Origin of the sequence: Burkholderia sp. F1 (assembly GCF_050813845.1) — a bacterium.
Taxonomy (GTDB): Bacteria; Pseudomonadota; Gammaproteobacteria; order Burkholderiales; family Burkholderiaceae; genus Burkholderia; species Burkholderia ubonensis.
Genome location: NZ_CP172422.1, coordinates 1 through 453382 on the forward strand (window position 1 = coordinate 1; position 453382 = coordinate 453382).

Consider the following 453382-nt stretch of genomic DNA (forward strand, 5'->3'; position numbering starts at 1 on the left):
ATGGCCACGAAGCGCGCCAAAAAAACCGATGTGGATGTGGTGAGTGCCAGTTCAGCCGAATTGCGAAAGGCCGTCGAGGCGATCGCCATTCAGCCGAAAAGCGGCAAGATCACCCTCCTGACTCGCAAGCTGTTCAATGTCCTGCTGGCCGTGGCCCAGCAGGCCGACGACTCGGGCGATACTTATCGCGCGCTGTTGTCGGATATCGTTGCCAACTCCGCATTCGATTCGAACGATACCGCGCTCGTGAAGGAACACCTGCGCCGCATGGTGTCGGTGCAGGTCGAATGGAGCACCGGCACGTCGAGCCAGAAGCCCGGCCGAAAGTGGGGGATCTCGACGCTGATCGCGGATGCGGAAATTCTCGAAGACCCGGCCACGCGCCGCGTGTGGGTCGAATTCTCGTTCGCACCGAAGATCAAGAAGAAGCTGCTCGACCCGGTCCAGTACGCGCGCCTGAGCCTCCAGTTCCAGAGCCAGCTGCGCAGCAGCGCAGGCCTCGCGCTGTATGAGATCTGCGTGCGCTACCTGACGAACCCGAGCCACCTGACGATGCGCGAGCCTTGGGAATGGTGGCGACCGATCCTGTCGGGTACGCCGGACACCGAAGCCGGCGACGAAGCGAAGCGCGAATACAAGTACTTCAAGCGCGACTACCTGCGTCCAGCGATCGCGGAGGTCAACGCGGTCACGAACATCTTCGTCGAGCTGATCGAGCATCGTGAAGGGCGGCGGGTCGCGGAGATCCAGTTCCGCGTCACCGAACGCAAGCAACCGATGCTGGCGCTCGACGAGCATCCGAACGTGTTCGACAGCACGCTGGTCGACCGGATGGTGAAGCTAGGCATTCCGTTGAAGGAAGCGCAGACGCTGTACGCGGATAGCGAAGAAAACCGCATTCGTGCGGCGCTGCAGATGACTGAGCAGCGGTTGCGCAGCACGTCGCTGCCGCCGGTGCGCAGTGCTGCTGCGCTGTTCAAGGATGCGCTGAAGAAGGGCTATGCGCCGCCGGTGGAGGCCGTCGAGGCGTTGCCGGCCGGCACGACGCCGGGCAAGGCTGCCGCGGCGCAGCCGGACGATCTGAAGGCGCGGCTGCTGAGCGAATATGCCGCGTATCGGCGCAAGGAAGCGAAGGCGCTGTACGACGAGCAGGGTGAAGCGGAGCGCGAGGTGGCGCGCGAGTCATTCGAATCGGAAGCACTGCCGACGATGGGCTCGCATCTGCGCGACGATTGGCGCAAGCGCGGCCTCGACTCCAAGCTGACCGAGACGGCTTTCTTCGACTGGCTGGCCCGGAAGACCTGGGGCGAGCCGACCGACGGCGATCTGCTTTCCTTTACGCTGAATCAATCCCGGGCGGCCTGAGCCGCCGTCCTGCCTGCGGCGGCCCCGGCATCGCCGGGCGCCCGCCGCGTCCGGTCAGTCCGACAACAGCATCCGCTCGAGCTGCTCGAGGATCGCGTCACGCTTTTCCTTCGGCAGCCCGCGCAGCCGCAACTCGATGCGGTCTTCCCCATACGACTTCAGATCGCCGACCGACTTGCCGCCGAGCTTGATCTCGAGCCGTTGCGCATAGCGCTGACGGCTGGCGGGTTTCGGCGTTTCCTGAGCGGCCGCTCGGCCTTTCACGATGTCGGACACCTGGCGCGTGCTCAGGTCGTCCGACACGATCTTGTTGATCAGCCGTAGCGTCGCATCCGTGCCGCGCGCGTTGTGATAGCGCCCGACCTGATACGCCATGTTCGAACCGAAGCGATCGGGGCGCGCGACCATTTCCTGCATGATCGCTTCCGGCAGCTTGCCGATCGACAGCGCGACGGCGACCGTCGACTCGTCGAGCCCGAGATGTTCGGCCAGTTCCTTTTGACTCTGGAAGTGCTTGTCGTCGAGGAATCGGCGCCACACGACCGCGTTGTCGAACACGGTCTGCGAATCGCGCTGGACGTTCAGGTCGTAGCCGAGCTTGTAGCTCTGGATGCCGATCGGCAGATCGATCACGATCGCCTTGACCGAATCCTTGTTCGCTTCCTTCAGCGCACGCACGCGACGGCCGCCGTCGCTGACGAAATACATGCCCGGATTGTCGTAGTCGGGAATCACGTGAATCGCCTGCTGCTGCCCCTGCTTCGCGAGGTTGACCGCGAGTTCGGCAATCGACGATTTCAGATAGAAGTGCCGCGGGTTGAACGGGCTGTGCTTGATCGCCTTCAGCGAGAGTTCGATCACCTGTCCGGGCGCATAGCGGTTCTCGAGACGCCACGCACGGTATTGGGACGATTCGTCCGTCGACGCATCGAGGGTGATGTCCGGCGCCGGCGGCGTGACGCTGTCTTTCTTGGCTGATTTCGGTGCTGCAGGTGCGGACGTTTCCGATTTGACGAGACCGTCGATCGCATTCAGCCGATCGAGGGCCGTGCGCTTTTCACTCGTCGTCATATCCGGTCGCGCCTGGAATCCTTTGGCGAATTGGGAGGGTTTCATGCGAGTCCTTTATGCGCATAAAGTCAGGGCAGCATCGCGACGATCTCGTCGGCGCATGCGCGAATTTCCGCGGCGGCGAGCTTCGCGCCGCGATCGTTCATCTGCAGGACGGTCTGACCGAGCGCCATCGCCTGCTTGTACGCTTCCCGCGTCGGGATTTGCGTCTTGAGTAACGGGAAGCCGAGCTCCTCGAGCGCCCGCTTGAGTTCGCGGGTCAGCATGCGCTTCTCTTCGGTCTTGTTCAGCAGGAATACGGCGCGCAGATCTTCGTTCATGACCTGCGCCTGCTGGATCAGCTTGACCAGGCCGACACTCGACCAGTAATCGGCCGGCGACGACGAAGTCGGGATGACGGCGATCGATGCTGCGAGCAGGACGACGCCGGAGACCTTCTCGGTGATCGACGGCGGGCAATCCACGACGATGACGTCGTAGTCGTTGATGAACTTCTTGATCTCGCGGTGGATCTGGCCGCCAGCTTCGGCAAGATTCACGACAGGGAAAGGGATGCCGGTTTCGCTGTCGCCCGACGCGCTGGACCAGTGGACCAGTGTGTTTTGACCATCGGCGTCAACGACGAGGACGCGCTTCCCTTTTTCGTGAAATGCGGCGCCGAGGTGCATGGCGATCGTGCTTTTGCCGACTCCGCCTTTTTGTTGAGTGACTGCAATGATTTCCGCGGCCAATTTTCACTCCTGTTTTTGGTCGTTGGAATTCTACAGGACGATATTTATATTTCAATGAAACTGTTGTTCGTCAACTACGCGCTGGCCGTTCGGACGAGCGATTTATGCGCATAAACCCATGACCCGACGGAGGCCGGGGGCGGAGCGAGTGCCGGGCAGATGTCCGCATGGTTTTGTCGCGCCGCGGTATGCAAGTGCGGGGCGAAGGGCGGTCAGGCCATTGCTGGACTCAAGCGGTCGATGCGTGCCACGCGTCGACGGGTAACGGAGTCACCGTGCGGCACAAAGCGCGTGGAGTTTATGCGCATAAATCGAGGGCGCCCTTCCGGTCATGCATGGGGGGGGCGCGACGGTCGCCGGTGGAGCGGCCTCGCGAGCGGACGACAGACTGATGAGCGGCTCTCACGTGTGGCATGACCGGCGCGCGTCGGGTGTTGTGTGGTTTATGCGCATAAACTGCCCACTGATCAGCGTTCTCCCACTCGTGGCGTGACAGGCAGTCGAGCCACGGGACTGCGGCTCGCGGCCATCGGACGATGCCAGACGCACACTCCCCCGCCAGACAAGGTCACGTGAGACGCAATCCTTCTGCTGCGACAGACGGGATGACGCATCGTCGGGTTTGTGCGCATAAAGAGGCTGGTCACTATTGAACGTGTCGACGTTGTGCGACCTCATGTTGGAATCGCGAACAGGCGACCAGCAAACGTCCGATACCTCGATGCGGAGTGCGGCAGCCCTACTCACCGCTTCGAGCGCGCCGCGCGGACTGGCTACAATACGAGACCCTATCACCCATGTCCGAATGATGATCACGATCTACCACAACCCCCGATGCTCGAAATCGCGCGAGACGCTGGCGCTTGTCGAGGCGCTGAATCCGAGCGGCGCGCCCGTGAATGTCATCGAGTATCTGAAGACGCCTCCGACGGTCGAGGAGTTGGAAACGCTGCATCGTCAGCTCGCGCGTCCGGTTCGCGACATGCTGCGCGACAACGAGGAGCCATACAAGACGCTCGATCTCGGTCGCGCGGATTTGACCGATGCGCAAGCCTATGAGGCGATCGCCGCCCATCCGATCCTGCTTCAGCGTCCGATCGTCGTGTACAAGGGCAAGGCCGCCATCGGGCGCCCGCCCGAATCGGTGCGCGAATTGTTCGAATAATTTTAATTCTGCGTATTTTTCTTGTTGTGCCGATCCGGCGCGAATGCTCCGGATGATCGATGCGTGCACGACGTGCGGCCGGATCGGCCGCGTCGGCACCTCGATCTATCGGAGCGATACGCAAGGATCGCAATCGCGAGCGCCGCCGGCGAATCGCTCGGTGCGTCTCGCGGCGGGTATTGCGCCCACGCTTCAACGGTAGAAATGGCCCGCCGCCTCACCGGCAGCGTCGCTCGACGACGAACGCCGATGCGCAGGTCGCGTTTCTCGACCGCCAGCGCCAGCCCGAAGCCAGCGAAGCCGTCACGCCTCCTCGTCCCCCTGCCCCGCCGCAGCCTTCGCCGCCGCGCGCAGCAGCGCGATCTGCTCGCGGTATTGCCGGCAGCCGCTGCAGGTCGGCAAATGCACGCGCACCTGCACGCGCTCGTGGACCGTCAAGTGCCGGTCGAGCGCATCCGACAACAGGCGCGTCACATCCTTACATTTCCCCGGTAGCATCTTCGGTCGTCAGCCCCTTTTCGCTCAGGCAGGTGCGCAAGCGCGTGCGCGCGCGGTACAGCAGCACGCTGCAATGATTGATCGTCAACGTCAACTCGGTGCAGATGTCGCCGATCTCGACATCGAGAAACTCGCGCATCATGAACACGCGTCCGATCTGCTCCGGAAGATGGTTCAGGCAGATCTCGAACAGCATCCAGAACTGCTGTTGCTGCAGCAGCGTCTCCGGTCGCGGCCACGGCCGCGGCTTCGCATGCGCGGCCCAGTGCCCGTTGTCCTTGAAGAGTTCGCGGTCGAGCACGGCTTCGCCGTCGAGTTCGGCATCGAGCGCGGACAGGTTCACCGTCCGCTGCCGCGCGCGCAGCACGTCGATCAGCTTGTTGCGCAGGATGCCGAACACCCAGGTCTTGTGCGCGGACAGGCCGGCGAAATCCCCCGCGTGCGTCCACGCGGCGGTCAGCGCTTCCTGCACCGCGTCCTCGGCCGCATCGGCGTCGCGCAACTGCAGGCGCGCGAAGCGCAGCAGGTCGTGCCGCAGTTGCGCAAGATAGGCGGGGTCGTCGTACGCGGACGGCATCGTCGGGAATCTCTCGGGAGGAAACCGCGCGCGCCACAGGTCGCCGCGCCGCGCAGTGCGAGCAGCTTACTGGGCGTCGCGCCGGCCCGCAATGCGCGTCATTGTTCATGAATTCGGCTGGCGGGCTGCGCTATGCTTGCCGACAGGCTGGTGTCGCGCAAACGTTGGTGCGCGACCGGTCATGTGTAACAGACGGGCATGTCGACAAAGTTATCCACAGTTTCTGTGGAAAACCTTGTGGAAAGTCGGCCGGATGGCCCCGTGGGGCGGCTCACGGGCTGGCCTGCCTATAAACAGACCTTTGCCGCCTATCCTGAAGCAATCGATTCTATTCCAAACCCACTGGAAGGAGACAGTCATGGCACATCGCATTGCGGTCATCGTCGGCAGCCTGCGACGCGGATCCTGGAACCGCGCGCTCGCACGCGCAGTGGTCTCGCTCGCGCCGGCCGATCTTGCATTCGAATTCGTCGAGATCGACGAGTTGCCGCTGTACAGCCAGGACTACGACGCGGACTTCCCGGAAGTCGCCAAGCGCTTCAAGCAGGCGATCGAAGCGGTCGACGGCCTGCTGTTCGTCACGCCGGAATACAACCGGTCGATTCCCGGCGTGCTGAAGAACGCGCTCGACTGGGGCTCGCGCCCGTGGGGCGCGAACTCGTGGGCGGGCAAGCCGGGTGCGGTGCTCGGCACGTCGCCGGGCGCGACCGGCACGGCCCTGTCGCAGCAGCATCTGCGCAACGTGCTCGCGTATCTCGACGTCGCGACGCTCGGGCAGCCGGAGATGTTCATCAAGCACGACCCGACGCGCATCGACGACGAGGGCAGGATCGTCAGCGACGATACGCGCAAGTTCCTGCAGGGCTTCGTCGATCGCTACGCCGCGTGGGTGCGCCTGAACAAGGGGGCCTGAGGCAAGTGAAGCGCCGGCCGCGGGCCGGCGCGCCCCGTCAGGTGCCGGCCTCGTGCCGCGCATCGCGTGCGTCGCGGATGCCGTGCAGGATCTCGTCGAGCAGCGCGATGTCGAACGGCTTCGACAGCACGCGCACGTTCACGCCGCGCGTGCGGTCGAGCTCCTCCGCATACCCCGTCACGAGGATCACGGCCAGCTTCTCCGGCCGCCGCCCGATCGCTTCGGCGAGATCGATGCCATTCAGGCGGCCGGGCATGTGGATGTCTGAAATCACGAGATCGAAGCCATCGTTCGCCGGCGCCGCTTCGACGAGACGCAGCGCGTCGTCGGCGGTCGCCGCGTAGGTCACGCGGTGCCCCAGCAGCGTGAGCAGCGCCTCCGTTCCGGCGGCGACTTCGCTGTTGTCCTCGACGAGCAGCACGTGCAGGCCCGCCGGCGGGCTCGCGTCCTGCACCGGCACGACGACGGGGAGCGGCGGCCGGGCGGCGGTCACGTCCAGCGGGTTCGCGCGCGGCAGATAGAGCCGCACCGACGTGCCCGCGCCCACCGCGCTGTCGATCGTCGCGAGTCCGCCCGAACGTTCGCAGAACGCGAACACCTGCGGCAGCCCGAGCCCCGTGCCCATCCCGTGCGGCTTCGTCGTGAACAGCGGCTCGAACGCGCGCGCGAGCACGTCGGGCGCCATGCCCGAGCCCGTATCGTCGAGCGAGATCTGCACGAAATCGCCGGTCAGCGGAAAGCCGTCCTCACGGCGCAGCGTCACGTTGCGCGCGCCGACGGTGAAGCGGCCGCCGATCGGCATCGCGTCGCGCGCGTTGACGGCGAGGTTGATGACCGCGAGCTCGAGCTCCGCCACGTCCACGCGGATCGGCCATACGCCGGGCTCGATCGCGACGGTCAGCGACGACTTCGAGCCGAGCGACGTCTTCAGCAGTTCGCGGCAGGTGCCGACCCACTGCCCCACGTCGATCGTCTCGTTGTGCAGCGGCTGCTTGCGCGCGACGCCGAGCAGCTGGCGCGTCAGCGACTGCCCGTTCTTCAGCGCCCGCTCGATCGCGCCGAGTTCCGTGTCGAGCTGCTGGACGCCGCGGTGCCGCGCGATCTGCACGTTGGTCGAGATGATCATCAACAGGTTGTTGAAGTCGTGCGCGACGCTGCCGACGAGGTTGCCGAGCGCCTGCATCTTGCGCGACTGCCGGTACGCGGATTCGATCGACCGCCGCATCGACGCTTCCGCCTGCCAGCGGTCCCACGCGGCCTCTTCCGCCTTGAGCCGCTTGAGCGACAGCCAGATCACGCACCACAGCGCGAACGACGGCGCGAACATCGACACGAACAGCACCGTGAGATGCTCGTACCACTCGCGCCAGATCGCCGACGTGCGATACGCGCACGACACGTATACCGGATAGCTGCCGACCTGCCGGTACGCGACGATCTCGCTGCCGGCATCGTGGCGCACGCGCACGACGCCGCCGCGCGGGTCGCCGTGCTCGTCGCTGAACGACAGCGCGCGATAGGCTTCGGCCGCGGCGGGCGGCGGCGGATACGACGCGAGCACCGCGCCGTCGGCGCGCGCGAGCGCCATCGTCATCGGCGTCTTCGCGCCGCCGATCAGCTCGCGGTAGAACGCATTGAAATACGACGACTTCAGCGCGATCGACACCATCCCGGCGAACGAGCCGTCGCTGTGCCGCCGCGCGACGCCGGTGTTGAACACGGGCGTGTCCGCGAGCCGCCTCGGCCCCGGCATCACGCGCGAGATGTGCTCGATGACCTTGCCGTCGCGGATGCCGAGGAAGTCGTCGCGATTCGCGATCGACGTGTGCGGCGCCGGAAAGTAGAGGCTGTTCGCGAGCAGCCTGCCGCTCGCGCCGAAGATCGACACGGCCGCGACCTGCGGGTAGCCGCCGCCGATCTCGTTGAGCGCGTCGTGGATGTCGGATTCGTCCTTGCGCACCGCCGCGTCGTCCATGTCCTGCACGAGATCGGCGATGCGCGCGTCGAGCGTCTCGCTCAGGTCGAACACCTTGAGCGCGTGCTCCTCGGCGACGCGCACGGTGCGCATCGTCACGTCGCTCGCGGCGGCTTCGCGCGACTTCAGGTCGTTGTACGCCATCACCGCGACGTAGGTGCACGGCAGCACGATCGCGGCGATCAGCAGCACGATCAGCGTCACGCGGCGGACCGCGAAATCGTGTTCGGGCGCGCCGGACGGATAGGCCCCGTCGTCCTGCCAGTCGTCGGCGGAGGCGTGGTGGCGGGAATCGGCGGGCCGGTCGGACGTCATGGATGGGAGCGGGTGAAGCGGAGGCAGAGGTGCCTGCCATCATAAACGAGTTGCGCCGAGGGCCAGGGCTCGCGCCAGGCGGCGCGGGCTGGCCTGACGTTTCCGACAGGGGGAATTTGTCAGATTGAAAACGCGACGAATCCGGAAGCGCAAACGTACACAAAGAAAAATTTTGCGTCCTTGGCGAAAAAATGGTCGCAGCTGTTTTCGGAATGCGGCGCGATTGGATCGATTCTGTCTGAATCGGCAAAAATGGCGAGTTGCACCGCCCCGGTTTTACCCAGAGAATCGCGCCTTGCTTTCCATGACAGATAGATACGCGCCTGCCGATGCCAGCGCGCAGCCCGTCGTGGGCGATATTTGCCGCGACGTCCGGCGCAGGGGTGCCCGGCGGCTGCACGCGTCCGTTCACACGGCGCCTAAAGAAACGCGGCGCACGGTCGTTAACGCGAGAGAGACCATTCCGTATTCCGCTCCGCCCGCCATGTCATTGCCGATTGTGATTGCCGACGATTCGCTACTCGCTCGCAAGTTGCTGACAAAGGCATTACCGGGAGATTGGGACGTGGACATCGCGTATGCGGCGAACGGCCGAGAGGCACTTGCGCTCTATCGTGACGGCAAAGCTTCCGTGATGTTTCTCGACCTGACGATGCCGGACATGAACGGCTATCAGGTCCTCGAAACACTGCGCCACGAAGATCTGAATACGTTCGTGATCGTGGTATCGGCCGACATCCAGCCGCAGGCGCGCGAGCGCGTGCGCGAGCTGGGTGCGATCGCGTTCGTCGCGAAGCCGGTGACGTCGGAGGCGTTGCTGCCCATTCTCAAGGAGTATGGGTTGTATGCCTGACTCGGTGTTCACGGCGGAGCAACGCGACGCGTTGCAGGAAATCGCCAATCTTGCGATGGGCCGCGCTGCCGCACGGCTCGCGTCGCTGCTCGGCCGGTTCATCGAGCTGTCGGTGCCGCGCGTGCGCGTCGTGCAGGCGTCCGATGCGGGCAAGGCGCTGCGCGAGATGACGGGCATTCACGACAACGTGACCGCCGTGCGCCAGGGGTTCCGCTCCGACATCAAGGGCGAGGCGCTCGTGTTGTGCCGCACCGCGAACGTCAACCGGCTCGCGGCGCTCGTCGACCACACGTTCGGCGACGCCGCGGCGGGCCAGCGCACGTGCGACGACGACGAAGTCGATGAAGTCGACGACGAGACGTCCGCCGCGCTCGGCGAGACATCATCCCAGGACGAGCTCGTGTTCGACGTCGCGAACGTGCTGATGGGCGCGTGCGTGTCGTCGATCCTCGACGAGCTCGGCCGCACGCCGGTGTTCTTTCCACCCGGGCTGCTGGGCGCGAACGTGTCGTTCGACGACGTGTTCCAGCCCACCGTGCTCGCCTGGAGCGTCGCGCTGCTGCTCGAAGTGAACCTCGGCCTCGAGGACGACGCCTTCCGCGCCCATTTCGTGATGCTGATGGCCGAGGATTCGATCCGCCTGATGGGTGACGCGCTCGACGCGTTGCTTTCCGCGCTATGACCGCCCCGCTCGCCCCGACCGCTTCGCTGAGCGACCTCGTGATCGAACGGGTCGGCTTCGGCCTGTTCGTGCTCGACCGCGCGATGAACGTGCTGATGTGGAACCGCTTCATGCAGGACCACAGCGGCGTGCCCGCCGACGACGTGATCGGTCGCAACCTGTTCGACTGCTTTCCGGACCTGCCGCGCGCGTGGCTCGCGCGCAAGCTCGAGAGCGTGTTCCAGCTCGGCAGCTTCGCGTTCAGCTCGTGGGAGCAGCGGCCGTACCTGTTCCGCTTCGAGCATGACCGGCCGATCACGGGCGGCGTCGACTTCATGCAGCAGGACTGCACGTTCATGCCGCTCACGCGCGGGCGCGAAGTCGAGGCCGTGTGCGTGACGATATCGGACGTCACGCACGTGAGCGTGATGCAGCGCGAACGCGAGGAAGCGGTGGCGAAGCTGCGCGAGCACGCGAACTGCGACGGGCTTACCGGCATCGCGAACCGGCGCTTCTTCGAGGCGAGGCTGCGCGACGAGTTCGCGCGCTGGCAGCGCTATGGCGGCAACCTGTCGGTGCTGCTGTTCGATCTCGATCATTTCAAGACGATCAACGACCGGTTCGGCCACGCGGTCGGCGACGCCGTGCTGCGCGAGATGGCGCTGCGCGTCGCCGGGATCGTGCGCGCGCAGGATACGTTCTGCCGCTTCGGCGGCGAGGAATTCGCGCTGCTGCTGCCGTGCACCGATCTCGCCGAAGCGATGCTGGTGGCGGAGAAGGTGCGATGCGCGATCAGCGCCACGCCGGTCGATGCCGAGGGCGTGCGCGTGCCGGTGACGGCGAGCGTCGGCGGCGCGAGCGCGCATGCGGGCGCGCAGACCTGCGAGGTGCTCGTCAACGAGGCCGACGCCGCGCTGTATCGCGCGAAGCGGCTCGGCCGCGACCGTTCCGTCGCCTACGCGTAGGCCTCGTTCACGTTCAGCTTCAGCTCTTCGCGATGTCCGCCAGCACGCCGGCCAGCACCGCCGGCTGCGATACGAACGGCGAATGGCTGCTGTCGAGCTGATGCACGTGCGTCGGGTTGTCCGGCGTGAACGCATCGGCTTCGTCGATGAAGCGCTGCTGCAGCGCGGGCAGGATCACGCGATCCTGCAGGCACTTGATGTAGTGGCGGTCGAGCGCGCCCCAGCGCGCGGCGGTCGTCGGGATCGCCGTCGCGAACGGCGCGGCCGGCACGTCGCAGCTCATCAGGTTCGCGACCGCCTCGTATTCCGCCTGCGGGACGTCGTCGCACAGCGCGCGCTTGGCCGTCGCGCGATACGCGGCGTCGTCGCTGCGCGGATCGATGCGCAGCGCGCCGGTCGTGCGCGGGCTCGCGAGCATCAGCTGGCCGAGCAGCTCGCCCTGGTTCTCCGGCGCGCGCACGTAGTCGAGGCCGGGCACGCCCGACGCAGGCATGAACGCCGCGAGGTAGACGATCTTCGCGATCTTCTCGGGCATCCGTTCGGCGGCCGCCGTGATCGCGATGCCGCCCATGCTGTGCCCGACGAGGACGACCTTGCCGTGGCCGAGCGCATACGCGTCGTCGACCGCCTGCATCACCTGCGACGCGTAGTCGTCGAGCGTCGTGTTCGCGACCGGCGACGGCTCGGCGCCGAACGCTTCGCGATCGAGCGGACGCTGGAGGTACGATGCGGGAAAGCGGGCGTTGATCCCGTGCGCGGGCAGGTCGCGCGCGATCGACAGATGGCCGCGTGCGGCCAGCGCGGCCATCACGTGCGCGTAGCACCACGCGCCGTGCCATGCGCCGTGCACGAACACGAAAACCGGGTGGGCGGACTGCGGGGATGCGGGTGGCACGGCTGTCACGTTCGTCTCCATGAGTTCGGAATGCGTTGTTCGGATAAAGCATCATCTTAGACGAACGGACGCGGGCCCAAGCGGCGGCGGCCGGTCGCACCGGATCGGCCGCCGGCCATGCGTCCCCGAATGTGTCGCGGAGACGACATTTCGGTCATATCTGATTTAAATTCGCGGCAGATCGCGCTAATTTGATGCTTTATCCTGATCGCGCCCCATGAACGTCGACTATCTCTTTTACCGGAAGCCGGACAAGCCCGGCCCCTATTCCCTCGACGACCTGGGCGACGTCGCGCCGCCGATCGGCCCGAGCGACGCGGTGCGCGCGGGAATCGCGCGCGTCTTCGAGCAGATCGACTGGCGCGAATCGGCCGACGTGCCGGGCGCGTGGTTCGGCACGGGCGGCCCGGTGTTCCAGTTCACCACCGACCCGGACGGCCGCGTGACGAGCTTCATGGGCTCACGGCTCGAGCGCCGCGCGATGCTTCAGCTGACGCGCGAAATGGGGCTCATTGCGCTCGATCTGCAGCGCGACATCGTCTACGGCTAGCCTGACGTGCCTGTAGAGGCCCTCGACCAGACATCCCCGGCCCGCAGGGGCCGTCCGGCCGAGGGCGGCAAGCCGCGCATGGCGGGCCGCGGGGCCCGGCGCCGCGCATCCGGGCGCCGCCGCGCCGCGCGGCGGCCGCACCGCCATCGATGTTCAAAGATTGCTATACTTTCGCCCAATTCCGGCTTCCGGCCGGCAATTCATGCTTGTCTGCGTCGATCGTTCGCACATCTCGCACGCATTTGACGCCCTTACCATCCCAGCCGGGCATGGCTTCTTCAATCGCCCCGCGTGGGCGTCTCCGTGGAGCTCGTCTTGGCCGCTTCCAATCTCGTCGTGGACGAACAAGAAATCGACGCCGCTGCCGTCACATCGGGCAGTTCTTTTTATCTTGCGATGCGCATCCTGCCGGCGACGCAGCGCGATGCGATGTTCCAGGTGTATGCGTTCTGCCGCGCGGTCGACGACATCGCCGACAGCGACCTGCCGCGCGCCGAGCGCGCCGCCGGCCTCGAGCGCTGGCGCGCGGACATCGACGCGTGCTTCGCGGGGCGGCCGCCGCGGCATCTCGCGGCGCTCACGCGCGAGATCCACGCGTTCAACCTGCAGCGCGACGATTTCCACGCAATGATCGACGGCATGGCGATGGACGCCGCCGAAGACATCTGCGCGCCCGACGAGCCGACGCTCGACCTGTATTGCGATCGCGTCGCGAGCGCGGCCGGCCGCCTGTCGGTGAGGATATTCGGGATGCCCGAAGCGGAAGGCATCGCGCTGTCGCACCATCTCGGTCGTGCGCTGCAGCTGACCAACATCCTGCGCGACATCGACGACGATGCGGCGATCAACCGCTGCTACCTGCCGCGCGAGCTGCTCGCGCGCGAAGGGATCGCGATCACCGATCCGGCGACGATCGCGCGCGCGCCGGCCTTGCCGCGCGTCTGCGCGACGCTCGTCGAGCGCGCGATCGAGCATTTCCGGCAGGCGGACGCGGTGATGGACAAGTGTGCGCGGGCGCAAGTGAAGGCGCCGCGCATCATGTCGGGCGCGTACCGCTGCATCCTCGATGCGGCGGTCGCGCGCGGCTTCGAAGCACCTCGCCTGCCGATCCGCAAGCCGAAGGCGCGCATGCTGATGATCGCCGCGCGCTACGCGCTGTTCTGAGGCGATGCCCAGAACCGTCCACGTGATCGGGGCAGGACTCGCGGGGCTGTCGGCCGCCGTCGAGCTGCAACGCCGTGGGCGCCGCGTCGTGCTGCACGATGCGCAAGCGCAGGCGGGCGGGCGTTGTCGTTCGTGGTTCGACGCCACGCTGAACGCGACGCTCGACAGCGGACTGCATCTGGTGTTCGCGGGACAGCCCGCGACGCAACGCTACCTGCGGACGATCGGCGCGGCCGATCAGCTGGACGGGCCGGCGCTGCCGGAATTCCCGGTCGTCGACGTCGGCGCGCAGCAGCGCTGGACGCTGCGTTTCGGCAGCAGCCGCTGGCCGTCGTGGCTGTTCGACGCCGCGTCGCGGGCGCCGGGCACGACGCCGCTGGATTACCTGTCGCTCGCGCCGCTCGCATTTGCGCGCACGGGCCGCTCGCTCGCGCAGACGATGCGTTGCGACGGCGTGCTGTGGGATCGCTGGCTGCGGCCGTATTTCCTCGCCGCGCTGAACGTCGAGCCGCGCCATGCGACGGCGGAACTCGCGCGGGCGGTCGTGTTCGGCACGCTCGCGGCCGGCGGGCCGGCGTGCCGCCCGCTCGTCGCGCGCCACGGGCTCGGCAGCGCGTTCGTCGATCCCGCGCTGCGGATGCTGCAGCACGGCGGTGCGTCGATCCGGCTGCGCTCGCGGCTCGACGCGCTCGAATTCGGCGCGAACGGCCATGCGCTCGACGCGCTGATGATCGACGGCGCCCGGGTCGATCTCGCACCGGGCGACGCGGTCGTGCTGGCGGTGCCGCCCGACGTCGCGCAGCCGCTCGTGCCCGACCTGACCGCGCCGGATACGTATAGCGCGGTCGTCACCGCGTACTTCGCGGCCGAACCGCCGCCGGGCTGCGCGGTGCACACGACCGTCGTCAACGGCGCCGCCGTCGACGCGGTGCGGGCCGCCGAAGGCCAGCTCGCGGCGACGATCCGCGACGCGGGCCGCTGGCTCGACACGCCGCGCGACACGCTCGCGCGGACCATCTGGCAGGACGTCGCGCGCGTGACGGGCGCGTCCGCGGATGCCATGCCCGCGTGGCAGCTCGTCATCGAGCCGCGCGCGGGGTTTGCGGCGGTGCCGTCGCAGGAAATGAAACGTCCGGCTGCGCGTACGCGCTGGACCAATCTCGTGCTGGCGGGCGACTGGATTGCCACCGGCCTGCCCGCCACGATCGAGGGCGCGATCCGCTCCGGCCAGAAGGCCGCGGACGTGCTGCAGTCACAATAAGAGAGGGACCGATGAACGATCTCACCGATATGCCAACCCTGGCCGCCGACACCGCGGCAGCCGACCTCGACGCCGCCGTCGCACGCGCGACCGACGCGCTGCTCGATGCACAGCAAGCCGACGGGCACTGGGTCTATGAACTCGAAGCGGATTCGACGATTCCGGCCGAGTACATCCTGCTCGTCCACTATCTCGGCGAGACGCCGAACCTCGAGCTCGAACAGAAGATCGGCCGCTATCTGCGCCGCATCCAGCAGCCGGACGGCGGCTGGCCGCTGTTCACCGACGGTGCGCCGAACATCAGTGCGAGCGTGAAGGCGTACTTCGCGCTGAAGGTGATCGGCGACGACGAGAACACCGAGCACATGCAGCGTGCGCGCAAGGCGATCCACGCGATGGGCGGCGCCGAGATGTCGAACGTGTTCACGCGCATCCAGCTCGCGCTGTACGGCGCGATTCCGTGGCGCGCGGTGCCGATGATGCCGGTCGAGATCATGCTGCTGCCGCAGTGGTTCCCGTTCCACCTGTCGAAGGTGTCGTACTGGGCGCGCACGGTGATCGTGCCGCTGCTCGTGCTGAACGCGAAGCGGCCGATCGCGAAGAACCCGCGCGGCGTGCGCATCGACGAGCTGTTCATCGATCCGCCCGTCAACGCGGGGCTGCTGCCGCGCCAGGGCCACCAGAGCGCCGGCTGGTTCGCGTTCTTCCGCGTCGTCGATCACGCGCTGCGCGCGGTCGACGGCCTGTTCCCGAGCTACACGCGCGAACGCGCGATCCGGCAGGCGGTTGCGTTCGTCGACGAGCGCCTGAACGGCGAGGACGGTCTCGGCGCGATCTATCCGGCGATGGCCAACTCGGTGATGATGTACGACGCGCTCGGCTATCCGGAAGACCATCCGAACCGCGCGATCGCGCGCCGGTCGGTCGAGAAGCTGCTCGTCGTGCACGACGACGAAGCGTACTGCCAGCCGTGCCTGTCGCCGGTGTGGGATACGTCGCTCGCGGCGCACGCGCTGCTCGAGACGGGCGACCCGCGCGCGGAAGACGCCGTGGTGCGCGGCCTCGAATGGCTGCGTCCGCTGCAGATCCTCGACGTGCGCGGCGACTGGATCTCGCGCCGTCCGAACGTGCGGCCGGGCGGCTGGGCGTTCCAGTACGCGAACCCGCATTATCCGGACGTCGACGATACGGCCGTGGTCGTGATGGCGATGGACCGCGTCGAGAAGCTCCGGCATTCGGACGCGTATCGCGAGTCGATCGCGCGCGCGCGCGAGTGGGTCGTCGGCATGCAGAGCAGCGACGGCGGCTGGGGCGCGTTCGAGCCGGAAAACACGCAGTACTACCTGAACAACATTCCGTTCTCCGATCACGGCGCCCTGCTCGATCCGCCGACTGCGGACGTGTCGGGCCGCTGCCTGTCGATGCTGTCGCAGCTCGGCGAGACGGCCGCGAACAGCGAAGTGGCGCGCCGCTCGCTCGACTACATGCTGAAGGAGCAGGAGTCGGACGGCAGCTGGTATGGCCGCTGGGGGATGAACTACGTGTACGGCACATGGACCGCGCTGTGCTCGCTGAACGCGGCCGGCCTCGGCCCGGACGATCCGCGCGTGAAGCGCGGCGCGCAGTGGCTGCTGTCGGTCCAGAACAAGGACGGCGGCTGGGGCGAGGACGGCGACAGCTACAAGCTCAACTATCGCGGCTACGAGCAGGCGCCGAGCACGTCGTCGCAGACGGCCTGGGCGCTGCTCGGCCTGATGGCGGCCGGCGAGGTGAACCATCCGGCGGTCGCGCGCGGGATCGACTACCTGATCGCCGAGCAGAAGGAACATGGGCTGTGGGACGAGACGCGCTTCACGGCGACGGGCTTCCCGCGCGTGTTCTACCTGCGCTACCACGGCTATCGCAAGTTCTTCCCGCTGTGGGCGCTCGCGCGCTACCGCAACCTGAAGCGCGCCAACGCGACGCGCGTGACGGTCGGGATGTAACGCGTGACGGCGTCGAGGCACACCGGCACGCTGCCCGTCATCGCGGTGACGGGGATGGCGTTCGAGGCGCGCATCGCGGGCGGCGACGGCGTCGAGGCGGTGTTCGCCGCGCGCGCCGATCGGCTCGAGCGCGCGCTGGCCGAAGCGACCGCGCGCGGCTGCGCGGGCATCGTCAGCTTCGGCACCGCGGGCGGGCTTGCGCCCGACCTCGCGCCGGGCGCGCTCGTGATCGCCGACGCGATCGACGGGCCGTTCGGCCGCGTGCAGACGGACGTCGGCTGGAGCGCGCGGCTCGTCGGCGCGCTGCATGACACGCCGGTCTGGCCGCGTGTGAAACGCGGCGTGATGGCGGCCGTCGGCGCGCCGGTCGTGAGCGAAGAAGACAAGGCGTCGCTGTATCGCGCGAAAGGCGCGCTGGCCGTCGACATGGAATCGCATATCGCCGCGGCCTTCGCGGCGGCGCGCGGCGTGCCGTTCGCGGTGTGCCGCGCGATCGTCGATCCGGCATGGCGCACGTTGCCGAGCGCCGCGACGGCCGGGCTGCGCGACGACGGCAGCACCGCGATCCTGCCGATCCTGCGCGAACTCATCAAGCAACCTTCCCAGCTCGGCCCGCTGCTGCAGGTCGCGGGCGATGCGCGCGCGGCGCGCACGACGCTGATCCAGGCGCGGCATGCGTTCGGGCGCGCGGGGGCGCTGCGGATCGGGTGAGCGGGCGGTTGCGGTTTCTTTCCTTTCTCTCTTTCTTTTCCTCGATTGAATGGCGTGCGCCGCAGCCGCGAGACGATGGAAGCATGCACGCCCCGACAACGGCACGATCAGGCGGCGGGCTGCCCGGCCCGACGCATCGCCCAAGTGCCTCCAACCAGTGCGGTGACGACCAGCACCAGCGCAAACGACGTCCCGGCGGATGCCAATCCCACGTGGTCGATCAGATAACCGGTCGCCACCGGCAGCAGGCCTGCCGGAATATAGCCGCCGATGTTGAGCACGGCATTGGCCTGTGCCCGATGGGTATCGGGCACGTGCAGACCGATCAGGGTCAATCCGCCCAATTGCCCGAGCCCCTGCCCGGCGCCGGCAAGCAATGCAGACGCGATCAATGCCGGAACCAGCGAAGCGCGAATCGCCAGCACAAGGCACATCATCGACAAGATCGTGGCCAACGCACTTGCCGCGAAGATGCGCGCGACCGGCCATTTCCGCACGGCGAACTGCACGCCGACCGCGGTGAAGAACATCGCGCAGGCCGTGCCGCCGGCCAGCAAAGGGCTGCGGATTTCGAGCAGCCGGGCCAGTAGAGACGGCCCCAATGCCAACACGAACGAAGTCGCCGTGATGCCCGGACCGAACGTGGCGATGCCGCACAGGATGTGGCGACGGTTGGAAGCCGGCACGTGTGGCAAACGCAAGCGAAGCGGGCCATTTGCCTTGCGGCGTGCCGGCAAGCGCGACGCAACCCCCAGCGCACTGAACAGGACCAACGCCTCCACAGCAAAGATCGGCGGCACCGGGCGCGCCAGCCACTGGGCCGCTCCGCCCGCCCACAGCGGTCCGAGGCCGGCGCCCAGCACCATGGCGATCGAGGCCAGCAAGGCGGCCGTGGGCTTGCGCTCTGGGCCGCCTGCGTCGACGACCGCGGCCATGCCAGCCGAGACGATCACCCCCACGGAGATGCCCGCCAGCAGTCGGCCCATGGCGAGCATGGCGATCGAGTTGGCGTTGGCAAACAGGCCGCAGGCAATGAGCGCCGCAAGCAGGCCGGGAAGCAGCACCGGCCTGCGCCCATAGTGATCCGACAACTGTCCGGCGACCAGCAGGGTGCCCAGCAGGCCGACAATGTAGAGCGCGAAGATCACGGTCAGCATGCCTGAGGAAAAGCCCAATCGCTCCTGCCAATGGACGTAAAGCGGCGTAGGCGAGTTCGACAGCATGAAAACTGCGGTGATCATCCAGGCCACCGGCCATATGCGTGCCGGGGATCGAGTGGCGACGCGGGATGAGCGTGCGCAAGCGGAAGCGGAAGAAAACGGCATGACGACCCTCATGTACGAGTTTTTTCGAACTATACATTAGTTCGAGAAAACTCGTACAGGTGCTATAGTGTGATGCACCATGAGGAAAGAAACCACGAATCCCCGAGCCCGGACGTCGCCTGTCACGCCGGCCGAGCTCCCGCCGCCGCTGGAAGAGCCGGCCGTCGAAGAGCTACGGCTCGAAAACATTCTGGCTGCGCTGGCTGATCCGCTGCGACTGTTCATCGTTCACAAGCTGATGATGGAGTCCGATGCCTACGACCATCCTTGCGGCTGGTTTGGTCTCGACCGGCCCAAGTCTTCCCTGACCCACCATTTCAAGGCCCTGCGGGAAGCCGGAGTGATCCGTCAGCGGCAATATGGACTCGAACGGCGGAGCCGGCTGCGCCGCGAAGATCTCGAAGCGCGCTTTCCGGGGGTGTTGTCGTTGGTGGAAAACTGGCAGCCGCCCGCCGATGCCTGTACGCATCAGGGCACGAATTGAAGGCGTGCTGCGAGGACATCGGCCTAGCCATGGAGAAGGAGACCGAATTGCCCGCACGCGTGAGAATCCTCGCTTGCGGCGCACGCAGTTCGGTCCGCCGGCGCATTGGTGTTTCATGCGGACTGACGACCCGCGTTGCGGGCGTTATCACACCAGGGACAATACGATGGAGTATCGATTTTACGTGGCTTCGGATGTAATCCGTGATGGTTTGGGGGTCGAGCTGACGGACGCAGATGGGAATGTGCTTGCCGAGGTGTTTAGATGTGACGCTGACAACTCTCTAACGGTTTCATTGTTTTCTGAGGGGTTGCCGTTTCCACAGGTAGAAAAGCTAGTGCTACTGGCGCGAGAAGAACTCGCTTCGTTCGAAGACGGAGCGCCGTTACCAGGTCGCATTGCACGTAACGGCTGATCGATAGCCCAACCGTTCGCTGCGGGGCGTCAAGCGCCCCCGGCGTGCTGCAAATTCAAATTCGCCAAGACACAAAAAAGCGCTGCATCAAGCAGCGCTCCTGATCGTCTTGCGGCCAATGCCGCGTTACTGCGCCGTGGGACCACTCGCAGGCGCCGCCGGCGTCGCAGCCGGCCCACTCGCAGGCATCGCACCGCCCGCCCCCGGATCGTCATATTGCGGCAGCCCAGGCGCGGCCGGCGCCCCGCCCGACTCGCCCGGATCCTCGTAGTTCGGCAGCCCGGGCGCCGCCGGCGTGTTGACGGGCTTGCCGCCCGGCGCCGCTTCTCCACCCGATTCATCCGGCTCGTTATATTGCGGCAGCGCGCTCGGCGCGGACTCGCCCTTGTAGGTCAGCGACTTGCGCTGCTGCAGGTACGCGTCGCGGACGAACGAATACGGATCGAGCGCCGCCTGCTTCAGCAGGTCGGTCGCGCCGAGCAGGTCCGAACGCGCGCTCACGAACTGCATCACGTACATCGGGTTGCGCGCGGCCGGCTCGATGTAGTTGAGCAGGTTGAAGCGCACGTCGACCGCGCGGCCGACGCCGTCGCGGAACGTGCTCGGCCCGAACACCGGCAGCACCAGATACGGGCCGGACGGCACGCCCCAGCGCGCGAGCGTCAGGCCGAAATCCTGGTGATGCTTCGGCAGCCCCGCGGGCGTCGCGATGTCGATCAGGCCGCCGACGCCGAACAGCGAGTTCATCGCGACGCGCATCAGGTCCTGCGTCGCATCGGTGATCCGCAGCTGCAGCAGGTTGTTCGCGATGTTGCCGAGGTCGCCGAGGTTCGAGAAGAAGTTGCTGATCGCCGTGCGCACCGGCGTCGGCGTGATCTTCTGATAGCCCTTCGCGATCGGCACCGCGATGTGCGTGTCGACGGTGTCGTTGAACGTGTACACCGCGCGGTTCATCGGCTCGAGCGGATCGGACGGATTGCGGTTGGGGCCGGTCGCGCAGCCGCTCAGCAGCACGCCAGCGGCGACGGTGGCCGCAATGGTTCTTTTATTCATTGATTCCCTGCGATTGGTTCTGCGCGCGCTTCACGCGCGGTTTGCCCATGAGTACCGGCTGGAACACCACGGCGCCGATCAGCGTGCACGTCAGCGCGAGTGCGAGCAGCTTGCCCATGCTGGATGTGCCGGGGTGATGCGACAGCCACAGACTGCCGAATGCGGTGGCCGTTGTCGCGGCGCTGAACAGCACCGCATGCGTGAGGCTCGAATGCAGCAGGCCGGTCTGCCCGGCGCGCCACGCCATCACGAAATACACCTTGAATGCGACGCCGACGCCGAGCATCAGCGGCAGCGCGATGATGTTGGCGAAGTTGAGCGACATGCCGAACACGACGCACAGCTCGAGCGTCACCACGCCCGACACGAGCAGCGGCACGAGCGTGCGCAGCACGTCGCCGAAACGGCGCAGCGTGATCCACAGCAGGATCGTGATCGACACGATCGACCACAGCGCCGCATGCAGGAACGCATTGATGATCGTGTCGGCCGAATGCAGGATCGAGATCGGCCCGCCGATCGCGCCGGGCTCGGCGGCCTTCACGGCCGTCGCGAAGCGGCGCAGCATCGTGTCGTCGCCCGGGTCGACGCCCTTCGGCACCTTCGGCGAGATCTGCACGAGCGCATGGCCGTCCGGCGCGACCCAGTCGCGCACGAGCTGCGGCGGCAGCGAGTCGCGCGTGATCTCCTGCGGCTGGAGCAGCGTCGCGAGCTGGCTGAGCGCGGTGCGCAGCGTATCGGAGAATGCGCGCTCGGCGCGGTCGCGCGTCGCGGCGTCGGCGGCCGCGAGCTTCGCGAGCGACGCCGACAGGTGCTGCGCGGCCGCCGCGCCCGGGCCCGGATGATCCTCGGCCGCGTAGCTCAGCAGGTCCGACACGCGCTTGAGCGCGGCGACGCGCTGCGCGTCGGTTGCCGGCGGCGCGGCGGGCTGGGTCAGCGCGGGCAGCAGCTCGCTCGCGGCGGCGGCGATCGACGCGCGCTTGGCCGGCTGGTCGGCCGGGATGAAGGTCGACAGCGTCGTCGTGCGGCCGACTTCGGGCAGCGCGTCGAGGCGCTTCGCGGCCGCGTCGGCTTCGGCGAGCGACGGCGCGAGCAGCGTGACGTCGTTGACCGACGCCTCCGGCGAATCCTTCAGCGCGAGCAGTGTCGCCATCGATTCGCTGTGCGGATCCTTCAGGTGCAGCGGGTTGAAATCGAAGTGCAGGAACTTGAGCAGCGGCAGCGCGCCGATCACGACCACGAGCGTGCCGATCAGGATCGGCTTGCGGTGCACGTCGAGGAACTCGTCGACCGGCGCGAGCATCGGAAAGCCCGGCGACTTCGATTCGCCCGGCGGCGCGAACAGGCGCAGCAGCGCGGGCAGCAGCGTGACGGTGGTGGCCAGCGCGACGAACATGCCGACGCCCGCGATCAGGCCGAGCTCGGACACGCCGCGATACGCGGTCGGGATGAACGAGAAGAAGCTGGCCGCGACCGCCGTGGTCGCGAGCGCGAGCGGCATGCCCATCGAGTGCGCGGCGCCGATCAGCGCGTGGTCGATGCGCGGGTCGCGGAAGCGCTCCTCGCGGTACTTCACGCCGTACTGGATCGAGAAATCGACGCCGAGACCGACGAACAGCACCATGAACGCGACCGAGATCATGTTCAGCGAGCCGACCATCATCAGGCCGAGCGCGGCGGTGACGGCGAGGCCGACGAACAGCGTGACGATCACCGAGCCGATCATCCGCTTCGAGCGCAGCGCGAGCCACAGGATGACGAGCACGGCGAGCAGCGTGAGGGCGCCGTTGAGCGCCGCGCCGTCCTGCACCGACGCGAATTCGTCGTCGGCGAGCGGCTGCTCGCCGGTCAGCCGCACGACCGCGCCGAAGCGCTTCTCGAGGTCGAGCGCGAGCGCGGTGTCGCGGATCGTCCGGCTCGCTTCCTCGCCGGCCTTCAGCGCGCCGTAGTTGACCACCGGCTGCACGGTGACGAACGCGCGCGCGGGCTGCTTCACGGCGTCGTTGTCGACGAGCGCGCGCCACGAGAACGCGGCGGGTTTGCCGGCCAGCACGTCGTCGACCGTCGCGGCGCTGCGCGACAGCAGCTTGGCCATCGCCGGCAGCTTCACCTGGCCGGTCAGGAGCGGCTGGCCGAGCGTCGTCGACAGCGTGGTCGCGAGCCCGGTCAGGCTCGGGTTCTTCGCGAGCTCGTTGACGAGCGGACGCGCGCGCGCGAGTTGCGACGTGGTGTCCGCGACTTCCTGCGGCGGCAGGAACAGCAGCCCGTTGTGCTCGAAGAACGGACCGCCGCCGGGCTCGGCGACCTGGCCGATGCGGCCGGCTTCGGCCTGCTTCTGGAGCGCGGCCGTCAGCGCATGCGCGGCGGCGGTCGCGAATTCGGGCGCAGGGGCTTCGACGACCGCGAGGATCGTGCCGTCGCGTTGCGGGAACGCGCGGTCGATGCCCTTGCCGAGCGCCGCCCATTGAGGATCGGCGTCGACGAGCTTGCTGATGTCCGTACTGATCTTGAAGTGGCGCGCGACGTAGACGCCGCTCATGGCGGCGATGATCAGCGACAGCACGACGACCCAGACCGGGCGTCGGACCGACCACGCGACGAGTCGAATGATGAGAGATGTCACCATGAGGCGGTGGGGTGGGACTCGAAAAGGCAAAGTGTCCAAGTATACCGGCGCAGCGCGTCGGCGGTCGTGACGTTGGGCGCCATGGGGCCGGAAGAATCTTTTCACGTCGGAGGGGGAATCGGCGCCGCGCGGTGCCCCTGCCATAAGTAAGCGTATGTTTACTTGCCGCTGGAACCGTGCCCGGCCGCCGCTTTCGGCCGCGCCTGTGACGATCCGGCGTGAAAGGTAACAGTCGGTCACGGCGCGGCAAGCGTGCGTCAGGCCCGGTATACTTGCGTCGACCGGACGGCGCGCCGCGCCGTCCGTCTTTCCTTAGCGAGTGCGATATCCGTATGAAACGTCATCTGTTTGCTTTTCTCGCCGCGGCCACCGTGTCGATTTCCGCTTTCGCGCAGAGTGCGCCGGTCGACGTGGTTCGCAATGCGGTCGAGGGCACCGTCAACGCGATGAAGGCCGACCCGGTCGCGCGCGGCGGCGACATGGCGAAGGTCACGCAGGTGGTCGAGGCGCGCTTCCTGCCGGCGACGAATTTCGAGCGCACGACCCGCATCGCGGTCGGCGACGCGTGGAAGCAGGCGACGCCGCAACAGCAGCAGGAGCTTTACAAGCAGTTCAAGCTGCTGATGACGCGCACCTACGCCGCGTCGCTCGCGCAGCTCGGCAACCAGGACGCGAAGTTCTCGTTCAAGGCGGGCGGCGCGTCGGGCGCCGACGCGCTCGTGCAGTCGACGGTGACGACGCCGGGCGACAGCCAGTCGGTCGGCTACCGGCTCGGCAAGATCGGCAACGACTGGAAGATCTACGACATCGACATGTCGGGCGCGTGGCTGATCCAGGTCTACCAGGGGCAGTTCAAGAGCCAGCTCGCGCAGGGCGGCATCGACGGCCTGATCGCGTTCCTGCAGAAGCACAACGCACGCACGAACTGACCGCCGCGGCGGTTCGCGATGCACGAAGGGCGCCGAGGCGCCCTTTTTCTTGCCCGCCGGGAAACTGCGCGCAAGCGCGGCTGGCGCTCAGCCGTCGACGCCGAGCATCCGCACCACGCCGCGTTCGATCCGCTCGGGCAGGCGCTGAGCGTGATCTGGCTCGGGCTGCTGGCCTACGGGCTGATCGGGATCGGCGAAACGGGCGCGTCCGGGAGCAAGGTGCTCGCGCCGCTCGGCGCGGCCGCGCTGGCGTTTGCCGCGTTCGTCCGGGTCGAGACGCGGGTCGCGCGGCCGCTGCTGCCGGCCTGGCTGTTTCATGACCGCCAGCTCGTGCGGGCGAACCTGGCTTCGTTCGTGCTCGGGTTTTCGGGATACAGCAGCCTGTTCTTCCTGTCGCTGTTTCTGCAGCAGGCGCAAGGCCAGCCCCCTGCCACGGCCGGCTGGCAACTGATGCCGCAGTTCGTGCTGACGGGCGCGACCTCGATGCTGTTCGGGCGCATCGCGGCCCGGGTTCCGCTGCGCGCGCTGATGGCCGCCGGTTACGGCCTGATCGGCGTTGCGCTGTCGGCGATGGCGTGGTTCGGCGCCGGGACGCCCTATGCGGCGGTCGGCATGGCGCTTGCGCTGCTGGGCGTCGGCATGGGGCTCGCGGTGCCCGCGACCGGGATGCGGGTGATGGAGCTCGCGCCGGCCGAGCGCGCCGGCATGGCGTCGGCGACGATGAATGCGCTGCGGCAGACCGGCATGAGCATGGGCATCGCCGTGCTCGGCAGTGCGATGAGCATCAGCGCCGTGCGGCGCATGACGGCCGCGCTGCAGGCGGCCGGCCGCGCCGACGCCGTCGGGGCGGCACACCGGGCGATCGTCGGGCATGTGCTGCCGGCGGACTTCCCGGGCATGCTCGACCTCTACCGGAATGCGATGTCGCACGGGTTCGCGGTCGCGGCGGGATGCTCCGGAATCCTCAGCATGTCGAACGCGCTGATGCTGCTGGCGCAGCGATCGGGCAACGCGCAGGCGGAACGCGTTGCCGCCCCTGCCGCCCCTGCCGCCGTTGCCCGGGTCACCGCCGCCGATGCTCGACCGCGAACTTGATCAGCTCGGCCTGTCCTTCGATGTCGAGCTTGCGTTTCAGGTTGAGCCGGTGCGTCTCGACGGTGCGCACCGACAGCCCGGTCTGCTGCGCGATCTGCTTGCTCGACAGCCCTTCGGCGAGCGCATCGAGGATGTCGCGTTCGCGCGGCGTCAGGCGATCGAGCGGCGACGCCGCCGCGCTGGCGTGGATCATCCGCGCGGCGAGCCCTTCGCTGAAGAACGTGTGGCCCGCGAGCACCGCGCCGATCGCGCGGACGATCTCGCTCGCCGGCGAATCCTTCAGCAGGTAGCCGCTCGCGCCGGCGCGCACGGCCTGCGTCACGTATTCGACGTTGTCGTGCATCGACAGCATCAGCACGCGGATGCCGGGAAAGCGCTCGTGGAACACGCCGGCGAGCGCGATGCCGTTCATGCCGTTCATGCCGACGTCCATCAGCGCGAGATCGGGGTCGAGCGATTCGGCCAGCGCCAGCGCCTCGTCGGCGTTGCCGGCCTCGCCGACGACCGACAGGTCGGCCGCCTCGAGCCGCATCCGCAGGCCGTCGCGCACGAGCGGATGGTCGTCGACGAGCAGAAGGCGGGCGACCGGCTGGGCGACCGGCTGGGCGACGGGTTCGGCGGGGAGCCTGGCGGGGGTGTCCGGGGCGCTCATGGGCGATGGGTCTCCTTGAATCGAGGGGCGGGATGCGCGCTCAGGCCGGTGAAGTCAGCGGCACGCGCGCGGCCACCACGGTATGGCCGACCTGCGACGTGATCGTCAGCGCGCCGCCGAGCGCGTCGAGGCGTTCGCGCATGTTGCGCAGGCCGATGCCGCCGCGCGCGTCGGCCTGCGAGCGCTCGGCGTCGAACCCGCAGCCGTTGTCGGCGATGCTCAGCGTGACCGTGTGCACCGCGACGTCGAGCGTCACCGCGGCGCGCGACGCCTGCGCGTGATGCACGATGTTGCTGAGCGCTTCCTGCGCGATCCGGAACAGCGCGGTGTTGACCGCGGCGGGCAGCGGCCGCGCGCCGCCGTGCGCGACCTGCGTGTAGCCGATGTCGACGCCGCTTTCCGCGCCAAGCTCGCGCACCAGCTGGTCGAGCGCGGCCGCGAGCCCGAGATCGTCGAGCATCGCCGGCCGCAGCGCGTGCGAGATGCGCCGCACTTCGCGCAGCGTGTCGCCGAGCCGGACGACGCCGGACGCGAGCGCCTGCTCGGCCTCGGGCACGCGCGCCGCGCCGCGCTCGAAGCGCGCGAGCGCCGATTCGAGCATCAGCTTCGCCGACACCATCATCTGGCTGATGCCGTCGTGCAGCTCGCGCGACAGCCGCGCGCGCTCCTGTTCCTGCGATTCGACGACGCGCTGCGCAAGCTGCTTGAGCTTCGCATCCGCGCTGCGCGATTCGCTGACGTTCAGCACCAGCGCGCAGACGGCGATCGCCGCCGCGCCGGCCAGCGCGATCACGGTCAGCCAGCTCATCGTGCGCTCGATGTTCGCGGACGCGCGCGCATCGATCCGCTGCAGCGCGTTGTCGACGTCGTCGAGGTAGATGCCCGTGCCGACCATCCAGCCCCAGCGTTCGAGCGCGATGACGTAGCCGAGCTTCGGGGCGGCCCGCCCGGTCGACGGGCGCTGCCAGATGTAGCGGACGTAGCCGCCGCCGTGCGACGCGGCGTTGATCAGCTGCTGGATCGTCAGGCTGCCCTGCGGGTCGCGCATCGTCCAGAAATTGTGGCCGACCCGCTCGGGCTCGCGCGGATGCATCAGCGAATTGCCGTGCAGGTCGTACACGAAGAAATAGCCGTCGGGGCCGAAATCCATTTTCTGCAGCATCGCGAGCGCCTGCGTGCGCAGCAGCGCGTCGTCGCGCGCGTTGCTGCCGCTCGCTTCGTAGAGCGGCATGATCGCGCTCGTCGCCAGGTCGACGTAATGCTTGAGCTCGACTTCCTTGCTCGACAGGTACGCGGACTGGATCGTCGCATGCTGGGTGCGCGCGAGCGACGTCGCCTGGTGGCGCACCCCGAAGCCGATGCCGGCGATCGCGACGAGAAACGGCACGATGGCCAGAAGGAAGATCTTTGCCTTGAGTCTCATGATGGTGTGGGCCGGCCATGCGGGCGCTTTGCCAGCGCATCGACCCGGTATTGTCGGCGATTTCGCGCGGACGTGGCGATCGGGGCAGCCGGCGCCGCGCGCCGCCGCGTCACGCCCGCTGGCGCTGGAAGCGCACCGCGGCCTGCACGAACACCTGGTTGCGGCCGCGCGCCTTCGCGCGATACAGCGCGTCGTCGGCGCGCTTCAGCGCCGCGTGGACGCTGCCGTCCCATTCGGGGAAGCAGGTCGTCACGCCGACGCTGGCGGTCAGCCGGCCGAACTCGCTGGCGTCGTGCCGGATGCCGAGCTCGTGGATGCTCGCGCGGATCGTCTCGGCGACCGCCGCCGCGCCGCCCGCGTCGACGTCCGGCAGAAGCACGACGAATTCCTCGCCGCCGTAGCGCGCCGCATAGTCGGCCGGGCGGCGCAGGCAGCCGGCGAGGCAGCGTCCGACCGCGGCGAGCGCGTCGTCGCCGGCCTGATGGCCTTGCGTGTCGTTGTAGCTCTTGAAGTAGTCGACGTCGATGAACAGCAGCGACAGCGCATGCTGCGAGCGCGCGGCGCGGCGCCATTCGCGCTCGAGCGTGAGGTCGAGCATGCGGCGGTTGTCGAGGCCGGTGAGGCCGTCGGTGCGCGCGAGCGCCCGCAGCTCGGCTTCCGCGCGATGGCGCCTGCGCAGCTGCACGTCGAGCACCAGCGACAGGCCGACGAAGCCGAGCGCAAGCAGCACCATCGCGGACCCGATCGGAATCGCGCGGTTGTACCACGCGGCGTAGATGTCCGATTCGGCCTCGGCGACCATGATGATCAGCGGCAGGTTGTCGAGGTGCCGGAACACGTACAGGCGCCGCACGCCGTCGATCGACGCGGTGTCGGCGAAGCTGCCGTCGTGGGCGGTCATGAAATGCTTGAACGTGCTGGCCTGGCTGATGTCGCGGCCGATGATCTTCGGATCGAACGGCTTGCGCATCAGCATCCGGCCGTTGGTCGCGATCAGCGACATCGAGCCGCGCTTGCCGAGCGTAAGGCGCGCGAACAGGTCCTGGAAATATTCGAGCCGGATCGACATCACGGCGATGCCGCCGAACGAGCCGTCGGGCTGCGAGATGCGGCGGCTGAGCGCGATGCTCGGCGAGCCATTGCGCAGCCGCGACCGATACGGATCGCTGATGTACAGGCCGACGTCCGGCCGGTCGCGATGCACGGTGAAGTAAGGCTCGTTGCCGAAATTGGCGGTGCGCGGCACGTCGCTCGCGCCGTCGACGACGATGTTGCCCTGCGCGTCCATCGCATAGATGCCGCCGAGATAGCGGGCCGCCGTCGCGCGGTCGAACAGCACCTGGCGGCGCAGCGCCATCGGCAGGCGCGCGACGTCGGGCTGGCCCTGCCCGTCGACGACCGCCTGCAGCGACAGCGAATAGATCTCGATGTTGCGCTCGATGTCCCACGCGGCCATCAGCGCGAGGTTCTGCATCGTGGTGCGCGCGCGCTCGCGGGCATCGATCCGGCCTTCGTAGAGCAGGATGCCGCACAGCAGCAGCAGGAGCAGTGCGATCAGCAGCCCCGAGTAGAAAATCAGGTGCGGAAGCAACAACCGGCGCAGGCGTGCGGCGACGCGGCTCGTCAGGCCGGGTTCGCTGGGCGCTGCGTAGTCGGTATCTGCCATGGTCCGAAGATCGGTAGGCATCGCCGGTGCGCGCGACGGGCGGGCCGGGCCGATGCAGTTGTTCGTATGTTGTTGCTGGCGGCGATCCGGTACGGCTCTGTTCATGCCGGATGGCGGGCGGGCCCCAGGCGGGCACCGAAACCATCCGGATGTCTGTCTCCTGTTGATGGAGAAACGACCAAGCTGATCATCGGCGGCAGGCGGCTGACCCTCGCGCATTTGCCGTCGGCGTCCGATGCAACGCACATTGCATGGCGCGCATCGGACGCAGTATAACTGCGCGCTTTTGCGGGCGCGATAAATGTTGAGAATCGGTGTGACGATTTGAATTACATCGGGTTTCAACGGACGCGCATAGCGGTTCGAGCCTTGTCCGGCAACGGTTTTCAGGCACGAGGCGAGATCCGCCCCGGTGCGCCGGATGGTCAAATCGAACGGCCGTTCGTGACCGGCCATGAAAACGGGCGGCCGTGATGGCCGCCCGTATCGGCGCGCAAGCACGCGGGGGCGACCCGCGTGCGGCGATCAGCCGGCGCGCTGCTGCTGCTTGAACGCGAGCCGGAACTGGTGCAGCAGCGGCTCGGTGTAGCCGCTCGGTTGCGCGGTGCCCTGCAGCGCGAGCGCGCACGCGGCCTTGAACGCATACGACGCATCGAAATCGGGCGCCATCGGCCGGTAGTTCGGGTCGCCGGCGTTCTGCTGGTCGACGACGCGCGCCATCCGCCTGAACACGCCGAGCACGAAGTCCTCGGTGATCACGCCGTGGCGCAGCCAGTTCGCGATGTGCTGGCTCGAGATGCGCAGCGTCGCGCGGTCTTCCATCAGGCCGACGTTGTTGATGTCGGGCACCTTCGAGCAGCCGACGCCCTGTTCGACCCAGCGCACGACGTAGCCGAGGATGCCCTGCGCGTTGTTCTCGACCTCGCGCAGGATCTCGGCTTCGCCCCATTCGGCGCGCTCGACGACCGGGATCGTCAGCAGCCCTTCCAGCAACGCGTCGCGCTCGCTCGCGTACGGGATCTTCTCGAGTTCCTGCTGGACGGCCTGCACGTCGACCAGGTGATAGTGCAGCGCATGCAGCGTCGCGGCGGTCGGCGACGGCACCCACGCGGTGTTCGCGCCCGCGCGCGGATGGCCGATCTTCTGCTCGAGCATCGCGTGCATCAGGTCCGGCATCGCCCACATGCCCTTGCCGATCTGCGCGCGGCCGCGCAGCCCGGCGGCCAGGCCGGCGAGCACGTTGTTGCGTTCGTACGCGATGATCCACGCCGACGACTTCATGTCGCCCTTGCGGATCATCGGGCCCGCTTCCATCGACGAGTGCATCTCGTCGCCGGTGCGGTCGAGGAAGCCCGTGTTGATGAACGCGACGCGCGCGGCGGTGGCCGCGATGCACGCGGCGAGGTTCACGCTGGTGCGGCGCTCCTCGTCCATGATGCCCATCTTCAGCGTGTTGCGCGGCAGGCCGTACAGGTCTTCGATGCGCGCGAACAGCGTGTCGGAGAACGCGACTTCCACGGGGCCGTGCATCTTCGGCTTCACGATGTAGATCGAGCCCGTGCGCGAGTTGCGCTTCGACTTCAGGTCGTGCAGCGCGCACAGCGTCGTGACGACGCCGTCGAGGATGCCTTCCGGAATCTCGTTGCCGTCGCGGTCGAGCACCGCGCCGTTGGTCATCAGGTGGCCGACGTTGCGGATGAACAGCAGCGAGCGGCCATGCAGCGTCAGCGTGCCGCCGGCGGGCGTCGCGTAATCGCGGTCGGCGTTCAGGCGGCGCGTGAAGGTCTTGCCGCCCTTCGACATTTCCTCGACGAGCGTGCCCTGCATCAGGCCGAGCCAGTTGCGGTAGAGCTGCACCTTGTCGTCCGCATCGACCGCGGCGACCGAATCCTCGCAGTCGATGATCGTGCTGACCGCCGCCTCGAGCACGACGTCCTTCACGTTCGCGACGTCGGCGCGGCCGATCGGCGTCGACGCGTCGATCTGGATCTCGATGTGCAGGCCGTTGTGCGTCAGCAGGATCGCCGACGGCGCATCGGCCGCGCCCTGGTAGCCGGCGAACCGGTCGGGTTGCGCGAGATGCGTGACGCCGTCGCGGGTGTCGACGGCGAGCTGGCCGTCCTGCACGCGGTAGCGCAGCGCGTCGCGGTGCGAGCCGCGCGCGAGCGGCGCCGCGTTGTCGAGCACGCCGCGCGCATAGTCGATCACGTGCTGGCCGCGCGTCGGGTTGTAGGCCGCCGTGCGTTCCGCGCCGTTGTCCTCGGGCAGCGCATCGGTGCCGTACAGCGCGTCATACAGGCTGCCCCAGCGCGCGTTCGCGGCGTTCAGCGCATAGCGCGGATTCGACAGCGGCACGACGAGCTGCGGGCCGGCCTGGCTCGCGATTTCGCTGTCGACGTTCGCGGTGGCGGCCGCGACGTTCGCGGGCGCGGGCACCAGGTAGCCGATGCCCTCGAGGAACGCGCGATACGCGGCATGGTCGCGCACCGGGCCGGGGTGCGCGCGGTGCCACGTGTCGAGTTCCTGCTGCAGGCGGTCGCGTTCCGCGAGCAGTTCGCGGTTGCGCGGCGCGAGGTCGTGCACCAGCGCGGAGAAGCCGCGCCAGAATGTCGCCTTGTCGATGCCGGTGCCCGGCAGCGCTTCGTTTTCGATGAACTGGCTCAGCGCATCCGCGACTTGCAGTCCGTCATGGTCGATCATCGTGAGTCCTCCCGGGGAAAGATGGGGCGCGCGCGGCTTAGGGCCTGTTCACGCTAATAACGGGCTGGCGAACGTGCCTTGCCGGCCGTAGTGCAAGGAGGAAGGAGCGCCGTTTGGCCGAGCCAAACAAGCGACGCCCGACGCCGCAATACGGCCGGCAAGGCACGTTCCCGTGATTAAAAAAATTCATTTGTGGGGCTGGCCGCCAGAAGGGCCGATCGCCGCGTCATGCTCCTTGCGAATACGCCCGGTATTCGCTGCGTCCCATTCCTCGCGATCGGCCCTTCTGGCGGCCAGCGCAAGCCCGTTATTAGCGTGAACAGGCCCTAGGCCGCGACGCTTTGTAGGCCGGCGCGGGCGATCTGCGCGTCCTGTTCGGACTTTACGCCAGACACGCCGATCGCGCCCGCGATCTGGCCGCCGACCGTCACGGGCACGCCGCCTTCGAGCAAGCCCGCAATCGGCACGCTCAGGAAGGCGGTGCGGCCGCCGTTGATCATATCCTCATACGCTTTCGTCTCGCGCCGGCCGAGCGCGGCGGCGCGCGCCTTTTCCTGCGCGACGTACGCGCTCGCCGGCGACGCGCCGTCGAGCCGCATGAGCGCGAGCGGGTGGCCGCCGTCGTCGACGACGGCGATCGTCACGGCCCAGCCGTGGTGTTCGGCTTCCGCGCGGGCGGCGGCCAGCATGCGTTCCGCGTCGGCGCGGTCGAGTACGGGTCTGGTTTGCATGGCGGATGCTCCGGAATCAGTTGACGTGGAGGTGTCGAACAGTTCGATCCAGTGCGCACGGGCGGGCGGCCCGCGCCCATGCCGATCAGTCTGGCAGCCGATGCGGGCGGTGACAATCGGGTCTGGCCGCGCGGGCCGGTCGCGCGTTCCTTGACGCGCGTCACGGAACGCCGGTCGCGCACCGTCGTCCGGCATGTCAATATGTCACGATGTGAGCCATTTTCGCGTGACCTGTCGCGAGACAATCGGATGCGTCACCGTTTCTGCATGGAGGACGTCGCATGTCACATCAGACCCGTGGCGAAGCCGGCCCGGCGCCGGCCGACGCGCTGCTCGCGGTGCTGGACGAACTGCTGGAAGCGGAGCGCGCGGGCGCGCGCGTCGCGGCCGAGACGGCGGCCGAGATCCACGATCCCGATCTCCATCGGCTGGTCGCCGGCATCCGCCTGGACGAGGCGCACTGGTGCGGCGTGCTCGTCGACGCGATCAAGTCGCTGAACGCGACGCCGACCCGCAAGACCGGCGCGTTCTACGAAAAGGCGATGGCGATCGACGACCTGGCCGAGCGGATGGCGTTCCTGAACCGCGGCCAGCGCTGGGTCGCGCGCAAGCTGCAGGCGCTGCTGCCGACGCTGGAGGATCCCGAGATCCATCACGCGTTGACGTTGATGCTCGTGTCGCACGAAAGGAACATCGGGCATGTCGACGCGCGGCTGCGCGCGGGGCATTCCGGGGCGGAGCGTAGTGGGCGGGACGACCATGCGACCGGCTAGACTTTCCGGACGCCGTTTCGATCCAGGGTTTGACGCAGGGACGCCGCTTGCGATTCCGTGAGCAGGCGCTTCGGTATGAACCGGAGCATCGCCACTGACTGGTAGTACAGGATCGTGTCGCGATCCTCGCTCCACTGGAGCAGGTCCGCATAGCGGATTTCATCGCGGGAGGTCGGGGTTTCGACGACGAAACCGTCGCTGCGGGCGGTGACCGTGTGCGGCTGGTGGAGACTTTTTTGCTGGGAGTAGACCTTGCGAACGGCCCGGGGCAGCAACAGGCTGCCGACCAAGGGCGAGCTGATCGTGACCAGGGCCGCAATGCCAAGCGCCCACCAGGCATCATGCAGCCTCGGCAGGGTGCCGCCGACCATCCAGAAGATGCCGGGCAACAGGATGGCGTACGTGACCGAAACGATCGCGAATGTCTTGAGCAGATATTTCCCGGTGTACTTGCGCCGCAGATTCAGGCGGGAAGCGAGGAGAAGGTCCTCCACGGCGGGCTGAAAGGTGATGACGATGTCGCTCATGCGCAGGCTCGGAAAGGTTCTTGGTTGTTGTTTTTGGCCGGGAATCTGAAAAACGCGCCGCCGAAGGTATCGGTCGTTCGGCCCGCATGACAGATGTCGCCAACGGTGGTGAAGCGGCATCTTATATCGATGTCGCGCACCAGCGCGCAATGAGCCTGCCGAACGCGCCGACGTTTTACCAATATCTGACACGTTGCGGCATTTTGTTGCTCGCGGTGCCGTTCGACCCGTATCGTTGCGATCGGCAGCGTGCGATGCTGCGGCCGCGCACGAACGCGGACAGACATTCAGGAGACGGCATGCAACAGGAGGATCAGGCGGCGTCCGCAACGCTTCTCGTGGACAGCCGCAACACGCTCGGCGAGGGCGCGACCTGGTGCGATGCGACGCAGGCGCTGTACTGGGTCGACATCGAAGGCGCGCGGCTGTGGCGATGCCGCGCTGACGGCACGGGCGCGACGCACTGGCCGATGCCCGAGCGGCTCGCGTGCTTCGCGCTGACGGACGAGCCGGATGTGCTGCTGGTCGGGCTCGCGACGCATCTGGCGTTCTTCGACGTCCGTACGCAGATTTTCACGCGGATCGTCGATGTCGAGCCCGACCTGCCGACGCGGCTCAACGACGGCCGCTGCGATCCGCACGGCGCGTTCGTGTTCGGGATGAAGGACGAAGGCGGCGGCGCGGCGCCGCGTGCGATCGGCGGGTTCTATCGGCTCACTCCGGACTTGACGCTGGAGCGGCTCGCGCTGCCGCCGGTCGCGATCGCAAACAGCATTGCGTTTTCACCCGACGGGGCGCGGATGTATTGTTGCGATTCGCCGACGCGCGAGATCCTCGTCTGCGACTACGGCATCGATGGCGGTGTGTCCGGCGTGAAGACCTTCACGCGGCTGACCGATGCCAACGGCGAACCGGACGGCTCCACGGTCGACCGCGCCGGCGGCCTGTGGAATGCGCAATGGGGCGCGGGTCGGATCGTCCGCTACGGGCCGGATGGCGTCGAGACCGATCGCATCGCGGTGCCGACCGCGCAGCCGAGCTGCGTGGCGCTCGACGACGCAGGACGCCTGTACGTGACGAGCGCGCGCGTCGGGCTGGACGACGCGGCGCTCGCGAACGACGCGCACGCCGGCGGCGTGTTCGTCGCACAGACTCGGTACGCGGGCTTGCCGGCCGCGCGCTTTTCGTTCACGCGCGCGGTGCGCGGCTGATCGTGTGCCGCCGGCGTCACGCCTGAACGAGATGCCTCGGCGATCCGGCGACAAACCGCTCGATGTTCCCGATCAGCTGATCCGCGAGCGCCTGCTGCGCGTCGTCCGACGCCCACGCGACATGCGGCGTCAGGATCACGTTCGGGCGGCCGGCGATGCGCATCATCGGATCGTCGGCGGCCGGCGGCTCCGCCGACGCGACATCGAAGCCGGCGCCGCTGATCAGCCCTTCGTCGAGCGCCTCGACCAGATCGTGCTCGTTGACGAGCCCGCCGCGCGCGGTGTTGATGATCAGCGGCTTGCGCTTCATCGCGCGGAATTCCGGCGCGGCGATCAGGTTGCGCGTGTCGCGCGTGAGCGGGCAGTGCAGCGTGATGATGTCGCTGGTTTCGAGCACGGTTTCCCACGGCGTGTAGAGCATGCCGGCCGTGCCGCCGCCCTTGTGCGCGGCGAACAGCGGCCGCATCCCGAACGCTTTCGCGAGCTCGGCGACGCGCTGCCCGAGCACGCCTTCGCCGACGATGCCGAGCGTCGCGCCCGACAGGTCGCGGATCGGATGGTCGAAGAAGCAGAACTGCCCCGATTGCTGCCAGACGCCGCGCAGCACGTCGTCGCGATAGGCAACGAGGCTGCGCCGCAGCGCGAGGATCAGCGCGAACGTGTGCTCCGGCACGGTGTCGACCGCGTAGCCGCGGATGTTCGCGACCGCGATGCCGCGCTGCGCGCACGCGGCCTTGTCGACGCAGTCGGTGCCGGTCGCCGCGACGGCGATCAGCTTCAGGTCCGGCAGTTCGGCGAGCATGTCGGCGGTGATCGCGACCTTGTTGGTGATCGCGATGGTCGCGCCGGCGAGGCGTTCGACCACCTGTTCTGCGCGCGTGCCCGGGTATTCGACGAGGCGATGCGCGAACGCCGGCGCGGGCAGGGTGATTTGCGGCGCGAGCGTCGCGCGGTCGAGAAAGACGATCGTATGCATGGCAGTGACTGGATGAATGGCGTGACGGTTCACAGATGCCGCTTCGCAGCGGCGACGATGTGCTCGGGCGTGATGCCGAAATGCGCGTACAGCGTGTCGGCCGGCCCCGATGCGCCGAAGCCGGTCATGCCGACGAATTCGCCCGTGTCGCCGAGGTAGCGGTCCCAGCCGAAGCGCACGGCGGCTTCCACCGCGACGCGCACCGTGCCCGTGCCGAGCACGCTTTGCCGGTACGCGGCGTCCTGTTCGTCGAACAGCTCGCAGCACGGCATCGACACGACGGCGGTGGCGAAGCCATCCTGTTGCAGCCGCTCGCGCGCGGCCAGCGCGAGCGCGACTTCGGAGCCGGTCGCGATCAGCGTGACGCGCCGCGCGCCCGTCTCCGCTTCGGCGAGCACGTACGCGCCGCGCTCGCACGCATTGCCGGGGCCGGCCGAACGGCGCACGAGCGGCAGCGTCTGGCGCGCGAACACGAGCGTGCTCGGCCCGCTGCGATACCGGTACGCGAGCGCCCAGCATTCGGCGGCCTCGACCGCATCGGCGGGGCGGAACACGCGCATGTTCGGCATTGCGCGCAGCGACGCGAGGATCTCGACCGGCTGGTGCGTGGGGCCGTTGCGGCCGACGCCGATCGAATCGTGGCTGAACACGAACTTGACCGGCAGCCCCATCAGCGCGGCCATCCGCATCGCCGGCCGTTCGTAGTCGGAGAACGCGAGATAGGTGACGCTGAGCGGAATCACGCCGCCGTGCGCGGCCATCCCGTTCGCCATCGCGCCCATCAGGTGCTCGCGGATCCCGCAATGCACGTACGCGCCCGCGCGATCCGCTGCGGTGAACGCGTGCAGGCTGCGCTTGTGGCTCGTCGGCGCTTCGAGGTCGGCACAGCCGACCATGCGCTCCGGCAGCACCGGCGCGAGCAGGTCGTTGATCTCCGCGGAAATCATGATGCCGGCCTGCGCTTCGCCGGAATCGATCGCGTTGCGCCGGTAGCGCTCGAGCACATCCTGCCAGCCGTCGGGCAGCTCGCCCGCGATCACGCGCTCGAATTCGGCGCGCTCGGCGGCCGGCAGCGCGGCGACGCGCGCGCGCCACGCGAGATACTCGCCTTCGCAGCGCCGCCCGGCCGCGCGCCACGCGGACAGCACGTCGTCCGGAATCTCGAACGGCGCATGCGGCCAGCCGCGGTCGCGGCGCGCGGCATCGGCGTCGGCGTCGTAGAGCCGTCCGCTATGCCCGCCGCGCTGGCCCTGCAGGCGCGCGATCCCGCGCGCAATGTCGGTGCGGCACGCGATCATCGACGGCCGCGGGTCGCGGCGAGCGAGCGTGAGCGCGGCCGACACCGCGTCGAGGTCGTGACCGTCGACGTCGACGACATGCCAGCCGGCGACGCGGAACCGCTCGGCGACGTCTTCCGAGATCGACAGCGCGGTGCTGCCGTCGTCGGTGATGCGGTTGTCGTCCCAGCACAGGATCAGCTTGCCGAGCCGCAGATGGCCGGCCAGCGAAATCATTTCCTGCCCGACGCCTTCCTGCAGGCAGCCGTCGCCGACGAACGCGTAAGTGTAGTGATCGACGACGCCGTCGCCGAAGCGCGCGTTCAGGTACGCCTCGGCAACCGCCATCCCGAACGCGTTCGCGATCCCCTGGCCGAGCGGCCCGGTGGTGATCTCGATGCCGGCCGCCGGATCGTATTCCGGATGCCCCGCGCAGTGCGAGCCGAACTCGCGGAACGACCTGATCGCGTCGAGATCGATACGTTGGTAGCCGGTCAGGTGCAGCAGCGCATACAGCAGCATCGAGCCATGGCCGTTCGACAGCACGAAGCGGTCGCGGTCGGGCCATGTCGGGTCGGCGGGATTGAATTTCAGGTGGCGCGTGAACAGCGCGGTCGCGATTTCGGCCATGCCGAGCGGCACGCCCTGGTGGCCTTCGCCGGCGCGCACGATCGCGTCGATCGCGAGAAAGCGGATCGCATCGGCGAGCGGCGGGGTGGCGGGAACGGACATGATGCAGGACTCCTCGGCGCCGTCCTGTCACGGGCGGCGCGCACGATAGGCGTTTGGGGGAAAAGGGCGGCGGGCGTCCTCGCGCGAACCGCGAGGACGCGGGATCAATGCAGCAGGCCGATCGAGATCCACGGCACCGCGGCGACCACGATCAGGCCGACGATCAGCGCGGCGATGTAGCCGACGATCGGCTTCATCCCTTCGTCGGGATTGATGCGGCTGACCGCGCACGCCGAGTAGTAGCCGACGCCGAACGGCGGCGCGAACAGGCCGACGCCCATCGACAGGATCACGACCATCGCGTAGTGGACGTCGTGGATGCCCATCTGCCGCGCGATCGGGAACATCAGCGGGCCGAACAGCACGATCGCCGGGATGCCTTCGAGCACGCTGCCGAGCACGATGAACGCGACGATCGACGCGGCCATGAACATCGCGGCGCCGCCCGGCAGGCCGGCCATCGCGCTCGCGAGCTGGCCCGAGAAGCCGGACTGGGTGAGCGCCCACGCCATGCCGGTGGCCGCGCCGATGATCAGCAGGATCGCGCCGGACAGCGCGGCGGTGTCGATCAGCATCGGCTTGAGCCGCCGCCATTCGAAGCGGCGGTAGATCAGCAGGCCGGCGACGACCGAGTACGCGATGCCGATCGTCGATACCTCGGTCGCGGTCGCGACGCCTTCGACGACGGCCGCGCGGATCACGAACGGCAGCGCGAGCGCGGGAATCGCGACGAGCAGCTTGCGCAGCACCTCGGCGCGGCTCGCGCGCTTCACGTTCGACAGGTCGTCGCCGCGGTAGCGCCACCAGACGACCGCGCACAGCGTGATCGCGAGCACGATGCCCGGCAGCATGCCACCCGTGAACAGCGCGGAGATCGACACGCCGGTGACCGAGCCGAGCGTGATCAGCACGAGGCTCGGCGGAATCGTCTCGGTCTGCGCGCCGGTTGCCGCGAGCAGCGCGACGAGGTCGCCGGGCTTCGCGCCACGCGCCTTCATCTCGGGGAACAGCACCGGCGCGACCGCCGCCATGTCGGCCGCCTTCGAGCCGGAGATGCCCGACACGAGATACATCGCGCCGACCAGCACGTAGGACAGGCCGCCGCGCACGTGGCCGAGCAGGCTCGCGAGGAACGCGATCATCGCCGCGGCCATGCCGGTCATCTCGATCAGCTGGCCGAGGAACACGAACAGCGGCACCGACAGCAGGATCAGGTGCGACATCCCTTCGTCCATGCGGCCGACCACCACGACGAGCGGCGTGCTGGTCGTGAGCGCGAGATAGCCGAACGTCGCGAGCCCGAACGAGAACGCGATCGGCACGCCGGACAGCACCGCGACCGCGACCAGGCCGACGAAGAAGATCAGCAGGTTCACGTTGCCGAGGTTCTGCAGCAGCGGCGCGGCGACGACGAAGCCGCCGGCGATCGCCGCGACCGCCGCGATCGCGCCGAGCGTCAGGTGCCAGTTCGCGCTGCGGATCAGCCGCAGGCACGCGACGAGCGCCATCAGCGTCGTGCCGACCGGCAGCGCGGCCGCGCGCCAGCTGTTCGGGATCTCGAGCGCGGGCGACGTGATGAACGCCTCGTCCTGCGCGAAATCGACGGCCGGCCCGATCACCAGCACGAGGAACGCGAGCGGCGCGGCGATCGCGACGACGTCGAGGAACGCGCGCACGCCCGGCGACGCCTTGCCGACGAGCGCGGTCATTCGCATGTGCTCGCCGCGCCGCAGCGCGACGACCGCGCCGAGCATCGCGAGCCACAGGAACAGCATCGACGCGAGCTCGTCGGACCAGACGAGCGGCGCGTGCAGCAGGTAGCGGCTCGTGACGCCGGCGAGCAGCACGACGATCTCGGCAACGACCAGGATCGCGGCGGGGATCTCGACCAGGTGGCCGAGCAGCGTGTCGAGGGCGCCGGCAATGCGGCGCGGCGCCGTGTGCGGGAGCAGGATCGTCGTCATTGCATTACACCAGCTTGCCTACGTTCTTTTCGAGCAGCGCCCACGCTTCGGCGCCGTACCTGGCCTTCCAGTCGCTGTAGAAGCTCGTCTTGCGCAGCGCGTTGCGGAACGCGTCGCGGTCGACGTCGACGACCGTGATGCCCTTGGCCGTCAGGTCGGCGCGCAGCGACGTGTTCAGGCGCGCGATGTCCGCGCGCTGCAGCAGCGCCGCGCGCTCGAACTCGCGGGTGACGATCGCGCGCATGTCGGCGGGCAGGCGCTCCCACGCGCGGCGGTTGCCGAGAATCCAGTACGCGTCCCACACGTGCGACGTCAGGCTGATCGACTTCTGCACCTCGTACAGCTTCGCGGTCGCGATGATCGGCAGCGGGTTCTCCTGGCCTTCGACGACGCCCGTCTGCAGCGCGGAATACAGCTCGTTGAAGTTGATCGGCGCGGGGCCCGCGTCGAGCGCCTTGAACATCGACGTCAGCATCGGCGCCTGCGGCACGCGGATCTTGAAGCCCTTCAGGTCTTCCGGCTTGCGGATCACGCGCGTCGACGAGCTGATCTGGCGGAAGCCGTTGTCCCACGGGCGCGACACGGAGACGATGCCCGACTTCTCGATCTGCGCGCGCACGTATGCGCCGAGATCGCCGTCCATCGCGCGCCACACCGCGTCGTAGTTCTGGAACGCGAAGCCCGTGTTGACGATGCCGGCGGCGGGCGTCAGCGTCGCGAGGATCGACGACGCCTGGTTGAAGAACTCGACACCGCCGCTTCTCACCTGCGACAGCAGGTCGGTGTCGGAGCCGAGCTGGTTCTGCGGAAACAGCTTGATGTCGAGCCGCCCGCCGGTCGCTTCGCGGATGCGGTTCAGCGCTTCCTGCGCGCGCACGTTCACCGGATGCGTCGGGTCCTGGCCGGTCGCGAGCTTGTAGTTGAATTCGGCCGCGAACGCGCGACGCGTCGACACGCCCCAGAGCGGCACCGCCGCGGCCGCTGCTGCGGCCGATGCGCCGGCCTTCAGGAACGTGCGCCGGTCGATGCCTTTGGCTGCTTTCGAATCGATCGTCATGATGTCTTCCTCCAATGTGGTAGTCGTTATCGTGTCGTCCGAGGCAACGCGCTCTGCGGCGTGTTTGCCGGGCGGCGCGCCATGAGGGCGCGCTTGCTGCGGCCCCCGCGCTGCCGGCGCGGGGCCGCGGCTCGGCTCGTCAGCCGTGGATCAGCATTCCGCCGTTGACGTCGATCACCGCGCCCGTCAGGTACGACGAAATGTCGGACGACAGGAACAGGAACGCGCCCGCGACATCGTCCGGCACGCCGAGACGGCCGAGCGGAATGCCCGCGAGGATGTCGCCGCGCTTGTCGTCGGGGATCTTGCCGGCGTTGATGTCGGTCTGGATCAGGCCCGGCGTCACGCAGTTCACGCGGATGCCGGCCGGGCCGAGCTCGCGCGCCATCGCCTTCGCGAGGCCGAGCACGCCGGCCTTCGCGGCCGAGTAGTGCGGCCCGCCGAGGATGCCGCCGCCGCGCTGCGCGGACACCGACGACATGCACGCGATCGCGCCCGAGCGCTGCTTCTTCATCTGCGGCACGATCGCCTGCGACAGGTACAGCACGCCGCGCAGGTTCACGTCGAGGATCCGGTCCCAGCTTTGCGGGTCGATGTCGAGCAATTGCGCCGGCTGCGTGATGCCCGCGTTGTTGATCAGCACGTCGATCTGGCCGAAATCGGCGACGATCTGTTCGGCCGCCTGCGCGCACGCTTCGCGATCCGTCACGTCGCACGCATAGCCGCGATGTTCCGGCCCGATCGACGATGCCGCGTCGCGCGCGGCCGCTGCGTCGAGGTCGAGGATCGCGACGCGCGCGCCGTGCCTCGCGAACATGCGCGCGGTGGCCATGCCGATCCCGCGCGGGGATGCGGCGCCGGAAATGACGGCGACCTTGCCGTCGAGAAGTCGCGATTCGGACATGATGGGTTCTCCTGATAAGGGTAGATCGTATTGATTGCGTGTGCGGGCGGCCGGCGCTCAGCCGAGCCAGCCCTTGATCGTGTCGGACATCACCTGGGTAGAAATGCCGTAGCGGTCGTGCAGCGTCGGCAGCGCGCCGGCGTCGAGGAACGCGTCGGGCAGCGCGATCTGCCGGAACTGCGGCGTGACGCCGGCCGTGAGCAGCGCGGTGGCGACCGCCTCGCCGAGCCCGCCGATCACCGAGTGGTTCTGCGCGACGACGACGAGGCGTCCGGTGCGCTTCGCTTCGCGCAGGATCGTCGCGGTGTCGAGCGGCTTGATCGTCGGCACGTGCAGCACGCCGACGTCGATGCGGTCGGCGGCGAGCGCCTTCGCCGTTTCGAGCGCGCGCATCGTCAGGATGCCGGACGAGATGATCAGCACGTCCGCGCCGTCGCGCAGCAGCTTCGCCTTGCCGAGCTCGAAGCGGTAGCCGTATTCGTCGAGCACGACCGGCACGTTGCCGCGCAACAGGCGCGCGTACACGGGGCCGCGATGCGCGGCGATCGCGGGCACCATCTGCTCGATGTCGAGCGCGTCGCATGGATCGATCACGGTCATGTTCGGCATCGCGCGCATCAGCGCGAGATCCTCGGTGGCCTGGTGGCTCGGCCCGTAGCCGGTCGTGAGGCCCGGCAGCGCGGCGACGATCTTCACGTCGAGGTTGTCCTCGGCGATCGCCTGGTGCATGAAGTCGTACGCGCGCCGCGTCGCGAACACCGCGTAGGTCGTGACGAACGGCTGCGCGCCTTCGTGCGCGATGCCTGCCGCCGCGCCCATCAGCAGCTGCTCGGCCATGCCCATCTGGTAATAGCGCTCGGGGAACGCCTTCGCGAAGATGTGCAGGTCCGTGTATTTGCCGAGGTCGGCCGTCATGCCGACGACGTCGGGGCGCGTGCGTGCGAGCTCGACGAGCGCGTGGCCGAACGGCGCGGCGCGGGTCGCCTGCCCTTCGGCGGCGATCGACGCGATCATCGCGGAGGTCTTCAGGCGGGGTTTGGATGCGCTCGTGGTGTTCATGCGTGTCTCCCTGCATCCAGCGCGTCGAGGGCGAGCTGCCATTCGTGCGCGTCGACGCGGATGAAATGGTTTTTCTCGCGGGCTTCGAGGAACGGGACGCCGCAGCCCATCTTCGTGTCGCAGACGATGATCCGCGGCTGCGCGCCCGGATGGCTGCGCGCGGCGTCGAACGCGGCGGCGACCGCGCCGATGTCGTTGCCGTCGACGCGCTGCGTGAACCAGCCGAACGCCTCCAGCTTGTCGACGAGCGGCTCGAACGCCATCACCTGCGTCGACGGGCCGTCCGCCTGCTGGTTATTTACGTCGACGATCGCGATCAGGTTGTCGAGCTTCCAGTGGCTCGCGGAGAGCATCGCCTCCCACACCGCGCCTTCGTCGAGCTCGCCGTCGGAGAACAGCGTGTAGACGAACGCGTCCGAGCCCCTGCGCTTCAGGCCGAGGCAACGGCCGACCGCGATGGTCAGGCCCTGGCCGAGCGAGCCGCCGGACATTTCCATGCCGGGCGTGTAGCTCGCCATCCCCGACATCGGCAGGCGGCTGTCGTCGCTGCCGTAGGTCTCGAGCTCCTCCGGCGGCAGCACGCCGGCTTCGAACAGCGCCGCGTACAGCGCGATCGCGTAATGGCCGTTCGACAGCAGGAAGCGGTCGCGCCCTTCCCATTCGGGATCGTCGGGCCGGTAGCGCATTGCGTGGAAGTAGGCGACGGCGAGCACGTCGGCGATATCGAGGGCCTGGCCGATGTAGCCCTGCCCCTGCACCTCGCCCATCCGCAACGCGTTGCGGCGGATGCGGTAGGCGCGTTCTGCGAGATGGGCGGCTTGCCCGGCTTCGCGCGTATTCAAGCGAGTCTCCTTGCTGCGGCGCACCGTCGAACGACGCGGCCGTCATGGGTTCGGTCCGGCCGGCCGCTGCGCCGGTTGCATCGGGCGCGGCGGCCGTCGTCCGCCGCGCGTCGGGATAAACCCTCGTTTCGGATGCGCGGCAGGTACGAAACAGCGTATCGGCTTGAAATGGCGCGCTCAAACGAATTAAATAGGCCGACAGTTGAATTGAATTCATCCGGGTCTTGCGATGCACAATCGGGTCACGCTCAAGTCCATACAGGCGTTCGAGGCGGCCGCGCGGCTGGCTTCGTTCGCGCTTGCAGCAGAAGAACTGTTCGTGACGCCGTCCGCGATCAGCCATCAGATCAAGCTGCTCGAGGAGCAACTGGACGTGCGGCTGTTCCACCGCGTGCATCGCGCGGTGATCCTCACCGACGCGGGACGCCAGTACGCGGAGGAAATCGCGGCGGCATTCGCGCGCATCGACACGGCGACGCGCAACATCGGTCGCACGACGAAAAGCGACATCCTGACCGTGCATTCGACCCCGAGCTTCGCGACGCAATGGCTGATGTCGCGGCTCGCGCGCTTCAGTGCGCTGAACCCGGACATCGACGTGCGGCTGAACGCGTCGGCCGACTACTGCGACTTGACGACCGAAGCGGTCGATATCGACATCCGCTACGGCGCGCGCAAGCTGCAGCCGGCGGGCACGATGGTGCTCGAGCTGCCGGCCGAGACGATCGTGCCGCTGTGCTCGCCCGCGCTGATGGAAGGCGAGCACCCGATCCGCACGACGGCCGATCTGCTGCATCACACGCTGATCCACAGCGAAGGCTGTCTGGTCGGCTGGCGCGACTGGATGCGCCAGCATCGCAAGGTGAGGCTCGACATCACGCGCGGCCCGCGCTTCGACCGGTCGTTCATGGCGATCAGCGCGGCGGCGGACGGGATGGGCGTCTGCCTCGAAAGCCTGCTGCTCGTGCAGCGCGAGCTGGAGACAGGGCGGCTCGTCGCGCCGCTCGGATTGGACGGGCTGCGGATCAACGGCTACACGCTGAACCTGCTGAAATCGCGCGCCGATCTGCCGAAGCTGAAGAGCTTCCAGGACTGGCTGTTTGCCGAGCTCGACGCGTGATGCGGCTGGCGCCGCGCGCATCGCGTGCTGGTAAGATGACCCGCAATTTCATCCGGCCCGCGTTATGAGCACTGCACCGACCAAGTCCGCGAATTCGAGGAATTCGAAGCACACCGTCCGCGCGACAGCCGACAAGCCGAAGGCGCGCGCGCCGCAGCGCCTCACCTACGTGATCGGCAGCCTCGACCGGCTGCTGCGCCGTCACATGACCGATGCGCTCGCGCCGCTCGGCATCACGCTCGCGCAATACACGGCGCTGTCGGTGCTCGAGGCGCGCGGCGCGTCGTCGAACGCGCAGCTCGCCGAACGTTCGTTCATCACGCCGCAATCGGCGAACGAGGTGATGAGCGTGATGGCGGCTCGCGGCTTCGTCACGCGCGAAGCCGATCCGTCGCACGGCCGCGTGATCCTGCTGACGCTGACCGCCGAAGGCGCGGCGATGCTGCGCGAATGCGAGGCCGTGCTGCGTCCGCTCGAAAACCGGATGCTCGGCGAGTTCGCCGCCGACGACGCCGCGCACGTGCAGCGCGCGCTCGAAGTGTTCGTCCGCAACCTGCGCGGCTGACATTCCCGACCCCACGAAACCGCCGGTGGTTCGCTGAACCGGATATCCCCGACAGGACACCCGATCCGGGTTTACACCGGCGTTTTTGTCGCTTGCAATATCAGGTAGCCTGATATTAAATGAAGCCGTTCGCAGCAGAGGCGCTGCGCACCGAATCGGCACTGGAACGAACGACAGGAACAGATATGAGCAAGTACGAGAACCGCTGGCAGACCGTCGAGGTAAAAGTGGAGGCGGGCATCGCGTGGGTGATGCTGAACCGTCCGGACAAGCGCAACGCGATGAGCCCGACGCTCAACCAGGAGATGCTGCAGGTGCTCGACGCGATCGAGTTCGACGACGACGCGAAGGTGCTCGTGCTGACCGGCGCGGGCGCCGCGTGGACGGCCGGCATGGATCTGAAGGAATACTTCCGCGAAATCGACGGCGGCCCGGACGCGCTGCAGGAGAAGGTGCGGCGCGACGCGTCGGAGTGGCAATGGCGGCGGCTGCGGATGTACGGCAAGCCGACGATCGCGATGGTGAACGGCTGGTGCTTCGGCGGCGGCTTCTCGCCGCTCGTCGCGTGCGATCTCGCGATCGCGGCCGACGAAGCGGTGTTCGGGCTGTCGGAGATCAACTGGGGCATCCCGCCGGGCAACCTCGTCAGCAAGGCGATGGCGGATACCGTCGGGCATCGCCGCGCGCTGCACTACATCATGACGGGCGACACGTTCACCGGCGTCGAGGCGGCGGAGATGGGCCTCGTGAACCGCAGCGTGCCGCTCGCCGAGCTGCGCGACGCGACGATCGCGCTCGCCGCGCGCCTGATCGACAAGAACCCGGTCGTGCTGCGCGCGGCGAAGCACGGCTTCAAGCGTTCGCGGGAACTGACGTGGGAGCAGTGCGAGGATTACCTGTACGCGAAGCTCGACCAGGCGCAGCTGCGCGATCCGGAGCGGGGCCGCGAGCAGGGGCTCAAGCAGTTCCTCGACGACAAGGCGATCAAGCCCGGGCTGCAGGCGTACAAGCGCTGATCGATACTGCCGTGGAGGCATGGGACTGGAGACAACAATGACCGACAGACAGATGCTGATCGGCGGCGAATGGTGCGCGGCGCGCGACGGGCGCACCTTCGACCGTTTCAACCCGGCGACCGGCGCGCTTGCGTCGCGTGCGCCTGCAGCGGGCCCCGCCGACGTCGACGCGGCCGTCGAAGCCGCGCACCGCGCGTTTCCCGCATGGGCCGCGCTCGCGCCGACCGAGCGCCGCCGCCGGCTGCTGAAGGCGGCGGACCTGATGGACGCGCGCCTCGACGCCTTCGTCGCGACCGGCGTCGCGGAAACCGGCGCGACGCCGGGCTGGTACGGCTTCAACGTGACGCTCGCGGCGAACATGCTGCGCGAGGCGGCCGCGATGACGACGCAGATCGACGGCGACCTCATCCCGTCCGACGTGCCCGGCAATCTCGCGCTCGCGATGCGCGTGCCGTGCGGCGTCGTGCTCGGCATCGCGCCGTGGAATGCGCCGGTGATCCTCGGCACCCGCGCGCTCGCGATGCCGCTCGCCTGCGGCAACACGGTCGTGCTGAAGGCGTCCGAGGCGTGCCCCGGCGTGCACGCGCTGATCGGCGCGGTGCTCCACGACGCGGGGCTCGGCGCGGGCGTCGTCAACGTGGTTACGCACGCGGCGGCCGACGCGCCGGAACTCGTCGAACGGCTGATCGCGCATCCGCACGTGAAGCGCATCAACTTCACCGGCTCGACGCACGTCGGGCGCATCATCGCGCGCCACGCGGCCGCCCACCTGAAGCCGGTGCTGCTCGAACTCGGCGGCAAGGCGCCGGTGCTCGTGCTCGACGACGCGGATCTCGACGCCGCCGTCGACGCGATCGCGTTCGGCGCGTTCTTCAACCAGGGGCAGATCTGCATGTCGACCGAGCGCGTGATCGCCGCGCAGCCGGTCGCGGACGCGCTCGTCGAACGGCTCGCCGCGAAGGCGCGCACGCTCGTCGCCGGCGATCCGCACGCGGGCCATGCGCTCGGCGCGATGGTCGATGCGGCCGCCGCCGCGCGCGCGGCGGCGCTCGTCGAGGATGCCCGCTCGCACGGCGCGCGCCTGCCGCTCGGCTGCCGGATCGACGGCGCGCTGATGCAGCCCGCGATCGTCGACGGCGTGACGCCGCACATGCGCCTGTATCGCGAGGAATCGTTCGCGCCGGTCGTCGCGATCCTGCGCGCGGACAGCGACGACGACGCGGTCGCGCTCGCGAACGACAGCGAGTTCGGGCTGTCGGCGAGCGTGTTCAGCCGCGACGTCGCGCGGGCGCTGGCGGTCGCGCGGCGGATCGAATCGGGCATCTGCCACATCAACGGCCCGACCGTGCACGACGAAGCGCAGATGCCGTTCGGCGGCGTGAAGGCGAGCGGCCATGGCCGCTTCGGCAGCCGCGCGTCGATCGCCGAATTCACCGAGCTGCGCTGGATCACCGTGCAGACCGCGCCGCGTCATTACCCGATCTGAGGCCAGCGATGAACCTATCGACGACCTCGCTCCCCACCGATCGCGCGACGAGCGGCGCGCGCTACCGCGCGGCGGCCGTCGCGCAGGGCGCGGCCGACATCCGTCGTGACGACGACGGCACCTGGCGGCTGCGCGCGCTCGAACCGCTCGGCGCGTATCCGGCGCGCCTGACCGATTGCCTCGCGAGCGGCGCGCAAGCGCATCCGGACCGCGTGCTCGCCGCGCGCCGCGGCGAAGACGGCCGCTGGATCGAGATCACGTACGCGCAGATGCTCGAGCGCGCCCGTGCGCTCGGGCAGGGCCTCGTCGATCTCGGGCTGTTGGCCGAGCGGCCGCTCGCGGTGCTGTCCGGCAACGATCTCGAACACCTGCAGCTGATGTTCGCGGCGATGCTGGCCGGCGTGCCGTATGCGCCGATCTCGCCCGCGTATTCGCTCGTGTCGACCGACTACGGCAAGCTGCGCCACACGCTCGGCGTGCTGCGGCCGGGCGCGGTGTTCGTCGCCGGCGGCGATGCGTTCGCGCACGCGCTCGATGCGGCGCTGCCGGGCGACGCGACGCTGATCGTCGCGCAGGGCGGCCAGGCCGGGCGCGACGCCGTGCCGTTCGCGCGCCTGCTCGACACCGTGCCGCGCACGATCGACTTGATCCACGAGACGGTCGGCCCCGATCACATCGCGAAGATCCTGTTCACGTCCGGCTCGACGAAGCAGCCGAAGGCCGTGCCGACCACGCACCGGATGCTGTGCAGCAACCAGCAGATGCTGCGCCAGACGATGCCGGAGCTGACGCGCGAGCCGCCGGTGCTGGTCGACTGGCTGCCGTGGAACCACACGTTCGGCGGCAGCCACAACCTCGGCATCGCGCTGTACAACGGCGGCACGCTGTATCTCGACGACGGCCGCCCGGTGCCGGGCCGTTTCGACGAGACCGTGCGCAACCTGCGCGAGATCGCGCCGACGATCTACTTCAACGTGCCGAAGGGCTGGGAGGAGCTGACCGCCGCGCTCGAACGCGACGCCGCGTTGCGCGACTCGTTCTTCTCGCGCGTGAAGCTGTTCTTCTTCGGCGGCGCGGGGCTGTCGCAAGCCGTGTGGGATCGCCTCGACCGCGTGACCGAGGCGCATTGCGGCGAACGCATCCGGATCATGGCGGGCCTCGGGATGACGGAGACGTCGCCGTCGTGCCTGTTCACGACCGGCCCGCTGATGCGCTCGGGCTACATCGGCCTGCCCGCGCCCGGCTGCGACGTGAAGCTCGCGCCGAGCGGAGGCAAGCTCGAGCTGCGCTTCAAGGGGCCGAACGTGATGCGCGGCTACTGGCACGCGGACGTCGATCCGCGCGACGTGTTCGACGACGAAGGCTATTACCGCAGCGGCGACGCGGCGACGTTCGCGGATCCGGCGCGGCCCGAGCTCGGCCTGCAGTTCGACGGCCGGCTGACCGAGGATTTCAAGCTGAGCACGGGCACTTTCGTCAGCGTCGGGCCGCTGCGCGCGCAGGCGGTGTCGACCGGCGCGCCTTACGTGCAGGACGTGGTCGTGACGGGGCTCAATCGCGACGACATCGGCCTGCTGGTGTTTCCGCGCGTCGACGCGTGCCGTGCGCTGGCCGGGCTCGGCGACGATGCGGCGGCGGCCGCCGTGCTGCGCGCGCCCGCCGTGCGCGCGGCGTTCGCCGCGTGGCTCGAACGGCTCAATCGTGGCGCGACCGGCAGCTCGACGTTCGTCGCGCGCATCCGGGTGATGGATACGCCGCCGTCGCTCGATCTCGGCGAAGTCACCGACAAGGGCTCGCTGAACCAGGCGGCCGTGCAGCAGCATCGCGCGGCGGCGATCGAGGCGCTTTACGATCCGGCGGCCGGCGATCCGGCGGCCGGCGATCCGGCGGCCGGCGACCCGGATGTGATTCACGCTTGAGCATCGGCCGGTCGGGTGAGTTGCCGACCGGTTTTTTTCGGCCATTGAATCAGGCAGCCTGATAAAAGCTGCCGCTCGATCAGGAGGCGGCGCGTTCGTCAGCCTCTGGCCGGCGGCGGATGCGCAGGTGGGATTTGCATAGGACTGGAGACAAAATGAACACCTATGTTGCAGAGAAGCCGGCGATCGCGACGACCCTCGCGCTGTGCTTCGCGATCGCGTTGCTCGAAGGGCTCGACCTGCAGTCGGTCGGCGTCGCCGCGCCGCGCATGGCGCACGAATTCGGGCTCACGGTGTCGCAGATGGGCATCGCGTTCAGCGCGGGCACGTTCGGCCTGCTGCCCGGCGCGATGCTCGGCGGCCGGCTCGCGGACCGGTTCGGCCGCAAGCGCGTGCTGATCGCGTCGGTCGCGCTGTTCGGGCTGCTGTCGATCGCCACCGCGCAGGCGTCGAGCTTTGCGATGCTCGTGGTCGTGCGCGTGCTGACCGGCATCGGGCTCGGCGGCGCGATGCCGAACCTGATCGCGCTGTCGTCCGAAGCGGTCGAGCCGCGCGTGCGCAGCAGCGCGGTTGCCGCGATGTACTGCGGCATTCCGTTCGGCGGCGTGATCGCATCGCTGATCGGCGTGCTGCTTGCGGGGGACGCCGAGTGGCGCCACATCTTCTACGTCGGCGGCGTGGGGCCGCTGCTGCTCGTGCCGCTCCTGATCGGCCTGCTGCCCGAGTCGCGCGCGTATCTCGACGTCGCCGGCGCCGAGCGCGCGAGCGTCGCGCACACGCTGTTCGGCGGCGGGCGCACGTCGTCCACGCTCGCCCTGTGGGTCAGTTACTTCTGCACGCTGATCGTCCTGTACTTCCTGCTGAACTGGCTGCCGTCGCTGATGGCGGCGCGCGGGCTGGACCGCGCACACGTCGGCCTCGTGCAGATCGCGTTCAACGTCGGCGGCGGGCTCGGCGCGCTCGGCATCGGCGCGGCGATGGACCGGATGCGCGCGGCGCGCGTCGTCGGCGGCATGTATGCGGGCATCGTGCTGTCGCTCGCCGCGCTCGCGGCCGCGCCGGGGTTCGCGGCGCTCGCGGCGGCCGCGTTCGCGGCCGGCATGTTCGTGATCGGCGGCCAGTCGGTGCTGTATGCGCTCGCCGCGATCTACTACCCGACCGCGATGCGCGGCACCGGCGTCGGCACCGCGGTCGCGGTCGGCCGGCTCGGCTCCGTCGTCGGGCCGCTCGCCGCCGCGCAACTGCTCGCGATGGGCCGCAGCGCGCCGGTCGTGATCGGCGCGAGCATCCCCGTCACGCTCGTCGCCGCCGTGGCCGCGTTGCTGCTGATCCGGCGGCCGCAGGCGGGCGACTGAATTTCGTTTCATCCACGAGCGCCATCAGAGCGCGACATCAACACAGGTTCGGAGACACCATCATGAAGAACACCCAGGCCCTGCTGGCGGCCGGCGCGTGCGCGCTGGCCGCGGCGAGCGCGCACGCGCAGTCGAGCGTGACACTGTACGGGATCATCGACACCGGCGTCGAATACGTGTCGCACGCGAACGCGGCCGGCGATCGCGTCGTGCGCATGCCTGCCGTGACGGGCGAGCTGCCGTCGCGCTGGGGCCTGCGCGGCACCGAGGATCTCGGCGGCGGCTACCAGGCGGTGTTCGTGGTCGAGAGCGGCTTCAACGTGCGCGGCGGCGATCTCGGCCAGGGCGGCCGGCTGTTCGGCCGGCAGGCGTTCGTCGGGCTGAAGAGCGGCTTCGGCACGCTCGCGTTCGGTCGCCAGTACATGATGACCTACCTCGCGCTGCAGGGCGCGGACATCGTCGGCCCGGACATCTACGGCCTCGGTTCGCTCGACGCCTACGTGCCGAACGGACGTGCGGACAACGCGGTCACGTACACGGCGAACTACCGGGGCTTCACGTTCGGCGCCGGCTATTCGTTCGGTCGCGACGGCGCGGGCACCGGCAATTCGCCGGGCCAGGGCACGTGCGCGGGCCAGGTGCCGGGCCGCGCGGTCGAATGCCGCGACTGGTCGGTGATGCTCAAGTACGACAGCGTGCTGTTCGGCGTCGCCGCGTCGTACGAGGAGCAGCGCGGCGGCGCGAATGCGGCGGCGAGCTTCTTCGACGGCGTGGCGCCCGCCGCCTTCACGACCAGCGCGGACAAGGATGCGCGCACGCACGTCAGCGGCTACGTGAACGTCGGCCATGCGCGCATCGGCGCGGGCTGGCTCGGGCGGCGCGTGACGACCGAAGCGCCCGCCGCGCCGGGCGCACGTTCGGACCTGTTCTTCGTCGGCGCGTCGTATGCGTTCACGCCGTTGTTCACCGTCGACGGCCAGGGTTACCGGATCGTCAACACCGCGCACGACACCCGCGCGACGATGACGACGCTGCGCGCGACCTACGCGCTGTCGAAGCGCACGTCGGTCTACGCGCAGACCTCGTATCTGTGGAACAGCGCGCACGCGCGCTACGCGGTCAGCGGCGGCGGCCCCGGCACGACGCCCGGCGCCGGGATGAACCAGCTCGGCGCGATGGTCGGCGTCAAGCATCTGTTCTGAGCCACGTACCTGACGAAACGGAGACACCGTGAATAAATCCGTACTCCTTTGTGTTGCGCCGCTGTCCGCCGCGATCCTCGCCGGCTGCGGCGGCGACGATGCGATCTCGCCGGCTTCCCCGCATTTGAGCGCCGCGACGCCGGCCGCGATGACGCAGACCTGCGACGCGCTCGCCGCGCGGCTCGTGTATGCGAACACGTCGTTCACGTCGGTGACGACCGCCGCCGCGGGTGCGCTGACGGTGGCCGGCAAGCCGATCGCCGAGCACTGCGTGATCGCCGGGAAGATGAACGAGCGCGTGAGCCCCGTGGACGGCAAGACCTATGCGATCGGCTTCGAGATGCGCCTGCCGAAGGCGTGGAACGGCCGCTTCTTCTACCAGGCGAACGGCGGCCTCGACGGCAACGTCGTGAAGGCGACCGGCGAGATCGGCGGCGGCGGGCCGCTCACGAACGCGCTGAACCTGGGCTTCGCGGTGATCAGCTCGGATTCCGGGCACAGCGCCGCGCAGAACCCGCTGTTCGGGCTCGACCCGCAGGCGCGCCGCGACTACGGGTACGCGGCCGTCGATGCGCTGACGCCGATGGCGAAGCAGGTGATCCGCGTCGCCTACGGGAAGGGGCCGGACCGCAGCTATTTCGGCGGCTGCTCGAACGGCGGGCGTCACGCGATGGTGACGGCGGCGCGCAACGCGGCGGACTACGACGGCATCATCGCCGGCGATCCGGGCTTCCATCTTCCGAAGGCGGCGATCGGCGAGATGTATGGCGCGCAGCAGTTCGCGAAGATCGCGTCGGCGACCGGCGCGAACGGGCTGCCGGACCTTCGCAGCGGCTTCACCGACGCGGAGCGGCAGTTCGTCGGCGCGAAGATCGTCGAGAAATGCGACGCGCTCGACGGCGTCGCGGACGGCATGGTGCAGGACGTCGCCGCGTGCCAGGCGCATTTCAGCGTCGACGCCGACATCCCGACCTGCGCGAACGGCGTGCGCACCGGCGCGTGCCTGACGGGCGCGCAGAAGACGGCGCTCGCCAGCGTGTTCGCAGGGGCGCGCAACAGCGCGGGCGCGGCGCTGTACGCGAGCTTTCCGTACGATCCGGGCATCGCGGGCAGCGGCTGGGCCGCGTGGAAGCAGTCGAATTCGGTCACGCTCGACCCGGCCGCGATGGCGTTCACGTTCATGACGCCGCCGAAGCCCGCGGCGACGCTCGCGAACTTGGCCGGTTTCGCGCTCGGCTTCGACATGGATAACGACGCGCCGGCGATCTTCGCGACGAGCGGCGTGTATGCGGAATCCGCGTGGTCGTTCATGACGCCGCCCGACGAGGCGAACCTGTCGGCGCTGAAGGCGCGCGGCGCAAAGCTGCTCGTCTATCACGGTACCGGTGATCCGGTGTTTTCGTTCAACGACACGCGCGGCTGGTATGCGCGGCTCGCACAGGCGAACGGCGGGGATGCGTCGGATTTCGCGCGGCTCTATCCGGTGCCGGGGATGAATCACTGTTCCGGCGGGCCGGCGGCGGATCAGTTCGATATGTTGACGCCGCTGGTGGCGTGGGTCGAGCAGGGGCAGGCGCCGGAGGCCGTCGTGGCGACTGCGCGCGATGCGGCGAATGCGGTGCCGAACGCGGAAGTGCCGGCGGCGTGGGGAGCGGGGCGGACGCGGCCGCTGTGTCCTTTTCCGAAGGTGGCGCGATATGACGGGGCGGGCGATGTGAATTCGGCGGGGAGTTTCAGTTGCGGCTGAGGTTGCCGCGCATGGCCGGCGCGACATGTCGCGTCGGCCGCGTTGCTTCGCCTCGGCGGCTTACTCGTCAGTCTCGACCGCCACCCCAACCCCACCTTCACCCGCCCCATGCTCACCAGCGTCTTGAACCGCTTCACGTTGTTATTCGAAAAGAACAGCTGCCGCGTGAGCGCGTTGTACTGATCCATGTCGCGCACGGTGAGGATCAACACGAAATCCCACTCACCCGTCACGTAATAGCACTGCTGCACCTGCGGACACAGCTCGAAAGTCCGCTTCATCGCATCGATCTGGTCGATCTGCTCGCTCTCCATCTCGACGTTGACGACGATCGTCAGCGCATATCCGACCTTCTCCGGCGCGACGACCGCCGTATAGCGCTCGATCACGCCGTCTTCCGCGAGGCGGCGCAGCCGCCGGTTCACCGCGGCCGTCGACAGGTTCACGCGCGCGCCCAGTTCGTTCTGGGGCGTCTGCGCGTCCCGCTGGACTTCCATCAGCAGCTTGCGATCGAACGCATCAAGAGGGGTGGTCATGATTTCGCGTGAAGCCTCGCCAAAATGAGAAATTGTTGCGCAAAGCCAGCTCAATTGGGGATTTTATTGACCAGCCTGCGCAATATTATTTTGCTCATCGAGGGCGGGCGCAACCGGCGCTTTCCCGATGCGACTCAACCGACGGACCTCTGCCGAGGCCGCCCCTCCGGAGCAAGCCTGCCATGCTGATCGCCAATCCCCGAGCGTCACGCGCCCCTTATCCCGACGCGCTGCGGCGCGTGATGAACATCGCGACCGCCGACGAAAGCGGCGCGTGGCTGTCGAACTGGCCTCTCCTCGGGGCCACGCCGACGCCGTTGTGGGACCTGCCCGCCGCCGCCGCGCAACTCGGCGTCGCGCGGCTCGCGGTCAAGGACGAGTCGTTCCGCTCGCCGCTCGGCAGCTTCAAGGCGCTGGGCGCGCCGGTTGCGCTGATGCGCCTGGTGAAGCGCCGGTGGCGCACGCACGACCTCGACCCGAAGGACCTGATCGCAGGCCGCCACGCGTCGCTGCTCGCCGGCCTGACCGTGATCAGCGCGACGGACGGCAATCACGGCAACGCGCTGGCCGCGGCGGCGCGCACGATCGGCTGCCGCTGCGTGATCGTCCTGCATGCGAACGTCGGCGTCGAACGCGAGCGCGCGATCGCCGCGCACGGCGCGCAGATCGTGCGGATCGACGGCAACTACGACGAATCGGTCGTGCGAGCCGCCGAGCTCGCGCATGCAAACGGCTGGCATGTGGTGTCGGATACGTCATACGATGGTTACGAGGCGATTCCGCGCGACGTGATGCAGGGCTACGGCGTGATCGCGGCCGAACTCGTCGGCCAGGCGGCGGACACGGCCGGTGCGCCCGCGTTCACGCACGTGTTCCTGCAAGGCGGCGTGGGCGGACTGGCCGCCGGGGTCGCGAGCTATCTGTGGGAGCGTCATGGCGCGCGGCGGCCGCACTTCATCGTCGTCGAACCGCGGCAGGCCGACTGCCTGTACCAAAGCGCGCTCGCGGGCCGCGCGACGAAGGCGACCGGCGCCGTGGATTCGGTGATGGCCGGCCTTGCGTGTGGCGAAGCGTCACCGCTCGCGTGGGATTTCCTCGAGCCGTGCATCGATCACTTCATGCTGATCGACGACGACGATGCGGTGCGCACGATGCGCCGCTTCGCGACGGGCACCGGCCGCGACGCGCCGCTCGTGATCGGCGAATCGGGCGCGGCCGGTCTCGCGGGGCTCGCCGCGCTGATGAGCGACCGCGAACATGCGCGCGCGGCGGGGCTCGACGACACGTCGCGCGTGCTCGCGATCAGTACCGAAGGGGCGACGGCGCCGTCGGTCTATCGGCAATGCGTCGGCGAATCGGCCGAGGCCGTGCTGGCGCGCCAGCGCGACTGGCTGGATCGCACGGCGACCGCCGTCGCCGTGTAACCGGCATCGGCATCGACATCGACGAGGAGTTCGGCATGGAAAGCACGCTGCAAGGGCAACTGAAGGCCTGGCGACAACACCTGCATCGCTATCCGGAGACCGGCTTCGACGAGGTGAAGACGTCCGACTTCGTCGCGACGATCCTGACGACGCTCGGGCTCGACGTGCATCGCGGAATCGGCGGGACGGGGCTCGTCGCGAACCTGACGGTCGGCAACGGCAAGCGCGCAATCGGCCTGCGCGCCGACATGGATGCGCTGAACATCGCGGAAAGCGTGCCCGGCCGCGCGCATGCGTCGCTGACGGCCGGCAAGATGCACGCGTGCGGCCACGACGGACACATGTCGATGATCCTCGGCGCGGCGCGGCTGCTCGCCGAGCGCAAGGGCTTCGACGGCACCGTGCGCTTCGTCTTCCAGCCGGCCGAGGAGCACGGCCGGGGCGCGAAGGCGATGATGGCCGACGGGCTGTTCGAGCGGTTTCCGGTCGACGCGATCTTCGGCGCGCACAACATGCCGGGCATGCGCGCCGGCACGTTCGCGACGCGCGCGGGCGGCATCATGGCGAGCGAGGACAATTTCGTCATCCGGATCAACGGACGCGGCACGCATGCGGCGCGGCCGCACATGGGCGTCGATCCGATCGTCATCGCGTCGCAGGTCGTGCTCGCGCTGCAGACGATCGTGTCGCGCAATCTCGACCCGGGCCTGCAGGCGGTGATCTCGTGCACGGAATTCATCACCGACGGGTTGCGGAACGTGATCCCGTCGACCGTCACGATCAAGGGCGACACGCGCAGCTACGCGCGCGACGTGCAGGCGCTGCTGGAAACGCGGATGCGGGAGATCAGCGAAGGCATCTGCCGCACGCATGGCGCGGACTGCACGTTCGAATACACGCACGAGTTCGCGCCGACGGTGAATTCGCCGGAGTACGTCGAGATGGCGGTGAGGGCCGCCACGAACGTCGCCGGGGCGGAGGGCGTGGAGCCGAATATCCAGCCGATGATGATCTCGGAAGACTTCGGCGCGTTCTTGCAGGCGGTGCCCGGCAACTTCATCTTCATCGGCAACGGGGACGCGGCGGACCGCGGCGGCGTGCCGCTGCACAACGCGACCTACGACTTCAACGACGACATCCTGTCGATCGGCGCGCGGTACTTCGCGGAGATTGCGCGGCTTGCGTTGCCGGTCGCGCCGTATGCGGTGAACGGGGATCGCTGATCACAGGTTTTCGAAACGAATGATCAGCGATCCGAACCGCGCGGCGACGAAGCGACGCTGCCTACCGGGTTAGGGTCGCCGCCTCGGAATCCGAGTACACCCTGCGCCCGCTGACCCATGTCTCCAGCACGGTGATGTCGCGCAGTTGATAGGGATCCCCCGGTTTGGCTTGCAGGGGATCCTTTTCCAGGATCACGAGGTCAGCCTGCTTTCCTTCTTTCAAGGAGCCGATCTGATCGTCCAGGTGGCATTGCCAGGCCGCGTCGATGGTAACCGCGCGCAGCGCTTCGGGCGCGCTCAGGCATTCGGCCTCATTCAACACCGAAAGCTCCGGGTCGGCTTCCATCGCCCGGCAGACTGCCTGGTCCATATAGCGCAATGGGCCCAGTGGAGAGACGAAGTGATCGCTGTGCAGGCTGAAGCGAAGGCCCTCGCGCAGCGCCGACTTGCATCGATCGAGCTTCTGCGCGCGTTCTTCGCCAAGAATGGTCCTTTGGAAGGCGCGTCCCCAGTAGCCGACATGGCCGATCAGAAAACTGGGCGAGATGGACAGCCGCTTCATGGCGCGAAGATCGTCGTCGCCAAGCAGCGACGCGTGCTCGATCCGATGGCGCAGCTCGATCGGTGCTGCGGAGGGTTTGGGCGGAACCGAAGCGGCCTCAGGAACCTTGCTCAGCGCCAGTTGGTAGGCAGCCAATACATTGGCGACGGCTTCGTCACCGTTGGCATGGGTCATGATCGGCCATTCGGCCTCGACGACCTGCTGCATGACTTGAGCCAGTGTTTCGACGGGGTTGAAGTTGAACAGGCCATTGGGCCCCACGCCGGGAACACTGTGTTCGCCGCAGCACTTGTATGGCTTGCTTTGCAGGCCGGTCAATCCTTGGTTGGAGCCGTCGGCAATCAGTTTCATCGCCCGGATGGTAAACAATTCCTCAGGCTTGCTATTCAATTGAGGCTTGAATTGTTTGATCCACAGCGGCCAGAGGTCGTTATTGCCGAACAGGGCCGCGCCCATGCGAACCGTCATCCACGGCGTTCTCGCCAGTGCCTGCATCAGGACGACTTCATAAAATCCTCTTCCCGCCCCCAGGCCGGCATCGAACAGGGTGGTAATGCCGCGCTTGTTCGCGTCCCGCAACACGCGCCGTATCTGGAAAAGCAGATCAACGGGCTTCGGAGGCGGCATGGCTCCCATCATCCGGGTGAGTTGCGTTTCGGTCAGCACGCCGCCGGGGTAAAGCTCCTGGAGGCCGGCGGCTTGCAAAGCGCTGCTGTTCGCATAGCCGATGTGCCCGGAGGCATTGACCAGGAACAGGGGAATGTCTTTGCTGATCCCGTCCAGCCAGGCACGGTCGATATCCACCCAATCGATCATCAGCGACGGGTCGACGCCAAATCCGCAAACCCACTTTTCGGTGCCTGCCTGCGCGTCGCCGACGGCTTGCTCAAGCTGCTCGCGGATAAAAGGCGCACTGTAACCGGGCCGCAGCCTTTGGTCCTCGAAAGGTGTCAGGTCCAGCCAGGGCTTGGTGCGGAACAGCGCGCTGGGCAGCAGATGCATGTGCGGATCGATCAAGCCGGGAAGCAAGGTCTGACTGTCTTTGAGCGCCTGCTCGCGAGCGTCGGGGAATTTCTCCCGCATGCGTTGGCGCACCTCATCCAGCGTACCCGCGGCGATGACCTTGTGGTCGGCGATCCCCAGCGCGTCGACGCGCTTGTTGGTGTCTTCCGGGTCCGGATAGATGTGTCCACCGTAAAAGATGACGGCCTCGGGCGCGCGGTGCGCTTCCAGCTGGCTCAATTCCTTGAGCAGATCCTGCCATTCACTTTCGCCCTGGCTGAAGGGGGTTGCCAACATATGGGTGCTGCAGCATGCACATCCGAGCTGGTGTCGATCGAACATGAAAAGCTCCTTTTGGCTTTTATTGCATTAGATGTACTTATTGTTCGCCGCGGATAATTTCAGAAATCAAAACACTGGGATGGATAGGGTGCTGAATGGCGTCATGCAGAATCGGTGAGGCCCGCTTCAAGAACTCCGCTGGCGCATTCAACGCGATGGTGCCGAGACCGGTGAGGCGTTAATGGTCAATCGTATGTATAAGCGCCGCTTGCGTATGGAGCAAGATCAAAATCCGTGCGCCTGACTGAGGTCGGGAGGAATTCGCGGTGGCCGACGGGTCAAGCGGCGTCGACGCGCCGTCTGCAAGGCCCTGTCGCGGGCGCCCCGCGCGCATTGGACACGGCCGGCCCATGACGGGCGCACGCGCAGGTTCGCGTTGGGCGTCACGTATCGCGCATGCGGGCCATGCCTTCACTCCAGGCGGTCGTGAAGAAGATCACGCTGACCGCGCATGTCGGCGACAGCATTTTCGCGTCGTGGCCGGACGGCTCGGCGTCATACGGCGTGGTGGAGCTGACGGCGGACGACAACACGCAGAAGACTTTCAGCAAGACGCTGCGGATCCGCGTGTGGACAAAATCGCCCGACTTCACCGTCACGCCGGCGCGACCGCTGAGGCTGTCGAACGGCCATGACGAGATGACCAACGCGAAGGTGACGCTGACGGGCGCCGACCGGACTTCGGTCGTTGCACCGGATACGGTGCGAAAGGTCACGCAGGTCAGGCCGGGCGACGGTGGCGGCATCGACGAAATCCACAACCTGAAGATCAGCGCCAACGCGCCGGCCCGGAACGGCGCTGCCCGCGCCAACGGGAGCTATAGCGGCGATCTCGTATTGCTGTTCGAGCCGACCGCCGCATCGGGCGACGACAGGCAGATCGAGCGGTAAGCGCCGCGCCCGCCAGGCAAGCGCTCGCCTCCTGCATCACGCCATCACACCAGCTCGCCGAGACACGCATCGAATTGCGCGACCAGCAGGTCGACATCCTGCGCGGTCGTCTCGGGACACACGAGCATCATGTTGTGGAACGGCGTGATCAGCACGCCGCGATTCAGCAGGTACAGGTGCACGATGTGCTCGAGCTCGCTGTCGAGCTGCTGGCCGGCAAGCGTGCCGTTGCGCGGCGGCGTCGGCGCGAACTGGAACTCGGTGCGCGCGCCGATGCGCGTCACGCACCACGGCAGCCCGTGTTTCGCGATCGCCTGTTCGAGCCCTGACGCGAGCCGCGCGGCCAGTTCGAACATGTGCGCGTAGGCTGCCTCCGTCGCCACTTCGTCCAGCGTCGCGCGCATCGCATGCATCGCGAGCATGTTCGCGGTGAGCGTCGTGCCGATGCCCGAATGTCCGGGCGGCGCGTTCAGCTTCGCCTGCTTCGCGCGTTCCGCGAATTCCGCACTGAAACCGTAGACCGCGCACGGCACGCCGCCGGCAATCGGCTTGCCGACCACCAGCACGTCGGGATCGAGCCCGTGCGCCATCGCATAGCCGCCGGGGCCGCTGCTGATCGTGTGCGTCTCGTCGATCACGAGCAGCGTGCCGTAGCGGCGCGTCAGCGCGCGGGCTTCATCCCAGAAGCCGGGATCGGGCAGCACCATCCCGATGTTCGTCATCGCGGGCTCGGCGAGCACGCACGCGACGTCGCCGGCCTTCAGCGCCGCTTCGAGCGACGCGAGATCGTTGAACTCGACGACGCGCGTGTTCGCGAGCAGGTCGTACGCCTGGCCGAGCAGGCTGTCGCGCTGCACGGGACGGCCGTCGACGAGATCGACGAACACGTCGTCGACCGTGCCGTGGTAGCAGCCGTTGAACACGACGATCGTGTCGCGGCCGGTGGCCGCGCGCGCCCAGCGCAGGACGAAGCGGTTCGCGTCGCTCGCGCTCAGCGCGAACTGCCAGACCGGCAGCCCGAAGCGGCGCGCAAGTTCGCGCGACACCCACGCCGCATCCTCGCTCGGCAGCATCGTCGTGTAGCCGCGCGTGGCCTGCTCGGCGAGCGCGCGATGGGTTCCGGCGCATGGCCGAACATCGCGCCCGTGTCGCCGAGACAGAAATCGACATAGCGATGGCCGTCGACGTCGGTGAACGTCGCGCCGCGCGCTTCCTTCACGTACAGCGAGAACGGGGTCGACCAGTCCTGCATCCAGTGCAGCGGGACGCCGAACAGCAGGTGCTCGGCGGCTTCCGCGGACAGTGCGCGGGATTTCGGCATCGCTTCGGCGAACGCGCGGCGCTCGCGGTCGAACAGCGCGTGGGCGCGGGTGAGGTCGACTCCGTGACGGGAACGCAAGTTGGGCTCCTCTGGCGAGATTGATCGGATGACGCCTGAGCGAGCTTGTCATATTCCGCGTGCGGGGTCGATCAGGGCTCGACCACGTATCTGTGTGATTTGAAGTTTTTGCGCATAAACATACGACAACGGATGTCTTGAGATTGGTTCTTGATGTGAGTGTGCGCTCACATGTTTCCGGATATCCGCCAGAAAATAGCGAGTGAGCCAGGTTTTTGCGAGACTGCAACCCTGTCCAGGCTATCCGATGTCGTACGACGATCCGGGCCTTTGCGGTACGCAACATGCCGAACGCGTCGGCGGTCCAGCCGATCTCCGGCGTGACGACGGCGACGTCGCCGGGGCCGGTGGATGCGTTCGACGTGAGCGGGATGACGCTGGTGAACGTCGTGATCGCCGGGCAGGCGATCGACGCGACGATCACGGACCGGCGGTAGCGCGCCGCACGTTCCGGCCGCCGAGCGCTACGCCAGCGTCTTCACCATATGCTCCTCGTCGTAGTACTGGCCGCTCACGAGGAGCGAGCGCGGCTCGGTACCGAACCGCACGAATCCCTTCGACAGGTAGAGCCGCCTGGCCGCTTCGTTGATCGCGTTGACGCACAGCAACAGCTGCGTGCATTGCCACGCGCGTTCCGCATGCGCGACGGCCGCGTCGAGCAGCGATTCGGCGATGCCGCGCCGACGGTAGGCCGGATCGACGAACACGCCCCAGACCGTCGCCTTGTGGCGAACCTGCGCACGCGCATCGCGCCGCACGCCGGTGATGCCGACGAGCGCGTCGCCGTCGAACGCGCCGAATACCGCGAGCTCCGGCGTCAGGCGAATGCGCGACACCACTTCGTCGAGGGAGAGCGCGGCCTGTTCGTCGCGGGTCGGCAGGAACGAGGTCGGGGACGTCTCGATCGCAAGGAGGCGCAGGGACTGGAACAGCGGCGCGTCGGCGGTGTCGAGCAGGCGGATCGTGATCATGTGTCGTTGGTCTGGTGGATCGTTGGAATCTGCGGCGCGCCGCGCCGCAGGGCACGTCCATGCTAATCGGAATCGGCAACGCCTGCTTTGCCGATCGAAGCCGCCGCGACGACGTGGTGATGCGCGCGACCGCCGTGTTGTGCTGGCCGGTCGGCGTGCGGTTGAACGACACGATTCACGGAGCGCGGGCTCGGCTGGCTGGCCGATCTTGCTGCGGTCATTCGCCGTGGTCGTGTGGCGAGGCGGGAAATCGGGCCGCCTGGAATCGCGTGTTGCGTGTGTCCGGGCCGTAGTGAGCCTGAGGATGGGAAGGCGCGGTGCGTCACGCCGGACTGGCGGCGTGCACGAAGCAAAGTGAGCGGCGCGGCGCGTGACGTCGCGCTGGCGAAATCAGTACCGCGACAGCTGGCTGCCGTCGATCCGCACGCGGTCGCCCGGGTGCAGGTCGCCCGGCGTCGGCACGTCGAACGCGCGCGTCGAGCCGTCGCTGACCTGCACGTCGATCCGGTAGCTGCTCGGCGCCTGCTGCGCACCCATCTGCTGGCCGATCTGGTTGCCGGCGACCGCGCCGCCGAGCGCGCCGATCACGGTCGCCGCATCGCGGCCGTGGCCGCGGCCGAACTGGTTGCCGATCACGCCGCCGAGCAGTGCGCCGACCACGGTGCCGGCGACGCCCGCCGGCGCCACGGCGCTGCTGACCGGGCGGATGTTCGTGATCGTGCCGTATTGGCTGCCGTACTGGTTTCCATACTGCTGGTTCCCGTATTGCGAATCGTACGGAGACGGCGCCTGGTTCGGATAGGCGGGCTGTTGCTGCACGTAGCCGGGCTGCGAGTACGCGGGTTGCGCATAGCCGGGCGTCGCGTATTGCTGCTGCGGATAGCCCTGCGCGCCGTACGGGCCATAGCCCGGCGCGACGCAGGCAGTCAGCGGGAGCGCCGCCACGGCGACGAGCGAGGCGAACAGAACGGTCTTCGTGGAGGGCATGCGCTTCATGATGTTTCCTGCATCGGCAACGTGTTCGCCGAGGGGATCAAGGGACGGGGGGCGAACTCGGCGTGAGTATAAGGAATGGCCGCAGGCGCGTCCGGAGCGGACGGGTAACAACGTGTAAAGTCTGTTGCCGCGTAAATCCCGGGGTCTGTATGTCCGGCTCGCCTGACCGCCTCGCATCGCAAAATCGAATGCGCGGCATCGCGACATTTAATTGGCGCCGCGCACGGGCGTCCGATATCGTGACCGGATTCCCCACTCACGGTCGCGCGGCGCCCGCTGCGGTTCCACCCCTGTCCGCTTCGGCGCGGCTGCGCGATCGCCTCACCGCCACCGGCCCATGACTGACCGCATCTTCATCAACGCCGTCGCCCCGGACGGCCAGCCCGTGAACCTCGTCGTCCGCGACGGCCGTTTCGTCGCGATCGGCCCTGATTGCGCGCCGCCGCCCGGCGCAGACACCGTCGATCTCGGCGGACGGCTCGTGCTGCCCGGTTTCGTCGACGGCCACATCCATCTCGACAAGAGCTTCGTCGGCACGCGCTGGGTGCCGCACGAATCCGCCGCGACGCTGCGCGAGCGCCTCGCCGCGGAAAAGTGGCTGCTCGCGGCCGCGCCGCCGATCATCGAGCGCGCGAATGCGCTGATCGCGCAGGCGGCGGCGTTCGGCACCGTCGCGATGCGCAGCCACGTCGACGTCGATGCAACCACCGGGCTCGCGAACCTGCACGCGGTGATGGCCGCGCGCGAGCAATGGCGGGGCATCGTCGACATCGAGCTGGTCGCGTTCCCGCAGGCGGGCGTCGTGTCGTGCCCCGGCACCGCCGACATCCTCGACGCGGCCGTGCGCGAGGGCGCGGACGTGGTCGGCGGCATCGACCCGACGACGCTCGACGGCGACGCGGACGGGCAGCTCGACATCCTGTTCGGCATTGCGGAGAAGCGCGGCGCGAAGCTCGACATCCACCTGCACGAGCCGGCGCAGACCGGCATCGCGCAACTGCTGCGGATCGCGGCCCGCACGCGCGCGGCGGGACTCGGCGGACGCGTCGCGGTGAGCCACGCGTATGCGCTCGGCCAGGCGCCGGCCGACGACGTCGCGCGCACGGCCGCGGCGCTGGCCGACGCGGGCGTCGCGATCCTGACGAACGCGCCGGGCGACTGCGCGTTTCCGCCGGTGCGGCTACTGCGCGAGGCGGGCGTGAACGTATTCGCGGGCAACGACAACATCCGCGACGCCTGGTGGCCGTACGGCAACGGCGACATGCTGCAGCGTGCGATGCTGGTCGGCTATCGCTCGGGCTTCTACACCGACGACGAGCTCGGCATCGCGCTCGACATGGCGACGCATGCGGGCGCGCGCGTGATCGGCGCGCCGGCCTACGGGCTCGCGGTCGGCTGCGACGCGACCTTCGTCGCGGTCCGTGCGCCGAATGCGGCGGCGGCCGTCGCGGGCGTGCCGGCGGAGCGCTGGGTCGTGCGGCGCGGCGAAAGCGACGCGGGTGCGCCGCTCACGCCGGCGCTGCAGTTCGCGCGATGAGACGGTCGCGCATCGCTTTGAATCGTTCAGACGAATGGGTATGTTGATGACCAGCCTGCTGATCCGCAATCTCCGCACGCGCGCCGGCGACGCGCTCGACCTCCTGATCGACGGCGACCGCATCGCGCGGCTCGGGCCATCGCTCGACGCGCCGGACGGCTGCGTGGTCGAGGACGGCGCGGGCGCGCTCGCATTGCCCGGCCTCGTCGAAGGCCACACCCACCTCGACAAGACGCACTGGGGCATGCCGTGGTACCGCAACGCAGTCGGCCCGCGCCTCGTCGACCGCATCGAGAACGAGCGGCGCTGGCGCGCGACGAGCGGCCACGACGCCGGCGCGCAGTCGCTGGCGCTCGCGCGCGCGTTTCTCGCCGCCGGCACGACGCGGCTGCGCACGCACGTCGACATCGATACCGACGCCGGGCTGCGCCATCTGCACGGCGTGCTCGCGACGCGCGACACGCTGCGCGGGCAGATGGACATCCAGATCGTCGCGTTTCCGCAATCGGGCGTGCTGAAGCGCCCCGGCACCGACGCGTTGCTCGCCGACGCGCTGCGCGCGGGCGCCGACCTGCTCGGCGGGCTCGACCCGTGCGCGATCGAAGGCGACCCGGCCGAGGCCGTCGACGTGCTGTTCGGGATCGCCGAGCGCTTCGGGCGCGGGCTCGACATGCATCTGCACGAGCCGTCGACGATGGGCGCGTTCTCGCTCGACCTGATCCTGCAGCGCACCGCCGCGCTCGGGATGCAGGGGAAGGTGACGATCAGCCACGGGTTCTGCCTCGGCGAGATCGACGAACGCGCGCGCGACGCGCTGCTCGCGCGGATGGCCGCGCTCGGCGTCGCGCTGGTCACGACCGCGCCGGCGTCGGTCGCGGTGCCGCCGCTGGCCGCGTGTCGCGCGGCCGGCGTGACCGTCATCGGCGGCAACGACGGGATACGCGATACGTGGTCGCCGTACGGATCGCCCGACATGCTCGAGCGCGCGATGCTGATCGCCATGCGCAACGATTACCGGCGCGACGACGCGCTCGAGACCGCGCTCGATTGCGTGACCGACGGCGGCGCGCGCGGCTGCGGCTTCGCGGATTACGGGCTGCAGGCCGGCGGCCGCGCGGACCTCGTGCTCGTCGATGCGCTGACGCCCGCCGAGGCGGTCGTCGCGCGGCCCGTGCGCCGGCTGGTGGTGTCGTCGGGGAAGATCGTCGCGCGCGACGGCATGCTGGTCTAAAGATACAAGCACCGCCGGCGGGCCGCGGCCTCAGCGCCGCTCGCGCTCCAGCATCGCGGCGAGCGTCTTCGTCAGCTCCCTGACCATCGGGTCGGCGGTGGGCCGGTGCAGGATCGCGATGTCCATGTTCTCGATCGGCGCGAAGCCCTGCTTCGCGCTCAGCACGACGTGCTCCGCCGTGACCGCGCGCGCGGGCAGCACGCTGATGCCGAGCCCGTCGGCGACGGCGGCCTGGATGCCGCTCAGGCTCGACGTCGTGAAGCTGATCCGCCAGCGGCGCCCGCGTTCCTCGATCGCCTTGATCATGTCGTCCCGGTACAGCCCGCGCGGCGGAAACGCGACGATCGGCACCGGGTCGAGATCGATCGACGGATGCTTCGCGCTGTCGATCCACTTCAGTTTCTCCGGCCAGCGCACGACCGCTTCGCGGCTGTCGCGCCGCTGCTTGATCAGCACGAGATCGAGGTCGCCGCGGTCGTATGCGGCGCTGACGTCGCGGCTCAGCCCGCAGGTGACTTCGAGCTTGACCTGCGGATGCCGGCGCTTGAATGCCGCGAGCGCGTGCGTCGTGTTGCCCGCCGCGAAATCGTCGGGAACGCCGAGCCGGATCGTCACCGCGACGGTCGCGCCCGACAGCGCCTCGAGCATCTCGTCGTTGAGCGCGAGCATCCGGCGCGCATAGCTGAGCACGGTCACGCCGGCGTCGGTCGGGCGCACGTCGCGCGCGCCGCGATCGAGCAGCCGGTGCCCGGCGATGTCCTCCAGACGCCGCACTTTCTGGCTGACGGTCGACTGGGTCGAGTGCAGCCGCGCGGACGCGGTCGTGAAGCTGCCGCAATCGGCGACCATCACGAGCGCGCGCAGCAGGTCCAGGTCGAACAGCGGTCTATTCATTTCTGCACTTCGGTGGGTTCGAACATTTCATTTCCCAATACATGCCGCGATTTTTAGCATGCGCTGACGCGGCGGACAATCGCTGTTTCACCGGGGCGAGTGCTGTCTAGGCTGTGAAGCAAAAATCCGGCTGGGCGACGATTCGGGCCGCTGCCGACACGACTTGTGCAGACATCCGGCCGCAATGAATATCGGGCGAAATGCGCGCTGTGGCGTGTACGCGTCGCGAGAGGTAGTCACCGAATATTTGCCGGATTTTCCGGAAAATTCCATGCAAGTGGATGGCCTTTCGTTATTCCAGCACCGCTCACCCACACGAATTCCCCCAGCCGGATTAACCCTTCCCCTGACCACTTGCGCTCAAAAATTGAGCGGTCTAGACTGCATCACGGCTTCATCGGAAAACAAGCTGTTCGCGTGCCGCGCGGGCCATCCGGCGCGGCGCTCCCCACCGGACGCCAGGGCGGCCGCCCGCCGCGTCGAGACCCCGAAGGACATGCCATGAACCGGACTGCAAAGCTTCTCGTCACCGCGCTGGCGTTCGCGCCGCTCGTCTCGTCCGCCCAGGACGCGACGACGATCCGCTGGGGCATCGATCCCACGTACCCGCCGTTCGAGGCGAAGCAGCCGGACGGCTCGCTCGCGGGCTTCGACATCGACCTGCGCAATGCGATCTGCGAACAACTGCGCGCGAAATGCGTGTGGGTCGAGCAGGGCTTTGACGGGATGATTCCGGCGCTGCGCGCGCGGAAGTTCGACGTGATCATGTCCGCGATGACGGCAACCGACGAGCGGCTCAAGCAGATCGACTTCTCGAACAAGCTGTACGCGTCGCCGGCCGCACTCGTCGCGCCCGCCGGCGCGACGCTGCTGCCGAACGCGGCGTCGCTCGCGGGCAAGCGTATCGGCATCGACCAGGGCACGACGCAGGAGGCCTACGCGAAGGCCGAATGGGCGCCGAAGGGCGTGACGATCGTGTCGTACCAGAACCAGGACCAGGTGTACCAGGATCTCGTCAACGGCCGCCTCGACGCGACCTTCCAGGACAAGACGCAGGCCGGCTATTCGTTCCTCAAGACGCCGCGCGGCAAGGGCTTCGCGTTCGCGGGCCCCGACGTGACGGACGCGCGCATCACCGGCTATGGCGTCGCGATGGGGCTGCGCAAGGGCGACGCCGACATGAAGAACCGCCTGAACACGGCGATCGCCGCGATTCGCGCGAACGGCACGTACCAGAAGATCGCCGCGAAGTATTTCGATTTCGACATCTACGGCGCGAAGCCGTGATGACGTGAACCCATGATTCAACCCACCGACAGGCAAGCCATGACCATGAGTATCCGAGACCGCGTCGCGAAGGCCGTCACGCCCGAACTGATCGACGCGTTCCACGCGGAAGGCGCGGTATGCATCAAGGGCATCTTCTCGCCGGACGAGATCGCGGCGCTGAAGTCCGGCATCGACGACAACCTCGCGCACCCGAGCCCGCGTGCGAAGGTCGCGAGCCGGCCCGACGATCCCGGCTGGTTCTTCGAGGATTTCTGCAACTGGCAGCACAACGCCGCGTACCGCGAGTTCATCGTGCGCTCGCCCGCGCCGTCCGTCGCGGCGGCGCTGATGGGCGTCGACACCGTGCGGCTGCATCACGACCACCTGCTCGTCAAGGAGCCCGGCACGCGGCAGCGCACGCCGTGGCACCAGGATCAGCCGTACTACAACATCGAAGGCGACGACAACGTCAGCATGTGGATTCCGGTCGATCCGGTGCCGCTCGAATCGACGCTCGAATTCATCGCCGGCTCGCACCGCGGCCCGTGGCTGATGCCGCGCACGTTCATGGACCGGGAAGCGAAGTGGTTTCCGGAAGGCAGCCTCGCCGACCTGCCGGACATCGAAGCGGACCGCGCCGCGTTTCCGATCCGCCACTGGGCGCTCGAGCCCGGCGACATGGTGTGCTTCCGGATGCTGACGCTGCATGCGTCGGGCGGCGCGCGGAACCGCCGGCGCGCGTTCTCGATCCGCTTCGTCGGCGACGACGTCCGCCATGCGCCGCGGCGCTGGAAGACGTCGCCGGATTTCCCGGGTCTCGCGGACGAGCTGGCGGACGGCGCGCCGCTCGCGCATCCACTGTTTCCGGTCGTGTGGTCGAAGGAGGCCGGGCAGGCGGCGGCGATCTGAGCGTGCCGCTCAGGTCTGCTTGTGCCCCGCGCCCGGCTTGAAGCGCGAGCCGAGCCGGTAGCGATTGCCCGGATGCAGGAAGTGCACGAAGGTGACGGGCAGGCCGTTGGTCCAGGTGCGGCGCGTGAGCGTCAGGCACGGCTCGCCGGCGCGCATGTCGAGCAGCTGCGCCTGCTCGTGCGTCGGCAGCGACGCATCGACGACGTGCTCGATCTCCAGTTCGTCATGCGACACGTTGTTGTACAGATACTCGGACGGCGGTTCGCTCTGGAAATCCTGGTCGATGAAGCCCGGCGCGGCCGCGGGATTCACGTAGCGATCCTCGAGCTGGATCGGCCGCCCGTTCTCCTCGTGCACGCAGACGACATGAAACACCGGCGTGTTGACCGGCAGGCCGAACGCGGCCGCGACGTCGAACGATGCCGGTTCGCTTGCGCGGCCGAGCACGCGGCAGCGGTATTCGTGGCCGCGCGCGCGGATCTCGTCGCGGATGTGCGCGATCATCAGCAGGTTCGATTGCGGCTTGTTCTCGGCGACGAAGGTGCCGACGCCCGCCACGCGCTTCAGCGCGCCTTCCTCGGTCAGCTCGCGCAGCGCGCGGTTCACCGTCATGCGCGCGACGCCGAATTGCGCGGCGAGATCGAGCTCGGACGGGATGCGGTCCCCGGGACGCCAGTCGCCGGATTCGATGTTCCGGCGCACGAGCGTCTTGATCTGCTGGAACGGCGCGGTGGTCTTCTTGACCATCGGGAATCCTTGGGCGGGGAGAAGCGACGATTCTAGTCTTCGTGACTCACGATGACCAGAATCTCCGCCTGCGTTGCGCCGAGGCTTCGCGTGCGGTGCGGAATCAGCGCATTGAAGTAGACCGAGTCGCCCACCTTGAGCTGCACCGTCTCGTTCGGGAACTCGATCTCGACGCGCCCCTTGTGCACGAACAGGAATTCCTCGCCGTCATGCTCGCGGAACGTCGACGCGACGAAATCGTGCGGCGGACGGACGATGAACGGCAGCATCTTCTTCGGCGCGACGCCGGCCGCGATGCTCTCGAACGGCTGGGCATGCCCGGCGGACCTGCTGCCCGGCGCGGCGCGCTCGTCCGCGCGCGTCACGGTGATCAGCTCGCGATTGTGGCGCTCCGAAAACAATTGCTCGACATCGACGTTCAACGCCTTCGACAGCTTCAGCGCAACGGCGATCGACGGCACGCTCAAGCCACGCTCGACCTTCGACAGATAGCTCTTGGTGAGGCCGGTCTCGTCGGCCAGCACATCGAGCGTCCAGCCCTTTTGCTTTCTCAACAGCTTCAGGCGAATCGTCATGGGGCACGGGTTTCTTTCGAAAAACCGATTGTAACGCATGACACAATGTGTCATATAATCGACTGCGTGTCTCCAGGCGCATATGCGAAACGCGCAAACGGATGCGCATGACGGGGCACGTCCTTTCGATTGAGGAGGCTATATATGGCAGAAACACTGCAGTTGCCGAAGGCGGCGCTCGTTGCGCTTGCCGAGCGGCGTCTCGAGAGCGAGGTGGGCGAGAGCGGCTGGACCGTGCGGCAGAAACTTGCGCTCACGTGCCGGATCCTGTTCGACGCGGGGCATGATTCCGGCCTGGCCGGGCAGATCACGTGCCGCGCGGATGAGGCCGGCACCTACCATACGCAGCGGCTGGGGCTCGGTTTCGACGAGATATCGGCCGCGAACCTGCTGCGGGTCAACGAGGATCTCGACGTCGTCGAAGGCGAAGGCATTCCGAACCCGGCCAACCGGTTCCATACGTGGATCTATCGGACACGCCCCGACGTGAACTGCATCATCCACACGCATCCGACGCATGTCGCGGCGCTGTCGATGCTCGAGCAGCCGCTCGTCGTATCGCATATGGATACGTGCCCGCTCTACGACGATTGCGCGTTCCTGAAAGACTGGCCCGGCGTGCCCGTCGGCAACGAGGAAGGCGAAATCATTTCGAAGGCGCTCGGCGACAAGCGGTCGATTCTGCTGTCGCACCACGGCCAGCTCGTGGTCGGCACGACGATCGAGGAGGCCTGCATGCTCGCGCTGCTGATCGAACGGGCCGCGAAGCTGCAATTGCTCGCGATGTCGGCCGGCACGATCCGGCCGGTTCCGCCGGCGCTGGCGCGGGAAGCACACGACTGGATCTCGAAGCCGAAGCGCGATGCCGTGACGTTCGACTATTACGCCCGTCGCGCGCTTCGCACGCATCCCGATTGCGTTGCCTGAACCATCGATGCAATCGTTCCGCATTGACTTTTAATTATGGAGTGCAAATCGTGTCGATCCTGCTGCAAGGCATCATTGCCTACCCGGTTACCCCTTTTTCCGCCGACGGCGACGTCGACCTGAAAGCGCTTGAAGCGCTGATCGAGCGTCTGATCGCCGATGGCGTTCACGGCATCGCGCCGCTCGGCAGCACGGGCGAGAGTGCGTACCTGTCCGACGCCGAATGGGAGGCGGTCGCCGACGCGTCGATTCGTGCGGTCCGCAAACGCGTGCCGACGGTCGTCGGCATTTCCGACCTGACCACCGCGGGCGCGGTGCGCCGCGCCCGCTTTGCCGAGCAGGCCGGCGCCGACGCGGTGATGGTGCTGCCGGTGTCGTACTGGAAGCTGGGCAACGACGAGATCGTCGGCCACTATCGCGCGATTGGCGACGCGATCGGCATTCCGGTCATGCTGTACAACAATCCCGCGACGAGCGGCGTCGACATGTCGCCCGAGCTGATCGCCACGATCTGCCGCACCGTCGACAACGTCACGATGGTCAAGGAGAGCACGGGCGACATCACGCGGATGCACCGCCTCGCGCAATTGAGCGACGGCGCGATTCCGTTCTACAACGGCAGCAATCCGATGGCGCTCGCCGCACTGGCCGCGGGCGCGGCCGGGTGGTGCACGGCCGCGCCGAACCTGAACGCGCGCTTGCCGCTTGCGCTGTATGAGGCCGTTCGGGCGGGCGACCTGACGAGGGCGCGAGCGGTCTTCCACGCGCAGTTGCCGCTGCTGCAATTCATCGTCAGCGGCGGCCTGCCGGTCACCGTCAAGGCCGGATTGCGCCTGCGCGGCTTCGACGCCGGCGAACCGAGAAAGCCGCTGCTGCCGCTCGGTGAGGACAGGACGCGCGAACTCGCGCGCCTGCTCGCCGCGCTGCCGGCGTGAGCCGCGACGCGCATCCGGCGATCGAGGCGGGCATCGGGGCCGTGCTCGTCGGGGCGTGCCGGCCGCTGGCCGGCACGCCCCACGCGAGCGCGATCGCCAAGCGGCCGGTCCCGACGCGCCTGTGGCTGGGCGCGCTTGGCTTTGCGGGCGACGAGCAGGCGGATCGCCGGCATCATGGCGGCGCCGACAAGGCGATCCATCACTACGCGTTCGACCATTATGCGTGGTGGTCCGCGCAGATCGGCGCACGCGGCGTGCTCGCGCAACCGGGGGCATTCGGCGAGAACCTGTCGACGTCGGGTATGACCGAGCGCGATGTCTGCATCGGCGACGTCTTCACGTTGGGCGGCGCCGTGCTTCAGCTATCGCAGTCCCGACAACCCTGCTGGAAGCTCAACGTGCGTTTCGAGCATCCGCGGATGGCCGCGCTCGTGCAGCAAAGCGGACGGACCGGATGGTATTACCGCGTGCTGGAGGAAGGGTGGGTGGAGCCGGGCGCGGTGCTGGCGCTGCACGCGCGCCCCCATCCGGAATGGCCGCTGTCGACGGTGCTCGACGTGTTGTACCGGCGCACGCTCGACATGGCGGCGCTCGACGCGCTGTGCGGCATCGGGACGCTGCCGCCCGCCTGGCGCAAGATGCTCGAACGGCGCCGGACGGAACGGACGGTCGAAGACTGGACGAAGCGGCTGGAAGGGTGACGGGCGGCGGCACGCGGCTTATCCGGCCGCCAGCTTCCGCACGTCCGCCGTCGGCGTGGTGCCGAACGCATCGCTCAGCGCGTAGTCGATCAGCTGCCGCGCGGTCGCGTCCGGCGTTGCGAGCGCCCCGCTCGCCTTCAGCTGGTCGAACTTCTCGCGCTGCGGGAAACGATCGGTGCTGGTCGCGCGGATCGTCGCCTGCATGCCGGTATCGACGACGCCCGGCGCGACGCTGCAGATGCGCAGCCCGCGCATCGCATCCAGCGTGACCGCGCGCGCGTGATGGTCGAGCGCGGCCTTGGTCGCGCAGTAGATGCTCCAGCCCGCGTACGCGTTGTGCGCCGCGCCGCTCGACACGTGGAGGATGCGGCGCTCGACGGTGTCGGCGCCGGCCTGCGCGAGCGCGCTCGACAGCATCAGCGGCGTCGCGACGTTCAGGCTGACCGCGCGCGCGACCGCCGCCGGGTCCTGCGCGTCGAGCGGGCCGATCGGCTCGACGGTGCCGGCGTTGTTGAACAGCAGCACGGTGGACGCGCCGTCGACGAAGCGGCTCATTGCGTCGCCGGCGAGCCATGCTTCGACGCGTGCCGGGTCCGACAGGTCGAGTTCGACTTCGGCGAAGCGCTCGCCGGCTTGCGCGCCGAGCGACGGATGGCGGCTGCGCGACAGGCCGAGCACGGCGATGCCGCGCGCCAGCAGTTGCGCGGCGAGCGCGGCGCCGAGGCCGCGCGTGTGGCCGGTGACGATGGCGCGAACGGACGGGAATGGAGTGGACGGCTGGGTCATGTCGATGAGAAGCGAACGGGGGTTGAACGAGGGCGCGCGCGGCTGGCGAGGGGGATGGAGCCTGCCGGGAGGGCATGCCATGCTGCGCTGGCGCGATGGCCGATCGATCACGGTGGCGGGGCGCCGGAAGCGGCCGCCCCGATGCGTCGTGACCCGCCTGACGAAGCCGTATGGTAGCGCCGGCATCCGCGTCGCGCAAACGCGGATGCCGTTGCGCGATTCACACGGTCGCGACGAGGAACACTTCGCCGTCGACCGGCCGGAACCCGTCGGTCCGTCCGGTGAAATAGCGTTGCGCGAGATCGGCCGGCAACACGCAACGGGCTTCACTGAAGCCGGCTTCGCTGGCGAGCGCGAGGATCCCGGCCGGACTGAAGAGGCTCACGAACGGCGTGCCGGCATCGCGCGCGCGGTCCAGCACCGCCTCATATATCGCGCGGTCTTCCTGCTCGACGAGCTCGGGCGGCAGCAGGAACGTCATCGCGAGCGTCGTGCCGCGCGCGAGCGACGCGATCTGCCGCAGCGTCGCCTTGATCGCGTCGAGGCTCAGGTACATCGTCACGCCGGTGGACGCGACGACCGCCGGCTGGTCGGCCGCGAATCCTGCCGCCGCCAGTTTCTCGAACCACGAATCGCTGGCCTCGAAATCGACCGGCACGAGATGCAGCCATTCCGGCACGCCGAAACCGAGCGAGATCAGGCGCTGCCGCTTCCATGCCTGCGGGCCGGGCTGGTCCACTTCGAACACCTGCAGGCGCGACGCGAGGCCCGGCCGGCGCTGCGCGAAGGTGTCCAGCCCCGCGCCGAGCAGCACGTACTGCGCGATGCCGCGGTCGGCGTACTCGGCCACCAGATCCTCGATGAAGCGCGCGCGTCCGACGACCGACGCCCGAAAGCCGCGCGTGCCCTGCGGGTGCATGTCGGGACGGTCGCGCCAGTCTTCGTCCGGCGCGATCAGTTGCAGGCCGATATCGTCTTCGAGCACATACGGCGGCGCATCGACCTCCGTGTGCATGGCCCGCCACAGTGCGACGCGCAATGCGGTGCTTTCCGGTGCGACGGACTGCTTGTCTTGCATGACGTTCTCCTGTCTGGTGGCGAAAGTTTGAGCCGCGCACAGAGTGTAGTCATCGTGCGTGGCGGTTCCAAGCTGGCCGTTACGCCGGAGTGAGGGTGACAGGCGGCGATCGCAATCGATGCAAAAATCGCAACGATTGAGATGAATGTGACGAATGCCGCGACACGCAACCGCACGCCCCGGTGGCGCGCACCGGCTATCATATGGCTCGCCCGCCCGGCGCGCCGCCGGGCCGCGATCCGCTTCCCTTTCACACGCAGCACGCCGCGACGCCACCCATGAACACCACTCCGGATACTCCTTCGCCCCGCCCCCTTCGCGAACTGACGCAGCTCGAAGCGCGCATTCTTGGCGTGCTGGTCGAGAAACAGCACACGGTGCCGGATACGTACCCGCTGTCGCTCAACGCGCTGACGGCGGGCTGCAACCAGAAGACCGCGCGCTCGCCGGTGATGAACGTCACCGAGGCCGAGGTGACGACCGCGATCGACGGGCTGAAGCACCTGAGCATCGTGATGGAGGGCAGCAGCAGCCGCGTGCCGCGTTTCGAGCACAACATGAATCGCGTGCTCGGCGTCCCGAGCCAGGCGATCGCGCTGCTGACGATCCTGCTGCTGCGCGGCCCGCAGACCGCCGCGGAGCTGCGCCTGAACACCGCGCGCCTGCACGGCTTCGCGGACATCTCGTCGGTCGAGGCGTTCCTGGAAGAGCTGGCGACGCGCGAGCCGCCGCTCGTCGTGAAGCTGCCGCGTGCGGCCGGCGCGCGGGAGAACCGCTGGACGCACCTGATGTGCGGCGAGGTGAGCGTGAGCGACTTCGCGGGGCAGGATGCAGGCGGGGCCGATTCCGTTCCGCCGTCCGAGTTCGAGGCGCTGAAGGCCGAGCAAAAGCGTCTCGCGGACGAAGTCGCACGGCTGCAGGCGCTCGTCGAGCGGATGGCCTCCGAACTGGGGATCGACGTCGACGCGCAGGGCGACGCTTCCTGACACCGTGCCCGGGAGCGCGCGGGCAACGCTTTACGGCAACTTGACGCCCGGCCGGAGATAGCGCGTCCCGCCCGGTTTCAGGATCGGCGTCAGCGCCGCAAACGGCACATCGAGCTGCGGCCCGAGATCGTGCCGTCCGCCGCCGGCCGGCTGTCGAGTTCCATCACGACCGCGCCGGCGCCTTGCAGCGTGCCCTGGTAGACGATGCGCGGCGCGGCATCCGCGAAGCCTGCGTGCAGCGCGAGCAACAGCGGCGCAATCCGAACCGGGAGTCTCATGGCGATCCTTTCGACGACAGGAGACACGGGCGACAACGACACCCGCATTACCAGCGGCATCCCGCCTTCCCGGACGCGTCGACGTGCGACGCCCACGAGAACTCGGTTTGCTTGCCGGTGCGCGCGCTCGTGTAGGTCATCGAATGGACTACCCCGCCCTGGCTCGCCATTACGTATTCGCCGTTGATCTTGCCGTCGATCATTTCCAGCCAGATCGTCGTGTACTGAGGGGGGCGGCCTTCCACGAGCGTTTCGTGGTCCTCGTGCTTGAGCAGCAGCGGAATGACCGTTTTCGATTTCGCGTAGCGGACCATGCCGCCCGACCATTGGGTCGCGTCGTCGTAATACGTGCGCAATTCGAAGCGCACGGGTTTGTCGCCGTCCGTCCTGAAGCACAGCACTTCCGTGCTGACTTCGGCGAAAGCGGGCAACGCGATGCAGAGCAGCAGTGCGGCGAGCGCTTTTTTCATGGTGGCGCGTGAAGGATGATTCAACCGAGGGCAATCCGCGTCGCGCCCGCATCGACGAGCCGGAACAGCAGATCCTCGACGGCCGTCCCGGGCGCCGAACCGAGATCCGCGTTGACGCGCCATCCCTGTTCGGTGCGAGCCGGTTCGGACAGGTAGTGAACGATGCCGTGCAGGCCGTCCTCGGCCGGCGCGTTCTCGTCGTCGGCGTCGAACCACGCGAAAAACCACGACTTGAATGCGTCGATCGCGGCGCGTTCGTCGAGGCCGTCGGCTTCGATCGTGGCCCAGTCCCACACGAACGGGGGGATCGACACGGCAGCTGTGTCGAGATCGAACGTGAACGGCTCGAAATCCAGTTGCGTGACCGAGTCGACCATCGCGGGCCGACCGGCCGATTCGCCTTCGGTCGGAATGGTGTCGGCCCGGCACGGCAGCGCCAGCGGCCCTTCGGTGGCCAGCGTGCCGTCGGCCTGCCGGTAGGCCGGTTCGACGTAAGCCGCCGATTGCGCGGCCGCTTTCGCGAGCAGGTCGGCATAGGGCTGGCGGATGGCGCGGAGCAGTTCGGATACGGTCATCGTGGCATGTCGGATGGGGCAGGGAATCAACGATCGCAGGAAGGCGACAGGCAGTTCGGCACCCGTGCGCCCTGCGTCGAACGACGGCGCGCGTCGGCACCGGACAGCCGTGATCGTACGGCACTTCGGCCGCGCGTGGACAGTCGGCCGAACGGTCAGGTCGCTCGCATGGCCTTGCGATACTCGATCGCCACGAAATGCGTGGCGCGAGACACGTGGGACCGTTTGAAAAAGGCGTTGGGTGGCGATTGAGTTTTTGCCGACCTGTCAGTTGGAGTCAACGTGACGGGATTTAGACGTTTACCTTCAAACAATGGAAAAAGCCTTCGGTCGCGCTCCTGTTGTGCTTCAATTAATCACGTTTGTACTCCTATTAAAATTGCATATTCAGAACGATCTCACATAAGGACTACCTCCGATGTCCTCCAAACGTTTCATGACCGGCGTGGCCGCCATGTCCACCCTGCTGGCCATCGCCGCGCCGTCGGCCAGCGCCGGTGCGCCGACCGTGTCCGATTCGTTCTACACCTATACCGGCGCCACGCCATTGGCATCGATTCCACCGGGCACGGTGCTCAAGACGCGGAACGTCACCTATCACGTGGCCGGCATTCCGACCGCGCTGACCGCCCAGCAATTGCTGTATCGCACCAACAACGCGCGCAACCAGCCTGTCGTCAACGTGACTTCGGTCATCCGGAGCGCGGTCAGCAACGGCCGGGCCATCTCGTACCAGTCGGCCTACGATTCGTTGAACCCGTACGACGAGCCCTCGCAAGTGATCGCCGGGGACCGGGATGTCACGAAGATCATCAACGTGGGGACCCTGCTCTACAGCGCGGAATCCATTCCGCTGTCGACGCTGCTGCTGCTGGGATACAACATCATCGTGCCCGATACGGAAGGCCAGACGGCGGACTTCGCCGCCGGCCCCGAATATGGCATGACGACCCTCGATTCGATCCGCGCGGCGCTCAATACGCCGTCGACCGGGCTGGTTCCGTCCAGCAAGGTCGCGATGATCGGCTATTCCGGCGGCGCGATCGCCACGAACTGGGCGGCGCAACTGGCGCCGAGCTATGCGCCCGAGATCAACAAGCAGCTCGTCGGCGCGGCGGAAGGGGGCGTACTCGTCGACCCCGCCCACAATCTGCGCTATGTCGACGGCGGCATCGTCTGGGGTGGCGTCGCCGCGGCTGCGCTCGCCGGGCTGTCGCGAGGCTATGACTTCGACCTGACGCCCTATCTCAGCGACACCGGCGTCGCCGCATTCAACGATATTCAGAGCCAGTCGCTCGCGTATATTCTGCCGAAGTACACGGGACTGCATTGGGGAACGCTGTTCAAGCCGCAATACGCGAACGACATCAACAGCATTCCGGCGTATGTGACGTATGCGAACAAGGTGAATGCCGGGCTTGCCGCGTCGCCGACGATCCCGATGTATATCGGCCAGGGAACGGCAGGCGTGCTGGACGGCACGTTCAGCAGCCAGGTGGGCGACGGCGTGATGCTGGCCTACGATGTGCGTGCCCTTGCACAGAAGTTCTGCTCGAGCGGCGTGCCGGTCGTGTACACCGAGTATCCGCTTGAACACGCCGGGGCCATCGTGCCATGGGTGGCCGGGATGTTGCCGTGGCTCTACGACCGCTTCGCGGGGAGAGCCGCACCGAGCAATTGCGCGCTGACGGCACTCCTGCCGAGCAACTCGCTGGCGCCGGAGACGCTGCACTAGGCGCGACGCGCGATGCGGTGAATGGCCGCCAGCGCATGGTTCATCGCGCGCTGTCTTGTTTTCGCTTGTTTTCGACAGGGACGGGCGATCCTCCGCGGATCGCCTTGTTCGTCCCGCGTCCGGCGCATGGCGCCCCGCTCACCGCCCGCCGCCGCCCGCGTCTCTGCGCCGCACCCCTCCGCCGCCCCGCCCGCGATCGCCGCTGTCATGGCCGAGTGCCATAATCGAGTCTGCTGACCATTCCAGAAGACGTCCCCCGGAGAATTTCCATGCAGAACCTCGACAATCCTTCACACGATCGCGAGGTCGGCGTCGCCGACGCGACGCAGGACACCACGCGCATCGACGACGTCCGGATCGGCGCCGTCCGCCCGCTGATTTCCCCGGCGCTGCTGCAGGACGAGCTGCCGGTGCCGGCCGCCACGCAGACGCTCGTCGAGGACACCCGCAAGGCGATCGGCGACATCCTGCACGGCCGCGACGACCGGCTGCTGCTCGTCGTCGGCCCGTGCTCGATCCACGACCACGACCAGGCGCTCGACTACGCGCGCCGCCTGAAGATCGCCGCCGACGCGCTGAAGGACGACCTGCTGATCACGATGCGCGTCTATTTCGAGAAGCCGCGCACGACGGTCGGCTGGAAGGGCTACATCAACGATCCGCGGCTCGACGGCAGCTTCCGCATCAACGAGGGGCTGCGCGCCGCGCGGCAGCTGCTGCTCGACGTCAACGCGCTCGGGCTGCCGGCCGCGACCGAATTCCTCGACCTGCTGAGCCCGCAGTACATCGCCGACCTGATCGCGTGGGGCGCGATCGGCGCGCGCACGACCGAGAGCCAGAGCCACCGGCAGCTCGCGTCGGGCCTGAGCTGCCCGATCGGGTTCAAGAACGGCACGGACGGCGGCGTGCAGGTCGCGTCGGATGCGATCGTCGCCGCGCGCGCGAGCCACGCGTTCATGGGGATGACGAAGATGGGGATGGCCGCGATCTTCGAGACGCGCGGCAACGACGACGCGCACGTGATCCTGCGCGGCGGCAAGAACGGCCCGAATTACGAGGCCGCGCACGTCGAGGCGAGCTGCGCGGTGCTGCGCGCGGCGGGGTTGCGCGAGCAGGTGATGGTCGATTGTTCGCACGCGAATTCGAACAAGTCGCACGAGCGGCAGATCGACGTCGCGCAGGATCTCGCGCGGCAGCTGGCGCAGGGGGAGCACCGGATCGTCGGCGTGATGGTCGAGAGCAATCTCGAGGCGGGGCGGCAGGACCTGAAGCCGGGCGTGCCGCTGAAGTACGGCGTGTCGATCACCGATGCCTGCCTGAGCTGGACGCAGACCGAGCCGGTGCTCGACGTGCTCGCCGAGGCGGTGCGGCATCGAAGGGTGTATTCGCGCAACGCGTGAGGCGAGGGCGGGCGAGCGTTGAGCATCGACGCTGATCTGCGCGCGTCGCCGCAGCGTTGCTGCGTCATGGTGTCCGATGCAGCGCCACGAGAGTGGCGCTAACATGGCGACAGTGTTGCGCCACGCGATGCGGCCGATCGGGCCTGCGTCGCGCACACGCAGCGGCGGCGCGGCCGGCCGCCGTTTCCACCGACGAAGCGCGCGGCGCCCGCCGAATCATCGCAGTGCTCGCGCCGCTTCGCTCCCGGCACCAACAACAAACCAACCGGAGTCCATCAGCATGGCTTTCCACAAGACTATCGTCGCAGTCGCGATCCTGGCATCGAGCATCGGCGCACACGCGCAGATCGCGGGCACGCAGCCGCTCAGCGTCACCGTCGAGCAATCGCAGGCGCTGCTCGAAGGCTGGAGCGTGAAGAAGAGCGTGCTCGGCAAGCATGTGTACAACGACCAGAACCAGAAGGTCGGCACGATTCGCGACCTGATCGTCGCGCCGGACGGCTCGATCTCCGCGGCGATCGTGTCGGCAGGCGGTTTCCTCGGCGTCGCCGCGCACGACGTCGCGGTGCCGATCGCATCGCTCGACGTGCGTGAAGGCAACATCTACCTGCCGGGCGCGACGAAGGAAGCGCTGAAGGCGACGCCGGCATTCCAGTATGCGAAGGTGCCGTCGCCGCCGAAGCCGAAGCAGGTCGACGAGAAGCATTGAACCCGATTCGCGGGTGACGCGGACGGCCCGGTGCGCAATGCACCGGGCCGTCCGCCGCTTTCGCTCACGCGTGGTCGCGACGTTTCATCTTCAGCACGCGCGAAACCTGGCCGGTCGTGAATCCGCTGTTGCGCACGAACTGCTGGTAGTCGAGCGGCATGGTCAACGACTCGCTGACGACGAACAGGCCGACGAAGCGAAACGCGTCGGTTTCCATCTTGATGAACACCGGAATCGCACCGCCCTGGTTGGCGAGCGTCCTGCCGGCGGCTCGCGCGGACGCGCTGCCGTCGCAGATGATGACGTCCGGCGCATGCGGATTGAGGTCCGTGCGCAGGCAGGCGGCGACGACCTTGCCGTTCTTCGTGGGCAGAAAGGCTTGCTTGCTGCCGCCGCAGGCCGTGTGGATGAATTCGCGGGTGTAATGCTTGTTGAGTTCAAACATGTCAAAGCTCCAGGGTCGTCAAATGCGAGGCATGCATACCGGCATGCCCGCGGATCGAATCGTCGGCGTCGTTCGACGCGCGCTCGAAGTCAGGCCGCAGTCAGGCCGGATTAGCAGGCGAAACCGCACGCTCCCGCGTGATCCACTCGGTCAGCATCCGCAGCATGTCCTTGCCTTTTCGCGTGATGGAGAATTTGGGATCGCCGTTGTCCCGATCGATGAGTTCCGCAAGTCCCGCGTCGCGGAGCATGGTCATGTCGAGCGTTCCCCGCTCGATCTCGATCGGCGCCTGTTCGAGCAGCATCAATGCCGCCATTTCATGTGCGCTCAGCCGCGGCATGCCGGCCGGCGCCGAAATTCCGTGAAGCTCGTTCATCAGTAATCCTTTCTTTAACCGCGCACGACACGCGTGCGGATCATGCCGTTCGCGATGCGCGAACGGAGCGATGCCTCGGAGGGCGGACGAAAGGCAAGGGGCTGCGTCGCGATGCGGGCGCTGCGTTCGCGGTGGCCATGCGCACGTGAAGCGTCTGGCATGGACCGCCTGAATCGCCGCGGCCCGGTCAACCGTGCACGCGCAAGAACGCTCGGGAGAGTAACGACGGATGCGCACCGCTCGCCTTTCGGCAAGACGATGGCTCAGGAAAGAGCAGGCGTCCTGCCTGTCAGGTGGGGAAGCGACTTGGGGGGCGAGGACTTCGGATGGTCATGTCACCAGCTCTCGATGGGATTACGCAAACATTCTAGTGAGTCGCCATCCGGTGGCAAGTAAAAAGGTTGTAAAGGGCGGCTCCCGAATCAGCTCACCTTACCCGCCGCGGCGCGCGACACCGATACGAAAAAAGCTCATCGCGCATTTCGAAGAACGCGGAAAATGTCGCGGCGCCGTTTGATTCATTCGAAGTTTCATTGAACAACAACAGCCGACTGCTCGTCGCAGGATCGGCAAATAAAGGTTGAACATCGAGCATGAAGACATTCGCCATTGGAAAGGGCCGATGGGGGCTCAGATACCACGACCTCCCGGGGAGGGGGATGCCGACACTGTTCATACACGGCCTGGGTTGCGCGTCCTCGTGTGACTATCCGGGCGTGGCTGCCGCCCCTGCGTTGTCAGGGCGTCGGATGTTGCTGGTCGATTTGCTCGGGTCCGGGTTCAGCGATCGCCCGACGGATTTCTCCTATACCGTCGAAGACCATGCGAAAACGATTGCGGCGCTTGCCGACCACCTGTCCTTTCCGGAGTTGAATCTGTTCGGGCACAGCATGGGCGGTGCGGTCGCCATCGTCGCGGCGGGTTTGCTCGGCCCTCGTGTGCGGCATCTCGTGCTCGGCGAACCCAATCTGGAGCCTGGCGGCGGCTTCTTCAGCAGCAAGATCGCTGCCCGGACGGAGCCCGACTATGTGCAGACGGGGCATGCAGAACTGATATCCGCTTCGTCGGGAGACGGTAGCGATGTGTGGGCAGCTTCGCTGCAGGCCAGTGCCCCCTATGCGGTGCATCGGGTTGCGGCGTCGCTCGTTGAAGGCAGCGATCCCAGTTGGCGGGACCAGCTCGGTTCGATGGCCATGCCGAGAACCGTCGTATTCGGCGAGCGCTCGCTCCCCGATCCGGATACCGGGCGTCTTGCGGCGGAAGGCGTGAATGTCGCGATCGTGGAGAATGCCGGCCATTCGATGGCCTGGGAGAATCCTGCGGGACTCGCTCAGGCTATCGGCGATTCGCTAGGGTAGGCCGCAGACGGGCCACGCGCCGCTTCCCTCAAGTTTCGTGTGACGAATGCCGTAATACGACTGTATGGAACCTCACGTTCAGCTGTCGCGGTTCGTTCACTAAACACACGGAAGCACGTCATGAAGATCGATTCCTCCCTGGTCGCGGGGCCGGCACAAGCCGCGGCAAACCTGACGGCCGGCGCAGCGGGCAATCAGCAAGCGACCGCCGCCACCGCGGCCGGCTCCACCGCATCGCCGAGCGCAGGCGCGAAGGCGAACGCCGCGCAGCCTGCGTCGGCCGACGGTTCCGCGCCGCTGGGCGGCGCGAACAGCACGGCCGAAGACCCGGCGGTCAAGCAACTGAAGGAGCTGATCGAGAAGCTGCAGCGGCAGCTCGCGGAGCTGGAAGCCCAGATTGCGAAGGCGGCCGAGCGGGCGAAGAAGGACCCCGCGGCCCAGATCGAACAGCAGGCGCTGGTCGCGCAGGCGGGCGAAGTGTCCGCCGCGCTGCAATCCGCGGTCGCCAAGATGGTGGAACAGCTGCGCAAGTCGTCGAGCAACCCCGCGGGTGGTCTGGTCTCGACGCAGGCCTGACGCGAAGCCGTTTCGGTTCACGCCTTTCGTTGCCCCGCCGGCGCGGCGTCGCTCATAGCGGATGCGCGGCGCCAGCCTGCGCCAGCAGCTGCACGGCGGCCGGGTCGGGCATGCCGTTGGCGTCGATCGCCCCTGCCGTCGCCAGCGCGACGAGGTCGCTGTCGACGCCGGGCTGACTGACCACGAACGGCGTCGTCAGGAACGCTTGCGTCGTCAGCTTGACGGCGTAGCGCTGCTGGAGATTCGCGACGACCGCCACCTGCGCGGCCTGCACGTCGGACTGGTTTTCCAGCACCTGCTGGACATGCGCGCTGTTCGGCAGGTTGGCGATCAGGCCGGCCGTGGTCGTGCCGAGCTGCGATGCGAGGTAGACGAGCATCAGGTCGGTCTCGGGCGTCGTATTGAAGGTGCCGCCGGCGAACGCGAGCGAATGCAGGGTCGTGCCGCCGGACGTCACGGTGAGCACGCACGGGAGCGTCGCGTTGAACGTCAGGCTGTAGTTCCCGCCGCCGTCCGACAGGGCGGAGCCCGAACCCTGCGCGCAGAGGGCTGCGACCGTCGCGCTGGCCAGCGCCGGGCCGGTGGCGGCCGTGCCGGAGACGGTGATGGTCTGCGTGCCGTTTCCGTTGAAACATCCATCGTTGAAGCCGAAGCACGCTTCGCCGCCGCACGCGGACAGCGCCGCGAGCGAAGCCACGCAAAGTGCGCCCAGCGCGGGGTGGATGACGCGCGCATCGTGAAGGTTCATGGCGGCTGCTTCCGACGATTGGAAGGGGAAGCGCCCGGCCGGGTGCACAGCGACGGCCGGCGCTGCGTTCAATTCTAGGTTCTATTCCGCGGGACTGCTTGCCGCCGCGAGCGGTTGATGTCCTGGTCGGCAACTGCCGAACGCACTCGACTACTGATTCCCGCCCAAGTGACCGCCCAAGCTCAGGCGACCTTCCTCGACCCACCCTTCGAAATCCTCCCCCGTCTTGCCGTTCACGTACATGATCTGATACCAGCCCTTGTACGGCTTGTAGACGGTCACGCTGTCGCCGGGAATGATGAAGGTCCGTTTGGTCATGCACTGAGCGTCGGGAGCCGAATGGAAGTAGGCGCGCCCTGATCCGATGACCGTCGCGGAAACCGGCGGCCTGAAATTGTCGTCGGGGCCCCCGGTCGCTTCGTTGAGTCGACGGCAATCCACCGGGCCTTTTGCATGGGCGTACATTGGAGCGATGCTCGCGCAAAGCGCGAAGAGGGTTCCCCACACGCTTTTCGGAATCTTTGTCATCGTGGTTCGTTATTAATGATGTGGTCACGACGATGCGCCGGCTTCCTGCCCGGCTCCGTGGTCGTCGTTCAATCAGTCGCCGATGGTCCTTGGCTCATGTCGGTATCTGCTGCGCTGATCCGCCGGCAGCACGCTGGCGAGCATAGCACTGCAGCACGCGCCGATGCGGCGGAAATTCAATCGCGCTTCACGAAGCGTCAGGCCGTGGCTGGCGCCCGACGGAAAATCGAGATCCTCGAAACAATAGCCATCGTCTTCGCAAAAACAGACCGCGCAGATTTCCCATTCACCCTGTTCATCAAGCGTGAGGAAATCGCAGCAAGGGCATTGCATTTCACGATTCGTTTCGATTTGGCGGCGCATGGCGCTATTCCCGTGATTCGGCTATCGTTTCCCGAGGCCTATCCGGGTGCGCGATTTCAGACGTGCATTTTCAGGCCGATTGTATTTCCGGTGGCCAAGGAACCAGCCGTCATTCCCGTCGATCTACGTAATTCTACGTAGCCATGCATACGTAATTATCCGCTTGTAAGCGGTCCCCCGAACGCGAATACTACGAGCCCATCATGCTGGCCTTTGCGAGCTCGGCATGACGTGCAATACCGACACACGAGCGCGCGGCGGCCCAAGCGCCGCGCGATATCAAAAACCACAGGAGACACCATGAATCGGGCTTCCAGCACCCTGATCTGGATTGCGGTCGCGCTATTGGGCGCGTTCGCGTTCGGCACCATCGCGCTCGCGCACGGCGAGCGGGTCAGCGCACTCTGGATCGTGATCGCCGCAGTCTGCGTGTATCTGATCGCGTATCGCTTCTACAGCCGCTTCATCGCCAGCAAGGTCATGCAGCTCGACGGGCTGCGGATGACGCCGGCCGTCCGGCACAACGACGGCCTCGACTACGTGCCGACCAACAAGTACGTGCTGTTCGGCCATCACTTCGCCGCGATCGCCGGCGCCGGGCCGCTCGTCGGGCCGGTGCTCGCCGCGCAGATGGGCTACACGCCCGGCATGCTGTGGATCCTGGCGGGCGTCGTGTTCGCGGGCGCGGTGCAGGACTTCATCGTGCTGTTCATCTCGACGCGCCGCGACGGCCGCTCGCTCGGCGATCTCGTCAAGATGGAGCTCGGCACCGTGCCGGGCGTGATCGCGCTGTTCGGCGCGTTCCTGATCATGGTGATCATCCTCGCGGTGCTCGCGCTGATCGTCGTGAAGGCGCTGACCAACTCGCCGTGGGGCACGTTCACCGTCGCCGCGACGATTCCGATCGCGCTGTTCATGGGCGTCTACACGCGTTACATCCGTCCGGGCCGCATCGGCGAAGTGTCGATCATCGGCTTCGTCGGCCTGATGGCGGCGATCGCGTTCGGGCAGAACGTCAGCGCGTCGCCGACGCTCGCCGCATGGTTCACGTTCAGCGGCACGCAGCTCACGTGGATCCTGATCGGCTACGGCTTCGTCGCGTCGGTGCTGCCGGTGTGGCTGCTGCTCGCGCCGCGCGACTACCTGTCGACGTTCCTGAAGATCGGCACGATCGTCGGTCTCGCGATCGGCATCCTGATCGTCGCGCCGGAACTGAAGATGCCCGCGCTGACGAAGTTCGTCGATGGCACGGGCCCTGTGTGGTCGGGCAACCTGTTCCCGTTCCTGTTCATCACGATCGCGTGCGGCGCGGTGTCGGGCTTCCACGCGCTGATCTCGTCGGGCACGACGCCGAAGCTGCTCGACAACGAAACCAACGCGCGCTTCATCGGCTACGGCGCGATGCTGATGGAATCGTTCGTCGCGATCATGGCGCTCGTCGCCGCGTGCGTGATCGAGCCGGGCATCTACTTCGCGATGAACGCGCCGGCCGCCGTGCTCGGCACGACGCCGGAAGCGGTCGCGAACACCGTCACGCAATGGGGCTTCATGCTGACGCCGGACATGCTCACGCAAACCGCGAAGGCTGTCGGCGAGACGACGATCATCGCGCGCGCGGGCGGCGCGCCGACGCTGGCGGTCGGCATGGCGCACATCCTGCACCAGGTGATCGGCGGCGAGGCGATGATGGCGTTCTGGTATCACTTCGCGATCCTGTTCGAAGCGCTGTTCATCCTGACGGCCGTCGACGCGGGCACGCGCGCGGGCCGCTTCATGCTGCAGGACCTGCTCGGCACGTTCCACCCGGCGCTCAAGCGCACCGAATCGCTGCCGGCGAACCTGATCGCGACCGCACTGTGCGTCGCGGCATGGGGCTACTTCCTGTATCAGGGCGTGGTCGATCCGCTCGGTGGCATCAACACGCTGTGGCCGCTGTTCGGCATCTCGAACCAGATGCTCGCGGCGATCGCGCTGGTGCTCGGCACCGTCGTGCTGTTCAAGATGAAGCGCGAGCGCTTCGCGTGGGTCACGCTCGTGCCGACCGTATGGCTGCTGATCTGCACGCTGACGGCCGGCTGGCAGAAGGTATTCGACGCGAACCCGAAGGTGAGCTTCCTCGCGCACGCCGCGAAGCTGCAGGCGGCGGTGGACGAAGGCAAGGTGCTGGCGCCGGCGAAGTCGATCGCGCAGATGAAGCGGATCATCGTCAACGACTACATCGACGCCGCGCTCGCCGGGCTGTTCATTCTCGTCGTGGTGAGCATCGCGGTGTATGGCGTGCTCGCGATCCGGCGCGCGCGCAGCGAAGCGAAGCCGACCGTGCGCGAGACGCCGTACGAGGCGATGCCGGCCGCGCAGGCGCTCGGCAGCGGACGCTAAGGGGAGGCCGCGATGTTCTCTGATCTCGGCAGTGATCTGCGCAGCGCGGGCCGCTACCTGGGGCAGGCGTTGCGGCTGATGGTCGGCCTGCCCGACTACGACACCTACGTCGCGCACATGCAGGCGACCCACCCGGACCGCGAGCCGATGACGTACGAGGAGTTCTTCCGCGAGCGTCAGAATGCGCGGTATGGGTCGGGGGCGGGGAAGTGCTGTTGAGCGGGCGGCGGCATGGACGGCCACAACGATGTGTTGCGGTGTGTACTGCGATGCATCGCTGAACGGGGCGGTGCCAAAACACTCCAGGCGATATGCCGCATTGGGTTCTTTGGATACCGCTGCACCGACCTCACTGGGGCAACCGGGCGATGGGGCCGTCGACTGACGGGCTGACAAAAATCTCAGAGACCCCGGTTATCGAGTTGGTCGGTGTAGCGGGCACGTCCAATTTCCAAGGAGAAGCGCAGTTTGGCCATTTCCCAATCCCGATAGCTAGTGGCCACTATTCTTCTCGCATCGCTTAAGTCGGACTGGCTTTTTAGCAATTCCAGCATCGAACCCACGCCATTTTTGTAGCGCGCCTGCGCGGCACGATAGGCCAGTTGTGCGTTCGAGCTGATTCTGTCTACGACCTCGATCTTCTTTGCCTTCTGTATCAGAGATTGCCTGCTGGTCCAGATTGTTGACTCGACTTCTCGCTCCACCTCCTGCAGTTCCATTTGCTTCTGATAGAGCTGTGCCTGTGCTGCAGCGAGTCCGGATCGTCGGACGAAGCCATCGAACAAGGGTATCCTGAGTTGCAGTCCAAGTGACCAGCCTCGTACGGTTTGCGCGACTGTCGACTGACTAGGCGGTGTGGCGTCGTGATAGGCGGATGCCACGAAAGCCAGGGTCGGCATGCTTTGCGCACGTGCCGCTGCTAGGTGGGATCGTGCCGCGAGAACCTCTTCCCGTATTCGCAGAACTCGTGGACTCTGGTGCACGTAATCGATATCCCATACGGGGCGCGCCAAAGCCTCACGGACGCTCGAAAGTGCAGCGGGCCTGTCGACAATGTCAGGGATGAAATCGCGACGTTGCCCGATAACGGTTGATATGTCGGCCAATGCAACTGCCAGATCGTTTTCCGCGTCTGGACGTTTCAGCGTCGCCTGATCACTGGCATTCTGCGCCAGCAGTTTGTCGCTGATCGAACCGGCGCCCTGAGACATCAACACATTCGCAATTTCAGCATTCTCAGATGCGTTTCGCTCAGACTCGACGGCTTCCCGCAGCAGCACCCGGGCGGCCTCGGCATTGAAATAGGTGTCGGCGGCAGCGATCAGAGTTTCGCGGATCACCTGCTCACGATCTAATGCAGCCGCTTCGATGAGGTGCACTGTCCGTGCAAGATTTGCCCTTCTGAGCCCGAAATCGTGCAACAGCCAATTGAGGGAAATGTTCAATCCGCTACTTCTTCCGTCTAGCGAGTAATTGTTGCGTGGGAAGTCGTTGAAATGGACACTTTTTCCAAATCTGTTGATGTTTCCGCCAAATGTAATGGTGGGCAGGTATGCGCCGACCGACTTTAATTTGCTGCCGTGGTGCTCCTGTACGATGCCATCGGCACGTTTCAATTTATTGCTCGAAAGAACGGCAAGGCAGAGAACATTGAGCAGATTGAGTTGTGTCTGAGGTGGTTGGGAAAGGCAGGCATGATCGCGAGGTGCTTGAGCGATGACAAACTCGGACGACTCGCTGGAGTCGATACCCGCTTGGTTGTTACCGTGCGCAGGATACGAGAATGCGGCTGCCAAAGTCGCGGACAAGCAGGACAGTACGCGCCTCGTCGCTTCGGGTCTTGAGTTGTTGGTGAGAAACATACGGAGCGAGGGTATCTTACAAAGGTGTTGACGCGGCCTTCTGGTTGCCGAGTTCGTGTGGTTCTCCCGCCCATGCCACGCGGCCGCTCGCTAGCAGGATGACTTTGTCCGCAGCCGCGATTGTTTCCGGGCGATGGGCAATCATCAGGCGGGTTATCTTCATTGCTTTGATTGCCGTCAGAATTTCAGTTTCTTTTTCCGTGTTGAGATGGCAGGTTGCCTCGTCGAGAAAAAGAATGGACGGCTTCTTGTAAAGCGCACGAGCGAGCAGGATGCGTTGTCTTTGTCCGCCGGACAGGGCATTGCCCATATCTCCTACCAGTGTGTTGTATCCCATAGGCATCAACGAAATTTCGCTATGCACGCCCGCTGTCGCAGCAGCAGAAATGATTTTCTCGCGATCAGGTGTTTGTTCAAAAAAACAGATATTGTCAGAAATGGAGCCCGCAAACAGCGAGTCGTCCTGCATGACAGTACCGATTGCATGACGGAGTGCATCGGTGCCGATCGAACTGATATCGGTGCCGTCGATGCAAACTTCGCCGCGAGTCGGCTTGAGGATGCCCAATAGAATGTTGAGGAGAGTGCTTTTGCCACACCCGGTTGATCCGATGAGGGCGACGCATTCCCCGGGTGCGATTTGAAAATCGACACCGACAAGGATGGTCGGTTCACCGTGTGCATATCGGAATTGAACTCCACGCGCTTCAATTGCACCTCTGAAGGTGCGTGGAGTGAACTCCTCTTGATCGGCGGCTTCCTCGATCGGATGCAGCACGATGTCTGCCAGACGCTCACCCTGCAGACGTAACAGTTTCAGTGAAAAAAAATTGTCGATCAGATTTCCGATTCTCGAGTTGAATTGGCTCTTATATGCTATAAATGCCATCAGCATGCCGACTGAAAGATGACCGTCGATGACCATATCGGTTCCGAAGAATAGGATCGCGATATTCTCCATGCCGAATAATATGCCGTTGGCCTGCTTGTATATGAGCTGCATTTTCTGCGAGCGCAGGCTGGCATTGACCTGATCGACTAGAAGGAAGGTCCAGGCCGCGCGCCGCTCCGCCTCGCGTTGAAACAACCGGATCGGCTTTATGCCGCGGATGGTTTCGAGAAAATGAGTTTGAGTTTTTGCGGATTTGACGATGATTTCGTGAGAAGCTGTCTTGAATGGTGCATACGTCGCCAACCTACCCGATCCGTAGAGAAGCATTGCAAATATGGCAATGGAAGCCAGTGGCGGACTGTAGACCATCATCATCGACAATGTGATGAGTGTCATGACACCATCCAGCACAGCCGCGAGGAAGGCGGTCGTAAGGGTTTGATGGATCGAATCGATCGATCCAAACCGGGATACAACATCGCCGACATGACGCTTCTCGAAGAATTGAATCGGCAGTCTCACTAGATGCTCGAAGACTCTCGTTTTCCATTGCAAGCTCAAAGTCGTACTCAAATGCATGATGCACCAGGACTGAACGGCGCTGACGCACTGTTGAACGATGAGAAGAATTGAGAATGCGATAGCCAGCGTCATGAGCAGCCCGCGGTCAGAACTGGTGAACACGTTGTCGACGACCCACTGAGTCATCAATGGGGTGAGAACAGAGAACACCTCGAGCACCAAGGCCAGCGTACAAATCTGAAAGAGCGATGATCTCAAGCCGCTGATTTTGCCTATCAGTTTCCGCAACTCGAGTTGAGGTATAGGAGCATTGGTCGTGAAATCGATCGAAGGCCAGAGCTCGAGTAGCACGCCGGTGAAATTCTTCGACGCTTCGTCAAGCTTGATTTCCCGAACACCTCGTGCGGGATCGTGGATAGTGATCGACCGCGTGCTGACCGATCGGAGTACAACAAAGTGATTGAACTCCCAATGCATGACGCACGGGACGCGTATTTTTGTGAGATCGTTCAAGTCTACGCGGAGCGCTCGGCTACTCATGCCAAGACGTCCGGCAATTTTGATGAGATGAGATAAGGTAGCTCCTTTGAGGAAACACTGATTTATCCGGCACGGCGGTCATCGCTGACGCAGCCGGGGACGTTGTAGAAGATAGTTCACGGAACGAACCCAAGACGATGAAACGGCAAGTGAGCTTTGCGGAAGCGGAAAGCATGGGCAAGAAGCGCGTGACCCGGCGTCAGCGTTTTCTGGACGAGATGGAGAAGCTCGTGCCATGGTCGCGGTTGCTGGCGGCAATCGAGCCGTACTACCCGAAGGGAGCTCGCGGCCGCCCGCCGATTGGTCTGGAGCGGATGCTGCGAATCTACTTCCTGCAGCAGTGGTACAGCCTGTCGGACGAAGGGCTGGAGGATGCGCTGTACGACAGCATCGCGATGCGAGCGTTTGCCGGGATTGATCTGGCCGTCGAGAACGTGCCGGATGCGACCACGCTGCTGAAGTTCCGGCGCCTGCTTTTCGAACATGACCTGACGCGCAAGCTGTTCGACGAGATTGGCATCTCGCTGTGCGAACGCGGGCTGATGATGAAGGAAGGCACGCTGGTCGATGCGACGATCATCGAAGCGCCGCCGTCGACCAAGAACGCCGAGAAGCGTCGCGATCCGGACATGCATCAAACGAAGAAGGGCAACGAGTGGCATTTCGGCATGAAGGCGCACATCGGCGTCGATGCCGATTCGGGGCTGGTTCACAGTGTGGTCAGCACGTCGGCCAACGTGTCGGACGTTTCGCAAGCGCACGCGCTGTTGCACGGTCACGAGCGAGAAGCGTTCGGCGACGCGGGCTATATCGGCGTGGATAAGCGCGACGAAATGAAGGGCAAGTCGGTGAAATGGCGGGTGGCGGCCAAGCGCGGAAGGATCAAGGCGATGCAGGACGGGGCGCTGAAGGATCTGATGATCGCATTCGAGCGAACCAAGGCGCAGATTCGTGCGCGAGTCGAGCACCCGTTTCATGTCGTCAAGAATCTGTTCCGCCATCGCAAAGTCCGCTACAAGGGACTGGCGAAGAACACCGCGCAACTGTTCAGCCTGTTCGCCTTGGCGAATCTGGTGATCGCGCGAAACCTGTTGCGATCCGTTCATGGGAGCAGTCCGTTATGTGCGTGAAGAATGCGAGAAACGAGGCGCACCCTCGGGCCAAACTCACCGGAATTGCCGACGCTTCACTTCGGCATCCGGAAATTCCGTACCAGCGCCGCCGACAACCTCGCAGGATGGCCTATTAATCAGCGATTCCTTGAGCGAAATCGGAAATTTTCGCCGGAGAAGGCGCATGTCGGTGTGGAAACCATGAAACTCAGCGATCATTGCGATACACGCGAGGCCACATTCTGCCGCCTCTGCTTGGAGGACGACCGGGAGTTTCCTGCGAAATCCAGTAAATATTCTTTCAGACGTATGCATCACGAATGTTTTCCGATGTTTTAATTTTTTATAGCCATTTTCCACGAAGCCCGACGATTGGATCTAGCATCCATTCATATATCTTTCTGTTATCCTGAAGTATTTCGGCCTCAAGCACTGTGCCACTGCGCAGGGACACAGTTTTTCCATACGCCTTCACAAGCTGGCTATCAGGAACGATCGAGACTCGGTAGTAGAAATCCTGGGTTTTCGTTGGGTCGAGACCAGGTATGCCGCCGTTTATTGCAATGATTTCGTTGGGTGTCATCGGATTCATTGACACGAATTTGACTTTCCCTCCATATGTTCCAAATTTCTGATATGGGTATGCTGAATATCTCAGCAAGACGGTGTCGCCAGGTTTGACAAATCCGATTGCTTTGCCAGGAGCGTAAACATCTGCATATAATGGCTGATCGTCGGGGAGCAGATTCAGTAATGGGCGGCCAGGGTCGATGTTTTGGCCGACCTCTCCGATGATGAATGTGACTATCCCGGAGGATGGCGCGTGGACGATAAACAATCTCCTGGATTCGTTGTCGATCAGTGCTTGCCTTGATTCAATTTTCTGTCGCTTCAATTCGCTGATCTGCGTGCTTTGCCTCAAGGGGAGGCTGTGCAAGTCACTTCGGGAAGATTGGAGTTCCCGTTCAGCAGAGGTTCTTGTGCGTTGAAGTTCTCTCAATCTTAGCTGCTGATCGAGCAGATCGCTTTGTTTCTGTTGGAATTGGTCTTTCGAAATATACCGATTGGCTAGCAAGTCGCCATATCTCTTGGTGGCGTCCTCCGCAAGTTTGATGCGTTGCTTTTGTTCTGAAATTTGTATGCTCAGTGTCGATATTTGGATATTTGTATTATCAATTTTATGGTTGAGTGATCGAATATCTTCCCGGTGCATGGAGGCTAATTTCTCAATTTCGTCGGTAAGAAGGGCTTCTTTATTGAGGATCTGCTCTGAGATTCTCTCCAGCGTGCTGTCGAATTTATGGCTGCGTCGATCACCGGTGACAACATATAAAACGTCACCTTTGTTTACATGTTGACCCTCCTCGATCTTTTTTTCGATGACCACTCCAGATTGTGATGGGTATATCTTGATGGTGCCAGTGGATGGGGTTAATTGCCCAGAGACGGCCGTTCGTTTTGTGTATTCTCCAAAGGAGATGAATAAGCCGAGACATATGAAAGAGAACAGTGCTATTCCGGAAAGCCACCAAACTGGGGCGGGGTATGACAGTACGATATGCCCGATGAATGAATCCCGGCGGGCGTCGATTGCTTCCGTTCTGAATAGATCGGATTCGTCTGATTTGACTCGACTCATGAATGAAATATTGACGTCTTTGTCGGGTTGGGAAATGATGCTGAGTTACCAATGATGAATTTGTGTGCCGACTAACTGTGGATGTGATTCTTGTGGCGCTCACGTAGGTCGAAAAATTCATCTGTGGAATAAAGCGCAAGCATCACACAACAGCTACTTAGCATAGTGTTTCCCTTGAGGGCGAAAAATATTACAAGGGCGATTTCCAATATCATGGCGACGAGCAGAACTCCATATGAGTTGAGGCCCAGTATATTATTTCCAAGGACCCAGTTCCAACCTACGTAACGGCCGATTATGGACCAAAGCGGAAAAACGATAACGTAATACAGGAGCGCGGAGAGATATGCTGTTGTCAGTGCCGGAATATTGAGTCGGACGATTCCGGCGGCGATCAATGCTAGTCCTATATACCAAATGATTCTCGTCCTAATCTTCATGATCGTCTCAACAGAAGGGCTTAACCATCACCATCGTCGCCATTGCTCTGCTCGTTGATGTCAGTCATGACGGATTTGCATCCTCGAGAAACGAGGAAATTTGTCAGCGCTCCGATTTTTGGGCTTCTCGACAATGTACCGGCCATGATGCCGAATCCGTTGCCCAGAAGAAAACACGTGATGAACATCCCGCTATTCCATGTATATTGCCCGAATCCAGGCATGTAGAAGACGATTGTGGTGGATGAATCTCTTTCCTGCCGAGTTGTAAAGGTGGCGCCTTGCGGCATTTCATATGTAATGGTCTCCGCGCCGGAGACGGCTTCGATTTATAGATCAGTTAATGGGCGCATTTCTATTGATGTCGTGATTAATTGATGTTTGATTTTTGGCAGTGGCGTTCGGGTGTGAGATCGATTTTGTCGAATTTGTTGAGAAGTCCCTCCATTTCTTGTGAAAAGCAGTTTTGATTTTCTCGAGATAGGATCTCGGTGGACAGAATGTCGGCAAATTGAGTCAATAGATTCTGGTTGTCAAATTCAAGTCGCGCAGTTGTTCTTGCAATCAATGTGTCGGGAAGCCGGGCGCGCAGGAGCCAGTCAAGGTAGTCGATGAATTTTGCAGTATGCACTCCGGCTGCAATATGAAACGTCTCCTGATTGTTGATTGGAATGGCTTCGTGCCACCAGCCTCGCGGAATATAGAGAATGTCACCGGGATGTAGGATCGATTCGAAGATTGGATCGGAGGGGCAGTCTTCTTTGAAGTTCTTACTCTTTTGATGATTTAACGGAAGGGAGAAGGTTGGTGCATAAACGCGCCACAGTTTCTTTCCTAGGATCTGGCTTGCGAACACATCGTGAGTGTCCCAATGTTTCCCAAATGTTCCGTTGCCGCAGTATGCCAGGTAGCCGTTGGCTACGATTCTGAAACCAAAGCGGTTGGAGAGATGCTTGCAGAAGCTTGCAATTGATTGGTCCCTTAGATCCAGCCGATTGAGTACGAGTGTGGCGCCAGCCGATAACAGAGACGCAAGCCGATCTGTGAGCAAGCGGTATTTTATCAAGTCAATATCTTGATATTTTTGTGCGTAATGGATGAATGGGACTGGGCCATTCAAGAAGATACGCAGATCCGATGGATCGTCTGGTCGCGAGGCGTGGACGAGGTTGCTTAGCGTAGACCAGGTGATGATTTCGCAATTGAAGGCGTTTCTTTCGAGATAGAACTGTCTTTCGAAATAGAGACGGTGAAAGTCATTGGATGATATTTTGATATTTATTTCGATGGCCATGATGTTTGAGGTCGAGTGACTTGGTCGTGTGGTTGGTGATTGTCATTTTGCGATCCTAATTATGACGGTTGCTTGGTGTCAATGTGTTATTTTTAGGAATGTTAAAGTATGTTAATGGCGGGTTGTCGAATATGGCGCGACAGATAGCGCCAGTTGTGGCGCGCAGATCAGAGATGATTCACGGCAGACGACGGTCGGGCTTGACAGTTTCACTTGGCGGCAGATTCCGACTCGTGTCGACAAGCATAGTCACCTGATCTGCACGCTGACGGCAGGTGGCAGGATGTGGTCGGTTCGAAACCGTAGGTGAGCTTGTGCGCACGCCGCGAAACTGCAGGCGGCGGTGGACGAAGGCAAGGTGCTGGCGTTGGCGAAGTCGATCGCGCAGGTGAAGCGGATCATCGTCAACGACTACATCGACGCCGCGCTCGCCGGGCTGTTCATTCTTGGACACCTACGTCGCGCACATGCAGGCGACCCACCCGGACCGCGAGCCGATGACGTACGAGGAGTTCTTCCGCGAGCGTCAGAATGCGCGGTATGGGTCGGGGGCGGGGAAGTGCTGTTGAGCGGCCGAAGCAGCCGCTGATGCGAAAACGCCATGACACGAGTCATGGCGTTTTTTTTGTTGCTCACGCGCCGCGCGTACTCACTTCGACGCATCACCCTGCGCGGCCATCCCGAGGAACGGCAGCGGCGTATGCGGCGACAGGTAGGTCGGCAGCTTGCCGTCCCAGCGGTTGATCGCCTGCAGGCGCAGGTATTCGTCGCCGCCGTTGGTCTTGATCGCCTGAGCCTGGATCGCGATCGACTTCGCTTCCCCCTCGGCCTGCGCAATCTTCTGGTCGGCCTCGAACTTGACCCGCTGCAGTTCGCGCTCGGCCTGTTCGGCCTTCTGGCTCGCGGTGACCTTCGCCTCGATCGCCTGGTCGAATGCCTCGCTGAACGCGAACGCGGTGATGTTGATGTCCTGGATCAGGAAACCGTAGGGCCGCAGTTTCGTGACGAGCGCACTCAGGATGTCCTGCGAGACGAGCTGCCGCTCGGTCACGAGCTGCTCGGCCGTGTAGCGCGACACGACCGCCTTGAAGACTTCGAACATCGCCGGCTGGATGTAGTCGGACTCGTAGGTCAGCGACGGCGCCATCGCGTACAGCGCGCGCACGCGCGACGGGTCGACGCGGTAGTTCATCGTCAGGTCGGTGTGGACCGACTGCAGGTCCTTCGACGCGGCCTGCGCTTTCTCGACCTTGGCGACCGCGACGCCGACGAACACCTCGTGCACGTTCGACACGGGGTTGAGCACGTGCAGCCCTTCGGTGAGCGTGTCCTTCTCGATGTGGCCGAAGGTCGTGACGACGCCGATCGTCGATTGCCGGACCTGCGTCAGCGAAATGAACAGCACGCTTGCCGCCACGACGACCAGGAACACGCCGCCGCCGATCGCGGGCCGGATCTTTCTCGGATTGGAGCGCGCGGCGACCGCGGCAGTGACCGCGACGGCGGCGACCGCCGCCAGCAGGACGATGAAGATGATCTTGCCCATACGGTTTTCCTTGTTCTTGTTGCTGGTCTGGTTCGCTACCCGTGCACCGGCGGTGGAGCGGCCGGTGGTGGCCGGCTTTCATGCCGGATCACGTTCGCCAGTGTAGCGGACCGGCTGCGGCGTGGCCGGGGCGCCGCCATGCGTCGCGCCGGCCGTTGCCGCCGTGCGCGACGTCGCCCACCAGACCGCGGCGGCGAGCACGGATAGGCCGATCGCGACGGCGAGCGTCACGTGCATCGCAAACCGGAACGGCTGCACCGTCGCAATGAACGCGCCGAAGATCGCCACGCCGAGGGCGGAACCGCTTTGTCTCGCGGCGTTCAGGACGGCCGCCGCGATGCCCGCGCGGCCTTGCTCGACAGTGCCGAGCGCGGGCGAGGTCGCGGCCGGCGAGATGAAGCCCGACGCGAACCCGATCGCCAGCATCGGACCGATCGCGAACCAGTGCGGCGACGTCGCCGTCGACGGCATCATGCCGAGCGCCCCCGCCGCGTACAGGCCGAACGCGGCGCACATCGGCCAGCGTTCGCCGAAGCGCCTGACGAGCCGGCTCGACAGCAGGCCCCCGGCCGCGACCATCGCCGTCATCGGCAGGAACGCGAGCCCGGCATCGAGCGGCGACTCGCCGCGAACCTGCTGGTAGAACAGGCTGAACGTGAACAGCAGGCCGTAGAACACGAACGCGGACGCCATCGAGACGAAGGTCGATCCGGCGAAGAGCGGGCTGCGAAAGAACACCATCGGCAGCATCGGATTGCGCCCGCGCGCCTCGATCGCGATCAACCCGATCCATGCGGCGCAGCACACGACGATGCCGGCGACGATCGGCGTCGCGCGCCAGCCGAGCGACGGCCCCTCGATCAGCACGCCGATCAGCGTGCCGAGCGCGACGATCGCCGCTGCCTGCCCCATCCAGTCGAAGTGCCGGGTCCGCCCTGCATCGGCGTGCACAGCCGAGCGCGCGAGCCAGACGCCGGCCAGCCCGATCGGCAGGTTCGCGAAGAAGATGCTGCGCCAGCCGAACAGCTGGATCAGCAGCCCGCCGATCAGCGGGCCCGCGGCCATCGCGACGCCGCCGCATCCCATCCAGACGCTGACCGCCGACGCGCGCTTGCCCGGATCGGGATACGCACGGTTGATCAGCGCGAGCGAGCACGGCACCAGCATCGCGCTGCCGACGCCTTGCAGCACGCGCGCCAGCGCGAGGAACGTCAGGTTCGGCGCGAAGCCGCACAGCGCCGACGCGGCGACGAACACCGCGAGTCCCGCGACGTAGACGTTGCGCGCGCCGAGCCGGTCGCACAGGGTGCCGCCCGTCAGCAGCAGGCACGCGAATGTCAGCGTGTAGGCGTTCACGATCCACTGCAGCCCGGCGACCTGGCTGCCGAGCGTCCGGGCGATTTCGCGCAACGCGACGTTGACGATCGACGCGTCGAGCAGGACGAGCGTATAGCTGACGCTGGTCGCCGCCAGGACCCGGCGGGCGTCCGTCGCGGTGGGTTCGTTGGCGAGGCGTCGGGCGGCGTCGGCATGCAGGTTGGCTTTCATCGGGTTCCCGCGCGGGGAGAAGTAAAAGGCCAATGTATCGACGCGATGGGCGACGACGTTTCACCGCGGACCGAAACGTGGATGTCGCCGCGTCGCCGCGTCGCCGCGACGATCCGGCGGGTGGTTCGCGCATCGCTTCGTCGCTTGTGTGTCGAGCTTGATCTGCCCGCCCCCGGCATCGTTTCACGGCCGGTATCATATGACCTGTTTGCCCCGATGAACCTGCGCAGGAGGACGAAGTCGTGCATGTCGGTGAGCGTTTCAACAGCATTTCCCATCTCGTCGGCGCGGTGCTATCGATGGCGGGGCTGGCAACACTGGTGACGATGGGCGCGCTCCAGGGCGACGCGTACAAGGTGGTGAGCTTCAGCGTCTACGGCGCGATGCTCTGCGTGCTCTACGCGATCTCGACGCTTTACCACAGCGTGCGCAAGCCGCGCCTGAAAGCCATTCTGCAGAAATGCGACCATTCGGCGATCTACCTGCTGATCGCCGGCAGCTATACGCCATTCACCCTCGTCACGTTGCGCGGGCCATGGGGCTGGTCGCTATTCGGCGTGAGCTGGGGGCTGGCCGCGTTCGGCATCGTGCAGGAGCTTACTCTCGGGCGGCGCACCCGCGTCGTGTCGATGGTGCTGTATGTGCTGATGGGCTGGCTTGCGCTCGTTGCCATCCGCCCGTTGATTCATGCGCTGCCGCCGGTCGGCACCGCGTGGCTCGTGGCCGGCGGCGTGATCTACAGCGCCGGCATCTACTTTTTCATCAACGACGAGCGCATCCGCCACGGGCATGGCATCTGGCACCTGTTCGTTCTGGCCGGCAGCCTGTGTCAGTTCGTCAGCGTTGCGCTGTACGTCGCGTGATGGATGCAGCGGCCGCGTCGTGTCGGCGGTCAGCCGCCGGACAGCGCGTCGCGCGTCAATCGGCCAGCCCCGCCAGATTCAATTCATACGACTTCCCGATCCACACCGCCGCATCGCGGTGATCGCGCAGCGAGTCGTCCGTGTTCGGATGCAGGAAGATGTCGAGCGCGCCGTGATTCAGCACGAGCCACGGCACGATGTCGGCGAAGTGGGCGGCGGCGAACGCGATCTGGTACGACCAGGCCGGATGCGGCCCGACCAGGCGCTCGTGGAAGCGGCCGAGGTCGATGATCGCGCCGAAGCGCTGTTCGACGACCTGCCGGAAGGCCCAGGCCGCATCGCGGCTGGCGGCGTCGAAGTAGACGTGCGCGTGCCAGCTGTCGATGGCGGCGACGTCGATGAAAGTGGCGTGAGCGTGCATGCTGGTAGACGAGGGTGGGCGCCGTCGCGTCGGCGACGGCCGGAGCGCCATTATCGCGCCGCGCGGCGCCGCCTGCAGTGATGCACGTCATGCACGGCCGCGCATCGCGCGGCCGCGCGCATCACGCCGGGCGCACCTGCGACGCCGCGCCGTCCGTGTCCGTCAGCCGCGCGGCGAGCGCGGCGGCCTCGTCGAGCGACGCCACCGCCGCGTGCGGAATCCCGAACGCCCTCACGGCCGTCTCGCCTTGCTCGGCGACCCGCGCGCGCCGCTCGGGGTCCGGCTCGACGCTGATCAGCGCCTTGCACGCCGCGCCGAGCGCGGCCTTGTTCTGCTTGAGCCATACCGCGCGATGCTTGCGGTCCTCGTGCGTCTCGTCGGTGTCGAGCGACACGTACACGACGACGAACGGCGCGCCCTCGCGCATCAGCGCATCGATCTCCTTCTCCCATTGCGGCGCGTAGCCCGGCGTCGCGGCCTGTGCGCGGAACACGCAGAACGGAAACCGGCTGATGTCGTGCACGACGAATTCCTGCGGATCGAGATTCAAGGTTTTTCTCCGGTAAAGCATGACGATAGGAACGCTGGCGCGATGCGCGTCAGCGTGCGAGGCCCGGTGGCGGGCCGTCGGCCTGCGCGACCGGCGCGTCGCTGCGCCAGCCGGCGCCGAGCGCCTTGTACAGCGCGATCACGCCCTGCACCTGCGCGAGCCGGCTGAGCGCAAGCGCGTCGCGGGCGCGGTAGGTCGCGCGCTGCGCGGTGAGCACCGACAGGTATTCGCTCAGCCCGTTGCGGTAGAGCCGCGTCGCGCGCGACTGCGCTTCCTGGCTGCTGCCGACCGCCGCGACGAGCGCCGCCTGCCGGTCGCGCTCCGCGTAGATCTCGGCGAGCGCATCCTCGACCTCGCGGAACGCGACGCGGATGCGCTGCTCGTACGCGAGCCGCGCCGCTTCGGCGGAGGCCCGCGCGGCGCTGACGCCGGCTTTCGCGCGGCCGCCGTCGTAGAGCGTCTGCGTGCCTTCGAGCGCGATCGACCATGCGACGCTCGCGCCCGTGAACAGGTCCTGCACGAGGCTCGCGGTCGTGCCGACGCTGAGCGGGATCGCGAACTGCGGGAACTGCGCGGCGCGCGCGACGCCGATCTGCGCGTTCGCGGCCGCGAAGCGCCGCTCGGCGGCGCGGATGTCCGGCCGCTCGCGGATCACGTCCGACGGCAGCGTGACGGGCAGCTGCGGCGCGACGGGCAGCGTCGCGCCGGGCGCGTTCAGCGCGTCGCGCAGCGCGCCGGGAAAGCCGCCGGTCAGCACGCCGATCGCGTGCGTGAGCCGCGCGAGGTTCGCCTGCAGCGGCGGCGGCGCGGCCTGCGCGAGCTGGAGCTCGGCGCGCGCCTGCGCGACCTCGAACGACGTGCCGAGACCGTGCCGCTCCGAGCGTTCGGTCAGCCGGCGCGTCGCGTCGAGGCTCGCGACGTTGTCGGTCGCGATCTGCAGCCGCGCCTGCGTCGCGCGCAGTTCCGCGTAGTCCGACGCGAGCTCGGCGAGCAGGCTCACCAGCACCGCGTGGCGATCGTCGTCGATCGCGTCGACCTGCGCGTCGGCGGATTCGATCGCGCGCCGCGTGCCGCCGAAAATATCCAGTTCCCATGACGCATCGAAACCGAGCCGATAGGTGCGCGACTGGCCGATGCCCGGCGGCCAGTCGAGCGCGCGCGACGAGCGCAGCGCGTTCGCGGCGCCGCCCGCGGAGACGGTCGGGCCGAGCCGGCTCGCGACCTGGTCGCGCTCGGCGCGCGCCTGCCGCAGCCGTTGGCGCGCGATCGCGAGATCCTGGTTGCCGACGATCGCCTGCGCGATCAGCCGGTCGAGCAGCGGATCGCGGAATGCGCGCCACCAGTCCTGCAACTGCGCGGGGTCGGCCTGCACGACGCTGTCGCCGCGCTCGATCCAGCCGGGCGGATGAGACGGCTGCGGCGGCCGGTAGTCGGGGCCGACCATCGTGCAGGCGGCGAGCGCGGCCGCGCAGGCGGCGACGCCGAGCGCGGCGCCGAATCGGGTCGATCGGAATGGTGTGTGTCGCATCGAAGCCGCCTACATCCACGCGTGCAGCCACGTCGCGAGCCGGCCGCGCGGCGTGCTGCCGCGGCCGGGTTCGCCGATGTCGACGCTACAGGTCATGCCGGCCGCGAGCAGCACGCCCGCCGGCACGTGATCGAGCTCGATGCGCACCGGAATCCGCTGCGCCAGCCGCACCCAGCTGAAGTTCGGGTTGACGCTCGGCAGGCCGGTTTCGTCGAGCGCGCCGTTCTCGTCGGCGATGCCGCGGCCGATGCTCGTCACGTGGCCGCTCAGCAGCGGATCGAAGCCCATCAGCTTGATCCGCGCGGGTGCGCCGGCGGCGATGTGGCGCAGCTTCGTCTCCTCGAAATAGCCGGTGATCCAGAAGCTGTGCGCGTCGAGCACCGAGATGTCCGGCTTGCCCGCGACCGCGTAGTCGCCGTGGCGCAGCCGCAATTGCGTGACGTAGCCGTCGACCGGCGAGCGCAGCGTCGCGCGCTCGAGATCGAGCTTCGCGACGTCGAGCGCGGCCAGCGCCTTGCGGTACTCGGCCTGCGCGATCGACACCGCGCGGCCCGAGCGCTGGATGTCCTCCTTCGGCACGAGCTCGTCGAGGCCGGCGCGGCGGCGTGCCTCGTCCTGTTTCTGGCGCATCGTCTCGGCGCTCGCGGCGACCAGCGCGTCGGCCTGTTCGACCGCGAGCGCGAAACGCCGCGGGTCGATCCGGTACAGCACGTCGCCTTTCGACACGCGCTGGTTGTCGACGATGGCGACGTCGATCACGGTCCCCGACACTTCCGGGGCGATCCGCACGACATGCGCGCTGACGCGTCCGTCACGGGTCCAGGGGGCGAGCACGTATGCGCGCCAGAGCGCGGCGACGAGCGCGATCGCGACGCCGACCACGGCGAGCGTCGACAGGGAGCGGGTCAGGGGCTTGAGCGACATGACATGGATCGGTGAACTAAAGATAGAGAACCAGCGCGGCGACGAGCACGAGCGAGACCGCGAACTCGAACAGCGCCGGATGCCAGACCCGGCGCAGCAGGCCGATGCGGGCGAGCGCGGCGCGCACGGCCATGTAAAGCGGCACGGTCACGCACGCGTAGACGAAGAACGGCGGCAGGTAGATGCCCGCCACGGCGAATTCACTGAGCATCGCGAGCGGTCTCCGCAACGGGGGTGAAATAGGCGGTGTGCGTGTGCAGCAGCACGTACACGTCGGCGAACGCGGCCATCAGGCGCTTCAGCTCGGCGCCGCGGCAGGGATGCGCGGCCGCGAGCCGGGCGAGCGCATGCGCGGCCCGCTGCGCGTGCCGGGCCGCGCGCACGGGTTGCGCGGCCCGGCGGGCGAGCCGCGCGAGCGCGGTGCGCGCGCACTGCCGCGCGGATTCGGGCAGATCGTCGTGCGCGACGACGCGGCGGATGCGCAGCAGTTCCTTGCCGACGTGCAGCGCGGCGAGCCCTTCGACGGTCGCCTGCGTCATTGCGGCCGGCTGGCTCGCGAGCAGCGCGCCGAGCTGCGCGATGCGGTGCTGCTGGCGCTGCTGCCAGCCGGGCGCGGCGGGCTGCCGGCCGGCGAGCAGCGCGAGCGCGTCGTCGCGGATCGTGCGGCGCAGCCGCGCGGTGTCGGCGGCGAGGTTGCGCGGCAGGATCAGCTGGAATGTGAGCAGCGTGATGAACGTCGCGAGCACCCAGGCGACCGACTGGTTGAGGAACAGGCCGAGGTCCGGGCGGAACGGATTGGTCGCCGCGTTCAGCGTGTTGAACGCGACCAGATACGCGAGGCCCGCGAGCGCCGTCTTCGGCACGCTGGTCGCGTAGATGCCGGGCAGCCAGAACAGCGCGAGCGTGACGACGAGCAGCGGAAAGCCTTCGATGCGCGGCAGGATGCCGAATGCACAGACGAACGCGGCGGGCACCGCGGCAATCGTGCCCTTGATGAAGGCCGTCGCGCCGGCGGCCGGGTTGCCGGCCGTCGCGAGCAGCGCGCAGTAGGGCGCGACGACGAGCAGCATCATGTCGCCCTGGTTCCACGCGGTCGCGATCCAGATCACGCCGGCAATCACGATCGCGCACATCGAGCGCACGCCGTTCTCGAGCGCCGAGCGCACGTCGCGATGGAAGCGCACCGGCGCGCTCCGGCGCTGCGGCCGCGACCGCTGCAGCTCGGCGAGGCCCTCCAGCGCGGCGCGATAGTCGTCGATCTGCTCGCACAGCCGCTCGCCCGCGATCAAGAGCGCCGCCTCGTCGCGCGGGTCGGCGAGCGCGATCGCGTCGAGCGCCGTCCTGAAGCGCGTGCGGGCATCGCCGAGCAGCGCGAGCGCACGCACGGTGCCGGCCAGGCCGTCGGCGAGCGCGTCGGCGGCGGCCTGCCACGCGGTTTCGAGGCGCGGCTGCAGGCGGGCGATCGCGCGCGCGCCCGGGCTGTCGGCGGGCAGCGGCGGCGTGCCGCCCGCGAGCGCGGCGAACAGCGATGCCATCCCGTGTCGCACCGCCGTCGCGCGCTGTGCGAGATCCTCGGATTCCGCCTTGCCGAGCGCGAGCAGGTCGTCGATGCCGTAGACGCCGGCCAGCAGCGCGAGCCGCTGGTCGTCGCCGGGCGCGGCGGCGATCCCGCCGCGCTGCGCGGCGATCGCGCGGGCGGCGGACGCGGCGAGCCGCGCGACCAGCGCTTCGAGTTTCATGCGGACGTCGCGGGTGGCGAACAGCATCGATACGAGGCTCAGGCACAGCACGCCGATCGCGACCGTCGAGCCGCGGCCGATCACGTGCTCGAAGGTCAGCTCGGGGCGCTGCATCGCGCCGTAGGTCGCGAGGCCGATCGTATAGCCGGCGACCACCGTGCCTGACGCGCGAAAGTGCCGCAGCAGCGTCATTCCGGCGACGCACAGGCCGAGCCAGAAGCCGAAGCCGAGAATGAACAGCAGCGGCTTCTGCGCGAAAGAACCCATCAGCACGAACGCGACGAGCATCCCGGCGATCGTGCCGACCACGCGCCACACGCCCTTGCCGATCACCGCGCCCTGCACGGGGTTGATCACGAGCAGCACGGTCGACGCGGCCGAGTACGGCGTTTCGAGCTCCAGCAGGTACGCGACGCCGAGCGCGAGCGCGGCGGCGGCGATCGAGCGCGCGACATAGGCGCCGCGCGGCGTGAAGATGTCGAGGCGCGCGAGCAGGGCCGCCGTCGCTCGACTCGGCCGTCCGGGCGGGGCCGGCGCGGCGGCCGGCGGATCTGCTGCGTTACGCACGCCTGATGCTCCACGATGAATGACGCAAGCAGTCTACGGGCGCGGCTCGTGCTCCGAACAGTGATGACTTTGCACTCGACGCGTGCGTCCGATGCACGCGTCGAGCGCGTGTCGAGTGCGTGTCGAGTGCGCGTCATGCGTGCGTCGGCTGCAATGCCGAAGGGCCGGCGCACAGCCCGCGCACGACGCGGCGCAGCCACTGGTGCGCGGGGTCGCTCTGGAAGCGCGGATGCCACGCCTGCGTGATCAGCACGGTCTCGAGCGGAATCGGCAGTTCGAACATGCGCACGCCGAGGCCCGCCTGCACTGCGCCGCGCGCGAGATGCTCGGGCAGCGGCAGCAGCAGGTCCGACTCCTGCAGCGCAAACACGGCCGCGTACGGCGTCGGCAGGACCAGCAGCACCTGCCGTTCGAGGCTGCGCTCGGCCAGCGCGGCGTCGATCGGCCCGGACGACTTGCCGCGCCGCGACACGCCGATATGCGGCCAGTGCGCGAAGCGTTCGGGCGTGATGTCGTCGTCGAAGATCGGATGACCGCTGCGCGCGAGCCCGACGAACTTCGTCGTGAACAGCGGCTGCACGCGGATCTCCGGCCCGAGGCGGCGCGACGCGCTGATGAACAGGTCGATGCGGCCGCTGCGCAGCGCGTCGTCGTCGACGTCGTCCTCCTCGGGCATGAAGCGCACCATCGCGCGCGGCATCCCGCGCGCCATCTCCTCGAGCAGCCGGCTGCTGTGCATGCCGACGAAGACGTCGTTCGCGCGCACGCTGAACTGCCTGTCGAGCGTGCGCAGATCGACTTCGGTGCTCGGCGCGAGCAGCCGCGATGCGCGCTCGACCGTCTCGCGCACGAGGCCGCGCAGCTCGAGCGCGCGCGGCGTCGGCACCATCTTGCGGCCGGCCTGGACGAAGATCGGATCGCCGACCGTTTCGCGAATGCGCGCGAGCGTGCGGCTCATCGCAGGCGGGCTGAGGTTCATGCGGCGCGCGGCGCCGGCGACGCTGCCCTCCTCGAGCAGCGCGTCGAGCGAAATCAGCAGGTTCAGGTCGGGTGCCATCGGTTCTCCTTGTCCAGGGTCTGCCCACGTTGGCGTCGCGCATGCGTGAACAGTCCCTGGCATGCATGTCGCGCAATGGTCGTGTGCGAGTCGCTCGCCCGGCGTCAGTGCGGCGCACGCATCGATTGCGCGCAGCGTCCGGCGACAGCGGGCGGACGACGATCGCGCCGAGGAAGGCCGTCATTCACATATCGGCGGATGATCCAATCATAGGATGAATTGGATTGGGCAAATCTTACACGACACAAGACTTGCCGCAAGCGTTGTGTCAGTTCCACTCGCAAGCGGTGATTCCGAGGACAGGATGAAGTCGAACGGACTGGTGTGGAACGACGACGAACACGCCGCGAGCCCGCATTGCGCGGGACGGCGCGGGGCAGGGCGTCAGCGGTCGAGCGGGTCGCGCGTCTCGAGCCAGGTCATCTGCGGCTTCAGGATCGCGAGGGTTGCGCGCACCGCCTTGCTTTCGTCGCGCTGCTCGATCGCGTCGAGCACCGCCTGGTGCGCCTTCATGTCGGGCTCGGGGATGTCCGCCCCGTCGAACTCGACGAGAATGTTCTCGATGTTCGCGAGGATCGAGCCGGAGAAGTAACGGTACAGCGCTTCGAGCGCATGATTGTGCGATGCCGTCGCGACGGCGATATGGAACGCACGGTCGCGCTCGACGAACTTCTTCACGTCACGGCACGCCGCGCGCTCGCCGCGCGCCTTCAGCAGCCGGCGCAGGGTCGCCAGATCGTCGTCGGTGCGCCGGCGTGCCGCATAGCGCGCGCACTCCGTTTCCAGCATGCATTGCAGTTCGAGATGGTCGCCGCGCGCCGCGCGGTCGACGTTGCGCATCGTTTCCGCGGGATCGGAATTGCGGCGCACGTAGGTGCCGTCGCCCTGACGGACTTCGAGCACGCCGGAATAGGCAAGCGTGCGCACCGCTTCGCGGACTGTGTTGCGGCCGACCGCCAGTTGCTTGGCGAGATCGAGTTCGGTCGGGATGCGCTGGCCGACGCCCCAGATGCCGGAAGTGATATTGGACTTGAGGATCTCGATCGCGGAATCGACGAGCGAGTGTCGGGGGGCCGGAGGCAGGCTGGACATGAGTGTCGCTTGAAACTTGGGATTGACACTATCCTATCATCCGATTATTCGCTTAGGCATTCAGAATAACGCTATCCGGCCATGACAAATTGCCGACCCGGCATGAATGGACGGGATGCATCGAAAGTGGCGCGAGTGCATTTGATGCATTCGACGATTGCGCGTGACGGCATTTATATTCCGGTCGCGTCAGTGAATGATTCCCATTCGCGAAATGATTCAGGCCGCCGTTGTGCGTGCGGTCTTCCTCGGGCTCGCTGCCCTTCTGTTTCGCACTGCTCATCACTGGTTTCCGGATAGTTCGACATGGTTCAACGAGTTGTCGGCCGCCGCGGGCGGCCTGGATTCACGTTGCCGCGCGCGGCGCTCAGGCGGATGCCGGGCTGGGTGGCGGCATTCGCGTGCGCTGCGTCCGCGCCGGTCGCGTTCGCGCAGGAGGCGGCCGACGCCGCCGACCCGCAGTTGCTCAAGCCGATCGCCGTCGACGGGCGGCGCGAAACCGGCGTCGGCCCGGTGCGCGGCGTGGCGGCCGACGTGTCGCGCGCCGGCACGAAGACCGACACGCCGATCGTCGAGGTGCCGCAGGGGCTGTCCGTTGTCACGCGCGAGCAGATGGACCGGCAGGACGTGCACAGCGTCGGCGACAGCCTGCGCTATACGCCCGGCGCGTATGCGGACTCGCGGGTCGGCGGCGTGCTCGAGAGCGTGTTCCTGCGCGGCTTCGGCGGCTTCGCGGCGGCGGCGATCAATCCGCAGATGCTCGACGGCCTGCCGCTGCCGAAAGGCGTGACCTGGGCGGCGAGCGTGGTCGATCCGTGGACGCTCGAACGCGTCGACGTGCTGCGCGGCCCGGCGTCGGTGCTGTACGGGCAGGCGAGCCCGGGCGGCATCGTCGACATGGTCAGCAAGCGGCCGGCCCGCGAGCCGCAGCGGCTCGTCGCCGTGCAGACCGGCAACCGTGATCGCGCGCAGGTCGCGTTCGATTTCAGCGGGCCGCTGACGCAGGACGGCCGGCTGGCGTACCGGATCGACGGCCTCGCGCGGCGCGCCGACGAGCAGATCGATCATTCGAAGCAGCAGCGGATCGTCGTCGCGCCGTCGCTGACGTGGCAGCCGGACGCCGACACGCGCTTCACGCTGCTGAGCGCCTATCAGCGCGATCCGCACAACAACTTCGCCGGCTGGCTGCCCGCGCTCGGCACGCTGCGGCCGAGCCCCGCCGGGCAGATTCCGACGCACTTCTTTCCCGGGCTGCCGGATTTCGATACGTACGATCGCAAGCAGGCGATGATCGGCTACGCGTTCGAGCATCGCTTCAATGCGGCGTGGAAGGTGCGGCAGAACCTGCGCTATACGCATCTCGACGTCGACTTCCAGGGCGCGGCCGTCAACTTCGTCGCGCCGTTCGCGGCGCCGGGCGTAGTGAACCGTTCGCTGTCGTGGTCGCGCGAGCACGTGAATCACGTCGCGCTCGACAACCAGGCCGAGGTGCGCTTCCTGACCGGGCCGGTCGAGCACACCGTGATCGCCGGGCTGTCCTACGAGCATGCGGTCGCGACGATGAGCGCGTCCGGGTTCGGCGCGGCGCCGCCGCTCGACACGCGCCATCCGGACTACGGGCAGCCGTTCGCGGTCCCGCCGCTCGCGCGGCAGACGCGGCAGACGCCGGACCGGATCGGCGTCTACCTGCAGGACCAGGTCCGCTGGGATCGCTGGGTCTTCACGCTCGGCGGCCGCGAGGAATGGGCGCGCACCGTGACCGACGACCGGCTGCACGGGAACTCGGCGCGGCAGAGCGAGCGCGCGTTCACCGGCCGCGCGGGCGCGGTCTACCTGTTCGACAGCGGCTTCGCGCCGTATCTGAGCTATTCGACGTCGTTCGAGCCGACGCTCGGCACGCGCTTCGACGGCCAGCCGTTCACGCCGACCAAGGCGGACCAGGTCGAGATCGGCGTCCGCTATCAGTCGCCGGACCAGCAGCGGATGGCGTCGATCGCCGCGTTCGACATCCATCAGCGCAACGTGGCGACCGTCGATCCCGAACATCCGTTTTTCAACGTGCAGGCGGGGGAGGTGCGTTCGCGCGGCGTCGAGCTCGAAGGGCGCGCGCGTCTCGGCAACCGCGTCGACGTGATCGCCGCGTACACCTGGCTCGACACGACCGTGCGCGCCGATTCGAATCCGGCTGTCGTCGGCAAGCGTGTCGCGGCGGTGCCGCGCCATCTCGCGTCGCTGTGGCTGAACTACGACGTTGCGCGCCCGGGCTGGCGCGGGCTGGGCGTCGGCGGCGGCGTGCGCTACATCGGACGCAGCGCGGGCGACAACGTCAACGCGTTCGACACGCCGGCCGTCATGCTCGTCGACCTCGCGCTGTCGTACGATCTTGGCGTCGAGCGGGCCGCGTTGAAGGGATGGCGCGTGGCCGCGCACGTGAACAACCTGTTCGACCGCACCTACGTGTCGTCGTGCTTTGCCGAAGGCGGCTGCTTCTACGGCCCGCGGCTGAGCGTGACGGGCGACATCAGCTATCGGTGGTGACGGCGGCCGCCATCAGCGACCGGAAGCCGACCCATCCCCAGTAGACCCGGTGGTGGACGATCAATCCCCTGTCGATATCCATCACCTCGACGAGGTCGACCTGATCGCCGTCGGGCGTTTCACGCGGATATTCCCACGTCAGCCGCCGGCCGTTCGAGAGGAACAGGCCGGTGCCGAGTGCGGGCAGCGTGACAACGATCAGCGGCGTCTCGAGCACCGCATGGTCCGCATACAGCGACATCAGGCCGTCGAGGTCGCGCGCGACGACGGTTTCGTGCCAGCGGTCGTAGATGCGGAGGATGTCTGCGTCTGAATGGGTTGTCATCGAGCGGCTCCTTGCGGAAGGTGACGATGACAATCAATCTGGCGACGCCGGAGCTGCGCACGTTTGAACGCGAACCGAAACGTGGATGCCGCGACGTAGCGGCGCGGGAAGCATGCAATCGCATGCGTCGTTCCGAACCGGGGCGAAACGGTCAACAAGCCATTTCCGAAAACGAAAAGCGCGTTCGCGCAGCCGGTCGCGTGATTCGCATGGCGTGCCCAGGTAATTGATTGATTTAGGGAATTCGATCGGTCGCGACCGACGAGCGACGGCAGTCTTCGAGATTTTCCCGAAGCAGCAAATTTGAATTGCGATTCCGGCTATTCAAGCGGGACGGCGTGCGGTCTACGATGGGTTCGACGCATCGGCGCATGAGACCGATGCAGATCGTTGCTGAAACAACCACCATGAGGCCGATATGAAATCGCTCGTTCCCGCTCTTGCCTTGTCCGCCCTCGTCGCGCTGCCGACCGCCAGCTTTGCGCAGTCGACCGGCGCGAACGGGGCCGCGACCGCCGCGCCGCAAAGCTGGTCGGCGGCGCGCGCCGAAACCGATGCGCAGCTCACGCTGCTGACGCGCGTCGGCTATCGCGCAACCACGGAGGGCAACCAGAACTATCCGCTCGCGATGCAGCGCGCGATTGCCCGTGTCCTGAATCCGGTGCCGGACCGGTCGCGTGAAGAGAAGGCCGCGATGGAAGCGCGCGCCGCGAACGACGCGCAGAGCGGACACCCGGTCAAGGCGTTCTTCGTGAAGACCGCGTATTACCTGAAGGGCGAGAACACGTTCTGATTCATGAAGCCAGCGAAAAAGACCAAGGGCGCCAAGGGCCGCCGGCCGCTGACCCGCGAGTGGCTGCTGCCGTTGCCGCCGGCGCACGTGCGCGACATCTCGCTGAAATGCCACATGGCGCTCGTTGCGCTGCGCGGCGATCACGGCCATGAGGAATTGCTGCTGCGCCTGCGCACGAGCGTCTATCTGGTGTTCGCGTCGCTCGCCGACATTCGCTCGCACGCCGCGAGCCTGGAGCTGTGTCTCGAAGCGGAGCGCGTTCTGGATGCCTGCGCGGAACGCGCGGCGAACGGCGACGCGTGGGCGCTGCGCGACGACGAGTGCGCGGCGCTGGAGCAACTGCTGACTGCGCACGATGCGTGCGTCGAGACGCTGTCGCGCAGCCGGCTCGCCGATCTGTGGCGTCACGTCTGCGCGTTCGCGCAATCCGGGATTCAGGCGCCGCTGGCGCTGGCCGTCGCGAAGATGCGCGAGCGCGAAACAAGCACAATGCACGGCATGGCCGCAGTGGCCGCCTGATCGACAACTGCCCCCGAAAGGACAAAAGGGTGTGACGGAATCGCTCCGTCACACCCTTTTTGTGCTGCCGATGCGCGCGGCGATCGTCGCCGCGCGCATCGCGCTGCAGCGCCGCCTCAGGCCGCCGCAGCCGGCTTCGCCGGCTTCTGCAGCTTGCCCTTGCCGGCGCGCTGGATTTCCTCGAGCTTGATCTCGACGTGGCGCGAGAACACGTACTCGGCCGGACGCTGATTGTCGATCGGAATGTCCGGTGCGAACGCGCCTTCGGTCTTGATGCCCTTCCGGTTCACGGCGAACGCCTTCAGCGGATGCGCGATCGTATCCATCACGGCGGTCGCTTCGAAGCCGCAGTGGACCATGCAGTCCGCGCACTTCTCGTAGTTGCCGACGCCGTAGTTGTCCCAGTTCGTGTCTTCCATCAGCTCCTTGAAGGTCTTCACGTAACCTTCGCCGACCAGGTAGCACGGCTTCTGCCAGCCGAACACGGTGCGCGCCGGGTTGCCCCACGGCGTGCACTTGTAGGTCTGGTTGCCGGCCAGGAAGTCGAGGAACAGCGACGACTGGCTGAACGACCAGCGCTTGCCGCCTTCGCCGCGCTTCAGGATTTCGCGGAACAGGTTCTTCGTCTTGTCGCGGTTCAGGAAGTGCTGCTGGTCCGGCGCGCGCTCGTACGCATAGCCCGGCGACACGGTGATGCCGTCGACGCCGATCGGCTTGAGCGTATCGAAGAACTTCGCGACGCGCTCGGGGATCGCATCGTTGAACAGCGTGCAGTTGATGTTCACGCGGAAGCCGCGGCGCTTCGCTTCCTTGATTGCCGCGACCGCCTTGTCGTACACGCCTTCCTGCGACACGGAATGGTCGTGCATGTCCTTGTCGCCGTCGAGGTGGACCGACCAGACGAAGTACGGGTTCGGCTCGTAGTCGTCCATCTTCTTTTCCATCAGGAGCGCGTTCGTGCACAGGTACACGAACTTCTTGCGCTTCATGATGCCCTTGACGATCTCCGGCATCTCCTTGTGGAGCAGCGGCTCGCCGCCGGCGATCGACACGATGGGCGCGCCGCACTCGTCGACGGCCTGCAGGCATTCCTCGACCGACAGGCGCTGGTTCAGGATCGGGTCCGGATAGTCGATCTTGCCGCAGCCGTTACAGGCGAGGTTGCAGCGGAACAGCGGCTCGAGCATCAGCGCGAGCGGATAGCGTTTGTTGCCGGACAGGTGTTGGCGCATGATGTATGCGCCGACGCGGACTTGCTGGAGCAGTGGAATAGACAAGAGTTGTCCTCCTTAAACTTCGCGGGCGACAGCTTGCGTGAGCTTCGCCGGCAGCTTGAACTCGACTTTTTCTTCACGGCCCGCCATCGTCGTGACCTCGACGGGCCCCAGCGCGCGCAGCGCGCCGATTACATCCTCGACCATCTCTTCGGGCGCCGACGCGCCGGCGGTGAGCCCCACCGTCTGCACGTCGGCGAACCATTCGGCCTTCACTTCCGAGCCGTCGGCGACGAGATAGCTCGGCACGCCGCTTTCGGTGCCGATCTCGCGCAGCCGGTTCGAGTTCGAGCTGTTCGTCGCGCCGACCACGAGCAGCACGTCGACCTGCGCGCTCAGCTCGCGCACCGCCGCCTGGCGGTTCTGCGTCGCGTAGCAGATGTCGCGCGTGTCCGGCCCGACGATGTCGGTGAACCGGCGCTGCAGCGCCTCGATGATGCCGCGCGTGTCGTCGACCGACAGCGTCGTCTGCGTGACGTACGCGACCGGCGTGTCGACCGGCAGCGTCAGCGTGTCGACCTCGGCCTCGCTCTGGACGAGCGTGACCTCGCCCGGGATCTGGCCGACCGTGCCCTCGACTTCCGGATGGCCCGCGTGGCCGATCAGGATCAGCCGGCGGCCCGCCCCGACGTACTGGCGGCCCTGCACGTGCACTTTCGTGACGAGCGGGCAGGTTGCGTCGAGCACGTCGAGCCCGCGCGCTTGCGCGTCGCGCTCGACCGTCTGGGCGACACCGTGCGCGCTGAAGATCGCGACAGCGCCGTGGGGCACCTCGTCGAGTTCTTCAACGAAGCGCGCCCCTTTATTACGCAGATTTTCAACGACGTGCCGGTTATGGACGATTTCATGACGCACATAAACCGGCGCGCCGTGCTGTTGCAGCGCGCGATCGACGATCTCGATCGCACGGACAACCCCCGCACAAAAGCCGCGGGGCTGGGCAAGGATGACTCGCATAATTGAGCGAACTCCGACGACAGACGCGGGGTTCGAGGGAGCCGGCATGCCAGCTCGATCGCCCCGACTTGATGTTATGAATGCAGGAACGACCCGGCAGGCCAGGGCCCGGCACCCCGAATTAATCGCGCATTTTAACTCTATCGGCAGGTCCTTGCTCTGGTGCCGTTTCGAACGTGTTGCAATCGCGTTGCAAGCATGGGACGGGCGTGTCGGCGCCCGCCGGCGCGGAACCCAGTAAACTAGGCGGTTTCGCAGGCTTCCTTTCGGTTGCCTGACGTCGAGCACATTTCAAGGCTTCCCCTCGATGACCGTCGATTCCTACGAATATTGCCCTGCGGCGCCGCGCGCGCGGCAGGCCGCACGCGCCGCCTTCGGCGTTTTCAATCCGACCCTGATTGCAGCGTCCGGCTCCGTCGCGGGCGGCGCCCGCCGGGAGGCGCGCCGATGATGCTGGCGATCGTGTTCCTGCTGTCCTGCCTGTCGCTGCTGATCTGGATCGTCCTGCTGGTCGCGCGCGGCGGCTTCTGGCGCGCGCAGCCGGCGCGGCCGCTGCCGCCCGACGCGCGCGGCGCGGCGGCAGCGGCCGGCTGGCCGGCCGTCGTCGCGGTCGTGCCGGCGCGCAACGAAGCCGACGTGATCGCCCGCGCGGCGACCTCGCTGCTCGAGCAGGACTATCCCGGCGCGTTTCACCTGATCATCGTCGATGACCACAGCGACGACGGCACCGCCGACGCGGCCCGCGCGGCGGCGCTCGCGATCAACCGCGCCGACCGCCTGACCGTGCTCGCCGCGAAGCCGCTGCCGGCCGGCTGGTCGGGCAAGGTGTGGGCGCAGTCGCAGGGGATCGCGGCGGTCAGCGCGCTCGGCCTGCCGGCCGACTACCTGCTGCTGACCGACGCCGACATCGGCCATCCGCCGGACGCCGTCGCCCAGCTCGTCACGCGCGCACAGGCCGAGCGTCGCGACCTGGTGTCGCTGATGGTGCGGCTGCGCTGCGATTCGTTCTGGGAAAAGGCGCTGATCCCGGCGTTCGTGTTCTTCTTCGCGAAGCTCTACCCGTTCTCGTGGATCAACGATCCGCGCAACAAGACGGCCGGCGCCGCGGGCGGATGCATGCTGGTGAAGCGCACCGCGCTCGAGGAGGCGGGCGGCATCGAGTCGATCCGCAACGCGCTGATCGACGACTGCAGCCTCGCCGCGCAGATCAAGCATCGCGGCGGCGGCCGCCATCCGATCCGGCTCGATCTCGCCGATCGCAGCGTGTCGCTGCGCCCGTACGACAGCTGGCGCGACATCTGGAACATGATCGCGCGCACCGCGTTCACGCAGCTCCACTATTCGCCGTGGCTGCTGGCCGGTACGCTGCTCGGCATGACGATCATCTATCTCGTGCCGCCCGTCGCGGCGCTGGCCTACGGCGCGCGCGCCTGGCCGGCCTGGCTCGCGTGGGCGTCGATGTGCACCGCCTATGCGCCGATGCTGCGCTACTACCGGCGCTCGCCGTGGTGGGCGCCCGTGCTGCCGCTCGTCGCGGCGTTCTACGTCGGCGCGACGTTCGCGTCCGCGTGGCGCTACTGGCGCGGCAAGGGCGGGCAGTGGAAGGCGCGGGTGCAGGCGCCGGTGGAGCGCTGAGCGCCCAGGTGTGAAAAAGGGCGGCGCAAGGCCGCCCTTCGATGGCTATCCCACCACGGATGGCCACCCCACGGATGGCCGCCCCATGCTTACCGCTGGGTGAGCATCATGTACATCTGAATCACCACGTCCGGCGAGAACGTGAACGGCACCCAGCCGAAGCCGGTGTGGCGCGCGACCAGCAGGCGGTCGCCGTTCGCTTGCTTCTGCACCGCCATCATCGGATTCTTCGTCGACACGAACCGCCAGCCGGCCGGGATGCCCGACGGCGGTTCCGGCTGCATCGACGCGCGCGCGTGCGCGAGTTCCTCGATCAACTGGCTCAGTTGCTCCGGCTGCAGCGTGATCGATTCGCCGTTGACGGTCAGCGTGATCTCGTTCTGCGACGGGCGGGCGACATGCAGCGTCGCTTTGTCCGCCGCGGCGGCGGGCGCTTCGGAAGTCGCCAGCGCTGACGCGGATTCCGGTGCCGCGGCGGTTTCGGCTTCGGTTGCCGCAGGCGCGGGCGCGTCGGTGGCCGGTGCGGCTGCTGCTTCCGGCGCGTCCGCGATTTCCACGGCTTCCACGGCTTCCACAGTTTCAGACGACGCGGCCCCGTTGACGACGGCTTCGACGAGCGCTTCGGCGTCGGCGATGGCCTTTTCATGACGCTGCGCGGCGGCTTCGGCTTCCGCGAGCGCCAACGTGTGGCGCTGCGTGATGGCTTCGGCTTGCGCGGTCGCCTCGGCATGGCGCTGCGCGGCGGCTTCGGCCTGCGCGATCGCTTCGGTGTGGCGCTGCGTAACGGCTTCGGCCTGCGCGGTCGCCTCGGCATGGCGCTGCGCGGCGGCTTCGGCCTCGGCGATGGCTTCGGCATGGCGCTGCGCGACGGCTTCGGCCTGCGCGGCGGCATCGGCCTGGCGTTGCGCGGCGGCCTGCGCGTCGGCGATCGCAACCGCGTGACGTTGCGCGGCGGCCTCGGCTTCCGCGGCGGCGGCGGCATGGCGCTGCGCAGCGGCTTCCGCTTCGGTCGCGGCGGCGTCGTGACGCTGCGCGGCGGCCTCGGCCTCGGCGATCGCGGCCGCATGGCGCTGCGATGCGGCTTCGGCGTCCGCGTGGCGTTGCGCGAGCGCTTCGGTCAGCGCGGTCGCTTCCGCGTGGCGTTGCACGGCGGCATCGGCCTGCGCGGCGGCGTCGGCGTGGCGCTGCGCGGCCGCTTGCGCTTCGGCGCTCGCTGCGGTGTGGCGCTGCAGTGCGGCTTCGGCCTCGGCGGCCGCTTGGGCATGGCGCTGCGCGGCAGCTTGCGCGTCGGCCTCGGCCGCGGCATGACGTTGGGCGGCCGCGTCGGCTTCCGCCGCGGCCGCGCGCGCGAACGCTTCTGCGCTGCGTGCCGCCTGCTGGGCGGCGTGTTGATCGTGGAGGAGCTGATCGACGCCGGCATTGAGCGCATCGATCTGATCGTTCAGGTTCATGCGTGCTTTCTCTACGTAAGACCCGCGATTTTACCTGCTGCGCCGATGCCGGTCCGCGTGCGACGTGTAACAAAGTGCGCAAAGCGGCGCGATGCGCGCCGCTTTGTGTTATTTCAGGTAGCCCGCCGAGCGGAACCAGTCGAGCGCGTCGCGCAGCCCGTCGCGGTACGGCCGGGCGCGATAGCCGAGCTCACGCTCGGCCTTCGCGGACGTGAAATACATCTTGTTCTTCGACATCCGCAGCCCGTCGACGGTGACGAACGGCTCCTTCTTCGTGAACTTCGCGACCGCCTCCGCGCCCACCGCGAGCGGGTACAGCGGCCAGCGCGGCAGTGCGAGCGTCGGCGCCTTGCGGCCGGTCATCTGCGCGATGTCGGCGAGCATCTGCTGCAGCGGCAGGTTCTCGCCGCCGAGGATGTAGCGCTCGCCGATGCGGCCGTGCTCCAGCGCGAGGAAGTGGCCGTTCGCGACGTCGTCGACGTGCACGAGGTTCAGCCCCGTGTCGACGAACGCGGGAATCTTGCCGAGCGCGGCCTCGACGATGATGCGGCCGGTCGGCGTCGGCTTCACGTCGCGCGGGCCGATCGGCGTCGACGGATTGACGATTACCGCGGGCAGCCCTTCGTCGGCGATCATCCGCTCGACCGCGCGCTCGGCGAGCACCTTGCTGCGCTTGTACACGCCGATCGCCTGCTCGGGCGTGAGCGGCCGGTTCTCGTCGGCCGGGTCGCCCGCGCTCGTCACCTTCAGCGTCGCGACGCTGCTCGTGTAGACGATCCGCTCGACGCCCTCGGCGCGCGCCGCGCGCATCGTCGCGACCGCGCCTTCGAGGTTCGCGCGCTCGATCTCGAGCGGGTCGGGCGCCCACAGGCGGTAGTCGGCGGCGACGTGCAGCAGGTAGCGCACACCGCGCAGCGCGGTGCGCATCGACGCTTCGTCGCGCATGTCGCCGGTGACGATCTCGGCGTCGAGATCCGCGACGTTCGTGCGCGGGCTGGTCGGGCGCACGAGCACGCGCACCGCGTAGCCCTTCTGCTGCGCGATGCGCGCAACGGCCGAGCCGACGAAACCGGACGCGCCGGTGACCAGAACGAGATCGCGGGATGTATCAGTCATGCAAGTCGAGTCCTCATGGCCGCGCGCGGGCGGCGCGGCGGTTGTGCATCGTGCGAGATTGTACGTGTTCGGCGCGGGGGGAGACGGGCACTGACATGGTGCGGCCGGCGCGACTACAATGCCGGGCTTGGATGCAACAGCAAGGTGATGAGGATGAGCCGCGACGACCATGACGAACGGATTGAAACCTACTACGTGCGGGTGCGCGGCATCGTGCAGGGCGTAGGCTTCCGTCATGCGACGGTGCGCGAGGCGCACGCGCTGAAGCTGCGCGGCTGGGTCGCGAACCTCGAAGACGGCAGCGTCGAGGCGATGCTCCAGGGCCCCGGCGCGCAGATCGACCGGATGCTCGCGTGGCTGCGGCACGGGCCGCCGGCGGCGCGCGTGACCGAGGTGACGTTCGAGGAGCGGCAGACCGACAAGCGCTTCGAACGGTTCCAGCAGCAGTGAGCGGGCGATGACGGGGTATCCGGAGGCCGGGCGCGGGCTCGTGCTGTCGGTGACGGCGTCGATGCTGTTCGCGCTGTTGTCGGCATATGCAAAGCTGCTCGCGCCGCTCACGGGGCTCGACATCTTCGCGTGGCGGGTTTTGTGGACCGCGCCGGGCGCGCTCGCGCTGATCGCGCTGCGCGGCCGCTGGCCGGCCCTGGTCGCGCTGGTCGGTCGGGCCGCGCGCGACTGGCGCCTGCTGATCGCGCTGCCCGCGAGCGCCGCGCTGCTCGGCGTGCAGCTGTGGCTGTTCCTGTGGGCGCCGCTGCACGGGCGGATGCTCGAAGTGTCGCTCGGCTACTTCCTGCTGCCGCTGACGATGGTGCTCGTCGGCCGCTTCTACTATCACGAGCGGCTCGATCCGCTGCAATGGGCGGCGATCGCGTGCGCGGCGCTCGGCGTTGCGCACGAGGTGTGGGTGACGCGCGCGTTCGCGTGGCCGACGCTCGTCGTCGCGCTCGGCTATCCGCCGTATTTCGTGCTGCGCCGGCGGATCAATGCCGATTCGCTGGCCGCGTTCGCCGTCGAGGTGGCGCTGCTGTGCCCGGTCGCCGCCGTGTTGGCCGTGACGAGCGCGACGCCGCTCGCCGGCCATCCCGCGCTGTGGGCGCTGCTGCTGCCCGGGCTCGGCGCGCTCAGCACGCTCGCGCTGGCGAGCTACCTGAAGGCGAGCCGGATGCTGCCGATGGCGCTGTTCGGCATCCTCGGCTACGTCGAGCCGGTGCTGCTCGTCGTGGTGTCGCTGCTATTGCTCGGCGAGACGCTCACGGTCGCGAAGCTCGCGACCTACGGGCCGATCTGGGTCGCGGTCGCGCTGACCGCGTGGCACAGCGCGATGCTGATGCGGCGCTTGCCCGCTCGCTGAACGTGGCGTGACTGCCGCAGCGTCGACGCGCGAGGCGATCGCACGCTGTCTGCAGGCTGACCGCCGACTGACCACCCGCTGACGTTGCACTGACCGCGCCGCCCGCTTCTCCCGCGCGGCGCGTCGCAGATTGCGCACCTGTAATCGAACAGAAGATTCGGTTGCACTTTGTTACTTAGGGTCTCCCCTGAGCGGCCACTAGACTGACCTGACCGTCATTCCTTCGTATGCCGCCTTCCGATGAACGGTCCTCTCCCTGCCCGGCCAGCCGGGTTGGCGCGACACGAGCATACGCGTATCGCCGCTGACCGCGCGCGCCGCGCCGCCGATCCGCGAGCGCGAACATGTCCGTGAGCGCGCCGTCCTCCACCCATGCGCCGCACGGCGGCCGCCTGATCGAAGTCGATTTCTTCCGGGGCGTCGTGCTGCTGATGATCGTCGTCGACCACATCAACGCGAGCGTGCTGTCGCGCGTGACGTTGCACGCATTCGCGCTGTGCGACGCCGCCGAGGTGTTCGTGTTTCTCGGCGGCTTCGCGACTGCGAGCGCGTATGTCGCGATCGCGGAACGGCACGGCGCGCGCGCCGCGCAGCGGCGGTTCGTGGGCCGCGCGATGCAGCTCTATCGCGCGTTCCTCGCGACGTCGACGCTGATGCTCGTCGTGTCCGCGGTGCTCGACCATTACGGCATTGACGCGCCGAACCTCGCGCTCGATGACGTCAGCGTGATGCTCGCGACGCCGTTGACGGGGCTCGCCGAGCTGCTCACGTTCCAGCGCCAGCCGTATCTCGCGGCGGTGCTGCCGATGTACGTGCTGTTCGCGCTGGCGGCGCCGGCGCTCGTGCCGTGGGCGCGCCGGCGTCCGTGGCTGCTCGCCGCCGCGAGCGTGTCGTCGTGGCTTGCCGCGGGCTGGCTCGGCCCCGAGCTGCTGGATAGCGACACGTTCCACTGGAGCTTCAACCCGTTCGCATGGCAACTGGTGTTCGCGGCCGGCGTGCTTGCGCGCTGCCAGCCCGTCTACCGGCGCGTCGCGCTCGGGCGGTGGGCCGCCGCGGCGACCGGTGTCGCGTGCGCAGTCGTGCTGGCCTGCGCGAGCGTCAAGCTGTTCTCGGGCCTGCCGCTGCCGGAGGGGATGATGAAGCGTGACCTGGCGTTCGCGCGCGTGGTGAACTTCGCGGCGATCGCGTGGCTGATGGCGGATTGCGTGCGCTACGGCTGGGTCGCGCGGATCGCGCAGGCGGTGCGCCCGGTCGTCGCGGTCGGCCAGCGCGGGCTGATGTGCTTCGTCGCGGGGGCCGCGATCTCGCTGACGCTCGATTCGCTGCTGCATCCGGCGCCGCATGCGATCGGCGTCGGACTGGCCTCGGATGCGTGTGCGCTGGGCCTGATGATGGCGCTCGCAAGTTCGGGGACGTGGCTGGCGCGGCGGCGCGGGGCGGCCGCGTGAACGGCGTGCGCGATGCGCGGGCGCTAGTGAGGTGAGCCGATACGGGAGCGGGGCACGGGCGGTGCGTCGTCGGTGTCCGCTTCGCCGCGATCGCCGGCGTCGTCGTCGTTCCGTTCGGCGAGCACCGCGTCGGCTTCGGCGGCCGCCTTCGCGGCGCGCAGCGCGGTGCAGCGTTGCGCGCGCCGGATATCCGACAGCATCCTCAAGAGCCGCGTCGTCTTGCTTTTCATGATGTTCTCCTGCCTGTCGCGCGTCTCGTCGGAAGCGCTCCCTGCAACCAGTGTAGGACGGGCGCGGGGAATCGGCAGGAGAATGTGGCGCGCACGCAGCGCGCCAAGGGATTTCACTGAGCCGCGACGGCTGCCGTTGCCGACGTTGCCTCTTCGCGGCGCTCTTCGACGCAGCGCTGATGCTGGCGCGACAGGCGGTTCATCATCGGCAGCAGCAGCAGCGCGAGCAGCATGCCGATCGCGGCGAGCCAGCCGAGCTTCTCGAACAGCGACAGGTAGAGCGGCAGCGATTCGGTCGCCGGCAGGTCGTGCGACGGCATCTGCGCGAAGTTCGCGACCACGCTGCCCAGATACTGCGACACGCCGGTCGCGACGAAGTACGCGCCCATCATGAAGCCGCTCATGCGCGCCGGCACGTAGCGGGCGATCATCGCGAGGCCGAGGCCGCTCACCAGCAGTTCGCCGAGCGAGTAGAGGCCGTAGCCCCACACCATGAACCACGACGACACGCGGCCGTCGACCGCGTAGCGGCCGCTGATCGTGAACACGAGGTAGCCCAGCGCGACCACGGCGAAGCCGAGCGCGTATTTCGCGGCGACCGGGAAATCGCGGCCGTGCTTCGAGAACTGGTTGTAGATGAACACGAGCACCGGGCTCAGCACCATGATCCAGATCGGGTTGAGCGCCTGGAACTGCGCGGCGCTCCACGTGAACAGCGTCGTGCCGAACAGGATGAAGCGCGGATCGACGTTGCGCAGTGCGAACAGCGTGAGCGACGTCGACATCTGCACGTAGAAGATGAAGAACAGGATCACCTGGCCGATCAGCACGAGCGCCGCGATCAGGCCGGCGCGCTCCGAGCGCTCCGACTTCGCGATCATGTACACGAAGATCGCGAGGATCGCGAACGCCGCGGCCCACACGCTCGCGACCGCGAGCTGCTTGTGCTGCAGCACGTACAGCGTGACGAGCGCGAGCGCGACGCCGCCGGCCGCGACCGTGCCGAGGCGCTTCCAGCGGATCGGCTCGTCGTCGGGCTGCGAGCCGATGTGCGCGAGCGTGCGATGCATCAGCACGAAGTTGAGGATCGCGAGCAGCATGCCGCCGCAGCAGACCGCGAACGCGGTGTGCCAGCCCCAGTGGTCCTTGATCCACGGCGTCACGAGTATCGACGCGGTCGAGCCGATGTTGACGGCCATGTAGTAGATCGTGAATGCGCTGTCGATGCGTGCATCGTCGCCTTCGTAGATCCGGCGCACGAGGTTCGCGGCGTTCGACTTGAACAGGCCGTTGCCGACCACGATCACGCCGAGCGACATGTACATGTAGGCGAGCTGGTCGTTCGGCACCGCGAGCATCAGGTAGCCGGTACACAGCACCGCGGCGCCGATGATCATCGCGCGGCGCGCGCCGAGCACCTTGTCGCCGATCCAGCCGCCGATCGACGGCGACGCGTAGACGAGCGCGGTGAACGCGCCCCAGGTCAGGTTCGCATGGCTGTCGGTGAAGCCGAGCTTGTCGACCATGAAGAGGACGAGAAGCGCCGCCATGCCGTAGTAGCCGAAGCGCTCCCACATCTCGATGAGGAAGACCGTCGTAAACGATCGGGTTTGGGAAACAGGTGAAGGTGAATGCATGTCAATCTCGGTTCAAGCGGGCGGCGCGGATCGCGCGCTGCCAAGGGTCGATCTGGTGCCTGCGCGTATCGGCCGGGTAGGCAGCGCGAAGGCGGCGGCAAAATCGGGCGGGCCGGCCCACGTCGGGGTCAGTCGCTTCCCGTGACAGGCGGCGCGAGGCCTCGGCCGGCGCGCGACTGGTAACGTTGACAGGTGTGCTGCGTCAGGTCCGCACCACACCGGGAAATCCCTGACGTGTCAGGAGTTTTAAGGAAAATTCGTCTCGTCATGTCTTTGTAAGCTTGCGTCAAGTGCCTCGGCAATATCCCGGAGAGCCGCTTGCAGCTTGCCTGTGAAGGCGTCGAGTCTGGCAAGATAGCGCGTTTTGCGGCGTGAGCCGAACGGTGTTTAGCGCACCGCGCGCAGCGCTTGAGACGCACGTAAACCCGAAGACTAAGCTATATCGTTCTAACTTAGTTATTTTCCATCAAACATTTTTTGACGACCCCTTTTCGGCCTGTTATGGTTCCCCCCACTGAAAACACGCGACCAGCCGAAGCTGGCGCCGCGCTGGGCAGCAAGATTCGCGCGTTGCGCCAGCGACTGAAACGCACGCTCGATGAAACGGCAACTGCCGCGGGTATTTCGAAACCGTTTCTGTCGCAGGTCGAACGCGGGCTCGCGTCGCCGTCGCTGACGTCGCTGGCCGGCATTGCGCAGGCACTCGGCGTGACGGTGCAGTACTTCGTCGAAACGCCGAGCGAGGAGCGTTCGGTGTGCCGCGGCGAGCAGCTGCGCTTCTTCGGGTTTGCCGATTCGGCCAACCTGTTCGCGCGGCTCACGAACGTGACGGAAGGGCGTCAGCTCGAGGCGATTCTCGTGCGGCTGCCGCCGGGACAGACGCGGTCGGAAGTAACGACGCATGCAGGAGAGGAATTCCTGTATGTGATCGAAGGGGAAGTGTCGTTGACGCTGGAAGGCAGGACGTTCGTGCTGCAGGCCGGCGACAGCGCGCACTATCAGTCGACGGTCCCGCACAGCTGGGCCAACACCGCGAAGATCGAGTCGGTGGTGGTCTGGGTCGGAACGCCGAGGCTGTTCTAACGCACAGGTATTCCTTCGTTCCAGCGACGGACTACCTGTCGAAAGGAACGTAAGGAATACTAAGATGCCATACGAGATTCACGGGCCTCCTCAATCGCTGAACACGGCAGCGTCCTACGTGTAACGCGCGGCGTCCCGCCGCGTCACACGCACCGAAAACCCACCAAGTACTGACACGATGAAATCCTTGCATGCCATGTCGGCCGTGCTGGCCGCGCTCGCCCTGACGACGCAGTCCGCATCCGCCGTTACCGTTCCGTCGAACGTCGCGCTCGCCGCGCAACAGGACCTGACGCGTCAGGTGCCCGCCGAAGTCGAATCCCTCGACCCCGCGCACATCGAGTCGTGGACCGGCAACACGATCGGCCTCGACCTGTTCGAAGGGCTCGCCCGCATCGATGCGGGCGGCCAGGTCGTGCCGGGCGTCGCGTTGTCGTGGGAGCGCAAGACGCCGGAAACGTGGGTCTTCAAGCTGCGCCGCGATGCGAAGTGGAGCAACGGCCAGCCGGTGACCGCGGCCGATTTCGTCTATGCGTGGCAGCGTCTCGTCGATCCGAAGACGGGCTCGAAGTACACGATCCTCGTCGAGTTCGTGAAGAACTCGAAGGACATCATCGCCGGCAAGGCAGCGCCGTCGACGCTCGGCGTGCGCGCGGTCGACCCGTACACGCTCGAGGTCACGACTGACGCGCCGGTCGCGTTCTTCCCGGAACTGACCGCGATGGTGCCGCTCGCGCCGGTGAACAAGGACACGGTGACGAAGCTCGGCGACGCATGGACGCGCCCGGGCAACATCGTCAGCAACGGCGCGTACCAGCTCGTCGACTGGCAGCCGAACAACCGCATCGTGATCACGAAGGCCGCGAAGTACTGGAATGCGCCCAAGGTCGTGATCAACAAGGTCACGTACCTGCCGATCGAAAGCGACGAGACCGCGATGCGCATGTACCAGGCCGGCCAGATCGACTACAGCTATTCGATTCCGTCGGGCATCTTCCAGCAGGTCAGCAAGCAGTTCGGCGGCGAACTGCGCCCGGGCCTGCAGCTCGCGACGTACTACTACTACCTGAACAACAGCGACGCGGCGCTGAAGGACAAGCGCGTGCGCCAGGCGCTGTCGATGGTGATCGATCGCGACGTGCTGACGTCGAAGCTCACGCAGGCAGGCGAAAAGCCGATGTACGGGCTGATGCCGAACGGCACGAAGGGCGTGCAGTCGTTCACGCCGGAATGGGCGTCGTGGCCGATGGCCAAGCGCGTCGAAGCCGCGAAGAACCTGCTGAAGCAGGCCGGCTACTCGGACGCGAAGCCGCTGTCGTTCACGCTGACGTACAACACCAACGACCTGCACAAGAAGGTCGCGCTGTTCACCGCGTCGGAATGGCGCACGAAGCTCGGCGTCAACACGAAGCTCGAGAACGTCGAGTTCAAGGTGCTGATGAAGGAGCGGCATGACGGCAAGGTGCAGATCGCGCGCGACGGCTGGTTCGCCGACTACAACGACGCGATGACGTTCTTCGACCTGATCCGCTGCGGCAGCTCGCAGAACACCGTCGGCTACTGCAACAAGCAGGCCGACACGCTCGTCGACGAAGGCAACCAGAAGCTCGACGACAAGGCGCGCGCCGCGCTGCTCACGCAGGCGCACGACGCGGCGATGAACGACACGCCGATGGTGCCGCTGTTCCAGTACTCGGCCGACCGTCTCGTGAAGCCGTACGTCGGCGGCTACTCGCTGAAGAACGTGATCGACATGCGTGCTTCGCAGGACATGTACCTGATCAAGCACTGAGCGGAGCGATCATGCTGGCCTACGCTTTGAGACGCACGTTGTGGGCGGTGCCGACGATCCTCGCGGTCATCACCGTCTGCTACCTGCTGCTGCATTTCACGCCCGGCGGCCCGTTCGATACGGAGAAGCAGCTGTCCGCCGCGACGCTCGCGAACCTGAACGCCAAGTACCACCTCGACGAGCCGATGTGGAAGCAGTACCTGCTGTACCTGGACGCGCTGCTGCACGGCGATCTCGGCCCGTCGTTCCGCTACGTCGACTGGTCGGTCAACGATCTCGTGAAGAAGGCGCTGCCGGTGAGTCTCGGCGTGGGCGGCATCTCGATCCCGATCTCGATCGTGTGCGGCGTGCTGCTCGGCACCGTCGCCGCGGTGCGCCGCGACAGCGTCATCGACCGCTTCGTGATGCTGATCGGCAACTTCGGCAACGTCGTGCCGCCGTTCGTGCTCGGCCCGGTGCTCGTGTGGATCTTCGCGATCCTGCTGAAGACGTCGGCCGGCAACGGCTGGCTGCCCGCGGGCGGCTGGGGCGACGGCGGCTGGCAGTACCGGCTGCTGCCGATCGTGCTGCTGACGTTCATCAACGTGTCGCTGCTCGCGCGCGTGATGCGCGGCTCGATGATCGAGACGCTGTCGAGCAACTACATCCGCACCGCGCGCGCGAAAGGGCTGCCCGGCTCGACGATCGTGCTGCGCCATGCGCTCAAGCCCGCGCTGATGCCGGTCGTGTCGCTGTTCGGCACGGTCTGCATCACGTCGATCACGGCGGCCGTCGTCACCGAGTCGGTGTTCGCGCTGCCGGGGCTCGGGCAGCTCGTCGTGAACGGCGCGATCAACCGGGACTACACGCTGGTGCTCGGCCTCGTCGTGCTGACGACCGTCTGCGCGGTGCTGTTCAACCTGCTGGTCGACCTCGCGTACGCGTGGCTCGATCCGCGCATCCGTTATTGAGCGAGGCATAGCGATGACCCCGACTACTCCCGTCGTCGGCCTGCCCGCGCAGACCGACACGCCGCCGCGCTCGCGCTCGCCGCTCGCGCTGGCGCTCTCCCGCTTCCTGCACAACCGCGCGGCGGTGCTGAGCCTCGTGCTGCTCGTGCTGGTCACGCTCGCGTGCTTCGTTGGCCCGTGGCTGCTGGCGGCCGATCCGGCCGCGAGCGACTGGGGCTCGATCAGCCTGCCGCCGACCTGGGCGAACCAGCACTGGTTAGGCACCGACGAGCTCGGCCGCGACCTGCTCGTGCGCACGCTGATCGGCGGGCGCGTGTCGATCGAGGTCGGCCTGCTCGGCACGCTCGTGTCGGGCCTGTTCGGCGTCGCGTGGGGCGCGACCGCGGGCTTCGCGGGCGGCCGCGTCGATTCCGTGATGATGCGCATCGTCGACATGATGTACGCGATCCCGTACCTGCTGATCGCGATCCTGATGATGACGCTGTTCGGCCGCTCGTTCATCCTCGTCGTGCTGACGATCAGCGCGTTCTCGTGGATCGACATGGCGCGCGTCGTGCGCGGCCAGACGCTGTCGCTGCGCAACCGCGAATTCGTCGACGCGGCGCGCGCGATCGGCGTGTCGCCGACGTCGATCGTGCGGCGCCACGTCGTGCCGAACCTGCTCGGCGTGGTCGTCGTGTACGCGACGGTCTCGGTGCCGAACATCGTGCTGACCGAATCGGTGCTGTCGTTCCTCGGTCTCGGCGTGCAGGAGCCGATGACGAGCTGGGGCGTGCTGATCCAGGACGGCGCGCAGAAACTCGAATCGATGCCGTGGCTGCTGCTGGCCCCGGCCGTCATGCTGTGCGTGACGCTCTACTGCGTGAACTTCGTCGGCGATGGCCTGCGTGACGCGCTCGACCCGAAGGATCGCTGAAATGGCAGCACTACTCGAAGTCGACAACCTCGGCGTGCGCTTCACGCGCAAGGACGCGGCGCCGATCGACGCCGTGAGCGGCGTCTCGTTCGCCCTCGACGCAGGCAAGACGCTCGGCATCGTCGGCGAATCGGGCTCGGGCAAGAGCCAGACCGTGATGGCGCTGCTCGGCCTGCTCGCCGGCAACGGCGCGACGAGCGGCGCGGCCCGCTATCGCGGGCAGGACCTGCTGGCGATGGACGCGCGCGCGCTGAACGCGATCCGCGGCGACCGGATCGCGATGATCTTCCAGGACCCGATGACGTCGCTCAATCCGTTCCTGACGATCGAGCGGCAGATGACCGAAACGCTGCAGCTGCATCGCAAGCTGTCGCGCAGGGAAGCGACGAAGCGCGCGATCGAGGCGCTCGAATCGGTGCGCATTCCCGATGCGGCGCGGCGCATCCGCATGTATCCGCACGAGTTCTCGGGCGGGATGCGGCAGCGCGTGATGATCGCGATGGCGCTGCTGTCCGAGCCGGAAATCCTGATCGCCGACGAGCCGACCACTGCGCTCGACGTGACCGTGCAGGCGCAGATCATCGACCTGCTGCGCGAGCTGAACCGCGAGCGCGGCACCGCGATCGTGCTGATCACGCACGACATGGGCGTGGTTGCCGGCCTCGCGGACGACGTGATGGTGATGTACGCGGGCCGCACCGTCGAATACGCGCCGGCCGAGTCGATCTTCGCCGCGCCGTCGCATCCGTACACGATCGGCCTGCTCAACGCGCTGCCGCGCCTGACCGATGCCGACGACGCGCCGCTCCTCGCGATTCCGGGCAACCCGCCGATGCCGGGCACGGCGAGCGCCGGCTGCGCGTTCGCGAAGCGCTGCCAGTATGCGGAGAGCCAGTGCGGCACCGCGCGCCCGGCGCTCGAAACCTACGGCGCCGCGGACGCGGTGCGCGCGTGCCACCGGCCGGTGGCCGATCTGACGGGAGGACTGCGATGAGCGTCGATGAACGCCGCAATGCCGGCGCGACGGACGACACGCTGTTGTCCGTCGAGGATCTGAAAGTGCATTTCCGCGTGCCGCTCGGCGGCTATCCGTGGTCGCCGAAGGGGACGCTGCGCGCGGTCGACGGCGTGTCGTTCGACGTGAAGCGCGGCGAGACCGTCGGGCTCGTCGGCGAGTCCGGCTGCGGCAAGTCGACGCTCGCGCGCGCGCTGATCGGCCTCGTGCCGATGACGGCCGGCACGGTGCGCTGGCGCGGCGACGCGGTCGCGCCCGACCATCTGCGCGGCACCGCGATGCGGCGCGAAGTGCAGATGATCTTCCAGGATCCGCTCGCGTCGCTCGATCCGCGCATGACGATCGAGCAGATCGTCGCCGAGCCGCTCGTCACGCACCAGCCGGGCATCGGCCGCACCGAGGTGCGGCGCCGCGTGGTGTCGATGCTCGAGCGGGTCGGCCTCAACGTGCATCACCTGCTGCGTTATCCCCATGAATTCTCCGGCGGGCAGTGCCAGCGCGTCGGAATCGCACGTGCGCTGATCGGCGAGCCGAAGCTCGTGATCTGCGACGAACCTGTGTCGGCGCTCGACGTGTCGATCCAGGCGCAAATCGTCAACCTGCTGCGCGATCTGCAGCGCGAACTGTCGTTGTCCTATCTGTTCGTCGCGCACGATCTCGCGGTGGTGAAGGCGATCAGCCAGCGCGTGCTGGTGATGTATCTCGGCCGCGTGATGGAGTTCGGCGCGCGGCACGACGTGTACGGTGCGCCGCAGCACCCGTACACGCGGGCGCTGCTCGACGCGGCGCCCACACCGGAGCCGGCGCGGGAACGCGCGCGGCGGCCGATGCTGCTGGCGGGCGAGATGCCGTCGCCGCTCAATCCGCCGTCCGGCTGCGCGTTCCGCACGCGCTGCCCGGACGCGATCGACGCGTGCGCACGGGACATCCCGCGGCCGGAAGTACGGCACGGTTCTGCGGCGAAGGTCGCCTGCATCCGCGCGGGTGCGGGCTGAAGCACAAACAAGCAGGCAGGTCGACAGGGGCAGGTGCGGCGCGAACGACCTTCGCGCCGCGGGTACAGGCGCGTCCTTGACCGGGTGCGCCGGGGTGAGACCGGGAGCGTATCGCGACCGGCGCAGACGACATCAACACAAGAAGAGAACCACGATGACAAAACACAGGAAGATCGGAACGACATCGAAAATACTGCTCGCGTGGGGGCTGCCGGCGCTGGCCGGCGTCTCTCTGACGGGCGCGGCCTACGCGGACGACGCAGCGCCGCTGACGGTGGCGCAGGCAACTCCCGGCGCCACCGTCGCGCAGGCGTCCACGCCGAACGCGATCATCAACGCCGAGGCCACGCAGGCCGTCACGCCGCCGGACGAGCCGTCGGCACAGTCGAAGTCGAACGGCTTCATCGCCGACAGCCACCTGAACTTCCTGTTCCGCAACTACTCGGACGTGCTCGACAGCAAGGGCGGGCCGCACCGCCATGCGTGGGTTCAGGGTGCGATGGCGAACTACGAGTCGGGCTTCACGCAGGGCCTGATCGGCTTCGGCGTCGACGCGTCGGTGTACGCGGCGCTGAAGCTCGACGGCGGCATGGGCGCCGGCAACATGGTGCACATCGCGAAGGGCGGCGGCGGCTCGAACCAGCTCGCGTGGGCGTACCCGGGCATCTACGACGTGAAGGCGCGGATCTCGAACACGGTGGTCAAGTACGGTCTGCAGGCCGTCGACAACCCGTTCATGGAGCAGCACGACAACCGTGCGCTGCCGCCGACGTTCCTCGGCGCGACGATCGTCAGCAACGAATTCAAGAACGTGATGCTCGAGGCGGGCAGCTTCACGAAGACCGACGCGCGCGGCCACACGACGCTGACCAACCTGACGAGCCAGTACGGCGGCACGCGCATCAACCGGCTGACCTACGCCGGCGGCACGTGGGATTACTCGCCGGACGGCGAGGTCGCGCTGTACGCGAACCAGGCGGACGACGTGTGGCGCCAGTACTACGCGTCGATCAAGCACAGCATCGGCAGCCCGAAGACGATCAAGTGGACGGGCTTCGCGAACATCTACTCGACGCACGACACGGGCGACAAACGCCAGGGGGAGATCAACAGCAACGCGTACAGCCTGTCGCTGGCCGCGCAGCACGGTCCGCACGAACTGCTGCTCGGCTACCAGGAGGTGCTCGGCGACCAGTTCTTCGACTACCTGAACGAGACGAACGGCATCTTCCTGACGAACTCGATGGACGTCGACTACAACGCGCCGCACGAGAAGTCGCTGCAGCTGCGCTACACGTTCTACGGCAAGGACGCGGGCCTGCCGGGCTTCAAGGCGATGGTGTGGGGCGTGACGGGCTGGGGCGCGGACGGCGGCAAGATGGCGTCGCAGGATCCGACGAAGTCGAGCATCTACTGGGTCAACGGTGCGCCGGTGCAGGGCCGTCACCACGAGTTCGGCTTCATCCCGTCGTACACGTTCCAGAGCGGCAAGCTGAAGGACACGAAGGTCACCTTCATCGCGATGTGGCACGTCGGCTCGACGCACTACTCGGACGCGACCAACCGCGAGTACCGTCTCGTCGTGAACGTGCCGGTGAAGGCGTTCTGATCGCCAGCACACGGGTTCGTGCATGGTCCGCGCATGCGGCCGCAGCGGCGGCCGCGCGCGTTCGAGCCGGCGTCAGGCCGGCTTGTGAAAGCCGGCGACGGGATCGTTCGCCGCCGGCGCATCTTCCGCAAGCGACGCGAGCTGGCGGCCGGTGTCGCGCCACGCGTCGAGGCCGCCGCGCAGCGCGAGCGCGTCGGTGAAGCCGGCGTCGGCGAGGCGCTTCGCCATCAGCGCGGCGGACACCTCGTTCGGGCACGAGCAGTAGACGACGAATTTCTGCGTGAGCGGATAGCGCGCGACGATGTCGCCGATATGACGCTCGTCGGCGAACTGCGCGCCCGGAATCGCGAACGGGTCGAGCTTGCGGTGCTCGTCGGAGCGCACGTCGAGGATCACCGGCGCGGCGGCGTCTTGCAGCAGCGCGTCGAGCTCGTCGACGCCGATGCGCGCATTCGCGAGCTGGCGGATCAGCGCGCGGCGGCGCATCCAGCGCACGGCCGCGTAGGCGGCCAGCAGCGCGACGATGACCAGCAGCACCGCGCGGCCGAGCCGGCTCGCGCCGGCGAACAGCCAGTCGATCTGCCGGTAGAACACGAGCCCGGCCACGAGGCCGACGATCGTCCACAGCGCCGCGCCGAGCGCGTCGTAGCCGGCGAACGTGCGATAGCGCGTGCGCAGCGCGCCCGCCATCGGCACGGACACGAGCGACAGCCCCGGAATGAAGCGGGCGACGGCCAGCACGCGCACGCCGTAGCGGCCGAAGAAGCGCTCGGTTTTCCTCACGCAACTGTCGCGCGACAGCGACAGCCGGCAGATCGTCTTCAGCGTGACGCCACCGTAGCGTCGCCCGGCGACGTACCACACGGTATCGCCGATCAGCGCGCCCAGCACCGACAGCGCCAGCACCGTCACGAGCTGCGAACCGATCATCTCCGGGTGCAGCGCGGACATCGCGCCGAACAGCACGAGCGTCGGCATGGCCGGCACCGGCAGCCCGACCGCGGCGGCCAGCACGTTGGCGAATACGAGGAGCGGCCCATACTGGGCGACGAGGTCACGGAGCATCACGGCTGTCCGAAAAGGCAAAGGCGGGCAAATGCGCGGAAAGCGCATAGATGGGCCGATTATCGGCCATTTTCAAGACAGTGGCGGGAAACGTTGAAGCCGGTGAAACGGTGCGGAGGTGAGCCCGCGCATCGTGCGCGGCTCACCGGTTGGCCGGATCAGGAGGGGCTGCGCGCGAGCGACGCCGCGCCATGGTGGTTCTCGCCCGGCAGCTCGGCGCCGTGCGAACGGATCGCCGCGACCAGCTCGGCGGGCGTGATTTCGTACCGGACCTCGCGGTGAATGCCGGGCTTGCGCTCGTCGATCTCGATCAGCAGCACGCTCTTGCCGTCGCTGGTCGCTTCGAGTCGCAATGAACGCAGTTCGCGGCCGTCGGCCGGGTCGTGTTCGGTGAGCAGGGTCATTGCCCCGGATGAGCCGGATGTGCGCATCGAACGTATCCTCGTGTCGTGTGTGCCGTAAAGGCGAAGATGTCGTTTTTGCAAACAGCTTGACGGAGTTTAACGCGAACCGGCGGCGAATACGGAGCATTTTCGTGCAGTGCGAAATCAGGGCGGCACCAGCCATCCGTCTGATGATCTGCGCGGGCCGGGCGGGTGCGGCGCTGCGGCGGCGCTCTGCCGCGCGGTGTCGGAAGCGGTCGGCGAAGCCCATCGCCGGATCGCTGACCGAGTGGCGGCCGGTTGCGACGGCCGGCCAGCCTTCAGTGCGCCGCGGCGGCCCAGCGGGGCCAGGTCGCCGGCGAAGCCGCGGTGATAACCGTTCGGGCCGAGCCCCGCCGGTCGTACTTGCTGTCGTCGGCGGCCGTCCAGTCGCCGCGCAGCGCGTTGCCCGGCTCGACGCCATAGTCGCGCGGCCGGTGTCGGCCAGCTTCAGCGCGACCCGTGCCGGTGCCGGAATTCGCGCGAGCGCGTGCATGCAGTTCGCACCGCAGCGCGTCCACCTGGGCGGGCTGCCGACATGACGGCGGCGTGAAGATGAAATGACAATGCGTGCCGTGCGTGAGGTTGCGTGAGCAACGAATCACGAGCGACAGGAAATGCGCGATCCGTCGCGCGATATAGCGTGATTTCGGCGGTTCGCGACCGTATCCGGCGCGGCGAATTCGGATAAGCTCGACGCTTTCCCCTGGCATGCCGACGACGTCCGACGCCGCCGCGACGCTCGCGTGCCCCGTTTGCCCGATAGCCTCATGACCGACATCACGATCCGACACAGCGAGACGAAGGACATCGACGCGATCCGCCAGATCGCCGCGCACCCCGCGGTCTATGCGAATACGCTGCAAGCGCCGTTTCCGTCCCTGGAGAAATGGCAGGAGCGCATCGAAGGGATACGTCAGAAGGGCTTCAGCCTCGTCGCCGAAATCGACGGCGAGGTGGTCGGTCATCTCGGGCTTCAGCCCGAAGCGAATCCGCGCCGCCGCCACGTCGCGGGGTTCGGGCTGATGGTCAAGGCGTCGCATCACGGGCGCGGCATCGGCGGGCGGATGCTCGCCGCGATGATCGATCTCGCGGAGAACTGGCTGAACGTCACGCGGATCGAACTGACGGTGTTCGCCGACAACCGGAGCGCGATCGCGCTGTACGAGCGGCACGGTTTCCGGATCGAGGGCGAATCGCCGGACTTCGCGTTGCGCGACGGCGTGTATGCCGCCGTGTGTCACATGGCGCGGCTCAAGCGTGACGCCGGCTCGGCGGCCGGCGGCGGTCGCGAATGACCCGGTGCGGCCGGCGCGCCGGCCATCGTCCGCGCGGCACGCTGCGCGTCGCCTGAACCGGTTCCGGGCACAACGTCGCGCGGACACGCGCGGTGCCCGGCGGCGCACCGGTATCAACCGAATCGACGCCGGACCCGACAAGCGGCCTCATCGATCCGAATGACGTCGATCTGACGTCGTCCCCGCCTTTTCCCTCCCTCCTCCGCTCAGAAGCTCCGTCCCGTGCAGGGACGGGCGGCGTTCGCGCGCAGCGGCATCCGAATTCGAAATGAGATTTTTTAAAGCACCAAATGAGACAAAACGATGGGGTCGAAATTGCTTATTTCTCTATGTTTTCGTTTAATGAAAGATTTTCATTTAAATAATGGATTTTAATTGGCAATTTGACGATGTCTGACAAATATTCGTGCCGGTTTTTACATTTTTTGAAGATTAAGGTGTGAGGTAATAAATAGAATCCATTTCCGGTTGGTGCGGAGTCGAATTAAAGCGTCTCCGATTTATCGATGAAAATAATGGATTCCAAAGATGAATAAATGCTACAAAACGATCTGGAACGAATCATCGGGCGCCTGGGTGGCGGTGCAGGAAGGGGCTGCAGCGCACGGCAAGGCAGGCGGCCGCAAGCGCGTACGGGGCCTTCGCGTGATTGCGGGTATTGCATTTTCGATCTCCGGATTGACGCTCTCTGCGTATTCGGAAGCACAAACGGCGGTTTCAGGAACTTCCGCTAATAGTGGCGGATCCGGTTCCGCGGCCAGCGTCGATTCAACCTGTTCGCAGAATTTCGTCGATCGCCAGAATCCTGGAAACCCGTCCAGTACAACCGGTTCGCAATATATTCTGAAAAACGGCTGCAGTACGGCCATCGGGAATAACGCGAATGCGCAAAATGCATCGGTGGCAATCGGCGATCGCGCCAGCGCGTCGGATTCCGGCATTTCCATCGGCGTCGGCGCGAGCACGACGAAGAATTCGGCGATCGCGATCGGCACGGTCGCGCTGGCAACCGGCAACACCAGCTTCGCGCTCGGCCGCCAGTCGGCGGCGACCGCCGATTACGCGACGGCGATCGGCAACGTTGCCTACGCGAGCGGTGAAAGCGGGATCGCGATGGGGCATTCGGCGTTCGCCCAGGGCTATCGGTCGATCGCGATCGGCTCGTCCGATTCGCGGGCGGCGGGCAACGACGGCGTGTCGAACGGCGCGAGCTACAACCCGGCGACGCAGACCCGCGCGAGCGGCATCGCTGCCGTCGCGCTCGGCGCGGGAGCGGTGGCAGCGCCTGACGGCAGCATCGCGCTGGGCGCGAACAGCGTGGGCGCCGCCAACGCGACCGGCCCGGCCCGGTTCAGCGGCGATGCGATCGCGCCCGGCGGCGCGCTGTCGATCGGCAGCACGGGGGCGGAGCGGCAGGTCCGCAATGTCGCGGGCGGCACGGCGGGCACGGACGCGGTCAACGTCAACCAGCTGACCGCGGTCGCGGACAGCGCGGTGCAATACGACGACGCAACCAAGGGCAACGTGACGCTCGGCGGCGCACCGAGCACGGACGGCGGCGTGACGGGCGGCACGAAGCTGACGAACGTGACGCGCGGCGCCGTGTCGGCGGCGAGCACCGACGCGGTGAACGGCAGCCAGCTTTATCAAACGAACCAGCAGCTGTCGAACGTGAGCACGCAGGTCGCGGGCAACACGACGAACATCGCGGCGCTCCAGCAGGACGCGCTGCAGTGGAATGCGACGCTCGGCGCGTATGACGCGAGCCACGGCAGCGGCGCGCCGCAGCAGATCGCCAACGTCGCGCAAGGCGTGAAGGGCACCGATGCGGTCAACGTCGATCAGCTGAATGCCGCGGTGAAAACCGGTGTCGGCCAGCTCGATTCGCTCGCCGTGAAGTATGACGATGCGAGCAAGCAGCAGGTTTCGCTCGGCGCAGGCAACGGCGGCGCGCCGGTGCGCGTGACGAACGTCGCGGAAGGCGACGTCTCCGTCGGCAGCACCGACGCGGTGAACGGCTCGCAACTGCGCCGTGCGACCGACAGCGCGGCGGCGGCGCTCGGCGGCGGCGCAACGGCGAACGCGAACGGCTCGATCAATGCGCCGAAGTATGACGTCGGCGGCGCGACCTTCAACAACGTCGGCGACGCGCTCGGCAATCTCGACGCTCGCGTGGCGGGCAACGCGACGACGATCCAGAATCACGAAACCCGCCTCGGCAACGCGGAAACGAACCTCGCCAACAACACGACGGCGATTTCGGGCTTGCAGAAAGATGCGTTGCAATTCGATCCGGGCGTTGGCGCGTACAACGCGGCGCGCGGCGGCGTGGCGACGCAGATCACCAACGTGGCGGACGGCAGCATCGCGGCAGGCAGCAAGGACGCTGTGAATGGCGGCCAGTTGTACGGCGTGAAATCCGACCTCGAGCAGCAGATCACGAACGTGTCGAACCAGGCCGGCGAGGCCGTGAAGAACGTCGTGAAATACGACGTGGGCGCGAACGGCAACCGCCTGAATTCCGTTTCGCTCGTCGGCGGCGACGCCGCGTCGCCTGTCGTGCTGAAGAACGTCGCGGCCGGCGTGGACGATGCCGATGCGGTGAACGTGAAGCAACTGAAGAGCGTGCAGTCGAGCGTCAACCAGCTGGGCGCGATGGCCGTCACGTACGACGACGGCTCGAAGAGCGTCATCACGCTCGGCGGCGGCGCCGGCGGCACGAAGATCACGAACGTGCAGGCCGGTGCGCTCAGCGCAACCAGCACGGATGCCGTGAACGGTTCGCAACTCCACGCGACGAATCAGCAAGTCGCGAAGAACACGACCGACATCACGAACCTGCAGGAGAACGTGACCAACGTCACGAACGGCAAGGCGGGCCTCGTGCAGCAGCAGGACCCGAACGGCCAGGTCACGGTCGGCGCGGGCACCGGCGGCACGTCGGTGAACTTCGCGAACAGCGCCAACGCGGATCGCGTGCTGACGGGCGTGGCGGCGGGCGTCAACAACAACGACGCGGTGAACGTCGGCCAGCTCAACAGCGTGCTCAGGGACGTCAGGACCAGCCAGGAGATCAAGGCCGCAGTCACCGATGCGAATACGAGCTGGATCGCGCATGCGGATGCGGGCGCGTTCGGGTCGACGGCAACCGCGAGCGGCAAGAACGCCGTCGCGGTCGGCCAGGGCTCGGTCGCGGATCGCGACAATTCGTTCTCGGTCGGCGCGAAGGGCAACGAGCGCCAGGTCACCAACGTCGCGGCCGGTACGGCGCCGACCGATGCGGTGAACGTGCAGCAGCTGAACGACAACGTCGCCGCCGCGTCGGCGGCATCGCGCGGCTACACGGATCAACGCGTCGGCCAGGTCTACAACGACCTGAACACCGTCAAGAAGGACATGTTCGGCGGCGTTGCGTCGGCGATGGCGGTTGCCGGTCTTCCGCAACCGACTGCGCCGGGGCGTTCGATGGTGTCGGCCGCCACGGCGAATTACCGCGGCCAGCAAGGTTTCGCGGCGGGTTACGCGTACCTGACGCAAAACGACAAGTGGGTCGTCAAGGCGTCCATGACGGGCAACAGCCGCTCGGACTTCGGTGCGGTCATCGGCGCGGGCTACCAGTTCTGACGGAGGCCGCCTCGTGACGACGCATTTCCGTCGAGTGCGTGGCCCGCCGATGTTGCGTGCCCGTTCGGGCGAGCAATGTTTCTGCGCGCTGCAGCAAAGGGCCTAACGCCGGATTGGCTGCACAATCCCGCCGCGGGTCGTCTCTCGTGCATCCCGGCAGCCGCTGCGCTCCGTCGCTCGGCGCATCCGTCGGGATCGAACGGGACGCGATCGCGGCGCTCGCGATCAGCGTGTATGGGCGCCCGACGGGAGCGGGTGCCTGGTGTGTCGCCGGGTGTGTCGATTGCCCGGCTCTGCCGGCGACGGCAGCGGATCGTTCGGGCCGCTGCCGTTCGCTTCACCGGCCGCACGCATCGCGTGCATTCCCCGGACGATCGTGCCGCGATGACTGAGAGCGGCGCATGCAGGCCGGCCTTTGGGCAACGGCTTGCGGCGCCGGATTCGCGGCGCTGGACCGTGGATCTCTGCGTCGGCGACCGTGCCGCGTCGCCACCCACGATTCACGACAAGAAAGATCGCAATAGAAAACAGAAATGCGAGGGGATCATGGCTTCCGGGGAAGTCTTTCTATCGACCGAACGCGTCGAGCCGGCGTTGCGCGACGAATACTGGCGCCAGGTCACGCGGCCCATCGTCGACACGACGCCGATCGCCGGGCACGGGGACGCACGGCTGGCCGGGACGCTGGCGTCGCGGATGCTCGGCGAGCTGCTGATGTGGCGGACGTCGTTCAATGCGCAGCAATACCGGCGCGACCGCCGGACCATCCAGCAGAGCGGCTTCGACCAGTACGTCGTGCAGCTCGTGCGCTCGGGCTCGCTCGTCGGCGATTTCAACGGCGTCGAAGTGCGCGCGTGCCCGGGCGACATCTACATCATCGATCTCGGCCAGCCGCTGTGCAGCCGCGTGGACGCGGGCGAGAGCGTCGCCGTGTTCGTGCCGCGCGAAGGACTCGAGAAGGCGTCGGGCGGGCGCGACCTGCACGGCGTGGTGCTGCATGCGAACCGGGCGATCACGCGCCTGTTGGCCGATTATCTGGTGGGCATGTACGAGCTGGGCGAGCAGGCGTCGCCGGCGCAGGCGATCGCGGTGCAGGACGCGATGGTGGCGCTGCTCGCGGCCGCGCTCGCCGAGGCGGCGGCGCCCGCCGGCAGACGGCCGGTCACGCATGGCGCCGCGCTGCGCCGGCGGATCGTCCAGCACATCTCGCAACACGTCACCGATCGCGACCTGAGTCCCGACACGCTGATGACGCACTTCCGCATTTCGCGCGCGCACCTGTACCGGGTGTTCGAGGCGGACGGCGGCGTCGCGCGCTTCATTCGCGACCGGCGTCTCGATCTCGCGTATCGGGCGCTCGTCGATCCGCGCTCGAACGGGCAGACGATCAAGGAAGTCGCGTTCCGCTACGGCTTTTCGAGCAGCGACATGCTGGTGCGGGCGATGCGCCAGCGCTTCGGCGCAACCGCGCGCGAGATCCGCACCGAGCACGGGGAGCACTTCGAGGCCGCCCATGACCTGTCGAGCCTGCACGTGCACTTCGCGCGCCATGCGGTGCCCGTGATTCCGTTGCAGGGAAGCCGGGACTAGGCACGTTCCCGTAACAAGAAAAACCCTGCTTGGGGCTGGCCGCCGGAAGGGCCCGTTATTAGCGTGAACAGACCCTGGGCGGCAAGCGCGGGTGCGTTCGCGATGCGGCGGGAAACGCGAGAGGTGCGGGAAAGAGGCAAAAAAGAAGCCACGCGAAGGTGGCTCAAGAATGGCACGAATATTCCCGGACGCGGGGAGCGCCCGGGTGCGGAATTGTCACACTCTTTCAGCATCGGTTGAATCACGGCGCGCTTCGATTTGTCTCGTGTTTACCCTGATGACGTCTCATATCGACGCGATGCCGATTCAGGCCGCTGCCCGCGCGGCGGCGCCCGCGGCCGCGCGGTAGTTCGCGAAATGATCCTGCAGCGTGAGCAGTCCGTCGCGCTGCGCCACTGATTCCATCCGCTCGCGTTTCGCGTCGCTGGGCGTGACGCCGAAGTGCGCGCGGAACGCCCGCAGGAACTGCGCGTTGCTGGCGAATCCGCAGTCGGCGGCGATCTCCGCGATCGACCGCTCGCGGCCGCGCGGATGCCGCAGCGCCATGTAGGCCGCATCGAGGCGCTGGTTGCGGATCACGCGGCTCACGCCGCCGTCTTCGGCAAAGGTCCGGTACAGATGGGCGCGCGAGATCCGGAACCGGCGGATCAGCAGGGCGGGATCCAGCTCCGGCCGCGTCAGGTTCGCGTCGATGAATTCGACGATGCGTTCGCGCAGCGCGTCGGCGAGCGCCGACGCCGCTTCGCGTCCCGTGGCGTCTTCTCCGGCGAGGCCCGCGGCCAGCAGCGAGGTCATCGCGTCCTGCGCGGCGAACGATTCGCTCGCCGACAGGCGCGCCGATACCGCCTTCAGCCCTTGCAGGTAATCGACGAGCAGCTTCGTCATCGGCCGTTCGGCCTTCAGCACCGCGCCATGCAGGTCGCGCCGCCCCAGCGCATGCTCCAGCTCCTTGCGCGGCACGGCCGTCGTCAGCGTCGCGCCGGCCTCGACGCGGCTGTCGAAGGTTCGCGCGAGATCCATCACGCAGATGTCGCCGGGCTCGGCCGCGACGTTGCGCCGGCCGAACACGCCTTTCAGCGATCCCGCGGTGATCACCTGGAGCACGTAGTGATCGAGTCCGCCCTGCACGATCACGCGCCGGTCGCGCCGGTATTGCTGCGCGTTGAAGCTCGTCTCGCCGATCAGCAGCCCGCCGACCAGCCGGCTCCGGATCGTGCCTTCCAGCGCGGCGTTCGCGGTGTCGTCGAGCGGCGTGGTTTCGAACACGGGCAGCGTGACTTCGCGCCAGAAATCGTTGCGCAAACCCGGTTCGACCGCATCGGTGCAAATGATGATCTCTGGCTGCGTCATGACAGTCACGGCCCCGGATTCGATGATTGATTGGTACGCACGCGAATTTTCGACGGCGCAACTATACACGGTTCAATGCAGGCGAATATTTCAAGTTTCAATTCGCGCGAATGCCAGAGTGAAATGCGGTAATCCAGCCGGAATCGCGTTGAATCGCGCGGAAACGTGCGGGAACGCTCTGCAGCTGGATCGCGCCGGGCAGGAATGCGGCGGTGCGGGAAAGGCGATCCGCATTTTCCACTTCATATCCATTCGAGAATTCATTCGTTTTCTTCTGGATGCGCGATCCGTATCGTTCTACGATTTGTCGGCTTGGCGGATGCCGGATGCCTGCCAAATATTGGGAACGCCGGTGTAAATGTGCAGGCGTTCGAGCATGCCGCGCGCGCGCGGCCGTCACGATCAACGGAGACCGCATCGATGCAAACCTCTCTTCGGAAACTGGCCGCCGCGTGGCTGCTCGCGATGGCAAGCGCGGCATACGCGGCCGACACGCCGCGCGAGCCGGTGCACGTGCCGCCCGGCATCGCGTGGCAGCAGGGCGACGTCGACGCCGCGTTCGCGCTGGCGAAGCGGACCGGCAAGCCGCTGCTGCTCTACTGGGGCGCGGTATGGTGCCCGTCGTGCAATCAGGTGAAGTCGACGGTCTTCAGCCAGCAGGCGTTCCGGGCGCGCTCGTCGTTCTTCGTGCCGGTCTATCTCGACGGCGACACCGAGAGCGCGCAGAAGGTCGGCGAACGCTTCAAGGTGCACGGCTATCCGACGATGATCCTGTTCCGCCCGGACGGCACCGAGGTCACGCGGCTGCCGGGCGAGGCCGATCTCGATCGCTACATGCGGGCGCTGTCGCTCGGCATGAACGCCGCGCACCCGGTGCGGCAGACGCTCGCGAACGCGCTGAAGGGCGGCGCCCCGGTGACGCGCGACGAATGGCGCATGCTGGCCGACTATTCGTGGGAGACCGACGGCGCGCTGCCGGTGCCGGGCGAGCGCGTCGCGGAAACGCTGCAGACGCTTGCGCAACGCGCGCGCGCCGCCGGCGCGACGGGCGATGCGCAGCGGCTCGAGCTGAAGTCCGTGGTGACCGCGGCGTCGGGCGATCCGGCGCAGGCCGGCGCGCTCGACAGGGCGGCGGGCGCCGACGTGCTGCGCGCGGTGCTGCGCGATGCCGCGCTGTCGCGCGCCAATGCCGACGTACTGGTTGCAGCGCCTGCGGGCGTCGTCGCGTATCTCGGCGGCGACGACGCCCGGCGCGCGCAGTTGCGCGCCGCATACGACGCGGCGCTCGAGCGGCTGTCGGTCGAGCGCACGCTGTCGTCGATCGATCGCCTGATGGCGCTGCACGGGCGCGTGCTGCTCGCGCGCGGCGACGCGCGCAAGGGCGCGCCGCTCGATGCGCCGGCGCTCGTCGCGACGGTGCGCCGGCAAACGGCCGCGGCGATCCGGGGCGCGGCGAACGTCTACGAGCGTCAGGCGCTGATCAGCGAGGCCGCCGACACGCTCACCGACGCCGGGCTGCTCGACGAATCCGATACGCTGCTGAAGGCCGAATTGCCGCGCTCGGCGACGCCCTATTACTTCATGTCCGGGCTTGCCGCCAATGCGAAGGCGCGCGGCGACAAGGCCGCGGCGCTCGACTGGTACCGCAACGCCTACGACAGCGCGACGGGGACCGCGACGCGGCTGCGCTGGGGCGCCACCTATTTCGCGAACGCGGTCGAGCTTGCGCCGGACGACACGGCGCGGATCGAAGGCATCGCAAGCAGCGTGCTCGCGCAGGCCGGGCAGACCCGGGACGCGTTCTATGGCGCGAACCTGCGTGCGCTGACGAAGGTGGTCGCGCAGCTGACGCGCTGGCGTAACGGCGGCGCGCACGATACGTCGGTCCGGTCGGTGGTGAAGCAGTTCGACGGCGTATGCGGGAAGCTGCCGGCGGGCGACCCGCAGGCGGCCACGTGCGAACGGTTGATTCAGCCGGTGAAGGCGTAGGGTTCGTCGGCGTTTGCGTTTGCGTTTGCGTTTGCGTTTGCATCTGCGTCGGCGTGCGATGCGGGCGAGTCGCATCCACGGGTAACATTGGTGTCTTTCCGCGCGCCGGACCGACATGAGCGGTTCGGCGCGGCGGCGATTCCAATCACGACCATGACGCCATGCCACATCTGACGCTTGAATACTCCGGCAACCTCGACGGGTTCGATGCCAACGCGACGCTTGTCGCGCTCAACGAAGCGCTCGCGGGTTCCGGGCATTTCAATGAACTCGACATCAAGAGCCGCGCGACCCGCTTCGACGATTTCGTCATCGGCACGGCGAGCGCGCCGCGCGCGTTCGCACACGCGAAACTCGCGATCCTGAGCGGCCGGTCCGCCGACGCGAAGCGCGACCTGTCCGAGCGGGTTTTGTCGGTATTGACGCAACGCTGCCGCGCGCCGTCCGGAACGCATGTGCAGTTGAGCGCGGAAATACTCGACCTCGAGCGCGAGAGTTACGCGAAGGCGATCGTCGAGCCGCGTTGACCGGGCTGTGGGACGCGCGGCAGGAGGGCGCAGCAGGGTGTTCGCGGGCTGAGCCGCTGCCCTGATCGATGATCGCGTGCCGGTGGGGCCGGCACGGATCGGCCTTCAGCCGATGAACCGGCTGAAGGCGGCATCGCGCTTACACGAGCCCCGTCGTGTAATACACCGCGATCACGAAGAACACCGCGAGCGTCTTGATGATCGTCACCGCGAAGATGTCGCGATACGACTCGCGGTGCGTGAGGCCCGTCACCGCGAGCAGCGTGATCACCGCGCCGTTGTGCGGCAGCGTGTCCATGCCGCCGCTGGCCATCGCGACGATCCGGTGCAGCACGTCCATCGGGATGTTCGCTGCCTGCGCGCCCTTGATGAACAGGTCCGACATCGCGGCGAGCGCGATGCTCATGCCGCCCGACGCCGAGCCCGTGATGCCGGCAAGCGAGCTGACCGACACGGCCGCGTTGACGAGCGGGTTCGGAATGCTCTTCAGCGCATCGCCGACGACGAGGAAGCCCGGCAGCGCGGCGATCACGCCGCCGAAGCCGTATTCGGATGCGGTGTTCATCGCGGCGAGCAGCGCGCCGCCCACCGCTGCCTTCGACCCGGCCGCGAAACGTTCGCTGACGCGCTTGAACGCGGTGACGACGACGAGCAGGATGCCGAGCAGCAGCGCGGCCTCGACCGACCAGATCGCGACAACCGTCTTGATCGACGTCGTCACCGGCGTATGCACGCCCGGCAGCACGTCGGGCGCGACCGTGTACGACGCGGCGCCGTACCACGTCGGGATCAGCTTGGTGAGCGCGAAGTTCGACACGCCGACGAGGATCAGCGGCAGGATCGCGAGGAACGGGCTCGGCAGCGATTCGGTCGCGACACGCTCCGGCTCGTTGACGAGCGACGTGCCGTAGCCTTCGCCCTTCGCCATCGCGGCGCGGCGGCGCCATTCGAGGTACGAGAGGCCGACGACGATGATGAACAGCGAGCCGATCGTGCCGAGCGCCGGAGCGGCCCACGCGGTCGTCTTGAAGAACGTGGTCGGGATGATGTTCTGGATCTGCGGCGTGCCGGGCAGCGAATCCATCGTGAACGAGAACGCGCCGAGCGCGATCGCGCCGGGCATCAGCCGTTTCGGAATGTTGCTCTGGCGGTACAGCTCGGCCGCGAACGGGTAGACCGCGAACACGACGACGAACAGCGACACGCCGCCATAGGTGAGCAGCGCGCACACCGCGACGATCACCGCATTCGCGCGCGAGCGCCCGATGTAGCGGATCGCCGCGTGGACGATCGACTCGGAGAAGCCGGACAGCTCGATCACCTTGCCGAACACCGCGCCGAGCATGAACACCGGGAAATACAGTTTGACGAAGCCGACCATCTTCTCCATGAAGATGCCGGAGAAGACCGGCGCGACGGCGGCGGGCTCGGTCATCAGGACCGCGCCGAGCGCGGCGATCGGCGCGAACAGGATCACGCTATAGCCGCGGTACGCGGCGAACATCAGGAACGCCAGCGCGGCGAGGACGATCACGAAGGACAAGAGAGTCTCCTAATGGCTTTGGTTTTGTTCGGTCGTGCGGCGCGCCGCGGACCGGCTCAGGTTCGTGCAGGTTTCGTGCCACCGGCCGCGCTGCGCCGCCGGACGCGGGTCCGCCGGTGGCCGGCGGGCCCACGCCGGCCAATCTTCAGGCGATTCTACCTAAATCGTCTCCGGATGGAGACGGATTGCCCGTCCGGACGCCCCGGACATGCTTGCTGAACGTCAACGGGCAAGGCGTTGCGGGCTGTCTCCAGAATGAGATAATCCGTCTCGTTCCGGAGACAGCCCGGACAATACCCAAAAGCAATACACGGAGACGACGACACGATGATGAACGACTGGCCCCGCTTGCCCGTCGATTACGGCGACGTGCTGCGGCGCGCCGCCGAATCGCTGTTCAGGACGTTCGAGGATTCGAGCGCCGGCACGCTGATCGTCGACCGTGACGCGCGCATCGTGTGGATGAACGAGCGCTATGCGGCGCGTTTCGGTTTCGCCGATCCGCGGCAGGCGGTCGGCCTCGATTGCGAGGCGGTGATCCCGCACAGCCTGATGCGCGAGGTCGTGTCGACCGGGCAGCCGATCCTGCTCGACATCATGGAGACGGGCCGCGAGCCGCTCGTCGTGACCCGCCTGCCGTTGAAGAACGAGGCCGGCGAGACGGTCGGCGCGATCGGCTTCGCGCTGTTCGACCAGTTGAAGACGCTCACGCCGATCTTTTCCCGTTACGTGCAGCTGCAGCAGCAACTGCTCGCGACGCAGCGCTCGCTTGCACAGGCGCGTCGCGCGAAATACACGTTTGCGAGCTTCGTCGGCACGAGCCCGGCGAGCCTCGAGACGAAGCGCCAGGCGCGCCGCGCCGCGCAGGTCGATTCGCCGGTGCTGCTGCTCGGCGAAACCGGCACCGGCAAGGAGCTGCTTGCGCACGCGATCCATGCGGCGTCGTCGCGCGCGCTCCAGCCGCTCGTGACGGTCAACGTCGCCGCGATCCCCGACGCGCTGCTCGAGACCGAATTCTTCGGCGCGGCGCCCGGCGCCTATACGGGCGCCGACCGCAAGGGGCGGGTCGGCAAGTTCGAGCTGGCCGACCGCGGCACGCTGTTCCTCGACGAGATCGGCGACATGCCGCTGCCGCTGCAGGGCAAGCTGCTGCGCGTGCTGCAGGACAAGGAATTCGAGCCCGTCGGCTCGAACCGCATCGTGCGCGCCGACGTGCGGATCATCGCGGCGACGTCGGCCGACCTGCCCGCGCTCGTGGCGGCCGGGCGCTTTCGCGCCGATCTCTATTACCGGCTCAACGTGCTGACGATTCACGCGCCGCCGCTGCGCGAGCGCGCGTCCGACATCGCGGCGCTCGTCTACGCGACGCTCGAGGAGCTCGCTGCCCAGCACGGACGCGCCGCGCACTGCGAGCTCACCGACGATGCGCTGCGGATGCTGTGCGCGTATCCGTGGCCCGGCAACGTGCGCGAGCTGCGCAATACGCTCGAGCGCGCACTGATGCTGTCCGACCGCGCGGTGATCGATGCGCGCGCGCTCGCGCCGTTTCTCGGGCCGTCGCGCGTGCAGCCCGACGGCATGCCGCCCACGCCGGCGGCGGCCGAACCCGAAGCGGGCACGGCGCCTGCCGCACCCGCCGTGTCGTACGCGGACGCGTTGGCGGCATGGGAGCGCCAGTTCCTCGCCGACGCGCTCGCCGCCTGCAACGGCAAGGTGGTGGACGCCGCCGCGCGCGTCGGCATCGGGCGCGCGACGTTTTACAAGAAGCTGGCGGCGCTGGACATCGACGGGTAGCGTCGCGCGTTTCCGGCGCGGCTCGAACGAGGAGGCGACGATGAAGCGAACCTGCATCGCGTGGCGGGTGGCTGTGACCATGGCGGCGTCCGCGCTCGCGGCCTCCGCACTCGCGCAACCGGATGCCGCGGGCGAACAGACGATGCGACGCAATTGGTACGACGACCCTTTCGTCGCGCTCTCGCGCGACGTCGCCGAATGCCCGCTGCCGCTCGGGCCGTGGATGACCCGCGCGGAGATGGAGGACGACGCGCATTACCGCGCCGAGCGCGGCACGACCTGCTGGCTCGCGCATCGCTGCACGAAGCCGAACTCGTATCTGTACGACGCGCCGATCGCGGCTGCGGCGAAGGCGCACTTTGCCGGCTCGACGCGGCTGAGCGGCACGAGCCTGTGGATCACCGTGCAGCGGCGCTTCGTTTACGTGGAAGGGTGTGCGGACGCGTCGTTCGATCGCGCCGCGCTGCTACGCGAATTGGCGGCGCTGCCCGACGTCGAGCAGGTTTTCGTTCGCATCACAGACGATCCGCGCCGGTCGGTGCCGTACAAGACCCGCGCGCAACCCGACCGGGCGCCGAATTAACGATCGGGCAGAGGCGCATGGCATACTCGCGACATTTAAAAAAAGGTTGACGGAAAGAACAATGAAACACATGCTTGCGTCGGTCTGTCGAAGGCCCGAAGCATTACTGCGGCGGGCCGGGGCGATTGCCTTGCTGGCGGTGCTCGGGGGATGCGGCGGCAGTGCCCCGCTGTTTACTTCGGATGGCCGTCCGACCACGTTGGTGCAATGCACGAGCGGCGATTCATGGGGCAATTGCATGGACAACGCGCGCGCCACCTGCAACGGTGAATTCGACGTGCTTCAGCAATCGGTCGACAGCGGCGTGCGGAGTCTTCTCTTCGCATGCAAGAGAAAAAGCGGTTATTGATCCCGTTTTCGCAGCCGGAGAAATCTCCCGATCGCGCAGACCCCTTTTCTATTTGCTTCGAGTCACCTATTTTTCATAAATAACACTCAGGGAATCCCATCCATATGGCGACCTACCGGCAACTGACAGCGCAACTCGAGAAACTTCAGCAGAAGATCGATAAGGAACGCGAAAAGGCGGTCACCGACGCGATCGCTGCGATCCGGGCGAAAATCGAGGAATTCGACATTACGCCGGAGGAGCTCGGCTTCCGTTCCACGGGCGCCCCTGTCAAGGCCAAGCGTCCGCTGCCGCCGAAATATCGCCATCCGAAGACCGGCGAAACGTGGAGCGGCCGCGGCCGTGCGCCGGCATGGCTGGGCAAGAACCGCGCGCGTTTCCTGATCAAGGACTGATTCCCGAAAAGTCTCACCTTTCCCGCGCTGACTGACGGTGCGCATGGCCGGATGGCCATCGCACCGTTTTGTTTTTGTGCGCGCGCCGATCATTTGAATCTCCGAAGCGTGGCGCGCTGCTGCGCGATTGCCGCGTGCCGTTTCGGCAAATCGCCGCGATTTATCCGCGCTCCGCGCCGATTTCCGGTAAACAGCCGCGCAATCGCATGTCGCGTGGGCGTATCCGCAGGCGAATTGCGCGGTGCATGCGCCGAGGATGTTTCCATCACCTTTCGCCGTTTCGCGCATTCACGTGCGCAATTCCCGAACGTTCTCACCTTGGCTCCTGTAAATCCTCACCATTGCCGGACCGGCGCGGACGAACGTGTTCGCGTTTCGCGTGACGCTGCATGCCGGACGCCCGTGCATGGTGCACGGCTTGACCGAGGTCGAGTAGCCGGCCGTTCGGCATATAGGCAGCCGAGAGCGGTTCGCCTATGCTTTGAATTCGCGTCGGCCGGACGGCGGCTCGTCGAGCCGCGACCGGGTCCGGCCGTCTTTCGTTACCGTATGGAGCCGATGTGACCGTTCGCCATCTCGATGCGCTGTTCCAGCCCAAATCCGTTGCGGTCGTCGGTGCGTCGCCGCGCGCAGGCAGTATCGGCGCGATGGTGTGGGCGCGCGTGCTCGGCGGCGCGTTCCAGGGCGCCGTGTGGCCCGTCAATCCGAAATACGACGAGTTGGACGGCCACAAGGTCGTGCCGGATGTCGACCGGCTGCCCGCGCCGCCGTCGGTCGCGGTGATCTGCACGCCGCCCGCGACGTGGCCCGGCATCGTGCACAAGCTCGGCGTCCTCGGCGCGCGCGTCGCGGTGATCGTCGGCGAGGCGCGCACCAGTGCGCATCGTGCGGCGCTCGATCGCGCGCTCAAGGCGGCGAGGCCGTTCGTCCTCCGTATCGTCGGGCCGGGCAGTCTCGGCGTGCTGTCGCCGGCGCGGCATGCGCATTTCGGCGCGCCGGCGTATACGGTGCGCTCGGGCGGCGTCGCCTGGGTATCGCAGTCGAACGCGCTGACGAACGCCGTTCTCGGCTGGGCGGATGCGCGCGGGCTCGGCTTTTCGCACGTCGTGGCGCTCGGTGGCGAGGCCGACGTCGATGCGGGCGACGTGCTCGACTACCTCGCGAGCGATCCCGGCACGCGCGCGATCCTGCTCGAGCTCGACAGCGTGCGCGCCGCGCGCAAGTTCATGTCGGCGGCGCGCGCGGCCGCGCGCAACAAGCCGGTGCTCGCATTGCGCACCGGCCGCGCAGACCCGGGCGACGCGCTGTATACGGCGGCGTTCCAGCGCGCGGGGATGGTGCGGGTCGACGCGCTCGACGATCTGCTCGACGAGATCGAGACGCTAGGCGTCGGCCGCGTCACCGCGCGCGGCGCGGCGACGCTCGTCACGAGCGACGCGGGCGTCGCGAAGCTCGCGGTCGATGCGGTCGCGGAGGTGCGCGACGTGCTGGCCGAATGGCCGGCGGCGGCCACGGCGGCCGTCGCGCAAGCGCTCCCGCATCTCGACGCGCCCGGCAATCCGCTGACGCTCGGCGACGACGCGCGCCCCGAGCATTTCGGCGCGGTGATCCGCGCGCTCGCGCCGTTTCCGCAGACCGGCACGCTGTTCGTCGTGCATTCGACGTCGCACAGCGCGCCGGCCGACGCGGTGGCGCGCATGCTGATCGACATGCGCCAGCACGCGCATCGCGGCATCCTCGCGTGTTTCTTCGGCGCGGTCGATGCGTCGACGCGTGACGCGCTGCATGCGAACGGCATTCCCGTGCATACGACGCCGCAGCGGCTGGCGCGCGCGTATGCGCGCCTCGTCGATTACAACCTCGGCCGCGAACTGCTGATGCAGACGCCCGAAGGCACGCCGCCGCAGCCGGCGGCATGCGTCGCGTCCGCGCGGACGGAGGCGCGCGGGTGGCTGGAAGCGGGGCGGCACGAACTCGCCGGCGAGCCCGCGCTGCAATGGCTGGCGCATTTCGGCCTGCAAGGCGCGGTGCCGTCCGACGAACCGCGCGATGCCGTGGTCGTCGACGTGATGGTCGACATGCACGACGACCCGAATTTCGGCCCGGTATTCCGCTACCTGGTGCCTCCGGCGGACGGCGTGTCCGCGCCGTTCGTCGTCTACGGGCTGCCGCCGCTGAACACGGTGCTCGCGCGCGCGGTGATGGAACGCTCGCCGTATGCGCGCCGCGCGCCGGTCGAACCCGCGCTCGGCGCGTTCACGGCGCTGTCGCAGGTGGTGTGCGACGTGCGCGAGGTGGTCGCGCTGTCGGTCACGCTGCGCGTGCTGCCGGACCGCGTGCGCGTGATCGCGCCGCGCATCACGCTGGCGGAGGGCCGCAGCCGGCTCGCGATCATGCCGTATCCGCGTCATCTCGAGCAGACGCTTGCGTGGCAGGGCGACACGATGACGATCCGGCCGATCCGTCCGGAAGACGAGGCCGCGCACAACGAACTGCTCGGCGCGATGACGCCGGAGGATCTGCGGATGCGCTTCTTCGGCGCGGTGCGCAGCTTCGATCACTCGCAGCTGGCGCGCATGACGCAGATCGATTACGACCGCGAGATGGCGTTCATCGCATCGGTTGACGACGGGGCAGGCCGGTCGCACACGCTCGGCGCGGTACGCGCGGTGACCGATCCGGACAACGAGACGACCGAGTTCGCGATCGGCATTCGGCCGGACCAGAAGGGCAAGGGGCTCGGGCGTCTGTTGATGGCGCGCATCATCGAGTACGCGCGCTCGCGCGGCACCGCGTGGATGATCGGCGAGGCGCTGCGCGAGAACACCGCGATGATTGCGCTCGCGCGCGCGTGCGGGTTCACGATCACCGCGACAGAGGAGCCCGGCATCGTGGGCTTCAGAATGAAACTGCAGGGTTGAAGCGCGACGCTGCTCCCCCTTTGCCGGATACGGCATGCCGCACGCACATTCGCCCCCGGCCGCGTCGTGAGCGAAGGCGAGCAACGATGCCTTTGCACCCCCATCGTGTCAAAGGTGAGCTTTTTCGGGGGCGTGCGTGAGCCTTTCCGGGAATGCAGGGGTGAGCTTTTTCGGGAGCCTTCGGTGAGCCCTTTCGGGAAGGCTCGGTGAGCGTCTCCGGGAGACGCAGGTGAGCCTTTCCGGGACGCAATGGTGAGCCTGTGCGGGAAGCCGTGGTGAGGGTCTGCGGGACGCGCGGGTGAACTGCTCCGGGAGCCCTCGGTGAGCGCTTTCGGGGCGTGCAGGTGAGCACTTGCGGGAGGCTGAGGTGAGGTTTTTCGGGAGCACGTGTCGGCGGTGCTCCCGTGGGCACGGCGCCGGCTGTCGCGATGCGCGCGCCGGTGTCGGCCGTGCCCGGCGGCCCGGTCAGGCGGTCAGTTTCGTCGCCGCGTCGTTCACCTGCTCGCGCGAGATTGCGAGTTCGGTCAGGTGCGCGTCCGCGTACACGGCGCCCGTTTCGCGCTCGAGGCGGGCGATCGTCAGCGCGCAGCGGGCCACGTCCTTCGGCATCGCGATGAAGCGCTTGACGGACTCGCCGGCCTTGAACGCGTCGAACAGCGCGCCGCGGACGTCGTCCGGCAGCGTCTTGGTCCATTGATACGGCTTGCCGTTGAACGTGATCGACGGTGGCAGCGTGCGTTCCTTCTTGGTCGCCGTGATGAGCCCGTAGGTGCGGGCGGCGTCGCCGATCTGGTCGGGTGAGAAGAGCTCGTCGGGCGTGATGTCGAATTGCTCGATGTAGTTTTCGATTGCCTGCATCGCGGCAGCGCGGTCGTCGCGCTTCTTCTGCGCACGCGCGACGATGTCGCGCAGTTCGTCCGCCTCTTCGGGCGTGATCGTGAAGCTTGCCTGCTTCTGCTGAAGTTCGGAGAAACGCTGGAATTCGAGATCGTTCAGAAGTTTGGCCATGACATTCATCAGACACGACAGCCGGCGCCGCCGGCCGTCGTAGTTTTGGAGAGGGTCGCTATTCTAGCGTAGCGACCCGGCATGGCGCGGTGGCGCGAAGCATCGCGACCACGCGCGACACGCGGTGGCGTCGCGGCGTGCGTTGCCGCCGTACCCGCGTCGGTCCGGCGCGCCCGCGCGTCGGTCAGTTCAGCTCGACGCGGCTCATCGACAGCGTCGCGGCGGTGGCGCGCAGGCGCTCGGCTGCCGCATCGACGGAAGGCGCCGCGTGCGCGTCGATGCGGCGCATGTACGGGCAGGTCAGCGCGGCGATCGCGTGACCGGACGGGCCGACGATCGGGACGCTGATGTCGACGACGCCATAGGCCTGACGGCTGTCCCGGCACAGGAAACCGTCGCCGCGGATCGCTTGGCACGCCTGCGCGAGCTCCTGCTCGTCGAGCGGCGCTTCGCCCTTGACCTTGCGGTGCTCGGCCAGCATGTGCGCGCGTTGCTCGGACGCCTGGAAAGCCAGCGTCACGCGTCCCGACGCGGTATCGGCGAGCCCGATGCGCGAGCCGAGCCGCACCGACACGCCCCATGGGCCGGGGCCGTCCACCTGCGCGATCACGAGCAGGTTGCCGTGGTCGTAGACGGCCAGGTGGCAGGACTGCTCCGCCACATCGGCGAAGCGCTGCATCGGCGGCAGCGCTTCGGCGATCAGGCGGCTCATCGGCGGATGGCGGTGGGCGAGCGCGAACAGCTTGAGGCTGAGCGTATAGCGGTCGCCGCCCGTCGAACGCATCACGTAGCGGCGCGCGACCAGGCGCTCGAGCATCCGGTAGATTTCGCTCGCGTTGCGGCCGAGTTCCTTCGTGATTTCGGTGCGGGTGAGCCCTTCCTTCTGCTCGGACAGGAGTTCGAGGATGTCGAGCCCCTTGTCGAGCGCGGGGGCGCGATAGCGTTCAAGTCCCCCGCCGTCTCCATGGGCGTCGTTACCGAGGGACCGGTCGTTGATCATCTGCATCGTCTTGGTATCGTGGGTCGGTGAAATGCTCACGATCGGTCGGCAGCGCACGTGCAATGGCTCTGCAACGCCCACGTGCAAAGCCGGTGCGCGCCGGCGAGCGCACTTCGATCGAGCATAACAATAAACAATTTCGAATTAATTCGGCAGATTCTTACTGATTATTACCGTTTGGGAACGTATGAGCGACCGCTCCGACGACAAATATGGAAAGAAAGTGCATGTTTATTTTATGCGATGAAATAGTCGCAGTGAATCGATGACGCCCGTATGGCGAGTATTCACGTCGTGTTGCCCTGGAGCGGATCCGGCCGGCGCGGGACGCCGGCGCGTAGCCGCGATGCTGCGCCGCAAGGCCAGCATGCGCTGCAATAGTCGGTATCCGTCGCGCGTCATTTCATGGCCGGCGGCGGGTGGTACAAAGAGCGGCGGGCAAGCGCGGAAGCGGCGCCATGCGGGCCGGCCGGGCAACGGCGGCCGCTGCGCGCGAGCGCCGTTTTGCCGGCGCCGATCCGCAAACCGACGGCCGCCCGTCCGTTGCGTGCGTCGGCATCCTGTTACATCCGATCAGGGAGGTTGAGTTCGATGAAACTGCTTCGCTATGGCCCGCCCGGCCAGGAAAAACCCGGCATGCTCGACGCGGACGGCCGGATTCGCGATCTGTCGGCGCATGTCGACGATCTCGCCGGCGACGTGCTGTCGGACGCCGGACTCGCGCGGCTGCGCGCGCTCGATCCGGCGACGCTGCCGCTCGTGCCCGGCGAGCCGCGCATCGGCCCGTGCGTCGGGCGGATCGGCAAGTTCATCGGCATCGGGCTGAACTACGCCGATCACGCGGCCGAAGCGGGGATGCCCGTGCCGGCCGAGCCGGTCGTGTTCGCCAAGTGGACGAGCTCGGTCTGCGGCTCGAACGACGGCATCGACATTCCGAAAGGCTCGGTGAAGACCGACTGGGAAGTCGAGCTGGGCGTCGTGATCGGCGCACCGTGCAAGGACGTCGACGAGGCGCGCGCGCTCGACTACGTCGCCGGCTATTGCGTGGTCAACGACGTGTCCGAGCGCGAATGGCAGCTCGAGCGCGGCGGCCAGTGGGACAAGGGCAAGGGCTTCGACACGTTCGGCCCGATCGGCCCGTGGCTCGTCACGCGCGACGACGTGCCCGATCCGCAGCGGCTCGACCTGTGGCTCGAGGTCGACGGCCATCGCTACCAGCAAGGCAACACGCGCACGATGGTGTTCACGGTCGCGCAGCTCGTCGTGTATCTGTCGCGCTGCATGCGCCTGCAGCCGGGCGACGTGATCACGACCGGCACGCCGCCGGGCGTCGGCATGGGCGTCAAGCCGGCGCCGGTGTACCTGAAGCCGGGGCAGACGGTGCGGCTCGGCGTCGAAGGGCTCGGCGAACAGCTGCAGCGCACGCGCGCCGCGCAGTAGCCATTCAGCGATGCGAAAAGCAATGGCCCGATTCCGCGCAACACGGAATCGGGCCTTTGGTCGACGGGCGGCCGATCGATCGAGCGCGATGCACGCGTCTCCAACGTGACGAACGCACCCGTCACACGATGTTGTCCAGCTCGCAATGCGCTTCCAGCCGATACCCGTCGGGATCCGTGACGAACGCCGCGTAATAACCGGGGCCGTAGTGCTCCCGCCTGCCGGGCCCGCCGTTGTCCGTGCCGCCGTGTGCGAGCGCGGCACGGTAGAACGCGTCGACTTCCACCGGCGACGACGCCCTGAACGACACATGCAGCCCCGATTCCGGATCGGCCGCCACGGGGCGCGTCGTGTGCGTGAGCCACAGAACCGGTTCGGCCGTGCCGTAGCCGAGTGACGACGCGTCGCCGAACAGCCGCTTGTAACCGAGCGCGCCGAGCGCGCTGTCGTAGAACGTGCGGCTGCGGTCGATCTGGGCGACGCCGAAGGAAAGGTGATCGATCATGTCATTGCTCCTTGAGACTGCGTGGGTGTCAGTGCGGCAAGCGAGTTTTAACCACCATGCCGGTTATGCTAGGAAACGTCCTTGCGCTTGTCAACCGGCATGGTGGTTAGATACGATCGCGACATGAGCGATACGCATCCTTCCGCCGACGCGGACTTCCTGATTCCGGCGCCGCCGGAAACGCTGAGCATCGATTTCGCGAATACGCGTTACTGGCGCGGCAGCGAGATGCCGACGGAAACGCTCGGGACGGTCGACGACCTGCTGGCGTGGTGCCGCGAGCAGGCGGGCGTGCCGGCCGCGCTGGCGGACGCGTGCCGCGCGTCGATCGCGGATGCCGGGCCGGCATGGCTCGACGGCGCGCTGGCGCTGCGGGAGACGCTTTACCGGCTCTACCTCGCGCAGGCAGAGCAGTGCGAGCCGCCGGCGCGCGACGTCGCGGCGCTGCGCGGCCATCTTGCGCAAGCGGCGCCGCGGGTCGCGCTGGTGCGCACGAACGACCGGTATGCGTGGCAGGTCGGGCACGAGACCGCGACGCTCGGCGGGCTGCTGAGCCCGGTGCTGTGGTCGGCGATCGACCTGCTCGGCGGCGCGCGCCTCGCGAAGGTCAAGCGGTGCGCGAACGACGCGTGCCAATGGCTGTTCGTCGACGACAGCAAGAACGGCAGCCGGCGCTGGTGCTCGATGGCGTCATGCGGCAATCGCGCGAAGGCCCATCGTCACTATTACAAGGCGGACTGACCGGGGACCGGTGGCGGACCGGCGCACGCAATCGCGTTGCAGCAAGCGGCGCCTACCTGCCGGACAGCTTCCGCCACATCGTCGTCTTGCTGATGCCGAGCATCGCGCACGCGCGGTCGCGATCGCCGCCGCATGCGTCGAGCGCCGCGCGGATCTCGTCGGCTTCCGCGCGGCGGCGGCGCGCCTGCAGCGTCGGCGCATCGTCCGGATCGTCGCACGCATCGGCCGGGCTCGCGAACAGTTCCGGCGCGATGGCCTGCAATGCGTTGGGATCGAGCGCGCCGCACGGCGCAGCCTGCCCGTCGTCGCCCGCTTCTTCCGCCAGCTCCACCGCGATCCGCTCGATCACGTTCTGCAATTCCCGTACGTTGCCGGGCCACCGGTAGCGCATCAGGATCGCCTGCGTCGCGTCGAGCACGCGCGCCGCGTCGCCGGCATCGCGCAGGCTGTCCGCGAGCCGCGGCTCGCGCCGCGCGGCCTGCACCAGCAGCGCGGCCGCGAGCGCGGGAATGTCGGCCGGGCGCTCGCGCAGCGGCGGCAGCCCGACGTTCAGGATGTTGAGCCGGTAGTAGAGGTCCGCGCGGAACGTGCCGTCCTCGACGGCCGCGAGCAGCGGCCGGTGCGTCGCGGCGATCACGCGCACGTCGATGCGGATCGGCTCGGTCGACCCGAGCCGGATCACCTCGCGCTCCTGCAGCACGCGTAGCAGACGGCTCTGCAGCGACGGCGGCATCTCGCCGATCTCGTCGAGGAACAGCGTGCCGCGATGCGCGGCCTCGAACAGGCCCGTCTTGCCGCCGCGCCGCGCGCCGGTGAACGCGCCTTCCTCGTAGCCGAACAGCTCGCTTTCGAGCAGCGCTTCCGGAAACGCGCCGCAGTTGATCGCGACGAACGGATAGCTGCACCGCGCGGACAGCGCATGCAGGCTCTGCGCGATCATCTCCTTGCCGGTGCCGCTCTCGCCGAGCACGAGCACGGTCGCGTCGGATTTCGCGTAGCGGCGCACGAGGTCGCGCACGCGCGTCATCGGCGCGGATGCGCCGACCACGTCGTCGAGCGTGTAGCGCGCCGCGAACTGCTGCGTGCCCGGCTGCGAGCGCAGCGCGCGGTCGAGCCGCTCGACCGCGCGCGATTCCTGGAAGGTCAGCACGCTGCCCGACGTGACGCCGCGATCGACGAGCGGGCCGCGATGCACGACGTAGCGCACGCCGCGCACGGTCGCGAGCGCGTCGCCGTCGTCGCCGCGCAGCGTGCGCAGCTCTGGCGTCAGGTCGACCAGCGCGCGCCCGACGGCCGCCGCGGGTTCGACCCCGAGCGCCAGCGCGAGCCGCTCGTTGATTGCCTCGACGCGCCCGCGCGCATCGAGCGCGACGACACCGTCGCGCAGGTGCTGGAGCAGGTTGTCGAGGCGCTGCCGGCGCAGTGCCTCCGCGTGGGTCGCATAGGCGACCTCGAGCGCGGTGTCGACGGCCTTGCGCACCGACGCATGCGAATACAGGAACACGGCGCCCATGCCGACGCTCGCGGCCAGGTCGGTGACGAGGCCGGGGCCGACGATCGTCTCGATGCCGCGGTCGCGCAGGTCGTGCACGCAGGTTTCCGCTTCCTGCGCGGACTGATATGACGCAAACTCCACGTCGAGGCCGTACGCGGCGACGAAGCGGCGCACCTCGGGCGGCGTCTCGCCGACGCTGACGAGCGCGATCCGCGACGCGTCGCGCCGGGCGCGCGCGAGCGCCTGCATCACGTCGAAGCCGGTCGGCGTGACGACCACGACCGGCACCGGCGCGCGCGTCTTCAGGAAGCTGCCGTTCGAGCCGGCCGCGACGATCACGTCGGGCCGCGCGGCGCCGGCCTCGGCGATCGCGTTGAGCGCCTCTTCATACGCGCGCGACACGATGCGCACGTCGGCGCGCTCGTCGAATTCGCCGGCGATCTCGCGAAAGAGGTCCCGCAGGCGGCTGATGCCCATCGCCCAGACGCGCGGCCGCACCGCGCGGTCGGCGGGGCCGACGGGCTTGATCGAGGAGAGGTCCATGGCGAACGATTATGCGCGTGCGATTTCATTTTTGGAACGCGAAATTTCCAAATTGAAATCATTCGGCCACGATGGCATGCGGCCGGTTGCTTAAGAATCAGTGGGTTAGCGGCGATACGCGAGCTGGCCCGGTACTTGCTGTGTAGCAGGCATTCCATCAGGAGGCCGTTCATGAGCAACACGCATCTTCAAAGCGCCGGCGCGAAATTCCGCGCGGCAGTCGCGGCCGAGCAGCCGCTGCAGGTGGTCGGCGCGATCACCGCCTACGCGGCCAAGATGGCCCAGGCCGTCGGCTTCAAGGCCGTCTACCTGTCGGGCGGCGGCGTCGCCGCGAATTCGCTCGGCATTCCCGACCTCGGCATCAGCACGATGGAAGACGTGCTGATCGACGCGAACCGGATCACCAACGCGACCGACCTGCCGCTGCTCGTCGACATCGATACGGGCTGGGGCGGCGCGTTCAACATCGCGCGCACGGTCCGCTCGTTCATCAAGGCCGGCGTCGCCGCCGTGCACATCGAGGACCAGGTCGGCCAGAAGCGCTGCGGCCACCGTCCCGGCAAGGAATGCGTGCCGACCGACGAGATGGTCGACCGCATCAAGTCGGCGGTCGACGCGCGCACCGACGACCAGTTCGTGATCATGGCCCGCACCGACGCGGCCGCCGCCGAAGGGATCGACTCGGCGATCGAGCGTGCGATTGCCTATGTCGAGGCCGGCGCGGACATGATCTTCCCCGAAGCGATGAAGACGCTCGACGACTATCGCCGCTTCAAGGCTGCCGTGAAGGTGCCGATCCTCGCGAACCTGACCGAATTCGGCTCGACGCCGCTCTTTACGCTCGACGAGCTGCGCGAGGCGAACGTCGACATCGCGCTGTACTGCTGCGGCGCGTATCGCGCGATGAACAAGGCCGCGCTGAATTTCTACGAGACGCTGCGCCGCGACGGCACGCAGAAGGCGGCCGTGCCGACGATGCAGACGCGCGCCGAGCTGTACGACTACCTCGGCTACCACGCATACGAGCAGAAGCTCGACGAGCTGTTCGCGCAGGGCAAGAAGTAACGCGGCCCGCCCCCGATACACGAATCTGGATACTGGAGAACGGAAACATGAGCGAGACGAAAGACGCAGCAGCACCGGCCGCCGCAGGCGCCTTCAAGCCGAAGAAGTCGGTCGCGCTGTCGGGCGTGACGGCCGGCAACACGGCCCTCTGCACGGTCGGCAAGACCGGCAACGACCTGCACTACCGCGGCTACGACATCCTCGATGTCGCCGAGTCGTGCGAGTTCGAGGAGATCGCGCATCTGCTCGTGCACGAGACGCTGCCGAACCTGACCGAACTGGCCGCCTACAAGGCGAAGCTGCGTTCGATGCGCGGCCTGCCGAGCGCGCTGAAGGCGGCGCTCGAGCAGATTCCGGCGTCCGCGCACCCGATGGACGTGATGCGCACGGGCGTGTCGGTGCTCGGCACCGTGCTGCCGGAGAAGGACGATCACAACCTGCCGGGCGCGCGCGACATCGCCGACCGCCTGATGGCGTCGCTCGGCTCGATGCTGCTGTACTGGTATCACTTCTCGCACAACGGCAAGCGCATCGAGACGGAAACCGACGACGACTCGATCGGCGGCCATTTCCTGCACCTGCTGCACGGCAAGGCGCCGTCGAAGTCGTGGGTCGACGCGATGCACACGTCGCTGATCCTGTACGCGGAGCACGAGTTCAACGCGTCGACGTTCACGGGCCGCGTTATCGCGGGCACGGGCTCGGACATCTACTCGGCGATCACCGGCGCGATCGGCGCGCTGCGCGGGCCGAAGCACGGCGGCGCGAACGAAGTCGCGTATGAAGTCCAAAGCCGCTACAGCTCGCCGGACGACGCCGAAGTGGACATCCGCCGCCGCGTCGAGAACAAGGAAGTCGTGATCGGCTTCGGCCACCCGGTCTACACGATCTCCGATCCGCGCAACAAGGTGATCAAGGGCGTCGCGCACAAGCTGTCGAGGGAAGCGGGCGACCTGAAGCTGTACAACATCGCCGAGCGCCTCGAATCGGTGATGTGGGACGCGAAGAAGATGTTCCCGAACCTCGACTGGTTCAGCGCGGTGTCGTATCACATGATGGGCGTGCCGACCGCGATGTTCACGCCGCTGTTCGTGATCTCGCGCACGTCCGGCTGGAGCGCGCACATCATCGAGCAGCGCGTCGACAACAAGATCATCCGCCCGAGCGCGAACTACACGGGTCCGGAAGACCTGCAGTTCGTGCCGATCGAGAAGCGCTGACACGCAAGCAGCGCGCGCCGGCCCCCGCCACGCGGGCGGCCGGCGCGCGCTGAACGTCTTACCCAGGTTGCCCCCACATCATGAATACCGCCTACCGCAAACCCCTGCCCGGCACGTCGCTGGACTACTTCGACGCGCGCGCCGCGGTCGACGCGATCGCGCCCGGCGCCTACGACACGCTGCCGTACACGTCGCGCGTGCTCGCCGAAAACCTCGTGCGCCGCTGCGACCCGGCGATCCTCGCCGATTCGCTGAAGCAGATCATCGAGCGCAAGCGCGAACGCGATTTTCCGTGGTTCCCGGCGCGCGTCGTGTGCCATGACATCCTCGGCCAGACGGCGCTCGTCGATCTCGCGGGCCTGCGCGACGCGATCGCCGAGCGCGGCGGCGATCCGGCGAAGGTGAACCCGGTTGTGCCGGTGCAGCTGATCGTCGACCACTCGCTCGCCGTCGAGTGCGGCGGCTTCGATCCGGACGCGTTCGCGAAGAACCGCGCGATCGAGGATCGCCGCAACGAGGACCGCTTCCACTTCATCGAGTGGACGAAGCAGTCGTTCGAGAACGTCGACGTGATCCCGCCGGGCAACGGCATCATGCACCAGATCAACCTGGAGAAGATGTCGCCGGTGATCCAGGCGCAGGACGGCGTCGCGTATCCGGACACCTGCGTCGGCACCGACAGCCACACGCCGCACGTCGACGCGCTCGGCGTGATCGCGATCGGCGTCGGCGGTCTCGAAGCCGAGAACGTGATGCTCGGCCGCGCGTCGTGGATGCGCCTGCCCGACATCGTCGGCGTCGAGCTGACCGGCAAGCGCCAGCCCGGCATCACCGCGACCGACGTCGTGCTCGCGCTGACCGAGTTCCTGCGCAAGGAGAAAGTGGTCGGCGCGTACCTGGAGTTCCGCGGCGCAGGCGCCGCGAGCCTCACGCTCGGCGACCGCGCGACGATCTCGAACATGGCGCCCGAATATGGCGCGACGGCCGCGATGTTCTTCATCGACGGCCAGACGACCGACTACCTGCGCCTCACCGGCCGCAGCGACGAGCAGGTGAAGCTTGTCGAGACCTACGCGAAGGAAGCGGGCCTGTGGGCCGACACGCTGCAGCACGCGCAGTACGAGCGCACGCTGACGTTCGACCTGTCGTCCGTCGTGCGCAACATGGCCGGCCCGTCGAATCCGCACAAGCGGCTGCCGACGTCGGACCTCGCCGCGCGCGGGATCGCCGGCCAGTGGGAAGAGAAGGCGGGCGAGATGCCCGACGGCGCGGTGATCATCGCCGCGATCACGAGCTGCACGAACACCAGCAACCCGCGCAACGTGATCGCCGCGGCCCTGCTCGCGCGCAACGCGAACGCGCGCGGCCTCGTGCGCAAGCCGTGGGTGAAGAGCTCGCTCGCGCCGGGCTCGAAGGCGGTCGAGCTGTATCTGGAAGAAGCGAACCTGCTGCCGGAGCTGGAGAAGCTCGGCTTCGGCATCGTCGCGTTCGCGTGCACGACCTGCAACGGGATGTCGGGCGCGCTCGACCCGAAGATCCAGCAGGAAATCGTCGAGCGCGACCTGTACGCGACCGCCGTGCTGTCCGGCAACCGCAACTTCGACGGCCGCATCCATCCGTATGCGAAGCAGGCGTTCCTCGCGTCGCCGCCGCTCGTCGTCGCGTATGCGATCGCGGGCACGATCCGCTTCGACATCGAGAAGGACGTGCTCGGCCACGACCAGGACGGCAAGCCGGTCACGCTGAAGGACATCTGGCCGACCGACGAGGAGATCGACGCGATCGTCGCGTCGAGCGTGAAGCCCGAGCAGTTCCGCAAGGTCTACGAGCCGATGTTCGCGCGCAGCGCCGATGCGGGCGAGCGCGCGGCGCCGTTGTACGACTGGCGTGCGCAAAGCACGTACATCCGCCGTCCGCCGTACTGGGAAGGCGCGCTGGCCGGCGTGCGCACGCTCAAGGGAATGCGCCCGCTCGCGGTGCTCGGCGACAACATCACGACCGACCACCTGTCGCCGTCGAACGCGATCCTCGCGAACAGCGCCGCCGGCGAATACCTCGCGAAGATGGGCCTGCCGGAAGAGGACTTCAACTCGTACGCGACGCACCGGGGAGACCACCTGACCGCGCAGCGCGCGACCTTCGCGAACCCGACGCTCGTCAACGAGATGGCGGTGGTCGACGGCGCGGTGAAGAAGGGCTCGCTCGCGCGCGTCGAGCCGGACGGCACGGTGATGCGGATGTGGGAAGCGATCGAGACGTACATGAATCGCAAGCAGCCGCTGATCGTCGTCGCCGGCGCCGACTACGGCCAGGGCTCGTCGCGCGACTGGGCCGCGAAGGGCGTGCGGCTCGCGGGCGTCGAGGCTATCGTCGCCGAAGGCTTCGAGCGGATCCACCGCACGAACCTGATCGGGATGGGCGTGCTGCCGCTCGAGTTCAAGCCGGGCACGAACCGGACGACGCTCGGCATCGACGGCACCGAGACCTTCGACGTGGTCGGCGCGCGCACGCCGCGCGCGGACCTGACGCTCGTGATCCATCGCAGGAACGGCGAGCGCGTCGAGGTGCCGGTCACGTGCCGGCTCGATACGGCCGAGGAAGTGTCGATCTACGATGCGGGCGGCGTGCTGCAGCGTTTCGCGCAGGACTTCCTCGAATCGTCGCAGGCGGCGGCTTGACAGGGACAACACGGACATGGCTCACATTCCTCAGATCAGGATTCCCGCGACCTATATCCGCGGCGGCACCAGCAAGGGCGTGTTCTTCCGCTTGCAGGACCTGCCCGAGGCCGCGCAGGCGCCCGGCGCCGCGCGCGACGCGCTGCTGCTGCGCGTGATCGGCAGCCCCGACCCGTACGGCAAGCAGATCGACGGGATGGGCGGCGCGACGTCCTCCACCAGCAAGACGGTGATCGTGTCGAAGAGCACGCGGCCCGGCCACGACGTCGACTATCTGTTCGGCCAGGTGTCGATCGACAAGGCGTTCGTCGACTGGACCGGCAACTGCGGCAACCTGTCGGCGGCGGTCGGCCCGTTTGCGATCAGCGGCGGCCTCGTCGATCCGGCGCGCGTGCCGCGCGACGGCGTCGCGACCGTGCGGATCTGGCAGGCGAACATCGGCAAGACGATCGTCGCCCACGTGCCGGTCACGAACGGCGCGGTGCAGGAGACCGGCGACTTCGAGCTCGACGGCGTCACGTTCCCGGCGGCGGAGGTGCAGCTCGAGTTCATGGACCCGGCCGCCGACGAGGAAGGCGCGGGCGGCGCGATGTTCCCGACCGGCAACCTCGTCGACGATCTCGCGGTGCCGGGCGTCGGCACGCTGAAGGCGACGATGATCAATGCGGGCATTCCGACGATCTTCGTCGACGCGGAGGCGATCGGCTACACGGGCACCGAGCTGCAGGACGCGATCAACGGCGACGCGAAGGCGCTCGAGAAGTTCGAGACGATCCGCGCGCACGGCGCGCTGCGCATGGGCCTGATCGACACGCTCGACGAGATCGCGACGCGGCAGCACACGCCGAAGATCGCGTTCGTCGCGAAGCCGGCCGACTATGTCGCGTCGAGCGGCAAGCGCGTCGCGGCCACGGACGTCGACCTGCTGGTGCGCGCGATGTCGATGGGCAAGCTGCATCACGCGATGATGGGCACGGCGGCGGTCGCGATCGGCACGGCCGCCGCGATTCCCGGTACGCTCGTCAACCTGGCGGCGGGCGGCGGCGAGCGCCAGGCGGTGCGCTTCGGGCATCCGTCGGGCACGCTGCGGGTCGGCGCGGAGGCGAAGCTGGAAAACGGCGAATGGACCGTCACCAAGGCGATCATGAGCCGCAGCGCGCGCGTGCTGATGGAAGGCTGGGTGCGCGTGCCGGGGGATGCGTTCTGACGCGGCTCGACCGGCGCGACCGGCCCGGTCCGTCGCGCGACGGTTAACCTGATCCCTGCGAAGCGGACCCCGCCGAGCAGGGATTTTTCATTTGAGGGGCGTCGCGAACGCCATCCGACCGCCAAGCATGGAGAACCGCATGCCGCTCGATCCACCGCTGAAAGGCGTCCACGTCGTCGAATTCGAAGGTCTCGGCCCCGGCCCGCTCGCGGGCTGGATCCTCGCCGGGATGGGCGCGCGGGTCACGCTGATCGCGCGTCCGTCCGGCCGCACGAGCGCGCCCGACGCGCTGCAGGGCCGCGACGGCGACCTGCTGCGCGAAGGCAAGACGATCGTTTCGCTCGACCTGAAAACGCCGGCGGGGCGTGACGAAGCGCTCGCGCTGATTTCGCGCGCCGACGCGCTGATCGAAGGGCTGCGGCCCGGCGTGATGGAGCGCCTCGGGCTCGGGCCGCAGGACTGCGCGCCGCATAACCCGCGGCTCGTCTATGGCCGGATGACCGGCTGGGGCCAGACGGGGCCGCTCTCGGCTGCCGCCGGCCACGACCTGAACTACGTCGCGTTGACCGGCCTGCTGTCGCTCGCCGCGCCGCGCGGCGGCAAGTCGGGCCTGCCCGGCCTGCCGCCGACCGTCCTCGGCGATGCGGGCGGCGCGCTCGGGCTCGCGTTCGGGATCGTCTGCGCGCTGTTCGACGCGCGTGCGGGCGGTCCGGGACGGGTGGTCGACGGCGCGATCGTCGACATCGTCGCGATGCTCGGCACGCTCGCGCTGTGGGCGCGCGCGAACGGCCAGCTCGACGGCGCGCAGCCGAGCCTGTTCCACGACGCGCCGTTCTACGACGTCTACCGCTGCGCGGACGGCGAATGCGTGACGATCGGCGCGCTCGAGCCGCCGTTCTATGCGTTGCTGGTCGAACGGCTCGGGCTGACGGACGTCGATCCGGCGTCGCAGTACGACCGCGCGCGCTGGCCGGCGCTGAAGGCGCGTTTCGCGGAGGTGTTCGCGCGGCAGCCGTCCGCGCACTGGCGCGCGCTGCTGGAAGGCAGCGACGCGTGCTTTGCGCCGGTGCTGAGCGTCGCGGAGGCGGCGAAGCATCCGCACAATGTCGCGCGCGGAATCTACGAGACCGACGCGCAAGGCGTCGTGCGCGCGCGCGTTGCGCCGCGATTCCTGCCGCTGGCGGGCGGCGACGCGGATTAGGGGCGCTTCCAGGCACGACCCAGGGACGACACATGACCGGCACATGACCGGCATCGGCGTGTGCTATGCCGTTTCCTCGGGCGCGCCCGGCACCTTCCCGTCGCCGACGCGGTTGATCGTGCCTTGCGCGATCGCGACGAGCCGTTCGTGATCGCCGTCGATCACGAACACGTGACACTGGCAGGTCGCCTGTTGCCGCCCCGCATAGACGAGCTTCGCGCGGGCGACGAGCGTGCCGTTCACCGCCGGCCGCAGATAGTTGATCTTGTATTCGGCCGTGACGACGCGCGGCCCGAGCGCGAGCGCGCCGGCGAACGTCAGCGCGTTGTCGGCGAGGTAGCTGATGACGCCGCCGTGCACGTAGCCGTGCTGCTGCCGCAACTCGTCGCGCACGGGCAGGCACAGCGACACTTCGTGCTCGCCGATGTGCATCAGCTCGGTGCCGAGCAGCATGCTGAACGGTTGCGCCCGCAATGCGCCACGGGCGTGATCCACGATGTCGGTCATCGACTTCCCCACAATGAGTGGCCGCTTGCGCTGAACTCTAGGAAGCGGGGCGCGGATAAGCAAGGAAATCTGACCGCATTTCCTGCGATTGACGGCGTCGCACAATGCGATTATCGCGTCGCATGCGCGCGACCTCCCAAATTTGGAGGAGATTCTCGGGCTTACCTAAAGTCCGCCCGGGAAATGCCGCTAACGCCGGGGCATTGCTCCATCGTCGCTTTCCAGGAATTTCCATGTTCAGCAAAATCAAGCTCGCGTCGGGTCTGCTCGGCGTGTTGACCATGTTCTGTCTCTTCATGCTGGCGGTCGAGGCGCTCGGCTTCTGGTCGCTCGCGTCGACGCGCAGCGGCGTCGACGACCTGTCGAACGTCGCGATCGCGCAGGTCGGCGCGGCGAACCAGGTGACCGAACGCCTGCTCGACGCGCGCATCAACCTGTCGCGCGCCGGCACGCGGATGGTGCGCGGCGGCCCGAAGCCGGACGACATCATCCGCCATGCGAGCGATTCGCTCGCCGAGGCGGACAAGGCGTTCGCCGCGCTCGCCGCGGCGCAGCCGGTCGACGAGGAAAACCGCACGCGCGTCGCGGCGCTCACCGACCGTTACCGGAAAATCCACACGGCGCTCACGGAGCTCGTGCAGTTTCTCGACGGCGACAACATCCAGGCGTTTCTCGACCAGCCGACCCAGAGCATCCAAGATGCGTACCTGACCGAACTGCATCGCTTCGTCGAGTACGGCAGCGCGTCGAGTCGCGCCGCGCTCGGCACGATCGACGCGGGCATGAGCTGGTTCAAGTGGGTCGGCATCGTGCTGCTGGCCGCGATGCTGGCGAGCAGCGCGGCGATCTACGCGGCCGCGCGGCGCGCGGTCGTCGCGCCGCTCGACGAGGCGGGCCTTCATTTCGAGCGGATCGCGCAGGGCCGGCTCGACGAGGATGTGCGCGCGGGCGGCGTGTACGAGATCGACCGGATGCTGCGCGGGCTCGCCACGATGCAGGCGAGCATCGCGGAGACGGTGCGCGTCGTGCGCCACGCGTCCGACGCGATCCACCTCGGCGCGGGCGAGATCGCGAGCGGCAATGCGGACCTGTCGGCGCGCACCGGCACGCAGGCCGCGTCGCTCGAGGAAACCGCCGCGAGCATGGAGGAGCTGACCGCGACCGTGCGCCAGAACACCGACAGCGCCCGCGCGGCGAGCGTGCTGGCCGATGACGCGCTCAAGGCGACGGGCCACGGCGGCGGGGTCGTCGACAGCGTGATCGACAAGATGCGCGGCATCGCGCAAAGCTCGGGGCGCATCGCGGAAATCATCTCGGTGATCGACGGGATCGCGTTCCAGACCAACATCCTCGCGCTGAATGCCGCCGTGGAAGCGGCGCGCGCGGGCGAGCAGGGCCGCGGCTTCGCGGTGGTCGCGGGCGAAGTGCGCTCGCTCGCGCAGCGCAGCGCGCAGTCGGCGAAGGAAATCAAGACGCTGATCGAGGATTCGGTCGCGCAGATCAACGGTGGCGCGGAGCTCGTCGAGCGCGCGGGCGAGGCGATGCGCATGGTGTCGACGTCGATTTCGCGCGTCGTGCAGACGATGACCGAGATCACGTCGGCGTCGGTCGAGCAGACCGTCGGGATCGAGCAGGTCAATCAGGCCGTCACGCAGATGGACCAGCTGACGCAGCAGAACGCGGCGCTGGTGGAGCAGGTGGCCGCGGCGGCCGCGTCGCTGAACGACCAGACCACGCACCTGATGCAGGCGGTGTCGGTGTTCGAGCTCGGCGACGTGCGGGCGCTCGGCGGGCGCGCCGCGCCGTCGCTCGGCGCGCCGGCTTATGCGTCGGCGGGCAGCGCCGCGTAAGCGGTCGCGAGGTGGTATGGCGTCGTCGACGGCATGTCGGCGCGCGACACCTGGCCATCGGCCGTCTTGCACTCGAACCAGCCGCGCGGATGCAGGAAGCGTGCGGCGAAGCGCTCGATCTGCGCCGCCAGCGGCGCGGACGCCGGCGTGCCGCCGTGCGTCGCGAGCGCGCGCAGATACTCGGTCTGCGCCCAGATCCGCTGCGTGCCGTCCAGGCACGCGCCTTGCGCGTCGAGCGCGGCGCTGACGCCGCCCGTCTGCGCATCGACGCCGTGCCGTTCGGCGAACGTGAAGGCCCGCGCGAGCGCGTCGCGCAGGCCGGTATGCGCGACCCGCGCACCGGCCGCGTCGACCAGATAGAACCATTCGAATTGATGCCCCGGCTCGAAGCGGTTGCCCGCCGAGCCGAGCGGCAGCTCGGCGACGCAGCCGGTGGCCGCGTCGACGAACGTGTGCTCGACCGCCTGCGCGGTGTGCGCGAGCGCATCGTCGAATGCGGCGTCGCCAAACGCGCCGGACGCGGCGAGCCACGCTTCCGTCAGGTGCATCAGCGGATTCTGCAGCGGGCCGCTGCCCGACGACGAGAAATCGGCATGACGCGCGGCGTCGAGCAGCGCGTCGCCGCGCTGCGGCGCGAAGCGGTCCTGGATCAGCGCGGCCGTGTCTTCGGCGACCGTGCGCGCGGCGCGCTCGCCCGAGGCCGCGTGATAGGCGGCACAGGCGAACACGATGAACGCGTGCGTGTACAGGTCCTTGGTCGTGTCGAGCGGTGCGCCGGCCGCGTCGATGCTGTAGTGCCAGCCGCCGTGGCGGGCGTCGCGGAAATGGCGGCACAGCGCGTCGAACAGCGTCGCCGCGTGATCGGCCTCGCCCGCCTGCGCGAACACGAACAGCTGCCGCGCGCAGGCCATCGCGCGATAGCGCGCGACCGGCAGCGGCGCGTGGGTGGCCGGATCGACGGCTTCGAACGGCAGCTGCAGCGTGCGATCGAACCCTGAACCCCGCCAGATCGGCAAGACGACGTGCGCGAAATGGCGGCGCAGCTGAGCGGCCTGGGCGGAAGCGGAGTCGAAATCGGACATGACGGGGTTGAGCGCGTGAATCGAATCGTGTCGGCGCGCGCCGGATGCGCGCGGCCGGGGCCAAGGATAAAGCATTCGGCGGCCGGCACCACAAAAAGGACGGAAATCCGATGCTCGGCAACCTTGAGCTCGTGATGCGGCTCATCCTGGCTGTGGCGCTCGGCAGCGTGATCGCTCGAATACCAGGCGATTCGCGACTAGCTGCCCGGTGTGACGCGCTGCGACGACGGAAACGGCGGGGCCGGCGATGAATAGGCGACAGGTCATGCGACAATGCGCGGTCACTGATTCCGTTTGACGCTCCGGTTCCGCGTTCGCGGGGCCTCGCATCCCGACCTCCATGACCGAATCCGTAGCCACGCCCCTTTCCCGTTCCCGTTCCAACCGTCCGTCCGCGAAGCCGCGCCGTCGCGCCGCCGCTGCCGCGGGCCGCGCGCCGGCCCGCGCGACGATGCAGCCCGGCGGTGACGCGCAGGCGGCCGGCGCGCCGCGCGACGAGCATACGCTCGACCTGTTCGGCGATCCGGTGCTCGAAGCCGGTGAAGGGGTGCCGGCGGTCGCCCGCAGTCGGGCGGTCGAGGCTGCGGCAGTCGCCGACGCGTCAAGCGATGCACCGGATCATCAGCAAGCGACGCTCGACGGGTTCGGCGCGCCGGAGGTGGCGGTCCTGGCTGCGGTTGGCGGCGACGTCGCCGCCGATGGCGCGACGGCAGAGGCCGGACATGTGCCGGTGGCTGTCGACGCCGCGTCCGGGGCAGCGTTCGAGCCGACGGAGAAAGACCTGCCGGCTGGTGCCGAGCGCGGGCCTGCCGCCGACGCGCCGCCGGAAGTCGCCGCCGACGCGACGCCGCAGGATGCGTCAACTGACGCCACCGACACCGCGTCGGCAACGCAGGACAGCGTCGTGCCGACCCGTGCCGAGGACATCGCGCTGGCTGGCGCAGCGGCGACGCTGCCGCTTGCGGCGGCTGCCGCCGTTTCCACGAAAGATGACGGCGGCGCGGCAACGAAGCCGGCGCCCCCGCGCGCGGCAGGCGCCCGCTCATCGACGGGGACGAAGCGTCGCACGTCGGCGGCAGGCGCCCGCGAAGCGACCGCGCAGCCCGCACCGGTAGCGGTCGACGCAGCTTCCGAGCCGGACACGGCAGACACGCCGCCGCGCATGACCGCCTCCGCCGTGAGCGTCGAGCCCTCCGTCACCGCGCGCGAACGCGACGATGCGGCTGCGTCGGTCGCGCGGCCGGCGGCGTCCGCGGCGACGTTCGTCACGAAACCGTCGTCGGACCACACCGGGCCGTCGTTCGACGCCGACACGCATCTGCGGCCGCTCTCCGACCGTCTTGCCGCATTGCAGGTGGAAACGACCGCGCTGCAACGCGCGGCCGATCGGGAAATGCGCCGGGTGAACCGCCTGTTGCTGGCGCTGGCCGTCGTCGTGCTGGCAGGGCTCGTCGCGCTGGTGATGCAGACGATGCAGGTGTCGCACCTGAAGCTCGGCGCCATCGCCCAGCAGCAGCGAATCGATCGCCTGACCGCCGATCTGGCGACGCAGCAGGCCACGGTCACGACGCTCGAGCAGCACAACGACGCGCTCCTGTCGCAGGTCGATCGCCTGGAACGCCACGTGAGCCGCCAGACGGCGGTGGTGAAGCGCGTCCGTCGCGGCCGCTGATCGTTCCGACCCTACCTGGCGAGCCCCGCCACACCGAGATCGGCATTGGCGGCGCTTGGCTTGTCGTCGGCCGGTTGCGGCAAATTGCTGCGGCACGCTGGCGGAGTTTAGGGAAAACCCTTAGAATGGAGTCCACCTAAGGGAAAACCCTAGCCATACCTGTCGGGAGTCGCACATGAGCTTCATCCTCGCCCTGCTGCAAAAGATCGACGATCTGTTTGTTTCGCCGCACCTGCCGCTCGATGCGGAATACTCGTACGCCGCGCGTCGCGCCGAAGCCGAGCGCGTGCGCCAGTCGCACCTCGTGCCGCTTTGCCTGTACCGCCGCTGATTCGCTGATTCAGCCCGCGCGGCGTGCATTGCCGCCGCGCATGGCGCCTCTGTAACGCCGCACGCATGCGCGTGCCATCCCGCTACACTGGAATTCCGTTCCCTCACACGGCGACCGGACCATGTTGCAGATGCGGCCGATGACGGCCGGCGAATTTCGCGCGTATCGCGCGCGGGCCATCGAAGGCTACGCGCGCGACCTCGTCTCGTCCGGGCAGAACGCCGCCGACGAAGCGGCGGTTCGCGCGCGGACCTGTTTCGATACCTTGCTGCCGGACGGTTTGCTGACCACCGGCCAGACCATCGTATCGCTCGTCGATGACGACAGCGGCGACACGATCGGCGATCTCTGGTTCGCGATCGTGACCGAAGGTCCGAACCGCACGCTGTTCATCTACGACCTCGAAATCGCACCGTCCAGGCGCCGCCAGGGCTGGGCCACGCGCGTGCTCGACGCGCTCGAGGCCGACGCGCGCCGGCACGGCGTCGCCGAAATCGGGCTGTCCGTCTTCAATCACAATACGGCCGCGCGGGCGCTGTATCGCGCCTGCGGCTTCGTGCCGATCACGACGACGCTGATCAAGCCGGTCGTGTCGGGCTAGCACCGGTTCAATCCGGCCTTCCGCGCGACGCCATGCAAACGGGCCCGGTGAAACCGGGCCCGTGCTTTCTTTCCCTTTATTGCGCGCTCGGCCGCGCGGCCCGCCGCCTCACCGCGCGCGCCCCTTCCAGCGCCGCAGCAGCAGCGCGTTCGTCACCACGCTCACGCTGGAAAACGCCATCGCCGCGCCCGCGATCACCGGGTTCAGCCAGCCGAGCGCCGCGAGCGGCACGCCGACCAGGTTGTAGACGAACGCCCAGAACAGGTTCTGCTGGATCTTGCGATACGTGCGCTTCGAGATGTCGATCGCATCGGCGACGAGGCTCGGGTCGCCGCGCATCAGCGTGATGCCGGCGGTGTGCATCGCGACGTCGGTGCCGGTCGCCATCGCGATGCCGACGTCGGCCGCGGCGAGCGCGGGCGCGTCGTTGATCCCGTCGCCGACCATCGCGACGATGCCGTCATGCGTGCGCTTGAGCTCCGCGACGACGCGTGCCTTGTCGTCCGGCAGCACCTGCGCGTGGACCTCGCCGATGCCGAGCGACGCCGCGACCGCCGCCGCGCTGCCGCGGTTGTCGCCCGTCACGAGCACGCTCGCGACGCCGCGCGCGGCGAGCGCCGCGATCGCGTCGCGTGCCCCGGGCTTCACGGTGTCGCCGAACGCGATCAGCGCGAGCGGCGCACGCGGCGCGTCGGCGCGCATCAGCCACGAGATCGTGTTGCCGGTGCGTTCGAGCTCGGCCGCGCGCGCGTCGAGCGCGGGCGGCACGGCGATGCCCAGCTCGTCGCGCCAGCGCGTGCTGCCGAGCGCCAGCAGCCGGCCGGCGACGCGCGCCTCGACGCCGCGTCCGGCGACCGCCCGCGCGTCGCTCGCGACGGGCGCCGACGTCGCGCCGCCACGCGCCGCGACGTCGGCATGGTGCGCGGCGACCACGGCGCGCGCCAGCGGATGATCGCTGTGACGCTGCACCGCCGCGGCGAGCGCGAGCGCCTCGTCGCGCGGCAGGCCGACCGCGTCGAACGCGGTGACGGACGGCTTGCCCTCGGTGAGCGTGCCGGTCTTGTCGAACGCGATCACGGTCGCGCGCTGCGCGAGCTCGAGCGCCTGCGCATCCTTGATCAGCACGCCGTGACGCGCGGCGACGCCGGTGCCGGCCATGATCGCGGCGGGCGTCGCGAGGCCGAGCGCGCACGGGCACGCGATCACGAGCACCGCAACCGCGTTGAGGATCGCGGTTTCCGCGCCTGCGCCGGCAATCAGCCAGCCGATCAGCGTCAGCGCCGCGATGCCGAGGATCGCCGGCACGAACACCGCGCTGACGCGGTCGACGAGCCGCTGGATCGGCGCCTTCTCGGCCTGCGCGGATTCGACGAGCCGGATGATGCGGGCGAGCGTCGTCTCCGCGCCGATCGCGGTGGTTTCGACGACCAGCGCGCCTTCGCCGTTGATCGAGCCGGCCGTCACCGGATCGCCGTCGTCCTTCGCGACCGGCAGGCTTTCGCCGGTGATCAGCGATTCGTCGATGTGCGAGCGGCCCGACACGACCCGGCCGTCCACCGGCACCCGTTCGCCGGGCCGGATGCTGACGGCCGTGCCGACGCGCACCTGCGCGAGCGGCACGTCGCGTTCGACCCCGTGCTCGACGATGCGCGCGCGGTCCGGCCGCAGCGCGTTCAGCGCGCGGATCGCTTCCGTGGTCTGGCGCTTCGCGCGCGCTTCGAGCCATTTGCCGAAGCGCACCAGCGTGATGATCACGGCCGACGCCTCGAAATACAGATGGCCCGGATGCATGGGATCGCGCAACAGCATCCACAGGCTCAGGCCGTACGCGGCCGACGTGCCGAGCGCGACGAGCAGGTCCATGTTGCCGGCGCGCGCCTTGATCGCGTGCGAGGCCGCGCGGTAGAAGCGCGCGCCGAAGCCGAACTGGACGATCGACGCCAGCACCAGCTGGAGCCAGCCGTTCAGCATTGCGTCGACGCCGAACGGCGCGGCGAACATCGGCGCGATCAGCGGCGCGCTGAGCAGCGCGGCGGCGATCACGAGGTTGCGTTCGCGGATCGCTTCGCGGCGCTTGCGCGTGTCGGTGTCCGTGGTGGCCCGTTTCGCGCCGGCGGGCGCGCCGGTCGTGACAGGCGCGCCGGATGCGCCGGCCGGCGACGCGGCGACGCGCGACGCCCGGTAGCCGGCGGCCGTGACCGCCGCGATCAGCGCGGCCGGGTCGAGCGGGGCGGCGCCGTGCACCGTGGCCCGCTCGGTCGCGAGATTGACCGACGCGCGCATGACGCCCGGCACGTTCGCGAGGGCTTTTTCGACGCGGCCGGCGCAGGACGCGCAGGTCATCCCGCCGATGTCGAGTTCGACCGCGCCGAGCGCGGCGTCCGGCGCGATGGCGGCCTCCGGTTCCGCGACCGGCGTCGCCAGATAGCCGGCCTGCTTGACTGCGTCGACCAGCTGGGCGGTCGTCACGCCGGCTGCCGCGTCGACCGTCGCGCGCTCGGTCGCGAGGTTGACCGACGCGCGCGTGACGCCCGGCACGTTCGCCAGCGCCTTTTCGACGCGGCCGGCGCAGGACGCGCAGGTCATCCCGCCGATGTCGAATTCGGCATGGACGGCAGCGGGAGGCGGCGCGACGGCCGCGTCCGGTTCCGCGACGGGTGTCGCGAGATAGCCGGCCTGTTTGACCGCGTCCGCCAGCCGTGACGCCGGAACGCCGGCTGCGTCGACCGTCGCGCGCTCGGTGGCGAGATTGACCGATGCGCGCGTGACGCCCGGCACGCCGGCCAGCGCCTTTTCGACGCGCGCGACGCACGATGCGCAGGTCATCCCGCCGATGTCGAGTTCGATCGTTGCCGGCGCGGCGGCGGCGTTACGCATGCGTGACGGCGCAGGCTCGCCAGCGTGACGTTCGGCCGTGTCGACCGCCTCGCGCAACGTCGCGCGATAGCCCGCGTCACCGATCGCTTCGATCAGCCGGGCCGGATCGACCGTGTCGTGCGCGCTCACGGTGGCCGAGCGATCGTCGAGATCGACGGCGGCGTCGACGACGCCCGGCACGCCGGCCAGCGCGCGCTGCACACGCCCGGTGCAGCCGCCGCAATGCATGCCTTCCACCGTCAGCACGATCGTGTTCAACGCCGCCGAGGCGAGAGGTTCTGTCATGTCGGGTTCCCCAAAAGTGCGGTCTGAGCCGCAGACAGGTCAAGTATCAACATTCCCATCATGGGAAGGTCAAGCGGCAGCGACGATGCGCCGCAGGGGCGACGCGCCGTCAGCCCCGAATCTCCAGCCAGGGCGAGGGTGAGTCGTCATGGACGCCATTTATTCCAAAGATAGCCGTTATCGGCGAATGCCCGTTTCTCGCGGCGCCGCGAACGGGAGGACGGCGTGCCTGGGCCGAAAGCCGGGCATTTTCCTGACCTTTGCGCTGCGCTCGCCACTCGATTCACGAGCCGGTTATGGCCAACACCGCAATAGGGCAATGCAACGGTTCCGGCTGTAAAATCCCATTCCTTATACAAACAAAAGGGCCACGGGATGTTTGATTTCAAGAATTCCACCAAAGAAGCACTGAAGATCGAGTATGACCGCATTGCTCGTGAAATCGGAGACGATCAATTTTTCACGAAAAAGGAACTGAATCATCTTCCCGAAATCCTGATGGACGGCGAGCAGGTGCTGGCCTTCTCGTCTGGACTGATGGATGGCAATACGTGGTTGATCGTGCTGACCGACCACCGAATCCTGTTCCTCGACAAGGGGCTCATCTACGGCCTCAAGCAGATCTCGATCAATCTCAACAAGATCAATGCGGTGTCGGGAAAGACCGGCATGATGTTCGGTGAAATTCGCATCGAGGATGGCGCCAGCGAGCGGATCATCAAAAACGTCTGGAAGAAGACGGTCGTGCCGTTCACGAACAAGGTGAGAGATGCGATTCACGAGTACTCGCGCGCATCGCATTCCCCCGCCGCCGCCGCCGTCGTCGCGTCCGCGCCGCCAACCGCCGACGACGTCGTGTCGAAACTGGAGCGACTCGCGGCGCTAAAAGAGCGAGGAATACTGACCGACGCGGAATTCGCAGAGCAGAAGGCGAAGATCCTGGCGTAAAGGCACGGTTGCAGGTGATATTCGGAGGCCCATTGCATCACCGCAAGCAATGGGTCTTTTAAGTCCAGCGCCACATGCAACCGTTCCACCCCATACAAGGGACGGCGGCACTTTTCAATCCACGTCCGGACCATCAATCTCCGGCGCCTCGCTCGCCTTGACCTCCACGTCGAGATCCGACGTGCAACCTCCGTTGCCGACCGGCATGTGCGCGATTCCGTCACCCCACCCTGGAATCACCGCACGCTGAAAACCTGACGCCCCTGTCAAGATTACCGGCCCGGGAACGGGCCATGTAGCAACGCGAGTCTTCCGCAGCCTTCATGCCGCCAACGGCTGCAATATCAGGCATCCGGCATATTGGGGGATGCACCAAGGCGCTATGATACCGGCCTGACGATAGCGCCCGCTGCGGTGAAATTGCAGCGCGGCGAGGGCGGGGCAGCCCCGATTGACCTTGTTTGGCCTTGGATTCGCAGGTTGCGAGTTGCACAAGGCACTGATTTATAAAGAATTAGATACGGCCACGAATCAATGATTGAAACCCCACGAGAATCCGTTTCTCTGCGGCGCGCCTGCGCGTCACTGGCCATTGCGGCCCTCCTGGCCGGATGCGCCACCCAACCCGACGCGATTCCGCGCAAGACCGGCTGGATGCGTGCCGAAGTGGCCGACGCCTATATCTATGCGTACCCGCTCGTGATGATGGACGTCGCGAAGGACGCCGCCACCGGCGGCGACGGCGCGCAGCCCGGCCAGGCGCCCGTCAACACGCTGCGCCATGCGCAGGCGCTGCCGCCCGTCGGCGCGGTCAACCCGCCGCTGCCGGGCGTCGACACGCTCGATTCGAGCGGCTGGCTCGACGTGGCCGCCGAGCCGGTGATCGTCACGCTGCCCGACACCCGCGGCCGCTACTGGGATGCCCGCGCGCTCGACATGTGGACCAACGTGCTGTGGTCGTCGAATTCGGCCGCGCACGGCACGCGCGGCGGCCCCCGATCGCAAACGATTGCCTTCGCCGCGAAGGACTGGCAGGGCACGCTGCCGAAGGGCGTGACGCGCGTCGACGCGCCGTCGCGCAACGCGCGGCTCGAAGTGCGCCTGCAGACGAGCGGCGGCCGCGACCTGACCGCCGTGAAGAAACTGCAGCGCGCGATCCGCGTGGTGCCGCTGTCGGTGTATACGGGCGCGGCGCGCGGCGCGTCGGTCGCGGTGCACGCCGGCAGCGCAGCCGCCGAGGCGGCGAGCGGCGGCACGCCGGCCGAGCAGGTTGCGGCGCTCGACCCGAAGGCGTACTTCACGCGCTTCGCGCAGGCGCTGCAGGACAACCCGGCGCCCGCCGACGATGCGCACGCGCAGCAGCAACTCGCGGAAATCGGCGTGATGGCCGGCTATCCGGTGCTATGGACGGGCGATCGCCTCACGGCCGCGACGGCGGGCGTTGCCGAAGCGCGCGCGCGGCTCGCGGCGCCGCCGCCGAACCTGCTGAACGCGAACGGCTGGAACTGGATCGGCGACACCGCCGGCAAGTACGGCCAGGACTACGCGCTGCGCGCCTACGCGGCCTACACGCAGTTCGGCACCGCGACGCGCGACGACGAGACGCTCGCGATCGTGCGCGTCGACAGCGACGGCCATGCGCTGAACGGCGCGAACCGCTACACGGTGCATTTCGCGCCGGCCGCGCTGCCGCCCGTGCGCGCGTTCTGGACGCTCACGCCCTACACGACGGGCGGCGCGCTGCCCGACGTCGGCGCCGCCCGTCGCTCGCTCGGCGATCGCGACCGGCTGCGCCGCAACCGCGACGGTTCGATCGACATCGTCGTATCGGCCACGTCGCCGGGCGGCGCGTACGCGGCGAACTGGCTGCCGGCGCCGCGCGCGGACTTCGCGCTGGCGCTGCGGCTCTACGCGCCGAAGCCGAAGGCGAGCGACGGCTCGTGGATGCCGCCCGTCGTCGTGCGCAAGTGAACGCGCTGCCGCCGCGCCGGTCCGACCGACAGGCGCGGCGGCGGACCCGACTGCGCTCCGTCACCCCGTGAGCCTATACTTGCGTGAAACGGGCCGGATCGCTTCGATTCCCCGGATTCCCTGAAATGTTGCTCCCAAGGCAATCCAGCATGGCAAGCCCCAATAAAGAAACCGTCTCCTCGACGCTGCATGCGCTGCGCGACGTCGCGCGCGCGCGACGGACCCGGCGCATCGGCCTCGGCGTGCTGATCTTCCTCGTTCTGTTCGGACTGCTCGGGTTCTTCGCCGCGCCGCCGCTGATCCGCCACATCGCCGAGCAGCAGCTGAGCCGGCAGCTCGACCGTCCCGCGAGCATCCAGCGCATCGCGCTCAATCCGTATTCGCTGTACCTCGAAGCCGACGGCATCCATCTCGGCGAGCGCGGCGGCCAGGGCGATTTCATCGACATCGGCAAGCTCGTCGTGCGCCCGTCGTGGACGTCGCTGTTCCGCGGCGCGCCGATCGTCAACGAAGTCCGCCTCGATGCGCCGCGCTTTCACATCGTGCGCTACGACGCGCAGCGCTTCAATTTCACCGACCTGATCGAGAAGTTCTCGACGCCGTCGAAACCGGAAAGCAAGCCGACGCACTTCTCGGTGTCGAACATCCAGATCAACGACGGCCGGATCGACTTCGACGACCGCCTGCTGAATGAAAAGCACGTCGTCGACAACTGGACGCTCGGCATTCCTTACATCGCGACGCTGCCGTCGAAGACCGACATCTTCGTCCAGCCGAAGCTGCGCATGCGGTTCGACGGCAGCCCGGTCGCGATCGAAGGCCGGACCAAGCCGTTCGCGAAGTCGCGCGAATCGGAGATCGAGCTGAAGTTCGACAAGCTCGACGTGCCGCAGCTGATCTCGTACGTGCCGGCGAAGCTGCCGGTCGCGGTGACGAGCGGCCTGCTCAGCAGCAACCTCAAGCTCAATTTCGTGATGAGCGGCGAGACGCCGGCGCTGCGCGTGTCGGGCACCGTCGACCTGAACGACGCGAAGGTGACGAGCGCGGCGTCCGAGCCGCTGTTTGCCGCGCGCGGCGTGCACGTCGCGGCGGCCGGCCTCGAGCCGCTGCGCAACGCGCTGCATTTCGACGAGATCCGCATCGACCAGCCGGTCGTCGATCTCGCGCGCGACCGGCAGGGCGTGCTGAACGTCGAGAAGCTGGCCGCGCACCCCGCGGCGGGGCCCAGGGCAAAGGCGCCGTCGGCCGCGCCGGCGGCGTCGGGCGTGGCCGTGCCGGCGGCGGCGAGCGCGGCGACGGCCGCATCGGGCGCCGAAGCGCCGACCGAAACGAAGACGCCGCCGCTCGACCTGACGATCCGCCACTTCGCGATCGACGGCGGCACGATCAACCTCGACGACCGCGTACCCGCGACGCCGACCACGCTGTCGCTCACGAAACTGGCGGCGACGCTCGACGGCTTCACGCTGCAGGGCAACACGCCGGCGAAGTACACGCTGTCGACGTCGTTGTCGCGCGGCGGCGACGTGAAGGCCGAAGGCGCGTTCAGTGTCGCGGCGAAGCAGGCCGACACGAAGCTGACGGTCGATGCGCTCGCGCTGCCCGCGCTGCAGCCGTACCTCGGCGAAGCGACGCGCGCGCGCGTGCTCGACGGCACGCTCGGCGCGACGGTCAACGCGAAGGCCGACTGGGGCAAGACGCCGCTCGACGCGCAGGTCGCCGACAGCGACGTGAGCGTGAAGTCGCTGAAGATCGCGACGCCTGACGCGAAGACGCCGGCCATCGTGCTGCCCGACGCGAGCGCGAAGATCGCGAAGGTCGACCTCGCGACGCGCACCGCGCAGATCGCGAGCGTCGACGCGAGCGGGCTCGCGCTCGACGTGAAGCGCCTGAAGGACGGCACGATCGATCTCGCGGCGCTGGCGAGCGCCGAGCAGAAGGCGCTGCCCGCGCGCACGGTCGCGCGCAAGGCGGAGGCCGCCGCGCCGTCGTGGCATTACCGGATCGACGCGCTGAACGTGAAGGATGCGGCGGCGAACTACACGGACCTGTCGACGCCGCGTCCGGTGAAGCTCGCGATCAAGCCGCTGGCGTTGTCCGTCCAGAAGCTCAGCGACGACCTGACCAAGCCGCTGCCGGTGGAACTGAAGGCGACCCTGAACCGCAAGGGCTCGCTGAACGTGTCGGGCGACGTCACCGCGCAGCCGCTGAAGCTCGGCCTGAAGATCAACGGCAACCGCCTCGACGCGGCTGCATTCGAGCCGTATTTCGGCAGTGCGCTGAACGCGACGATCGCGAGCGCGCTGCTCAATGCGAACGGCAACCTGACGTTCGCGCAGGCGAAGGACGCGATGCGCGCGTCGTATCGCGGCGACGCGGCGCTCGTCGACGTGCGGATGCTCGACAAGGTGACGTCCGGCCCGTTCGCGGGATGGGGCTCGCTCGCGCTGTCGAACCTGAAGGCGACCTACGACGAGAAGGGCACCGACATCGACGCGGCGCGCGTGACGTTCTCGAACTTCTACGGCCGCGTGCTGCTCGACTCGCAAGGACGGCTGAACCTGAAGGACATCGTCGCGAAGGAAACCGGCCCGGCGCATTCGCTGACGCGCGACACGAACAAGGGCGAGCCGGTGCCGCTGTCGCCTCAGGGGGCGTCGGCGCCAGCCGCTGCCGTGCAGCAAGCGTCCGCGCCGGCTCCCGCGATCGTCAAGGCCGCGCAGCCGCCGCAGAGCCCGGTGCGGCTGCATTTCGGCGAGTTCGTGCTGCAGAACGGCCGCGTGAGCTACACGGACAACTTCATCAAGCCGAACTACACGGCGAACCTCGTCGCGATCAAGGGCACGGTCGGCGCGTTCGGCACGGACTCGACCACGTCCGCGCCGGTCGACGTGACCGCGAACCTCGCGGGCAACGGGCCGATCTCGATCAAGGGCACGGTCAACCCGCTGATCGAGAAGCCGGCGCTCGACGTGACCGCGGCCGCGCACGACATCGAGCTGACCAACCTGACGCCGTATTCGGCGAAGTACGCGGGCTACCCGATCACGAAGGGCAAGCTCAACGTCGACTTGCACTACCAGCTCGCGAACGACCAGCTGTCGGCGAACAACCACATCTTCATCGACCAGCTGACGTTCGGCGACCATGTCGACAACGACACGGCGACGAAGCTGCCCGTGAAGCTCGCGATCTCGCTGCTGAAGAACTCGCGCGGCCAGATCGACGTGAACCTGCCGGTGTCCGGTTCGCTGTCGAATCCGGAGTTCAGCGTCGGCGGGTTGATCTGGCGCGCGGTGCTGAACCTGGTGGCTAAGGCGGTCACGTCGCCGTTCACGCTGCTCGCGCACGCGTTCGGCGGCGGCGGCGAAGAGCTCGGCTACGTCGAGTTCGCGCCGGGCTCGTCCGACCTGAGCGACGCGCAGCAGAAGAAGCTCGATACGGTCGTCAAGATGCTGACCGAGAAGTCGTCGATCCGCCTCGACCTGATCGGCCGCGTCGATCCGGACAAGGACACGCCGGGGCTGCGCGACGAATACGTCGACCGGCTCGTGCGCCAGCAGAAGCTGAAGGACGTCGTCGGGCAGGGCGAGAGCGTCGATCCGCGCTCGGTGAAGGTCGAGCCGGCCGAGTACCACGTGTATCTCACGCGCGCGTACAAGGCTGCCGACTTCAAGAAGCCGCGCAACCTGGTCGGCCTGCAGAAGACGCTGCCGGACGACGACATGAAGAAGGCGCTGGCCGAGCACGCGCCGGTCGACGAGGGCAGCCTGCGCACGCTCGCGCAGGATCGCGCGCAGTCGGTGCGTGAGTACCTCGACGGGAAGATCGATTCGAGCCGGATGTTCATCGTCGCGCCGAAGCTCGATGCGAAGGGCATCGAGGACAAGGGCGCGACCACGCGCGTCGACTTCGGGTTGAAGTGATCCGCGCCGTACTTCCGCTGCCGCGTCCGTCTGTTCGGGTGCGGCGGCGGACCATTCAGCGCGTGACTTCGGGTTCGCGCTTGTCCAGTTCCTTCCTCGCCGCCAGCGGCAGGCGCGGATCGTCCCATTGCGTCAGCCACTGCACTTCCTTCGCCGTGAACACCTGTCCGTAGTTGCGCAGCGCGTACTGCAACGCGTCGACGACGTGATGACGAATGATTTCGGGGGTGCGTGCATCGTCCAGCACGAACCGGAAGGCTTCCAGGGTCGACATTCTCGTGCTCCGGGTCAGGGAAAACCCTTTATCACACGCCAATAGTCGCGCGCCAAGACGGAAAAAAAGGACTTGGCGGCTTCAAGCTCTGCCAGGTGGCGCCGAACCTTGTCGTGACGCCCGTCCGGCGCGGCTTTAAGGCGCCACGCGTCGGGCTTCGTCAAGAATCCATTTCGCAAATGCCTGTAGCGGCCCCTCACTCAATTCGATCGGCTCGGGAAGAACGAGGCAGAAGTTTTTGGTAATCGCTTTGCCGTCCGGCCAGGGCGCGACCAAGCGGCCTTGTTCTAGCTCCGTCCCGACGTAAAGACGCGGCACCAATGCAACGCCCAAGCCGGCCAGCGCCGCCTCGATCAGCATGGAATGGAGATCGTAACGTGCGCCAACCGCCGAATTGGTCAGCACGATGCCGGACTCTTGCGCATAAATCTGCCAGGCGTCCGGATTTTGTCGCCGGTGAAGGCGTGGCAGCGCATCCAGCGACGCGTTCGCACCGGCGTTTGCGAGGAGCGCCGGACTACAGACGGGCACGAGCACCTCCTCCAGCAGGTGATGCCGATGCATGCCCGCCCATGCGGGATGCTCAAAATGAATGGCTGCATCGAAACCGCTACCGGCAAGAAGGAAGGGCTCCATCCGTTCGGCGATATGCACGGTAACGTTCGGATGCTGATCTTGAAACTGCTTCAGTCGGGGGATGAGCCAACGGGTGGCGAACGTCGGAATGGCGGCGATATCGATGCTCGCGCCCTCGATGGGCTGCCCCATCAGATAGAGGCTGTCCCGTTCCAGCCGATCCAGAATCTCGCGAACCTGCACCGCGTATCGCGTGCCGTTGGGTGCAAGCCGAACCCGGTTTCCCACTCGCTCGAACAGTGCAACACCCAAAAACGCCTCCAATCGACCAATCTGACGACTGACGGCGCCCTCGGTCCGTGCCAGCTCCTCGGCGGCGCGGGCGAAGCTGCCGTGTCGAGCCGCAGCCTCGAAAGCCAGGAGCGCGGAATTGCTTGGAATTTTACGTCGCACTGGAGTTTCTCCGATCGGAATGCGTTCGACGCCAGCTTGAGCAAATGTCACGGAAGGCTGACTTTAATTCGATATCTACGCGAGATACGTCAGATTAGCATTACATTACTGCAACGAATATGCATCGTTCGCAGAAGAATGCTTATCCGTTACGAAGGACGATCTGATGATCTATACCGTGGAATGCAGCTTCGCCGATCCCGACAGCGAAGCCGAATGGAACGACTTCTACAGCCTCGAAAAGCTGCCCGCCCTCATATCGGTTACCGGCTTCCACACGTCGCAGCGCTTCAAGTCGTTAAGCGATGATTGCCCGGTCTACCTGGCCGTCCACACGATTGACGGTCTCGATGTCCTGACGGGAGAGGAATATCGCCGGAAAGGCGGCGGCAATTTCGCGAGGTGGCAGCAACACATCACCGACTGGCACCGAAATCTCTATGGCGATATCGGCCTTGCGCCGGCGGTCAGTGCCGACGAACGCCTCGTGCTGTGCGCAAGCGGCCCCGATCCCCTGATCCGATTGGGCCTCGAGCCGTTGGCCATGCACGCCGTTGCGCTGGAGAAGTTTCCGGAACGCCGTTGGCTCGCAGTACTGCCCCGGCGCAACGCGCCGCTGGCCGGGAACATCCCGAAAGACGTTTGCGTTTATGCGCCGATGACGGAGCAGTTGACACGCACCCGTACTTTTTCGACGACGCTGGAAAAATAGGTCTGCGATGCCAAACCTGACTTTCTATATTCATGTGGAGAAAATGCCGTCTGATGAGCGCCTTGCCGCGCTTTCCAGCGACTGCATCGAACTCTGTACGAATGTCCTTGAAGCAGAGCTCAAGAACGTTCACGTCATCCATGTGGGTGTTCGGCATGGTCACGGACATCCCGTCTTCGCGGAAGTCCAATATCGCCTCGAGCCGTTTCGCCCGCCCGCTGTAATGCACCGGTTCCTGGAAGCCCTGGAGAGCGCCATCGCTCGCCACACGGATCTCACGGCGCGCATCCGTTGTTTTGGTTATGCCGCGTCGAACATTTATGCCCGCAATTAGCAGGTCTGGAAAAGCATGGTGTCCACACTTACCTTCCCGAGCCAGCAAGCCGGGGATTTCACGATTACCGCAATCAGCGACGGCTACCTCACTGCCGGCCTCGACTTCCTCTCGAACATCGACCCGTCCGAGGCTTCCAGAATGCAGGGTGATGCAGGGCAGGAGGAGCCCTGCGCCGTGCATATCAACTGCTACGTGGTGCGCGGAGCGGGCCGCACGATTCTCATCGACGGTGGGGCCGGAGGCATCAAGCAATGGGGTGGCCGCCTGAAGGAGAATTTATTGCTTGCTGGCATCGAACCGTCCGCGATCGACACCATTTTGCTCACGCACGCCCATCCCGACCATGTCGGTGGGCTGGTGAATGCAGCCGGACAAGTGACCTTTCCGAATGCGGAGCTCGTTGCCCATCAGCGAGAGGTCAAATTCTGGCAGGACGACGGAAATCTGAGTCGTGCCAGCGAGCGGGCCCGCGGCAACTTCCTGATCGCGCGTCAGGTGTTCGACGGCTACAGCGACAAGCTCCGTACTTTCGACGGGGGGGAAGTGCTTCCCGGCATAAGAGCGATGCCGTTGCCGGGACACACGGATGGGCACACCGGATATATCCTCGAATCCCGTGACCATGGCTTGCTTGTCTGGGGGGATATTGTTCATTTCCCGCACATCCAGATCAAACGCCCACGCGTGTCGATTGCATTCGATCAGGACCAGTCCCTGGCAGCCGCCACACGATCACGGCTCCTGGACATGGCCAGTTCGGAGGGGCTTTTGATTGCCGGTATGCATTTGGGGGAACCCGGTTTCGCGCGAATCAAGCGAACGAGAGGGGAGTACGGTCTGCTTTACGAGACCGACGCATGAACGTCCGACCGAAAACACATGTAAGCGGCGGCTCCTGGTCGAACCCGGACAGTCCGCGCCGCATTCCCCGGCAATCCCGGACGAACCCAAAAAGCGGATGAAAGCCGCCCGCCCACGCCCCGCATGCACCCGCCTGGTGCAACTGCACGCGGAATCGCCGACCGATCGCAATCATCACATCACGACCACCTCACGTCACTTGCGATTGGTTACGTTTGACAGAAAACAGAAAGCCTTGCTTCACGGGACCGCCGCATGGCTCGGCGATATTGACGCGCCTGTTCGCAGGTCATGCGGTTCAACGTCTATCGATGAGGTGGGGTGATGATTTCGTTCTTTGGCAAGCAACGGAAGATGGCAATGGTGGTGGCGGGCGCGCTGGCGCTCGCGAGCGCGGGCGTCCACGCGCAGAACGACAACGCGCAGGGTGACGATGCCCGGGGCGGGCATGGCCGCCGCGTGGCGAAGCACGTGCTGCTGCTCAGCATCGACGGCCTGCACGAGCAGGATCTCGCGCGCTGCATCGGCGCGAACACGTGCCCGAACGTGGCGGCGCTCGCGCAAAGCGGCGTGACGTACACGAATGCGCACACGCCGGGCCTGTCCGATTCGTTCCCGGGTCTTGCGGCGCTCGTGACGGGCGGCTCGCCGAAGACGGCCGGCCTGTTCTACGACGTGTCGTATGACCGCAACCTGTACGCGCCGACCGACACGACCTGCTCGGGCAAGCAGGGCTGGAACGTCGTGTTCGACGAAACGACGGGCATCGACGCGATGAACGGCGGCCCGCTCGTGCACCTCGACGGCGGCGGCGCGTTCAACCCGCAGGCGATCCCGAACGCGCTCGTCGGCGGCAAGTGCGTGCCGGTCTATCCGCACAACTACGTGAAGACGAACACCGTGTTCGAGGCCGTGAAGTCGGCGATCCCGAATGCGCGCACCGCGTGGGCCGACAAGCATGCATGGGGCTACGACTGGCTGAATGGCCCGTCGGGCAAGGGCGTCGACGATCTCGCGCGCACCGAGATCAACTCGATCGACCCGGTGACGAAGACGGACTACACCGACGTCTATTCGCATACCGCGCAGTTCGACAACCTGCACGTGCAGGCGCTGATCAACCAGATCGACGGCAAGGATTCGACCGGCAAGACGGCCGCGCCGGTGCCGACGCTGTTCGGCACGAACTTCCAGACGCTGAGCGTCGCGCAGAAGGCGCCGGTGACGAAGGGCGGCGGCTACCTGGACGCGAACTTCACGCCGAACGGGCAAGTCGCGAACGCGATCACGTATGTCGACAACTCGATCGGCCGGATCGTCGCCGAACTGAAGCAGCGCAACCTGTACGGCTCGACGGCCGTGATCGTGACGGCGAAGCATGGCCAGTCGCCGACCGACCACACGAAGCTCGTGAAGAACGGCGACACGCTGACGAAGCTGCTCGAAGCGAACAACTATCTCGACCCGAACGGCAACTTCGGCCAGAACAACACGACGACGGGGAACCTGAACGACGGCACGGGCCTCGTCGGCACGGGCTTCGTGCAGACCGACGACGTCGGCCTGATCTGGCTGCGCGACCGCAGCCAGCGCAACGCCGTCGTCACGACGCTGAAGGCGAACCTCGGCTGCAACGCGCCGGGGATCTGCGCGGACGGCCCGCAGGCGTACATCCTGTACGGCTCGGCGCTCGCCGAGCGGTTCGGCGATCCGGCCAACGGCCGCACGCCGGACATCGTCGTGCAGCCGAACCCGGGCGTGATCTACACGTCGAGCACGAAGAAGGACGAGGAGCACGGCGGCAATGCGCCGGACGACAACCACCTCGGCCTGCTCGTGTCGTATCCGGGCCTGCATCGCGCGCGCTCGGTCAGCGACTATGTCGGCACCAAGCAGGTCGCGCCGACGATCCTCGGGCTGCTCGGCGTCGAGCCGGAGCTGCTGCACGCGGTCGTCGCCGAGCACACGCACGTGCTGCCGGGGCTGGGCATCGAGCATTGACCGGGTGAATCGCCTACCGCCCGCGCGCGGCAGGCGCATTGCGCGGCGCCGGGCGGTCGACGGCGCCGCGCTTGTGCTTGTGCTTGTGCTTGCGAGCGACGCGTGGCGCCGCGGTTACTTCGCGAACAGCACCGGCATCATCTTCACTGCACAGTCGCGCATGCGCTCGCCGCTTGCCCGGATTTTCGGGTCATCGTCGTCGGCCAGCACATCGCCGGCGCGTTTCATCGCCGAGTAGCTGCCGTGCATCGCCGCGTACAGGTAGATCGGCGAGCTGGGGCCCGGGCTGGGGCCCTCGAAAAAGCCGGTCGAGGCAAGCAGGCTCAGGTAGTGCGTGTAGAGCGCGCCCACGTGGTTGGCCTGCAGCCACGTCATCAATTGCGTCCGCCGGTATGTGCTGACGAGATCGTCCTGCGGCCGCGAGTCGAGCGCGAAGTAGAGCTGCAGCCGCGCGAGCCAGTTGCCCTTGCGCGCGGCCTCGACGAGCGCCCGCCATTGCGGACGCGTCGTCGTGCCGGGCGTGCGCAGGCTGTCCAGATAATCGACGACGGCCTGCTCGTCGGGCGCAGGTCCGATCTGGTCCGGCGACTTGCAGACGAAGCGCGTCACGTCGACGTCCGCGTCGCTCATGGTGTCGAGGTCGTGCTCGATCTTGTGGAAGACGTCCTTGATCTGCCGGCTAACGTCGTCGGCGGACCACTCGGCCGGCAGCGGGCCAAGCCACGCGAGTTCGTCGTTGTTCGCGGCCGCAGCTTCGCGATAGCGAGCCAGCGCCGCGTCGCGACGCGTCTTCGCTTCCTCTTCCCGGGCGTGCTCCTCCTGTTCGCGCTGCTGCGAGACCTTGTCCACCGTGTCGACCAGCTTGACGCAGCGCCCGAAGTCGGCGCCCTGGCGTGACCAGCACGCGTCGTCGACCGCATAGTTCCAGCGGAGATTGATCGTGTCCAGCGCATAGCGCGTCTCGCCCGCTTGCCGCGCGACGGCGGCGCGTCCGTTGGCGTCGGTGACGCCCTGCCGCAGCACCTTGCCGTCGTGCGTGATCCAGCTATAGGGTTCGTCGCTCCACGGCAGCTTGCCGGCGCCGTCGCGGCTCAGGCTCAGATAGTGGCGGGGTGCGGCGTTGTCGGCGGCTTGCGCGGCGCTGGCCAGGCAGGCCGCGGCGAGCGCGGTTGCCGCGATGCGTTTCCACGCGGTGCCGCGTGCGTCGGCGCAAGCGTAGCGATGGTCGCCGGCGTGATGCTTGTTCATATTGCCCTCTCCGGATGTTGTTCTGGTGCTTGTTTTTGGAAGTCGGCAAGTATAGCCGGCGCGTTCAGGCCGGCTTCGTGATGGCGTATGGTCGGCGGCCTCGCCTCACCCTTTCGCGCATTCGTCCAGCATCCATTCCCTGAAGCGCCGCAACGCCGCGCTGGTCTCCAGGCGCTCCGGCGCGTAGCACAGGTAATGCCCCTGCGCGTCGACGTCGACGCTCGCGTCGAACGGCTCGACGAGCGTGCCGGCCGCGAGATTGTCGGCGATCAGGAAGCGCGGCACGAGCGCGAGCCCGAGCCCCGCCTGCGCGGCCTGGATCAGCACCGAATACTGCTCGAAGCGCGGCCCCGCGAGCGCGTTCATCTGCGCCGCGCGATGGCGTTCCGCCCACACGGACCACGCGACTTCCGCCTGCTCGTGCACGAGCCGCGGCGCGGCTACCGCGTCGCCGGGGGCCCGCAGTGCGTGGCGCGCCGCGAATTCCACGGAGCACACCGGCACGAAGGTGCGCCCGTCCAGGTAATCGCTTCGCACCCCTTCCCATGCGCCGTCGCCGTAGCGGATCGCCGCGTCGAGCCCGAACGGGAACACGTCGCCGTGCGCGAGATGGCGGCGAAAGCTCAGTGTGACGCCCGGCGCGCCGGCGAGAAAGCGCGCAAGCCGCGGCACCAGCCACTTCGTCGTGAAGGTCGGCACGCTCGCGATCGTCAGCAGGTCGCTGTTCTCGCGCGCGCTCAGCAGTTCGATCGACGCATTGCCGATTTCGCGAAGCGGCCCGACCACCCGTGCGTGATAGACCTGTCCGGCCCGCGTCAGCGCGAGATTGCGCCCTTCGCGCACGAACAGCCTGACGCCGAACAGCGCCTCGAGATTCGCGATCTGGCGGCTCACCGCGCTCGGCGTCAGGCCGAGCTCGCGGGCCGCATACGAGAAGTTCAGATATTTCGCGGAACTCACGAATGCGTGCAGTTCCGCGACGTTCGGAAACAGGTGCTTCATGACGAACTATTCCTTGCGCGCACAGACCGATGCGGGCGTTGTACGTTTTTTTCATGACGATGCCATGTCGCATCCGCACACTGCGTCCGTCACGACAACGTGCGCCGGCCCCGTCCGGCAAGCGTTGCGCGGCGCATTTCGTGTCCGTCAGCGAGCTTGCCCATGCATCCGTCATCCGCCCCGGTTCTTGTCGAAGGTGTTCCGATTCGTCGTAACAATCGGTCGCGCGTGACGGCGGGGAGTGTGCTGCTGCGGGCGCTCGTCATCGTGTTTGGCCTGTATCTCGCGCTGCCGATCGCACTCCTGCTGATCGGCTCGGTCGGGCAGTCGTGGACGAACACGCTGCTGCCGACCGGCGTCACGTGGCACTGGTTCGCGGATCTCGCGGCGAACCGCAGCTTCACCCGCGCGTTTGGCGTGAGCCTCGTCGTCGCGCTGGCCTGCTGCGCGATCAACGCGGTGCTGGGGCTGCCGCTCGCCTATGCGCTGCATCACCGCGCGCAGGCCGGCCGCGGGCTCGCGACGCGCGTCGTGATGCTGATGCCGATCGCCGTGCCGGCGCTGACGCTCGGCTTCGGCTACATCGCGATCTTCAGCGGCGACACGCTGCCGTGGCTCGGCACGCTCCCGCTGATGATCGCCGCGCACGCGGTGCTGACGCTGCCGTACCTGCTGCAGACGCTGCTGAGCGACCTGCGCCACCTGGGCCTCGCGCATCTGGAGGCGTGCGCCGCGACGCTCGGCGCGCCGCCGCTGCGCCAGTTCGTCACGATCGTGCTGCCGAACCTGCGGCACAGCCTGTTTTCCGGTCTCGTGATGGTGGCCGCGCTGTCGATCGGCGAATTCCAGATGTCGAACCTGATCGCGGGCTTCCGCTACCGCAACTACCCGATCGTGCTGCTGCAGGCGTTCTACGGCGCGTCGGGAATGGCCTGCGCGGCGACCGTCGTGCTGCTCGTCCTCGCCGTGCTCGCGACGCTCGCGTCCGTCGGCACCGTGCAACGCTTGAAGTGAAACCGTCATGAGCCTCGATTTCGAAAACGTCAGCTTCCAGTATCCGGGCGCCCGTCACGGCGTCGACGCGGTCACGCTCGCCGCAACGCCGGGCGAGCTGCTCGCCGTGATGGGCCGAAGCGGCTCCGGCAAGTCCACGCTGCTGCGCCTGGCCGCCGGCCTGCTCGACGGCTATCGCGGCCGCATCGCGATCGGCGGCGACGACATGGCCGGCGTGCCGGTGTGGCGACGCGAGGTCGGGATGGTGTTCCAGCATTACGCGCTGTTCCCGAACCTGTCGGTCGTCGACAACGTCGGCTATGGCCTGAAGATGCGCGGCGTGCCGGCCGCGGCGCGGCGCCGGCGCGCGCTCGAGATGCTCGAGCGCGTCGGCCTCGCGGCGCAGGCGGACCGCCCCACGACGATGCTGTCGGGCGGCCAGCAGCAGCGCGTCGCGCTTGCCCGGGCGCTCGTGATCGAGCCGAAGCTGCTGCTGCTCGACGAGCCGCTCGCGGCGCTCGACGCCGGCATCCGTCACCAGCTGCGCGACGAGATCCGCGCACTGCAGCGCGCGTGCGGCGCGACGACGCTGCTCGTCACGCACGACCAGGACGAGGCGCTCAGCATGGCCGATCGCGTCGCGATCGTCGACGGCGGCCGCGTGCTGCAGGCCGGCACGCCGCGCGACCTGTACGAGCGTCCGGCGAGCGCGCAGGTCGCCCGCTTCGTCGGCCATTCGACGGTGCTGCGCGGCCGCGTGCTCGCGCAGGGCGCGGTCGACGTGCGCTTCACGACGCTGTGCGCCGAGACGGGCGCGCACCGGCCGGGCGACTCGGTCGACGTGCTGGTGCGGCCCGAGCACGTGCAGCCGGATCCGCCCGCGTACGCGGTGAACCGCATCGACGGCCGGGTCGGCGAGGTGCGCTACTTCGGCGCGACGCAGCGTTTCGACTTCGTGCCGGCCGGTGCGACCGACGCGTTGCTGGGCGAGGGGCGCGAACTCCCCGCGCGCTGCGTCGCGATCGAGCCGCGCCATCTGCTCGTGCTGCCCGCCGCGTAAGCACGCGGGCGACCCCATTCATTCAACGGAGATTCATGATGTCCGCACGCCGCCACTTCCTCCAAGCCTTCCGCCGTGAGATTTGCCGCCGCCTGCTGGCGCTCTGCGCGCTCGCGACGCTCGCGCCCGCGCTCGCCCATGCCGCGCCGCTGTATCCCGGCGAAGACGCGCTGTACGAGAAGGCCGCCGACGAAGGGCTCGTCGTGTCGTTCGACACGGGGCCGGAATGGGCGAACTGGAAGGCGCTGTTCGCCGAATTCCGCAAGCGCTATCCGAAGGTCGAGATCACGTACAACGACATCGGCTCGGCGGCCACCGTCGTCGCGCTCGACAAGTCGCGGCGCCACCCGCAGGCCGACACCGCGTACTACTTTGCGGCGTCGGCGCTCGACGCGGCGGGCAAGGACGTGGTCGCGCCGTTCAAGCCGGTCAATTTCGACAAGCTGCCGACGGTGTTCCGCGCGGCCGACAGCCGCTGGTTCGCGGTGCACTCGCTGAACATCGCGTTCCTCGTCAACAAGAAGCTCGTGAAGAACGTGCCGCAGCGCTGGTCCGACCTGCTGAAGCCCGAGTACCGCAACGCGGTCGTCTATCTCGATCCGCGCTCGACCGGGCAGGGGCAGGTCGCGGTGTTCGCGGCCGCGTATGCGAACGGCGGCAGCGTCGAGAACCCGAAGCCGGGCGCGGAATTCTTCGGCAAGCTGAAGAACGCTGGCAACGTGCTGCGCGTCGAGGGCACGACGCCCTACGCGAAGTTCGTGAAAGGCGAGATCCCGATCCTGATCGGCTACGAGAACGACGGGCTCAAGGCGAAATACGCGGACGGGATGGGCGACGCGGCGGAAGTCGTGATTCCGCAGGACGGCAGCGTGTCGGCGCCGTACGCGATGAGCCTCGTGAAGAATGGCCCGAACCCGGCCGCCGCGCAGTTGTGGCTCAACCTGGTGATGAGCGACGTGGGGCAGGCGCTGTTCGCGCAAGGCTACGTGCGTCCGGCGGTGCCCGGCACGCCGGTGGCGCCGGACGTCGCGGCGAAGCTGCCGAATGCGCCGCAGGTGCGCCCGCTCGACGTCGCGAAGGCGGCGGCGCGCAAGGCCGAGGTCGACCAGCTGTGGTCGCAGGCGACGCTCGGCAAGTAAGGGGTGCACGATGCGGGTTTCGTCCATGGAGCGCGGCGTGATGCGCCGCTACGGCGCGCTGCCTGCCGCCGCGCTGCTCGCGGTGTGCTTCGCGCTGCCGCTCGCCGCGCTCGTCGGCGCGGCGTTCACCGACGGCGGCCGCGCGTTCGCCGCGGTGCTCGGCGATCCGCTCGTCGCCGATGCGATCGGGCGTTCGCTGGTGCTCGCGGCGGGCGCCGGCACGCTGTCCGTCGGCGTCGGCGTGCCGGTCGCGTTCGCGCTCGGCGGGCAGTCGCCGGCGCGGCGGCGCTGGTCGCTCGCGCTGCTTGGCGTGCCGCTGGCGTTTTCCGGGCTGGTGATCGCGTATGGCTTCATCCTCGCGTTCGGCCGGGCCGGCTTTGTGACGACGCTGCTCGCGTCGCTCGGCGCGGACGCCAACGTCGTGGGCGGCGCGATCTACACGATGCCGGGGCTGGCGCTTGCCTACGCGTACTACCTGATCCCGCGCGTCGCGCTGATCCTCTATCCGGCGCTCGCGAATCTCGACCGGCGCCCGCTCGAGGCGGCGCTGACGCTCGGGGCGCAGCCGTGGCGCGCGTGGCTCGACGTCGCGTGGCGGGAGCTGTGGCCGTCGGTCGCGTCGGCGTGGTGCCTCGTCAGCGCGATCGCGCTCGGCACATACGGCACGGCGCTCGCGCTCGCGGGCACGCAGATCAACATCCTGCCGCTGCTGATGTACCTGAAGCTGTCGGACGGGCAAACCGATTTCTCGCAGGCGGCCGCGCTGTCGATCGTGCTGACGGCGCTCTGCACCTGCGTTCTTGCACTGGGGGAAGGCCTTGTTCGGCAACGGCGTCATTGAATGTGAATGGTCGGAGGACGCGCGCGCCGCGCTCGCGCGCCTCGCGCAACGGCAGCGCGGCGCGCGCCGGCACCGGATGCCGGTCGGCGTGATCGGGCCGCGCGACGCGACGGACGAACAGCTATACGTCGCCGAACGGATCGCACACGGGCTCGCGGCGGCGGGCATCGCGCTCGTCGGCGGCGGCAAGCAGGGCGTGATGGAGGCCGCCGCGCGCGGCGCGCATGCGGCAGGCGGATGCGCGATCGGGCTGTTGCCCGAGGACGACGCGCGGGACGCGAACCCCTATCTGACCGTCGCGCTGCCGACCGGCCTCGGCATCACGCGCAACGCGCTGATCGCGCGCGCGTCGCTGTGCCTGATCGCGGTCGGCGGCGGCCTCGGCACGCTGTCGGAAATCGCGCTCGGGCTGCAATGGGGCAAGCCGGTGTACACGATTTGCGACGCACCGCAGGTGGCGGGCGTCGAATGCTTCGACGAAGCGGACCGGCTCGTCGCGCGTGCCGCGCGCTGGCTGTCCGATTCGGCGTAGGTCGGCATCTCGCTCGGGGGGATGCATCGTTTCAGGCGGCATCGATTCAATAAACAGGAATCCTCTATATGAAGAAGATCACATTCGCGCTCTGCGTCGCCGGCGGACTTTGCACCGCGGCGCATGCGCAAGGCACCGTCACGCTCTACGGGATCGTCGACGCGGGGCTGGGGTACGCGAGCAACCAGCGCGTCGCGACGAGCAAGGGTTCGCCGGGTTCGCCGGTCGCGTATCGCGGCGCATCGAGCTACAGCTTCGCGAGCGGCACGTGGTCGGGAAGCCGCTGGGGGCTGAAGGGCAAGGAAGACCTCGGCGGTGGGCTCGCGGCGGTATTCCAGCTCGAGAACGGCTTCAACATCGGCACCGGGCAGCTCGGCCAGGGCGGCCGGATGTTCGGCCGCCAGGCGTGGATGGGGCTGTCGAGCACGCGCTACGGCACGCTGACGATGGGCCGCCAGTACGATCCGGTCGTCGACTTCGTCGGCTCGATCGGGCCCGGCTCGTTCCTGACCGGGATGGGCGCGCATCCGGGCGATCTCGACAACATCGACAACCAGTCGCGCGAGAACAACTCGGTCAAGTACGTGAGCCCGAAATTCGGCGGCTTCACGTTCGGTGCGCTGTACGGCTTCGGCGGCCAGCCGGGCAGCGTGAAGAACCAGAATACGTGGAGCGTCGGCGGGCAGTACGTGAACGGGCCGTTCGCAATTGGCGCCGCGTACCTGTACGCGACGAACGCGTTCGGCGCGAACGGCGGCGCATGGACGGGCTCGTACGACGGCACGTTCGCATCGTCGATCAACGAAGGCTTCGCATCGTCGAAGAGCATGCAGATCGTCGCGGCCGCGTCGACCTACCAGATCGGCGCGGTAACGCTCGGCCTGTCGTACAGCAATACGCAATACCGTGCCGGTGCGTTCTCGACGTTCGCCGGCACCGCGACCTACAACTCGGTCGGCGGCACCGTGTCGTGGCAGGCGTCGCCCGCGCTGCGCATCGCGGCGGGCTACGACTTCACGCGCGGCAGCTCGGTCGGCGGCGAAGCCGCGCCGAAGTATCACCAGTTGAACCTCGCGTCGTATTACTTCCTGTCGAAGCGCACCGCGCTGTACGGCCTCGTCGGCTACCAGAAGGCGAGCGGCAAGACGCTCGACGCATTCGGCAATGTCGTCAACGCGACGGCGTCGGTCGGCGACGTCGGCAACGGCATCTCGTCCGCCGGGAACACGCAGACGCTCGTGCGGGTTGGCGTGCGGCATACGTTCTGACCGCAACGCGGGATTTTCTCCAGCGCTTTGATACGGCCCTCGTGTGATGCGAGGGCCGTTTTTTTGACGAGCGGGTGAAGGGAAGCGGTGGCGCAGCGCGCGCTTGATTTCTACGGGGCGCAGCGCCATATTGACCGCGCAATCTCCTTCAACAACGCAACAAGAGGTTCTCGATGCGCCTGATTCTTGCCCTGCTGGTCCCGTGGCTGCAGTTCTTCACGATCGGCCGTCCGTTCGCCGGGCTGATCTGCCTGATTCTGCAGCTGACGCTGATCGGCTGGATCCCGGCCGCGATCTGGTCGGTTTATGCGCTGAGCCAGTACAAGACCGATCGCAAGATCGAGGAAGCGCTGGGCGGCCGCCGCTGAGCGGGGCCGGATTGGCAACGGCGCATTTCCCGGCGTCTTTTCTCCTGTCATCCTATTTCGGAAGAATTCTATATAATTCATGCAGATAGATTGCCGTGATATGTATAGATTTCTACCGAAATGAATCAGTCATGTACCATTCAACTGCACGCCGACGGCATCTGGCATGACGTCGGTGTCGTCAGTCTGCTCGGGCAAACCGGGGAGGGTTGGCGTAGCCGCACGTATACGGGATACGACATCGAATGGGCAGTTAAACATCGGCCAGCCAGGGACGCGTATGCGATGACCTGTCGCTTTCCGGTCGGCCTCGAGCCGCTGGATCAGCCGCATTGGCCGGTATTCCTGATTGACCTGCTGCCACAGGGTTTCGGTCGTCTTGAACTGCTTCGCCGGCTCGGGTTGCCGGAAACGGCGGAAGAGGGCGCCGACTGGCCGCTGCTGCTGGCCGGTGCCGGCAATTCGATCGGCAATCTTCGCGTGAAGGAGGCTGCGCAGTGGCTGGCCGAGCGGCGCGGGCCGCAGCAAGGTTTCACGGACGACGAGATTGCGACGCGCGGCGATGCGTTCAGCGAGTATCTTGCTGCACACGGGTTCTTTGTGGCCGGATCGTCCGGTGTACAGGGCGAATGGCCCAAGCTGCTGCTGACCCGGGCTGACGACGGCCTTCTCTACCTGGATCACACGTTGCCTGACGAGCGAGCGATGGAGCATTACATCGTGAAGTTCGGACGCGGCACGAATGAGCGTCTTGCCCAAATCCTGCGGCACGAGGCGCCATACATGGCACTTGCACGATATCTCGGCCTGCGTGTGCATGCGCCGTTGATGCTGTGCGGCCGATCCCTTTTCATTCCTCGTTTCGATCGTGTGCGCGGTGTGGCGGGTGTTGTCCGGCTCGCCCAGGAAAGTATTGCGTCGTTGACCGGCAAGGCCGGTTTCGGCGTCGTGCCGGCCCACGATGAGGTGTGCTGGCATCTCGTCCGCGAATGCACGGATCCGCAAGCCGAGGTGAGCGAATATCTGTGCCGCGACGTCGCGAATCTGGCACTCGGCAACAAGGACAATCACGCACGAAATACTGCCTTGCAACGCGACTTCGACGGCCGCGTCGCGCTTACGCCGCTATACGATTTCGCGCCGATGTACTTGCATCCTGACGGCATCGCCAGGCGCATTCGCTGGCAAGACAATGACGGCGGCGGCCCGGATTGGACGCGCGTGCTCGACACGGTCGTCCGGGCGAGCGAGCCGCAGCCCGGGGAAACCCATCGTGCACTCGATCGCGGCGCGTTGGCGGCACGGCTGCGCGACATGGCGCCACGTCTGCGGAACGTGGCTGACCATGGTGCGGATTTCGGGCTGGAACCGGACGTACACGCGCATCTGCGGCCGGGCATTGCACGGCTTGCCGACGAAATGGCCGCACTCTGATACGGTCGACGACACCATGGACAAGCGCTACAACACGCTGCCGCTTCCGGAACAACTGGCGCTTCGGCGGCAGGCGATCGAGGATGTTCTTTCGCATCCCGAATGGACGTTGAGGGAATCCGTGCGCCATCTCAAGCGCACGATGCGGCTGACGAGCGCGGAAATGGCGAAGCTCGCGGGCGTATCCACAAAAACGATTCAGGATATCGAGCAGGGGCGCAGCGATGGCACGGTGCAGACCATGAATCGGATCTTCGGCATGCTGGGGCTGAAGCTCGGGGTCGTGCGCGAGTCGCCATAGCGCCCGCCGCCCTCGTCACGCCGTAATAGGCCCATCCATTTCCACCGCCCGCGCGAACAGCCATTCGACGAACGTGCGCAGCGGCCGGTCGTCGTCGTCGTCGCGATACAGGCAATGAAACGGCGGCCCTTCGAGCCGGACCTCGGGAAACAGCGCGACGAGCCGGCCGTTTGCGAGGTCGTCGCGCACGACGGCGCGCGTTGCGAGGCATACGCCGAGCCCGCTGGCGGCGGCCTTGAGCAGCAGGAAGAAATCGCGATAGAACGGGCCGCGCAGCGTCTCGGTGACGTCCGTGCCGGCCTGATGGAACCAGTACTGCCAGGCTTGCGGCACGCCCGCGTAGTGCAGCAGCGGCGCATTGCGCAGGTCGGACGGCACGCGCACGCGCTCGAGCAGCGGATGGCCGGGCGCACACACGGGCACCGCCACGCCCGCGAGCAGCGGCCTCGACACGAAGCCCTTGCGGCGCAGCTCCGGCGTATAGCGGCGGATTACGACGTCGCAGGTCTCGTCCAGCCGGTCCTGCTCGGCGTCGGGCGTCGCGGCGAGCTGCACGTCGATGCCCGGATGCGCGGCCTGGAACGCGGCCAGTTGCGGCAGCAGCCAGCCGTGCGCGAACGACGTGGTCGTATCGATGCGGATCGGCAGGCTGCCGACGGAATCGAACATCTGCCCGGTCGCCTGCGCAAGCCGCCCGAGGCAGCTCGCGACGTCGACCAGATAGTGCCGCGCGCGCGGCGTGAGCCGCAGCGAACGCCCGTCGCGCTCGAACAGCTTCAGGCCGAAGAACGATTCGAGCACGCGGATCTGCTGCGCGACCGCGCTCTGGGTCACGTTCAGCTCCTCGGCGGCGAGGGTCAGGCTTTGCAGGCGTCCGGCAGCTTCGAAGCTGCGCAGCGCGTTCAGGGGCGGCAGTCGGCGCATCGTGCGATCGCGAAGAAAAGCTACACAGTCGGTCAGGAAATGTCGTTTGTCGAGGTCGGGACGCGTCCCTATCATGGCGCCGACAGGAGAATGCGCCGATGACGATCATAACGCCGCCCGATTGCCGATCAACCGGAATCCGCTGTTTTCGGCGAGCCCCACTGACGCTGCCGCGATCGGGACGAAGCGGCTGCGCGCGGGCGCTTGCCTGTGCCGGCTTGTTCGCGGCGCTGGCCGGATGTGCCGCCCAGCCGGCGAACGAGCGCCAGATCGGCAGCGGCGGCTCGCTGGTGCGCTACAGCTCGAGCCAGACCGAGGTCGACCTGACGGAGGCGGAGCAGCAGACGCTGCGGATGCTGAGCGATCGCAGCTATGCGGGCGCGACGCAGGCGCATGTGCTCGATGCGGTGGCGGGCGTGCTGCGCGCGCAGGGCTACGCGCCGGTGACGGTCGAGCGCGATACGGGGCTGGTTGAAGCGGGCCGCAGCGACACGCTGCTCCCGAAGTGGCGGCAACTGCTGCGCGGCGCGGTGAAGGCCCGCATCGGCTTGTTGCCGGCGAAGCCGGATCACGAGCGCGTGGCCGCGATCGTGACGGTACGGGTGACGAGCACGCGCGACACGGTCGTGCGTGCGCGGTTCAACCGCACGGTGTGGGACAGCAACGGCGACTCGCGCACCACGACCGTCGTCGAGCCGGCGTTCTATCAGACGTTTTTCGCGGAAGTGGACAAGGCGATGTGCGCGGCGCCGTGCGGGCGCTGACCGGCGCCGCGCGCTTACTTCACCGCAAACAGCGTCAGGTTCATGAAGATCTTGAACGCATAGCCGAGCGTGACCGCGCCGGCGACGCCGCCTGCCCACAGCAGGACGAACCACATCCAGCCGCGCAGCCGCGAGCGCGGCGCGGGTTGTTGCTCAGTGGTGGTAGTAGTGCTGGTCTTCATGGCGCACCTTGCCTCGGAATACCCAGTAGCCCATCGTCGTGTAGGCGATGATGATCGGCAGGATAACCGCTGCGCCGACCAATGTGAAGGTCTGGCTGGAACGCGGCGCGGCCGCTTCCCAGATCGTCATGCTCTGCGGGATCGCATACGGGAACAGGGTGACCAGCAGGCCGACATAGCCGAGCAGCACGAGCGCCAGCGCGAGCACGAACGGCGTCATGTCATGCCGGTCGCGCACCGCGCGACGCATCCACATCGCGCAGCCGACGACGAGGAACGGCACCGGCAGCAGGCGCCAGAACAGTCCCGAATCGAACCAGCGCTGCGCGATCGCCGGGTCCTGCAGCGGCGTCCACAGGCTGACGATCGCGATGAAGCCGAGCAGCACGACGGTCAGCGGCCACACGACGCGATGCAGGCGGCGCTGCAGGTCGCCCTCGGTCTTCGCGACGAGCCAGCAGCAGCCGAGCAGCGCGTAGGTGGCGACGAGGCCGAGGCCCGTCAGCAGGCTGAACGGCGTGAGCCAGTCGAACGCGTCGCCGGCGAACGCGCCGTCCTTCACGTTGATGCCCTGCAGGAACGCGCCGAGCGCGATGCCCTGGAACAGCGTCGCGCCGGCCGAGCCGCCGATGAACGCGAGGTCCCAAAGCTGCTTGGTGCGGCGCGCCTTCGCGCGGATCTCGAACGACACGCCGCGGAAGATCAGGCAGACCAGCATGAACACGAGCGGCAAATACAGCGCGGACAGCACGGTCGAGTAGACGACCGGAAACACCGCGAACAGGCCGGCGCCGCCGAGCACGAGCCACGTCTCGTTGCCGTCCCACACGGGCGCGACCGTGTTCATCATCAGGTCGCGTTCCTTCTCGTCCGGGAAGAACGGGAAGACGATGCCGATGCCGAGGTCGAAACCGTCGAGCACGACGTACATGAAGAGCCCCAATGCGATGATCGCGGCCCAGATTACGGTGACGTCCATGAATATCCTCGTATGCGTGTGTGGCGGGCCGTTCAGACGGTCTCGATCAGTTCTTCGACGGCCGACATCGGGCGGCGCGCGGTATGGTCGGGGCGCGTGTCCGGCTTGTCGTCATGCGGGACGTCGGGCAGCGCGGGGCCGGCCTTCATCAGCTTGAGCATGTAGTAGACGCCGGTGCCGAACACGAGGAAGTACACGACCACGAACGTCATCATCGAGATGCTGACCTGCTGCGCGGAGAGCGGCGACACGGCTTGCGCGGTGCGCATCACGCCGTACACGACCCACGGCTGGCGGCCTGCCTCGGTCGTCACCCAGCCCGCGAGCAGCGACACGAAACCGGTCGGGCCCATCGCGAGCGCGAAGCGCTGGAACCCCTTCGATTCATACAGGCGGTCGCGGCGGCGCAGCAGCCAGGCGAGCGCGGCGAGCGCGATCATCGCGAAGCCGAGGCCGACCATGATCCGGAAGCTCCAGAACACGACGGTCGAGTTCGGACGGTCTTGCGGCGGGAATTCCTTCAGGCCGCGGATCTCGCCGTCCCAGCTGTGCGTGAGGATCAGGCTGCCGAGGTGCGGGACCTTCACCGCGTAACGCGTGGTTTCGGCCTGCATGTCGGGAATGCCGAACAGGTTGAGCGGCGTGCCGCCCTTCTCGGTTTCCCACAGGCCCTCGATCGCGGCGATCTTCGCCGGCTGGTGCTTCAGCGTGTTGATGCCGTGCTGGTCGCCGATCAGCGCCTGCACCGGCGCGAGCACCAGCAGCAGCCACAGCGCCATCGAGAACATCTTCTTCACGCCCTGGTCGCGGCGGCCCTTCAGCAGGTGCCATGCGCCGGTCGCGGCGACCACCAGCGCGGCCACGATGAACGCGGCGATCGCCATGTGGAAGAGGCGGTACGGGAACGACGGGTTGAAGATGATCGCGAGCCAGTCGGTCGGCACGACGCGGCCGTCGACGATCTCGAAGCCCTGCGGCGTCTGCATCCAGCTGTTCGACGCGAGGATCCAGAACGTCGAGATGATCGTGCCGATCGCGACCATCAGCGTCGCGCCGAAGTGCGCGCGCGGGCTGACGCGGTTCCAGCCGAACAGCATGATGCCGAGGAAGCCGGCTTCGAGGAAGAACGCGGTCATCACCTCGTACATCAGCAGCGGACCGGTGACCGAGCCGGCGAAGCTCGAGAAGCCGGCCCAGTTGGTGCCGAACTGATAGCTCATCACCACGCCGGAGACGACGCCCATCCCGAACGCAACGGCGAAGATCTTCGACCAGAAGAGGCAGAGGGTTTTGTAGTAAGGCTTGCCGGTCTTGAGCCAGCGGTATTCGAGCACCGCGATGAAGCTCGCGAGGCCGATGCTGAGCGCCGGAAAGACGATGTGAAACGAAACGGTGAACGCGAATTGCAGGCGGGCCAGATCGAGGGCCGAAAATGCGGTATCCATACCAGTTGACCGAAGCTGTCGATACCCGCCGGCGGGCCTGCCGGCGGACCCTGGCCGAGATCGGTTGCAGGGTTGGCTGGAGTATGGGACGCGATATTGCGGTGCGAAATGCGCCAACTCGTCGCAGATGTCCAGACCCTGCGCGGCGGCGCCGCGTTAAATCGTTGATTCGTATCAAGATCGCGGCGCGGCCCGCAGAGGGCGGGGCGCGGCGGCCCGCCGCACCTGCGTCAATATGGCGCGTCGCATCATCGGGAGCGCGATGCCCGCTCGTCCGTTTCGGCTGGTTGGCCGGTAACGCAGGCGCGCGCGCCGACGGCCGCCGCGCGCGGTTTCCGTGACACCGGTAACGTCTTGCAACATTGGCGCGCGCATCCGTAATGGATACCGGATCGCGTGCGGCGTAGCGTTGAGGACATCGGGTTCGCGTGGCGAGCCGGTTTGTCGGAGAACGAGACGTGAACGCATCGAAGCTGGCGCTGGCGGGTGCGCTCGCCGCCGCCGCGATCGGCGCGGCGGGCGTGGCCCATGCCGCCCGCGTCGGGGTCTACATCGGCGCGGGCTATCCGTATTACTACCCCGTCGTGCCCGCGCCCTATTACTACCCGCCGCCCGTCGTCGCGGTGCCTGTCGCGCCGCCTGCGCCGCCCGAGTACATCGAGCGGGGCCAGGCGCAGGGCGACGCCGATGCGAACGACGGCGGCGCCTGGTACTACTGCGACGCGTCGAAGCATTACTACCCGTACGTGAAGACATGCAAGTCGGGCTGGCGGACGGTGCCGGCGCGGCCGCAATGAAGGAGGTGCGACGATGAGCAAGGCGATCCGATATGCGCGCTGGCCCGCGCTGGCGGTGCTGGCCGGCCTCGTCAGCGCATGCGCGTTCGTGCCGAACGGACCGACCGTGATGGCGCTGCCCGGCACGGGCAAGTCGTTCGACCAGTTCCGCGCCGACGACGCGAACTGCCGTCAGTACGCCTTCCAGCAATCGGGCGGCGTGACCGCCGGGCAGGCGTCGACGGCGAGCGCCGTCGGCAGCGCGGCGGTCGGCACGGCGCTCGGCGCGGCGGCCGGCGCCGCGTTCAACGGCGGCAGCGGCGCGGCCGTCGGCGCGGGCGCCGGGCTGCTCGCGGGCAGCGTGGTCGGCGCGGGCGCCGCGCAGGGGTCGGCGTACGACGTGCAGCGCCGCTACGACTACGCGTACCTGCAGTGCATGTACGCGACCGGCAACCGCGTGCCGGTGCCGGGCGGGATGAGCGGCGGCGGTGGCTATGGGGGCGCGCCGCGCGCCGCGCCGCCGATGCCGCCTCCGGGCGTCCAGCCGCCGCCGCCGCGCTACTGACGCGGCTGGCGATGCGCCGGCATGCGCGTCCGGCAGTCGCCCCGTGATTTGCGTACACTCTGAGTTTTGCTTCAGCGGAGCCCGTGCCGGCCCGCGTTCACTCAGGGACCACCGATGATCGATCTACGCAGCGATACCGTGACGCGCCCCAGCCCCGCGATGCTGGCCGCGATGACTTCCGCCGAAGTCGGCGACGACGTGTGGGGCGACGACCCGACCGTCAAGCGCCTGCAGGCCGTGACGGCCGAGCGCGCGGGCAAGGAGGCGGGCCTGTACCTGCCGAGCGGCACGCAGAGCAATCTCTCCGCGCTGATGGCGCATTGCGAACGCGGCGACGAATACATCGTCGGCCAGCGGGCGCACACCTACAAATACGAAGGCGGCGGCGCGGCGGTGCTCGGCAGCATCCAGCCGCAGCCGATCGAGAACGCGCTCGACGGCACGTTGCCGATCGACAGGATCGTCGCCGCGATCAAGCCGCTCGACGACCACTTCGCGCGCTCGCGGCTGCTCGCGCTCGAAAACACGATCGGCGGCCGCGTGCTGCCGACCGGCTACGCGGAAGAGGCCGTCGCAGTCGCGCGCAGCCACGGGCTGTCCGCGCACCTCGACGGCGCGCGCGTGTGCAACGCGGCCGTCGCGTCGGGCCGCGCGATCGCGGACCTGTGCGCGCCGTTCGACTCGGTGTCGATCTGCTTCTCGAAGGGGCTCGGCGCGCCGGTCGGCTCGGTGCTGGTCGGCAGCCGGCCGCTGATCGAGCGCGCAAGGCGCTGGCGCAAGATGCTCGGCGGCGCGATGCGGCAGTCGGGGCTGCTCGCGGCGGCGTGCCTGTATGCGCTCGAGCACAACGTCGAGCGGCTCGCGGACGATCACGAGAACGCCGCGCGCCTTGCCGCGGGGCTCGCGCGCATCGACGAGGTGAAGGTGCTGTCGCACGCGACGAACATGGTATTCGCGCAGTTCCCCGAAGCCGACTGCGCGCCGCTCGAAGCGTGGCTCAAGGAACGCGGGATCCTCACGCAGATGCTGTATGCATCGCGTTTCGTCACGCACTGCGACGTGTCGCGCGACGATGTCGATACGTTCATCGCCGCGGTCGGCGCGTATTTCGCGCAGCGGCGCGCGTAACCGGGCGGCGGCGCAGCGTCGTCCGGGCGATCAGCGCGCGAGCGGCGCGAGCAGCCGCCGCGCCGCCTCGACGACGCGCGCGGACAGCGACGCCATCGCCGGCGACTGCACGGTCCACGCGTGCCAGTACAGCGTGACGTCGGTCGGATGCGCGGGCGCGAGATCGACGAGGCCCTGCGCGTCGAGCGGCGTGTCGCCGAGCAGCGGCGCCGGCACCATCGCATAGCCTAGCCCGTGCTTTACCGCCGCGAAATGCGCGTGCGTGCCCGGCACGTAGTGGCACGGGTATGCGCCGACGGGCAACCCGAACTTTTCTTCCAGAAACGACGATTGCAGCGTGTCGCGCCGTGAATACGCGACGACCGGCGCGCGGCGCGCGCTCGCGCGATTGAGGCCGCGCGGAAACCAGCGCGCGGCGAACGCGGACGCGGCAAGCAGCCGGTAGCGCATCGTGCCGAGCGGCGTCGCGACGCAGCCGCGCATCGGCTTCGGCTCGGTCGTCACGCAGCCGACCGCCATCCCGCTTTCGAGCAGCGCGAACGTATGGTCCTGGTCCTCGACGATCAGCTCGAACAGGATGCGCTCGCCGGCGAGCACCGACGTCAGCGCGGGCAGGAACCAGGTGCCGAGGCTGTCGGAATTGAGCGCGATCGTGACGGAGATCGGCGATTCGCGCTCGACCGCGAGCGCGCTTTGAAGGTCGGCCTGCAGCAGCGCGACGCGGCGCAGGTGCTGCAGCACGCGCTGCCCGGCGACGGTCGGCCGGCACGGCCGCGTGCGCAGCACGAGCGGCGTGCCGAGGCTCGTCTCCAGCGCGCGCACCCGCTGCGTGACGGCGGACGCGGTCACGTGCAGGCGCACCGCCGCCTGCTCGAAGCTGCCGGTGTCGGCGACGGCCAGCAGCGCGGCGGCCTGCTTCGGATCGATCGTCAGCGACATTCGCGGAACACGACGTCCGGTATCCAGTTGCGCTTGCGGCGAGCGAGACGCTCGTCCGTACCCTCCCCGTCGAAGGAAGCGGCCACGGCCCGCTCGATGAGCGCAGCGTCGACCCCGTCGAACGTGTTGACGTTGACGACCCCGTAGAGCCGGCCGTCCACTTCGCTCGTCACGACCGGCACGATGCCGCACGTGCGGCACACGTGATATCGGGCCGTGCGCGTGCCGAACGCATAGGCGCTGACCTGCGCCGGGTCCTTCACGGTGATTTCGAGCGCGCCGACCGGACAGGAGGTCCAGGTGCCGCCATGCTTGCGGCAAAACGAACAGGTGCAGGACCGCGCGGCAATGCGAGGCGGCGCGTCGCGCCAGTCGAGCGCGAAGGAGATGTTGCCGCAGTGACAGCTTCCCGAGGTGATCATCGATCGGCTCCTTGGCTGAGTCGCCGTATTCTGGTTGAAAGGGGGAAGCGGGATTGTTTCACAGATTCGCGAACGGTCCAACGACGCGGGCCCCATACAAAAAACGCCCGCCTTGCGGCGGGCGTCGTCGACTCGCGTCTCCATGACGCGGCTTGCTATTGCCAGGCGGGCGCCGGCGTGATCAGCGTCGTATAGGCGGTCGCAGGGAGCAGCGTGATCGTGGAATTGCTCTGGCCGCCATACGTTTCGTGCACGAGGCCGAACGTCACGCCGGTGACCGGCACCACGACGGACTGCCCGTCGCTGCGCGACGCGCTGAGCGTGATCGACACGCCGGGCTTCAGCGTCGCCGTCACGTTCGACGAGTTGAACACGAGCCGCTGCTTCGCGAGCGTGCCGGCGTCGGACAGGTACGGGCTGCGGATCGGCATGCCCTTGTAGTACTTGTTGTACTTCGTCAGCACCGCGTTCAGCAGGTCGCCGAGCAGCGTGCTGGTGCCGCTGTACGCGCGCAGGTTCGACTGGTGGAACATCAGTGGCCGCATGTCGTACGTGAGCAGGTAGGTCACCAGCGTATCGGACACGTGGTCGAGCACTTGCGCGTAGGTCTGGTCGACGCCCCACCGCGTCGGGTCGATCCCGTTCGCGCCGTAGAAGTAGTTGTATTCGGCGACCCATTCCGACGGTTGCGATACGTTGTAGAACAGCGCCGTCGGATAACGCGGGATTTCGAAGATGCTCGGGTTCACGCAGTTGTACTTGCCGGCATTGAACGGTGGCAGCGACCAGGCGACGCCGTTGTTGTTGACAGGGCAATTCGGCGTGCCGACCGGCGGCGTCGGCTTCGACGAGTCGGACACGAGCACGTTGATGCCGTACGACTGGAGTGCGCCCAGCGTCGGCGCGTAGTAGAGGCCGGAGATCTCGGGCGTCACGATGACGGTCTTGTTGTATTTCTCGAATCCGAAGCTCTGCGCGACCGCGTTGTTGTTCTGCAGCTCGGCCGTCACCTGGCTGGGCGTGATCGTGATCGGCGGGTTGATTATCGGCTCCAGCAGCGCATGGTCATACGTATGGGTAATCCACTTGAACTCGTACTCGTTTGCGTTCACCTCGGTGCTCAACGAGTCGGTGCCGCTCGGCGGGTAGTTGCCGAGACCGCCATCGGCCGTGTCGAAGCCCGCGCCGTTGAAGGCGAACGTGAATTTCAGCGCGCCCGCATTCGCGGTGCTGGCGTTGACGTTGTCCTGCCAGGCCATTGCGTTGTCGAAATCGGCGCCGCTCATCCGGTACTCGCACGCGGTCATGCCGGTGGTCTGCGAAACGCCGCCGAGCGGACACTGGCCCGCAGGGCTCGTGCTCGTCTCGGCGCCTGTCGTCACGTTGTACCAGTAGCCGTACAGCGACAGCGCATACGGGTAGATCTCGTCCGGGATGCCGATATCGTCGATCTGCGGATCCATGTACGCGTGCCGCACGCCGACGAACAGCCCGCGCGTGACCCAGTTGACGAGGCCGTACGACAGCGTCATCGAATGCATCAGGTACGGGTTGTTGTCGAACGAGACCGCCATGATCTCGCGCGACGTGCTGTCGCCCGCGAGCGGCGTCGTGTTGCCGAACAGGCAGGTCGATGCGACCGAATAGGTGACGCCGGTCGACGCCGTGCCCTGGATCTGCGTCGTCGTGGTCGTGCCGGCCGGCAGCGGGCTCGCGGGCGACATGAAGTAGGTCCACGCGTTCTGCACCGTCAGCGGATTCGTCGCGCTCGTGCCGGCGTTCATGTACGGGAACAGCGTCTTGCCGGTGGTCGTCAGCGTCGTGCCGAGCGGCGACGCGGTCGTGTCCCGGTAGCCGACGTACTGCATGCAGCCGGTGTCGCCCGGCCACGTGTAGACGCTCGCGAGCCGCACGTTGTACTTGAACTGGTAGCGCGCGAGCGTCGTCGCGAGCGCGCCGCCGGCGAACGGATTCATGTAGCGGGCGTCGCTGATCGGCATGATGATGCCCTGGTACATCGCATGGTCGCCGGTTTCGAGCGTGGGCAGCGTCGGGGCGTTGGTGTCGTACGACCAGATCGTGTACGGCACGCCCAGCCGGTCGAGGATCGTCTGCGTCGCCTGCAGCTCGGGCGTGTTGCCGGCCTGCTGGCTGGCGAGCACCAGCACCTTCAGGTCGATTTGCGCATCCAGCGGGACGGCGTGCGAAACCTGGGCGACGGCGCAGAGCCCGGCCGCGGCCAGCCCGCGCGCCAGTGGTCCGGGGGAGTGGAACAACGTTCGCATTGCACTCATGGCAAACCTCACGCATCAGTGATCGAATGGATGAATCTTTTCTCCGACAACGACTTCAGCGTGATGCCTATAGTTGTTGCGGCTTGAACTTCCCGACGTTCGTCGCCTCGCTCGGATGCGGGCCGCTCGGAAGCTTCGGGAACTTGGCCGGGATGCTTCCTTTCGACGGCAGCGAGCCGTGGCCGGCGTGGCGTGGTCCGTTGCCGGCGGCAAACGACGCTGTCGTGCCGAGCGCGGCGAACGCGACGGCGCTCGCGCAAAGACCGGTCAGCACCGCGCGCCACACGCGCAGCGCCCCGTTCGTTCCTCGCACTTTCATGGTGTCCTCCTGAAGCGACTGGCGTCGTTCGAGACGTTGCAAAAATGACTTCCCGTTCGCCGGCCTGCCTGGCGTGTCGCGCCAGGCGTCGCTTCCGGGATGCGTCGGGTTCAACGAAACGGAACGTTCGTACCGGGCAGCGGCCTGTTCCGGCGCGGCGTCGGCGCCGCCGTCGTGTTCCTGCGGGGGCGACACCGGCGTGCGCACGCCGGTGTCGCGCGCATGCGAACCTGCTTCCTGTTGCTAGCGAACACCGTGCCATCTGCGCTAACGTGATGATTCGATGGGGGAATTTGTTTTCATGACGCGCGCGTCACGGTGCAACGCCGGAAAAACGTTTCACGCGTGATCGACGGGGGAACGGGGGCCGATGCGGGAGCCGGCGATGACCGCATCGGCCGGCGAGGATGCCGGCGCGGCGGGGGAAGGGGCGGCGATGCGGGGGAGATATCGGCCTATGCTGGGTCGGCGGGGTCAGTGGAGTGGGCCGGTCATGGCTGCCGGGGCGCTGTGGCGGGCGGCGTGCCGTCGCGGAACAGCGTCATCAGTTGCGCGCGCAACTCGGGCGTGTCGGTGTGCTGGTGCACCGCGACCGCGTGCTGAACCGCGGCCTCCAGCAGTTCGCTGTCGGAATCGGCGGAGATCGCGACCGAGCAGTTCGTCGCGCTGGGAAACTCGCGGCAATCGATATAGCGGCGAGACATGATGTTCTCCTCACAGGAAAGGGACCGGCCGGGTTCTTCGCGCGACCGCCGGTGCGTCGCGACACGGGCGTGCGTCACGTTCGGGGAATCGATGAAAAAAGTATAGGCGGCGCAACGCGGCGGTTCGGCGCCGCGGCGGGCCCATTCGGGATCGGGCACTTTGCGGCCGAGCGCGCCGCGCGGCGCCGCCCGTGACGCGCGCAATTTGACCTACGCTATAAGCGCGCGCGGAACGCGGCGCGTGCCTGCACGCGTTCCCGCGCGTCATGAGGGTTTCGAGGGTTCCATGTCATGGAGGACGAAATGTCGATTCGACTAGGAGAAGAAGCGCCCGATTTCACGGCCGAGACCACCGAGGGCACGATCCGCTTTCACGAGTGGATCGGCGACCACTGGGCGATCCTGTTCTCGCATCCGAAGGACTTCACGCCGGTGTGCACGACCGAACTCGGCTACATGGCCGGGCTCAAGCCGGAATTCGACAAGCGCAACACGAAGATCATCGGGCTCTCCGTCGACCCCGTCAGCGATCACCAGCGGTGGGTGAAGGACATCGAGGAGACGCAGGGACACGCGATCAACTATCCGATGATCGGCGACGACAACCTGGTGGTCGCGAAGCTGTACGACATGATCCACCCGAACGCGAGCGGCGGGCCGCGCACCGCGGTCGACAACGCGACGGTGCGCTCGGTGTTCATCATCGGGCCGGACAAGAAGGTCAAGGCGATGCTGGTCTACCCGATGAGCGCGGGGCGCAATTTCGACGAGGTGATGCGGCTGCTCGATTCGCTGCAGCTGAATGCGCAGCACACGGTCGCGACGCCGGTGAACTGGAAGCCGGGCGACGACGTCATCATCCCGACGTCGGTGTCGGACGACGACGCGAAGAAGAAATACCCGCAGGGCTTCAGGACCCTGAAGCCGTATCTGCGGTACGTCACGCAGCCGCGTTGACGGCATGACGGGGTGCGGATCGGCTCGCCCTGCGAGGCGGCCGACCGCGTGGGCGGGCGGCGACGCGGCGCGCAGTGCGGGCCGCGCGGCGCCGGGGAAGGTGGCAGGACAGGTGGCAGGACAAGCGGCGGAGCGACATCGTGATGATTTTCCGGCAACTCTTCGATCAACAATCGTCTACCTATACGTACCTGCTGGCCGATCGCGCGTCCCGGGAAGCCGTGCTGATCGATCCGGTGTTCGAGCAGGTGCGCCGCGATGCGGCGCTGATCGACGAGCTCGGCCTGCGGCTTGGCGTGACGATCGACACGCACGTGCACGCCGATCACGTGACGGGCGCCTGGCTGCTGAAGCAGCGCACCGGCAGCGACATCGCCATTTCCGCGGCGAGCGGCGCGGCGGGCGCGGACCGCTATCTGCGCGACGGCGACCGTTGCGCGTTCGGCGGGCGCTACCTGACCGTGCGCGCGACGCCGGGCCACACGAACGGCTGCATCAGCCTCGTGCTCGACGACGAATCGATGGCGTTCACCGGCGATTGCCTGCTGATCCGCGGCACCGGCCGCACCGATTTCCAGCAGGGCGACCCGCGCGCGATGTATCGCGCGGTGCACGGGCGGCTCTTCACGCTGCCGGAAAGCTGCCTGCTGTACCCGGCGCACGACTACCGCGGGCTGACCGTGACGAGCGTCGGCGAGGAGCGGCGCTTCAACCCGCGCCTCGGCGGCGATCTCAGCGAGGACGATTTCGCCGGCTACATGACGAACCTCGGGCTGCCGCATCCGCGCCAGATCGATGTCGCGATGCCCGCGAACCTGAAATGCGGGATCACCGCGAGCGCGCCGGAGCGGAAGGACGAGCCCGACTGGGCGCCGCTCGTCTACACGTTCGCCGGCTTCTGGGAAATCGATCCGCAGTGGCTCGAGGATCATCTGAACGCGGTGCAGGTCGTCGACGTGCGCGAGCCCGCCGAATTCACCGGGCCGCTCGGGCACATTCCGGACGCGACGCCGATTCCGCTCGGCGAACTGGCCGCGCGCGCGGCCGAGCTCACGCGCGACCGGCCGATCGTGACCGTGTGCCGCGCGGGCGGACGGTCCGCGCAGGCGACCGTGATCCTGCGGCAGGCGGGGTTCGACGCGATCGCGAATCTCGGCGGCGGCATGCTGCGCTGGCGCGCCGACGGGCGCGCGGTCGTGAATGGCCGGCTTTAGCGCCGGCGGCCGCATCGCGGGACGCCGGCGCGAGCGGCCGGCAGCGCGCGGCGGTTCGACGTGACAGCAGCAGTGGCAGCATCGCGACGCCCCCCGATTACAGCGTGTGCCTGGCCGACAGCGCGAGCGTCAGCAGTTCGTCGAACTGCGTGATCAGCTCGAAGCACAGCAGGAACGCAAGCGTGTACGCCGGCGCCGGAAAGCGCCCGATCAGCCGCAGCACCGCCGGCGCATAGTGCGCGCGGATCGCGTCGCGCGTCATCAGCCACGTGATCGCGACGCCGATCGCGGCGCCCGCCAGCAGGTCGGTCGGATAGTGAAAGCCGAGATACGCGCGCGGCACGCAGATGAACACGATCGTGTACAGCAGCGCGAGCACGCCGACGCGGCGCGACATCAGGAAGATGCCGGTCGAGATCGCCATCCACAGCATCGCGTGGTCGCTCGGAAACGAACTCCATGTCTGCAGCGTCGCCGCGCGCAGTTCCGAGGACGGAAAGTGCAGGTGCAGTTCCGGGTTGTAGATCGGCCGCAAGCGGAACGGCAGGGTTTTCGCGAGCAGTCGGCCGGTCGCGAGCGCGACGAGGCCGCTCGCGATCGTCGCGACGATCATCTCGCGCTGCCGCTCGCTGCGCGGGCCGGGCTGGAACCACAGCCAGCACAGCACGGGAACGAGCACGAAGCCCTTGAACGTGTACAGGCCGGCGACGACGCGGATTGCATGATTCAGCAGCGGGCTGAGCGTGATCCGGGTGAGGAAAAGCTGGATGGCGGTATCGAAACTGTTCATGTTCTGCGTTTCTCGGCGCAAGCGCCACGGGAGGCAAGTATGTCCACCCGGAATTGCGAAGAAAATGCGAAAAAATACCGGGAATCCCCTGATGAAACAGGTCTTTCGGCAAGGGGCCGGATGCGCGCGGGCCGTGCCGCAACGCGCATGCGGCGCATCGGCGTAGCCGCGCCGGGCCGGATGCGGGCTCCAGAAAAATACTTCGGTGAACTGGAAAATTGAACCGATTGGTCTGCGCATTGCATGACATGCGTGCATCGGTTTCGCGATCCGGTTGAACCTGCCGGACGATGCGCGCTCGCGCATCAGTCACACAAAAATAAAAAACGGGCGGGCACGATGTGCGTGCCCGCCCGGTATGCAACGCGCCGGCCGTGCCGGCGTGCGTGCCGCGTCAGCGCCGCCGGATCCGCACGGCGAGCGCCGCGAGCGACGCGGCGACGGCGAGCGCGAGCACCGCGGTCCAGCCGAACTGCGCGAGCAGCTGGCTGCCGATCGCGGCGCCGGCCGCCATGCCGATGAACATGCCGACGAACAGCACCGCGTTGAGGCGGCTGCGCGACGCGGGATCGATGCGGTACACGATCGACTGGTGCGCGATCAGCGTCGCCTGCACGCCGAGGTCGAAGCCGATCGTGCCCGCCGCGAGCAGCGCGAGCTGCGCGTGCGCCGGCAGCAGCGGCGCGGGCGCCATGATCGCGAACGACAGCGCGGCGATGCCGATGCCGAGCCGCGTGACCCTTTCCGGCCCGTGACGGTCGGCGAGCCGTCCGGCGACCGGCGCGGCCAGTGCGCCGGCCGCACCTGCGAGGCCGAACGCGCCGGCCGCCGCGCTGCCGAGATGGAACGGCGCGCCGTGCAGCATCACCGCGAGCGTCGACCAGAACGCGCTGAAGCCGACCGACAGCAGCCCTTGCGCCAGCGCCGCGCGCCGCAGCGCGGGATGGCGGCGCCACAGCTCGCCGAGCGAGCCGATCAGCGCGCGATACGGCAGGCGCGTCGTCGGTTCGAAGCGCGGCAGGCCGCGCGCGGCCACGACGCCGATCGCCGCGACGCTCGCGGCGGCGATCACGAACATCGCGCGCCAGCCGACGTTCTCGGCGACAAAGCCGCTGACCACCCGCGACAGCAGGATGCCCATCAGCAGGCCGGTCATCACGGTGCCGACCATCCGGCCGCGATGCGCGTCGTGCGCGAGCGTGGCCGCGGCCGGCACGACGTCCTGCGCCATCGTCGCGGACAGGCCGATCGCGAAGCTCGCGGCCAGCAGCAGGCCGATCGACGGCGCGGCCGCGGCCAGCAGCAGCGCGCCGACCAGCGCGGCCGCCTTGGTCACGATGACGCGGCGGCGGTCGAACCGGTCGCCGAGCGGCGCGAGCAGCAGGATGCCGAGCGCATAGCCGAGCTGCGTCAGCGTCGGCACGAGGCCGACCGCGCGCGCGGACGCGCCGAGATCGGGCCCGAGCACGCCGAGCATCGGCTGGCTGTAGTAGAGCGGGGCGACCGCCAGGCCGGCCGCGGTGGCGAGCAGCAGCACGAGCCGGCCGTCGAGCGGGGCGGCGGCGGTGGCCGCGTGCGGCGGGGCAAGCGGCGCGCGGGCCGCGGCGTCGAGGTTCGTCGGGGTGGACATGATGGGCATCCTGCGTCGGGTGAATGAATGGACGCGAGTGTGCCGGCGTGGCGCGGGCGACGGTAGTACCGTGCGGCGCAGATTTGTTATACGCTTGGCGTATGAAAGATAAATCCCCTGTCAAGTCCGCTGCTGGCGGGTCTGCGCGTCATCGCACGGTTCCGGTGGAGGGGGCCGGCTATCGTTTCGAGCTGATGGAAACCTTCGTGCGCATAGTCGAATCGGGCAGCCTGTCGGCTGCCGCCGCGCAACTGAACACGACCCAGCCGACGATCAGCCGCCGGCTGCAGGCGCTCGAGCGCTCGCTCGGCGTGCGGCTGCTGCAGCGCACGACGCACACGATGCGGCTGACCGTCGACGGCGAGCGCTGCTTCAAGCGCGCGAAGGAGCTGCTGGCGAGCTGGGCGTCGTTCGAAGCCGACCTGCGCGGCGCGCAGGAGGAGCCCGAGGGGCTGCTGCGGGTCGCGGTGCCGCACGCGTTCGGGCAGGAGCGCTTCGTCGGGCCGCTGGCGCGGTTCCTGCGCGACTATCCGCGCGTGTCGGTGGAGTGGCTGCTGCAGGACGAGGTGCGGGATTTCATCGGCAGCGGCATCGACTGCGCGATCCAGGTCGGCGAGCCGACCGATCCGGGCGTCGTCGCGATCCGGCTGTCGAAAGTGCCGCGCTTCGTGGTCGCTGCGCCGTCGGTGCTGAGCGGCGCGTCCGTGCCGGCCGAGCCCGACGCGCTCGCCGGGCTGCCGTGGCTCTCGCTGAGCACCTACTATCGCAACGAACTGGCGCTGACGCATGCGGGCACGGGCGAGACGCGGCGCATCGCGATCCGGCCGCGCATCAGCACCGCGAACCTGTATGCGCTGCGCAGCGCCGCGCTGCTGGGCGCAGGCGCGTGCGTCGGCTCGTCGTGGCTGCTGGCGGACGACCTGGCGCACGGGCGCCTCGTGCATCTCGCGCCGCAATGGGAGGCCGCGCCGCTGCCGGTTTATTTGACCTATCCGTATGCGCAGTTCTATCCGTCGAGACTCGTGCGGTTTGCCGCGCTGATGCGGGAGGCGGTGCCGACGCTGGTCGAGGGGCACGCGAGCTGACGCCCGGCACCGACGCCGCGGCAAGCGCGCTCAGCCGCGCCGGATGCCTTCCGGCAGCGCGCTGATGCGTTGCACTTCGGGCGAGTCGAGCCACGCGCGCGACGCGACGCAATCGACGAACATCGCGGTCGCATCCTCGCCCCAGAACAGTTCGCCGTCCCATTCGAACGTCGGCACGCCGAACACGCCGTGCGCGATCGCGTGGTCGGTATGCGCGCGCAGCGCGTCCTTCACGGATGGCGCATCGACGGCCGTGACGCCCTCCGGAAACCCGACCGCATCGCACAGCGCGGCGAAGCCTTCGGGCGACCCGACGTCGTGGCCGTCGCGCCAGATGTGCCGGAAGATGCGCCGGATCACGTCGAGCGAGCCGCCCATCGCGATCGCGAGGCGCAGCGGGCGGATCGGATTGAACGGATGCGCGGGTGGCATCCGGAACGGGATGCCGAGCTTGTCGGCGCGATACTGCGCGTGACGATAGGTGAAGACGCGCTTCGCCGCGATCTCGGCGGGCGCCTTTTGGCCCCAGTGCACGAGCAGTGCGCCGAGCACGATCGGGCGCGGCTCGATGGTCAGCGTCGGCGGCAGGCGCTCGAACTGTTCCTGCTGCAGATAGGCGAACGGCGAAACGAAATCGTAATACCACGTTGCGGTGGTCGCGGTGCTCATCGCGGGTGCTCTCCGAGGCGTGTGCGGGTGCGGCCGCCGGTGACGACGGCGGGAACGCACGGCGTGTCGAGGCGGTCGCGGATGCGGGCCAGTGTCGCATGCGGGCGGGTTTCGCGCACCCTCGGCGGCGCGCGGCGTTCGACCGTCAACCCTCAACCCTCAACCGGTTTCGACCAGCGCCGCGAGCTTCGCGAGCGCCATGCGCCAGCCCGTCTCGTTGTCGGCGACCGGCACGCCGGGCGGCAGGCCGTCGTGGACCGCGTCGATGCGCGTGCCGCCGGCGTCGTCGGACAGCGTGATCGTGATCGTCATCGCGCCGCGCAGCCTGGGATCGTCGGTTTCGAATGCGTCGATCTCGACGACGAGTTCATTCGGCACAAGGGTCACGAAGCGGCCGTGATAGGAGTCGGTGCGGGCGGTGGTCTTGCCGACGCCGGTTGGTGCGTCGTAGGTCAGCGTGATGCGGAACGCGCCGCCTTCGCGCGCATCGAACGCATCCACGCGGCAGGTCATGCCGTCGGGCGCCTTCCACTGCTCGATCGCATGCGGATCGAGCAGCGCGCGGTAGACCTGCGCGCGGGGCGCGTTCAGATGCCGGCTGACGCGGGTCGAGTTCAAGCGAGCCATGGCGTTTCCTCCGGAAGAACGTTCGGTCGAACACGGGGCGTGCCGTCGCGCGTCCTCAGTCAGCACACGGTCAGCGCAGCGTGGCGGCCAGTTCGTCGAGCTGCGTGATGCAGATATTCCAGCCGTCGAAGAAGCCGAGCTGCTCGTGCCGGTCGCGCGTCGCGGCGTCGGGATGCATCACGCGGGCTTCATAGCGGCACCCCGCGGCGGCGTCGCTCATCGTGACGATCGCGGTGAACCCGAGCCACGGCGTATGCGGCCGCCAGCCGCCGGTGAGCATCGACGTGAACACGATGCGCGCTTCGGGCGCGATCTCGAGGAAGCAGCCCGGGTTGTCGCTGGCGCCGCCGTCGGGGCCGTGCATGAACGTGTGGAATGCGCCGCCCGGCCGCAGGTCGAACGCGCGCACCTCGGTGGTCCAGGGCTTCGGGCACCACCACGCCTTCAGCAGTTCGGGATCGGTCCACGCGCGCCACAACGCGGCGCGCGGCGCATGCAGGACGCGGGTGATGACCAGGTCGCGGGCGTCAGCGGGTTCGGATGACATCGGCTTGCTCCTCTGCATGATGGCGTTGGTCGAATTCGACCATGCGGTCGGACCGCGCTTCCCACCTCGCGCGTTGCGCGGCGATCCACTGCTCCGCTTCCGACAGCCGGCTTCCGGCCAGTGCGCAGGTGCGCGAGCGTCCGCTCTTCCGGGTCCTCGAGCACCGCGACATGCTTCATGAAGGACGGCAGCGCCATGTCGAACGGCGCCGCCAGCGCGGACACGGTCTGCTCGCCGCAGCCGAGCGCGCTGATGATCGCGCAGCGGGTCGGGTCCGACAGCGCATGGAACACGTCGCTGATGCCGGCATCAAGGTTAGCCATGCGGCTAAATATAGGACAGGGCCGCGCGAGTCGCCAGGCATCAAATGCAAAAATGCCGGCCGGGATTATATAAATAATCGAAACCATTTTATTTTATTTGCAGTGCGGCAATTTGATTTATCTCCGGGAGTGCCTGTTTCTGACGGGATCCGGTCCGAAATCGCGTCCGGATATCCTGCCCTTTTATTGGCTGTCAACGATTCGGGCGGAAATGTAAAGCATTGCAATATTTCATTCCGGTTGGTGCTTTGCGGTTGCGGTTTGCTAATTTATTTGGCAGGATTTTCAGTGAGTTGTCCGGATTGAAAATAACAAAAAGGTCGATTATTTGATTGGCCGAAAAAATGTGCCGGGAGAGCAACGACAACAACAGATAGCTGACGGAAACAGGTAACGAGGCGGCGAACATTCCGAACGTGTTCGCGATCAGTGAGTCAATCGCTTGCCCGGCCGCGTCGATGCATCACTCGAGCGATCCGGGCGAATCCGAAACGGGGCTGTCATGGCGACGCTCAAGAACGATTCTTCCGGGGAAGCATGCCTGCTCCACCCGCATCACGTGTTCGGCCGCGACGCCGCGCGCTGCGACACGGTCATCCCGGATCCGTCGGTTTCCCGCGTCCATGCCCATATCCGCTGGATCGGCGGGTGCTGGGAACTCCACGATCACAGCAGCAACGGCACGTCGATATCGGGCGCGCCGTTGCGCGACGGCGAGCACGCGGTGCTGAAGCAGGGCGACGTGATCCGGTTCGGGATGGCGGGCCTCGCGCCGTGGCGTGTCGATTCGCTCGACGACCCCGCCGATACGCTCTGGCCGATCCGTGGCGCGGCGCGTCCGATCGTGCTCGAAGCGAGCCAGATCCTGCCTGCGCACGCCGCGCGGCCGGTCACGATCGTCAAGTCGCCGGCCGGTGAATGGCTTTGCGACGACACGTTGCCGCCGCGAACCTTGTGTCACGGCGACGAAGTCGCGGCCGGAGACGCCGCGTGGCGCCTCGCGCTCGTGCGCAGCAGCACGACGATGCTGCTCGGCGCGCCCGCCGGTCATGCCGTGCCGGCGCAACTGCTCGAATTCTTCGTCAGCCAGAACGAAGAGCATGTGCGGATGCTGCTGCATGTTCGCGGGGGCGTGGTCGACCTCGGCGAGCGCGTCCATCACTACAGCCTCGTCACGCTGGCGCGCGCGCGCGCCGTCGACATGCAGGCAGGCTACGACGCCGCCGCGCAGGGCTGGATCGAGCTCGACCAGCTGGCGCGCATGCTCGGTATCGATTCCTCCCATGTGAACGTGCAGATTCACCGCGCGCGGACCCAGTTCGCGGCCCTGCCGGCGCTCGACGCGAACCAGCTCGTCGAGCGCCGGCGCGGCAGCGTTCGCTTCGGCGATTTTCCGTTCCGCATCATTCGCGGCGAGCGCGTCGAGTGCCAGTCGGCGCCGGGCATCGATCCGCGCATCGGCGTGCGCCGTCTGTCGCCGGGTCCGGTCGTCCAAACGCTATGAGCGCGATGAAAACGGCCGTGCCGCTTCCCGCGTACCGCGAGCCGGTCGCGCCGGGGACGCCGGAACCGCGCCCACCCGTTCCACCGCCCGCCGCCGCCGCCGCGCCGTTCGCCGAGCTCGCCGGCAAGCGGCGCTACCGTCTCGGCCCGCTGCTGGGCGAAGGCGGCAACGGCGTGGTCTTTCGCGCCACCTGCAGCGACACGGCGCAGGACGTCGCCATCAAGCTGATGCGGGACGATGCGACGAAGTCCGCGGCGGAGCGCGCGCGCCAGCGTGCGCGCTTTCGGCGCGAGACGCATCTGTGCGAGGGGCTGCGCCACCCGAATATCGTGGCGCTGCTGGACAAGGGGGAAGCGCCTGACGGGCGGCTGTTCGCCGTATTCGAGTTCGTGCGGGGCCGCACCCTGCGCGACCGGCTTGCGGGCGACGGGCCGCTGTCGGCCGTCGATACGGGCCGGCTGATGACGGAGGTGCTCGACGCGCTCGCGGCCGCGCATCGGCGAGGCGTCGTGCATCGGGACCTGAAGCCGCAAAACATCGTGATTGCGATGGCCGACGACGGGCCGCACGCGAAGCTCCTCGATTTCGGCATCGGCGCATTGCTGCCCGGCATGGAGGGCGTCGACGGCAAGACGGCGACGCAGGCGACCGAAGTGCTCGGCTCGCCGCAATATTGCGCACCCGAGCAATTGCGCAACGAGGCGCCGACGCTCAAGAGCGACCTGTACGCATGGGGCCTCGTCGTCATCGAATGCCTGACGGGCGAGGTCGTCATGCGTGGCGCGAGCGTGGCCGACATTCTCTATCAGCAGCTCAGCCCGGTCGATATCGCGCTTCCTCCGTCGATCGCATCGCATCCGCTCGGCTCGGTATTGCGCCGCGCGTTGAGCAAGAATCCGGAGCAGCGTGCCGCGTCGGCCGACGAACTCGCCGCGCAGTTTCGCGCGCTCAATTTCGCCGCGCTCGTCGGCCAGTTCGATGCCTGCCATGCAAGCCGGCGGGCGCGCCCGCGCACGCTCGCGCCGCGCGGCGAGACGACCGGCACGGTCGGGGAGTACCGGCAGATCACCACGCTGTGCTGCTGCGTCACGATCGCGGGAGAGGGCCGGCAGCGGCATGCCGGCGCCGATCACGGGGACACGCTCGACGGCTACGAAGCGCAATGGCTGACGACGTGCGCGGACATCGCCGTCGGTTATGGCGCGCAGGTCGGCGGGCGGCTCGGCGACACGCTGCTGTTCCATTTCGGCCTGCAGGGCGATATCGACCGGCCCGCGCGCCGTGCGGCGCGCGCGGCGCTCGACATGGTGCGGGTCGCCGCGCGGGCCCGGCTGCCGGCGCCGCCGGCTTTTGGCAGCCGCGCCGCCGGTGAAAGCTGGCACGTGGAAGTGGCCGCCGCGATTCACGTCGGGCAGGTTCTCGCTCATGCGTCGCTGATGTCGGGCGTGTCGACGCCCGCCGCGACGTCGAGGCTGCTGCGTCTTGCCGGGCCGGGGCAGATTCTGATCAGCGACGATGCCCGGCTGTCCCTCGAACGGCATGCCGACTATCTGCCGACCCCGCTGCGGCTGACGCGCGCGGGCCTCGCGCCACTGCCTGTCCATGAATTGCTCGGCGAGCGTCGCGCCGACACCCCGCTCGATTCGCTCGACGACAACGTGATGGCGCCGATGATCGGCCGCGCGCGCGAACTCGACGCGCTGCTGCGCGCGTGGCAGGAGGCGCTCGCATGGCAGCGTCGCGAGACGCGTGGCGAGCCTGCGCCGCTCGGCGTGCCGAGGCTCGTCGTCGGCGAGGCGGGCATCGGCAAGTCGCGCCTCGTCCACGAGCTGTGCGAGACGGTCCGGGTGCAGGGCCATGCGTTCGCGCATTGCGCGTGCCTGCCCGAGCGGGAGAATCACGCGCTGTTTCCGATCCTGCGGTTTATCGGTGCGCATTGGCACATCGATGCCGATTGCCCCGTCGATCTCGCGCTCGCGGCGATCGACGAGATGATCGCGCCGCTCGAATGCGATCATGCGGCGGCCCGTGTCGCGCTCGCGACCTGGCTCGGGCTGCCGTGCGACGCCAAGGGGTTCCTGTGGTCGAGCGCGCGCGAACAGCACGTGCTGTTCGACGTCCTGGAGCAACTGATCGTTTCGCTCGGCAACGGTGCGCAGATCCTGCTCGTCGTCGAGGATGTCCAGTGGCTCGACCGCTCGACGGAGGAGTTTCTCGCGTTCCTGCAGCGTTCACCGCGGGCGCGGGCCATCTGCGTCGTGCTCACGTCGCGCCCCGACAAGCTCGGCCGCTGGCGCGGCTCGACCGAGCGCCTCGTGCTGCGCCGCCTGTCGCGCGACGACGCGCAGCGCCTGGTCTCGGAGCTGCTCGGCCAACGTGTGCTCGATCCGGCCTGGCTCGGCCAGCTCGCCCAGCGTACGGCGGGCATCCCGCTGTTCATCGAGGAAGTCGCGCGCGAGCTCGTGACGAGCGGCGCGATGACCAACGCGGACGGCGCGCCGCCGGGGCTGCGGGCAACAGACCCTTATCCGCTGCCGGTCAGTCTCGGCGGCATGCTGGGTCTCGCGTTCGACTGGATCGACGACGCGCGCGACACCGCGCAGCTCGCCGCGACCATCGGGCTCGAAGTGGATGCGCAGTTGCTCGCCGGCGCGTCGCCGCACGATCGGGCCACACTCGACGCGCATCTGCGGCTCCTGCTCGAAGAGCGCATCGTGTACGCGCAGCATCGGCGCGATCGCGTGTTCTATTCGTTCCGCCACGCGCTGATTCGGGATGCGGCCTATGAATCGATGCCGCCCGCCGTGCGGCGCGGCAACCATGCGCGCGTGGGCCGCGCGCTGGCTGTGGAAGCCGATCGCGGGGCCGGCGCGCATGCGTTCGGCGTCGCCTGGCACTTCGCGCGCGCGGGCGCCTTCGCCGACGCGATCGGCCACGGCATCGAGGCGGCGCGTCGCGCACTCGAACGCTCCCGGTATGACGACGCGATCCGCTACGGGCAGGCCGTGTCCGACTGGCTCGTCAACGCCGACTACGCACAACGCGAGCACGACAGCGCGCGCATTCGCGCCACGTTGACGCACGCGACGATGGCGCGGTTCGGCTGGGCCGATCCGCAGGTGCGCGAGCATGCGGACCAGCTCTTGCGGCAAGTGCGGACGCTCGACGACCAGGAGCTCGCGATCAGCGCGCTATGGACGCTGTCGACCTACTACCACGTCGCCGGCGATCGCCCGACCGTGCGCGGGATCAGCATGCGGCTCGACGCGCTCGCCGCCGATCGCGGCGATGCGGGCGTCCAGGTCGCGGCGGACGCGATGCGCGGCATGGGCCTGTGGGTCGACGGCCACTATGCGCGAGCCCGGGTGGCTTTCGAAGCGGCGCTGGCCGGCTACGACGTGCGGCGCGACGTGGACCATCGGCGCATCCTGGGGCTCGATACGCGCGCGTGGACGATGGCGTCGCTCGCAAGCGTGCGCTGGTGCGTCGACGACGATCCGCAGGGGGCGCTCGCGATGGCGCGCGAGGCCGTGCACTGCGCGACCTGCCTCGACCATTTGCCGACGCTGGGCGTCACGATGATGTACCTCGCGCGCATGCACCAGCTGGCCGGCGACCGCGATGCGGCCCGCGCCACGTCGGAGGCGATTCTCCGCCTGTCGGACGCGCATCGGCTGCGCGCGGTCGAGCACTACGTCGCGATCATTCATGCGTGGACGCGCGCGGATCGCGCGGAGGCCGCCGCGCACATCGAAGCGCAGCGGCAATCCGGCGGGCTGCTCGGCCTGACCTACTACGCGTCGCTGATCGCCGAGATGGATGCCGAGCGCGGCGACTACGACGCTGCGCTCGCGCAGATCGAGCAATGCCTGGCCTGGTGCGATTCGACGGGAGAACGTTATTACGAAGCACAACTGTTGCTGAAAAAATGCGAGTACCTGCGCCATGCCGATCGGCGAGGCAGCGGCGAGGCCGCGCTGAACGCGTGCCGGCGCGCATTCGGGATTGCAACAACGGCGGGCATGGTCCGTATCGTCAGGCAAGCCGACGAGATGTTGCATGCGTTGCAGTAAGGGGTTCCATTCTTCTTTCAGGAGAACATACCGATGAACGAAATGCACCGTTTGCCGACGTACGAACAGTTCCTCGAATATCGAGCCGTGATCATCCGGGCGATCGCCCTCGCATGGCAGTCCGAGGATTTTCGCAAGGACCTGGAGAAACATCCGATCGAGACGTTGAAAAAACAATTCAAGTATGACTTTCCATTTCAGCTCGACCTGAAGGTGCAGGACAAATCGTCGACCTGGACGCCGAACGTCAACGGCGACTGGACCTCCGGTCACAACAACAAGCTCACCCTGGTCCTGCCTCCCGCGCCGAAGGATGAAGCGCAATTCGCGCAGGCGCTCGCCGCCTATAACGCGAACCACATCACGATCATGGATTGACGACATCAGGGAATCCGACATGGCAAAGAACAACGCTAATCCGACGCTCGAATCGATGCTCGAGTTCCAGAAGGTCTATTTGCGGGCGATCGCGCTTTCCTGGCGGGACCCGGGGTTCAGGAAGGATTTGCTGGCGAATCCGTTCGATGCGCTCGCGAAGCATTTCGGTTATCAAAGCCCATGGATTATCGACCTCGAGATCGTCGAACCGGAAAGTGCCTATGGCTGGGAGAGTAGCGGCGACGGGAGCGGAGAAGGGCAGTGGCACCTGCCGCGCAACACCATGTGGGTCGGCATACCGGAGCGGCCGGAAAGCCTGAATGAAGAGGCCGTTGCGCTCGCGGCCTACTGCGATGCCGGCCCGTCCTACCTGTTCACCTGCTGCTGACCATACGCCCCTGAGGCGTGCACGGCGGCGCGGCTCGTGCCGCGCCGTCTTCGCTGGCTATTCCCTGCACGGAACCCGACGATGCTCGACGATTTTTCGCGCGTGTTGCGCTTCAAGCCGCATTTGCTCGTGCTCGATGCCGGGCCCGAGACGCTGTTCGTCGTCGACGAATTCAGGCGCGCGATGCTGTCCGGCGCGATCTTCGTGCGGATCGCCGCCTGCTTGCGGGCGCGGATGACGATCGCCGAGATCGTGGCATCGCTCGCAGGCACGTTCGGAGAATGGGACGTGCTTGCCGGACTCGATCATCTGGTGCGTCGCGGCTACGTGCGCGCCGATGCGCCGCACGATGACGATTCGGCGCGCGGCTACTTCGAGCGCACCGGACTCGACGGCGACGCCGCTTGCGCGCACATCGCGCAGCTTCGCGTCGGGGTCGAAGCGTTCGGCGTCGACGATGCCGCGTTCAAGCGGGCGCTTGCGACGGCGGGCATCGACGTCGCGCCGGACGCCGCATTGACGGTCGCGATAGTCGATTCCCATGACCGCGACGATCTTGCCGATTTCGCCGCGCGCATCGCGTCGCGCGGCGGGGCGCTGCTCGTCGTCGCGGCGAACGGCGTCCAGACGCTGATCGGGCCGCTGCTGGCTGGCGACGGAACGCTTGCCGACGCACCGTGCATCGAATGCGTGCGCTACTGGATTCGCATCAACCGGCCTGTCGAAGCGTTGCTTGCGCGCCACCACGGCAGTGGCGCGATTCGTCTGCCGCCGGCCGTCTCGCGCGCCGGGGCCGCCGCCGCCGCCGCGCTCGTCGCGGCCACGGTCGAGCAGATCGCGGTCAACCGCGCCGCATCGGCGCGTGCGCGAACGCGTATCGTGTCGCAGCGCATCGACACGCTGGCCACCGAGCAGCACCGCGTGCTCAGGCGGCCTCAATGCCCGCGCTGCGGCAATCCCGCATGGATGCGCGAGCAGGTGGCGCGTGCGCCGCGGCTCGCCGAGCGCGCGCTGTTGAAGAATGCAGACGGCGGCTACCGCACCGCCGATCCGCAACACGTGTTCGAGCGCCATGCCCATCTGATCTCGCCGATCAGTGGCGCGATCGCCTATCTGCACCCGATGCCCAAGCGCCACGCCGGGATGCGCAAGGTCTATGCGTCCGGGTTTCTCGTGTGCCCGGCCGCCGTGCCGAGCAGCAACCGGTTCGACAGGATCTGCTCCGGCAAGGGCCGCACCGACGATCAGGCCCGCGTGAGCGCGTTGTGCGAGGCGCTCGAGCGATTCAGCAGCGTTTATCAGGGTGACGAAGCGATGGTGACCGGCAGCATGGAAGCGCTACTCGCCGATCCGGCATGTGATGCCGAACCGATTCACGTGAACGATCTTCAGCAGTTCAGTGAACGGCAATTCGACGAGCGCGAGGCCATCAACGCATTGACGCGTGACGCTCGAAAGCAAGTGCCGCCGCGCTTCACGGCGCGCGACGTCATCGACTGGACGCCTGCTTGGTCTCTCGTCACGGGGAAGCGCCGCCTTGTGCCGCTGGGCTATTGCTATGCGGAGACGCCTGACGGCGCGCAAGCCGACGCGGCATGCGTGCACAATCCCAACGGCTGCGCGGCGGGATCGTGCCTCGACGAAGCGATTCTGCAGGGCATGCTCGAATTGATCGAGCGCGATGCGGTCGCGATCTGGTGGTACAACCAGATCCCGCGCCCCGGCATCGATCTCGCGAGTTTCGCGGATCCGTATTTCGACGCGCTCGTGCAGGAATACGAAACGCTCGGGTGGCGGATGTGGGCGCTCGATATCACGCACGATCTGGGCGTGCCGGCGGTGGCCGCGCTTGCCGAGAATCCGGTCGATGGGCGCTTCTCGATCGGCTTTGGCTGTCATTTGGACGCGCGTATCGCCGTGCAGCGGGCGCTGACCGAAGTCAACCAGTTGCTCGATCTTGCGGCGGATGCCCCGCACCCGTGGGATCGCGCGAAGCTTTCTGCTACGGAATTCCTGTATCCGGCGAACGGCGTGCGCTGCACGACAAGCTCGACGTGGGAGTCTGTCGACGCGGCCACGTTGTCGGCGGCGATCGCGCATTGCGTCGGGAAAATCGCGTCGGCCGGAATGGACGTGCTCGTCGTCGACAAGACGCGGCCCGACATCGGATTGTCCGTCGCGCAAGTCATCGTGCCGGGGCTTTGCCATTTCTGGCCGCGGTTTGGGGCGCGACGGCTCTACTCGGTTCCGGTGGAGTTGAGTTGGTGCGCGCAGCCGCGCTGCGAATCGGAGTTAAACGCAGCGCTGTTGTTTCTCTGATCGTTCAAGGCGCGCGGAAGCGTGCTTGCGGCATAGGAAGGATTGACGCGCGAATCGATTAGACGTGTTACAGCGCGCTGGGCGCTGGAAAAGGGCCGTTCGCCCGCGGCACGGCTTGCGGTTCCTGCGAAGGCGGGGACGCGCGGGTTGGAGTTCAGTCGTCAATGAGCGCGATGAGCGGATTCCAGGCGACTGGGCTGACCGTCTTGCGCTACGGCACATCGACGAGGCGTCGAGCCTGCGTCTCTTACGGTGACTGGATCTCCGTTTCCACGAACCCGGAACCCTGCTTCAATCGTGTAATCACGTGTAATCGCTTTTGCCAGGCGCTCGGCCTAACTTTGTGTCCGAGCGGAGTGCTGTCGCGCGAGGCTCATCCATGATGCGAGGGACCTCAATCACAAGGAGCTTGAAATGCTGGAACGAATCGTGGCAAGGCAGGCAGTCGGCAGCCATCGAGGCGACAACGGGAAACCGTGGGTTAATCTGGCTTTCAATGCGAAGGTCAACTTCCCGGATACGTTTTCGACCGTTCCCGTCGTGATCGTGACGACCCTCCAGGACACCAGCGTAGTCCCGCCCTATCCGGACACGTTCTCGGTTACGGTAACCAACGTTACGACGACCGGATTTAGCGTCAACATTACGCGGGAAGATTCGGTGTTCTCGGAATATTCGGGCAGCAGCTGGGGGCAAAATCTCTATATTTCGTACATCGCGGAAGTTCCGACTCAATAAAAATCAAACCGGAATCAGGCGACGGCTGCCTATTTGAATCGAGGCGGCTCGGCCGCCAGACATTTGACGGGGTCGTGCAGGAGACGGCCAGTCGCCGTGGTCCACGGCGGCTGGCCGCTATCTGATCCGCTTGCTGCGTCGGCGCTCGAGCGATTCAGCAGCGTTTATCAGGGTGACGAAGCGACGGTGACCGGCAGCATCGAAGCGCTCGTCGCCGATCCGGCATGTGACGCCGAACCGATATCGGCGTTGAATCAGGCGCTGCTGTTTCTGTGACATGCAGCAACCGGCATGGCATGCGAGCTCAGTCCACAGGATGTAATGGGATGTAATCGCCTTTCGCGGCGCCCGGGGCTAACGTGTAGTCCGAGAGATGCATCGGTTAATGGCTGGAAATACCGAATTCGGCCGGAAATTCGCATCTCCACCTGAAAACACTGCGTCACCCATGCAATTCACCCGCCGTCCAGGTGATTCGCAATGTATTCAGTTATGCGTAGCAAAAAACCAAAGGAGATAAAAAATGACCGCATCACTTCAAGCTATCACGCCCGAGCAGGTCGAAGCGCTCAAGAAGCAGTCGCAGGCTGCCTATGACGAGGCAATCAAGAGCCGTCAGGCACTGGTCAGTCAGAGGCCGGCCCTGCAAGCGGCCCTCGATCAGACGGTGCAGCGGCAATCGCTGTGTGGCTGCGGATGCCAGCAGAACATCTGCGGGTACTTCTGCTTCCAAGCCTGTGGTTGCGGCTGCGGGTCTTCTCCCGAAACTGTCTATATCAGTTCGTCAGTCGCAGACATCGGACCGAACGCTCCGCAGTATGGTACGAAAGTAACGTTTTCCGGCTATGCCTCGGGGAACGGTACCAGTCTCGACATTTCCGATGTTTATCTACAGGGAACGGTCCCGGATGCAGAGAACCTGATCGGCATTCAGCTGGCACTGGATTTGGTGATCAACGCCGGTTCGATCTTCCTGACCCTCCGGGAGGGGACTCGCGTGCTGGCCGTTCTGGTCCATCCGCAGCAGTACGCAGCGAACATCAACGGGCAGTTCTCCGGCAGCGGGTACGGCACGTTCTCGCCGGCCTGAGTTGGCAAGCAGGGGCGCCGAGGGGCATTGCCGCCTCGAAGGCGGACACTGGCGCTCGAGAAACTCGGCCGTTCGCCGCGCGCTGGTCCATCGACGCGCCCCATAAGATGCTCCAGTCAGGATGCAGAGCCGAGGTCTCAAGGTTGCGTACCGTCGACCGATTTACGCAATCGATCTCGGTATTCTGCATCCCGAGCACGCAATATTCCGGCTGACCTCGATCAGCGTGTGCGCACGACACACTTCGTCGCCTGCATGCCGTTCGATCCGCCTCCGCGCGTGCGGCCTGGCGATTGCCAATACGGAGATCGCCTTTTCAGGCGGCCCTGGCGTATCCGGCATTGCCAGGGCGGCAAGGTACCGGCCGGCGGCCGCGTGCCGTGCGTAGTACCCCCGATACCAGAACCGTCACTCATCTTTTCCCGCTCGCGCACGGCGCGTAATCTGTCTCCGGCCCAGAACCGGAGACCGACATGGCGACTGCCACGACACAAGGCGCGCGCTACCGCGTCGCATTGACGGCCGGCCGCCACCGGATCGTCGCGGACACCTGCAAGGACGGCATCGGCGGCGACGCCGGCATGCGTCCTCACGAACTGCTCGAATGCGCGCGCGCGGCATGCATCTGCATGTCGATCGAAATGGCGGCCGACCGGGCGGGCATCGCGCTGCCGGCCGCCACGGTCGAGGTAACCGTGGCGCGGCACGACACCGAGACCCGCTTCAACGTGAACGTGCGCTTCGACGCAATGCTGCGCGACGCAGCGCGAGAGCTGGTGCGCGCCGCGGCACTCGCGTCGCCGGTCGCGCGCACGCTCGGCAAGCCGGTTCAGGTCGTGCTGTCTTCAATCGAATCGACGTTACAAGCGGAGCGCACGGAGGATTGAATGGACCGGATCACGATCGACGCCTACGACACGGCGGCGCAGGCGTTTGCCGACGAATGGCGGGACCAGCCCGCGCCCGCCGACATGTATGCGCTGCTGACGCAGCACTTCGCGCCGGGCGGGCGAACAGCGGATATCGGCTGCGGCGCCGGGCGGGACGTCGCGTGGCTGAACGCGAACGGCTTTTCCGCCGTGGGCTATGACGCGTCGCCGGGGCTGCTCGAACAGGCGCGAGCGCGCCATGCGCATCTGCGCTTCTTCAGCGCGGCGCTCCCGGCGCTCGATGGGATCGACGACGCGTCGTTCGACAACATCCTGTGCGAGACGGTCATCATGCATCTGCCGCCCGACGAAATCGGCGACGCGTGCAGCCGCCTGCTCGCGATCCTGAAGCCGGGCGGCGTGCTCTACCTGAGCTGGCGCGTGTCGGAAGGCGAGAGCCGGCGCGATGCATCCGGGAGACTGTATGCATCGTTCGATGGGGCGCTGGTCACTGCAGCGATGCGCAATGCGATGATCGTTTCGGATACGGAAACGATCAATCAGTCATCCGGCAAGCGTGTGCACCGGCTGATCGTCCAGCGCACGTCGTGATGGTGTACCGTCTTGCTTTTCCGGCCGATTGAAACCTGTCGTCAGGCCGACGATCCCTCGCACATCGCCATGAAACGCAAATCCATCGCCGTCGCCATCGCCAGTCTCCTGATCGCGCTCCCGATCGCGGCGTTCGCGTTCGTGAAACCGCTGCGCGTCGTCGCGCCCGCGCTGATTCCGGGCGTCATGTGCCCGGACGCGGACATCTGCACCGACGATGCGTCAAAGCTCGGCGAAGCCCGGCAACTGTACGGCGCCGGCTATGCGCGCGCGGCGGCCGTCACCGGCCGGTTTCACGCCGCGCCGCGCGTGGTGTTCTGCGCGACGCAAGCGTGCGCCGACGCGTTCGGCCTCGGGCGGCGTGCGGCGGAAGCGGTCGGGAATGTCGGCGTGGTGGTCGCGCCGCGCGGCTGGCGGAGCTTCTATCTCGCGCACGAGCTGATCCACTTCCGGCAGGCCGAAGTGCTCGGTAACGTGGCCGTCGCCACCCGGCCGAGATGGCTGATCGAAGGGATGGCGTACTCGCTGAGCGACGACCCGCGCCACTCGCTCGGCGAGCCGCTGGAGTCCTGGCGCGCGCAGTTCGACGCGTGGCACGCGTCGCTGGGCGCACGCGATCTCTGGGACGCGGCGCGCGACGTGCGGTGACGCTCGCCGCAGGCCTGCGCGCCCGGCGTCACGCCGGCGTCGACGGGCGATCGAGCGCGTCGGCGAGCGACCGGCGGCCCGCGTCGAGGATTTCGTCGGCGAGCGCCGGATCGACGTCGGCGATCGCGCGCGACAGCAGCAGCGTGCCGACCATCTGGCTGAATGCGGCGATCGCGTCGCGCCGGCTTTCCGGCGCCGCGGCGCGTTGGGCCGCGACGCGTTCGGCGAACCGGTCGAGATACGTCGCCAGCCCGCCCGCGTAGCATTCGCGCGCCGCGGCGCCCAGCCGCGGCGCATCGCCTGCGAAGCCGGCCAGCGGGCAGCCCGCCGCGACGTCGTCGCGATGCCGGGCGGACAGATAGCGCTCGACCTGCCGCTGCAGCGGGCCGGCCGGCGCATCCGCGCGATCCTGCATCGCCTTCTCCATGACCGCGGCGACCAGCGCGTCTTTCGACTTGAAATGGTTGTAGAAGCCGCCTTGCGTGAAGCCGGCCTCCTTCATCAGTTCCGTCAGCCCGACCGCATCGACGCCGCGCGCCCGGAACAACCGTTCGGCCGCCGCGACGATCGCGCCCCGGTTCTCGGCCGCCTGCTGCCTCGATACGCCCATCGATTCCTCCCTGTTTCCCTGATCCCGTTCATTGACAAAGACGATGTCGATCGCCATTGACAGCGCCGGCGGCACGCTGACACAATGCCCGGCAAAGACAATGGTGATCGACATTGACATCAAGTGTAGCCGACTTCGCGCGGATGGCGAAACGGCCGGTGCGCACGCGATGCCGCGCGATCGAGGTCTTTTTTGCCGGGTCCGCCCGGCAATCCCGCTCCCACCGGATTTCGCGTGCGTCGCGTGCTGGCGTGCGTGCGCTCCAATGACGCTACAGGAAGGACCATGAAGATCGAAGGCGCTGTCGTTTTCGTCACGGGTGCGAATCGCGGGCTCGGCCTGCAGTTCGCGCAGCAGGCCCTGGAACGAGGGGCGAAGAAGGTCTACGCGGGCGCGCGTGATCCGTCGAGCGTGACGCTGCCGGGCGTCGTGCCCGTGAAGCTCGACGTGACCCGCCCGGCCGACGTCGCGGCCGCCGTCGACGCCGCGCGCGACGTCACGCTGCTCGTCAACAACGCGGGCATCGCGCGGGTCGGCAGCCTGCTGGATGCGGACGCGGAAGCCGCGTTGCGCGACCATCTCGAAACCAACGTGTTCGGGATGCTGGCGATGGCCCGGGCGTTTGCGGGCATTCTCGGGGCCAACGGCGGCGGCGCGCTGCTGAACGTGCTGTCGGTGGCGAGCTGGGTGAACCGGCCGATCCTGTCGGGCTACGGCGTGTCCAAGTCCGCCGCGTGGGCGCTGACCAACGGGCTGCGCCACTCGCTGCGCGAGCAGCACACGCAGGTCGTCGGGCTGCACGCGGGGTTCATCGACACGGATCTGACGCGAGACCTGCAGGTGCCGAAGGCATCGCCGGCCGACGTCGTGCGCCAGGCGTACGACGCGATCGAGGCGGGGGCGGAAGAGGTCGCCACCGACGAACGCACCCGGCAGGTGAAGCAGGCGCTGTCGGCGGGCGTCTATCTGGAGGACGGCGCGGCGCTGTGAGCGCGCCGCGCGTCTAGCGGCCCGTCGTGCGCCACGCGGCGCGCGACGGGCGTGATGCGGCCCGGGCTCAGGCCGACACTTCGATGATGCCGGGGATCTGCACGTCCGGGTTCACGTCGGCGTCGTAGTCGACGCCGGCGATCGCGAAGCCGAACAGGCGCAGGAACTCCGTCTTGTAGCCGGCGAAATCGGTCAGCTCGTACAGGTTGTCGTTGGTGACCTGGTCCCACAGCGCGACGACTTTCGCCTGCACCTGCGGATCGAGCTCCTTGTAGTCCGCGCGCAGGCGGCCTTCGTCGTCCACGTGCGGCGTCGCGCCGTACAGGCTGTCCTTGACCAGCCCGTAGACCTGCTCGATGCAGCCTTCGTGCGTGCCCTGTTCCTTCATGACCTTGAACAGCAGCGACAGGTAGAGCGGCATCATCGGGATCGCCGAGCTCGCCTGCGTGACGACCGCCTTCAGCACCGACACGCGCGCATCGCCGCCGGTCGGGGAGAGCGTGTCGCGGATCGCGAGCACCTTCTTGTCGAGATCCTTCTTCGCGGCGCCGATCGAGCCGTTCCAGTAGATGTCGTGCGTGATCTGCTCGCCGAGGTACGTGAACGCGGTGGTCTTCGCGCCGTCGGCCAGCACGCCGGCTTCGCGCAGCGCGTCGATCCACATCTGCCAGTCCTCGCCGCCCATCACCGCGACGGTGCCGTCGATTTCTTCCTGCGTCGCCGGCTCGAGCACGGTCTCGCGGATCACTTCCTTGTCGGTGTCGAGGCCGCGGAAGCTGACCGACTTGCCGATCGGCTTCAGCGTCGAGCTGATCGTCTCGCCCGTCTTCGGATGCGTGCGGCGCGGCGCGGCGAGGCTGTAGACGACGAGGTCCACCTTGCCGAGGTCGCGCTTGATGGTGTCGATCGTGACCTGCTTGACCGCGTCGGAGAACGCGTCGCCGTTGATGCTGCGTGCATACAGGCCCTTCGCGGCCGCGAACTTCTCGAATGCCGCGCTGTTGTACCAGCCGGCCGTGCCGGGCTTCGTCTCGCTGCCGGCGCGCTCGAAGAACACGCCGAGCGTGTCCGCGCCCGAGCCGAACGCGGCCGTGATGCGAGCGGCGAGGCCGTAGCCGGTCGATGCGCCGATCACGAGCACCTTTTTCGGGCCGTCGGCAATCGGGCCATGCGAAGTTACATAGTCGATCTGTTCCTTGACGTTGGCTTCGCAGCCGACGGGATGAGTCGTCACGCAGATGAAGCCACGCACGCGCGGTTTGATGATCATGGAACCCTCTTGTGTAAAAGCGGAAAGCCTGGAATCGGCGAAGTTCGCGCATTGTAAAGGAACCGGCGGCCGACGCGGCAAGCGTCCCCCAAAACCCGCCGGCCTCCCGCCGGTTGTTTCTCTCTTGACAGAAATGACTGAAACGCCTAAATTTCTCGACATGGAACTCACACCGATTGCCGAACGATTCATCCTCCACTGGGGCGAAATGGGCTCCCGCTGGGGCGTCAACCGCACCGTCGCGCAGATTCACGCGCTGCTGTACCTGCTCGGGCGGCCGGTCGCCGCCGACGAGATCGCGGAGACGCTCAACGTCGCGCGCTCGAACGTCAGCACGAGCCTGAAGGAACTGCAGGCGTGGCGGCTCGCGAAGGTGGTGCACGTGATGGGCGACCGGCGCGATCACTTCGAGACGTCGACCGACATCTGGGAGCTGTTCAAGCTGATCGTCGAAGGTCGTCGCCAGCGCGAGATCGAGCCGACGCTCACGGTGCTGCGCGATTGCCTGACGAGCCCGGAGCTCGCCGATGAAAGCCGCGAGACCGAGCAGCGCCTGCGCGACACACTGCAGTTCGTCGAAACGCTGACGACGTGGTCGGACGAAATGCTGCGGCTCAAGCCGGACACGTTGATGAAGGCGCTCGGCATCGGCGCGAAGATCAGCCAGACCGTCAGGCGCAAGCCGTCGTCGAAGTAAGCCGGAGCGGGCGCACAGCCCGCTTTTTTGGGAAATTGAATTTCTGTCGATACAGAAATAACTGTAAAGAGAGGATAAAGATGAACGCAGCCGCGCTGCTGGTGTTCCAGTTCACGGCCTCCATCGCGCGCAAGGTGCTGCGCGATGCGCAGCCGGCGCACGCGACGGAGGCATCGGCATGAATATCCTGGTTTGCGGGGCGAACGGTTTCATCGGACGTGCGCTGTGCACGCGTCTCGAGGCCGGCGGCCATCACGTCGTGCGTGGCGTGCGTCGTGCGGCGGCGGGTCCCGGGGAGATCACGATCGACTATGCGTGCGACGTGCGGCCCGAACACTGGCGCGCGCGGCTCGACGGGATCGATGCGGTGGTCAATGCGGTCGGCATGCTGACCGGGCGGCGCGGCGTGACGCTCGACGCCGTGCACCGTGCGGCGCCGTGCGCGCTGTTCGATGCGTGCTGTCGCGCCGGCGTCCGGCAGATCGTCCAGATTTCCGCGCTGGGCGTCGAGCGCGGCGACACCGCGTATTTCACGAGCAAGCTTGCCGCCGACGCGTACCTGCAGACGCTGCCGGTCGATTTCCGGATCGTGCGGCCGGCGCTCGTGTATGGCGCGTCGGGCGCATCGGCGCGCTTTTTCCGGATGCTCGCGAGCCTGCCGGTGCACGTGCTGCCTGCCGGCGGCCGCCAGTTGCTGCGTCCCGTGCACGTCGACGATCTGGCCGAGCTCGTCGCGCGGCTGATCGAGCGGCCCGCCGCGTGCGACCGCATTGTCGACCTGGTCGGCGCGGACGAAGTCGAGTACCGCGAGATGCTGGCGACCTACCGGCGCGCGATGGGGTTTCCGACTGCAATGCGCGTCAGTGTGCCGGGGGCGCTGTTCGCCGTGGCGGCGGCGCTGTCCGGGCGGATGCCGGGAGCGATGCTGACGCGCGACACGTGGGCGATGCTGCGCGCCGGCAATACCGGCGACGTCGCCGCGTCGAGCGCGGCGCTCGGCCGGCCGCCGCGCGGCTTGCGCGCGTTCATCGGCGCGGAATCCACGGCGCTGCGCCACGAAGCGCTCGCGGCATGGCGGCATCCGCTGCTGACGGGCTCGCTCGCGATCGTCTGGATCTGGACGGCCATCGCGAGCGCGTTCATCCATCCGCTGCGCGACAGCCTGGCGCTGCTCGCGCACGTGCACCTGACGGGAATCTCCGCGCTGGTCGCGCTCTATGCGGCATGCGCGCTCGATTTCGTGTTCGGCGTCGCGACTGTCATCGCGCCGTCGCGCCGCCTGTGGGCTGCGCAAATCGTGCTGATCGTCGCGTACTCGGCCGTCATCGCGGTCGCGATGCCCGGCCTGCTGGCGGAACCGTTCGGCCCCGTGCTCAAGAACGTGCCGATTCTCGCCGTCCTGTTGATCCTGTTTGCTGAAGAGGAGCGTTCGTGAATACCTATCTCGTCGTCAAGGCGCTGCATATCGTGTCGTCGGTGCTGCTGGTCGGCACGGGGCTCGGCACCGCGTTCTACCTGTTCTTCGCGAACCGCACGCGTTCGGTGCCGGCGATCGCCGCCGTGTCGCGTCTCGTGGTGCGCGCCGACTGGTGGTTCACGACGCCGGCCGTGATCTTCCAGCCCGCGTCGGGGCTGTGGCTCGCGCACACGGCCGGCTGGCCGTGGCAAACGCCGTGGCTCGCCGCGTCGCTCGGCCTGTACCTGGTCGCGGGCGTGTGCTGGCTGCCGGTCGTGTGGCTGCAGATCGAGCTGGCCGCGATGGCGAAGCTCGCGCATGCGAACGGCGCCGCCGAACTGCCTGACAGGTACTGGCGTTACGCGAAGACCTGGGAACGGCTCGGCTATCCGGCGTTTCTCGCGATGCTGTCCGTCTATTTCCTGATGGTGCTGAAGCCGATGTGAGCAAGGAGGGCAAACGATGAACCCGGCCGAGCTGGTGCTGTATTTCGATGGCAAATGCCCGTTCTGCGTCGCGCAAATGCGGCGCCTCGGAAAGTGGAATACGCGGCAAAGCGTGGCGTTCGTGGATATTGCCGAGCCGGGCTTCGATCCTGCGTCGTTGGGCGCCGACATGGCCGCGCTGAATCGCGGGTTGCACGGCCGCCTGCCTGATGGCCGCGTCCTGACCGGCATCGATAGCGTGCTGGCCGCGTACACGCTGGTCGGGCGCGGCTGGCTGGTCTGGCCGCTCCGTGTGCCCGGCCTGCGCAACGCGCTGGCGATGCTGTATCGCAGCCTCGCGCGCAATCGACATGCGCTTTCGCGCTTGCCGGGCTACCGCTCCGAACCGGCCTGTGACGGCAATGCGTGCGGCATCGGCAAGCCTTGCTCGAACGCGCCGGAACGTGTCGCGGATCAGCCGTCGCATGACGACGCGCGCAGATGGGTGGTGCGCTGGATGGTTGGAGCGGCCATCATTCACGTGCTCGTGGGGGCGGCCCTGTCGTGGATGGCCGGTTCAACCGTGTTCGATGCCTACCACTACGGAATCGAGCGGCATTTCTGGGCCGGCATGGCGCCCCCTCAGGCGCGCGGCCAGCAAATATGGTGGATATCGCTGTTCGGCGCCACGCTGCAATGCGCAGCGATATGGATGCTGGCGCTGGTCCATCTCGGCAACCGGTTGCGAAAGCGGGCCGTGTGGGGATGGCTGCTGGCCGGCCTGCTGGTCTGGGCGCCGCAAGACATGCTGATCTCGCTGCAAGCCCACGCAGGGACGCATGTCGCGGCCGATGTCGCGGCCCTGGTCTCGATGGTTCCGCCGCTCGCCTGGCTGTTGAGGCGGGATCCCGCATGAACACCTTGCCCGCCTTCGAGTGGACCATCAACCTGCTCATCGCGCAGGGACTGATGGGCGCGTTCGATACGCTGTACCACCACGAGCTCACGCAGGACTTGCCGCACCATCCGCGTGCGCGCCTCGAGCTGACGATCCATGCCGTTCGGTCCGTGCTTTACGGGCTGGTGTTCGCGTCGTTTGCGAACCTCGCATTTCACGGCGCGTGGGGCGCGGCCATCGCAGCGCTGCTGCTCGTCGAAGTGCTGCTCACGTTATGGGATTTCATCGTGGAGGACCAGAGCCGCAAGCTTCCTGCCACGGAGCGCGTGCTGCATACGTTGCTGGCCGTGAACGGCGGCGCGTTCATCTGCACCTATGCGATGCAGCTGGTGGAATGGTCGCATGCCTCGACCGCGCTGCTTGCCGCCGACCTCGGGTGGCGCGGCTGGCTGCTGGACCTGTTCGCCGCGGGCGTCACGGCATCGGGCATCCGCGACGGCCGGGCGGCGTGGCGCATGGCCCGGCGCGCTCCGGACGTCAATCCGTTTGCGGGGCAGCCGCTGCGCAACGTGCTGGTCACGGGCGGGACCGGCTTCATCGGCGAGCGCCTGGTGAACCAGTTGCTCGACGCGGGGCACGTGGTGACGCTGCTGGCGCGCGATCCGCTGCGCGCCGCCTACCTGTTTCGCGGACGCGTGCGCAGCGTGACGTCGGCCGGGCAACTGCATCCGCGGGACCGTTTCGACACCGTCATCAATCTCGCGGGCACGCCGGTGCTGGGCGCGCGCTGGAGCAAGCGCAGGCAGGCCCGGCTGCTCGCCAGCCGCGTCGGCGTCACGCAGTCGCTGCTGCAATGGGTCGAGGCTGCTGAAATCAGGCCGAACACATGGATCCAGGCTTCCGCCATCGGCTACTACGGCGCACGTGCGCCCGACGAGCGGCTCGACGAGGACAGCCGCCCCGGCGCCGGTTTCATGTCCGAGCTGTGCCGGCAATGGGAAGCGTCCGCGCAGCCGCTCGATCGCTACGGCATTCGCGCGGTGGTGCTGCGGCTGGGCCTCGTCTTCGGGCCCGGCGGCGCGCTGCCGCCGATGCTGCTGCCGCACTATCTGGGCCTGGGCGGGCGCTTGGGCGACGGCCGGCAAGTCATGAGCTGGATTCACCGGGACGACGCGCTGCGGGTCATCGCCCGCGCGATGGCGAGCCACGGCATGCGCGGCGTCTACAACGCGGTCGCCCCCGGCGCGTTGAGCCAGCGCGAATTCGCACGTGTTGCGGCGAACGTGCTGCGCCGCCCGGTGTGGTTCCACCTGCCTGCCGCGCCGTTGCGCCGGGCGCTGGGCGAAATGGCCGAATTGCTGCTGGACGGGCAGCGCGTGATGCCGGCCCGTTTGCAGCAAGACGGATTTGCGTTCCGGTTCTCGACCGCGGAACAGGCGCTGCGCGACCTGACGAACCGATGATCCGCCGCAGCCGGGTTTTTCGCGTTGAACGCGAGCATCGAGGGATCCAATCCGCGATAATCGGACGATTCCGGAATCGCCGTACCCGCCCTCACAAGGAACAAGGAGCCTGCATGCTGCACATCCTCGGCAAGATCCCGTCCATCAACGTGCGCAAGGTGTTGTGGCTGTGCGCGGAACTCGATCTGCCGTTCGAACGCGAAGACTGGGGCGCCGGCTTTCGTTCGACCGACGATCCGGCCTACCTCGCGCTGAATCCGCACGGCCTCGTGCCGGTCATCAAGGACGGCGATTTCGTGCTCTGGGAATCCAACACGATCATCCGCTACCTCGCGAACCGCTACGGCGGCGAGTCGCTCTATCCGGCCGAACCGCAGGCCCGCGCGCGGATTGACCAGTGGCTCGACTGGCAGGCCTCGGACCTGAACCGTTCGTGGGTTTTCGCGTTTCAGGGCCTCGTGAGAAAGTCGCCCGATCATCGGGACCCGGACGCCATCGCGAAGTCGATCGCGAACTGGACGAAGCACATGCGCGTGCTGAACGCGCAGCTCGACGCGACCGGCGCGTTCGTGGCCGGCGACCGCTTCACGCTCGCCGACATTCCGATCGGGCTGTCGGTGAACCGCTGGTTCGGCACGCCGTTCGAGCATCCGGATTTCCCGGCGCTCACGCGCTATGTCGAGCGCCTCGCCGCGCGTCCGGGCTTCGAGGCCTATGGCGGCAGCAAGAACCCCTGAGCGGGGCTGAGCGGCAGGCGGCGCGAACCGCGGCCGGCGCCCCCCGGCGCGCGGGCCCGGCCGCGTTCACTCGCCGTGTGCCGGCACCGCGTCGAGCACGCGCGCGAGGAACGCCTCGTGATTCCACGCGGCTTCCGGCCGCGACAAGCCGAGCCGCACGATCACCAACTGCCGGCTCGGCACCACGCTCACGAACTGGCCTTCGTGCCCGACCGCATGGAACGCGTCCGCCGGCAGCGCCGGCGCATGCGGATCGGGGTCGTTGAACGGCTCGGGCACCTTCACCCACAGATGCGCGCCGAATTCCTGGCGCGGCGCTTGCGGCGTCGCGCGCGCCATGTAGCGCACCCATCCTTCGGGCAGCAGGCGCTTGCCGTCCCACACGCCGTCCTGGAGGAGCAACTGCCCGAACTGCGCCCAGTCGCGCGCGCTGGCATACATGAATGACGCGCTCGCGAGCGTGCCCGACGCATCCGGCTCGAAGAAAGTATTGCGCATGCCGAGCGGCGCGAACAGCGCGTGGTGCGGGTACGCGAGATAGTCGGTTTCCGTGCCGCCCATCGCGTCGCGCATCACGCGCGCGAGAATCGCGCTCGTGCCGCTCGAATACTGCCAGCGCGAGCCCGGCGGCGTCGCGAGCGGCATGGCCGACGCGAAGCGCGCGGCGTCGGGCTGCGTGAACAGCATCACGGCGACGTCGGACAGCGGGTCGTCATAGTCTTCGTTGAATCGCAGGCCGCTCGTCATCCGCAGCAGTTCGTCGAGCGTGATGCGTGCGCGCGGATCGCCGGCGTCGCGCCACTCGGGCAGCAGCGCCGATGCGTCCGGCGAGAGCTTGTGCTGCGCGACGAGCATGCCGATCAGCGCGGCGGTCACGCTCTTCGTCATCGACCAGCCGGGCAGCGGCATGCTTGCCGAAAAGCCCGGCGCGTAGCGCTCGGCGATCACCCGGCCGCGATGAAGCACGACCACCGCGCGCGTGCGCCGCGGCCGCGCGGGATCGGGTTCGTCGAACGCGCGGTCGAGCGCCGTCTGCAGCTTGCGCGCGTCCACGCCGTCATCCGGCGCGGGCGCTGCCGCAGGCGCGGCGGGCGGCGGGGCCGGGTCGGGCAGCGCGGCGGGCAGCGCGTCGGTCGACGGCCCGAGCGCGAGCGTGCAGCCGAGCCCCGGCCGGAATACCGCTTCGCGCCCGGCGAACCCGGCGAAGGTGGCGCGCGCCAGATGGCGGGCGGGGTCGACCGACGGACGGACCAGCTTGAGCAGCGGATGCACGCCTGCCATGATGTCCACGTCGATCACCGCCGCCGCCGGGCGTCCCGATACGAACACGCCCGAGCACAGCGCCTTGGCCGCGTAGCCGGTCGCGATCGGCGCGAGCCGGGACAGCGTGTAGCCGGCGTAGCCGAGCGCGGCGATCAGCGCGAGCGCGGCGGTGCGTCGAAGCAGCGGCTTGAAGGGTGTCGTCATGCGCGAGCGTCCTGGGTGGTCTGCCGTCGGGTCACGATCGGCAGTGTCGCAGGTTCGGGCGCGTGGTGGCAATCGCGGGCGTGTCGCGGCGCGGCGCATGATGCCGCCGTCCCCCGGGCAAGGCCCGGGGGCGAGCGGACTCCCCCCGGCGGGACACAAATAACAGGCCGATGTGCGGCGCGCCCCCCCGGCCGCGCCCCCGGCTGCGCGTCGCCTGCGATCGAACGGGCCGCCGCCGATTCCGGCGCGGGCGGCTCGCCTCTTACCGCGTCATTGCTGATTGTTGCCGTTCAGACGCAGCGTCCAGACGGTGGCGGTATTCGTGTTGTCGTTGACGGCCGCGAACTGCGGCTGGCGCTGGCTGCTCAGTCCGAACGCGAGCCCGAACGCCGCCCCCGGGACGATATCGACCTGCATCTGCGCGACGAATTGCCCGTCCACCGTGAACTCGACGATCTCGCTCGGCTGTTGCGGATCGGGGTTCACCGCGTCGCCGTTGGCGGTCACGAGATGGCCGTTCGGCGCGAGCGCCAGCGCGAGCGGACCATGCAGGTGCTTCTTGTCGAAGTAGATCAGCCGTCCGGTGCCGGCGTTGCCGTTCGTCGACGCGGCGTTCTGGATCGCGAACACGGCGTTGTCGCCGGTGGACGCGACATACAGGATGTCATTGTCGGCGTCGTACGCGAGGCCGGTCGGGCCGACGACCAGCGCGCTCGGATCGGACCGGAACGTGTAGCCCGACGCGATGGTGCGCGAGCCCGGCAGCATCGTGACGCCGCCGTTGTTGTCGAACATGAGATTGATCCGCGCCACCGTTCCGTTCAGCACGTTCGACACGAACGCGGTCACGCGCTGGCCACGGTCGATCACGGTCATGTCCCACGGCCCGTCGAGCAGCGTGGCGTCGACCAGTGGCTTGACGAGATTGCCTTGCGGATTGATGACGAGCAGCGAGCCCGGCGGGACGACGTGCACGCCGTCCGTCGTCGGCACGTTGCCGACCAGCACGAAGCCGTTGTGCAGCACCACGAGCGCGGTCGTGAGTCCCAGGTTCTGGCCCTGGAAGAAGACCGTCGGCGAGTTGTCGGGCGACAGCTTCACGATCGTCGTGCCGGTGCCTTGCAGGTTCGCGCTGTTGTTGAAGTTCGACACGACGACGTCGCCCGGTTTCAGCGTGCTCCATGCCGGCACGCCGGGCGGGACGAAGGCGATGCCGTACGGATTGAGGTCGCCGTTCGCCGGCGCAGCCGGCACCGTCGACGCGATGACGGACGACGGCGGCAGGATCGTTCCGCCGTCAGCCCATGCGAAGGTCGACGACAGCGCGACCAGGCCGGCGCCGCAGAGGGCGCGGCGTAGCGTGCGGGCCATCGCGCGCGACGTGCGGGCGATGGCGGGCGGGTCGGGGGAACGACAGGAGGGGAGAGGGTTCATGGCATGACTCCGGTAGACGATCGTGAAAGATCATCCGGGCTGCCGGCCAGCGCAGTCTACGGGTGTCCGGCGCCGGCTCGCGCGCGGCGTTGCGGCGCGAATCGGCGCTGTGCGTAAACGGATTGCCGCACACGGTTATTCCTTTTGTCTGCATGGGTTGCGCGTGCATCGATGCGTGCCGCGCGTAACCTGACAGGTTGAAATCCGTCCCGCGGTCGGCCGATAATCGTCCGGACTCGATCGACATCCCGGACTCATGCTTATCGGAACCTGCCATGTCCTATGACACCAACAACCCGTTCGCAAAAATCCTTCGTGGCGACCTGCCGTGCGTCAAGGTCGCGGAAGATGACACCACGCTCGTGATCATGGACCTGATGCCGCAGGCGGATGGTCACGTGCTCGTGATCCCGAAGGAGCCCGCAGCGGAAATCTTCGACCTGTCCGCCGATGCCGCGGCCGCGTGCATCCGCATGACGCAGCGCGTCGCGGCCGCCGTGCGCGATGCGCTGCAGCCGGACGGCATGTTCATCGGCCAGTTCAACGGTCGCGCCGCGGGCCAGACGGTCGCGCACGTGCACTTCCATGTGATCCCGCGCTGGGAAGGCGTCGCGCTGAAGCTGCACGCGCGCGACGTCGCCGACGCGGCGACCCTCGAATCGATCGCGCGACGCATTCGCGAACGCTTCGTCTGACGCGGGCACGCATCGCGACAGGCGATGCGGCGAGCAGGGCGGCAGCGTCCGGCTCGCCAGGTGTTTCAGCGGTCATCCCGGGTAACACGTGTAACGGCGCGCGAAACGTCCTGTCGGCGCGCGGGCGCTACACTCGGTTCATTGCTTCATCGGACGATATGGACGGCTGTCCGGGCCTTGCGTAGCGGGCGCATCGCGTCCCGCGGCGCAGCCTTCGCACGGCGCCATTCGTCCCGTACCGGGAAACCTCATGTCCAGACTCATCATCACGCTCGCGCTGATCGGCGGCCTGTGCGGCTGCGTCGTCGCGCCGCCGTACGGCTATGCGCCTGCGCCGGCCTACTACGGCTATGCACCGGCCTATTACGCGCCGCCGGTCAGCATCGGTATCGGCGGCGCCTTCCGGATCCGCTGACGCGGCGCCGGCCGCAATCGGGCGCAGGCTCGCCGGGACGCAGCCGTCCTATACTTCCGCGGAAAGCGCTCGTCCCAGAAAGGCAGCCATGACGCTCACGCCGAAGGTCGCGGCCCTGTCGGTCGCGGCCACGCTTGTCTACCTCGGGCTCGCCGTTCTCGGCAGCGGCGGGTTCGCCGCGTTCTTCTCGCATCCCGCGCTGACGGTCGTCGCGATCGCGACCATCGTCATGACCGTCGTCGCGGCCTTCAGCAGCGGCAACCTGAGCCCCGGCGAGCGCGAGGATCGCGGCAACCGCTGGGTGCTCGCCGCGTTCGGCGCGATCGGCTTCGCCGCCGCGTACCTGCCCGCGGTCACCGACCGGCTCGATGTCTGGACGCTGGATGGGGAAACGCTGCGCTGGGCCGGTGTCGCGCTGTACCTCGCCGGCGGCGCGTTGCGCCTCTGGCCCGTGTTCGTGCTGGGCCGCCGCTTCAGCGGACTGGTCGCGATCCAGCCCGGCCATACGCTGGTCACGGACGGCATCTATCGCGTCATCCGCAACCCGAGCTATCTCGGCCTGCTCGTCAATTCGCTCGGCTGGGCGCTGGCGTTTCGCGCCGGCGTCGGCGTGCTGCTGACCGTGCTGACGATTCCGCCGCTCGTCGCGCGCATCCGTTCCGAGGAAGCGTTGCTGCGCTCGCATTTCGGGGCCGAGTACGACGCGTATTGCGCGCGGACCTGGCGGCTGATTCCCGGCGTCTACTGACCCTCTTTGCCCGCCGTACGCAGCCGCGAGCCCTCGATCGGCATCCGGCGGCGCCGCGAGTCGTGTTTGCGCGACGCGGCCGGCGTCTCGCTCCAGAGGGACGGAACCTCTGCGCAAGCCAGTGCCGCCGTGGGTTTCCGGGCTTGCCGCGACATGAACGCCGAGTGTTTCCAAAGTGCAAACATCTTGTTACCACAATGTAGAGGGCAAGCGTCGGGGACCGATGCTATTCTTCGCCGCAAGCTCATTGAAATGAATTCGTCCGGCGCTGCGCACCCTGCATCGAACGGGCCGGTCGCCGCGAATCGTCATACCAGAGCGAACCCTCGATAACCGATTGCGAACAAGGAAGAACCCGGGCATGTGGAAGAAGATCGCCCCCACCCTCGTCGTCGCCGCTCTTGCCGGCGCGACTGCGCTGCCGGCAGCAGCTAGCGATTTGAACAACGCGCTTGGCGGCGCGCTCGGCGGGGTAGCCGGCGCAGCAGTCGGCGGCGCGGTCGGCGGCCGCACTGGCTCGGTGATCGGCGGCGCGATCGGCGGTGGCGCAGGCGGCGCGGTCACGTCGAACCGTCGCGAGCGCACCGGCGCGATCATCGGCGGCGCGCTCGGCGGCGGCGCAGGCACCGCGGCGGGCAACGCGATGGGCGGCCGCTCGGGCGGCCTCCTCGGCGCGGCCGTCGGCGGCGGCGCAGGCGCGGCGCTGGGCGGCAACCTGTCGCGCAGCAACTCGTATGACGACGATCGCGGTGGCCGCCGTCACCACCATAAGCATCATCGCCGCGACTGGGACTGATCGTCCCCGCGTGTGACACGCCGGCGCGAGCGGTGCGCGACTGGCGCGCCGCGGTACGCGGCGGTCACGCCCAAGACCCGGCCGGGCGGCGCGCGCCGCCCGCGTCCGCCGGGCACTGCAGGTTTCCTCGCTGCACCCGATTTCCTGAATTTCTCCCGATCCGCACGCCGCATGCGTGTGCCTTCCTGATTCCCCGCCAGTCTTTCGTACGCCGTTGCGCGCCGCGCGGGCAGTGCGAAATCGAATGGCATCCATCCCAACATTTAATTGGTGAATCGCGGACGACTCCGATATCGTCAACCGTGCCCGCCGCCGTTGCGCCACCGCAAGGCCGTGCGTGCCGGCGAGCGCAGCCGCGGCCATCCGTCGAGCCGGATGGCCCATCGCGAACCTGGCCGACCGACCGGAAGCCGAACCGCTTTCACGTTTCCCCGGCAACGGCGTCACGCCGCCGGGGAGCGGACCAACCCATTGCCTGGATGCTTATGTCTAAGACAACGTATTACGCGCCGCATGGCGGCCACCCGCCGCAGACCGACCTGCTGACCGATCGCGCGATGTTCACCGAGGCGTACGCGGTCATTCCGAAGGGCGTGATGCGCGACATCGTCACGAGCTGGCTGCCGTTCTGGTCGAACACGCGCCTGTGGGTGATCGCGCGTCCGCTGTCGGGATTCGCCGAGACCTTCTCGCAGTACATCGTCGAAGTGAACCCGCGCGGCGGCAGCGACAAGCCCGAGCAGGACAAGGAAGCCGAAGCCGTGCTGTTCGTCGTCGAAGGCGAAGTCGAACTGACGCTGCAGGGTTCGAAGCACGTGCTGAAGCCGGGCGGCTACGCGTTCATTCCGCCGGGCGCGAACTGGACGCTGCACAACGTCAGCGACGCCGCCGCGCGCTTCCACTGGATCCGCAAGCGCTACCAGGCCGTCGACGGCATTGCGCTGCCGGAAGCGTTCGTGACCAACGAGCAGGACGTCGAGCCGATTCCGATGCCGGGCACCGACGGCGCGTGGGTGACGACGCGCTTCGTCGACATGAGCGACATGCGTCACGACATGCACGTGAACATCGTGACGTTCCAGCCGGGCGGCGTGATTCCGTTCGCGGAGACGCACGTGATGGAGCACGGGCTGTACGTGCTCGAAGGCAAGGCGGTCTATCGCCTGAACCAGGACTGGGTCGAGGTCGAGGCCGGCGACTTCATGTGGCTGCGCGCATTCTGTCCGCAGGCGTGCTACTCGGGCGGCCCCGGCCGCTTCCGCTACCTGCTGTACAAGGACGTGAACCGTCACATGAACCTGACGCTGAACGCGGCGCGCTGAACGAAACGCGCGATCGCTGAACGGGCCCGCCGGCGAAAGCCGGCGGGTTTTTTTTCGTTCATGGAAATGTGGCGATGGATTCAAATGCCGGAAGGCGCCACGGGCTTTCGCGTTTCGCGAAGAGCAATTGCAGGATTTTTGCTTTGCGGCATTGGTCCTGAACCATTCGGCAAGCGATAGGGTAATGGCTGGTTTGCTATCCTGTCGGGCGCTTCCGCCAGGACATTCCCGTTTCTGGTTGGAGCGACAGCGTTGACCTGCATCGCACGCATAGGAAATCAGTTTATTGAAGCGCGCTCTTCACACGATCAAAGTACTTTCAACCGGCTGGATCGCCGTTGTTCTTCTCCTCGGTCATGGGGGCATGGCGTCCGCATTTTCAAAACCGAAGGTCTTGCCGGCTTCGGTCGAGGCAAAGTGGATACAGACCGTCAAGCAACATCGGACGAAAGATGGTGCGACAGTCTCCGAAGTGCTGGCGTATGCGGAGAAGATGAGACCGGACAAGTTCAAGGCCGATCGATTCGATATCGGCTACAACGGGGCATCAGGGGCCGCCGACGCGGTGACGATCCGCTATTGGGTCGGGAATCAACGCTCAACGGACGATGCTTTCGTGGATCTCGGCTACCCCATGTCGGCTGACGGACACGTCATGCCTGTACCGTCTGAAAAACATCTTGCAGTGGCATTGGAGGGCGGACGCAAGGCATTTCTGCGCGCCGTGGATAGTACTTATCTGGAGGTATGCAGGGCGGATCCGGACCACGAACCGTCTTGTTGAAATCACCGAAATCGTCACATGCGGTTTGATCCGCCGCATGAGTCAGTCGGATACGTATTTGCGTATCGTCAGCGGCACGCCCAGGAAATTGGCGACGGTCGTCATCACGCAGGCGAGTTCGAATGCGAGCGCGGTCGTCCATTCCTTGTCGAGGACAAAGTACTCGCCTTTGGTGTGGTTAGGCTTCGCGTCGGCCCCTGACGCATTGCACGACGCACACACGGCCCACACCTGGAAATAGCCGATCCAGCGAGCGGGTATGGCCACATCCAGCGTGAAACCCAGCAGCGACGACCTTCGAAAGCGGAAGCATTCGTCGCGCGAACGGAAACCCGCCCACTCGCCATCGCGCGAGCGAAACACGAAGAAGTGCGCATCTTCGTCGGTGGACGGAGTCCATTGCCACTCGCCGAACCTTGCGAATTCGTCGGCGTTCGTCATGGATGCGGGCGAACCCATCGGACCGCCTTCGATTTCCGTCAACTCGCCGAATATTGTCTTCAGGCCGGCGAATACCTGGCGACTGAGCCGCCCCCAGTGCTCCTGCAGGCTGCCGACCGTCGGGACGTCGCCCTCCGGGCGTATCAGCAGAAGTTCGAAGACGGCCTGATCGCCCCGCAATCCGGACAGGCGCTGGTCGTCAGCGGGATCCTCGGCGCGGCGCCAGCCGAGCGGATAGGGCAGGTCTTCGACCGGCATGCGCTTGTCGGTGGCGCGGGCGGGTTCTCTTTCCATCGTTATTCCCTGTAGTCGGACGGTGCGCACACGCTCGAAACCGGAGGCCGGCCGCTCGCACGCGCCTTCGCGCCAATGCATCCCGCCGCGCGACTTCGCCGCCTGTGTGCCGTGAATGCCCGCCATGATACTGCCGGACGATGCAGTCGACTTCCATCGGGTCAACGAGCCAACCCGGTTCGAACCGGATTCGACCGCTCCGGCGCCTGTGCCGCCACCTCGCGATAGAACGCGTCGATCGCGTCTACCATCTGCGAGAGCCCCGGCTGCTCGAGCGGATAGTGCCCCGCGTTGTCGAGCATGACGACCTTCACCGGCACCTTCCGAATGCGCTCGAGGAACGGTTCGCTGAGATGCAACGGCGTCCAGCGGTCGGCCGCGGGCTGGGTCAGCAGCACCGGGCAGACATCGAAATCCTCCGGCTCCGTCACCGGCCGATACGACACGTAGGAACCGAGAAAGGCCATCGTCATCGCATTGCCCGCGGAGCGCCGGTCGGACAGCCAGACCTTCAGCGCGGCGTCGTTGTTGACCAGCGCGGACATCTTGCTCGCCAACGTCATCGGGACGCGCAGCGCTTTCAGCGGCGTCTTCGCGGCGAAGTTCGTCATCGGCCCGCCGACGCGGCTCATGAACCGATTGCGCGCGGTCTCGTCGCGCACCTGCTGAATGCGCTGATCGAGAAACGTCATGCCGACGATCCCCTTCACCTTCCGATTCATCGCGGCCACGTGGTACGTGAGCATGCCGCCCGCGCTCAGTCCGTAGAGCACGACGGGGCGGCCGTCCCTGGCCCGCTCCGCGTCGACGAGATCGCTGCCGGCGCGCACCCAGTCGTCGTAACGGATCAGCGCGCCCCTGGCCACCTCGGTCATCCCGTATTCCGGCATGTCGACCGCGATCGTCTCGTAGCCGCGCCGCGCGAGCTGCTCGCCGAGGATCATCGACATCTGCCGCCCGTTGGTGCCCACGCCGTGGAACAGGACGACCTTCACCTTCGCCCGCGGGTTGCGGTACGTGTCGAGATGGAAGCGATGGCCGTGCCAGCTCCACCATTCCTCTCGTGGCAGCCGGTCGTCCTTCCACTGGAAGTCGGGCGGGAGGAACGTCTGCATGTCGCGCCAGACGGGCTGGCTTGCGTAGGTGTCGGGCATGGCGGCGGGGTCCGGTGAGGTGCACGGGGCGACGTTCATGACGACGCTGCGGTGCGGGTTGCGATGCCGCCAATCTTGGCCGGACAGCCTTGGGCAGTCCATGCCGGGGTAGGCCAATCGCTTTAGAATCTAGGCCAACCCCGTGGCGAGGCGCCCCATGAACGTCTGGAACTTTGCACGCAGTCCGGCTTCCGTCCTGCTCATGATCGAGTACGGACGCGGCCGGCAGATCGCGCCGTCGGCGTTGCTCAAGGGCTCGCAACTCACGCTGAAGCAACTCGCCGACCCCGACTTCACGGTGCTGGCCGCGCAGGAGCTGACGGTCGCGTCGAACCTGTTGCAGTCGACCCGGCACGAAGCCGGCCTCGGCCTGAAGGTCGGCCTCTCCTACCACCTGTCGGCCTACGGGCTGCTCGGGTACGGCCTGCTCAGCAGCGCGACGGGCATGGCGGCGATCGCGCTCGCGCGCCGCTATCCGGCGCTGACCTATACCTTCGTCGGGATCGAGCATCGCCGCGCGGGGCGGCACGACGTGATCACGTTCGAGCCTTCGCCGGAGCTGTCCGGGCAATTGCAGCGCTTCTTCGTCGAGCGGGCGATGGGTGCGACCTGCCGGGTGCTGCGCGACGTGATCGGCAGCGAGTTCGAACTCGCCGCGTTCGACCTCGCTTACGACGACGAGCCGGGCGGAAAGAGCCGCGTCCTCGGCGCCAGGATTCGGCCGGGCCAGCCCGCCAACGCGCTCACGTTCGAGCATGCGCACCTCGAACGGCCGCTGCCGCAGGCGAATGCGGTCACGGCGGCGATGTGCGAGCGCATGTGCGCCGAGCTGCTCGCGCGCAGGCGCACCCGCCTGGACATGGTGTCCTTCCTGAACGAATACCTGGCCACGCACACGTTCGACAGCCCCCCGCAACTGAAGGACATCGCGGCGCTGCTCAACACCAGCGAGCGCACGCTCAAGCGCAGGCTTCAGGAGGAGGGCGCGTGCTTCCGGGACATCTCGAACGCCGTGCGCAAGGCCAGGGCGCAGGCGCTGATCGACGAAGGGCGCCTGTCGATCAAGGAGATCGCGCAGGCGCTGGGGTTCTGCGACGTGTCGTCGTTTTCGCAAGCCTATAAACGGTGGACCGGCGCGGCGCCGAGCGTCGCGCGACGACAGGCGAATCGTCCGTAGCGCGCGACCCCGACTTATCCCTAAATAAAATTTAGCCAGCCCAACATTGGCTAAAGAATGTTCCGGTTTCGGAGCATCCCTTCGACAATGCGCGCCTTTCGCGACGAGCGGCGACAGGTTGCGCGCCGCGGATTCACGGCATCGAAGAAGGAGCCCGACATGACCGACACTACCGCTTCCCCACCACCCGCGCCGTCGCGCCGCCGCGTCTGGCGCCTGCTCGCCGGCGTGCTGCTCGGGCTGACGGTCGCGTGCGCCGGCATCGGCGCGTGGACGATCCATCGCATCTGGACGCAGTTGCCGTCCGTCGAGCATCTGGCCGTCTATCGCCCGGCGCTGCCGCTGCGGGTGTTTTCCCGCGACGGCGAACTGCTCGCCGAATATGGCGTCGAGCGCCGCGAGTTCGTGCCGCTCGAACGCATGCCGCCGCTGATGCGCGACGCGCTGCTCGCGGCCGAGGACGCGCAGTTCTACCGGCATGGCGCGGTCGACCTCGGCGGCCTCGCGCGCGCGACGTTCGCGAACCTCGTCACCGGGCAGCCGGGCCAGGGCGGCAGCACGATCACGATGCAGGTCGCGCGCAACTTCTACCTGACGCGCGACAAGGTACTGAGCCGCAAGCTCGCCGAGATCCTGATGGCGTACAAGCTCGAGCGCGAATACAGCAAGGACAAGCTGCTCGAGCTGTACATGAACGAGATCTACCTCGGCGAGCGCGCATACGGTTTCGCGGCGGCCGCGTCGGTGTACTTCGGCAAGCCGCTCGATGCGCTGAGCGCGGGCGAGGTGGCGGTGCTGGCCGGATTGCCGAAGGCGCCGTCCGCGTTCAATCCGGTCGTCAATCCCGCGCGCGCGACCGCGCGCCGCAACTACGTGCTCGGCCGCATGCATGCGCTTGGCCGGCTCGACGACGCGGCCTATCGCGCGGCCGTCGACGCGCCGCTGGCGCTGTCGACCACGCCGCCGCCCGGCATTCTCGCCGCGCCGTATGTCGCCGAACGCGCGCGGCGCATGATGGTCGAGCGCTTCCACGACGATGCGTACACGCTCGGCCTCGACGTGACGACGACGATCTCGATGCGCGACCAGCACGCGGCCGAAGCGGCGCTCGCGCGCGGGCTGCGGCGCCAGCCGGCGGCGCGCGATGCGAAGCCCGCGCTCGAAGGCGCGCTCGTGTCGCTCGATGCGGCGAGCGGCGACATGCTCGCGCTCGTCGGCGGCGCGGATTTTGCCCGCAACGGGTTCGATCACGCGTTGCAGGCGTATCGCCAGCCGGGGTCGAGCTTCAAGCCGTTCGTCTATTCGGCGGCGCTGGAGAAAGGCTATTTCCCGGGCGTGCTCGTCGACGATGCGCAGCGCACGCTGACCCGCGCGGAAACCGGCGCGCAGCCGTGGCGGCCGCGCAATTACGGCAACCGCTACGAAGGCTTCATCCCGGTGCGGCGCGGCCTCGTGCGCTCGAAGAACCTCGTCGCGGTGAGCCTGATGCAGGCGGCCGATCCGCAATACGTGCAGCAGCATGCGATGCGCTTCGGTTTCGACGCGCGGCGCAATCCCGCGTCGCTGCCGCTCGCGCTCGGTTCGGGCGCGGTCACGCCGCTCGAGCTGGCGAGCGCGTATGCGGTGTTCGCGAACGGCGGGATGCGGCTGGAGCCGCGCCTGATCGCGTCGGTGAAGCAGCGGCACGGCGGCACGCTGTACGAAGCGTCGCCCGCGGCCGGCACGCGCGTGATCTCCGCGCGCAACGCGTTCATGATGGACAGCATGCTGCGCGACGTCGTGAGCGCGGGCACCGGACGCGGCGCGCTCGCATTGCGCCGCGACGACGCGGCCGGCAAGACGGGCACGTCGAACGGCTCGAAGGACGTGTGGTTCGCCGGCTATTCGTCGGGCGTCGTCGCGGTCGCGTGGCTCGGCTACGACACGCCGCGCGGCGTGGGGCGCGCGACCGGCGCGACGCTCGCGCTGCCGGTGTGGCTCGACTACATGAAGACGGCGGTCGACGGACGCGCGCCGGTCGATGCCGCGCAGCCGCGTGATGTCGCGGTCGTCGACGGCGATTTCGTCTACGCGGAATACACGCAGGGCACGTGCACGGCCGACGTGCCGCCGTTCGTGCGCAGCGACTTCGCGTGCGCGGCCGCGCACGCGCCGGCCGGCGCGTCCGCCGTGGCCGGACATGACGCGGCGGCGGGCGTCGCGATGCCCGCCGCGGTCGACGCGGCCGAGCGCGAGCGCGTGCTCGACCTGTTCCGCACCGACGACTGAGGCGACGCGACATGCATACGCTGTATCTGATCGCGATCGTCGCGGAAGCGATGTCGGGGGCGCTGATGGGCATGCGGCGCGGGATGGACCGCTTCGGTCTCGCGCTCGTCGGCGCGGTGACGGCGCTCGGCGGCGGCACGGTGCGCGACGTGCTGCTCGGCCACTATCCGCTCGGCTGGATCGCGCATCCCGAGTATCTCGTCATCACGCTGGCCGCGGCGACCTTCGCGTCGTGGGCGGCGCGCCGTCTCGCGCGGATGAAGACGCTGTTCGTCACGGTCGACGCGGTCGGCCTCGCGGCGTTCACGATCATCGGCTGCGACATCGGCGCAAAGACCGGCAGCGCGCCGATCATCATCGTGCTGGCCGGCGCGATCACCGGCGTGTGCGGCGGGATGCTGCGCGACCTGCTGTGCAACGAAATGCCGCTGATCCTGCGCGAGGAGCTGTATGCGAGCGTCGCGTTCTGCACGGGCGCGCTCTATGTCGGGCTGCAGTACCTGGGCATCGACGCCGGCGTGGCGACCGTGGTCGCGCTCGTGGCCGGCTTCGCGATGCGGATGCTCGCGGTGCGGCTGGGCTGGAAGATGCGGACGTTCGGCGTGGCCGACGTCGAGCATTGACGGAGGCGAAGCGCCGAGCGACGCCGGTGGCCGGCGTTCAGTCCGCCTGCATCACCTGAAACACGTTGCCCTCCGGATCGAGCCCGTCATACGTCCGGTACGCGAAGCCGTCGTAGCGCTTGAGCTCCCGGACCGCGACGCCGTCGCGGACGAGCCGGTCGCGATGCGCGTCGATGCCCGATGCGATCGAGAAGACGAGCTTGACGTGCGTCGCCTCCGGGCGCGCGGGCGCCGCCGCGCGCCGAAACGCCGGGCCGGCGAGATGCAGCGCCAGCTCGACGTTGCCCGCGTCGAGCACGACCCATTCGCGGTCGATTTCCTCGACGACGCGCAGGTCGAAGCAGCGCAGGTAAAACGATTTGAGTGCAGCGACGTCGTGTACGTAGAGCAGCACGCGGGTCATCGGAAGCGGCATGCGGGTTCTCCTGTTCCTGAGTGAAGAAGATGCGGGCCAGCGCACGCTGGGGATCGGCGTGAATGTGCGCTAAGCCGGCACCATCACCGGCGGCGCACCGTCGCCGGTCTCGACCATCCTCACCGAAAACCCGTAGCAGCGCGCGATATGCGCGGGCGTCATCACGTCGCGCGGCGCGCCGTGCGCGACGATCGTGCCGTCGGCGAGCATCGCGATGCGGTCCGCGTGGCGCGCGGCGAGGTTCGGGTCGTGGACGATCGCGAGCACGCCGAGCCGCCATTCGCGCGCGACCGCGCGCACGGTCTCGAGCAGCCGATGCTGGTGCGCGAGATCGAGCGCGGCGGTCGGTTCGTCGAGCAGCAGATAGCGGGGCTGCGCGGCATCGTCGCCGTCGTCGTCGGGCCATAGCTGCGCCAGCACGCGCGCGAACTGCACGCGCGCGAGTTCGCCGCCCGACAGCGTCGTGACGTCGCGGCCGACCAGCATGTCGGCTCCCGCGCGTTCGAGCGCGCGCCACGCGATGTCGCGATCCCGGCGCGACGCCGCGCCGCCGCGGCGGGCGTGCGGATAGCGGCCGAGCAGCACGATCTCGTCGACGCTGAACGGAAACGCCGGCTGCGCCGCCTGCGGCAGCACGGCGCGCAGGCGCGCGAGGCGGGTCGCGTCGATGTGCGCGAGCGCTTCGCCGTTCAGCGTGACGGCGCCGGACACGCGCGCGCCGGCTGTCGCGCCGCGCCCGCTCAGCTCGCCGGCGAAGGTCTTCAGCAGCGTGCTCTTGCCCGCGCCGTTGCGGCCGAGCAGCGCGGTGACGCAGCCGGGCTCGATCGACAGCGACAGGTCGCGAAGGATGACGGCGCGGCGGCGCGCGACTTCGAGTTGGTGGGCGATCAGCATGGTCGTGAAGGAAGGGCTCGCTGGCGTGGAAAGCGGCGTGGCGTCAAACCGCGCCGGGCGCGGCCTCGGAGATGTGCCACAGCACGCCGGCCGGATCGAACAGAAAGGCGACGCGTCGCCCCCACGGCTGCATCTTCGGCTCGATCGGCGCGTTGACGGCATACCGCTCGCTCAGCCTGAGCGCATCGATGTGCCGCCACCAAGCGTCGAGATCGCTCACGACCATCTGCAGCATGCTGTTGTTGGCGTGGGCAGGCTCGTAGAAATCCTGCAGCAGGATGCTGTGCCGGCCGAAGTGCAGTTCGGCGATGGCGTCGCCGTCGTAGGTCAGCGTGAAGCCGAGTTCGACATAGAAGCGCTTGCTCGTGTCGAAATCCCGGGACGGCACGAACGGGCGCAATGCGTTGATCGTCGATGCGAGTGATGACAAGGCAATCTCCAGCGGGGTGGGGCGGATCGATCCGGCCGGCCGTTGAACGTCCGGCCGGCTCATCCGCCGAGCGCGCTGCGGTTTTTCCACAGCAGCGCGAGAAAGAACGGCGCGCCGAGCAGCGCGGTCAGCACGCCGAGCGGAATTTCCGCCGGCGCGGCGACGGTGCGTGCCGCAAGATCGGCGGCGAGCGTCAGCAGCGCGCCGAGCAGCGCGGCGCCGGGCATCACGATCCGCTGGTCGGGGCCGCACGCGAGGCGGATGCAATGCGGCGCGACGAGCCCGATGAAGCCGATGATCCCGGAGCACGATACGAGCGCGCCGACGGCGAGCGAGACCGCGACGAGCACGCGCCGCTTGAGCCGCTGCACCGGCACGCCGAGATGCAGCGCCTCGGTTTCGCCGAGCTGCAGCGCGTTCAGCGCGTCGCGCTCGCGCGCGAGCATCGCGCAGCCGATCGCGACGCACGGCGCGACCGCCGCGAGCGCCGGCCATTGCGCGCCGCCGAGGCTGCCGAGGCTCCAGAATGTCAGCGTGCGCAGCTGCGTGTCGTTGGCGGAGAACGTGAGCAGCCCGATCCCCGCGCCGGCGAGCGCATTGATCGCGATGCCGGCGAGCAGCAGCAGCGGCAGCGCGAGCCGGCCGCGCGACGCGGCGAGCCGGTAGACGAGCGCCGCGACCGCGAGCGCGCTCGCGAACGCGGCAACAGGGAGCACGGCGGGCAGCACGGCAGCGCCGGCCGATGCGGCGAACAGCGCGGGACCGAGCACGATCGTCGTCGTCGCGCCGAGCGCCGCGCCGCTCGACACGCCGACGAGCCCCGGGTCCGCGAGCGGATTGCGGAACAGCGCCTGCATCGCGGCGCCCGCCGCGCCGAACCCGCCGCCGACCAGCAGCGCGAGCGCGACGCGCGGCGCGCGGATGTCGAGCAGGACCGCGCGCGCCTGTCGCGCGGCGGCGTCGCCGGTCAGCACGGCCCAGAGCTCGGCGGGCGGGATGCGATACGCGCCGACGCACAGCGCGGCGACGGCGGCAGCGGCGACCAGGACGGCCAGGGCCGCCAGCGCGAACGGCGCGAGCCGGCGCGATGCGCCGATGCGCGCGGCGCCGGACGAGGCCGCGTGCGGCGACGCGGTGAAGGGTGAAGCATGAGCGGGCATCGGGACGATCCGGAATCAGGCGAGCGCATCCGACAGTTGCCGGTGCAGCGTGGTGAGGGCGAGCGGCAGGCGCGGGCCGAAGCCGAGCAGCAGCAGCGCGTCGAGCGACACGACGCGCCGCGCGCGGCCGGCCGGCGTCGCGGCGAAGCCCGGCGCGGCCAGCAGTGCCGCCCGGCCGCCGACCGCGGCGAGCCCTTCGTCGGAGATCAGCACGACGTCGGGCGCGGCCGCGGCGAGCGCCTCGGTCGTCAGCGGCTTGTAGTGATCGAAGCCCTGCATCGCGTTGCGCGCGCCCGCGTAGCGGATCATCGCGTCGGCGGCGGTGCGCTGGCCCGCGGCGAGCGCCTGGTTGCCGGTGTGGTTGAGCACGAACAGCACGCGCGTCGCCTGCGCGCCGCCGGGCGGCTGCGCGGCGACCGTCGCGCGCGCGACCTGCCAGTCGCGGTCGAAGCGCTGCAGCAGCGCCGCGCCCGCGTCGCGCACGTCGAGCGCCTGCGCGACGCCCGTGATCTTCGCGCGGGCGGAATCGACGTCGTGGCCTTCGCGGAACGTCGTCACCGCGACGCCCGCGCCCTTCACCTGCGCGAGCGCGGCCGGCGGCCCGGCCTCGGCCGACGCGAGCACGAGGTCCGGCCGCAGCGACAGCAGGCCCTCGGCCGACAGCGCGCGCTGGTAGCCGACCTTCGGCAGGCGGCGCGCGGCGTCGGGATACGTGCAGGTCGTGTCGGCGCCGACGAGGGTATAGCCGCGCGCGTCCGCGCCGCCGAGCGCGAACGCCGTTTCCGCGAGCGCGCCGCCGATCACGACGACGCGCTTCGCTTGCGCCTGCGCGCCCGCCCGGCCTTGCAGCACGCCCGTGAGCGCGCCGGCCGCCGCGCTCGCGAGCAGCACGCGGCGCCGGATGCTGAACAGTCCGCCGCTCACCGTGCGTCTCCGTGCTCCGCCGGCGGCAGGCCCGCGACCAGCGCCCGCCAGTCGTCGCGTTCCGGCCGGCCCGGCTTGCGCTCGCCGAACAGCAGCGCGACGTGCTCGCCCTGCCGGTCGAACAGCTCGAGCGACGTGACGATGCCGTCGCTCGTCGGCTTCTTCACGACCCACGCGGCGGCGATCATGTCCTCGCGCACGTGCAGGTTGAAGCCGGGATCGAGCACGTTGATCCATGCGCCGACGTCGCGCACGTTCGCGACGGGCCCGGTATGGATCTGGATCATCCCCGCGTTGCCGACGAACACCATGATCGGCTGCCCGCTGCCGGCCGCGCGTTCGAGCGTGTGACGCAGCGCGCGCGTGCCGACCGGATACGCGTACTGCGGATCGGCGAGCCGCAGCGCCTGCATGCGGCTCACGCCGAAGCGCTGCGTGATGCCGAAGAACTGGTGCGTGTCGGTCATCGCGTCCCACGCCGCGCGGAAGCCGGCGACGTCGATCTCGCTGTCCGCGCGCTCGGGCGCCTTCGGCGCGGCCGGCGTGACCGCGAGGCCCGGTTCCTGCGACGGCGCGCGCCAGCGCTCGACGAACGCGTCGTACGCGGCGTGATCGCTGTGCGCGCGCAGATAGACCTTGTGGATCGCGCCGCCGTGCGCGTCGAAGAACTGCAGGCTCTTCAGCGTGCCGTGCGCGGTCGCGTCGCTGACCGCGAACGCGGACGCCCAGTGACGGTAGAAGATGCGCAGGTCGATGTCGCCGAGCGCGAGGCCGACCGGGCCGTCGTGGCTCATCTGCGCATATTCGCCGTCCTTCTCGTGGACGGCGGTCTCGTTGCGCGTGAGCGCCATCACGCGGCCGAGCCGCGGCAATTCCTCGAACATCGCCGGGAAGCGCGCGTCGAGCCGCACGACGTGCTCGCCGACGAACGCGGCGAGCGCCTCGCCTTCGCTGACGCCGAGCGCCTGCGCGGCGTCGCGGTTGCGCAACTGGCGCTCGGCCTTGAGCTTGACGAACGCGTCGCGCAGCGCGGCGGCCGTGCGCGCTTGGCGGGCCGGTTGACCGGGAACGGCGGATTGCATCATGTCGGACTCCTTCGGGTGACGAGTGGGTAGGGAACGCCGGCGGCACGCATCAGAAATCCACCTTCATGCTGACGGCGACGGTACGCCCGGGCGCGGTGTACGCGTCGAGCACCTGCGAATCGGACGTGATGCCGCGCACGTCCGACCAGTTCCAGTACTTGCGATCGAACAGGTTGCGGATGCCGATCGTCGCGCTCACGTGCTTGTTGAAGCGGTAGCCGCCACGCACGTCGACGACGAACGACGACGGCGGCGCGAAGCACGGCTTGTTGGCCTGCGAGCATGCGCCGGCCGGGATGTCCTTGTCGCGCTTCGCGGCCTGGAACAGCAGGTCGGTCTGCACGAACCAGCGCTCGCCGGGCTCGTAGCGCACGCCGAACACCGCGGAGAACGGGTTGATCGAGTCGAGCGGCTGGCTGGCCGCGCCGTTGTTCTGCGTCGAGCCCTTCGTGAAGGCCAGCGCGGTCTTCAGCGTGATGCCGTTCGGCATGATCCATTCCGCGCGGCCTTCGAGGCCGTGAATGCGGGCGTCGGCGAAATTCACGTACTGGAACACGAACGGGTCTTTCGGCCGGCCGCTGCCGGCGATCGTGGTGCGCGAGATGAAGTTGCGATAGCGGCCCGTGAACGCGGCGGCGCTGTAGCGCACGACGCCGTAGCCGGTGCCCGCCTTGCCGCGCAGGCCCGCCTCGAACGTGTCGCTCGTTTCCGGCTTCAGGTCGGGGTTGCCGATCGACGTATAGCCGAACACCGGATTCGAGAAGCTGCTGTTGACCTGGTCCGGCGTCGGCGTGCGGAACCCGTGCGCGTACTGCACGTACGGAATCAGCGCGGGCGTGATCTCGTACAGCACCGCGACGCGCGGCGACAGTTCGCGCGCGCTCGTCGACACGGCCTTGCCGGTGAACAGCGGATCGTTCGCGCTCGGGCTCAGCCGGTATGCGTCGAAGCGCAGCCCCGGCGTGACGAGCAGCCGTCCGTAGCCGATCTGGTCCTGCACGAACGCGCCGAGCAGCGTGTAGTCGGTGTCCGGGAACGCCTTGTTCGGGAATGCCTCGCCGACGCCCGGCACCGTGCCGTCGCGGTAGTTCTTCACGCGCGACAGGCTGCCGTCGACGCCGTACAGCAGCTTGTGCGCGAACGGGCCGGTCGAGAAGCCGCTTTCCGCGAACGCCGAGCCGCCGAACGTGCGCTCCTCGTAATGGTTGTCGCGCGAGCGGGAGCGCAGCGAGCCGCCGCGCGTCTCGAATGCGAACTGGTCCTGCGTCGCTTCCTGGTAGTAGAACTGCGCATGCGCGTTCTGGAACCAGCGGAAGGCGGCGTCGTGGAAGTCGTAGTCGATGCTGAAGCGGTTGCGCTCGAGGCGGTCGCTCGTCGTGAGGCCGAGCGTCGTCGGCGGATTGATCGCCGACAGCACGTTCGTGCTGATGCGCCGCTGCACGGTTTCCGCGGCGAGCTTGATCGTGTCGCGCGAGGTCGGCTTCAGGACCAGCTTGCCGAGCAGCGATTCCGAGTAGACGTCCTGAGGATTCGACGTGGTGCGCAGCGTGCCCGCGGTGTTGTTGCCGCCGCGCGTGTCGATCTCGTGGCCGCGCCGGCCGTCGGCGATGATCATCCCCTGCACGCGATCGTTGCCGGCCGCGGCCGACACCGTCGCGCCGATGCTGCGGTCGGTCGAGTCGTAGCTCGGCCGGAACGAGAAGTAGTAGGGCTTGCGGTAGATCGACAGCAGGTCTTGCGGGTCTTTCGTGATGAAGTTCACCGCGCCGGTGAGGCCGTCGCTGCCGTACAGCGCCGACGCCGGCCCGCGCAGGATCTCGATGCGCTTCAGCGTGTCGAGGTCCGCGTAGTCGCCGCGGCCCGCTTCGAGCGGGCCGAACGAGAACGCGCTCGGCAGGCGGATGCCGTCTTCCATCAGCAGCACGCGATTGCCTTCGAGGCCGCGGATGTTGATGCTCGAGTCGCCGTCGCGGCCGCCGCCGAGCGCGGCGCTGCCGGGCCGGTACGCGGTGCGGCGCACCGTGACGCCCGGCTCGTAGCGCAGCGCGTCCTTGATGTTCGCGGCCTGCTGTTCCTCGAGATCCTCGTCGGTGATCACCGACACGGACGCGGCCGTGCGGCTCGCCGCCGTCGCGGTGCGGGTGGCCGTGACGGTGACGGGGTCGAGCAGCGCGGCACCGCCGCGCGTGGACGCGGCGAGCCGGGTGGGCGGCGGCGGAGTGGCGCCTTGCGGCAGCGAATCGGCGAAAGCCGGAGCGACGGACAGGCCGAACGCGCCGAGCAGCGCAGCGCAAATCGGCCGCCGCGCCAGCGTGTAGCAATGCACAGGTGGTCTCCCAGTGATGAAACAAGCCCGAAGGCTGGCTGGGTGACGCGTTCACCTGGCTGGCCCGTTCGCGCACGCGAGGCGGCGAACGGCTGGATGAAAGGAAAAGGGTAAAACGTGCCGAATTGTAAATGAGAATTATTATCAATTCAAGATGGGGAGGTGCGTCGGGAGCCGCGAGGCGGCAATGACGCGCGGATGCCGCAAGCGCGGACGCCGCCAGCGCGGATGCCGCGTTACGACAGCGATTCGAGGCGAATCAGCAGATTGCGCGCATGGGCGATGAACGCATCGTGCGTGTCGCGCTCGCTGCGGCCCTCGAGGTGGTGCTCTTCCGCGAACGCGATCTGCTCGGCGAAGATCTCGCCGAGCGCGTGGCGGGCGTCCGGGGGAAGCGCACGGATCATCGAGACGAGCAGCAATTCCTGCGCGCGGAGCATGCCGGACAGCGATTGAGCGTTCATGCCGACCTCCTCGGTCGATGCGGCGCCGGGCGCCGGTCTTTCCATACTAGGCGGTCGGCGTGCGAGCGTCGCGGTGCGGCGGGAAAGCAGAGAGGCGGGAGTGTCAAGTCCCGGAATGGGTTGACAGTAGTCATCCGCTAGAGCGCCCGATGCACCGCATCGGGCGTTTTGTATTTCAGAGCGGCGTGCGGTCGCTCGTGGTTGTAGATGCGCATGGACTGTTCGCCCTTGAGGATGCCGCTGATCCGTTCGGCCAGGGCGTTCCGACAGCAGTCGTGGCCGTCCGTCATCGAACAGCGCAAGTCGTGGCGCCGATGGATGTGCTGGTAGTAGGTGGAGCAGTACGGGATTCCGCGGACGCCCTTCTAAACGTCAAGGGGCAATTTGAACCTGCCCGATCTGGCGATTGCGCTGCCGGATTACGTAGTAGACCTCCCGTGCGATATAGCGCTCGAGCCACTCCGTCATGGTTGCCTCCGATGGAGGTCAGCCCGATCACCCCCCCAGGCATGGACACGGACGGCCAGTAATCACGACGGAGACACCGGTGAAAGAAGGTATCGCAAAGTGTCACGGGAGCCGCCTGCTGCGTGCCACCAACAATCCGATTCTGCCGAGCTCCGGATAGCCGGATTGAGGGCAGGGTTTTGAGGATGCAGGCGCCGTCCGCTTCGGGGCATGGTCGACCAGGCCTTGCGGTCCACGTCTCAGTACGCTAAATCCATCAAGTTGTGTGCTATGTATCCAACATACAGATAAGCCGCTGGATAAGGGAATTATGTTTCTTGACCAGGTTTTGGATAACTCTATAATTTTGTGTGTTAATGGAACCTACAGCGACATAAGGGGCTATATGTTGGATTTAAGCCTGAGCAAGCCGAGTGAGCTCGTCAAGCGACTCTGCGAACGCCTGCGCACCGAGCGCTTGGCCCTGCAGATGACGCAAGCCGACGTGGCCGGACGCGCCGGCATCGGAATCAATACGGTGTCCAACCTGGAGGCTGGACGTAACGTGGGTTTCGAGAACGTGGTCCGCGTGGCCATGGTGCTTGGGCGGAGCAAGGAACTCGAAGGGTTGTTCTTGCCGAAGCTGGACAGTCTGGAAGACGTTCGCCGCTACGAAGACAGCGCCAAGCGTCAACGTACCAAGAGGAAGTCCAACTATGCTTGAGCAAGTCGATGTCTACTACAACGGCTGGGGTGAACATTGGCGCTGGGGCACGCTGGTCTCGACGACGGCCATCACGGGCCGTCCACTGATTGTGTTCGAGTACAGCGACGAGGCGCGGGGTAGAGGGCTGGAACTGTCGTCCTATACGCTAGCTCTGAATGGCCCCAAGTTGCGCAGGAACTTCCCGCCCCATCAGCTGGCACTACCCGGGCCCGTCTATGACTCGCTGCCCGACGGTTGGGGCATGCTGCTGATGGACCGCTTGTTCAAGCGCCGCGGTCTCAACGCTGCACGTATCGGCCCGCTGGAGAGGCTGGCCTACATCGGCAACAATGCCATGGGAGCCATGTCGTTCGAGCCCGTGGCGCCAGAGGGGCAGGCGCCAGAAGCGGACATCCCCCTTGACCGGCTCGCGGCAGAGGTGCAGGAGGTGCTCCAGGGCGAAGGCGGGGAGTTCCTGCAGACATTGATGCTGGTGGGGGGATCTCCGCAAGGCGCCAGGCCCAAGGGCTTGGTTTATCGCGATCCTCGAACCGGCGCCTTTACTACCGCCGCCATGCCAGGTTTTGAGGCTTGGTTGATCAAGTTCCCGGCCAAAGAAGAACATGCGGAAGTCTGCGCTATCGAAATGGTCTATGCCGAGTGCTTGCGTATGTGCGGCATCCAGACCCCGGACACTCTGCATTTCAGCTTGCCCAACGGTCTCGCGGCCTTTGCCACCAAACGCTTTGATCGACACAACGGTTTGCGCGTGCCCATGCAAAGCCTGGCCGCCTTTACCGGAGCCGACTACAAAACACCGGGGGCCCTGGACTACGTCAACTTCTTGCGCGCGACCCAGATATGTACCAATGATTTGCGGGAGAAAGCGCTTGCATACGAGCGTGCAGTCTTCAATGTCACGTTCAACAATCGAGACGACCATCCCAAGAATTTCGCCTACATCATGTCACCATCCGGTGAATGGAAATTGGCGCCGGCCTACGACGTGACGTTCTGCGAGGGACCCGGCGGGTACCACCAGATGGACGTGATGGGCGAAGCTCTGGCGATCGATCGACAGGCCATGCTGAGTCTTGCTGATGAAGCGGAGGTCTCGGCTGACGTTGCCAGCGGGATCATCGACCGATTCTGCGACGTGGCCAGCCAGTTTGCGGCCATGACCGAAAAGCTGTTCCCGGGGGTAGTGACGCAAGACACCTTGCACGCCATTCAAGCTCGAATCGACGACAACATCGGGCTACTTCGCTGAAGCCGCGCAGCCACTCCTGAGGGGCAGTGGCTTTCGGCATTGCTTGTTTCAGGTCGTTGTACGCTTCGCCTTGGCGCGAGACCTGGTGGAGTCCAATCCGATTCCAGCTTGATGCCGCGCCCGGTGAGTTCGGGCCCAGGCAGATGATGCGGTATTCGGGGCCCAAGCCTCGGCTGGCGAAGCCGTGCGTCCCGGACCAGGGCGGCCACGACCTCGGCTTCTGAACTGCGGCGGCACTCGCTCTGGCAACGCTTGTAGTACGCTTGCCGGTCGATGCCCATATAGCGGCAGGCCCGCTTGACGCTCAGCTTTTCGATCCGCTTCAGGACGGGTCGGAGAGAGGAAAAAAGCCTGAAGCGATCAGGCGGCAGTGGCCGCCGCCTGCGCGTCGCGCACGACCTGCGCGACCTGCTCGACGAACCCGGCGTCGACGCTCGACAGCGCCTCGCGCTTGCCGTCGGGCATCTCGACGATGAGCCGGTACGTGACGTCCTGCGTCGTCCACGCAAGGTAGCCGACGACGGTCAGCATCACGCCGACGACGAGCGCGGCGTTCGACCCGTAAAGGCCGCCCGCGACAGCCGACACAGCGCCGATCAGCGAGATGAGCGACGGCACGAGTTTGTTTTTCGGAATCTTGACGACATCGACGCGACGAATGTCACGCAAGGGAAAGACTTGCCCGGCGGCCGACAGGCCGTTGCGCGTGACCGTCACGCCCCGTTCGTTGAAAGCGTTTTCCATCGTGTGTGGCGTGGACGAAAACGCGCAGCGTAACAGACTTCAATGCCGCGTCAAACGGGACCGACTGCCGCACGCGGGGCGGCAGGACGTCAGAACTGCAGGCGGCCGTCGCCGTAGAGCCGGCCCGGCACGTGCGACGCGACCGCTTCGGCGATCTCCGCGTCGGTCGATTCGGCCGGCACGACCTGGCGCCGCGCAGGCGCGTCGAGATGCATCGTCCATTCGACGAGCCGGTACGGGCGCCCCCACGGGCGCTGCATCTCGACCGACACGCGGCAACTCTGGACGGGCAGCGAGTGCTCGCGCGTCAGAATCGCATGCAGATGGCTGAAAACGGTATCTTCGATCATCGTGGCCTCCGATCCTGTCTCGTGGTGGCCGGCAGCCGCGCCGCCGGAATCAAAAAAAAAGCCGCCGATGCTCAGGCGGCCAACAGGGGGGGTGAGTGCATCGTCGCAGCCCAGAATTAAGCGAAACTTAAAAGCCCATAAAAAAGCGCCCCGCCTTGGGGGCGGGGCGCTTTTGCCGTCGTGATCCGCGTGTTAAGCGAACGCTTTAGAACTTATGACGGATACCGACGCGAGCGGCGACCTGGTTCGACGAACCGGTGCCCGACGTGCCGAAGAAGCTCGACGCGCTCGAACCGATCTGCGCCTGGACGTTGTCGCCCGATGCCTTCTGGTAGATCACGAGGCCGTACACGTCGGTACGCTTGCTGAGCGCGTAGTCGAGCGCGAGGTTGCCCTGGTTCCAGTGGGCCGAACCGCCGTTTTGCGTCGCGTTCGTGTACGTGTAGCCCGCAGCGGCCGACAGGGCCGGCGTGAGCGCGTACTTGAGGCCGGCTTCGTACGCGTTGTAGAACGTGCCGCCCGAACCGGAGACCGTGGAGAACTGCGTGCGCGTCCAGAGCGCCCATGCCGTTGCCGGGCCCCAGATGTAGCGGCCGCCGACACCGTAGGTGCGCAGGTCGCGGACGTTGCCCGTGGCGACGTTCGCGAACGACGACGAGATCGCCGGCGTCGACTGGCTCGGGTAGCGGATGTCCGTGTACGCGGCGCCGAGTGCGAACGGGCCGTTCGCGTAGTTCAGGCCGAAGCTGTATGCACGCGACGAACCGCCCGAGTTCGAGGCGCCCGAGCCCGCTGCGCCTGCGAAGTCGGTCGAATTCGAGAAGCCGTACATCGCGCCGAACGTGAAGCCGGAGTAGTTCGCGCTCTGGAACTTCACTGCGTTGTTGATGCGGCTCGACGTGAGCTGGTCGACGTCGTTCGCGTGGTAAGCGTAGTTGCCTGCGACCGTGTTGCCGCCGGTCGAGTAGTTCGCGCCGAGGACGTCGGTCGAGAACGAGTACTGGCGACCGAACGTCAGCGTGCCGTACTGGGTCTGGCTCAGGCCGACGTACGCCTGACGGCCGAACATCGCCTGGCCTTGGCCCGCAACGCCGGTGCCGACGTTGAAGCCGTTTTCGAGCACGAAGATCGCCTTCAGGCCGCCGCCCAGATCTTCCGTGCCGCGCAGGCCCCAGCGGCTGCCTTGCGCAACGCCGTCGTCAAACTTGAACAGCTTGCTGCCGACGCCCGTGGTCTTGGGGCTGCTGTGGTTCACATAGCTGATACCAGCGTCGATCAGGCCGTACAGCGTGACGCTGCTTTGTGCATGGGCCGCGCTGGCCGTGGCTGCCAGGACGGCGGCGGTCAACAGTTTCTTGTTCAAAGGAATCTCCGAGCGAGTAAAGCGAGTAATTTGCTTGTCCAGTTGCGGTTCCGGCGCTCTTCAGGCGCTTTCACGGACCGGTCGCAACTTTACCGGCAGGCAACGTAATGAATGTGACAGTTTCTGTCATATGAAGAATATGTGGTGCCGATACGACACCCAATCATGCCCGGTTGCGATCGCAGCAGTTATGCCGATTTCGGCTGACGTTCGACGCGGATCGGGAATATGCACATGAAATAAGCTTGGTTGGTGCCGGTCTGACCCCGTGCGACGATGCGCATTCTTACAACGACACGCGACAGAGGACACCAACATGCGACGCTCGAACTGGTTGACCGGCCTTGCCGCGCTCGGCGCGGCCCTGATGTTCGCGGCGCCCGGCGCGCATGCCGACCCCCAGGCGCTGAAGATCGGCACGATGAGCGGCCCCGACGCGGACATCTGGGCCGTGGTGACGAAAGTGGCCGCGCGCGACGGCCTCGCGATCAAGGTCATCGAATTCAACGACTACGTGCAGCCGAACGCCGCGCTCGACGCCGGCGATCTCGAAGCGAACGGCTTCCAGCACCAGCCGTTTCTCGACAGCCAGATCAAGCAGCGCGGCTACAAGATCGTCAGCGTCGGCTTGACCTACACGATGCCGATGGCCTTCTATTCGAAAAAGATCAAGTCGCTCAAGGATTTGCCGGTGGGCGCGAAGGTCGGCATCCAGAACGACCCGTCGAACGGCAACCGCGCGCTGCTGCTGCTGCAGAAGTACGGCGTGATCAAGCTGAAGCCGGGCGCCGGCACGAACGGCGTGAACGCGACGCCGCTCGACGTCGCCGAGAACCCGAAGAAGATCAAGCTCGTCGAGCTCGACGCCGCGCAGTTGCCGCGCGCGCTGCCCGACCTCGACGCCGCGTCGATCAACACCGATTACGCGGTGAAGGCCGGGCTCACGCCGGTGAAGGACGCGATCGCGATCGAGGACCTGAAAGGCCCGTACGCAAACCTGATCGCGGTGCGCGCGCAGGACCGGGACAAGCCGTGGGTGAAGAAGCTCGTCGCCGCCTACGAGTCGAACGACGTGCGCCAGTTCATCGAGACGAAGTTCGGCGGCGCGATCGTGCCGGCGTTCTGACGCAACGGGCCGGCACATGTAACGTGGCCGCCCTGTGAAAACGACATCGCCCGCGCAAGCGGGCGATGTCGTTTGAAGACCGTCCGGGGGCTCAGGCCGACAGCAGCGAGCCCGTGCGGATCGGCGTCGCGCCGGCGATGCGCGCGACTTCCATGCCGGCCGTCGCGAAGCGCACCACCTGGCGCGCGTACAGCACGCCCGACACGCTGCTTTTCAGCGTGACGACGCGATCGGTCAGCGGATCGACGATGTCGGCCACTTCCTGCCCCACCTCGATCCACGCGCCGACCGGCGTGCGGAACACGATCACGCCCGACACCGGCGCGACGAGCGGGTCGGTGCCCGCGAGCGGCGTCGCCGGATACGCGAGCGGCGGCAGCGGTGCGGGCGTGCCTTCGATCACGCCGCGCGCGGTCAGGTATTCGACGATCGCCTGCGCATCCTTTTCCGCGAATTCGTACGACACGTCGCGCTCGCTGCGCAGCTCGACGGTGACCGAGATCGCGCCGTTCGGGATCGGGAAGCGGTCGCCGAAGCGCTCGCGCAGGTCCGACCAGCAGAAGCTGTGGATCTCGTCGAACGGATTGCCGACCGAGTTCAGCGCGAGCAGCGACGCCTGCGCGTCGAGGTAGCGCGCGAGCGGCTCGACGTCTTCCCACAGGTCGGGGTTCGTATACAGGTGCATCACCGCGTCGTTGTCGCAATGCAGGTCGAGCACGATGTCGGCGTCGTACGACAGCTTCTGCAGCGCGAGGCGCTGCGATTCGAGCTCGGTGCGCGGCGCCTGCTCGTCGAGCGCTTCGCGCATCGCCGCGCGCACGGCCGCGACGTTGCGCGCCCCGTCCTTCGTCAGGCGTGCTTCGACGCGCGGCAGCACGAGCGCCGCGAGGTCGTAGAAATTGCGGTTGAAGTTCTGCATCGAGCCGAGCTCGAAGCGGCCGAGGTGATCGCCGAACACATGCTGCGCGAGGCCGATCGGGTTCGGCACCGGCACGATGACGATTTCGCCGCGCAGCTTGCCGGCCGTCTCGAGCGCGGCGATCTTGCGGCGCAGCAGCGCGGCGACCAGCATGCCGGGCAACTCGTCGGCGTGCAGCGACGACTGGATGTAGATCTTCGTGCCGCCGCGCGGGCCGTAGTGAAAGCTCGTGATCTGGCGCTCGGTGCCGACGGCGGGGGAAATCAGCGGATGGGTCTGCGTTTGCATGATGAGAAGAGTGCGGCGCAGCCGCGAATGATCCGGTGTGCGGGGAAGATCGATTGTACGTTGCCTTTCGCGAACCCATCAAACCGCTTCCGCCGCGCCGGTTTTTCCGTTGCGAATCATTCGTTTAAGGTGGAAAAAAACGTGCATTCCGGCGTCGGCGCCTGCGTGTTTCGCGCGATTCGTTGCGCGTGCGCATGAAAATTCGGACCTGGTTCGATGCCAGGCCCGCGTACTGCTACTTCCAGCGGTAATACGTCTGCTCGGAAATCCCCGACTGCCGCACATGATCCGCCATCGGCATGCCCGGCGGAGGCCCCGCATATCCTGTCAATTTGATGTGGAGGGAGCGAGTCTGGATTGGCCTGTCGGACATATGCGATCCCAAACGAACACAGCGAAAAGTCCTGCCGACAGGCATACCAACGGCACCGTTGGCGTCCCGGTCATGTCAGCAACCATGCCGAAAATCAACGGTACTGCCGCTATCGCCACCTGATTGACCGCCATGGCGGCACCAATGACCTCACCCACCTTTTTGTGATCTGTTGATTCCGATAGCCACACAACCCAAGGTCCGTACCAGCCAAAGCAAAAAAATCCCGTAAAAGCGGCACACGCCAGAATGGGTAATCCGCGGCAAGAACTGGGCAACAGCGCCGTGGCCAGCAGTGCCACGGGTGCCAGCACCAAGCAGATAATGACGACGCGTCGTCGCCCGCCTCGAATATGATCGCTCAAGGCAGAAAGCATGATACGGCCAAGGGAACCGCTCATTTGCACAACGAAAAGCGACCATGCCGCAACCGATGGCACGAGATCAAAGCGGCGTTGGACGAACATGATCCAAAAAACGGCCACGGCCGTTTGCAAGGCGACAAGCATCGCACCAATCAATGCAATCCGCCGGAATGCGGCTTCTGAGAAATTCCCCAACAGGTGCTGCCACATTGATATGGCCGATGACGATCCCGTGTCAGGCCTGGAGGCATTGCGGAATACCGCAAGATAGATCCCTGCCGTAACGGCGATTACAACCGCCGCCACGGTCATGGTGGAGGCCCACCCGGCGCGCAAGATCAGTCCCGGGAAAAAGACGGCTGCGCATGCTCCGCCCAGGGGCAATGCTGCTTGCCGTACGCCCATCGCCATCCCTCGCTCATGCGTGGGGAACCAGTGGTAAATCGCCTTGCTTCCGCCGGGTTGGATTGGGCTATACCCAATGCCCATCATCAGCATCGCAGCAGCAAGTGTTCCGTATCCAGTAGACACGGCCAGCAGCAGCATCGCGAAGCCAAGCACCAGCATTCCGAGGAAAACCGGCAATCGCTCGCCATGCCGATCAAGTGCTCGTCCGACCAATGCCAAACCGAAAATCGGTACGATACTTGAGAGTGTTGCAAGGCCTCCGATCTGCTGGGCGGAAAGGTGCAAGCTATCTTGAGCGTAGAGGCCCCAAGCGCCGATGCCTTGGCTCGCGAGCCCTGCGACTAGCTGTGTCAGGGTGGATACGCCCAGTATCCACCACCGGTAGTTGTGACGCATTCATCAGTCTCCTGCTATTCAACCCTTGCCGAGATCGTCGTCCTACGGCCCTGAGGGTGCAGGAGTGGTATCGGGTGTTCGCATTGTAGTGAATGTTTGTTATATGTAGTTAATTTTATGTATAAGAAATGATTATATGAACGTTGCGCTTTTGGAAATTTTTTGCGCGGTTGTTCGAGAAGGCAGCACCTTGCGGGCAGCTGAGAAATTGGGTTGTTCACAACCAAACATCACCTCTCGAATCAGGCAACTGGAAGAGTCGCTGGGAACGCCGCTGTTCGAACGACAGGGCAAGCGTCTTGTGCTGAACGATGCAGGCCGTCGGCTCATACCCTACGGCGATCGGATTTTGCGACTCATCCAGGAGGCTGAGCGAGCTGTTCTGGAGAAACCCTTGACCCAAACACTAAGGTTGGGGGCGATGGAAAGTACCGCGGCCACACGGCTGCCACACATTCTGGCAATGCTAAAGCGTGAGCAGCCCGAACTCACGATATCTGTTGAGATAGGATCGGAGCTCGTGCTGTTGGATCGGATTGAAAGTGGGCAGTTGGATGCTGCCTTGACTGCACGCACAAAGCCGCGAGAGGGATTCCGATATCACCCTGCCTTCAACGAAGAGGTAGTCGTAATAAGCGCGCCTGGCATTGGGCGCAACCAGTTATTCACCAGCGGAACCACCACGCTTTTCGCATTCAAGGAGGGGTGTCCCTATCGTGTAGCCGCGCAAGCATGGCTGCGAGAACAAGGCATTAGGGATTACATGACGGTCGCTCTGGACAGCTATTCCGCCATCATTAATTCCGTAGTGGTGAATATGGGGGTGGCGGTCGTTCCCCGGAATGTCGCTGCGGAACATATGGTGCGAAATGAGTTGATTGCGCACAAATTTGCCAATCTCAAGGAGGTGCCAACCTACCTCATTACAAAGCACGCAGACAGGCCGGATCTGGAGGTCGAGCTTTTGGAGCGCATGTTGACTACCGGTTCTACGCGTATCCCTCTGCTGCCGTAACCATGGGATCAAGTCGCCGGACCGCGGGCGAGTGCGGTTCCACCCTTGATCCGCGGAACGCACCGGGACATGCTCGCACCCAGCCGGGCTGCCGGCCGGCTTTTGCCGCCGTCTTTCCCTCCTTCGCGCCGGCCTTGGTGGTCTGGCACGGCACCTTCTTGATGAAGGCATCGCCGCGGCACGGCCTCGCTCCTGGCGCGTGGCGCGCTCCCCCACGTGCAGCGTGGATTTCTGCGCACCGTGGTGCCGCGACCTTTTATCTTGCCCTCCGCCATCCATAGCCCAGCGGATTTCAGTGACGAAGTCATCGTGAAATAAAAAAACGGGCTCCTCGCGGAGCCCGTCTGCGTGCGCGCAAACCGCGCGCTGCTTACTTGCCGTAGACGTCGAAGTCGAAGTACTTCTTCGCGATCTTGTCGTACGTGCCGTCCTTGCGCATGTCGCCGATCGCCTTGTCGATCTTCGCCTTCAGGTCGCCGTCTTCCTTGCGCAGGCCGATGCCCGCGCCTTCGCCGAGCGTCTTCGGATCGTCGAGGTCCGCGCCCATGAACTGGAAGTCCTTGCCGCGCGGGGTCTTCAGGAAGCCGATGTCGGCCTGCACCGCGTCCTGCAGCGCGCCGTCGAGGCGGCCGGCGATCAGGTCGGCATAGACCTGGTCCTGGTTCTGATACGGAACGACCGTCGCGCCGGCCGGCGCCCAGTAGGTCTTCGCGTAGGTTTCCTGGATCGTGCCCTGCTCGACGCCGATGCGATGGCCCTTCACCGACTTCACGTCGGGCATCAGCGTGGCGCCCTTCTTCGCGACGAGGCGCGTCGGCGTGTTGAACAGCTTCGCCGAGAACGCGATCTGCTCCTGACGCGCCGGCGTCATCGACATCGACGACAGCACGCCGTCGAACTTGCGCGCCTTCAGCGCCGGGATCATGCCGTCGAAATCATTCTCGATCCACACGCACTTCGCGCTCAGGCGGCGGCAGATTTCGTTGCCCAGGTCGACGTCGAAGCCGACCACCTTGCCGTCCGGGCCTTTCGATTCGAAAGGCGGGTAGCTTGCGTCGACGCCGAAACGGACGGTCGACCAGTCCTTCGCGTACGCGCTGCCGGCCGATACGGCGAGCAGGGCAACCGTCACAGCCGCAAGAATTTTTTTCACTCGGTGACTCCTCGTTTTGTTCGATGGGTGCGCGGTTGTGCCGCGCCGTAAGCCTTCGGCCCGGCGCGGCTTCGCGTCGGACTGTCCGTTTCGCGCGCCTGATAAGGGCGCACGACGTGCGGAGATTATCAAGACAAAATACCGGCGGGGCGCCTAGGACATGCCCTTAGGGGCTGTTTGCGCTGATGACGGGCCTGCGCGACCGTCTCGGAGAGAGGAACGATTCAGCCCAGCGTTTCGTTGACGGCGCGCTGCAGGCACGTGACGAACTGGGTGACGGCCGGCGTCGGCAGCAGGTCGCGCCGCGCGATGATCGACAGGTCGAAGCGCGGCAGGCGTTCCTCGAGCTCGGCCGTGCGGATGCCGAGCGGCGCGACCATCGCCGCGAGCGGGCGCGTGAAGCAGCCGATCACGTCCGAGCGCGCGACGAGCCCGAGCGTCACCGCGAACGACATCGGCGAGTGCAGCAGGCGCTGCGGCGGCGGCAGGCCGTGCGCGCCGAACATCGCGATCATCACGCTGTGCGGGAACTCGTCGGGGCCGACCGTGACGATCCATTCCGCGTCGACCAGGTCGGCGAGCCGGCGCGCGCCGGCGAGCGGATGGCCTTCGCGCATCGCGACGACGAACTCGGTCGAGAACAGCGGCGATTGCGTGAATTCGCGGTCCAGCGCGGGGACATGATGCATCGCTGCGATGTCGAGCGTGCCGTTGCGCAGCTGCGCGAGCGCTTCCGGCACCGTCACTTCCTCGAGATGCAGGTTCACGCGCGGCATCGCGCGACGGAACGCCGTGACTGCGTGCGGCAGCGCGGTCAGCGCGATCGACGGCATCGTGCCGACCGCGACGCGTCCCGACATTTCCCCTTTCACCTGCTCGACCGCCTCGACGGTGCGGCGCATGTCGCCGAGCAACTGCTCGGCGCGCGGCAGCAGCGCATGGCCGCACGCGGTCAGCTCGACGCCGCGCACGGTGCGGACCAGCAGTTCCGCGTTCAGCGCCGTTTCCAGCTCGCGGATCGTGTGCGTGATCGCGGGCTGCGTGACGCCGAGCTCGCGCGCGGCGGCGCGCAGGCTGCGGTGGTGCGCGGCGCAGACGAAGGCCTGGAGCTGCGCGATGTTCAGGGGGCTGCGGATGCGGGACATGGGTTGGATCCTGAGATGCGGGCGCGCCCGCGTGCGACGGCGGGCGGGATGTCTTTCCTGCCGGGCGCGCGCGGACGTCGAGTGGCCATGATGCGCTACGCGCCCGACCGGGCCCGAAACGCCTGGCGATACCGCTGCGGTGACGTGCCGACGATGCGGGCGAACCGTTCGCGAAACGCGGTGACCGAACCGAACCCGGCCTCCGTCGCGACATGCTCGATCGACAGTTCCGTGACCTCCAGCAGCTGCTGCGCATGCCTGACGCGCGCGGTCTGCAGCCATTGCCGCGGCGACGTGCCCGTCTGCTCCTGAAAGCGCCGCGTCAGCGTGCGCACGCTCATCGACGCCTTGCGGGCCATCGCGTCGAGCGTGAACGGCTTGCGCAGGTTCGCCTGCAGCCAGTCCATCAGGTCTTGCAGCCCGTCGGCGCCGGCCGGCCATTCCGGGGCGATGAACTGCGCCTGCCCGCCTTCCCGGACGCGCGGCGCCACCGCGCGGCGTGCGGCGTCGACGGCGACCGCGGCGCCGTAGTCGGCCTGGATCATGTGCAGGCAGAGATCGAGGCCCGCCGCCGCGCCGGCCGACGTCAGCACCTGCCCGTTGTCGACGAACAGCACGTTCGGGTCGACCGTCACGCGCGGATAGTGGCGCGCGAGTTCGCCGGCCGCCAGCCAGTGCGTCGTCGCGCGCAAGCCGTCGAGCAGCCCCGCTTCCGCCAGCACGAACGCGCCGCTGCAGATCGACGCGATCCGGCAGCCGCGTGCGGCCGCCGCGCGCAACGCCGTGATCACGCGGCGCGAGGTGGGCGCGAGCGGCACGGACGTGCCGGGGACGACGATCGTATCGGCATCGGCAAGCCCGTCGAGACGAAACGCGGGCCGCAGTTCGAACAGGTCGCCCGCGACGCGCGGATGCTCGCTGCAGACGCGCACGCGATAGGCGTCTTCGACGTTGGGCAAACGCACGCGTGCGAACGTATCACACGCAACGCCCAGATCGAACGGGACGACGTCGGGCAGCGCGAGAACGGCGATGGTGTGCATGACGATGAGATTAGAAGAGGCGTGGCCAGAATCCGTTGAAAGATGTCATTTTAGCCAATGGATCGCGCGCGCTCCACACGCGACAATCGCGTCGAATCCACCAGGAGGCCAGCACATGAAACAAGACGACCGCAACGCGTTGCGGAACCTGCAATACCTGTCGTTGCTGGAAGCGGCCACGCTTGTCGCGCTGGTTTGCATTGCCGTGCCGCTCAAGCATCTGGCTGGCTATCCCGTCGCGGTGTCGATCATGGGGCCGATTCACGGCATCGCTTTCGCGATGTATGTGTGGGCGGTCGTCGGCACCGCGTCGAGCGGGCTGTGGAGCAAAGGCGAGGTCGCGCGGCTCGTGCTGTCGGCCGTCGTGCCGTTCGCGGGGCTGGCGAGCGCCGGATGGATCGCGCGCAGGAGGGCTTCGCAATGACCCACCTGTTGCTCAAGGCCGTTCACGTTCTGGCCAACGTCACGTTCGTCGGCGGGCTGCTGATGCTGTCCGTCGGCGTTCGCATCGCCAATCTGGCCGTGCATCGCGCGGTGCGGCGCTGGGATCGCATGGTGACGGCGCCGGCGCTCGCGATTGCGTGGATCACCGGAATCGCGAGCGCGTTGAGCGGTCACTGGTTCGGCGATGCGTGGCTGTCGGCGAAGCTCGTTGTCGTCGCCGCGCTGTCGGCCTTGCACGGCATCCTGGCCGGCACGCTGCGGCGGATGGAGCGCGACGATCTTGTCGTCGCGCCGGTGCAGTGGCTCGGGCAGGCTGGCGGCGCCGTCGTCGTCGCGACGGGAATCGTCGTCGGGCTGGTCGTGATCAAGCCGTTCTGACGCGCGCGGCCGCTCCCGCGACGCTACGCGAGCGCCGTTTCGACGGCCGCCAGCGCGCGGCGGCGGATCCAGCCGCTCGCCAGCCGGATCGCCAGCCAGTAAGGCGTGAACAGGAGCTTCGTGCGCGTCGTGGGGCAATGCACGAAGGTTTCGGTGCGCAACGCGTGCGCGCCGTGACCGCACTCGACCACCTGGAAACGCAGCACGAGCTTCGCATCGCGCGGGTCGGCGTGGCGCATGAAGCTGTCGGCGCTGTCGATGGTCCGCACGTCGAGTTCCGGGCGCCAGAACCGCCCGACGAGGCCGAGCGTCAGCGAGCGATCGTCGCGCTGCAGCGGCGTGAACGTGTCGAAGCCGAAACGGGCGCGTGCGTGGCGCGCCGATTCGTTGCGCAACGCGCCGAGGACGGTCGACGGGAATTCGCGCACGGTCAGCAGCGCGTCGACGATCGGGTCGGCGCGCATGTCCAGCGACGCGACGGCGTCGATGATGCGGCGCGGGTCCGCGTCGATCGGCCGCGATTGATGGACTTCATGGAAACCGAACGACGGAATGAACTGCGGCCGGCGCTCGGATGTCCGGCTCGCCGATTCGGAAACGATCCCCAGCGCGCTCATCGCGGCTCCGTGGCGTAAAGCCCGATCGTAGCATCGGCATCCGGGATGCGGATTTTTGCGTTGCCGCGGAATGAACCCGACGGCGAAGCGTTACGAGAGCGCGCGCAACTGGTCGCGCAGCCGATCCACCTCGTCCGGGGAAAACGGCTTCTCGATTTCGGCGTGCGTCCGTTGCCACACGGGAAACGCCCTGGCCAGCAGGCGATGGCCGGCCGGCGTCAGGCTGAGCAGGCGGCTGCGCTTGTCGTCGGGGTCCGCCACGATGGCGACGAGGTCGCGGCGCTCGAGCGGCTTGAGCGCGGCCGTCAGCGTGGTGCGATCCATCGCCAGCAGCGACGCCACATCCTTCATCGCGGGCGGATGAGGGCGATTGAGCGACATCAGCAGCGAAAACTGCCCGTTCGTGAGATCGAGCGGACGCAGCGCGTCGTCGAAGATGCGCGCGAGGTTTCGGGCCGCCCGCTGCATGTGCAGGCACAGGCAGCAGTCGCGCACCATCAGCGTCGTTTCGAAGGGGAGCTTGGCTGAGCGGGACATGTTGCAATTGTGTTGATATCAACCTATTGTGTCAAGGGCGGGGAGCGACATCCCGTTGCTCCCTTCATCGGACGGAGGCGTCATGAGCGATCAACAGTTGTTTCTCGCGGTTTTCCTCGCCGGCAAGGACAGCCCGCGCATGAAGGCGTGGCAGTCGATGACGGAACAGGAGCGGCATGCCAGGGAGCGGGAAGGCATCGCGGCCTGGAAGGCGTGGGTCGAAAGGCACCAGCCGTCGATCGTCGAGCTCGGCGGGCCGCTCGGCAAGACCAAGACGATCGGCGAAAGCGGCATCGCCGATACGGCCAACGCGCTGACGGCCTTTACGGTCGTGCGCGCCGCTTCGCACGAAGACGCGGCCAGGATGTTCGAAAGCCATCCGCATTTCACGATCTTCCCGGGCGAGACGATCGACGTGATGCCGGTCCTGCCGATTCCCGCTGCGTGAACGTCGCCGGCAGGAGATTTCCCCGACACTTTGGAGATACGCCATGAAACTCTACGGATTCGCCGGAACCCGTTCGCAGCGCGCGCTATGGGGGCTCAAGGAACTCGATGCGGATTTCGAATTCATCTCGGTCAACCTGCTCGAGGGCGAGCACAAGCGGCCCGAATTCCTTCGCCTCAATCCCGCGGGCAAGGTCCCCGTGCTGGTGGACGGCGACCTCGTGATTCCCGAATCGGCGGCAATCGTGCTGTATCTCGCGGACAAGTACCCGCAGAAGGCGTTGCTGCCGGTCAATCTCGCCGCGCGGGCGCAGGCGTACCGCTGGGTCATGTTCGCGGTCACCGAGCTCGAACAGCCGCTGTGGAGAATCACCCGGCACACGATGCTCTATCCGCCGGACAAGCGCCTGCCGGCCGATATCGCGCTGGCGCGGGAGGATTTCCAGAACATGGCGGCGATCCTCGACAGGCATCTCGACGGGCGTGCGTTCATCGTCGGCGACACGCTGACGGTTGCCGATTGCGTGACGGCCTATCTGATCGACTGGGCCAATGAATTCAAGTTGATCGACGCATTTCCGCAATTGCAGGCGTATCTCGAACGCCTGTATGCGCGGCCCAACGCGCCGCAGCGTATTGCCGACGCGCGCAGGGCGGCGTGACGAAGCGGGCTGGCCGCCGGGGAGGGAGGCGATCCTGCGACGATCGCGTCTCTCGTCGGCGCTTGCGTTGCGCAGAATGACAGCTTGCCTGCCCCGGTGCTTGCCGCCATAGTGTGGCGCTCACATCCTTGGCCCTTGATCGACAATGCCGCAGCCGATTCCGCGATATTCCATGCAGGCATGGGATTGCAACCGCAAGCGCTCCGTGAGCCGGAACCACGTGTATGGCGCTTGACTACCTGATTTACGAAGACTCGGTCCGCCGCCCCGAGACGAAACCGGTGTTCGAGGCGGTCATCGCGCAGATCAACGAAGGCACTGCGCGCGTGCGCAAGCTGAGCCGGGGCGAAGGCTTCCAGGCCGGCGGGCGGCGCGTGCTCGGCACCGCGGTGCTGGATTTCTTCCTTGCCCGCCAGAATGCCGACGGCTTCGACGCCGACGCGTCGCAGGCGTTCGCCGACAAGATGCGCCGTCTGCTCGGCTGGACGGAGATCAGCTACTCGCTGAAGACCTTCTGGTTCGAGGCGACCGTGCGTGACCCGTTCTTCCACGGCGTGCCGCATGAAGATCCCGACTTGTCATGGTTTGTCCCGCCGCAATGGGTGCTGAAACCGGACGTCGATCCGGCGCAGGTGAATCCGGAATGGTTGCGGTTCGCGTGCTGGATCGCGATCGGCTACATGAAGTACGGCATGAGCTTCGACTCGATCAGCGCGAACGCGATCTTCGATCACGTGAGCGCGCTCGGCTCGGATCTGCCTGCGCGATTGAAGCGGCACGGCTCCGGCCAGCTTCCGGCAGGGGTCGTCCGGTACAAGGATGCCGAGGTGTCCTGCGTGGCCAACGACGCCTTCGGCACTGTCAGGATCGCGTTGAAGGCCGAATCCGAGGACAACTACCGTGCAGCGCTGACGTGGTTGTGCCGGCTGCTGGAGGCGGACTTTCCGCGCTCCTACGAAATCGAGTTTCGAAGCCCGGCCAAGCATTACCTGCCTGTCAAAGGGCTGCCGAAAAAGGGCGTTCATCAACTGTTTGCCAATGCAACCGGTTATCCGGGATTGCGGCCGCTGGTCGCGCAATACGCGCGGCTGGCCATGCGCGAGCATGAGTGGTACACGAACATCGACGAAGCGGACCCGGCGATGCCCGGCACGTTCGCCGTGTTCGCCCTCGCGCTGGCCGACGACCAGCATGTGCCGCTCGCACTGGACTATCTGCGCATTTGCGACGGGGGACACCAGTCGATTCAGGCCAGGTTCGTGCACGCGTACCTCGCCGCTCGCGGCTTCACGCCGAACGCCGTCGCGCTGCTGGTCGCTTGCGCCGGCAACATCCAGCATCTGGAGCCGGTCAAGGCTTACGCTGCGTCCGTCGCCAACCGCGACAGCCTCACGGCGCTCGCGAATGCCCGCGGCGAGATGGCGGAGCGGGAGTCTTCTGGCATTGCGCGGTTGACGGCCAATCTCGACGGCAACGGCAGCGGCCGAGTTCAGGACCACGTGTGGAAGGCGGTGGTCTACGCGATCTGGGGGGAGGCCGGGAGCGCGCACCCCGAGAAGCTTGTCACTCAGGCGCCGGACGAGCTTAAGGCATTGTATGAGGCGGTGCTGGGCTGATCGGGCGTGCGGGTCTTGCCCGGGATAACCCTGATTAAAAAACCTTATCGCGGTGAAAAATTCCGCATCTTATTGAACGGGATTTGGCTCGATATAGTGGCTCGCCTTCATCGCCCCCATTGACGCGGGCGCCACACAGGAACACGAGCCGGAGCCCGTTCATGACCGACACCCGCTTCACCGAAATCGACGATCTGCTGCCTGCCGCCGACGGCCTGCGCGAGATTCGCCATCACATCCACCGCCATCCCGAACTCGCGTACGAGGAAGTCGAAACCGCCGGGCTCGTCGCCGACAGGCTCGCGCAATGGGGCTGGCAGGTCACGCGCGGCGTCGGCAGGACCGGCGTGGTCGGCACGCTGCGGGTCGGCGACGGCGCGCGCAGCATCGGCATCCGCGCGGACATGGACGCGCTGCCGATCATCGAGGCGACGGGCCTGCCGTATGCGAGCGCGACGCACGGCAAGATGCACGCATGCGGGCACGACGGCCACACGACGATGCTGCTCGGCGCCGCGCAGCATCTCGCGAAGACCCGCAACTTCTCCGGCACCGTGCACCTGTATTTCCAGCCGGCCGAGGAGCACGGCGTCGATAGCGGGGCGAAGAAGATGATCGACGACGGCCTGTTCGAGCGCTTCCCGTGCGACGCGGTGTTCGGCATGCACAACCATCCGGGCGCGGCGCCCGGCGTGTTCCTGACGCGGCGCGGCCCGTTCATGTCGGCGGGCGACAAGGCGGTCATCTCGATCGACGGCGTCGGCGGGCACGCGGCGCGGCCGCACCTGACGGTCGATCCGGTCGTCGTTGCCGCGAGCATCGTGATGGCGCTGCAGACGATCGTCGCGCGCAACGTCGATCCCGCGCAGCCCGCCGTGGTCACGGTCGGCTCGATGCACGCGGGCACCGCGAACAACGTGATTCCGCACAGCGCGCGGCTCGAGCTGAGCGTGCGCTCGTTCAGCCCCGACATGCGCGCGCTGCTCAAGCGCCGCATCGTCGAGCTCGCCGAGTCGCAGGCCGCGAGCTATGGCGCAACCGCGCACGTCGAGTACATCGAAGGCTATCCGGTCGTCGTCAATTCGGATGCCGAAACCGATTTCGCCGCACAGGTCGCGCGCGAGCTGGTCGGCGACGCGAACGTCGTCGAGCAGGCCGACTTGCTGATGGGCAGCGAGGATTTCGCGTTCATGCTGCAGCGGCGCCCCGGTTCGTTCGTGCGCCTCGGCAACGGCGCGGGCGAGGACGGCTGCATGGTGCACAACCCGAAATACGACTTCAACGATCGCAACCTGCCGATCGGCGCGGCGTTCTGGACGCGCCTCGTGGAGCGTTATCTGGGCCGTTGACACCGGCAGCGCGCGGCCGGCGGTTCCGGCCGATTCGATCGGAGACCTGAACGATGCAGAAAGATCCTCTCGCATTGCCTGCCGCCGCGTCCGCCGCCATCGCGGCCGATGCCCGGTCCGACTCCCCTGCGGTCACCCGGCGCGGCGCGATCGCGGCGGCCGTGATCGGCAACTGGCTGGAATTCTTCGATTTCACCGTGTACGGGTTCTTTGCGGTGCTGATCGGCAAGCTGTATTTCCCGTCGGGCGATCCGACGACGTCGCTGCTGCTGTCGGTCGCGACGTTCGCGGCGGGCTTCTTCACGCGGCCGCTCGGCAGCATCGTGCTCGGCGTCTATGCGGACCGCAACGGCCGCAAGGCCGCGCTGAACCTGACGATCATGCTGATGGCGCTCGGCACGGGCCTGATCGCGATCGCGCCGACCTATGCGCAGGTCGGCTTGGCCGCGCCCCTGATCGTCGTCTGCGCGCGGCTGATGCAGGGCTTCTCGCAAGGCGGCGAGTTCGGCGCGGCGACGTCGACGCTGCTCGAACAGGGCGGCGTGTCGCGGCGCGGCTTGCGCGCGAGCTGGCAGCTCGCGACGCAGGGCGGCGCGGCGCTGATGGGCTCGGGCTTCGCGGCGCTGTTGTCGAACACGCTGACGAAGGGCGCGCTCGAAAGCTGGGGCTGGCGGATTCCGTTCGTCGTGGGCGTGCTGATCGCGCCGGTCGGCATGATCCTGCGCCGGCGTCTCGCCGACGACGCGCCCGGCGACAGTCACCACGGAATCGACGGCGGCGTGCTGCGCGAGCTGTTCACGAAGCATGCGCGCACGGTGCTGCTGCTGGCGCTGACGGTGATGGGCGGCACGGTGTCGACCTACATCCTGACCTTCTACATGCCGACCTATGCGATCCACACGCTCGGCCTGCCGATGAAGCTGTCGATGTTCGTCGGCGTCGCGTCGGGATGCGTGATGCTGCTGACGTGCCCGCTGTTCGGCTGGCTGTCGGACCGGATCGGCAGCCGGCGCCTGCCGATTTTCGTCGGGCGCGGCGTGCTTGTCGTGCTGCTGTTCCCGGCGTTCTGGCTGATGAACCGTCATCCGTCGTTGTCGGTCATCATGCCGCTGACTGCGCTGATGCTCCTGTTCTATTCCATGGGTTCGGCGTCGGAGTTCGCGCTGATGTGCGAATCCTTTCCGCGGCGCGTGCGGGCGACCGGGATCTCGATCGCGTATGCGCTCGCGGTGACGATCTTCGGCGGCACGTCGCAGCTCGTCGCGACGTGGCTCGTGCAGACGACCGGCAGCAAGCTCGCGCCGGCCGGTTACGTCGCGGCGTGCGTGCTGGTGTCGCTGGCGGCGGTGGCGATGCTGCGGGAGACGGCGGGGGAGGCCGGCGACTGACGGCGCAACGACGCGTCCGATTTGCCGGTTGCCCGCCGTCACCCCCGGCGCGCAACCAGCTCCGACACCGTCTGCGCCGCCTGCTGCAGCGGCCCGAGAAACTCCTTCACCATTTGCCTGGCGTTATGCCGCTGCGCATTGCCGCTCACGTTCATCGCCGCGATGATCTGCCCGCGCCGGTTGCGGATCGGCGCCGAGATCGACAGCAGCCCCACTTCCAGTTCCTGGTCGACGATCGCCCAGCCCTGCTGGCGCACGAGCGCGATCGCGGCCTTCAATTCGCCGAGGTCCGTAACCGTTCGCGGCGTGTGCGCGCGGATGCCGCTCTGCGCGAGCGTGGCGTCGAGCGTCGCGTCGTCGAGCGCGGACAGCAGCACGCGGCCCATCGACGTGCAGTACGCGGGCAGCCGGCTGCCGATCGACAGGTTGATCGTCATGATCTTGTGCGTCGGCACGCGCAGCACGTAGACGATCTCGGTGCGGTCGAGCACGGCCGCCGAGCAGCTCTCGTGGATCTGTGCGGACAACTGCTCCATCACCGGTTCCGCGAGATTCCAGAACGGCATCGACGTCAGGTACGCGAAGCCGAGCTCGAGAATCTTCGGCGTGAGCCGGAACTGCCGGCCGTCCGCCTCGACGTAGCCGAGCGTCTGCAGCGTGAGCAGGATCCGGCGCGCGCCGGCGCGCGTCAGGCCGGTCGCCGACGCGACTTCGGTGAGCGTCTGTTCGGGACGGTCCGCGTCGAACGCGCGGATCACCGCGAGCCCGCGCGCGAACGACTGGACGTAGGAGTCGCCGGGTTTGGCCTGGATGTCTTCGGTAGTCATGACCTGTCGGAATATCGTGCAGCCGAGAAGATAGCGCATGGGGCCTGACACGCCAACCGCGCGGCCGCCGCCGGCGCTTGACAGGCCGTCCTCGCACTCCCTATGATGCATTGGACGTTCGATACACGATCTAATGTTCGTATAAAGAACATTTAAGCGCATCCCGGCGGGCAATGCAATGGGGGCGCCCATTTCATTTCCTCCCGGAGACACTGATGACCGAAGCTTTCCTGTGTGATGCGATCCGCACGCCGATCGGGCGTTACGGCGGCGCGCTGTCCGGCGTGCGCGCCGACGATCTGGGCGCGGTGCCGCTCAAGGCGCTCGTCGAACGCAACCGCGACGTCGACTGGTCGGCAATCGACGACGTGATCTACGGCTGCGCGAACCAGGCGGGCGAGGACAACCGCAACGTCGCCCGCATGTCGCTGCTGCTGGCGGGCCTGCCGCAGGTCGTGCCGGGCTCGACGATCAACCGCCTGTGCGGCTCCGGGATGGACGCGGTCGGCTCCGCCGCGCGCGCGATCAAGTCCGGCGAGGCCGGGTTGATGATCGCGGGCGGCGTCGAGAGCATGACCCGCGCGCCGTTCGTGATGGGCAAGTCGGCGAGCGCGTTCGCGCGCCAGGCCGACATCTTCGACACGACGATCGGCTGGCGCTTCGTGAATCCGCTGATGAAACAGCTGCACGGCGTCGACTCGATGCCGGAAACGGCCGAAAACGTCGCGACCGACTACCTCATCAGCCGCGCCGACCAGGACCTGTTCGCGCTGCGCAGCCAGCAGAAGGCCGCGCGCGCGCAGCAGGACGGCACGTTGGCGGAGGAGATCGTCGCGGTGACGATCCCGCAGAAAAAGGGCGACCCGCTCGTCGTGTCGCGCGACGAGCATCCGCGCGAGACGTCGCTGGAGACGCTGGCGAAGCTCAAGGGCGTCGTGCGCCCGGACGGCACGGTCACGGCCGGCAACGCGTCGGGCGTCAACGACGGCGCGGCGGCGCTGCTGCTCGCGAACGAGGAGAACGCGAAGCGCTTCGGCCTGACGCCGCGCGCCCGCGTGCTCGGCATCGCGACGGCGGGCGTCGCGCCGCGCGTGATGGGCATCGGCCCGGCGCCGGCCACGCAGAAGCTGCTCGCGCGGCTCGGCATGACGATCGACCAGTTCGACGTGATCGAGCTGAACGAGGCGTTCGCGTCGCAAGGGCTCGCGGTGCTGCGCATGCTGGGCGTCGCCGACGACGATCCGCGCGTGAACCCGAACGGCGGCGCGATCGCGCTCGGCCATCCGCTCGGCGCGTCCGGCGCGCGTCTCGTGACCACCGCGATGTATCAGCTGCATCGCACGAAGGGCCGCTATGCGCTGTGCACGATGTGCATCGGTGTCGGCCAGGGCATCGCGCTCGCGATCGAACGCGTCTGACGCATCCGACACGTCTGATACAACGCGCTGCGGCGAAGCGGCCGAACCCGGGCTGTTTCGCCGTTTGACCCGCCGCCGCCGGGTTCACCGCCTGGCGGCAATTTCCCCCCTTTCTTTCGGCGCATTAATCCGGGATTGCGGCTTCTTTCCGGTTGCCCGAATTTCGCGCGGAGAAATATCCGCACCTCCATTCCGATTCAGTTTCCGTTTTAAAACGCGAAATAATCGCATTGCTATTCATTTCATTCCCGCCATTCATCGCGAGCCCGACAGGGCGGCGGGAGTAATCCGGCGATAACCCGGGGAAGCTTGTTCGACGTGGATTTTGCTTTTCCGCAAACGATATTGTTGACATAAATCATTGCGCGCACTTTTTTGACATATTTTTTACACGCAAGGGGTAATGTTTTAGAGGGTTTTGCCGAAAGAGCAGAGGCATGATCATTCGCGAGCGGTGAAGCCGGACGCGAATGATTCCGAGTCGTCAATCCTGAAGCGGGCGTGAGACCCGCCAATCGGAGCTCTGCTTGATGCGTAACAACCAGCCCGTTACCCAACACGAATTCGAATTCCCCGACGATGCGACGCTGATGTCGACCACTGACGCCGACAGCATCATCACCTATGCGAATGCGACGTTCATTCATATCAGCGGCTATTCACGCGAGGAGATAGAAGGCCAGCCGCACAACATCGTGCGCCACCCGGACATGCCCAAGGAGGCGTTCGCCGACATGTGGACGACGCTCAAGGGCGGCGAACCGTGGACCGCGCTCGTGAAGAACCGCCGCAAGAACGGCGACCATTACTGGGTGCGCGCGAACGCGGTGCCGGTGATGCGCAACGGCCGCACGGAGGGCTACCTGTCGGTGCGCACGAAGGCACCGCGCGACCAGATCGCGGGCGCCGAGGCGCTGTATCGCGCGTTTCGCGAAGGCCGCGCCGGCAAGCGGCGTTTCCACAAGGGGCTGGTCGTGCGCACCGGCCTGCTCGGCTTCACGTCGCTGTTCCGGACGATGTCGGTGCGCTGGCGTCTCCATTCGACGCTGCTCGCGCTTGCGCCGGTGGTCGTCGGGGCGGGCTGGGCGTGCGGTCTCGACGGCGGCCGGCTCGCGGCGTTCGCCGCGGTGACGGCCGGCGCCGCCGTGGCCGCCGGCATGTGGCTCGATGCGCAGATCGCGCGCCCGCTGAAGCAGTTGCGCGAGCAGGCGCTGAACGTCGCGAGCGGCGATCGCCGCGGCGGCGCCGGCATGGACCGCGTCGACGAGATCGGCATGACGCTGCGCACGATCAACCAGCTCGGGCTGATGTTCCGCTGGCTGGTCGACGACGTCAGCGAGCAGGTGCTCAACGTGCAGCGCGCGAGCAACGAGATCGCGCAGGGCAACAACGACCTGAGCGCGCGCACCGAGCAGGCCGCGTCGAGCGTGCAGCAGACGGCCGCGTCGATGGCGCAGATGACGGCGACCGTCGACAGCAACGCGCAGACCGCGCTGCAGGCGAACCAGTTGTCCGTCTCGGCCAGCGAGGCGGCGGAACGCGGCGGGCACGCGATGTCCGAGATCGTCAATACGATGAACGACATCACGGACAGCTCGCGCCGGATCTCGGACATCATCGGCGTGATCGACGGGATCGCGTTCCAGACCAACATCCTCGCGCTGAACGCGGCGGTGGAGGCCGCGCGCGCGGGCGAGCAGGGGCGCGGTTTCGCGGTGGTCGCGGGCGAGGTGCGGGCGCTCGCGCAGAGCAGCGCGAATGCGGCGAAGGAGATCAAGACGCTGATCGAGAACAACGTGGGACGTATTTCATCGGGCGCGCAGCTGGTCGACGGCGCGGGGCGGACGATGGAGGACATCGTCGCGCAGGTGAAGCGGGTGTCGGACCTGATCGCGGAGATCAGTGCGTCGACCACCGAGCAGAGCTCGGGCGTCACGCAGGTCGATCAGGCGGTCGTGCATCTCGACAGCATCACGCAGCAGAACGCGGCGCTCGTCGAGCAGAGCACGGCGGCGTCGGAGAGCCTGAAGCAGCAGGCGACACGGCTCGTCGAGGCGGTGAACGCGTTCAGGTGACGCGGGCGCGGTGCACGAGAGGACCCCGGCCCGCGTGTCGGGCCGCCCGGCCGGAACACCGGGCGGCCTAGCCTTCAGACCGCGAGACAGAGGTACTTGATCACGACGTAGTCGTCGATGCCGTAGTGCGAGCCTTCGCGGCCGAGGCCGGACTGCTTCACGCCGCCGAACGGCGCGACCTCGTTCGAGATCAGGCCGGTGTTGACGCCGACCATCCCGTACTCGAGCGCTTCGGCGACCTTCCACACGCGGCCGATGTCGCGGCTGTAGAAGTACGCGGCGAGGCCGAACTCGGTGTCGTTCGCGAGGCGGATCACTTCGTCGTCGCTGCCGAACCTGAACAGCGGCGCGAGCGGGCCGAACGTCTCTTCCTTCGCGACCTTCATCGCCGGCGTGACGCCCGTCAGCACGGTCGGCTCGAAGAAGCCGTGGCCGAGCGCGTGGCGCTTGCCGCCCGTGACGACGGTCGCGCCCTTCGCGAGCGCGTCCTCGATGTGCGCCTCGACCTTCAGCACGGCCGCTTCGTTGATCAGCGGGCCTTGCGTCACGCCCGGCTCGGTGCCGAGCCCGACCTTCAGCTGGCCGACCGCCGCCGCGAGCTTCTGCGCGAACTGGTCGTACACGGCTTCATGCACGTAGAAGCGGTTCGTGCACACGCAGGTCTGGCCGCTGTTGCGGTACTTCGACGCGATCGCGCCCTGCACCGCCGCGTCCAGGTCGGCGTCGTCGAACACGATGAACGGCGCGTTGCCGCCCAGCTCCAGCGACACCTTCTTGACCGTCGGCGCGCATTGCGCCATCAGCAGGCGGCCGACCGGCGTCGAGCCGGTGAACGATAGCTTGCGCACGACCGGGTTCGACGTCAGCTCGCCGCCGATCGCCTTCGGGTCGCCCGTCACGACGCTGAACACGCCGGCCGGCACGCCCGCGCGCTCGGCCAGCACGGCCATCGCGAGCGCGGAGAAGGGCGTCGCCTCGGCCGGCTTCACGACGATCGGGCAGCCTGCCGCGAGCGCCGGGCCGACCTTGCGGGTGATCATCGCCGCCGGGAAGTTCCACGGCGTGATCGCCGCGCACACGCCGACCGGCTCCTTCGTCACGACGATGCGCTTGTCGCTCGCCGGCGTCGGGATCGTGTCGCCATACACGCGCTTGCCTTCTTCCGCGAACCATTCGAGGAACGACGCGGCATAGCCGATCTCGCCCTTCGCCTCGGCCAGCGACTTGCCCTGCTCGGTGGTCAGGATCAGCGCCAGGTCGTCGGCGTTTTCCATCATCAGGTCATGCCACTTGCGCAGGATCGCCGCGCGTTCCTTCGCGGTCTTCTTGCGCCACGCGGGCCATGCGGCGTTGGCGGCGTCGATCGCCTGGCGCGTCTCGGCCGCGCCCAGCACCGGCACGACGCCGACGAGGCCGCCCGTCGCCGGGTTGCGGACCTCGAACGTCTCGCCGTTCGCCGCGCCTTGCCATGCGCCGTTGACGTAGGCCTGCTGGCGGAACAGCGACGGGTCCTTCAGGGAAAGGGATTCCTGGACAGTGCTCATATGAATGCCTGCTTTGAAGATGAAACGGCCGCCGCCGTCGTCACGACGGCGGCGGCGCGATCAGTTGACTGGACCTCAGGCCGGCACGCCGACCGTTTCCTTCAGCACTTCCTCGAGGATCACGAGCGCTTCGTCGAACACGGCTTGCGGAATCGTCAGCGGGAACAGGAAGCGCACGACGTTCGAGTACACGCCGCAGACGAGCAGCAGCAGGCCGCGCTCGAGCGCGCGCGCCTGCACGCGCTTCGTGAAGTCGACGTCCGGCTCGCCCGTGCCCGGCTTCATGAATTCGACCGCGATCATCGCGCCCGGGCCGCGCACGTCGGCAATCTGCGGCACGTCGGCCTGCAGCGCGTTGAGCTTCGCCTTCAGCACGTCGCCGAGCTGCGTGGCACGGTCGCACAGCTTCTCTTCGTCGATGATCTCGAGCACCGCGTGCGCCGACGCGACCGCGAGCGGGTTGCCCGCGTAGGTGCCGCCGAGGCCGCCGGGAGCGGCCGCGTCCATCACGTCCGCACGGCCGACGACGCCCGACAGCGGCATGCCGCCCGCGAGGCTCTTCGCCATCGTGATCAGGTCGGCCGGCACGTCGTAGTGCTGCATCGCGAACAGCTTGCCGGTGCGCGCGAAGCCGGTCTGGACTTCATCGGCGATCAGCAGGATGCCATGCTCGTTGCAGATATTGCGCAGCGCGCGCACGAATTCCGCCGGCGCCGGGTTGAAGCCGCCTTCGCCCTGGACCGGCTCGAAGATGATCGCGGCGACGCGCTTCGGATCGATGTCGGCCTTGAACAGCATCTCGATCGCCTTGATCGAGTCGGCCGTCGTCACGCCGTGCAGCGCGTTCGGGTACGGCGCGTGGAACACGTCACCCGGGAACGGGCCGAAGTTCAGCTTGTACGGCGCGACCTTGCCGGTCAGCGCCATGCCCATCATCGTGCGGCCGTGGAAGCCGCCCGAGAACGCGATGACGCCCGGACGGCCGGTCGCCGCGCGCGCGATCTTGATCGCGTTCTCGACGGCTTCGGCGCCGGTCGTGAAGAACGCGGTCTTCTTCGGGAAATCGCCCGGCGCGCGCGCGTTGATCTTTTCAGCCAGCTCGACGTACGACGCATACGGGACGATCTGGTACGCGGTGTGCGTGAAGCTGTTCAGCTGGTCGGCGATCGCCTTGACGATCTTCGGGTGGCGGTGGCCCGTGTTCAGCACCGCGATGCCGGCGGCGAAATCGATAAAGCGGCGGCCTTCGACGTCCCACAGCTCCGCGTTCTCGGCGCGGGCCGCATAGAAATCGCACATCACGCCGACGCCGCGCGGGGTGGCGGCGTTCTTGCGGGCCTGCAGTTCGGCATTCTTCACGGTCATCTCCTTGATGTTTCGTATCCGGTCGGAAGGAATCGGGCGCGCTCCGGCAGCCCATGACGGCGACTATAATCAGATTTGGCTCTGACAATCAGAGCCATTTCAATAAATAGTTGGGAGCCAATCATGCGGGCAAGCGTGTTGTCGGACTGGCTGGCGCAGCGTCTCGTGCGCGGCGGCGGACAACCGATCTACCGGCAACTGCACCGGCTGCTGCAGCAGGCGATCCTGTCGCGGGAGCTGCCGGCCGGCACGCGCGTGCCGTCGTCGCGGCTGCTGGCGGCCGAGCTCGGGATCGCGCGCAACACGGTGACCCAGGTGTACGAGCAGCTCGCGCTCGAAGGCTATGTGAGTTCGGCGACCGGCCGCGGCACGTTCGTCGCCGACAGCGCGCCGGACGAGCTCGTCGGCGTGCCGGCGGACGCCGCGGGCCTGACGCAGGCCCCGCGGGCCGCCGCGCGGCCGCTGTCCGCGCGCGGCGCGCGGCTCGTCGAGGGCGCGGGCGTGTCGAAGCGGCAGGGGGGCGCGTTCATGCCGGGCGTGCCCGATGTGTCGCGATTTCCGGCGCGCGTATGGACGCGCCTGCACAACAAGTACTGGCGGCGCTTGCGCCCCGACCTGCTGACCTACGCGCCGGGCGGCGGGCTCGCGCTCTTGCGCGAGGCGCTGGCCGACTACCTGCGCACGTCGCGCTCGGTGCGCTGCGCGCCTGAGCAGATCGTGATCACGACCGGCATCCACCAGTCGATCGATCTCGCGGTGCGGCTCCTGACCGACCCGGGCGACGCGATCTGGACCGAGGACCCGTGCTACTGGGGCATGCGCAGCGTGCTCAACGTATCGGGGCTGAAGACGCGGCCGATTCCGGTCGACGACGAGGGGATCGCGCCGTCGGCCGCCGATCTCGCCGAGCCGCCGAAGCTGATGCTCGTCACGCCGTCGCACCAGTATCCGCTCGGGATGGTGATGAGCCTCGCGCGGCGCCGGATGCTGCTCGAATACGCGCGGCAGCATCGCTGCTGGATCATCGAGGACGACTACGACAGCGAATTCCGCTACGGCAGCCGGCCGCTCGCGTCGCTGCAGGGGCTCGACACGGCGGGGCAGGTGATCTACGTCGGCAGTTTCGGCAAGACGCTGTTTCCGGGGCTGCGGGTCGGCTACCTCGTCGCGCCGGAGCCGCTCGCGGAAAGCTTCGCGACGGCGAGCGCGGAGCTGTACCGGGAAGGGCAGCTGCTGCAGCAGGCGGTGCTCGCGGAGTTCATCGCCGAAGGGCACTTCGTGTCGCACATCCGCAAGATGCGCACGCTGTACGGGCAGCGCCGCGAGATGCTGCTCGACGCGGTCGCGCGCCGCTACGGCGATACGCTGCAGGCGGCCGGCAGCGATGCCGGGCTGCACCTGGTGACGCGGCTGCCGGACGGCGTCGACGATCGCGCGGTCGCGCAGGCCGCGCTCGCGCGCAACATCGTCGTGCGGCCGCTGTCCGGGTATTACGCGGACCCGGCGCGCGCGGCGTCGGGGCTGCTGCTCGGCTACGCGTGCGTGCCGGAGGAGGAGATCGCGCCGGCGTTCGCGACGCTCGCGGAGGCGATCGACGAGCGGGCGTTCGGGCGGGCGGGTGTCGTTGCCGCGTGATCGTCGTGTTGCCCGATTGAATCGCTCCGCGCCGCGGAGGGAATCCTCGTGCGTAACCGGCTCGTTCCGTCAGGTGGCCGCACGCGTGACGGCGGCGGGCGACGCCGCCCCGGTCAATACCCGCTCCACACCGCCAGCGTCAGCACCGCGCATGACAGCGCGAGCAGGATCGCGAACAGCGGCAGCACGAAGCGGATCCACGCGCCGAAATCGACGCGGGCGGTCGCGAGATACGCGAGCAGCATCCCCGAGGTCGGCGTGACGAGATTCGTCAGGCCGCCGCCGAGCACGAACGCGAGCACCGAGGTCTGGCCGCTCACGCCCGACAGCTGCGCGATCGGCCCGATGATCGGCATGCTCACCGCGGCCTTGCCCGACACCGACGGAATGAACACGTCGAGCACCATCTGCACGGCCATCAGCCCGTTCGCGACCCACACCGGCGACCGGCCGTCCGCGAGCCGCGTGAAGAAGTGGATCAGCGTGTCGAGCACGAGGCTGTTCTGCAGCAGCAGCTCGACCGACGCGGCGAGCCCCATCAGCAGCGCCGCGAGCATCATGTTCTTCATCCCGTCGACGAACGCATCGGACGCGCTGCGCGAATCGAGCCCGCCGATCGCCGCGGTGACGAGGCTGACGAACGCATAGAACGCGGCCAGCTCGACGTTGCCCCACTTCAGTTCGCGCGTGCCGACGATCAGCATCGCGACGGCCGCGGCGAACACGGCGAGCGTCGCCTTGTGGCGCAGCGACAGTCGCGCGGGCGCAGGCGCGCCCGCCGCGATCCGTCCCGCCCGATAGCCGCTGTTCCGGACGTAGCGCAGCAGGTACAGGATGCCGATCGTCAGGAACACGACGAACACGGCCGCGCGCAGCCCGACGCCGCTGAACAGCGGCACGCCGACGAGCGGCTGCGCGACCGCGAGCGCGAGCGGGTTCGTGACCGACGCGATGTAGCCGATCTTCGCGGCGATCGCGACGAGCGCGACCGCGAACAGGTCGGACAGGCCGAGGCGGCGCGCGATCACCATCACCATCGGAATGATCACCAGGTACTCGGAGATGAAGCCGAGCAGCGTGCTGCCGAGCCCGATCAGGATCATCAGCAGCGGCGTCAGCAGGTACGCGTTGTTGCCGGTGAGCTGCAGCAGCCGGTCGATGCCCGCATCGACGACGCCCGTCCTGCGCATCACGCCGAACATTCCGCCGACGAACATCACCATCACGATCAGCGGCGCGTTCTTCAGCAGGCCCTGCGGCACGGCGACGAATGCGGACACGAGGCTCGCGGGCATGGCATGGTCGGGCGTGCTCCTGCTGACGGCGGGCGCGACGAGCGTCGCGAGTGTGGTCGTCTTCGGCACGACGTGATAGGTGCCCGGCACGACGAGCCGGCCGTTGCGCTCGAAGCGGCCCGAGTCGACGCTCCACGTGAGCGCGATCGCGGCGGCGAGCACCCACAGCATCATCACGACCGGATGCAGCATCTTGCCGTGCGGACGCGATTCGCGGCCGGCGGGCTCGACGGCGGGCCGCGCGTCGGCGCTCGGCGCTGGTGCGGCCGGGCCGTCGGCGGGGGATTGGGCAGCGCGCGCGCTGGACGGATTCGGAATGGAGGCGGGCATCGGTTCCTCGTGGGTGACTGGGTCGTCAGGCCGGTTGCAGCGCGGCGCGCGCCGGGACGTAGCCGAGTTCGGCGGAAATCGCGTGGCTGCACGCCTGCAGGCGTTCGAGATAGTCGGGGATGTCGGCATGGCTGATGCGCACCTCGGGGCCCGTCACGCTGACCGCCGCGATGGTCGCGCCGCTCAGGTCGCGCACGGGCACCGCGATCCCGACCGCGCCGGGCGTCACTTCGCCGCTGCTGACCGCGTAGCCCTTGCGCGCGATCGCGTCGAGTTCGCCGGCGAGCTTCGGCGGATCGGCCGCCTGCCCGAGCTTGCGCAACTGCGCGAAGAACTCGTCGCGCACCGCATCGGGCGCGAACGCGAGCAGCACCTTGCCCGACGCGCCGAAGTGGATCGGCCGGCGGTTGCCTACCGCGCCGACCGTGCGGATCGCGTGCGTCGTCTCGCAGCGCGCGACGCACACCGTTTCGAGCCCTTCGCGCACGCGCAGCACGACCGTTTCGTTGATCGCCTGGTTGAGCGCGAGCATGTGCCGGTGCGCGGCGCGCACGATCGCGTTCTGCTGCGCCGCGGCCACGCCGATCACGAACGCCTGCGGCCCGAGCGCATAGGTGGACGTGCGCGGATCCTGCACGACGAAGCGGTGCAGCTCGAGCGTGCACAGCATCCGGTAGGTGCGCGACTTGTTGATGCCGAGTTGCGATGCGAGCTCGGTCACGCCGAGGTTCGGGTGCTCGGCCACGTAGGTCAGCAGCTTGAGCGCGCTGTCGACGGCGTCGACGATGTAGGTCATTGCGGGTCTCCGGACTGGGCGAGCTGCGTGCGGACGTAGTGCGCGAGCGCGTCGAGGTACGCGTCGACCGCGCCCTTCAGCGCGTCGAAGCCCGCGTGCTTCTCGAACGTCGCTTCGTCCATGTAGCGCGCGCGGTTGAATTCGACCTGGATGCTGTGGCGCCGCCGCGCCGGCTCGGCGAGCGCGGTCAGCAGGTCGCCGCCCTGGTACGGATCGTTGACCTGCACGCGGTAGCCGGCATCGGCGAACCACTGCGCGGTCCACGCGGTGAACGCGGGATCGGCGCTCGTGCCGAGCCGGTCGCTGACGACGACGTCCGGCCGCGCGGCGCCGGCATCGACGTTCATCGCGTTGCCGCGCGATTTCATCGAATGGCAGTCGATGTGCCACAGCGCGCCGTGCGCGGCGTACAGCGGCTCGGCCGCGTCGGCCAGCGCGCGGCGGTACGGGCGGTAGTACGCGTCGATGCGCCGGCGCACCGCGTCGAGCGGCAGCTTGCGGTCGTAGAGCGGCACGCCCGGCAGCGCGAAGCGCCGGATCAGCCCCATCCCGCGCAGCGTATAGGCCTGCGGCGCGAGCGGCGCGGGCCATGGCTCGGCGAGCAGCTCGGCGTCGATGTCGGTTTCCGCGCGGTTCGGGTCGATGTACGCGCGCGGGAACGTCGCGCCGATCAGCGTGGCGCCGCGCGCGGACGCGCCGGCCCACAGCTCGTCGACGTACGCGTCCCACGACGTGCGGATCGCGTCGTGCGGCGCGACGGGCGCGAAGTCCGGCGGATAGGCGAAACCGCTGTGCGGGGAGTCGACGACGATCGGCAGCGCGCCGGCCGACGGCCGCGCGACGAAGTACGCGGACGGTTCGCCGGCGGCGGCGGTGTTGCAATTAAACGTCACCATGGGGATCAGGATATTTACCTAGTTGCTCGATTTATTTCGGTCGCTCGTTTTAATCATTAAAACAGCGTATCAATATTTCACAACGACCGAAAAAACCGGTCAAGCGCTTTTTTTGGCGTCACGATTGAACCGATGAATTCGGCGCTTTCCCTTGTCGGTATTGGGTTTGTTTCATTCGTCGAAACGGTTGCGGAACGGGCGTTGGTGCGAGTATTTGTGTGATTTTTGACGCGTATTGACGCCGGAAACATCAAAAATCAAAAATTAATAAGACGATGTTTTATTCAATAAAACACGTTCGAGCGAATTAAATCGCTCCCCATATACAACCGACAAAGGGGTCAGAGATATGAAATGGACGGAAATCGCGGCGGCGCTGATGGGTGTCGCGCTCGGCGCGGGCGCCTCGCATGCTTGCGCGCAGTCGAGCGTGACGCTGTACGGGATCGTCGATTCGGGCATCACGTACACGAACAACCAGAATGGCCACGCGACCTGGCAGGCGACCGGCGGCAACGAGCAGGGCGCGCGCTGGGGTCTGCTCGGCAAGGAGGACCTGGGCGGCGGCACGAGCGCGGTGTTCCGGCTCGAAAACGGCTTCAACCTCGAGACCGGCGCCGCGAGCCAGGGCGGGCGCCTGTTCGGGCGGCGCGCGTACGTGGGCCTCGCGAACGACCGCTGGGGCACGCTGACGATGGGCCGCCAGTACAACGCGGCGCAGGAAGTGCTGGAACCGCTGCAGATCGGCGCGAGCACCGCGCTCACGCAGTACGCGCTGCATCCGTTCGACGCCGACGACCTGAACAACACGTTCCGCACCAACAATTCGGTGCAATACCGGACGCCCGCATGGGGCGGGTTGAGCGCGGTCGGCATGTACGGCTTCTCGAACACGACGTCGTTCGCGCAGAACCGCGTGTGGAGCATCGGCGCGAGCTACGAGCACGGCCCCCTGCAGCTCGGCGCGGCCTATGTGCGCGTCGACCACCCGGCGCTCGACACGACGGGCGCGGTCGCGTCCGACAATTACTACACGTTCATCAAGGGCGTGACGCGCCAGCAGATCTGGGGCGCGGGCGGCGCGTATGCGTGGGGCAACGCAACCTTCGGGCTGCTGTACACGAGTTCGCTGTTCAACCTTCAGACGGGCGGCGCGACGCGCTTCAACAACTTCGAAGGCAGCGTGCGCTACCGCGTGACGCCGGCGCTGCAGGTCGCGCTCGGCGAGACCTACACGCAGGTGCTCGCGACACGGAGCGCAAAGCCGAGCTCGCACTACCTGCAGACGAGCGCCGGCGCGCAGTACTTCCTGTCGAAGCGCACCGACGTCTACGTGAACGCGTTCTGGCAGCGCGCGTCGTCGAACGCGGTCGCGGCGATCGACGGCATCCCGAACCCGTCGAGCACGCGCACGCAGATCGTCGCGGTGACGGGCATCCGCCACAAGTTCTGATGAGGCGGGCGGCGCGCGCGTCCGGTTACAGCCGGATCATCGCCGCCCCCGCGACGACCAGCGCGCACGCGACGAGCCGCTGCGCGCCGGGCCGCTCGCGCATCGCGAACCAGCCGATCGCGACCGCGAAGATCGAGCTCGTCTCGCGCAGCGCCGACACGGTCGCGACCGGCAGGTGCAGGTACGCGAGCACGACGATCCCGTATGCGACGAGCGAGATCGTGCCGGCCACGACGCCCTGCCGCACCGCGTCGCGCGACCCGAGCACGCTGCGCGGGCCGCCGCGCACCGCGCACACCAGCAGGATCTGCGGCACGCTCCACAGCAGGTACACCCACGCGACGTAGCCGAGCGCGCTGCCCGCGACGCGCGCGCCGATGCCGTCGCAGATCGAATACGCGGCGATGAACACGCCCGTAAGCAGCGCATAGGGCACGCTTTCCCCGGAGAACCTGAGCCCGCGCCGCAGCGCGAGCGACATGATCCCGAATGACACGAGCACGATGCCGGCGAAGCCGAACGGCGTCGGCCGCTCGTGCAGCGCGGCGAGCGCGAGCACCGACACGAGCAGCGGCGACAGCCTGCGCGCGATCGGATAGATCTGCCCGAACTCGCCGCTGCGGTATGCGCGCGCGAGCGTGAAGCAGTACGCGACCTCGAGCGCGGCGGACGCCGCGACATACGGCCACGCGGCACGCTCCGGCGCCGGCAGCAGCCACGCGCCCGCGATGCCGAACGCGAGATACGGCAGCGACATCGTGCCGAGTTGCGCGAGCCGGTCTTCGCTGACGTGCAGGAAGGCGTTCCAGACGGCGTGCAGCAGCGCCGAGCACAGCACGAGGCCGATGAAGAGGTGGTCCATGAAAGGCGGTCGGACGGGGAGGGCGGACGGAAGCAGCGCCGTCATTATGTGGGCGGCGGGCACGCCGGCGCGGAATTGTCGATAATAGAACGTTGTTATTCACCCCGATGCCGACGATGACCGAAGCCACCCAGACCCCGTCCGCCGTTCCGCGCCTCACGAGCCTGTCTCATGGAGGCGGCTGCGGCTGCAAGATCGCGCCTGGCGTGCTGTCCGAGCTGCTGAAGCGCGCGACGCCGCCCGCCCTGTTTCCGGACCTGCTCGTCGGCACCGAAACCTCCGACGATGCCGCGGTCTATCGCCTGAACGACGAGCAGGCGATCGTCGCGACCACCGATTTCTTCATGCCGATCGTCGACGATCCGTTCGATTTCGGGCGGATCGCGGCGACCAACGCGCTGTCCGACGTCTACGCGATGGGCGGCAAGCCGCTGCTCGCGCTCGCGCTGGTCGGCATGCCGATCAACGTGCTGCCGCACGAGACGATCGCGGCGGTGCTGCGCGGCGGCGAGTCCGTGTGCGCGGACGCCGGGATTCCGGTCGCGGGCGGCCATTCGATCGACTCGGTCGAGCCGATCTACGGGCTGGCGGCGATCGGCGTCGTGCATCCGTCGCGCGTGAAGCGCAATGCGGCGGCGCGCGCGGGCGACGTGCTGGTGCTCGGCAAGCCGCTCGGCGTCGGCGTGCTGTCCGCTGCGCTGAAGAAGAACCAGCTCGACGACGCTGGCTACGCGCAGATGATCGCGACCACGACCAAGCTGAACCGGCCGGGCGCCGAGCTGGCCGCGCTGCCGGGCGTGCACGCGCTGACCGACGTGACCGGCTTCGGCCTGCTCGGCCACACGCTCGAGCTCGCGCGCGGCGCGGGGCTCACGGCGCGCGTACAGTACGCGGCGCTGCCGTGGCTCGCGGGCGTCGAGGCGTTCGCGGCGGCCGGCGTGTTCACGGGCGCGTCGGGCCGCAACTGGGCAGCCTACGGCGCGGACGTGCGGCTCGGCGACGCGCTGCCGCCGGTCGCGCAGGCGCTGCTGACCGATCCGCAGACGTCGGGCGGCCTGCTCGTCGCGTGCTCGCCCGATGCGGTCGACGACGTGCTCGCCTGCTTCCGCGCGGACGGTTTCGATCGCGCGGCGGTGATCGGCGAGATGACCGACGGGCCGGCCCGCATCGACGTCGCCTGACGCGTTTGACCCGGGCATTTTTGCAGTCGCTAGAATCGGCGTTTTCCATCGACGACGTCGATTCCCGATGAACGACTTCCTGTTCGGGCTGATGATCGCGCTGTCGGTCGGTCCCGTTGCGCTGATGATCGCGAACTACGGGATGCGCGCCGGCACCGCGAGCGGCGTGCGCGCGGCGGCCGGCGTCGCGACGGCCGACGGCTGCTATGCGGTCGTCGCCTTCACGATCGGCGCGCTGCTCGCGAGCACGCTCGCGTCGCACCTGTCGCTGTTCCGTCTGGCCGGCGCGCTCGTGCTGCTCGCGATGGGCGCGCGGATGATGTGGCAGGCGCTGCGGGATCGCCGCCGCACGCTCGACGGCGACGCGCCTGCGCCCGGCAGCCGCCCGTTCACGTCGATGTTCTTCGTCACGCTCGCGAACCCGCTCACGATCCTGCTGTTCTACGGCTATGCGACGGCTGCCGCCGCCGCCCATCGTCACTGGCTGCTCGGCGCGGCGTGCGTGTTCGCGGGCAGCCTCACCGGCCAGCTCGTGTTCGCGTTCGGCGGCAGCGCGATCGGCCGCCTCGTCAAGTCGCCCGCGCTGCTCGCTGCGAGCCACGTCGTCGCGGCGCTCGTCGTGCTCGGGTATGGGATTGCGGCGCTCGCGCGGTTGTAGCCGCACTCGATCCGATAGCATTCCTTAGGTTCTCGTGGAACCGATCGCGCTGCGCTGGTGCGTATTCGGCCGGCCATTGCGCATCGCAATCGAGTTCCGCATCGGACACAGACCGTTCTATACTCCGTCGCGCAGTCTCCGAGAGTCGTTCACACTCAACATCACCAACACAAAGACACAAAGGATGCCGATGCTGACTCGCTCCATTCTTTCCGCCGCCGCATTTTCGCTCGCGGCCTGCGCGACCGCGCCGTCGATCGCGCAGGGCAATGCGGACCAGTCGTTTGCCGACACCAGTGCACAGGGCCGCCCGGTCAAGGTCATGATCATCACGATGTTCGCGCCGGAAGGCCAGGCATGGCTCGATCGCCTCGGCCCGTGGCGCGACGTGACGGTGCCGGGCCTGTCGCCCGATTACCCGGCGGTCCACTGCAACAAGCAGGACGTATGCGTGATGACGACCGGCATGGGCTATGCGAACGCGGCGGCGTCGATCATGGCGCTGACGTTCTCGCAGCGCTTCGATCTGCGCCGCACGTATTTCCTGGTCTCCGGCATCGCGGGCGTCGATCCCGCGCAAGGGACGGTGGGCTCTGCCGCCTGGTCGAAATACCTCGTCGATTTCGGCCTGCAGTGGGAGCTCGACGCGCGTGAAATTCCCGCCGGCTGGAACTCCGGCTATCTCGGCATCAACACGAAGAGCCCGAGCGACAAGCCGCCGCTCGACTACCGCAGCGAGGTGTTCCAGCTGAACCCGCAGCTGGCCGACGCCGCGTACGCGCTGTCGCGCAACGTCGTGCTCGCCGACAGCGCGCAGGCGCAGGCCGCGCGCGCGAAATTCAACTACGCGCCCGCGAACCAGCCGCCGTCGGTGATCCGCTGCGACACGTCGTCGGGCAATACGTGGTTCTCGGGCACGCTGCTCGGCGAGCGCGCGCGGCAATGGACCAAGATCCTGACGGACGGCAAGGGCACGTACTGCATGACCGCGCAGGAAGACAACGCGACGTTCGAGGCGCTGAAGCGCGCGGCGAGCGTGAAGCGGGTGGACCTGTCGCGCGTCGCGGTGCTGCGCACCGGCTCCGATTTCGACCGGCCGTATGCCGGGCAGACGAGCGTCGACAACCTGCTGAACTACGCGGACCAGGGCGGCTTCGTCCCGGCGACCGAGAACCTGTACCGCGCGGGCAATCCGCTCGTGCAGGACATCGTGTCGCACTGGGGCGAATGGCGCGACGGCGTGCCGCGCCGTTGACGGGACGTCAGTGCGATTGCGGGCGGAACGGCGTCCAGACCGGTGTATCGCTGTTCCAGTGATCGAGCGGCGAGGGCAGTTGATCGTTCATGACAAGCTCCTGCGACTTGTTGGCTAACTGACTGATGCGAACACGACGCCGCGCGCGGGGCGACCCGCTGCGCGGCGTCGTCCGTTTACCGGCCCGCGCCTGCGAGCTGGTTGCCTTCCGGCGTCGCGCGATACGGGCGCGGCACGAGGTCGAGCCCTTGCGCGTACGACGTGGCCTTGCGGATGTACGCGACGGTCCCGTCGCGTTGCGCCTGTTCGAGTTCCGCGCGGACGTCGGCGCGGGTGCGCGGGCCGTTGGCTTGTGCGTACCACGACGTATTGCCGTAATCGCCTGCGTGGCCCGTGTCGGCGTCGGCGAAGGCCGGCGCGGACACGACGAGTGCGAGGGCAAGGGCGGAAAGCAGACCGCGGCGTTTCATGATGGGACTCCTGTCTATTCGATGCGCATGCTGCTGCGCGACAGGATCTACTGTAGGAGCGGACGCGACGCCGATAAATGGTGCTGCGGTGAATTGAATTGTCGCCCCAATGGAACAATCTGAAACCGCACACACGATGGGGGTATCGCGAAGCGCCTTGCTGCGCGGGCCTGGGCGGGGCGCGACGCGTGCCGTTTCGGGGGCGTCGGTCGTGCCGCGCAGATCGATTGGTACTATCGGCGCAATAGTCTTCTGCGAATCGTGGAGGGGCGGCGCATGCTGCGATGCATCGTCCGTTCGCCGGCCGGCGCGGGGGATTGAGCCGCAGCCGTCAGATCTGCGTGTCGAGGCTGCGCGACACGCCGGCCATGTCGCGTAGTCAAAGGGAGCGTATCAGCGCGCCGGCCTTATGCGACCCACTCGTTGAGCACCGGCGTGTCGAGCGCCGGCGCGCGTTCCGCTTCCTCGAACGTGCGCTTGCTGCACATCGCGTCGAGGCTGCCCTTGCCGCTCAGCAGCGGGCAGCGGTCGAACACCTCGGCGATCCAGTCGACGAACACGCGCACCTTCGGCGACAGGTGGCGGCTGTGCGGATAGACGACCGAGATCGGCATCGGCAGCGGCTTGATGCCGGGCAGGACTTCCTTGAGCCGGCCCTCGCGCAGGTGCGGCAGCACCATGAACAACGGCGGCTGCACCAGCCCGAAGCCTTCGAGCCCGCACGTCACGTACGCGTCCGCGTCGTTCACCGACACGACGCTGTCCATCTTGATCTCGACTTCCTTGCCGTCGATCAGGAACGTCCAGTCGATCACGCGGCCCGTGCGGCTCGAGAAGTAGTTGACGGCCTTGTGCTGGCTCAGGTCCTCGATCGAATGCGGCTCGCCGTACTTCTCCAGATAGGCGGGCGACGCGACCGACGTGCATTCGAACAGACCGATGCGGCGCGCGACGAGCGACGAGTCCTGCAGTGCGCCGACCCGGATCACGCAGTCGACGCCTTCCTGCAGCAGGTCGACCGGGCGGTCCGACAGGCCGAGCTGCAGGTCGATGTCCGGATAGCGCGAATGGAATTCGCACAGCGACGGGATCACGAGCAGCCGCCCGATCGAGCCCGGCATGTCGATACGCAACTTTCCGTGCGGCTTGCGGTTGTTGTTCTGGAAGCTCGCCTCGGTTTCCTCGACGTCCGCGAGGATTCGCACGCAGCGTTCGTAATACGCGGCGCCGTCGGGCGTCAGCGACAGCCGGCGGGTGGTGCGGTGCATCAGCCGCACGCCGAGGAAGGCCTCTAGATTCTGGATGATGGTCGTGACGGACGCCCGCGGCAGGCTGAGCGTCTCCGCCGCCTTGGTGAAGCTGCTCGTGTCGACGACGCGTGTGAACACCTGCATGGCCTGAAGCCGGTCCATCGCAACCTCCGCATTTGACGGGCCGAACAAAGAGGCTGCGTTGCCTCGAAAGCAAACGCAGCCCGTGATTGTTCGGAGTCGTTGAATTGTGTTGCCGGATTATAGGCATTTATCCGGATGTCTGCCGGACCCAGAATGCGTTCCATCTTGAAATGGATGCCGTTTCCTCATGGACGCCTCTGAATTCAGCAAATTCCTGAAAGCCGCGTTGCCGGCGGAACCCAGCGCCGGTGCGGCTCTGACGGTTACCGAGGTCGAAATTCCCGGCTACGCGCAGGACATCGCGCTGCGTTTGTATCGTCGCGCGGACAAGACCGGACTGCCGGTAGTGCTTTATTTCCACGGCGGCGGGTTCGTGCGCGGCACGCTGGACGACGCCGATTTCGCCGCGCGCTTTTTAGCAGAACGCTTACCGGCGCTCGTCGTCTCCGTCGATTATTCGCTCGCGCCGGCCCATCCGTTTCCGGCCGCGCCGGAGGACGCGTATCGCGCGGCGATATGGGCCGCGACCCGCGCCCGCGCGTTCGGCGGCAATCCGAAGAAGATCGGCGTCGCCGGCCACGACGCGGGCGGCCAGCTCGCGAACTGCCTCGCGTTCATCGCGCGCGATCGTGGCGAGGTGCCGATCGCCGCGCAGGCGCTGTTCGGCCCGATGCTCGACCCGAGCATGACGCGCATCGGCGACGCCGAGCGCCTCGCGTCCGACATCACCGCGCGCGAATGCGCGGCGTGCTATCGCGCGTACCTGCCGCAGGCGGCCCAGCGGATGCACCCGTACGCGGCGCCGCTCGAGTCGGTGCGCCTCGCGGGCCTGCCGCCGACGCTGATCGTCACCGCGCAGAACGACGTGCTGCACGTCGAGGCGGAAAAGTATGCAGGCTGCCTGATCGAATCCGGCGTGCTCACGCAGGTGATCCGCTATCCGGATATCACGCACGCGGCGCTCGCGACGCACGAACTGGCCTTCGAGGAAGCCGTGCGCTTCTTCCAGTGCCGCTTCCAGGCGCGGCAGCCGAGCTGAATCGCGAACCGAACCGCGAACCGAACCGAATAACCAATCCAATCCACGTTCACTGGAGATCCATATGGCCATCCTACGCACCCCTCGTTCCCGGATCGCAGCCGCGGTCGCGACGCTCGCCGTCGTCGGCCTGGGCACGTTCGGCGCGATCCGCGTCAGCGCGAGCGCGCCGGAGAAGCAGGCGGCGCCGCTGCCGGAAGTCGACGTCGCAACCGTCGTGCCGCAGACCGTGACGGACTGGCAGAGCTATTCCGGCCGCCTCGAAGCCGTCGAGAAGGTCGACGTGCGCCCGCAGGTGCCGGGCACGATCGTCTCGGTCAACTTCAAGGACGGCGCGCTCGTGAAGAAAGGCGACGTGCTGTTCGTGATCGATCCGCGCCCTTACCAGGCCGAAGTCGACCGCGCGGGCGCGCAGCTCGCGGCCGCGCAGGCACGCAATGGCTACGCGCAGAGCGACTGGCAGCGCGCGCAGCGGCTGATCGGCGACAACGCGATCGCGAAGCGCGACTACGACGAGAAGCAGAACGCGGCGCGTGAGGCGAGCGCGAACCTGAAGGCCGCCGAGGCCGCGCTCGAGACCGCGCGCATCAATCTCGGCTATACGCGGATCACCGCGCCCGTGGCGGGCCGCGTGTCGCGCGCGGAGATCACGCTCGGCAACGTCGTGTCGGCGGGCGCGTTGGCCGCGCCGCTGACGACGCTCGTGTCGGTGTCGCCGATCTACGCGTCGTTCGACGCGGACGAGCAGACCTACCTGCAGTACATCGGCGGCGCGCGCGACGGCCGCAAGGTGCCGGTCGAGCTCGGCCTCGCGAACGAAGCCGGCTATTCGCGCAGCGGCGTGATCGACTCGGTCGACAACCGGCTCGACACGTCGTCCGGCACGATCCGCGTGCGCGCGCGCTTCGACAACGCGGACGGCTCGCTCGTCCCGGGCCTCTACGCGCGCGTGAAGGTCGGCGGCAGCGCGCCGCACCAGGCGCTGCTCGTCGACGACGCGGCGATCAACACCGACCAGGACAAGAAGTTCGTGTTCGTCGTCGACCAGCAGGGCCGCGTGTCGTACCGCGAAGTGCAGCAGGGGATGCAGCACGGCAACCGGCGTGTGATCGTCAGCGGCCTCGCCGCCGGCGACCGCGTGATCGTGAACGGCACGCAGCGCGTGCGGCCGGGCGAGCAGGTCAAGCCGCACATGGTGCCGATGACGGGCGGCGATGCGCCGTCCGCGCCGCTCGCCGACAACGCGAAGCCCGCCGCGCCGGCCAAGGCGAATTCGTAAGGGGCGCACCCGCCACGCATTCGCGTCGAACCAGACAGAGCCAGCCATGAACATATCCAAATTCTTTATCGACCGGCCGATCTTTGCAGGAGTCCTATCGGTGGTCATCCTGCTTGCCGGGGTGATCGCGATGTTCCTGCTGCCGATTTCGGAGTACCCGGAAGTCGTGCCGCCGTCGGTCATCGTCAAGGCGCAGTATCCGGGCGCGAACCCGAAGGTGATCGCCGAGACGGTCGCGTCGCCGCTGGAAGAGCAGATCAACGGCGTCGAGGACATGCTGTACATGCAGTCGCAGGCGAACAGCGACGGCAACATGACGATCACCGTCACGTTCAAGCTCGGCACCGATCCGGACAAGGCCACGCAGCTCGTGCAGAACCGCGTGAACCAGGCGCTGCCGCGCCTGCCGGAAGACGTGCAGCGGCTCGGCATCACGACGGTGAAGAGCTCGCCGACGCTGACGATGGTCGTGCACCTGATCTCGCCGGACAACCGCTACGACATGACCTACCTGCGCAACTACGCGCTGATCAACGTGAAGGACCGCCTGTCGCGGATCCAGGGCGTCGGCCAGGTGCAGCTGTGGGGCTCGGGCGACTACGCGATGCGCGTATGGCTCGATCCGCAGAAGGTCGCGCAGCGCGGCCTCGCCGCGGCGGACGTCGTGCAGGCGATCCGCGAGCAGAACGTGCAGGTCGCGGCCGGCGTGATCGGCGCGTCGCCGTCGCTGCCGGGCACGCCGCTGCAGTTGTCGGTGAACGCGCGCGGCCGCCTGCAGACCGAGGAGGAGTTCGGCGACATCGTCGTGAAGACGACGCCGGACGGCGGCGTCACGCACCTGCGCGACATCGCGCGCATCGAGCTCGACGCGTCCGAGTACGGGCTGCGCTCGCTGCTCGACAACAAGCCGGCCGTCGCGATGGCGATCAACCAGTCGCCGGGCGCGAACTCGCTGCAGATCTCGGACGAGGTCCGCAAGACGATGGCCGAGCTGAAGCAGGACATGCCGGCGGGCGTCGACTACAAGATCGTCTATGACCCGACGCAGTTCGTGCGCTCGTCGATCAAGGCCGTCGTGCACACGCTGCTCGAAGCGATCGCGCTCGTCGTGATCGTCGTGATCGTGTTCCTGCAGACCTGGCGCGCGTCGATCATTCCGCTGATCGCGGTGCCGGTATCGATCGTCGGCACGTTCTCGCTGCTGCTCGGCTTCGGGTATTCGATCAACGCGCTGTCGCTGTTCGGGATGGTGCTCGCGATCGGGATCGTCGTCGACGATGCGATCGTCGTCGTCGAGAACGTCGAGCGCAACATCGAGAGCGGGATGACCGCGCGGCAGGCCACCTACAAGGCGATGCAGGAGGTGAGCGGGCCGATCATCGCGATCGCGCTGACGCTGGTCGCCGTGTTCGTGCCGCTCGCGTTCATGTCGGGCCTGACCGGCCAGTTCTACAAGCAGTTCGCGATGACGATCGCGATCTCGACGGTGATCTCGGCGTTCAACTCGCTGACGCTGTCGCCGGCGCTGTCCGCGATCCTGCTGAAGGGCCACGGCGACAAGGAAGACTGGCTGACGCGCGTGATGAACCGCGTGCTCGGCGGCTTCTTCAAGCGCTTCAACAAGGTGTTCCATCTCGGCGCGGAGAACTACGGGCGCGGCGTGCGCGGCGTGCTGTCGAGGAAGGCGGTGATGCTCGGCGTGTACGTGGCGCTGGTCGGCGCGACCGTGATGGTGTCGAAGATCGTGCCGGGCGGCTTCGTGCCCGCGCAGGACAAGGAATACCTGATCGCGTTCGCGCAGCTGCCGAACGGCGCGTCGCTCGACCGCACCGAGAAGGTGATCCGCGACATGGGCTCGATCGCGCTGAAGCAGCCGGGCGTCGAGAGCGCGGTCGCGTTCCCGGGGCTGTCGGTGAACGGCTTCACCAACAGCTCCAGCGCGGGCATCGTGTTCGTCACGCTGAAGCCGTTCTCGGAGCGGCACGGCAAGGCGCTGTCGGCCGGCGCGATCGCGGGCGCGCTGAACCAGCAGTACGGGGCGATCAAGGATTCGTTCGTCGCGGTGTTCCCGCCGCCGCCGGTGCTCGGCCTCGGCACGCTCGGCGGCTTCAAGCTGCAGATCGAGGATCGCGGCGCGGTCGGCTACGCGAAGCTCGCCGATGCGACCAACGACTTCATCAAGCGCGCGCAGCAGGCGCCCGAGCTGGGGCCGCTGTTCACGAGCTACCAGATCAACGTGCCGCAGCTCAACGTCGATCTCGACCGCGTGAAGGCGAAGCAGCTCGGCGTGTCGGTCACCGACGTGTTCAACACGATGCAGGTGTACCTCGGCTCGCTGTACGTGAACGACTTCAACCGCTTCGGCCGCGTGTACCAGGTGCGCGTGCAGGCGGATGCGCCGTTCCGCCAGCGCGCGGACGACATCCTGCAGCTGAAGACGCGCAACGCCGCGGGCGAGATGGTGCCGCTGTCGTCGCTCGTCTCCCTGACGCCGACGTTCGGCCCCGAGATGGTGGTGCGCTACAACGGCTACACGGCGGCCGACATCAACGGCGGGCCGGCGCCGGGCTTCTCGTCGGGGCAGGCGCAGGCGGCGATCGAGCGGATCGCGCACGAGACGCTGCCGCGCGGCGTGCGCTTCGAGTGGACCGACCTCACGTACCAGCAGATCCTCGCGGGCAACGCGGCGATCTATGTGTTCCCGATCAGCGTGCTGCTCGTGTTCCTCGTGCTCGCCGCGCTGTATGAAAGCCTGACGCTGCCGCTCGCGGTGATCCTGATCGTGCCGATGAGCATTCTGTCGGCGTTGACGGGGGTGTGGCTGACGCAGGGCGACAACAACATCTTCACGCAGATCGGCCTGATGGTGCTGGTCGGGCTGTCGGCGAAGAACGCGATCCTGATCGTCGAGTTCGCGCGCGAGCTGGAGCACGACGGCAGGACGCCGCTCGAGGCGGCGATCGAGGCGAGCCGGCTGCGGCTGCGGCCGATCCTGATGACGTCGATCGCGTTCATCATGGGCGTCGTGCCGCTCGTCACGTCGACCGGCGCGGGCGCGGAGATGCGCCACGCGATGGGCGTCGCGGTGTTCTTCGGGATGCTGGGCGTGACGCTGTTCGGCCTGATGCTGACGCCGGTGTTCTACGTCGTGCTGCGCACGCTTGCGGGCGGCAAGATCCACGTCGCCGGCAAGGACTCGGCCGGCTATGGCGTGCCGGCTTCGGATGCTTGAGGACAACAAGATGGATAACTCGAAGACTCAATCTGGTTTGATGCGCATGGCGAAGCTGGCGGCGGCGAGCGGCCTGCTCGTCTCGCTGCTCGCCGCGTGCGCGGTCGGGCCCGACTACAAGCGGCCGGACGTTACGACGCCCGCCGCGTTCAAGGAAGCGCCGACGCTCGCGCCGGGCGAGCAGGCCGGCACGTGGAAGACCGCCGAGCCGTCGGACGCCGCGCATCGCGGCGAATGGTGGAAGGCGTTCGGCGATCCGGCGCTCGATTCGCTCGAGGAGCAGGCGCTGGCCGCGAACCAGAACCTGAAGGCCGCGGCGGCGCGCGTCGAGGAAGCGCGCGCGTCGACCCGCGCGGCGCGCTCGCAGTGGTTCCCGCAGGTCGGCGTCGGCTTCGGGCCGACGCGCCAGGGGCTGTCGTCGGCGTCGCAGTCGTTGCCGCAAGGCAGCGGCCCGACCACCTCGACGCTGTGGCGCGCGCAGGGCACGGTGTCGTACGAAGCGGACCTGTTCGGCCGCGTCGGCCGCAACGTCGAGGCGTCGCGCGCGGACCAGGCGCAGAGCGAAGCGCTGTTCCGCTCGGTGCAGCTCGCGCTGCAGGCGGATGTCGCGCAGAACTACTTCGAGCTGCGCCAGCTCGATTCGGACCAGGACCTGTACCGCCGCACGGTCGAGCTGCGCGATCAGGCGCTGAAGCTCGTGCAACGCCGCTTCAACGAAGGCGACATCAGCGAGCTCGACGTGTCGCGTGCGAAGAACGAGCTGGCGACCGCGCAGGCGGATGCGGTCGGCGTCGCGCGTCGTCGCGCGGCGTCCGAGCATGCGCTCGCGATTCTGCTCGGCAAGGCGCCCGCGGATTTCGCGTTCAAGGAAAAGCCGCTCGTGCCGGTCGCGGTGAAGGTGCCGGCCGGCCTGCCGTCGGCGCTGCTCGAACGGCGGCCCGACATCTCGGCGGCCGAGCGCGCGATGGCGGCGGCAAACGCGCGGATCGGTCTCGCGAAGTCCGCGTATTTCCCGAAGCTGGACATCACCGGGGCGTTCGGCTATGAGGCGTCGACGCTCGGCAGCCTGTTCATGTGGTCGAGCCGCACGTTCCTGCTCGGGCCGTTCGCGGGCACCGCGCTGACGCTGCCGCTGTTCGACGGCGGACGGCGCGCCGCGGGCGTGCAGCAGGCGCGCGCGCAGTACGACGAGCAGGTCGCGAACTACCGGCAGCAGGTGCTCGTCGCGTTCCGCGAGGTCGAGGACAACCTCGCTGACTTGCGGCTGCTCGACGACCAGATCCGCGCGCAGGACGCGGCCGTCAATGCGTCGCGGCGCGCGGCGAAGCTGTCGCGCACGCAATACCAGGAAGGCGAGGTCAGCTATCTCGACGTGATCGACAGCGAGCGCTCGGTGCTCGTGTCGCAATTGCAGGCGAATGCGCTGACGGGCACGCAGGCGGTGTCGACCGTCAACCTGATTCGTGCGCTGGGCGGCGGGTGGGGTGATGCGCCGGCGGCCGTCGGCGAAGCGCCGCGAAAGGAGGACGTCGCCGCGCGTTGAGACGGCGATACGCATAGCGGCTCGTGATGGGCCGCCGAAACAGGTGTGTAGCGAGGAACCCCGATCCGTGGCAACGCGGATCGGGGTTTTTTATCAGTTCATCGAGGATTGCCGGGGAACGCGGGGCTGACCGTCGGCGACCGTTCCGGGGCGGCAACGAACTATCGCATCGTGGCCGTGCAGCTTCAGGGCCCGGTGACGCGGGATGCAGTGCGCGTCAGCGCCCCCGCTCCGTCGATCTTCAGCCGTCCGTCGAGACCGTAACCGCCTCCCACGCCCGGATTTCATCTGCCAATGCCGACAATTTGTCTCGCACGAGCCGGAGCGCATCACTACCGAGCAACAGATGCGCGGGTGGGCGTTCCGCTGCCATTGCCGCGAGCATTGCGCGCGCTGCTTTCGCGGGATTGCCCGGTTGCTTGCCGCTTTTCTCCGCGCGAGCCTGGCGGATGGGGTCAAAGATAGCGTCGTAATCCGGGATCGAGCGGGGCGTTCGCGTCATCGAGCGGCCGGCCCAGTCGGTGCGGAACGAGCCCGGCGCGACGGCGGTCACGGCAATGCCGAAAGGCCCGAGCTCTTTGCCGAGGGCTTCGGAGATACCCTCCAGCGCGAATTTGCTCCCGCAGTAATACGCGATTCCCGGCATCGTGATGTGGCCGCCCATCGACGTGATATTCAGGATATGGCCGCGCCGGCGCTCGCGCATGAAGGGCAGGACGGCTTTCATCATCGCGACCGCGCCAAATACGTTCACGTCGAACTGCCGGCGCAGCTCCGACAGCGGCGCTTCTTCCATGATGCCTTCGTGGCCGTAGCCGGCATTGTTGACCAGGATATCGACGGGCCCGACGCTTGCCTCGATTTCCGACACGACGCCGTCGATGGCGTCGAAGTCGGTCACGTCGAGAACACGTCCAAAAGCCGCATTCGCGGACAGCGCTTCGAAATCGCGTTTTGCCTGCGTACTTCTCACCGTACCGACCACCTTGTGACCCACCGCGAGTGCCTCTTGCGCGAGCGCACGGCCGAAGCCGCTGCTGACGCCGGTGATGAGCAGAATCTTGCTGGATGCCATCGGAGCCTCTCCCGAATGTCGTTTGGAAAGTGCATGCTAGTCTTGCAAACGAGATCGAAAAAGCCGCATTCCGCTGATTTTCTTGCATAAAACTATGAACAGCATCAAGCGCACCTCCACGCAATCCCCGGATCCGTCCTCCCGAAGCCAGGGACGCATGGTTGCCCTGCTGCGCGCATTAGCCCCCGAGGAAGGCTACAACCTGACGGCGCTGCCGAGCGTCCGCATCCTGCGTTCGAACCGGGCGCTGTCACGCACGCCGGTTCTGTACGATCCCGGCATCGTGATCGTTTGCCAGGGCAGCAAGCGCGGTTACTTCGGCGATCAGCTTTATCTTTACGACGAGCATCACTACCTGGCCGTGTCCGTGCCTGTGCCGTTCAGCATGGAAACCGACGCAACGCCGGCGCGTCCGCTGCTCGCGCTGTATCTGCACCTCGATTTCACGGTGGCCGCCGAACTGGCGGCGCAGATCGACCGCGAAGGCGTAGCCGAGCGCGTGCAAGCGCCCAGGAGCATGATGTCGACGCCGATGGATGAGGCGATGCGGGCATCCGTGTTGCGCTTCGTCGAGGCGATGCATCGGCCGCTCGAAGCGGCGGTTCTGGGGCCAGGGCTGCTGCGCGAACTGTATTTCCGTGTCCTCACCGGCGCACAGGGAAACTCGATGCGAGACGCGTTGGCGATGCGAGGACGGTTCGGCCGGATAGGCAGGTCACTACGCCTGATTCACGCCGGCTACGCGCAGCCCCTCGACGTCACGCAACTGGCCGAGGAAGCAGGCATGAGCATTCCGAGTTTCCACAGCCACTTCAAGGCGATCACGCAGGTGTCGCCAATGCAGTACGTGAAGTCGACGCGTTTGCATCAGGCTCGCCTGTTGATGGTGCGCCAGGACCTGAGCGCGGAGGCGGCGGGCCACGCCGTGGGTTACACGAGTCCATCCCAGTTCAGCAGGGAATTCAAGCGCCTGTTTGGCTTGACGCCGGCGAGGGAGGCGACGCGCATGCGCGAAAGCTTCGCGATCCCGGCAGCATTCGCCGATGCAACGTATGTCTCGTCGCACTGAGTTCGGCGTGTTTCGTATTGACGGCAGCGTTGCCTCGTCGCAAAGACGCGACGGCAGGAGCGACGAGCGAGTGCTCGCGTTGATTCGCTATTCCCGTTTCTCCGGCTGCGCCTCCGTGCGTTCCGCGATCGCCACCGCGTACCGCCCGACGGCATCGGCGATGCGCTCCGCCAGCGCGGGATCGCGCACCGCACGCGCGAGCGTGGCGCCGCCCGAAAGCATGCAGGCGAATGCGTTGACGGGCACGCAGGCGGTGTCGACCGTCAACCTGATTCGTGCGCTGGGCGGCGGGTGGGGCGATGCGCCCGCGGCGGTCGGCGAAGCGGCGCACGGCAAGGAGGAGGTTGCCGTGCGTTGAGCCGGTGGCGTGTGTGGTGGCTCGTGACGGGCCGCCGAAACAGGTGCGTACCGATGAACCCCGATCCGTGGCAACGCGGATCGGGGTTTTTGTCGGGTCGTCGAGGATTACCGGGGAGCGCGAGCCAGTGCATTGGCATGAAAGCCATCGACGACGACATCCGCGCTATGCATTACGGGCATGCATGTCCTGATGACACTTCCTGGCCGGACAATGGCGCTGGAAGTGATGCGGCTCGACCAAACCCGAAGGACCAGTCTTCCACACTGGTGGTACTGATTACCACCATGACATCTGCGGGAGGAATTCCAGGATTCACTGCGAGCATTTCGACGAGCCTCGCGTAGAAGGCCTCCTTGCTGGCCCGACTTCGTGCCCGGCCACCCGTGATGTGAATCAGGACGAAATCACTGCTGCGCGGCCCGCCGCAGTATTCCCGGTCAAATACCAGCTCGCCGGGCCGACACTGCTGGAATACCTGAAAACAGTCTCCCGCTGGAACCTCGAATGTCTGCTCGAGCGCATCCTGCAGACTCCTCGAAACTGTCGCCAACCAGTCGGCGGACTTTCCGTCGAGTAAGGCAATTCGTGCATAGGGCATCGGGAATCTCCCAGTTATTCAGGCAGAGCGGCCAACGCATTGACCGCCGATGCTGCGGCTGGCCAGCCGGCATAGAACGCGAGGTGCGTGAACAACTCACCCAGCTCGTCCTTGGTGACGCCGTTTGCAATAGCTTTCAGCAGGTGCCCCTGCAACTGCTCGGGACGATATAGAGCAGTCAAGGCCGCGACGGTTGCGATGCTGCGCTCTCGGGGAGAAAGAGCAGAACGCTGCCAGATATCTCCGAAGAGAACGTCTTCGCTTAGCTGGGCAAGCTTCGGGGCGAATTGAGCGACTTTTTGCAGATCGGATGAAGGCTGGGGCATGTGTGCTCCTGTTGTCGGAATTGACGGCGATCAGGTTAGCAAGTCACAATGATTCCGAAAATGTGAATTATTCGAACAGACGATCCCGTTTTTTTGAACGGTTACCGTGAGCCGAATATCTCTGGATCTTGAGGTTCTGCGCAGCTTCATTACCGGTGTCGAACTGGGCAGTTTTGCTTTGGCAGCGGAACGATTGAACCGCTCAACATCGGCAGTCAGCGCTCAACTCAAAAAACTTGAGGAGCAGGCGGGCCAGCCTTTGCTGTACAAGGCCGGACGCGGTCTGGCGCTTACGCCTGCGGGTGAAGTGTTATTGGGCTACGCTCGCCGATTGCTGGAGTTGAATGACGAAGCGGTGCACGCAATGCGGGGCGACAGACTGGAAGGCCAGGTCCGCTTCGGAATGCCCGAGGATTTTGGCGAGACCTTGTTGCCCGCCATCCTTGCCCGGTTTGCGAAGACGTATCCGAAGGTCCATATCGATATCAAGGTATCGAGAAATCAGCAGTTACTCGATTCCCTCGTGAAGGGCAAACTCGATGTCGCGCTGGCTTGGGATAACGGGCAGTCATGGCTACATGGACAACTGGTGGGCACGCTCCCACTTTGCTGGATCGATAGCGGGACATCGCCAAACGGATGGCTGACAGGTGAGCCCATTCCGCTCGCCACATTCGAGCCGCCTTGTCTGATGCGTGATCACGCGTGCATGGTGCTAGATCATGCGGGCCTCGAATGGCGGCAGGCGTTTACAAGCAGCAGCCTTAGCGGTATTTGGGCCGCAGTAGCGGCAGGTCTGGGGATCACGATTAGAACGCCGGCAGGCCTCCCGGGCCACCTGAGGATACGACGCGACCTGCCCCCGCTTCCACAGGTCCAGCTCATGCTGTACCAGGCAAATGCCCAACTGCATGACAGCTCGCAAAGATTGATGGATATTGTTTGCACGACGATGCGTCAATATCTTCGGGTCTGCAGCCCCGAAAAAACGCATGTGTTCAGTCATGCCGGTGCCGATTAGTTCTTGCGCCCGGAAGCCTGGACGGTACGAGTCGTAAAAGGCGATCGTACCTGCTCTTCGACCGGCGGCTCGGGGTCGGTCAGCGACATCCACGGCAACCCACGAAGCACCTTCTTGTCTGCAGTCCGCTATTCCTGTTGCTCCGGCTGCGCACCAGTGCGTTCCGCGATCGCCACCGCGTAGCGCCCGACGGCATCGGCGATGCGCTCCGCCAGCGCGGGATCTCGCACCGCGCGCGCGAGCGTGGCGCCGCCCGAAAGCAGCGCGAGAAACGCGATCGCTCGCGCATCGTCGGGCGCGTCGCCCAGCCCGGACGACACTTCGTCGACGATCTGCCGCAACACCTGTTCATAAGCGTCGCGGGTGTCGTCGTCGGCGCGCATCACTTCCGGGGACAGGCTCGGCAGCGCGCAGCTTTCTCCGAGCGCGCAGGTGCGCCGCGGCCCCAGATAGAACGACACGAACGGGCGCCGCCAGCGTGCGCCGTGCTCGGCCTTGAACGCCGCCACGCCTTGCCGGAGCTGGTCGAGGCCGGCGAGGACGACGCTGCGGAACGCTTCGCCTTTCGATTTGAAGTGGCCGTAGAACGCGCCGTTGGTGACGCCCGCCGCCTTCGTCAGCGGACCGATGCCGGAGCCGCCATACCCTTCCTCGCGGAACAGGCGGCTCGCGGCATCGAGGATGCGCGCGCGTGTTTCGTGCTTGTGCTCGATCGAATAACGCATGGCTGGCTCGTTTCAGAGAGACCGCTCTTTATCTTGAATAGAGAGCGATCAGTGTCTAACGTATAGAGAGTGACTGATATTTATATTACGTCACGATTTCGATGACCTGACCAGGAGGTGTGCGATGCCGATCACGCTGACAGTATCCGAAGGGGTTTTCGCGCCGGACGACGAGGGGCCGGTGTTTGCCGAGCTGACCGAGGCGCTGCTGGAAGTTGAAGGATTGACCGGGAACGGGTTTCTGGCGCCGAACGTGGTGGGCACGCTCAATGTGCTGCCGCGGAACCGGACTTTCGTGCGCGGGCGCGCGGAGCCCGCGGCGTTCGTCGAACTGAAGCTGCCCGCCGTGGCGCTTGCGGCGCCCGACGCGCAGCGGCAATTCGTCGAACGGGCGACCGCGATCGTGCTGCGGCGAGCGGGCGGGCGGGCGGCTGGCGCCGGCGCAAGTCTGGGTGAATGTCGTTCACGCGGTCGACGGCGGTTGGGGCATTGGCGGACGACGCTACGACAACGCGTCGCTCGTCGATTCGATCCGGAGCGCCGCAGCGGCGCAGTGACCGCAACTAACGGTCAGACCCGTCCGGCGCCGGCCGACGGTGCGGCGGTTTCCCGCCGCACCGGTTACCCCCGTCGCCGGCAGCCCGCAGTGCGTGCACCCGTTCGTCGGCCGCCTTTCCGAGTCCGGTGTGCTTCGGCAATCGTAGATAGACGGGCAGCGCCAGGCCGTTGCGGAGTCGTGCCGGTCGGCGATGCGGCAAGGTCCATCGTTCGCGTAAGAATCGAACCCTGGTGCGACACGCAATATCGAACGCGAGCCGTCTCAAAGCACCGCGGCCGCAGCAGCAAGCGCTGCGGTTTCTGATATTCCGCCTCCCGCGTCGGGGAATTCGTCGGCAGCAACCGCCAGGCATGCACGCATGCATGCATGCATGCTATTCAGCGTAACCCGTTGAACAACAGTTCGCGCAACGCATGCGTGCGCTGTGGAGCCGCCCTCGTCCATCGGCGTCAAACAGGGCGGCTCAAAACCGCTCAATATGAAAAAGATGGTCCGACGTATATTGATTGCGCACGCCCGTCAAATGTTCGTATCGGTGACGACCTGCGGGCACACTGCACAGGCTGCTGCTCCAGACTGAGTGTGCCATCGACAAGTGGCCCGTATTCCACATTTTGGAAGCGTATTTTCGTCAGGGTTGTCTGCGCCAAGAACCGAGATAATTTCATCTCCTACGCTACAACGCCCTGCTTTCCACTGTTTGCATCCTTTCTCTATACACGGAGAAGTAAAGCGAAACCGCTTTTCCGGCGCGCGTCCCTGGTGTGCTATCGCGACGAAAGTCTCATCTATCGTGATGGGCTCTTCCAATATGGAAATGCGTCCCTCGCTATTTACAATGCCGAGCAAACGATTGCCGGTTTTGCAAGTGGAGCTTGGGCATAAAATAGGAACAACTTTTGACATAATAGTTGTCCTCCGTAGAGCTGCAGGTGCTCTTTGGCAGATCATGTGAACGGACGCTGGTTCATGAATTGGCTCGTTCACGTCTGGAAGCTGCCGCGAAAGCGCTTCTAGAGGTTCTGCACGGCTTCGTGGGTTGCGATGTCGGAAAGATTGTTCAGATTCTTTATCGCAATGATGCCGCGAGTCCCCGGGCCGAGTTTGCCAATTATTGCCGTGGTTTCGCTGAGATCGAGATGAGCAATTTCGGCAAGAATCACCGAGCTGATTTTTGAGCTGATGCGTGCACTTGTTTCTGCATCAAGATTCAGTGTGCTGAGATTGATATGGAAGCTCATGATTTCTTGTCCTCGTGTTGTGAAAGAAGGCATGATGAATGCGTCGAGGCGAAGCCGGATCTCGCCTGTGTGCTGATTCTGGAATTTCCATTCGTGATTTTAAGTGGTCGCCTCCTTCGCCGTCGACGGGGTGCCGATCTGGTGCGCATCTTTACGCTTTAATTATTGAAAGCGCTGAGGGTGTCGGATGTCGCGGTATTTTGAATGTTGTCCGGACCAAGTGGAGGGTCAGTCGCCGCGAGTCGAGTTGCGCACAGTGCGGAGCATGGGGTAATGGCAATATGCTCTTTATTGTAAATTGCGGTATTCGGATCATCGAGAGATTTCGCTCTCCGATTCCGCATGATGAGATCCCCGTAAAGTGACGAAATTCTGAAATACGCGAAATGGAATTCGTCGAAAATTAGAAATAACTTAGGTGTTGCCCGAATGAATGTCAAGGTACGGACCATCCTTTCTTGAAGACGACGGACATGTTGGCGTCGCTTCTGGCGAATACCGGAACGTCTGCCAAGATGGCCGTTCACGATCGCTGCCAGTCCTGTATCAAGCCGATTCCGGATGCCTGCTTTTCGGCCTGAACGACCGTTTCGGGTCATCGGTGGGACATCTCGAATGGGGCGGCAAGCGCCATATGCCGCTGCAAATCGATGAAGCCCCCTTTCTTCATCGCTGTACGGCCTTCGATCGCAACTAACGGTCTGGTTCGCCGGCGTCGGCGAACTGTCGCGCGCCGTGCTGCCGCTCTTGTCAGGTCACGGCGCCAGCCGCCTGCAGCGCGCGCACCAGTTCGTCGGCGGCCTTGCCGAGCCCCGTGTGCTTCGGCAATCGCAGATACACGGGTAGCGCCAGGCCGTTGCGGATATTGGCGAACGTCAGCGGCGCGAGCTCGCCGTCAGCGACGTGGCGCCCGATGACCGATTCGGGCAGGTTCGCCCAGCCGTGGCCGGCCTTCACGAGCGAAATCGCGGTGGCCATGTCGTTGACCTTCCACGTCCGGTTGCCGATCACGGGCCGGATATCGGTCAACGGCCGGTCCGCGTCGGCGATGACGATCTGCCGGAAGCCCGACAGCTGCTCGATTGCTTCCGGCCTTGCGCATTCGGCAATCAGCGGATGGTTCGGCGCGGCCACCGCGACGAGGGTTTCGGTCCACAGCGCATGAATCTGCTCCTGCGGGTGGAGATCGAGCCCGCCGAAGGCCACGCAGAGATCCACGGCGGCGCGGTGCAGCGCGTCGACGATCACGTCCTGCGGCGCCGTGATGACGCTGATCGCCAGCGCGGGGTACTTCGCCGTGACCGCGGTGAGCGCTCGCGCGACGGGGCCGCCGTCGATCTCGGCGGCGATGCCGATCCGCAGCGTATCTTCGACGCCTTCCGACAAATGCTGCGCATGCGCGCGAAGCGCCTGCAGCCGTTCGGCGATCGACCGCGCGTCGGGCAGCAGCGCCGCCATCGCCGCGGTCGGCGTGGGCTCGCGCGTGCCGCGGTCGAACAGCACGAGGCCGAGTTCGGCCTCGAGGTTCGCGATGGCCATGCTGACGGCCGACGGCGTGCGGCCCAGCGCGCGCGCCGCCGCGGAGAAGGAGCCTTTGTCGATGACGGTCAGCAGCATGTCGATGTGGTCGCTGGTGAGCACGGGGGGCCTCCTTTAAGCGAAATTGAAAGAACCTGACTTTTGCGGACCGCGGGTCCGCTGCTAGTCTCGACGCCTTGTCAGATTCGAAGGTGGATGTTCATGCAAGGTTGGAAGAGACGCATAGTCTATGTCGTGCTGTTCGAGGTGCTCGGCATCCTGATCGCCTCCGCGACGCTGGGCGCGCTGAGCGGCGCGGGCGCCGCGAAGAGCGGCATGCTGGGCGTGATGATCTCGACGACGGGCGTCGTCGTCAATTTTCTGTACAACCTCGCGTTCGAGGCGTGGGAGCGTCGTCGCGCGGCGACGACCCGCTCCGTAGGGCGTCGCGTGCTGCACGCGATCGGGTTCCAGGTCGCGCTCGTGACGTTCCTGATCCCGCTGATCGCGTGGTGGCTCGATGTGTCGCTGCTGCAGGCGTTCCTGTACGACGCCGTGCTGATCGTGTTCTTCCCGATCTTCACGTTCGTCTACAACTGGTCGTTCGATGGCGTGTTCGGGCTGCCGGACGCGGTGACGCGCAAGGCCGAGCCGCAGGTCTAGGCGGCGCATCGCCGGCGGCCGCGGCTACAATCGCGCGAAGCGCCGCCGGGCACGCGTGCATCGCATGCCCGGCGGTTTTCCCCTCTTCGATCGAAGCGCCCCGGCGGGCCGCTCGAAACACGTTGGCATCCGGCATCGCGTTGCTGGCCTGCGCGCTGGCCGTTGCCTCGCCCGCGCATGCGGAAGGGCCGCGGGTGATCCCGCGCAGCGGTCAGGTCGAGGGCAGCTATGTATCGACGCAGTTGCGGCTCGAACCCTGCCTCGACGTTCGCACGCTGTCCGACCCGCCGGATGACGACCTGCTGACGGATGCCGCCGCCGCGCGCAACGCATTGCCGCCCGGCACCTGCGACAAGCCGGCGCTGCGGGAGAAGGTGTTCGCTGCGCGCTTTCTTCAGTACGCGTCGCTCGCGGTCGTGAGCGACCCGTGGAATCTCGCCCCGAAGCTTGCCGCGCAGAACCGCGCGATCGGTCGCTGCAAGGACGTGCGTTGCCTTGATCGTGCGCTGGACGCCGTCATTGCCGCGCTGTCGCCCGTGTACCTGAATGCGCATCCGGCATGGCCGCGCGGGAAAGGGCTCTGCGCATCGGAGCCTGCCGACGCGCCCGTTGCCGCCGCGCTGGCGCCGCTCGACGCACGCGCGCGCAAGGCGCTCGCCGGCGAATGCGGCGGGGAGGCGTTGACCGCGCAAACGTGCGAGGGGCCGCACGGCAAGCTGCTGTTCGTCAGTTGCGAGACGAGCGGCAATCAGGTCAATGCGCCGGCATGGATCTATCGCGCGCGGCACGGGCGATACGACGCGCTGCTGGCCGTCGACGACGGCCCGGTCGACGTGCTTGAAAGCACCTGCAACGGAATGCCGGATCTCATGACGTCGTCTCGGACCAGCATGGCCGAGCACCAGAACACCTATTACCGCTACGACGGGCGTGCGTATCGGTCCGTCTATTCGTACACCGGGATGAGTGTCGGCAACGACGACAACGGCAACGGTCTTTCGATCGCAATAGGCGAGCCGGGGCCGCAGGTCGTTTGCCGGTAGCCGCCGTGCAGTAGCCCCGCCGCGTCGGAGGCCCGTTTGTAGAAGACCTCTAATGTCGCAATCGTCCGGGTTTTCGTCGCGGCTTAACAAAATTGTCCGGTCACGCTTCCTAGAATTCGTCGCAACGATGTCGTGCGTGGCGGGCGAGCGGGGGCCGCCGACGCGCCGTGTTCCGGCTGCGGCCGGGGCGGAGAGACCGGTTCGACGGTCGCGCATCGGCGGCGCGCGACATTCATCGTTGCGCGCTCATCCATTCCACCCCGTCCGCCAGAAGAACGAGGAGAGTGTGTCGATGCCGCGACTTGATCGCCGTACGTTTTTGATCCGCTCGGCCCAGGCCGCCGGCGCGTCCGCGCTCGCGGCCGCGGTGCCCGAATCCATCCGGCGGGCGCTCGCCGTCGAACCGGCCCGCGTGACGGGAACGATCCGCGACGTGCAGCACATCGTCGTGCTGATGCAGGAGAACCGCGCGTTCGACCATTACTTCGGGACCTTCCCGGGCGTGCGCGGCTTCAACGATCCGCGCACGGTCGCGCGACCCGACGGCAAGGCGATCTGGTATCAGAACTACAAGGGCCGCGACTACGTGCCGTGGCATCTGGACACGTCGAAGACGTGGGCGCAGTGGATGACGTCCGAGTACCACGACTGGGACCCGTTCCACCAGCTATGGAACGAAGGCCGCAACGACAAGTGGATGGCCGTGCAGTGGCCCGAGGCGATGGGCTACTTCACGCGCACCGATCTGCCTTACTACTATCCGCTCGCGAACGCGTTCACGATTTGCGACGCGTATCACCAGTCGATGATGGGGCCGACCAACCCGAACCGGCTGTACCTGATGACGGGCCGCGCGTCGCCGAAAGCCGACGGCAGCCAGGTCGCGACCTCGAACTTCATGGGCGACCGCACCGGCACCGTGTCCTGGACGACGTTCCCGGAACGCCTGCAGCAAGCGGGCATCGACTGGCGCATCTATCAGGAAGGCGGCGTCGGTTCGTACCAGGACGTGTGGAATTTCGTGTCGAGCCGCTACTGGATCGACAACACGAACAATTTCGATTGCAACGCGCTGGCGTGGTTCGCGCAGTTCAAGTCGGCGCCGACCAATTCGCCGCTGTACCAGCGCGGGATGACCGCGCGCGGCGTCGCGTCGCTGCGCGACGACGTGCTTGCCGACCGCCTGCCGCAGGTGTCGTGGATCGTGCCGCCGTTCTCGTCGTCCGAGCATCCGTGGTGGGGGCCGTCGTTCGGCGAGGAGTTCGTGTCGCGGATACTCGATGCGCTCACGTCGAACCCGGCGGTGTGGGCGAAGACGGTGTTCCTGCTGTGCTACGACGAAGGCGACGGCTTCTACGACCACGTGACCGCGCCCGTGCCGCCGTGGAAGGCGGGCAAGGGGCTGTCGACGGTCAGCGTCGAAGGGGAGATCGAGCAGCAGTCCGGCCTGCCGATCGGGCTCGGCACGCGCGTGCCGCTGCTCGCGATCTCGCCGTGGTCGAAGGGCGGCTGGACCTGCTCCGAGGTGTTCGACCACACGTCGGTGATTCGTTTCATCGAGAAGCGTTTCGTCGACGATCATCCGGACGTCTACGAAACCAACATCACGCCGTGGCGCCGCGCGGTGTGCGGCGACCTGAGCTCGGCGTTCGATTTCGCGGGCGACGCCGATCGCGCGGTGCCGCCTGCGCTGCTCGACCTGACGGCGACGAAGGCGCAGCTCGACAACGCGTACTGGGTGCAGTACTACCTCGCGAAGCCGAGCTATCCGGCGAGCTACCCGGCGGAGAACGCGCCGCTGCCCGTGCAGGAGCCGGGGCAGCGCAAGCTGCGCCCGGTGCCTTACGAACTGTTCGTCGAGGCCGCGCTCGACCCGCGCGCGGGCGTGCTGAACGTGAGCTTCGCGAACAACGGCAAGGCGGTGCCCGGCAACGCGGCCGGCGCGTCGGCCGCGGTGTTCCATGTGCACGATGCGGTGGCGCAGAACGGCCCGCGCTTCTACACGATCCAGAGCGGCTGGGTGCTGAGCGACCAGTGGTGGCCGGTGCGCGACACGCAGGGGCGCTACGATCTCGCCGCGTACGGGCCGAACGGGTTCTATCGGCGCTTCAAGGGCGGCGCGACCGCAAGCGCGGCGCTGCTCGACGTGATGATTGCATATCGTGCCGACGGCGGGCTCGTCGTGCGGATGCGCAACGCCGGTCGCGCGCGGCTCACCGCTACGATCGCGGACAACGGCTACGGCGCCGCGTCGCGGTCCGGCGCGATCGAGCCGGGCGCGACCGTCGAGACCGTCTGGGACCTGTCCGCAAGCGGCGGCTGGTACGACTTGAACGTGACCGTCGATGCGGACGCGGACTATCTGCGCGCGCTGGCCGGGCACGTCGAGACGGGCGCCGCGAGCGTCACCGATCCGCTCTTTGCGCGCGTGACCGGGAACGCATCATGAACCGCAACCGAGCGTGGTGGGGCGGCGCGGCGCTGGCGGCGGGCGTCGCCGCGTCGGCCGTCGCGCTTTGGGCCGGCCGCCCGGGCATCGAGCGGCCGGCCGCTTCACAACGCGCTCTTCACCAGGAAGCCAGCATGACGAACGATTCGATTGCTTCGCCCGCCGATTTCCATGCGCAGCTCGACGGCTATGCGCGTGATCGCGCCGCGCTGGGCGGCGCCGACCGGCAGGCGCGCGCTCGCGCGCTGCTTGCGCGGCTGCGCGCCGATGCGGACGCGGGCGCACTCGATCCGCACGAGGCGTCCGGCATTGCGGATCTGCTGTGGCAGGATGCGGAACCGGACGCGGCGGCGCGTCGGGCGGGCAGCGATGCGCTGCGCGAGCACCTGCGCGATCTCGCGATGGGCGCGCGGCCGCCGTCGCCTGCGCGCGAGCGGCAGGACGCGGCCTATGTCGCGGAGAGCCGCAAGATCATCGAGGAAGTCACGCGAACCGTGCCGGATCGCGAGCAGCAGCGCGCGGCGCTCGATAGCCGGCTGGCCGAACTGCGCAAGCGGATCTACGGGACCGCGGCGCCGGCGCCGCATGGCGGTTGAGAGAGCGGGCGCGCGGCTCGAACGCGCCGCGCGTACGATTACGCCGCGATGAACTCGTGAACGTAGCGATTGAACACGCCCGGCGCCGCGGCGTTCATCCCGTGCGACGCACCGGCGACGGTTTGCCGTTGCGCGTCGCCGATCCACTGCGCGAGCGTGTCGACGTTGTGGCGGAACATCTTCGGGCTGCGCTGGCCGTCGATCAGCAGCGTACGGCACGCGACGTCCGCCGCCGCGCCGCGCGAATACGCGGGCAGCGGATCACGAAGCTGCTTCGGCAGCGTGCTCGCGTTGTCGATCGCCATCGTGCGGAAGCCCGCAGTGCTCTTGTTCCACGCGCCGGGGATGCTGACCGAGTCGACGAACGTCTCGAGCCCTGCCTCGACGTCGCCGTTCTCGATCAGGCTCACGGCCTTCGTGCGCAGCGCGATCGCGGCCGGCGGCAGCGTCGCTTCGCGCACGCCTTCCTGCTGCAGCGGGCCGCCCGGATCGGCGAGCGTCAGCGTCTCGACGAGGTGGGGATGGTGGCGCGCGACGTTGAACGCGACGCTGCCGCCGCGCGAGTGGCCGACGAGATGCACCGGGCCGAGGTCGAGCGCATCGATGAATTCGGCGAGCTCGTCGACGTGGTTCTGCCAGCTGAACTCGTTCTGGATGCCGGCTTCAACCGCCGGCCAGTAGTGGCTGAGGCTCGGCGCGATGCAGCGATAGTGCGCCGACAGCGCAGCGAGCTGCGGGTCCCAGTAGCGATAGTCGCAAAGCGATCCATGAACGAACACCATCGGCGCGCCCGTGCCCTGTTCGACATACGGCAGGCTGATGCCTGACGACAGCGTCGCAAATTGCAGGTCGGGGTTCGCGAGCACCGAAGGCTCGATTCGCATGTTCATGACTGAAAAAACTCACAGGTGCGTCATCACGTCGCAACTATGCCCGACCGCGGCGTGTAAGCAAAACGCATAATTTTCATCGCATCGATCAATTTTATTGATGGCAATCCCGCAAAGCCCGATCAGGGCGAGCGCGCTTGATCGGGCAGGGCATTTGTCCGATGGTTGTATGCGAAACGAAAGGCGGATTGCCGCCCGCCGTCAGCGCACCGCGAAGTCGGGTGCGGAGCGTGCGTCGACCGGCAGGTCGTTGTCGTCGGCAAACCGCATCGCAAACTCGAACGCGTCGGGGCACGCGGCCTGCAATTCGTGCGACACGAGCAGGCATTTGACGCCGCCGTCGACGACGGGCGTCGCGAGCCGCGTCAGCGCGCTCGGGAAGCCCGGCCGCTTTTCGCCGACGAACAGCGTGATCACGCCCGCAAGACGCTCGGGCCAGTCGCCCGGCCGGAACGTCTTCTGCGCGCGGGTGACGCCCCGGATCAGATAGCCGGCGGTCTGGCCCTGCCCGGTGAGGTTGATGCGATCCATGCCTGTACGATCCTCGTTCGCTTGCCGTATGCGTTACGCGTCGCCGCCTTCGGCCGACGCGTCGCCGCGCGCGGGAATCCGCAGGTGGCGCAGCTTGTGATAAAGCGTCTTCTTCGGCATCCCGAGCGCATCGCTGGCGTCCGCGACGTTGCCGTTGTGCCGGCGCAGCATGTCCTCGATCAGCATGCGCTCGAAATACGCGAGCTGTTCCGCGAGCGTGCCGCCCTTCGCCGGCGCGCCGCCGGCCGCCGACAGCAGGCTGTCGCCGGTCAGCCCGAGCACGAAGCGGTCGGCAACGTTCTGCAGCTCGCGCACGTTGCCGGGCCACTGGTGCGTCATCAGTTCGGACACCTGCGCGGCGTTCACGACCGGCGCGGGCTGCCCGAAGCGGCGCGCGGCCGCGAGCACGAAGTGCTCGAACAGCAGCGGCACGTCCTCGCGGCGCTCGCGCAGCGGCGGCAGCTCGATCTGCGCGACGTTCAGCCGGTACAGCAGGTCCGCGCGAAAGCGCCCGTCGGCCGCGAGCTCGGCGAGGTCGGCCTTCGACGCGGCGACCACGCGGCAATCGACCGGAATCAGCTCGTTCGCGCCGAGCCGCTCGACCACGCGCTCCTGCAGCACGCGCAGCATCTTGATCTGCAGCGCGACCGGCATCGTCTCGATCTCGTCGAGGAACAGCGTGCCGCCGTGCGCCCACTCGACCTTGCCGATGCGCTTCTTGATCGCGCCCGTGAACGCGCCAGCCTCGTGGCCGAACAGCTCGCTCTCGAACACCTGTTCCGGCAGGCCGCCGCAGTTCAGCGCAACGAAATGCGCGTCGCGTCGCCCGCCGAAATCGTGCAGGCTGCGCGCGATCAGCTCCTTGCCGGTGCCCGTCTCGCCGGTGATCAGCACCGACACCGACGTATCGGCGAGCCGCAGGATCTTCTTGCGGACATCCGCCATCGCCGGCGACTTGCCGAGCACGAGCCCCTCGATGCCCTGCCAGTTGTGCAGCGCCGCGCGCAGGCCCTGCACCTCGAGCGTCAGCCGGCGCTTCTCGACCGCGCGCGCGACGCGCCCGGCGATCACGTCGGACGAGAACGGCTTCTCGATGAAGTCGTACGCGCCGACCTGCATCGCGCCGACGGCCGTCGAGATGTCCGCGTGGCCGCTGATCAGCACGACCGGGATCTGCGCATCGATCGCCATCACGCGGTCGAGCAGCTGCAACCCGTCGATGCCCGGCATCCGCACGTCCGACACGATCACGACCGGCGCGCCGGGCGCCACCTGCGCGAGCGCGTCGGCCGCCGACGCGAACGCGCTCACCGGAAACCCGGCGAGCGCGACCGCCTGCTCGACGCCGATCCGGACGTTCTCATCGTCCTCGACGACCAGCACCCGAATCTCATCTTCCATGCTCTGTCCTTTGCGGCGTGGCCGCCGCGAATTCGATACTGAATGCCGCGCCGCCGTCGGCGCGGTTGGCCGCGGCGATCTTCGCGCCGAACCCTTCGACGATGCGCGACGTGATCGCGAGGCCGAGCCCGAGGCCCTGCCCGCGCGGCTTGGTCGTCACGAACGGCTCGAACAGGTGCGGGAGCACGTCCGGCGCGATGCCCGCGCCGCTGTCGGCGATCGTGAAGCGCACGCGGCCTTGCGGATCGGGCTCGCCGGCTTCGATGACGATCGTGCGCACGGCGGCGTCGCGCACCGCGTCGAGCGCGTTGCCGAGCAGGTTCACGATCACCTGCTGCAGCTGGCTCGATTCCGCGTACACGGTCGTGCCGGGCGGAATCCGCACGTCGAGCGTCACGCCTTCGTCGCGAATCCGCGCATCGTAGATGAGCCGCGCGTGCGCGACCGCCTCGCCGAGCGACACCGCGACGCGCTCGATGTCCGGCTTGCGCGCGAACGTCTTCAGTTCGCCGGTCAGCACCGCCATGCTGTCGACGAGGCGGCCGATGCGCTCGAGATTGGCGATCGCCTGCGCCGGCTGGTCGCGTTCGAAGAAGGTGCGCGCGTTGTCGCACAGCGTGCGGATCGCGACGAGCGGCTGGTTCAGCTCGTGCGTGAGGCCCGCGGCCATCTGCCCGAGCACCGCGAGCTTGCCCGCATGCACGACCTCCTGCTGCGAATCGCGCAGGCGCTGCTCGGTGCGCTCGCGCTCGACGATCTCCTGCTGCATCCGTTCGTTCGCCGCCGTCAGCGCGGCCGTGCGCTGCGCGACGGTCAGCTCCAGCCGGTCGTTCGCGCGGCGCAGCGCGTCCTGCGCATTGAGCCGCGCGGCGATCGTGCGGCGGCGCTGGATCGCATACGCGGCATAGAGCGCGGCGATCAGGAACGCGCCCGTCACGAACGCGAACGCCATCTGCTGCTGGCGCCGCGCGCCGGCGACGTCGAGCAGCACCATCAGCGAATCGCCGGCCTGCGGCGCGGGCCGCGACATCACCAGATAGCGCGCGCTGCGTCCCGGGCGATGCAGGTCGGGAAACTCGCCGAGCCACGCGGCGGCATTCCAGCCGCCGACGCGCCGGTACGGCAGCGCCTCGACCGTGCGGCCCGCGTATTGGCGCGATGCCTGGATGTCGCGCTGCTGCTGCGCGGTGATCGGCCGCAGCGCGGCGAACTTCCATTCGGGTTCGGTCGAGATGACGATCACGCCGTTGCCGTCGACCACCATCGCCGCGACGCCGGGCGCGCGCCACGCGAATTCGAGCGTGTCGACGCTGACCTTGACGGCCGCAGCGCCAAGCGTCCGGCCGTCGTCGCGGACCGCGCTCGCGAAATAGAGCCCGGGAATGCCGGTGTTGGTGCCGATGCCGAAGAAGCGGCCGCTGCCGTGCGCGAGCGCATCCTTGAAGTAAGGCCGGTACGACACGTTGGTGCCGACGAAGCTGACCGGCTGGTTCCAGTTGCTCGCGGCGATCACCGAGCCTTGCAGGTCGATCACGTCGACCGCGCCGCTGCCCGCGTCGCGGTTCACCGCTTCGAGGTAGGTGTTGACCGTGTGCAGCAGGTCGGGCGCTGCGTCAGGCGGCGTCTTCAGCAGCATGCGCACGCCGTCCTGCCGCGCGACGAGCGCGGGCAGCAGCTCGAAGCGGCCCAGTTCGCTCTTCAGGCTCGCCGCGTACAGGTCGAGCCGGTGCGCGCCGACTTCCTCGAGCCCGTCGATCGCGCGGTCCCACGCGAACTCGACCGCGGCGGCGGTCACGCCGACATACAGCGCGACCGCCGCCGCCCAACCCCACCACGCGATTCCCTTGAAACTCGTCTGCACGTTCGCCCTCATCGATGGCCGCCGCCGGCCTGCCGGATGCGCGCGCGCCGCGCGCCGGGCGGACCGGCGGCGGCGCTGCGCGTCATGCGGCCGTCGCGAGCGGACGCGCGGCGACGCGTCATCCGAGATGCGCCAGCAGGATCAGCGTCACCGTGACGACGATCGCGCCGCCGATGCGCGTCGCGATCTGCGCGAACGGCATCAGCTGCATCCGGTTCGCGGCGGTCAGGATCGCGACGTCGCCGGTGCCGCCCTGTCCGCTGTGGCACGCGTTCACGATGGCCGTGTCGATAGGGTACATCTTCATCATGCGGCCGACCACGAAGCCCGTGCCCATCAGCGTCGCGACCGTCGCGACGATCGTGATCACGTTGACGACCGTGAACGCGGCGGTCAGCTTGTCCCACGGCGTCATCGCGACGCCGATCGCGAACAGCAGCGGATAGGTGACGGCGGTCGAGAAGAACTTGTAGACGACGAACGCGCCTTCCTGCAGCGGCGGCGACACCGCGCGCGCGAGCTTCACGAGCACCGCGAGGAACAGCATCGCGACCGGCGCGGGCAGGCCGAACAGCTTGTGCGCCATCAGGCCGACGAGGTACAGCGTGATCGCCGTGATGCCGGCGCCCGCGATGTGCGTGACGTCGACGTGGCCGCGGATCTCTTCGTTTTCCGGCGTCATGTCGCCGGTTTCGCCGACCTGCAGCCGGCCGTTGCCGGTCAGGTGCGGCAGGCGCTTGCCGAGCATGTCGAGCGCGCCCGACAGGATGATCGCGGTCAGGCTGCCGAGCATCACCGGCGGCAGCACGGCCGCGAACATCTCGCCTTGCGGCAGGTGCAGGATTTCCGAATAGCCGATCGACAGCGGGATCGCGCCTTCGCCGACGCCGCCCGCCATGATCGGCACGACGATGTACAGCAGCGTGTGCCGCGCACCGAGGCCGAGCGCGGTGCCGACGGCCGTGCCGACGATCGCCGTGGCGATCGAGCCGGCCGCGAGCGGGATGAAGATCTTCAGGAAGCCCTGGATCAGCACGCGCCGGTCCATGCTCAGGATGCTGCCGACGATGATCGACGCGATGAACAGGTACAGGAAGTTCGTCGACTTCGTGAACTCGGTCGTGAGGGTCAGCACGGGCTTCGGCAGCACGTGATAGTAGGTCAGCGCGGACGGCACGAAGGTCGCGAAGATCGCCGCGGCGCCGATGTTGCGCAGCAGCGGCAGGCGCTTGCCGAGTTCCGCGCAGGTGAAGCCGAAGAACGCGAGCACGGCGATCGCCATCGAGATCTCGCCGGGCACCTTGCCGGTGACCGAGAAGCCGACGATCAGCGCGAGCAGGATGAAGTAGATCGGCAGCGGGATGATGCCGATGCGGATTTCCATCAGCTTCCACCAGCCTTCCGGCCAGAAACGGGTGCGGGCGGGGGAACGGGGCTCGGCGATCGGCTCCGCTTGGATCGGGGTGGACGTAGAGGTCTGCAAGACGTGTCTCCTTGGATTTGGAATGCCGGCGCGGCTTCGGTGCTTCGCGGCATCGTGTGCCGACAATTACGCAACGTCCGTGCCAGCGGCGATCTTGCGGGGGAATTTGCAATGCGTTGATTTGACGGGGGTTTTCGTTGTCTGATGGTTGGGCGGCGCAGGCGGTGTTCCGAAACTTCGGAATCCGCCCCGCGCGCAGGCCGAGATTTCGGCCAGTGCGCGTTGCCCGTGGCCGACCGCGCCATATCGCTGGCGGCGATTTTCTTCCCAGAATCGCTTCGTAGACCGCCATCGCGCCGCTCTCTATCATCGGCCGATCATTTCCTCATGCATGAACCCCTGTCCGGAGACCGCTCGCGCGCTCGCCGCGGCATCGCTCATGCCTCGATACCGTCTTTGGACTGGAGAATGGCTTCCATGCAGCATCCCGTTATTTCCGCCCGCGGCGCCGCGCGCTTCGTCCGGCTGCTGGCCGCCGCGCTGCTCGGCGCGGCCCTGCTGGCCGGTGCGCAGGCCGAACCCGCGCCGCTGAAGGTCGGCGTGTCGACCACCCCGCAGATCGACGCGCTGAAGATCGCCGCGAAGGAAGCGAAGGCGCAGGGGCTCGACGTGAAGATCATCGAGTTCACCGACTGGAATACGCCGAACGCGGCGCTCGCGAACAAGGACATCGACGTCAACTACTTCCAGCACATCCCGTTCCTCGAGAACGCGAAGAAGCAGGGCGGCTACAACTTCGTGTCGATCGCGCCGGGCACGATCATGAAGATCGGCCTCTATTCGAAGAAGGTGAAGAGCTTCAGCGAGCTGAAGGACGGCGCGAAGGTCGCGATCGCGAACGATCCCGTCAACGGCGGGCGCGGCCTGCTGCTGCTGCAGCGCGCGGGGCTCGTCACGTTGACGCCGGGCGTCGACTACCGCGCGACGACGCACGACATCGTGTCGAACCCGAAGCACCTGAAGATCATCGCGCTCGAGGCGTCGCAGCTCGCGCGTTCGCTCGACGACGTCGATCTCGCGCAGGGCTACCCGAGCTTCATCAAGCTCGCGGGCACGACCGACCCGAACAGCGCGCTGCTGTTCGACGGCACCGAGAACAAGAGCTACGCGCTGCAGTGGGTCGTGCGGCCGGAGAGCGCGAACGACGCGCGCATCCGCAAGTTCATCGCGATCTATCAGCAATCGCCCGCGGTGCGCAAGGCGCTCGACAACGCGTTCGGCTCGCTGTACGCGATCGCGTGGTGACGGAGGCGCGCATGGCGAACCAGAAGAAGATCCTGCTCAACGCGTTCAACATGAATTGCGTCGGGCACATCAATCACGGTCTGTGGACGCACCCGCGCGACCGCTCCGCGCACTACACCGATCTCGACTACTGGGCGGATCTCGCGAAGACGCTCGAGCGCGGCAAGTTCGACGGCATCTTCCTCGCGGACATCGTCGGCGTGTACGACGTGTTCGGCGGCGGCCCGGACGCCGCGCTGCGCGAATCGGTGCAGGTGCCCGTCAACGATCCGCTGCTGATCGTGCCCGCGATGGCGCAGGTCACGCGGCATCTCGGCTTCGGCGTGACCGCGAACCTGACCTACGAGCCGCCGTATCTGTTCGCGCGGCGCATGTCGACGCTCGATCACCTGACGAAGGGGCGTGTCGGCTGGAACATCGTCACCGGCTATCTCGACAGCGCCGCGCGCGGGATGGGCCTCGCGCAGCAGATCGGCCACGACGACCGCTACGAGCGCGCGGACGACTACATGGAGGTCGTCTACAAGCTGTGGGAGCAGAGCTGGGACGACGACGCGGTGATCCGCGACGCGCACGCGCGCGTGTTCGCGCAGCCGGGCAAGGTGCGGCGCGTGCGGCACGACGGGCCGTTCTATTCGATCGACGCGATCCATTTGTGCGAGCCGTCGTTGCAGCGCACGCCGGTGCTGTACCAGGCCGGCGCGTCGGCGCGCGGCGTCGAGTTCGCGGGCCGGCACGCGGAGTGCGTGTTCGTGAACGGCCAGAGCAAGGCGGCCGCGCGCGCGGCGGTGCTCGACATCCGCGCGGCGGCGGCGCGGCAAGGGCGCGATCCGGCGTCGATCAGGATCTTTGCCGGCGTGACCGTCGTCACCGCCGAGAACGAACTTCTCGCGCGCGAGAAGTTCGACGAATACCGGCGCCATGCGAGCGCCGAGGCCGGACTCGCGCACTTCGCGAGCTCGACCGGCATCGACTTCGCGAAGTACGGGCTCGACGAGCCGATCTCGTACGTGAAGACCGATTCGATCCAGTCGGCGGTCGACGCGATCTCGAAGAAGAGCACGAGCGGCACGTGGACCGTGCGCCGGATGCTCGACCAGATGTCGCTCGGCGGCCGCTATCACCCGATCGTCGGCTCGCCGTCGCAGGTCGCGGACGAGCTGCAGGCGTGGATCGACGAGACCGGCATCGACGGCTTCAACCTGACGCGCACGGTGATGCCCGAGTCGTTCGAGGATTTCGTCGACTGGGTCGTGCCGGAGCTGCAGAACCGCGGCGTCTACAAGGAAGACTACGATCCCGCGCCGACGCTGCGCGAGAAGCTGTTCGGCGCCGGCGCGCGCCTGCCCGCGTGGCATGCGGGCGCGCGGCACCGGCCGGCGGCCGCGCACGAGCCGGCGCATGCGTGAGCGCGACGGAGCAACGCGATGACGCAATTTTTCGATACGCTGGGTTTCGTCGACACGTCGGCCGCGTCCATCGGCCGTGACGCGCAAGCGCGCGCGGCCGATGGGGCCGACGCCGCGGTTGCGGACGGCGTCGCCGTCGCGCTGGAGCAGGTCGGCAAGGTGTTCGCGTCGCCGCGCGGGCAGGCCGCCGCGTTGCGCGACGTGACGCTGGACGTGCGGCGCGGCGAGGTGTTCGGCATCATCGGCCGCAGCGGCGCGGGCAAGTCGACGCTGCTGCGGCTCGTCAACGGGCTCGAACGGCCGACGTCGGGCCGCGTGCGCGTGCAGGGCGTCGACGTCGGCGCGCTCGACGAGGACGGCCTCGTCGCGCTGCGCCGCCGCACCGGGATGGTGTTCCAGCATTTCAACCTGCTGTCCGCGAAGACGGTCGCCGAGAACGTCGCGCTGCCGCTGAAGATCGCCGGCGTGCCGAAGGCCGAGCGCGCGCGCAAGGTCGCGGCGCTGCTCGAGCTGGTCGGGCTGACCGCGAAGCGCGACGCATACCCGGCGAGCCTGTCCGGCGGCCAGAAGCAGCGCGTCGGCATTGCGCGTGCGCTCGTGCACGACCCCGAAGTGCTGCTATGCGACGAGGCGACGTCGGCGCTCGATCCGGAGACGACGCAGTCGATCCTCGCGCTGCTCGCCGACATCAACCGCCGCCTCGGCCTGACGATCGTGCTGATCACCCATGAGATGGAAGTGATCCGCGCGGTGTGCGACACCGTCGCGGTGATCGAGCAGGGCGAGGTCGTCGAAACGGGCCCGGTGTGGCGCGTGTTCGGCGCGCCGCAGCACGGCGCGACGCGCGCGCTGCTCGGCACGGTCGTGCACGACCTGCCGGCCGAGCTCGCCGCGCGCGTGCAGCCGCTGCCCGCGCACACGGCGCTGCCCGACGGCGCGCAGGTCGTGCTCGACCTCCGCTATACGGGCGAGAGCGGCGGCGAGCCGGACGTGGGCGCGCTCGCGGCGGCGCTCGGCGGCTCGGTGCGGTTCCTGCACGGCGGCATCGAGCGCATCCAGGGGCGCGCGCAGGGCCGCCTCGTGATCGCGTCGGCGGCCGACGCGCGCGCGCCCGGCGCGCTTGCCGCGCTGCTCGAACGCGTGCGCCGCCATGCGAACCATGCGGAGGTGCTCGGCTATGTTTGAGCTCTGGTGGCCCGAACTGCTCGACGCGATGCGCGACACGCTGTCGATGGTCGCTGCGTCGGCGGCGATCGCGGCGCTCCTCGGCACCCCGCTCGCGGTGATCCTCGTGACGACCGCGCCGGGCGGCATCTACGCGCGGCGCGGCCTGAACGCGGCGCTCGGCGCGATCGTCAACGTGTTCCGCTCGACGCCGTTCATCATCCTGCTCGTCGCGCTGCTGCCGTTCACGCGCGTGCTGATCGGCACGACGATCGGCGTGTGGGCGGCCGTCGTGCCGCTGTCCATCGCCGCGATTCCGTTCTTCGCGCGCGTCGCCGAGGTGAGCCTGCGCGAAGTGGATCGCGGGCTGATCGAGGCCGCGCTCGCGATGGGTGCGAAGCGCCGCCATATCGTGTGGCACGTGCTGCTGCCGGAGGCGCTGCCCGGCATGCTCGGCGGCTTCACGATCACCGTGGTCGCGCTGATCGGCTCGACCGCGATGGCGGGCGCGGTCGGCGCGGGCGGGCTCGGCGACCTCGCGATCCGCTACGGCTACCAGCGTTTCGACACCACCGTCATGGCGACCGTGATCGTGATCCTGATCGCGCTCGTCTCGGCCGTGCAAGTCACGGGCGACCGCCTGGCCCGACGACTGGCCAGGCGCACCTGAGCGGGCGCCACAAGCGCCCGCTCTTCCAATCAACGATCCTGAGAGACCGATTCATCATGACTTTGCCCATCGGCGCGCCGCGCGAGTGGAACGCCCAGTTCGAGGAAGCCCTGTTCCTGGACGTGGCGCGCCGCCATCGTCCCGATTTCCCCGCCAAGCTCGCCGAGCCGCCGCGCGAGCCGCGCAACGCCGACGAGCTGGCCGCCGTCGCGGACTACTACACGAAGATGGCGTCGCACGACCTGTTCATTGTGCAGGTCGTCGCGAAGGCAATCGATACGCTGTTCCGCGACGACCCGCATTTCCAGCTGATCCTGTCGCGCCAGCTCGGCGACGACGGCGCGCACGCGGTGATCGGCCGCGAGCGCGTGATGGCGCTGACCGGGCGCGATCCGCTGCCGGAGATCGACGCGCTCGTCGCCGCGCACTGGGCGCGCGTCGGCGACTTGCCGGTGCGCGACCTTGCGGGCTTCCTCGCGTTCGAATGGCATTACGAGCTGCACATCCTCGCGAAGCTGTGGATCCAGCGCAAGACCGGCCGCATCGCCGACGGCGCGATGCGCGAGCACGGCGAGAACCGCATCCGTCCGGACGAGGAATGGCATCGCGTGCAGATCGTGCAATGGTGGTTCGAGACGCTGGCCGCGTTGCCGGCGGCCGAGCGCGACGCGCTGATCGAGCGCGTGATCGACGCCGACGAGGAAACGCAGCGGCGGCTCGACGGCTATCTGCACGACGAATACGCGCATACCGCCGAGGTGTTCGGCGCGGACATCGCCGGTTATCGGGCGATCTACGACGACTGGCGCCGCGAGATCCTCGCGCGGCTGACCGGGCGGCCCGCGCTCGGTTCGCTGGTGCCGCTGTCGGGCGAACCGGTCGCACAGGAAGCGCTCGCATGAACGATCCGCGCGGCCCGGCGACGCTTGCCCCGGAAACGGGCGCGTCCGCCTTCGACCCGGCGGCGCTGGCCCGCGTGACCGACGCGCTGCGCGCGAGCGCCGCCGCCCGCGATCGCGCGGGCGGCCACGCCGCGCAGGAGAAGCAATGGCTCGCCGATGCGGGCCTGCTGACGCTCGCGGTGCCGCGCGCGTTCGGCGGGCAGGAAACCGCGTGGCCCGTGATTTACGACGCGCTCCGGCAGATTGCGCGCGTCGACAGCGCGCTTGCGCATCTGGTCGGCTTCCAGTGCCTGCAGGTCGTGAGCGTCGACGTGTGGGGCAGCCCCGCGCAGCGCGAGCGCTATCTGCGCGGTACCGTCGCGCATCGCTGGTGGTGGGGCAATGCGGTCAATCCGCTCGACACGCGGCTCGTCGCGACCGCGACGCCCGACGGCGGCTACCGGCTCGACGGCGCGAAAGGCTTCTGTTCGGGCACGCGCGGCTCGCAGCGGATGACCGTGTCCGCGCACGATCCGGCGCTCGGCCGGACCGTGTTCGGCGTGGTGCCGACCGCGCGCGCGGGCATCACCGTGAACGACGACTGGGACCCGATCGGCCAGCGCCAGACCGACAGCGGCAGCGTGACGTTCGACGGCGTGGTGCTCGCGCCGGACGAGGTGCTGCACCGCTCGGAAGCGCCGCCGACGCCGCGCGCGACGCTGCGCACGCTGGTGTCGCAACTGGTGCTGACGAACCTGTTCGTCGGGCTCGCCGAAGGCGCGCTGGCCGACGCGCGCGAATACGTGCTGAAGCACGGGCGGCCGTGGATTCATGCGGGCGTCGAACGCGCGACCGACGATCCGTACACGCTGCAGCGCTTCGGCGACATGCGCGTGCAGGCGGCGGCCGCCGCGGCGCTCGCCGATCGTGCGGCCGACGCGTTGCAGCACGCGTGGTTGCAGCGCGACGCATTGACGGCCGACGGGCGGGCCGAGGCGGCGCTTGCGATCTCCGACGCGAAGATCGTCGCGCAGCGGGCCGCGCTTGCGAACGGCGAGGCGCTGTTCGACGCGTGCGGCGCGCGCGCGACGGCCGCGTCGCTCGGGCTCGACCGGTTCTGGCGCAATGCGCGCACGCATACGCTGCATGACCCGCTCGACTATCGGCTGCGGGATGTCGGCCGGTTCGCGCTGACGGGGCAGTTGCCGCAGGCATCGCTGTATACGTGACGGACGCGTGTGGCGCTCGACGCGGCTGCGCCGGCGAAACCGTCTCTAGATCGGGAGACGGGTCGTCTGCTTGATCCGCTTCAGCGGGATCTCGGTCTGGATGTTGCGTACCCCGGCGATCCTCGTGAGCGTCTCCATCTGAAAGCGCTGGAAGTCATCCAGGTCCTTTGCGATGACGCGCAGCAGGTAGTCGTAGCTGCCGGCCATCAGATGGCATTCGAGCACTTCCGGCGCTTGTTCGATTTCCCGCGCGAAGTGCTCCACCGTCGTTTTGTCCTGGCGTTCCAGCGTGACGCGCACAAAGGCCGTGAACCTCAATTCGACGGCCGCGGGATTCAGCAGCGCAACGTACGCGTCGATCACGCCTTGCTCTTCCAGCAGGTGAACGCGGCGCAGGCAAGGGGTAGCCGAGAGCCCGGCATGCTGCGCCAGCTCGGCGTTCGTCCGGTTCGAGTTCTGTTGCAACGCACGCAGAATGCGCTTGTCGATCGCATCGAGCTTGATTGGCATGATTCACTACCCAAATTGTGAATATTGGAGAATAACGCCAAATTCACAGCCGATCATGGCCAGGATTGCATCCAATCTCCACGGGAGGATGGCCATAATCTGACGACCGCCCACCCTTTCAGGAGTCGTCCGATGCTGCACATCTCATGGTTGCCGTTCCTGGCCACTTCCCTTTTGATCATCGTTACCCCGGGCCAGGACATGGTCCTGGTGATGTCGCGCACGCTCTCCGGCGGCACCCGGACGGGCTTCGTCACCGCAGCGGGCGTCAGCGCCGGCCTCATCCTGCACACGATACTGGCGACGCTGGGCCTGGGGGCGCTTCTTCAGGCATCCGAATGGCTGTTCGCGGTGCTGAAGCTGGCCGGCGCGCTGTACCTTCTGTACCTCGGCATCACGCTGCTTCGCTCGTCGGGAGAGCGGGTGCTTTCGAGCCGTGGCGGCGCGCCGGAATCGGCGCTGCGTGCGTTCGCACAGGGTGCGCTGTCCAATGTGTCGAATCCGAAGGTCGCGCTGTTCTACCTGGCCTTTCTGCCGCAGTTCGTCCAGGCGGGTGCGGCGCGTCCGATGCTGTCGCTATTCGTGCTGGGCGTGACGTTTGCCGGCCTGACGTTTGTCGTCAAAGGCCCTGTCGCGCTGTTTGCCGGCCTGCTGTCGACATCGATTCGCCGTAACCCGCGCGTCCTGACCCGCATGCATCGTGTCAGCGGCGTCGTGTTGCTGGGGCTCGGTGTGAAGCTGGCGCTGGAGCGGCGGTGACGTGTACCCGGGGGGCAAGCGTCGCGCCGCGGCCAGGCGCTGCGCTACCATAGCGCCGTGCAACCAGAGAGGCCGTGCCGGGCCATCCACAGAACCGACAAGCGGGCCGGCAGCGGCGCACATCGACGACAAGCCATTCCCGGGGGAATTGAAGAATGAAAAAGACAGTCGCACGGATCGCCTGCATGGCGATCCTCGCGCTCGCCGCCACGACCGGCCGCGCACAGACCGAAGCCGCGCAAGCGGAAATGAAGGCCGCGGCGGCGGCCTTGAACAAGGCCGCCGTGCAGGGCCCGGCCGATATCGACCTGAAGCACCAGGCGGTGCTGAAGCTGACGCAGGGCGAGGCGTTCGTGCCGGCGGCCGAGGCGGGCCGCTACCTGCGCGCGATGGGCAACACCGTCGACGAGTCGAAGCTGGTCGGCATGGTGCTCCCGGCCGATCCGGACGCCGACTGGATGTCGGTCATGTCGTTCGAGCCGAGCGGCTACATCCGCGACGACGACGCGAAGGACTGGAAGCCGGACGAGCTGCTCGCGAGCCTGAAGGAGGGCACCGAGGAGGGCAACGCGGCGCGCAAGGAGCGCGGGCTGCCCGAGTTCGAGGTGGTCGGCTGGGCGCAGCCGCCCGCGTACGACGCCGGCACGCACCGGCTCGTCTGGTCGTCGATCATGCGCGACAAGGGCGCGGCCGCGAACCCGGAGACCGACGGCGCGAACTACCGGACGCTCGCGCTCGGCCGCGACGGCTACCTGTCGCTGACGATGGTGTCGAGCCTCGGGGACCTGCCGAAATACAAGCCGTCGGCCAACGATCTGCTCGCGCACATCGATTTCAAGGACGGCAAGCGCTATGCCGATTTCAACAAGTCGACCGACCACGTCGCCGAATACGGCCTCGCGGCGCTGATCGTTGGCGTCGGCGCGAAGAAGCTCGGGCTGCTCGCGGTGATCGGCGCGTTCGCGGTGAAGTTCTTCAAGATCGGCCTCGTCGCGCTGGTGGCCGGCGGCGCGGCGCTGAAGCGCTTCTTCGGCCGCAAGCCGAAGGCCGCCGCCGCGCCCGCGATCGCCGACGCGGCCGACGCGGAGCGCAAGGAATGACCAAGCTGCTGCTGCTGATCCTCGGCGGCCTGAAGCTCGGCAAGGTGCTCGCGTCGGCGGGCACGATGCTGGTTTCGATCGCGGTCTATGCGCTGTTCTACGGCTGGCGGTTCGCGGCCGGCTTCGTCGCGCTGCTGCTCGTGCACGAAGCCGGCCACTACCTGGCCGCGCAGCGGCGTGGGCTGGCCGTCGGGCTGCCGACCTTCATCCCGTTCGTCGGCGCGTGGATCCAGCTGAAGGAGATGCCGCACGACGCGGAAACCGAGGCCTACGTCGGGCTGGCCGGACCGTTCGTCGGCACGCTCGGCGCGCTCGTCTGCTATGCGGCGGCGCGCCATTACGACAGCAGCCTGCTGCTCGCGCTCGCGTATACGGGCTTCTTCCTGAACCTGTTCAACATGATTCCGCTGTCGCCGTTCGACGGCGGGCGGATCACCGCGGTGCTGTCGCCGCGGATCTGGTTCGCGGGCGTGCCGGTGCTGGTCGCGTTGTTCGTGTACCGGCCGAGTCCGCTGCTGATCGTGATGGCGATCCTCGCGCTGCCGCAGTTGATGCGCGCGTGGCGCTACGATCCCGACGCGCCGGAGAACCGCGTCTATTACGCGACGTCGATCGAGACCAAGACGACCTACGCGCTCTGCTACGTCGGCCTGCTGGCGTTTCTCGCGCTGATGACGTCCGGCGTGCACGACATGCTGGGCGCCGTGCGTTCCGCGAGCTGATGCAGACGGCGGCCGCGCGCAGCGGCCGCCGGTCCTTCGGTCCTTCACGCGGCGCGATGCCGCAATTCGACCCGCCTGATGTCCTTCACGATCACGAGGTAGCTCAGCACGGTGACGAGCGCGTTGAGCCCGACGAACAACAGCGCGCCGTTGAACGAGCCGCTTGCGCCGACCAGGTAGCCGATCGCGATCGGCGCGACGATGCCCGCCGTGTTGCCGAACATGTTGAAGAGGCTGCCCGACAGGCCGATTGCTTCCTTCGGCGCGGTATCCGCGACCACCGCCCAGCCGAGCGAGCCGATGCCCTTGCCGAAGAACGACAGCGCCATCAGCATGATCACGAGCGCTTCGCTGTCGACGTAGTTGCAGCCGATGATCGCCATCGACAGCAGCATCCCGCCGACGATCGGGATCTTGCGTGCGCGCGTCAGCGACACGCCGCGCCGGATCAGCGCGTCCGACAGCATGCCGCCCAGCACGCCGCCGAGGAACCCGCAGATCGCGGGCAGCGACGTCATGAAGCCGGCCTTCAGCAGCGACATCCCGCGCGCCTGCACGAGATAGATCGGGAACCACGTCAGGAAGAAGTACGTGAGCACGTTCACGCAGTACTGGCCGAGATAGACGCCGATCAGCATCCGGTTCGACAGGAGCTGGCGCACGTAGTACCAGCCCGCGACCTTGCTGCTTTCGGACGGCGCGCCCTTGCCGCGCGCGCAGGTCGGCCTGCCCGCCGTGCGCACGAGGCCGCCGCCTTGCTCGATGTGCTCGAGTTCCGCGCGGTTCACCGCCGGATGGTCGGCCGGGTCCTTCACGACGCGCAGCCACAGGAGCGTGAGCGCGATGCCGGCGAGGCCGAGCCACAGGTAGACGTGATGCCAGCCGTAAGCGTGCGTGAGCCACGCCATCAGCGGCGAGAACACGACCGCCGCGAAGTACTGCGCGGAGTTGAAGATCGCCGACGCGGTGCCGCGCTCGGCGGTCGGGAACCAGCTCGCGACGACCTTCGCGTTCGCGGGGAACGCGGGCGCTTCGGCAATGCCGACCGCGAAGCGCATCGCGAACAGCGCGGCAACCGCGAACGCCGCGCTGCCGCCGAGCCCGATCGTGCTTTGCAGCAGCGTGAACGCCGACCACAGGAAGATGCTGCCCGCATAGACGCGCCGCGCGCCGAAGCGGTCGAGCAGCCAGCCGCTCGGCAGCTGCGCGAGCACGTACGCCCAGCTGAACGCCGAGAAGATGTAGCCCATCGTCACCGGGTCGATGCCGAACGCCTTGCGGATCGGCGTGCCGGTGATCGACAGCGTCGCGCGGTCCGCGTAGTTGAGGGTCGTGACGACGAACAGCATCGCGAGGATCCAGTAGCGCACGGCGGTGCGGCGCGCGGCCCGGGCCAGATCAAGCGGGAGATCGCGGGAGGAGGTCTGATTAGGCACTTTAATGTACGTCGTCGTATGACATGGTGTGCAGTTTAGTGACGAGCGGCCGCGCGGCGTAACTCGGGTTTTCCCTTTTGTTGGCGGATGGACGCGCCTGATCGGTTAGAAATCCAGCGATTACAAGGATCCGAGGCGATAGTGCGCGTCGCGGCCGGAGGCTTTGTCTTGAAATCTAGTCAGCGGACATCGTATCTGTTGGGCTACAATGGGCCATCCAACCCATTCCTGAACCACGGAGCACACCCCATGCAACTGACAGGTGAGATGCTGATCGGCGCCGATGCGGTCTACGGCTCGGCCGGAACCTTGCACGCGTTCGACCCGACGCGGGGCGCGCCGATCGACGCGCCGGCGTTCGGCGTCGGCGGGCTGGCCGACGTCGAGTGCGCGTGCGAGCTCGCGCGCGACGCGTTCGACGCGTATCGCGCGCAGCCGCTGGCGGCGCGCGCCGCGTTCCTCGACGCGATCGCGGACGAGATCGTCGCGCTCGGCGACGCGCTGATCGGGCGCGCGCACGCCGAAACCGGCCTGCCGGTGGCGCGCCTGCAAGGCGAGCGCGGCCGCACGGTCGACCAGCTGCGCCTGTTCGCGCGGGTCGTGCGCGACGGCCGCTTCCTCGCCGCGTCGATCGATCCGGCCCGGCCCGCGCGCACGCCGCTGCCGCGCGCCGACCTGCGGCTGCAGAAGATCCCGCTCGGGCCGGTCGCCGTGTTCGGCGCGAGCAACTTCCCGCTCGCGTTCTCGGTCGCCGGCGGCGACACTGCGTCGGCGCTCGCGGCCGGCTGCCCGGTGATCGTGAAGGCGCACGAGGCGCATCTCGGCACGTCCGAGCTGGTCGGCCGCGCGATCCGCGCGGCGGTCGCGAAGTGCGGGATGCCGGCCGGCGTGTTCTCGCTGCTGATCGGGCCGGGCCGCGTGATCGGCGCGGCGCTCGTCAGCCATCCGGCGATCCGGGCGGTCGGCTTCACCGGTTCGAGGCAGGGCGGCGTCGCGCTGACGCAGCTTGCGAACGCGCGCCCGCAGCCGATCCCGGTCTATGCGGAAATGAGCAGCATCAACCCGGTGCTGCTGTTCCCGGCCGCGCTCGCCGCGCGCGGCGACGCGATCGCGACGGGCTTCGTCGATTCGCTGACGCTCGGCGTCGGCCAGTTCTGCACGAACCCGGGGCTTGTGCTCGCGCTCGACGGTCCGGATCTCGACCGCTTCGAAGCGACCGCCGCGCAGGCGCTCGCGACGAAGCCGGCGGGCGTGATGCTGACGCGCGGCATCGCCGATGCGTATCGCGCCGGCCGCGGCCAGCTCGCCGAGCTGCCGGGCGTGCGCCAGCTCGGCGCGGGCGGAGCGGCGCAGGGCGCCTGTGACGTGAGCGGCGCGCTGTTCGAGGTGTCCGCACAGGCGTTTCTCGCCGAGCCGGCGTTCAGCCACGAGGTGTTCGGACCGTCGTCGCTGGTCGTGCGCTGCCGCGATGTCGACGAACTGGCGCGCGTGCTCGAGGCGCTCGAGGGCCAGCTGACGGCCACGCTGCAGATGGATGCCGGCGACCAGCCGCTCGCGCGCCGCCTGCTGCCGGTCCTGGAACGCAAGGCGGGGCGTCTGCTCGTCAACGGGTTCCCGACCGGTGTCGAGGTGTGCGATGCGATGGTGCACGGCGGGCCGTTCCCGGCGACGTCGAACCCGGCGGTGACGTCGGTCGGCGCGACCGCGATCGAGCGCTTCCTGCGGCCGGTGTGCTACCAGGACTTCCCGGACGACCTGCTGCCGGAAGGGCTGCAGGAAGCGAACCCGCTCGGGATTCCGCGTCTGCGCGACGGCAACGCGGCGTGAGCGCGGGCCTGCGGGAGCGTTGAAGAGGATGGCGTCCGCTTGCGGGCGCTATCGTGCTGCTCTTCGTCTTCCGTCATCACAAGTCGACCGGTCCGCCGAGGGCGCGACACAGCATCGACAAGTCGTGAATGGTGAGGTGCGGGGAGCGGGTGTCGGGCTCCGGGTGTTGCATCTGGGGATGATTCCGGCGAACCAGCCACGCAGCCTGCAGCCCGGCGTTCAATGCCCCGAGAACGTCGAGATGAAAATCGTCGCCCACGTGAAGCAACTCCGCGGGAGGCACGTCCGCTGCCCTCGCGGCCGCATGGAATATCTCGGGCTCGGGCTTCGCGGTGCCCAGCGCGCCCGCGCTGAACGTTTCGCGAAAGAACTCGCTGCCGCCGGTCAGCCGGAGGTCCGCGTTGCCGTTCGTCACGGCGATGAGCGGAAACCTGGCGCTCAGCCACGCCAGCGCCGGCCGGACGTCGTCGTAAAACTCGACCTGCTGCCGCGCGGAAAAGAAAACGCGGTATGCGTGTTCGGACAGGTCGACATCTTCCTTCGCCAGCTCCAGCGCGAGCCTGATCGAACCGATTCTCAACGCACGATAGTCGTTGACGAGGTCAGGGCGCGAGCGCTCGTACTCGTTGCGCAACTGGCTCAGCGTTTGCCGCGTCGGCAGGATGCGCGCCGTGTTGGGCGCGTGCTCGAGCAGCCATGCATGCAGCGTTGCTTCGGCCCGCTCGACGGCCGGCCCGAATGGCCACAGGGTGTCGTCAAGGTCGAACGAGATTGCGGATACTTTGCCTAGACGCATAGCGGCTGAAGGAGTGGATTGGCAATCCGGACGTAATCGGCCGAACTGAGCACGATGGACCTGTCGAGCCGGCCGGCGTTGAACGCGATCTCATCGAAGCTGCCGATCAGGTCCGGATCGACGATCAGCTTGATGGTCGACGAGAACGAGAACGGAGGGATTGCCCCGATCGCGCACCCGGTTTCATGCTGCGCTTCGTCGGCTGACGCGAGCGTGGCCTTCTTGAGCCCGGCCGCTGCCGCGACCTTCTTGAAGTCCAGCTTCCTGTCCCCGGGAAGGATCGCGAGAATCAACGCCTGCCCGGCATCCTTGCTCTTGCACAGCATCGCTTTCGCACCCTGCCCCGGTGATGTCCCGCGAATGGCCGCAACCCGATCGGAGCGTCCCTCTGCCGGATGTTCGATCACCCGATACCTGGCGCCTTCACGGTCGAGCAACGCGACCAGCTTCTCATACATGGATGACATGGTGTTCAATTGTTTCGACACATTGCGGGTTGCGTCACCAAGACTGCGCCGCCCGCGGGCGACGCTTACGACGTCACGAGGGCGCAGAATCGCTCGAGGTCGATATTGCCGCCGCTGATGATGATGCCGACGCGCTTGCCCTTGAGCGACTCCTTCGAATTCAGCGCGGCGGCGAGACCGAGGCACCCGGTCGGCTCCACGATCATCTTCATGCGCGTCGCGAAGAACTTCATCGCGTTCACCAGATCGGCATCCGGCGCGGTGAGGATATCATTCACGTCGCGCTTGATAATGCCGAACGTGTAGTTCCCGAGGTGCTGGGTTTGCGCGCCGTCGGCGATCGTCCTGGGCGTATCGATGTGTACGATTTGCCCGCTGCGCAGCGAGCGCTGACCGTCGTTCCCGGCTTCCGGCTCGACGCCGTACAACACGCATTGCGGCGCGAGCGCCCGGGTCGACAGCGCGGTGCCGGCGAGCAGCCCGCCGCCGCCCAGCGGCACGAACAGCGCATCGAGCTCGCCCACTTCGTCGAACAGCTCCTTCGCGGCGGTCCCTTGTCCGGCGAGCACGTCCGGGTGGTCGTATGGCGGAATCAGCGTGAGGCCCTGCTCGTCGGCGAGGCGGCGGCCGATTGCTTCGCGGTCCTCGGAATAGCGGTCGTAAATGACGACGTCGGCGCCGTATCCTTTCGTCGCCGCGACCTTCGCCGCGGGGGCGTCGTGCGGCATCACGATCGTCGCCGGGATGCCCAGGATCTGCGCGGCAAGGGCAATGCCCTGCGCGTGGTTCCCGGAGGAGAACGCAACGACGCCGGCCTTGCGCTGTTCCGGCGAAAATCTCGACAGTGCATTGAAGGCGCCCCGAAACTTGAAGGCGCCCATGCGCTGAAAATTCTCGCATTTGACGAACACCTCGGCGCCGATCAGCGCGTTCAGCGTGCGTGACGTGTGAACGGGCGTGCGATGTGCAATGCCGGCGATGCGCGTTGCCGCTGCCTCGACGTCGGCGAAGGTGGGAAGTTCGATAGTCGTGGTCATGTGAGATTCGCTGGTCAGAAGTCATTCACCAAGGCCATGGAACGGAGATGCCGGCTCCGTTCTCGATGGCCCGTTCATACAGGAAGCGCGCGACCGTCAGGTCCTGCAGCGCGAGTCCGGTCATATCGAATACCGTGACGTCGCCCGACGAGCGATCGAAGGACGCCGTTCCCGCCAGGAGGTCGCCGATTTCAGTGCACGGCAGCGCCGGCGCCCATTGACACTCGCCAATGCCGCGCGCCTGATCCCGGTCGTCCACGACAATGCGCGCACGCGCCAGCACGCCCTCCGGAAGTTCGCGCTTGCCTGCCGTGTCGGCGCCCACGCAAGTCAGGTGGGTGCCCGGCTGGACCGCATCGGCTTCGAACAACGCGCCGCCGCCCGGCGTGGCGGTGATGACCACGTCGCTGTGGGCCACCGCATCGTTACGGTCCCGTGCCACGCGGATCGCGCATCGGTCCCGGAATGCCGCTTCGAGCCCCGGATCCGGCTCGCCACCGACGTTCACGTACTGCACCGTGCAACGTTGCGGCAGCAGCTTCAGTGCGTAGGCGAGCTGGACGCGCGCCTGCACCCCCGTGCCGAACACGCAGATTCGGGTGCTCTCGGGGCGCGCGAGCTGTTGCAGTCCCAGGCCGCCAGCCGCGCCGGTCCGGGCGGTGGTGATCGCATTGCCGTCCATGATGCAAAGCGGGCGGCCCGTGTGCGGGTCGAACAGCGCGACGGTCGCCTGGTGAGGCTCGCCGCCTCGGCCCCGGTTGCCTGGCCAGAATCCGGCCGCCTTGAAGCCGAGAAGGTCCCGGCTTGCGACGTCGCCGGACTTGATGCCGAATACGCCGCCCGTGCGCAGCTTCTCGCGGACCACCGGAAAAACCCGTCCGGCCCTTTGACTGTGCAGGACAAAGGCTTCACGAACCGCGGCCATGACTTGCTCGGCTTGAAGGGCGGGTTCGACCGCATCCCGGTCGAGTAGAAGGAGTTGGGCGTCTGTCGGCATCGTCAGGTCAGCCTGTCTGGCGCAATGCCAGTCGAGTATTTTTGCAGTGTGTCTAAATTTAGACAAACAGTCAAGTCGTGGGCGCCGCGCAGAACCTATACAATGTGACCAAATCTAGATGAAGAGTCCAGGATGGCTAAGAAACGACTGACCGGCGAGCAGCAGGCAATTCTTGAGCAGGTCAAGCAAATCGCGGCGGGGCTGGGCGAGACGCTGGCGCCGTTTACGGAGGTGGTGGTTCACGACCTGCGCTCGCCGAAGCATGCGATTCTCGCCATCCACAACAACCTGTCCGGGCGCGAGGTTGGCGACCCTGCGACGGAACTCGGCCTGGCTCGCATTGCAGACGACAGCTACCCGCAAGTGCTCGCGAACTATGCGAATCGGTTCAGCGACGGGCGCCAGGCCAAAAGCACGTCGATCGGCATCAAGGATTCGGAAGGGCATTACTTCGCCGCCCTCTGCCTGAACGTGGACGTGACGCTGTTCCGCAGCATCGCGACGCTGCTGGAACAGTTCTCGGCGCCCGGCTCGGAGGTGCTCAGGGAATCGCTGGACCCGTCGACCGCCGACTCGCTTCGCGAGCGGATCGACCGGTTCGCGGTCGGCCTGGCGACCACGCCGCAGGCGCTGCGTACCGACCAGCGCAGGGCCCTGATGCAGGCGCTCAGGGAAGAGGGCTATCTGGACTTGCGGCGGTCGATGGAGACGATTGCGCAACACCTGGGCGTATCGCGCGCGACCGTGTACAACGACGCCAAGTAACGGCGAACGCCGCGTGTCGCGGCATGCGTCCCGGCTCGGGATGTCGGTCACCACCCGTAGAATCGCGGCCAGGCCTGCATCGCGCCGTCTTCGCCTGCGGCGTGATACTCGGGATGTTGCGCGCCGGTGGCGCACGCGTGGTTCGGCAGGATTCGCAGACGGGTTCCGATCGGAAATTGCTTCGCGATGTCTGCGTCCGGCGTGCGCAGGCGCGACACGATGCCGTGCTCCTGGTTGGCTGCGCTCACGACGTACTCCCCGAGCACCTCGCCGTCTTCGGCGCATACCTGTCCGTAGCCGAAATCCCGGGCCTGGCGCTGCGTTCCACGGTCCCGGCTCATGGCCATCCAGCCCGCGTCGATAATCGCCCAGCCCTTCTCTTCCTGGTGTCCGATGACGGTAGTCAGCACCGAGAGCGCAATCTCGGACAGCGCGCAAACGCCCACGTTGTGCATCACGAGGTCGAACATCACATAGACGCCCGCCCGGACTTCCGTAACGCCCTCGAGGTGTTCCGCCGAGAGTGCGGTTGGCGTCGACCCGATGCTCACAACCGGGCAAGGCAACCGCGCGGCCCTGAGGCGTTGCGCGGCGCGCACGGCGCGGCTGCGCTCCTGCTCGGCAATCTTCACCAGGGCTTCCCGGGTGTCGTATTCGTAGCTGGAGCCGGCGTGAGCCAGGACCCCGCCGAGGATCATTCCGCCATCGACGAGTGCGTGTCCCACGTCGATCAACAGATCGTCCTCCGGCTGGATGCCTGAGCGATGACCGTCGACGTCGACCTCGATCCAGACTTCGAAGCGCTCGCCTTGCTCGCGCCCGAAGTCGGCGATCGCCTTTGCCGCATGCAGGCTGTCGGCGACGAGCTTCAGGTCGCAGCCCTGCCGGCGAAGCGCAAGCGCCTGGCCAAGCTTGGCGGGAGCCATGCCGACCGCGTAGACGATGTCCCGGACCCCGCCCGCGAAGAACTGCTCGGCTTCCTTGAGTGTCGAGACCGTGATGCCTTGCGCGCCCGCCGCGATTTGCGCGTCGACGACGTGCCGGCATTTGGTGGTTTTGACGTGGGGCCGGAACTTGACCCCGAGTTTGTCCAGGCGCGCTTGCATGCGGTCGATGTTGTGACGCATGCGACCGGCATCGATCAATGCGGAGGGGGTGTCGAGCGTTTGAATGCCCATGATGCGTTTGCCTCGATGTGTTATCGACGCGAACACTGTAGGCCCGGCGATTGCCGATGTGTTTAACGGCTGCCTAATCCATCATTAAGCGACGTTTAATCCTTCATGCGTTGCTGCGCCAGGGCGGCGGGCTGAGGAATTGCTTCGCGGTTTCGAGAAAAACCCGCTGTCGGACGGACCGGCCCGTTCGCGACGGCAAGAGCGCGGTCACCGGTGCGGACGGCAGGCGCCAGTCGGGCAGCAACCTGACGAGCTTGCCCTCCGCCAGCAAATGCGCGACGTCCCACTCGGAGCGTTCCACAATCCCGAGCCCGGCCAGCGCCCATTCCGTGATGACGGTGCCGTCGTTGGACGAGAGCGCGCCCGCGACGCGGATGACGGTGGACCGTCGAGAGTCGCCTTCACCGTCGCCTTCCTGCGAGAAGCGCCATCGCGGTACGTCCTCGTCGTTCTCCCGCAGGCACAGGCAGTTGTATCGTGCCAGGTCGGACGGGTGATTCAGTGCCTTGATGCGGCGTGCGTACGCTGGGCTCGCACACAGGAATCGCTCGTTGGGCGCCAGCGGATACCCGACCCAGGATGACGACTTGAGGGTGCCGACGTGCACGACCACGTCGGCGCCGGACGCATTGGCCAGCGGGCTCTCCGACAGGTGCAGCGATATTTCGAGCTTTGGATGCGCCAGTTGCACGTCGCGCACGATCCGGGATACGTACTTCCGCCCGAAGCCAAGAGAGGCGACAACGCGGAGCGTGCCTTGCACCTCGCCGTGGTCCCCCGAGATATGGACCGGTAGAGCCTCCACTCGCTCGAGAATATCCAGTGCTTCCTGGTACAGCCGCTGCCCCTCGTCGGTCAACGAGATCCCGTTCGATTTCCGCACGGCGAGCCTTGCGCTCAGCCGCTCCTCCATTCTCTGCAGGCGAATCGTGACGGCAGGCGGCGTGAGATCGAGCAACCGAGCGGCAGAGGCCAATGAGCGCGACGCCCCGATGGCGCGAATGAGGCGAAGGTCTTCCAGATCGAGCATTTTGCGTACCTTGGGGTCTGTTCACGTATGGGACGCGCGTGCGTTGCCGGCTTTCGCGTCGCCGGATTTTCTCCTACAGTAGCGGAGCTTCGGGCCGTCAGGCCCGCGAGCGGAGCCTGAGAGATTGAGAAAAATCAGAACGAGGGAACAGACGCAATGAACATCAGCAAGCGTGGCGATCACCTGTTCGCCGCCGGCCTGTGGAAGGCGATCGGCGACGTCGCACGATCGGTCCGCAGCCAGGTCGGCGAATACAGCGAAGGGCGCGTCCTCAGCAACGAACTGTTCGCACTGCAGCGTGAACTGGGGGGCAGCGATTTCGACGTGACGATCAACAAGGGCCGCCCCGTCACCGGGGCCGACGCGCATTCGCTTGCCTTCGGCGCGGCCGTGCGCCGATTCAAGCTGGATATGGAGGCGCTGGTATTCGCGCTGCAGTACCGGCGCAGCATCGACGACACGGATCCGGCCGTCCGCTTCGCCGCACTGACCCAGGCCAACGAGCAGCTTGCACGCGCGAAGCAATACGCGACGCTGACCGTGCGGCAGTTCTTCGATACGGTCGTCGACCCGAGTGTCCGGGACCAGCTCCTGGGCGACAAGCCGGGCGGCGGCGACAGCACCCGGTTCGCGGTGGCCAGCGCGAAGCTGGAGCGTGTGCGCCGCGCGATCGTCGAGAGCATTTCGAAGATGTGACGGCGGCGGTCGGGGCGGGACGCCGCGCCGACCGTTCCCGCCCGAGCGCACACAGCCCGGCGCGTGCCGGGCTGTCCTGCATCACACGCGGAGCGGCGGCCGGCCGCTCCGTCATGCCCAACCGCGAACCGCTTACTGCGGCCCCATCTTCCGGATCAGCGCGTCGAGCTGCGCGACTTCCTCGTCGTTCAGGTCGACGAGCGGCGCGCGCACCGGGCCCGCATCGTGGCCGACGAGCTTCGCGCCCGCCTTGACGATGCTGACCGCGTAACCCGCGCGGCGGTTGCGGATCTGCAGATACGGCAGGAAGAATTCGTCGAGCAGGCGGCCGACCGTCGCGTGATCGTCCTTCGCGATCGCCTCGTAGAACGCCATCGCGGTCTTCGGGATGAAGTTGAATACCGCCGACGAATACACCGGCACGCCGAGCGCCTTGTACGCCGCCGCATAGACTTCGGCGGTCGGCAGGCCGCCGAGATACGAGAAGCGCTCGCCGAGGCGGCGGCGGATCGTGACCATGCTCTCGATGTCGCCGACGCCGTCCTTGAAGCCGATCAGGTTCGGGCAGTGGTCGGCGAGGCGCTCGAGCATGTCCGCGTTCAGCTTCGAATTCGCGCGGTTGTAGACCACCACGCCGATCTTCAGCGCACGGCACACCTGCTCGACGTGCTCGGCGATGCCTTCCTGGCTCGCTTCGGTCAAATAGTGCGGCATCAGCAGGATGCCGCTCGCGCCGAGGCGCTCGGCTTCCTGCGCGTATTCGATCGCGACCCGCGTCGCGCCGCCCGCGCCGGCCAGGATCGGCACCTTGCCCCTGCAGGTCTCGGTCGCGACGCGGATCACGTCCGAGTACTCGCGCTGCGTGAGCGAGAAGAATTCACCCGTGCCGCCGGCGGCGAACAGCGCGGTCGCGCCGTACGGCGCGAGCCATTCGAGGCGCTCGGCGTAGGTCGTCGGGCGGAAGTTGCCGTTCGCGTCGAAATCCGTCAGCGGAAACGACAGCAGGCCGTGAGAAATGATCTGTTTGAGTTCTTGCGGAGAAGTCATGATTGGGTCGTCCGTCTAGCGCGAGTGCTGGGTTCGTCGGGAACGGCATGCGGGCCAAGAGTGGCGATGTCGTTGTATGTCATCGTACAACAACGCGAAGGGGCGGTGCAAGCGGTTTGCTGTCGGAGGGGTGATAGGGTCTTTACGGATAAGGGTTTACGTACGATGCTCCGGTGGTGTTCAATGTCATATGATGACTAACGATTTAGCCAGTAGCCTCCAGGAGTTCCGATGACTGCTTCTCCTCTTTATATCCGCGTGCATCCGGACGACAACGTCGCGATCGTCGTCAACGACGGCGGCCTGCCCGAGGGCGCGACGTTCGCCGACGGGCTGACGCTGCGCGAGGGCGTGCCGCAGGGGCACAAGGTTGCGCTGGCCGATCTCGCGGCCGGCGATCCGGTCGTTCGCTACAACGTCGTGATCGGCTACGCGCTGACCGACCTGCGGCGCGGCAGCTGGGTCAACGAGCGCACGATGCGCATGCCCGAGCCGCCGGGCCTCGACGACCTGCCGCTCGCCACCCGCAAGGCCCCGCCGCTGCCGCCGCTCGAAGGCTATACGTTCGAGGGCTTCCGCAATCCGGACGGCTCGGTCGGCACGCGCAACATCCTCGCGATCACGACGACCGTGCAGTGCGTGTCGGGCGTCGTCGAGCACGCGGTGAAGCGGATCAAGGCCGAGTTGCTGCCGCGCTACCCGAACGTCGACGACGTGGTCGGGCTCGAGCACACGTACGGCTGCGGCGTCGCGATCGACGCGCCGGACGCCGACATCCCGATCCGCACGCTGCGCAACATCAGCCTGAACCCGAACTTCGGCGGCGAGGTGATGACGGTGAGCCTCGGCTGCGAGAAGCTGCAGCCGGACCGCCTGCTGCCGCCGGACGCGATCCCGGTCGCGGCCGATGGTGAGCCTGGCGACAACGGCGGCGTGGTGTGCCTGCAGGACGCCGCGCACGTCGGCTTCAATTCGATGATCGACTCGATCATGACGATGGCCGAGTCGCATCTCGAGCGGCTGAACCGCCGCCGCCGCGAGACCTGCCCGGCGTCGGACCTCGTCGTCGGCGTGCAGTGCGGCGGCAGCGACGCGTTCTCCGGGCTGACCGCGAACCCGGCGGTCGGCTTCGCGGCGGACCTGCTGGTGCGCGCAGGCGCGACGATCATGTTCTCGGAGGTGACGGAAGTGCGCGACGGCGTCGCGCAGCTCACGTCGCGCGCGGCGAACGAGGACGTCGCGCGCGCGATCATCCGCGAGATGGACTGGTACGACCGCTACCTGCAGCGCGGCCGCGTCGACCGCAGCGCGAACACGACGCCCGGCAACAAGAAGGGCGGCCTGTCGAACATCGTCGAGAAGGCGATGGGCTCGATCGTGAAGTCGGGCAGCGCGCCGATCGCCGGCGTCGTGCCGCCGGGCGAGCGCGCACGGCAGAAGGGGCTGCTGTACGCGGCGACGCCCGCGAGCGATTTCATCTGCGGCACGCTGCAGCTCGCGGCGGGGATGAACCTGCACGTGTTCACGACCGGGCGCGGCACGCCGTATGGTCTCGCGCAGGTGCCGGTGATCAAGGTCGCGACGCGCAGCGACCTCGCGCGCCGCTGGCACGACCTGATGGATCTCGATGCCGGGCAGATCGCGACCGGCGCGGCGACGATCGAGGACGTGGGCTGGGAGCTGTTCCGGCTGATGCTCGACGTCGCGAGCGGCAAGCGCCGCACGTGGGCCGAGCAGTGGAAGCTCGCGAACGCGCTGGCGCTGTTCAATCCGGCGCCGGTGACCTGACGCGCGGGCGATCGGACGGTCGATCGGCATGCGGGCGCCTTCGTGGCGCCCGTTTCGGTTTTGACGCGTGCGCGACGCGCGAAGCATGCTTGCCTCGAACGTAATCGACCGCCGCCGCGACGCGAACGTCGTGAGTTGAGCGCAGCGGCCGCCGGGATCGGGTAACGTATGCGGTTTGTTCACGATCCCGGAGACCTGCCGTCATGTTGAAGAATCTCGATCCGCTGCTGCACGCCGATATCCTGCACGCGCTGCGCGCGATGGGCCACGGCGACGAAGTGGCGATCTGCGATGCGAATTTTCCGGCGGAGTCGGTTGCGCGGCATACGGCGGTCGGCCGCGCGCTGCGCATCGACGGCGCCGATTCGGCGCGGGTCGTGCGCGCGGTGCTGTCGGTGCTGCCGCTCGACACGTTCGTCGATGCGCCCGCAGCGCGGATGGAAGTCGTCGGCGATCCGGTTGCCGTCCCGCCGGTGCAGCGCGAAGTGCAGGCCGAGATTGATCGCGCGGAAGGGCGCGCGGTGCCGCTCGCCGGCATCGACCGGTTCGCGTTCTACGCGCGCGCGCAGCAGGCGTATGCGGTGATCGTCACCGGCGAGTCGCGCGGCTACGGCTGCTTTCTGTTCAAGAAAGGCGTGTTGTTGAGCGACGCGGTCTAAACTTGCCGATTGCTTCGTTGTCCGGATTCGGGCAGGCCGCCGTGTAAAGATTTGCTACAACCTTTTGCTTTGACGCGGCCGAAAGAGCCTCTATTCTGGCCCATTTGCCGGGCCTCCAGGCCCGCGAGCCGCACGGGCCGCGACCCGCGCGGCAGGCCGAACTGCAACGAGGAGAAAGGCATGACGCGTCCCGTCGATTCCGGCGTCATTTTTTTCGCGCGCCTGGCGCTGGCGGCGCTGTTTCTGTGGGGCGGCGTGATGAAGCTGCTCGGCTACGGCGACTTCGTCGGCTACCTGCGCGGCCTGAACGCGCCGTTTCCGACCTATATCGCGCCGGTCATCGTCGCCATCGAAGGGCTCGGCGCGCTGCTGCTGATCGTCGGCTACAAGGTGAAGCCGCTCGCATTGCTGATGGCGTTCTACACGCTGGCGACCGCGGTGATCGGTCACAATTTCTGGGACGCGACGAACCCCGCCGTCCAGCACGAGATGGTGATCCATTTCTGGAAGAACGTCGCGATCGCCGGCGGCTTCCTGCTGCTGTTCGTGACCGGCGCGGGCGGCGTGAGCATCGACGGCGTGCGCCGGCCCGCTTCGTCGTACGGGGGCCTGCGCTGAACGCGCGACCGGCCGCTTACTGGAACGGCAGGCCCGGCGGCTCGGCGCGCGCGGCGGACGCGGGATCGTGACCGGACAGGAAGTGCAGTAGCGTCCAGTTGAACCTGTCGGCGCGATCGAGGTTCGGATGGTGGCCGCTGCCCGGCAGCGAACCGAACTGCGCGCCCGGGATCATCGCCGCGAGACGCCGGCCTTCGACCGGTGGATACACGCCGTCGTCCTCGCTGTGCAGCACCAGCGTTTCGCTGCGCACGAGATTCAGGCGGCGCCGCACGTCGTAGCTCGCGATGCCGTCGCACATGCGCGCGAGATGCGTCGCGTCGGTCGCGGCCGCGCGCGCATGACCGATCTGATACGCAATTTCCCCTCTCTCCGACTGCGCGAATTCCGCGCTGACCAGCGACGGCCACATCTCCTCGAACCAGCGCACCGCGCCGTCGCCGCGCTGGAATCCCGCTTTCCACTGCCCGACGCGGCGCACGTAGTCGTCGGCGACCAGATTCGAACAGCCGTTGCACACCACCAGCTTGCCGACGCGCGACGGCGCGTCGATCGCAACCGTCAGCGCAATCGCGCCGCCGAGCGACAGGCCGACGAGCGTCGCGCTGTCGAGACCGAGATGATCGAGCAGGCTCTCCAGGTCGGCGGCGAGCTCGTCCATCGCGAGCGTGCGAGACGGATACGACGACGCGCCGTGCCCGGGCAGGTCCGGCACGATCACGCGATATCCCGCGTGACGCAGGAACGGCACCTGACGTGCCCACATCAGCCCGCAACTGCCCAGATCGTGAATCAGCATGATCGGCAGGCCGCTGCCGATGTCCGCGTAATAGAGATCGTGGTCTTTGAATGATAGTTTTGCCATTTATGCTCCGTTGCGCGCCCACGTGCGCTCTCGTGGTTATCTTAATATTGAGATATATTCATGACAAGCGGGGTTCGATGACCTCTTCAGATGCGAGGATATTCATGAGCGCTCAGGCTTCCAGCGATCACGTCGACCGGGTCGTCGCGCAATGGCGCGACGAGCGGCCCGGGCTCGACGTGACGTCGATGGAGATCTTCGGCCGGCTGGCGCGGCTGGCGAAGCACTGCGAAAAGGCGCGCACCGAGGCGTTGTCGCCGTTCGGTTTCAAGGAAGGGGAGTTCGACGTGCTCGCGACGCTGCGGCGCGCGGGAAAGCCGTATGAATTGTCTCCGACGCAACTGTATCGCTCATTGATGATCACGTCGGGTGCGATCACCAACCGGCTGATGCGGCTCGAACAGGCGGGCTTCGTCGAGCGCGTGCCGAATCCGCACGACGGCCGGGGGCTCGCGGTGCGGCTCACGCCGGACGGGCTCGCGCTGATCGACCGGGCGGTCGCGGTGCACGTCGAGACGCAGGACCTGCTGCTCGGCGGACTGAGTCGCGACGAGCGCGCGGCGCTCGCCACGCTGCTGAAGACCGCATTGCTCGCGCTGCCGGGCGAGGCGCTGGCGCCGGACGACGGGGTCGGCTAGGCGCGCGAAGCGGCCGGCGTGCAAGGACCGCGCGCCGGACCGTCCGGGCTTGAGAGGGCCCGCAGGCATCACAACGACAACGAAAACGACCAGGACATATCGTGCTCAACAACAACGTATTGCGCCAACTCGACTTGCAGGACGTGATGGTGTTTCTGTGCCTGTACGAACACAAGAGCGCGCGCCGCACCGCCGAGGTGCTGAGCATCAGCCAGCCGACCGTCAGCTATTGCCTGAAGCGGCTGCGGAACTGCTTTCACGACGTGCTGTTCGATGTCGATCACGGCAGCCTCGTGGCGACGCCGAAAGCCGAGGCGATCGAGCCGTATCTGCGCAATGTGATCGATGCGGTCAACCATTGCGCGGACATGGACGACGACCAGGTCGCCGCGGCGGCGCACCGCGTGATCCGCGTGTGCGCGCCGGAATATTTCGAGCTGCTGCTGCTGCCGGGCGTGCTCGAATCGTTCATGAAGCGCGGCCGCGAGACGTCGCTGATCGTCGAGCGGCTCGGCCGCGAATTGCCGGTCGAGCGGCTGCTCGCCGGCGAGATCGATTTCGCGATCGGCTTCGGCCCCGGCTATCACCGGCTGCATCCGGACCTGCAATGGGAGTCGGTGCTGTCCGACACGTTCGTGTGCCTGACCGCATCGCGCAAGCTCGCGCCGACGACGCGCGTGACGCTCGACGAATTCTGCGACATGCATCACGTGTTCCCGACGCCGTGGATCTCCGAGCGCAACATGATCGACGGCTGGCTCGAGAAGCTCGGGCGGTCGCGCAACATCGTCGCGCGGGCGAACACGTATCAGGCCTGCCTGAACATCGTCTCGCGGCTGCCGGTCGTGCTGACGCTGCCGCAACGGCTGATTCCGTACCTGTCGATCCCGCCGTCGGTGCAGATCTGCGACGTGCCGCTCGGCTTCCCGACCTTCACGCTCGACGTGATCTGGGCGACCCAGATGGAGAAGAACCACGACATCCGCAGCATGCGGATGCTGTTCAAGGATCTCGCGAGCGCGAACATGCTCGAACCCGGCGCGGCGCACGCGCTCTGACCGGGGCGCGGGGCGGCGCGTGCTGGCGGGCGCGCCGCCCGGCCGATTCTTTCGCGTGACGAAGCACCCGGGAGGCTTTTTCACGAATCTCTCAACAAAATTACATTCAGCTTTTAATTTTTAAAACGGCGTGCCGCTTCGTGTCGGTAAATTAAGTGGTGTTCGACGAGGCCAAGACTCGAACACACCAAGACTAACCACACTGAGAGTGAGAGGCACATATGTTGGATGTTGACGTAGTCACCGCGCAGGTCCACCACAAGCCGTTGCCGCGTTTCGGTTTCGAACTGATCGAGAGCCTGGAGCCAGGCCAGAAGGCGATCGATATCGTCGATACCGATCAGTTATACGAAAATCTCGCCCACTCGGGCGTCGTGATCTACCGCAACTTCGCGGACACGCTCGAGGATTTCAACCGCTTCGTCAGCCAGCACTCGGCGCGCGTCACGTTCGATCCGGCGCGCAAGGCGTCGACCGAGAACACCGCCGAAATCGACGCGGGCCACCTAGAGATGGGCCTGCACCAGGAAAACGGCAACCTGCCGTTCACGCCGGACCTGCAGTGGTTCTTCTGCCTCGAGCCGGCGCGCGTCGGCTCCGAGACGACGATGTGCGACGGCCTGCGCGTGCTGCATGAGCTGTCGCCGGCCACCCGCCGCCTGTTCGAGCAGCGCAAGATCAAGTACGCGCGCCGCATTCCCTGGCCGAACGTGCAGCGGTTCCTGAGCATCGAGCTGCAGGTGAGCGCGCATGAGGTGAACGACACGCATCTCGAAGTCGTCAACCAGCGCGTGCCGGGCCAGCACTATCGCCGGCTCGATCAGTTCCTCGTGTCGTCCGAGCGCGTGACGAACGCGATCACCACGAGCTGCTTCTCCGGGCGCCGCGCGTTCTGCAATTCGCTGCTCGGGCCGAGCGTGAACTACGAACCGCCGCTCATCACGTGGGAAGACGGCACCGACATCGATTTCGAGGTGTGGGACGAGATCAAGGACGTGACCGCGCGCTACACGTACGACCTGTTCTGGAACAAGGGCGACATCGTCGTGATCGACAACACCCGCGTGATGCACGGCCGCCGCCGCCTCGCGGACACGGGCCGCCGGATCTTCGGCGCACAAAGCTATCGCAAAGGAGCCATCGCATGATCAGCGCACTTCTCGAACGTCATTTTGCCGAAGCGCCTGACCGGATCGTCGTGCGCGAGATGGAAGGCCGCGACTATTCGCTCGCGGAACTGCGCGCCGACGTGGAGCGCATCGCCGCGACGCTGCAGGACGTGTACGGCGATTGCAGCGGGCTCGTGTTCGGGATCGCCGCCCGCTCGAGCTACACGTGGGTCGCGACGATGCTGGCGATCTTCCGCGTGAAGGCCGTGCTGCTGCCGGTGCCGATCGAATTCTCCGACGAGCAGATCGGCAGCCTGCTGCACAAGGCCACCGCGATCTTCGCGCAGGACGCGCACACCGCGGCGCGCATCAGCGCGATCCTGCCCGGCATCGCGTGCCTCGACGCCGCGAGCGAACGCAGCGCGTGGCCCGCGCAGGGCGCGCCGGCCGGCGAGCGGATCGAGCCCGGCATCTGCGGGATCATCCATACGTCCGGCACGACGTCGAAGCCGAAGGGCGTGAAGATTCGCGACGAGGCGGTCGGCCTGCTCGTGACGAACGTGCTGAAGCGCGTGCCGCAGGCGCCGCTCGACTACCTGTCGATCGTGCCGATGAGCCTGCTGATCGAACAGGTGCTCGGCGTGTTCCTGCCGATCCTGTCCGGCGGCTCGCTGACGCTGATGCCGGCGCGCTATGCCGAGTACGGCGCGCGCAGCGGCAATGCACGCGACTACCTGGAGCTGATCGCGCAGGTCGATCCGAACTTCCTGTACCTGCCGCCGAAGCTGCTCGAGGAAGCCGACGCGCTGCTCGAATCGACGACCGTCACGAGCCTGTTCGGCCGCCGCAATCCGCACATCATCACCGGCGGCGCGAAGATTCCGGCCACCGTGCTCGAATCGCTCGACAAGCGCGGCGTGCAGGTCTACGAAGCGTACGGCCTGAGCGAGAACAGCTCGATCATCTCGCTGAACCATCCGGGGCATCGCCGCATCGGCTCCGCCGGCCCGCTGCTCGACGGCATCGTGCCGACGATCGTCGACGGCGAGCTGCGCGTGCTCACCCCGACGCTCTGCGCCGGCTACTACAACTCGGACGACACGTCGTGCGAGCTGACCGACGGCTATCTGCACACGGGCGACATCGCGGAGATCGTCGACGGCTACCTGTACATCACCGGCCGCAAGAAGCACGTGATCATCCTGTCGACGGCCCGCAACATTTCACCGGAGTGGGTGGAGACGGTCTACAAGGAAAGCGCGCTGATCGACGACATCGTCGTGTTCGGCGAAGGCCGGGAAGAGCCGGCGGCGATCGTGCTGTCGCAGCACGACGAGGCGGCGATTCGCGGCGAGATGGCGCGCCTCGAGCCGCGGCTCGCGGATTTCGCGCGGGTGCGGCGCGTGCGGGTGGTGACCGACATCGAGGGCTTCCGCAAGGACTATTACACGGTCACGGGCCGGCCGCGCCGCCAGCTGATCGAGCGCGATCTCGCGGCGTCGCTGTACTGACCGGGAGCCGAACGTGCACATCGTACGAACTTTCCATCCGGGGCAGGCCGCCTATCGCGCGATGCAGCTGGCGGTCGCTCAGAACTACTACCAGGCGCACGGCGCGCGTCCCGAGCCGCGTCCCGACCAGTTCTGGTGCCTGACCGACCGCGCGATGACGCTGCCCGGCTACGCGTGCGTCGGATTGAGCTGGGGCGACAGCGCCCAGCTCTTCTCGGAGCACTATCTGGACGAGTCGCTGACGCACCTGTACGGGCTGTCGCGCGCGGAGCTCGTCGAACTCGGGCAGTTCTCGTCGTTCGGCTCGAAGGGCGCGGGGCGCTACCTGATCGCGAACGTGTTCCGCACGCTTGCCCAGCATCACTACCGGTACGTGCTGATGACGGCGACCGAGCGGGTGCGGCACATCGTGCAGTCGCTGCAGATCGGCTATGACGATCTCGGTCACGCAAGCGTGAGCCGTGTGCGCGACCCGCACGTCGACTGGGGCACGTACTACGACAACGCGCCGCGCGTGATCATGGTGAAGATCGACGGCATGGCCGCGCGCGGCGAGCTGCCCGCCTGGAGCCCGATCGACGACAAGCCACCGCCGCGCTGCGCTTCCCGGCACGTCGCGCTCGCCGCGACGGGTCATTGATCCCGGTGGGCCGTGCGCTTCGGCGCCGGCCCGCCTCGTTACATCTGGAACGTCCCCATGTCCGATTCCAAACGATATGAAAACTTTCTCGTGTTCCTGGCGCCGCTGATCAACAGCGTCGGCGGGATCGCGATCGACCTGTACGCACCGAGCATTCCGGCGATCGGCCACGAGCTCGGCGTCGCGCCGAGCATGATGCAGAACACGATCACCATCACGCTCGTGTTCTATGCGCTCGGCCAGCTCGCGTTCGGCATGCTCGCCGACTGGTGGGGGCGGCGGCCGTCCGTGCTGGCCGGCCTCGCGCTGTTCATCGCGGGCAGCGCGCTCGCGGTGGCCGCGCCGTCGTTCGAGGCGCTGATGATCGGTCGCGCGATCCAGGGCTTCGCGATCGGGTCATGCCAGGTGGTCGCGCGCGCCGTGCTCGTCGATACCGTGAAGGGCGACCGTTTCCGCGTCGCGATCGTCTACCTGAGTCTCGCGTTCGGGCTCGGCCCGGTGATCGCGCCATACGTCGGCGGGATCGTGCAGGAGATGGCGGGCTGGCGCTGGAACTTCGTCGTCTATTGCGGCTACGGGCTCGTCGTGCTGTCGTTCGCGTTCGCGGGGCTGCGCGAGTCGCTGCGGCCCGAGATGCGGCGCACGCCGGCGCAAACGATAGCGGGCTACCGCGAGATCCTGTCCGATCCGCATTTCCTGTCCGCCGTCGGGATGCTCGGGATGAGCTTCTCGGCGTTCCTGATGTGGAACGTGATCGGGCCGTACATCGTGCAGCATCGCCTCGGGCACAGCGCGTCGTACTTCGGATCGACGGCGCTCGCCGTCGGCCTGTGCTACCTCGGCGGCACGACGCTGAACCGCAGCCTGATCAAGCGCTACAGCGGCGAGCAGCTGATGCGCGGCGGGATCGTGCTGTTCGCGCTCGGCGTCGCGTGCGTCGCGTCCAGCGGCACCGCGCTCGTGCTCGCCACCGCGCTCGGCGGGATCATGCTGATCGCATTCGCGCAGGGCTTCATCTTCTCGAACGCGATGGCCCGCTCGATGGCGCTGTTTCCGGGGCGCGCGGGCGCCGCGGCGAGCCTGCAGGGCTGCCTGATGCTGGTGCTCGGCTCGCTCGCGTCGGGCATCGTGAGCGCGCTGCCGATCGCGACCAACGCGGCGATCGCGGTGATGTTCGTCTGCCTGCTCGGCGTGACCTCGTTCGCGTTCCGGCAACTGCATCGCCTGCACGTTCAGGTGGCGCGATGAAGGCGGCCGCCGCGCTCGCGCTGCGCCTCGTGCTCGGCGTGTTCTGGGCGTGGGCCGGGCTGTCGAAGCTCGCCGGGAGCTTCGACGCCGCGCCGTTCCTCGCGGCCGCGGCGTCCCGTTCCGCCGCGGCGCCCGACGCGGTGCGGCTCGCGCTCGTCGACGCGATCGGCAGGTTCGCGCTGCCGCACGTCGCCGCGATCAACGTCGCGGTGCCGTGGCTCGAGCTCGGCGCGGGCCTGTCGATCCTGCTCGGCATCGCGGCCGGCTGGGGAATCGCCGCGGCCGCCGCGATGTCCGCGCTGTTCCTGATGTGCGGGGCCGTGAGCACGAACCCGCTGCTGCTGCTCGGCGCGGTGCTGCTCGCGATGTGGCATCCGTATGCGCGCGCGTGGTCCCTTGACGCGCTGCGCCCGCTCACTCCCCGATCCTGACCACGGCGGTGGGCGATTTCAGGCCGCACGTCCGGTTGTCGCCGGACGTGCGGCTCTTTTTTTCGTACGGACGCCGCACGAAATATTTAAACGGGCCTTCAAAAAATTGACATCTGGCGCGTGTGGACCCGACCACACTGACACCATGACTCACTTGATCGGGAAGATTCCCATGAGACGCTCAACGTTCTATACCGTCGGTGCGCTGGCCGTCCTGTTCGGCGCGCTGTTCCTGTGGCGCATGGAGCGCGTGTCGGCCGCCGATCGGCCGGCCGCGCCCGCAGCGCCGCTGCCTGTCGAAACCGTCGTCGTCGCGCCGCGCGCCGATCAGCCGTCGCTCGATGCGGTCGGTTCGCTCGAAGCGGTGCGGCAGGTGACGATCGCGCCGGAAGTCGCCGGGCGCGTCGTCGACATTCGCTTCGTCGCGGGCTCGCGCGTGAGCGCCGGACAGCCGCTCGTGCAGCTCTACGATGCGCCCGAGCAGGCGAAGCTCGCCGGGCTGCAGGCGAAGGCCGACTACACGCGCCGGCAGTTCGCGCGCGCCGAGCAGCTCGTGCCGAACGGCGCCGAACCGAAGGCGACCTTCGACGCGCGCCGCTACGAGCTCGACGCGGCGCGCGCCGACATCCGCGAGACGCAGGCCGTGATCACGCAGAAGCTGATCCGCGCGCCGTTCTCCGGCGTGATCGGCCTGCGGCGCGTGAACCTCGGCCAGTACCTGAATCCGGGCGACGCGATCGTGACGCTCACCGATCTCGATGCGCTGCACGCGAACTTCACGGTGCCGCAGAAGGCGCTGAGTCGCGTCGCGCTCGGGCAAGCCGTGCGCGTGACGACGGACGCCTACCCGGGCCGCATCTTCGAAGGGCGCGTGACCGCGATCGAGCCGCAGGTCGGCGACGAGACCCGCAACATCACCGTGCAGGCGACCGTGGCCAACGCCGACCAGCTGCTGCGCCCGGGCATGTACATCGATGCGCACCTGGCGCTGCCGGGCCGCGACACGGTGATCAGCGTGCCGGATACCGCGGTGCAGACGTCGCAGGCGGGCGATACCGTCGTCGTGGTCGAGCAGCGCGACGCACGCGGTGTCGGCGTGGCGCGCGTGCGCCAGGTGCGCATCGGCGCGCGCGACCGGGGCCGCATCGTCGTCGAGGACGGGCTGCGCGCCGGCGACGTGGTCGTGACGACCGGGCAGCTGCGCGTCGCGCCGGGCGCGAAGGTGCAGGCGCTCGCCGATGCGTCCGCGCAACGGGAGACCGTGCGATGAGCCAGCCCACGCAAGGATCCACACAAGGCGCGCGCTTCACCGACATCTTCGTCCGGCGGCCGGTGCTGTCGCTCGTCTGCAGCCTGCTGGTCCTGCTCATCGGGCTGCGCTCGCTCGGCGCGCTGCCGGTGCGCCAGTACCCGATGCTCGAGAGCGCGACGATCAGCGTCGAAACCGCGTATCCGGGCGCGTCGCAGGCGCTGATGCAGGGCTTCGTGACGACGCCGATCGCGCAGTCGATCGCGACCGCGGACGGCATCGAGTACCTGACGTCCACGTCGACGCAGGGCAAGAGCGTCGTGAAGGCGCGGCTGCGCCTGAACGCGAACGCCGACCGCGCGATGACGGAAATCATGGCGAAGGTGCAGGAGGTCAAGTACAAGCTGCCCGAAGGCGCGTACGACTCGGTGATCACGAAGCTCACCGACGCGCCGACGGCCGTCATGTATCTCGGCTTCTCGAGCGACACGCTGTCGATTCCGGAGATCACCGACTACGTGGTGCGGGTCGCGCAGCCGCTCGTCACGACCGTGCCGGGTGTCGCGTCGGCCGAGATCGTCGGCGGGCAGAACCTCGCGATGCGGGTCTGGCTCGACGCGTCGCGGCTCGCCGCGCACGGGCTGTCGGCCGCGGACGTCGCGCTCGCGCTGAAGGCGAACAACGTGCAGGCCGCGCCGGGCCAGGTGAAGGGCGCGCTCACGGTCGCGGACATCTCCGCGAATACCGATCTGACCGACGTCGGCGCATTCGGCAACCTCGTCGTGAAGTCCGACGCGAACGGCAGCTTCGTGCGGCTGCGCGACGTCGCGACCATCGAGCTCGGCGGACAGCAATACAACGCGAGCGCGCTGATGAACGGCCACCGCGCGGTGAACATCGCGATCAACGCGACGCCGTCGGGCAACCCGCTCGACATCGTGCGCGGCGTGCAGGCGCTGCTGCCGACGATGGAGCGCAACAAGCCGGCCAGCATCCGGATCGGCGACGTGTTCGACGTCGCGCGCTTCGTCAACGCGTCGATCGACGAGGTGCGCGAGACGATCGTCGAGGCGATCGCGATCGTCGTCGTCGTGATCTTCCTGTTCCTCGGCTCGTTCCGCGCGGTCGTGATCCCGGTCGTGACGATTCCGCTCGCGCTCGTCGGCTCCGCCACGCTGATGCTCGCCGCCGGCTTCTCGCTGAACCTGCTCACGCTGCTCGCGATGGTGCTCGCGATCGGGCTCGTCGTCGACGACGCGATCGTCGTCGTCGAGAACATCCACCGGCACATCGAATCCGGCGAGCCGCCCGCGCGCGCGGCGCTGCTCGGCGCGCGCGAGATCGCGTCGCCCGTCATCGTGATGACGATCACGCTCGTCGCCGTGTACGCGCCGATCGGCCTGATGGGCGGGCTGACCGGATCGCTGTTCCGCGAATTCGCGTTCACGCTCGCGGGCGCGGTGTGCGTGTCCGCCGTGATCGCGCTGACGCTGTCGCCGATGCTGAGCTCGCTGCTGCTCGACAGCCGGATGTCGGAAGGGCGCATCGCGCGGGCGATCGAGCACACGCTGTCGCGCATCACGCACGGCTACCGGCGGCTGCTGCACGCGAGCCTGTCCGCGCGGCCGGCGGTGCTGGTGTTCGGCGCGGGCGTGCTGCTCGGCATCGGGCTGCTGTTCAGCGGCGTGAAGCGCGAACTCGCGCCGCAGGAGGACCAGGGCTCGATCATGCTGCAGGTGAAGGCGCCGCAGTACGCGAACCTCGACTACCTCGAACGCTACGCGCCGCAAGTCGAGAAGGTGTTCCGCTCGCTGCCGGAGGCCGACACGAGCTTCGTGCTGAACGGCGTCGGCGGCGCCAATCTCGGCTTCGCCGGCGTGAACCTCGTCGACTGGTCGAAGCGCACGCGCGGCGCCGCCGATCTGCAGGCGCTCGTGCAGGCGCGCGCGAACGCGATCGCCGGCGACCAGGTGTTCACGTTCCTGCTGCCGTCGCTGCCCGCGTCGAGCGGCGGCCTGCCGATCCAGATGGTGCTGCGCGCGCCGGCCGACTTCAAGGACATCTTCGCGACGATGGGCAAGCTGAAGGCCGCCGCATCGAAGAGCGGGCTGTTCGCGGTCGTCGACAGCGACCTGACGTTCGACAGCCGCGCGGTCGGCGTGACGATCGACCGCAACCAGGCGAACGCGCTCGGCGTGACGATGAAGGACATCGCCGATACGCTCGCGGTGCTCGTCGGCGAGAACTACGTGAACCGCTTCGACCACAACGGGCGCTCGTACGACGTGATTCCGCAGGTTGCGCGCGCGGAGCGCCTGTCGTCCGACATGCTGAACCGCTATTACGTGAAGACGCGCAGCGGCAAGATGGTGCCGCTCGCGACGGTCGTGCACGTGTCGAACGGCAGCCAGGCGAACGCGCTCACGCAGTTCAACCAGATGAACTCGGCGACGCTGTCGGCCGTGGCCGCGCCGGGCGTGACGATGGGGCAGGCGGTCGAGTTCCTGCAGAAGCAGGCGCTGCCGCCCGGCTACGACATCGACTGGCTCGGCGAATCGCGCCAGTACGTGCAGGAGGGCAACCGGCTGACCGTCACGTTCGTGTTCGCGCTCGTCGTGATCTTCCTCGTGCTCGCCGCGCAGTTCGAGAGCCTGCGCGATCCGCTCGTGATCCTCGTGTCGGTGCCGCTGTCGGTGTGCGGCGCGCTCGTGCCGCTGTATCTCGGCTTTGCGACGCTGAACATCTATACGCAGATCGGGCTCGTCACGCTGATCGGGCTGATCTCGAAGCACGGGATCCTGATGGTGAGCTTTGCGAACGAACTGCAGCGCACGCAGAACCTCGACCGCCGCGCGGCGATCGAGCACGCGGCCGCCGTGCGGCTGCGGCCGATCCTGATGACGACCGCTGCGATGGTCGCCGGGCTCGTGCCGCTGATCTTCGCGCGCGGCGCGGGCGCGGCCAGCCGCTTCGCGATCGGGATCACGGTCTCGACCGGCATGCTGGTCGGCACGCTGTTCACGCTGTTCGTGCTGCCGACCGTGTACACGCTGATCGCGAAGCGGCATCGAGAGGCGGCGACGAGCGAACGCGCGCGCGTGCTGGAGACGGTATGAGCGCGCAATCGACAACGCGCGCCGCGACGGCGCGCAACGGGAGAATCATGAATCGGATCCGTGTTGCGGCCGCCGCGGCGGTCGCGCTCTTCGCCACGGGCTGCACGATGGCGCCGCATTACCAGCGGCCGGATGCGCCTGTCGCGCAGGCGTTCCCGTCCGGTGGCGTCTACGCGACGCAGCCGGCCGCGAAGGCCGGCGCGCGCAGCGCGAACGGCCAGGCGGCGGCCGACATCGGCTGGCGCGAGTTCTTCGTCGATCCGCGCCTGCAGCGGCTGATCGAGATCGCGCTGAAGAACAACCGCGACCTGCGGGTCGCGGTGCTGAACGTCGCGGCCGCGCGCGCGCAGTACCAGATCACGCGCGCGGACCTGATGCCGACGCTCGATGCGACGGGCGCCGGCTCGATCCAGCGCTTCCCGGCCGGCGTGTCGACGACCGGCGCGCCGCTGATCACGCGAAACTACAACGTCGGGCTGCAGGCGTCATGGGAGCTCGACCTGTTCGGCCGGCTCCAGAGCCTGAAGGACCAGGCGCTCGCGAAATACCTCGCGACCGCGCAGGCGCGCAAGGCGACGGAGATCCTGCTGGTGTCGCAGGTCGCGGACCAGTACCTGACGGTGCTGTCGACCGACGACCTGCTGAAGGTGACGAAAGAGACGCTGACGACCGCGCAGGCATCGTACGACCTGACGAAGCTGAAGTTCGACAACGGCACGGGCTCGGAGCTCGACCTGCGCCAGGCGCAGACCGTGGTCGAGACGGCGCTCGCGAACCAGCAGGCGCAGGCGCGTGCGCGCGCGCAGGCGGTGAACGCGCTGGTGCTGCTCGTCGGCGAGCCGCTGCCGGACGATCTGCCGCCGGGCATGCCGCTCGACGCGCAGAACTTCCTGACCGACATTCCGGCCGGGCTGCCGTCGGATCTGCTCGCGCGTCGCCCGGACATCATGGAAGCCGAGCAGAACCTGCTCGCGGCGAACGCGAACATCGGCGCGGCGCGCGCGGCGTTCTTCCCGCGCATCTCGCTGACGGGCGCGTTCGGCACCGCGAGCCCGACGCTCGGCGGACTGTTCAAGGCCGGCACCGCGGCGTGGTCGTTCGCGCCGCAGATCGCGATGCCGATCTTCGAGGGCGGCGCGAATCTCGCCAATCTCGATCTCGCGCACGTGCAGAAGCGCATCGAGATCGCGAGCTACGAGAAGGCGATCCAGTCGGCGTTCCGCGAAGTGGCGGACGGGCTTGCGGCGCGCGGCACGTACGACCAGCAGATCGCCGCGTTGCAGCGCAACGAGCATGCGCAGCAGCGTCGCTACGACCTGTCGGACCTGCGCTACAAGAACGGCGTGGACAGCTACCTGTCGGTGCTGACCGCGCAGACCGACCTGTACTCGGCGCAGCAGACGCTGATCACCGCGCGGCTCGCGCGCTGGACCAGCCTCGTCGACCTGTACCGTGCGCTGGGCGGCGGCTGGATCGAGCGGGCCGGCGAGACGCCGCGTCCGGCCGACCAGCCGGTCGACTACGGCAAGGCGGCTGCGCCAACGTCGCCCGCTGCGGCGAACGGCTGAGCGCTGCCGGTCAGACGCATGCGATGCCCCGCAAACGACAACGCCACGGACTGTCGACCGTGGCGTTGCCTGTCACGCGCGAGGTGTCGTGCCGTCCGCGCTCAGTCCGCGTCCTTCGCGAACTGCACCGCGATCGCGCCGAGCACGCAGATCGCCGCGACGTACACCACCGGCGCGAGCGGATTCGACTTCATCATCAGCGACACGATCACCGGCGTGAGGCCGCCGAAGATCGCATAGGCGACGTTGTAGGAGAACGAGATTCCCGAGAAACGCACGACGGCCGGGAAGCTTTTCACCATCACGAACGGCACCGCGCCGATCGCGCCGACCGCGAAGCCCGCGATCCCGTAGTAGACCGGCAGCGTCGACGCGTCGGCCGCGACCTGAGCGAACAGCAGGTAATAGCACGCGGCCAGCACGAGGCCGCCGAGGCCGAGCACGCGCTTCGCGCCGATCCAGCCGGCGAGCGAGCCCGCGGTGATGCAGCCGGCGGTCAGGCACAGCGTCGCGATGCTGTTCGCGAACAGCGTCGTGGCCGGCGACAGGTGGAACTGCTTCTGCAGCAGCGCGGGCGTCATCAGGATCACGACGACGATCGCCGCGGACAGCATCCACGTGAGCAGCATCGACACGATCACCGCGCGGCCGTGGTCGCGCAGCACGGCCTTCAGCGGGATCTCGGCCGCGAGCGCCTGTTTCGCCTTCATTTCTGCGAACACCGGCGTCTCGTGCAGCCAGCGGCGCAGGTAGACGGAGAACAGGCCGAACACGCCGCCGAGCAGGAACGGGATGCGCCACGCGAACGCGGTGACCTCGGCGGGCGCGTAGCGGTGGTTGATGCCGGCCGCGACGAGCGAGCCGAGCAGGATGCCGGCCGTGAGGCCCGCGGTCAGCGTGCCGCACGCGTAGCCGATGTGGCGCGACGGCACGTGCTCGGACACGAACACCCATGCGCCCGGCACCTCGCCGCCGACCGCCGCGCCCTGCAGGATGCGGAACAGCAGCAGCAACACGGGCGCGAGGATGCCGACCGTGTCGTAGGTCGGCAGGAGGCCCATCAGCAGCGTCGGAACCGACATCATCAGCACGCTCAGCGTGAACATCCGCTTGCGGCCGACGAGATCGCCGAAGTGCGCCATGATCACGCCGCCGAGCGGACGCGCGAGATAGCCGGCCGCGAAGATGCCGTAGGTCTGCAGCACGCGCAGCCAATCGGGGATGTCGTGCGGGAAGAACAGCTGCCCGATCGCGGGCGCGAAGAACACGAAGATGATGAAGTCGTAGAACTCGAGCGCGCCGCCGAGCGCGGCGAGGCCGAGGGTCTTGTAGTCGCTGCGCGTCAGCGCGCGCTCGGCGGCGCGGGGGACGCCGCTCAATTCGGAAGCTTGCATGGTCAGGACGATCGGTTATTCGAATGAATTGTTGTCGGCGCCGCGTCTCCAGGGCGCGGCCTGCATCGTCGACGAGGTGTGCTGAGCGCCGGATAGAGCACGGAACACGCGCCGCTGCACCGGGATGGGGCGCAGCGGGGACGAGCGTCAAGCGAGTGGGAGGATTCTACAGGAGCACGAACGTGCGCAAGGCGGGCATGAGGCTTTCCGGCGGCAGCGGGCGGCGAGCGCGGCGCAGGCCGGCGAACGGGTCGCCGCCGCGCCGCGCGCGGCGGGGCGGCGTCAGTTGCCGGCGATCGTGTCGACCGGCTTGAACGCGCCGCCCTCGACCCGGTAGATCGTCACCGGCGCATCCTTCAGGTCGCCTTTCGCGTCATAGGCGATGTGGTCCGCCGACACGCCCTTGACCGTCACCTTGCCGAGATACGGCGTGTAGACCTTCGGGTCGGTGGAATTGGCGTCCTTCATCGCGGTGAGCAGCGCGATCGTCCCGTCATACGAGTAGGGCGAGTAGGTGATCACGTCTTCGTTGAAGCGCGCCTTGTAGCGTGCCGCGTAGCCGGCGAAGCCGGGCATCTTCTCCTTCGGCAGCCCGCCCATGTAGACGATCGCGCCTTCCGCCGCCGTGCCGCCCACCTTCAGGAAGGTCGGCGAGCGCGACATCTCGCCCGTCACGAACGCGGACTTGATCCCGAGCTGGCGCATCTTGCGGATCATCGGCGACGACTGCGCGTCACCGCCGCCGTAGAAGATCGCGTCGGGATTCATCCCCTTCAGGTTGGTCAGGATCGCGGAGAAGTCGAGCGCCTTGTCGTTCGTGAAGTCGCGCTTGATGATCGTGCCGCCCGCCGCCTGCACGGCCTTCGCGAATTCGTCGGCGATGCCCTGGCCGTACGCGGTGCGGTCGTCGATGATCGCGATGCGCGTGAAGTGCAGGGTCTTCACCGCGTAGGTGCCGACGATGCGGCCCGCCTGCGCGTCGCTCGTCAGCAGCCGGTAGGTGGTCTTGTAGCCGCGCGCGGTGTATTGCGGCGAGGTCGCCATCGAGATCTGCGGCAGCCCCGCGCGATCGTACAGGTCGGACGCCGGGATGCTGGTGCCCGAGTTGAAGTGGCCGATGATGCCGCGCACGTTGTCGTCGATCAGGCGCTGCGCGACGGTCGTGCCGGTGCGCGGGTCGGCCTGGTCGTCCTGCGAATCGAGCTGGAATGTGACCGGCTTGCCGCCGATCGTCGGATGCGTCGCGTTGAAATCGGCGATCGCGAGCTGCACGCCTTTCTGCATGTCCGTGCCGTAGTTCGATTGCGGGCCGGTCAGCGGCGCGGCGAAACCGATCCTGACGACGTCGGCGGCGATGGCGTGGGCGCCCGACAGTGCGCAGGCGGTGGCCAGCGCGACGTGCGATACCTTCAGCTTCACTTTCACTTCCCCTTGATGGCGTGGTTGGGCCGGCGCCGGAACGTGGGCCGGCCGCCGGTGAACCGGGCGAGACGCTGTGCTGAAATCGGCGCGTCGAGCGGCGATCGCGGCACGTCATGCGGGTCGCACGCCGGCAGGGCCGTGTGGCGTCTCGTGACCGTGAAGCGAAGTCTAGATAGCGAAAATGCGCGCGTCTTGCGCGTTCCGAGCGCGGCCGGCGACGATTTCGGCATATCGTCGATAACCCTGATGTATGCCGAAATCGTCATTTCACATGCGCAATCGCGCCAAGACGCGGCGCGGCGGCGTTTTTAGGATGGCGGATTCGGGCGCGCACGACTGCGCGCGCGGGCTCGTTCGCCCGGCGCGCCGCACGTGGGGCGCGCTCCTATAATCGACGCCATCAGCCACTCGCCTAGCGGATGCCGGGATGACGACCTTGCTTGCCGTACCGTCCATGAGCCTGTCCGATACCTTGCGCTACCAGCCCGACAACGCCGACTTCGACGCGATGCTCGCGCACTTCCGGCTGCTCGAGCCGGTCTTCGACGCGCTGCCCGACGTCGCGTTCTTCGTGAAGGATGCGAACGGCCGCTACGCGCTCGTCAACCGCACGCTGGCGATGCGTTGCGGCTACAAGGACAAGCGCGACCTGCTCGGCAAGACCACTGACGAAGTGTTCCCGCGCCGCTTCGGGCGCAGCTACTTCGAGCAGGACATGGCGACGATCACCGCCGGCCACCAGCTGATGGACCAGCTCGAGCTGCACCTGTACCCCGGCCGCCAGCCGGGCTGGTGCCTGACCTGCAAGGAGCCGCTGCGCGACGCGGCCGGCAAGGTGGTCGGCCTCGCGGGCATCTCGCGCGACCTGAAGGCGCACGAAGGTTCGCATCCGGCCTACAGCAAGCTCGCGGACGTGGTCCAGTACATCCAGGATCACTACGTGCAGCCGCTGAACCTGAGGCAGCTCGCGCAGATGGCCGGGATGTCGGTCGCGCAGCTCGAGCGCTACTTCCACAAGGTGTTCCACCTGACGCCGCGCCAGGTGCTGCTGAAGACGCGGCTCGACGCCGCGACCGCGCTGCTGGTCACGCACGACAAGGTGACCGACGTCGCGGCGCTATGCGGGTACACCGATCACAGCGCGTTCACGCGCCAGTTCAAGGCGACGGTCGGCGTGACGCCGACGGAATACCGGATGATGCTGCAGGATCGGGCGGGGTGACCCGAACGCCCGGAAAGTGAATCTCGCCACATTTGTCACTCCCACCATTCGATGACCGGCGACTAAAACTGTCTCATGACCCACAGCGAGCGATCGCTCCGACCCGGAGGCAGCAATGACCACGAACGCATCACCGGACGACGGACAGACGGAAGGGCGGCCCGCGACGAGGACGCCGCCGATCGTGTCGCCGCAAGAGTGGGCGGCCGCGCGCGAGCGGCTGCTCGTCAAGGAAAAGGAACTGACCCGCGCCCGCGACGCACTGGCTGCCGAGCGACGGCGGATGCCCTGGGTTGCCGTGGAAAAAAGTTACGCATTCGACGGACCTGACGGCAAGGCGAGCCTGCTCGACCTGTTCCACGGCCGCCGCCAGCTGATCGTGTACCGCGCGTTCTTCGAGCCCGGCGTGCACGGCTGGCCGGAGCATGCGTGCATCGGCTGTTCGATGGTGGCCGACCACGTTGGCCACCTCGCTCACCTGAACGCCCGCGACACCACCCTCGTGTTCGCGTCACGCGCGCCGCAGGCCGACATCACGCGCCTGAAAGCCAGGATGGGATGGAATATTCCGTGGTACACGATCACCGACAGTTTCGACGCCGACTTCGGCGTGGACGAATGGCACGGCCACAACGCATTCATCCGCGACGGCGAGCGCGTGTTCCGCACGTATTTCATCAACAGTCGCGGCGACGAGGCGATGGGCACCACGTGGAGCTACCTCGACATGACGGCGCTCGGGCGTCAGGAGGCATGGGAGGATTCGCCGGAGGGGTACCCGCAGAGCCGGCCGTACAAATGGTGGAATTGGCACGACAGTTACGTGCCTGACGCCGCGCCCGACCCGAAGTGGGTCGAGGTATCCGACGCGGGAGAGGCGGCCTTTCGGAAGCGCGGCAGCTAGTGCGGCGCGGTAGCGAGCGTCGACAGGAACGGCGGCGGGCTGCCGCCTGCCGGCTCAGCGGTAGCCGAGACCTTTCAGCACGGCCGTGCCGTTTTCGGTCAGGCGGAAGCTTGGCTGCGCATCGGCATCGAGCTTGACCATTTCGACGAGGCCGGCTTCCTGCAGCGCAGGCAGTTCGGGTTTCGCGTTGGCGCCGATCGGTGCGTGCAGCAGCACGAGCAGCGTCGCGATTTCGTGATGGCTGAGCAGGCGGCGCAGCATCGTCCTGGGTTTGGCGGGGGGCGCGGCCGGGCGGCCCGCGGGTGCATCTACGGCGCTCATCGCTGTCCTCCTGATTCGACGGATTCTTCGGATATGGTTGCGGATGGTGCCGTCGAAGACTTAAACGATTCTTAAAACGCGCCGGTCGTCGACCAGCCACGGCGAGCCGGTGGTTACAGCATGTAACGGCACGGTGGCGGCTTTGCGAACCGGATCGGCGCAAGCCGCTTCAGACGGGCATCCGATGGCACAAGCGCCAGCGTAGTGCATGCGTGGCCGATTCGCCAGACAAATAGGCGATGACCTTTCGTCGCACCCGGTTTTTCCCTGCCCCTTATTTTCTTCGCTGCGCCTGCGCCGCCAGGCGAACGGCCGCGTTCGCCGCGCCGTAGCCGTCGTACCCGCCGCGCCGCTCGACGATCTCGAGCGAGAAGCGGTTGTCGACCAGTTCCGTATACGCATGCAGGAATTCGCCGCCGCTGTCGTCGCGGTCGTACAGCAGGTGATGGGCGCTCAGCGTGTCGATGACGTCGTCCCGCAACGCGTAGCGCGCGGCGAGGTCGTCGTAGTAGTTGCGCGGGATGCGCAGGAACGGCACGCCGTCGGCCGCGAATTCGGCGACCGTCTTCACGATGTCGTCGGTGCGGAACGCGACATGGTTCAGCCCGGTGCCGTGGTAGCGGTCCAGCGATTCGGCGACCGCGGTGTGGCGATCGACCGACGCGTTCAGTGCGATCCGCACCGAGCCGTCCGCGCTGCGCACCGCGCGGCTGCGCATCAGCCCGTACGGATCGGGCACGAGCCAGCTGCGCTCGGCCTCGAAGCCGAACGCCGTCCTGAAGAACAGGATCCAGGTGTCAAGCGCGTCGCCCGGCAGCGCGAGGCATACATGGTCGATGCCGGTCAGCGGGCCGACCTCGCTCGGGCCGTCGATGTCGGTCAGCACGAAATCGGATTCATAGAGCGTCGGCGCGTCCGGCGTCTCGTCGACGAAGTATTCGAGGCTGCCGTCCGGCGCCTTCACGCTCGGCAGCACGCGCTCGTTCGGGCCGACGCGCCCGGAAAACGGCGCATAGCCGAAGCCCGCCGCGCGTTCGAACGCGACCTTCGCGTCGTCGACGCGGAACGCCGACGCGCACAGCGACAGCCCGTGCTGCTGGAAGAACGCGTCGGCGAACGAATCGCGCTCCGCGTTCAGCACGATCGACGCGGCGCCGTGCTGGAACAGCGTCACGTCCTTCGAGCGGTGGCGCCCGGCAAGCCGGAAGCGCATCTTGCCCAGCCACTCGCCGACGTTGGCCGCGGCCTGCGCATCGACCGCGAATTCGATGAACTGGAACCCGACGTGCGCGGGCGGCGCGGGCGGCATGAACAGCGGCTGGCCGGCGCCCGGCGCGCGGCCTTCCCGTGCCAGCCGCGCGCGCGTCTGCTCTTCCAGATAGAGCAGCGAGCGGTGGCCGTCGGCGGCCGTGAGCGCGGTCGGCGCCGCGCGGAAGCCGTCGTTGAAGATCTCGAGCGACAGCGGCCCCGTATAGCCGGCCTCGATCACGCGCGCGGTGAAGCGCGCGAGGTCGAAGTCGCCCTGGCCGGGGAACGAGCGGAAGTGGCGGCTCCATTCGATCACGTCCATCACGAGCTTCGGCGCGTCGGCGATCTGCACGAACGCGATCCGGTCGCCGGGGATGTCGGCGATCGCGTCCGGCGAATCGTCGAGCGACAGCGTGTGGAAGCTGTCGAGCGCGAGCCCGAGATGCGGGCTGTCCACCGCGTTCACGAGCCGCCACGCGTGGCCGTAGGTTTTCACGACCCGCCCCCACGCGAGCGCTTCGTAGGCGGCGACGACGCCCGCCTGCCGTGCGGCCTCGGCGAGCGCGCCGAGCTGGTCGACGAGCAGCGCGTCGTTCGCGATCGTATCGGGCGACACGTTGCTGCAGACGAGGATGCGGTCGGTGCCGAGCGCGTGCATCACGTCGAACTTGCGCTTGATGCGGTCGAGGTTGCGCGCGAGCTGCGCGGGGCTCACGCCCTCGAAATCGCGAAACGGCTGGAACAGCACGATGTCGAGGCCGAGATCGGCGGCCATGTTCCGCACGTCGGCGGGCGAGCCGTCGAAGTAGACGAGGTCGTTCTCGAAGATTTCGACGCCGTCGAAACCCGCGGCCTGGATGGCGGCGAGCTTCTCGGCGAGCGTGCCGGACAGGGACACGGTGGCGATCGAGCGCTGCATGGGCGAATCCTGCGGATGGGCGGGACGGCACCGGCTGGACTCGACCCTGAATGAACCAGTCGTGGAGTCCTGGGAACGCGCCATATCCCGAATTTACTAGGCTGATGGAGTGAATTATACAAACTAACTAGGTGGTACAAATTAGCGAAAACCCGAAAAGACTTTGCGCTTTCGCAAGCGCACACTAGCGTCGAATCTTGACGTGAAGGGGCGAAGTCGCGTAGCAATGAGCCCCCGTTTTCGGAGCAACTGACATGAGCAAGCGCAAGGTCCTGGTGCTGAACGGCCCGAACCTGAACCTGTTGGGGACGCGTGAACCCCACATCTACGGCGCGGAAACGCTCGCCGACGTCGAGCAGCGCTGCCGCGCCGCGGCGGATGCGCTCGGGCTGGAGATCGATTTCCGCCAGTCGAACGCCGAGCACCAGCTGATCGACTGGCTGCACGCGGCGCGCCACGACACGGATGGCGTCGTGATCAACCCGGCCGCATACACGCACACGTCGGTCGCGCTGGCCGATGCGCTGTCGGCGATCGCGAAGCCGGTGATCGAGGTCCACATCTCGAACGTGCACCGCCGCGAGCCGTTCCGCCACCACTCTTACGTGTCGGCGGTCGCCGAAGCCGTGATCTGCGGCTGCGGCACCGAAGGCTACGTGTTTGCGCTGCAGCGCATGTCCACCATTCTTTCGCAAGGAGTCGCGCGATGAGCCGCCCGTCCTTTCTGATCGGCCTGATCGGCCAGGGCATCGGCGGTTCGCTGTCGCCCGCGATGCATGAGGAAGAAGGATTCCGCCAGGGATTCGGCTATGTCTACCGGCGCATCGATCTCGACGTGCTCGGCCTGACCGCCGACGCGCTGCCGCAACTGCTCGCGGCTGCCGAGCAGATGGGCTACACGGGCCTGAACATCACGCACCCGTGCAAGCAGCGCGTGATCGAGCACCTCGACGCGCTGTCCGACGACGCGCGTGCGCTCGGCGCGGTCAACACCGTGCTGTTCAAGGACGGCAAGCGGATCGGCCACAACACCGACTGGTCGGGCTTCGCGAAGTCGTTCCGGCGCGGGCTGCCCGGCGCGTCGCTCGAACGTGTCGTCCAGCTCGGCGCGGGCGGCGCCGGGGCTGCCGTCGCGCACGCGGCGCTGCAGATGGGTGCGGCCGAACTGGCGATCTTCGACGTCGACGCGTCGCGCGCCCGCGCGCTCGCCGACGAACTGCGGCAGCGCTTCCCGGCTGCGAAAGTGACGCAGGGCGACGACGTCGCGAGCGCGGTGCGCGCCGCGACCGGCCTGATCCACGCGACGCCGACCGGCATGGCGAAGCATCCGGGCCTGCCGCTGCCGGCCGCGCTGCTGCACGCGGGGATGTGGGTTGCCGACATCGTGTACTTCCCGCTCGAGACGGAGCTGATCCGGGCGGCGCGCGCGGCGGGCTGCGCGACGCTGCCGGGCGGCGGGATGGCGGTCTACCAGGCCGTCGACGCGTTCGAGATATTCACCGGACGCACGCCCGACGCCGAGCGGATGTTCGACCATTTTCAGGCGCTCGTTGCGCGCTGACCCTCGATAGATTCAGAGAAAGACGAGACCAGGAGACGACCATGCAGCACACCACCCACACGAACCATGCGCCGGTCCGGCCGGCGCAGGCGGCCGGCGCGGTCCGGCGCACGTCGGCGCGCTACAAGATTCTCGCGCTGCTCGCGATCGGCACGATGATCAACTACCTCGACCGCACCGTGCTGGGGGTGGCTGCGCCGCAGCTCACCAAGGAGCTCGGCATCAACGCGGCGGTGATGGGCATCATGTTCTCCGCGTTCTCGTGGACCTATGTCGCGATGCAGGTGCCGGGCGGCCTCTTTCTCGACCGCTTCGGCAGCAAGATCACCTATTACTGGTCGATGACGCTGTGGTCGCTGTGCACGCTGCTGCAGGGCTTCGTGCCCGGCGTCGCGACGCTGCTCGCCTGCCGCCTCGGCCTCGGCATCACGGAAGCGCCTTGCTTCCCGACCAACAGCCGGGTGGTCGCGACGTGGTTCCCGCAGAACGAGCGCGCGATGGCGACCGGCACCTACACGGTCGGCGAGTACATCGGCCTCGCGTTCTTCAGCCCGGTGCTGTTCGCGCTGATGGGCGCGTTCGGCTGGCGCTCGCTGTTCTGGGTCGTCGGCGGCGTCGGCATCGCGTTCGGTCTCGCCTGGTGGAAGCTCTATCACGAGCCGCACAACCATCCGGGCGCGAACAAGGAGGAGATCGAGTACATCGAAGCGGGCGGCGGCCTCGCGCACGGCGCGAAGAAGGACGACCGGCCCGAGCAGGCGAAATTCAGCTGGCGCATGGCCGGCCAGCTGCTGAAGAAGCGCCAGCTCGCGGGCATCTGCCTCGGCCAGTTCGCGGGCAACTCGACGCTCGTGTTCTTCCTGACCTGGTTCCCGACCTATCTCGCGACCGAGCGCCACATGGGCTGGCTGAAGATCGGCTTCTTCGCGGTGATGCCGTTCATCGCCGCGTCGGTCGGCGTGATGTTCGGCGGGATCTTCTCCGACTGGCTGCTGCGCCGCGGCAAGTCCGCGAACCTCGCGCGCAAGCTGCCGATCATCGCGGGCCTGCTGCTTGCGTCGACGATCATTCTCGCGAACTACGTGCAGAGCAACGAAGCCGTGATCGCGATCATGTCGGTCGCGTTCTTCGCGCAGGGGATGGCCGCGCTCGGCTGGACGCTCGTGTCCGACATCGCGCCGGACGGCCTGCTCGGCGTGACGGGCGGCATCTTCAACTTCGCGGCGAACCTCGCCGGCATCATCACGCCGCTCGTCGTCGGCTTCATCGTCGCGTCGACCGGCTCGTTCGTCGGCGCGCTGGTGTTCATCGGCGTGATCGCGCTGATCGGCGCGGCGTCGTACATCTTCGTCGTCGGCGATATCAAGCGGATCGTGCTGTAACGCAGACTCGCGGCAGCAGGACCTCGGGCCCGGCGGGAGCAAACCGCCGGGCCCTTTTTTTCGTTCATGACGCGCGGCGCAGCGAGATGCCGAGCGCTTCGATCGCGTGCGCGATTGCCGTGACCGCGCGCCGGACGTCGTCGGCGTCGATCGCGCCGATGCAGCCGACGCGGAACGTTTCCAGCTGCGTGAGCTTGCCCGGATAGAGGATGAAGCCGGCGTCGCGCACCGCGTCGTAGAAGCGCTTGAAGTCGTATGCCGGATCGTCCGGCGCATGGAACGTCACGATCACCGGCGCCTGCACGCGCGCGTCGAGGAACGGCTCGAAGCCGAGCACATGCATCGCGTCGACCAGCGTCCGGCAGTTCGACGCATAGCGCGCGCCGCGCGCGGGCTGGCCGCCTTCGGCGAGAAACTGGTCGAGCGCCACGCGCAGCGCGGCGACCACGTGCGTCGGCGGCGTGAAGCGCCACTGGCCGGTCTTGCGCAGGTACGCGTACTGGTCGTGCAGGTCGAGCGCGAGCGACGGCGAGCGGCCTTCGCACGCTTCCAGCGCATCGCGCCGCACGATCACGAACCCCATCCCCGGCACGCCTTCCAGGCATTTGCCGCTGGCCGAGACCAGCGCGTCGATGCCGCTGCCGTCGAGCGTGATCGGCAGCGCGCCGAACGAGCTCATCGCATCGACGATCAGCCGCTTGCCGTGCCGCCGGCAGCACGCGGCGATCTCGTCGAGCGGATTCAGGATGCCGGCGCTGGTCTCGAGATGCACCAGCGCGACATGGGTGATGCGCGGGTCGCGCGCGAACGCCGCCTCGATCGCCGCGGGATCGGCCGCGGACGCCTCGCCGAACGGCAGCGCGATCGCCTCGATCCCGAGCCGGCCGAGGATCTTCAGGATGCGTGCGCAATACGCGCCGTTGTCCGGCACCAGCACGACGCCGTCGCGCGGCACCAGCGTGCCGAGCGCGGCTTCGACCGCGAACGTGCCGCTGCCCTGCATCGGCACGCACACGTATTCGGCGCTGCCGTGGGCGATGTCGACGAGGTCGGCGCACACGCTCTCGGTCAGGTGGTTGAACGCGGTATCCCACGAGCCCCAGTCGCGCTGCATCGCGTCGCGCGTCGCGGCGGAAGTCGTGAGCGGGCCGGGGGTGAGCAGGATCGGGGCGGTGGCGGACATGGATTTTTCTCCAGCAAGGGTCGGATGAAACACCGGGTGGCGTTTCCAGGTGACGGCCATCTTAGTGGCAAATTGTGTCATTTTTTGGAATTTTGGGTGGTCGTCACGGGGTTGTCATCGAACGCTGTGATCCTTCGCTTGCCGCACGAAACCGCATCGGTCCAGCACCGGTCGGGCGGCGACGAGGCGGGCCCGCTGGCGGTTCGCCCCCTATTACATGAGCCGGTCGTGCCCGGCCGTTTGGTGTTCCGTCTACGGAGAAGTGAGATGACACAGCAGAATTCCTCGCGCGCCGCTGCCGGCGCGTTCCGCAAGCTCGCGCTGGCCGCCTGCGCCGCCGGTCTGCTGCAAGGCGCCGCGCTGCCGGCGCACGCGGCGAACGCGGTCGTGCTGTATACGGCGGACGGCCTCGAGAACCTCTACCGCGACGTGCTGCCGGCCTTCGAGAAGAAGGAAGGCGTGAAGGTCAGCATCGTCACGGCGGGCAGCGGCGAAGTGGTCAACCGAGCGAACATCGAGAAGAATTCCCCGAAGGCCGACGTGATCGTCACGCTGCCGCCGTTCATCCAGCAAGCCGGCCAGATGGGCCTGCTGCAGCCGTACCAGAGCGTCAACTACAAGAACGTGCCGGCGATCGCGAAGGCGGAAGACGGCACGTGGGCGACGTTCGTGAACAACTATTTCTCGTTCGCGATCAACCCCGAAGTCGTCAAGCAGCAACCGAAGACGTTCGCCGACCTGCTGTCGCCGAACTACGCGGGCAAGGTCGCGTACTCGAACCCGGCCACGGCCGGCGACGGGATGGCGGTGCTGATCCTGACGACCACGCTGATGGGCGAGGACAAGGCGTTCGACTATCTCGCGAAGCTGTCGCAGAGCGTGAAGTTCCACACCAAGGGCACGGGCTACCTGAACGTGCTGCTGTCGCGCAACGAGATCAGCTTCGCGAACGGCGACCTGCAGATGGATCTCGACGATGCCGAGCACGGCGGCCTGTCGATCAAGCCGATCTTCCTTGCGGCGAAGGACGGCGACCAGCCGACGACGTTCCAGCTCCCGTACGGCATCGGCCTGATCAAGAGCGGCCCGAACAAGGACGCGGGCAAGAAGCTGATCGACTACCTGATGTCGACGGAAGTGCAGTCGAAGGTGCCGGACATGTACGGCATCCCGGGCCGCACCGACGTGCCGCTCGCCGGCAAGAACGGCGAGGCGGTCAAGCGCGCGATCGCGGGCGTGAAGCTGATCCCGGTCGACTGGACCCAGGTGATGGCGAAGAAGCCGGTGTGGCTGGAGCGCTGGAAGAAGGACGTGGTCGGCAGCTCGGGCAAGCAGACCGAAGTCGTCAAGCCGAAGTGATCGGCGCACGCCGCCTGCAATTGAAAGGATGAAACCGGTGGATACCGCCATGACCCATCCCGGCGCATTCGGCGCTGCCGAACCGCATGCAACGCTGCGGTCCGGCGCGCCGGGCGGCGTTCAGATCGAGCACCTGAGCGTGCGCTACGGCGCGCGCACGGTGCTGGACGATCTGACGCTGTCGATCGGCGCCGGCGAATTTCTGACCGTGCTCGGCAAGAGCGGCTGCGGCAAGACCACGCTGCTGCGCTTCATCGCCGGGTTCGTGAAGGCCGACGGCCTGACCGGCACGCTGACCGTCGCCGGGCGCGACCTGACCTATGCGCCGCCGCACAAGCGCAACCTCGGTCTGCTGTTCCAGAACTACGCGCTGTTCCCGCACCTGTCGGTGTTCGAGAACGTCGCATTTGGCCTGCGCGCGCGACGGATGTCGTCGGCCGAGGTGACGCGCCGTGTTGCCGACGCACTGAAGCTCGTCCAGCTCGGCGACGCCGGCCACCACCTGCCGGCGCAACTGTCGGGCGGGATGCAGCAGCGCGTCGCGCTCGCCCGCGCGCTCGTGATCGAGCCCGACGTGCTGCTGCTCGACGAGCCGCTGTCCGCGCTCGACGCGAACCTGCGCGCGTCGGTGCGCAGCGAACTGAAGGCGCTGCACGAGCGCCTGCCGAACCTGACCGTCGTGTGCGTGACGCACGACCGCGACGACGCGCTGGTGCTGTCCGACCGCGCGCTGCTGATGCGCGACGGCCACGTCGCGCAGCTCGGCACGCCGCAGCAGCTGTACGACACGCCGAGCAACGGCTACGTCGCGCGCTATCTGGGCCCGGCGAACCTGCTGCCGCCGCGCGTGATCTTCCCGCTCGGCGATCCGCGCCACGAGGTGCGCGACAAGGTCGCGTGCGTGCGTCCGGAGCAGCTGACCGTCAGGCCGCTCGCGGCGGGCGGGCTGCACGGCACGGTCGCGTCGGTCGAATGGCAAGGCGCGGAGCTGTCGATCGCGGTCGTGGTCGACGCGGCGCCGGAAGAGCCGGTGCGCGTGGCGATGCAGCGCGGCCGCGGCGCGGCGCCCGAGCGCGGCGCGCGTGTTTCCCTGCATTGCGAGGCAGACGATGTCGTCCTTATCGAGCCCTGACGTCGCGCTGTCGCCAAAGGCGCTCGCGTCGGCCGCCGCCCATGCCGCCGCCGCGAAGCGCCGCAAGCGTGCCGGCGACTGGCACCTGATCCTGCTCGCGGTCGTCGTGCTCGGCCCGCTCGTCGTCTATCCGCTCGTGCGGCTCGTGCTGCTGAGCCTGACCGGCGAGCACGGGCTGAGCTTCGCCGCGTACCGGAACTTCTTCGGCAATCCCGACACGCGCAACGTGCTGCTGACGACGCTCGGCGTGCTGTTCGCGAGCGCCGGCGCCGCATCCGTGCTCGGCGTGCTGCTGGCCGCGCTGCTGTTCTTCCGGCCGTTTCCGGGCGCGTCGCTCGTCACGCGCTTCCTCGAGCTGTACGTCGCGTTTCCTTCGTTTCTCGTCGCGTTCACGCTGATCTTCCTGTACGGCTCGCAGGGCTCGGTCAGCATCGCGCTGCAGCAGGCGCTCCATCTCGACCAGCCGCCGCTCGATTTCCTGTTCGGCTTCGGCGGCGTGATCCTCGCGCAGACCGTGTTCTACACGCCGTTCGTCGTGCGGCCGACGCTCGCGTCGTTCGCGACGCTCGACCTGCGCCTGATCGAAGCGGCGCGCAGCCTCGGCGCGTCGGGCTGGATGCTCGCGCGGCGGGTCGTGCTGCCGATCGCGTGGCCCGGGATCGCGGCCGGCACCGTGCTGTGCTTCCTGCTGACGCTGAACGAATTCGGGATCCTGCTCGTGCTCGGCAGCGCGAGGCTCGTCACGCTGCCGGTCGCGATCTACAGCAGTGCGACCGTCGACCTCGACCTGCCGACCGCGTCGGCGGGCGCGGTCGCGATGCTCGCGCTGTCGCTGGCGCTGTATGCGATCTATCGCCGGGTGAACCGGCGTGCAACGGGAGGGACGCGCGATGTCCGCTGAATATCGTATCGGGCAGGCCGTGCCGCGCCATGAACCGGGCTGGAGCGACGCGCTGCTCAAGCATGCGTCGCGCGTCGCGCTGGCGCTCGCCGCATTTGCGTGCTTCTGGCTGTTCGTGCTGCCGGTGATCGTCGTCGCGCTGTCGAGCGTGTCGAGCCGCTGGTCCGGCACGATCCTGCCGGCCGGCTACAGCCTGCGCTGGTTCGAGCAGCTCGGTTCGCAGGAATATGGCGCGCTCGCGACGAGCCTCGAGATCGGCTTCGGGGTCGCCGTGATCGGCACGGCCCTCGGCCTGTGGCTCGCGCTCGCGCTCGAAGGGCGCGACCGGCGCGGGATCGGCGCGCTCGTCGATGCGCTCGTGATGGTGCCCAACGGCGTGCCGAGCGTCGTGCTCGGGCTCGCGGTGCTGATCGCCTATCACCAGAAGCCGGTCGATCTGTCGAGTTCGGCCGCGATCGTCGTGCTCGTGCAGCTCGCGCTGATTTTGCCGTTCTGCTATCGCTGCGCGGCGGCGGCGCTGCGCCCGGAGCTGACGGTGCTGCGCGAGGCCGCGGCGAGCCTCGGCGCGCCGCCCGCGATGGTGCTGCGGCGCGTGCTGCTGCCGCAGCTCGTGCCCGCGCTGCGCGCGAGCCTCGCGCTCGGCTTCGCGCTGTCGCTCGGCGAGCTCGGCGCGACGCTGACGGTCTATCCGCCCGGCTTCGCCACCGTGCCGATCGTCGTGATCGGCCAGGTGGAGCGCGGCTATTACCTGCCTGCGTCGGCACTGTCGCTGATGATGCTCGGCGCGTCGCTCGCGGCGCTGCTGCTGATTGCCGCCCGCGTGCCGGGCGGCAAGCGGGTGACGTCATGAACGCCGCGTTTGCGATGCGGCTGCCCGGCGACGCGCCGGCCGCCGGGACGTCGACGAGCCTGCCGGACCAGTCCGTCGACGTCAACGGCCGCCGCTACCGGCTGCCGGCCGTGCCGACCGTCGTCGTGTGCGTCGACGGCTGCGAGTACGACTATCTCGAGCGCGCGGTGGAGGCGGGCGTCGCGCCGTTCATCGGCAGGATGTTCGCGGAAGGCACCGCGTGGCGCGCCGATTGCGTCGTGCCGACCTTCACCAACCCGAACAACCTGTCGATCGTCTGCGGCGCGCCGCCGTCGGTGCACGGAATCTGCGGCAACTACTTCTGGGACCCGGACGCGAACGGCGGCCGCGGCGCCGAGGTGATGATGAACGACCCCGCGTACCTGCGGGCCGGCACGCTGCTCGCCGCGGCGTCCGACGCCGGCGCGCGGGTGGCGGTCGTGACCGCGAAGGACAAGCTGCGCCGCCTGCTCGGCTGGCGGATGCGCGGCATCTGCTTCTCCGCGGAGAAGGCGGCGCAGGCGAATCTCGCGGAAAACGGCATCGTCGACGTGCTCGACTGGGTCGGCCTGCCATCGCCGGACGTCTATAGCGCGGCGCTGTCGGAATTCGTGTTCGCGGCGGGCGTGCGGCTCGCGCAGACGCGTCAGGTCGACCTGATGTACCTGTCGACCACCGACTACGTCCAGCACAAGTGTGCGCCCGGCAGTGCCGGCGCGAATGCGTTCTACGCGATGATGGACCGCTATCTGGCGCAGCTCGACGCGCTCGGCTGGGTGATCGGGCTGACCGCCGACCACGGGATGAACGCGAAGCACGATCCGGCGACGGGCCGGCCGAACGTCGTCTATCTGCAGGATGCGCTCGACGGCTGGTTCGGCGCGCAGGCTGCGCGGGTGATCCTGCCGATCACCGATCCGTACGTCGTGCATCATGGCGCGCTCGGCTCGTTCGCGACCGTGTATCTGGCGGCGGGCGTCGACCGGGCGGACGCGATGTGGCGCATCGGCGGGCTCGACGGCGTCGAACTCGTGCTCGACAACGCGGAAGCCGCGGCGCGCTTCGAACTGCCGGTGGACCGGATCGGCGATCTGGTCGTGATCGCCCGGCGCGACATGACGCTCGGCACGCGCGAGCGCGAACACGACCTGTCCGGGCTGACCGTGCCGCTGCGCTCGCATGGCGGCGTGTCGGAGCAGGAAGTGCCGCTGTTGTTCAACCGTCGCATCGAGCGCGACGATCCCGCGCGTCGTCCGCGGAATTTCGACGTGTTCGATTTCGCGCTGAACCGGATCGCATCATGACTTCCCCTGTTCGGCAGGACCATCCGGCGTTCCGTGCCGAGGCACTGCGCTGGTGCGGCGTCCGCGCGGCGCGCGAGCGGACCTTCGATGTCACCGATCCCTATACCGGCATGCGCGTCGGCACGGCGCCGCTCGCGAGCGTCGACGACGTGCGCGCCGCATTCGATTACGCGATGGCTTACCGGCCGGTGCTCACGCGCTACGAGCGTTCGCAGATCCTCGAACGGGCGGCCGCGCTGCTGCGCGAGCGCACCGAGGAGGCGTCGGACCTGATCACGCTCGAATCCGGTCTGTCGAAGCAGGATTCGCGCTACGAGATCGGCCGCGTCGCGGACGTGCTGAAGTTCGCGTCGGTCGAGGTGCTGCGCGACGACGCGCAGAGCTTCTCGTGCGACCTGACGCCTCATGGCAAGGCGCGCCGGGTGTTTTCGCAGCGCCAGCCGCTCGACGGGGTGATCGTCGCGATCACGCCGTTCAATCATCCGATGAACCAGGTTGCGCACAAGATCGCGCCGGCGATCGCGACCAACAACCGCGTGATCGTGAAGCCGTCCGAGAAGGTGCCGCTGTCGGCGTTCTATCTGGCGGATCTGCTCCATGAGGCCGGACTGCCCGAGCCGATGCTGCAGGTCGTGACCGGCGATCCGCGGGAGATCGCGGACGAACTGGTGACGCACCCGCACGCGTCGCTGATCACGTTTACCGGCGGCGTGGCGATCGGCAAGGCGATTGCCGCGAAGGCCGGTTACCGGCGCGTCGTGCTCGAGCTGGGCGGCAACGATCCGCTGATCGTCCTCGGCGACGCCGATCTCGACCGCGCCGCGTCGCTCGCGGTGCAGGGTTCGTACCGGAATTCCGGCCAGCGCTGCACGGCGGTCAAGCGCATCCTGGTTCAGCGTTCGGTCGCGCCGGCGTTCACCGAGCGACTGGTGGAGAAGACGCGCGCGTGGTCGTACGGCGACCCGTTCGATCCGGCGAACGAGATGGGCACGGTGATCGACGAAGCGGCGGCGCGCCTGTTCGAGGCGCGCGTCAATGAGGCGGTCGCCAAGGGGGCGCGACTGCTGACCGGGAATGTCCGCCGCGGCGCGCTGTATGCGCCGACCGTGCTCGATCGCGTCGATCCGGCGATGGCGCTGGTGCGCGAGGAGACGTTTGGCCCGGTGTCGCCGGTCATCGCGTTCGACACGATCGACGACGCGATCCGGATCAGCAACGGCACGGCGTTCGGGTTGTCGTCGGGCGTCTGCACCGACAGCACGGAAGCGGTCGTGCGGTTCGTGAACGAATTGAACGTCGGCACCGTGAACGTCTGGGAGGTGCCGGGCTACCGGATCGAGCTGACGCCGTTCGGCGGGATCAAGGATTCGGGATTGGGTTACAAGGAAGGGGTGCAGGAGGCGATGAAGAGCTTCACGAACCTGAAGACCTTCTCGTTGCCGTGGGGATGACGGAATGGCGTTGACGCTTGAAGAGATTCGCGGCCTGTATCGCGAGCATGGCCATGTGGCCTATAGCGGGGAGCCGGTCACGCAGCTCGAGCATGCGTTGCAGAGCGGCCTGCTGGCGGAGGAGGCGGGCGCGGACGACGCGCTGGTCGCGGCGGCGTTCCTGCACGACCTCGGACATCTGCTGAACCGTCAGGGGGAGACGCCGAGCGCGCGCGGCATCGACGATCTCCATCAATATTACGTATTGCCGTTCCTGCGGCCGCTGTTGTCGGACGCGGTGCTCGAGCCGATCCGGCTGCACGTCGATGCCAAGCGCTGCTTGTGCCGGACGGACGCCGGCTACTTCGAGAGCCTGTCGCCGGACTCGGTGCGCAGCCTCGCACTGCAGGGCGGGATCTTCAGCGAGGAGGAAGCTGCGGCGTTCCTGCAGCGCCCGTTCGCGGAGGACGCGCTGCGGCTGCGCCGCTGGGACGATACGGCGAAGGTGGAAGGGAAGGCGACGCCGGATCTCGATCACTATATGGAGATCGTCGCGCGCCAGGCGCGCGCGGCCTGACGGGTTGACAGCCACTATTTAAGGCCCCGCACGCGGCAGCGTGCGGGGCCTTAAATTTTTTTGCGAAACCCCTTGCGCAGAATGCGAGAGGTGCCTAGAATCACGCCTCTTTCGCGCTCACGGCAACGCGGCGCGGAAGGGGGAAACGGAGCTGGTTGGAGTCCTGTTGGGACACTCGGCCAGCGAAGGAAGATGAACCCCGCAGTCGCAACGATGTAGTAAAAAAAGTTGTTGACGAACTGCGAAACAGTGTTCATAATCTCGTTTCTCTGCTGCTGACAACGCAGCGCTGCTGAGAAAGACGAAGTGCTTCTCGCAGAAATGCTCTTTAAAAATTAACAGCCGATAAGTGTGGGCGCTTGATGACCGCGAGCCGATCTTCAGATCGGATTAGCAAAAGTATCAAGAGTCTCACACTAAAGTAAGTCAGGTTTATGAAGCAATTCATATTCCTGTCAGCTTTGAGTGAGCGACCGGTTCTACGGAACCGAAAACAGTAACAGGTTTGAACTGAAGAGTTTGATCCTGGCTCAGATTGAACGCTGGCGGCATGCCTTACACATGCAAGTCGAACGGCAGCACGGGTGCTTGCACCTGGTGGCGAGTGGCGAACGGGTGAGTAATACATCGGAACATGTCCTGTAGTGGGGGATAGCCCGGCGAAAGCCGGATTAATACCGCATACGATCTACGGATGAAAGCGGGGGATCTTCGGACCTCGCGCTATAGGGTTGGCCGATGGCTGATTAGCTAGTTGGTGGGGTAAAGGCCTACCAAGGCGACGATCAGTAGCTGGTCTGAGAGGACGACCAGCCACACTGGGACTGAGACACGGCCCAGACTCCTACGGGAGGCAGCAGTGGGGAATTTTGGACAATGGGGGAAACCCTGATCCAGCAATGCCGCGTGTGTGAAGAAGGCCTTCGGGTTGTAAAGCACTTTTGTCCGGAAAGAAATCCTCTGCCCTAATATGGCGGGGGGATGACGGTACCGGAAGAATAAGCACCGGCTAACTACGTGCCAGCAGCCGCGGTAATACGTAGGGTGCGAGCGTTAATCGGAATTACTGGGCGTAAAGCGTGCGCAGGCGGTTTGCTAAGACCGATGTGAAATCCCCGGGCTCAACCTGGGAACTGCATTGGTGACTGGCAGGCTAGAGTATGGCAGAGGGGGGTAGAATTCCACGTGTAGCAGTGAAATGCGTAGAGATGTGGAGGAATACCGATGGCGAAGGCAGCCCCCTGGGCCAATACTGACGCTCATGCACGAAAGCGTGGGGAGCAAACAGGATTAGATACCCTGGTAGTCCACGCCCTAAACGATGTCAACTAGTTGTTGGGGATTCATTTCCTTAGTAACGTAGCTAACGCGTGAAGTTGACCGCCTGGGGAGTACGGTCGCAAGATTAAAACTCAAAGGAATTGACGGGGACCCGCACAAGCGGTGGATGATGTGGATTAATTCGATGCAACGCGAAAAACCTTACCTACCCTTGACATGGTCGGAATCCTGAAGAGATTCGGGAGTGCTCGAAAGAGAACCGGCGCACAGGTGCTGCATGGCTGTCGTCAGCTCGTGTCGTGAGATGTTGGGTTAAGTCCCGCAACGAGCGCAACCCTTGTCCTTAGTTGCTACGCAAGAGCACTCTAAGGAGACTGCCGGTGACAAACCGGAGGAAGGTGGGGATGACGTCAAGTCCTCATGGCCCTTATGGGTAGGGCTTCACACGTCATACAATGGTCGGAACAGAGGGTCGCCAACCCGCGAGGGGGAGCTAATCCCAGAAAACCGATCGTAGTCCGGATTGCACTCTGCAACTCGAGTGCATGAAGCTGGAATCGCTAGTAATCGCGGATCAGCATGCCGCGGTGAATACGTTCCCGGGTCTTGTACACACCGCCCGTCACACCATGGGAGTGGGTTTTACCAGAAGTGGCTAGTCTAACCGCAAGGAGGACGGTCACCACGGTAGGATTCATGACTGGGGTGAAGTCGTAACAAGGTAGCCGTATCGGAAGGTGCGGCTGGATCACCTCCTTTCTAGAGCTATCTCGCACAAGTTGAGCGCTCACGCTTATCGGCTGTAAATCAAGACAGACTCAGGGGTCTGTAGCTCAGTCGGTTAGAGCACCGTCTTGATAAGGCGGGGGTCGTTGGTTCGAATCCAACCAGACCCACCAATTGTCTGGCGGAACACACCTGAGGAAGTCTCTGTACATGGGGGCATAGCTCAGCTGGGAGAGCACCTGCTTTGCAAGCAGGGGGTCGTCGGTTCGATCCCGTCTGCCTCCACCAATCTTCAATGACAAGCGTTCGACGTGGTCGAATCCTTGTCATTGGCGATTGAGCCAGTCAGAGTGATATGAGTAACACCATATCGGCTGTCGTTCTTTAACAATCTGGAAGAAGTAAGTAATTTGGATAGCGGAAGCGTCTTTGAGATGGACGTGAAAACTATCCGGGTTGTGATTGTATCGATGTATCTCAAGATGATTCGAACTTCATGTTCGGCTCAATTGGAATACGGCACAACGCGAGAACTCAACCTGTAACGAGACAGACTCGTTATAGGGTCAAGCGAACAAGTGCATGTGGTGGATGCCTTGGCGATCACAGGCGATGAAGGACGCGGTAGCCTGCGAAAAGCTACGGGGAGCTGGCAAACAAGCTTTGATCCGTAGATGTCCGAATGGGGAAACCCACTCCTTTTGGAGTATCCATAGCTGAATACATAGGCTATGTGAAGCGAACGCGGTGAACTGAAACATCTAAGTAACCGCAGGAAAAGAAATCAACCGAGATTCCCAAAGTAGTGGCGAGCGAAATGGGATGAGCCTTGTACTCTTTATTTGTATTGTTAGCCGAACGCTCTGGAAAGTGCGGCCATAGCAGGTGATAGCCCTGTAGGCGAAAACAGTATGAAAGAACTAAGTGTACGACAAGTAGGGCGGGACACGTGAAATCCTGTCTGAAGATGGGGGGACCATCCTCCAAGGCTAAATACTCGTGATCGACCGATAGTGAACCAGTACCGTGAGGGAAAGGCGAAAAGAACCCCGGGAGGGGAGTGAAATAGATCCTGAAACCGCATGCATACAAACAGTCGGAGCCTCGCAAGGGGTGACGGCGTACCTTTTGTATAATGGGTCAGCGACTTACGTTCAGTAGCAAGCTTAACCGTATAGGGCAGGCGTAGCGAAAGCGAGTCCGAATAGGGCGTTCAGTTGCTGGGCGTAGACCCGAAACCAAGTGATCTATCCATGGCCAGGATGAAGGTGCGGTAACACGTACTGGAGGTCCGAACCCACTAACGTTGAAAAGTTAGGGGATGAGCTGTGGATAGGGGTGAAAGGCTAAACAAACTTGGAAATAGCTGGTTCTCTCCGAAAACTATTTAGGTAGTGCCTCGTGTCTCACCTTCGGGGGTAGAGCACTGTCATGGTTGGGGGGTCTATTGCAGATTACCCCGCCATAGCAAACTCCGAATACCGAAGAGTGCAATCACGGGAGACAGACATCGGGTGCTAACGTCCGGTGTCAAGAGGGAAACAACCCAGACCGCCAGCTAAGGTCCCCAAATATAGCTAAGTGGGAAACGAAGTGGGAAGGCTAAAACAGTCAGGAGGTTGGCTTAGAAGCAGCCACCCTTTAAAGAAAGCGTAATAGCTCACTGATCGAGTCGTCCTGCGCGGAAGATGTAACGGGGCTAAGCTATATACCGAAGCTGCGGATGCGTGCTTGGCACGCATGGTAGGAGAGCGTTCCGTAAGCCTGCGAAGGTGCGTTGAAAAGCGTGCTGGAGGTATCGGAAGTGCGAATGCTGACATGAGTAGCGATAAAGGGGGTGAAAGGCCCCCTCGCCGTAAGCCCAAGGTTTCCTACGCAACGTTCATCGGCGTAGGGTGAGTCGGCCCCTAAGGCGAGGCAGAAATGCGTAGCTGATGGGAAGCAGGTCAATATTCCTGCACCATTGTTAGATGCGATGGGGGGACGGATCGCGGAAGGTTGTCCGGGTGTTGGAAGTCCCGGTCGCTGCATTGGAGAAGGCGCTTAGGCAAATCCGGGCGCGGAATTCAAGGGTGTGGCGCGAGCTTCTTAGGAAGCGAAGCAATTGGAAGTGGTTCCAAGAAAAGCCTCTAAGCTTCAGTCTAACGATGACCGTACCGCAAACCGACACAGGTGGGCGAGATGAGTATTCTAAGGCGCTTGAGAGAACTCGGGAGAAGGAACTCGGCAAATTGGTACCGTAACTTCGGGATAAGGTACGCCCTTGTAGCTTGACCAGCCTGCGCTGGAAGGGTGAAGGGGTTGCAATAAACTGGTGGCTGCGACTGTTTAATAAAAACACAGCACTCTGCAAACACGAAAGTGGACGTATAGGGTGTGACGCCTGCCCGGTGCCGGAAGATTAAATGATGGGGTGCAAGCTCTTGATTGAAGTCCCGGTAAACGGCGGCCGTAACTATAACGGTCCTAAGGTAGCGAAATTCCTTGTCGGGTAAGTTCCGACCTGCACGAATGGCGTAACGATGGCCACACTGTCTCCTCCCGAGACTCAGCGAAGTTGAAGTGTTTGTGATGATGCAATCTACCCGCGGCTAGACGGAAAGACCCCATGAACCTTTACTGTAGCTTTGCATTGGACTTTGAACCGATCTGTGTAGGATAGGTGGGAGGCTATGAAACCGGAACGCTAGTTTCGGTGGAGCCGTCCTTGAAATACCACCCTGGTTTGTTTGAGGTTCTAACCTTGGCCCGTGATCCGGGTCGGGGACAGTGCATGGTAGGCAGTTTGACTGGGGCGGTCTCCTCCCAAAGCGTAACGGAGGAGTACGAAGGTACGCTAGGTACGGTCGGAAATCGTGCTGATAGTGCAATGGCATAAGCGTGCTTAACTGCGAGACCGACAAGTCGAGCAGGTGCGAAAGCAGGTCATAGTGATCCGGTGGTTCTGTATGGAAGGGCCATCGCTCAACGGATAAAAGGTACTCTGGGGATAACAGGCTGATACCGCCCAAGAGTTCATATCGACGGCGGTGTTTGGCACCTCGATGTCGGCTCATCTCATCCTGGGGCTGTAGCCGGTCCCAAGGGTATGGCTGTTCGCCATTTAAAGAGGTACGTGAGCTGGGTTTAAAACGTCGTGAGACAGTTTGGTCCCTATCTGCCGTGGGCGTTGGATATTTGAAGGGGGCTGCTCCTAGTACGAGAGGACCGGAGTGGACGAACCTCTGGTGTACCGGTTGTCACGCCAGTGGCATCGCCGGGTAGCTATGTTCGGAAGAGATAACCGCTGAAAGCATCTAAGCGGGAAACTCGCCTTAAGATGAGATATCCCTGGGGACTAGATCCCCTTGAAGGGTCGTTCGAGACCAGGACGTTGATAGGTCAGGTGTGTAAGCGCAGTAATGCGTTCAGCTAACTGATACTAATTGCCCGTAAGGCTTGATCCTATAACAAGTCTGTTTTACAGCGGTTGAATGACCGCGATGTGTGCGATACGCACAACCCAAGATTACTGCTTCTTCCAAGATTGGTCGCGCTGCGAAGCCGCGCGACAACCCTCTTTGCCTGATGACCATAGCGAGTCGGTCCCACCCCTTCCCATCCCGAACAGGACCGTGAAACGACTCTACGCCGATGATAGTGCGGATTCCCGTGTGAAAGTAGGTAATCGTCAGGCTCCCTAAGCCAGAAACCCCCGCCCAAAAGGCGGGGGTTTTTGCATTTCCGGCGCCGGAAATGTATGCGATGGTGCGTAGCCCACTGCATCAAGCCGACGCCGCCCGGAATGGACAGATTTCCCGGAGTCAACACCCGATGAAAAAACTCGTGCCGCTTATGTTTTGCCTCTCCTTGCTGGGGTGTGCCGGCCAGCAGGAAGCGAGCTGTATCCGAGCGCCGTTCCATGCGAAGTTCCAGGATGCAGACGGTGATGTCGGCCCGTTCGCCAACATGAAGTTCTCGTTGATTCGTGCATCCGATGGCGCCGTGGTCTACCAAGGGACAACCGACGAGCAGGGCCATGCCCGCTGGGATCATGCGTGCCGAGGGGAGCAGTACACGATTCGTCAGGACGGCCTTCTGGGCGAGTAAAGTAGTTGATCGAGCGATAAGCTTGCTCAACGGGCGCCTTCAGCTTCGAATCGCACGCATTGATTGGCCGATGTCGGATCAAAAATCTATGCGCATAAACTGCATTTAACTGCACGCATCGGCAGAGCGAAGAGCAGGCGCTTCGAGGTACTATCGACACTCGTCCCGGCTCCGGCGCTTGTCCGCGCTCGTTCGAGGCCGGCATCGCCCGCATTCCGTCTACTGCACCGTTCATGACTCCCACCTCCAACTCAGGTGATCGGACGACCGACTTCCTGCCGTATCTCGTTGCCGCGACATTTTTCATGGAGTATCTCGATACGACCGTGATCGCGACCGCACTCCCGCAGATGGCGCACACGTTCGGCGTCGGGCCGAACGCGCTGAGCCTCGGGATGACCGCCTACATGCTCGCGCTCGCGGTATTCATCCCGATCAGCGGCTGGATTGCCGACCGATACGGTTCGCGGACGGTGTTCGGCACCGCGATCGTCATCTTTACCGGCGCGTCGGTGTTGTGCGGCCTGTCCAACGGCGTCGTGTCGTTTACCGCGGCACGGCTGCTGCAGGGCATCGGCGGCGCAATGATGGTGCCCGTCGGGCGGATGATCGTCGTGCGCAGCACCGAGAAGGCGCGCCTGATGCGCGCGATCGCGACGATCACGTGGCCGGGAATCGTCGCGCCGGTCATCGGGCCGCCGATCGGCGGCTTCATCACGACGTATGCGTCATGGCGCTGGATTTTCCTGCTGAACGTGCCGTTCGGCATCGCGGCGTTCGTATGCACCTGGTTGATCGTCAGGAACACGCGCGCCGACGAGCAGCGGCCGCTCGACTGGATCGGTTTCGTGCTCGCCGGCGCAGCGTTGACGTGCCTGCTGATCGGGACCGAAGCGGCCGGGCAGCAGGACGCGCAGTTCGCGCAGGCCGCGTTGCTCGTGGGGGCGAGCGTGCTGTTCGGCGTCGCCGCGTGGCTGCATGCCCGGCGATGCGCGCATCCGCTGCTCGATTTCACCACGCTCAAGGTGCCGACGTTCTCCGTGACGGTGATCACGGGCTCGGTCACGCGGATCGCGATCAACGCCGTGCCCTATCTGCTGCCGTTGCTGTTCCAGATCGGCTTCGGCCTGTCGCCGTTCCAGTCGGGCCTGTTGTTGCTGGCGAGCGCGGTCGGCAATCTCGGCATGAAGGCAGGAACGTCCTGGATCCTCGATCGGTTCGGCTTCCGGCGCGTCGCGCTCGTCGACGTGACGATCGTCGGCCTGTTCACGATCGCATGCGGCTGGCTGACCGAGTCGACGCCGCTCGCGATCACGCTGCTCGTCGTGTTCGTCTACGGGCTGACGCGGTCGATGCAGTTCACGACGCTCGCGACGCTGGCCTATGCGGACATTCCCGCCCGGCAGACGAGCGCAGCCAGCACACTGTGGAGCGCCGCGCAGCAGATGACGATCGGCATGGGGATCGCCTTCGGTGCGCTGGCGTTGCGCGTGGCCGCCGGGTTGCGCGGCGACGCGACCGGCGTGCATTACGTGCTCGAGGACTTTCGCTGGGCGTTCGTCGCGGCCGGCGTGCTTGCGCTGCTGACCTTGCCCGGCTATGCGCGGCTCGCACTCGACGCGGGAGACCGGCTGAGGGCGAGCGTCGCGAGAGGGTGACCGGGATCGCCTGCCCGATGCGCAGGCGACATGCGCACCGATCATCCGCGTGTCGTGGACCGAAACGTTCTGACGAATGACGTCCGTGGATGTCATTCATCGCCTTACGCAGGGGCAATCGTCGCGTGCTCGATCGCTCGGCTTCGATCACTGCGCATCGTGGAAGATGATGCCGACCGTATGGCGATGCCCCGACCGGATACGGCTCACGCCATGCCGCAGATTGACGCGATAGACGCCGCGCGTGCCCTGCACCGGCCGGCCGTGCACAGCGAAAATCACGGCGTCGCCCTGGGTCAGCGGGACCACTTCGGCGCGCGACTGCATGCGCGGCCGCTGCTCGGTCAACACGAACTCGCCGCCAGTGAAGTCCCGTCCGGGCGCAGACAGCAGGATCGCAACCTGGAGCGGAAACACGTGTTCGCCGTACAGGTCCTGATGCAGGCAGTTGTAGTCGTCCGGGCCGTATTGGAGGATCAACGGCGTCGGGCGCGTCTGCCCCGCCGCGTGACAGCGGGCGAGAAATTCCGAATGCGCCGCCGGATAGCGGACATCGACGCCAAGGGCGGCATTCCAGCGATTCGCGATCGGCGCAAGGTGCGGATAGAGCGTCGAGCGCAGGGTGTCGACGGTCGCCGGCAACGGATAGGCGAAGTATTTGTATTCGCCGCGCCCGAAACCGTGACGCGCCATCACGACGCGCGAGCGGTACAGCGCATCGTGTGGATAGAGCGACGCCAGCGCGTCGCATGCGGGCGCCGACAACAATCCGGGAATGCGCGCACACCCCTGGCGACCCAGTTCCGCTTCGATGGCGGGCCAGTCCAGCGTGTCGATGTGCTGGACGATGTCGCAGGCGCCGGGGCGCCATGCATCCGACGATGAGCGCAAGACGGGATGGAGCGGGAAAGCGGTGTCCGGCGGAGCAGAGCGCATGACTGTATTCACGGCAAGGATCGAAGAATCCAGTCTAGCGACGTCGTTTGCCGGATACGCTCCGCATCTTGCGCTCCAATCGACAATCGGCGCACCGCCGAACCGCAGTTCCGCTCAGCCCACGGAACGAAACAGCCAGTACAAGCCGCCCGCGAGCGCGATCGACGCAGGCAGCGTCAGCAGCCACGCGAGCACGAGGCCGCGCACCGTGCCCCATTGCAGCCCCGACCCGTTAGCGGCCATCGTGCCGGCGACGCCCGACGACAGCACGTGCGTCGTCGAGACCGGCAGCCCGTAGACGTCGGCGGCGCCGATCGTCAGCATCGCGACGAGTTCCGCCGACGCGCCCTGGCCGTAAGTCAGGTGCTGCTTGCCGATCTTCTCGCCGACGGTCACGACGATGCGCTTCCAGCCGACCATCGTGCCGAGCCCCAGCGCGATCGCAACGGCAACCTTCACCCAGGTCGGGATGAACTTGGTCGCGTGGTCGAGCTGCTTGCGGTAGTTGTCGATCGCGAGCCGGTCGGCCGGCGCGAACGCCGGCTGTCCGGATTTCTCCATCAGCCGGATCGCTTCGGACACGAGGTACATCGTATTGCGAACGTTGTCGATGTCGCCCTGCGGCACCGCCGCCATCGAGCCCGATGCGCCGACCGCATGCGCAAGCGAGACCGACAGCTGCTGCACCGCGGGCAGCACGGCGGGCGCCATTTGGCGATGCTGCACGTACTGCTCGACGTCGGCGCGCGGATTGGCGGACGGCGCGACGCCGGTCGCATATTTCGCGAACGTCATGGCCGCCTGGTTCGCCACCGCGACGAAGGTCTGCGATTCCGCGGGCGTCACGGCCTTGTTGAGCGCGTAGGCGGTGGGCACGATGCCGATCAGGATCAGCATGATGAGCCCCATCCCCTTCTGGCCGTCGTTCGACCCATGCGCGAACGACACGCCGGTGCAGGTCAGGATCAGCAGGCAGCGGATCCAGAACGGCGGCGGCTGATCTTTCGGCGGCTCCTTGTACAGTTCCGGCACCCGCGCGACCGCCTTCAGCACGAGCAGCAGCAGGCCCGCGCACAGGAAGCCGACGATCGGCGAAAACAGCAAGGACTTGCCGACGCCGAGCGCCTGGCCCCAGTCGACGCCGCTCGTGCCGGACGGCCCGTGCATCAGCTGGTTCATCAGTCCGACGCCGATGATCGAGCCGATCAGCGTGTGCGAGCTCGACGACGGCAGCCCGAAATACCAGGTCGCGAGGTTCCAGGCGATCGCGGCGATCAGCAGCGCGAACACCATCGCGAAGCCGGCGCCGCTGCCGACCTGAAGGATCAGCTCGACGGGCAGCAGCTGCAGGATGCCGAACGCGACGGCGCCGCTCGAGAGCATCACGCCGAGGAAGTTCCACATGCCCGACCAGATCACCGCGATGTTCGGCGTCAGCGAATGCGTATAGATCACGGTCGCGACCGCGTTCGCGGTGTCGTGGAACCCGTTGACGAACTCGAAGCCGAGCGCGATCAGGAGCGCGGCGCCAAGCATCAGGTACGGAAACAGCGAGCCTTCGCGGACCGGCGCAATGTCCGAGATCAGGTGCGTGGCAACGTAGACGGCGCCGATCGCGAGCACCAGCAGGACGACGGCATAGCCGGCATGCCGGGTGCGGGCGAGGGACGCCTGATCATGCGCGACGGACGATGCGGGTTGATTCATGACGGCGTCTCGTAACGGAAACGCGTCCGATCCTAGCGTCGGCTTTCAGTCAGTTTGATGACAGGGCAGGCAGCGGCCGGCCTTTTCGCCTTTGATGCGGGACGGCACGGCCGGATTCGTTCGCATCGTGAGGCAATCGATCGCAGACGGGCCGTTCCCGTCAGTCCCGGCGCGCCATTGCGCCGAGCGGCACCTCGGCGAGCTCGACATACCGGGACGCCGCGCGCGCATCGCGAATCGCCGCGGGATCGAGCGTGACGTCGATGACATGGCGGCGGTGTCTCCTGGCGCACGGCCAACCGGTCGGGGCGCGCGCGGGCCTGCCGCGACAACGTCGCAGCAGGCCATGAACGATCGTGTGTGGGGGAGGGGGCGGCCCAGGAGGCCGCCCCGTTATCGAGACGGGCGGGGCGGGCGGTGCGTTACGCGGTGCGTGCGCCGCGCGGCAGCGCTTCCCGCGGCGCGCCCGCATCGTCGGTGCCGACGCGCCGCGCGATCAGCCACACGCATACCGATGACAGGATCGCGGCGCTCGTGTACTGGAGCGCGAGCGGCCACCATTGCGGCGCGGTGTTCTGCGCGATCACGGTCGCGACGAGCGGCGTGAGGCCGCCGGCGAGCGCGCCGCACACCTGGTACGCGATCGAGATCGCCGTGTAGCGGATGCGCGCGATGAAGATGCCGCTGACGAAGCCCGCGACCACCGAGTAGTAGCCCGACTCCGCGAGCGTCGCGAGGCCGACGCCGACCGTGATCGACAGCGGCGTGCCCGCGTGCACGAGCGGCAGCATCACGAACGGCACGACGGCGGCCCACGCGCCGGTGATCAGCAGCACGCGCGTCGTGCCGAAGCGCTGCGCGAAGAACGCGGCCGCGAGCTGCACGACGAACTGCAGCACGGCGACGATCGTCATGCACTGCAGCACCATCGAGCGGTCGAGCGACAGGAACTGCGTCGCATAGCTGATCATGAAGATGTTGCTGAAATACACGCCGGCGATCCCGTACACGTTCGCGCCGATCGCGAGCAGCAGCAGCGGCCAGTACGTGAGCGCTTCGCGCACCGGGTTCTGCGCGGTGTTGCCGCTTTTCCTGACTTCCTCGAACTCGGGCGACTCGGACACGCTCGCGCGGATCACGAAGCCGACCGCCAGCAGCACCGCGCTCGCGAGGAACGGCAGGCGCCAGCCCCAGCTCATCAAGTCGTCCTTCGACAGCGTGCTGATCGCGCCGAACGCGAGCATCGACAGGATCAGGCCGCTCGCGCTGCCGAGCTGCGCGAACGACGCGAAGAACGTGCGCTTGCCTTCCGGCGCGTGTTCGCCGGCGAGCAGCACCGCGCCGCCCCATTCGCCGCCGACCGCGATGCCCTGCAGCACGCGCATCAGCACGAGCAGGATCGGTGCGATCGCGCCGGCCTGCGCGTAGGTCGGCAACAGGCCGATGGCGACCGTCGACACGGCCATCAGCATCAGCGTCGCGAGCAGCGAACGCTTGCGGCCGAAGCGGTCGCCGAGATAGCCGAACATCACGCCGCCGAGCGGCCGCGCGAAGAAGCCGACCGCGAACGAGCCGAACGATGCGAGCAGGCTGATGAAACGGTTCTCGCCGGGAAAGAACAGCGGCCCGAACACGATGGCGGCGGCGGTCGCGTAGCTATAGAAGTCGTACCACTCGATCGTCGTGCCGACGAACGACGCAAGCGCCGCGCGCTTCGGTTGCTTGACGGAAGTCCCCATTTTTTATTGGCTCCTCTCGAATCCTCTGGATTGGAATATGTCGTTCTGTCGGGATCAGTCGCGGTACGTGACGCCCGGCAGCACGCACAGCAGTTCATAGGCGAGGTTCGCGCCGAGCAGCGCCGTGGTGCCGAACGGGTCGTACGGCGGCGCCACCTCGACGAGATCGCAGCCGACGATGTTCAGGCCCTTCGCGCCGCGGATGATCTCGAGCGCCTGCGGCACCGTGAGGCCCGCGATTTCCGGGGTGCCGGTGCCGGGCGCGTAGGCCGGGTCGATGCCGTCGATGTCGAAGCTGATGTAGACGGGCGTGTCGCCGACCCGTTCGCGCACTTCGGCCATCAGCGGTGCGAGGGACTTGTTCCAGCATTCCTCGGCCTGGACCACGCGGAAGCCCTGCTCGCGGCACCAGTCGAAGTCCTCGGCGGCGTAGCCGGTGCCGCGCAGGCCGATCTGCGTGACCTTGTCGCCGTGCAGCAGGCCTTCCTCGACCGCGCGGCGGAACGGCGTGCCGTGCGCGATCTTCTCGCCCATCATCGTATCGTTCACGTCCGCGTGTGCATCGACGTGAATCAATGCAACCTTGCCGTGCCTGCGGTGGATCGCGCGCAGGATCGGCAGCGCGATCGTGTGGTCGCCGCCCAGCGTGATCGGCTTGCAGCCGTGCTCCAGGATCGCGTCGTATGCGGTTTCGATGCGGGCGATGGAATCGTGCAGATTGTAAGGATTGATCGCCACGTCGCCGATGTCCGCCACCTGCAGCGAGTCGAACGGCGCGGCGCGCGTCGCCATGTTGTACGGGCGCAGCAGCACGGATTCGGTGCGGATCTGGCGCGGGCCGAAGCGCGCGCCGGTGCGGTTCGAGGTGCCGAGATCGAACGGCACGCCGACGAAGCACGCGTCGAGCCCTTCGGCGCTCGGCACGTGCGGCAGGCGCATCATCGTCGCGATGCCGCCGCAGCGCGGCATTTCGTTGCCGCCGAGCGGCTGGAAATGGGTATGGTCGTTCATCTTGCGTCTCTTCCAGTGTGGGGGTGCCGTATCATTCGACGCGGCATGGCGCACAGTTGTACGCGCTCCGGCCGGAAAGAAGAATGCGAAGATATCGACGTAAACATCGATATTCATCGATGTATGGAAGGGGAATGGCGTGCTGGGCAATCTGTCGACTCTCGATCTGCGGCTGATCCGCGTGTTTCTCGCGGTTACCGACGCCGGCGGCGTATCGGCCGCGCAGGCGGTGCTGAACGTCGGGCAATCGACGATCAGCGCGCAGCTGTCGTCGCTCGAGACCCGGCTCGGCTACCGGCTCTGCGAGCGGGGCCGCAGCGGCTTCCGGCTCACGCCGAAGGGCGAGCGCTTCCATGCGATGAGCCGCAAGCTGCTGACGGCGCTCGATGAATTCGGGATGGCGGCGCGGCACATGGACCGGCAACTGGTCGGCACGCTGAACATCGGCCTGATCGGCCATACGCCGATCAGCCAGAACGCGCGGATCGCCGAGGCGATCGCCGCGTTCCGCACGCGCGACCAGGCGGTGCGCTTCTCGATCTCGGTGCGCGCGCCGGGCGATCTCGAGGAAAGGCTGCTGAGCGACGAGATTCAGGTCGCGGTCGGCTATTTCTGGCACCGGGTGCCGTCGCTGCACTACACGCCGCTGTTCATCGAGCGGCAGGTCGCGTACTGCGGCCGCGGCCATCCGCTGTTCGCGCGCGCCGGCGCGCTGAAGCCGGCCGACGTGGCCGGCTTCGAATGGGCGTGGCGCTCGTACCCGCTGCCCGAGGCGCAGATGTCGACGACGCCCGACCGCGTGACCGCGACCGCCGACAACATGGAGGCGGTCGCGCTGCTGATCCTGTCAGGCCACCATCTCGGCTACCTGCCGCAGCACTTCGCGGCGCCGTACGTCGCGCAAGGGCTGCTCGCGCCGCTCAACCCGGAGCGGCTGCACTACGACGTCACGTTCCACATGGTGGTCGCGCGCAACGCACGCGGCAATCCGCTCGTGCAGGCGTTTCTCGAGGATCTCGAGCACGCGCACCAGCCGCCCGACGCGTGAGCGCGCGCCGGCTCAAGGCACCGGGAAGCCCCCCTCGCGCTTGACCTCGCGCAGTGACAGCGCCGATTCGATCGACGTCACGCCGGGCAGCATCCGCAGCGATTCGCGCAGGAACGTGCCGTAGTCGTCGAGATCGCGCGCGACGACCTGCAGCAGGTAGTCGGCCGTGCCCGACACGTTGTGGCACGACAGGATCCGCTCGATCCCGAGCACCTCCCGTTCGAACCGGTCGGCGATCTTGCGGTCGTGCGTCGCGAACCGCACCAGCACGAACGCGACGACGCCGAAACCGAGCGCCTTGCGCGACAGCTGCGCGCGATAGCGCTCGATGTAGCCGTCGCTTTCGAGGCGCTTCAGCCGCCGCGCGCACGGCGTTTCGGACAGGCCGACGCTGTCGGCGAGGCGCGCGATCGGCAGGCGGCCGTCGCGCTGCACCGCGGCAAGGATCGCGCGGTCGGTTTTGTCGAGTTCGGTCATGTGGGCGGAATCCGTGGTTTGTCAGGTCAATTTTGGGGGAATCCGCTGCGCATGGCCAGATGGAGGAAGAATATGGCCAATAATCCCTCATCCGTTGGCGGCACCATATCGTCATCGATGGACGAGGCAGACCATGATTTCCACGCATTTGCTGTTGATCTACCTGGCCGCGCTGGCGGCAATCTACGCGGTGCCGGGGCCGGACATGGCGCTCGTGCTGCAGACCAGCATCGGGCGCGGCGTGCGGCCGGGCATGGCCGCGGCGGCCGGCCTGTCGCTGTCGCGCACCGCGCACGTGACGCTGTCCGCGTGCGGCGTCGCGGCGCTGATCCGCAGCGCGCCGTGGCTCTATGAAGTGATCCGCTACGGCGGCGCGCTCTATCTCGCGTATGTCGCGATCCAGGTGTTCCGCTCGCCGGTGTTCGCGCTCGGCGACGGCGCCGCCGACGCGGCGGGCGAGCTGCGGCAGGCGTTCGTGAAGGGGCTGCTGACGAACCTGCTGAACCCGAAGGCGCTGCTGTTCTGCTCGGTGCTGCTGCCGCAATTCGTGCGGCCCGAGGCAGGCCCGGTCGTCTGGCAGATGTTCGAGCTCGGCGCGCTGCTGGTGGCGGCGGGCGTGTGCTTCGACCTCGCATGCGTGTTCGGCGCGTCGCGGATCGCCGCGTGGATGCGCGCGCATCCGCTCGCGCAGACCGTGCAGCGCTGGACCTTCTCCGCGGCGCTGATCGGCTTCGCGCTGCGCCTGTCGATGGACTGAGCCGCCGTCGCCCCCGCTACCTCCCACCTCGCGCGTGCCCCGAGTGACGTACCGCAAGCGCGATTCATCAGACTTGTTCTAAACTTCCGGTAAGTCGTCGCGCTGCTGCGAGCGCGGCGAACCGGACGGAACCTTCTTTCGTCTGCCATATCCGATTTTCTGGCTGTTCCGTGCAACGCGGTACCAAGGAGGTCAACACATGGCAAGGCACCTTCACGCCGACCGTGAACCCCGAATCGTCGCCGAATCCACCTGCCTCGGCCCGTGCGATCCGGCTGAGCGGATCCACGTCACGATCATGTTGCGGCGGCAGGAGGAAGCACATCTCGACGCATTGCTTCACCAGCTCGCGAGCGGCGACGCGGCCGCGAAGCCGCTGTCGCGCGAAGCGTTCGCGCAGCGCTTTTCCGCGAATCCCGACGACATCCGCAAGACCGAGGACTTCGCGCACCGCCATCAGCTGACGGTGGAGCGGGTCGATCCCGCGGAAAGCGTCGTCGTGCTGTCCGGCACGATCAGGCAGTTCGAGGCCGCGTTCGGCGTCACGCTCGAACGCTTCGAGCATCGGTCGATCGGCCAGTATCGCGGCCGGACCGGCCCGATCGCGCTGCCCGACGAGCTGGGCGACGCGGTCACCGCGGTGCTCGGCCTCGACAGCCGGCCGCAGGCGCGGCCGCACTTCCGGCTGCGGCCGCCGTTCACGCCCGCGCGCGGCGGCGCGGCCGTCACGTTCACGCCGCCGCAGCTCGCGTCGCTCTACGGCTTTCCGGCCGGCGACGGCGCGGGGCAATGCATCGCCATCATCGAACTGGGCGGCGGCTACCGCGCGGCCGACATCCAGCAGTATTTCCGCGGGCTGGGCATCGCGACGCCGCCGGCGCTCGTCGACGTGAACGTCGGCAGCGGCCGCAATGTGCCGACCGGCGACGCGAACGGCCCGGACGGCGAGGTCGCGCTCGACCTCGAGATCGCGGGCGCGATCGCGCCCGCCGCGAAGCTCGCCGTCTATTTCGCGCCGAACAGCGACGCAGGCTTCATCCAGGCCGTGAACGCGGCGGTGCACGACACGACCAACCGGCCGTCGGTGATCTCGATCAGCTGGGGCGGGCCTGAGGCGACCTGGCAGGCGCAGTCCGCGCAGGCGTTCAACCGCGTGCTGCAGTCGGCGGCCGCGCTGGGCGTCACCGTGTGCGTGGCGTCGGGCGACAGCGGCTCCGGCGACGGGCTGCAGGACGGCGCACAGCACGTCGATTTCCCCGCGTCGAGCCCGTATGTGCTCGCGTGCGGCGGCACGCAGCTCGACGCATTGCCGGGGCAGGGCATCCGCCGCGAGGTGACGTGGAACGACGAGGCGTCGGGCGGCGGCTCGGGCGGCGGGGGCGTCAGCACGCTGTTCGACGTGCCCGTGTGGCAGCAGGGGCTGGCCGTGACGCTCGCCGACGGCAGCCGCGCGCCGCTCGCGAAGCGCGGCGTGCCGGACGTCGCGGGCGACGCATCGCCGCAGACCGGCTACGAAGTCTCGGTCGCGGGCACGCCCGCGGTGATGGGCGGCACGAGCGCGGTGTCGCCGCTGTGGGCGGCGCTGATCGCGCGCATCAACGCGGCGGCGAACACGTCCGTCGGCTGGATCAACCCGACGCTGTACAAGCATCCGGACGCGTTGCGCGACATCACCGAAGGCAGCAACGGCGCGTATGCAGCGGCGCCGGGCTGGGACGCGTGCACGGGGCTCGGCAGCCCGAACGGCGCGCAACTGGCCGCGATCCTGCCGACGAAGGCGTCGAGTTGACGGCGGCGGTTGCTGCGCATCACGGTTGTCGCTGGTTTCCTGCTTCCCCCCTTACCTCAAGGAGCAGCACGATGGGCAACGATTCCGCATCTTCCGGCGGCGTGTATCCGCTGCATCACGGCGATCACAATTCGCACGCCGTGCCGCCGACCGTCAATCCGGTCGCGCTGAGCCACGGCCGCGACCGGCCGTTCTTTGATCCGGTCGCCTACGGCAACGGGCCGGACGACTCGGTGACCGACACGACCGAGGCGGCCGCCGTCACGCATCACGCGGTCACGATCGGCGGGCGGCGCATCGCGTACACCGCGACGGCCGGGCATCTCGTGACGGTCGACCCGAGCAGTTCGCTGCCGGACGCCAAGATTTTCTACGTCGCGTTCACCGAAGACGGCCAGAAGGAGGAAGCGCGGCCCGTGACGTTCTTCTATAACGGCGGGCCGGGCTCGTCGGCGGTGTTCGTGCTGCTCGGCTCGTTCGCGCCGCGCCGCATCAAGACGTCGATGCCGGGCTTCACGCCGCCTGCGCCGTTCCAGATGGAGGACAACCCCGACAGCCTGCTCGACCGCAGCGACCTCGTGTTCATCAACCCGGTCGGCACCGGCTACTCGGCCGCGGTCGCGCCGCACAAGAACCGTGATTTCTGGGGCGTCGACCAGGACGCGAACTCGCTGAAGCAGTTCATCAAGCGCTACCTGACGAAGAACAATCGCTGGAACTCGCCGAAATACCTGTTCGGCGAATCGTACGGCACCGCGCGCAGCTGCGTGCTCGCGTACAAGCTGCACGAGGACGGCGTCGACCTGAACGGCGTCACGCTGCAGTCGTCGATCCTCGACTACCGGCAGGCAAGCAACCCGGTCGGCGCGCTGCCGACCGCGGCGGCGGACGCGTGGTATCACCAGCGGCTCGGCGTGTCGCCGGCGCCGACCGACCTCGGCGCGTTCGTCGAGGAGGTTGCGCAGTTCGCGCGCACCGACTACCTGGACGCGCTGCGCAAGCTGCCGCACCCCGACCCGGCCGTGGTGCAGAAGCTCGCCGACTACACGGGGATCGACACGGCGACGCTGCTGTCGTGGCGCCTCGACATCGCCGGCGCCGACGCGCGCGGCAATTCGCTGTTCCTGACCACGCTGCTGCGCGCGCGCGGGCTGGCGCTCGGCGAGTACGACGGCCGCGTGACGGGGATCGAGACCGGCATCGCGGGCAAGATCGATCCGAATTCGGGCGGCAACGATCCGACGATGACGGCCGTGTCCGGCGTCTATACGGCGATGTGGAACAGCTACCTGAACGAACAGTTGAAGTTCACGTCGAACTCGTCGTTCACGGACCTGAACGACCAGGCGTTCCAGAACTGGGATTTCAGCCACATCGACCCGACCGGCGCGCAGCAGGGCGTCGACGCGAAGGGCAACGTGATCCTCTACACGGCGGGCGACCTCGCCGCGGTGATGGCGCTCAACGTGGACCTGAAGGTGCTGTCGGCGAACGGCTTCTACGATTTCGTCACGCCGTTCTACCAGACCGTGCTCGACCTGCAGCAGATGCCGCTCGAAGATGCGACGGTGCGGCAGAACCTGTCGGCGCGCTTTTATCCGTCGGGGCACATGGTGTATCTCGACGGCGGCTCGCGCACCGCGCTCAAGCACGATCTCGCGGCGATGTACGACAAGACGGTTGCCGATACCGGCGCGCAGCTGCGGATTCGCGCGCTGCAGACGAAGAAAGGGGCGCCCGAGGCGGCCGGGCACGCGTGAGCCGTGCGGGGCCCGCGCGGCCGGTGCGGCGATGCGAGGCGGCCGCGGCCGCCCGCCGGGCTGCGCGCCGTCAGTCGCGCCGTTCGGGCCAGTCGAACGGCGTGTAAGGCAGCGCGCGCTTGTGCCGCGAGCCGTCGTAGAAGCGCAGCACGGTTTCGTGCACGTGGTCGCTGACCGGCTTGCCTTCGAGGAAATCGTCGATCTCGTCGTAGCTGACGCCGTACGCGTGCTCGTCGGGGCGCAGCGGACGCAGCTCCTCGAGATCGGCGGTCGGGACCTTCATCACGATCGTCTCCTCGCCGCCGAGCGTGCGGGCCACCGCGCGCACTCGGCGCTTGTTCAGGCCCGCGAGCGGCAGGATGTCCGCGCCGCCGTCGCCGAATTTCGTGAAGAACCCCATCAGCGATTCGGCCGCGTGATCGGTGCCGATCACGATCCCGCGCCGCGCGCCGGCCACCGCGTACTGCGCGATCATGCGCTCGCGCGCCTTGATGTTGCCGTGCACGAAGTCCTGCTGCGCGTGATCCGCGAACACCAGCCCGCCGGCGACGAGCGACGCGAGCATCGCGTCGGCGGCCGGCTTCACGTCGACCGTCAGCACCTCGTCCGCGCGAACGAACGCGAGCGCGCGCTGCGCGTCGGCTTCATCGTTCTGCACGCCGTTCGGCAAACGCATCGCGATGAAGCGCGCGTCGTAATCCTCCGCGCGCAGGCGTTCGACCGCGAGCTGCGCGAGCCGCCCGGCCGTCGACGAATCGACGCCGCCGCTGATCCCGAGCACGTAGGTCCGCAGCCCGGTCGAGCGCAGGTACTGGGCGAGGAAGTCGACGCGGCGCGCGATTTCGGCGTCGGCGTCGAAATGCGGCGCGACGTTCAGTTCGGCGATGATCGCGCGTTGGCGGCTGGCGTAATCGGCGGAGGTCATGAAAGGGTTCCGGTACAAGATGCGAGGCGCTCATCATAAGCGCATTCGCGGTGGGCCGCCTGCAGTGCAGTGTCTAGCGCCGCGCGAGCACGACGCCGGCCAGTGCCACGGCGAAACCGGCGAGCTGGACGGTCGCAAGCGTCTCGCCGAACAGCAGGTAGCCCTGCAGCGCGGCCAACGGCGGCGCGAGGAACAGCAGCGACGTCGCGCGCGCGGCGTTGCCGCGCCGGAGCATCCACATCAGCATCGTGACCGCGCCGCCCGACAGGAACACGACGCCCCACACGAGCGACACCCACAGCGCGGGCGAGCCGGTCCAGCGCGTCTCGTGCAGCAGCCCCGCGAACCCGGCCGCGACGAGCGCCGCGCCGAGGTTCTGCACCGCGACGGCGGTGCGCAGGTCGCTCTGCGCGAGCTTCCCTTTCTGGTAGAGCGAGCCGGCGGTGATCGAGCCGACCGCCAGCACCGACACCGCGACGACGAGCCAGGCCGGCGCGGCGCCGGGCGGCGTCGCGACGCCGCCCGCGACCTTCGGCGCCAGCACCAGCGCGACGCCGGCGAGGCCGAGCGCCATCCCGAGCCAGCCGCGCGCGGGCAGCCGTTCGTTGAATAGCGGCACCGCGAGCACGGCGGTCGCGAGCGGCTGCAGCGCGCCGAGCAGCGCCATCACGCCGGCGTTCAGCCCCTGGGCGACCGCCCAGTAGCTCGCGCCGAGGTACACGCCCTGCAGCAGCGCGCCGGCGATCAGGTGGCGCGGCCATTCGCGGCGCGCCGGCCACGGCGCGTGCGCGGCGAGCGCGACCGCGCCGAACAGCACGGCGGTGCCCGCGAAGCGCGCGAGCAGGAACAGGTTGGGATCGGCGTACGGCTTGATCGCCCGCGCGACGATGAAACCGGTGGACCAGAGTGCGACGAAGGCCGCGGCGACAATCGAGGTCAGCATGCAAGACGGGCCGCAGACGGCCGGACGGAATCACGAAGTCCGGCAGTATCCGGCGGCGCGGCGCCGGTGTCTTGTCGAATCCTGCAGTTGCCCGTGCGTCGCGCGAACAGACCCTAGTCGAGCGAGAAGGTGTCGAGCGGCTGGTTCGCGCTCGTGTCGGTCGCGAAGCGCGCGGCGAGCTGCTGATGCAGGCGGCGCGCCTCGTCGAGCGTCAGGTCGATCCAGTACGGATCGCCGGCGGCGTCGTTGAGTCGTTCAGGCGGAAACTGGATTTCGAGCACTATGCCTTTGCGATACATCGCACAAGCCCCTTGTCATTCGTTCGGCGAAACGCAGAGTGTAGCAATGCGCGTCGCGTCGATTCCCGCGCTGTCGGCAATTCAGAATTTCTCCGCCCGCGACGACCGGCCCGCTTACACGCGGCCGTCAAACGGCCGTACTACAATGGCGCGCTATTCATTCACTGGTCGCCTCGGGCGCGTCGGAAATGCTGGCGGAACAACGTCACCAATTCATCCTGTCGGAACTCGGACGGTCGGGCGCGCTGTCCGTCGCGGAGCTGGTGCGCTCGCTCGACGTGTCGCGCGAGACCGTGCGGCGCGACCTGAACGCGCTGGCGGCGCGCGGGCTGCTCGTGATGACGCACGGCGGCGCGCTGGCCGCGGACCGCCGCGAGCCGAGCCTGTCCGAGCGCGAGGCAGCCAACGCCGACGCGAAGCGCGCGATCGGGCGACGCGCGGCCGAATTCGTGCCCGACGGCGCATCGGTGCTGATCGATTCCGGCAGCACGCCGCACGCGGTCGCGCTCGCGCTCGCCGACAAGCACCGGCTGGCGGTCTATACGAACGACTGGCGCACCGCGCTGGTGCTCGCGCGCCGCAACGGCAATCGCGTAACGCTGCTCGGCGGCGAGCTGTCGGATGACGAGGATGCGACGTTCGGGCTCGACACGATCCAGCAGCTCGCGCAATACCATGTCGACTTCGCGTTCGTCGGCGCGGGCGGCATCACGACCGACGGCGAATTCACCGACTACTCGCGGCTTGCCGCCGAAGTGCGCAGCCGCATGATCGCCGCGGCCGCCACGGCGATCTTCGTCGCCGACCATTCGAAGTTCGGCCGCGTGACGCCGGTGCGGATCAACGGCACCGAAGCGGCGCGCTATCTCGTGACCGAGCGCGCGCCCGACAAGGCGGTGCGCCGCACGCTGGTCGCGCGCGGCATCGAGCTGCTCGTCTGCGACTGACGCGCGCGACACACAAGTTTCATCGAAGCGTCATCCCCACGGCAAAACCGCGCGGAAGACTGACTCGTTCGACCCGGTCCGGCGATAGAGCCAAGGAGAACGACGATGTCCGTGAGCGTGCGCAGCTATCTTTCCCCGACGTTGGTGCTGCTGGCCTTCGACTGGCCCGGCGCGCAGGCGCGAACCGACTTTCTCGGTTTCGCGATCAGGCGCACGCCGGGCTTCTGGTCGGCGGACGGGAGAACGCGCGCGCCCTATAGCTGGCTGCCGAACCGCCTGACGTTCGACGGCCCGGCCGCCGATACGCAGGGCGACGCGCCCACCGACCAGGCGCCGATCCAGAAATTCATGTGGTGGGACGCGCGGATCGACCCGCAGGACCGCGGCGGCGCATTCCGCTACGACGTATATCCGGTCGTCGGCACGCCCGCGAGCCTGCAGGTGCTCGACGCGGAACGCGGCGTGTGCGACGTCGTGCTGCCCGCGCACGTCGAGGATGGCATCGGCACTTGGTTCAACCGCGCGGTGGTCAGCTCGCAGGCGTTCGCGAAGCAGGTCGCGGCGCTGCATCTCGCGCCCGGCGAGGCGCCCGCTGCCGACCAGGCGCTGAAGCTGCGCACGTGGCTCGCGAACGACATGGAGCAGGTGTTTGCACAGATGCTCGATCCCGCGTCGCGCGCGGTGTCGGCCGTCTATCACCTGACCGACACGCTGTGGGCGCTGCCCGCGTTCGACGCGTTCGGTCATGCGCACGGCGGCGCGTCGCTCGCAATCGTCTACGACGCGCACGTGACGGCGCGCAAGGGCCGGCCGCCGCTGCCGTCGCCGAACCAGGCGGCCGTCGACGCGCTGCAGGGGCTCGCGACGCTCGCACCGCGCGACCGCACGCACATCATGCACGACAAGTTCATCGTGACGGACGTGCCGGGGAGCGCCGCGCCGGCGCGTGTGCTGACGGGCTCGGCGAACTTCACGACCGAGGGCCTGACCGGGCAGGCGAACGTGCTGCACACGTTCGATTCGCCGGCGCTCGCCGCGCTGTACAACGATCGCGCGCATGCGCTCGCCGCGAATCCGCCGATCGCCGAGACCGCGCGGCTGTCGCCGGGCTGGTCGGAGCCGGTGACGGTCGGCGGCGCGCAGGTGCGGGTGTCGTTCTCGCCCGAGCCGGCGGGGCGGCGCACGCAGATCGACACGATCGTCGCGGCGATCGAGGCGGCGCAGCATTCGGTTGCGTTCTGCCTGTTCATGCCGACCGACGCCGCATTGCGCGACGCGTGCTTCGCGGCCGACGACCGCGGGCTGATGATGTTCGGGCTCGTCAACCGGATCGGCATCGGCAGCGCGACGAAGGCGGATGCCGCGCAGCAGAACGGCCAGGCGCTCGATGCGGCGACGCTTGCGAACCTCGAGCTGTACCACCGCGGCCGCGACCATCGCGACGTGATCGACGCGCAGTATTTTTCGCCGGCGACGGTGCCGCAGGGCTTCGAACCGGAACTGCGGCTGTTTCCGGGCGAGCCCGCGCCCGCCTATCCGCCGGTCGTGATCCATCACAAGTTCATCGTGATCGACGCGGAAGGCGCGAACCCGGTCGTCTACAGTGGGTCGGCGAACATGAGCCGCAATTCCGAGCAATACAACGACGAGAACCTGCTCGAGATTCGCGACGCGCGGATCGCCGCGATCTATCTGGCGGAATTCCTGCGGCTGTACGAGCACTACCGCGCGCGGGCGCTTGCAATCGGCGCGAAGACGCGCGGCGCGTCGCCGCATCCGCGGCTCGCGCTGGCGCCCGATTCGAGCTGGGCGAAGAAGTATTTCGTGGCGGGAAGCCCGGAGGAGAAGGCGCGGGCTGCGCTGGCCGCGCCCGCGCCGAAGGGCTGACGCGCGCGTCGCGCGGCCCTATTCGGCGGCGACGTAGCGCAGCACGGCCTCGGCGATCGTGTCGCGATGCCGCGCGCGCAGGCGCGGCGCCGACGGATCGCGGCCGAACGCGGCGCCGAACGTGTAGCGGTTCGACACGCGATGGAAGCAGAACGAACTGATCAGCAGGTGCAGGTCGAACGCATCGACGTCCTGGCGGAACGCGCCGCTCGCAGCGCCTCGCTCGAGCAGCTCCTCGAGCGTCTTGATGATGCTGACGTTGCGGTTCTTGAACGACTTGAGCTGTTCGAGATACTTCGCGCCGTGGATGTTCTCGATCGACACGAGCCGGACGAAATCGCGATGCTTGTCGTGATAGTCGAACGTGAACTCGACGAGCCGGCGCATGCCTTCGAGCGGCTCCATGTCGCCGACGTGCAGTTCCTGCTCGAGCGCGCGGATGTCGCCGTAGACCTTCTCCAGCACGGCCTCGTACAGGCCTTCCTTGCTTTCGAAGTAGTAGTAGAGCATCCGCTTCGTCGTGTTCGTGCGCTCGGCGATCGCGTCGACGCGCGCGCCGGCGAGCCCCATCGCGGAAAATTCCTGCGTGGCGACGTCGAGGATGTTGCGCTTGGTCTGCTCGGGATCGTATTTGCGCCGCGCCTCGGACGGAACCGCGCGGTTGTCGGACGTGGCGGCCCTGCTTCCTGTTTTCATGTGACGTTATTGTGGCTTCACGGCGGCTTGGACAGGGCATTCTAGCATGTGGAAATTCGCCGTTTTGCCGACCTTTCGTTCTAGTCCGAATACGCCGGGCAGCGCCCGGCGGGCCGCCGCGCGGGCGCTCAATGGCGCTCAGTGGCGCTCAGTGGCGATATGCCGCGAGCGCGTCGCGTGCCTGGTACGCGGTGTACGTGAGCTGCGCGGCGGCGAGGCCCGCGAGCCCGAACGTGCGGGTCAGGCCGAACGCGGCGAAGCCTTCCGGCACCGGCCGCTCGCCGGCCAGCGCGGCGGCGAGCGTTTCGCCCGCGACCGTGGTCGGCGCCATCCCGTGCCCGCCGAACGCGATCGCGTGCCAGACGCCGTCGGCGTCGCGGCCGATCTGCGGCATCTTGTGCCGCGCGTAGCTCATCAGCCCGCCCCACGCGTATTCGACCTTCACGTCCGCGAGCTGCGGATACACGCGCGCGAGGTCGCGCTTGAGCAGGCGGGCGATCGCGTCCGGGCCGCGGTCGAGCACCGAGATCCGGCCGCCCCACAGGATCCGCGTGTCCTGCAGCGGACGGTAGTAGTCGAACGCGAAGCGCGTGTCGTAGATCGCATACGGCGCGTCGATCGCATCGGCGAGGCGCGCGCCGAGCGGCTCGGTCGCGATCACGTAGGTCGCGATCGGCAGCACCGCGCGCTCGATGCGCGGCGACACGCCGCGTGCGTAGCCGCCGCATGCGAACACGACGTCCTTCGCGCGCACCGTGCCCTGAGCGGTGCGCACGACGTAGCCCGCGCCGTCGCGGGCGATGCCGAGCGCGGCCGACTGTTCGTAGATGCGCGCGCCGCCGCGCGCCGCGGCCGCGGCGACGCCGAGCACGTACTTGAGCGGATGGAAATGGAACGCGTTGGGCTCGAACAGGCCGCCGTGATAGCGCGTGGTCTTCAGCCGCGCGCGCAGCGCGTCGGTCGCGACCGGCTCCCAGTCGACGTTGAATTCGGTCTTCATCAGCGTGCGCAGCCCGTCGAGCCGCGACGGATCGTCGAACCAGTTCGCGAGCATCACGCCGCGGTCGACGATGTCGCAGTCGATGCCGTAGCGCGCGATGCGCGCGCGGATCAGGTCGACCGCGTCGACGGTCAGCCGGTACAGGCGGCGCCCTTCGTCGCGGCCGAGCGTGCGCAGCAGGTCGGCGTTGTCGAGGCTGTAGCCGCCGAACACGAAGCCGCCGTTGCGGCCGGACGCGCCGTAGCCGACCCGTTCGCCGTCGAGCACGACGACGTCGCGCACGCCGCGCTCGACGAGTCCGAGCGCGGTGCACAGGCCGGCGAGGCCGCCGCCGACGATGCAGACCTGCGTGTCGACGGTGTCGGTCAGCTGCGGATAGGGCTGGCGGGAAACGGTGGCTTCGTAGAAATTCTGCATGCGATTCGATGACGGAGGAACGACGGAAACACATACGGCACGCGTCGATCTTGCCTGAACGCGCGCGCCGCGTCGAATGCGGGCGGCGCCGCGCCGGCCGCCGTCATGCGGCAGCCGGCGCGGCGGGCAAGGTCACGCGCCCGGCGTCGGGTTCGCCGGCCCGGCGACGTAGGCCGGATAGGCGGGGGTGGCGGCAGGCGCCGGTTCGGGCGCCGCATTGCGCTCGACCCACGGCGCGATTTCCATGTCCTCGTAGCGGACCAGCCGGCATTTGCGCACGAGCGCGTAGCCGAGCCAGATCGCGAGGAAGAACGGCAGCCCGATGTAGGTCGCGGCGATGCTCACCCAGTCGATCCGGGCGGCGAGGAACGCCTGGTAGTCCTGGCCGAGCGCGACGACGACGCACAGCACGAACGCGAAGAACGGGCCGAACGGAAACCACTTCGCGCGATACGGCAGCTGGTCGAGCCGGTAGCCCTGCTTCACAAAGCCCTTGCGGAACCGGTAATGGCTGACCGCGATGCCGAGCCAGGTGATGAAGCCGGCCATCCCCGACGAGTTCAGCAGCCACAAGTAGACCGTCTTGTCGCCATAGAGCGAGGTCAGGAAGCACAGCGCGCCGACTGCCGTCGTCGCGTACAGCGCGTTGCGCGGCACGCCGCCCGGCGACAGCTTCGCGAACAGCTTCGGCGCGCGGCCCTCGACCGCGAGGTTGTACAGCATCCGCGTCGATGCATACATGCCCGAGTTGCCGGCCGACAGCACCGCGGTCAGGATCACCGCGTTCATCACGCCCGCCGCGAACGCGAGGCCCGCATGGCGGAACACCAGCGTGAACGGGCTCACGCCGATGTCGGTCACGTCGCTTTTCAGCAGGTTCGGGTCGGTGTACGGAATCAGCATGCCGATCACGAAGATCGCGAGCACATAGAACAGCAGGATGCGCCAGAAGATCTGGCTCACCGCGCGCGGGATCGTCGTGCGCGGATTCTCCGATTCGCCGGCCGCGACGCCGATCATCTCGGTGCCCTGGAACGAGAAGCCCGCGATCATCGCGACGCCGAGCATCGTCGCCCAGCCGCCCGCGAACGGCGCGTCGCCGATCGTGAAGTTGCCCCAGCCGGTGCTCGGCGCGCCCTTCAGAATGCCGAAGATCATCAGCAGGCCGACGCCGATGAACGCGAGCACGGTCAGCACCTTGATCAGCGCGAACCAGTATTCGGCCTCGCCGAAGCCGCGCACCGACAGCGCGTTGAGCGCGAAGATCAGCGTGAGGAACAGCGCGCTCCACCAGACGCCCGGCACATGCGGGAACCAGTAGTTCATCACGAGCTGCGCGGCGACCAGCTCGACCGCGAGCGTCACCGCCCAGTTGTACCAGTAGTTCCAGCCGAGCGCGAAGCCGAAGCCTTCGTCGACGTACTTCGCGCCGTAGGTCGCGAACGAGCCCGACACCGGCATCAACGCGGCCATCTCGCCGAGGCTCGTCATCAGGAAATAGACCATCAGGCCGATCACCATGTACGCGATCATCGCGCCGCCGGGGCCGGCCTGCGAGATCGACGCGCCGGACGCGACGAACAGGCCGGTGCCGATCGAGCCGCCGATCGCGATCATGCGCAGGTGGCGCGCCTGCAGGCTGCGGTGGAGCTGGGGCTGGGACGCGCGCGCGCCGGGCGCTCGCGCGGAATCGGGGTGGGAATCTGTACGCATGGGTGTTGGGCGCTGTCTCCGGGATTGTTTTGGGGAGACGAAGCACGGCATGTCCGCCCGCCGCCTGCCGGGCGGCGTCGACACGCGTGGCTCGGGGTGACCGGCCGGGATGCATGTCGACTTCGTCTGAGGTCCGGCCGCGCCCGGCAAGGCGGGGCATGGCGGCCATCGGTGCGTCGGGTGCTGTGCCGCACGCCTTGACGCCGGTCAAATTGTGTGGGGTCGAAGCGCAAGCGGCAAACGATATTTCCGAACTAGTTGATGCGTCCTCATCATCAAGTGATGACGCACTGCGGCGTGCGCCGAGGTCGTGCAGCGGGCCGTGCCGCAAGGCTTTTGACGCGTCCGATCCCCGCCCGGGAAAGGGCGGGCCGGACCCCGTGTCGTGATGCGTTTTGGGAATGAAGTCGTGAGTTAATATCAATAGCCGCCCGACTTGTGGCCATCGACAATGCTGGCCATGGATCGCACGCCGCGACCTGAGGAGACGCGCGGCGGCGCGGCCGGGCCGCCGGGCCGCCGGACGGCCGCAGGGCCCGCCGGGCGCGCATCCGCTTGCACAGGGCGCGCGAACGCGCTCCAATCGAATCACGCGGGCGGCGTTGCCGCCGCACCGATCAATCTGTCCCTGAAGAGGAAGTGATGCAATTCAACGACATTCTTGCCGCGCTCGACATCGATCTCGCCCAGTGGAAAGGCAGTGCGCTGACCGCGCGCTCGCCGCTCGACGGCGCGACGCTCGCGACGCTGGCCGTCGACAGCCCTGCCGACGCCGAGCGCAAGATCGACGCCGCGCACGCGGCATTCCTCAAGTGGCGCACGGTGCCCGCGCCGGTTCGCGGCGAACTGGTGCGCGTGTTCGGCAACGTGCTGCGCGAGCACAAGGCCGCGCTCGGCCGGCTCGTCACGCTCGAAGCCGGCAAGATCACGTCGGAAGGGCTCGGCGAAGTGCAGGAAATGATCGACATCTGCGATTTCGCGGTCGGCCTGTCGCGCCAGCTGTACGGCCTGACGATCGCGTCCGAGCGCCCGGGCCACCGGATGATGGAAACGTGGCACCCGATCGGCGTGTGCGGCGTGATTTCGGCGTTCAACTTCCCGGTCGCGGTGTGGGCGTGGAATGCGGCGCTCGCGTTCGTGTGCGGCGATCCGGTCGTGTGGAAGCCGTCCGAGAAGACGCCGCTGACGGCGATCGCCTGCCACGTGCTGCTCGGCAAGGCGCTGCGCGAGTTCGAGAAGACGCATCCGGGCGTTGCGCCTGAAGGCCTGAGCCAGCTGGTGCTCGGCATGCGCGACGTCGGCGAGGTGCTGACGTCGTCGAAGAAGGTGCCGGTCGTCAGCGCGACGGGCAGCGTGCGGATGGGCCAGGAAGTCGCGAAGGTGCTGAGCCAGCGCCTCGGCCGCGGCATTCTCGAGCTCGGCGGCAACAACGGGATGATCGTCGCGCCGAGCGCGGATCTCGATCTCGTCGTGCGCGCGGTCACGTTCGCCGCGGTCGGCACGGCCGGTCAGCGCTGCACGACGCTGCGCCGCCTGATCGTGCACCGCAGCGTCGTCGATCAGCTGCTGCCGCGCCTCGAGAAGGCTTATGCGTCGGTGACGGTCGGCAGCCCGCTGGAAGCCGGCACGCTCATCGGCCCGCTGGTCGATCGCGCGTCGTTCGACGCGATGCAGAAGGCGCTGGCCGATGCGCGCGAGCAGGGCGGCGAGGTGAAGGGCGGCGAGCGCGTCGACGTCGGTCACGCCGATGCGTACTACGTGCGTCCGGCTATCGTGCGGATGCCTAAGCAGTCGGCGGTGGTCGAGCGCGAGACGTTCGCGCCGATCCTCTACGTGATGGTGTATGACGACTTCGCGGACGCGATCGACGTGCACAACGCGGTGCCGCAGGGCCTGTCGTCGGCGATCTTCACGAACGACATGCGCGAGGCCGAGCAGTTCATGTCGGCGGCGGGCAGCGATTGCGGGATCGTCAATGTGAACATCGGCACGAGCGGCGCGGAGATCGGCGGCGCGTTCGGCGGCGAGAAGGAAACGGGCGGCGGGCGCGAGTCGGGCTCGGACGCGTGGAAGGCTTATATGCGTCGCGCGACGAACACGATCAACTACAGCCGCGAGCTGCCGCTGGCGCAAGGGGTGAAGTTCGACGTTTGACGCAGCGCGCCGGATTCGGCGCGTGAGTGAAACAGGGCCGGCTGCCGCGATGCGGTAGCCGGCCCTTGTCGTTTGCGGCGGCTTGCCCGACGGTCCGCACTGGGCGTTCTGACAGTGGCATTTCCGGCCCGGATCAAGCACCATGCCCGGTTTGCCGCCCGCTTCCTGAACACGAACCGAGCCCGGTCGTGCCGTCATCATGAATGGACATGAGATTCTTGCGAAACTGGCGGGGCACTCGCCAGTCGCGATGCAGCGATATGCGTCGTCCTGTTTGCGCCGCTACTGCGAGGTCAAGGGACTCTCGCACCCGGCCGTCGATGCGTTGCTGGATCATCTCGATTCCGTCGCGACGAGCCGGGACCTGGCCGAGTGGGAGCGAAAGGGAGCATTGCTCGATTTGAACGGAAGGGGCGATCCGATCCCGGCGGGCATCACGTTCGCGTTGTCGGAAGACGAGCGGAACGCGTTTGCGGTTCTGGTCGAAAGCGTGGTGGAGGTCGGCATCGTTGACCTGTATGGCGCGAAGACGGATTTTCCATCGTGCTTCCTGGACAAGACAATGCGCATCCTGGAGCAGAACGGGATTCCTTTGCCGGCGTGGATCGAGTCATCCGTCTGAGGGTGGCTTCGACGAGGCCGCGGCAGCGATAGACCATGCGCTGGCCGTCGGCATGCAGGACGCACCTTATTTGCTGCGCGAGAAGCGGGAGCACTGCCGGCGTGGCGCGAGCAAGAAGGCCGTCGCCGCAAATTGCGACGGCGTTCGATTCCGGCAGTTCATCGACGGCATTCCGCGCATGTTCCGGACGGAAGGTGTCGCGCCGGTTGCCGCGACCTTCGTCGACGTCCCCGGCGGGAGGACGTTGCGCGTTTCGCGCACCACCAGGGCATTGGCGCGCCATTCCATTCGTGGAACGGCGCGCGATCGCTGGCGGCGAAAGAGGTGTTCAGCCATTGTTTTGCCGAGAAGATCGACGTGGCGCGCTTTCGCATCGATCGTCGAAACGCCGTCTGGCGGGAATCGACGTCGCGGATTCGAATCGATTGTCGCGACGGCGGAGTCGCGGCCGCTCGACGCAGGAGCGGGCCGTCAGTCAAGGGAAGATATGGAAGACGCGAAGGGAAGGATCCGTCTTGTGATTCCGGTGAAACCGAAGAGCATGCAACGGATGACGGAATTTTATGGCAGCGGATTGGGTTTCGAGGTGACGGAGGATGGGGAGGTGCTATTCGGGGGGCCGTATGGCGGGGTTGGGACGTTTCTGTATGAAAACGGAAAGGGGCCGCTCAATAGAAACGCAATCATCCAGATCGAAATTGCGAAGGACTTCGGCGCATTCTGTCGTCGTTTGAAAGACGCAGGCGCGAAGTTCGAAGAGATCGGGCGGCTGCCGGTCGGCTATTTCGCTCACTTTCGAGATCCAAGCGACAACCTGATCACGATCTACAGCGACGAAGACGATGAGGAAAGCGACAAGATCGTTTACGGCTGGGCCGAAACCGTCACGATTGATTGATTCCTGGACGCTTGCGCGAGAGCACTCGATTCGGTCGTAGGCATCTTGATGCGCGACCAAAGGGGAGAGATGGAAATCATCAAGAGCAGGGCCAGATTTGTCATTCCGGTCAAACCCAAGGGTATGCCGGAGATGGTGGACTTCTATAGCCGTGGACTGGGCTTTGAGGTGGTGGGAGGCAGGGAGGTCCTGCTTGACGGGGATGGCGGAATTGGCCTGTTCCTGCATCGGGAAAAGAACGATGCCGTGAGCGGCATCTCGATCATTCACATCTGGGTCGAAAAGGACTTCGGCGTGTTCTGCCGCCACTTGAAGGAGGTCGGGGCGAAGTTCCAGGAGATTGCGCGAATGCCCGCCGGCTATGAAGCACTTCTTTCGGATCCGAGCGGCAACTTGATCACGCTTTCCTGTGACGAAGACGACGAGAAGAATGACGAAATCGTCTACGGCTGGAAGGAAACGGTCACGATCGATTGACGGGATGCCGGCCGCCGATCCTCACGACACGACCGGCATCGTGCCTGACTGGAGAGAACCACCCACATGGAAGTGCGCGGCGTCACGACCCGGGCTGGCAGTATGCCGATCCGGAGCGAACCGCCGCCTCGTTGGCACCCGTGACATGGAGGAATGAAACTGCAATGGACATGCTGTCCGATCTGATTCGCCGCGAACGATTCTATTACGCCGACTGTATTGCGTTGGGGCATGCGCGCGTGATCGGCTACACCGTGGCCGGTTCGCGACTGGACCTGAATGCAGCGACCCGCGTCGACGAATCGGATCTCACCGATATCGTCGAGACATTCTCGATCGAGATCGCCGGGGCGACCTATGCGGGTGGCGAGGGTGTCGCGCACGGGTCATGCGGGTTCTTTTACAAGAGAACCGGGGATCGCTTGAACTGGGCGGTGATGTCGACGGAATCGGATCCCTTCGTCGCAGCCAGGCGCGTGGACGGTGGTATCGCGTTTCTGTCGCGGTGCGGCGACGAATGGGTCGTGCCCGGGGACGACGTGGCAAGCCTTCGCATTGATCGTCGAGATGCTGGCCGGTTTCAGGGTGACGCACCACTTGCCCGGAGAGCGAAATGAAAGTGAGCTTCTGCTACCCGTCGGGGCTGCGTCAGGAATTATGCTCCGCCGACGCATTCGAAGCCCTCGTCGCCACGCTGACCGAACAGGACTGGCTGGCCGGTTCGGGAACGGCGGGGATCGATGTGGGCGACGGCGCGGCGTATCTGACGATAACGAAAGCGCCGGGCGACCGGCGCTTCATGCTGGTCAACGCGGACGGACCGGGAGAGGACGAGTACGTCCGCGTGACGTCGCGAACCTGCACGTCACCCGTCGTCGTCTACATCGGCGGAAACCGGACCATTTTTCCGGTGGAATTCTTCTCCGGAACCGATGACCTGACCTGGGCCGCGCAGGCGTTGATCGAGCACGGGCGTATCGAGCGCGACGAGCATTGGGTGATCCTACATCAGCAGGAATGGCCGGGGATGGACGAATGAAGCCGGCCGGACGATCGACGCTGATCGGATATCCGCCCGAGGCGCTGCGGGCGTTCCACTGCTACGTCTACGAGTGGATCGACAACCTGAATTTCTGCATGCCGGTTCGGGATGCGGCGAGCGACTGGCAGACCTACGTGCAGGAAGCGCACGCGCGATTGGCCTGCCACGGGTGGAACGGCGAAGGCGAGGTCGCGTTGCTGTGGCTTCCGCCGTTTTCGTTGAAGGGGATCCTGGAAGGTGGGGCGGCCGCTTTTCTGGACCATGCCGGGCGTGCGTGGACAAACGGCCTGATTCTATGGCACGTCAAGCAGGAGGCCGACGGCACGTCGTTTCTTCTGTCGCCCGTCGAGCTTGATCTGCCCGATTTCGGTATCGATTGATCGTGAGCGAGCACGTAGACATGTCCTATGTGCCTCCTGTCGTAGACGGACGAGCGTGCGCAGGTGGCCTGCTCATCATGCGGTCCCGTTACGCCTCCCCCGCCGGCATGTTCTGCACCATCAGCATCCGCGGGCTCGACAGCGAGATCTGCGCGGCGCGCAGCCGTTTCAGGATCTCGAACAGCAGGTCGCTCTTCGTCGACCCCGCGATCCGCGGGCTCGCGACGTAACCCGTCACGCTCAGCGTGATGCCGTCCGGCGTGAGCTGGCTGAACGTCACCGACGGCGCGGGCTTCTCCAGAATCGACGGATGCTCGCGGTAAGCGTCGAGCAGCAGGTCGCGCACCTGTTCCGGATCGGTGTTCAGCGGGAACGTCAGCACCAGCGTCGCGACGCCCTGCGTGCTGTTGCCCATCGTCACGTTGCGCAGGTTCTGCGAGATCAGCTGCGAGTTCGGCACGATCACGGTCGAGCGGTCGCTGAGCTGGATCTCGGTCGCGCGCACGTTGATCCGGCGGATGTCGCCTTCGACGCCGCTGATGCTGATCATGTCGCCGACCTTCACCGGTCGCTCGGTCAGCAGGATCAGCCCCGACACGAAGTTCTTCACGATCTCCTGCAGGCCGAAGCCGATACCGACCGACAGCGCGCTGACGATCCACGCGAGCTTGTCCCAGCGCACGCCGAGCAGCGCCAGCGTCATCAGCACGATCAGCGCATAGCCGACGTTGCTGAACAGCGTGACGAGCGATGCGCGCATGCCGGGGTCCATGCCGAGCGCCGGCATGAACTCGTTGTCGAGCCAGCGCCGCACCGAGCGCAGCAGGTAGAGGCCGATCGCGAAGCCGATCACCGCGTTGACGATCCGGTCCGGCATGATGTTCAGGCTCTGCAGCTTCTGGCCGCCGACCACCGCGACCAGGCTGTCGAGCAGGTCGCCCGGCGTCGTGCCGAAGCCGCCCGTCAGCAGCGCGATCACCGCGAACAGCATCAGCAGGCTCGTGCCGAGGCCCGACAGCACGGTCTGCGCCTGTTCGAGATGCTTGTCGCCGAGCCCGAACAGGTGCTTGATCTGCCTGCCGCTCGACAGGTTCGCGTTGAACAGCGTGGCGCACGCGTCGCGCGTCAGTTGCGTCAGTACGTACACGCTGCACAGGACGATCTCGAACCAGACCAGCTCGAAGGTGATGAAGCGTGCGACGGTGATGTAGCCGATCATCAGCGCGAGCAGCGACACGACGATCGCGAGCGACACGCCGGCGTGGATCAGCCCCGCGAGCGTCGAGCGCTGCTCGGGCGCTTCGCCGGCCGCCGCGAGCGCGCTGCGCACGCGGTTCGCGCGCAGCAGCGACGCGCCGACCGTCAGCGTGACGACGAGCGCCACGATGCCGCGGCCGAACAGCGTGACCGACAGGCTCGTGTCGACGATCCGGTTGATTTCCTCGATCGTGCCGAACACGAGCAGCAGCGCGGCCAGCACGCCCGGGAACGGCCGCATCGCACGGGCGACCGGATCGGCGAGCGCGGGCAGCCGCCACGACGGATGGCGCGTGCACAGCAGCGCGCGGCCGAGGCCCGCGATCAGCGCGCAGGTGAGCGCCAGCTTCGCGAACTCGTCCCACAGGTCGCTGAGCGTCGGCGTGAGATCGTAGCGACGCGCCAGCGCGACATAGAGGAGTTGCACCGCGACGCCGGTGGTCAGCAGCGTGGTGACCGCGGTCGACAGCGCGAGCGCGCTGCGGCGCAGGCGGGTTTCGGGCAGGCGGTTCACGCAGAACCACGCGAGCCAGTGTTCGATGAGCCGCCGGCCCACGATCCAGACCGCCAGCGCGGCGAGCAGCAGCAGCGTGGTCACGATGCGCTGCCCCGGCTGCCAGGCCGACTTCAGCATCGCGACGAGCTGCTCGTCGAAGCCGCCGAGCCGCTGCGCGTCGCCGGGCGGCAGCCGGAACAGCGGCAGCCAGAATTGCGCGCCGAAGATGCTGCCCGAGCGCAGCACGAGCTGGTTCTTCAGCAGGCTGCGATTCAGCTTCGAGAACTGGTCGGTCAGGTTGGCGAGATTGCCCTTCTGGTCGCCGGCCTGCCTCAGCGCCGCATCGATTTGCGCCTTGCGCGCGTTCAACGTCGCTCGCTGCTGCGCGACGGCCGGGGTCTCGGGCGCCGCGCCCGGCGCGGGCGGCGGCCCGAGCACGTCGAGCTGCGCCTGGATCTTCGCGCGTTGCGGGGCCAGTTGCGCGGTCAGCTTGTCGACGGCGGCGCTCAATTGCTGCGTCGAGTCGGCGAGCCCATCGAGCGACTTGCTGTTCGTCGCGGCCGAGGTCTGCTGCTTGATGCGGTCCTGTTCGGCCTGCATCTGCTTCAGCTCGGCGACCGCGTCGTTCAACGAAATCGTCGGGGCGGATGCGCCGTCGGCGGTGGCCGCGCCGGCTTCGGAAGTCGGCGATGGAAACGCGGACGCCGCTGCGGCCGGGATCAGGTACAGCAGCGCGATCAGTGCGACCCGGCGTGCAAAAGTGGAAAGTTGTTGTATGCGCATGGAATCCTTGCGATTTGCCGACATGGCCCTGCCGGCAGATCGTCCACGGGTTGTCACGGTTGGGCAGACGGCATGTTACCGGTGTGCGCCGGCGTCGGCCGCTGCCGCGGAATCTTCCGAGCATAGCGGCATGCGGGTCGCGATGTGTTGAAGGCGTGCGGCGGCGGGGCGGTTGCGCCGCGCGCAGACTGGCGTGACGCGCTTGCGCGGCGCGACGCGGCGGTCGATCCGCCGTGCGGCGCGGCAGCGCGCCGGCCGACAGATGGTTACGAAATTTACACAATGTGCGGGCCGGCGGCGGGCGTTTGCCGCGCGGCGCCGCGGTGTCGGGGCCGGTACAATGGAACCGATTCGCATGACGGCCGCGCGACGGCTGCCCGGCGACGAGACAACACGACAAGACAACATCAGGAGACGCGCCCACGATGGCTTCATCGGAAACTTCCCCACGGGCGCCCGCGACGCCGAACTCCACGCTCGACGTCGGCTCGATTTCCGCCCGCCTCGACCGCCTGCCGCCGACCCGCAGCGTCTGGAAGCTCGTCGTGCTGCTGAGCCTCGGTTTCTTCTTCGAACTCTACGACCTGCTGTACAGCGGCTACGTCGCGCCCGGCCTCGTCAAGAGCGGCGTCCTGACCGCGACGACGCACGGGCTGTTCGGCACGACCGGCGTCGCGAGCTTCATCGCCGCGCTGTTCGCGGGCCTCTTCATCGGCACGATCGCGTGCGGCTTCCTTGCCGATCGCTTCGGACGCCGTGCGATCTTCACGTGGTCGCTGCTGTGGTATACGGCCGCGAATGTCGTGATGGCGTTCCAGGACACCGCCGCCGGGCTGAACTTCTGGCGCTTCGTCGTCGGTCTCGGGCTCGGCGTCGAGATGGTGACGATCGGCACGTACATCTCGGAGCTCGTGCCAAAGCAGATCCGCGGCCGCGCGTTCGCGTGCGAGCAGGCGGTCGGGTTCGCCGCGGTGCCGGTCGTCGCGTTCCTCGCGTACCTGCTCGTCCCGCGCGCGCCGCTCGGCCTCGACGGCTGGCGCTGGGTCGTGCTGATCGGCGCGCACGGCGCGATCTTCGTCTGGTGGATCCGCCGCGCGCTGCCGGAAAGCCCGCGCTGGCTCGCGCAGCAGGGCCGGCTCGACGAGGCGGACCGCGTGATGCGCGCGCTCGAGGCGAAGGTCGAGGCGGAATACGGCCGCCCGCTGCCGCCGCCCGCGCCTGCCCAGCCGGTGCACGCGCGCGGCAGCTTCCGGGACATGTGGGTGCCGCCGTACCGCAACCGCACGATCATGATGACGATCTTCAACGTGTTCCAGACGGTCGGCTTCTACGGCTTCGCGAACTGGGTGCCGACGCTGCTGATCAAGCAGGGCATCACGATCACGACGAGCCTCGCGTATTCGAGCGTGATCGCGCTGGCCGCGCCGATCGGCCCGTTGATCGGACTCCTGATCGCCGACCGCTTCGAGCGCAAGTCGGTGATCGTCGCGATGGCGGGCGCGGCGGTGGTCTGCGGGCTGCTGTTCAGCCAGACGACGGTGGCCGCGTTCCTGATCGTGCTCGGCATCGGCCTCACGCTCGCGAACAACATCATGTCGTACAGCTTCCACGCATACCAGGCCGAGCTGTTCCCGACCGCGATCCGTGCGCGCGCGGTCGGCTTCGTCTACTCGTGGAGCCGCTTCTCGGCGATCTTCACGTCGTTCGCGATCGCCGCCGTGCTGAAGGGCTTCGGCACCGCCGGCGTGTTCGTGTTCATCGCGGGCGCGATGGCGGTCGTGATGGCGGTGATCGGGCTGATGGGGCCGCGCACCAAGGGCATCGCGCTCGAAGCGATCTCCAAGTAGCGGCCGCGCGGCGTGTTCACGCACACGCCGGACAACATGGATTTCCGCGCGGAAGGCACGACGAACGACAACGGCATCCGCGGCGACGGCCGCCGCGACATGCGGATCGACGACTTCGGCTGGGTGGACAGCGAACGCGGCCCGGCGTAGCCGCTGCCGCCGGGCCGCAACGCGTGGTCGAAGGTGCCGAAGGGCGGGGATACGGCGGACTGACGGCCCCCCGGCCGACGGCGCATGTGAAGATGAGAATAAATCCGATTTATCGTCACATAAGAAATCCAAACTTTTAAGATAACGACCGGGTTCGTATAGTCGAGGTCGGCTTCGCGGAACCCGCCGCGCCCGGACCTCAACCGACCTCACGACCCGCATGAAAACTCTCTACAAGCTCGCTCCGCTCGCGATGCTCGGCGCATTCGCGACCCATGCCTGCGCGCAAAGCAGCGTGACGCTGTACGGTCTCATCTCGGCCGGCGTCGGTTTCGCGACCAACCAGGGCGGCAAGAACGCCTGGCAGGCGCTGTCCGGCACGAACCAGAACCCGCGCTGGGGGCTGAAGGGCAAGGAGGATCTGGGGCAGGGGCTGTCGGCGATCTTCCAGCTCGAGAACGGCTTCAACGTGATGACCGGCGCCGCCGCGCAGAACGGCCGGGAATTCGGGCGCCAGGCGTATGTCGGCCTTGCCGACCGCACCTACGGCACGCTGACGTTCGGCCGCCAGTACGACGCGATCCACGACTACATCGGCCCCGTGATCATCGCGAGCAACGGCGTGAACATCGGCGACAACGACAACGGCTACAACGACATCCGCGTGCAGAACTCGGTGAAGTACGTGAGTCCGGACTACTACGGACTGAAGCTGACCGCGCAGTACGGCTTCAGCAACGCGACGGGCTTCGCGAACAACAACGCCTGCAGCTTCGGCATCGGCTACGAGCACGGCCCGCTGCGCTGGAGCGCCGTGTATGCGCAGTACAACCATCCGTATAGCGGCACGAACCCGGACGGCGCGATCGCGAACGACTACGCGTCGCCGCTCCTGATCTTCAGCAGGAGCGCGACGTCGCCGGCGGTGTTCGCGCGCCGGCAGCGGATCGCGGGCACGGGCGGCTTCTACACGATCGGCCACGCGCAGTTCGCGGCGATGTTCACCGACGTTCGCTACGATTACCTCGACAACTCGCACCTGCACCTGCAGAACGCCGGCGTGAACGTCGTCTACACGATGACGCCGCAACTGTTCCTCGGCGCCGCGTACGCGTTCACGAACGGCAAGTACGACGTGATCGGCAAGCGTCCGAAGTGGCACCAGGTGAACCTGCAGGCCGATTATTTCCTGTCGAAACGCACGGACGTCGCGCTGACGGTGATCGCGCAGCAGGCGGCGGGCGACGCGGACCACGCGCAGATCTTCGCGTATGCCCGCTCGACCGGCACCCGCCAGATGATCGCGACGCTCGGCGTCCGGCACGTCTTCTGATCATGACCATGACGAACACAGCCTTTCCCCGCCGCAGCTTCCTGAAACTGTCCGCCGCGCTGGCCGGCACCGCGCTCGTGCCGGACGCCGGCGCGTTCGCCGCCGGCCCGGACGCCGCGCGGCGCACCGTGATCATCGATACCGATCCGGGGCAGGACGACGCGATCGCGATCCTGTTCGCGCTCGGCGCGCGGGATCGTCTCGACGTGCGCGCGCTGACCGCGGTCGCGGGCAACGTGCCGCTCGACCTGACCGAGCGCAATGCGCGGATCATCCGCGACTGGGCCGGATGCACGAACACGCTGCCGGTCTACGCGGGCTGCCCGCGGCCGCTCGCGCGCGAGCTGATCACGGCCGCGAACGTGCACGGCAAGACCGGCCTCGAGGGCGTCGCGCTGCACGAGCCGAAGGCGCCGCTCGCGTCCGGTCATGCGGTGACGTATCTGGTCGACACGCTGCGCGGCGCCGCGCCGAACAGCGTGACGCTGTGCGCGCTCGGCCCGCTGACCAATCTCGCGAGCGCGCTGATCGAGGCGCCGCAGATCCGCGCCGGCCTGCGCGAGATCGTGCTGATGGGCGGCGCGTTCTTCGAGCGCGGCAACATCACGCCGGCCGCCGAATTCAACATCTATGTCGATCCGCAGGCGGCCGACGTCGTGTTCGGCAGCGGCGTGCCGATCGTCGTGCTGCCGCGCGACGTCGCGGTGAAGGCGCCGATCACGCCCGCGCGGGTCGCGCCGTTTCGCGCGCTCGGCAACCGCTGCGGCGCGATCGTCGCGGACATCATGGCGGCCGAGCTTGCGTACAACAAGAAGCGCCGAGGGATCGAGGAAGCGCCGATGTACGACCCGACCGCGGTGGGCTATCTCGTCGATCCGTCGATGTTCGGCGGCCGCAAGGTCAACGTCGTGGTCGAGACGGCCGGGCAGTGGACGCTCGGCGAGACGGTGGTCGACTGGAACGGGCGCAGCGGCCGCGCGCCGAACGCGACGTGGATCAACGAGGTCGACGCGGACCGCTTCTATGCGGTGCTTGCCGAGCGCATCGCGAAGCTGCCTTGACCGCGCGCCCGGGGATCGTCAGATGTGCTTCGCAAGCCATTCGCGACACGCGCGCACGTGCGGGCCGCGATCGTCGCCCGTGAGCGAGATCAGCGAGATCGCGCGCGTGACGCGCGGCTTCTCGACGCGCAGCGCGACGAGCTCGGGATCGTGCAGATGCATCGTGTAGAGGCTCGGCAGCACGACCGTCGCGAGGCCGTTGCGCGCGAGCGCGTAGAGCGGCTCCGTGTATTCCATCCGGTAGGTGACGTTCAGGCGCAGCTTCTCGGCGCCGCCGGTGCGATGCAGCGACTCGCTGACGCTGCCGCGCACGAACACCGCCAGCTCACGGTCGACGAGCTTCGCCCACGTGACGGCCTTCGCGCCGGCGAGCGGGTCGTCGTGTCGCACGACGATCACGATCTCGTCCTCGAACAGCTGCCGGTAGTGCAGCGCGCCGTCGTCCTGGTCGGGTTCGCGCACGCCGATGCCGAGATCCGCGACACCGTCGCGCACCGCTTCGACGAGCGAGCTGTTGGGCAGGTCGGTGAGCGTGAAGCGCAGCGTCGGGTGCGCGTCGCGCAGTGCGTTGAGCGCGGGCAGCAGGCGACCCGCGACCGACGGGATGAACGCGATCCGCACGGTCTGGATGCGCTCGCCGATGACGCGCGTCATGTCGTCGAAGGTGCCGCGCGCCTGGTTCAGCAGCCGCTCGGCGAGCGGCAGCACGGCCTCGCCGGCGGAGGTCAGCGTGAGCCGGTGCGCGGAGCGCGCGAACAGGCGGCCGCCGAGCAGGAACTCGATCTGGCGGATCGACGCGGTGAGCGCGGGCTGCGTGAGCGACAGCGCCTGCGCGGCCTGCGTGAAGCTGCGCGCATGCGCGAGCACGACGAAATGCTGGACCTGCCGAAGCGTGAGCGCGGGCAGCAGGGACGAGCGGTCGGACGACATCGGGCGGTTAAGGGCGGTTAAGGGCGGTAAAGGAAGAAAGGACGGCCGGAAGGCGGTACGCGGCAGTATAAGACCGCGCCGCGCGGGCCGACACAGGACAATATCCGGAATCGACAGGAGAACAGGATGTCATCGACACACGCAGCGCCGGCCCGCATGCCGGACAACTGGCTCGAGCGCCGCTTCGCGCTCGCCGCGCGCGGCGGCAGCGTGCGCACCGAGGCGATCGCGGGCGTCACGTCGTTTCTCGCGGCCGCGTACCTGCTCGTCGTGATTCCGTCGCTGCTCGCCACCGGCGGCATGGAGCGCGGTGCGGCGACCACCGCGACGATCGTCGTGTTCGTGCTGTTCACGCTCCTGATGGGCTTCTACGCGAACCTGCCGTTCCTCGTCGGGCCCGGCATCGGCGGCTCGGTGATCATCGGCGTCACGCTCGCGACGACCGAGCACGTCGGCTGGCAGACGGGCCTCGGCATCGCGTGCGTGTCCGGCGTGCTGTTCTTCCTGCTGACGATCCTCGGCGCGCGCGGCGTCGTCGTGCGGCTGATCCCGGTGCAGATCAAGCTCGGGCTCGGCGCGTCGATCGGCCTGTTCGTGACGATGCTCGGGCTGCGCAATGCGGGGATGGTCGTCGCGAACGCGAAGGCCAATGCGTTCGCGCTCGGCGATTTCTCGCGGCCGGGCGCGCTCGTCGCGCTGGTCGGGCTGGCCGTCGCGATCGTGCTGCAGGCGCGCAAGGTGCCGGGCGCGATCCTGATCGCGATTCTCGTCGCCGCCGGCGCGGGCGTGCCGCTCGGCGTCACGCACCTGCCCGCGTCGTTCGTGTCGATGCCGCACAGCATCGCGCCGATCGCGCTGAAGCTCGACCTCGGCGGCGCGCTCACGCTCGCCGCCGCGCCGTACCTGTTCGCGTTCTTCGCGGCGGAGTTCTTCTCGACGCTCGGCACCGCGCTCGCGGTCGGCGCGAAGGCGAACCTGCTCGACGAGCACGGCAACCTGCCGGACATCAACCGGCCGTTCCTCGTCGATTCCCTTGCCGCGACGCTCGGGCCGGTATTCGGCATTCCCGCGTTGACCGCGCTGATCGAGTCGGCCGCGGGCGTCGAGGCGGGCGGTCGCACCGGCCTGTCGTCGGTCGCGGCGGCCGTGCTGTTCGCCGCGATGCTGCTGTTCGTGCCGGTCGCGCTCGCGATCCCGAAGGAGGCGACCGCGCCGGCGCTGATCCTGATCGGGTTGTCGATGTTCGCGACGATCCGCCATACGCATTTCGACGACTTCACCGACGCGCTGCCCGTGATGGCGATGGTGCTGCTCACGCTGATGTCGAACAGCTTCGGCACCGGCATCGCGGGCGGCCTGTTGTGCTACGTGCTCGTCAAGCTGCTCGCGGGCCGCTGGCGCGACGTGTCGTGGGGGCTCGTCGTGCTGGCGATGCCGCTCGGCTACTACTTCTGGACCGTCGTGAAGCCGCACTGAGAGGCGGCTTCGGCGACGCATCGGCAATCCCCCGAACGAGAGTGACATGAAGGGAACACCAGGCAACGTCCCGGCCGCGCGCACGGGCATCGAGATCATGCCGGCCCACCGGGCCTTCTTCCACGCGATGCCGAAGGTCGAGCTGCATTGCCACCTGCTCGGCGCGGTGCGACACGACACGTTCGTCGCGCTCGCCGAGCGCAGCGGCGCGCCGATCGCGCGCGCGGAGATCGACACGTTCTATGCGCGCGGCAAGCGGCCGATTGGCGTGCTGCACGTGCTGCGTGCGCTGGACCGGTATCTGCTGACGCGGCCCGACGATCTGCACCGGATCGCCTACGAATACCTGCAGGATGCGGCCGCGCACAACGTCCGCCACTGCGAATTCTTCTGGAATCCGACGGGCACGGTGCGGGTGTCGGAGATCACCTATCCGGACGCGCAGGCCGCGATCGTCGCGGCGATTCGCGACGCGGCGCGCGACTTCGGGGTCAGCGCACGGCTGATCCCGAGCATCGACCGCGAGCAGGACCCGGACGAGGCGGTCGCGATCGTCGAATGGATGAAGGCGCATCGCGCGGACGAAGTGGCGGGGCTGGGGATCGACTATCGCGAGAACGACCGGCCGCCGGAACTGTTCTGGAAGGCTTACCGGGATGCGCGCGCGGCCGGGTTCCGCACGACCGCGCATGCCGGCGAGTTCGGCATGCCGTGGCGCAACGTCGAGACCGCGGTGGACCTGCTGCAGGTCGACCGGGTCGATCACGGCTACACGATCGTCGACAACCCGGCGCTGTGTGCGCGCTATGCGGAGCGCGGGATCGTGTTCACGGTGGTGCCGACCAACTCGTATTACCTGCGCACCTTGCCGCCGGACGAGTGGGCGACGCTGCATCCGCTGCGCAGGATGCCGGGCCTCGGGCTGAAGGTGCATCCGAACACCGACGATCCGACGCTGCACAACGTCAATCCGAGCGAGGCGTGGGAACTGATGTTCAGCCATTTCGGCTTCACGGTTGCCGACCTGAAGCAGTTCATGCTGAACGGGATCGACGGCGCGTGGATCGACGAGGCAACGAAGGCCGCGTGGCGCGCGGCGTGGTCGCAGGAGTACGACCGGCTGGCCGCGGGGCTCGCGGCGGGCTGAGCGCATGATCGATTGCCGCGAGGGGTCCCTATAATGCGTGCGCGGCGCGTCCGCCGCAGAACCGACGACAACGACAGGGACGAGCATTCCGATGGGCAATCGAGCATGGCTGTACCTACAGGCAGGCGCGGGAGATGATGCGCGAACGATCCAGTTCGCGGAGACCAACAACCACTTTCCGGTGCTGTGGCGCGTGCTGCTCGCCCGCGGCAATGCGGGCGAAGCGATCACATACCAGCGCGTGTTCGGCGATGCGGGCACGCCGAACCTCGTCAGCGACGCGCGCGCCGCGCACGCGCGGATCAGCCGGCTCGCGTCGTTCGTCGCCGCGTATCCGCTGCCGGGCGACGATCCCGCGCTCGCACGCCAGTTCGACGCGGTCGTGCGCCACCTCGGCGAGCAGATCGACGCGCTCGGCGACGCGCACGGCACGCCGCTGTTGTCCGCGAACCTGGACGAACTGTCGTGGTGCGACGACAGCGGCCCGAACGACTACATCGATGCCGAGCGCGATACCTGCACGCGCCTGTGGTGGCGCGTCGCCAACTGCATGGATTTTCGCGACGTGCGCGGCGTACGCGACGCGCTCGAGATCGAGCGGCAAGGTGACTGGCGCGAATGGGCATGGGGCTTCGGCTTCGGTGGCCTGTCGCACTACTACTTCTGGCGCCAGGATCCGCCGCGCGGCGCGACGTATGCGGACTTGTTCGACACCGGCGACACGCATGGCGACCATCTGAGCCGCGGCACGTTCTCGTTTCGCGCGCGCAACGGCCTGTGGGGCGCGCGACGCGAACGGGACGACGCATGGGAGATCGTCCTTCAGCCCGAATGGACGGGACTCTGGCGCAGCGGCGCGCGCGATTGGCGGCTGATCTGGGCCGCGCGCGACGGCCGTGTCGGGCTGATACGGTTCGACGACGACGCCGCCCCGCACATCGTGCGCGAGCCGTCGTTCGACGAAGTGTGGGATTTCGACGACGACGTCGCATGCGTGCGAGTCGGCGACAAGCTCGGGCTCGTGCGGATGGACGGCACCTGGGCGCTCGAACCATCGCTCGACGATTTCGGCGAGTTCGCCGGCGGGCTCGCGTCCGCGAGCGTCGACGGCCGCTGGGGCTTCGTCGATATGCGCGGCGCATGGGTCATCCCGCCGCGCTTCGACCACGCGGAGGAGTTCGTGCGTGGCGAGGCGGCGGCGGTGTGCGACGGCGATCGCTGGGGGCTCGTCGGCCGCGACGGACAATGGCGCGCGCGGCCCGAATGGACGTCGCTCGAATGGTCGGCCGAGTGCGACGCGTACCTCGCGCAGCGGGACGGTCATGCGGGCCTCGTCGACCTGAAAGGCCGCACCGTCATCGAGCCGCGCTACGCGCAGGTGGCCCCGCTGACGGACGACAGCCGGATGGAGACGCTGCGCGAACTTGGTGCGATGCGCTACATCGTGCAACGAGACGACGCGCGCTGCGCGATCGTCGACGGCGATGGCCGGGTGCTGACGCCATTCGATTTCACGAACGCGGGCGCGCTCCAGTGGCTGCCCGACGACGACGAAGTGCCGGCCGAACTGCTCACGCGCCATGCGGTCGGCGTGATGCCGGGCGAGCCGGCGTCGCTGGCGGTCTGCGACCTCGACACCGGCGCGACGATCGCGCTCGGTCACTACGACGACGTGACGGGCCTGTACTGGGGCGCCGATCACGGCTGGCTCGCCTGCCGATACGCGGAAGGCGGCGAAGACGTGCACGCGGCGGTGTTCCGTGCGGACGGCACGGTGCTGCATCCCGCGCGCTATGCGCGGATCGGCGATGCGGCACTGTTCGATGAGGAAGGGCCGCACGCAGCGAATGCGACGCTGCCGCCGTGGTTCGTCCGGCGCGTCGAGCTTGCGCAGAGCTGGAGCGTCGACGAGCCGGTCGCCGCGCTGCGCGACGACGGCGTGCCGGTGTGGCTGTACGCGGACGGTCGAGCCGATACGCACCGGTGACGTCGCATCGCGTCGACGTCATGCCGCGTCACCGGAACAGCCTGAGCCAGTCGAACAGACCCGGACTCGGATGTCGCTTCGGCGGCGGCGGCGTGTAGGTTCTCGGCCGGAAATCCGGCGACAGCTGCGCGCGCGGATCGATCACGCGCGCACGCAATGCGGCGTCGTAGAACGTGCCGACGATCGGCAGCGCGCTGTGCGCGCCTTCGCCCCAGTAGTCGCTGCCGAGCGTCACGTGGCCGTCGTCGAAGCCGACCCACGCGCCGGCCACCAGCTGCGCATGCATCAGGATGAACCAGCCGTCGGCGCTGTCCTGCGTCGTGCCCGTCTTGCCGGCCACGTCGGCGCGAATGCCGTAGCGCGAGCGGATGTCCGCGCCGGTGCCGCGGTCGACGACGTCGCGCATCACGTCGACGAGCGTCAGCGCCGCATTCGCGGGCAGCGCCCGTTCCGGCGGCGGGCTCGCGAATGTGGCCAGCACCTTGCCGTCGTGATCCTCGATGCGCGTGACCATCTGCGGTTCGACGTACATGCCGCGGTTCGCGATCGTGCCGTAGGCCGACACCATCTCCTTCAGCGTGACCGGGCTCGTGCCGAGCGCGAGCGACGGCACCGCATCGAGCGGACTCTCGCGCACGCCCATCGCGCGCGCGAGCCGCACGACCTTCGCCGGGCCTTCGTGCTGCATCAGCTGCGCGGTGATGCGGTTGCGCGAATGCGCGAGCGCGTCGCGCAGCGTCATCGGCAGGCCGGTCGGCGGTTCCGCGTCGGTCGGCCGCCACGCCGCGTGCCCGTCGAGCGGGATCGCGACATTGCGGTCGACGAACGTGTCGCCCGGCCGCAGGCCGTCCGCGAACGCCGCGCCGTAGACGAACGGCTTGAACGTCGAGCCCGGCTGGCGGCGCGCCTGCTGCACGTGATCGAACGGTTCGTCGCCGAAGTCGGGGCTGCCGACCCACGCGCGGATCTGGCCGTTGTGCGGATCGATCGCGACGAAGCCGGCCTGCACCTGCGTCTTGCTCCGGCACAGCGCGCGCATGAAGTTGCGATTCGCGCCGAGCCTGCGCAGCGCGACCGGGTCCGTCAGGCCGGCATCGCGCGCGCCGCGGTATTCGGGGGTCTGGCGGATGAAGCTCCGGAACAGGTCGTTGCGCAGCCCGCAGCCGTTCGGGCCGCGCCATGCGTCGTTCGCGATTTCCTGCAGCCGGTCCGTCTGCCGTTCGACCGCCTGCGTGGCCATTTCCTGCAGGCGCGAATCGATCGTCGTGCGCACGACGAGCCCATCCGAGTAGATGTTGTAGTTGTTGCGGTCGGCCCACGCGATCAGCCATTTGCGCAACAGCACGGTGAAGTGCGGCGCGAGGCCCGGCGACGCGGCCTGCGGTTCGAAATCGACGCGCAGCGGCTGGCGGATCAGCACGGCATACGCGTCGGGCCGCAGCTTGCCATACTTCGCCATCTGGCCGAGCACGGTGTTGCGCCGCTGCAGCGCGCGTTCGGGGTTGAGCACCGGGTTGTAATAGCTGTTGGCCTTCAGCATGCCGACGAGCGTCGCGCTTTCAAGGATGTCGAGCTGGGCGGCCGACTTGTCGAAATAGGTGCGCGCGGCCATTTCGATGCCATAAGCGTTATACAGGAACGGCACCGTATTCAGGTAGGTCTCGAGGATCTGATCCTTCGTGTACACGCTCTCTATCTTGAACGCGGTCACCAGTTCCTTCAGCTTGCGCGTGAGCGTCGGCGCGCGGCCGACTTCGTCGGGATACAGGTTGCGCGCGAGCTGCTGCGTGATCGTCGAGCCGCCCTGACGGTCGCCGGAGAACGTATGCAGCGCGGCGCCGAGCGTGCGGCGCCAGTCGATGCCGTGGTGGTCGTAGAAGCGGCGGTCCTCGGTGGCGATCAGCGCGTCGACCATGTGCGGCGAGATCTGCGACAGCGGCACCCATTCGCGGTTCACCGGCCGGAATTCGGCGATCACCTGGCCGTCAGCCGACACGATCTGCGCGGGGCGGTCGATGCGCGCCTTGCGGATGTCGCCGATGCTCGGCGTGAACGGCACGAACGCGAGCAACGCCAGGAGCCCCAGCACGGGCACCGCGGCGAGCGTCAGCGCGATGCCGCGCCGCGTCGGATGCCGCAGGCGGCGCAGGCCGGCGGCGAGTGCGGAGCGGATGGCGGCAGCGCAGGCGGCAGCCGGCGGCCGGACGCGGGCGAGCCACCTTGCGCATTGTTCGCGGAAAAACGACACGGTTCGGCGATTCACGTTTGGGGGCGCGGGCGGAAAAGGCGCGATCGTAGCAAACGGAACCGGCGCGCCGCCGGCCAAAACCGGCTCCCGCTTGCAGGATTTACAGACGATTACACTTGTTTCCCGCCGACAACGTCTCGGCGCACGATCGGCGGCGATTTGCCTGACGAATCGCCGGGTTCGCGAGCGCGCGCCGAGCCTGCCGCGTTCAGCGCCGCGACGGACGTGCGGTGGCGGTGGCGACCGCAGCGATCACGTCGGCGAGCCGTTGCGCGGCGGCCTCCATCTGCGCGCGGTCGAAGCCGCCGAAGCCGAGCACGAGGCCCGGGCGGCCGGTGCCCGGCGCGAACATCGGTGACACCGCGCGCACCGCGACGCCGGCGTCGGCCGCCCGCGCGACGACCTCGCGATCGTCGAGATGCGCGGCGAGCCACAGCACGACGTGCATCCCCTGGTCGCCCGGCTGCAGCCACGCGAGCGCGCCCGGCAGCCGCGCGCCGAGCGTGTCGATCAGTTGCGCGCGATGGTCCGCGTAGACGCCGCGCACGCGGCGGATGTGGCGGTCGAGATGGCCTTGCGCGATGAACGCCGCGAGCACGTGCTGGTCCGCGGTCGGCGCATGGCGATCCATCAGCACGCGCGCGCCGCAGAACGCGGCGACCAGGTCGTCGGGCGCGATCACGTAGCCGAGCCGCAGCGACGGGAACAGGATCTTGCTGAACGTGCCGAGATAGATCACGCGCTCGGGATCGAGCCCCTGCAGCGAAGGAAACGGATAACCCTCGTAGCGCAGCTCGCTGTCGTAGTCGTCCTCGACGATCCACGCGTGGTGCGCGCGCGCCCATGCGAGCAGCGCGTTGCGGCGCGCCATGCTCATCGGCATCCCGAGCGGATACTGGTGCGACGGCGTGACGAACGCGGCCCGCGCGTGCGGCGCCATCCGGATGCCGGCCTCGACGTCGATGCCGTCCGCGTCGACCGGCACGCGCACCATCGCGTCGCGCCGGCCGGTGCTTTCCAGCAGCGCGGTGATGCCGCGGTACGCGGGGTTCTCGACCCAGGTCTGGTCGTGCGCGCCGAGCAGTACCTGGCACGCGAGATGGAGCCCTTGCTGCGTGCCGCTCGTGATCACGACCTGGCCGGGTTCGCAGCGCACCGAGCGCGACTTGCGCACATGGTCGGCGATCGCTTCGCGCAGCGGCAGCGCGCCGAGCGGATCGGCGTAGCCGGACGGCGCGCCCGCGCCCCGCGCGCGCAGCCGGTTGCCGAGCCGGCGCCAGATGTCGTCGGGCGCGGTCGGGCCGACGGGCACCGAGATCGCGAACGGCACCGCCGGCAGCGGGCTGAATTCCTGCGCGATCCGCGCGAACGCCGCCGCTGGCTCCGGCAGGCCGCGCGGGCGGCCGGCGCGGGCCGGGCGCCGGCGTGCGGTTGCGGTGCCCGGCGCAGTGAACGGCGGCGGCTCGGCCAGCGCCTGCGCGACACGCGTGTCCGCGCCGCCGCGCGATTCCAGGAAGCCCTCGGCGACCAGTTGCGCATAGGCATCGACCACCGTACCGCGCGCGATCCTCAGCGACGCCGCGAGCAGGCGCGTGGACGGCAGCGCGTCGCCCGGCCGGATGTCGCCGTTGTGGACCGCGTCGCGCAGCGCCTGCGCAAGCTGGCGGCTCAGGTTGCCGGCGGCGCGGTCCAGCGCGCCGAGCGACGGGATTTCGATGAGGCGGGTGGTTCGCGCCATGATTCTGGTTCGCTGGAATTGTGTCAAACCGGCTCTACAGAATAAACCAGTTTGCGGCCACAATCAGGGTGTCACGGGGCGATCCCGTGAGCCTCTTGATCCTTGCCTGACCGTGGAGCCGCCATGTACGTCCCTGCCCATTTCGACGAATCCCGCATCGAGACGCTGCACGCGCTGATCGCGCAGCACCCGTTCGGCAGCCTGATCACGCACGGCTGGAGCGGGCTCGATGCGAACCACCTGCCGTTCGACCTGATCGCCGGCGACGGCGGGCTCGGCGAGCTGCATGCGCACGTCGCGCGCGCGAATCCGGTCTGGCAGGACGTCGCGGACGGCGACGAGGTGCTGGTGATTTTCCGGGGCGGCGATGCGTACATTTCGCCGAGCTGGTATCCGAGCAAGCACGCGACGCACCGGCAGGTGCCGACGTGGAACTACGTCGCCGTGCATGCGCACGGGCGCATCACGGTGCGCGACGACGAGCGCTTCGTGCGCGGCCTGGTCGCGCGGCTGACGCGCACGCACGAAGCAGCGCTGCCCGATCCGTGGAAGATGGGCGACGCGCCGAAGGACTACCTCGACACGATGCTGCAGTCGATCGTCGGGCTGCAGATCGAGATCACGCGGCTGGTTGGGAAGCGCAAGCTGGGGCAGAACAAGGCGGTGGAGGATATTCGGGGGCGGGGAGGCGTTGGTCGCGCGGGGGAGCGAGTGATCGGGGAGGCGATGCTCGCGGAGGCTGACGCGAAGCGGGAGTAGGAGCGGGAGACGCGTGCCGAGATCGACGGGCGCATGGCCGATGTGCGTATCGTCGTACCATCGGCGGATTCGTGCACTATAGTCGTGCCGCCGAGCAAATCGAACGAACTGAAGGCTGATTTCAATAATTCTCAGGGAATACATGTAATGCTGGGCTCGAATCATCTGATCGTGCTGGTGGGTGTCATCTATTCCGCAGCCGCTTTTTCGCAAAGTCCGGCTCTCCCCGCGACGGATGTTCAGAGCATAGGCGCATTGGCCGAGAAGGTTTACAAGATTCCGTACCGCGACATTGTTTGCGCGCTTGGCCATCTCAATCCGAAGACTCACGCCTATGTCGACAAGAAGTTCAGCGATAAAAAGGTTCGTGAGCAGGCTTACCAGGCAATCTTTGGCGATGTCTTCTCAGGCGCGCTCTTGAGTAAGGTCGGCAAGCAGTGCGTCGATACGGAATGGGCCGGATTGAAGCCTGATTTTCGAACGGCGGACCAGGATTCGGACGATGATTACTTGAACGACCATGCGCCCGTTCTGAAGGTGAGGGGTAGGCCGGTCATCATTCAGCAGAATGGCGCGCAAGCGCGGGTCAAGGTTCTGTGGAAGCAGGTCTACACCGAGGGAAAGAATACGCAGGTGACGAACGGGCGAACCGACCTGATCCTCGTGCGGGAGCACGGCCTTTGGCGCATCGACGATGCTATCGCTAATCCGTCGTCTGAGTATGACGATGCTGGTGTCGGCGAGTTCGATAAATCGGTTGGCGTATCGCGTTTGAGGGGGTGATGTGCCCTGCCTGGGGATGTTCTTCACGACCATGTAAATTCGTATCTTTCGTCGGCCGTTGTCGCGCTGCCTCTTAGTGACTGTCTATATCGTTCGATTCATTTCTTGCACGAATATTGTTGATGAAGAAGTTCTCTAAACTCGCCGCATGTGCAGCGATTTTCACCGTTGCCCTGGCCAATGTGGCGTATGCCCGTGATCTGGACAAGAGCGACCCTGACCGCGCCCACATACTGGCAGCCGTCCACCGGCTGAACGACAGCGATCCGGTCCTGAAGGACTATCACTATTTTGTGGTTGATCTGGTGAAAGACCATGATGCCGCATTCATGTGCGTCGCACTGGCGGATAAGGAAGGTCATTTGGAGATGACGGATGACCAGACCGAGATCATGATGTTCGCGCTGGAAAAGCGTAGCCCGCAATGGGCAGCAACCGATCTTCACGGCGTGGGATTTGCTGCTGGCGCAAAGCCCGTGCAATCGGATTGCCTGATGGACGGTCATGCCGTGAACACGCGTGCCGATATCAATGCCGCGTTGAAGGCGACGGGACATAAGCCGTTCGCTTTGCGCTGACCACAGCGACATAGCTGCCGGGAACGTGCCTGAATGGTCCGTGATGAAACGCATGCAGCGCCTCACCCAGGCTGTCGAACCGGAATGTCTGGTGCAGTTCCGGTCGCTTGCCGCAAGCTGCGGTGTCAGGAAGTAGCCTGGACCGACGTTTTGAATCACGCCCTTTCTGCATAGGGTGGCGAATATAGAAATCCTGGACCGAAATTGATGTTAGTGTTTCGACGCGTGACTCCTTGGAAGGAGGTTGGCGATGAAACGCGAACGGTTCTTGCTGGAGCGACCACTAGCCGGCGATGGTCGCCGTGCCGATACTTCGAGCTGGACGATCACTACGATCACGGCAATGCACATCCTGAGGATTAGCAGTTGGTGATGCAAACAACTATCAGGTCAGCGAAGGTGCGGCGACCTGTCAATGCGGCTTCACCTGCATCCGCAAGAAGATTCCGTATCGTCCCGCTTTTGCGATTGAGCGACCATCGATCATCGGGTCGCAAACCGCGATCGTCGTGGGTCCGGAGGGCGAGGAAATCTACACGGATATTCTCGGCCGCGTGAAGGCGCAGTTCCATGGGGACCGCCTGGGTAAGCGCAATCAGAGTCGTTCGTGCTGGGTTCGCGGCGGTCAGCCCTGGGCTGGACGTGGCTTCGGGATGATTCGGATTCCGCGAATCGGCGACAAGGTGGTCGTAATTTTTCCGGAATCCCGGGCTATGGAGACCCTTGCTCGTGGCCGGCGGAAAAGTAGTCAGATTGGAAATGCCTTCATGACAACCATCAAGCCTTCACGACTTACCGTTGTTATTTTCTGTGCGATTGGCGGCATCATTTTCCTGCCCGGCATACTTGCTTTGCGGCTCGGACAGTTGGATGGAATAGTATCCCTGTTAGTTGGTGCTCCATTCGTAGTTGTTCCGCTCACTCGATACCGCGTTTCGTGGGACGCAGAAACACTCGTCTATCACGGGCTTGTCGGCACCCGGCGGGTACTCTTTCATGACGTGAAGAAATTTGATATTTGCGGTTCGGATGCAAAAAGCAGGTTTGGGCCAACGTTTGGACTACGGATCTTCACTGAGTCGTCCGCAAAGCCGGTCATGACTATCAACGTCAAACCGTTTTCACGTCAGGATTTGGCACAAGTCGTTACCAGGCTGAACCAGGCTGTGGGTTGAACCAACAGAGAGCCCCTAGGCGCGTGTCGAAGCGCGCGCGTGGCAGGCGCGAAGCCGCGCAGCCCGCACGGCGCGAACAGAGGCTACTGCGTCCGCGCTGCGTCCCGCTGCGCCTGCGCAATCGGCGCCGCTTTCGCCGTCCGCGCCAGCGCATCACGAATCGCCGCTTCGGTCTTGTCATACGCCCCTTCACCAAAGCGCGTGTAAACGATCCGTCCATTCCCGTCGATCAGATACAACGCAGGCCAGTATCGATTCCCGTACGCGTTCCACGTGTCATAGCGGTTGTCCTGCGCAACCGGATAACGGATACCGAAGCGCCCCACCGCATCCGCGACATTGCGCGCATCGCGCTCGAACGGATACTCGGGCGTATGCACGCCGATCACGACCAGCCCCTGATCCCGGTACTTGCGATACCAGTCGTTGACGTACGGAATCGTATGAATGCAGTTGATGCACGAATACGTCCAGAAATCGACGAGCACGACCTTGCCGCGCAACTGGCCGAGCGTCAGCGGCGCGCTGTTGTGCCAGCGCTCGATGCCGGCGAGTTCGGGCGCCGGTGCGCCGGCTTCCGCCATCGGCGGGACGGTCTGGCCGCGCGTCTCGGCGAATGCCGCGAATGCAGCGGCAGCAGCGAAGGCGGTAACGGCGGCGGCGGTCTTGAATCGTCTGAACATGGGACATCCTCCGTGGATCGGGGCCGCGGCCGGCCCGGTGCGGGCCGCGGTCGTTCGGGTTTCGACAGACCGTATTGGGCCGTGCGGGCGTATCCGGCATGTGTCCGCCACCCCGCCTGTTTGCAATGTCGTGTATCCGTGCACGGGCCGGATACAGTGGGATACAAACCGCCGCGCCACTTGCGGTATAAAGCGGACATCGCCCATCCGGATTCCCGCGGCACGTGCCGCACCTTCGATCGCCTTCATGGACAAGACCGACCACGTACTGATCGTCGATGACGATCGCGGCATTCGAGAACTGATCGCCGACTACCTCGAGAAGAACGGCATGCGCGTGTCGCTGGCCGCGAACGGCCGCGAGATGCGCGCCGTGCTCGACAGCGGCGCCCCCGACCTGATCGTGCTGGACCTGATGCTGCCGGGCGAGGACGGCCTCGTGCTGTGCCGCGAGCTGCGCGTCGGCAAGTTCCGCGCGGTGCCGGTGCTGATGCTGACCGCGCGCGGCGAGGAAACCGACCGCATCGTCGGCCTCGAGATGGGCGCCGACGACTATCTCGCGAAGCCGTTCGCGGTGCGCGAGCTGCTGGCGCGGATCCGCTCGGTGCTGCGCCGCACGCGGATGCTGCCGCCCGGCATGCAGGTGACGGAAGCGGCCGGGATGCTCGGCTTCGGCGAATGGCGGCTCGATACGACGGGGCGGCACCTGCTCGACGCCGAAGGCACGCTGGTCGCGCTGAGCGGCGCGGAGTACCGGCTGCTGCGCGTGTTCCTCGACCACCCTCAACGGGTGCTGACCCGCGACCAACTGCTCAACCTGACGCAGGGGCGGCAGTCCGATCCGTTCGACCGCTCGATCGACCTGCTCGTGAGCCGCCTGCGGCAGCGCCTGCGCGACGGCGCGCGCGAGCCGCGCTACATCAAGACGCTGCGCAACGAGGGCTATGTGTTCTCGGCGGCGGTGACCGTCATCGAAGGCACGTCATGACGCCGCGCGCGATAGGGCGGTGGCCGCGCACGCTGTTCGCGCGGCTCGCGCTGATCCTGTGCGTGGGCCTCGTGCTCGCGCAGACGCTGTCGTTCTGGCTCACGCTGATGGAGCGCGACCAGGCCACCACCAACCTGATGATGGGGTACATCGAGCGCGAAGTCGCGAGCTCGGTGGCGCTGCTCGACCATCTGCCGCCCGCCGAGCGCGCCGAGTGGCTGCCGCGGCTCGCGCGGCGCAGCTACCAGTTCATCCTCGGGCCGGGCGAGACCGGCACGCCGCCGCAGGCGCGGCTGTCGGCGCGCGTCGAGCGGTCGATCTCGGACGGCATCGGCGGCGAATACCCGCTGACCGCGAACGCGATGCCCGGCGACCGCGAGCATCTGCAGGTGCATCTGCGCCTGACCGACGGGTCGCCGCTGACGATCGACATCCATCCGATGTCGACGGTGCCGCTGTCGGGCTGGCTGCCGTTCGTGCTCGCGCTGCAGCTCGCCGTGCTGGCCGCGTGCTGCTGGCTCGCGGTGCGGCTCGCGACGCGACCGCTCAAGCAGCTCGCGCAGGCCGCCGATGCGCTCGGCCCCGACCTGAAGGCGGAGCGCCTGAGCGAGGACGGCCCGTCCGAGGTCGCCCGCGCGGCACGCGCGTTCAATGCGATGCAGGACCGCATCGCGCAGTACATGGCGGAGCGCATGCAGATCCTCGCGTCGATCTCGCACGACCTGCAGACGCCGATCACGCGGATGCGGCTGCGCGTCGACGTGATGGACGACGACGCGCAGGGCGCGAAGCTGCGCCAGGACCTGATCGAGATGGAGCACCTCGTGAAGGAGGGCGTCGCATATGCGAAGACGCTGCACGGCACCGAGGAAGCCGCGCGGCGCACCGATCTCGATGCGCTGCTCGACAGCATCGCGTGCGACTACGCGGACGCGGGGCAGGCCGTGACGCTGCACAGCCGCGCGCCGATCGCGCTCGTCACGCGGCCGAAGGCGTTGCGCCGCATCGTCGGCAATCTCGTCGACAACGCGCTGAAGTTCTCCGGTGCGGCCGAGATCGACGTGACGGCAGCCCCCGACGGCGGCGCGGTCATCGCGGTGCTGGACCGCGGGCCCGGCATTCCGGACGATCAGCTCGACGCGGTGTTCGAGCCGTTCCGGCGCGTCGAGACGTCGCGCAATCGCGAGACGGGCGGCACGGGGCTCGGCCTCGCGATCGCGCGGCAGCTCGCGCTCGCGATGGGCGGCGCGCTGACGCTGCGGAACCGGCCGGAAGGCGGGCTCGAGGCGCGGCTGACGCTGCGCGATCTCGCCGGCTAGGGTCCGTTGACAATGTTGATTCCACCGCATGAAGGCAGCATCGATGGCGACAAGAAGGGCAGTCGGCAATGGTATCTTTCGACAATATGCGAAGATTTTCTGAAGGGGAGCAGGCATGACACCCGAGGGCGACTTGGCGTTGAAAAAACTCAGGTCGAAAATGCGACCTGCATCAGTCGCGGAAGTTGGGGGTTTTCGCCCTCCTGAGGATCCCCTGACATCCTGGTTCTTGAAAGGGTTCGCCCTCGCAAGCGAGGGGCTGCCAATGTGGGCCGGCAAACCTATGTTTCCGCTCCTGCAGATACGGGTCGATGAGCTTCCCGTTATTCCTGATCAATTGAAGCGCACCGCTCTTCTTGTTCTGTACCACAACATGGAAAGCCATCCATTCGACAGGCCACATGGAGAAGGGTGGCTTATTCGAGAGTACGCCAGTCTTGACGGCCTGCAGTTGCTTCCTGAACTTGCAACGCCGTATCGGGCCTTTCCAATTCGATGGCTCAGCGTCACTGATGACACTCCGGGGTGGGAGGATGCGTGGGATGTCGTCGATCTATCTGCCGTAAATGGTGATGAAGCGGCCTCCGACAGCTTCTTTGATGACTTCAATCGGTATCCGGGCACCAAGGTTGGCGGATACCCGAAGGAGATCCAGCACGGCGCAGGGATTGCAGATTTCGTCTTCCAAGTCGGATCGGAAGAGAAAGTGAACTGGATGTGGGCGGACAACGGCATTGGCTACTTTCATCGATCGCCAGGGGGAAACTGGCGTTTTTCATGTCAGTTTTACTAATTATTTTTTCGAATCCTTCGGAACTGTCTGGAAAGCGGCGCCCCTGGGCCTGTTGTTGACCTTGCACAAGCCATATGAAGGCTGCGGAGACAGTAACGAAGGAGGCAAAATTTCTGGAACGGGAAAGATGATTGTCGAGCGGACGCTGCTCCCGCCGATTCGCGCGGCTCGGGATAACGACCCTGACATCAAGCGCGCGGCGTTCAGCGGATCAGATCCGCTGCAGATGCGCGTCGACGAGCGGCGCGAGCGCGCGCGCATGCACGGCGGCGAGATCATGCTGGCCGCCCGGCACGACGTGCAGCCGCGCATCGGGCAGCCGTTCGAGCAGGCGGCGGCCGGCCGCGACCGGGCTGAACGGGTCCGCGTCGCCCCACAGCAGCAGCGTCGGCTGCGCGACCCGGCCCAGCTCGGCCGACAGGTCGGCGCGAAACGACACGAACCAGTCGGGCAGGTGCGGATTCGCAGCGACGAATCCGGTGCGCCACTCCTGTGCGCCGAGACCCTGCATGTCGAGGCCCCCGGACGTGACCGTCAGCACCAGGTGCGTGACCCACTCGGGCCGGTCGAGTGCCGCGCGCAGCGCGATCACGCCACCCATCGACTGCGCGATCACCGCGGTGGGCCGGTCGATGTGCCGCAGCACGCGCCGCACGAGGCCGTCGAAGTCGCGGACGTCCGGATCGGCGGGTTCCGCACCGAAGCCCGGATAGGCGACGATCCGCCGCTCGGCGGGGTGGGTGAGCTGGTCGGCGAGCGGTTGCCAGAATGCGGTGCTGCCCGATGCGCCGGGCAGGAAAAGAAGCTGCGATGGAACCGGCATGTCGTTTTGATCTCCGATGATTGAAGTGATGTGAGGGCTGCGCGGGTGCCGTTCGCGCCGGGCTTTCAGGGGCAACGCCACCGAGACGGACGCGTGACGCCTCGCAACAACTCGTTGTCCATCAGGCGCCGGTGTCCGCCTCCATCACGACGACAGAAGTGACGCCAATCTGCGCCGTGTCTATGGTTCGCCAACCAAGGCGCGCGTACAGGGACTCATTGCGGGGCGTAAAAAGGAAAATCTTCCGGTGCCCCATTCGCGATGCCTCGATACGCGCTCGCATCGACAATGCCGAAGCGATGCCTTTGCCGCGATGAACGGGGGGAACGAACACCGCAGATAGCCAGGGACCAAGATGTTGGTGCGTCAACGTACTCTGAACCAGGCTTGCGGTTCCTTGTGCATCGCCATGGTCTGACAACGCCAAAAACGTCAGGGGTAGCGAATCGTCAGTAAGTTGACGAAGGCGCGCCAGCCGTTGTTCAAGCGTTACGACAGGATTCAGGTAGCCAAACTGTTCATGCTGCCATGTCGCAACGGTTGGAATAAGTTCTGGATGGCGTACCAGATGATCAATGTGCATCTTGTTCTCGCGATGGGGAGGCTGTGATGGTCGTCAATGCGGTGCGAGCCGTCCAATGGGCGTTGCCGCGTGCTGCGCGTCAGTCGGTCGCGACGCGCGCGTAGATCGCGAAATCGCCGGGCGTGCCGCGGACCATGCGGTACGCGCGCAACAGTCCTTCGTAGCGGAAGCCGCACTTCTGCAGCACGCGCGCCGAGCGCGCGTTGGTCGCGAGGACGACGCCCTGGATTCGCACGAAGCCGTACTCGGCGAACGCCCATTCCGCGACGGCCGCGCATGCCGCGCTCGCGATGCCGCGCCCCCAATGCGACGGCGCGAGATCGTAGGCGATTTCCGCCGAGCGGTTCACGTCGGAAACGGTGTGCAGCCCGATCGTCCCGATGAGCGCGCCGCTGGCGTTGTCGTCGACGATCGTGAGGCGCCGGATCGACTCCGGGTCCGGCGATTCGAAGCCGTCGAACAGCGGCAGCAGATCGTCGCGCGAGCGCAGGTTCCAGCTCGTGTGCCGGACGACGTCCGGGTTCGATAAATAGGCGTACCACGCATCGAGGTCCGGACGCGCCAGCTGGCGGAGCGACAGGCCCGGATACCACGATCGCGGCGGCGCATCGATTTGCATTGAGGAATCTCGTTGTGCCGGGCGGTGTGGACGCCCGGCTGCGATCGATCATTCGACTTGCGTGCTGTCTTCCCTGTCGGCCACGTTCGTTGACTTGGCACGCTGGTGCCTGGAATAGGCAGACAGGAAATAATCGCGGAGCGATTCGTTCGCGAACATCTCCGCGGCAAAGCGTTCAGCTTGATCTTGCTTGCTGCCTTCGCCGTAGAACGAACGGTATTCGAACTGGAAGGTCGACGGCAACCGGTCCAATATCCGGTGAACGAACGCGATGTGGTCGGTCAGCCCGTTCAGCGTCTCGAATACAGTGACGTCGACCAATGCGTCGCACATCGAATCGATGTCGGTCTCTTCCAGCGTGGCCGAATTGGTCAGCCAGTCGCGTATGTGGCGCAATCCTTGATCTTCCGTTTTTCCCTGAAAGGAGCCGTTCGCGACACCGTCATTCCACGACCACAGCACGAGCCATGCCGCGGTGAAACGGACACTCTTGTCGCCCGAAAGCTGGGTGTTGAGCGCGATGATTTTTGTGAGAAACCCGGCTTCCGCGAGCGGACGGATCAGGGGCCTGGCAAGCCCGGGGTTCGCGCGGACCAGTGCGCCGAGCAACGTGACGCATTCGGTTGCGCGTTGATAGTTGTCCCCGCTTGCATTCGCGAATTTTTCGATGACTGCGGCGCTTACCTTGCTGAATGCGTCATGATCGCGCCGGCCGAGCAGGTGCAGGATGTAGCGGGATTCCCGGTCCCATTGCTGCGCATCGGCGGATTTGATCAGGGTTCTGCCGAGTTCGCGATCGCCGCCTTGACACGTGCAGTTCTCAAGCACGTAGCGATGATCCTCCGTTCCATTCAGGCTTTTGACAAGTGATGCATAGGACTCCGCCTTTACCGGAAGGGTGACCAGCTGGGGGCGATCGAGTATCGAGTCTGCGACGACAGTGTTCGAGAGAAGACGGACGAGGCCATCCCGCAGGAGTAGATTGGGCATCGGAGAATCCCACAGGCTCGCGTCTACAGCGACCAGCTTTTCGCAAATTGCCTGTGCGATGGATTCCGGTTGCGCGAATGACGAAAGCGCTGTCGTCACGGACTCGATCGCGGACGTGTCCGTGAACCGCAGTCCCTCGCGTTCCGAGATGGCTTTCTTTGCGTTTCCCGCGAGGTTGATCAGAATGTCTTCGAATACCTGATTCAGCGATTCGTCGGCACTGCGCTTCTGATCGATGAATGTCCTCGCGGTCTGGGCGAATGCGGCCAGCGGGCCGGGAAACACGGTGCATTCATGCACCGCGAAGCGCCGCAATTCACGGTCCGCGTCCAGCGTGTCGTCAATGAATGCTTCGACGCTCCTGAGCCGCTGATCGAGCGCCTCATCGGTCAACTCGCCGGAGAAGATGTCCGCGAGGTCCTGTTGCGCATTGATGTAGCCGATATGCCTCCGGTCCGGCACGCCGAGTCGAATGACGTTGAACGTCGATTCAAGGTCGTCGCGGCCCGTCAGGCGCTCCATGTAGTCCGGCACGTCCGGCACGGCGCCGTCGGCGCTCAAGCCTCGCTCCCAAAGCAGATAGGCAGCCAGCACTTCGATGCTGATCGCATCCTTGTCGACGCCTTCCTGCTCCTCCTGCAAGCCGCGTTCGACATAGAGCGCAACAAGGCTGTTGATATAGCCGATGATCGCGCGCGGCGTCAGCTTGTTCGCGTCCAGATCTTCCGCATACAGATCGATCACGGTATTCCGGCTCTTCCTGCTTAGCCTTTCGAAGGCCGCATCCATGCGGTCCTCGAAAAACGATCGCCAGAAATGCCTCGTCATGTCGGGAACCGTAAAGCGAACCTGGAACACCTTCTCCAGCGCATTGTCCTTGTCACGTGCCGAATCGGGATTCACTCTGTCGGGACGCGCCATCGGCACGAGCAGCCACAGCCGGTCGTACCACGGCTCCTTCCGGAACGTCGGATTGTCGAGAAAGGAACGCAGCAGCGCCCAGGTCGCCTGCACTTCGGCGGCGTCCACGCGATCGAGGTTGTCGACGACGATCACCAGCTTGCGATTGGGCCGTGCAGGGTCGCCCAGCACCGCGCCGAGCAACGCGAAAAAGGCGTTCTGGAATTCAAGCGACGTCGGTTCCCCCGCTTCCGTCACCGTCACGGTTTCGCTGTCCGGTTGCCGCCGCAGGAAGAGACTCAGCGTGCGGCCCGTCAACGGCCGAAGCAGCTTGTAAGCCCCGAAGCCCAGGACGGCGGCCCATGCGACGGAAGTAAAAAAGCCTTTGCCCTGCGCCAGCGACGAGATCGTGGAATACAGCAGCGGCGCGACCAGTCCGGCGCAGAGAAGCAACGTGATGATCGTCTGGTCGTCTTCCTTGAAGACGAGTTCGCTGCGCTTCGACGTCTTCTTGAGCCGCTTCGCCAGGAACTCGATCCGCTGGGTCCATTCGTCGGTGTCGTCGGGTGACTGGAGCTGAGGAATCCACCGCCCGCGCAATTTTGCGACCAGCGCTTCGAAGAACGCGCGCCGCAGCGGGTCGCCCGTATGCACCCACGCGTCATATTCGAACACGACGACATCCGGATCGCCTGCGCCGGGGGGATTGGCCTGCTGCGATTCGAACTCGTGCGCGAGCAGCCGGACGACGGTCGACTTGCCGACGCCCCAGTCGCCGTCCAGGCGGATGCTTTGGCCGCCCCTGCAACTCCGGATCAGCGTCGCGATGGTCGCTGCGATGCGATGGTGCGGCCCCTGGATTGCGTTCTTTCCTGCGGGAATATCGGCCAGAAGTTGCGGCATGTCGGCTCCAGCGGAACGTGCGGTCTTGATGGATTGGTATAAGCATCGACGCGCGGCTTAATGCCCGCCCTTATTCGATGCGTAATGGACATACGGACGTATCGACGAGCCAGCCAGTGTACTCGACACCGCGTCCGCCGAACCCCGTCATTTCTTGCGGAAAACGTTATCGGCGGATGGCGATAATCGTTTGTGCGCGTAACGGAAAAACGATCGCGCCTATTGATTCGAATCCGGTGTGAAATCGGTCGCGCCGGCGCGCCGTCGCTGACTATCTCACTTTCCACAAGAAACTATTTTCATTCTTCCGCTTTCCTGTGGAATCGGTTCCATCTACCATTGCGAGCCGTTTCGGGCGCGCCCCAGCGTGCCCGGCGCGCGTCACGTTCGTAGAAGCCGGCGACCAAGCATCGTCGCGCACCCTGTCAACTCGCACCTAGAACAACGGGTTTCACGCCCGGAGACAAGCCAAAGCCATGAACAAGCAACTCGTCGCAGCCTCGCTGCTGCTTCCGCTCGCGGGCATCGCCTCCGCGCAGAGCGCCGTCACGCTGTACGGCATCGTCGATGCGGGCGTCACCTATCGCAGCAACGAACGGGTCGGCACCGCGGGCAGCTACACGGGCCACTCGAACGTCGGGCTCACGACCGGTAACCTGTCCGGCAGCCGCTGGGGCATCAAGGGGATGGAAGATCTCGGCGGCGGCCTGCGCGCGCTGTTCGTCCTCGAAAACGGCTTCGACATCACCAACGGCACGTCCGGGCAGGGCGGCCGCCAGTTCGGCCGCCAGGCGTTCGTCGGCGTCGGCAGCGACCGCTACGGCACGGTGTCGCTCGGCCGCCAGTACACGTCGCTCGACGACTTCGTGAGCCCGGTCGGGCCGTCGGCCTACATCGGCGGGTTCGGCGCGCACCCGGGCGACATCGACGACCTCGACCAGACCGCGCGCGTCGACAGCTCGATCAAGTACACGAGCGCGAACTACGCGGGCTTCACGTTCGGCGCGCTGTACGGCTTCGGCGGCCAGCCGGGCAGCATGAAGCAGCGCAATACGTGGAGCGTCGGCGCCGCGTATGCGGCGGGCCCGCTGCGCGTCGGCGTCGGCTACGAGCGCTCCGACAACAGCAAGACCGGCGCGAACGACAAGACGGTCGGCAAGTGGCAGAGCACCGACGACGGCCTGTTCAATTCGTCGATCAACGAAGGCTACGCGAGCGCGCAGTCGCAGCAGGTCATCGCGACCGGCGCGACCTACGACTTCGGCCCGGCGCTCGTCGGCGTGAACTACAGCAATGTGCAATACCGCAGCGGCGACCGTTCGCTGTTCTCCGGTCACGCGACCTTCAACGTCGCGGGCGTCTTCACGCGCTGGAAGGTGCAGCCGCAGACGCAGCTGTTCGCCGGCTACAGCTACACGCGCGGCAGCGAGATCGAAGGCGCCGACGGCCGCGCGCAGTATCACAACGTGACGCTCGGCGCGGTCTACGACCTGTCGAAGCGGACCAGCGTGTACCTGCTCGGCGCATACCAGCGCGCGTCCGGCACGACGCTCGATGCGCAAGGGCGCCCGGTGGCGGCGACCGCGTCGGTGTCCGACAAGGCGAACAGCCACTCGTCCGATGCGCGTTCGCAGGCGATCGTGAGCGTCGGCATGCGTCAGCGGTTCTGACGAGCGGCCGGCTTGCGGCGCGGCTTCTCTATACTTGGGCCTCTTCACAAGGAGGCGAAATGACTCGAGAGCATTCCGTGCGCTGCCTGTGCGGCGCGGTGACCGTCACGCTGCGGGGCGAACCCGCGGCCAGGGCGAATTGCCATTGCCGGACGTGCCGCGACTTCTACGGCACGTCCATGCTGTCCGCCACCGCGTGGGGCAGCGAGCAACTCGCCGTCACCGGCGCGAATGCGACGTTCGCGCATCCGTCGAAAGCGATGTCGCGCACGTTCTGCGCGTCGTGCGGCGAAATCGTGTTCGGCACGAACCGGCTCGGGATGCGCGTCGTGCCCAACAGCCTGAATGCCCGCGCGCATGACGGCGAGCTGCCCGACGCGCTGCAGCCGACGATGCACCTGTTCTATCGGCAGCGGGTGATCGACGTCGTCGATCCGCTGCCCAAGTATCTCGACGGCTGGGACGGCCCGACGCTGGAAGCCGCGCGTTGATCGTCCCCGGGGCGGGATGTCGTCGCGGCGCTCGCACATGATTCCCGCCCCCTTCGCAGCCGGCCATCGACCGCAGCAGAATGCATGTTCGCAAGAAGCATAAATATTCGAACATTAATTTTTGCTTGCATTCTAATTTCAATTCGCAATGATTGAGTCAGGCTTCGTCGAAATCGGAAAAACGCGTGGCAGTACGAAAAAATGACGCGTCGCTTTCGAACGATCCGGGAGAAAGTGCCGAAAAAAAGGCATTGAAATGCGGTTGCCCGGCGGCCGGACGAAAAAGCCTGACACGGCCGGATGCGGGTGATGAACAATGCAGTGCGGCGCCGGCGCGTGCGTGATACGCGGCCAATCACCAATGTTTCATGTCCTGCGATTTACATTGTCGAGGGACGATCGTCACGGGAGACATTATTCATGTCCATGAAACAAATCCGTGCGGCATTGCTCGGCGCATTGCTCGCGACGATCGCGTCGGCCGTTCACGCGCAATACTCGACCGACTGGATCGCGAACACGTTCGGCACGATCGCCGCGCACGTCGGCAACGGCGCGCGGTCGATGTGGGTCGCGCCGGAAGGCGTGATCTACACGTCGTCGCGCTGGGACGAAAACGCGGGCGGCGTCGCGATGTACCAGAACGGCCAGGGCATCGGCACGATCGGTCTGCACGACGAATTCCAGGGCGGGGCCATCACCGGCAATGCGTCGTCGCTGTTCGTCGCGCTCGGCTACAACCGGACCTTCGGCAGCGGGTCGGTGGGGCGCTACAACCGGTCGACGAATACGCGCGACCTGCGCATTCCGGTCAGCGTGTGGACGGGCGTGCAGTACGCGGACGTGATCACCGGGCTCGCGACGGCCGGCACGCTGCTGTATGTAAGCGATTTCTACGGCAATCGCGTGCGCGTCTATACGACCGCCGGCGTCTGGCAGCGCGACATCAACGTGACGGGCCCCGGCGCGCTCGCGCTCGACGCCGCGGGCAACCTGTCGGTCGCGCGCAAGAGCGCGGGCGTGGTCGTGCAGTACAGCCCGGCGGGCACGCTGATGAACACGATCCAGATGGGCGCCGCGTCGCGGCCGTCGGCGCTGTATTTCGACGCGTCGACCGGGCTGCTGATGGTCGGCGACGAAGGTCCCGACATGAACGTCAAGAGCTACAGCCTGCTCGGCATCCCGGCGCAGGTCGGCACGTTCGGCGTGCAGGGGGGCTATCTCGACACCACGTCGGGCATCAAGGGGCAGGTCGGCGACAAGCGCTTCACGCGCGTCGCGGGCATCGGCAAGGACGCCGCCGGCAACCTGTACGTGCTGAACAACGCGTGGGGCGGCGGCTGGGACCTCGGGCGCAACGGCAGCACCGACCTGCATTCGTACAGCCCGGCGGGCGCGCTGCAATGGAAGCTGCAGGCGCTGAACTTCGAGGCGATCGCCGCGCCGGACCCGGCGACGGACGGCACGTTCTTCTACAGCGGCGCCAACATCTATACGGGCAGCGCGGGCGGCACGTTCGTCGCGAACACGATCGATCCGTTCACCTATCCGCGCGATCCGCGCCTCGACATGAAGGACTATCAGCGCGGCCAGCATTTCGGCCAGCTCGTGGCGGTGGGCGGCAACCGGATTCTCGTCGCGTCCGGCCAGAACCCCGGCAACTTCAACTTCTACTACTTCAACGCGGCGAGCGGCTACATCGCGATTCCGGCCGGCTCGCTGCCGGGCAAGCCGTTCAACACGACGCTGCAGGTCACCGCGGGCTTCGCGATCGACGGCAATGGCGACGTGTGGGCCGGCCTCAACGGCACGAACGCCATCACCCACTATCTGATGAAGGGCTTCGACGCGACCGGCAAGCCGTCATGGGGCAAGCCGACGACGATTCCGGTGCCGGCCACCGTCGCGCCGGTCACGCGCATCGTCTACCAGTCGGACAGCGACACGATGATCCTCGCGCAGGGCCTCGCGGGGAACTGGGACTGGACGGCGATGAACGGCCATATCGAGGTCTATCACGGCTGGAAGGCCGGCAACACGAGCGCGCCGAACCCGGTGATCACGCTCGCGAGCCCCAACCCGAAATCGATCGCGGCGGCCGGCCATTACCTGTTCGTCGGCTACGTGCACACGGTGCCGAACATCGACGTGTTCGATCTCGACACCGGCAGCCTCGTCACCACGCTGACGAATTCGAACACGGCGGCGATGGACGTCGGCAACGACGTCGACTCGATGTACGGAATCCGCGCGTATCTCCGCTCGACCGGCGAGTACGTGATCACGAAGGACAACTACAACGGCTCCAGCATCGTCGTGTATCGCTGGCATCCGTGATCACGTCCACGCGGCCATGCAGCCGCGTCAGCGCGGGCCGGGCGCGCCGAGCACGCGTCCGTTCACGGTCCGGCCGTACATCGAGTCGGGGTTGTCGTGGAAGCGCGCGCGCGTGGCCTCGACCGACCCCGTGAAGCGCGGGTCCTGCGGCCGTTCGTGGCTGTCCATGAAGGTCGCGACGTCCCACGCCTGCTGGTCGGTCAGCGTGCCGCCGAGCCCGAGCGGCATGTTGGCCTTGATGAAGCCGGCCGCATTCCGGATGTCGCCCATGCCCGCGCCCCAGTTGAACGAGCGCGCGCCCCACAGCGGCGGGAACACCGTCTTGCCGCCGCTCGACTGCCCCTGTCCGTCTGCGCCGTGGCACAGCGCGCAATGCTGCGCGTAGACGGCGGCGCCGCGCGCATAGTCGGGTTTCAGCGCGGGCGGCGGCAGTTTCGGAAAGCCCTGGCCGGGCAGCTTCCCGCCGATCGGCGCGCCCTTCGCGAGCCAGTACGCGTAGGTTTCGAGCGCGACCAGGATCGGGTCGCCGTTCGGCGGCGCCTTGCCGTTCATGCTGTAGCGGAAGCACCCCTGCAGGCGTTCGGCGAACGTGTTCACGTGGCCGTTCTTGATGCGGTAGGCGGGATACAGCGGATACGCGCCCCACATCGGGCTCGAATCCGCGCGGCGGCCGGCGTCGAGATGGCAGTTCGCGCAGGTCAGCGGGTTGCCGACGTATTTGCCCGCGAACTCGGGCGTGTGCATGAAGATCCGTTCGCCGAGCTTCACGGTCTTGCCGAAGTCGTCGTCGGGCAGCGCCGCTTCGGCGGGCGGGGTGAACGGCTGCGCGGGCGTTGGCGTTGCAGCTGCGACTGCGGCAGTTGCGGCGGGCGCGGGCGACGGATCGGCCGCGGCGAACGCCGGGCCGCAGGCGGCCGCGCTCAGCAGCGCGGCCAGCGCGCGGCGACAGGAATGGCGACCCGGGCGGAATCGATCGGTCATGGCTGGCCTCCTTGCGATGCCGAACCGGCCGACGGCGCGCCGGCGCGGGTGTAGTAAGCGGTCACCGCGTCGATGTCGGCGTCGGACAGCTTGCTCGCGACGAGCGGCATCAGCGCCATCGGCCCGGGCGGGCGCGCGCCGTGCTTCCAGCCGTGCAACTGGTTCGCGAGATAGGCGGCCGGCTGGCCGGCCAGCGGCGGAAACGCGCTGCCCACGCCGATGCCGCCGGGCCCGTGGCATTGCGCGCAGGCGGGCAGCCCCTGCGTCCAGCGTCCGCGCGTCGCGAGCCATGCGCCGGTGTCCGACGGCGCGGCCGGCGCGTCGTCCCTGGCCGCGATGCCGGACGGCGCGGGCAGCGACGCGAAGTACGCCGACACCGCGTCGCGCTCGTGGGCGGACAGCGCTGTCGCGATCGGCTGCATGACGGGGTTCGGGCGGCTGCCGTCCGCGAACGCGGCCAGTTGCGCGGACAGATACGCGGCCGGCACGCCCGCCAGGCGCGGGAACGCGGCCGCCGCGTTGCCTTCGCCGTTCGCGCCGTGGCAGCCGATGCAGGCGGCGGCGCCGGTTGCCGTGCCTTGGGTCGCGATGGTCCTGCCGAGCGCCGCGTCGCCGGCGTGGGCGCCGGGCGTGGCCGACAGCAGGCCCGCCGCGGTCAGCCACGCGGCGGCGAAGCGGCGGCGCGGCTTCACGATCGAATCGTTCAAGTCTCCTCCATGGCGGGGTCGTGTTGTGTTGTTGTGCGGCGGGCGCTCAGCTCGAGTCGGCTTGATCGCGCGGCGCGGCTTGCGTGCCGGTGTCCGTACCCGTGTTCACGCCATTGCCGGTGCGCGTGGCCGGCGCCGATGCCGCATCGTACCGGCCGAAGCCGTATCGCTGGAAGATCCGGAACGCGTCGGGCGACCGGATGAACGCGAGCCATTCGCGGGCCGCTTCCGGATGCGGCGCGCCATTGACCAGCGCGCCCGCATAGATCTCGGTGGTGTTCTGGCCGGCGGGAATGTCCACGTGCGCCAGCGGATGCCCGGCCTGTTCGTGGAAGATCGCTTCGGATTTCCACAGCACGCCTGCATCGGCGCGCCCCTGCATCAGGAACAGCGCCGTCTCGCGATGGTGGATGCGGGTCAGCTCGGCCGTGCCCGCTTGCACCTTGTCCTCGTAGACGGCGCGCGCGAGCGCGTCGCCGCCCGCCTTCACGAGCGACGCCCTGATCTGCCGCGCGACGCCTTCGAACGCGGGGTTCGGCATCGCGAGCCGCAGCGCCGGCCTGGCGAGATCGTTCAGCGACGCGATGCGCTCCGGGTTGCCCGCGCGCACCATGATCGTCAGCTGGTTCGTCACGTACGGCACGGCGGGGCCCGTCAGCGTGCCGTCGGCGATCAGCGCGTCGACCTGCGCGAGGCCGGCGAAATACGCGTCGGGCTTGACCGTCCACGTCATGTTGCCGACGGTGATCGTGCCGCCGGCCTTGATCTGCGTGACGAGCAGGCCGGGCGGAATCGTTTCCCAGAAGATCTTGCCGCGATAGTCGGGGTGATCCTCCTCGAACTTCGCGACGAGCGGCGCCATCACGAAGAAATAGTTGCCGCCGACGAACAGCACCAGCTTCGGCGCGGTCAGGTCGCCGTGGAAATCGGCGAGCACGTCGACTTGCGGCACCGTGAATTCGAGGCCGCGATGCAACGCGTCGTTGTTCCGGCCGTGCTGCCACGGCGGGAAGATGTCGGCCGGTGCGGGGCGTGCGACGGGGGCGGCGGCGCACAGCCAGCCCGCCAGCACCGCATGCAGGATGTGGCGGGTCCGGCGCGGGCGTGCGGGCGTGCGGGGAGATGTCATGTCGATCCTCACTTTGCGTACGAGAAGCCGACGCGCTGCAGCTCGGGCAGCGTGCCGACCGCGCCGGGCGTGATGATCGCGCTCGGGATCACGTGGTTGGTCAGGTCGGCGGCGAGCGCGTCGAGCGGCAGCTTGTCCGGGTTCGCGTTCGCGCCGGCGAGCCGTTCCGCGAGCTCCCAGATCGCGTTGTGGCACGACAGGAACACGACGCCGCGCTGCAGCAGCGCCGCGACGCTGTTGTCGTGCGCGGAAAACGTGCCGCCGGCGTTTTCGTGATCCTGCGCGCCGGTGGACTGCGCGGGCTTCGCGTCGAGCAGCGTGTTGGCCGGGAACGCGTCGCCGGCCAGCTTCGCGAGCCCGTATTTGTCCCACGCGGCCTGGTCGTACAGCGCGAGCTGCGCGCTGCCGTGCGTCGCCGACACGACCAGGAAATCCGGGTGCCGGAACGACCAGACCTGCGCGTTCAGCGCATTGCGCATCAGGTTCAGCCACGAACCGCCGAGCTCGGTGTTGTCCCAGGCCTGCTTCGGGCCGCCGCGATAGCCGATCACTTCCGACAGCGCCGCGTGATCCCATTGGTCGGGGTGCTCGAGGATCATCGGCACCGTCTTGAAGTCGCGCCGTCTCGGTGTGGCGGCGAGCCGCCGCGTGAGGTCGGCGAGGCGGGCGCCGCCGCCGGGTAGCAGCGATCCGGTGTCGGACTGCGCCGCCTGCGTTCGGCTCGCCGCCGCCAGGATGGCCGTGCCGGCCGCGAGGCCGAAGGTCTTCAGCGCGCTGCGGCGCGCATGCCGCTCGGTCATGACGTGTCCCCCGATGAGGTGGTTGTCCGGCAGTCGCTACTGCGTAGCCAGTCTAGAGGGGCGCGATCACGAGCGGAAATCGCAAAATCGGATGGAAGATATTCGAGGGTCCGATGATTGCTCGGACGAATGGCGCGCGGCGCGCGGGCGCCATTCGAGACCGTCAGAACGACACGGTCGTCGTCAGCGTGACGAGGCGCGGCTCGCCGACCGCGACGATCAGGTTGCTGTTGCTCGACGGGTAGTAGGTCTTGTCGAGCAGGTTCTTCACGTTGAGCTGGATGCGCGTCGGGAACTTGCCGATTGTCGTCTCGTAGGCCGCGAACGCGTCGACGGTCACGTAGCCGGGCAGCGTGAAGCGGTTCGCCGTATCGCCGGGCCGCGCGCCGACGAAGCGCGCGCCGCCGCCGAAGCGCCAGCGGCCGGGCAGGTTCGCGATGGTCGTGTCGTACACCGCGAACAGGCTGCCGGTGTGATGCGCGACGTTGATCAGCGGCTGGTTGGCCTCGCGGTCGTTCGCGTTCGTATACGCATAGCTGCCGATCACGCTCCAGTGGCGCGTGAGCTGCCCCGCGACGTCGAGCTCGATCCCGCGCGAGCGCGCGGCGCCGATCGTCGACGTCACGTTGTCGACGGTCACCGCCACGTTGCGCTTGTCGATCTGGTAGACCGCGAGCGTGCCGGTGATCGCGGGCTTGAGGCTGAACTTGAGGCCCGCTTCGACCACGCGGCCGAATTCCGGCGCGAGCGGCGCGGCGGCGTTCGAAGACACGTTCGTCTTGAACGAGCGGCTCACGTTCGCGTACGCGGTCAGCGACGGCGTGAGCGCGTACGCGAGCCCGAACTGCGGCAGCCACACGTGGCCGTGCGAGCGGTCCGCGAACACGAACGGCCGCCCCATTCCGGATTCCTGCTGCCAGTCTTCCCAGCGCAACCCGGCCACCGCGGTGAGCCGGTCGGTCAGGTTCACCGAGTCCTGCAGGACGATCGAGTACGCGTGCACCTTCGACAGGTTGTCGCTTTGCGTCTTGCTCGGCGCGCTGCCGGGCGCGAGCAGGCCGTAGACGGGGTCGAACAGGTTGAAGCCGGACGCCGCCTTGCCGCGGATCGTGTCGCCGCGGAAGCTGCGCTGCCGCTCGTATTCGCCGCCGACGTAGATCGCGTGCTTCATTCCCGCGAGCGTCACGTTGCCGAGCAGGCCGAGCGTCGCGATCTGGTCCGAATCGCTGCGCCCGAGGTTCGCGTCGGACGAGCGCATCATCGCGCCCGTCGCGCTGTTCAGGCCGGTGGCGCGCGTGATGTACTGCGCATAGCGGTCGCGGCCCCAGCCGTACGTCGCGCGCAGCCGCCACGCGTCGGACAGGCGATGCTCGACGCGCGCGCGGAACGTCTCCTGGATCCCGCTGCTCCGCGACCACGCCTCCTCGTAGCGGCGATCGCGCAGCGCATCGTCGAGCCGGCCGTTGACGAGCGCGGCGCCGCGATCGAACGGCGTCGTGTAGTCGACGTACTGGTAGCTGACGTCGATCGACGTATTCGCGTCGTGCCACGACAGCGCGGGCGCGATCAGCGCAT

410 protein-coding genes, 2 tRNA genes, 3 rRNA genes and 12 pseudogenes (1 of these 427 cut by a window edge) are annotated in these 453382 nt (G+C 67.2%); 240 read left to right on the forward strand and 187 right to left on the reverse strand.

Going from position 1 to position 453382, the window contains the following annotated elements; all coding sequences use genetic code 11:
* Complete coding sequence (locus tag ACFIMZ_RS18970) at nt 1–1365, forward strand: replication initiation protein (protein WP_431823902.1); 1365 nt, start codon at nt 1–3, stop codon at nt 1363–1365.
* A 54-nt stretch (nt 1366–1419) separates the two neighbouring features.
* Here the strand turns inward: ACFIMZ_RS18970 and ACFIMZ_RS18975 are convergent, their stop codons facing one another.
* Both ACFIMZ_RS18975 and parA read right to left on the reverse strand, forming a co-directional pair.
* Nucleotides 1420–2481 carry a ParB/RepB/Spo0J family partition protein gene (locus ACFIMZ_RS18975; RefSeq protein WP_431823903.1) on the reverse strand — a complete coding sequence of 354 codons (1062 nt, stop codon included), beginning with the start codon at nt 2479–2481 and terminating at the stop codon, nt 1420–1422.
* 23 nt (nt 2482–2504) lie between these two features.
* Nucleotides 2505–3167: a ParA family partition ATPase gene (gene parA / locus ACFIMZ_RS18980; RefSeq protein ID WP_042584728.1), complete on the reverse strand. Its 663-nt coding sequence runs from the start codon at nt 3165–3167 to the stop codon at nt 2505–2507.
* Between the two features lie 808 nt (nt 3168–3975).
* On the opposite strand from parA, the gene arsC reads away from it, so the two are divergent.
* Entirely contained in the window at nt 3976–4332 is a 357-nt protein-coding gene (arsC, locus tag ACFIMZ_RS18985; RefSeq protein WP_431825444.1) for an arsenate reductase (glutaredoxin), read from the forward strand.
* A gap of 303 nt (nt 4333–4635) precedes the next feature.
* On the opposite strand, the gene ACFIMZ_RS18990 is transcribed toward arsC, so the two are convergent.
* On the reverse strand, nt 4636–4830 hold the full coding sequence (locus tag ACFIMZ_RS18990) for a zf-HC2 domain-containing protein (protein WP_431823904.1): 195 nt from the start codon (nt 4828–4830) through the stop codon (nt 4636–4638).
* Nucleotides 4811–5407: an RNA polymerase factor sigma-70 gene (locus tag ACFIMZ_RS18995; protein WP_431823905.1), complete on the reverse strand. Its 597-nt coding sequence runs from the start codon at nt 5405–5407 to the stop codon at nt 4811–4813. Before ACFIMZ_RS18995 ends, ACFIMZ_RS18990 begins: the two co-directional genes overlap by 20 nt.
* A gap of 358 nt (nt 5408–5765) precedes the next feature.
* Between ACFIMZ_RS18995 and ACFIMZ_RS19000 the strand changes: the two genes are divergently transcribed.
* The gene (locus ACFIMZ_RS19000; protein ID WP_431823906.1) at nt 5766–6320 is read left to right on the forward strand and encodes an NADPH-dependent FMN reductase; all 555 of its coding nucleotides are present in this window, start codon (nt 5766–5768) and stop codon (nt 6318–6320) included.
* Between the two features lie 37 nt (nt 6321–6357).
* On the opposite strand, the gene ACFIMZ_RS19005 is transcribed toward ACFIMZ_RS19000, so the two are convergent.
* Nucleotides 6358–8610: a response regulator gene (locus tag ACFIMZ_RS19005; RefSeq protein WP_431823907.1), complete on the reverse strand. Its 2253-nt coding sequence runs from the start codon at nt 8608–8610 to the stop codon at nt 6358–6360.
* A gap of 484 nt (nt 8611–9094) precedes the next feature.
* Between ACFIMZ_RS19005 and ACFIMZ_RS19010 the strand changes: the two genes are divergently transcribed.
* The 3 genes from ACFIMZ_RS19010 to ACFIMZ_RS19020 are packed head-to-tail and all read left to right on the forward strand — an operon-like array spanning nt 9095 to nt 11089.
* Nucleotides 9095–9463, forward strand: coding sequence for a response regulator (locus ACFIMZ_RS19010; RefSeq protein WP_010088926.1), 369 nt, complete (start codon nt 9095–9097; stop codon nt 9461–9463).
* Nucleotides 9456–10145: a chemotaxis protein CheC gene (locus tag ACFIMZ_RS19015; RefSeq protein ID WP_431823908.1), complete on the forward strand. Its 690-nt coding sequence runs from the start codon at nt 9456–9458 to the stop codon at nt 10143–10145. Before ACFIMZ_RS19010 ends, ACFIMZ_RS19015 begins: the two co-directional genes overlap by 8 nt.
* Nucleotides 10142–11089 carry a sensor domain-containing diguanylate cyclase gene (locus ACFIMZ_RS19020; protein ID WP_431823909.1) on the forward strand — a complete coding sequence of 316 codons (948 nt, stop codon included), beginning with the start codon at nt 10142–10144 and terminating at the stop codon, nt 11087–11089. Before ACFIMZ_RS19015 ends, ACFIMZ_RS19020 begins: the two co-directional genes overlap by 4 nt.
* Nucleotides 11090–11108: 19 nt before the next feature.
* Here ACFIMZ_RS19020 and ACFIMZ_RS19025 read toward each other — a convergent pair whose 3' ends face one another.
* Nucleotides 11109–12005, reverse strand: a complete 897-nt coding sequence (locus ACFIMZ_RS19025; RefSeq protein ID WP_431823910.1) for an alpha/beta fold hydrolase — start codon at nt 12003–12005, stop codon at nt 11109–11111.
* 196 nt (nt 12006–12201) lie between these two features.
* Here ACFIMZ_RS19025 and ACFIMZ_RS19030 point away from each other — a divergent pair, with 196 nt between their 5' ends.
* From ACFIMZ_RS19030 to ACFIMZ_RS19050, 5 genes are all read left to right on the forward strand, one after another.
* On the forward strand, nt 12202–12534 hold the full coding sequence (locus tag ACFIMZ_RS19030) for a hypothetical protein (RefSeq protein ID WP_431823911.1): 333 nt from the start codon (nt 12202–12204) through the stop codon (nt 12532–12534).
* 315 nt (nt 12535–12849) lie between these two features.
* Nucleotides 12850–13698, forward strand: a complete 849-nt coding sequence (gene hpnD, locus ACFIMZ_RS19035) for a presqualene diphosphate synthase HpnD (RefSeq protein WP_431823912.1) — start codon at nt 12850–12852, stop codon at nt 13696–13698.
* Nucleotides 13699–13702: 4 nt separating this feature from the next.
* Entirely contained in the window at nt 13703–14959 is a 1257-nt protein-coding gene (gene hpnE, locus ACFIMZ_RS19040) for a hydroxysqualene dehydroxylase HpnE (protein ID WP_431823913.1), read from the forward strand.
* 11 nt (nt 14960–14970) lie between these two features.
* Nucleotides 14971–16944, forward strand: coding sequence for a squalene--hopene cyclase (gene shc / locus ACFIMZ_RS19045; RefSeq protein ID WP_431823914.1), 1974 nt, complete (start codon nt 14971–14973; stop codon nt 16942–16944).
* A gap of 54 nt (nt 16945–16998) precedes the next feature.
* A complete protein-coding gene (locus ACFIMZ_RS19050; protein WP_431825445.1) occupies nt 16999–17655 on the forward strand; it encodes a phosphorylase in 657 nt (218 codons plus the stop codon).
* Nucleotides 17656–17762: 107 nt separating this feature from the next.
* Here the strand turns inward: ACFIMZ_RS19050 and ACFIMZ_RS19055 are convergent, their stop codons facing one another.
* Entirely contained in the window at nt 17763–18896 is a 1134-nt protein-coding gene (locus ACFIMZ_RS19055) for an MFS transporter (RefSeq protein WP_431823915.1), read from the reverse strand.
* A 163-nt stretch (nt 18897–19059) separates the two neighbouring features.
* Between ACFIMZ_RS19055 and ACFIMZ_RS19060 the strand changes: the two genes are divergently transcribed.
* Nucleotides 19060–19464 (forward strand): ArsR/SmtB family transcription factor, encoded by a 405-nt coding sequence (locus ACFIMZ_RS19060; protein ID WP_431823916.1) that lies wholly within the window; start codon nt 19060–19062, stop codon nt 19462–19464.
* A gap of 541 nt (nt 19465–20005) precedes the next feature.
* On the opposite strand, the gene ACFIMZ_RS19065 is transcribed toward ACFIMZ_RS19060, so the two are convergent.
* Both ACFIMZ_RS19065 and ACFIMZ_RS19070 read right to left on the reverse strand, forming a co-directional pair.
* Nucleotides 20006–20932 (reverse strand): MlaA family lipoprotein, encoded by a 927-nt coding sequence (locus ACFIMZ_RS19065; protein WP_431823917.1) that lies wholly within the window; start codon nt 20930–20932, stop codon nt 20006–20008.
* A complete protein-coding gene (locus ACFIMZ_RS19070; RefSeq protein WP_431823918.1) occupies nt 20925–23558 on the reverse strand; it encodes an MMPL family transporter in 2634 nt (877 codons plus the stop codon). Before ACFIMZ_RS19070 ends, ACFIMZ_RS19065 begins: the two co-directional genes overlap by 8 nt.
* Nucleotides 23559–23890: 332 nt before the next feature.
* On the opposite strand from ACFIMZ_RS19070, the gene ACFIMZ_RS19075 reads away from it, so the two are divergent.
* Both ACFIMZ_RS19075 and ACFIMZ_RS19080 read left to right on the forward strand, forming a co-directional pair.
* Nucleotides 23891–24487, forward strand: a complete 597-nt coding sequence (locus ACFIMZ_RS19075) for an MlaC/ttg2D family ABC transporter substrate-binding protein (RefSeq protein WP_010090215.1) — start codon at nt 23891–23893, stop codon at nt 24485–24487.
* An 18-nt stretch (nt 24488–24505) separates the two neighbouring features.
* Nucleotides 24506–25582, forward strand: coding sequence for an MFS transporter (locus ACFIMZ_RS19080; protein WP_431823919.1), 1077 nt, complete (start codon nt 24506–24508; stop codon nt 25580–25582).
* On the opposite strand, the gene ACFIMZ_RS19085 is transcribed toward ACFIMZ_RS19080, so the two are convergent.
* The 5 genes from ACFIMZ_RS19085 to ACFIMZ_RS19105 form a co-directional block, all read right to left on the reverse strand.
* Nucleotides 25551–26234, reverse strand: a complete 684-nt coding sequence (locus ACFIMZ_RS19085; RefSeq protein ID WP_431823920.1) for a response regulator — start codon at nt 26232–26234, stop codon at nt 25551–25553. The genes ACFIMZ_RS19080 and ACFIMZ_RS19085 overlap by 32 nt on opposite strands.
* Nucleotides 26235–26274: 40 nt before the next feature.
* Complete coding sequence (locus tag ACFIMZ_RS19090; protein ID WP_431823921.1) at nt 26275–27657, reverse strand: cache domain-containing protein; 1383 nt, start codon at nt 27655–27657, stop codon at nt 26275–26277.
* Between the two features lie 109 nt (nt 27658–27766).
* Nucleotides 27767–29323, reverse strand: coding sequence for a sensor domain-containing diguanylate cyclase (locus tag ACFIMZ_RS19095; RefSeq protein WP_431823922.1), 1557 nt, complete (start codon nt 29321–29323; stop codon nt 27767–27769).
* A 525-nt stretch (nt 29324–29848) separates the two neighbouring features.
* A complete protein-coding gene (locus ACFIMZ_RS19100) occupies nt 29849–32023 on the reverse strand; it encodes a malate synthase G (protein WP_431823923.1) in 2175 nt (724 codons plus the stop codon).
* 326 nt (nt 32024–32349) lie between these two features.
* Nucleotides 32350–32754: a GlcG/HbpS family heme-binding protein gene (locus ACFIMZ_RS19105; RefSeq protein ID WP_431823924.1), complete on the reverse strand. Its 405-nt coding sequence runs from the start codon at nt 32752–32754 to the stop codon at nt 32350–32352.
* A gap of 320 nt (nt 32755–33074) precedes the next feature.
* Between ACFIMZ_RS19105 and ACFIMZ_RS19110 the strand changes: the two are divergent.
* Nucleotides 33075–33527, forward strand: a pseudogene (locus tag ACFIMZ_RS19110) (DUF6306 domain-containing protein); the annotation flags it as partial.
* Here ACFIMZ_RS19110 and ACFIMZ_RS19115 read toward each other — a convergent pair.
* Nucleotides 33524–34054 carry a YcxB family protein gene (locus ACFIMZ_RS19115; RefSeq protein ID WP_431823925.1) on the reverse strand — a complete coding sequence of 177 codons (531 nt, stop codon included), beginning with the start codon at nt 34052–34054 and terminating at the stop codon, nt 33524–33526. The pseudogene ACFIMZ_RS19110 and the gene ACFIMZ_RS19115 overlap by 4 nt on opposite strands.
* Nucleotides 34055–34353: 299 nt before the next feature.
* On the opposite strand from ACFIMZ_RS19115, the gene ACFIMZ_RS19120 reads away from it, so the two are divergent.
* Complete coding sequence (locus ACFIMZ_RS19120; RefSeq protein WP_431825446.1) at nt 34354–35265, forward strand: SMP-30/gluconolactonase/LRE family protein; 912 nt, start codon at nt 34354–34356, stop codon at nt 35263–35265.
* A gap of 16 nt (nt 35266–35281) precedes the next feature.
* Here the strand turns inward: ACFIMZ_RS19120 and ACFIMZ_RS19125 are convergent, their stop codons facing one another.
* The 7 genes from ACFIMZ_RS19125 to ACFIMZ_RS19155 form a co-directional block, all read right to left on the reverse strand.
* Nucleotides 35282–36241 (reverse strand): D-2-hydroxyacid dehydrogenase, encoded by a 960-nt coding sequence (locus ACFIMZ_RS19125; RefSeq protein ID WP_431823926.1) that lies wholly within the window; start codon nt 36239–36241, stop codon nt 35282–35284.
* Between the two features lie 29 nt (nt 36242–36270).
* Nucleotides 36271–38250, reverse strand: coding sequence for a transketolase (tkt, locus tag ACFIMZ_RS19130; RefSeq protein ID WP_431823927.1), 1980 nt, complete (start codon nt 38248–38250; stop codon nt 36271–36273).
* Between the two features lie 104 nt (nt 38251–38354).
* The gene (locus ACFIMZ_RS19135) at nt 38355–40214 is read right to left on the reverse strand and encodes a TRAP transporter large permease subunit (RefSeq protein ID WP_431823928.1); all 1860 of its coding nucleotides are present in this window, start codon (nt 40212–40214) and stop codon (nt 38355–38357) included.
* A gap of 4 nt (nt 40215–40218) precedes the next feature.
* Entirely contained in the window at nt 40219–41271 is a 1053-nt protein-coding gene (locus tag ACFIMZ_RS19140; RefSeq protein WP_431823929.1) for a TRAP transporter substrate-binding protein, read from the reverse strand.
* 139 nt (nt 41272–41410) lie between these two features.
* Entirely contained in the window at nt 41411–42175 is a 765-nt protein-coding gene (locus ACFIMZ_RS19145; protein WP_431823930.1) for an SDR family NAD(P)-dependent oxidoreductase, read from the reverse strand.
* A gap of 57 nt (nt 42176–42232) precedes the next feature.
* Nucleotides 42233–43234 carry a transketolase family protein gene (locus tag ACFIMZ_RS19150; RefSeq protein ID WP_431823931.1) on the reverse strand — a complete coding sequence of 334 codons (1002 nt, stop codon included), beginning with the start codon at nt 43232–43234 and terminating at the stop codon, nt 42233–42235.
* Nucleotides 43231–44076 (reverse strand): transketolase, encoded by an 846-nt coding sequence (locus tag ACFIMZ_RS19155; RefSeq protein ID WP_431823932.1) that lies wholly within the window; start codon nt 44074–44076, stop codon nt 43231–43233. The genes ACFIMZ_RS19150 and ACFIMZ_RS19155 overlap by 4 nt, the downstream gene beginning before the upstream one ends.
* Nucleotides 44077–44305: 229 nt before the next feature.
* Between ACFIMZ_RS19155 and gcvA the strand changes: the two genes are divergently transcribed.
* From gcvA to ACFIMZ_RS19195, 8 genes are all read left to right on the forward strand, one after another.
* Nucleotides 44306–45196 (forward strand): transcriptional regulator GcvA, encoded by an 891-nt coding sequence (gcvA, locus tag ACFIMZ_RS19160; protein WP_431823933.1) that lies wholly within the window; start codon nt 44306–44308, stop codon nt 45194–45196.
* Between the two features lie 64 nt (nt 45197–45260).
* Nucleotides 45261–45761, forward strand: a complete 501-nt coding sequence (locus ACFIMZ_RS19165; protein ID WP_431823934.1) for a MarR family winged helix-turn-helix transcriptional regulator — start codon at nt 45261–45263, stop codon at nt 45759–45761.
* 185 nt (nt 45762–45946) lie between these two features.
* Nucleotides 45947–46777 carry a p-hydroxycinnamoyl CoA hydratase/lyase gene (locus ACFIMZ_RS19170; protein WP_431823935.1) on the forward strand — a complete coding sequence of 277 codons (831 nt, stop codon included), beginning with the start codon at nt 45947–45949 and terminating at the stop codon, nt 46775–46777.
* Nucleotides 46778–46814: 37 nt separating this feature from the next.
* Nucleotides 46815–48263 (forward strand): aldehyde dehydrogenase, encoded by a 1449-nt coding sequence (locus ACFIMZ_RS19175; protein WP_431823936.1) that lies wholly within the window; start codon nt 46815–46817, stop codon nt 48261–48263.
* 8 nt (nt 48264–48271) lie between these two features.
* The gene (locus tag ACFIMZ_RS19180; RefSeq protein ID WP_431823937.1) at nt 48272–50182 is read left to right on the forward strand and encodes a feruloyl-CoA synthase; all 1911 of its coding nucleotides are present in this window, start codon (nt 48272–48274) and stop codon (nt 50180–50182) included.
* A gap of 155 nt (nt 50183–50337) precedes the next feature.
* The gene (mhpT, locus tag ACFIMZ_RS19185; protein WP_431823938.1) at nt 50338–51537 is read left to right on the forward strand and encodes a 3-(3-hydroxy-phenyl)propionate transporter MhpT; all 1200 of its coding nucleotides are present in this window, start codon (nt 50338–50340) and stop codon (nt 51535–51537) included.
* 62 nt (nt 51538–51599) lie between these two features.
* Nucleotides 51600–52739, forward strand: coding sequence for a porin (locus ACFIMZ_RS19190; RefSeq protein WP_431823939.1), 1140 nt, complete (start codon nt 51600–51602; stop codon nt 52737–52739).
* A gap of 28 nt (nt 52740–52767) precedes the next feature.
* Nucleotides 52768–54486 carry a tannase/feruloyl esterase family alpha/beta hydrolase gene (locus tag ACFIMZ_RS19195; protein ID WP_431823940.1) on the forward strand — a complete coding sequence of 573 codons (1719 nt, stop codon included), beginning with the start codon at nt 52768–52770 and terminating at the stop codon, nt 54484–54486.
* A gap of 86 nt (nt 54487–54572) precedes the next feature.
* Here the strand turns inward: ACFIMZ_RS19195 and ACFIMZ_RS19200 are convergent.
* Nucleotides 54573–55022 (reverse strand): annotated as a pseudogene (locus ACFIMZ_RS19200) (Lrp/AsnC family transcriptional regulator); the annotation flags it as partial.
* Nucleotides 55023–55204: 182 nt separating this feature from the next.
* Between ACFIMZ_RS19200 and ACFIMZ_RS19205 the strand changes: the two are divergent.
* The gene (locus ACFIMZ_RS19205) at nt 55205–56446 is read left to right on the forward strand and encodes a diaminopropionate ammonia-lyase (RefSeq protein ID WP_431823941.1); all 1242 of its coding nucleotides are present in this window, start codon (nt 55205–55207) and stop codon (nt 56444–56446) included.
* A 35-nt stretch (nt 56447–56481) separates the two neighbouring features.
* Nucleotides 56482–57669 (forward strand): M20 aminoacylase family protein, encoded by a 1188-nt coding sequence (locus ACFIMZ_RS19210; RefSeq protein WP_431823942.1) that lies wholly within the window; start codon nt 56482–56484, stop codon nt 57667–57669.
* Between the two features lie 61 nt (nt 57670–57730).
* On the opposite strand, the gene ACFIMZ_RS19215 is transcribed toward ACFIMZ_RS19210, so the two are convergent.
* Nucleotides 57731–59575, reverse strand: coding sequence for an amidohydrolase (locus tag ACFIMZ_RS19215; protein WP_431823943.1), 1845 nt, complete (start codon nt 59573–59575; stop codon nt 57731–57733).
* Nucleotides 59576–59980: 405 nt separating this feature from the next.
* Between ACFIMZ_RS19215 and ACFIMZ_RS19220 the strand changes: the two genes are divergently transcribed.
* Nucleotides 59981–60466, forward strand: a complete 486-nt coding sequence (locus tag ACFIMZ_RS19220; protein WP_431823944.1) for a CS1 type fimbrial major subunit — start codon at nt 59981–59983, stop codon at nt 60464–60466.
* A 44-nt stretch (nt 60467–60510) separates the two neighbouring features.
* Here ACFIMZ_RS19220 and ACFIMZ_RS19225 read toward each other — a convergent pair.
* Nucleotides 60511–61865, reverse strand: a pseudogene (locus ACFIMZ_RS19225) (aspartate aminotransferase family protein).
* A 284-nt stretch (nt 61866–62149) separates the two neighbouring features.
* Between ACFIMZ_RS19225 and ACFIMZ_RS19230 the strand changes: the two are divergent.
* Complete coding sequence (locus ACFIMZ_RS19230; protein WP_431825460.1) at nt 62150–62302, forward strand: hypothetical protein; 153 nt, start codon at nt 62150–62152, stop codon at nt 62300–62302.
* A gap of 27 nt (nt 62303–62329) precedes the next feature.
* Here the strand turns inward: ACFIMZ_RS19230 and ACFIMZ_RS19235 are convergent, their stop codons facing one another.
* Nucleotides 62330–62836 carry an N-acetyltransferase family protein gene (locus ACFIMZ_RS19235; RefSeq protein WP_431823945.1) on the reverse strand — a complete coding sequence of 169 codons (507 nt, stop codon included), beginning with the start codon at nt 62834–62836 and terminating at the stop codon, nt 62330–62332.
* 390 nt (nt 62837–63226) lie between these two features.
* Nucleotides 63227–63832: a glycine zipper 2TM domain-containing protein gene (locus ACFIMZ_RS19240; protein ID WP_431823946.1), complete on the reverse strand. Its 606-nt coding sequence runs from the start codon at nt 63830–63832 to the stop codon at nt 63227–63229.
* Nucleotides 63833–64169: 337 nt separating this feature from the next.
* On the opposite strand from ACFIMZ_RS19240, the gene ACFIMZ_RS19245 reads away from it, so the two are divergent.
* Nucleotides 64170–65369, forward strand: a complete 1200-nt coding sequence (locus ACFIMZ_RS19245; RefSeq protein ID WP_431823947.1) for an amidohydrolase family protein — start codon at nt 64170–64172, stop codon at nt 65367–65369.
* 46 nt (nt 65370–65415) lie between these two features.
* The gene (locus ACFIMZ_RS19250; protein WP_431825447.1) at nt 65416–66600 is read left to right on the forward strand and encodes an amidohydrolase family protein; all 1185 of its coding nucleotides are present in this window, start codon (nt 65416–65418) and stop codon (nt 66598–66600) included.
* Between the two features lie 30 nt (nt 66601–66630).
* Here ACFIMZ_RS19250 and ACFIMZ_RS19255 read toward each other — a convergent pair whose 3' ends face one another.
* Nucleotides 66631–67494 (reverse strand): LysR family transcriptional regulator, encoded by an 864-nt coding sequence (locus ACFIMZ_RS19255; RefSeq protein ID WP_431823948.1) that lies wholly within the window; start codon nt 67492–67494, stop codon nt 66631–66633.
* Between the two features lie 501 nt (nt 67495–67995).
* Between ACFIMZ_RS19255 and ACFIMZ_RS19260 the strand changes: the two genes are divergently transcribed.
* Together ACFIMZ_RS19260 and ACFIMZ_RS19265 are read left to right on the forward strand one after the other, a co-directional pair.
* Entirely contained in the window at nt 67996–68781 is a 786-nt protein-coding gene (locus ACFIMZ_RS19260) for an ABC transporter substrate-binding protein (RefSeq protein ID WP_431823949.1), read from the forward strand.
* Between the two features lie 39 nt (nt 68782–68820).
* On the forward strand, nt 68821–69672 hold the full coding sequence (locus tag ACFIMZ_RS19265; RefSeq protein ID WP_431823950.1) for a phytanoyl-CoA dioxygenase family protein: 852 nt from the start codon (nt 68821–68823) through the stop codon (nt 69670–69672).
* A 9-nt stretch (nt 69673–69681) separates the two neighbouring features.
* On the opposite strand, the gene hutC is transcribed toward ACFIMZ_RS19265, so the two are convergent.
* Nucleotides 69682–70419: a histidine utilization repressor gene (gene hutC / locus ACFIMZ_RS19270; protein WP_431823951.1), complete on the reverse strand. Its 738-nt coding sequence runs from the start codon at nt 70417–70419 to the stop codon at nt 69682–69684.
* A gap of 32 nt (nt 70420–70451) precedes the next feature.
* Nucleotides 70452–70994 (reverse strand): helix-turn-helix domain-containing protein, encoded by a 543-nt coding sequence (locus tag ACFIMZ_RS19275; RefSeq protein WP_431823952.1) that lies wholly within the window; start codon nt 70992–70994, stop codon nt 70452–70454.
* Between the two features lie 144 nt (nt 70995–71138).
* Between ACFIMZ_RS19275 and ACFIMZ_RS19280 the strand changes: the two genes are divergently transcribed.
* Genes ACFIMZ_RS19280 through ACFIMZ_RS19290 form a run of 3 tightly spaced genes read left to right on the forward strand, consistent with a single transcriptional unit; the run spans nt 71139 to nt 73557 of the window.
* Nucleotides 71139–71921 (forward strand): aldolase, encoded by a 783-nt coding sequence (locus ACFIMZ_RS19280; protein WP_431823953.1) that lies wholly within the window; start codon nt 71139–71141, stop codon nt 71919–71921.
* Nucleotides 71922–71971: 50 nt separating this feature from the next.
* Nucleotides 71972–72856 carry a dihydrodipicolinate synthase family protein gene (locus ACFIMZ_RS19285; RefSeq protein WP_431823954.1) on the forward strand — a complete coding sequence of 295 codons (885 nt, stop codon included), beginning with the start codon at nt 71972–71974 and terminating at the stop codon, nt 72854–72856.
* Complete coding sequence (locus ACFIMZ_RS19290; protein WP_431823955.1) at nt 72853–73557, forward strand: MOSC domain-containing protein; 705 nt, start codon at nt 72853–72855, stop codon at nt 73555–73557. Before ACFIMZ_RS19285 ends, ACFIMZ_RS19290 begins: the two co-directional genes overlap by 4 nt.
* Before the next feature lie 18 nt (nt 73558–73575).
* Here the strand turns inward: ACFIMZ_RS19290 and ACFIMZ_RS19295 are convergent, their stop codons facing one another.
* Complete coding sequence (locus ACFIMZ_RS19295; protein WP_431823956.1) at nt 73576–74343, reverse strand: SDR family oxidoreductase; 768 nt, start codon at nt 74341–74343, stop codon at nt 73576–73578.
* 220 nt (nt 74344–74563) lie between these two features.
* A complete protein-coding gene (locus ACFIMZ_RS19300; protein ID WP_431823957.1) occupies nt 74564–75421 on the reverse strand; it encodes a class I SAM-dependent methyltransferase in 858 nt (285 codons plus the stop codon).
* A 278-nt stretch (nt 75422–75699) separates the two neighbouring features.
* Here ACFIMZ_RS19300 and ACFIMZ_RS19305 point away from each other — a divergent pair, with 278 nt between their 5' ends.
* Complete coding sequence (locus ACFIMZ_RS19305) at nt 75700–76407, forward strand: YceH family protein (protein ID WP_431823958.1); 708 nt, start codon at nt 75700–75702, stop codon at nt 76405–76407.
* Between the two features lie 89 nt (nt 76408–76496).
* Here ACFIMZ_RS19305 and ACFIMZ_RS19310 read toward each other — a convergent pair whose 3' ends face one another.
* From ACFIMZ_RS19310 to ACFIMZ_RS19320, 3 genes are read right to left on the reverse strand one after another with little or no spacing between them, the layout of a single operon-like run.
* Entirely contained in the window at nt 76497–76685 is a 189-nt protein-coding gene (locus ACFIMZ_RS19310) for a hypothetical protein (RefSeq protein ID WP_431825461.1), read from the reverse strand.
* A 47-nt stretch (nt 76686–76732) separates the two neighbouring features.
* On the reverse strand, nt 76733–77155 hold the full coding sequence (locus ACFIMZ_RS19315) for a hypothetical protein (protein WP_431823959.1): 423 nt from the start codon (nt 77153–77155) through the stop codon (nt 76733–76735).
* A 20-nt stretch (nt 77156–77175) separates the two neighbouring features.
* Nucleotides 77176–77730, reverse strand: a complete 555-nt coding sequence (locus tag ACFIMZ_RS19320) for a hypothetical protein (RefSeq protein ID WP_431823960.1) — start codon at nt 77728–77730, stop codon at nt 77176–77178.
* 418 nt (nt 77731–78148) lie between these two features.
* On the opposite strand from ACFIMZ_RS19320, the gene ACFIMZ_RS19325 reads away from it, so the two are divergent.
* The 3 genes from ACFIMZ_RS19325 (at nt 78149) to ACFIMZ_RS19335 (ending at nt 81574) form a co-directional block, all read left to right on the forward strand.
* Nucleotides 78149–79465 (forward strand): lipase family protein, encoded by a 1317-nt coding sequence (locus ACFIMZ_RS19325; protein WP_431823961.1) that lies wholly within the window; start codon nt 78149–78151, stop codon nt 79463–79465.
* A 269-nt stretch (nt 79466–79734) separates the two neighbouring features.
* The gene (locus ACFIMZ_RS19330; protein WP_431823962.1) at nt 79735–80865 is read left to right on the forward strand and encodes a 3-deoxy-7-phosphoheptulonate synthase; all 1131 of its coding nucleotides are present in this window, start codon (nt 79735–79737) and stop codon (nt 80863–80865) included.
* Nucleotides 80866–81145: 280 nt separating this feature from the next.
* Nucleotides 81146–81574 (forward strand): PRC-barrel domain-containing protein, encoded by a 429-nt coding sequence (locus ACFIMZ_RS19335; RefSeq protein WP_431823963.1) that lies wholly within the window; start codon nt 81146–81148, stop codon nt 81572–81574.
* A gap of 64 nt (nt 81575–81638) precedes the next feature.
* Here the strand turns inward: ACFIMZ_RS19335 and ACFIMZ_RS19340 are convergent, their stop codons facing one another.
* Both ACFIMZ_RS19340 and ACFIMZ_RS19345 read right to left on the reverse strand, forming a co-directional pair.
* Complete coding sequence (locus ACFIMZ_RS19340) at nt 81639–82019, reverse strand: hypothetical protein (protein WP_431823964.1); 381 nt, start codon at nt 82017–82019, stop codon at nt 81639–81641.
* A 100-nt stretch (nt 82020–82119) separates the two neighbouring features.
* Entirely contained in the window at nt 82120–82395 is a 276-nt protein-coding gene (locus tag ACFIMZ_RS19345; protein WP_431823965.1) for a hypothetical protein, read from the reverse strand.
* Between the two features lie 659 nt (nt 82396–83054).
* Here ACFIMZ_RS19345 and ACFIMZ_RS19350 point away from each other — a divergent pair.
* Complete coding sequence (locus ACFIMZ_RS19350) at nt 83055–83753, forward strand: alpha/beta fold hydrolase (protein ID WP_431823966.1); 699 nt, start codon at nt 83055–83057, stop codon at nt 83751–83753.
* A gap of 120 nt (nt 83754–83873) precedes the next feature.
* Nucleotides 83874–84329 carry a hypothetical protein gene (locus ACFIMZ_RS19355; RefSeq protein WP_431823967.1) on the forward strand — a complete coding sequence of 152 codons (456 nt, stop codon included), beginning with the start codon at nt 83874–83876 and terminating at the stop codon, nt 84327–84329.
* A gap of 52 nt (nt 84330–84381) precedes the next feature.
* Here the strand turns inward: ACFIMZ_RS19355 and ACFIMZ_RS19360 are convergent, their stop codons facing one another.
* From ACFIMZ_RS19360 to ACFIMZ_RS19370, 3 genes are all read right to left on the reverse strand, one after another.
* Complete coding sequence (locus tag ACFIMZ_RS19360; protein ID WP_431823968.1) at nt 84382–85077, reverse strand: hypothetical protein; 696 nt, start codon at nt 85075–85077, stop codon at nt 84382–84384.
* A gap of 150 nt (nt 85078–85227) precedes the next feature.
* Entirely contained in the window at nt 85228–85605 is a 378-nt protein-coding gene (locus tag ACFIMZ_RS19365; protein WP_431823969.1) for an SH3 domain-containing protein, read from the reverse strand.
* A 72-nt stretch (nt 85606–85677) separates the two neighbouring features.
* Nucleotides 85678–85968, reverse strand: coding sequence for a CPCC family cysteine-rich protein (locus ACFIMZ_RS19370; RefSeq protein WP_431823970.1), 291 nt, complete (start codon nt 85966–85968; stop codon nt 85678–85680).
* A 300-nt stretch (nt 85969–86268) separates the two neighbouring features.
* On the opposite strand from ACFIMZ_RS19370, the gene ACFIMZ_RS19375 reads away from it, so the two are divergent.
* Together ACFIMZ_RS19375 and ACFIMZ_RS19380 are read left to right on the forward strand one after the other, a co-directional pair.
* Nucleotides 86269–88347, forward strand: coding sequence for a carbon starvation CstA family protein (locus tag ACFIMZ_RS19375; RefSeq protein WP_431823971.1), 2079 nt, complete (start codon nt 86269–86271; stop codon nt 88345–88347).
* Between the two features lie 12 nt (nt 88348–88359).
* A complete protein-coding gene (locus ACFIMZ_RS19380) occupies nt 88360–88566 on the forward strand; it encodes a YbdD/YjiX family protein (RefSeq protein ID WP_431823972.1) in 207 nt (68 codons plus the stop codon).
* Nucleotides 88567–88748: 182 nt separating this feature from the next.
* Here ACFIMZ_RS19380 and ACFIMZ_RS19385 read toward each other — a convergent pair whose 3' ends face one another.
* Nucleotides 88749–90209, reverse strand: a complete 1461-nt coding sequence (locus ACFIMZ_RS19385; protein ID WP_431823973.1) for a TolC family protein — start codon at nt 90207–90209, stop codon at nt 88749–88751.
* Between the two features lie 16 nt (nt 90210–90225).
* The gene (locus ACFIMZ_RS19390) at nt 90226–92163 is read right to left on the reverse strand and encodes a peptidase domain-containing ABC transporter (protein WP_431823974.1); all 1938 of its coding nucleotides are present in this window, start codon (nt 92161–92163) and stop codon (nt 90226–90228) included.
* 137 nt (nt 92164–92300) lie between these two features.
* On the opposite strand from ACFIMZ_RS19390, the gene ACFIMZ_RS19395 reads away from it, so the two are divergent.
* Complete coding sequence (locus tag ACFIMZ_RS19395; protein WP_431819405.1) at nt 92301–93293, forward strand: IS5 family transposase; 993 nt, start codon at nt 92301–92303, stop codon at nt 93291–93293.
* A gap of 36 nt (nt 93294–93329) precedes the next feature.
* Here ACFIMZ_RS19395 and ACFIMZ_RS19400 read toward each other — a convergent pair whose 3' ends face one another.
* From ACFIMZ_RS19400 to ACFIMZ_RS19415, 4 genes are all read right to left on the reverse strand, one after another.
* Nucleotides 93330–93590: a cysteine peptidase family C39 domain-containing protein gene (locus ACFIMZ_RS19400; protein WP_431823975.1), complete on the reverse strand. Its 261-nt coding sequence runs from the start codon at nt 93588–93590 to the stop codon at nt 93330–93332.
* 28 nt (nt 93591–93618) lie between these two features.
* Entirely contained in the window at nt 93619–94914 is a 1296-nt protein-coding gene (locus tag ACFIMZ_RS19405; RefSeq protein WP_431823976.1) for an HlyD family secretion protein, read from the reverse strand.
* Nucleotides 94915–95374: 460 nt separating this feature from the next.
* Nucleotides 95375–95644: a hypothetical protein gene (locus ACFIMZ_RS19410; RefSeq protein WP_431823977.1), complete on the reverse strand. Its 270-nt coding sequence runs from the start codon at nt 95642–95644 to the stop codon at nt 95375–95377.
* 80 nt (nt 95645–95724) lie between these two features.
* On the reverse strand, nt 95725–96648 hold the full coding sequence (locus ACFIMZ_RS19415; protein ID WP_431823978.1) for a JmjC domain-containing protein: 924 nt from the start codon (nt 96646–96648) through the stop codon (nt 95725–95727).
* A gap of 253 nt (nt 96649–96901) precedes the next feature.
* Between ACFIMZ_RS19415 and ACFIMZ_RS19420 the strand changes: the two are divergent.
* Nucleotides 96902–97096, forward strand: a pseudogene (locus ACFIMZ_RS19420) (hypothetical protein); the annotation flags it as partial.
* A gap of 1 nt (nt 97097) precedes the next feature.
* A pseudogene (locus tag ACFIMZ_RS19425) lies at nt 97098–97217 on the forward strand (YbdD/YjiX family protein); the annotation flags it as partial.
* A gap of 80 nt (nt 97218–97297) precedes the next feature.
* Here the strand turns inward: ACFIMZ_RS19425 and ACFIMZ_RS19430 are convergent.
* On the reverse strand, nt 97298–98194 hold the full coding sequence (locus tag ACFIMZ_RS19430; RefSeq protein WP_431823979.1) for a prohibitin family protein: 897 nt from the start codon (nt 98192–98194) through the stop codon (nt 97298–97300).
* 78 nt (nt 98195–98272) lie between these two features.
* Nucleotides 98273–99742 (reverse strand): MFS transporter, encoded by a 1470-nt coding sequence (locus ACFIMZ_RS19435; protein ID WP_431823980.1) that lies wholly within the window; start codon nt 99740–99742, stop codon nt 98273–98275.
* Between the two features lie 242 nt (nt 99743–99984).
* Between ACFIMZ_RS19435 and trhA the strand changes: the two genes are divergently transcribed.
* Complete coding sequence (gene trhA, locus ACFIMZ_RS19440) at nt 99985–100605, forward strand: PAQR family membrane homeostasis protein TrhA (protein WP_431823981.1); 621 nt, start codon at nt 99985–99987, stop codon at nt 100603–100605.
* A gap of 55 nt (nt 100606–100660) precedes the next feature.
* On the opposite strand, the gene ACFIMZ_RS19445 is transcribed toward trhA, so the two are convergent.
* From ACFIMZ_RS19445 to ACFIMZ_RS19485, 9 genes are all read right to left on the reverse strand, one after another.
* The gene (locus tag ACFIMZ_RS19445) at nt 100661–101026 is read right to left on the reverse strand and encodes a DOPA 4,5-dioxygenase family protein (protein ID WP_431823982.1); all 366 of its coding nucleotides are present in this window, start codon (nt 101024–101026) and stop codon (nt 100661–100663) included.
* 121 nt (nt 101027–101147) lie between these two features.
* Complete coding sequence (locus ACFIMZ_RS19450; RefSeq protein ID WP_431823983.1) at nt 101148–101576, reverse strand: hypothetical protein; 429 nt, start codon at nt 101574–101576, stop codon at nt 101148–101150.
* Nucleotides 101577–101625: 49 nt separating this feature from the next.
* Nucleotides 101626–103104, reverse strand: coding sequence for an efflux transporter outer membrane subunit (locus ACFIMZ_RS19455; protein WP_431823984.1), 1479 nt, complete (start codon nt 103102–103104; stop codon nt 101626–101628).
* A 9-nt stretch (nt 103105–103113) separates the two neighbouring features.
* Nucleotides 103114–104028 carry a biotin/lipoyl-binding protein gene (locus tag ACFIMZ_RS19460; RefSeq protein ID WP_431823985.1) on the reverse strand — a complete coding sequence of 305 codons (915 nt, stop codon included), beginning with the start codon at nt 104026–104028 and terminating at the stop codon, nt 103114–103116.
* Between the two features lie 16 nt (nt 104029–104044).
* Nucleotides 104045–104239 (reverse strand): DUF1656 domain-containing protein, encoded by a 195-nt coding sequence (locus tag ACFIMZ_RS19465; RefSeq protein ID WP_059967879.1) that lies wholly within the window; start codon nt 104237–104239, stop codon nt 104045–104047.
* Complete coding sequence (locus ACFIMZ_RS19470; RefSeq protein ID WP_431823986.1) at nt 104229–106334, reverse strand: FUSC family protein; 2106 nt, start codon at nt 106332–106334, stop codon at nt 104229–104231. The genes ACFIMZ_RS19465 and ACFIMZ_RS19470 overlap by 11 nt, the downstream gene beginning before the upstream one ends.
* A 133-nt stretch (nt 106335–106467) precedes the next feature.
* Nucleotides 106468–107391, reverse strand: coding sequence for a LysR family transcriptional regulator (locus tag ACFIMZ_RS19475; RefSeq protein ID WP_431823987.1), 924 nt, complete (start codon nt 107389–107391; stop codon nt 106468–106470).
* A gap of 384 nt (nt 107392–107775) precedes the next feature.
* Nucleotides 107776–108483 carry a FadR/GntR family transcriptional regulator gene (locus tag ACFIMZ_RS19480; RefSeq protein ID WP_431823988.1) on the reverse strand — a complete coding sequence of 236 codons (708 nt, stop codon included), beginning with the start codon at nt 108481–108483 and terminating at the stop codon, nt 107776–107778.
* Nucleotides 108484–108535: 52 nt separating this feature from the next.
* Nucleotides 108536–108766, reverse strand: a complete 231-nt coding sequence (locus tag ACFIMZ_RS19485) for a hypothetical protein (RefSeq protein WP_431823989.1) — start codon at nt 108764–108766, stop codon at nt 108536–108538.
* Nucleotides 108767–108789: 23 nt separating this feature from the next.
* Between ACFIMZ_RS19485 and ACFIMZ_RS19490 the strand changes: the two genes are divergently transcribed.
* Nucleotides 108790–111021: a TonB-dependent siderophore receptor gene (locus ACFIMZ_RS19490; protein ID WP_431823990.1), complete on the forward strand. Its 2232-nt coding sequence runs from the start codon at nt 108790–108792 to the stop codon at nt 111019–111021.
* Here ACFIMZ_RS19490 and ACFIMZ_RS19495 read toward each other — a convergent pair.
* Nucleotides 111005–111346, reverse strand: a complete 342-nt coding sequence (locus ACFIMZ_RS19495) for a nuclear transport factor 2 family protein (protein WP_431823991.1) — start codon at nt 111344–111346, stop codon at nt 111005–111007. The genes ACFIMZ_RS19490 and ACFIMZ_RS19495 overlap by 17 nt on opposite strands.
* Before the next feature lie 26 nt (nt 111347–111372).
* Between ACFIMZ_RS19495 and ACFIMZ_RS19500 the strand changes: the two genes are divergently transcribed.
* The 3 genes from ACFIMZ_RS19500 to ACFIMZ_RS19510 all read left to right on the forward strand — a co-directional run bounded on the left by ACFIMZ_RS19500 (nt 111373) and on the right by ACFIMZ_RS19510 (nt 112658).
* Nucleotides 111373–111576 (forward strand): hypothetical protein, encoded by a 204-nt coding sequence (locus ACFIMZ_RS19500; protein ID WP_431823992.1) that lies wholly within the window; start codon nt 111373–111375, stop codon nt 111574–111576.
* A 188-nt stretch (nt 111577–111764) separates the two neighbouring features.
* Nucleotides 111765–112139: a hypothetical protein gene (locus tag ACFIMZ_RS19505; protein ID WP_431823993.1), complete on the forward strand. Its 375-nt coding sequence runs from the start codon at nt 111765–111767 to the stop codon at nt 112137–112139.
* Between the two features lie 3 nt (nt 112140–112142).
* Nucleotides 112143–112658: a hypothetical protein gene (locus tag ACFIMZ_RS19510; protein WP_431823994.1), complete on the forward strand. Its 516-nt coding sequence runs from the start codon at nt 112143–112145 to the stop codon at nt 112656–112658.
* Between the two features lie 116 nt (nt 112659–112774).
* Here ACFIMZ_RS19510 and hpnH read toward each other — a convergent pair whose 3' ends face one another.
* Both hpnH and ispH read right to left on the reverse strand, forming a co-directional pair.
* Entirely contained in the window at nt 112775–113935 is a 1161-nt protein-coding gene (gene hpnH, locus ACFIMZ_RS19515; RefSeq protein WP_431823995.1) for an adenosyl-hopene transferase HpnH, read from the reverse strand.
* Nucleotides 113936–113947: 12 nt separating this feature from the next.
* On the reverse strand, nt 113948–114889 hold the full coding sequence (gene ispH, locus ACFIMZ_RS19520; RefSeq protein WP_431823996.1) for a 4-hydroxy-3-methylbut-2-enyl diphosphate reductase: 942 nt from the start codon (nt 114887–114889) through the stop codon (nt 113948–113950).
* A gap of 307 nt (nt 114890–115196) precedes the next feature.
* Between ispH and ACFIMZ_RS19525 the strand changes: the two genes are divergently transcribed.
* Nucleotides 115197–115340 (forward strand): hypothetical protein, encoded by a 144-nt coding sequence (locus ACFIMZ_RS19525; protein WP_431823997.1) that lies wholly within the window; start codon nt 115197–115199, stop codon nt 115338–115340.
* Nucleotides 115337–116524, forward strand: coding sequence for a glycosyltransferase (locus tag ACFIMZ_RS19530; RefSeq protein ID WP_431823998.1), 1188 nt, complete (start codon nt 115337–115339; stop codon nt 116522–116524). Before ACFIMZ_RS19525 ends, ACFIMZ_RS19530 begins: the two co-directional genes overlap by 4 nt.
* 89 nt (nt 116525–116613) lie before the next feature.
* Here ACFIMZ_RS19530 and ACFIMZ_RS19535 read toward each other — a convergent pair whose 3' ends face one another.
* Nucleotides 116614–117975: a phage tail protein gene (locus ACFIMZ_RS19535; RefSeq protein WP_431823999.1), complete on the reverse strand. Its 1362-nt coding sequence runs from the start codon at nt 117973–117975 to the stop codon at nt 116614–116616.
* Between the two features lie 108 nt (nt 117976–118083).
* Nucleotides 118084–119091 (reverse strand): hopanoid-associated sugar epimerase, encoded by a 1008-nt coding sequence (hpnA, locus tag ACFIMZ_RS19540; protein ID WP_010090176.1) that lies wholly within the window; start codon nt 119089–119091, stop codon nt 118084–118086.
* Nucleotides 119092–119244: 153 nt separating this feature from the next.
* Here hpnA and ACFIMZ_RS19545 point away from each other — a divergent pair, with 153 nt between their 5' ends.
* The 3 genes from ACFIMZ_RS19545 (at nt 119245) to ACFIMZ_RS19555 (ending at nt 121893) form a co-directional block, all read left to right on the forward strand.
* Complete coding sequence (locus ACFIMZ_RS19545; protein WP_431824000.1) at nt 119245–119541, forward strand: acylphosphatase; 297 nt, start codon at nt 119245–119247, stop codon at nt 119539–119541.
* A 7-nt stretch (nt 119542–119548) separates the two neighbouring features.
* Complete coding sequence (gene rarD / locus ACFIMZ_RS19550) at nt 119549–120445, forward strand: EamA family transporter RarD (protein WP_431824001.1); 897 nt, start codon at nt 119549–119551, stop codon at nt 120443–120445.
* A gap of 344 nt (nt 120446–120789) precedes the next feature.
* The gene (locus ACFIMZ_RS19555) at nt 120790–121893 is read left to right on the forward strand and encodes an OpgC domain-containing protein (protein WP_431824002.1); all 1104 of its coding nucleotides are present in this window, start codon (nt 120790–120792) and stop codon (nt 121891–121893) included.
* 23 nt (nt 121894–121916) lie between these two features.
* Here ACFIMZ_RS19555 and ACFIMZ_RS19560 read toward each other — a convergent pair whose 3' ends face one another.
* Both ACFIMZ_RS19560 and ACFIMZ_RS19565 read right to left on the reverse strand, forming a co-directional pair.
* Nucleotides 121917–122123 (reverse strand): hypothetical protein, encoded by a 207-nt coding sequence (locus ACFIMZ_RS19560; RefSeq protein ID WP_431824003.1) that lies wholly within the window; start codon nt 122121–122123, stop codon nt 121917–121919.
* Nucleotides 122124–122236: 113 nt separating this feature from the next.
* Complete coding sequence (locus ACFIMZ_RS19565; protein ID WP_431824004.1) at nt 122237–123760, reverse strand: peptide MFS transporter; 1524 nt, start codon at nt 123758–123760, stop codon at nt 122237–122239.
* A gap of 501 nt (nt 123761–124261) precedes the next feature.
* Between ACFIMZ_RS19565 and ACFIMZ_RS19570 the strand changes: the two genes are divergently transcribed.
* The 7 genes from ACFIMZ_RS19570 to ACFIMZ_RS19600 all read left to right on the forward strand — a co-directional run bounded on the left by ACFIMZ_RS19570 (nt 124262) and on the right by ACFIMZ_RS19600 (nt 132120).
* Nucleotides 124262–124843, forward strand: a complete 582-nt coding sequence (locus ACFIMZ_RS19570) for a cupin domain-containing protein (protein WP_029226270.1) — start codon at nt 124262–124264, stop codon at nt 124841–124843.
* 178 nt (nt 124844–125021) lie between these two features.
* Complete coding sequence (locus ACFIMZ_RS19575; RefSeq protein ID WP_431824005.1) at nt 125022–126635, forward strand: peptide ABC transporter substrate-binding protein; 1614 nt, start codon at nt 125022–125024, stop codon at nt 126633–126635.
* An 11-nt stretch (nt 126636–126646) separates the two neighbouring features.
* Nucleotides 126647–127585, forward strand: coding sequence for an ABC transporter permease subunit (locus tag ACFIMZ_RS19580; protein ID WP_431824006.1), 939 nt, complete (start codon nt 126647–126649; stop codon nt 127583–127585).
* 13 nt (nt 127586–127598) lie between these two features.
* Nucleotides 127599–128501 carry an ABC transporter permease gene (locus ACFIMZ_RS19585; RefSeq protein WP_431824007.1) on the forward strand — a complete coding sequence of 301 codons (903 nt, stop codon included), beginning with the start codon at nt 127599–127601 and terminating at the stop codon, nt 128499–128501.
* Nucleotide 128502: 1 nt separating this feature from the next.
* On the forward strand, nt 128503–129495 hold the full coding sequence (locus ACFIMZ_RS19590; protein WP_431824008.1) for an ABC transporter ATP-binding protein: 993 nt from the start codon (nt 128503–128505) through the stop codon (nt 129493–129495).
* Entirely contained in the window at nt 129492–130511 is a 1020-nt protein-coding gene (locus ACFIMZ_RS19595; RefSeq protein WP_431824009.1) for an ABC transporter ATP-binding protein, read from the forward strand. Before ACFIMZ_RS19590 ends, ACFIMZ_RS19595 begins: the two co-directional genes overlap by 4 nt.
* 154 nt (nt 130512–130665) lie before the next feature.
* Nucleotides 130666–132120 carry an OprD family porin gene (locus tag ACFIMZ_RS19600; protein ID WP_431824010.1) on the forward strand — a complete coding sequence of 485 codons (1455 nt, stop codon included), beginning with the start codon at nt 130666–130668 and terminating at the stop codon, nt 132118–132120.
* Nucleotides 132121–132192: 72 nt separating this feature from the next.
* Here the strand turns inward: ACFIMZ_RS19600 and ACFIMZ_RS19605 are convergent, their stop codons facing one another.
* The 3 genes and pseudogenes from ACFIMZ_RS19605 to ACFIMZ_RS19615 all read right to left on the reverse strand — a co-directional run.
* The gene (locus ACFIMZ_RS19605) at nt 132193–133185 is read right to left on the reverse strand and encodes a DedA family protein/thiosulfate sulfurtransferase GlpE (protein ID WP_431824011.1); all 993 of its coding nucleotides are present in this window, start codon (nt 133183–133185) and stop codon (nt 132193–132195) included.
* Between the two features lie 158 nt (nt 133186–133343).
* On the reverse strand, nt 133344–133616 hold the full coding sequence (locus ACFIMZ_RS19610; protein WP_010095979.1) for a hypothetical protein: 273 nt from the start codon (nt 133614–133616) through the stop codon (nt 133344–133346).
* 291 nt (nt 133617–133907) lie between these two features.
* Nucleotides 133908–134155, reverse strand: a pseudogene (locus tag ACFIMZ_RS19615) (phospholipase domain-containing protein); the annotation flags it as partial.
* Nucleotides 134156–134377: 222 nt separating this feature from the next.
* Between ACFIMZ_RS19615 and ACFIMZ_RS19620 the strand changes: the two are divergent.
* From ACFIMZ_RS19620 to ACFIMZ_RS19630, 3 genes are all read left to right on the forward strand, one after another.
* On the forward strand, nt 134378–134905 hold the full coding sequence (locus ACFIMZ_RS19620; protein WP_431824012.1) for a GNAT family N-acetyltransferase: 528 nt from the start codon (nt 134378–134380) through the stop codon (nt 134903–134905).
* 528 nt (nt 134906–135433) lie between these two features.
* Entirely contained in the window at nt 135434–138529 is a 3096-nt protein-coding gene (locus ACFIMZ_RS19625; protein WP_431824013.1) for a YadA-like family protein, read from the forward strand.
* A gap of 546 nt (nt 138530–139075) precedes the next feature.
* Nucleotides 139076–140119 carry a helix-turn-helix domain-containing protein gene (locus ACFIMZ_RS19630; RefSeq protein WP_431824014.1) on the forward strand — a complete coding sequence of 348 codons (1044 nt, stop codon included), beginning with the start codon at nt 139076–139078 and terminating at the stop codon, nt 140117–140119.
* A 306-nt stretch (nt 140120–140425) separates the two neighbouring features.
* Here the strand turns inward: ACFIMZ_RS19630 and ACFIMZ_RS19635 are convergent, their stop codons facing one another.
* Nucleotides 140426–141469 carry a helix-turn-helix domain-containing protein gene (locus ACFIMZ_RS19635; RefSeq protein ID WP_431824015.1) on the reverse strand — a complete coding sequence of 348 codons (1044 nt, stop codon included), beginning with the start codon at nt 141467–141469 and terminating at the stop codon, nt 140426–140428.
* A 97-nt stretch (nt 141470–141566) separates the two neighbouring features.
* On the reverse strand, nt 141567–141887 hold the full coding sequence (locus ACFIMZ_RS19640) for a hypothetical protein (RefSeq protein ID WP_431824016.1): 321 nt from the start codon (nt 141885–141887) through the stop codon (nt 141567–141569).
* 2 nt (nt 141888–141889) lie between these two features.
* On the opposite strand from ACFIMZ_RS19640, the gene ACFIMZ_RS19645 reads away from it, so the two are divergent.
* Complete coding sequence (locus tag ACFIMZ_RS19645) at nt 141890–143458, forward strand: thioredoxin family protein (protein ID WP_431824017.1); 1569 nt, start codon at nt 141890–141892, stop codon at nt 143456–143458.
* Nucleotides 143459–143619: 161 nt separating this feature from the next.
* On the forward strand, nt 143620–143985 hold the full coding sequence (locus ACFIMZ_RS19650) for a 5-carboxymethyl-2-hydroxymuconate Delta-isomerase (RefSeq protein WP_431824018.1): 366 nt from the start codon (nt 143620–143622) through the stop codon (nt 143983–143985).
* Nucleotides 143986–144124: 139 nt separating this feature from the next.
* On the opposite strand, the gene ACFIMZ_RS19655 is transcribed toward ACFIMZ_RS19650, so the two are convergent.
* On the reverse strand, nt 144125–145528 hold the full coding sequence (locus ACFIMZ_RS19655) for a GntP family permease (RefSeq protein ID WP_059716327.1): 1404 nt from the start codon (nt 145526–145528) through the stop codon (nt 144125–144127).
* Between the two features lie 327 nt (nt 145529–145855).
* Between ACFIMZ_RS19655 and ACFIMZ_RS19660 the strand changes: the two genes are divergently transcribed.
* The 5 genes from ACFIMZ_RS19660 (at nt 145856) to ACFIMZ_RS19680 (ending at nt 151570) form a co-directional block, all read left to right on the forward strand.
* The gene (locus ACFIMZ_RS19660) at nt 145856–147322 is read left to right on the forward strand and encodes a sigma-54 interaction domain-containing protein (RefSeq protein ID WP_431824019.1); all 1467 of its coding nucleotides are present in this window, start codon (nt 145856–145858) and stop codon (nt 147320–147322) included.
* Nucleotides 147323–147362: 40 nt separating this feature from the next.
* Nucleotides 147363–147905: a BON domain-containing protein gene (locus tag ACFIMZ_RS19665; RefSeq protein WP_431824020.1), complete on the forward strand. Its 543-nt coding sequence runs from the start codon at nt 147363–147365 to the stop codon at nt 147903–147905.
* A gap of 61 nt (nt 147906–147966) precedes the next feature.
* Nucleotides 147967–148254 (forward strand): hypothetical protein, encoded by a 288-nt coding sequence (locus tag ACFIMZ_RS19670; RefSeq protein ID WP_431824021.1) that lies wholly within the window; start codon nt 147967–147969, stop codon nt 148252–148254.
* Between the two features lie 104 nt (nt 148255–148358).
* Nucleotides 148359–148649, forward strand: a complete 291-nt coding sequence (locus ACFIMZ_RS19675) for an H-NS family nucleoid-associated regulatory protein (protein ID WP_431824022.1) — start codon at nt 148359–148361, stop codon at nt 148647–148649.
* Between the two features lie 560 nt (nt 148650–149209).
* Nucleotides 149210–151570, forward strand: a complete 2361-nt coding sequence (locus ACFIMZ_RS19680; RefSeq protein ID WP_431824023.1) for a GNAT family N-acetyltransferase — start codon at nt 149210–149212, stop codon at nt 151568–151570.
* Nucleotides 151571–152035: 465 nt separating this feature from the next.
* Here ACFIMZ_RS19680 and ACFIMZ_RS19685 read toward each other — a convergent pair whose 3' ends face one another.
* A complete protein-coding gene (locus ACFIMZ_RS19685; protein WP_431824024.1) occupies nt 152036–152587 on the reverse strand; it encodes a hypothetical protein in 552 nt (183 codons plus the stop codon).
* 175 nt (nt 152588–152762) lie between these two features.
* The gene (locus ACFIMZ_RS19690) at nt 152763–153584 is read right to left on the reverse strand and encodes an IclR family transcriptional regulator (RefSeq protein WP_431825448.1); all 822 of its coding nucleotides are present in this window, start codon (nt 153582–153584) and stop codon (nt 152763–152765) included.
* 585 nt (nt 153585–154169) lie between these two features.
* Between ACFIMZ_RS19690 and ACFIMZ_RS19695 the strand changes: the two genes are divergently transcribed.
* Complete coding sequence (locus ACFIMZ_RS19695; RefSeq protein ID WP_431824025.1) at nt 154170–155018, forward strand: ureidoglycolate lyase; 849 nt, start codon at nt 154170–154172, stop codon at nt 155016–155018.
* A 121-nt stretch (nt 155019–155139) separates the two neighbouring features.
* On the opposite strand, the gene ACFIMZ_RS19700 is transcribed toward ACFIMZ_RS19695, so the two are convergent.
* Complete coding sequence (locus tag ACFIMZ_RS19700) at nt 155140–155523, reverse strand: VOC family protein (protein ID WP_431824026.1); 384 nt, start codon at nt 155521–155523, stop codon at nt 155140–155142.
* A gap of 123 nt (nt 155524–155646) precedes the next feature.
* On the opposite strand from ACFIMZ_RS19700, the gene ACFIMZ_RS19705 reads away from it, so the two are divergent.
* Nucleotides 155647–156264: a CGNR zinc finger domain-containing protein gene (locus tag ACFIMZ_RS19705; RefSeq protein WP_431824027.1), complete on the forward strand. Its 618-nt coding sequence runs from the start codon at nt 155647–155649 to the stop codon at nt 156262–156264.
* A gap of 52 nt (nt 156265–156316) precedes the next feature.
* Here the strand turns inward: ACFIMZ_RS19705 and prpR are convergent, their stop codons facing one another.
* Nucleotides 156317–158302, reverse strand: a complete 1986-nt coding sequence (prpR, locus tag ACFIMZ_RS19710; RefSeq protein ID WP_431824028.1) for a propionate catabolism operon regulatory protein PrpR — start codon at nt 158300–158302, stop codon at nt 156317–156319.
* A 171-nt stretch (nt 158303–158473) separates the two neighbouring features.
* Between prpR and prpB the strand changes: the two genes are divergently transcribed.
* The 5 genes from prpB to ACFIMZ_RS19735 all read left to right on the forward strand — a co-directional run bounded on the left by prpB (nt 158474) and on the right by ACFIMZ_RS19735 (nt 165673).
* Nucleotides 158474–159367 (forward strand): methylisocitrate lyase, encoded by an 894-nt coding sequence (gene prpB / locus ACFIMZ_RS19715; protein ID WP_431824029.1) that lies wholly within the window; start codon nt 158474–158476, stop codon nt 159365–159367.
* A gap of 47 nt (nt 159368–159414) precedes the next feature.
* On the forward strand, nt 159415–160587 hold the full coding sequence (prpC, locus tag ACFIMZ_RS19720; RefSeq protein WP_431824030.1) for a bifunctional 2-methylcitrate synthase/citrate synthase: 1173 nt from the start codon (nt 159415–159417) through the stop codon (nt 160585–160587).
* An 80-nt stretch (nt 160588–160667) separates the two neighbouring features.
* Nucleotides 160668–163265, forward strand: a complete 2598-nt coding sequence (gene acnD / locus ACFIMZ_RS19725) for a Fe/S-dependent 2-methylisocitrate dehydratase AcnD (protein WP_431824031.1) — start codon at nt 160668–160670, stop codon at nt 163263–163265.
* A 16-nt stretch (nt 163266–163281) separates the two neighbouring features.
* Nucleotides 163282–164472: a 2-methylaconitate cis-trans isomerase PrpF gene (gene prpF, locus ACFIMZ_RS19730; RefSeq protein WP_431824032.1), complete on the forward strand. Its 1191-nt coding sequence runs from the start codon at nt 163282–163284 to the stop codon at nt 164470–164472.
* Between the two features lie 139 nt (nt 164473–164611).
* Nucleotides 164612–165673, forward strand: coding sequence for a CaiB/BaiF CoA transferase family protein (locus ACFIMZ_RS19735; protein ID WP_431824033.1), 1062 nt, complete (start codon nt 164612–164614; stop codon nt 165671–165673).
* A 63-nt stretch (nt 165674–165736) separates the two neighbouring features.
* On the opposite strand, the gene ACFIMZ_RS19740 is transcribed toward ACFIMZ_RS19735, so the two are convergent.
* Nucleotides 165737–166180, reverse strand: a complete 444-nt coding sequence (locus ACFIMZ_RS19740; protein WP_059879591.1) for a PaaI family thioesterase — start codon at nt 166178–166180, stop codon at nt 165737–165739.
* Between the two features lie 233 nt (nt 166181–166413).
* Between ACFIMZ_RS19740 and ACFIMZ_RS19745 the strand changes: the two genes are divergently transcribed.
* Nucleotides 166414–168030 (forward strand): methyl-accepting chemotaxis protein, encoded by a 1617-nt coding sequence (locus tag ACFIMZ_RS19745; protein WP_431824034.1) that lies wholly within the window; start codon nt 166414–166416, stop codon nt 168028–168030.
* Here ACFIMZ_RS19745 and ACFIMZ_RS19750 read toward each other — a convergent pair.
* Nucleotides 168003–169112 carry an AGE family epimerase/isomerase gene (locus ACFIMZ_RS19750; RefSeq protein ID WP_431824035.1) on the reverse strand — a complete coding sequence of 370 codons (1110 nt, stop codon included), beginning with the start codon at nt 169110–169112 and terminating at the stop codon, nt 168003–168005. The genes ACFIMZ_RS19745 and ACFIMZ_RS19750 overlap by 28 nt on opposite strands.
* A gap of 340 nt (nt 169113–169452) precedes the next feature.
* Here ACFIMZ_RS19750 and ACFIMZ_RS19755 point away from each other — a divergent pair, with 340 nt between their 5' ends.
* The 3 genes from ACFIMZ_RS19755 to ACFIMZ_RS19765 all read left to right on the forward strand — a co-directional run bounded on the left by ACFIMZ_RS19755 (nt 169453) and on the right by ACFIMZ_RS19765 (nt 171716).
* Nucleotides 169453–170784, forward strand: a complete 1332-nt coding sequence (locus ACFIMZ_RS19755; RefSeq protein WP_431824036.1) for a flagellar hook-length control protein FliK — start codon at nt 169453–169455, stop codon at nt 170782–170784.
* Nucleotides 170785–170959: 175 nt separating this feature from the next.
* Nucleotides 170960–171115 (forward strand): hypothetical protein, encoded by a 156-nt coding sequence (locus ACFIMZ_RS19760; RefSeq protein ID WP_167389833.1) that lies wholly within the window; start codon nt 170960–170962, stop codon nt 171113–171115.
* 121 nt (nt 171116–171236) lie between these two features.
* Nucleotides 171237–171716 (forward strand): GNAT family N-acetyltransferase, encoded by a 480-nt coding sequence (locus ACFIMZ_RS19765; RefSeq protein ID WP_431824037.1) that lies wholly within the window; start codon nt 171237–171239, stop codon nt 171714–171716.
* A gap of 108 nt (nt 171717–171824) precedes the next feature.
* Here ACFIMZ_RS19765 and ACFIMZ_RS19770 read toward each other — a convergent pair whose 3' ends face one another.
* Nucleotides 171825–174878: a heavy metal translocating P-type ATPase gene (locus tag ACFIMZ_RS19770; protein WP_431824038.1), complete on the reverse strand. Its 3054-nt coding sequence runs from the start codon at nt 174876–174878 to the stop codon at nt 171825–171827.
* A 375-nt stretch (nt 174879–175253) separates the two neighbouring features.
* Here ACFIMZ_RS19770 and ACFIMZ_RS19775 point away from each other — a divergent pair, with 375 nt between their 5' ends.
* The 3 genes from ACFIMZ_RS19775 (at nt 175254) to ACFIMZ_RS19785 (ending at nt 181723) form a co-directional block, all read left to right on the forward strand.
* On the forward strand, nt 175254–175826 hold the full coding sequence (locus ACFIMZ_RS19775) for a PH domain-containing protein (RefSeq protein ID WP_431824039.1): 573 nt from the start codon (nt 175254–175256) through the stop codon (nt 175824–175826).
* A 534-nt stretch (nt 175827–176360) separates the two neighbouring features.
* A complete protein-coding gene (locus ACFIMZ_RS19780; protein ID WP_431824040.1) occupies nt 176361–177797 on the forward strand; it encodes a DUF1254 domain-containing protein in 1437 nt (478 codons plus the stop codon).
* A gap of 149 nt (nt 177798–177946) precedes the next feature.
* Nucleotides 177947–181723: a DUF748 domain-containing protein gene (locus ACFIMZ_RS19785; RefSeq protein WP_431824041.1), complete on the forward strand. Its 3777-nt coding sequence runs from the start codon at nt 177947–177949 to the stop codon at nt 181721–181723.
* A 55-nt stretch (nt 181724–181778) separates the two neighbouring features.
* Here ACFIMZ_RS19785 and ACFIMZ_RS19790 read toward each other — a convergent pair whose 3' ends face one another.
* Both ACFIMZ_RS19790 and ACFIMZ_RS19795 read right to left on the reverse strand, forming a co-directional pair.
* Complete coding sequence (locus ACFIMZ_RS19790) at nt 181779–181997, reverse strand: hypothetical protein (RefSeq protein ID WP_431824042.1); 219 nt, start codon at nt 181995–181997, stop codon at nt 181779–181781.
* Between the two features lie 135 nt (nt 181998–182132).
* Nucleotides 182133–183026 (reverse strand): LysR substrate-binding domain-containing protein, encoded by an 894-nt coding sequence (locus ACFIMZ_RS19795; protein WP_431824043.1) that lies wholly within the window; start codon nt 183024–183026, stop codon nt 182133–182135.
* A gap of 166 nt (nt 183027–183192) precedes the next feature.
* Here ACFIMZ_RS19795 and ACFIMZ_RS19800 point away from each other — a divergent pair, with 166 nt between their 5' ends.
* The 4 genes from ACFIMZ_RS19800 to ACFIMZ_RS19815 all read left to right on the forward strand — a co-directional run bounded on the left by ACFIMZ_RS19800 (nt 183193) and on the right by ACFIMZ_RS19815 (nt 186937).
* The gene (locus ACFIMZ_RS19800; RefSeq protein ID WP_431824044.1) at nt 183193–183738 is read left to right on the forward strand and encodes a sugar ABC transporter; all 546 of its coding nucleotides are present in this window, start codon (nt 183193–183195) and stop codon (nt 183736–183738) included.
* Between the two features lie 7 nt (nt 183739–183745).
* On the forward strand, nt 183746–184072 hold the full coding sequence (locus ACFIMZ_RS19805; protein ID WP_431824045.1) for a hypothetical protein: 327 nt from the start codon (nt 183746–183748) through the stop codon (nt 184070–184072).
* Nucleotides 184073–184090: 18 nt separating this feature from the next.
* Nucleotides 184091–184936 (forward strand): MBL fold metallo-hydrolase, encoded by an 846-nt coding sequence (locus ACFIMZ_RS19810; RefSeq protein ID WP_431825449.1) that lies wholly within the window; start codon nt 184091–184093, stop codon nt 184934–184936.
* Nucleotides 184937–185260: 324 nt separating this feature from the next.
* The gene (locus ACFIMZ_RS19815; protein ID WP_431824046.1) at nt 185261–186937 is read left to right on the forward strand and encodes an alkaline phosphatase family protein; all 1677 of its coding nucleotides are present in this window, start codon (nt 185261–185263) and stop codon (nt 186935–186937) included.
* 114 nt (nt 186938–187051) lie between these two features.
* Here ACFIMZ_RS19815 and ACFIMZ_RS19820 read toward each other — a convergent pair whose 3' ends face one another.
* On the reverse strand, nt 187052–188185 hold the full coding sequence (locus ACFIMZ_RS19820) for a hypothetical protein (RefSeq protein WP_431824047.1): 1134 nt from the start codon (nt 188183–188185) through the stop codon (nt 187052–187054).
* A gap of 105 nt (nt 188186–188290) precedes the next feature.
* Nucleotides 188291–189187, reverse strand: coding sequence for a LysR substrate-binding domain-containing protein (locus ACFIMZ_RS19825; protein WP_431824048.1), 897 nt, complete (start codon nt 189185–189187; stop codon nt 188291–188293).
* Between the two features lie 162 nt (nt 189188–189349).
* Here ACFIMZ_RS19825 and ACFIMZ_RS19830 point away from each other — a divergent pair, with 162 nt between their 5' ends.
* The 9 genes from ACFIMZ_RS19830 to ACFIMZ_RS19870 all read left to right on the forward strand — a co-directional run bounded on the left by ACFIMZ_RS19830 (nt 189350) and on the right by ACFIMZ_RS19870 (nt 197123).
* Nucleotides 189350–190201: an ABC transporter permease gene (locus tag ACFIMZ_RS19830; protein ID WP_431824049.1), complete on the forward strand. Its 852-nt coding sequence runs from the start codon at nt 189350–189352 to the stop codon at nt 190199–190201.
* Between the two features lie 7 nt (nt 190202–190208).
* Nucleotides 190209–191240, forward strand: coding sequence for an ABC transporter ATP-binding protein (locus ACFIMZ_RS19835; RefSeq protein WP_431824050.1), 1032 nt, complete (start codon nt 190209–190211; stop codon nt 191238–191240).
* A gap of 38 nt (nt 191241–191278) precedes the next feature.
* Nucleotides 191279–192379 carry an extracellular solute-binding protein gene (locus ACFIMZ_RS19840; protein ID WP_431825450.1) on the forward strand — a complete coding sequence of 367 codons (1101 nt, stop codon included), beginning with the start codon at nt 191279–191281 and terminating at the stop codon, nt 192377–192379.
* Between the two features lie 10 nt (nt 192380–192389).
* The gene (locus ACFIMZ_RS19845; RefSeq protein WP_431824051.1) at nt 192390–193220 is read left to right on the forward strand and encodes an ABC transporter permease; all 831 of its coding nucleotides are present in this window, start codon (nt 192390–192392) and stop codon (nt 193218–193220) included.
* Nucleotides 193221–193296: 76 nt separating this feature from the next.
* A complete protein-coding gene (locus ACFIMZ_RS19850) occupies nt 193297–193752 on the forward strand; it encodes a TIGR00725 family protein (protein WP_431825451.1) in 456 nt (151 codons plus the stop codon).
* A gap of 68 nt (nt 193753–193820) precedes the next feature.
* The gene (locus tag ACFIMZ_RS19855) at nt 193821–195020 is read left to right on the forward strand and encodes a porin (protein WP_431824052.1); all 1200 of its coding nucleotides are present in this window, start codon (nt 193821–193823) and stop codon (nt 195018–195020) included.
* Nucleotides 195021–195193: 173 nt separating this feature from the next.
* On the forward strand, nt 195194–195388 hold the full coding sequence (locus ACFIMZ_RS19860; RefSeq protein WP_065503455.1) for a YqaE/Pmp3 family membrane protein: 195 nt from the start codon (nt 195194–195196) through the stop codon (nt 195386–195388).
* Between the two features lie 120 nt (nt 195389–195508).
* A complete protein-coding gene (locus ACFIMZ_RS19865) occupies nt 195509–196822 on the forward strand; it encodes a type II toxin-antitoxin system HipA family toxin (RefSeq protein ID WP_431824053.1) in 1314 nt (437 codons plus the stop codon).
* A gap of 16 nt (nt 196823–196838) precedes the next feature.
* The gene (locus ACFIMZ_RS19870) at nt 196839–197123 is read left to right on the forward strand and encodes a helix-turn-helix domain-containing protein (protein ID WP_431824054.1); all 285 of its coding nucleotides are present in this window, start codon (nt 196839–196841) and stop codon (nt 197121–197123) included.
* Nucleotides 197124–197138: 15 nt separating this feature from the next.
* Here ACFIMZ_RS19870 and ACFIMZ_RS19875 read toward each other — a convergent pair whose 3' ends face one another.
* Entirely contained in the window at nt 197139–198047 is a 909-nt protein-coding gene (locus tag ACFIMZ_RS19875; RefSeq protein WP_431824055.1) for a LysR substrate-binding domain-containing protein, read from the reverse strand.
* Between the two features lie 218 nt (nt 198048–198265).
* On the opposite strand from ACFIMZ_RS19875, the gene ACFIMZ_RS19880 reads away from it, so the two are divergent.
* The gene (locus ACFIMZ_RS19880) at nt 198266–198811 is read left to right on the forward strand and encodes a hypothetical protein (RefSeq protein ID WP_431824056.1); all 546 of its coding nucleotides are present in this window, start codon (nt 198266–198268) and stop codon (nt 198809–198811) included.
* 14 nt (nt 198812–198825) lie between these two features.
* Here ACFIMZ_RS19880 and ACFIMZ_RS19885 read toward each other — a convergent pair whose 3' ends face one another.
* From ACFIMZ_RS19885 to ACFIMZ_RS19895, 3 genes are read right to left on the reverse strand one after another with little or no spacing between them, the layout of a single operon-like run.
* Nucleotides 198826–198993 (reverse strand): hypothetical protein, encoded by a 168-nt coding sequence (locus ACFIMZ_RS19885; RefSeq protein ID WP_431824057.1) that lies wholly within the window; start codon nt 198991–198993, stop codon nt 198826–198828.
* On the reverse strand, nt 198965–199972 hold the full coding sequence (cydB, locus tag ACFIMZ_RS19890; protein WP_431824058.1) for a cytochrome d ubiquinol oxidase subunit II: 1008 nt from the start codon (nt 199970–199972) through the stop codon (nt 198965–198967). The genes ACFIMZ_RS19885 and cydB overlap by 29 nt, the downstream gene beginning before the upstream one ends.
* Before the next feature lie 32 nt (nt 199973–200004).
* On the reverse strand, nt 200005–201417 hold the full coding sequence (locus ACFIMZ_RS19895; RefSeq protein WP_431824059.1) for a cytochrome ubiquinol oxidase subunit I: 1413 nt from the start codon (nt 201415–201417) through the stop codon (nt 200005–200007).
* A gap of 458 nt (nt 201418–201875) precedes the next feature.
* On the opposite strand from ACFIMZ_RS19895, the gene ACFIMZ_RS19900 reads away from it, so the two are divergent.
* The 3 genes from ACFIMZ_RS19900 to ltaE all read left to right on the forward strand — a co-directional run bounded on the left by ACFIMZ_RS19900 (nt 201876) and on the right by ltaE (nt 203886).
* Nucleotides 201876–202214, forward strand: a complete 339-nt coding sequence (locus ACFIMZ_RS19900; RefSeq protein WP_431824060.1) for a hypothetical protein — start codon at nt 201876–201878, stop codon at nt 202212–202214.
* A gap of 13 nt (nt 202215–202227) precedes the next feature.
* Nucleotides 202228–202758, forward strand: coding sequence for a hypothetical protein (locus ACFIMZ_RS19905; RefSeq protein ID WP_431824061.1), 531 nt, complete (start codon nt 202228–202230; stop codon nt 202756–202758).
* Nucleotides 202759–202872: 114 nt separating this feature from the next.
* Nucleotides 202873–203886: a low-specificity L-threonine aldolase gene (gene ltaE, locus ACFIMZ_RS19910; RefSeq protein ID WP_431824062.1), complete on the forward strand. Its 1014-nt coding sequence runs from the start codon at nt 202873–202875 to the stop codon at nt 203884–203886.
* Between the two features lie 30 nt (nt 203887–203916).
* On the opposite strand, the gene ACFIMZ_RS19915 is transcribed toward ltaE, so the two are convergent.
* The 5 genes from ACFIMZ_RS19915 to ACFIMZ_RS19935 all read right to left on the reverse strand — a co-directional run bounded on the left by ACFIMZ_RS19915 (nt 203917) and on the right by ACFIMZ_RS19935 (nt 208564).
* Nucleotides 203917–204825, reverse strand: coding sequence for an HTH-type transcriptional regulator ArgP (locus tag ACFIMZ_RS19915; RefSeq protein ID WP_431824063.1), 909 nt, complete (start codon nt 204823–204825; stop codon nt 203917–203919).
* A complete protein-coding gene (locus ACFIMZ_RS19920; protein WP_431824064.1) occupies nt 204816–205247 on the reverse strand; it encodes a GFA family protein in 432 nt (143 codons plus the stop codon). The genes ACFIMZ_RS19915 and ACFIMZ_RS19920 overlap by 10 nt, the downstream gene beginning before the upstream one ends.
* A gap of 155 nt (nt 205248–205402) precedes the next feature.
* Nucleotides 205403–207532 carry a hypothetical protein gene (locus tag ACFIMZ_RS19925; protein ID WP_431824065.1) on the reverse strand — a complete coding sequence of 710 codons (2130 nt, stop codon included), beginning with the start codon at nt 207530–207532 and terminating at the stop codon, nt 205403–205405.
* A 76-nt stretch (nt 207533–207608) separates the two neighbouring features.
* Nucleotides 207609–208067 (reverse strand): hypothetical protein, encoded by a 459-nt coding sequence (locus tag ACFIMZ_RS19930; RefSeq protein WP_431824066.1) that lies wholly within the window; start codon nt 208065–208067, stop codon nt 207609–207611.
* 284 nt (nt 208068–208351) lie between these two features.
* A complete protein-coding gene (locus ACFIMZ_RS19935) occupies nt 208352–208564 on the reverse strand; it encodes a DUF1059 domain-containing protein (RefSeq protein WP_431825452.1) in 213 nt (70 codons plus the stop codon).
* 303 nt (nt 208565–208867) lie between these two features.
* Here ACFIMZ_RS19935 and ACFIMZ_RS19940 point away from each other — a divergent pair, with 303 nt between their 5' ends.
* Both ACFIMZ_RS19940 and ACFIMZ_RS19945 read left to right on the forward strand, forming a co-directional pair.
* Nucleotides 208868–209521, forward strand: coding sequence for a peroxiredoxin (locus ACFIMZ_RS19940; RefSeq protein WP_431824067.1), 654 nt, complete (start codon nt 208868–208870; stop codon nt 209519–209521).
* 143 nt (nt 209522–209664) lie between these two features.
* On the forward strand, nt 209665–210735 hold the full coding sequence (locus ACFIMZ_RS19945; protein ID WP_431824068.1) for a rhodanese-like domain-containing protein: 1071 nt from the start codon (nt 209665–209667) through the stop codon (nt 210733–210735).
* A gap of 97 nt (nt 210736–210832) precedes the next feature.
* On the opposite strand, the gene ACFIMZ_RS19950 is transcribed toward ACFIMZ_RS19945, so the two are convergent.
* Nucleotides 210833–211525, reverse strand: coding sequence for a phosphatase PAP2 family protein (locus ACFIMZ_RS19950; protein WP_431824069.1), 693 nt, complete (start codon nt 211523–211525; stop codon nt 210833–210835).
* Between the two features lie 39 nt (nt 211526–211564).
* On the opposite strand from ACFIMZ_RS19950, the gene ACFIMZ_RS19955 reads away from it, so the two are divergent.
* Nucleotides 211565–211747, forward strand: a complete 183-nt coding sequence (locus ACFIMZ_RS19955) for a hypothetical protein (protein WP_431824070.1) — start codon at nt 211565–211567, stop codon at nt 211745–211747.
* Between the two features lie 172 nt (nt 211748–211919).
* Here the strand turns inward: ACFIMZ_RS19955 and ACFIMZ_RS19960 are convergent, their stop codons facing one another.
* Complete coding sequence (locus ACFIMZ_RS19960; protein WP_431824071.1) at nt 211920–213155, reverse strand: MFS transporter; 1236 nt, start codon at nt 213153–213155, stop codon at nt 211920–211922.
* Between the two features lie 101 nt (nt 213156–213256).
* Here ACFIMZ_RS19960 and ACFIMZ_RS19965 point away from each other — a divergent pair, with 101 nt between their 5' ends.
* Nucleotides 213257–214240 (forward strand): LysR family transcriptional regulator, encoded by a 984-nt coding sequence (locus ACFIMZ_RS19965; RefSeq protein ID WP_431824072.1) that lies wholly within the window; start codon nt 213257–213259, stop codon nt 214238–214240.
* A 30-nt stretch (nt 214241–214270) separates the two neighbouring features.
* Here the strand turns inward: ACFIMZ_RS19965 and ACFIMZ_RS19970 are convergent, their stop codons facing one another.
* From ACFIMZ_RS19970 to ACFIMZ_RS19985, 4 genes and pseudogenes are all read right to left on the reverse strand, one after another.
* Nucleotides 214271–214909: a 2-hydroxychromene-2-carboxylate isomerase gene (locus tag ACFIMZ_RS19970; RefSeq protein ID WP_431824073.1), complete on the reverse strand. Its 639-nt coding sequence runs from the start codon at nt 214907–214909 to the stop codon at nt 214271–214273.
* 159 nt (nt 214910–215068) lie between these two features.
* Nucleotides 215069–215536 (reverse strand): SRPBCC family protein, encoded by a 468-nt coding sequence (locus ACFIMZ_RS19975; RefSeq protein ID WP_431824074.1) that lies wholly within the window; start codon nt 215534–215536, stop codon nt 215069–215071.
* Between the two features lie 70 nt (nt 215537–215606).
* Nucleotides 215607–216083, reverse strand: coding sequence for an SRPBCC family protein (locus ACFIMZ_RS19980; protein WP_431824075.1), 477 nt, complete (start codon nt 216081–216083; stop codon nt 215607–215609).
* Nucleotides 216064–216364: pseudogene (locus ACFIMZ_RS19985) on the reverse strand (ArsR/SmtB family transcription factor). The gene ACFIMZ_RS19980 and the pseudogene ACFIMZ_RS19985 overlap by 20 nt, the downstream one beginning before the upstream one ends.
* On the opposite strand from ACFIMZ_RS19985, the gene ACFIMZ_RS19990 reads away from it, so the two are divergent.
* The 12 genes from ACFIMZ_RS19990 to ACFIMZ_RS20045 all read left to right on the forward strand — a co-directional run bounded on the left by ACFIMZ_RS19990 (nt 216254) and on the right by ACFIMZ_RS20045 (nt 229025).
* Nucleotides 216254–216712 carry a hypothetical protein gene (locus ACFIMZ_RS19990; protein ID WP_431825462.1) on the forward strand — a complete coding sequence of 153 codons (459 nt, stop codon included), beginning with the start codon at nt 216254–216256 and terminating at the stop codon, nt 216710–216712. The pseudogene ACFIMZ_RS19985 and the gene ACFIMZ_RS19990 overlap by 111 nt on opposite strands.
* Before the next feature lie 196 nt (nt 216713–216908).
* A complete protein-coding gene (locus ACFIMZ_RS19995; protein WP_431824076.1) occupies nt 216909–217910 on the forward strand; it encodes an FHA domain-containing protein in 1002 nt (333 codons plus the stop codon).
* Nucleotides 217907–221983 carry a TOMM system kinase/cyclase fusion protein gene (locus tag ACFIMZ_RS20000; RefSeq protein WP_431824077.1) on the forward strand — a complete coding sequence of 1359 codons (4077 nt, stop codon included), beginning with the start codon at nt 217907–217909 and terminating at the stop codon, nt 221981–221983. The genes ACFIMZ_RS19995 and ACFIMZ_RS20000 overlap by 4 nt, the downstream gene beginning before the upstream one ends.
* Nucleotides 221984–222016: 33 nt before the next feature.
* Complete coding sequence (locus ACFIMZ_RS20005) at nt 222017–222361, forward strand: BMA_0021/BMA_0022 family TOMM bacteriocin (protein WP_431824078.1); 345 nt, start codon at nt 222017–222019, stop codon at nt 222359–222361.
* Nucleotides 222362–222380: 19 nt separating this feature from the next.
* Nucleotides 222381–222749 carry a BMA_0021/BMA_0022 family TOMM bacteriocin gene (locus ACFIMZ_RS20010; RefSeq protein ID WP_431824079.1) on the forward strand — a complete coding sequence of 123 codons (369 nt, stop codon included), beginning with the start codon at nt 222381–222383 and terminating at the stop codon, nt 222747–222749.
* 81 nt (nt 222750–222830) lie between these two features.
* Nucleotides 222831–225068 (forward strand): TOMM precursor leader peptide-binding protein, encoded by a 2238-nt coding sequence (locus tag ACFIMZ_RS20015; RefSeq protein WP_431824080.1) that lies wholly within the window; start codon nt 222831–222833, stop codon nt 225066–225068.
* Nucleotides 225069–225482: 414 nt separating this feature from the next.
* On the forward strand, nt 225483–225806 hold the full coding sequence (locus ACFIMZ_RS20020) for an H-type lectin domain-containing protein (protein ID WP_431824081.1): 324 nt from the start codon (nt 225483–225485) through the stop codon (nt 225804–225806).
* Nucleotides 225807–225902: 96 nt separating this feature from the next.
* Nucleotides 225903–226082, forward strand: coding sequence for a hypothetical protein (locus ACFIMZ_RS20025; protein WP_431825463.1), 180 nt, complete (start codon nt 225903–225905; stop codon nt 226080–226082).
* Between the two features lie 247 nt (nt 226083–226329).
* On the forward strand, nt 226330–226896 hold the full coding sequence (locus ACFIMZ_RS20030; protein ID WP_431824082.1) for a hypothetical protein: 567 nt from the start codon (nt 226330–226332) through the stop codon (nt 226894–226896).
* 473 nt (nt 226897–227369) lie between these two features.
* Nucleotides 227370–227783 (forward strand): OsmC family protein, encoded by a 414-nt coding sequence (locus ACFIMZ_RS20035; protein WP_431824083.1) that lies wholly within the window; start codon nt 227370–227372, stop codon nt 227781–227783.
* The gene (locus ACFIMZ_RS20040) at nt 227784–228377 is read left to right on the forward strand and encodes a class I SAM-dependent methyltransferase (RefSeq protein WP_431824084.1); all 594 of its coding nucleotides are present in this window, start codon (nt 227784–227786) and stop codon (nt 228375–228377) included.
* 69 nt (nt 228378–228446) lie between these two features.
* Nucleotides 228447–229025 carry a hypothetical protein gene (locus ACFIMZ_RS20045; RefSeq protein WP_431824085.1) on the forward strand — a complete coding sequence of 193 codons (579 nt, stop codon included), beginning with the start codon at nt 228447–228449 and terminating at the stop codon, nt 229023–229025.
* A 28-nt stretch (nt 229026–229053) separates the two neighbouring features.
* Here the strand turns inward: ACFIMZ_RS20045 and ACFIMZ_RS20050 are convergent, their stop codons facing one another.
* Nucleotides 229054–229635 carry a TetR/AcrR family transcriptional regulator gene (locus ACFIMZ_RS20050; RefSeq protein ID WP_431824086.1) on the reverse strand — a complete coding sequence of 194 codons (582 nt, stop codon included), beginning with the start codon at nt 229633–229635 and terminating at the stop codon, nt 229054–229056.
* Nucleotides 229636–229920: 285 nt separating this feature from the next.
* On the opposite strand from ACFIMZ_RS20050, the gene ACFIMZ_RS20055 reads away from it, so the two are divergent.
* A complete protein-coding gene (locus ACFIMZ_RS20055; RefSeq protein ID WP_431824087.1) occupies nt 229921–230625 on the forward strand; it encodes an SDR family oxidoreductase in 705 nt (234 codons plus the stop codon).
* A 67-nt stretch (nt 230626–230692) separates the two neighbouring features.
* Here the strand turns inward: ACFIMZ_RS20055 and fabV are convergent, their stop codons facing one another.
* On the reverse strand, nt 230693–231895 hold the full coding sequence (fabV, locus tag ACFIMZ_RS20060) for an enoyl-ACP reductase FabV (RefSeq protein ID WP_431824088.1): 1203 nt from the start codon (nt 231893–231895) through the stop codon (nt 230693–230695).
* A 160-nt stretch (nt 231896–232055) separates the two neighbouring features.
* Here fabV and ACFIMZ_RS20065 point away from each other — a divergent pair, with 160 nt between their 5' ends.
* From ACFIMZ_RS20065 to ACFIMZ_RS20090, 6 genes are all read left to right on the forward strand, one after another.
* Nucleotides 232056–232592 carry a GbsR/MarR family transcriptional regulator gene (locus ACFIMZ_RS20065; RefSeq protein WP_029226786.1) on the forward strand — a complete coding sequence of 179 codons (537 nt, stop codon included), beginning with the start codon at nt 232056–232058 and terminating at the stop codon, nt 232590–232592.
* A gap of 178 nt (nt 232593–232770) precedes the next feature.
* On the forward strand, nt 232771–234027 hold the full coding sequence (locus ACFIMZ_RS20070; RefSeq protein WP_431824089.1) for an SDR family oxidoreductase: 1257 nt from the start codon (nt 232771–232773) through the stop codon (nt 234025–234027).
* Entirely contained in the window at nt 234024–234494 is a 471-nt protein-coding gene (locus ACFIMZ_RS20075) for a DUF2269 family protein (RefSeq protein ID WP_431824090.1), read from the forward strand. The genes ACFIMZ_RS20070 and ACFIMZ_RS20075 overlap by 4 nt, the downstream gene beginning before the upstream one ends.
* 16 nt (nt 234495–234510) lie before the next feature.
* The gene (locus ACFIMZ_RS20080) at nt 234511–235389 is read left to right on the forward strand and encodes a thiol-disulfide oxidoreductase DCC family protein (protein ID WP_431824091.1); all 879 of its coding nucleotides are present in this window, start codon (nt 234511–234513) and stop codon (nt 235387–235389) included.
* Nucleotides 235386–236834 (forward strand): TIGR01777 family oxidoreductase, encoded by a 1449-nt coding sequence (locus ACFIMZ_RS20085; protein WP_431824092.1) that lies wholly within the window; start codon nt 235386–235388, stop codon nt 236832–236834. The genes ACFIMZ_RS20080 and ACFIMZ_RS20085 overlap by 4 nt, the downstream gene beginning before the upstream one ends.
* Before the next feature lie 113 nt (nt 236835–236947).
* Nucleotides 236948–237571 (forward strand): glutathione S-transferase family protein, encoded by a 624-nt coding sequence (locus ACFIMZ_RS20090; RefSeq protein ID WP_431824093.1) that lies wholly within the window; start codon nt 236948–236950, stop codon nt 237569–237571.
* Between the two features lie 66 nt (nt 237572–237637).
* Here the strand turns inward: ACFIMZ_RS20090 and ACFIMZ_RS20095 are convergent, their stop codons facing one another.
* Both ACFIMZ_RS20095 and ACFIMZ_RS20100 read right to left on the reverse strand, forming a co-directional pair.
* Nucleotides 237638–239038 carry a serine hydrolase domain-containing protein gene (locus ACFIMZ_RS20095; RefSeq protein ID WP_431824094.1) on the reverse strand — a complete coding sequence of 467 codons (1401 nt, stop codon included), beginning with the start codon at nt 239036–239038 and terminating at the stop codon, nt 237638–237640.
* Nucleotides 239039–239308: 270 nt separating this feature from the next.
* Nucleotides 239309–240472, reverse strand: a complete 1164-nt coding sequence (locus ACFIMZ_RS20100; RefSeq protein ID WP_431824095.1) for a hypothetical protein — start codon at nt 240470–240472, stop codon at nt 239309–239311.
* Between the two features lie 275 nt (nt 240473–240747).
* Here ACFIMZ_RS20100 and ACFIMZ_RS20105 point away from each other — a divergent pair, with 275 nt between their 5' ends.
* From ACFIMZ_RS20105 to ACFIMZ_RS20130, 6 genes are all read left to right on the forward strand, one after another.
* Nucleotides 240748–241167 carry an HIT family protein gene (locus ACFIMZ_RS20105; RefSeq protein ID WP_431824096.1) on the forward strand — a complete coding sequence of 140 codons (420 nt, stop codon included), beginning with the start codon at nt 240748–240750 and terminating at the stop codon, nt 241165–241167.
* A 250-nt stretch (nt 241168–241417) separates the two neighbouring features.
* Nucleotides 241418–241582 (forward strand): hypothetical protein, encoded by a 165-nt coding sequence (locus ACFIMZ_RS20110; RefSeq protein ID WP_431824097.1) that lies wholly within the window; start codon nt 241418–241420, stop codon nt 241580–241582.
* Nucleotides 241583–241670: 88 nt separating this feature from the next.
* Nucleotides 241671–242330 (forward strand): methyltransferase family protein, encoded by a 660-nt coding sequence (locus ACFIMZ_RS20115; protein ID WP_431824098.1) that lies wholly within the window; start codon nt 241671–241673, stop codon nt 242328–242330.
* Between the two features lie 361 nt (nt 242331–242691).
* A complete protein-coding gene (locus ACFIMZ_RS20120) occupies nt 242692–243126 on the forward strand; it encodes a hypothetical protein (protein ID WP_431824099.1) in 435 nt (144 codons plus the stop codon).
* A gap of 485 nt (nt 243127–243611) precedes the next feature.
* Nucleotides 243612–244448: a bifunctional allantoicase/(S)-ureidoglycine aminohydrolase gene (locus tag ACFIMZ_RS20125; protein ID WP_431824100.1), complete on the forward strand. Its 837-nt coding sequence runs from the start codon at nt 243612–243614 to the stop codon at nt 244446–244448.
* A gap of 286 nt (nt 244449–244734) precedes the next feature.
* Entirely contained in the window at nt 244735–245232 is a 498-nt protein-coding gene (locus ACFIMZ_RS20130) for a hypothetical protein (RefSeq protein WP_431824101.1), read from the forward strand.
* Between the two features lie 42 nt (nt 245233–245274).
* Here ACFIMZ_RS20130 and ACFIMZ_RS20135 read toward each other — a convergent pair whose 3' ends face one another.
* Together ACFIMZ_RS20135 and ACFIMZ_RS20140 are read right to left on the reverse strand one after the other, a co-directional pair.
* Nucleotides 245275–246093 (reverse strand): hypothetical protein, encoded by an 819-nt coding sequence (locus tag ACFIMZ_RS20135; RefSeq protein WP_431824102.1) that lies wholly within the window; start codon nt 246091–246093, stop codon nt 245275–245277.
* 35 nt (nt 246094–246128) lie between these two features.
* Nucleotides 246129–247121 (reverse strand): alpha/beta hydrolase, encoded by a 993-nt coding sequence (locus ACFIMZ_RS20140; RefSeq protein WP_431824103.1) that lies wholly within the window; start codon nt 247119–247121, stop codon nt 246129–246131.
* 157 nt (nt 247122–247278) lie between these two features.
* Here ACFIMZ_RS20140 and ACFIMZ_RS20145 point away from each other — a divergent pair, with 157 nt between their 5' ends.
* From ACFIMZ_RS20145 to ACFIMZ_RS20155, 3 genes are all read left to right on the forward strand, one after another.
* A complete protein-coding gene (locus tag ACFIMZ_RS20145) occupies nt 247279–248298 on the forward strand; it encodes an AraC family transcriptional regulator (RefSeq protein ID WP_431824104.1) in 1020 nt (339 codons plus the stop codon).
* Nucleotides 248299–248457: 159 nt separating this feature from the next.
* The gene (locus ACFIMZ_RS20150; RefSeq protein WP_431824105.1) at nt 248458–250566 is read left to right on the forward strand and encodes a penicillin-binding protein 1A; all 2109 of its coding nucleotides are present in this window, start codon (nt 248458–248460) and stop codon (nt 250564–250566) included.
* Nucleotides 250567–250577: 11 nt separating this feature from the next.
* Nucleotides 250578–251189 carry a trimeric intracellular cation channel family protein gene (locus ACFIMZ_RS20155; RefSeq protein ID WP_431824106.1) on the forward strand — a complete coding sequence of 204 codons (612 nt, stop codon included), beginning with the start codon at nt 250578–250580 and terminating at the stop codon, nt 251187–251189.
* Between the two features lie 37 nt (nt 251190–251226).
* Here the strand turns inward: ACFIMZ_RS20155 and ACFIMZ_RS20160 are convergent, their stop codons facing one another.
* The 9 genes and pseudogenes from ACFIMZ_RS20160 to ACFIMZ_RS20200 all read right to left on the reverse strand — a co-directional run.
* Nucleotides 251227–251604: a VOC family protein gene (locus ACFIMZ_RS20160; protein ID WP_431824107.1), complete on the reverse strand. Its 378-nt coding sequence runs from the start codon at nt 251602–251604 to the stop codon at nt 251227–251229.
* A 69-nt stretch (nt 251605–251673) separates the two neighbouring features.
* Entirely contained in the window at nt 251674–252498 is an 825-nt protein-coding gene (locus tag ACFIMZ_RS20165; protein WP_431824108.1) for a heme ABC transporter ATP-binding protein, read from the reverse strand.
* A gap of 43 nt (nt 252499–252541) precedes the next feature.
* Complete coding sequence (locus ACFIMZ_RS20170) at nt 252542–252928, reverse strand: VOC family protein (RefSeq protein ID WP_431824109.1); 387 nt, start codon at nt 252926–252928, stop codon at nt 252542–252544.
* A 59-nt stretch (nt 252929–252987) separates the two neighbouring features.
* Nucleotides 252988–254088 carry a FecCD family ABC transporter permease gene (locus ACFIMZ_RS20175; RefSeq protein ID WP_431824110.1) on the reverse strand — a complete coding sequence of 367 codons (1101 nt, stop codon included), beginning with the start codon at nt 254086–254088 and terminating at the stop codon, nt 252988–252990.
* A 15-nt stretch (nt 254089–254103) separates the two neighbouring features.
* On the reverse strand, nt 254104–255012 hold the full coding sequence (locus ACFIMZ_RS20180; protein ID WP_431824111.1) for a heme/hemin ABC transporter substrate-binding protein: 909 nt from the start codon (nt 255010–255012) through the stop codon (nt 254104–254106).
* Nucleotides 255009–256097: a hemin-degrading factor gene (locus tag ACFIMZ_RS20185; protein ID WP_431824112.1), complete on the reverse strand. Its 1089-nt coding sequence runs from the start codon at nt 256095–256097 to the stop codon at nt 255009–255011. The genes ACFIMZ_RS20180 and ACFIMZ_RS20185 overlap by 4 nt, the downstream gene beginning before the upstream one ends.
* A gap of 49 nt (nt 256098–256146) precedes the next feature.
* Complete coding sequence (locus tag ACFIMZ_RS20190; protein ID WP_431824113.1) at nt 256147–258423, reverse strand: TonB-dependent hemoglobin/transferrin/lactoferrin family receptor; 2277 nt, start codon at nt 258421–258423, stop codon at nt 256147–256149.
* A gap of 236 nt (nt 258424–258659) precedes the next feature.
* Nucleotides 258660–258887: a hypothetical protein gene (locus ACFIMZ_RS20195; protein ID WP_431824114.1), complete on the reverse strand. Its 228-nt coding sequence runs from the start codon at nt 258885–258887 to the stop codon at nt 258660–258662.
* A 137-nt stretch (nt 258888–259024) separates the two neighbouring features.
* Nucleotides 259025–259243 (reverse strand): annotated as a pseudogene (locus ACFIMZ_RS20200) (IS3 family transposase); the annotation flags it as partial.
* Between the two features lie 497 nt (nt 259244–259740).
* On the opposite strand from ACFIMZ_RS20200, the gene ACFIMZ_RS20205 reads away from it, so the two are divergent.
* Together ACFIMZ_RS20205 and ACFIMZ_RS20210 are read left to right on the forward strand one after the other, a co-directional pair.
* Complete coding sequence (locus ACFIMZ_RS20205) at nt 259741–260058, forward strand: helix-turn-helix domain-containing protein (RefSeq protein ID WP_431825453.1); 318 nt, start codon at nt 259741–259743, stop codon at nt 260056–260058.
* Nucleotides 260051–261310, forward strand: coding sequence for a type II toxin-antitoxin system HipA family toxin (locus tag ACFIMZ_RS20210; RefSeq protein ID WP_431824115.1), 1260 nt, complete (start codon nt 260051–260053; stop codon nt 261308–261310). The genes ACFIMZ_RS20205 and ACFIMZ_RS20210 overlap by 8 nt, the downstream gene beginning before the upstream one ends.
* Nucleotides 261311–261405: 95 nt before the next feature.
* On the opposite strand, the pseudogene ACFIMZ_RS20215 reads toward ACFIMZ_RS20210, so the two are convergent.
* From ACFIMZ_RS20215 to ACFIMZ_RS20230, 4 genes and pseudogenes are all read right to left on the reverse strand, one after another.
* Nucleotides 261406–261633, reverse strand: a pseudogene (locus tag ACFIMZ_RS20215) (IS3 family transposase); the annotation flags it as partial.
* Between the two features lie 37 nt (nt 261634–261670).
* Nucleotides 261671–262054, reverse strand: a complete 384-nt coding sequence (locus ACFIMZ_RS20220) for a DUF6232 family protein (RefSeq protein WP_431824116.1) — start codon at nt 262052–262054, stop codon at nt 261671–261673.
* Between the two features lie 89 nt (nt 262055–262143).
* The gene (locus tag ACFIMZ_RS20225; RefSeq protein WP_042584885.1) at nt 262144–262404 is read right to left on the reverse strand and encodes a DUF2866 domain-containing protein; all 261 of its coding nucleotides are present in this window, start codon (nt 262402–262404) and stop codon (nt 262144–262146) included.
* A gap of 205 nt (nt 262405–262609) precedes the next feature.
* Nucleotides 262610–263767: a porin gene (locus ACFIMZ_RS20230; RefSeq protein WP_431824117.1), complete on the reverse strand. Its 1158-nt coding sequence runs from the start codon at nt 263765–263767 to the stop codon at nt 262610–262612.
* Nucleotides 263768–264083: 316 nt separating this feature from the next.
* Between ACFIMZ_RS20230 and ACFIMZ_RS20235 the strand changes: the two genes are divergently transcribed.
* Nucleotides 264084–264893: a MetQ/NlpA family ABC transporter substrate-binding protein gene (locus ACFIMZ_RS20235; RefSeq protein WP_431824118.1), complete on the forward strand. Its 810-nt coding sequence runs from the start codon at nt 264084–264086 to the stop codon at nt 264891–264893.
* 91 nt (nt 264894–264984) lie between these two features.
* On the opposite strand, the gene ACFIMZ_RS20240 is transcribed toward ACFIMZ_RS20235, so the two are convergent.
* The 3 genes and pseudogenes from ACFIMZ_RS20240 to ACFIMZ_RS20250 form a co-directional block, all read right to left on the reverse strand.
* Nucleotides 264985–266100, reverse strand: a complete 1116-nt coding sequence (locus ACFIMZ_RS20240; RefSeq protein WP_431824119.1) for a succinylglutamate desuccinylase/aspartoacylase family protein — start codon at nt 266098–266100, stop codon at nt 264985–264987.
* Between the two features lie 160 nt (nt 266101–266260).
* Nucleotides 266261–266458: pseudogene (locus ACFIMZ_RS20245) on the reverse strand (transposase); the annotation flags it as partial.
* On the reverse strand, nt 266428–267642 hold the full coding sequence (locus ACFIMZ_RS20250) for an MFS transporter (protein WP_431824120.1): 1215 nt from the start codon (nt 267640–267642) through the stop codon (nt 266428–266430). The gene ACFIMZ_RS20250 and the pseudogene ACFIMZ_RS20245, both read right to left, overlap by 31 nt.
* A 136-nt stretch (nt 267643–267778) precedes the next feature.
* Here ACFIMZ_RS20250 and ACFIMZ_RS20255 point away from each other — a divergent pair, with 136 nt between their 5' ends.
* The gene (locus ACFIMZ_RS20255) at nt 267779–268657 is read left to right on the forward strand and encodes a LysR family transcriptional regulator (protein WP_431824121.1); all 879 of its coding nucleotides are present in this window, start codon (nt 267779–267781) and stop codon (nt 268655–268657) included.
* 370 nt (nt 268658–269027) lie between these two features.
* On the opposite strand, the gene ACFIMZ_RS20260 is transcribed toward ACFIMZ_RS20255, so the two are convergent.
* From ACFIMZ_RS20260 to ACFIMZ_RS20270, 3 genes are all read right to left on the reverse strand, one after another.
* Nucleotides 269028–269810, reverse strand: coding sequence for an ABC transporter substrate-binding protein (locus ACFIMZ_RS20260; protein WP_431824122.1), 783 nt, complete (start codon nt 269808–269810; stop codon nt 269028–269030).
* Between the two features lie 224 nt (nt 269811–270034).
* Nucleotides 270035–270955, reverse strand: a complete 921-nt coding sequence (locus ACFIMZ_RS20265; RefSeq protein ID WP_431824123.1) for a LysR family transcriptional regulator — start codon at nt 270953–270955, stop codon at nt 270035–270037.
* Between the two features lie 95 nt (nt 270956–271050).
* Nucleotides 271051–271998 (reverse strand): GlxA family transcriptional regulator, encoded by a 948-nt coding sequence (locus ACFIMZ_RS20270; RefSeq protein WP_431824124.1) that lies wholly within the window; start codon nt 271996–271998, stop codon nt 271051–271053.
* Nucleotides 271999–272113: 115 nt separating this feature from the next.
* Between ACFIMZ_RS20270 and ACFIMZ_RS20275 the strand changes: the two genes are divergently transcribed.
* Together ACFIMZ_RS20275 and ACFIMZ_RS20280 are read left to right on the forward strand one after the other, a co-directional pair.
* Entirely contained in the window at nt 272114–272422 is a 309-nt protein-coding gene (locus ACFIMZ_RS20275; protein WP_431824125.1) for a DUF3817 domain-containing protein, read from the forward strand.
* Nucleotides 272419–272820, forward strand: coding sequence for a CopD family protein (locus ACFIMZ_RS20280; RefSeq protein ID WP_431824126.1), 402 nt, complete (start codon nt 272419–272421; stop codon nt 272818–272820). Before ACFIMZ_RS20275 ends, ACFIMZ_RS20280 begins: the two co-directional genes overlap by 4 nt.
* A 23-nt stretch (nt 272821–272843) precedes the next feature.
* On the opposite strand, the gene ACFIMZ_RS20285 is transcribed toward ACFIMZ_RS20280, so the two are convergent.
* Nucleotides 272844–273437 (reverse strand): hypothetical protein, encoded by a 594-nt coding sequence (locus ACFIMZ_RS20285; protein WP_431824127.1) that lies wholly within the window; start codon nt 273435–273437, stop codon nt 272844–272846.
* A gap of 90 nt (nt 273438–273527) precedes the next feature.
* A complete protein-coding gene (locus ACFIMZ_RS20290; protein ID WP_431824128.1) occupies nt 273528–273974 on the reverse strand; it encodes a MarR family winged helix-turn-helix transcriptional regulator in 447 nt (148 codons plus the stop codon).
* Between the two features lie 82 nt (nt 273975–274056).
* On the opposite strand from ACFIMZ_RS20290, the gene ACFIMZ_RS20295 reads away from it, so the two are divergent.
* From ACFIMZ_RS20295 to ACFIMZ_RS20315, 5 genes are all read left to right on the forward strand, one after another.
* Nucleotides 274057–274422, forward strand: a complete 366-nt coding sequence (locus ACFIMZ_RS20295; protein WP_431824129.1) for a hypothetical protein — start codon at nt 274057–274059, stop codon at nt 274420–274422.
* A gap of 43 nt (nt 274423–274465) precedes the next feature.
* Complete coding sequence (locus ACFIMZ_RS20300) at nt 274466–275083, forward strand: glutathione S-transferase family protein (RefSeq protein ID WP_431824130.1); 618 nt, start codon at nt 274466–274468, stop codon at nt 275081–275083.
* Nucleotides 275084–275307: 224 nt separating this feature from the next.
* Nucleotides 275308–276699: a DUF6138 family protein gene (locus ACFIMZ_RS20305; protein ID WP_431824131.1), complete on the forward strand. Its 1392-nt coding sequence runs from the start codon at nt 275308–275310 to the stop codon at nt 276697–276699.
* Nucleotides 276700–276860: 161 nt separating this feature from the next.
* A complete protein-coding gene (locus ACFIMZ_RS20310; RefSeq protein ID WP_431824132.1) occupies nt 276861–278048 on the forward strand; it encodes a M20 aminoacylase family protein in 1188 nt (395 codons plus the stop codon).
* Between the two features lie 53 nt (nt 278049–278101).
* On the forward strand, nt 278102–279436 hold the full coding sequence (locus ACFIMZ_RS20315; RefSeq protein ID WP_431824133.1) for an MFS transporter: 1335 nt from the start codon (nt 278102–278104) through the stop codon (nt 279434–279436).
* Between the two features lie 38 nt (nt 279437–279474).
* Here the strand turns inward: ACFIMZ_RS20315 and ACFIMZ_RS20320 are convergent, their stop codons facing one another.
* Nucleotides 279475–280263, reverse strand: a complete 789-nt coding sequence (locus ACFIMZ_RS20320) for an IclR family transcriptional regulator (protein WP_431824134.1) — start codon at nt 280261–280263, stop codon at nt 279475–279477.
* Nucleotides 280264–280478: 215 nt separating this feature from the next.
* On the opposite strand from ACFIMZ_RS20320, the gene pcaF reads away from it, so the two are divergent.
* Entirely contained in the window at nt 280479–281681 is a 1203-nt protein-coding gene (pcaF, locus tag ACFIMZ_RS20325) for a 3-oxoadipyl-CoA thiolase (RefSeq protein ID WP_431824135.1), read from the forward strand.
* Between the two features lie 530 nt (nt 281682–282211).
* Complete coding sequence (locus tag ACFIMZ_RS20330) at nt 282212–283756, forward strand: methyl-accepting chemotaxis protein (protein WP_431824136.1); 1545 nt, start codon at nt 282212–282214, stop codon at nt 283754–283756.
* A 74-nt stretch (nt 283757–283830) separates the two neighbouring features.
* Here ACFIMZ_RS20330 and gabD read toward each other — a convergent pair whose 3' ends face one another.
* Both gabD and ACFIMZ_RS20340 read right to left on the reverse strand, forming a co-directional pair.
* Nucleotides 283831–285300, reverse strand: coding sequence for an NADP-dependent succinate-semialdehyde dehydrogenase (gabD, locus tag ACFIMZ_RS20335; RefSeq protein ID WP_431824137.1), 1470 nt, complete (start codon nt 285298–285300; stop codon nt 283831–283833).
* Between the two features lie 75 nt (nt 285301–285375).
* Nucleotides 285376–286659, reverse strand: a complete 1284-nt coding sequence (locus tag ACFIMZ_RS20340) for a 4-aminobutyrate--2-oxoglutarate transaminase (protein WP_431824138.1) — start codon at nt 286657–286659, stop codon at nt 285376–285378.
* Between the two features lie 129 nt (nt 286660–286788).
* Between ACFIMZ_RS20340 and ACFIMZ_RS20345 the strand changes: the two genes are divergently transcribed.
* Nucleotides 286789–288300, forward strand: coding sequence for a PLP-dependent aminotransferase family protein (locus ACFIMZ_RS20345; RefSeq protein WP_431824139.1), 1512 nt, complete (start codon nt 286789–286791; stop codon nt 288298–288300).
* Between the two features lie 113 nt (nt 288301–288413).
* On the opposite strand, the gene ACFIMZ_RS20350 is transcribed toward ACFIMZ_RS20345, so the two are convergent.
* The 3 genes from ACFIMZ_RS20350 to ACFIMZ_RS20360 are packed head-to-tail and all read right to left on the reverse strand — an operon-like array spanning nt 288414 to nt 291617.
* Nucleotides 288414–289925 (reverse strand): YfcC family protein, encoded by a 1512-nt coding sequence (locus tag ACFIMZ_RS20350; RefSeq protein WP_431824140.1) that lies wholly within the window; start codon nt 289923–289925, stop codon nt 288414–288416.
* Between the two features lie 25 nt (nt 289926–289950).
* The gene (locus ACFIMZ_RS20355; RefSeq protein WP_431824141.1) at nt 289951–290721 is read right to left on the reverse strand and encodes an IclR family transcriptional regulator; all 771 of its coding nucleotides are present in this window, start codon (nt 290719–290721) and stop codon (nt 289951–289953) included.
* Nucleotides 290718–291617, reverse strand: a complete 900-nt coding sequence (locus ACFIMZ_RS20360; RefSeq protein ID WP_431824142.1) for an N-formylglutamate amidohydrolase — start codon at nt 291615–291617, stop codon at nt 290718–290720. Before ACFIMZ_RS20360 ends, ACFIMZ_RS20355 begins: the two co-directional genes overlap by 4 nt.
* Before the next feature lie 379 nt (nt 291618–291996).
* Here ACFIMZ_RS20360 and ACFIMZ_RS20365 point away from each other — a divergent pair, with 379 nt between their 5' ends.
* Nucleotides 291997–293070: a porin gene (locus ACFIMZ_RS20365; RefSeq protein WP_431825454.1), complete on the forward strand. Its 1074-nt coding sequence runs from the start codon at nt 291997–291999 to the stop codon at nt 293068–293070.
* A 25-nt stretch (nt 293071–293095) separates the two neighbouring features.
* Here the strand turns inward: ACFIMZ_RS20365 and ACFIMZ_RS20370 are convergent, their stop codons facing one another.
* Nucleotides 293096–293932, reverse strand: coding sequence for an EamA family transporter (locus tag ACFIMZ_RS20370; RefSeq protein ID WP_431824143.1), 837 nt, complete (start codon nt 293930–293932; stop codon nt 293096–293098).
* 116 nt (nt 293933–294048) lie between these two features.
* On the opposite strand from ACFIMZ_RS20370, the gene selD reads away from it, so the two are divergent.
* From selD to ACFIMZ_RS20385, 3 genes are all read left to right on the forward strand, one after another.
* On the forward strand, nt 294049–295113 hold the full coding sequence (selD, locus tag ACFIMZ_RS20375; RefSeq protein ID WP_431824144.1) for a selenide, water dikinase SelD: 1065 nt from the start codon (nt 294049–294051) through the stop codon (nt 295111–295113).
* A 67-nt stretch (nt 295114–295180) separates the two neighbouring features.
* Entirely contained in the window at nt 295181–295771 is a 591-nt protein-coding gene (locus ACFIMZ_RS20380; protein ID WP_431824145.1) for a LysE family translocator, read from the forward strand.
* A gap of 190 nt (nt 295772–295961) precedes the next feature.
* Nucleotides 295962–297026 carry a purine-nucleoside phosphorylase gene (locus ACFIMZ_RS20385; RefSeq protein ID WP_431824146.1) on the forward strand — a complete coding sequence of 355 codons (1065 nt, stop codon included), beginning with the start codon at nt 295962–295964 and terminating at the stop codon, nt 297024–297026.
* Between the two features lie 176 nt (nt 297027–297202).
* Here ACFIMZ_RS20385 and ACFIMZ_RS20390 read toward each other — a convergent pair whose 3' ends face one another.
* Together ACFIMZ_RS20390 and ceoR are read right to left on the reverse strand one after the other, a co-directional pair.
* Nucleotides 297203–297496, reverse strand: coding sequence for a DUF4148 domain-containing protein (locus tag ACFIMZ_RS20390; protein ID WP_431824147.1), 294 nt, complete (start codon nt 297494–297496; stop codon nt 297203–297205).
* A gap of 407 nt (nt 297497–297903) precedes the next feature.
* Entirely contained in the window at nt 297904–298908 is a 1005-nt protein-coding gene (gene ceoR, locus ACFIMZ_RS20395) for a putative multidrug efflux transcriptional regulator CeoR (protein ID WP_431824148.1), read from the reverse strand.
* A 169-nt stretch (nt 298909–299077) separates the two neighbouring features.
* On the opposite strand from ceoR, the gene ACFIMZ_RS20400 reads away from it, so the two are divergent.
* From ACFIMZ_RS20400 to ACFIMZ_RS20415, 4 genes are all read left to right on the forward strand, one after another.
* The gene (locus ACFIMZ_RS20400; RefSeq protein WP_431824149.1) at nt 299078–299929 is read left to right on the forward strand and encodes an alpha/beta hydrolase; all 852 of its coding nucleotides are present in this window, start codon (nt 299078–299080) and stop codon (nt 299927–299929) included.
* A 64-nt stretch (nt 299930–299993) separates the two neighbouring features.
* Nucleotides 299994–301208 (forward strand): efflux RND transporter periplasmic adaptor subunit, encoded by a 1215-nt coding sequence (locus ACFIMZ_RS20405; protein WP_431824150.1) that lies wholly within the window; start codon nt 299994–299996, stop codon nt 301206–301208.
* A 46-nt stretch (nt 301209–301254) separates the two neighbouring features.
* A complete protein-coding gene (gene ceoB, locus ACFIMZ_RS20410; protein ID WP_431824151.1) occupies nt 301255–304440 on the forward strand; it encodes a multidrug efflux RND transporter permease subunit CeoB in 3186 nt (1061 codons plus the stop codon).
* Nucleotides 304441–304450: 10 nt separating this feature from the next.
* On the forward strand, nt 304451–305983 hold the full coding sequence (locus tag ACFIMZ_RS20415) for an efflux transporter outer membrane subunit (protein ID WP_431824152.1): 1533 nt from the start codon (nt 304451–304453) through the stop codon (nt 305981–305983).
* Between the two features lie 241 nt (nt 305984–306224).
* Here ACFIMZ_RS20415 and ACFIMZ_RS20420 read toward each other — a convergent pair whose 3' ends face one another.
* Nucleotides 306225–307058 (reverse strand): oxidoreductase, encoded by an 834-nt coding sequence (locus ACFIMZ_RS20420; protein ID WP_431824153.1) that lies wholly within the window; start codon nt 307056–307058, stop codon nt 306225–306227.
* 157 nt (nt 307059–307215) lie between these two features.
* On the opposite strand from ACFIMZ_RS20420, the gene ACFIMZ_RS20425 reads away from it, so the two are divergent.
* Nucleotides 307216–308127: an AraC family transcriptional regulator gene (locus ACFIMZ_RS20425; protein ID WP_431825455.1), complete on the forward strand. Its 912-nt coding sequence runs from the start codon at nt 307216–307218 to the stop codon at nt 308125–308127.
* Complete coding sequence (locus ACFIMZ_RS20430; protein WP_431825464.1) at nt 308111–308485, forward strand: hypothetical protein; 375 nt, start codon at nt 308111–308113, stop codon at nt 308483–308485. Before ACFIMZ_RS20425 ends, ACFIMZ_RS20430 begins: the two co-directional genes overlap by 17 nt.
* A 172-nt stretch (nt 308486–308657) precedes the next feature.
* Here the strand turns inward: ACFIMZ_RS20430 and ACFIMZ_RS20435 are convergent, their stop codons facing one another.
* Entirely contained in the window at nt 308658–309086 is a 429-nt protein-coding gene (locus ACFIMZ_RS20435; RefSeq protein ID WP_431824154.1) for a tautomerase family protein, read from the reverse strand.
* A gap of 14 nt (nt 309087–309100) precedes the next feature.
* A complete protein-coding gene (locus ACFIMZ_RS20440; RefSeq protein ID WP_431824155.1) occupies nt 309101–309412 on the reverse strand; it encodes a carboxymuconolactone decarboxylase family protein in 312 nt (103 codons plus the stop codon).
* 106 nt (nt 309413–309518) lie between these two features.
* Between ACFIMZ_RS20440 and ACFIMZ_RS20445 the strand changes: the two genes are divergently transcribed.
* Nucleotides 309519–310433: a LysR substrate-binding domain-containing protein gene (locus ACFIMZ_RS20445; RefSeq protein WP_431824156.1), complete on the forward strand. Its 915-nt coding sequence runs from the start codon at nt 309519–309521 to the stop codon at nt 310431–310433.
* Between the two features lie 128 nt (nt 310434–310561).
* Here ACFIMZ_RS20445 and ACFIMZ_RS20450 read toward each other — a convergent pair whose 3' ends face one another.
* The 4 genes and pseudogenes from ACFIMZ_RS20450 to ACFIMZ_RS20465 all read right to left on the reverse strand — a co-directional run bounded on the left by ACFIMZ_RS20450 (nt 310562) and on the right by ACFIMZ_RS20465 (nt 314599).
* Nucleotides 310562–311158, reverse strand: coding sequence for a TetR/AcrR family transcriptional regulator (locus ACFIMZ_RS20450; RefSeq protein WP_431824157.1), 597 nt, complete (start codon nt 311156–311158; stop codon nt 310562–310564).
* A 632-nt stretch (nt 311159–311790) separates the two neighbouring features.
* Nucleotides 311791–311898 (reverse strand): annotated as a pseudogene (locus ACFIMZ_RS20455) (LysR family transcriptional regulator); the annotation flags it as partial.
* An 832-nt stretch (nt 311899–312730) separates the two neighbouring features.
* Nucleotides 312731–312958, reverse strand: a complete 228-nt coding sequence (locus ACFIMZ_RS20460) for a hypothetical protein (protein ID WP_431824158.1) — start codon at nt 312956–312958, stop codon at nt 312731–312733.
* A gap of 750 nt (nt 312959–313708) precedes the next feature.
* Nucleotides 313709–314599, reverse strand: coding sequence for a LysR family transcriptional regulator (locus tag ACFIMZ_RS20465; RefSeq protein WP_431824159.1), 891 nt, complete (start codon nt 314597–314599; stop codon nt 313709–313711).
* A 99-nt stretch (nt 314600–314698) separates the two neighbouring features.
* Here ACFIMZ_RS20465 and ACFIMZ_RS20470 point away from each other — a divergent pair, with 99 nt between their 5' ends.
* The 4 genes from ACFIMZ_RS20470 to plcR all read left to right on the forward strand — a co-directional run bounded on the left by ACFIMZ_RS20470 (nt 314699) and on the right by plcR (nt 319227).
* Nucleotides 314699–315139, forward strand: coding sequence for a PACE efflux transporter (locus tag ACFIMZ_RS20470; RefSeq protein ID WP_059662443.1), 441 nt, complete (start codon nt 314699–314701; stop codon nt 315137–315139).
* Between the two features lie 122 nt (nt 315140–315261).
* Nucleotides 315262–316182 carry a hypothetical protein gene (locus tag ACFIMZ_RS20475; protein WP_431824160.1) on the forward strand — a complete coding sequence of 307 codons (921 nt, stop codon included), beginning with the start codon at nt 315262–315264 and terminating at the stop codon, nt 316180–316182.
* A 292-nt stretch (nt 316183–316474) separates the two neighbouring features.
* Nucleotides 316475–318631: a phosphocholine-specific phospholipase C gene (locus ACFIMZ_RS20480; protein ID WP_431824161.1), complete on the forward strand. Its 2157-nt coding sequence runs from the start codon at nt 316475–316477 to the stop codon at nt 318629–318631.
* Nucleotides 318628–319227 (forward strand): phospholipase C accessory protein PlcR, encoded by a 600-nt coding sequence (plcR, locus tag ACFIMZ_RS20485; protein ID WP_431824162.1) that lies wholly within the window; start codon nt 318628–318630, stop codon nt 319225–319227. The genes ACFIMZ_RS20480 and plcR overlap by 4 nt, the downstream gene beginning before the upstream one ends.
* Nucleotides 319228–319265: 38 nt before the next feature.
* Here plcR and ACFIMZ_RS20490 read toward each other — a convergent pair whose 3' ends face one another.
* From ACFIMZ_RS20490 to ACFIMZ_RS20510, 5 genes are all read right to left on the reverse strand, one after another.
* A complete protein-coding gene (locus ACFIMZ_RS20490; protein WP_431824163.1) occupies nt 319266–320117 on the reverse strand; it encodes an alpha/beta fold hydrolase in 852 nt (283 codons plus the stop codon).
* A gap of 201 nt (nt 320118–320318) precedes the next feature.
* A complete protein-coding gene (locus tag ACFIMZ_RS20495; RefSeq protein ID WP_431824164.1) occupies nt 320319–320648 on the reverse strand; it encodes a DUF3579 domain-containing protein in 330 nt (109 codons plus the stop codon).
* Between the two features lie 33 nt (nt 320649–320681).
* Complete coding sequence (locus ACFIMZ_RS20500; protein ID WP_431824165.1) at nt 320682–322049, reverse strand: sigma-54-dependent transcriptional regulator; 1368 nt, start codon at nt 322047–322049, stop codon at nt 320682–320684.
* Nucleotides 322039–323922 carry a sensor histidine kinase gene (locus ACFIMZ_RS20505; protein WP_431824166.1) on the reverse strand — a complete coding sequence of 628 codons (1884 nt, stop codon included), beginning with the start codon at nt 323920–323922 and terminating at the stop codon, nt 322039–322041. The genes ACFIMZ_RS20500 and ACFIMZ_RS20505 overlap by 11 nt, the downstream gene beginning before the upstream one ends.
* A 106-nt stretch (nt 323923–324028) precedes the next feature.
* Complete coding sequence (locus ACFIMZ_RS20510) at nt 324029–325369, reverse strand: 2-hydroxycarboxylate transporter family protein (RefSeq protein WP_431825456.1); 1341 nt, start codon at nt 325367–325369, stop codon at nt 324029–324031.
* A gap of 441 nt (nt 325370–325810) precedes the next feature.
* Here ACFIMZ_RS20510 and ACFIMZ_RS20515 point away from each other — a divergent pair, with 441 nt between their 5' ends.
* From ACFIMZ_RS20515 to ACFIMZ_RS20540, 6 genes are read left to right on the forward strand one after another with little or no spacing between them, the layout of a single operon-like run.
* Nucleotides 325811–326638 carry a MetQ/NlpA family ABC transporter substrate-binding protein gene (locus ACFIMZ_RS20515; RefSeq protein ID WP_431824167.1) on the forward strand — a complete coding sequence of 276 codons (828 nt, stop codon included), beginning with the start codon at nt 325811–325813 and terminating at the stop codon, nt 326636–326638.
* Nucleotides 326639–326649: 11 nt separating this feature from the next.
* On the forward strand, nt 326650–328047 hold the full coding sequence (locus tag ACFIMZ_RS20520) for an LLM class flavin-dependent oxidoreductase (protein WP_431824168.1): 1398 nt from the start codon (nt 326650–326652) through the stop codon (nt 328045–328047).
* Nucleotides 328048–328065: 18 nt separating this feature from the next.
* On the forward strand, nt 328066–329232 hold the full coding sequence (locus tag ACFIMZ_RS20525) for a methionine ABC transporter ATP-binding protein (RefSeq protein ID WP_431824169.1): 1167 nt from the start codon (nt 328066–328068) through the stop codon (nt 329230–329232).
* On the forward strand, nt 329225–329881 hold the full coding sequence (locus ACFIMZ_RS20530) for a methionine ABC transporter permease (protein ID WP_059653663.1): 657 nt from the start codon (nt 329225–329227) through the stop codon (nt 329879–329881). Before ACFIMZ_RS20525 ends, ACFIMZ_RS20530 begins: the two co-directional genes overlap by 8 nt.
* Before the next feature lie 56 nt (nt 329882–329937).
* Nucleotides 329938–330783: a hypothetical protein gene (locus ACFIMZ_RS20535; RefSeq protein WP_431824170.1), complete on the forward strand. Its 846-nt coding sequence runs from the start codon at nt 329938–329940 to the stop codon at nt 330781–330783.
* Entirely contained in the window at nt 330780–331991 is a 1212-nt protein-coding gene (locus ACFIMZ_RS20540) for an acyl-CoA dehydrogenase family protein (RefSeq protein ID WP_431824171.1), read from the forward strand. The genes ACFIMZ_RS20535 and ACFIMZ_RS20540 overlap by 4 nt, the downstream gene beginning before the upstream one ends.
* 45 nt (nt 331992–332036) lie before the next feature.
* Here ACFIMZ_RS20540 and ACFIMZ_RS20545 read toward each other — a convergent pair whose 3' ends face one another.
* Nucleotides 332037–332501, reverse strand: a complete 465-nt coding sequence (locus tag ACFIMZ_RS20545) for an Lrp/AsnC family transcriptional regulator (protein WP_431824172.1) — start codon at nt 332499–332501, stop codon at nt 332037–332039.
* Nucleotides 332502–332633: 132 nt separating this feature from the next.
* Between ACFIMZ_RS20545 and ACFIMZ_RS20550 the strand changes: the two genes are divergently transcribed.
* The 3 genes from ACFIMZ_RS20550 (at nt 332634) to ACFIMZ_RS20560 (ending at nt 335082) form a co-directional block, all read left to right on the forward strand.
* Nucleotides 332634–333260: a LysE family translocator gene (locus ACFIMZ_RS20550; protein ID WP_431824173.1), complete on the forward strand. Its 627-nt coding sequence runs from the start codon at nt 332634–332636 to the stop codon at nt 333258–333260.
* Between the two features lie 155 nt (nt 333261–333415).
* Nucleotides 333416–334360, forward strand: a complete 945-nt coding sequence (locus ACFIMZ_RS20555; RefSeq protein WP_431824174.1) for a DUF2167 domain-containing protein — start codon at nt 333416–333418, stop codon at nt 334358–334360.
* Entirely contained in the window at nt 334357–335082 is a 726-nt protein-coding gene (locus ACFIMZ_RS20560; RefSeq protein ID WP_431824175.1) for a site-2 protease family protein, read from the forward strand. The genes ACFIMZ_RS20555 and ACFIMZ_RS20560 overlap by 4 nt, the downstream gene beginning before the upstream one ends.
* A gap of 44 nt (nt 335083–335126) precedes the next feature.
* Here the strand turns inward: ACFIMZ_RS20560 and ACFIMZ_RS20565 are convergent, their stop codons facing one another.
* Nucleotides 335127–336518, reverse strand: a complete 1392-nt coding sequence (locus tag ACFIMZ_RS20565) for an MFS transporter (RefSeq protein ID WP_431824176.1) — start codon at nt 336516–336518, stop codon at nt 335127–335129.
* A gap of 249 nt (nt 336519–336767) precedes the next feature.
* Here ACFIMZ_RS20565 and ACFIMZ_RS20570 point away from each other — a divergent pair, with 249 nt between their 5' ends.
* On the forward strand, nt 336768–338345 hold the full coding sequence (locus tag ACFIMZ_RS20570; RefSeq protein ID WP_431824177.1) for an aldehyde dehydrogenase (NADP(+)): 1578 nt from the start codon (nt 336768–336770) through the stop codon (nt 338343–338345).
* 76 nt (nt 338346–338421) lie between these two features.
* On the opposite strand, the gene ACFIMZ_RS20575 is transcribed toward ACFIMZ_RS20570, so the two are convergent.
* From ACFIMZ_RS20575 to ACFIMZ_RS20590, 4 genes are all read right to left on the reverse strand, one after another.
* Nucleotides 338422–339141, reverse strand: a complete 720-nt coding sequence (locus tag ACFIMZ_RS20575) for an HAD family hydrolase (protein ID WP_431824178.1) — start codon at nt 339139–339141, stop codon at nt 338422–338424.
* Nucleotides 339132–339599 (reverse strand): YbaK/prolyl-tRNA synthetase associated domain-containing protein, encoded by a 468-nt coding sequence (locus ACFIMZ_RS20580; protein WP_431824179.1) that lies wholly within the window; start codon nt 339597–339599, stop codon nt 339132–339134. The genes ACFIMZ_RS20575 and ACFIMZ_RS20580 overlap by 10 nt, the downstream gene beginning before the upstream one ends.
* 74 nt (nt 339600–339673) lie before the next feature.
* A complete protein-coding gene (locus ACFIMZ_RS20585; RefSeq protein ID WP_431824180.1) occupies nt 339674–340645 on the reverse strand; it encodes a threo-3-hydroxy-L-aspartate ammonia-lyase in 972 nt (323 codons plus the stop codon).
* A gap of 25 nt (nt 340646–340670) precedes the next feature.
* A complete protein-coding gene (locus tag ACFIMZ_RS20590) occupies nt 340671–341642 on the reverse strand; it encodes an ornithine cyclodeaminase family protein (protein WP_431824181.1) in 972 nt (323 codons plus the stop codon).
* A 132-nt stretch (nt 341643–341774) separates the two neighbouring features.
* On the opposite strand from ACFIMZ_RS20590, the gene ACFIMZ_RS20595 reads away from it, so the two are divergent.
* Nucleotides 341775–342407, forward strand: a complete 633-nt coding sequence (locus ACFIMZ_RS20595; protein ID WP_431824182.1) for a helix-turn-helix transcriptional regulator — start codon at nt 341775–341777, stop codon at nt 342405–342407.
* 47 nt (nt 342408–342454) lie between these two features.
* Here the strand turns inward: ACFIMZ_RS20595 and ACFIMZ_RS20600 are convergent, their stop codons facing one another.
* Both ACFIMZ_RS20600 and ACFIMZ_RS20605 read right to left on the reverse strand, forming a co-directional pair.
* Nucleotides 342455–343585 (reverse strand): DSD1 family PLP-dependent enzyme, encoded by a 1131-nt coding sequence (locus tag ACFIMZ_RS20600; protein ID WP_431824183.1) that lies wholly within the window; start codon nt 343583–343585, stop codon nt 342455–342457.
* Between the two features lie 103 nt (nt 343586–343688).
* Nucleotides 343689–344615 carry a LysR family transcriptional regulator gene (locus ACFIMZ_RS20605; protein ID WP_431824184.1) on the reverse strand — a complete coding sequence of 309 codons (927 nt, stop codon included), beginning with the start codon at nt 344613–344615 and terminating at the stop codon, nt 343689–343691.
* Nucleotides 344616–344771: 156 nt separating this feature from the next.
* On the opposite strand from ACFIMZ_RS20605, the gene ACFIMZ_RS20610 reads away from it, so the two are divergent.
* Complete coding sequence (locus ACFIMZ_RS20610) at nt 344772–345311, forward strand: hypothetical protein (RefSeq protein WP_431824185.1); 540 nt, start codon at nt 344772–344774, stop codon at nt 345309–345311.
* Between the two features lie 132 nt (nt 345312–345443).
* Here the strand turns inward: ACFIMZ_RS20610 and kdgD are convergent, their stop codons facing one another.
* Nucleotides 345444–346358, reverse strand: coding sequence for a 5-dehydro-4-deoxyglucarate dehydratase (gene kdgD, locus ACFIMZ_RS20615; RefSeq protein ID WP_431824186.1), 915 nt, complete (start codon nt 346356–346358; stop codon nt 345444–345446).
* Between the two features lie 231 nt (nt 346359–346589).
* On the opposite strand from kdgD, the gene garD reads away from it, so the two are divergent.
* The 3 genes from garD (at nt 346590) to ACFIMZ_RS20630 (ending at nt 349423) form a co-directional block, all read left to right on the forward strand.
* Nucleotides 346590–348146 carry a galactarate dehydratase gene (gene garD, locus ACFIMZ_RS20620; protein WP_431824187.1) on the forward strand — a complete coding sequence of 519 codons (1557 nt, stop codon included), beginning with the start codon at nt 346590–346592 and terminating at the stop codon, nt 348144–348146.
* 203 nt (nt 348147–348349) lie between these two features.
* On the forward strand, nt 348350–348805 hold the full coding sequence (locus tag ACFIMZ_RS20625) for an RbsD/FucU family protein (protein WP_431824188.1): 456 nt from the start codon (nt 348350–348352) through the stop codon (nt 348803–348805).
* A gap of 180 nt (nt 348806–348985) precedes the next feature.
* Complete coding sequence (locus ACFIMZ_RS20630; protein WP_431824189.1) at nt 348986–349423, forward strand: DoxX family protein; 438 nt, start codon at nt 348986–348988, stop codon at nt 349421–349423.
* Between the two features lie 16 nt (nt 349424–349439).
* On the opposite strand, the gene ACFIMZ_RS20635 is transcribed toward ACFIMZ_RS20630, so the two are convergent.
* The gene (locus ACFIMZ_RS20635) at nt 349440–350288 is read right to left on the reverse strand and encodes an alpha/beta fold hydrolase (RefSeq protein ID WP_431824190.1); all 849 of its coding nucleotides are present in this window, start codon (nt 350286–350288) and stop codon (nt 349440–349442) included.
* A gap of 104 nt (nt 350289–350392) precedes the next feature.
* Here ACFIMZ_RS20635 and ACFIMZ_RS20640 point away from each other — a divergent pair, with 104 nt between their 5' ends.
* The 10 genes from ACFIMZ_RS20640 (at nt 350393) to ACFIMZ_RS20685 (ending at nt 362856) form a co-directional block, all read left to right on the forward strand.
* The gene (locus ACFIMZ_RS20640; RefSeq protein ID WP_431824191.1) at nt 350393–350926 is read left to right on the forward strand and encodes a MarR family winged helix-turn-helix transcriptional regulator; all 534 of its coding nucleotides are present in this window, start codon (nt 350393–350395) and stop codon (nt 350924–350926) included.
* 101 nt (nt 350927–351027) lie between these two features.
* On the forward strand, nt 351028–351984 hold the full coding sequence (locus ACFIMZ_RS20645) for a LysR substrate-binding domain-containing protein (RefSeq protein WP_431824192.1): 957 nt from the start codon (nt 351028–351030) through the stop codon (nt 351982–351984).
* Between the two features lie 221 nt (nt 351985–352205).
* Entirely contained in the window at nt 352206–353132 is a 927-nt protein-coding gene (locus tag ACFIMZ_RS20650; RefSeq protein ID WP_431824193.1) for a TauD/TfdA family dioxygenase, read from the forward strand.
* The gene (locus ACFIMZ_RS20655; protein WP_431824194.1) at nt 353129–354604 is read left to right on the forward strand and encodes an AMP-binding protein; all 1476 of its coding nucleotides are present in this window, start codon (nt 353129–353131) and stop codon (nt 354602–354604) included. Before ACFIMZ_RS20650 ends, ACFIMZ_RS20655 begins: the two co-directional genes overlap by 4 nt.
* 13 nt (nt 354605–354617) lie before the next feature.
* Entirely contained in the window at nt 354618–355244 is a 627-nt protein-coding gene (locus ACFIMZ_RS20660; protein ID WP_431824195.1) for a thermostable hemolysin, read from the forward strand.
* Nucleotides 355245–355301: 57 nt separating this feature from the next.
* Nucleotides 355302–356492 carry a multidrug effflux MFS transporter gene (locus ACFIMZ_RS20665; RefSeq protein ID WP_431824196.1) on the forward strand — a complete coding sequence of 397 codons (1191 nt, stop codon included), beginning with the start codon at nt 355302–355304 and terminating at the stop codon, nt 356490–356492.
* Nucleotides 356489–356923 carry a DoxX family protein gene (locus ACFIMZ_RS20670; protein WP_431824197.1) on the forward strand — a complete coding sequence of 145 codons (435 nt, stop codon included), beginning with the start codon at nt 356489–356491 and terminating at the stop codon, nt 356921–356923. The genes ACFIMZ_RS20665 and ACFIMZ_RS20670 overlap by 4 nt, the downstream gene beginning before the upstream one ends.
* A 172-nt stretch (nt 356924–357095) precedes the next feature.
* Complete coding sequence (locus ACFIMZ_RS20675; protein ID WP_431824198.1) at nt 357096–358193, forward strand: efflux RND transporter periplasmic adaptor subunit; 1098 nt, start codon at nt 357096–357098, stop codon at nt 358191–358193.
* Nucleotides 358190–361288 (forward strand): efflux RND transporter permease subunit, encoded by a 3099-nt coding sequence (locus ACFIMZ_RS20680; protein WP_431824199.1) that lies wholly within the window; start codon nt 358190–358192, stop codon nt 361286–361288. The genes ACFIMZ_RS20675 and ACFIMZ_RS20680 overlap by 4 nt, the downstream gene beginning before the upstream one ends.
* A 47-nt stretch (nt 361289–361335) precedes the next feature.
* The gene (locus ACFIMZ_RS20685; protein ID WP_431824200.1) at nt 361336–362856 is read left to right on the forward strand and encodes an efflux transporter outer membrane subunit; all 1521 of its coding nucleotides are present in this window, start codon (nt 361336–361338) and stop codon (nt 362854–362856) included.
* Nucleotides 362857–362957: 101 nt separating this feature from the next.
* Here ACFIMZ_RS20685 and ACFIMZ_RS20690 read toward each other — a convergent pair whose 3' ends face one another.
* The 3 genes from ACFIMZ_RS20690 to ACFIMZ_RS20700 form a co-directional block, all read right to left on the reverse strand.
* The gene (locus ACFIMZ_RS20690) at nt 362958–364250 is read right to left on the reverse strand and encodes an MFS transporter (protein ID WP_431824201.1); all 1293 of its coding nucleotides are present in this window, start codon (nt 364248–364250) and stop codon (nt 362958–362960) included.
* A gap of 282 nt (nt 364251–364532) precedes the next feature.
* Entirely contained in the window at nt 364533–365669 is a 1137-nt protein-coding gene (locus ACFIMZ_RS20695; protein ID WP_431824202.1) for a branched-chain amino acid ABC transporter substrate-binding protein, read from the reverse strand.
* A gap of 2 nt (nt 365670–365671) precedes the next feature.
* Nucleotides 365672–365938 carry a hypothetical protein gene (locus ACFIMZ_RS20700; protein ID WP_431824203.1) on the reverse strand — a complete coding sequence of 89 codons (267 nt, stop codon included), beginning with the start codon at nt 365936–365938 and terminating at the stop codon, nt 365672–365674.
* 161 nt (nt 365939–366099) lie between these two features.
* On the opposite strand from ACFIMZ_RS20700, the gene ACFIMZ_RS20705 reads away from it, so the two are divergent.
* Both ACFIMZ_RS20705 and ACFIMZ_RS20710 read left to right on the forward strand, forming a co-directional pair.
* A complete protein-coding gene (locus ACFIMZ_RS20705) occupies nt 366100–366894 on the forward strand; it encodes a helix-turn-helix domain-containing protein (protein WP_431824204.1) in 795 nt (264 codons plus the stop codon).
* 115 nt (nt 366895–367009) lie between these two features.
* A complete protein-coding gene (locus ACFIMZ_RS20710; protein ID WP_431824205.1) occupies nt 367010–367798 on the forward strand; it encodes a DUF899 domain-containing protein in 789 nt (262 codons plus the stop codon).
* A 54-nt stretch (nt 367799–367852) separates the two neighbouring features.
* Here ACFIMZ_RS20710 and ACFIMZ_RS20715 read toward each other — a convergent pair whose 3' ends face one another.
* The gene (locus ACFIMZ_RS20715; protein WP_431824206.1) at nt 367853–368119 is read right to left on the reverse strand and encodes a hypothetical protein; all 267 of its coding nucleotides are present in this window, start codon (nt 368117–368119) and stop codon (nt 367853–367855) included.
* A 274-nt stretch (nt 368120–368393) separates the two neighbouring features.
* Nucleotides 368394–370286 (reverse strand): bifunctional sugar phosphate isomerase/epimerase/4-hydroxyphenylpyruvate dioxygenase family protein, encoded by a 1893-nt coding sequence (locus ACFIMZ_RS20720; protein WP_431824207.1) that lies wholly within the window; start codon nt 370284–370286, stop codon nt 368394–368396.
* A gap of 254 nt (nt 370287–370540) precedes the next feature.
* Between ACFIMZ_RS20720 and aroQ the strand changes: the two genes are divergently transcribed.
* The 3 genes from aroQ to ACFIMZ_RS20735 are packed head-to-tail and all read left to right on the forward strand — an operon-like array spanning nt 370541 to nt 373229.
* Nucleotides 370541–370996, forward strand: coding sequence for a type II 3-dehydroquinate dehydratase (gene aroQ / locus ACFIMZ_RS20725; RefSeq protein ID WP_431824208.1), 456 nt, complete (start codon nt 370541–370543; stop codon nt 370994–370996).
* Nucleotides 370993–371847, forward strand: coding sequence for a shikimate dehydrogenase (locus ACFIMZ_RS20730; protein WP_431824209.1), 855 nt, complete (start codon nt 370993–370995; stop codon nt 371845–371847). Before aroQ ends, ACFIMZ_RS20730 begins: the two co-directional genes overlap by 4 nt.
* A gap of 41 nt (nt 371848–371888) precedes the next feature.
* The gene (locus ACFIMZ_RS20735; RefSeq protein WP_431824210.1) at nt 371889–373229 is read left to right on the forward strand and encodes an MFS transporter; all 1341 of its coding nucleotides are present in this window, start codon (nt 371889–371891) and stop codon (nt 373227–373229) included.
* A gap of 64 nt (nt 373230–373293) precedes the next feature.
* On the opposite strand, the gene ACFIMZ_RS20740 is transcribed toward ACFIMZ_RS20735, so the two are convergent.
* Nucleotides 373294–374412 (reverse strand): 2-aminoethylphosphonate--pyruvate transaminase, encoded by a 1119-nt coding sequence (locus tag ACFIMZ_RS20740; RefSeq protein ID WP_431824211.1) that lies wholly within the window; start codon nt 374410–374412, stop codon nt 373294–373296.
* 267 nt (nt 374413–374679) lie between these two features.
* Here ACFIMZ_RS20740 and phnS point away from each other — a divergent pair, with 267 nt between their 5' ends.
* From phnS to ACFIMZ_RS20810, 14 genes are all read left to right on the forward strand, one after another.
* Nucleotides 374680–375771, forward strand: a complete 1092-nt coding sequence (gene phnS, locus ACFIMZ_RS20745) for a 2-aminoethylphosphonate ABC transporter substrate-binding protein (RefSeq protein ID WP_431824212.1) — start codon at nt 374680–374682, stop codon at nt 375769–375771.
* 28 nt (nt 375772–375799) lie between these two features.
* Entirely contained in the window at nt 375800–376903 is a 1104-nt protein-coding gene (gene phnT / locus ACFIMZ_RS20750) for a 2-aminoethylphosphonate ABC transport system ATP-binding subunit PhnT (RefSeq protein WP_431824213.1), read from the forward strand.
* A complete protein-coding gene (locus tag ACFIMZ_RS20755; protein ID WP_431824214.1) occupies nt 376881–377804 on the forward strand; it encodes a 2-aminoethylphosphonate ABC transporter permease subunit in 924 nt (307 codons plus the stop codon). Before phnT ends, ACFIMZ_RS20755 begins: the two co-directional genes overlap by 23 nt.
* Entirely contained in the window at nt 377794–378654 is an 861-nt protein-coding gene (gene phnV, locus ACFIMZ_RS20760; RefSeq protein ID WP_431824215.1) for a 2-aminoethylphosphonate ABC transport system, membrane component PhnV, read from the forward strand. The genes ACFIMZ_RS20755 and phnV overlap by 11 nt, the downstream gene beginning before the upstream one ends.
* Nucleotides 378651–379958, forward strand: coding sequence for a phosphonoacetate hydrolase (gene phnA / locus ACFIMZ_RS20765; protein WP_431824216.1), 1308 nt, complete (start codon nt 378651–378653; stop codon nt 379956–379958). The genes phnV and phnA overlap by 4 nt, the downstream gene beginning before the upstream one ends.
* Nucleotides 379955–381409, forward strand: a complete 1455-nt coding sequence (phnY, locus tag ACFIMZ_RS20770; protein WP_431824217.1) for a phosphonoacetaldehyde dehydrogenase — start codon at nt 379955–379957, stop codon at nt 381407–381409. The genes phnA and phnY overlap by 4 nt, the downstream gene beginning before the upstream one ends.
* Nucleotides 381410–381413: 4 nt before the next feature.
* Nucleotides 381414–381965, forward strand: coding sequence for a phosphonate degradation HD-domain oxygenase (locus tag ACFIMZ_RS20775; RefSeq protein ID WP_431824218.1), 552 nt, complete (start codon nt 381414–381416; stop codon nt 381963–381965).
* A gap of 507 nt (nt 381966–382472) precedes the next feature.
* Nucleotides 382473–384005, forward strand: a 16S ribosomal RNA gene (locus ACFIMZ_RS20780).
* A gap of 63 nt (nt 384006–384068) precedes the next feature.
* Nucleotides 384069–384145: transfer RNA gene (locus ACFIMZ_RS20785), tRNA-Ile, on the forward strand.
* 39 nt (nt 384146–384184) lie between these two features.
* Nucleotides 384185–384260, forward strand: a tRNA-Ala gene (locus ACFIMZ_RS20790).
* A 276-nt stretch (nt 384261–384536) separates the two neighbouring features.
* Nucleotides 384537–387418: ribosomal RNA gene (locus ACFIMZ_RS20795) — 23S ribosomal RNA — on the forward strand.
* 117 nt (nt 387419–387535) lie between these two features.
* Nucleotides 387536–387648, forward strand: a 5S ribosomal RNA gene (gene rrf, locus ACFIMZ_RS20800).
* The 16S, 23S and 5S rRNA genes sit together here with 2 tRNA genes alongside, the layout of an rRNA operon.
* A gap of 137 nt (nt 387649–387785) precedes the next feature.
* Nucleotides 387786–388061, forward strand: a complete 276-nt coding sequence (locus ACFIMZ_RS20805) for a hypothetical protein (RefSeq protein WP_431824219.1) — start codon at nt 387786–387788, stop codon at nt 388059–388061.
* 233 nt (nt 388062–388294) lie between these two features.
* Nucleotides 388295–389719 (forward strand): DHA2 family efflux MFS transporter permease subunit, encoded by a 1425-nt coding sequence (locus tag ACFIMZ_RS20810; RefSeq protein WP_431824220.1) that lies wholly within the window; start codon nt 388295–388297, stop codon nt 389717–389719.
* Between the two features lie 147 nt (nt 389720–389866).
* Here the strand turns inward: ACFIMZ_RS20810 and ACFIMZ_RS20815 are convergent, their stop codons facing one another.
* From ACFIMZ_RS20815 to speB, 4 genes are all read right to left on the reverse strand, one after another.
* On the reverse strand, nt 389867–390655 hold the full coding sequence (locus ACFIMZ_RS20815; protein WP_431824221.1) for a 2OG-Fe(II) oxygenase: 789 nt from the start codon (nt 390653–390655) through the stop codon (nt 389867–389869).
* Nucleotides 390656–390769: 114 nt separating this feature from the next.
* On the reverse strand, nt 390770–392362 hold the full coding sequence (locus tag ACFIMZ_RS20820; protein WP_431824222.1) for an inorganic phosphate transporter: 1593 nt from the start codon (nt 392360–392362) through the stop codon (nt 390770–390772).
* Between the two features lie 422 nt (nt 392363–392784).
* Entirely contained in the window at nt 392785–394101 is a 1317-nt protein-coding gene (locus tag ACFIMZ_RS20825; RefSeq protein ID WP_431824223.1) for an MFS transporter, read from the reverse strand.
* Between the two features lie 54 nt (nt 394102–394155).
* A complete protein-coding gene (gene speB / locus ACFIMZ_RS20830; protein ID WP_431824224.1) occupies nt 394156–395112 on the reverse strand; it encodes an agmatinase in 957 nt (318 codons plus the stop codon).
* A 139-nt stretch (nt 395113–395251) separates the two neighbouring features.
* Between speB and ACFIMZ_RS20835 the strand changes: the two genes are divergently transcribed.
* A complete protein-coding gene (locus tag ACFIMZ_RS20835; RefSeq protein WP_431824225.1) occupies nt 395252–396160 on the forward strand; it encodes a LysR family transcriptional regulator in 909 nt (302 codons plus the stop codon).
* A gap of 12 nt (nt 396161–396172) precedes the next feature.
* Here the strand turns inward: ACFIMZ_RS20835 and ACFIMZ_RS20840 are convergent, their stop codons facing one another.
* Nucleotides 396173–396637 carry an Lrp/AsnC family transcriptional regulator gene (locus ACFIMZ_RS20840; protein WP_431824226.1) on the reverse strand — a complete coding sequence of 155 codons (465 nt, stop codon included), beginning with the start codon at nt 396635–396637 and terminating at the stop codon, nt 396173–396175.
* Between the two features lie 133 nt (nt 396638–396770).
* Here ACFIMZ_RS20840 and ACFIMZ_RS20845 point away from each other — a divergent pair, with 133 nt between their 5' ends.
* The 3 genes from ACFIMZ_RS20845 to ACFIMZ_RS20855 all read left to right on the forward strand — a co-directional run bounded on the left by ACFIMZ_RS20845 (nt 396771) and on the right by ACFIMZ_RS20855 (nt 400943).
* Nucleotides 396771–397394, forward strand: a complete 624-nt coding sequence (locus tag ACFIMZ_RS20845; protein ID WP_084909602.1) for a LysE family translocator — start codon at nt 396771–396773, stop codon at nt 397392–397394.
* A gap of 199 nt (nt 397395–397593) precedes the next feature.
* Entirely contained in the window at nt 397594–399183 is a 1590-nt protein-coding gene (locus ACFIMZ_RS20850) for a S53 family peptidase (RefSeq protein WP_431824227.1), read from the forward strand.
* Between the two features lie 71 nt (nt 399184–399254).
* Nucleotides 399255–400943, forward strand: a complete 1689-nt coding sequence (locus tag ACFIMZ_RS20855) for a S10 family peptidase (protein ID WP_431824228.1) — start codon at nt 399255–399257, stop codon at nt 400941–400943.
* A 70-nt stretch (nt 400944–401013) separates the two neighbouring features.
* Here ACFIMZ_RS20855 and nadE read toward each other — a convergent pair whose 3' ends face one another.
* The 3 genes from nadE to ACFIMZ_RS20870 form a co-directional block, all read right to left on the reverse strand.
* Entirely contained in the window at nt 401014–401868 is an 855-nt protein-coding gene (gene nadE / locus ACFIMZ_RS20860; RefSeq protein ID WP_431824229.1) for an ammonia-dependent NAD(+) synthetase, read from the reverse strand.
* A 73-nt stretch (nt 401869–401941) separates the two neighbouring features.
* On the reverse strand, nt 401942–402811 hold the full coding sequence (locus ACFIMZ_RS20865; protein ID WP_431824230.1) for a DMT family transporter: 870 nt from the start codon (nt 402809–402811) through the stop codon (nt 401942–401944).
* A gap of 113 nt (nt 402812–402924) precedes the next feature.
* Nucleotides 402925–403110, reverse strand: coding sequence for a hypothetical protein (locus tag ACFIMZ_RS20870; RefSeq protein ID WP_084909597.1), 186 nt, complete (start codon nt 403108–403110; stop codon nt 402925–402927).
* Between the two features lie 188 nt (nt 403111–403298).
* Between ACFIMZ_RS20870 and ACFIMZ_RS20875 the strand changes: the two genes are divergently transcribed.
* Both ACFIMZ_RS20875 and ACFIMZ_RS20880 read left to right on the forward strand, forming a co-directional pair.
* Nucleotides 403299–404057 carry a DeoR/GlpR family DNA-binding transcription regulator gene (locus tag ACFIMZ_RS20875; protein WP_431824231.1) on the forward strand — a complete coding sequence of 253 codons (759 nt, stop codon included), beginning with the start codon at nt 403299–403301 and terminating at the stop codon, nt 404055–404057.
* A 105-nt stretch (nt 404058–404162) separates the two neighbouring features.
* Nucleotides 404163–405944, forward strand: a complete 1782-nt coding sequence (locus ACFIMZ_RS20880) for a phospholipase D-like domain-containing protein (RefSeq protein WP_431824232.1) — start codon at nt 404163–404165, stop codon at nt 405942–405944.
* An 18-nt stretch (nt 405945–405962) separates the two neighbouring features.
* On the opposite strand, the gene ACFIMZ_RS20885 is transcribed toward ACFIMZ_RS20880, so the two are convergent.
* From ACFIMZ_RS20885 to ACFIMZ_RS20895, 3 genes are all read right to left on the reverse strand, one after another.
* Nucleotides 405963–406640 (reverse strand): TetR family transcriptional regulator, encoded by a 678-nt coding sequence (locus ACFIMZ_RS20885; protein WP_431824233.1) that lies wholly within the window; start codon nt 406638–406640, stop codon nt 405963–405965.
* A gap of 148 nt (nt 406641–406788) precedes the next feature.
* On the reverse strand, nt 406789–408057 hold the full coding sequence (locus ACFIMZ_RS20890; protein ID WP_431824234.1) for an NAD(P)/FAD-dependent oxidoreductase: 1269 nt from the start codon (nt 408055–408057) through the stop codon (nt 406789–406791).
* Nucleotides 408058–408189: 132 nt separating this feature from the next.
* Nucleotides 408190–409770: an amino acid permease gene (locus ACFIMZ_RS20895; protein ID WP_431824235.1), complete on the reverse strand. Its 1581-nt coding sequence runs from the start codon at nt 409768–409770 to the stop codon at nt 408190–408192.
* A gap of 642 nt (nt 409771–410412) precedes the next feature.
* Between ACFIMZ_RS20895 and amaB the strand changes: the two genes are divergently transcribed.
* From amaB to ACFIMZ_RS20930, 7 genes are all read left to right on the forward strand, one after another.
* Complete coding sequence (gene amaB, locus ACFIMZ_RS20900; RefSeq protein WP_431824236.1) at nt 410413–411924, forward strand: L-piperidine-6-carboxylate dehydrogenase; 1512 nt, start codon at nt 410413–410415, stop codon at nt 411922–411924.
* A gap of 199 nt (nt 411925–412123) precedes the next feature.
* Nucleotides 412124–412546: a hypothetical protein gene (locus tag ACFIMZ_RS20905; RefSeq protein ID WP_431824237.1), complete on the forward strand. Its 423-nt coding sequence runs from the start codon at nt 412124–412126 to the stop codon at nt 412544–412546.
* Nucleotides 412547–412598: 52 nt separating this feature from the next.
* Nucleotides 412599–413444, forward strand: a complete 846-nt coding sequence (locus tag ACFIMZ_RS20910) for a VOC family protein (RefSeq protein ID WP_431824238.1) — start codon at nt 412599–412601, stop codon at nt 413442–413444.
* Between the two features lie 69 nt (nt 413445–413513).
* Entirely contained in the window at nt 413514–413921 is a 408-nt protein-coding gene (locus tag ACFIMZ_RS20915) for a VOC family protein (RefSeq protein WP_431824239.1), read from the forward strand.
* A 164-nt stretch (nt 413922–414085) separates the two neighbouring features.
* Nucleotides 414086–414538 (forward strand): hypothetical protein, encoded by a 453-nt coding sequence (locus tag ACFIMZ_RS20920; RefSeq protein WP_431824240.1) that lies wholly within the window; start codon nt 414086–414088, stop codon nt 414536–414538.
* The gene (locus ACFIMZ_RS20925) at nt 414535–414960 is read left to right on the forward strand and encodes a hypothetical protein (protein ID WP_431824241.1); all 426 of its coding nucleotides are present in this window, start codon (nt 414535–414537) and stop codon (nt 414958–414960) included. The genes ACFIMZ_RS20920 and ACFIMZ_RS20925 overlap by 4 nt, the downstream gene beginning before the upstream one ends.
* Nucleotides 414957–415343 (forward strand): hypothetical protein, encoded by a 387-nt coding sequence (locus tag ACFIMZ_RS20930; RefSeq protein ID WP_431824242.1) that lies wholly within the window; start codon nt 414957–414959, stop codon nt 415341–415343. Before ACFIMZ_RS20925 ends, ACFIMZ_RS20930 begins: the two co-directional genes overlap by 4 nt.
* Before the next feature lie 88 nt (nt 415344–415431).
* Here ACFIMZ_RS20930 and ACFIMZ_RS20935 read toward each other — a convergent pair whose 3' ends face one another.
* The gene (locus tag ACFIMZ_RS20935; protein ID WP_431824243.1) at nt 415432–417879 is read right to left on the reverse strand and encodes a DUF3772 domain-containing protein; all 2448 of its coding nucleotides are present in this window, start codon (nt 417877–417879) and stop codon (nt 415432–415434) included.
* Between the two features lie 425 nt (nt 417880–418304).
* On the opposite strand from ACFIMZ_RS20935, the gene ACFIMZ_RS20940 reads away from it, so the two are divergent.
* From ACFIMZ_RS20940 to ACFIMZ_RS20955, 4 genes are all read left to right on the forward strand, one after another.
* Complete coding sequence (locus tag ACFIMZ_RS20940) at nt 418305–419726, forward strand: MFS transporter (protein ID WP_431824244.1); 1422 nt, start codon at nt 418305–418307, stop codon at nt 419724–419726.
* A 12-nt stretch (nt 419727–419738) separates the two neighbouring features.
* On the forward strand, nt 419739–419876 hold the full coding sequence (locus tag ACFIMZ_RS20945; RefSeq protein ID WP_431824245.1) for a hypothetical protein: 138 nt from the start codon (nt 419739–419741) through the stop codon (nt 419874–419876).
* A 220-nt stretch (nt 419877–420096) separates the two neighbouring features.
* On the forward strand, nt 420097–421209 hold the full coding sequence (locus ACFIMZ_RS20950) for a porin (RefSeq protein WP_431824246.1): 1113 nt from the start codon (nt 420097–420099) through the stop codon (nt 421207–421209).
* 8 nt (nt 421210–421217) lie between these two features.
* The gene (locus ACFIMZ_RS20955) at nt 421218–422270 is read left to right on the forward strand and encodes a nucleoside hydrolase (protein ID WP_431824247.1); all 1053 of its coding nucleotides are present in this window, start codon (nt 421218–421220) and stop codon (nt 422268–422270) included.
* Nucleotides 422271–422288: 18 nt separating this feature from the next.
* Here ACFIMZ_RS20955 and ACFIMZ_RS20960 read toward each other — a convergent pair whose 3' ends face one another.
* The gene (locus ACFIMZ_RS20960; RefSeq protein ID WP_431824248.1) at nt 422289–423200 is read right to left on the reverse strand and encodes a LysR family transcriptional regulator; all 912 of its coding nucleotides are present in this window, start codon (nt 423198–423200) and stop codon (nt 422289–422291) included.
* A 126-nt stretch (nt 423201–423326) separates the two neighbouring features.
* Here ACFIMZ_RS20960 and ACFIMZ_RS20965 point away from each other — a divergent pair, with 126 nt between their 5' ends.
* The 3 genes from ACFIMZ_RS20965 to ACFIMZ_RS20975 all read left to right on the forward strand — a co-directional run bounded on the left by ACFIMZ_RS20965 (nt 423327) and on the right by ACFIMZ_RS20975 (nt 427810).
* The gene (locus ACFIMZ_RS20965; protein ID WP_431824249.1) at nt 423327–424676 is read left to right on the forward strand and encodes an NCS2 family permease; all 1350 of its coding nucleotides are present in this window, start codon (nt 423327–423329) and stop codon (nt 424674–424676) included.
* A gap of 46 nt (nt 424677–424722) precedes the next feature.
* Nucleotides 424723–425823 (forward strand): adenosine deaminase, encoded by a 1101-nt coding sequence (add, locus tag ACFIMZ_RS20970; RefSeq protein ID WP_431824250.1) that lies wholly within the window; start codon nt 424723–424725, stop codon nt 425821–425823.
* A gap of 91 nt (nt 425824–425914) precedes the next feature.
* Complete coding sequence (locus ACFIMZ_RS20975; protein WP_431824251.1) at nt 425915–427810, forward strand: WG repeat-containing protein; 1896 nt, start codon at nt 425915–425917, stop codon at nt 427808–427810.
* Between the two features lie 28 nt (nt 427811–427838).
* On the opposite strand, the gene ACFIMZ_RS20980 is transcribed toward ACFIMZ_RS20975, so the two are convergent.
* Nucleotides 427839–430073, reverse strand: a complete 2235-nt coding sequence (locus tag ACFIMZ_RS20980) for a penicillin-binding protein 1A (RefSeq protein WP_431824252.1) — start codon at nt 430071–430073, stop codon at nt 427839–427841.
* Between the two features lie 193 nt (nt 430074–430266).
* Entirely contained in the window at nt 430267–431796 is a 1530-nt protein-coding gene (locus ACFIMZ_RS20985) for a PLP-dependent aminotransferase family protein (protein ID WP_431824253.1), read from the reverse strand.
* Nucleotides 431797–431919: 123 nt separating this feature from the next.
* Here ACFIMZ_RS20985 and ACFIMZ_RS20990 point away from each other — a divergent pair, with 123 nt between their 5' ends.
* The 3 genes from ACFIMZ_RS20990 (at nt 431920) to ACFIMZ_RS21000 (ending at nt 433916) form a co-directional block, all read left to right on the forward strand.
* Nucleotides 431920–432555, forward strand: coding sequence for an FMN-binding negative transcriptional regulator (locus ACFIMZ_RS20990; protein WP_431824254.1), 636 nt, complete (start codon nt 431920–431922; stop codon nt 432553–432555).
* A 33-nt stretch (nt 432556–432588) separates the two neighbouring features.
* Nucleotides 432589–433338 carry a hypothetical protein gene (locus tag ACFIMZ_RS20995; protein ID WP_431824255.1) on the forward strand — a complete coding sequence of 250 codons (750 nt, stop codon included), beginning with the start codon at nt 432589–432591 and terminating at the stop codon, nt 433336–433338.
* A 122-nt stretch (nt 433339–433460) separates the two neighbouring features.
* Entirely contained in the window at nt 433461–433916 is a 456-nt protein-coding gene (locus ACFIMZ_RS21000) for a hypothetical protein (protein WP_431824256.1), read from the forward strand.
* A gap of 359 nt (nt 433917–434275) precedes the next feature.
* On the opposite strand, the gene ACFIMZ_RS21005 is transcribed toward ACFIMZ_RS21000, so the two are convergent.
* Nucleotides 434276–434488 (reverse strand): hypothetical protein, encoded by a 213-nt coding sequence (locus ACFIMZ_RS21005; RefSeq protein ID WP_431825465.1) that lies wholly within the window; start codon nt 434486–434488, stop codon nt 434276–434278.
* Between ACFIMZ_RS21005 and ACFIMZ_RS21010 the strand changes: the two are divergent.
* Both ACFIMZ_RS21010 and ACFIMZ_RS21015 read left to right on the forward strand, forming a co-directional pair.
* Nucleotides 434471–434560 (forward strand): annotated as a pseudogene (locus tag ACFIMZ_RS21010) (hypothetical protein); the annotation flags it as partial. The gene ACFIMZ_RS21005 and the pseudogene ACFIMZ_RS21010 sit on opposite strands and share 18 nt — an antisense overlap.
* Before the next feature lie 123 nt (nt 434561–434683).
* Nucleotides 434684–435091 carry a hypothetical protein gene (locus tag ACFIMZ_RS21015; protein WP_431825466.1) on the forward strand — a complete coding sequence of 136 codons (408 nt, stop codon included), beginning with the start codon at nt 434684–434686 and terminating at the stop codon, nt 435089–435091.
* An 83-nt stretch (nt 435092–435174) separates the two neighbouring features.
* Here ACFIMZ_RS21015 and ACFIMZ_RS21020 read toward each other — a convergent pair whose 3' ends face one another.
* Complete coding sequence (locus tag ACFIMZ_RS21020; protein ID WP_431825324.1) at nt 435175–435774, reverse strand: thioredoxin family protein; 600 nt, start codon at nt 435772–435774, stop codon at nt 435175–435177.
* A gap of 247 nt (nt 435775–436021) precedes the next feature.
* Here ACFIMZ_RS21020 and ACFIMZ_RS21025 point away from each other — a divergent pair, with 247 nt between their 5' ends.
* The 3 genes from ACFIMZ_RS21025 to ACFIMZ_RS21035 all read left to right on the forward strand — a co-directional run bounded on the left by ACFIMZ_RS21025 (nt 436022) and on the right by ACFIMZ_RS21035 (nt 438874).
* On the forward strand, nt 436022–436762 hold the full coding sequence (locus ACFIMZ_RS21025; protein ID WP_084909581.1) for a response regulator: 741 nt from the start codon (nt 436022–436024) through the stop codon (nt 436760–436762).
* On the forward strand, nt 436759–438081 hold the full coding sequence (locus ACFIMZ_RS21030; protein WP_431824257.1) for an ATP-binding protein: 1323 nt from the start codon (nt 436759–436761) through the stop codon (nt 438079–438081). Before ACFIMZ_RS21025 ends, ACFIMZ_RS21030 begins: the two co-directional genes overlap by 4 nt.
* A 115-nt stretch (nt 438082–438196) precedes the next feature.
* On the forward strand, nt 438197–438874 hold the full coding sequence (locus ACFIMZ_RS21035; protein ID WP_431824258.1) for a DUF1963 domain-containing protein: 678 nt from the start codon (nt 438197–438199) through the stop codon (nt 438872–438874).
* 211 nt (nt 438875–439085) lie between these two features.
* Here ACFIMZ_RS21035 and ACFIMZ_RS21040 read toward each other — a convergent pair whose 3' ends face one another.
* The 4 genes from ACFIMZ_RS21040 to ACFIMZ_RS21055 all read right to left on the reverse strand — a co-directional run bounded on the left by ACFIMZ_RS21040 (nt 439086) and on the right by ACFIMZ_RS21055 (nt 443692).
* Complete coding sequence (locus ACFIMZ_RS21040; RefSeq protein ID WP_431824259.1) at nt 439086–439697, reverse strand: alpha/beta fold hydrolase; 612 nt, start codon at nt 439695–439697, stop codon at nt 439086–439088.
* Between the two features lie 121 nt (nt 439698–439818).
* Nucleotides 439819–440280 (reverse strand): GNAT family N-acetyltransferase, encoded by a 462-nt coding sequence (locus ACFIMZ_RS21045; protein WP_431824260.1) that lies wholly within the window; start codon nt 440278–440280, stop codon nt 439819–439821.
* Nucleotides 440281–440359: 79 nt separating this feature from the next.
* Entirely contained in the window at nt 440360–440899 is a 540-nt protein-coding gene (locus ACFIMZ_RS21050; RefSeq protein WP_431824261.1) for a GNAT family N-acetyltransferase, read from the reverse strand.
* Nucleotides 440900–440947: 48 nt separating this feature from the next.
* Nucleotides 440948–443692, reverse strand: a complete 2745-nt coding sequence (locus ACFIMZ_RS21055) for a P-loop NTPase fold protein (RefSeq protein ID WP_431824262.1) — start codon at nt 443690–443692, stop codon at nt 440948–440950.
* A 476-nt stretch (nt 443693–444168) separates the two neighbouring features.
* Here ACFIMZ_RS21055 and ACFIMZ_RS21060 point away from each other — a divergent pair, with 476 nt between their 5' ends.
* Both ACFIMZ_RS21060 and ACFIMZ_RS21065 read left to right on the forward strand, forming a co-directional pair.
* Nucleotides 444169–445362, forward strand: a complete 1194-nt coding sequence (locus tag ACFIMZ_RS21060; RefSeq protein WP_431824263.1) for a porin — start codon at nt 444169–444171, stop codon at nt 445360–445362.
* 59 nt (nt 445363–445421) lie between these two features.
* On the forward strand, nt 445422–445853 hold the full coding sequence (locus ACFIMZ_RS21065) for a GFA family protein (RefSeq protein WP_431824264.1): 432 nt from the start codon (nt 445422–445424) through the stop codon (nt 445851–445853).
* Nucleotides 445854–446010: 157 nt separating this feature from the next.
* Here the strand turns inward: ACFIMZ_RS21065 and ACFIMZ_RS21070 are convergent, their stop codons facing one another.
* The gene (locus ACFIMZ_RS21070; RefSeq protein WP_431824265.1) at nt 446011–446208 is read right to left on the reverse strand and encodes a hypothetical protein; all 198 of its coding nucleotides are present in this window, start codon (nt 446206–446208) and stop codon (nt 446011–446013) included.
* A gap of 65 nt (nt 446209–446273) precedes the next feature.
* On the opposite strand from ACFIMZ_RS21070, the gene ACFIMZ_RS21075 reads away from it, so the two are divergent.
* Nucleotides 446274–448190, forward strand: coding sequence for an SMP-30/gluconolaconase/LRE-like region family protein (locus ACFIMZ_RS21075; protein ID WP_431824266.1), 1917 nt, complete (start codon nt 446274–446276; stop codon nt 448188–448190).
* A gap of 27 nt (nt 448191–448217) precedes the next feature.
* Here the strand turns inward: ACFIMZ_RS21075 and ACFIMZ_RS21080 are convergent, their stop codons facing one another.
* From ACFIMZ_RS21080 to ACFIMZ_RS21100, 5 genes are all read right to left on the reverse strand, one after another.
* The gene (locus tag ACFIMZ_RS21080) at nt 448218–449171 is read right to left on the reverse strand and encodes a c-type cytochrome (protein WP_431824267.1); all 954 of its coding nucleotides are present in this window, start codon (nt 449169–449171) and stop codon (nt 448218–448220) included.
* Nucleotides 449168–449878: a c-type cytochrome gene (locus tag ACFIMZ_RS21085; RefSeq protein WP_431824268.1), complete on the reverse strand. Its 711-nt coding sequence runs from the start codon at nt 449876–449878 to the stop codon at nt 449168–449170. Before ACFIMZ_RS21085 ends, ACFIMZ_RS21080 begins: the two co-directional genes overlap by 4 nt.
* A gap of 46 nt (nt 449879–449924) precedes the next feature.
* Complete coding sequence (locus ACFIMZ_RS21090) at nt 449925–451007, reverse strand: molybdate ABC transporter substrate-binding protein (RefSeq protein WP_431824269.1); 1083 nt, start codon at nt 451005–451007, stop codon at nt 449925–449927.
* 8 nt (nt 451008–451015) lie between these two features.
* The gene (locus ACFIMZ_RS21095; protein WP_431824270.1) at nt 451016–451807 is read right to left on the reverse strand and encodes a transcriptional initiation protein Tat; all 792 of its coding nucleotides are present in this window, start codon (nt 451805–451807) and stop codon (nt 451016–451018) included.
* A 163-nt stretch (nt 451808–451970) separates the two neighbouring features.
* On the reverse strand, nt 451971–453382 hold the 3' portion of the coding sequence (locus tag ACFIMZ_RS21100; RefSeq protein WP_431824271.1) for a TonB-dependent siderophore receptor. 772 nt of this gene lie beyond the right edge of the window; 1412 of the gene's 2184 nt are visible here — the last part of the coding sequence; the start codon falls outside the window, past its right edge; it ends in the stop codon at nt 451971–451973.

Coding starts and splice junctions, on each gene's coding strand:
- ACFIMZ_RS18970 (WP_431823902.1), top strand. CDS start 1: ATGGCCACGAAGCGCGCCAAAAAAACCGATGTGGATGTGGTGAGTGCC.
- ACFIMZ_RS18975 (WP_431823903.1), bottom strand. CDS start 2,481: ATGAAACCCTCCCAATTCGCCAAAGGATTCCAGGCGCGACCGGATATG.
- arsC (WP_431825444.1), top strand. CDS start 3,976: ATGATCACGATCTACCACAACCCCCGATGCTCGAAATCGCGCGAGACG.
- ACFIMZ_RS18990 (WP_431823904.1), bottom strand. CDS start 4,830: ATGCTACCGGGGAAATGTAAGGATGTGACGCGCCTGTTGTCGGATGCG.
- ACFIMZ_RS18995 (WP_431823905.1), bottom strand. CDS start 5,407: ATGCCGTCCGCGTACGACGACCCCGCCTATCTTGCGCAACTGCGGCAC.
- ACFIMZ_RS19000 (WP_431823906.1), top strand. CDS start 5,766: ATGGCACATCGCATTGCGGTCATCGTCGGCAGCCTGCGACGCGGATCC.
- ACFIMZ_RS19005 (WP_431823907.1), bottom strand. CDS start 8,610: ATGACGTCCGACCGGCCCGCCGATTCCCGCCACCACGCCTCCGCCGAC.
- ACFIMZ_RS19010 (WP_010088926.1), top strand. CDS start 9,095: ATGTCATTGCCGATTGTGATTGCCGACGATTCGCTACTCGCTCGCAAG.
- ACFIMZ_RS19015 (WP_431823908.1), top strand. CDS start 9,456: ATGCCTGACTCGGTGTTCACGGCGGAGCAACGCGACGCGTTGCAGGAA.
- ACFIMZ_RS19020 (WP_431823909.1), top strand. CDS start 10,142: ATGACCGCCCCGCTCGCCCCGACCGCTTCGCTGAGCGACCTCGTGATC.
- ACFIMZ_RS19025 (WP_431823910.1), bottom strand. CDS start 12,005: ATGGAGACGAACGTGACAGCCGTGCCACCCGCATCCCCGCAGTCCGCC.
- ACFIMZ_RS19030 (WP_431823911.1), top strand. CDS start 12,202: ATGAACGTCGACTATCTCTTTTACCGGAAGCCGGACAAGCCCGGCCCC.
- hpnE (WP_431823913.1), top strand. CDS start 13,703: ATGCCCAGAACCGTCCACGTGATCGGGGCAGGACTCGCGGGGCTGTCG.
- shc (WP_431823914.1), top strand. CDS start 14,971: ATGAACGATCTCACCGATATGCCAACCCTGGCCGCCGACACCGCGGCA.
- ACFIMZ_RS19050 (WP_431825445.1), top strand. CDS start 16,999: ATGGCGTTCGAGGCGCGCATCGCGGGCGGCGACGGCGTCGAGGCGGTG.
- ACFIMZ_RS19055 (WP_431823915.1), bottom strand. CDS start 18,896: ATGATCACCGCAGTTTTCATGCTGTCGAACTCGCCTACGCCGCTTTAC.
- ACFIMZ_RS19060 (WP_431823916.1), top strand. CDS start 19,060: ATGAGGAAAGAAACCACGAATCCCCGAGCCCGGACGTCGCCTGTCACG.
- ACFIMZ_RS19065 (WP_431823917.1), bottom strand. CDS start 20,932: ATGAATAAAAGAACCATTGCGGCCACCGTCGCCGCTGGCGTGCTGCTG.
- ACFIMZ_RS19070 (WP_431823918.1), bottom strand. CDS start 23,558: ATGGTGACATCTCTCATCATTCGACTCGTCGCGTGGTCGGTCCGACGC.
- ACFIMZ_RS19075 (WP_010090215.1), top strand. CDS start 23,891: ATGAAACGTCATCTGTTTGCTTTTCTCGCCGCGGCCACCGTGTCGATT.
- ACFIMZ_RS19080 (WP_431823919.1), top strand. CDS start 24,506: ATGCACGAAGGGCGCCGAGGCGCCCTTTTTCTTGCCCGCCGGGAAACT.
- ACFIMZ_RS19085 (WP_431823920.1), bottom strand. CDS start 26,234: ATGAGCGCCCCGGACACCCCCGCCAGGCTCCCCGCCGAACCCGTCGCC.
- ACFIMZ_RS19090 (WP_431823921.1), bottom strand. CDS start 27,657: ATGAGACTCAAGGCAAAGATCTTCCTTCTGGCCATCGTGCCGTTTCTC.
- ACFIMZ_RS19095 (WP_431823922.1), bottom strand. CDS start 29,323: ATGGCAGATACCGACTACGCAGCGCCCAGCGAACCCGGCCTGACGAGC.
- ACFIMZ_RS19100 (WP_431823923.1), bottom strand. CDS start 32,023: ATGATCGACCATGACGGACTGCAAGTCGCGGATGCGCTGAGCCAGTTC.
- ACFIMZ_RS19105 (WP_431823924.1), bottom strand. CDS start 32,754: ATGCAAACCAGACCCGTACTCGACCGCGCCGACGCGGAACGCATGCTG.
- ACFIMZ_RS19115 (WP_431823925.1), bottom strand. CDS start 34,054: ATGAGCGACATCGTCATCACCTTTCAGCCCGCCGTGGAGGACCTTCTC.
- ACFIMZ_RS19120 (WP_431825446.1), top strand. CDS start 34,354: ATGCAACAGGAGGATCAGGCGGCGTCCGCAACGCTTCTCGTGGACAGC.
- ACFIMZ_RS19125 (WP_431823926.1), bottom strand. CDS start 36,241: ATGCATACGATCGTCTTTCTCGACCGCGCGACGCTCGCGCCGCAAATC.
- tkt (WP_431823927.1), bottom strand. CDS start 38,250: ATGTCCGTTCCCGCCACCCCGCCGCTCGCCGATGCGATCCGCTTTCTC.
- ACFIMZ_RS19135 (WP_431823928.1), bottom strand. CDS start 40,214: ATGACGACGATCCTGCTCCCGCACACGGCGCCGCGCCGCATTGCCGGC.
- ACFIMZ_RS19140 (WP_431823929.1), bottom strand. CDS start 41,271: ATGACGATCGATTCGAAAGCAGCCAAAGGCATCGACCGGCGCACGTTC.
- ACFIMZ_RS19145 (WP_431823930.1), bottom strand. CDS start 42,175: ATGTCCGAATCGCGACTTCTCGACGGCAAGGTCGCCGTCATTTCCGGC.
- ACFIMZ_RS19150 (WP_431823931.1), bottom strand. CDS start 43,234: ATGAACACCACGAGCGCATCCAAACCCCGCCTGAAGACCTCCGCGATG.
- gcvA (WP_431823933.1), top strand. CDS start 44,306: ATGCACAATCGGGTCACGCTCAAGTCCATACAGGCGTTCGAGGCGGCC.
- ACFIMZ_RS19165 (WP_431823934.1), top strand. CDS start 45,261: ATGAGCACTGCACCGACCAAGTCCGCGAATTCGAGGAATTCGAAGCAC.
- ACFIMZ_RS19170 (WP_431823935.1), top strand. CDS start 45,947: ATGAGCAAGTACGAGAACCGCTGGCAGACCGTCGAGGTAAAAGTGGAG.
- ACFIMZ_RS19175 (WP_431823936.1), top strand. CDS start 46,815: ATGACCGACAGACAGATGCTGATCGGCGGCGAATGGTGCGCGGCGCGC.
- ACFIMZ_RS19180 (WP_431823937.1), top strand. CDS start 48,272: ATGAACCTATCGACGACCTCGCTCCCCACCGATCGCGCGACGAGCGGC.
- mhpT (WP_431823938.1), top strand. CDS start 50,338: ATGAACACCTATGTTGCAGAGAAGCCGGCGATCGCGACGACCCTCGCG.
- ACFIMZ_RS19190 (WP_431823939.1), top strand. CDS start 51,600: ATGAAGAACACCCAGGCCCTGCTGGCGGCCGGCGCGTGCGCGCTGGCC.
- ACFIMZ_RS19205 (WP_431823941.1), top strand. CDS start 55,205: ATGCTGATCGCCAATCCCCGAGCGTCACGCGCCCCTTATCCCGACGCG.
- ACFIMZ_RS19210 (WP_431823942.1), top strand. CDS start 56,482: ATGGAAAGCACGCTGCAAGGGCAACTGAAGGCCTGGCGACAACACCTG.
- ACFIMZ_RS19215 (WP_431823943.1), bottom strand. CDS start 59,575: ATGTTCGATCGACACCAGCTCGGATGTGCATGCTGCAGCACCCATATG.
- ACFIMZ_RS19220 (WP_431823944.1), top strand. CDS start 59,981: ATGCCTTCACTCCAGGCGGTCGTGAAGAAGATCACGCTGACCGCGCAT.
- ACFIMZ_RS19230 (WP_431825460.1), top strand. CDS start 62,150: ATGCCGAACGCGTCGGCGGTCCAGCCGATCTCCGGCGTGACGACGGCG.
- ACFIMZ_RS19235 (WP_431823945.1), bottom strand. CDS start 62,836: ATGATCACGATCCGCCTGCTCGACACCGCCGACGCGCCGCTGTTCCAG.
- ACFIMZ_RS19240 (WP_431823946.1), bottom strand. CDS start 63,832: ATGAAGCGCATGCCCTCCACGAAGACCGTTCTGTTCGCCTCGCTCGTC.
- ACFIMZ_RS19245 (WP_431823947.1), top strand. CDS start 64,170: ATGACTGACCGCATCTTCATCAACGCCGTCGCCCCGGACGGCCAGCCC.
- ACFIMZ_RS19250 (WP_431825447.1), top strand. CDS start 65,416: ATGACCAGCCTGCTGATCCGCAATCTCCGCACGCGCGCCGGCGACGCG.
- ACFIMZ_RS19255 (WP_431823948.1), bottom strand. CDS start 67,494: ATGAATAGACCGCTGTTCGACCTGGACCTGCTGCGCGCGCTCGTGATG.
- ACFIMZ_RS19260 (WP_431823949.1), top strand. CDS start 67,996: ATGAACCGGACTGCAAAGCTTCTCGTCACCGCGCTGGCGTTCGCGCCG.
- ACFIMZ_RS19265 (WP_431823950.1), top strand. CDS start 68,821: ATGACCATGAGTATCCGAGACCGCGTCGCGAAGGCCGTCACGCCCGAA.
- hutC (WP_431823951.1), bottom strand. CDS start 70,419: ATGGTCAAGAAGACCACCGCGCCGTTCCAGCAGATCAAGACGCTCGTG.
- ACFIMZ_RS19275 (WP_431823952.1), bottom strand. CDS start 70,994: ATGACGATTCGCCTGAAGCTGTTGAGAAAGCAAAAGGGCTGGACGCTC.
- ACFIMZ_RS19280 (WP_431823953.1), top strand. CDS start 71,139: ATGGCAGAAACACTGCAGTTGCCGAAGGCGGCGCTCGTTGCGCTTGCC.
- ACFIMZ_RS19295 (WP_431823956.1), bottom strand. CDS start 74,343: ATGACCCAGCCGTCCACTCCATTCCCGTCCGTTCGCGCCATCGTCACC.
- ACFIMZ_RS19300 (WP_431823957.1), bottom strand. CDS start 75,421: ATGCAAGACAAGCAGTCCGTCGCACCGGAAAGCACCGCATTGCGCGTC.
- ACFIMZ_RS19305 (WP_431823958.1), top strand. CDS start 75,700: ATGAACACCACTCCGGATACTCCTTCGCCCCGCCCCCTTCGCGAACTG.
- ACFIMZ_RS19310 (WP_431825461.1), bottom strand. CDS start 76,685: ATGAGACTCCCGGTTCGGATTGCGCCGCTGTTGCTCGCGCTGCACGCA.
- ACFIMZ_RS19315 (WP_431823959.1), bottom strand. CDS start 77,155: ATGAAAAAAGCGCTCGCCGCACTGCTGCTCTGCATCGCGTTGCCCGCT.
- ACFIMZ_RS19320 (WP_431823960.1), bottom strand. CDS start 77,730: ATGACCGTATCCGAACTGCTCCGCGCCATCCGCCAGCCCTATGCCGAC.
- ACFIMZ_RS19325 (WP_431823961.1), top strand. CDS start 78,149: ATGTCCTCCAAACGTTTCATGACCGGCGTGGCCGCCATGTCCACCCTG.
- ACFIMZ_RS19330 (WP_431823962.1), top strand. CDS start 79,735: ATGCAGAACCTCGACAATCCTTCACACGATCGCGAGGTCGGCGTCGCC.
- ACFIMZ_RS19335 (WP_431823963.1), top strand. CDS start 81,146: ATGGCTTTCCACAAGACTATCGTCGCAGTCGCGATCCTGGCATCGAGC.
- ACFIMZ_RS19340 (WP_431823964.1), bottom strand. CDS start 82,019: ATGTTTGAACTCAACAAGCATTACACCCGCGAATTCATCCACACGGCC.
- ACFIMZ_RS19345 (WP_431823965.1), bottom strand. CDS start 82,395: ATGAACGAGCTTCACGGAATTTCGGCGCCGGCCGGCATGCCGCGGCTG.
- ACFIMZ_RS19350 (WP_431823966.1), top strand. CDS start 83,055: ATGCCGACACTGTTCATACACGGCCTGGGTTGCGCGTCCTCGTGTGAC.
- ACFIMZ_RS19355 (WP_431823967.1), top strand. CDS start 83,874: ATGAAGATCGATTCCTCCCTGGTCGCGGGGCCGGCACAAGCCGCGGCA.
- ACFIMZ_RS19360 (WP_431823968.1), bottom strand. CDS start 85,077: ATGAACCTTCACGATGCGCGCGTCATCCACCCCGCGCTGGGCGCACTT.
- ACFIMZ_RS19365 (WP_431823969.1), bottom strand. CDS start 85,605: ATGACAAAGATTCCGAAAAGCGTGTGGGGAACCCTCTTCGCGCTTTGC.
- ACFIMZ_RS19370 (WP_431823970.1), bottom strand. CDS start 85,968: ATGCGCCGCCAAATCGAAACGAATCGTGAAATGCAATGCCCTTGCTGC.
- ACFIMZ_RS19375 (WP_431823971.1), top strand. CDS start 86,269: ATGAATCGGGCTTCCAGCACCCTGATCTGGATTGCGGTCGCGCTATTG.
- ACFIMZ_RS19380 (WP_431823972.1), top strand. CDS start 88,360: ATGTTCTCTGATCTCGGCAGTGATCTGCGCAGCGCGGGCCGCTACCTG.
- ACFIMZ_RS19385 (WP_431823973.1), bottom strand. CDS start 90,209: ATGTTTCTCACCAACAACTCAAGACCCGAAGCGACGAGGCGCGTACTG.
- ACFIMZ_RS19390 (WP_431823974.1), bottom strand. CDS start 92,163: ATGAGTAGCCGAGCGCTCCGCGTAGACTTGAACGATCTCACAAAAATA.
- ACFIMZ_RS19395 (WP_431819405.1), top strand. CDS start 92,301: ATGAAACGGCAAGTGAGCTTTGCGGAAGCGGAAAGCATGGGCAAGAAG.
- ACFIMZ_RS19400 (WP_431823975.1), bottom strand. CDS start 93,590: ATGCATACGTCTGAAAGAATATTTACTGGATTTCGCAGGAAACTCCCG.
- ACFIMZ_RS19405 (WP_431823976.1), bottom strand. CDS start 94,914: ATGAGTCGAGTCAAATCAGACGAATCCGATCTATTCAGAACGGAAGCA.
- ACFIMZ_RS19410 (WP_431823977.1), bottom strand. CDS start 95,644: ATGCCGCAAGGCGCCACCTTTACAACTCGGCAGGAAAGAGATTCATCC.
- ACFIMZ_RS19415 (WP_431823978.1), bottom strand. CDS start 96,648: ATGGCCATCGAAATAAATATCAAAATATCATCCAATGACTTTCACCGT.
- ACFIMZ_RS19430 (WP_431823979.1), bottom strand. CDS start 98,194: ATGGGCAAGATCATCTTCATCGTCCTGCTGGCGGCGGTCGCCGCCGTC.
- ACFIMZ_RS19435 (WP_431823980.1), bottom strand. CDS start 99,742: ATGAAAGCCAACCTGCATGCCGACGCCGCCCGACGCCTCGCCAACGAA.
- ACFIMZ_RS19445 (WP_431823982.1), bottom strand. CDS start 101,026: ATGCACGCTCACGCCACTTTCATCGACGTCGCCGCCATCGACAGCTGG.
- ACFIMZ_RS19455 (WP_431823984.1), bottom strand. CDS start 103,104: ATGCGACACACACCATTCCGATCGACCCGATTCGGCGCCGCGCTCGGC.
- ACFIMZ_RS19460 (WP_431823985.1), bottom strand. CDS start 104,028: ATGTCGCTCAAGCCCCTGACCCGCTCCCTGTCGACGCTCGCCGTGGTC.
- ACFIMZ_RS19465 (WP_059967879.1), bottom strand. CDS start 104,239: ATGCTCAGTGAATTCGCCGTGGCGGGCATCTACCTGCCGCCGTTCTTC.
- ACFIMZ_RS19475 (WP_431823987.1), bottom strand. CDS start 107,391: ATGGCACCCGACCTGAACCTGCTGATTTCGCTCGACGCGCTGCTCGAG.
- ACFIMZ_RS19480 (WP_431823988.1), bottom strand. CDS start 108,483: ATGTCCAGCCTGCCTCCGGCCCCCCGACACTCGCTCGTCGATTCCGCG.
- ACFIMZ_RS19485 (WP_431823989.1), bottom strand. CDS start 108,766: ATGAGCAGTGCGAAACAGAAGGGCAGCGAGCCCGAGGAAGACCGCACG.
- ACFIMZ_RS19490 (WP_431823990.1), top strand. CDS start 108,790: ATGGTTCAACGAGTTGTCGGCCGCCGCGGGCGGCCTGGATTCACGTTG.
- ACFIMZ_RS19495 (WP_431823991.1), bottom strand. CDS start 111,346: ATGACAACCCATTCAGACGCAGACATCCTCCGCATCTACGACCGCTGG.
- ACFIMZ_RS19500 (WP_431823992.1), top strand. CDS start 111,373: ATGACAATCAATCTGGCGACGCCGGAGCTGCGCACGTTTGAACGCGAA.
- ACFIMZ_RS19505 (WP_431823993.1), top strand. CDS start 111,765: ATGAAATCGCTCGTTCCCGCTCTTGCCTTGTCCGCCCTCGTCGCGCTG.
- ACFIMZ_RS19510 (WP_431823994.1), top strand. CDS start 112,143: ATGAAGCCAGCGAAAAAGACCAAGGGCGCCAAGGGCCGCCGGCCGCTG.
- ispH (WP_431823996.1), bottom strand. CDS start 114,889: ATGCGAGTCATCCTTGCCCAGCCCCGCGGCTTTTGTGCGGGGGTTGTC.
- ACFIMZ_RS19525 (WP_431823997.1), top strand. CDS start 115,197: ATGACCGTCGATTCCTACGAATATTGCCCTGCGGCGCCGCGCGCGCGG.
- ACFIMZ_RS19530 (WP_431823998.1), top strand. CDS start 115,337: ATGATGCTGGCGATCGTGTTCCTGCTGTCCTGCCTGTCGCTGCTGATC.
- ACFIMZ_RS19535 (WP_431823999.1), bottom strand. CDS start 117,975: ATGAACCTGAACGATCAGATCGATGCGCTCAATGCCGGCGTCGATCAG.
- hpnA (WP_010090176.1), bottom strand. CDS start 119,091: ATGACTGATACATCCCGCGATCTCGTTCTGGTCACCGGCGCGTCCGGT.
- ACFIMZ_RS19545 (WP_431824000.1), top strand. CDS start 119,245: ATGAGCCGCGACGACCATGACGAACGGATTGAAACCTACTACGTGCGG.
- rarD (WP_431824001.1), top strand. CDS start 119,549: ATGACGGGGTATCCGGAGGCCGGGCGCGGGCTCGTGCTGTCGGTGACG.
- ACFIMZ_RS19555 (WP_431824002.1), top strand. CDS start 120,790: ATGTCCGTGAGCGCGCCGTCCTCCACCCATGCGCCGCACGGCGGCCGC.
- ACFIMZ_RS19560 (WP_431824003.1), bottom strand. CDS start 122,123: ATGAAAAGCAAGACGACGCGGCTCTTGAGGATGCTGTCGGATATCCGG.
- ACFIMZ_RS19565 (WP_431824004.1), bottom strand. CDS start 123,760: ATGCATTCACCTTCACCTGTTTCCCAAACCCGATCGTTTACGACGGTC.
- ACFIMZ_RS19570 (WP_029226270.1), top strand. CDS start 124,262: ATGGTTCCCCCCACTGAAAACACGCGACCAGCCGAAGCTGGCGCCGCG.
- ACFIMZ_RS19575 (WP_431824005.1), top strand. CDS start 125,022: ATGAAATCCTTGCATGCCATGTCGGCCGTGCTGGCCGCGCTCGCCCTG.
- ACFIMZ_RS19580 (WP_431824006.1), top strand. CDS start 126,647: ATGCTGGCCTACGCTTTGAGACGCACGTTGTGGGCGGTGCCGACGATC.
- ACFIMZ_RS19585 (WP_431824007.1), top strand. CDS start 127,599: ATGACCCCGACTACTCCCGTCGTCGGCCTGCCCGCGCAGACCGACACG.
- ACFIMZ_RS19590 (WP_431824008.1), top strand. CDS start 128,503: ATGGCAGCACTACTCGAAGTCGACAACCTCGGCGTGCGCTTCACGCGC.
- ACFIMZ_RS19595 (WP_431824009.1), top strand. CDS start 129,492: ATGAGCGTCGATGAACGCCGCAATGCCGGCGCGACGGACGACACGCTG.
- ACFIMZ_RS19600 (WP_431824010.1), top strand. CDS start 130,666: ATGACAAAACACAGGAAGATCGGAACGACATCGAAAATACTGCTCGCG.
- ACFIMZ_RS19605 (WP_431824011.1), bottom strand. CDS start 133,185: ATGCTCCGTGACCTCGTCGCCCAGTATGGGCCGCTCCTCGTATTCGCC.
- ACFIMZ_RS19610 (WP_010095979.1), bottom strand. CDS start 133,616: ATGCGCACATCCGGCTCATCCGGGGCAATGACCCTGCTCACCGAACAC.
- ACFIMZ_RS19620 (WP_431824012.1), top strand. CDS start 134,378: ATGACCGACATCACGATCCGACACAGCGAGACGAAGGACATCGACGCG.
- ACFIMZ_RS19625 (WP_431824013.1), top strand. CDS start 135,434: ATGAATAAATGCTACAAAACGATCTGGAACGAATCATCGGGCGCCTGG.
- ACFIMZ_RS19630 (WP_431824014.1), top strand. CDS start 139,076: ATGGCTTCCGGGGAAGTCTTTCTATCGACCGAACGCGTCGAGCCGGCG.
- ACFIMZ_RS19635 (WP_431824015.1), bottom strand. CDS start 141,469: ATGACGCAGCCAGAGATCATCATTTGCACCGATGCGGTCGAACCGGGT.
- ACFIMZ_RS19640 (WP_431824016.1), bottom strand. CDS start 141,887: ATGCGGTCTCCGTTGATCGTGACGGCCGCGCGCGCGCGGCATGCTCGA.
- ACFIMZ_RS19645 (WP_431824017.1), top strand. CDS start 141,890: ATGCAAACCTCTCTTCGGAAACTGGCCGCCGCGTGGCTGCTCGCGATG.
- ACFIMZ_RS19650 (WP_431824018.1), top strand. CDS start 143,620: ATGCCACATCTGACGCTTGAATACTCCGGCAACCTCGACGGGTTCGAT.
- ACFIMZ_RS19660 (WP_431824019.1), top strand. CDS start 145,856: ATGATGAACGACTGGCCCCGCTTGCCCGTCGATTACGGCGACGTGCTG.
- ACFIMZ_RS19665 (WP_431824020.1), top strand. CDS start 147,363: ATGAAGCGAACCTGCATCGCGTGGCGGGTGGCTGTGACCATGGCGGCG.
- ACFIMZ_RS19670 (WP_431824021.1), top strand. CDS start 147,967: ATGAAACACATGCTTGCGTCGGTCTGTCGAAGGCCCGAAGCATTACTG.
- ACFIMZ_RS19675 (WP_431824022.1), top strand. CDS start 148,359: ATGGCGACCTACCGGCAACTGACAGCGCAACTCGAGAAACTTCAGCAG.
- ACFIMZ_RS19685 (WP_431824024.1), bottom strand. CDS start 152,587: ATGAATGTCATGGCCAAACTTCTGAACGATCTCGAATTCCAGCGTTTC.
- ACFIMZ_RS19690 (WP_431825448.1), bottom strand. CDS start 153,584: ATGCAGATGATCAACGACCGGTCCCTCGGTAACGACGCCCATGGAGAC.
- ACFIMZ_RS19695 (WP_431824025.1), top strand. CDS start 154,170: ATGAAACTGCTTCGCTATGGCCCGCCCGGCCAGGAAAAACCCGGCATG.
- ACFIMZ_RS19700 (WP_431824026.1), bottom strand. CDS start 155,523: ATGATCGATCACCTTTCCTTCGGCGTCGCCCAGATCGACCGCAGCCGC.
- ACFIMZ_RS19705 (WP_431824027.1), top strand. CDS start 155,647: ATGAGCGATACGCATCCTTCCGCCGACGCGGACTTCCTGATTCCGGCG.
- prpR (WP_431824028.1), bottom strand. CDS start 158,302: ATGGACCTCTCCTCGATCAAGCCCGTCGGCCCCGCCGACCGCGCGGTG.
- prpB (WP_431824029.1), top strand. CDS start 158,474: ATGAGCAACACGCATCTTCAAAGCGCCGGCGCGAAATTCCGCGCGGCA.
- prpC (WP_431824030.1), top strand. CDS start 159,415: ATGAGCGAGACGAAAGACGCAGCAGCACCGGCCGCCGCAGGCGCCTTC.
- acnD (WP_431824031.1), top strand. CDS start 160,668: ATGAATACCGCCTACCGCAAACCCCTGCCCGGCACGTCGCTGGACTAC.
- prpF (WP_431824032.1), top strand. CDS start 163,282: ATGGCTCACATTCCTCAGATCAGGATTCCCGCGACCTATATCCGCGGC.
- ACFIMZ_RS19735 (WP_431824033.1), top strand. CDS start 164,612: ATGCCGCTCGATCCACCGCTGAAAGGCGTCCACGTCGTCGAATTCGAA.
- ACFIMZ_RS19740 (WP_059879591.1), bottom strand. CDS start 166,180: ATGACCGACATCGTGGATCACGCCCGTGGCGCATTGCGGGCGCAACCG.
- ACFIMZ_RS19745 (WP_431824034.1), top strand. CDS start 166,414: ATGTTCAGCAAAATCAAGCTCGCGTCGGGTCTGCTCGGCGTGTTGACC.
- ACFIMZ_RS19750 (WP_431824035.1), bottom strand. CDS start 169,112: ATGTCCGATTTCGACTCCGCTTCCGCCCAGGCCGCTCAGCTGCGCCGC.
- ACFIMZ_RS19755 (WP_431824036.1), top strand. CDS start 169,453: ATGACCGAATCCGTAGCCACGCCCCTTTCCCGTTCCCGTTCCAACCGT.
- ACFIMZ_RS19760 (WP_167389833.1), top strand. CDS start 170,960: ATGAGCTTCATCCTCGCCCTGCTGCAAAAGATCGACGATCTGTTTGTT.
- ACFIMZ_RS19765 (WP_431824037.1), top strand. CDS start 171,237: ATGTTGCAGATGCGGCCGATGACGGCCGGCGAATTTCGCGCGTATCGC.
- ACFIMZ_RS19770 (WP_431824038.1), bottom strand. CDS start 174,878: ATGACAGAACCTCTCGCCTCGGCGGCGTTGAACACGATCGTGCTGACG.
- ACFIMZ_RS19775 (WP_431824039.1), top strand. CDS start 175,254: ATGTTTGATTTCAAGAATTCCACCAAAGAAGCACTGAAGATCGAGTAT.
- ACFIMZ_RS19780 (WP_431824040.1), top strand. CDS start 176,361: ATGATTGAAACCCCACGAGAATCCGTTTCTCTGCGGCGCGCCTGCGCG.
- ACFIMZ_RS19785 (WP_431824041.1), top strand. CDS start 177,947: ATGGCAAGCCCCAATAAAGAAACCGTCTCCTCGACGCTGCATGCGCTG.
- ACFIMZ_RS19790 (WP_431824042.1), bottom strand. CDS start 181,997: ATGTCGACCCTGGAAGCCTTCCGGTTCGTGCTGGACGATGCACGCACC.
- ACFIMZ_RS19800 (WP_431824044.1), top strand. CDS start 183,193: ATGATCTATACCGTGGAATGCAGCTTCGCCGATCCCGACAGCGAAGCC.
- ACFIMZ_RS19805 (WP_431824045.1), top strand. CDS start 183,746: ATGCCAAACCTGACTTTCTATATTCATGTGGAGAAAATGCCGTCTGAT.
- ACFIMZ_RS19815 (WP_431824046.1), top strand. CDS start 185,261: ATGATTTCGTTCTTTGGCAAGCAACGGAAGATGGCAATGGTGGTGGCG.
- ACFIMZ_RS19820 (WP_431824047.1), bottom strand. CDS start 188,185: ATGAACAAGCATCACGCCGGCGACCATCGCTACGCTTGCGCCGACGCA.
- ACFIMZ_RS19825 (WP_431824048.1), bottom strand. CDS start 189,187: ATGAAGCACCTGTTTCCGAACGTCGCGGAACTGCACGCATTCGTGAGT.
- ACFIMZ_RS19830 (WP_431824049.1), top strand. CDS start 189,350: ATGCATCCGTCATCCGCCCCGGTTCTTGTCGAAGGTGTTCCGATTCGT.
- ACFIMZ_RS19835 (WP_431824050.1), top strand. CDS start 190,209: ATGAGCCTCGATTTCGAAAACGTCAGCTTCCAGTATCCGGGCGCCCGT.
- ACFIMZ_RS19840 (WP_431825450.1), top strand. CDS start 191,279: ATGTCCGCACGCCGCCACTTCCTCCAAGCCTTCCGCCGTGAGATTTGC.
- ACFIMZ_RS19845 (WP_431824051.1), top strand. CDS start 192,390: ATGCGGGTTTCGTCCATGGAGCGCGGCGTGATGCGCCGCTACGGCGCG.
- ACFIMZ_RS19850 (WP_431825451.1), top strand. CDS start 193,297: ATGCCGGTCGGCGTGATCGGGCCGCGCGACGCGACGGACGAACAGCTA.
- ACFIMZ_RS19855 (WP_431824052.1), top strand. CDS start 193,821: ATGAAGAAGATCACATTCGCGCTCTGCGTCGCCGGCGGACTTTGCACC.
- ACFIMZ_RS19860 (WP_065503455.1), top strand. CDS start 195,194: ATGCGCCTGATTCTTGCCCTGCTGGTCCCGTGGCTGCAGTTCTTCACG.
- ACFIMZ_RS19865 (WP_431824053.1), top strand. CDS start 195,509: ATGAATCAGTCATGTACCATTCAACTGCACGCCGACGGCATCTGGCAT.
- ACFIMZ_RS19870 (WP_431824054.1), top strand. CDS start 196,839: ATGGACAAGCGCTACAACACGCTGCCGCTTCCGGAACAACTGGCGCTT.
- ACFIMZ_RS19875 (WP_431824055.1), bottom strand. CDS start 198,047: ATGCGCCGACTGCCGCCCCTGAACGCGCTGCGCAGCTTCGAAGCTGCC.
- ACFIMZ_RS19885 (WP_431824057.1), bottom strand. CDS start 198,993: ATGAAGACCAGCACTACTACCACCACTGAGCAACAACCCGCGCCGCGC.
- cydB (WP_431824058.1), bottom strand. CDS start 199,972: ATGGACGTCACCGTAATCTGGGCCGCGATCATCGCATTGGGGCTCTTC.
- ACFIMZ_RS19895 (WP_431824059.1), bottom strand. CDS start 201,417: ATGGATACCGCATTTTCGGCCCTCGATCTGGCCCGCCTGCAATTCGCG.
- ACFIMZ_RS19905 (WP_431824061.1), top strand. CDS start 202,228: ATGAGCAAGGCGATCCGATATGCGCGCTGGCCCGCGCTGGCGGTGCTG.
- ltaE (WP_431824062.1), top strand. CDS start 202,873: ATGATCGATCTACGCAGCGATACCGTGACGCGCCCCAGCCCCGCGATG.
- ACFIMZ_RS19915 (WP_431824063.1), bottom strand. CDS start 204,825: ATGTCGCTGACGATCGATCCGAAGCAGGCCGCCGCGCTGCTGGCCGTC.
- ACFIMZ_RS19920 (WP_431824064.1), bottom strand. CDS start 205,247: ATGATCACCTCGGGAAGCTGTCACTGCGGCAACATCTCCTTCGCGCTC.
- ACFIMZ_RS19925 (WP_431824065.1), bottom strand. CDS start 207,532: ATGCGAACGTTGTTCCACTCCCCCGGACCACTGGCGCGCGGGCTGGCC.
- ACFIMZ_RS19935 (WP_431825452.1), bottom strand. CDS start 208,564: ATGTCTCGCCGCTATATCGATTGCCGCGAGTTTCCCAGCGCGACGAAC.
- ACFIMZ_RS19940 (WP_431824067.1), top strand. CDS start 208,868: ATGTCGATTCGACTAGGAGAAGAAGCGCCCGATTTCACGGCCGAGACC.
- ACFIMZ_RS19945 (WP_431824068.1), top strand. CDS start 209,665: ATGATTTTCCGGCAACTCTTCGATCAACAATCGTCTACCTATACGTAC.
- ACFIMZ_RS19950 (WP_431824069.1), bottom strand. CDS start 211,525: ATGAACAGTTTCGATACCGCCATCCAGCTTTTCCTCACCCGGATCACG.
- ACFIMZ_RS19955 (WP_431824070.1), top strand. CDS start 211,565: ATGTCCACCCGGAATTGCGAAGAAAATGCGAAAAAATACCGGGAATCC.
- ACFIMZ_RS19960 (WP_431824071.1), bottom strand. CDS start 213,155: ATGTCCACCCCGACGAACCTCGACGCCGCGGCCCGCGCGCCGCTTGCC.
- ACFIMZ_RS19965 (WP_431824072.1), top strand. CDS start 213,257: ATGAAAGATAAATCCCCTGTCAAGTCCGCTGCTGGCGGGTCTGCGCGT.
- ACFIMZ_RS19970 (WP_431824073.1), bottom strand. CDS start 214,909: ATGAGCACCGCGACCACCGCAACGTGGTATTACGATTTCGTTTCGCCG.
- ACFIMZ_RS19975 (WP_431824074.1), bottom strand. CDS start 215,536: ATGGCTCGCTTGAACTCGACCCGCGTCAGCCGGCATCTGAACGCGCCC.
- ACFIMZ_RS19980 (WP_431824075.1), bottom strand. CDS start 216,083: ATGTCATCCGAACCCGCTGACGCCCGCGACCTGGTCATCACCCGCGTC.
- ACFIMZ_RS19990 (WP_431825462.1), top strand. CDS start 216,254: ATGCTTCATGAAGGACGGCAGCGCCATGTCGAACGGCGCCGCCAGCGC.
- ACFIMZ_RS19995 (WP_431824076.1), top strand. CDS start 216,909: ATGGCGACGCTCAAGAACGATTCTTCCGGGGAAGCATGCCTGCTCCAC.
- ACFIMZ_RS20000 (WP_431824077.1), top strand. CDS start 217,907: ATGAGCGCGATGAAAACGGCCGTGCCGCTTCCCGCGTACCGCGAGCCG.
- ACFIMZ_RS20005 (WP_431824078.1), top strand. CDS start 222,017: ATGAACGAAATGCACCGTTTGCCGACGTACGAACAGTTCCTCGAATAT.
- ACFIMZ_RS20010 (WP_431824079.1), top strand. CDS start 222,381: ATGGCAAAGAACAACGCTAATCCGACGCTCGAATCGATGCTCGAGTTC.
- ACFIMZ_RS20015 (WP_431824080.1), top strand. CDS start 222,831: ATGCTCGACGATTTTTCGCGCGTGTTGCGCTTCAAGCCGCATTTGCTC.
- ACFIMZ_RS20020 (WP_431824081.1), top strand. CDS start 225,483: ATGCTGGAACGAATCGTGGCAAGGCAGGCAGTCGGCAGCCATCGAGGC.
- ACFIMZ_RS20030 (WP_431824082.1), top strand. CDS start 226,330: ATGACCGCATCACTTCAAGCTATCACGCCCGAGCAGGTCGAAGCGCTC.
- ACFIMZ_RS20035 (WP_431824083.1), top strand. CDS start 227,370: ATGGCGACTGCCACGACACAAGGCGCGCGCTACCGCGTCGCATTGACG.
- ACFIMZ_RS20040 (WP_431824084.1), top strand. CDS start 227,784: ATGGACCGGATCACGATCGACGCCTACGACACGGCGGCGCAGGCGTTT.
- ACFIMZ_RS20045 (WP_431824085.1), top strand. CDS start 228,447: ATGAAACGCAAATCCATCGCCGTCGCCATCGCCAGTCTCCTGATCGCG.
- ACFIMZ_RS20050 (WP_431824086.1), bottom strand. CDS start 229,635: ATGGGCGTATCGAGGCAGCAGGCGGCCGAGAACCGGGGCGCGATCGTC.
- ACFIMZ_RS20055 (WP_431824087.1), top strand. CDS start 229,921: ATGAAGATCGAAGGCGCTGTCGTTTTCGTCACGGGTGCGAATCGCGGG.
- fabV (WP_431824088.1), bottom strand. CDS start 231,895: ATGATCATCAAACCGCGCGTGCGTGGCTTCATCTGCGTGACGACTCAT.
- ACFIMZ_RS20065 (WP_029226786.1), top strand. CDS start 232,056: ATGGAACTCACACCGATTGCCGAACGATTCATCCTCCACTGGGGCGAA.
- ACFIMZ_RS20070 (WP_431824089.1), top strand. CDS start 232,771: ATGAATATCCTGGTTTGCGGGGCGAACGGTTTCATCGGACGTGCGCTG.
- ACFIMZ_RS20080 (WP_431824091.1), top strand. CDS start 234,511: ATGAACCCGGCCGAGCTGGTGCTGTATTTCGATGGCAAATGCCCGTTC.
- ACFIMZ_RS20085 (WP_431824092.1), top strand. CDS start 235,386: ATGAACACCTTGCCCGCCTTCGAGTGGACCATCAACCTGCTCATCGCG.
- ACFIMZ_RS20090 (WP_431824093.1), top strand. CDS start 236,948: ATGCTGCACATCCTCGGCAAGATCCCGTCCATCAACGTGCGCAAGGTG.
- ACFIMZ_RS20095 (WP_431824094.1), bottom strand. CDS start 239,038: ATGACGACACCCTTCAAGCCGCTGCTTCGACGCACCGCCGCGCTCGCG.
- ACFIMZ_RS20100 (WP_431824095.1), bottom strand. CDS start 240,472: ATGAACCCTCTCCCCTCCTGTCGTTCCCCCGACCCGCCCGCCATCGCC.
- ACFIMZ_RS20105 (WP_431824096.1), top strand. CDS start 240,748: ATGTCCTATGACACCAACAACCCGTTCGCAAAAATCCTTCGTGGCGAC.
- ACFIMZ_RS20110 (WP_431824097.1), top strand. CDS start 241,418: ATGTCCAGACTCATCATCACGCTCGCGCTGATCGGCGGCCTGTGCGGC.
- ACFIMZ_RS20115 (WP_431824098.1), top strand. CDS start 241,671: ATGACGCTCACGCCGAAGGTCGCGGCCCTGTCGGTCGCGGCCACGCTT.
- ACFIMZ_RS20120 (WP_431824099.1), top strand. CDS start 242,692: ATGTGGAAGAAGATCGCCCCCACCCTCGTCGTCGCCGCTCTTGCCGGC.
- ACFIMZ_RS20125 (WP_431824100.1), top strand. CDS start 243,612: ATGTCTAAGACAACGTATTACGCGCCGCATGGCGGCCACCCGCCGCAG.
- ACFIMZ_RS20135 (WP_431824102.1), bottom strand. CDS start 246,093: ATGGCGGGCATTCACGGCACACAGGCGGCGAAGTCGCGCGGCGGGATG.
- ACFIMZ_RS20140 (WP_431824103.1), bottom strand. CDS start 247,121: ATGCCCGACACCTACGCAAGCCAGCCCGTCTGGCGCGACATGCAGACG.
- ACFIMZ_RS20145 (WP_431824104.1), top strand. CDS start 247,279: ATGAACGTCTGGAACTTTGCACGCAGTCCGGCTTCCGTCCTGCTCATG.
- ACFIMZ_RS20150 (WP_431824105.1), top strand. CDS start 248,458: ATGACCGACACTACCGCTTCCCCACCACCCGCGCCGTCGCGCCGCCGC.
- ACFIMZ_RS20155 (WP_431824106.1), top strand. CDS start 250,578: ATGCATACGCTGTATCTGATCGCGATCGTCGCGGAAGCGATGTCGGGG.
- ACFIMZ_RS20160 (WP_431824107.1), bottom strand. CDS start 251,604: ATGCCGCTTCCGATGACCCGCGTGCTGCTCTACGTACACGACGTCGCT.
- ACFIMZ_RS20165 (WP_431824108.1), bottom strand. CDS start 252,498: ATGCTGATCGCCCACCAACTCGAAGTCGCGCGCCGCCGCGCCGTCATC.
- ACFIMZ_RS20175 (WP_431824110.1), bottom strand. CDS start 254,088: ATGCCCGCTCATGCTTCACCCTTCACCGCGTCGCCGCACGCGGCCTCG.
- ACFIMZ_RS20185 (WP_431824112.1), bottom strand. CDS start 256,097: ATGATGCAATCCGCCGTTCCCGGTCAACCGGCCCGCCAAGCGCGCACG.
- ACFIMZ_RS20195 (WP_431824114.1), bottom strand. CDS start 258,887: ATGAACGCTCAATCGCTGTCCGGCATGCTCCGCGCGCAGGAATTGCTG.
- ACFIMZ_RS20205 (WP_431825453.1), top strand. CDS start 259,741: ATGTTGGATTTAAGCCTGAGCAAGCCGAGTGAGCTCGTCAAGCGACTC.
- ACFIMZ_RS20210 (WP_431824115.1), top strand. CDS start 260,051: ATGCTTGAGCAAGTCGATGTCTACTACAACGGCTGGGGTGAACATTGG.
- ACFIMZ_RS20220 (WP_431824116.1), bottom strand. CDS start 262,054: ATGGAAAACGCTTTCAACGAACGGGGCGTGACGGTCACGCGCAACGGC.
- ACFIMZ_RS20225 (WP_042584885.1), bottom strand. CDS start 262,404: ATGATCGAAGATACCGTTTTCAGCCATCTGCATGCGATTCTGACGCGC.
- ACFIMZ_RS20235 (WP_431824118.1), top strand. CDS start 264,084: ATGCGACGCTCGAACTGGTTGACCGGCCTTGCCGCGCTCGGCGCGGCC.
- ACFIMZ_RS20240 (WP_431824119.1), bottom strand. CDS start 266,100: ATGCAAACGCAGACCCATCCGCTGATTTCCCCCGCCGTCGGCACCGAG.
- ACFIMZ_RS20250 (WP_431824120.1), bottom strand. CDS start 267,642: ATGCGTCACAACTACCGGTGGTGGATACTGGGCGTATCCACCCTGACA.
- ACFIMZ_RS20255 (WP_431824121.1), top strand. CDS start 267,779: ATGAACGTTGCGCTTTTGGAAATTTTTTGCGCGGTTGTTCGAGAAGGC.
- ACFIMZ_RS20265 (WP_431824123.1), bottom strand. CDS start 270,955: ATGTCCCGCATCCGCAGCCCCCTGAACATCGCGCAGCTCCAGGCCTTC.
- ACFIMZ_RS20270 (WP_431824124.1), bottom strand. CDS start 271,998: ATGCACACCATCGCCGTTCTCGCGCTGCCCGACGTCGTCCCGTTCGAT.
- ACFIMZ_RS20275 (WP_431824125.1), top strand. CDS start 272,114: ATGAAACAAGACGACCGCAACGCGTTGCGGAACCTGCAATACCTGTCG.
- ACFIMZ_RS20280 (WP_431824126.1), top strand. CDS start 272,419: ATGACCCACCTGTTGCTCAAGGCCGTTCACGTTCTGGCCAACGTCACG.
- ACFIMZ_RS20285 (WP_431824127.1), bottom strand. CDS start 273,437: ATGAGCGCGCTGGGGATCGTTTCCGAATCGGCGAGCCGGACATCCGAG.
- ACFIMZ_RS20290 (WP_431824128.1), bottom strand. CDS start 273,974: ATGTCCCGCTCAGCCAAGCTCCCCTTCGAAACGACGCTGATGGTGCGC.
- ACFIMZ_RS20295 (WP_431824129.1), top strand. CDS start 274,057: ATGAGCGATCAACAGTTGTTTCTCGCGGTTTTCCTCGCCGGCAAGGAC.
- ACFIMZ_RS20300 (WP_431824130.1), top strand. CDS start 274,466: ATGAAACTCTACGGATTCGCCGGAACCCGTTCGCAGCGCGCGCTATGG.
- ACFIMZ_RS20305 (WP_431824131.1), top strand. CDS start 275,308: ATGGCGCTTGACTACCTGATTTACGAAGACTCGGTCCGCCGCCCCGAG.
- ACFIMZ_RS20310 (WP_431824132.1), top strand. CDS start 276,861: ATGACCGACACCCGCTTCACCGAAATCGACGATCTGCTGCCTGCCGCC.
- ACFIMZ_RS20315 (WP_431824133.1), top strand. CDS start 278,102: ATGCAGAAAGATCCTCTCGCATTGCCTGCCGCCGCGTCCGCCGCCATC.
- ACFIMZ_RS20320 (WP_431824134.1), bottom strand. CDS start 280,263: ATGACTACCGAAGACATCCAGGCCAAACCCGGCGACTCCTACGTCCAG.
- pcaF (WP_431824135.1), top strand. CDS start 280,479: ATGACCGAAGCTTTCCTGTGTGATGCGATCCGCACGCCGATCGGGCGT.
- ACFIMZ_RS20330 (WP_431824136.1), top strand. CDS start 282,212: ATGCGTAACAACCAGCCCGTTACCCAACACGAATTCGAATTCCCCGAC.
- gabD (WP_431824137.1), bottom strand. CDS start 285,300: ATGAGCACTGTCCAGGAATCCCTTTCCCTGAAGGACCCGTCGCTGTTC.
- ACFIMZ_RS20345 (WP_431824139.1), top strand. CDS start 286,789: ATGCGGGCAAGCGTGTTGTCGGACTGGCTGGCGCAGCGTCTCGTGCGC.
- ACFIMZ_RS20350 (WP_431824140.1), bottom strand. CDS start 289,925: ATGCCCGCCTCCATTCCGAATCCGTCCAGCGCGCGCGCTGCCCAATCC.
- ACFIMZ_RS20355 (WP_431824141.1), bottom strand. CDS start 290,721: ATGACCTACATCGTCGACGCCGTCGACAGCGCGCTCAAGCTGCTGACC.
- ACFIMZ_RS20360 (WP_431824142.1), bottom strand. CDS start 291,617: ATGGTGACGTTTAATTGCAACACCGCCGCCGCCGGCGAACCGTCCGCG.
- ACFIMZ_RS20365 (WP_431825454.1), top strand. CDS start 291,997: ATGGGTGTCGCGCTCGGCGCGGGCGCCTCGCATGCTTGCGCGCAGTCG.
- ACFIMZ_RS20370 (WP_431824143.1), bottom strand. CDS start 293,932: ATGGACCACCTCTTCATCGGCCTCGTGCTGTGCTCGGCGCTGCTGCAC.
- selD (WP_431824144.1), top strand. CDS start 294,049: ATGACCGAAGCCACCCAGACCCCGTCCGCCGTTCCGCGCCTCACGAGC.
- ACFIMZ_RS20380 (WP_431824145.1), top strand. CDS start 295,181: ATGAACGACTTCCTGTTCGGGCTGATGATCGCGCTGTCGGTCGGTCCC.
- ACFIMZ_RS20385 (WP_431824146.1), top strand. CDS start 295,962: ATGCTGACTCGCTCCATTCTTTCCGCCGCCGCATTTTCGCTCGCGGCC.
- ACFIMZ_RS20390 (WP_431824147.1), bottom strand. CDS start 297,496: ATGAAACGCCGCGGTCTGCTTTCCGCCCTTGCCCTCGCACTCGTCGTG.
- ceoR (WP_431824148.1), bottom strand. CDS start 298,908: ATGGACCGGCTTCAGGCCATGCAGGTGTTCACACGCGTCGTCGACACG.
- ACFIMZ_RS20400 (WP_431824149.1), top strand. CDS start 299,078: ATGGACGCCTCTGAATTCAGCAAATTCCTGAAAGCCGCGTTGCCGGCG.
- ACFIMZ_RS20405 (WP_431824150.1), top strand. CDS start 299,994: ATGGCCATCCTACGCACCCCTCGTTCCCGGATCGCAGCCGCGGTCGCG.
- ceoB (WP_431824151.1), top strand. CDS start 301,255: ATGAACATATCCAAATTCTTTATCGACCGGCCGATCTTTGCAGGAGTC.
- ACFIMZ_RS20415 (WP_431824152.1), top strand. CDS start 304,451: ATGGATAACTCGAAGACTCAATCTGGTTTGATGCGCATGGCGAAGCTG.
- ACFIMZ_RS20420 (WP_431824153.1), bottom strand. CDS start 307,058: ATGGCATCCAGCAAGATTCTGCTCATCACCGGCGTCAGCAGCGGCTTC.
- ACFIMZ_RS20425 (WP_431825455.1), top strand. CDS start 307,216: ATGGTTGCCCTGCTGCGCGCATTAGCCCCCGAGGAAGGCTACAACCTG.
- ACFIMZ_RS20430 (WP_431825464.1), top strand. CDS start 308,111: ATGTCTCGTCGCACTGAGTTCGGCGTGTTTCGTATTGACGGCAGCGTT.
- ACFIMZ_RS20435 (WP_431824154.1), bottom strand. CDS start 309,086: ATGCCCTATGCACGAATTGCCTTACTCGACGGAAAGTCCGCCGACTGG.
- ACFIMZ_RS20440 (WP_431824155.1), bottom strand. CDS start 309,412: ATGCCCCAGCCTTCATCCGATCTGCAAAAAGTCGCTCAATTCGCCCCG.
- ACFIMZ_RS20450 (WP_431824157.1), bottom strand. CDS start 311,158: ATGCGTTATTCGATCGAGCACAAGCACGAAACACGCGCGCGCATCCTC.
- ACFIMZ_RS20460 (WP_431824158.1), bottom strand. CDS start 312,958: ATGAGCTTCCATATCAATCTCAGCACACTGAATCTTGATGCAGAAACA.
- ACFIMZ_RS20470 (WP_059662443.1), top strand. CDS start 314,699: ATGCAAGGTTGGAAGAGACGCATAGTCTATGTCGTGCTGTTCGAGGTG.
- ACFIMZ_RS20480 (WP_431824161.1), top strand. CDS start 316,475: ATGCCGCGACTTGATCGCCGTACGTTTTTGATCCGCTCGGCCCAGGCC.
- plcR (WP_431824162.1), top strand. CDS start 318,628: ATGAACCGCAACCGAGCGTGGTGGGGCGGCGCGGCGCTGGCGGCGGGC.
- ACFIMZ_RS20490 (WP_431824163.1), bottom strand. CDS start 320,117: ATGAACATGCGAATCGAGCCTTCGGTGCTCGCGAACCCCGACCTGCAA.
- ACFIMZ_RS20495 (WP_431824164.1), bottom strand. CDS start 320,648: ATGGATCGCATCAACCTCACCGGGCAGGGCCAGACCGCCGGCTATCTG.
- ACFIMZ_RS20500 (WP_431824165.1), bottom strand. CDS start 322,049: ATGGAAGATGAGATTCGGGTGCTGGTCGTCGAGGACGATGAGAACGTC.
- ACFIMZ_RS20505 (WP_431824166.1), bottom strand. CDS start 323,922: ATGAGGGCGAACGTGCAGACGAGTTTCAAGGGAATCGCGTGGTGGGGT.
- ACFIMZ_RS20515 (WP_431824167.1), top strand. CDS start 325,811: ATGCAGCATCCCGTTATTTCCGCCCGCGGCGCCGCGCGCTTCGTCCGG.
- ACFIMZ_RS20520 (WP_431824168.1), top strand. CDS start 326,650: ATGGCGAACCAGAAGAAGATCCTGCTCAACGCGTTCAACATGAATTGC.
- ACFIMZ_RS20525 (WP_431824169.1), top strand. CDS start 328,066: ATGACGCAATTTTTCGATACGCTGGGTTTCGTCGACACGTCGGCCGCG.
- ACFIMZ_RS20530 (WP_059653663.1), top strand. CDS start 329,225: ATGTTTGAGCTCTGGTGGCCCGAACTGCTCGACGCGATGCGCGACACG.
- ACFIMZ_RS20535 (WP_431824170.1), top strand. CDS start 329,938: ATGACTTTGCCCATCGGCGCGCCGCGCGAGTGGAACGCCCAGTTCGAG.
- ACFIMZ_RS20540 (WP_431824171.1), top strand. CDS start 330,780: ATGAACGATCCGCGCGGCCCGGCGACGCTTGCCCCGGAAACGGGCGCG.
- ACFIMZ_RS20545 (WP_431824172.1), bottom strand. CDS start 332,501: ATGCCAATCAAGCTCGATGCGATCGACAAGCGCATTCTGCGTGCGTTG.
- ACFIMZ_RS20550 (WP_431824173.1), top strand. CDS start 332,634: ATGCTGCACATCTCATGGTTGCCGTTCCTGGCCACTTCCCTTTTGATC.
- ACFIMZ_RS20555 (WP_431824174.1), top strand. CDS start 333,416: ATGAAAAAGACAGTCGCACGGATCGCCTGCATGGCGATCCTCGCGCTC.
- ACFIMZ_RS20560 (WP_431824175.1), top strand. CDS start 334,357: ATGACCAAGCTGCTGCTGCTGATCCTCGGCGGCCTGAAGCTCGGCAAG.
- ACFIMZ_RS20570 (WP_431824177.1), top strand. CDS start 336,768: ATGCAACTGACAGGTGAGATGCTGATCGGCGCCGATGCGGTCTACGGC.
- ACFIMZ_RS20575 (WP_431824178.1), bottom strand. CDS start 339,141: ATGCGTCTAGGCAAAGTATCCGCAATCTCGTTCGACCTTGACGACACC.
- ACFIMZ_RS20580 (WP_431824179.1), bottom strand. CDS start 339,599: ATGTATGAGAAGCTGGTCGCGTTGCTCGACCGTGAAGGCGCCAGGTAT.
- ACFIMZ_RS20585 (WP_431824180.1), bottom strand. CDS start 340,645: ATGACCACGACTATCGAACTTCCCACCTTCGCCGACGTCGAGGCAGCG.
- ACFIMZ_RS20590 (WP_431824181.1), bottom strand. CDS start 341,642: ATGCCGACAGACGCCCAACTCCTTCTACTCGACCGGGATGCGGTCGAA.
- ACFIMZ_RS20595 (WP_431824182.1), top strand. CDS start 341,775: ATGGCTAAGAAACGACTGACCGGCGAGCAGCAGGCAATTCTTGAGCAG.
- ACFIMZ_RS20600 (WP_431824183.1), bottom strand. CDS start 343,585: ATGGGCATTCAAACGCTCGACACCCCCTCCGCATTGATCGATGCCGGT.
- ACFIMZ_RS20605 (WP_431824184.1), bottom strand. CDS start 344,615: ATGCTCGATCTGGAAGACCTTCGCCTCATTCGCGCCATCGGGGCGTCG.
- ACFIMZ_RS20610 (WP_431824185.1), top strand. CDS start 344,772: ATGAACATCAGCAAGCGTGGCGATCACCTGTTCGCCGCCGGCCTGTGG.
- kdgD (WP_431824186.1), bottom strand. CDS start 346,358: ATGACTTCTCCGCAAGAACTCAAACAGATCATTTCTCACGGCCTGCTG.
- garD (WP_431824187.1), top strand. CDS start 346,590: ATGACTGCTTCTCCTCTTTATATCCGCGTGCATCCGGACGACAACGTC.
- ACFIMZ_RS20625 (WP_431824188.1), top strand. CDS start 348,350: ATGTTGAAGAATCTCGATCCGCTGCTGCACGCCGATATCCTGCACGCG.
- ACFIMZ_RS20630 (WP_431824189.1), top strand. CDS start 348,986: ATGACGCGTCCCGTCGATTCCGGCGTCATTTTTTTCGCGCGCCTGGCG.
- ACFIMZ_RS20635 (WP_431824190.1), bottom strand. CDS start 350,288: ATGGCAAAACTATCATTCAAAGACCACGATCTCTATTACGCGGACATC.
- ACFIMZ_RS20640 (WP_431824191.1), top strand. CDS start 350,393: ATGAGCGCTCAGGCTTCCAGCGATCACGTCGACCGGGTCGTCGCGCAA.
- ACFIMZ_RS20650 (WP_431824193.1), top strand. CDS start 352,206: ATGTTGGATGTTGACGTAGTCACCGCGCAGGTCCACCACAAGCCGTTG.
- ACFIMZ_RS20655 (WP_431824194.1), top strand. CDS start 353,129: ATGATCAGCGCACTTCTCGAACGTCATTTTGCCGAAGCGCCTGACCGG.
- ACFIMZ_RS20665 (WP_431824196.1), top strand. CDS start 355,302: ATGTCCGATTCCAAACGATATGAAAACTTTCTCGTGTTCCTGGCGCCG.
- ACFIMZ_RS20670 (WP_431824197.1), top strand. CDS start 356,489: ATGAAGGCGGCCGCCGCGCTCGCGCTGCGCCTCGTGCTCGGCGTGTTC.
- ACFIMZ_RS20675 (WP_431824198.1), top strand. CDS start 357,096: ATGAGACGCTCAACGTTCTATACCGTCGGTGCGCTGGCCGTCCTGTTC.
- ACFIMZ_RS20680 (WP_431824199.1), top strand. CDS start 358,190: ATGAGCCAGCCCACGCAAGGATCCACACAAGGCGCGCGCTTCACCGAC.
- ACFIMZ_RS20685 (WP_431824200.1), top strand. CDS start 361,336: ATGAATCGGATCCGTGTTGCGGCCGCCGCGGCGGTCGCGCTCTTCGCC.
- ACFIMZ_RS20690 (WP_431824201.1), bottom strand. CDS start 364,250: ATGCAAGCTTCCGAATTGAGCGGCGTCCCCCGCGCCGCCGAGCGCGCG.
- ACFIMZ_RS20700 (WP_431824203.1), bottom strand. CDS start 365,938: ATGACGATTTCGGCATACATCAGGGTTATCGACGATATGCCGAAATCG.
- ACFIMZ_RS20705 (WP_431824204.1), top strand. CDS start 366,100: ATGACGACCTTGCTTGCCGTACCGTCCATGAGCCTGTCCGATACCTTG.
- ACFIMZ_RS20710 (WP_431824205.1), top strand. CDS start 367,010: ATGACCACGAACGCATCACCGGACGACGGACAGACGGAAGGGCGGCCC.
- ACFIMZ_RS20715 (WP_431824206.1), bottom strand. CDS start 368,119: ATGAGCGCCGTAGATGCACCCGCGGGCCGCCCGGCCGCGCCCCCCGCC.
- ACFIMZ_RS20720 (WP_431824207.1), bottom strand. CDS start 370,286: ATGCAGCGCTCGATCGCCACCGTGTCCCTGTCCGGCACGCTCGCCGAG.
- aroQ (WP_431824208.1), top strand. CDS start 370,541: ATGAGCAAGCGCAAGGTCCTGGTGCTGAACGGCCCGAACCTGAACCTG.
- ACFIMZ_RS20730 (WP_431824209.1), top strand. CDS start 370,993: ATGAGCCGCCCGTCCTTTCTGATCGGCCTGATCGGCCAGGGCATCGGC.
- ACFIMZ_RS20735 (WP_431824210.1), top strand. CDS start 371,889: ATGCAGCACACCACCCACACGAACCATGCGCCGGTCCGGCCGGCGCAG.
- ACFIMZ_RS20740 (WP_431824211.1), bottom strand. CDS start 374,412: ATGTCCGCCACCGCCCCGATCCTGCTCACCCCCGGCCCGCTCACGACT.
- phnS (WP_431824212.1), top strand. CDS start 374,680: ATGACACAGCAGAATTCCTCGCGCGCCGCTGCCGGCGCGTTCCGCAAG.
- phnT (WP_431824213.1), top strand. CDS start 375,800: ATGAAACCGGTGGATACCGCCATGACCCATCCCGGCGCATTCGGCGCT.
- ACFIMZ_RS20755 (WP_431824214.1), top strand. CDS start 376,881: ATGTCGTCCTTATCGAGCCCTGACGTCGCGCTGTCGCCAAAGGCGCTC.
- phnV (WP_431824215.1), top strand. CDS start 377,794: ATGTCCGCTGAATATCGTATCGGGCAGGCCGTGCCGCGCCATGAACCG.
- phnA (WP_431824216.1), top strand. CDS start 378,651: ATGAACGCCGCGTTTGCGATGCGGCTGCCCGGCGACGCGCCGGCCGCC.
- phnY (WP_431824217.1), top strand. CDS start 379,955: ATGACTTCCCCTGTTCGGCAGGACCATCCGGCGTTCCGTGCCGAGGCA.
- ACFIMZ_RS20775 (WP_431824218.1), top strand. CDS start 381,414: ATGGCGTTGACGCTTGAAGAGATTCGCGGCCTGTATCGCGAGCATGGC.
- ACFIMZ_RS20805 (WP_431824219.1), top strand. CDS start 387,786: ATGAAAAAACTCGTGCCGCTTATGTTTTGCCTCTCCTTGCTGGGGTGT.
- ACFIMZ_RS20810 (WP_431824220.1), top strand. CDS start 388,295: ATGACTCCCACCTCCAACTCAGGTGATCGGACGACCGACTTCCTGCCG.
- ACFIMZ_RS20815 (WP_431824221.1), bottom strand. CDS start 390,655: ATGCGCTCTGCTCCGCCGGACACCGCTTTCCCGCTCCATCCCGTCTTG.
- ACFIMZ_RS20820 (WP_431824222.1), bottom strand. CDS start 392,362: ATGAATCAACCCGCATCGTCCGTCGCGCATGATCAGGCGTCCCTCGCC.
- ACFIMZ_RS20825 (WP_431824223.1), bottom strand. CDS start 394,101: ATGGGGACTTCCGTCAAGCAACCGAAGCGCGCGGCGCTTGCGTCGTTC.
- speB (WP_431824224.1), bottom strand. CDS start 395,112: ATGAACGACCATACCCATTTCCAGCCGCTCGGCGGCAACGAAATGCCG.
- ACFIMZ_RS20840 (WP_431824226.1), bottom strand. CDS start 396,637: ATGACCGAACTCGACAAAACCGACCGCGCGATCCTTGCCGCGGTGCAG.
- ACFIMZ_RS20845 (WP_084909602.1), top strand. CDS start 396,771: ATGATTTCCACGCATTTGCTGTTGATCTACCTGGCCGCGCTGGCGGCA.
- ACFIMZ_RS20850 (WP_431824227.1), top strand. CDS start 397,594: ATGGCAAGGCACCTTCACGCCGACCGTGAACCCCGAATCGTCGCCGAA.
- ACFIMZ_RS20855 (WP_431824228.1), top strand. CDS start 399,255: ATGGGCAACGATTCCGCATCTTCCGGCGGCGTGTATCCGCTGCATCAC.
- nadE (WP_431824229.1), bottom strand. CDS start 401,868: ATGACCTCCGCCGATTACGCCAGCCGCCAACGCGCGATCATCGCCGAA.
- ACFIMZ_RS20865 (WP_431824230.1), bottom strand. CDS start 402,811: ATGCTGACCTCGATTGTCGCCGCGGCCTTCGTCGCACTCTGGTCCACC.
- ACFIMZ_RS20870 (WP_084909597.1), bottom strand. CDS start 403,110: ATGTATCGCAAAGGCATAGTGCTCGAAATCCAGTTTCCGCCTGAACGA.
- ACFIMZ_RS20875 (WP_431824231.1), top strand. CDS start 403,299: ATGCTGGCGGAACAACGTCACCAATTCATCCTGTCGGAACTCGGACGG.
- ACFIMZ_RS20880 (WP_431824232.1), top strand. CDS start 404,163: ATGTCCGTGAGCGTGCGCAGCTATCTTTCCCCGACGTTGGTGCTGCTG.
- ACFIMZ_RS20885 (WP_431824233.1), bottom strand. CDS start 406,640: ATGAAAACAGGAAGCAGGGCCGCCACGTCCGACAACCGCGCGGTTCCG.
- ACFIMZ_RS20890 (WP_431824234.1), bottom strand. CDS start 408,057: ATGCAGAATTTCTACGAAGCCACCGTTTCCCGCCAGCCCTATCCGCAG.
- ACFIMZ_RS20895 (WP_431824235.1), bottom strand. CDS start 409,770: ATGCGTACAGATTCCCACCCCGATTCCGCGCGAGCGCCCGGCGCGCGC.
- amaB (WP_431824236.1), top strand. CDS start 410,413: ATGCAATTCAACGACATTCTTGCCGCGCTCGACATCGATCTCGCCCAG.
- ACFIMZ_RS20905 (WP_431824237.1), top strand. CDS start 412,124: ATGAATGGACATGAGATTCTTGCGAAACTGGCGGGGCACTCGCCAGTC.
- ACFIMZ_RS20910 (WP_431824238.1), top strand. CDS start 412,599: ATGCAGGACGCACCTTATTTGCTGCGCGAGAAGCGGGAGCACTGCCGG.
- ACFIMZ_RS20915 (WP_431824239.1), top strand. CDS start 413,514: ATGGAAATCATCAAGAGCAGGGCCAGATTTGTCATTCCGGTCAAACCC.
- ACFIMZ_RS20920 (WP_431824240.1), top strand. CDS start 414,086: ATGGACATGCTGTCCGATCTGATTCGCCGCGAACGATTCTATTACGCC.
- ACFIMZ_RS20925 (WP_431824241.1), top strand. CDS start 414,535: ATGAAAGTGAGCTTCTGCTACCCGTCGGGGCTGCGTCAGGAATTATGC.
- ACFIMZ_RS20930 (WP_431824242.1), top strand. CDS start 414,957: ATGAAGCCGGCCGGACGATCGACGCTGATCGGATATCCGCCCGAGGCG.
- ACFIMZ_RS20935 (WP_431824243.1), bottom strand. CDS start 417,879: ATGCGCATACAACAACTTTCCACTTTTGCACGCCGGGTCGCACTGATC.
- ACFIMZ_RS20940 (WP_431824244.1), top strand. CDS start 418,305: ATGGCTTCATCGGAAACTTCCCCACGGGCGCCCGCGACGCCGAACTCC.
- ACFIMZ_RS20950 (WP_431824246.1), top strand. CDS start 420,097: ATGAAAACTCTCTACAAGCTCGCTCCGCTCGCGATGCTCGGCGCATTC.
- ACFIMZ_RS20955 (WP_431824247.1), top strand. CDS start 421,218: ATGACGAACACAGCCTTTCCCCGCCGCAGCTTCCTGAAACTGTCCGCC.
- ACFIMZ_RS20960 (WP_431824248.1), bottom strand. CDS start 423,200: ATGTCGTCCGACCGCTCGTCCCTGCTGCCCGCGCTCACGCTTCGGCAG.
- ACFIMZ_RS20965 (WP_431824249.1), top strand. CDS start 423,327: ATGTCATCGACACACGCAGCGCCGGCCCGCATGCCGGACAACTGGCTC.
- add (WP_431824250.1), top strand. CDS start 424,723: ATGAAGGGAACACCAGGCAACGTCCCGGCCGCGCGCACGGGCATCGAG.
- ACFIMZ_RS20975 (WP_431824251.1), top strand. CDS start 425,915: ATGGGCAATCGAGCATGGCTGTACCTACAGGCAGGCGCGGGAGATGAT.
- ACFIMZ_RS20985 (WP_431824253.1), bottom strand. CDS start 431,796: ATGGCGCGAACCACCCGCCTCATCGAAATCCCGTCGCTCGGCGCGCTG.
- ACFIMZ_RS20990 (WP_431824254.1), top strand. CDS start 431,920: ATGTACGTCCCTGCCCATTTCGACGAATCCCGCATCGAGACGCTGCAC.
- ACFIMZ_RS20995 (WP_431824255.1), top strand. CDS start 432,589: ATGGCCGATGTGCGTATCGTCGTACCATCGGCGGATTCGTGCACTATA.
- ACFIMZ_RS21000 (WP_431824256.1), top strand. CDS start 433,461: ATGAAGAAGTTCTCTAAACTCGCCGCATGTGCAGCGATTTTCACCGTT.
- ACFIMZ_RS21005 (WP_431825465.1), bottom strand. CDS start 434,488: ATGGAACTGCGCCTTCACGCGGCCGAGAATATCCGTGTAGATTTCCTC.
- ACFIMZ_RS21015 (WP_431825466.1), top strand. CDS start 434,684: ATGACAACCATCAAGCCTTCACGACTTACCGTTGTTATTTTCTGTGCG.
- ACFIMZ_RS21020 (WP_431825324.1), bottom strand. CDS start 435,774: ATGTTCAGACGATTCAAGACCGCCGCCGCCGTTACCGCCTTCGCTGCT.
- ACFIMZ_RS21025 (WP_084909581.1), top strand. CDS start 436,022: ATGGACAAGACCGACCACGTACTGATCGTCGATGACGATCGCGGCATT.
- ACFIMZ_RS21030 (WP_431824257.1), top strand. CDS start 436,759: ATGACGCCGCGCGCGATAGGGCGGTGGCCGCGCACGCTGTTCGCGCGG.
- ACFIMZ_RS21035 (WP_431824258.1), top strand. CDS start 438,197: ATGACACCCGAGGGCGACTTGGCGTTGAAAAAACTCAGGTCGAAAATG.
- ACFIMZ_RS21040 (WP_431824259.1), bottom strand. CDS start 439,697: ATGCCGGTTCCATCGCAGCTTCTTTTCCTGCCCGGCGCATCGGGCAGC.
- ACFIMZ_RS21045 (WP_431824260.1), bottom strand. CDS start 440,280: ATGCACATTGATCATCTGGTACGCCATCCAGAACTTATTCCAACCGTT.
- ACFIMZ_RS21050 (WP_431824261.1), bottom strand. CDS start 440,899: ATGCAAATCGATGCGCCGCCGCGATCGTGGTATCCGGGCCTGTCGCTC.
- ACFIMZ_RS21055 (WP_431824262.1), bottom strand. CDS start 443,692: ATGCCGCAACTTCTGGCCGATATTCCCGCAGGAAAGAACGCAATCCAG.
- ACFIMZ_RS21060 (WP_431824263.1), top strand. CDS start 444,169: ATGAACAAGCAACTCGTCGCAGCCTCGCTGCTGCTTCCGCTCGCGGGC.
- ACFIMZ_RS21065 (WP_431824264.1), top strand. CDS start 445,422: ATGACTCGAGAGCATTCCGTGCGCTGCCTGTGCGGCGCGGTGACCGTC.
- ACFIMZ_RS21075 (WP_431824266.1), top strand. CDS start 446,274: ATGTCCATGAAACAAATCCGTGCGGCATTGCTCGGCGCATTGCTCGCG.
- ACFIMZ_RS21080 (WP_431824267.1), bottom strand. CDS start 449,171: ATGACCGATCGATTCCGCCCGGGTCGCCATTCCTGTCGCCGCGCGCTG.
- ACFIMZ_RS21090 (WP_431824269.1), bottom strand. CDS start 451,007: ATGACATCTCCCCGCACGCCCGCACGCCCGCGCCGGACCCGCCACATC.
- ACFIMZ_RS21095 (WP_431824270.1), bottom strand. CDS start 451,807: ATGACCGAGCGGCATGCGCGCCGCAGCGCGCTGAAGACCTTCGGCCTC.